This is a genomic window from Streptomyces sp. GQ60, from assembly GCF_059758875.1.
This window is the reverse complement of sequence record NZ_JCAXEG010000004.1, coordinates 281,900-618,041: the sequence shown is the minus strand read 5'-3', so window position 1 is coordinate 618,041 and position 336,142 is coordinate 281,900. Positions and strand designations below refer to the sequence as shown.

The 336,142-nt window shown below is 72.3% G+C and carries 283 protein-coding genes, 9 tRNA genes and 9 pseudogenes (1 of these 301 only partly in view); 127 read left to right on the top strand and 174 right to left on the bottom strand.

Annotation, left to right across the window (positions count from 1 at the left end; genetic code table 11):
• Positions 1-133 precede the first annotated feature (133 nt).
• The gene (locus tag AC6CKD_RS14270) at positions 134-1,303 is read right to left on the bottom strand and encodes a steroid 3-ketoacyl-CoA thiolase (protein WP_112452864.1); all 1,170 of its coding nucleotides are present in this window, start codon (positions 1,301-1,303) and stop codon (positions 134-136) included.
• A gap of 282 nt (positions 1,304-1,585) precedes the next feature.
• On the opposite strand from AC6CKD_RS14270, the gene AC6CKD_RS14265 reads away from it, so the two are divergent.
• On the top strand, positions 1,586-2,830 hold the full coding sequence (locus AC6CKD_RS14265) for a cytochrome P450 (RefSeq protein WP_498327556.1): 1,245 nt from the start codon (positions 1,586-1,588) through the stop codon (positions 2,828-2,830).
• A gap of 176 nt (positions 2,831-3,006) precedes the next feature.
• Complete coding sequence (locus AC6CKD_RS14260; protein WP_498327555.1) at positions 3,007-3,357, top strand: DUF6193 family natural product biosynthesis protein; 351 nt, start codon at positions 3,007-3,009, stop codon at positions 3,355-3,357.
• A 189-nt stretch (positions 3,358-3,546) separates the two neighbouring features.
• Here the strand turns inward: AC6CKD_RS14260 and AC6CKD_RS14255 are convergent, their stop codons facing one another.
• Positions 3,547-5,487 (bottom strand): bifunctional glycosyltransferase 87/phosphatase PAP2 family protein, encoded by a 1,941-nt coding sequence (locus tag AC6CKD_RS14255; RefSeq protein ID WP_498327554.1) that lies wholly within the window; start codon positions 5,485-5,487, stop codon positions 3,547-3,549.
• Positions 5,488-5,711: 224 nt separating this feature from the next.
• On the opposite strand from AC6CKD_RS14255, the gene AC6CKD_RS14250 reads away from it, so the two are divergent.
• Positions 5,712-6,041: an antibiotic biosynthesis monooxygenase family protein gene (locus AC6CKD_RS14250; RefSeq protein WP_478691075.1), complete on the top strand. Its 330-nt coding sequence runs from the start codon at positions 5,712-5,714 to the stop codon at positions 6,039-6,041.
• Between the two features lie 232 nt (positions 6,042-6,273).
• On the opposite strand, the gene AC6CKD_RS14245 is transcribed toward AC6CKD_RS14250, so the two are convergent.
• Complete coding sequence (locus tag AC6CKD_RS14245) at positions 6,274-6,669, bottom strand: nuclear transport factor 2 family protein (protein WP_498327553.1); 396 nt, start codon at positions 6,667-6,669, stop codon at positions 6,274-6,276.
• Between the two features lie 297 nt (positions 6,670-6,966).
• Between AC6CKD_RS14245 and AC6CKD_RS14240 the strand changes: the two genes are divergently transcribed.
• Complete coding sequence (locus AC6CKD_RS14240) at positions 6,967-7,398, top strand: GNAT family N-acetyltransferase (protein ID WP_498327596.1); 432 nt, start codon at positions 6,967-6,969, stop codon at positions 7,396-7,398.
• A gap of 97 nt (positions 7,399-7,495) precedes the next feature.
• On the opposite strand, the gene AC6CKD_RS14235 is transcribed toward AC6CKD_RS14240, so the two are convergent.
• Positions 7,496-9,556, bottom strand: coding sequence for an MDR family MFS transporter (locus tag AC6CKD_RS14235; protein WP_498327552.1), 2,061 nt, complete (start codon positions 9,554-9,556; stop codon positions 7,496-7,498).
• A 1,007-nt stretch (positions 9,557-10,563) separates the two neighbouring features.
• Between AC6CKD_RS14235 and AC6CKD_RS14230 the strand changes: the two genes are divergently transcribed.
• Both AC6CKD_RS14230 and AC6CKD_RS14225 read left to right on the top strand, forming a co-directional pair.
• Positions 10,564-11,481 carry a peptidoglycan-binding domain-containing protein gene (locus AC6CKD_RS14230; protein ID WP_498327551.1) on the top strand — a complete coding sequence of 306 codons (918 nt, stop codon included), beginning with the start codon at positions 10,564-10,566 and terminating at the stop codon, positions 11,479-11,481.
• 132 nt (positions 11,482-11,613) lie between these two features.
• Positions 11,614-12,294 carry an HAD-IA family hydrolase gene (locus AC6CKD_RS14225; protein WP_498327550.1) on the top strand — a complete coding sequence of 227 codons (681 nt, stop codon included), beginning with the start codon at positions 11,614-11,616 and terminating at the stop codon, positions 12,292-12,294.
• Between the two features lie 999 nt (positions 12,295-13,293).
• Here AC6CKD_RS14225 and AC6CKD_RS14220 read toward each other — a convergent pair.
• Positions 13,294-13,746 carry a VOC family protein gene (locus AC6CKD_RS14220; protein ID WP_498327549.1) on the bottom strand — a complete coding sequence of 151 codons (453 nt, stop codon included), beginning with the start codon at positions 13,744-13,746 and terminating at the stop codon, positions 13,294-13,296.
• 105 nt (positions 13,747-13,851) lie between these two features.
• Here AC6CKD_RS14220 and AC6CKD_RS14215 point away from each other — a divergent pair, with 105 nt between their 5' ends.
• The 7 genes from AC6CKD_RS14215 to AC6CKD_RS14185 all read left to right on the top strand — a co-directional run bounded on the left by AC6CKD_RS14215 (position 13,852) and on the right by AC6CKD_RS14185 (position 19,686).
• On the top strand, positions 13,852-14,058 hold the full coding sequence (locus AC6CKD_RS14215; RefSeq protein WP_498327547.1) for a hypothetical protein: 207 nt from the start codon (positions 13,852-13,854) through the stop codon (positions 14,056-14,058).
• 680 nt (positions 14,059-14,738) lie between these two features.
• A complete protein-coding gene (locus AC6CKD_RS14210) occupies positions 14,739-15,407 on the top strand; it encodes an HNH endonuclease family protein (RefSeq protein WP_498327546.1) in 669 nt (222 codons plus the stop codon).
• A 156-nt stretch (positions 15,408-15,563) separates the two neighbouring features.
• On the top strand, positions 15,564-17,219 hold the full coding sequence (locus AC6CKD_RS14205; RefSeq protein WP_498327544.1) for an alkaline phosphatase D family protein: 1,656 nt from the start codon (positions 15,564-15,566) through the stop codon (positions 17,217-17,219).
• Positions 17,220-17,377: 158 nt separating this feature from the next.
• Positions 17,378-18,004, top strand: coding sequence for a DedA family protein (locus AC6CKD_RS14200; protein WP_498327543.1), 627 nt, complete (start codon positions 17,378-17,380; stop codon positions 18,002-18,004).
• Between the two features lie 340 nt (positions 18,005-18,344).
• Entirely contained in the window at positions 18,345-18,860 is a 516-nt protein-coding gene (locus tag AC6CKD_RS14195; protein ID WP_498327542.1) for a hypothetical protein, read from the top strand.
• Between the two features lie 176 nt (positions 18,861-19,036).
• On the top strand, positions 19,037-19,414 hold the full coding sequence (locus tag AC6CKD_RS14190) for a universal stress protein (protein WP_498327540.1): 378 nt from the start codon (positions 19,037-19,039) through the stop codon (positions 19,412-19,414).
• Positions 19,351-19,686: a universal stress protein gene (locus AC6CKD_RS14185; RefSeq protein ID WP_498327539.1), complete on the top strand. Its 336-nt coding sequence runs from the start codon at positions 19,351-19,353 to the stop codon at positions 19,684-19,686. The genes AC6CKD_RS14190 and AC6CKD_RS14185 overlap by 64 nt, the downstream gene beginning before the upstream one ends.
• Before the next feature lie 265 nt (positions 19,687-19,951).
• Here AC6CKD_RS14185 and AC6CKD_RS14180 read toward each other — a convergent pair whose 3' ends face one another.
• Positions 19,952-20,185 carry a DUF2277 family protein gene (locus tag AC6CKD_RS14180; protein WP_498327595.1) on the bottom strand — a complete coding sequence of 78 codons (234 nt, stop codon included), beginning with the start codon at positions 20,183-20,185 and terminating at the stop codon, positions 19,952-19,954.
• A gap of 120 nt (positions 20,186-20,305) precedes the next feature.
• Positions 20,306-20,482 (bottom strand): annotated as a pseudogene (locus tag AC6CKD_RS14175) (hypothetical protein); the annotation flags it as partial.
• 9 nt (positions 20,483-20,491) lie between these two features.
• On the opposite strand from AC6CKD_RS14175, the gene AC6CKD_RS14170 reads away from it, so the two are divergent.
• Positions 20,492-21,157, top strand: coding sequence for a response regulator (locus AC6CKD_RS14170; RefSeq protein WP_498327538.1), 666 nt, complete (start codon positions 20,492-20,494; stop codon positions 21,155-21,157).
• A 35-nt stretch (positions 21,158-21,192) separates the two neighbouring features.
• Here AC6CKD_RS14170 and AC6CKD_RS14165 read toward each other — a convergent pair whose 3' ends face one another.
• The 4 genes and pseudogenes from AC6CKD_RS14165 to AC6CKD_RS14150 form a co-directional block, all read right to left on the bottom strand.
• Positions 21,193-21,540 (bottom strand): hypothetical protein, encoded by a 348-nt coding sequence (locus AC6CKD_RS14165; RefSeq protein WP_498327536.1) that lies wholly within the window; start codon positions 21,538-21,540, stop codon positions 21,193-21,195.
• Positions 21,541-21,894: 354 nt separating this feature from the next.
• Positions 21,895-22,080: pseudogene (locus AC6CKD_RS14160) on the bottom strand (DUF6251 family protein); the annotation flags it as partial.
• Complete coding sequence (locus AC6CKD_RS14155; RefSeq protein WP_498327597.1) at positions 22,077-22,379, bottom strand: hypothetical protein; 303 nt, start codon at positions 22,377-22,379, stop codon at positions 22,077-22,079. The gene AC6CKD_RS14155 and the pseudogene AC6CKD_RS14160, both read right to left, overlap by 4 nt.
• Positions 22,353-22,610 (bottom strand): annotated as a pseudogene (locus tag AC6CKD_RS14150) (RRQRL motif-containing zinc-binding protein); the annotation flags it as partial. The gene AC6CKD_RS14155 and the pseudogene AC6CKD_RS14150, both read right to left, overlap by 27 nt.
• Before the next feature lie 14 nt (positions 22,611-22,624).
• Here AC6CKD_RS14150 and AC6CKD_RS14145 point away from each other — a divergent pair.
• Positions 22,625-22,756: pseudogene (locus AC6CKD_RS14145) on the top strand (site-specific integrase); the annotation flags it as partial.
• A 59-nt stretch (positions 22,757-22,815) separates the two neighbouring features.
• On the opposite strand, the gene AC6CKD_RS14140 reads toward AC6CKD_RS14145, so the two are convergent.
• Positions 22,816-22,890 (bottom strand) — tRNA-Val (locus tag AC6CKD_RS14140).
• Positions 22,891-23,006: 116 nt separating this feature from the next.
• On the opposite strand from AC6CKD_RS14140, the gene AC6CKD_RS14135 reads away from it, so the two are divergent.
• The 3 genes from AC6CKD_RS14135 to AC6CKD_RS14125 all read left to right on the top strand — a co-directional run bounded on the left by AC6CKD_RS14135 (position 23,007) and on the right by AC6CKD_RS14125 (position 25,585).
• The gene (locus AC6CKD_RS14135; protein ID WP_498327534.1) at positions 23,007-24,254 is read left to right on the top strand and encodes a hypothetical protein; all 1,248 of its coding nucleotides are present in this window, start codon (positions 23,007-23,009) and stop codon (positions 24,252-24,254) included.
• A gap of 341 nt (positions 24,255-24,595) precedes the next feature.
• Entirely contained in the window at positions 24,596-25,132 is a 537-nt protein-coding gene (locus AC6CKD_RS14130; protein WP_498327594.1) for a DUF4383 domain-containing protein, read from the top strand.
• 234 nt (positions 25,133-25,366) lie between these two features.
• Positions 25,367-25,585, top strand: coding sequence for an FmdB family zinc ribbon protein (locus AC6CKD_RS14125; RefSeq protein WP_498327533.1), 219 nt, complete (start codon positions 25,367-25,369; stop codon positions 25,583-25,585).
• A 21-nt stretch (positions 25,586-25,606) separates the two neighbouring features.
• Here AC6CKD_RS14125 and AC6CKD_RS14120 read toward each other — a convergent pair whose 3' ends face one another.
• The 4 genes from AC6CKD_RS14120 to AC6CKD_RS14105 are packed head-to-tail and all read right to left on the bottom strand — an operon-like array spanning position 25,607 to position 30,894.
• On the bottom strand, positions 25,607-26,266 hold the full coding sequence (locus AC6CKD_RS14120) for an O-methyltransferase (RefSeq protein ID WP_498327531.1): 660 nt from the start codon (positions 26,264-26,266) through the stop codon (positions 25,607-25,609).
• Positions 26,267-26,285: 19 nt separating this feature from the next.
• The gene (locus AC6CKD_RS14115) at positions 26,286-27,116 is read right to left on the bottom strand and encodes an HAD family hydrolase (RefSeq protein WP_498327530.1); all 831 of its coding nucleotides are present in this window, start codon (positions 27,114-27,116) and stop codon (positions 26,286-26,288) included.
• Complete coding sequence (locus tag AC6CKD_RS14110; protein WP_498327593.1) at positions 27,113-29,695, bottom strand: phosphoribosyltransferase; 2,583 nt, start codon at positions 29,693-29,695, stop codon at positions 27,113-27,115. The genes AC6CKD_RS14115 and AC6CKD_RS14110 overlap by 4 nt, the downstream gene beginning before the upstream one ends.
• 32 nt (positions 29,696-29,727) lie before the next feature.
• Entirely contained in the window at positions 29,728-30,894 is a 1,167-nt protein-coding gene (locus tag AC6CKD_RS14105; RefSeq protein ID WP_498327529.1) for an HpcH/HpaI aldolase/citrate lyase family protein, read from the bottom strand.
• Between the two features lie 193 nt (positions 30,895-31,087).
• Here AC6CKD_RS14105 and AC6CKD_RS14100 point away from each other — a divergent pair, with 193 nt between their 5' ends.
• Positions 31,088-31,852 carry a TerD family protein gene (locus tag AC6CKD_RS14100; RefSeq protein WP_498327591.1) on the top strand — a complete coding sequence of 255 codons (765 nt, stop codon included), beginning with the start codon at positions 31,088-31,090 and terminating at the stop codon, positions 31,850-31,852.
• A 33-nt stretch (positions 31,853-31,885) separates the two neighbouring features.
• Here the strand turns inward: AC6CKD_RS14100 and AC6CKD_RS14095 are convergent, their stop codons facing one another.
• The 6 genes from AC6CKD_RS14095 to AC6CKD_RS14070 all read right to left on the bottom strand — a co-directional run bounded on the left by AC6CKD_RS14095 (position 31,886) and on the right by AC6CKD_RS14070 (position 36,458).
• A complete protein-coding gene (locus AC6CKD_RS14095) occupies positions 31,886-32,626 on the bottom strand; it encodes a TerD family protein (RefSeq protein ID WP_498327528.1) in 741 nt (246 codons plus the stop codon).
• 157 nt (positions 32,627-32,783) lie between these two features.
• Entirely contained in the window at positions 32,784-33,899 is a 1,116-nt protein-coding gene (locus tag AC6CKD_RS14090; protein WP_498327590.1) for a DUF475 domain-containing protein, read from the bottom strand.
• A gap of 25 nt (positions 33,900-33,924) precedes the next feature.
• Positions 33,925-34,500 (bottom strand): TerD family protein, encoded by a 576-nt coding sequence (locus AC6CKD_RS14085; RefSeq protein WP_478688506.1) that lies wholly within the window; start codon positions 34,498-34,500, stop codon positions 33,925-33,927.
• Between the two features lie 154 nt (positions 34,501-34,654).
• Positions 34,655-35,230: a TerD family protein gene (locus tag AC6CKD_RS14080; RefSeq protein ID WP_327252569.1), complete on the bottom strand. Its 576-nt coding sequence runs from the start codon at positions 35,228-35,230 to the stop codon at positions 34,655-34,657.
• A 160-nt stretch (positions 35,231-35,390) separates the two neighbouring features.
• A complete protein-coding gene (locus AC6CKD_RS14075; RefSeq protein ID WP_498327526.1) occupies positions 35,391-35,849 on the bottom strand; it encodes a peroxiredoxin in 459 nt (152 codons plus the stop codon).
• A gap of 183 nt (positions 35,850-36,032) precedes the next feature.
• A complete protein-coding gene (locus AC6CKD_RS14070) occupies positions 36,033-36,458 on the bottom strand; it encodes a DUF3052 domain-containing protein (RefSeq protein WP_243329420.1) in 426 nt (141 codons plus the stop codon).
• Between the two features lie 437 nt (positions 36,459-36,895).
• On the opposite strand from AC6CKD_RS14070, the gene aceE reads away from it, so the two are divergent.
• Positions 36,896-39,628 (top strand): pyruvate dehydrogenase (acetyl-transferring), homodimeric type, encoded by a 2,733-nt coding sequence (gene aceE / locus AC6CKD_RS14065; RefSeq protein WP_498327524.1) that lies wholly within the window; start codon positions 36,896-36,898, stop codon positions 39,626-39,628.
• Between the two features lie 72 nt (positions 39,629-39,700).
• Positions 39,701-40,591: a potassium channel family protein gene (locus AC6CKD_RS14060; RefSeq protein ID WP_498327522.1), complete on the top strand. Its 891-nt coding sequence runs from the start codon at positions 39,701-39,703 to the stop codon at positions 40,589-40,591.
• On the opposite strand, the gene AC6CKD_RS14055 is transcribed toward AC6CKD_RS14060, so the two are convergent.
• Both AC6CKD_RS14055 and AC6CKD_RS14050 read right to left on the bottom strand, forming a co-directional pair.
• The gene (locus AC6CKD_RS14055) at positions 40,572-41,114 is read right to left on the bottom strand and encodes a peptidase inhibitor family I36 protein (protein ID WP_498327521.1); all 543 of its coding nucleotides are present in this window, start codon (positions 41,112-41,114) and stop codon (positions 40,572-40,574) included. The two genes, AC6CKD_RS14060 and AC6CKD_RS14055, sit on opposite strands and share 20 nt — an antisense overlap.
• A gap of 274 nt (positions 41,115-41,388) precedes the next feature.
• On the bottom strand, positions 41,389-43,005 hold the full coding sequence (locus AC6CKD_RS14050) for an MFS transporter (protein ID WP_498327520.1): 1,617 nt from the start codon (positions 43,003-43,005) through the stop codon (positions 41,389-41,391).
• A 91-nt stretch (positions 43,006-43,096) separates the two neighbouring features.
• Between AC6CKD_RS14050 and AC6CKD_RS14045 the strand changes: the two genes are divergently transcribed.
• The 3 genes from AC6CKD_RS14045 to AC6CKD_RS14035 all read left to right on the top strand — a co-directional run bounded on the left by AC6CKD_RS14045 (position 43,097) and on the right by AC6CKD_RS14035 (position 46,085).
• Entirely contained in the window at positions 43,097-43,756 is a 660-nt protein-coding gene (locus AC6CKD_RS14045) for a TetR/AcrR family transcriptional regulator (RefSeq protein WP_498327588.1), read from the top strand.
• Positions 43,757-44,031: 275 nt separating this feature from the next.
• Complete coding sequence (locus tag AC6CKD_RS14040) at positions 44,032-45,171, top strand: alpha/beta hydrolase (protein ID WP_498327587.1); 1,140 nt, start codon at positions 44,032-44,034, stop codon at positions 45,169-45,171.
• A 74-nt stretch (positions 45,172-45,245) separates the two neighbouring features.
• Entirely contained in the window at positions 45,246-46,085 is an 840-nt protein-coding gene (locus AC6CKD_RS14035) for a DUF4429 domain-containing protein (RefSeq protein ID WP_498327519.1), read from the top strand.
• 37 nt (positions 46,086-46,122) lie between these two features.
• Here the strand turns inward: AC6CKD_RS14035 and AC6CKD_RS14030 are convergent, their stop codons facing one another.
• Together AC6CKD_RS14030 and AC6CKD_RS14025 are read right to left on the bottom strand one after the other, a co-directional pair.
• Positions 46,123-47,145: an aldo/keto reductase gene (locus tag AC6CKD_RS14030; RefSeq protein WP_498327518.1), complete on the bottom strand. Its 1,023-nt coding sequence runs from the start codon at positions 47,143-47,145 to the stop codon at positions 46,123-46,125.
• Positions 47,142-47,558, bottom strand: a complete 417-nt coding sequence (locus tag AC6CKD_RS14025) for a MerR family transcriptional regulator (RefSeq protein WP_498327516.1) — start codon at positions 47,556-47,558, stop codon at positions 47,142-47,144. The genes AC6CKD_RS14030 and AC6CKD_RS14025 overlap by 4 nt, the downstream gene beginning before the upstream one ends.
• A gap of 60 nt (positions 47,559-47,618) precedes the next feature.
• Between AC6CKD_RS14025 and AC6CKD_RS14020 the strand changes: the two genes are divergently transcribed.
• Complete coding sequence (locus tag AC6CKD_RS14020) at positions 47,619-48,437, top strand: serine hydrolase domain-containing protein (protein WP_498327586.1); 819 nt, start codon at positions 47,619-47,621, stop codon at positions 48,435-48,437.
• Between the two features lie 30 nt (positions 48,438-48,467).
• Here AC6CKD_RS14020 and AC6CKD_RS14015 read toward each other — a convergent pair whose 3' ends face one another.
• Positions 48,468-49,139, bottom strand: a complete 672-nt coding sequence (locus AC6CKD_RS14015) for a pirin family protein (protein ID WP_498327515.1) — start codon at positions 49,137-49,139, stop codon at positions 48,468-48,470.
• Between the two features lie 78 nt (positions 49,140-49,217).
• Between AC6CKD_RS14015 and AC6CKD_RS14010 the strand changes: the two genes are divergently transcribed.
• The 5 genes from AC6CKD_RS14010 to fabF all read left to right on the top strand — a co-directional run bounded on the left by AC6CKD_RS14010 (position 49,218) and on the right by fabF (position 54,134).
• Positions 49,218-50,435: a PucR family transcriptional regulator gene (locus AC6CKD_RS14010; protein WP_399384078.1), complete on the top strand. Its 1,218-nt coding sequence runs from the start codon at positions 49,218-49,220 to the stop codon at positions 50,433-50,435.
• An 89-nt stretch (positions 50,436-50,524) separates the two neighbouring features.
• A complete protein-coding gene (locus AC6CKD_RS14005; protein WP_498327514.1) occupies positions 50,525-51,457 on the top strand; it encodes an ACP S-malonyltransferase in 933 nt (310 codons plus the stop codon).
• A 19-nt stretch (positions 51,458-51,476) separates the two neighbouring features.
• Positions 51,477-52,481: a ketoacyl-ACP synthase III gene (locus AC6CKD_RS14000; protein WP_498327512.1), complete on the top strand. Its 1,005-nt coding sequence runs from the start codon at positions 51,477-51,479 to the stop codon at positions 52,479-52,481.
• Between the two features lie 62 nt (positions 52,482-52,543).
• Positions 52,544-52,792 carry an acyl carrier protein gene (locus tag AC6CKD_RS13995; RefSeq protein ID WP_243329395.1) on the top strand — a complete coding sequence of 83 codons (249 nt, stop codon included), beginning with the start codon at positions 52,544-52,546 and terminating at the stop codon, positions 52,790-52,792.
• 76 nt (positions 52,793-52,868) lie between these two features.
• The gene (fabF, locus tag AC6CKD_RS13990) at positions 52,869-54,134 is read left to right on the top strand and encodes a beta-ketoacyl-ACP synthase II (RefSeq protein ID WP_498327511.1); all 1,266 of its coding nucleotides are present in this window, start codon (positions 52,869-52,871) and stop codon (positions 54,132-54,134) included.
• Positions 54,135-54,192: 58 nt separating this feature from the next.
• On the opposite strand, the gene AC6CKD_RS13985 is transcribed toward fabF, so the two are convergent.
• Complete coding sequence (locus AC6CKD_RS13985) at positions 54,193-54,687, bottom strand: DUF3145 domain-containing protein (protein ID WP_243329390.1); 495 nt, start codon at positions 54,685-54,687, stop codon at positions 54,193-54,195.
• A gap of 251 nt (positions 54,688-54,938) precedes the next feature.
• On the opposite strand from AC6CKD_RS13985, the gene AC6CKD_RS13980 reads away from it, so the two are divergent.
• Positions 54,939-55,850 (top strand): SGNH/GDSL hydrolase family protein, encoded by a 912-nt coding sequence (locus AC6CKD_RS13980; RefSeq protein WP_498327510.1) that lies wholly within the window; start codon positions 54,939-54,941, stop codon positions 55,848-55,850.
• A gap of 102 nt (positions 55,851-55,952) precedes the next feature.
• Here the strand turns inward: AC6CKD_RS13980 and AC6CKD_RS13975 are convergent, their stop codons facing one another.
• Positions 55,953-58,427, bottom strand: coding sequence for a beta-glucosidase family protein (locus AC6CKD_RS13975; protein WP_498327509.1), 2,475 nt, complete (start codon positions 58,425-58,427; stop codon positions 55,953-55,955).
• A gap of 166 nt (positions 58,428-58,593) precedes the next feature.
• Between AC6CKD_RS13975 and AC6CKD_RS13970 the strand changes: the two genes are divergently transcribed.
• Positions 58,594-59,169 carry a TetR/AcrR family transcriptional regulator gene (locus AC6CKD_RS13970; RefSeq protein WP_498327508.1) on the top strand — a complete coding sequence of 192 codons (576 nt, stop codon included), beginning with the start codon at positions 58,594-58,596 and terminating at the stop codon, positions 59,167-59,169.
• A gap of 37 nt (positions 59,170-59,206) precedes the next feature.
• Positions 59,207-59,932: a carbon-nitrogen hydrolase family protein gene (locus tag AC6CKD_RS13965; protein ID WP_498327507.1), complete on the top strand. Its 726-nt coding sequence runs from the start codon at positions 59,207-59,209 to the stop codon at positions 59,930-59,932.
• Between the two features lie 49 nt (positions 59,933-59,981).
• Here AC6CKD_RS13965 and AC6CKD_RS13960 read toward each other — a convergent pair whose 3' ends face one another.
• The 3 genes from AC6CKD_RS13960 to AC6CKD_RS13950 form a co-directional block, all read right to left on the bottom strand.
• Positions 59,982-61,634, bottom strand: coding sequence for a DUF2142 domain-containing protein (locus AC6CKD_RS13960; RefSeq protein WP_498327506.1), 1,653 nt, complete (start codon positions 61,632-61,634; stop codon positions 59,982-59,984).
• Between the two features lie 13 nt (positions 61,635-61,647).
• On the bottom strand, positions 61,648-63,225 hold the full coding sequence (locus AC6CKD_RS13955; RefSeq protein ID WP_498327504.1) for a hypothetical protein: 1,578 nt from the start codon (positions 63,223-63,225) through the stop codon (positions 61,648-61,650).
• Between the two features lie 374 nt (positions 63,226-63,599).
• Positions 63,600-63,965, bottom strand: coding sequence for a winged helix-turn-helix transcriptional regulator (locus AC6CKD_RS13950; protein ID WP_498327502.1), 366 nt, complete (start codon positions 63,963-63,965; stop codon positions 63,600-63,602).
• A 97-nt stretch (positions 63,966-64,062) separates the two neighbouring features.
• Here AC6CKD_RS13950 and AC6CKD_RS13945 point away from each other — a divergent pair, with 97 nt between their 5' ends.
• Entirely contained in the window at positions 64,063-64,950 is an 888-nt protein-coding gene (locus AC6CKD_RS13945) for an NAD(P)-dependent oxidoreductase (RefSeq protein WP_498327501.1), read from the top strand.
• Here AC6CKD_RS13945 and AC6CKD_RS13940 read toward each other — a convergent pair.
• From AC6CKD_RS13940 to AC6CKD_RS13930, 3 genes are all read right to left on the bottom strand, one after another.
• On the bottom strand, positions 64,940-65,863 hold the full coding sequence (locus tag AC6CKD_RS13940; RefSeq protein WP_498327500.1) for an EI24 domain-containing protein: 924 nt from the start codon (positions 65,861-65,863) through the stop codon (positions 64,940-64,942). The two genes, AC6CKD_RS13945 and AC6CKD_RS13940, sit on opposite strands and share 11 nt — an antisense overlap.
• Before the next feature lie 112 nt (positions 65,864-65,975).
• Positions 65,976-66,398, bottom strand: a complete 423-nt coding sequence (locus tag AC6CKD_RS13935) for an organic hydroperoxide resistance protein (protein WP_498327498.1) — start codon at positions 66,396-66,398, stop codon at positions 65,976-65,978.
• Positions 66,399-66,464: 66 nt separating this feature from the next.
• Positions 66,465-67,487 (bottom strand): NADP-dependent oxidoreductase, encoded by a 1,023-nt coding sequence (locus tag AC6CKD_RS13930; RefSeq protein ID WP_498327496.1) that lies wholly within the window; start codon positions 67,485-67,487, stop codon positions 66,465-66,467.
• 103 nt (positions 67,488-67,590) lie between these two features.
• Here AC6CKD_RS13930 and AC6CKD_RS13925 point away from each other — a divergent pair, with 103 nt between their 5' ends.
• Positions 67,591-68,013 (top strand): MarR family winged helix-turn-helix transcriptional regulator, encoded by a 423-nt coding sequence (locus AC6CKD_RS13925; protein ID WP_498327494.1) that lies wholly within the window; start codon positions 67,591-67,593, stop codon positions 68,011-68,013.
• A 9-nt stretch (positions 68,014-68,022) separates the two neighbouring features.
• Here the strand turns inward: AC6CKD_RS13925 and AC6CKD_RS13920 are convergent, their stop codons facing one another.
• On the bottom strand, positions 68,023-68,793 hold the full coding sequence (locus AC6CKD_RS13920; RefSeq protein WP_498327493.1) for an SCO2400 family protein: 771 nt from the start codon (positions 68,791-68,793) through the stop codon (positions 68,023-68,025).
• Positions 68,794-68,873: 80 nt separating this feature from the next.
• Between AC6CKD_RS13920 and AC6CKD_RS13915 the strand changes: the two genes are divergently transcribed.
• A complete protein-coding gene (locus tag AC6CKD_RS13915; protein ID WP_498327492.1) occupies positions 68,874-69,464 on the top strand; it encodes an RNA-binding protein in 591 nt (196 codons plus the stop codon).
• Between the two features lie 8 nt (positions 69,465-69,472).
• Here AC6CKD_RS13915 and AC6CKD_RS13910 read toward each other — a convergent pair whose 3' ends face one another.
• Entirely contained in the window at positions 69,473-70,225 is a 753-nt protein-coding gene (locus tag AC6CKD_RS13910) for an esterase/lipase family protein (protein ID WP_498327490.1), read from the bottom strand.
• A 242-nt stretch (positions 70,226-70,467) separates the two neighbouring features.
• On the opposite strand from AC6CKD_RS13910, the gene AC6CKD_RS13905 reads away from it, so the two are divergent.
• From AC6CKD_RS13905 to AC6CKD_RS13895, 3 genes are all read left to right on the top strand, one after another.
• Positions 70,468-71,505, top strand: a complete 1,038-nt coding sequence (locus AC6CKD_RS13905; RefSeq protein ID WP_498327489.1) for a rod shape-determining protein — start codon at positions 70,468-70,470, stop codon at positions 71,503-71,505.
• The gene (locus AC6CKD_RS13900; RefSeq protein ID WP_498327487.1) at positions 71,502-73,097 is read left to right on the top strand and encodes a GAF domain-containing protein; all 1,596 of its coding nucleotides are present in this window, start codon (positions 71,502-71,504) and stop codon (positions 73,095-73,097) included. The genes AC6CKD_RS13905 and AC6CKD_RS13900 overlap by 4 nt, the downstream gene beginning before the upstream one ends.
• Before the next feature lie 222 nt (positions 73,098-73,319).
• A complete protein-coding gene (locus AC6CKD_RS13895) occupies positions 73,320-74,672 on the top strand; it encodes a carboxyl transferase domain-containing protein (RefSeq protein WP_498327486.1) in 1,353 nt (450 codons plus the stop codon).
• A 23-nt stretch (positions 74,673-74,695) separates the two neighbouring features.
• Here AC6CKD_RS13895 and AC6CKD_RS13890 read toward each other — a convergent pair.
• A pseudogene (locus AC6CKD_RS13890) lies at positions 74,696-75,001 on the bottom strand (esterase-like activity of phytase family protein); the annotation flags it as partial.
• A 90-nt stretch (positions 75,002-75,091) separates the two neighbouring features.
• Here AC6CKD_RS13890 and AC6CKD_RS13885 point away from each other — a divergent pair.
• Positions 75,092-75,490 (top strand): cupin domain-containing protein, encoded by a 399-nt coding sequence (locus AC6CKD_RS13885; protein ID WP_498327484.1) that lies wholly within the window; start codon positions 75,092-75,094, stop codon positions 75,488-75,490.
• A gap of 32 nt (positions 75,491-75,522) precedes the next feature.
• Here AC6CKD_RS13885 and AC6CKD_RS13880 read toward each other — a convergent pair whose 3' ends face one another.
• Complete coding sequence (locus AC6CKD_RS13880; RefSeq protein WP_498327482.1) at positions 75,523-76,794, bottom strand: MFS transporter; 1,272 nt, start codon at positions 76,792-76,794, stop codon at positions 75,523-75,525.
• Positions 76,795-77,029: 235 nt separating this feature from the next.
• Between AC6CKD_RS13880 and AC6CKD_RS13875 the strand changes: the two genes are divergently transcribed.
• From AC6CKD_RS13875 to AC6CKD_RS13865, 3 genes and pseudogenes are all read left to right on the top strand, one after another.
• Positions 77,030-78,214: a carboxylate-amine ligase gene (locus AC6CKD_RS13875; protein ID WP_498327481.1), complete on the top strand. Its 1,185-nt coding sequence runs from the start codon at positions 77,030-77,032 to the stop codon at positions 78,212-78,214.
• A gap of 258 nt (positions 78,215-78,472) precedes the next feature.
• Positions 78,473-78,754, top strand: coding sequence for a CU044_2847 family protein (locus AC6CKD_RS13870; protein ID WP_498327479.1), 282 nt, complete (start codon positions 78,473-78,475; stop codon positions 78,752-78,754).
• Between the two features lie 169 nt (positions 78,755-78,923).
• Positions 78,924-79,298: pseudogene (locus tag AC6CKD_RS13865) on the top strand (trypsin-like peptidase domain-containing protein); the annotation flags it as partial.
• Positions 79,299-79,417: 119 nt separating this feature from the next.
• On the opposite strand, the gene AC6CKD_RS13860 reads toward AC6CKD_RS13865, so the two are convergent.
• From AC6CKD_RS13860 to AC6CKD_RS13850, 3 genes are all read right to left on the bottom strand, one after another.
• Positions 79,418-79,494: transfer RNA gene (locus AC6CKD_RS13860), tRNA-Ile, on the bottom strand.
• A 189-nt stretch (positions 79,495-79,683) separates the two neighbouring features.
• Positions 79,684-79,756, bottom strand: a tRNA-Asn gene (locus tag AC6CKD_RS13855).
• A gap of 5 nt (positions 79,757-79,761) precedes the next feature.
• Positions 79,762-79,834, bottom strand: a tRNA-Asn gene (locus tag AC6CKD_RS13850).
• Positions 79,835-79,980: 146 nt separating this feature from the next.
• Here AC6CKD_RS13850 and AC6CKD_RS13845 point away from each other — a divergent pair.
• Positions 79,981-80,289 carry a YtxH domain-containing protein gene (locus AC6CKD_RS13845; RefSeq protein ID WP_478688469.1) on the top strand — a complete coding sequence of 103 codons (309 nt, stop codon included), beginning with the start codon at positions 79,981-79,983 and terminating at the stop codon, positions 80,287-80,289.
• A 148-nt stretch (positions 80,290-80,437) separates the two neighbouring features.
• On the top strand, positions 80,438-81,877 hold the full coding sequence (locus tag AC6CKD_RS13840; RefSeq protein WP_498327478.1) for an FGGY family carbohydrate kinase: 1,440 nt from the start codon (positions 80,438-80,440) through the stop codon (positions 81,875-81,877).
• 31 nt (positions 81,878-81,908) lie between these two features.
• Here the strand turns inward: AC6CKD_RS13840 and AC6CKD_RS13835 are convergent, their stop codons facing one another.
• Positions 81,909-82,274 carry a cupin domain-containing protein gene (locus tag AC6CKD_RS13835; protein WP_498327476.1) on the bottom strand — a complete coding sequence of 122 codons (366 nt, stop codon included), beginning with the start codon at positions 82,272-82,274 and terminating at the stop codon, positions 81,909-81,911.
• 217 nt (positions 82,275-82,491) lie between these two features.
• On the opposite strand from AC6CKD_RS13835, the gene AC6CKD_RS13830 reads away from it, so the two are divergent.
• Together AC6CKD_RS13830 and AC6CKD_RS13825 are read left to right on the top strand one after the other, a co-directional pair.
• Positions 82,492-84,225, top strand: coding sequence for an ABC transporter ATP-binding protein (locus tag AC6CKD_RS13830; RefSeq protein ID WP_498327474.1), 1,734 nt, complete (start codon positions 82,492-82,494; stop codon positions 84,223-84,225).
• Positions 84,222-86,147 (top strand): ABC transporter ATP-binding protein, encoded by a 1,926-nt coding sequence (locus AC6CKD_RS13825; RefSeq protein ID WP_498327473.1) that lies wholly within the window; start codon positions 84,222-84,224, stop codon positions 86,145-86,147. Before AC6CKD_RS13830 ends, AC6CKD_RS13825 begins: the two co-directional genes overlap by 4 nt.
• 107 nt (positions 86,148-86,254) lie before the next feature.
• Here AC6CKD_RS13825 and AC6CKD_RS13820 read toward each other — a convergent pair whose 3' ends face one another.
• A complete protein-coding gene (locus AC6CKD_RS13820) occupies positions 86,255-87,403 on the bottom strand; it encodes an RNA polymerase sigma factor (RefSeq protein WP_498327472.1) in 1,149 nt (382 codons plus the stop codon).
• A 213-nt stretch (positions 87,404-87,616) separates the two neighbouring features.
• Here AC6CKD_RS13820 and AC6CKD_RS13815 point away from each other — a divergent pair, with 213 nt between their 5' ends.
• Complete coding sequence (locus AC6CKD_RS13815) at positions 87,617-88,252, top strand: hypothetical protein (RefSeq protein WP_498327470.1); 636 nt, start codon at positions 87,617-87,619, stop codon at positions 88,250-88,252.
• A gap of 13 nt (positions 88,253-88,265) precedes the next feature.
• Here the strand turns inward: AC6CKD_RS13815 and AC6CKD_RS13810 are convergent, their stop codons facing one another.
• The 3 genes from AC6CKD_RS13810 to AC6CKD_RS13800 form a co-directional block, all read right to left on the bottom strand.
• Entirely contained in the window at positions 88,266-90,389 is a 2,124-nt protein-coding gene (locus AC6CKD_RS13810; RefSeq protein ID WP_498327469.1) for a molybdopterin oxidoreductase family protein, read from the bottom strand.
• Between the two features lie 206 nt (positions 90,390-90,595).
• Complete coding sequence (locus AC6CKD_RS13805) at positions 90,596-91,387, bottom strand: glucose 1-dehydrogenase (protein ID WP_498327468.1); 792 nt, start codon at positions 91,385-91,387, stop codon at positions 90,596-90,598.
• Between the two features lie 45 nt (positions 91,388-91,432).
• The gene (locus tag AC6CKD_RS13800; RefSeq protein ID WP_498327584.1) at positions 91,433-92,047 is read right to left on the bottom strand and encodes a SanA/YdcF family protein; all 615 of its coding nucleotides are present in this window, start codon (positions 92,045-92,047) and stop codon (positions 91,433-91,435) included.
• A 436-nt stretch (positions 92,048-92,483) separates the two neighbouring features.
• On the opposite strand from AC6CKD_RS13800, the pseudogene AC6CKD_RS13795 reads away from it, so the two are divergent.
• From AC6CKD_RS13795 to dnaG, 4 genes and pseudogenes are all read left to right on the top strand, one after another.
• Positions 92,484-93,409, top strand: a pseudogene (locus AC6CKD_RS13795) (sirohydrochlorin chelatase).
• A 76-nt stretch (positions 93,410-93,485) separates the two neighbouring features.
• A complete protein-coding gene (locus AC6CKD_RS13790) occupies positions 93,486-94,835 on the top strand; it encodes a deoxyguanosinetriphosphate triphosphohydrolase (RefSeq protein ID WP_498327466.1) in 1,350 nt (449 codons plus the stop codon).
• A 93-nt stretch (positions 94,836-94,928) separates the two neighbouring features.
• On the top strand, positions 94,929-96,203 hold the full coding sequence (locus AC6CKD_RS13785) for an NAD(P)/FAD-dependent oxidoreductase (RefSeq protein ID WP_498327465.1): 1,275 nt from the start codon (positions 94,929-94,931) through the stop codon (positions 96,201-96,203).
• 34 nt (positions 96,204-96,237) lie between these two features.
• Positions 96,238-98,151, top strand: coding sequence for a DNA primase (gene dnaG / locus AC6CKD_RS13780; protein ID WP_498327463.1), 1,914 nt, complete (start codon positions 96,238-96,240; stop codon positions 98,149-98,151).
• Between the two features lie 13 nt (positions 98,152-98,164).
• Here the strand turns inward: dnaG and AC6CKD_RS13775 are convergent, their stop codons facing one another.
• Positions 98,165-98,641, bottom strand: a complete 477-nt coding sequence (locus AC6CKD_RS13775) for a gamma-glutamylcyclotransferase family protein (RefSeq protein ID WP_498327462.1) — start codon at positions 98,639-98,641, stop codon at positions 98,165-98,167.
• A 202-nt stretch (positions 98,642-98,843) separates the two neighbouring features.
• On the opposite strand from AC6CKD_RS13775, the gene AC6CKD_RS13770 reads away from it, so the two are divergent.
• From AC6CKD_RS13770 to AC6CKD_RS13755, 4 genes are all read left to right on the top strand, one after another.
• A complete protein-coding gene (locus AC6CKD_RS13770) occupies positions 98,844-99,557 on the top strand; it encodes a hypothetical protein (RefSeq protein WP_498327461.1) in 714 nt (237 codons plus the stop codon).
• The gene (locus AC6CKD_RS13765; RefSeq protein WP_498327460.1) at positions 99,554-101,101 is read left to right on the top strand and encodes an ATP-binding protein; all 1,548 of its coding nucleotides are present in this window, start codon (positions 99,554-99,556) and stop codon (positions 101,099-101,101) included. The genes AC6CKD_RS13770 and AC6CKD_RS13765 overlap by 4 nt, the downstream gene beginning before the upstream one ends.
• Positions 101,059-101,622, top strand: coding sequence for a GVDTG sorting domain-containing protein (locus AC6CKD_RS13760; protein ID WP_498327459.1), 564 nt, complete (start codon positions 101,059-101,061; stop codon positions 101,620-101,622). Before AC6CKD_RS13765 ends, AC6CKD_RS13760 begins: the two co-directional genes overlap by 43 nt.
• A 136-nt stretch (positions 101,623-101,758) precedes the next feature.
• A complete protein-coding gene (locus AC6CKD_RS13755) occupies positions 101,759-102,379 on the top strand; it encodes a class F sortase (RefSeq protein ID WP_498327458.1) in 621 nt (206 codons plus the stop codon).
• A gap of 41 nt (positions 102,380-102,420) precedes the next feature.
• Here the strand turns inward: AC6CKD_RS13755 and AC6CKD_RS13750 are convergent, their stop codons facing one another.
• Positions 102,421-103,035, bottom strand: a complete 615-nt coding sequence (locus AC6CKD_RS13750; RefSeq protein WP_498327456.1) for a helix-turn-helix domain-containing protein — start codon at positions 103,033-103,035, stop codon at positions 102,421-102,423.
• Positions 103,036-103,150: 115 nt separating this feature from the next.
• Between AC6CKD_RS13750 and AC6CKD_RS13745 the strand changes: the two genes are divergently transcribed.
• Positions 103,151-104,551 (top strand): MFS transporter, encoded by a 1,401-nt coding sequence (locus AC6CKD_RS13745; protein ID WP_498327455.1) that lies wholly within the window; start codon positions 103,151-103,153, stop codon positions 104,549-104,551.
• Here the strand turns inward: AC6CKD_RS13745 and AC6CKD_RS13740 are convergent.
• The 4 genes from AC6CKD_RS13740 to AC6CKD_RS13725 all read right to left on the bottom strand — a co-directional run bounded on the left by AC6CKD_RS13740 (position 104,548) and on the right by AC6CKD_RS13725 (position 108,770).
• Complete coding sequence (locus tag AC6CKD_RS13740) at positions 104,548-105,060, bottom strand: hypothetical protein (RefSeq protein ID WP_498327454.1); 513 nt, start codon at positions 105,058-105,060, stop codon at positions 104,548-104,550. The two genes, AC6CKD_RS13745 and AC6CKD_RS13740, sit on opposite strands and share 4 nt — an antisense overlap.
• Positions 105,057-106,049 (bottom strand): class I SAM-dependent methyltransferase, encoded by a 993-nt coding sequence (locus AC6CKD_RS13735; protein WP_498327453.1) that lies wholly within the window; start codon positions 106,047-106,049, stop codon positions 105,057-105,059. The genes AC6CKD_RS13740 and AC6CKD_RS13735 overlap by 4 nt, the downstream gene beginning before the upstream one ends.
• A gap of 39 nt (positions 106,050-106,088) precedes the next feature.
• Complete coding sequence (locus tag AC6CKD_RS13730; RefSeq protein ID WP_498327452.1) at positions 106,089-106,865, bottom strand: sulfite exporter TauE/SafE family protein; 777 nt, start codon at positions 106,863-106,865, stop codon at positions 106,089-106,091.
• Between the two features lie 603 nt (positions 106,866-107,468).
• Positions 107,469-108,770 (bottom strand): ferredoxin reductase family protein, encoded by a 1,302-nt coding sequence (locus AC6CKD_RS13725; protein WP_498327451.1) that lies wholly within the window; start codon positions 108,768-108,770, stop codon positions 107,469-107,471.
• A 167-nt stretch (positions 108,771-108,937) separates the two neighbouring features.
• On the opposite strand from AC6CKD_RS13725, the gene AC6CKD_RS13720 reads away from it, so the two are divergent.
• The 3 genes from AC6CKD_RS13720 to nirD are packed head-to-tail and all read left to right on the top strand — an operon-like array spanning position 108,938 to position 113,249.
• The gene (locus AC6CKD_RS13720; protein WP_498327450.1) at positions 108,938-110,314 is read left to right on the top strand and encodes an NAD(P)/FAD-dependent oxidoreductase; all 1,377 of its coding nucleotides are present in this window, start codon (positions 108,938-108,940) and stop codon (positions 110,312-110,314) included.
• Positions 110,315-110,316: 2 nt separating this feature from the next.
• Entirely contained in the window at positions 110,317-112,917 is a 2,601-nt protein-coding gene (nirB, locus tag AC6CKD_RS13715) for a nitrite reductase large subunit NirB (protein WP_498327449.1), read from the top strand.
• Positions 112,914-113,249, top strand: a complete 336-nt coding sequence (nirD, locus tag AC6CKD_RS13710) for a nitrite reductase small subunit NirD (RefSeq protein WP_498327447.1) — start codon at positions 112,914-112,916, stop codon at positions 113,247-113,249. Before nirB ends, nirD begins: the two co-directional genes overlap by 4 nt.
• Positions 113,250-113,274: 25 nt before the next feature.
• Here nirD and AC6CKD_RS13705 read toward each other — a convergent pair whose 3' ends face one another.
• A complete protein-coding gene (locus tag AC6CKD_RS13705) occupies positions 113,275-113,682 on the bottom strand; it encodes a VOC family protein (protein WP_498327445.1) in 408 nt (135 codons plus the stop codon).
• Positions 113,683-113,795: 113 nt separating this feature from the next.
• Positions 113,796-114,260 (bottom strand): group III truncated hemoglobin, encoded by a 465-nt coding sequence (locus AC6CKD_RS13700; protein ID WP_498327444.1) that lies wholly within the window; start codon positions 114,258-114,260, stop codon positions 113,796-113,798.
• 233 nt (positions 114,261-114,493) lie between these two features.
• Here AC6CKD_RS13700 and AC6CKD_RS13695 point away from each other — a divergent pair, with 233 nt between their 5' ends.
• Positions 114,494-115,654 carry an alkaline phosphatase PhoX gene (locus AC6CKD_RS13695; RefSeq protein ID WP_498327443.1) on the top strand — a complete coding sequence of 387 codons (1,161 nt, stop codon included), beginning with the start codon at positions 114,494-114,496 and terminating at the stop codon, positions 115,652-115,654.
• Between the two features lie 262 nt (positions 115,655-115,916).
• Here the strand turns inward: AC6CKD_RS13695 and AC6CKD_RS13690 are convergent, their stop codons facing one another.
• The 3 genes from AC6CKD_RS13690 to dusB form a co-directional block, all read right to left on the bottom strand.
• On the bottom strand, positions 115,917-117,002 hold the full coding sequence (locus tag AC6CKD_RS13690; RefSeq protein WP_498327441.1) for an ArsR/SmtB family transcription factor: 1,086 nt from the start codon (positions 117,000-117,002) through the stop codon (positions 115,917-115,919).
• A gap of 485 nt (positions 117,003-117,487) precedes the next feature.
• Positions 117,488-120,196, bottom strand: a complete 2,709-nt coding sequence (gene ppdK, locus AC6CKD_RS13685) for a pyruvate, phosphate dikinase (protein ID WP_498327440.1) — start codon at positions 120,194-120,196, stop codon at positions 117,488-117,490.
• Between the two features lie 375 nt (positions 120,197-120,571).
• Positions 120,572-121,714 (bottom strand): tRNA dihydrouridine synthase DusB, encoded by a 1,143-nt coding sequence (gene dusB, locus AC6CKD_RS13680; RefSeq protein WP_498327439.1) that lies wholly within the window; start codon positions 121,712-121,714, stop codon positions 120,572-120,574.
• 63 nt (positions 121,715-121,777) lie between these two features.
• Between dusB and AC6CKD_RS13675 the strand changes: the two genes are divergently transcribed.
• Positions 121,778-123,253: an MFS transporter gene (locus AC6CKD_RS13675; RefSeq protein ID WP_498327437.1), complete on the top strand. Its 1,476-nt coding sequence runs from the start codon at positions 121,778-121,780 to the stop codon at positions 123,251-123,253.
• A gap of 48 nt (positions 123,254-123,301) precedes the next feature.
• Here the strand turns inward: AC6CKD_RS13675 and AC6CKD_RS13670 are convergent, their stop codons facing one another.
• Positions 123,302-123,757, bottom strand: a complete 456-nt coding sequence (locus AC6CKD_RS13670; protein ID WP_498327435.1) for a MarR family winged helix-turn-helix transcriptional regulator — start codon at positions 123,755-123,757, stop codon at positions 123,302-123,304.
• A 90-nt stretch (positions 123,758-123,847) separates the two neighbouring features.
• Here AC6CKD_RS13670 and AC6CKD_RS13665 point away from each other — a divergent pair, with 90 nt between their 5' ends.
• Positions 123,848-124,192: a DoxX family protein gene (locus AC6CKD_RS13665; RefSeq protein WP_498327434.1), complete on the top strand. Its 345-nt coding sequence runs from the start codon at positions 123,848-123,850 to the stop codon at positions 124,190-124,192.
• 96 nt (positions 124,193-124,288) lie between these two features.
• Here AC6CKD_RS13665 and AC6CKD_RS13660 read toward each other — a convergent pair whose 3' ends face one another.
• Positions 124,289-125,671: a glycine--tRNA ligase gene (locus AC6CKD_RS13660; RefSeq protein WP_498327432.1), complete on the bottom strand. Its 1,383-nt coding sequence runs from the start codon at positions 125,669-125,671 to the stop codon at positions 124,289-124,291.
• Between the two features lie 156 nt (positions 125,672-125,827).
• Here AC6CKD_RS13660 and AC6CKD_RS13655 point away from each other — a divergent pair, with 156 nt between their 5' ends.
• The 4 genes from AC6CKD_RS13655 to AC6CKD_RS13640 are packed head-to-tail and all read left to right on the top strand — an operon-like array spanning position 125,828 to position 128,998.
• Entirely contained in the window at positions 125,828-126,814 is a 987-nt protein-coding gene (locus AC6CKD_RS13655) for a metal ABC transporter substrate-binding protein (protein ID WP_498327431.1), read from the top strand.
• Between the two features lie 35 nt (positions 126,815-126,849).
• On the top strand, positions 126,850-127,641 hold the full coding sequence (locus tag AC6CKD_RS13650; RefSeq protein ID WP_498327429.1) for a metal ABC transporter ATP-binding protein: 792 nt from the start codon (positions 126,850-126,852) through the stop codon (positions 127,639-127,641).
• Positions 127,641-128,507: a metal ABC transporter permease gene (locus tag AC6CKD_RS13645; protein WP_498327427.1), complete on the top strand. Its 867-nt coding sequence runs from the start codon at positions 127,641-127,643 to the stop codon at positions 128,505-128,507. The genes AC6CKD_RS13650 and AC6CKD_RS13645 overlap by 1 nt, the downstream gene beginning before the upstream one ends.
• 59 nt (positions 128,508-128,566) lie before the next feature.
• A complete protein-coding gene (locus AC6CKD_RS13640; protein ID WP_498327426.1) occupies positions 128,567-128,998 on the top strand; it encodes a Fur family transcriptional regulator in 432 nt (143 codons plus the stop codon).
• On the opposite strand, the gene AC6CKD_RS13635 is transcribed toward AC6CKD_RS13640, so the two are convergent.
• From AC6CKD_RS13635 to AC6CKD_RS13615, 5 genes are all read right to left on the bottom strand, one after another.
• Complete coding sequence (locus tag AC6CKD_RS13635) at positions 128,995-129,531, bottom strand: YcxB family protein (RefSeq protein ID WP_498327425.1); 537 nt, start codon at positions 129,529-129,531, stop codon at positions 128,995-128,997. The two genes, AC6CKD_RS13640 and AC6CKD_RS13635, sit on opposite strands and share 4 nt — an antisense overlap.
• Positions 129,532-129,553: 22 nt before the next feature.
• Complete coding sequence (locus tag AC6CKD_RS13630) at positions 129,554-130,378, bottom strand: isoprenyl transferase (RefSeq protein WP_478689872.1); 825 nt, start codon at positions 130,376-130,378, stop codon at positions 129,554-129,556.
• Positions 130,379-130,389: 11 nt separating this feature from the next.
• The gene (gene recO, locus AC6CKD_RS13625) at positions 130,390-131,136 is read right to left on the bottom strand and encodes a DNA repair protein RecO (protein WP_250754311.1); all 747 of its coding nucleotides are present in this window, start codon (positions 131,134-131,136) and stop codon (positions 130,390-130,392) included.
• A 103-nt stretch (positions 131,137-131,239) separates the two neighbouring features.
• A complete protein-coding gene (locus AC6CKD_RS13620; protein ID WP_498327424.1) occupies positions 131,240-132,811 on the bottom strand; it encodes a nucleobase:cation symporter-2 family protein in 1,572 nt (523 codons plus the stop codon).
• A 502-nt stretch (positions 132,812-133,313) separates the two neighbouring features.
• A complete protein-coding gene (locus tag AC6CKD_RS13615; RefSeq protein WP_498327422.1) occupies positions 133,314-133,946 on the bottom strand; it encodes a TetR/AcrR family transcriptional regulator in 633 nt (210 codons plus the stop codon).
• 57 nt (positions 133,947-134,003) lie between these two features.
• On the opposite strand from AC6CKD_RS13615, the gene AC6CKD_RS13610 reads away from it, so the two are divergent.
• On the top strand, positions 134,004-134,903 hold the full coding sequence (locus AC6CKD_RS13610) for an alpha/beta fold hydrolase (protein ID WP_498327420.1): 900 nt from the start codon (positions 134,004-134,006) through the stop codon (positions 134,901-134,903).
• A gap of 27 nt (positions 134,904-134,930) precedes the next feature.
• Here AC6CKD_RS13610 and AC6CKD_RS13605 read toward each other — a convergent pair whose 3' ends face one another.
• Both AC6CKD_RS13605 and leuA read right to left on the bottom strand, forming a co-directional pair.
• Positions 134,931-135,626, bottom strand: a complete 696-nt coding sequence (locus AC6CKD_RS13605) for a TerB family tellurite resistance protein (protein WP_498327418.1) — start codon at positions 135,624-135,626, stop codon at positions 134,931-134,933.
• Positions 135,627-135,973: 347 nt separating this feature from the next.
• Positions 135,974-137,737: a 2-isopropylmalate synthase gene (leuA, locus tag AC6CKD_RS13600; RefSeq protein ID WP_498327417.1), complete on the bottom strand. Its 1,764-nt coding sequence runs from the start codon at positions 137,735-137,737 to the stop codon at positions 135,974-135,976.
• 376 nt (positions 137,738-138,113) lie between these two features.
• Here leuA and AC6CKD_RS13595 point away from each other — a divergent pair, with 376 nt between their 5' ends.
• From AC6CKD_RS13595 to AC6CKD_RS13580, 4 genes are all read left to right on the top strand, one after another.
• Positions 138,114-139,169: a M4 family metallopeptidase gene (locus tag AC6CKD_RS13595; protein WP_498327416.1), complete on the top strand. Its 1,056-nt coding sequence runs from the start codon at positions 138,114-138,116 to the stop codon at positions 139,167-139,169.
• Positions 139,170-139,193: 24 nt separating this feature from the next.
• Positions 139,194-139,463 carry a protealysin inhibitor emfourin gene (locus tag AC6CKD_RS13590; RefSeq protein ID WP_498327415.1) on the top strand — a complete coding sequence of 90 codons (270 nt, stop codon included), beginning with the start codon at positions 139,194-139,196 and terminating at the stop codon, positions 139,461-139,463.
• A 27-nt stretch (positions 139,464-139,490) separates the two neighbouring features.
• Complete coding sequence (locus AC6CKD_RS13585) at positions 139,491-140,312, top strand: GNAT family N-acetyltransferase (RefSeq protein ID WP_498327413.1); 822 nt, start codon at positions 139,491-139,493, stop codon at positions 140,310-140,312.
• Between the two features lie 144 nt (positions 140,313-140,456).
• A complete protein-coding gene (locus AC6CKD_RS13580) occupies positions 140,457-141,119 on the top strand; it encodes a class I SAM-dependent methyltransferase (protein WP_498327412.1) in 663 nt (220 codons plus the stop codon).
• A 103-nt stretch (positions 141,120-141,222) separates the two neighbouring features.
• On the opposite strand, the gene era is transcribed toward AC6CKD_RS13580, so the two are convergent.
• The 3 genes from era to AC6CKD_RS13565 form a co-directional block, all read right to left on the bottom strand.
• Positions 141,223-142,173, bottom strand: coding sequence for a GTPase Era (gene era / locus AC6CKD_RS13575; RefSeq protein ID WP_374213701.1), 951 nt, complete (start codon positions 142,171-142,173; stop codon positions 141,223-141,225).
• Between the two features lie 1,181 nt (positions 142,174-143,354).
• On the bottom strand, positions 143,355-144,860 hold the full coding sequence (locus AC6CKD_RS13570; RefSeq protein WP_498327411.1) for a WxL domain-containing protein: 1,506 nt from the start codon (positions 144,858-144,860) through the stop codon (positions 143,355-143,357).
• A 63-nt stretch (positions 144,861-144,923) separates the two neighbouring features.
• A complete protein-coding gene (locus AC6CKD_RS13565) occupies positions 144,924-145,955 on the bottom strand; it encodes a GlxA family transcriptional regulator (protein WP_498327409.1) in 1,032 nt (343 codons plus the stop codon).
• A 113-nt stretch (positions 145,956-146,068) separates the two neighbouring features.
• Between AC6CKD_RS13565 and AC6CKD_RS13560 the strand changes: the two genes are divergently transcribed.
• On the top strand, positions 146,069-147,406 hold the full coding sequence (locus AC6CKD_RS13560; protein WP_498327582.1) for an MFS transporter: 1,338 nt from the start codon (positions 146,069-146,071) through the stop codon (positions 147,404-147,406).
• A 532-nt stretch (positions 147,407-147,938) separates the two neighbouring features.
• Here the strand turns inward: AC6CKD_RS13560 and AC6CKD_RS13555 are convergent.
• From AC6CKD_RS13555 to AC6CKD_RS13530, 6 genes are all read right to left on the bottom strand, one after another.
• On the bottom strand, positions 147,939-148,295 hold the full coding sequence (locus AC6CKD_RS13555) for a cytidine deaminase-like protein (RefSeq protein ID WP_498327407.1): 357 nt from the start codon (positions 148,293-148,295) through the stop codon (positions 147,939-147,941).
• A gap of 215 nt (positions 148,296-148,510) precedes the next feature.
• Positions 148,511-148,873 carry an MmcQ/YjbR family DNA-binding protein gene (locus tag AC6CKD_RS13550; protein WP_498327406.1) on the bottom strand — a complete coding sequence of 121 codons (363 nt, stop codon included), beginning with the start codon at positions 148,871-148,873 and terminating at the stop codon, positions 148,511-148,513.
• Positions 148,870-150,177 carry a hemolysin family protein gene (locus AC6CKD_RS13545; RefSeq protein WP_498327405.1) on the bottom strand — a complete coding sequence of 436 codons (1,308 nt, stop codon included), beginning with the start codon at positions 150,175-150,177 and terminating at the stop codon, positions 148,870-148,872. Before AC6CKD_RS13545 ends, AC6CKD_RS13550 begins: the two co-directional genes overlap by 4 nt.
• Positions 150,174-150,671, bottom strand: a complete 498-nt coding sequence (gene ybeY / locus AC6CKD_RS13540; protein ID WP_250739423.1) for an rRNA maturation RNase YbeY — start codon at positions 150,669-150,671, stop codon at positions 150,174-150,176. The genes AC6CKD_RS13545 and ybeY overlap by 4 nt, the downstream gene beginning before the upstream one ends.
• A gap of 13 nt (positions 150,672-150,684) precedes the next feature.
• Positions 150,685-152,802 carry a PhoH family protein gene (locus AC6CKD_RS13535; protein WP_498327403.1) on the bottom strand — a complete coding sequence of 706 codons (2,118 nt, stop codon included), beginning with the start codon at positions 152,800-152,802 and terminating at the stop codon, positions 150,685-150,687.
• Between the two features lie 200 nt (positions 152,803-153,002).
• Entirely contained in the window at positions 153,003-154,100 is a 1,098-nt protein-coding gene (locus tag AC6CKD_RS13530; RefSeq protein ID WP_498327402.1) for a carbohydrate kinase family protein, read from the bottom strand.
• A gap of 229 nt (positions 154,101-154,329) precedes the next feature.
• Between AC6CKD_RS13530 and AC6CKD_RS13525 the strand changes: the two genes are divergently transcribed.
• Complete coding sequence (locus AC6CKD_RS13525; RefSeq protein ID WP_498327581.1) at positions 154,330-155,721, top strand: MFS transporter; 1,392 nt, start codon at positions 154,330-154,332, stop codon at positions 155,719-155,721.
• A gap of 26 nt (positions 155,722-155,747) precedes the next feature.
• Here the strand turns inward: AC6CKD_RS13525 and AC6CKD_RS13520 are convergent, their stop codons facing one another.
• The 6 genes from AC6CKD_RS13520 to hrcA form a co-directional block, all read right to left on the bottom strand.
• The gene (locus AC6CKD_RS13520; RefSeq protein ID WP_498327401.1) at positions 155,748-156,656 is read right to left on the bottom strand and encodes a ribonuclease Z; all 909 of its coding nucleotides are present in this window, start codon (positions 156,654-156,656) and stop codon (positions 155,748-155,750) included.
• A 3-nt stretch (positions 156,657-156,659) separates the two neighbouring features.
• Positions 156,660-157,019: a histidine triad nucleotide-binding protein gene (locus tag AC6CKD_RS13515; RefSeq protein ID WP_498327400.1), complete on the bottom strand. Its 360-nt coding sequence runs from the start codon at positions 157,017-157,019 to the stop codon at positions 156,660-156,662.
• A gap of 82 nt (positions 157,020-157,101) precedes the next feature.
• Positions 157,102-157,845, bottom strand: coding sequence for a 16S rRNA (uracil(1498)-N(3))-methyltransferase (locus AC6CKD_RS13510; protein ID WP_498327399.1), 744 nt, complete (start codon positions 157,843-157,845; stop codon positions 157,102-157,104).
• Positions 157,842-158,933 (bottom strand): nitronate monooxygenase, encoded by a 1,092-nt coding sequence (locus AC6CKD_RS13505; RefSeq protein WP_498327397.1) that lies wholly within the window; start codon positions 158,931-158,933, stop codon positions 157,842-157,844. The genes AC6CKD_RS13510 and AC6CKD_RS13505 overlap by 4 nt, the downstream gene beginning before the upstream one ends.
• A 191-nt stretch (positions 158,934-159,124) precedes the next feature.
• Entirely contained in the window at positions 159,125-160,261 is a 1,137-nt protein-coding gene (gene dnaJ, locus AC6CKD_RS13500; protein WP_498327395.1) for a molecular chaperone DnaJ, read from the bottom strand.
• A complete protein-coding gene (gene hrcA / locus AC6CKD_RS13495; protein WP_498327394.1) occupies positions 160,262-161,278 on the bottom strand; it encodes a heat-inducible transcriptional repressor HrcA in 1,017 nt (338 codons plus the stop codon).
• Positions 161,279-161,429: 151 nt separating this feature from the next.
• Here hrcA and AC6CKD_RS13490 point away from each other — a divergent pair, with 151 nt between their 5' ends.
• Positions 161,430-162,155, top strand: a complete 726-nt coding sequence (locus AC6CKD_RS13490) for an MBL fold metallo-hydrolase (protein WP_498327393.1) — start codon at positions 161,430-161,432, stop codon at positions 162,153-162,155.
• A gap of 28 nt (positions 162,156-162,183) precedes the next feature.
• Positions 162,184-162,981, top strand: a complete 798-nt coding sequence (locus AC6CKD_RS13485; RefSeq protein ID WP_498327391.1) for a DUF3097 domain-containing protein — start codon at positions 162,184-162,186, stop codon at positions 162,979-162,981.
• A 166-nt stretch (positions 162,982-163,147) separates the two neighbouring features.
• On the opposite strand, the gene hemW is transcribed toward AC6CKD_RS13485, so the two are convergent.
• From hemW to lepA, 3 genes are all read right to left on the bottom strand, one after another.
• Entirely contained in the window at positions 163,148-164,380 is a 1,233-nt protein-coding gene (gene hemW / locus AC6CKD_RS13480; protein ID WP_498327390.1) for a radical SAM family heme chaperone HemW, read from the bottom strand.
• An 82-nt stretch (positions 164,381-164,462) separates the two neighbouring features.
• Positions 164,463-166,355, bottom strand: a complete 1,893-nt coding sequence (locus tag AC6CKD_RS13475) for an AMP-dependent synthetase/ligase (protein ID WP_498327388.1) — start codon at positions 166,353-166,355, stop codon at positions 164,463-164,465.
• Between the two features lie 257 nt (positions 166,356-166,612).
• Entirely contained in the window at positions 166,613-168,478 is a 1,866-nt protein-coding gene (gene lepA, locus AC6CKD_RS13470) for a translation elongation factor 4 (protein WP_498327387.1), read from the bottom strand.
• A gap of 244 nt (positions 168,479-168,722) precedes the next feature.
• Between lepA and rpsT the strand changes: the two genes are divergently transcribed.
• A complete protein-coding gene (gene rpsT / locus AC6CKD_RS13465; RefSeq protein ID WP_243334768.1) occupies positions 168,723-168,989 on the top strand; it encodes a 30S ribosomal protein S20 in 267 nt (88 codons plus the stop codon).
• A gap of 354 nt (positions 168,990-169,343) precedes the next feature.
• Here rpsT and holA read toward each other — a convergent pair whose 3' ends face one another.
• Positions 169,344-170,336, bottom strand: a complete 993-nt coding sequence (gene holA, locus AC6CKD_RS13460; protein WP_498327385.1) for a DNA polymerase III subunit delta — start codon at positions 170,334-170,336, stop codon at positions 169,344-169,346.
• A 105-nt stretch (positions 170,337-170,441) separates the two neighbouring features.
• Here holA and AC6CKD_RS13455 point away from each other — a divergent pair, with 105 nt between their 5' ends.
• The gene (locus AC6CKD_RS13455; protein ID WP_243334774.1) at positions 170,442-170,684 is read left to right on the top strand and encodes a hypothetical protein; all 243 of its coding nucleotides are present in this window, start codon (positions 170,442-170,444) and stop codon (positions 170,682-170,684) included.
• Between the two features lie 18 nt (positions 170,685-170,702).
• Here AC6CKD_RS13455 and AC6CKD_RS13450 read toward each other — a convergent pair whose 3' ends face one another.
• The 14 genes and pseudogenes from AC6CKD_RS13450 to AC6CKD_RS13385 all read right to left on the bottom strand — a co-directional run bounded on the left by AC6CKD_RS13450 (position 170,703) and on the right by AC6CKD_RS13385 (position 185,305).
• Positions 170,703-171,584 (bottom strand): YceI family protein, encoded by an 882-nt coding sequence (locus AC6CKD_RS13450; RefSeq protein WP_498327384.1) that lies wholly within the window; start codon positions 171,582-171,584, stop codon positions 170,703-170,705.
• 136 nt (positions 171,585-171,720) lie between these two features.
• A pseudogene (locus AC6CKD_RS13445) lies at positions 171,721-173,934 on the bottom strand (ComEC/Rec2 family competence protein); the annotation flags it as partial.
• A gap of 293 nt (positions 173,935-174,227) precedes the next feature.
• Positions 174,228-175,295, bottom strand: a complete 1,068-nt coding sequence (locus AC6CKD_RS13440; RefSeq protein WP_498327382.1) for a ComEA family DNA-binding protein — start codon at positions 175,293-175,295, stop codon at positions 174,228-174,230.
• A gap of 98 nt (positions 175,296-175,393) precedes the next feature.
• The gene (locus AC6CKD_RS13435) at positions 175,394-176,239 is read right to left on the bottom strand and encodes a DegV family protein (RefSeq protein ID WP_498327381.1); all 846 of its coding nucleotides are present in this window, start codon (positions 176,237-176,239) and stop codon (positions 175,394-175,396) included.
• 422 nt (positions 176,240-176,661) lie between these two features.
• Positions 176,662-177,336 (bottom strand): hypothetical protein, encoded by a 675-nt coding sequence (locus AC6CKD_RS13430; RefSeq protein WP_498327380.1) that lies wholly within the window; start codon positions 177,334-177,336, stop codon positions 176,662-176,664.
• A gap of 123 nt (positions 177,337-177,459) precedes the next feature.
• Entirely contained in the window at positions 177,460-180,333 is a 2,874-nt protein-coding gene (leuS, locus tag AC6CKD_RS13425; RefSeq protein WP_498327379.1) for a leucine--tRNA ligase, read from the bottom strand.
• A gap of 258 nt (positions 180,334-180,591) precedes the next feature.
• Positions 180,592-180,664, bottom strand: a tRNA-Ala gene (locus AC6CKD_RS13420).
• Positions 180,665-180,810: 146 nt separating this feature from the next.
• On the bottom strand, positions 180,811-181,044 hold the full coding sequence (locus AC6CKD_RS13415) for a hypothetical protein (RefSeq protein ID WP_007264019.1): 234 nt from the start codon (positions 181,042-181,044) through the stop codon (positions 180,811-180,813).
• A 136-nt stretch (positions 181,045-181,180) separates the two neighbouring features.
• Positions 181,181-181,253 (bottom strand) — tRNA-Ala (locus tag AC6CKD_RS13410).
• A 112-nt stretch (positions 181,254-181,365) separates the two neighbouring features.
• Positions 181,366-181,986 (bottom strand): histidine phosphatase family protein, encoded by a 621-nt coding sequence (locus AC6CKD_RS13405; protein WP_498327580.1) that lies wholly within the window; start codon positions 181,984-181,986, stop codon positions 181,366-181,368.
• 95 nt (positions 181,987-182,081) lie between these two features.
• Entirely contained in the window at positions 182,082-182,528 is a 447-nt protein-coding gene (gene rsfS / locus AC6CKD_RS13400) for a ribosome silencing factor (protein ID WP_250739445.1), read from the bottom strand.
• Positions 182,529-182,669: 141 nt separating this feature from the next.
• Positions 182,670-184,406 carry an LCP family protein gene (locus AC6CKD_RS13395; RefSeq protein ID WP_498327377.1) on the bottom strand — a complete coding sequence of 579 codons (1,737 nt, stop codon included), beginning with the start codon at positions 184,404-184,406 and terminating at the stop codon, positions 182,670-182,672.
• Between the two features lie 24 nt (positions 184,407-184,430).
• Positions 184,431-185,048: a nicotinate-nucleotide adenylyltransferase gene (gene nadD, locus AC6CKD_RS13390; protein WP_478687410.1), complete on the bottom strand. Its 618-nt coding sequence runs from the start codon at positions 185,046-185,048 to the stop codon at positions 184,431-184,433.
• Between the two features lie 89 nt (positions 185,049-185,137).
• Positions 185,138-185,305 carry a hypothetical protein gene (locus AC6CKD_RS13385; protein ID WP_498327376.1) on the bottom strand — a complete coding sequence of 56 codons (168 nt, stop codon included), beginning with the start codon at positions 185,303-185,305 and terminating at the stop codon, positions 185,138-185,140.
• 141 nt (positions 185,306-185,446) lie between these two features.
• Between AC6CKD_RS13385 and AC6CKD_RS13380 the strand changes: the two genes are divergently transcribed.
• Complete coding sequence (locus AC6CKD_RS13380) at positions 185,447-186,577, top strand: M48 family metallopeptidase (protein WP_498327374.1); 1,131 nt, start codon at positions 185,447-185,449, stop codon at positions 186,575-186,577.
• Here AC6CKD_RS13380 and AC6CKD_RS13375 read toward each other — a convergent pair.
• From AC6CKD_RS13375 to AC6CKD_RS13345, 7 genes are all read right to left on the bottom strand, one after another.
• Positions 186,567-187,766: an SCO2583 family membrane protein gene (locus AC6CKD_RS13375; RefSeq protein ID WP_498327373.1), complete on the bottom strand. Its 1,200-nt coding sequence runs from the start codon at positions 187,764-187,766 to the stop codon at positions 186,567-186,569. The genes AC6CKD_RS13380 and AC6CKD_RS13375 overlap by 11 nt on opposite strands.
• 67 nt (positions 187,767-187,833) lie before the next feature.
• Positions 187,834-188,394 (bottom strand): SCO2584 family spore wall biosynthesis protein, encoded by a 561-nt coding sequence (locus AC6CKD_RS13370; protein ID WP_498327372.1) that lies wholly within the window; start codon positions 188,392-188,394, stop codon positions 187,834-187,836.
• A gap of 77 nt (positions 188,395-188,471) precedes the next feature.
• A complete protein-coding gene (locus tag AC6CKD_RS13365) occupies positions 188,472-189,749 on the bottom strand; it encodes a glutamate-5-semialdehyde dehydrogenase (RefSeq protein WP_498327370.1) in 1,278 nt (425 codons plus the stop codon).
• Between the two features lie 319 nt (positions 189,750-190,068).
• Positions 190,069-190,467 carry a DUF8830 family protein gene (locus AC6CKD_RS13360; RefSeq protein ID WP_498327579.1) on the bottom strand — a complete coding sequence of 133 codons (399 nt, stop codon included), beginning with the start codon at positions 190,465-190,467 and terminating at the stop codon, positions 190,069-190,071.
• A 97-nt stretch (positions 190,468-190,564) separates the two neighbouring features.
• Complete coding sequence (gene proB / locus AC6CKD_RS13355) at positions 190,565-191,692, bottom strand: glutamate 5-kinase (protein WP_498327368.1); 1,128 nt, start codon at positions 191,690-191,692, stop codon at positions 190,565-190,567.
• A gap of 93 nt (positions 191,693-191,785) precedes the next feature.
• A complete protein-coding gene (locus tag AC6CKD_RS13350) occupies positions 191,786-192,244 on the bottom strand; it encodes a GtrA family protein (protein WP_498327367.1) in 459 nt (152 codons plus the stop codon).
• Entirely contained in the window at positions 192,244-193,254 is a 1,011-nt protein-coding gene (locus AC6CKD_RS13345; RefSeq protein WP_498327366.1) for a glycosyltransferase family 2 protein, read from the bottom strand. The genes AC6CKD_RS13350 and AC6CKD_RS13345 overlap by 1 nt, the downstream gene beginning before the upstream one ends.
• A gap of 156 nt (positions 193,255-193,410) precedes the next feature.
• Between AC6CKD_RS13345 and AC6CKD_RS13340 the strand changes: the two genes are divergently transcribed.
• Together AC6CKD_RS13340 and AC6CKD_RS13335 are read left to right on the top strand one after the other, a co-directional pair.
• Positions 193,411-196,290, top strand: a complete 2,880-nt coding sequence (locus AC6CKD_RS13340; protein WP_498327365.1) for a bifunctional glycosyltransferase/CDP-glycerol:glycerophosphate glycerophosphotransferase — start codon at positions 193,411-193,413, stop codon at positions 196,288-196,290.
• Positions 196,291-196,403: 113 nt separating this feature from the next.
• Positions 196,404-197,519 (top strand): glycosyltransferase, encoded by a 1,116-nt coding sequence (locus tag AC6CKD_RS13335; RefSeq protein WP_498327577.1) that lies wholly within the window; start codon positions 196,404-196,406, stop codon positions 197,517-197,519.
• A gap of 66 nt (positions 197,520-197,585) precedes the next feature.
• Here AC6CKD_RS13335 and galE read toward each other — a convergent pair whose 3' ends face one another.
• From galE to folC, 20 genes are all read right to left on the bottom strand, one after another.
• Positions 197,586-198,584, bottom strand: coding sequence for a UDP-glucose 4-epimerase GalE (gene galE / locus AC6CKD_RS13330; protein WP_498327364.1), 999 nt, complete (start codon positions 198,582-198,584; stop codon positions 197,586-197,588).
• Between the two features lie 80 nt (positions 198,585-198,664).
• Entirely contained in the window at positions 198,665-200,287 is a 1,623-nt protein-coding gene (locus AC6CKD_RS13325) for a glycosyltransferase family 2 protein (RefSeq protein ID WP_498327362.1), read from the bottom strand.
• Between the two features lie 130 nt (positions 200,288-200,417).
• Complete coding sequence (gene obgE / locus AC6CKD_RS13320) at positions 200,418-201,860, bottom strand: GTPase ObgE (protein WP_498327361.1); 1,443 nt, start codon at positions 201,858-201,860, stop codon at positions 200,418-200,420.
• 180 nt (positions 201,861-202,040) lie between these two features.
• Entirely contained in the window at positions 202,041-202,295 is a 255-nt protein-coding gene (gene rpmA / locus AC6CKD_RS13315; RefSeq protein WP_030013081.1) for a 50S ribosomal protein L27, read from the bottom strand.
• Positions 202,296-202,308: 13 nt separating this feature from the next.
• On the bottom strand, positions 202,309-202,629 hold the full coding sequence (gene rplU / locus AC6CKD_RS13310) for a 50S ribosomal protein L21 (protein ID WP_214950890.1): 321 nt from the start codon (positions 202,627-202,629) through the stop codon (positions 202,309-202,311).
• 487 nt (positions 202,630-203,116) lie between these two features.
• Positions 203,117-207,208 carry an Rne/Rng family ribonuclease gene (locus tag AC6CKD_RS13305; protein WP_498327359.1) on the bottom strand — a complete coding sequence of 1,364 codons (4,092 nt, stop codon included), beginning with the start codon at positions 207,206-207,208 and terminating at the stop codon, positions 203,117-203,119.
• 234 nt (positions 207,209-207,442) lie between these two features.
• The gene (locus tag AC6CKD_RS13300) at positions 207,443-208,234 is read right to left on the bottom strand and encodes a TIGR03936 family radical SAM-associated protein (RefSeq protein ID WP_498327358.1); all 792 of its coding nucleotides are present in this window, start codon (positions 208,232-208,234) and stop codon (positions 207,443-207,445) included.
• A gap of 136 nt (positions 208,235-208,370) precedes the next feature.
• On the bottom strand, positions 208,371-209,459 hold the full coding sequence (locus AC6CKD_RS13295) for a hypothetical protein (RefSeq protein ID WP_498327357.1): 1,089 nt from the start codon (positions 209,457-209,459) through the stop codon (positions 208,371-208,373).
• Between the two features lie 50 nt (positions 209,460-209,509).
• A complete protein-coding gene (locus AC6CKD_RS13290; RefSeq protein WP_498327356.1) occupies positions 209,510-209,941 on the bottom strand; it encodes a PIN domain nuclease in 432 nt (143 codons plus the stop codon).
• Positions 209,929-210,159: a type II toxin-antitoxin system VapB family antitoxin gene (locus AC6CKD_RS13285; protein WP_498327355.1), complete on the bottom strand. Its 231-nt coding sequence runs from the start codon at positions 210,157-210,159 to the stop codon at positions 209,929-209,931. The genes AC6CKD_RS13290 and AC6CKD_RS13285 overlap by 13 nt, the downstream gene beginning before the upstream one ends.
• Before the next feature lie 167 nt (positions 210,160-210,326).
• Positions 210,327-212,252, bottom strand: coding sequence for a TIGR03960 family B12-binding radical SAM protein (locus AC6CKD_RS13280; RefSeq protein WP_498327354.1), 1,926 nt, complete (start codon positions 212,250-212,252; stop codon positions 210,327-210,329).
• A gap of 73 nt (positions 212,253-212,325) precedes the next feature.
• Complete coding sequence (locus AC6CKD_RS13275; protein ID WP_498327353.1) at positions 212,326-213,846, bottom strand: CYTH and CHAD domain-containing protein; 1,521 nt, start codon at positions 213,844-213,846, stop codon at positions 212,326-212,328.
• 81 nt (positions 213,847-213,927) lie between these two features.
• Positions 213,928-215,130, bottom strand: a complete 1,203-nt coding sequence (gene rodA / locus AC6CKD_RS13270; RefSeq protein ID WP_498327352.1) for a rod shape-determining protein RodA — start codon at positions 215,128-215,130, stop codon at positions 213,928-213,930.
• 15 nt (positions 215,131-215,145) lie between these two features.
• A complete protein-coding gene (gene mrdA / locus AC6CKD_RS13265; protein ID WP_498327350.1) occupies positions 215,146-217,326 on the bottom strand; it encodes a penicillin-binding protein 2 in 2,181 nt (726 codons plus the stop codon).
• A gap of 13 nt (positions 217,327-217,339) precedes the next feature.
• A complete protein-coding gene (gene mreD / locus AC6CKD_RS13260; protein ID WP_498327349.1) occupies positions 217,340-218,044 on the bottom strand; it encodes a rod shape-determining protein MreD in 705 nt (234 codons plus the stop codon).
• 12 nt (positions 218,045-218,056) lie between these two features.
• Complete coding sequence (gene mreC, locus AC6CKD_RS13255; protein WP_498327348.1) at positions 218,057-219,004, bottom strand: rod shape-determining protein MreC; 948 nt, start codon at positions 219,002-219,004, stop codon at positions 218,057-218,059.
• 250 nt (positions 219,005-219,254) lie between these two features.
• Complete coding sequence (locus AC6CKD_RS13250; RefSeq protein WP_069923827.1) at positions 219,255-220,274, bottom strand: rod shape-determining protein; 1,020 nt, start codon at positions 220,272-220,274, stop codon at positions 219,255-219,257.
• A gap of 296 nt (positions 220,275-220,570) precedes the next feature.
• Entirely contained in the window at positions 220,571-220,981 is a 411-nt protein-coding gene (gene ndk, locus AC6CKD_RS13245) for a nucleoside-diphosphate kinase (protein WP_214950910.1), read from the bottom strand.
• A gap of 120 nt (positions 220,982-221,101) precedes the next feature.
• Positions 221,102-221,455 (bottom strand): DUF4233 domain-containing protein, encoded by a 354-nt coding sequence (locus tag AC6CKD_RS13240; RefSeq protein ID WP_498327347.1) that lies wholly within the window; start codon positions 221,453-221,455, stop codon positions 221,102-221,104.
• Positions 221,456-221,458: 3 nt separating this feature from the next.
• Positions 221,459-222,973: a bifunctional tetrahydrofolate synthase/dihydrofolate synthase gene (gene folC, locus AC6CKD_RS13235; protein ID WP_498327345.1), complete on the bottom strand. Its 1,515-nt coding sequence runs from the start codon at positions 222,971-222,973 to the stop codon at positions 221,459-221,461.
• Positions 222,974-223,091: 118 nt separating this feature from the next.
• Between folC and AC6CKD_RS13230 the strand changes: the two genes are divergently transcribed.
• Positions 223,092-224,156 (top strand): rod shape-determining protein, encoded by a 1,065-nt coding sequence (locus AC6CKD_RS13230; RefSeq protein ID WP_498327343.1) that lies wholly within the window; start codon positions 223,092-223,094, stop codon positions 224,154-224,156.
• A gap of 252 nt (positions 224,157-224,408) precedes the next feature.
• Here AC6CKD_RS13230 and AC6CKD_RS13225 read toward each other — a convergent pair whose 3' ends face one another.
• Complete coding sequence (locus AC6CKD_RS13225; protein WP_498327342.1) at positions 224,409-225,560, bottom strand: sensor histidine kinase; 1,152 nt, start codon at positions 225,558-225,560, stop codon at positions 224,409-224,411.
• Between the two features lie 152 nt (positions 225,561-225,712).
• Between AC6CKD_RS13225 and AC6CKD_RS13220 the strand changes: the two genes are divergently transcribed.
• On the top strand, positions 225,713-226,276 hold the full coding sequence (locus AC6CKD_RS13220) for a vitamin K epoxide reductase family protein (protein ID WP_498327341.1): 564 nt from the start codon (positions 225,713-225,715) through the stop codon (positions 226,274-226,276).
• 89 nt (positions 226,277-226,365) lie between these two features.
• Here the strand turns inward: AC6CKD_RS13220 and AC6CKD_RS13215 are convergent, their stop codons facing one another.
• A complete protein-coding gene (locus tag AC6CKD_RS13215; protein WP_498327340.1) occupies positions 226,366-229,014 on the bottom strand; it encodes a valine--tRNA ligase in 2,649 nt (882 codons plus the stop codon).
• A gap of 127 nt (positions 229,015-229,141) precedes the next feature.
• On the opposite strand from AC6CKD_RS13215, the gene AC6CKD_RS13210 reads away from it, so the two are divergent.
• Entirely contained in the window at positions 229,142-230,116 is a 975-nt protein-coding gene (locus tag AC6CKD_RS13210) for a hypothetical protein (RefSeq protein ID WP_498327339.1), read from the top strand.
• Between the two features lie 295 nt (positions 230,117-230,411).
• Here AC6CKD_RS13210 and clpX read toward each other — a convergent pair whose 3' ends face one another.
• The 5 genes from clpX to AC6CKD_RS13185 all read right to left on the bottom strand — a co-directional run bounded on the left by clpX (position 230,412) and on the right by AC6CKD_RS13185 (position 235,194).
• Positions 230,412-231,698, bottom strand: a complete 1,287-nt coding sequence (clpX, locus tag AC6CKD_RS13205; protein ID WP_327252747.1) for an ATP-dependent Clp protease ATP-binding subunit ClpX — start codon at positions 231,696-231,698, stop codon at positions 230,412-230,414.
• A 153-nt stretch (positions 231,699-231,851) separates the two neighbouring features.
• Entirely contained in the window at positions 231,852-232,502 is a 651-nt protein-coding gene (locus AC6CKD_RS13200; protein WP_498327338.1) for an ATP-dependent Clp protease proteolytic subunit, read from the bottom strand.
• Positions 232,503-232,609: 107 nt separating this feature from the next.
• Complete coding sequence (locus AC6CKD_RS13195; RefSeq protein WP_250739480.1) at positions 232,610-233,227, bottom strand: ATP-dependent Clp protease proteolytic subunit; 618 nt, start codon at positions 233,225-233,227, stop codon at positions 232,610-232,612.
• Positions 233,228-233,535: 308 nt separating this feature from the next.
• Positions 233,536-234,930, bottom strand: a complete 1,395-nt coding sequence (gene tig, locus AC6CKD_RS13190; protein ID WP_498327336.1) for a trigger factor — start codon at positions 234,928-234,930, stop codon at positions 233,536-233,538.
• A 187-nt stretch (positions 234,931-235,117) separates the two neighbouring features.
• A tRNA-Pro gene (locus AC6CKD_RS13185) sits at positions 235,118-235,194 on the bottom strand.
• A gap of 190 nt (positions 235,195-235,384) precedes the next feature.
• Between AC6CKD_RS13185 and AC6CKD_RS13180 the strand changes: the two genes are divergently transcribed.
• Positions 235,385-235,455 (top strand) — tRNA-Gly (locus AC6CKD_RS13180).
• A gap of 174 nt (positions 235,456-235,629) precedes the next feature.
• Here the strand turns inward: AC6CKD_RS13180 and AC6CKD_RS13175 are convergent.
• From AC6CKD_RS13175 to AC6CKD_RS13150, 6 genes are all read right to left on the bottom strand, one after another.
• Complete coding sequence (locus tag AC6CKD_RS13175) at positions 235,630-235,824, bottom strand: hypothetical protein (RefSeq protein WP_250739483.1); 195 nt, start codon at positions 235,822-235,824, stop codon at positions 235,630-235,632.
• A gap of 130 nt (positions 235,825-235,954) precedes the next feature.
• Positions 235,955-236,410 carry an HD domain-containing protein gene (locus tag AC6CKD_RS13170; protein WP_498327335.1) on the bottom strand — a complete coding sequence of 152 codons (456 nt, stop codon included), beginning with the start codon at positions 236,408-236,410 and terminating at the stop codon, positions 235,955-235,957.
• Entirely contained in the window at positions 236,407-237,819 is a 1,413-nt protein-coding gene (locus AC6CKD_RS13165; protein ID WP_498327333.1) for a pyridoxal phosphate-dependent decarboxylase family protein, read from the bottom strand. The genes AC6CKD_RS13170 and AC6CKD_RS13165 overlap by 4 nt, the downstream gene beginning before the upstream one ends.
• A gap of 481 nt (positions 237,820-238,300) precedes the next feature.
• Positions 238,301-240,736 (bottom strand): ABC transporter permease, encoded by a 2,436-nt coding sequence (locus AC6CKD_RS13160; protein WP_498327576.1) that lies wholly within the window; start codon positions 240,734-240,736, stop codon positions 238,301-238,303.
• The gene (locus AC6CKD_RS13155; RefSeq protein WP_498327332.1) at positions 240,736-241,635 is read right to left on the bottom strand and encodes an ABC transporter ATP-binding protein; all 900 of its coding nucleotides are present in this window, start codon (positions 241,633-241,635) and stop codon (positions 240,736-240,738) included. The genes AC6CKD_RS13160 and AC6CKD_RS13155 overlap by 1 nt, the downstream gene beginning before the upstream one ends.
• Before the next feature lie 991 nt (positions 241,636-242,626).
• Complete coding sequence (locus tag AC6CKD_RS13150) at positions 242,627-243,772, bottom strand: SpoIIE family protein phosphatase (RefSeq protein WP_498327331.1); 1,146 nt, start codon at positions 243,770-243,772, stop codon at positions 242,627-242,629.
• 116 nt (positions 243,773-243,888) lie between these two features.
• On the opposite strand from AC6CKD_RS13150, the gene AC6CKD_RS13145 reads away from it, so the two are divergent.
• Positions 243,889-245,124, top strand: a complete 1,236-nt coding sequence (locus AC6CKD_RS13145) for a GNAT family N-acetyltransferase (RefSeq protein WP_498327330.1) — start codon at positions 243,889-243,891, stop codon at positions 245,122-245,124.
• 48 nt (positions 245,125-245,172) lie between these two features.
• On the opposite strand, the gene AC6CKD_RS13140 is transcribed toward AC6CKD_RS13145, so the two are convergent.
• Together AC6CKD_RS13140 and AC6CKD_RS13135 are read right to left on the bottom strand one after the other, a co-directional pair.
• On the bottom strand, positions 245,173-245,979 hold the full coding sequence (locus AC6CKD_RS13140; protein WP_498327328.1) for an Fpg/Nei family DNA glycosylase: 807 nt from the start codon (positions 245,977-245,979) through the stop codon (positions 245,173-245,175).
• Between the two features lie 79 nt (positions 245,980-246,058).
• A complete protein-coding gene (locus AC6CKD_RS13135; RefSeq protein ID WP_470750401.1) occupies positions 246,059-246,544 on the bottom strand; it encodes a ribose-5-phosphate isomerase in 486 nt (161 codons plus the stop codon).
• Positions 246,545-246,764: 220 nt separating this feature from the next.
• Here AC6CKD_RS13135 and AC6CKD_RS13130 point away from each other — a divergent pair, with 220 nt between their 5' ends.
• A complete protein-coding gene (locus AC6CKD_RS13130) occupies positions 246,765-248,204 on the top strand; it encodes an amino acid permease (protein ID WP_498327327.1) in 1,440 nt (479 codons plus the stop codon).
• An 88-nt stretch (positions 248,205-248,292) separates the two neighbouring features.
• Here AC6CKD_RS13130 and AC6CKD_RS13125 read toward each other — a convergent pair whose 3' ends face one another.
• On the bottom strand, positions 248,293-248,874 hold the full coding sequence (locus AC6CKD_RS13125) for a biotin transporter BioY (RefSeq protein WP_498327326.1): 582 nt from the start codon (positions 248,872-248,874) through the stop codon (positions 248,293-248,295).
• 284 nt (positions 248,875-249,158) lie between these two features.
• Here AC6CKD_RS13125 and AC6CKD_RS13120 point away from each other — a divergent pair, with 284 nt between their 5' ends.
• From AC6CKD_RS13120 to AC6CKD_RS13110, 3 genes are all read left to right on the top strand, one after another.
• A complete protein-coding gene (locus tag AC6CKD_RS13120; protein ID WP_498327325.1) occupies positions 249,159-250,556 on the top strand; it encodes an amino acid permease in 1,398 nt (465 codons plus the stop codon).
• Between the two features lie 144 nt (positions 250,557-250,700).
• Positions 250,701-252,116, top strand: a complete 1,416-nt coding sequence (locus AC6CKD_RS13115; protein WP_498327324.1) for an amino acid permease — start codon at positions 250,701-250,703, stop codon at positions 252,114-252,116.
• Between the two features lie 181 nt (positions 252,117-252,297).
• Positions 252,298-252,954: a superoxide dismutase gene (locus AC6CKD_RS13110; RefSeq protein WP_498327322.1), complete on the top strand. Its 657-nt coding sequence runs from the start codon at positions 252,298-252,300 to the stop codon at positions 252,952-252,954.
• Between the two features lie 38 nt (positions 252,955-252,992).
• On the opposite strand, the gene AC6CKD_RS13105 is transcribed toward AC6CKD_RS13110, so the two are convergent.
• Positions 252,993-253,709: a hypothetical protein gene (locus AC6CKD_RS13105; RefSeq protein WP_498327321.1), complete on the bottom strand. Its 717-nt coding sequence runs from the start codon at positions 253,707-253,709 to the stop codon at positions 252,993-252,995.
• A 51-nt stretch (positions 253,710-253,760) separates the two neighbouring features.
• The gene (locus tag AC6CKD_RS13100) at positions 253,761-254,408 is read right to left on the bottom strand and encodes a mycothiol-dependent nitroreductase Rv2466c family protein (protein ID WP_498327320.1); all 648 of its coding nucleotides are present in this window, start codon (positions 254,406-254,408) and stop codon (positions 253,761-253,763) included.
• A 110-nt stretch (positions 254,409-254,518) separates the two neighbouring features.
• Here AC6CKD_RS13100 and pepN (AC6CKD_RS13095) point away from each other — a divergent pair, with 110 nt between their 5' ends.
• Both pepN (AC6CKD_RS13095) and AC6CKD_RS13090 read left to right on the top strand, forming a co-directional pair.
• A complete protein-coding gene (gene pepN, locus AC6CKD_RS13095) occupies positions 254,519-257,074 on the top strand; it encodes an aminopeptidase N (protein ID WP_498327318.1) in 2,556 nt (851 codons plus the stop codon).
• Between the two features lie 307 nt (positions 257,075-257,381).
• Positions 257,382-258,341: a putative endonuclease domain-containing protein gene (locus AC6CKD_RS13090; RefSeq protein WP_498327317.1), complete on the top strand. Its 960-nt coding sequence runs from the start codon at positions 257,382-257,384 to the stop codon at positions 258,339-258,341.
• A 20-nt stretch (positions 258,342-258,361) separates the two neighbouring features.
• On the opposite strand, the gene AC6CKD_RS13085 is transcribed toward AC6CKD_RS13090, so the two are convergent.
• Both AC6CKD_RS13085 and AC6CKD_RS13080 read right to left on the bottom strand, forming a co-directional pair.
• Positions 258,362-259,267, bottom strand: a complete 906-nt coding sequence (locus AC6CKD_RS13085) for a pyridoxamine 5'-phosphate oxidase family protein (RefSeq protein ID WP_498327316.1) — start codon at positions 259,265-259,267, stop codon at positions 258,362-258,364.
• The gene (locus AC6CKD_RS13080; protein WP_498327315.1) at positions 259,267-259,725 is read right to left on the bottom strand and encodes a VOC family protein; all 459 of its coding nucleotides are present in this window, start codon (positions 259,723-259,725) and stop codon (positions 259,267-259,269) included. Before AC6CKD_RS13080 ends, AC6CKD_RS13085 begins: the two co-directional genes overlap by 1 nt.
• Before the next feature lie 120 nt (positions 259,726-259,845).
• On the opposite strand from AC6CKD_RS13080, the gene AC6CKD_RS13075 reads away from it, so the two are divergent.
• Both AC6CKD_RS13075 and AC6CKD_RS13070 read left to right on the top strand, forming a co-directional pair.
• Positions 259,846-260,406 (top strand): CGNR zinc finger domain-containing protein, encoded by a 561-nt coding sequence (locus AC6CKD_RS13075; protein ID WP_498327313.1) that lies wholly within the window; start codon positions 259,846-259,848, stop codon positions 260,404-260,406.
• A gap of 273 nt (positions 260,407-260,679) precedes the next feature.
• Positions 260,680-263,997, top strand: coding sequence for a S8 family serine peptidase (locus AC6CKD_RS13070; RefSeq protein ID WP_498327312.1), 3,318 nt, complete (start codon positions 260,680-260,682; stop codon positions 263,995-263,997).
• A gap of 76 nt (positions 263,998-264,073) precedes the next feature.
• Here the strand turns inward: AC6CKD_RS13070 and AC6CKD_RS13065 are convergent.
• Positions 264,074-265,357 (bottom strand): annotated as a pseudogene (locus AC6CKD_RS13065) (M28 family metallopeptidase).
• A 252-nt stretch (positions 265,358-265,609) separates the two neighbouring features.
• Between AC6CKD_RS13065 and AC6CKD_RS13060 the strand changes: the two are divergent.
• Positions 265,610-266,641 (top strand): aspartate-semialdehyde dehydrogenase, encoded by a 1,032-nt coding sequence (locus AC6CKD_RS13060; RefSeq protein ID WP_498327311.1) that lies wholly within the window; start codon positions 265,610-265,612, stop codon positions 266,639-266,641.
• 58 nt (positions 266,642-266,699) lie between these two features.
• Here the strand turns inward: AC6CKD_RS13060 and AC6CKD_RS13055 are convergent, their stop codons facing one another.
• Together AC6CKD_RS13055 and AC6CKD_RS13050 are read right to left on the bottom strand one after the other, a co-directional pair.
• Entirely contained in the window at positions 266,700-267,026 is a 327-nt protein-coding gene (locus AC6CKD_RS13055; protein ID WP_498327309.1) for a type II toxin-antitoxin system PemK/MazF family toxin, read from the bottom strand.
• A 7-nt stretch (positions 267,027-267,033) separates the two neighbouring features.
• A complete protein-coding gene (locus tag AC6CKD_RS13050) occupies positions 267,034-267,264 on the bottom strand; it encodes a ribbon-helix-helix domain-containing protein (RefSeq protein ID WP_498327307.1) in 231 nt (76 codons plus the stop codon).
• Between the two features lie 150 nt (positions 267,265-267,414).
• Between AC6CKD_RS13050 and pepN (AC6CKD_RS13045) the strand changes: the two genes are divergently transcribed.
• Entirely contained in the window at positions 267,415-269,985 is a 2,571-nt protein-coding gene (gene pepN, locus AC6CKD_RS13045) for an aminopeptidase N (RefSeq protein WP_498327306.1), read from the top strand.
• Positions 269,986-270,194: 209 nt separating this feature from the next.
• Here pepN (AC6CKD_RS13045) and AC6CKD_RS13040 read toward each other — a convergent pair whose 3' ends face one another.
• Genes AC6CKD_RS13040 through AC6CKD_RS13030 form a run of 3 tightly spaced genes read right to left on the bottom strand, consistent with a single transcriptional unit; the run spans position 270,195 to position 273,048 of the window.
• Positions 270,195-271,097, bottom strand: a complete 903-nt coding sequence (locus tag AC6CKD_RS13040; RefSeq protein WP_498327305.1) for a LysR family transcriptional regulator — start codon at positions 271,095-271,097, stop codon at positions 270,195-270,197.
• Between the two features lie 10 nt (positions 271,098-271,107).
• Positions 271,108-272,064 (bottom strand): DMT family transporter, encoded by a 957-nt coding sequence (locus AC6CKD_RS13035; RefSeq protein WP_498327303.1) that lies wholly within the window; start codon positions 272,062-272,064, stop codon positions 271,108-271,110.
• A gap of 42 nt (positions 272,065-272,106) precedes the next feature.
• Positions 272,107-273,048, bottom strand: coding sequence for an EamA family transporter (locus AC6CKD_RS13030; RefSeq protein ID WP_498327302.1), 942 nt, complete (start codon positions 273,046-273,048; stop codon positions 272,107-272,109).
• 116 nt (positions 273,049-273,164) lie between these two features.
• On the opposite strand from AC6CKD_RS13030, the gene AC6CKD_RS13025 reads away from it, so the two are divergent.
• The gene (locus tag AC6CKD_RS13025) at positions 273,165-273,656 is read left to right on the top strand and encodes a MarR family winged helix-turn-helix transcriptional regulator (RefSeq protein WP_498327301.1); all 492 of its coding nucleotides are present in this window, start codon (positions 273,165-273,167) and stop codon (positions 273,654-273,656) included.
• Positions 273,657-273,740: 84 nt separating this feature from the next.
• On the opposite strand, the gene AC6CKD_RS13020 is transcribed toward AC6CKD_RS13025, so the two are convergent.
• From AC6CKD_RS13020 to AC6CKD_RS13010, 3 genes are read right to left on the bottom strand one after another with little or no spacing between them, the layout of a single operon-like run.
• Positions 273,741-273,980, bottom strand: a complete 240-nt coding sequence (locus tag AC6CKD_RS13020) for a hypothetical protein (protein ID WP_498327299.1) — start codon at positions 273,978-273,980, stop codon at positions 273,741-273,743.
• A gap of 20 nt (positions 273,981-274,000) precedes the next feature.
• Entirely contained in the window at positions 274,001-276,055 is a 2,055-nt protein-coding gene (locus tag AC6CKD_RS13015) for a 4-alpha-glucanotransferase (protein ID WP_498327298.1), read from the bottom strand.
• Between the two features lie 15 nt (positions 276,056-276,070).
• The gene (locus tag AC6CKD_RS13010; RefSeq protein WP_498327575.1) at positions 276,071-276,301 is read right to left on the bottom strand and encodes a hypothetical protein; all 231 of its coding nucleotides are present in this window, start codon (positions 276,299-276,301) and stop codon (positions 276,071-276,073) included.
• 413 nt (positions 276,302-276,714) lie between these two features.
• Between AC6CKD_RS13010 and AC6CKD_RS13005 the strand changes: the two genes are divergently transcribed.
• The gene (locus AC6CKD_RS13005; RefSeq protein WP_498327296.1) at positions 276,715-279,753 is read left to right on the top strand and encodes a glycoside hydrolase family 84 protein; all 3,039 of its coding nucleotides are present in this window, start codon (positions 276,715-276,717) and stop codon (positions 279,751-279,753) included.
• Positions 279,754-279,827: 74 nt separating this feature from the next.
• Here the strand turns inward: AC6CKD_RS13005 and AC6CKD_RS13000 are convergent, their stop codons facing one another.
• Complete coding sequence (locus tag AC6CKD_RS13000; protein WP_498327295.1) at positions 279,828-280,379, bottom strand: HNH endonuclease; 552 nt, start codon at positions 280,377-280,379, stop codon at positions 279,828-279,830.
• A 261-nt stretch (positions 280,380-280,640) separates the two neighbouring features.
• On the opposite strand from AC6CKD_RS13000, the gene AC6CKD_RS12995 reads away from it, so the two are divergent.
• From AC6CKD_RS12995 to AC6CKD_RS12930, 14 genes are all read left to right on the top strand, one after another.
• A complete protein-coding gene (locus tag AC6CKD_RS12995; RefSeq protein WP_498327294.1) occupies positions 280,641-281,738 on the top strand; it encodes a mechanosensitive ion channel family protein in 1,098 nt (365 codons plus the stop codon).
• 152 nt (positions 281,739-281,890) lie between these two features.
• Entirely contained in the window at positions 281,891-283,138 is a 1,248-nt protein-coding gene (locus AC6CKD_RS12990) for an ROK family transcriptional regulator (RefSeq protein WP_498327293.1), read from the top strand.
• Positions 283,139-283,334: 196 nt separating this feature from the next.
• Positions 283,335-284,669: an ABC transporter substrate-binding protein gene (locus tag AC6CKD_RS12985; protein WP_498327292.1), complete on the top strand. Its 1,335-nt coding sequence runs from the start codon at positions 283,335-283,337 to the stop codon at positions 284,667-284,669.
• Positions 284,670-284,673: 4 nt separating this feature from the next.
• The gene (locus AC6CKD_RS12980; RefSeq protein ID WP_498327290.1) at positions 284,674-285,624 is read left to right on the top strand and encodes a carbohydrate ABC transporter permease; all 951 of its coding nucleotides are present in this window, start codon (positions 284,674-284,676) and stop codon (positions 285,622-285,624) included.
• Between the two features lie 5 nt (positions 285,625-285,629).
• Entirely contained in the window at positions 285,630-286,550 is a 921-nt protein-coding gene (locus AC6CKD_RS12975) for a carbohydrate ABC transporter permease (protein ID WP_498327289.1), read from the top strand.
• A 5-nt stretch (positions 286,551-286,555) separates the two neighbouring features.
• The gene (locus AC6CKD_RS12970; protein WP_498327287.1) at positions 286,556-287,830 is read left to right on the top strand and encodes a 6-phospho-beta-glucosidase; all 1,275 of its coding nucleotides are present in this window, start codon (positions 286,556-286,558) and stop codon (positions 287,828-287,830) included.
• The gene (locus AC6CKD_RS12965) at positions 287,821-288,846 is read left to right on the top strand and encodes an N-acetylglucosamine kinase (protein WP_498327285.1); all 1,026 of its coding nucleotides are present in this window, start codon (positions 287,821-287,823) and stop codon (positions 288,844-288,846) included. The genes AC6CKD_RS12970 and AC6CKD_RS12965 overlap by 10 nt, the downstream gene beginning before the upstream one ends.
• Positions 288,847-289,020: 174 nt before the next feature.
• On the top strand, positions 289,021-290,424 hold the full coding sequence (locus AC6CKD_RS12960; RefSeq protein ID WP_498327284.1) for a GlnX family signal transduction membrane protein: 1,404 nt from the start codon (positions 289,021-289,023) through the stop codon (positions 290,422-290,424).
• A gap of 185 nt (positions 290,425-290,609) precedes the next feature.
• Entirely contained in the window at positions 290,610-291,545 is a 936-nt protein-coding gene (locus tag AC6CKD_RS12955) for a glutamate ABC transporter substrate-binding protein (RefSeq protein WP_498327574.1), read from the top strand.
• Positions 291,546-291,676: 131 nt separating this feature from the next.
• The gene (locus AC6CKD_RS12950; RefSeq protein WP_498327283.1) at positions 291,677-292,978 is read left to right on the top strand and encodes a hypothetical protein; all 1,302 of its coding nucleotides are present in this window, start codon (positions 291,677-291,679) and stop codon (positions 292,976-292,978) included.
• 5 nt (positions 292,979-292,983) lie between these two features.
• Positions 292,984-295,743 (top strand): serine/threonine-protein kinase, encoded by a 2,760-nt coding sequence (locus tag AC6CKD_RS12945; protein ID WP_498327573.1) that lies wholly within the window; start codon positions 292,984-292,986, stop codon positions 295,741-295,743.
• Positions 295,744-295,746: 3 nt separating this feature from the next.
• Positions 295,747-297,678: a PP2C family protein-serine/threonine phosphatase gene (locus AC6CKD_RS12940; RefSeq protein WP_498327282.1), complete on the top strand. Its 1,932-nt coding sequence runs from the start codon at positions 295,747-295,749 to the stop codon at positions 297,676-297,678.
• Between the two features lie 26 nt (positions 297,679-297,704).
• The gene (locus AC6CKD_RS12935; RefSeq protein WP_498327281.1) at positions 297,705-299,030 is read left to right on the top strand and encodes a vWA domain-containing protein; all 1,326 of its coding nucleotides are present in this window, start codon (positions 297,705-297,707) and stop codon (positions 299,028-299,030) included.
• Between the two features lie 90 nt (positions 299,031-299,120).
• Entirely contained in the window at positions 299,121-300,158 is a 1,038-nt protein-coding gene (locus tag AC6CKD_RS12930) for an FHA domain-containing protein (RefSeq protein WP_498327280.1), read from the top strand.
• Positions 300,159-300,269: 111 nt separating this feature from the next.
• Here the strand turns inward: AC6CKD_RS12930 and AC6CKD_RS12925 are convergent, their stop codons facing one another.
• Positions 300,270-301,268 carry a methyltransferase domain-containing protein gene (locus tag AC6CKD_RS12925; protein WP_498327278.1) on the bottom strand — a complete coding sequence of 333 codons (999 nt, stop codon included), beginning with the start codon at positions 301,266-301,268 and terminating at the stop codon, positions 300,270-300,272.
• Positions 301,269-301,407: 139 nt separating this feature from the next.
• On the opposite strand from AC6CKD_RS12925, the gene AC6CKD_RS12920 reads away from it, so the two are divergent.
• Positions 301,408-301,812: a globin gene (locus AC6CKD_RS12920; protein ID WP_243334938.1), complete on the top strand. Its 405-nt coding sequence runs from the start codon at positions 301,408-301,410 to the stop codon at positions 301,810-301,812.
• Between the two features lie 43 nt (positions 301,813-301,855).
• Here the strand turns inward: AC6CKD_RS12920 and AC6CKD_RS12915 are convergent, their stop codons facing one another.
• The 3 genes from AC6CKD_RS12915 to ettA are packed head-to-tail and all read right to left on the bottom strand — an operon-like array spanning position 301,856 to position 304,722.
• Positions 301,856-302,569, bottom strand: coding sequence for a DUF8010 domain-containing protein (locus tag AC6CKD_RS12915; RefSeq protein ID WP_498327277.1), 714 nt, complete (start codon positions 302,567-302,569; stop codon positions 301,856-301,858).
• A complete protein-coding gene (locus tag AC6CKD_RS12910; protein ID WP_250739530.1) occupies positions 302,566-303,039 on the bottom strand; it encodes an acyl-CoA thioesterase in 474 nt (157 codons plus the stop codon). Before AC6CKD_RS12910 ends, AC6CKD_RS12915 begins: the two co-directional genes overlap by 4 nt.
• Before the next feature lie 18 nt (positions 303,040-303,057).
• Positions 303,058-304,722, bottom strand: a complete 1,665-nt coding sequence (gene ettA, locus AC6CKD_RS12905; protein ID WP_403712911.1) for an energy-dependent translational throttle protein EttA — start codon at positions 304,720-304,722, stop codon at positions 303,058-303,060.
• 353 nt (positions 304,723-305,075) lie between these two features.
• Between ettA and AC6CKD_RS12900 the strand changes: the two genes are divergently transcribed.
• Positions 305,076-305,669 carry a hypothetical protein gene (locus tag AC6CKD_RS12900; protein ID WP_498327276.1) on the top strand — a complete coding sequence of 198 codons (594 nt, stop codon included), beginning with the start codon at positions 305,076-305,078 and terminating at the stop codon, positions 305,667-305,669.
• Positions 305,670-305,778: 109 nt separating this feature from the next.
• On the opposite strand, the gene AC6CKD_RS12895 is transcribed toward AC6CKD_RS12900, so the two are convergent.
• The 5 genes from AC6CKD_RS12895 to AC6CKD_RS12875 form a co-directional block, all read right to left on the bottom strand.
• Positions 305,779-307,278: a bifunctional phosphatase PAP2/diacylglycerol kinase family protein gene (locus AC6CKD_RS12895; protein ID WP_498327275.1), complete on the bottom strand. Its 1,500-nt coding sequence runs from the start codon at positions 307,276-307,278 to the stop codon at positions 305,779-305,781.
• A gap of 252 nt (positions 307,279-307,530) precedes the next feature.
• Positions 307,531-308,718: a TQXA domain-containing protein gene (locus tag AC6CKD_RS12890; protein ID WP_498327274.1), complete on the bottom strand. Its 1,188-nt coding sequence runs from the start codon at positions 308,716-308,718 to the stop codon at positions 307,531-307,533.
• A 236-nt stretch (positions 308,719-308,954) separates the two neighbouring features.
• Positions 308,955-309,362, bottom strand: coding sequence for a single-stranded DNA-binding protein (locus AC6CKD_RS12885; RefSeq protein ID WP_498327272.1), 408 nt, complete (start codon positions 309,360-309,362; stop codon positions 308,955-308,957).
• 137 nt (positions 309,363-309,499) lie between these two features.
• Complete coding sequence (locus AC6CKD_RS12880) at positions 309,500-311,326, bottom strand: YfjP family GTPase (RefSeq protein WP_498327271.1); 1,827 nt, start codon at positions 311,324-311,326, stop codon at positions 309,500-309,502.
• A 4-nt stretch (positions 311,327-311,330) separates the two neighbouring features.
• Positions 311,331-312,959, bottom strand: a complete 1,629-nt coding sequence (locus AC6CKD_RS12875; RefSeq protein WP_498327269.1) for a dynamin family protein — start codon at positions 312,957-312,959, stop codon at positions 311,331-311,333.
• 332 nt (positions 312,960-313,291) lie between these two features.
• On the opposite strand from AC6CKD_RS12875, the gene AC6CKD_RS12870 reads away from it, so the two are divergent.
• Positions 313,292-313,364: transfer RNA gene (locus AC6CKD_RS12870), tRNA-Arg, on the top strand.
• A gap of 764 nt (positions 313,365-314,128) precedes the next feature.
• Here the strand turns inward: AC6CKD_RS12870 and AC6CKD_RS12865 are convergent.
• Positions 314,129-314,554, bottom strand: a complete 426-nt coding sequence (locus AC6CKD_RS12865; RefSeq protein WP_498327572.1) for a phospholipase — start codon at positions 314,552-314,554, stop codon at positions 314,129-314,131.
• A 366-nt stretch (positions 314,555-314,920) separates the two neighbouring features.
• On the opposite strand from AC6CKD_RS12865, the gene AC6CKD_RS12860 reads away from it, so the two are divergent.
• Positions 314,921-315,460, top strand: a complete 540-nt coding sequence (locus tag AC6CKD_RS12860) for a hypothetical protein (protein WP_498327268.1) — start codon at positions 314,921-314,923, stop codon at positions 315,458-315,460.
• A 19-nt stretch (positions 315,461-315,479) separates the two neighbouring features.
• Here AC6CKD_RS12860 and AC6CKD_RS12855 read toward each other — a convergent pair whose 3' ends face one another.
• Positions 315,480-316,082, bottom strand: a complete 603-nt coding sequence (locus AC6CKD_RS12855) for a nucleoside deaminase (protein ID WP_498327266.1) — start codon at positions 316,080-316,082, stop codon at positions 315,480-315,482.
• A 944-nt stretch (positions 316,083-317,026) separates the two neighbouring features.
• Here AC6CKD_RS12855 and AC6CKD_RS12850 point away from each other — a divergent pair.
• The 4 genes from AC6CKD_RS12850 (at position 317,027) to AC6CKD_RS12835 (ending at position 321,973) form a co-directional block, all read left to right on the top strand.
• Positions 317,027-317,440, top strand: a complete 414-nt coding sequence (locus tag AC6CKD_RS12850) for a GNAT family N-acetyltransferase (RefSeq protein WP_498327265.1) — start codon at positions 317,027-317,029, stop codon at positions 317,438-317,440.
• A 177-nt stretch (positions 317,441-317,617) separates the two neighbouring features.
• Positions 317,618-319,177, top strand: a complete 1,560-nt coding sequence (locus AC6CKD_RS12845; RefSeq protein WP_498327264.1) for a S8 family peptidase — start codon at positions 317,618-317,620, stop codon at positions 319,175-319,177.
• 342 nt (positions 319,178-319,519) lie between these two features.
• The gene (locus tag AC6CKD_RS12840; RefSeq protein ID WP_498327263.1) at positions 319,520-320,812 is read left to right on the top strand and encodes a hypothetical protein; all 1,293 of its coding nucleotides are present in this window, start codon (positions 319,520-319,522) and stop codon (positions 320,810-320,812) included.
• A gap of 138 nt (positions 320,813-320,950) precedes the next feature.
• The gene (locus tag AC6CKD_RS12835) at positions 320,951-321,973 is read left to right on the top strand and encodes a WxL protein peptidoglycan domain-containing protein (RefSeq protein ID WP_498327262.1); all 1,023 of its coding nucleotides are present in this window, start codon (positions 320,951-320,953) and stop codon (positions 321,971-321,973) included.
• Positions 321,974-322,646: 673 nt separating this feature from the next.
• On the opposite strand, the gene AC6CKD_RS12830 is transcribed toward AC6CKD_RS12835, so the two are convergent.
• From AC6CKD_RS12830 to iolC, 4 genes are read right to left on the bottom strand one after another with little or no spacing between them, the layout of a single operon-like run.
• Positions 322,647-324,146: a CoA-acylating methylmalonate-semialdehyde dehydrogenase gene (locus AC6CKD_RS12830; RefSeq protein WP_498327261.1), complete on the bottom strand. Its 1,500-nt coding sequence runs from the start codon at positions 324,144-324,146 to the stop codon at positions 322,647-322,649.
• A gap of 11 nt (positions 324,147-324,157) precedes the next feature.
• Positions 324,158-326,056 carry a 3D-(3,5/4)-trihydroxycyclohexane-1,2-dione acylhydrolase (decyclizing) gene (gene iolD, locus AC6CKD_RS12825; RefSeq protein ID WP_498327260.1) on the bottom strand — a complete coding sequence of 633 codons (1,899 nt, stop codon included), beginning with the start codon at positions 326,054-326,056 and terminating at the stop codon, positions 324,158-324,160.
• Positions 326,053-327,105, bottom strand: coding sequence for a 5-deoxy-glucuronate isomerase (gene iolB / locus AC6CKD_RS12820; protein ID WP_498327571.1), 1,053 nt, complete (start codon positions 327,103-327,105; stop codon positions 326,053-326,055). The genes iolD and iolB overlap by 4 nt, the downstream gene beginning before the upstream one ends.
• Before the next feature lie 7 nt (positions 327,106-327,112).
• Positions 327,113-328,162, bottom strand: coding sequence for a 5-dehydro-2-deoxygluconokinase (iolC, locus tag AC6CKD_RS12815; RefSeq protein WP_498327259.1), 1,050 nt, complete (start codon positions 328,160-328,162; stop codon positions 327,113-327,115).
• 66 nt (positions 328,163-328,228) lie between these two features.
• Here iolC and AC6CKD_RS12810 point away from each other — a divergent pair, with 66 nt between their 5' ends.
• The 4 genes from AC6CKD_RS12810 (at position 328,229) to AC6CKD_RS12795 (ending at position 330,878) form a co-directional block, all read left to right on the top strand.
• Complete coding sequence (locus tag AC6CKD_RS12810; RefSeq protein ID WP_498327258.1) at positions 328,229-329,143, top strand: sugar phosphate isomerase/epimerase family protein; 915 nt, start codon at positions 328,229-328,231, stop codon at positions 329,141-329,143.
• Between the two features lie 45 nt (positions 329,144-329,188).
• Complete coding sequence (locus tag AC6CKD_RS12805) at positions 329,189-330,202, top strand: Gfo/Idh/MocA family protein (protein ID WP_498327256.1); 1,014 nt, start codon at positions 329,189-329,191, stop codon at positions 330,200-330,202.
• Positions 330,203-330,242: 40 nt separating this feature from the next.
• Positions 330,243-330,602, top strand: a complete 360-nt coding sequence (locus tag AC6CKD_RS12800) for a GNAT family N-acetyltransferase (RefSeq protein ID WP_498327255.1) — start codon at positions 330,243-330,245, stop codon at positions 330,600-330,602.
• A 75-nt stretch (positions 330,603-330,677) separates the two neighbouring features.
• Positions 330,678-330,878, top strand: coding sequence for a helix-turn-helix transcriptional regulator (locus AC6CKD_RS12795; protein WP_365920209.1), 201 nt, complete (start codon positions 330,678-330,680; stop codon positions 330,876-330,878).
• A 44-nt stretch (positions 330,879-330,922) separates the two neighbouring features.
• On the opposite strand, the gene AC6CKD_RS12790 is transcribed toward AC6CKD_RS12795, so the two are convergent.
• The gene (locus AC6CKD_RS12790) at positions 330,923-333,187 is read right to left on the bottom strand and encodes an MMPL family transporter (RefSeq protein ID WP_498327254.1); all 2,265 of its coding nucleotides are present in this window, start codon (positions 333,185-333,187) and stop codon (positions 330,923-330,925) included.
• Positions 333,188-333,327: 140 nt separating this feature from the next.
• Here AC6CKD_RS12790 and AC6CKD_RS12785 point away from each other — a divergent pair, with 140 nt between their 5' ends.
• A complete protein-coding gene (locus tag AC6CKD_RS12785) occupies positions 333,328-334,053 on the top strand; it encodes a TetR/AcrR family transcriptional regulator (protein ID WP_498327253.1) in 726 nt (241 codons plus the stop codon).
• Here the strand turns inward: AC6CKD_RS12785 and AC6CKD_RS12780 are convergent.
• Positions 334,031-335,311 carry a cation:proton antiporter gene (locus AC6CKD_RS12780; RefSeq protein WP_498327570.1) on the bottom strand — a complete coding sequence of 427 codons (1,281 nt, stop codon included), beginning with the start codon at positions 335,309-335,311 and terminating at the stop codon, positions 334,031-334,033. The two genes, AC6CKD_RS12785 and AC6CKD_RS12780, sit on opposite strands and share 23 nt — an antisense overlap.
• Before the next feature lie 175 nt (positions 335,312-335,486).
• Here AC6CKD_RS12780 and AC6CKD_RS12775 point away from each other — a divergent pair, with 175 nt between their 5' ends.
• Together AC6CKD_RS12775 and AC6CKD_RS12770 are read left to right on the top strand one after the other, a co-directional pair.
• Positions 335,487-335,720: a heavy-metal-associated domain-containing protein gene (locus tag AC6CKD_RS12775; protein ID WP_498327252.1), complete on the top strand. Its 234-nt coding sequence runs from the start codon at positions 335,487-335,489 to the stop codon at positions 335,718-335,720.
• A 116-nt stretch (positions 335,721-335,836) separates the two neighbouring features.
• On the top strand, positions 335,837-336,142 hold the start of the coding sequence (locus AC6CKD_RS12770; protein ID WP_498327250.1) for a heavy metal translocating P-type ATPase. The gene runs 1,980 nt beyond the window's last position; 306 of the gene's 2,286 nt are visible here — the first part of the coding sequence; the start codon lies at positions 335,837-335,839; its stop codon lies off the right edge, out of view.

Below are 336,142 nucleotides of genomic sequence, written 5' to 3'. Positions count from 1 at the left end.
CGAGCAGACGAAGCAGCGCCGAAGCAGTACCCAAGCAGCACCGGAGCAGCGCATGCGAAGGCCCCGGCGGCCGACCTCCCCAGGTCCGGCCACCGGGGCCTTCGCGATCCCATCCCACAGGGTCGGTGAGCGGCTACAGCCGCTGGATGATGGTGCCCGTCGCCAGCGCGCCACCCGCACACATGGTGATCAGCGCGAACTCCTTGTCCCGGCGCTCCAGCTCGTGGAGCGCGGTGGTGATCAGGCGGGCCCCCGTCGCGCCGACGGGGTGGCCGAGCGCGATGCCGCCGCCGTTGACGTTGACCTTCTCCAGGTCCTGGTCGAAGACCTGGGCCCAGCTGAGGACGACGGAGGCGAAGGCCTCGTTGATCTCGACGAGGTCGATGTCCTTGAGGGACATGCCGGCCTTGCCCAGCACCGCCCGTGTGGCGTCGATCGGCCCGTCCAGGTGGAAGTGCGGGTCGGAGCCGACCAGCGTCTGGGCGACGATCCGGGCGCGCGGCCGCAGTTTGAGCGCGCGGGCCATCTTGCGCGAGGCCCACATCACGGCGGCGGCGCCGTCGGAGATCTGCGAGGAGTTGCCGGCGGTGTGCACGGCGGTCGGCATGACCGGCTTGAGCCGGGCGAGCGCCTCCATGGAGGTGTCGCGCAGGCCCTCGTCCCGGTCGACGAGCCGCCACATGCCCTGGCCGGCGGCCTGCTCGGCCTCCGTCGTGGGCACCTGCACGGCGAAGGTCTCGCGCTTGAACCGCTCCTCCGCCCACGCGGCGGCGGCCCGCTGCTGGGACAGGACGCCGAGCGTGTCCACGTCCTCGCGGGTCAGGCCCCGGTGGCGGGCGATGCGCTCGGCGGCCTCGAACTGGTTGGGGAGGTCGACGTTCCACTCGTCCGGGAAGGGTTTGCCGGGTCCGTGCTTGGATCCGGAACCGAGCGGTACCCGGCTCATGGCCTCGACCCCGCAGGCGATGCCGATGTCCATGACACCGCCGGAGATCATGTTGGCGACCATGTGGTTGGCCTGCTGGGAGCTGCCGCACTGACAGTCCACGGTGGTCGCGGCGGTCTCGTACGGGAGGCCCATGGCCAGCCAGGCGTTGCGGGCCGGGTTCATCGACTGCTCGCCGGCGTGCGTGACGGTGCCGCCGACGATCTGCTCCACGCAGTCGGGCTGGATGCCGGTGCGGGCGAGGAGCTCGCGGTAGGTCTCGCCGAGGAGGTAGGCGGGGTGAAGATTGGCGAGCGCGCCCCCGCGCTTGCCGATGGGGGTGCGTACGGCTTCGACGATGACGGGTTCCGCGGCCATGAGCTCGTCCTCTCCTGCTCCTGCGTAGCGCACAGCGCGCAGCGCGCATCGGCTAGCGCGCCTCAGCTGACGGGCGGGCCGTCCCGGCGCCCCACCCGAACTAGTACGCGTTCTAGTTCTCCCCGCAGTCTTATGACCAGAACACCCGCTACGCAAGGGTCTTGCACGCGGCTTACACGGATTCCACACGCAACAGTTGGCGCGGGGCCCCTTGTCACTTCTAGAACTCGTTACTACCTTCAAGCCAACTTCTGATGGGCCGTCAGACTTTGGAGCCGCCCGATGACCTGCCCCGCACTGCCCGAAGGCTTCGACGCCACCGACCCGGACGTTCTCCAAGACCGGGTTCCCTACCCCGAGTTCGCGCAGTTGCGGCAGACCGCACCCGTGTGGTGGTGCCCGCAGCCGCGGGGCGTCACCGGCTTCGACGACGAGGGTTACTGGGCCGTCACCCGGCACGCGGACGTCAAGTACATCTCCACGCACCCGGAGCTGTTCTCCTCCACCACGAACACGGCGATCATCCGCTTCAACGAGCACATCCAGCGCGATGCGATAGATGCCCAGCGACTGATCATGTTGAACATGGATCCGCCGGAACACACCCGCGTACGCCAGATCGTGCAGCGCGGCTTCACCCCGCGGGCCATCCGCGGGCTGGAGGACGCCCTGCGCGACCGGGCCCGCAAGATCGTCGCGGAGGCCCTCGAAGCCTCGGCCGACGGCAGCTTCGACTTCGTCACCCAAGTGGCGTGCGAGCTCCCCCTGCAGGCCATCGCCGAGCTGATCGGCGTACCGCAGGAGGACCGGTCCCGGATCTTCGACTGGTCGAACAAGATGATCGCGTACGACGACCCGGAGTACGCGATCACCGCCGAGGTCGGCGGCAACGCCGCGGCGGAGATCATCGGCTACTCGATGAACCTCGCGGCGGAGCGCAAGGAGTGTCCGGCCAAGGACATCGTCACGCAGCTCGTGGCGGCCGAGGGACAGGGCAACCTGGGCTCCGACGAGTTCGGCTTCTTCGTCCTCCTCCTGGCGGTGGCGGGCAACGAGACCACGCGCAACGCCATCAGCCACGGGATGCACGCCTTCCTGACCCACCCCGAGCAGTGGGAGCTGTACAAGGCGACCCGGCCCTCGACGGCGGCCGAGGAGATCGTCCGCTGGGCCACCCCCGTGGTGTCCTTCCAGCGCACCGCCACCCAGGACACCGAGCTGGGCGGCCAGAAGATCAAGGCGGGCGACCGCGTCGGCATGTTCTACTCCTCGGCCAACCACGACCCCGAGGTCTTCGAGAACCCCGACGTCTTCGACATCACCCGCGACCCGAACCCGCACCTGGGCTTCGGCGGCGGCGGCCCGCACTTCTGCCTCGGCAAGTCGCTGGCGATCATGGAGATCGACCTGATGTTCAACGCCCTGGCCGACGCCCTGCCCGACCTGCGCCTCGTCGGTGAGGGCCCGCGCCGGCTGCGCGCGGCCTGGCTGAACGGCATCAAGGAACTGCGGGTCAGCCACGGCTGACAGCTACGACCGACAGCCACGGCTGTCAGCTACGACTGACCCGTGATCCAGGACGGCAGGGGCCCCACCTCCCACGCCCGGCCCCTGCCGTCCCTCGGTTGTTACCCGCAGGTCGTTATCGTCTCGCCGCCTTCGGGATCATTGCCTTGGCGGCGGGCCGGACCCAGACTGCCCGGATGAACCTTGAGGACCCCAGCGCGAGACGGTGGCAGCGACTGCCCACGACGTGGCAGCGGATGGTCGATCTCGGCGACGGTTCCGAGGCCATGAGCCAGGGGGTGCTGGCCCTCATCGAGGCCGCCCGCGAGGAGCCGGAACTGCGCCGGCTGTACCCGTACACCAGCCACTTCACCCTGTGGTTCAGCGCCTCCGCCGGACACCCCTTCGCCGTGACCGCACCGGCCGTGGAACCCCTGCCGGACGGCCGCTTCCGCGTCCGCGGCCCCCGCCAGACGACCGTCCTCGGCGAAGCGGACACGGCCCGAGCGGCGATCGCCCTCGTACTGGCCCACCTGCCGACCGAATAGCCTCCCCGAAACCCCGCCGCCGGGTCCGGCCCCTTGGGGCTGCGCTGCCCCCCTTCCCCCCGCCCCGAGTGGCGGAAGCCGCCCCGCGGGCGGATCCTGGCAGAACGCGGCGATCCATCGCGAAGGGGTGCCGGGGCGGGCTGTTACACCGCCCCGGCACCCCTTCGTCGTCGCACGGCCCTCAGGCCCTCAGGCCCTCGTCCGCTCCGCGGACCCCGCTCCGACCCGCTCGGGCCGCCGGGGCCGCGGTACGGCGAGCCCGGCCGGCCGCGCATCGCCCCGGGGGCCGGAGAGCACGTAGACGAGCCCGAAACCGGCACCGACGACGAGCGCTCCGCCGACCGCGTCGAGCACCCAGTGGTTGGCGGTCGCGACGATCGCGCACACCGTGATCGTCGGGTGCAGCGCACCCAGCAGCTTCTGCCAGCCCTTCGGCGCGATCATGACGACCACGATCCCGCACCACAGCGACCAGCCGAAGTGCAGCGAGGGCATCGCCGCGTACTGGTTGGAGATCGCCGTCATCGCCCCGTAGCTCGGGTTGGCCAGGTCCTGCACCCCGTGCACGGTGTCGACGTAGCCCATCCCCGGCATGAGCCTCGGCGGCGCCAGCGGGTAGAGCCAGAACCCTATGAGCGCCAGCACGGTCGCCAGGCCCAGGGAGGCGCGCGCCCAGCGGTAGTCCTTGGGACGGCGCCAGTACAGGACCGCCAGGATCGCCAACGGGACCACGAAGTGGAAGGAGGTGTAGTAGAAGTTGAAGAACGCCTCCAGCCAGGGCGCGTTCACGACGGCGTGGTTCACGGCGAGCTCGATGTCGATGCCGAGCGCCTTCTCGATCCCGTGGATCTGGCTGCCGTTGCCCTCCGCGAGGGTGCGGCTGGTGGGCGCGGCGGCCCGGATGTGCGAGTAGAGCGAGTACCCGACCCGTATCAGGAGCAGTTCCAGCAGCAGGTTCGGACGCGACAGCACGCGCCGCCAGAACGGCAGCAGCGGCACCCGCGCCCAGCGCGCGGGCGCCGGCCGCCCGTAGGCGGTCGGCACCGGCTCGCGCCAGTACGGGGAGGAGCGCGGGAGGAACGGCACGGCGCAGGCCGCCGCGAGGGCCGCGAGGAGCAGCACGTTGTCCCGTACGGGGGCCAGCGCGACCAGGTTGGGCAGCAGCACGTCGCTCGGCAGGGTCATGGCGAGGACCACGGCCACCGGCCACACCGGCCGGTCCGCGGCCCGCTTGCCGACCTTGCCGGCGACCGCGAGCAGCACCCACAGCAGCTGGTGGCGCCAGCCGGTCGGGGACACGGCGACGGCCACACAGCCGGTGATCGCGACGGCGAGCAGCAGCTGGCCGTCACGGGCGTAGCGGACGGCGCGGCGCAGGCCGATCCAGACGATCGGGGCCGCGAGGGCGACGTAGAGCAGGACCTCGCCGGGGCCGGAGAGGCCCAGGCGCAGCAGGGCGCCGTGCACGGACTGGTTGGCGATGCTGCCGGGTGCGCCGCCGAGCCCGGTGCCGGCCAGGTGCTGGACCCAGTACGTCCACGAGTCGCTGGGCAGGGCCGCCCAGGACAGGGTGGAGGCGCCGGCGAAGGTCGCGGCGGCGGAGCGCGCGGTGACCCTGCGTCCCGTCAGCCACAACAGCGGCGCGAAGAGCAGCAGCGCGGGCTGGAGGGCCGCGGCCAGGCCGATCAGGAACCCGGAGGAGCGCTCGCTCGGAACCCGGAACACGGCGAGGAGCACCAACAGCACGGGCAGTACGGCGGTCTGCCCGGGCAGGGCGGCCTCGCGGACGGGCAGCGAGACCATCATCAGCCCGACCAGCACGGGCGCGGCGAGCAGCGCGGTGCGCCGTGGCACGGGGTCGGGCAGGGCGCGCGCGGCGACCAGCCCGATACCGGCGACGAGCAGCAGGGTCACGCAGGTCCAGGCCACCTCCAGGGAGGGCGCGGCGAGGCCGAGGAGCGGCTTGAGTACCAGCCCCGCGAAGGGGGTCCCGGTGAACTGGCCGCTCGTGTAGAGGGAGCCCGGCAGGCTGCCCGGCAGGTGGAATCCGCTGAGCCACTCGCCCGGTGGCACGCGCAGCACGACCGCGGCCTGCCTGACGGCGAGCAGCAAGGCCAGCGCCCACAGCATGAGGCGCGCCGCCTCGAGCCTGCCGCCACCGCTACCGCCTATGACCCCGGCATGTCCGTTCGCACCACTGTGCTCCGCCGCGTTAGCCACGCCTCGCCGGCCTCCCGCCCTGTTGACCGCAACCCTGACTTCGCCTGGCTGCCGCGTTTCGTACCGCGTTTCATACCGCGTGCTTCATTTACCCGGACGACGATATCCCCCGCGCGATACCTAGGATGGCGGGCATGAGCATCGTGAAGATCAACGCCCTCACCGTCCCCGACGAACAGCGGGAGGTTCTGGAGCAGCGGTTCGCCTCCCGTGCGGGCTCCGTGGAGAGCTCGGACGGCTTCGAATGGTTCGAGCTGCTGCGGCCCGTCGAGGGCACGGACCAGTATCTCGTGTACACGCGGTGGCGTTCCGAGGAGGACTTCCAGGCGTGGATGGACGGCCCCATGAAGGCGGCCCACCAGGGCGGCGGTCCGGCGGGTGCGGAGCGGCCGAAGCCCGCCGCCACGGGCTCGTCGGTGTGGTCGTTCGAGGTCGTGCAGCAGGCGGCGCCGAAGCAGGGCTGAGCGTCGGAAGGGCCCGGAGCCACGGCTCCGGGCCCTTCTCGGTTTCCTCTGGCTCCCCGTCAGGCGGGTCGGGGCGCAGGCCCGTCGGAGCTCGGGCCCGTCAGAGCGCAGGCCCGTCAGGTTCGTCAGATCCGTGAGATCCGTCAGGACCGCGAGATCGTCAGATTCGTCAGATTCGTCAGACCTGTCAGGCGCGTCATACGCGTCAGGCGGGTCAGGCGGGTCAGGCGGGTCAGGCCCAGAAGGCGTCGCTCTCCTCGATGTCCTCGGTGCAGACGTCGAGGTCGCTGATCTTTCCGGCGACGATCGTGAAGAAGATCCCTTCGTGGATCTCGATCCCGCGGTCACCGCGGTCGGCGCGGGTTGTGTGGAAACTCATGACGTGGCCGCGGCCGTCGGCGAGCAATTTATCCAGATGCACGGTGAATGTTCCGTTCGTCTCCTCGCCGAGCCGGCGGTAGAGGTCGAAGACGGCTTCCCGCCCCTTGTGGTGTCCCGAGAGGGGGCCACTGCCGGGCATGTGCTGGATGACGTCGGCCGTCATCATCGTGCTCAGCTTCTCCATGTCGCCCCGGCCGAAAGCCTCGTAGCCGCGGCGGATCAGGGCACAGTCTGGATGCTCCGACATGACGGTCACGCCCTTCGTGCGTACGGTTTGCCCTTTTTCCTATCATCGGCCCGGTCCTGTGGATATTCCAACGCGGACTGCGGGGCGCCGCTCCACAATGACGTCATGACCAGCAGAGAGACGCTCACCACGACCACGCCTGCGACCCCGCAGACGACCACGACTACGGCATCGCCCACCCACGCGACCGCCGTTCCTGCCCCTGCCCCTGCCGGAGCCGGATCCCGACCGGGACCCGGACCCGGACCCGGAGCCTGGCAGGTTGCCGCCGAGCCGTTCACCACCCCGGACGCCACACTGCTGCGCCGCGCCTACTACGCGGAGGTCGCAGGCCGGTACTGGCGGCGGTCCGTCACCGAGGCCGAGATCGACCAGGGCCTGCTGGACTTCCCGGACGACGAGCTCACGGAGCCGACGGGCCGGTTCGTGGTCGGCAGGCTCGACGGCCGGCCCCTCGCGTGCGGGGGGATACGCCTCCTGGACCCCGTCACGGCCGAGCTCACTCGGGTGTACGTGGACCCGCGCGCCCGCGGCACGGGCGGCGGGGCGGCCCTGCTCCGGGTCCTGGAGGACGCGGGCCGGGCACTGGGCGCCGAGCGGGTCCGGCTGGACACCCGGTCCGACCTGGTGGAGGCCCGCGCGTTGTACGCGCGCCACGGGTACGCGGAGATACCCGCGTACAGCTCCGGCCCCTACGCCGAGCACTGGTTCGAGAAGCGCCTGGTCTGACCGGCCGGGCGGCCGTCGGGGACTCCGGGCGGGGCGGGCACGGGGCGCGGTACCCCGGACCCGCCACCCGGCGGAGTGGTTCACCGGGCGCAGTGGTTCACCGGGCGGAGTGGTCCCGGCGGGGCAGGGTCTCGTAGGGCTCCTCGGAATCGGAACCACAGAGCTCCGAGTTGATCTCCGCGACCAGCTCGGACAGGTCGGTCGGCCGGTCAGGGCCCCACCAGTCGCCGAGCAGTTCGGCGAGTGATTCCTCGCGTGCGGCCGACAGCTTCAGCGCGCTCGCGCGCCCCTTCTCCGTCAGGACCAGCGGCAGACCGTCGCGGACGGCCAGCCCGCGTTCCTCGATCTGGCGGCTGGCGTCCGTGATGGCCCTCAGCGGCACGCTGGTCTTCTCGGCCAGCACCGCCGGATCGACGGTGCCGTACTTGTTGATGCGCAGCAGCATCCAGCTGGCGGCGGGCAGCAGGTCGTAACCGGCCTTCGCGGTGATCTTCTCGTAGATGTGCTTGCGCCCCTGAAGGGTCCCGAGCACCGACAGGGCGCGGGCCACCTCCTCGCGGGATGAGCGCTGGACGGGATTGGAGGCGAGGGTCTCGGTGACATCGGGCGCCGTCACCGAACCGCGCAGCTTGTCCTCCTTGAGGAACCAGGCCACGACGAAGGCCACCAGCACCACGGGCACCGCGTAGAGGAAGACGTCGGTGATGGAGGTGGCGTAGGCGTCGAGCACGCGGGGGCGCAGCTCGGCGGGGAGGGCGCCGATGGCGCGCGGATCGGCCTCCACCTTGCTCACGTCCACACCCGGCGGCAGAGGGATCCCCCTGAGCGCCCCGGCCAGCTTGTCGTCGAGCCGGTTGGTGAAGATCGTGCCGAAGATGGCGACGCCGAAGGAGGCGCCGATGGAGCGGAAGAAGGTGGCACCGGAGGTGGCTACGCCGAGGTCTGCGTAGCCGACCGAGTTCTGCACCACGAGGACGAGCACCTGCATGACCAGTCCGAGGCCGGCGCCGAAGACGAAGAAGTAGACGCTCATCTCCCAGGTGGAGCTGGTCCGCTCCAGCTGGTGCAGGAGCAGCAGCCCGAGGGCGGTCAGGGCCGTGCCCGCGATCGGGAAGACCTTCCAGCGCCCGGTGCGGCTGACGATCTGGCCGGACACGGTGGAGGTGATCAGCAGTCCGAGCACCATCGGCAGCATGTGGACGCCCGACATGGTCGGGGAGACGCCTTGGACCACCTGCAGGAAGGTCGGCAGGTAGACCATGGCGCCGAACATCGCGAAGCCGACGATGAAGCTGATCAGCGAGCAGAGGGTGAAGGTCCGGATCCGGAACAGCTTGAGCGGCAGCACCGGTTCCACGGCCCGCCGCTCGACGATGACGAAGGCGACCAGCAGGACCAGGCCGAGTACCGCGAGCCCGATGATCTCCGGGGAGCTCCAGCCCCAGGTGCCCCCGAGGGAGGCGACGAGCACCAAGCAGGTCGCGACGGAGGCGATGAGGAAGGTGCCGAGGTAGTCGATGGTGTGCTTTTCGGTGTGCACCGGGATGCGCAGGGCTGCGGCGATGACGACGAGGGCGACGAGACCGATGGGGAGGTTGATGTAGAAGACCCAGCGCCACGACAGGTGGTCCACGAACAGTCCGCCCAGCAGCGGACCCAGCACGCTGGTGGCTCCGAAGACCGCGCCGAAGAGCCCCTGGTACTTGCCGCGTTCGCGCGGCGGGACGATGTCTCCGACGATCGCCATCGACAGCACCATCAGCCCGCCGCCGCCCAGTCCCTGCAGCGCGCGGAAGCCGATGAGCTGCGGCATGTTCTGCGCCAGGCCGCACAGGGCGGACCCGATCAGGAAGATCACGATGGCGGCCTGGAACAGCTTCTTGCGCCCGTATTGGTCCCCGAGCTTGCCCCACAGCGGTGTGGCGGCCGTCGAGGCGAGCATGTAGGCCGTGACCACCCACGACAGGTGGGACATCCCGCCGAGATCGCTGACGATGGTCGGCAGGGCCGTCGACACGATGGTCTGGTCGAGCGAAGAGATGAGAAGCCCCAGCAGCAGCGCGCCGATGGAGACGAGCACCTCACGAGAGGCGTGTTCGGCGCTGGGGCCGGACTTCCGCTTCCGCGGGTCGGGCTCCGTGGTCACGTCCTGCACCATCGGCTCCTCCTCAGGCCTGATCGACTCCTCCATCCTGAGCGGTGTGTCCGGTTATGGCCTGTCGGACGGGTTGGGCGGGTTACCGGGGGTCTGCATAATCGCAGGCAGCGGCCAGGGGAGGGATTCGAGTGAGCACTGAGCACTGTCCAGAATGCGGCACGACGGGAGGAGCCTGCGACTGCGCACCAGGCTTCCAACCCTTGCGCGTCCGCCCTTACGTATCCCGCCCCAACCCGACCCCACCCCCGGCACACCCGGGCCGCACAACCCAGCCCCCGGGCGGGCCGGACCCCACTCCGCCCCACCCGGACCCGACACCACCACACGCAGGCAGACCCCACACACCAGACCTCAACTGGGCGGCCACTCCGGCACACCCCAACCAGGCGTCCCCCTTCCCGCCCCACGCCAGCCCGGGGGACGACTTCCCGCCCCACACTGGCCCGGCATCCTTCACACCCCACACCGACCCGGGGGGCGACCTCCGGCCCCACACGGGCCCGGGGAGCAACCTCCCGCCGCACGCCGGCCCGGGGGGCGACCTCCGGCCCCACACGGGCCCGGGGGGCGACCTCCGGCCCCACACGGGCCCGGGGAGCGACCTCCCGCCGCACGCCGGCCCGGGGGGCGACCTCCGGCCCCACACCACCGGCCCGGGGGACTACTTCCCGCCCCACGCCGCCCCGGGGGGCGACCTCCGGCCCCACGCCGGGCCGGGGGGCCTCGTCGCGCCCCACACTGGCCCGGCGTCCTTCACACCCCACACCGACCCGGGGGGCAACTTCCCGCCCCACACCGTCCCCGGGGTCCCCGCCCCGCCCCACACCGGCCCAGCGTCCTTCACACCCCATCCCGGCCTAGCGAACCCGCCCCACACCCCCCCACCGCAGCCCGGCCCGGCGGGTGCCGCTGCACACCCAGGCCCGGCGAACACGCCCCGCCCCACCCCACAGCAGCCCGGCCCCGCGGGTGCCGCCGCGCACCCCGTCTCGGCGGACACCGCCACGGTGCACGCCGACCGGGCGGGCACCACGTCGTCGCACCCCATCCCGGCGGGCGGCTATCCACCGCGCCCCGGCCCGGCGGATGCCACCTCGGCAGCCCTCTCCGGCCACCCCGGCACCGCGCCGTCGGCCCCCGAGGCCGAGACTCCCGCGTACGGGACACCCGTAGCGTCCATGGCCGAAGAAACGATGCAGCTCCCCGCCGTCCCGGCGTACGAGCCGTACGCGACGCCCGGAGCACACGACCCGTACGAATCACACGAGGCCCACACGGCGCACCAGGCCGGCCTGGCATACGGGGCACACGGGGCACACGGCATGGCCGGCCCGTACGAGTCCGACGGGACGCACTCACCCGAACCCCCGCGGCGCCGCATACGCACGCTCCCCGTCACCGCGGCCGCCGTCGCGGTGATAGGCGCGGCCGTCCTCGTCCTGAGCGCCTTCTCCGGCTCCGACACGCCGGAGACCACCCTCCTCGACGCGAAGCCCTCCCCCTTGACCAGCCTCACCCAGGTCGAGGTCACGCCGTCACAGACCGCGCGAAGCAGCAGCCCGCCCCCCTCGCCCTCCCCCAGCCCTTCCCGGTCCGCGTCCCCCTCCCCGTCCCCCTCGCCGTCCCCCACCCCGAGCCGTTCGTCGCCCCCCTCGGCCGCCCCGTCCGCCACCTCGAGCCGTTCCGCCGCGCCGACCTCGCGGCCCCCCGCGACAGCGGTGACCCTCCGGTACGGGGACTCGGGCCCCGAGGTGGAGAAGCTCCAGCGCCTGCTGGCAGCGCAGGGCATCTACCGCGGTAAGTACGACGGCCGATACGGCGCCCGTACGGAAGCGGCGGTCTCGACGTTCCAGGCGTACAACGACATCGACGAGGACCCGTGGGGCGTCTATGGTCCGGCGACCCGTCGCGCCTTGGAGGGATAGAACACACCGCATCGAGTGGCGGGCACCCCTCCTCGTTTTGTATTGTTCAGGAACAAAGTGGTTCCGTCCTCACTCCCTGACCGGTGGACGGAACCACTTGTTCTCTTTCCCGTCCCGTCTGGAGCCCCTCCGATGCCGGCCAGCACCACCACCGCCCCCGCCGTCCTGACCGCCAAGGCCCTGCTCCTGGACATGGACGGCACCCTCGTCAACTCGGACGCGGTGGTCGAGCGCTGCTGGCACGACTGGGCCGTCGCCCACGGCCTGGATCCGGAGGAGTCCCTCAAGGTGGTCCACGGCCGCCAGGGCTACGCCACGATGGCGATCCTCCTCCCGGACCGCCCGATGGAGGAGAACCTCGCCGAGAACGCGGTGATGCTCGCCCGCGAGACCGCCGACACCGAGGGCGTGGTCCCGATCGGCGGCGCCCCCGCCTTCATGGCAGCCCTCGGCGCCCTCCCGCACGCGCTGGTCACCTCCGCCGACGCGGCCCTGGCCACGGCCAGGATGGCGGCCGCCGCCCTGCCGATGCCCGAGGTCCGGATCACGGCCGAGTCCGTACAGGCCAGCAAGCCCGACCCCGAGGGCTTCCTGATGGGCGCCGCCGCCCTCGGCGTGGACCCGGCCGACTGCATCGTCTTCGAGGACTCCGCCGCCGGCATCGCCGCGGGCCTGGCCGCAGGCATGCGCGTCATCGGCATCGGCCCCCGCGCCGCCGCCCACGGCCCCACCGTCCACGTCCCCGACCTGACCGCCGTCGCCATCACCACCTCGCCCGACGGCGCCATCACCCTCACCCTCCAGACGGCCTGACCCGCCCGTCGGATCCAGGCGGCCACCGGATCCGAGCGTGCCGGCGAGGCGTCGCGGTCGCCGCCGAGGCGCCGGGACGCCATGCAGCCGAACTGCACACCGAAGTACGGGTCGAGTTGACCTGTCCGCCCGTGTAGGGATCCGTGCCGGAGTCCCAGCGTCGTTGCTCCTCGCGCCAGCGGAGGAAGCGCGGGAAGGACCCGCCCCTTGGCGGGGCTTCGCTGAGTGGGCACCGGAACTCAGCCGTTCCGAAGTCGTAGACCTTCCAATGGGGTCGGCCGTGCCGCTCCCAGACGATGACCGGCCACCCGTCGGGATCGTCGCCGACGGTTAGCCAACCCAGGACGTCGGCTCCGCAGCTCACGCCCCGTGCAACGACGCGTCAGGTCCGGCCTCAGCGCCGTCCGGGCCCCCTTCGCCCGCCCACGTTCGCCGCAGGGTGGCAGTCTCGCCCGGCACGCACCCGAGTTCCCGTCCACTGGTCGGCGGCTCCATGGCCGCTTCGGGAGTGAGGACGCCGAATGCGTTATCGGCGCCTCCAGCTCCGTAGATGCCCATGAAGGCGACGCGGTCGGAGGGGAAGGCGACCCCCAAGCCCGCCGCGTCGCATCGCATCCCGGTCCACGTCCACCTGCTCATCGGCGCAGTCACCTGGCGGCATCACCGCGATGAGTGCCGCGAGAGGGTCGCGCACCCCGGCCGCTGCTCCTCCACCTGTCCCGGGCGTGCAACGTATCCGGCGCTACGGAAGTGGCGTTTCAGGGCGTGGCTCCTCAGTCGACGACCCCTGTATCGAGAGATCGTGCTGTGGCTCCCTCATCGACGAGGGACGTCCCGCGGCGAAGCCGGCCGCGAGTGCTTGCGGGCAGAGCTTGTCCAACAGGCAGCCCGGACACGGCCGGCAGGCCATACCCACCCGCCCTGCGGGGCCCACCCGGCCGAAACCCACAGGCCAAGCCCCCAGCGGCGCACCGACCCGGCCACCCCACCTCACCTCGCTCAGGCGACGCAAAACTCGTTCCCCTCCGGGTCCTGCATCACCACCCCGTAGTGCGTCTCCAAGTCGTCCAGCACGCGCAGCACGACCGCCCCCGCCACAGTGAGCCGCTCCACCGTGTCGTCGACCCGCTGGGTCCGGAGTTCCATCGGAACACCGCGCCCACCGCTGACCTTGAGATCCAGGTGCACCCGGTTCTTGCCGGCCTTGGGCTCGGGAACCTGCTGGAACCACACCCGAGGCCCCCGACCGGTCGGATCGACGATCGACTCCGCCACCTCCCCCACCCCATCGGACAGCTCCCCCTCGGGCACCCCCATACCCACCCAGTACGCGCGCCAGGTCGCATGCCCGTCCGGCGCCGGCTCCGGCACATACCCCAGCGCTTCGGTCCAGAAGGTCACCATCACCCGCGGATCGGCACAGTCGATGGTCAGTTGCAACGTCGTCTCCATGCCCCCACCCTCGCAGCCAGGTCTGACACCGGGAGGTACGGTCGACCGTGGCGCACCGGATCACCGGAATGCGCAGGTCAACAACGCGACCCCGGGGGAAAAGCCATGACCGAACTGATCGTTCTCTTTACCCTGATGGGCACTGCGGGGCTGTACGCCGTCGTCAAAGTGATGCGCCGGGAAAGGCACCACCGCCCGGAGCAGGCGGACGGACTCCTGATCGAGCTGGAGCGCACCGAGCAGTTGCGCAAGGACCGGACCGCCTACAGCTCCAACGCGGTCCACAACAACCCCTTCACCACCGGACTCTGATCCGAGATCACGGCGCCGCTCCCGGAAAGCCCGGGCGCGGCGCCGTTGCCATGCCCGCCGCCGCAGTCCCCATCACCGCCACAGCCACCAGACCGGGCCCGGGACTCGAACCCGGCCCGACAGGAGAAACGGGACCGACCACCGAAATAGGACCGGCACGAGGACCGCGACCGACACCAAAACTCCGACTCGGCCTCGCACTCGGACCCCGGCCTCGGCCCTCAGGCCTCAGGCCTCAGCCCCAACTCAAGCCCCGTTCCCCTGGCCCTAGCTCCGACCTGACCTCGACTCCGACCCCGGCCTCCGGGGGCCGGAGGCCGGAGGCCGGAGGCCGGAGGCCGGAGGCCGGAGGCCGGAGGCCGGAGGCCGGAGGCCGAGGGCCGAGGGCCGGGGGCCGGGGCCCGGGGCGCCGGGGGATGGGGGATGGGGCGCCGGGGCGCTGGGGCGCCGGGGCGCTGGGGCGCCGGGCAGGACATTCGCCCCACTCCCGCCCAACCCGGCCCCTAATCCCAACTCCCCCCACCCCAAGGCCCGTCACCAACCTCGACGTGACATGGTCATGCCTTCAGACTGTCATCTCGCGCCCATCCCCAAGAAACCCGGCGCGGCCAGCATGGCCACGCCCCACAGCGCACCCGCCCCAACCACTCCCACCCCCTGCCCCCACCCAGGAGCCCCTCATGTCCTCCACGCCCAAGCCCTCCACGCGCTCCGTCTACGCGCGTCGACTCGGCATGCTCGCCTCCATACTCGCGGCGGCCTCCCTGACCACCCTCCTCACCGCCCCCACCGCCGCCGCCGCGCCTCCCACCCCGATCAGCGCCGCGGCCGCCCGCTCCTACCTCGCGACCGTCACCCCGAAGACCGAAGGATCCACCAGCGGTTACAGCCGCGACCTCTTCCCCCACTGGAGCACCGTCTCCGGCACCTGCAACACCCGCGAGACCGTCCTCAAGCGCGATGGTTCGGGCGTGGTCCAGGACGCCGCCTGCGCGGCCGTGAGCGGCAGTTGGTACTCCGAGTACGACGGCGCCACCTGGACGGCCGCCTCCGACCTCGACATCGACCACGTCGTCGCCCTGGCCGAGGCCTGGCGTTCCGGCGCCAACTCCTGGACCACCACCAAGCGCCAGCAGTTCGCCAACGACCTCACCCGCCCCCAGCTCATCGCCGTCACCGACAACGTCAACCAGGCGAAGAGCGACCTCGACCCCGGCAAGTGGCTGCCGCCGCGCACCGCCTACCGCTGCACCTACGCGCGCATGTGGGTCGGGGTCAAGCAGTACTGGGCACTGAGCATGGACTCGACGGAGAAGACGGCCCTGGTCAACATCCTCAACGCCTGCTGACACCCACACGCACCCCAGAAGCACCTCACCCCCCACACACCCCCCACCCACCCCACCCCTGGCCAAGGATCTTTCCCCCGCCAGGGGGAGGTGGACGACCCCCTCCCCGTCGTACGGTGATCGAACCGCACCGCCGGACGAAGGAGGGGGAGTTGCATGGGGGCATTGCGCCTGGGACCGCTGCTGCGCCACGTCGACTGGGACGCGGGCGACTCCGCCACGGTATGGATCGAGGCGGACCGCCCGTGCACAGCCGAGGTGCGCTGCGCCGACGGCTCCGGCGGCAGCGTCCACACCTTCCAGATAGCCGGCCACCACTACGCCCTGATCACCGTCACCGGCCTCACCCCGGCCTCCACCACGGCCTACGAGGTCCTCCTCGACGGCCTCCTGGTCTGGCCTCTGCCCGAGAGCCCGTTCCCCGCGAGCACCATCACGACCCCGCCCGCGGCAAGGCGGGGCTCCGCGACCGCGCCCTCCGGCCTCCGCCTCACCTTCGGCTCCTGCCGCCAGGCCGCCCCGCCGGCCGGCCGGCGCGGACCGCACGGCCCCGACGCGCTCGACACCCTCGCCGCCGATCTGGCCGCCGACCCGGAGGCGGTGCGGCCCGACGTCCTGCTCCTCCTCGGCGACCAGGTGTACGCGGACCAGCTCTCCCGCTCCACCCGCCAGTGGCTGGCGGCCCGGCGGGACCTCCGCGAGGCCCCCGGCGCCCAGGTCGCGGACTTCGAGGAGTACACCCGGCTGTACTACGAGTCCTGGCTCGATCCGGAGATCCGCTGGCTCCTCTCCACCGTCCCGAGCCTGCACATGTTCGACGACCACGACGTCATCGACGACTGGAACACCAGCGCCGCGTGGCTGGCGGAGATGCGCGCCACCCCCTGGTGGCAGGAGCGGGTGGTCAGCGGCCTGATGTCGTACTGGGTGTACCAGCACCTCGGCAACCTCTCCCCCGCCGAGCTGGCGGCCGACCCCGTGTTCGAGGCGGTCCGGGCGGCCCCCGACGGCACCGACGTCCTACGGTCCTTCGCCACCTCGGCGGACGCCGACCCCGCTACGGTGCGCTGGAGCTACCGCCGCGACTTCGGCCGGACCCGTCTGCTGATGGTGGACACCCGGGCCGCCCGCGTGCTCGCCGAGGACGGGCGGGCCATGCTCGACCCCGCGGAGCGGCAGTGGCTCCGCGAGAACGCCCTGGCCGGACACGGGGGTTACGACCACCTCCTCATAGGCTCGTCACTGCCGTGGCTGATGCCGCCGCTCGTGCACGACGCGGAGGTGTGGAACGCCGCGCTGTGCCGCGGGGAACGGGGCCCGAGATGGGCCCGGATCGGGGAGAACCTGCGCCGGCGGAGCGATCTGGAGCACTGGGCGGCGTTCCCCGCCTCGTTCGCGATGCTCAGCGACCTGATCGAGGAGGTGGGCACGGGCCCCCGGGCACCGGCGACGGTGTGCGTGCTCTCAGGAGACGTGCACCACGCCTACGTGGCCGAACCCCGAATACCCAGCACGGCACAGCTGTTCCAGCTCACCTGCTCCCCCGTCCACAACTCCATCCACACGGCTGTGAAATGGGGCTTCCGGCTGGGCTGGTCTCGGCTGGGCCGATGGCTGGGCCGGGGCTTCTCCCGGCACGGCCGGACGGGCCGTCCCCCGCTGAGCTGGCGGCGTACGGGCGGCCCGTGGTTCGGCAATCAGCTCATGACGCTCGCACTGTCGGGCCGCTCCGCACGGCTGCGCCTGGACCAGGCCCGCAAGGGCCCCCGGCTGGTGACGGTCCTGGACCGCGACCTCACGCCTCCCGGCTGACGCGCGGCGGCGGCGAACCAGTCACCGGAGCAGCGCCCCGGGCGTCCGGTCCGTGGACGTCCGGCGTACGCTGTTCCGCTGTCAGCCGCCCCTGCCGCTCCCCGCGACGTCGCGGCGCCTCACGCCGAGGCACGTCAACCGGACTGGGGAGTCCCGCTGTGCTTGAGACTCTGGGCTCGATGACTTCGAGCCCATGGATCTACGCCCTCGTGGCGCTGTCCATCCTGCTCGACGTGTTCCTGCCGGTGCTGCCGAGCGGGGTCCTGGTGATCACGGCTGCTGCTGCCGCCGCAGCGGCAGCCGGGGCCGCCGGGCCCGTGCCCGTGCAGTCCCAGGTGCCCGACATCCTGGCGCTGCTGGTGACGGCCGTCAGCGCCTCCGTACTGGGCGACATGGCCGCGTACCGGCTCGCCCGGCGGGGCGGGGCCCGTCTCGACCGGGCCATCGCCCGTTCACGCCGGCTCACCCGGGCCCACGAGCGCCTCGGCACCGCCCTCGCACGCGGCGGCGGCGCCCTGGTGGTGGTCGCCCGCTTCGCCCCGGCCGGCCGCTCGGTGGTCTCCCTCGGCGCGGGCAAGACCCACCGCAAGGTCAGGGAGTTCCTGCCCTGGTCGGTCCTGGCCGCCATCGCCTGGGCCGGCTACAGCATCGCCCTCGGCTACTTCGGCACCCAGTGGCTGGGCACCACCTGGCTCGGCACCGCGGTCTCCCTGATCGCCCTCTTCGCCGCAGGCTCCCTGGCCGCCTACGTGGTCCGCCGCCCCCTCCCCACCCGCGTCGTCTGATCCCCACCGCCTCGATCGGCTCGCTGAGCACTGCGAACGAGGCGGGAAGAACCAGGCCCGAGGCCAGGCCGAGCACCGGGGCGGCCGGGGTCGGGCCGTGTCCGAGCACGGGGCCAAACCCACCCGGCCCAGGCCCGGACCGGCCCCCACTCCCCCACAGATCCCACCCACCCACCTATCCACCCACCGACCCACCCATCCCGCCTCCCCCGGGCGGAGCAGTGGCTCACCCGTTCACCCGGCAGCGATCGCCGCAGCCGCGCCGGGCTCCTAGCGTCCAGAGAACGGTGCGCACTCGAATCCGCGCCGCGTCGTTCCCGGAGCCCGAGGAGTCCTCTCCATGTCCGCCACCCCCCACAGCCCCCGCCGGTACCGCCCCCTCCCCCGCCTACTGGCCGTCGCCGCCGCGACCGTCGCCTTCGCCGCGGCCGCTCCACCGACCCTCGCCCAGGCCCAGCCCTCCGGCAGCGTCTCCCCCACCAACGTCGCCCCCGGGGGCCGGGTCAGCCTCAACGTCACCGGCTGCGGCACGCGCACCGGCAAGGCCACCTCCCGCGCCTTCGGCGACGTCTGGCTGACCCCCGGCAACGCCGAGGCCACCAACCTCTTCGGCTCCGCCGTCACCTCCCGGAACATCAGCGCCGGCTCACACCCCGTCACCTTCGAGTGCGGCGGCCCAGGCGGCGAGCGCGTCACCGTGGCGCTGAACATCACCCCCGGCGCCGCCCGCGGTGGACTCGGCGGCAGCATCGATTCCATGAGCCCGGGCCAGATCGCGATCGGAGGCTCCCTCGTGGCCTGTGCACTGGGCGCGGGCGCCTGGATCCTGCGCCGCCGCACAGGCCACGCCTCCTGAGCCGACCCGGCTCACCGCACCTCGACCCGCCCCCACCCCACCCGACCCCGTGCTCCCCTCCCCCGTCGCGGGAGTGGCCGATGGTCCCGCCCCGTTCGGGACTTTCCCCACTCCCGCCCGGAGCCCAGTCCCGCAAGGCTGCGTCCACGCACCGCCGCCTCCCCAAGAAGCCCGCCATGGACCAGAGCCCGCGCCCCGTGATCGCTGCCGCAGACGGTTCCGCGAACGGCAACCGGGCCCTGGAATGGGCCGCCTCCCAGGCCCTGATGGTCGGAGCCCCGCTGCGCGTGGTGCACGCCCGCCTCTCCATGGACACCATCGGTGCGGCCCTGTCCGGGGCCTTCGGCGCACCGGGCCTCGACGACGACCCCGTACCGATCCGGGTGCGCGAGGCCCTTGACGGCCGCGCCGGGCTCCTCCGATCGAGTACTCCTCGTACCCCGGCGCCCCCGACCACGTACTGCCCGGCCTCGGCGAGGACGCCCGGCTCATGGTCCTCGGCTCGCGCGGCCGCGGCGGCTTCGCCAGCCTCCTCCTCGGCTCGAACGGCATAGCCTGCGCCGCCCGGGCCGCCTGCCCCGTGGCGGTCGTGCCGCGCGCCGAGCCGCCCCTGCGCGACCCGTACGGGCAGGTCGTACTCGGCCTCAACAGCGCGACCCCCGACGCGAGCACCACCTACTTCGCTTCCGCGAGGCGGCCCTGCGCGGGGCCCGGCTCCAGGTCGTCGCCGCCCGCGCCTGACCCGGCCGGACCTTCACCACCGCCGGCGCCATCGCCACGGCCCCGCACGGTGAGACCGCCAACCCCCACGAGGTCGCGGCCCTGACCGCCGCGCACCTGCGTCCGTACGACGAGCGGTTCCCGGAGGTGGAGATCGAGCAGGTGTCGGCGCCCGGCGACGCGGCAGGCCACCTGGTCGCCGCCTCCCAGGCCGCGGACCTGATCGTTATGGCCGCCAGCGCAAACGCCCGCTCTCCCCGCGCCTGGGCTCCGTCACCAACGCGGTACTCCTCCACACCGTCTGCCCGGTCGCGGTGGCCCCCCTGGAGGAGAGCGCCGTCCCGGCGGCAGCATGACCGCCCGCCCAGCCCTTACCCGGCCTCGGCCGCCGCCCCGGCCCCTCTGACGTGAATCCCCGCCAGAAGCTCCCTCGTAGCCTCCGCGACCGCGTCGACGGCGGCGGCGAACACCTCCTGGTTGTGCGCGGCGGGCGCCCTGAAACCGGACACCTTCCGCACGTACTGCAGGGCGGCGGCCCGTATCTCCTCCTCGGTCGCCTTCTCGGGAATCGCGGGCGGACGCAACGTCTTAATCGATCGACACATACCCCCACTATCGCGCCCCACGAACCCCCCGTCACCACCCAACGCCCCCCCGCCAGCCCCCAACCAAGATCGGTTGGGGGCGTCAGTCAGGCCACTCCCGAGCCTCGGGTCAAAGTGAAGGTGGTACTCATCCCTGAGGTCAGGGTTGGCGAGACTCAAGAGCCGCTCCGCGAGCAGCCGCAGTCCTGCGGCTGCGACCGCAATCGAGGCCTCACCTGCCTTGCCACTTTGGGTGGGTTCCTGTTCAGGCGCGCGGAAGGAATGCGGGTTGCTGGCCTTGGGCGACCCGTGCCGCACAATGTCTGGGTGTCGCAAGCATTCTGGGCCGAACTGGTAAGTGTAGTTCCCGGAATTCTATGGGTGGCATTCGCCACCTTCGTATTCTTGGCGCTTCGAGAGCCGATCATCCAACGGTTTCCACAGGTGAAGACTTTTAGAGGCTTCGGCATCGAGGTTGAGCTTGCCGAGGCGCTACTTGACCGAGCGGCCGCGCAAGACAATGCGGCCCCCAGCCGTGAAGCGAGAAAGGGGGTTGTCCGCAGGCTCGATCACGCATCCGAGTTCCTCCTTGGTGGCAGGATCCTCTGGGTTGACGACCACCCCGAGGGGAACACCGCCCTGATCAATCTGTTCCGTACCGTTGACATGACCGTCGATACGGCCCGCTCAACCGAGGAAGCCCTTGTACAACTGAGGCGAGGGAACTACGACATCATCCTCAGTGACATTGATCGCCAAGGCGATCCGCAAGCAGGAATTAAGATGCTGCGTGAACTGGAGCGGCACCAAATTAAAACCCCCGTGCTGATTCACGCGATGAAGTTTGACCCGGAATTGGGTGTAGATCGACGGATCTTTGCCGGTACGAGCAAGGCTAATGACGTCGTCCATTACGTGATCGACTTGATGGAGAGGGCCAGGATGACCCTTCCCTCAATTTGGGCGGCGACAAGGGAAGGCAGGTGCCGGTGAGGTCGGTCGAGCGACTTTGGTCGCCCTCCCGCAGCTCATTCCGCCCTGTCGGGTACGCAGAAGGCTACGGCCGCATCGTCGCCGGCCTCGTACCTAGGCCACCGCCGCCCGTGGGGGTCGGTGGTCTCCGCCTTCCGGGCGGTTTCGATCAGTGATGCTGGGCCATGCGTATGGAGTTCATGGAAGACAGCACCCCACGTAGCCATCTCGTATTCGGTGACGAGCCAGGCGACGCCATCCGAGAGGACAACAGCCGCGCGGACCTCGTTCGCCGGCAGGCTCCCCGTCAGGGCGGGGAAGGCCGCGTCTGGGCGGGCGGAAGCAACCCAGTAACCCTCCAACGTGGTCCGGATCGCACGCTGTGCAGCCACCAGCCTGGCCACGCTCGCACTGTGCTCCGGGGTCCCCGTCCGTGATCACTGCAACTTCATCCGTGGCAGAAGGCATACCGGGGTTCTTCAGGTCGCACGTCGGGTGGAGGGCCGCGACCTGTTCCAGCGCCTGAGCCAATCCCTCTGAGAGCGACTTGTCCGCCGGCGTGAGCGCCGCGACGAGGTGCCCCCCAAGTTGGGCCACGTACCACCGGGCACCGTGCCGACAGCCAGTGTCCAAGCCAGCGGTGCTGAGCCCATCCAGCACCACAGCCAGAGAAGATGTGGCGCCAACCAATCCTCGTTCGGAGCGGGACTTCCAGCCTGGGTTGCAACGCTCACGCACATGTCACGCCTCGTGTCGGCAGCGACCGCGCCGACGCCGGAGCCGAGCGCGATGCGCTGAACCGTCTTGTCCGGCGGGGCTCGGTGGATGTGCTGGTGCACGACCTGCGGCCCGGCGTACGCGGCGGGCAGAAAGGCGGGTTCGGTGTAGACGTGAGTGCCGTTCGGGAGCTGGACGACGGTGGCGTGCTCGGGGAGGTGGTTCACCGTGTGCTCCCGGCGGCCGGGGTGGGGCGGGGGATGGCGCGGCAGGTCTCGGCGTGCTTATGGGCGTCGCGCTTGGCGCCCTCGGTCATGTAGTTGAGGCAGACGGAGACGTCCCGCTCACAGCCCCGGCAGGTCGCCGTGGTCCGGTCGCGGTCCTGGCTGACGTCAACGGTGGCCTCGTGGTCGCCGGTGATCTCGGTTGCCGCCTTGGTCAGGTAGCGAGCGATGACGCCGGCGGGCCATGTGGTCTGGGGCTGGTCAGGACCGGCTCCTTCGGGGTAAGCGCAGGGGATGCACATGCCGAGAGAGGCCGGTATGACGTACCCGGCGTCGCGGTGGCATGCGGGCAGGTGCGGCGGTGGCCTTCGCCAGCGCGGCAGTCTTGGCCGGGGTCATCGGCCGGACCGCTTGGCCCGGTCAACGCGGTACAGAAACGCGGGCAGCGGGCCACGCCGGAAACGTGGGCGCAGGACCTGTCCGGCGACGTCCTGCCCGCCAGGCCGCAGCCCGAGGGCCTGTAACTGAAACCGCCGGTGGCGCGGGTGTCGTGGAGATCCTGGGGCATTCGCAGATCGCCGTCACGATGAACATCTACACGCACGTTTCGGAGGACGCGCGGCGGGAGGCGATCGGGCACATGGACCGGATGCTGCGGCGGCGAGCACCGCAGGGGTGACTGCCGTCAATAACTACCGTCAAAGGCCCCCAACCATGATCGGTTGGGGGCCTTTGTACTGGTGGGCGCGGACGGTTTCGAACCGCCGACATCTGCTTTGTAAGAGCAGCGCTCTACCCCTGAGCTACGCACCCGTGGATGAGTGGACAGCCTACATGCAGCGCACACCCCCCACGCAAACCCGTTCCCGTGGGGGAGAATGGACCGGGGCAGGGGCATTGCGGACGGACCGGGTACGGGAGAGGCGACTGTGACGACGGCACCCCGGCGGTGGTTCGGCGGCGGGCGGGACGAGAGTCGGCGGGCGGACGCGCAAGCGGCGAAGGATGCTGCCGCGGCGGCGTTCTACGAGCTGGACACCGCGCAGCGGGATCTGCGGATCTCGATCGAGACGATCGCGGCCGCGGACGGCTCGCCGGAGGCGCGCCGGGTGGGTGAGGGGTTCGTCGCGCTCGGGCAGCGGATCGACCAGGTCAGCCACGTGTACATCAATGCCGTCGACGCGCACGATCTCGATCGGGTGGAGTTGGAGGCGTCCGCCGCGACGCGGGCCCGGGAGGAGCTGACGCGGGCCAAGGAGGAGCTGGTACGGGTCAAGGGCGAGCTCGACCGGTTCGCGCTCGGGCTGCAGCCGCTGCTGGACCGGGCCGAGACGCAGTTGGCGCGTGTGGCGCCGGCCCGGGAGCGGGCCAGGGCCGCGCTGCTCGCGGCGAGCACGGCGCTGGACGACGTGCGGGGCAAGGGGATCCGGGCCGACGACCTGGCCGCCCGGCTGGCCGCGCTGGCGCCGGAGCTGACCAAGCTGAACCAGGGCGCCGCGCAGCACGGGGTGCAGGAGACCGTGCAGCGTGCCGACCGGATCCTGCGCGACGCCGAGGCGATACGGGCCGAGGCCGCGCGGCTCCCGGAGCGGGCCGCGGAGATCGACCGGCGGCTGGTGAGCCTGCGGACCCGGGCGCAGGCGCTGCGCAACCGGGCTGACCGGGTGGACCCGGTGCTCAGCGAGCTGCGCCGGCGTTTCAGCGCGGCCTGCTGGCAGGACCTCCAGCAGGTGCCGGAGCAGGCGGTACGGGACGTCGCGCAGGCCGAGGAGCGGCTCGCGGAGGCCGGCCGGGCGCGCGACCAGCAGCAGTGGGCCGTCGTAGCGGCCCTGGTCGACGCGGTACGGGCTGCGCTGGACGCCACCGACGAGGCGGTGTCGGCGGCGCAGGACCGGCTGACCCGGCTGGAGGCGGTGGCGCGGGATCCGCAGGCGGAGGTGCAGCGCACCCGGTTCGCGATCCGGGACGCCCAGCGCCTGGCGATGGAGGGCCGTACGGTCCCGGAGGACCGGCACGCCCGCCCGTTGGACGACGCGGTGGCCCGGGTGACCCGGGCGCTGGCCGCGCTGGAGGACCGCCACCCCGACTACTGGGCCTTCCTCCAGGAGATGGAGGCCGTACGGTCCTCCGTGCAGCGGGTCGTGACGGACATCCGGACCGAGCGCGGCCACGCCTGAGGGCTGCGCCGGCCGGAGTTGTCCGGATGGGGGCATCGGCGGATGCTGGAGGGGCCAGGAACGGAGCAGAGGAGGGCGCCATGGCCACGGCCCATGCTTCCCACGGACGCCACGGACGCCACGGGCTTCACAGACCCCGCTGGTCTCGGGCCTTCTCCGGCACGCCACAGGCGTCGTCACCCGTAGCCCATGAGCCGCGTGAGTCGCATGAGCTGCATGAGTCGTACGCGGCGCACGCGCTCTACGGGTGCCACGAGCCGCATGAGCACTACGCCCCCTACGTGGCCCACGAGCCGTACGCGACGGCATCACCGCGGAACTCGCCCGGGCTCCTGCTGCGCATGATGCGTCCCGTCAACGCGCGCCTCGACGAGCACCTGCCCAGCGATCACCGGCTCAGCAAGGTCTACCGGGTCGGCGCCGGGCTGACCGGACTGCTGCTGGTCGTCTTCGGGATCCTGGGGCTCATCGACCGGATCGGATTCTTCGACACCGGCGGGGACACGGTGCTCGCGCTGAACACCAACGGCGCGCTGAGCGTCCTGTCGATCTGCATCGGGCTGCTGCTGTTCATCGGGATGGTCATCGGCGGCAACTTCGCCTCGACGCTCAACATCGTGCTGGGTGTGCTGTTCATCGCGAGCGGGTTCGTGAACCTCGCGCTGCTCGACACGAAGTTGAACTTCCTGGCCTTCCACATCCCCAACGTGCTGTTCAGCTTCGTGGTGGGCGTGATGCTCATGTGGTTCGGCATGTACGGGCGGGTGGGCAGCGCCCTGCCGCACGACAATCCGTACTGGCGTGCCCGCCACCCCGAGCAGGCGGCTCGGGAGCAGCGGGCAGGTGGGAGTCGCAGGCCCGTCGGCGGGCCCGCGTAGGGGCCCCGGCGGGCACGGTGGTCCGCTGACCCCTGCGGGGTCGGGCCGACACCGCGGTGCGACGGCTGCGGGGTGCCGCCGCGCGGGGCGGAGTCCGCTACCCGCCCTCCGCCCGTTCCCCGGGCTGCGCCCCAGACCCCGCGCCTCGAACGCTCGGCGGGGCGGATGTACCTCACAGCTCCGCGGCGTCCCCGGGGATTCCGGTGCGGGGTCGGAACTGCGTAGCCTGTCCGCATGCCCCGTTACGAATACCGCTGCCGGACCTGCGAAGACACCTTCGAGGTCAGTCGGCCCATGGCCGAGTCCTCCGCGCCCGCCGACTGCCCCGCCGGGCACGCCGATACCGTCAAGCTGCTCTCCGCCGTCGCCGTCGGCGGGACCAGCGCAGCCCCCGCCGCGGCCGCGCCCATGGGGGGCGGCGGAGGCTGCTGTGGTGGGGGCGGGTGCGGCTAGGCCAGATCCGAAAGAGACGGCCTAGCGCTTGCGGGACAGGGTGATGCCGTCGGAGATCGCCAGCATCACCGACTCCATGCGGGGGTCCGCCGCGACGTGGTCGTTGTAGGCCTGGACCCCCGCCGCCCCACCGGTGGCCGCCGGGTCCAGCACCGTGCCGTGGTACAGCGTGTTGTCCGTGACGAGGAGACCGCCCGGGCGCAGCCGCGGCACGAGCTCCTCCCAGTAGGCGATCTGGCTCTGCTTGTCCGCGTCCACGTACGCGAGGTCGATGTGCGGCTCCGCCGGCATCGCGCGCAGCGTCTCGACCGCGGGCGCGATCCGCAGGTCGATGCGGTCCGCGACTCCGGCCTTCGCCCAGGCCTCGCGCGCGTACGCCGTCCACTCCTCCGAGACGTCGCACGCGATGAGGCGTCCGTCCGCCGGCATGGCCTGCGCCATCGACAGGGAGGAGAAGCCGGTGAAGGTGCCGATCTCCACGATGTGCCGCGCACCGGTCAGCCGGACCAGGAAGGCCAGCAACGGCCCCTGCTCCTCCGCCGACTGCATTCCGGCCGCGTCCGGGAACACCTCGTACGTCGTCGCCACCAGCCCCCGCTGGACCTCGTCCAGCGGGGGGTTGTGCGCGAGCATGTACTGGTAGAGCTCGTCTGTGATCTTGGTGCTGTTTCCCTTGGTCATGGGGCCAGTGTGCCCAAGGTCAGGCGGCAGGCGTGCGCAGTCGCGCCACTTCGCGGGTGAACGCGCGCACGATCTCCTCGCCGGCCAGCACCCCCGCCTGGGCCAGCGCCGTCGCGTGCGGCGCCGTCCAGCCGGCGTCGGCCAGCTCCCCGTGGCCCGGCCGCCAGGCCGTGTCCGCCGCGAGCAGCAGGTCCGCGTCGAGCAGCGAGTCCCCGGCGGCCAGCGTGCTCGTGGCCTCCGTACGCCGGGCCACCTCGTGCATGGCCGCGCTCTTGGTCAGCGGGCGCGGGACGGCGTAGATCTTCCGGCCCTGCAGGGAGACCGTCCAGCCGCGCGCCTCGGACCATTCCGTCAGCGTCTTGATCCACTCCGCGGGGACCAGCGCCCGCTCCACGACCAGGTACGCGAACAGGTCCTCGGCCACCCGCGCCTTGCGCAGCCACGCCGGGTCGCTCACGGACATCAGGTGCGCGTGCATCTCCTCCAGCGGGACGGACTCCGCGGCGAGCCGCGCCGCGACCTGGCGGCGCCAGTCCCGGTCCGGGACCCCGTCCACCAGGAGCTGGCCGCCGTTGGCGCAGATCGCGTACTTCGCCGGCCGGCCGGGGAAGCGGATGCGCTGGTACTGCTTGCGGGTGCGGGTGGTGGTCGGCACGAACACCGCGCCCGGGTCGGCGGACAGCTCGGCCAGCAGCCCCGCCGCCGTCTCCGTCATGTACGACAGCGGCTTGCTCTCGTGCACCTCCACGCACAGCAGCCGCGGGGCCACCGGGTCGGGCATGGTCAGGCCGAGCGCGGCCGTCGAGTAGATGAGCGTACGGTCGAGGTCACTGGCTACGAGGACGGTCACTTGGCGGCCACAGCCTTTCCGTCGGCGCCCGTGGCGCCGCGCGTGAATCGGGGATGGATGAGTCCTACGCAGGAGTAGGGCAGGCCGTCGACCTCTTCCACCGGCACGCCCCGCTGCTCCGCGAGGAGGCGTACGTGGTCCAGGTCGGCCCCGGCGCCGCGCTGCGCGAGGATCTTCCACGGCACCCGGCGCAGCAGCACCCGCGTGGTCTCGCCGACGCCGGGCTTCACCAGGTTCACGTCGTGGATGCCGTACTCCTCGCTGATCCGCTCCACCGCCCGCCAGCCCACCCAGGTCGGCGTGCGGTCGGCGGCGAGGAGCTCCTTGACCTCGGCGTCCACGGCCTCGGCCACCTCCTCGAAGTGCGCGGAGACGGTGTCGACGAACGCGACGGAGACATCGGCCCCGGCGAGCTCGCGGTAGAACTTCGCGCCGTGGAAATCGGCGGGTCCGACCAGGTCGGACCTGAGCACCGTACGCGAGACCAGTCCGGAAACAGTGGAATTGAGACAGGCGGAGGGGATCAGGAAGTCCTCGCGCGTGCCGTACGTCTCCACGCACGAGCCGGGGTCGGCGAGGACCACGATCTCCGGGTTGAAGCCCTCGAACTCGCCCAGGGCCTCGCGCAGTTCGCGGGTAATCGCCCCCTTGCCGGTCCAGCCGTCGACGAACACGATGTCGGCCGGGTCGTGGTGGGCGGCCAGCCAGCGCAGCGCGTTGGCGTCGATGCCCCGGCCGCGCACGATGGAGACGGCGTAGTGCGGCAGGTCCAGGCCGTGCCGGGCCTGCGCCCAGCGCCGCATCAGCACGCCCACGGGGGTGCCGGCACGGGCCAGGGAGACGAGGACCGGCGACGGGGAACGCTCGGCGAGGACCGTCTCGGTGACGGTGCCGACGGCGCGGGCCATCCGGGCCGCGGAGGCGGTCAGCGCGCTCTGGTAGAGCTGCTGGTACTCCGGGGACGGCTGGAACTCCACCGGCAGCGATTCCGCGTAGTGCGCGCCGCCCGCCTGGATGGCCTCCTCGCGCTCCTCGGTGGGGGCTTCCAGCTCTACGTCGGAGAGGTCCTGGAGCAGCCAGCCGACGTCCTCGGCGGCGTAGGAGGAGAAGGCGGGCCCGCGCAGCGGTTCGCCCAGGGGTTCGCCCACCGGTTCGTGCTGCGGTTCGCCCTGTGGCGCGGGCTCGGTCATGATCGGCTCCTGCCGGTCGGGTACGTACGAAGGTATGACCGCGAGCAGGACCCGGCCGGTGTGCGGCGCGAGGGCCGCGAGGAGACCGGTGCGGAGCTCGGCGGTGTCCCCGGCCGAGTCCACGACGGCGACCACGGCGTCGAAGCCGGCGCAGGCCGTACTGGCGACGACGTTGTACGCGTACCGGTCTCCGGGCCCGTCGGCCGGGTCGTCGTGGGCGGGGAAGACGAGCCGCGTGCGGATCGCGTAGCCGGGGTCGTCCACGGCGAGCACCGGCGAGCGGGTGGTGGTGGAGAAGCGCACCTCGACCGGCGCTGCCGCGGCGCCGGACGCCTCCAGGGCCTGCGCGAGGCGCAGCGGGGCGTACATCAGCTCCTCGTTGCCGAGTACGAGGACCCGGGCGGGGTCCGCGCCGAGCGCGGCCTCGAGCCGGTCCGCCATGGCGGGCAGGGCGGCGTCCAGTGCCGCGCGGTGCGCGGGGGTGAAGCCGTGGCGACCGCCGTCGGGTATGCCGGCCGGCCAGTCCAGTTCCACGCGGGTGACCGCGTGCAGGCCGTCTGCCGGGGCGCTGCCCATGACCCCGCTGCTCAAACGCCGCAGGGGCTGATTTTGCCCGGCCCCGGGCTGCGATGCGCCGGCAGCGGCATCCGCACCGAGGGCGGCGGCGGCCTCGGCCTCGTACTGCTCCACGAGCGCCCGGCCCTTCTCCAGCACCCCCTCCGGCAGGGAGACCGTGCCCGAGGCCAGGGCTATGAGGTCCACGCGGGCGCCCAGCTCGGCGGCGAAGGCCGTCAGGCGGTCGCGGTCGGCCGGGGAGCGCATGTCGACCAGGGCGACGACCACGTAGTGGCCGCGCGGGTGGCGGGCGTGGAGGTCGGCGATGGTGTTCAGGACGGTGTTGCCGGTGGAGAACTCGTCGTCGACGAGGACCAGCGGGCCCGAGCCCGCCAGCAGCTTCGGGTCCTCGGGCAGCAGCAGGTGCGAGGTGGCGTGCGAGTGGGCCTCCTCGAAGCCGCCCGCGGCCTCCACGCCGGGCACGGGGCGGCGGGTGGAGTGCAGGTACGGGGCGCTGCCCAGGCCGTCGGCCACGCAGTGGCCCAGCCCGGTCGCGGTCTCCGCGTACCCCAGGACCACGGCCGAGGCCGCTTCCGCCTCGCCCAGCAGCTCCCGGACCCGCTCGCCGAGCCCGTACCCGGCGGCGTACACGGCCGCCGGGGACTGCGGGACGTGCTTGCCGAGGATCCGCGAGACGAGCAGGTGCGCCCGCTTGGGGTTGCGCCGCAGCGCCAGCCCGAGCAGTTCGTCCAGCCGCGGACCATCGCCCGCGCCCTCCTGCAGGCTCACGCCCAGCCGGTCCGCGACCCATGTTCCCGACCACACCGCTTCGATCTTCTTGCCCTTCCTCGCAGTCAACGGCCCGCTCACACCTGGAGCCCGGCCGTGAGGAGGTCGACGAAGCCGACCTCCTCCTTCGCCACACCGAAGACCTCGGCGCGCAGCATGGTGCGCTCGGCCCAGGCCCGGTGGGGCTTCACCTCGTTCATCTTGTTCGTGTAGGCGGAACGCATCACTCCGCCACCTCCGCTCTCGGGGCGCAGGATGTCTTGAGCATCGCTGAACTCCTCGTGCGACACCACCGAGAGCGCGTGGACCGGGGTGACGTGGGCGGGGTGGATGCAGGTCTTGCCCAGCAGCCCGTTGGCCCGGTCGAGCTCGATCTCGCGCAGCAGCCCGTCCAGGTCGTGCTCGATCAGCGCGGTGCGCAGCTCTTCGACGCCCTCCTCCAGGAAGGGGCTGCGGCGCAGCTGCGGCTTGAAGAGGCGCTGCTGGCTGCGGAAGTACTCCCAGACGGGCCCGGTGACGGTGAAGCCGGTGCCGTCGGCGCGGCTGAGCACGTTGACCACGTCGGCGATCACGCCGGCGACGATCTGGACGTCGTACGCGGTCATGTCGGGGGTGCGCCGCAGCCCGTACGCGGAGCAGAAGTCGGTCACGCCGAGGCGCAGTGCCAGCACCCGCTCGCGGTACTTGTTGACCGTGCGGGAGATCCCGGCGAGGGCCTCGACCCGGGTCTCCAGGTGGAGCAGCTCGGGGGTCTCCAGGACGGGCATCGCGTACAGCCGGGGCTGCCCGCTCGCGGCTTCCGCCTGGGCCACGGCGTCGAGGAAGGCGACGCCCCGGCTCTCGCTGAACTTGGGGAGTACGAATCCGGCCAGCCTCGCCGCCGAGCCGCCGAGCCGGTGCACGAGGTCGGGGATCTGCTCGGGCTCCCGGACGCGGATGAAGAGCAGCGGGAGCTCCGCCGGGTCCTCGTGGAGGGCGGCGAACTGCCGGACGAGGTTCTCCTCGCCCCCCACGACGTCCGCGTCGCTGATGGAATCCTCCAGGCAGAGGACCATGGAGACGACTCCGAGGCCGGCCTGCTTGCGGATGTCGCGGGCGAGCTGGGGGCGGGTGGCCGGGCTGTAGAGCGTGGCCCCCAGGGCGGCCGCGAGCGTGGCGGAGGGGGAGGCGGCGGTGAACTCGGCCGGCTCCTGGTGGAAGAGGTCCTTGCGGACAGTGGGCGATACGTGCCCGAAGTGACGCATGTGCTTCCCCCGTACAGGCTCGGCGGCCGATCTGGCATGGCCGGTAATAGTACGTACGAACGCGAGTCAAGAGTTCCTCAAGCACATGAAATCCAGGTAACCCTCTTGCACCATGCCCAGGTCTCGCGATCCGGACAAGGTCTACGGGGGGCCGCATTGTCCCGGTCCCGCCCGGGAGGGCAGGATGACCGCCATGACGCACGCGATGCAGAAGGGCTCCAACATCCCCGTGGCCGCCTTGGCGGTACGGGCGGTGCTGCGCTGGACCGGGGGCACCGACGTACCCGACGTGGACGCCTCCGCGCTGCTCGTGGGAGCGGACGGGCGCGTGCGCTCGGACGAGGACTTCGTCTTCTACAACCAGCCCCGGCACCCTTCCGGGGCCGTCTGGCGGCTCGGGAAGAAGCAGATCGGCGACGGCATCACCGACGCCGTCCAGGCGGACCTGCGGGCCGTCACCCCGGCCGTGGACCGGATCCTCGTCGTCGCCTCCGCCGAGGACGTCCCCTTCGAGCGGGTCCGCGACCTGCGGATCCTGCTCTACGACGCCACCGCGACCGGCGGCTCCGAACCGCTGGCCTACTTCGACGTGCGGCCGGAGACGGGCGCCGAGACGGCGCTGATCTGCGGCGAGCTGTACCGCCGGGGGGACACGTGGAAGTTCCGCGCGCTCGGCGAGGGCTACTCCAACGGGCTCGTGGGCCTGGCCACCGACCACGGGATCTCCGTGGACGAGAACGCCCCCGAGGCCCAGGGGCAGGCGCAGGGAGGGCCCCAGGCTCAGGGACAGGCTCCGCCGGCCGTCCCGGCGACCCACGCGCCCCCCACCCAGGCCCCGCCGGTCTCCCAGCCCGCCTACGGCTACCCGCAGCCGGTGTCGCAGGTCCCGGTGCCGTCCCCGGCCGGGGACCCGGCCTTCCGGCTGCCGGCGCAGGGCCCGCAGTTCATCCGCCGGTGAGCGGCGGCCCGGCCGCGAGCCCGGCCTGCCCCGTCAGGTCTTCGTCTTGTAGCCCCGGCCCCACTGGAGGCCCCACCCGTACAGCCGGTCCAGCTCGGCCTGGAACCCGTACACGAAGGTGACCTCGCGCCGCACGATCAGCTCCCCCTTGATGTTCTCCAGGGAGACGACGGCGCAGGAGCGGGCGTGCGGGTGGCGCTCCTCCAGCGGGATCTCGATCCGCGGCCCGGTGATCGGGTAGAGGGTGACCAGGGCGTGCGTCCGGTCGAAGGCCGGGGTCTGGTCGTAGATGTACACGAAGACCAGCAGCCGCTTGATCTCCTCGGCGTGGTCGAGATTGACGAAGATCGTCTCGCCGGAGGGCGCCCCGAACCGGTCGTCCCCGCTGAGCTTCACGTACGGCGGGCTGTTGATGTCGCCGTGCAGGTTCCCCAGCGGCTGGACGACGCCCCGGGTGCCGTCGGTCAGCTCGTAGAGACAGCCGATGTCGAGGTCGACGTTGACCATGCCCTGGGTGTGCGCCTGCACCATGTCGGGCTTGAACAGCTTGAACGGATGCCGGAAGAGCTGCCCGCTCTGGCCGGCGCTGCGGCCGCCTATGTCCGAGGTCCGCATCCGCCAGGAGAGGTTCACGCGCAGATTGCCGTGCACCGCCCCCTGTTTGGTCAGCGATACCGTCGGACGGCGTTTGGTCAGCTCGATCGCGTTCGACGAGGCGCTGCCCGACTGGAACTGCGTGCCGCGGCTGCCCCTGATGCCGTCGAAGAATCCCATCTCCACAACCCCCCTGATCCCTGTGGCGCGCTTGGCCCCCTGGCGACATGCCGTCATCCGGGCACGCCGACGTGCCCACGTGCGGACGGGGCGGTCCGGAAGGTCCGTGGACCTTCCGGACCGCCCCGCACTTGAGCGTTCCGCATTACCGCCGCGATCATGCCTCGGCGGTGGAACCCTCCAGTTCCAGGCGCTTGTTGCGGCGCACCGAGGACCAGAAGGACCACCCGATCAGGACGACGCCGACGAGGCCGGTGATGACCTCGTTGATCTCGTACTGGATGGTGACGAGCAGGATGACGGCGAGCGCGCCGATGGCGTAGTGCGCGCCGTGCTCCAGGTAGACGTAGTCGTCGAGGGTGCCCTGGCGGACCAGGTAGACCGTCAGCGACCGGACGTACATGGCACCGACACCGAGGCCGATCGCCATGATCACGATGTCACTGGTGATGGCGAAGGCGCCGATGACGCCGTCGAAGGAGAAGGAGGCGTCGAGGACTTCGAGGTAGAGGAACATGAAGAACGCGGCCTTGCCGGCCATGGCGACGGCCGAGACGGGCTTGCCGCTCTTCTTCGCCGCTTCCTCGATCTCGTGTTCGTGCTCCTCCTCTTCCTCCAGCTTGTTCTCGAAGTAGCCGGAGAGGCCGCCGACGACCATGTAGGTGATCAGGCCGAGAACGCCGGAGATCAGGACCGTCTGCGCCTTGTCCACATGAGTGCCGCCGTGCTGGTGGGCGTTGACGGCGAAGGTCATCGAGGTGACGAGCAGGACGATCAGCGCGATGCACGCCGACAGCATGTCGATCTTGCCGAGCTTGGCGAGCGGGCGTTCCAGCCAGGCGAGCCACTTGATGTCGCGGTCCTCGAAAATGAAGTCGAGGAAGATCATCAGCAGGAACATGCCACCGAAGGCGGCGATGGACGGGTGGGCGTCCGTCACGAGCTGCTTGTACATGTCCTGGTCGCGCACCGCGAGTTCGACGGCCTCGATCGGCCCGATCTTGGCGCTGATCGCGACGATCACGATCGGGAAGACCAGACGCATGCCGAACACGGCGATGAGGACACCGATCGTGAGGAAGATCTTCTGCCAGAAGGCATTCATCTTCTTCAGGATTCCGGCGTTGACCACCGCATTGTCGAAGGACAGCGAGATCTCAAGGATGGACAGGATCGCAACGATCCCGAAAGCCTCCCACCCCCCGTAGAGCACCGCTGCGACCAGTCCGAGCGCAGTGACTGCGAACGACCAGCCGAAGGTTTTCAGAACCACTGGCATCCCATCGTGTTGTACGGCTTTACGAAACGTTGACCCCGAAGTCTAGAGCGATGCCGCGGAGCCCCGACGCGTACCCCTGCCCCACCGCGCGGAACTTCCATTCGCCCCCGTACCGGTAGACCTCGCCGAAGATCATCGCGGTCTCGCTGGAAGCGTCCTCGGAGAGGTCGTAGCGGGCCAGCTCCTGGCCGTCCGCCTCGTTCACCACGCGGATGAAGGCATTGCTGACCTGGCCGAAGCTCTGCCGGCGGGCCTCGGCCTCGTGGATCGAGACGGGGAAGACGATCTTGTCCACGCCGGCCGGAACCTTGGTGAGGTCGACGATGAGCGACTCGTCGTCGCCGTCACCCTCACCCGTGAGGTTGTCCCCCGTGTGTTCGACGGAGCCCTCGGGGCTCTTCAGGTTGTTGTAGAAGACGAAGTACTCGTCCCCGAGCACCCGGCCGTTGCTGCACAGCAGCGCGCTGGCGTCGAGGTCGAAGTCGGCGCCCGTGGTCGAGCGCGCGTCCCATCCGAGGCCGATCAGAACCCGCGTGAGGTTCGGTGCGGCTTTGGAGAGGGAGACATTGCCCCCCTTGGCGAGTGTGACGCCCATGTTGTGGTCCTCCCCGGACGACGGTGGCGGTGTGACGGTGCCGTGCTGTGACGGTACGGCCGTGCGGCGCGGTGCGGCCGTAAAGCCGGTCCGGCGCCGTACACACGAGTGCACGGCGCCGGACGGATGGGACGACTGCCCTGGTGGAGCAGGCTCAGACGTTGACGCCGAAGTCCTGCGCGATGCCGCGCAGGCCCGAGGCGTAGCCCTGGCCGATGGCACGGAACTTCCACTCCGCACCGTTGCGGTAGAGCTCGCCGAAGACCATGGCGGTCTCCGTCGAGGCGTCCTCCGACAGGTCGTAGCGGGCGAGCTCGGTGTTGTCGGCCTGGTTCACGACGCGGATGTACGCGTTGCGGACCTGGCCGAAGCTCTGCTGGCGGCTCTCGGCCTCGTAGATCGAGACCGGGAAGACGATCTTGGCCACGTCGGCGGGCACGCCGGCGAGGTTGACCTTGATCGCCTCGTCGTCGCCCTCGCCCTCACCGGTGGTGTTGTCACCGGTGTGCTCGACCGAGCCGTCGGGGCTCTTCAGGTTGTTGAAGAAGACGAAGTTCGCGTCGCCGGTGACCTTGCCCTGGTCATTGGCCAGGATCGCGCTGGCGTCGAGGTCGAAGTCGACGCCGGTGGTGGTGCGAGCGTCCCAGCCCAGACCGACGATGACCGCGGTCAGGTTCGGCGCGGCCTTGGACAGCGAGACGTTGCCGCCCTTGCTGAGGCTGACTCCCACGGGTCCTCCATAAGGTTTTGTGTGGGGCGGGGCCCCGTCGTGCGATTGCTACCGGATCAACGTTTCGATCCTAGTGACGGGTTCCCGCCTGTACGGGCTTATTCGAGGCGAACGGGCCCGCGTGCCTGGCGGCACGTGCCCATGAGCCTGCGACACGGACTCAGAGGCTGTCGAGGGCCTTGATGTACTCGTTCAGGTCACGGGCGTCGGGCAGCCCGTTGACGACGCTCCAGCGCACGATGCCGTCGCGGTCGATGACGAAGGTGCCGCGCACGGCGCAGCCCTTCTCCTCGTCGAAGACCCCGTAGGAGCGGGAGGCCTCGCCGTGCGGCCAGAAGTCCGACAGCAGCGGGTACTCCAGCCCCTCCTGCTCCCCGAAGACGCGCAGGGTGGGCACGGAGTCGTTGGAGACCGCGAGGAGCTGCACGTCGTCGTTCTGGAAGCGCGGCAGCTGGTCGCGCAGCTCGCAGAGCTCGCCGGTGCAGACGCCGGTGAAGGCGAAGGGGTAGAAGAGCAGCACGACGGCCTTCTCCCCCCGGAAGTCGGAGAGCCGCACGACCCTGCCGTGGTTGTCCTTGAGCTCGAAGTCCGGGGCCTTGCTGCCGACCTCGATCGCCATCTGTCGCATCCCTTCGTCCCGCATCCCTGCGTTGGGCTGTTCGGGTGATCTCACCTTATGGGTCCCGGGCCTGTGGGGCCCCCGCGCGTCCCGCCCGTTCCGCCCGCGAAACGCACGCACCCCGCCCACCGGGAAGCTTCCGGCGAACGGGGTGCGTGTGTCCGCATGGCTGCGGGGCGCGGCTCAGCGCTTGGACTTGGCCGTCTTCGGAGTCGCCAGCTTGGTGGCGGTCCACTCCTTGCCGACGGGGAGACCCTTCGCCAGCGAGAGGCCGGCCGTCTCGGCGGCCTCGCTGATGTCGCTGGCCTCGACGAAACCGTCCTTGCCGGTCTTGGGAGTCACCAGCAGGATCAGTGCGCCGTCCTCGACCAGCTCGGTCGCATCGACCAGGGCGTCCGTCAGGTCGCCGTCGTCCTCCCGGAACCACAGCAGAACCGCGTCTGCGACATCGTCGTAGTCCTCATCGACGAGTTCGGTGACGTGATCCTCTACGGCATCACGGAATTCCTGATCGACGTCGTCGTCGTAGCCGATCTCCTGGACCACCTGTTCGGACTGGAAACCCAGCCTGGCGGCCAGGTTCTCCGCGTGGTCCGCGGTCGCGCTCACGGGGTGCCTCCTGCTCATGTTCGGTGAATGTTCTTCGGCGGCGCGCGTACGCGCAGCATTGGGCGTAGTCCACACGGGCGCGGCGGATCGCGCAAGTACCCGGCCGCCGAGACCGTCGAAACGGTGACGATTGCGGCCGTCTCGCCGCAACTTTCAGCCCTTCCGGATGTACCCCTGGTGATTCATCCCACACCATTCCACCTCATTCGGCACGGCCTCGGGACTTTCGCACCTGTTTGAGGGACGAACGGCCTTGCGAAGGGGGTGATCGACATGGGCGTAAGGTTGCGGTTTGGGCGCCTGTCGTCGCCGCTGCCGGCGCAATCCCTCCGCACTCCAGGGATTACCCAGCGGTAAAGATGACGATTTCTGCCGAGAGTAAGACCATGGGAGGCGGCGAACCCAAGGCACGACTCCCCCGACAGCGAAGGAACAGCGTGGCTTCCGCATCCGATCGCAATCCGATCATCATTGGTGGCCTGCCGAGTCAGGTACCGGACTTCGATCCGGAAGAGACGCAGGAGTGGCTCGACTCCCTGGACGCCGCCGTCGACGAGCGGGGCCGTGAGCGCGCCCGCTACCTCATGCTGCGGCTGATGGAGCGGGCCCGCGAGAAGCGCGTGGCCGTGCCCGAGATGCGCTCCACGGACTACGTCAACACGATCGCCACCAAGGACGAGCCCTTCTTCCCCGGCAACGAGGAGATCGAGCGCAAGGTCCTCAACGCCACCCGGTGGAACGCGGCCGTCATGGTGTCGCGCGCCCAGCGCCCGGGGATCGGAGTCGGCGGCCACATCGCCACCTTCGCCTCCTCCGCCTCCCTCTACGACGTGGGCTTCAACCACTTCTTCCGGGGCAAGGACGAGGGCGACGGCGGCGACCAGATCTTCTTCCAGGGCCACGCCTCGCCCGGCATCTACGCCCGCGCCTACCTCCTGGACCGGCTCTCCGAGCAGCAGCTCGACGCGTTCCGCCAGGAGAAGTCGAAGGCCCCGTACGGCCTCTCCAGCTACCCGCACCCGCGGCTCATGCCGGACTTCTGGGAGTTCCCGACCGTCTCGATGGGCCTCGGCCCGCTCGGTGCGATCTACCAGGCCCGGATGAACCGGTACATGGAGGCCCGCGGAATCGCGGACACCTCCAAGTCACACGTATGGGCGTACCTCGGCGACGGCGAGATGGACGAGCCGGAGTCGCTCGGCCAGCTCTCCATCGCGGCCCGCGAGCACCTCGACAACCTGACCTTCGTCGTCAACTGCAACCTGCAGCGCCTCGACGGCCCGGTCCGCGGCAACGGCAAGATCATGCAGGAGCTGGAGTCGCAGTTCCGCGGCGCCGGCTGGAACGTCATCAAGCTGATCTGGGACCGCTCCTGGGACCCGCTGCTGGCCCAGGACCGCGACGGCATCCTGGTCAACAAGCTGAACACCACCCCGGACGGCCAGTTCCAGACGTACGCCACCGAGACGGGCGCGTACATCCGCGACCACTTCTTCGGCGACGACCACCGGCTGCGCGCGATGGTCGAGAACATGACCGACCAGCAGATCCAGCACCTGGGACGCGGCGGCCACGACCACAAGAAGGTCTACGCGGCGTACGCGGCGGCCAAGGCCCACAAGGGCCAGCCGACGGTGATCCTCGCCCAGACGGTCAAGGGCTGGACCCTCGGCCCCAACTTCGAGGGCCGCAACGCGACCCACCAGATGAAGAAGCTGACGGCCGACGACCTCAAGCGGTTCCGCGACCGCCTGCACATCCCGATCACGGACGCCCAGCTGGAGGACGGCGCGCCGCCGTACTACCACCCGGGCCGCAACTCCCCCGAGATCCAGTACATGCACGACCGCCGCAGCGCCCTCGGCGGCTACGTGCCGACCCGCGTGGTGCGCGCGAAGCCGCTGCAGCTCCCGGGCGACGCCACGTACGCGGCCGCCAAGAAGGGCTCGGGCCAGCAGTCGATCGCCACCACCATGGCCTTCGTCCGCATCCTGAAGGACCTCATGCGGGACAAGGAGATCGGCAAGCGCTTCGTGCTGATCGCCCCCGACGAGTACCGCACCTTCGGCATGGACGCGTTCTTCCCGAGCGCCAAGATCTACAACCCGCTGGGCCAGCAGTACGAGGCGGTCGACCGCGACCTGCTGCTCGCGTACAAGGAGTCGCCGACCGGCCAGATGCTGCACGACGGCATCTCGGAGGCGGGCTGCACCGCCTCGCTGATCGCCGCGGGTTCGGCGTACGCGACGCACGGCGAACCGCTGATTCCTGTCTACGTCTTCTACTCGATGTTCGGATTCCAGCGCACGGGTGACCAGTTCTGGCAGATGGCGGACCAGCTGGCACGCGGCTTCGTCCTCGGCGCGACCGCCGGCCGGACCACCCTCACGGGTGAGGGCCTGCAGCACGCCGACGGTCATTCGCAGCTGCTGGCCTCGACGAACCCGGGCTGTGTGGCGTACGACCCGGCGTACGGGTACGAGATCGCGCACATCGTCAAGGACGGTCTGCGGCGGATGTACGGCCCCGACGCCGAGGACGTCTTCTACTACCTGACGGTCTACAACGAGCCCATCCAGCACCCGGCCGAGCCGGCCGGCGTGGACGTGGACGGCATCCTGCGCGGCATCCACCGGATCTCGGAGGGCACCTCCGGATCCGTCGGCGCCCAGATCATGGCTTCGGGCGTGGCGGTGCCGTGGGCGCTGGAGGCGCAGCGGATCCTGGCCGCCGAGTGGAACGTCAGGGCGGACGTCTGGTCGGCGACCTCCTGGAACGAGCTGCGCCGCGAGGCCGTCGCCGTGGAGGAGCACAACCTGCTCCACCCGGAGGAGGAGCAGCGCGTCCCGTACGTGACGAGCAAGCTGTCCGGCGCGGAGGGTCCGTTCGTGGCGGTCTCCGACTGGATGCGGGCGGTCCCGGACCAGATCTCGCGCTGGGTGCCCGGCCCGTACACCTCGCTGGGCGCGGACGGCTTCGGCTTCGCGGACACGCGGGGCGCGGCCCGGCGCTTCTTCCACATCGACGCGCAGTCGGTGGTCCTCTCGGTGCTGACCGAGCTGGCCAAGGAAGGCAAGATCGACCGCTCGGCGCTGAAGCAGGCGATCGACCGGTACCAGCTGCTGGACGTCCGGGCGGCCGACCCGGGCGCGGCGGGCGGCGACGCGTAGCAGTCGCCTTCGAGCGAGCGGGCGCCGGGACACCTGTCCCGGCGCCCTTACGCGTTCCTTACGATGCTCCCCATGAAGCAACCCTCTCCCCAGGCGCGGTGGGAGCGCCGGACGCAGACCCCGCTGCTCGTGCTCGCCCTGGGTTTCGCCGTGGCCTACGCGGTGCCCATCGTCCTGCCCGAAGCGAGCCCGGCGGTGCACCGCGCGTGCAGGCACGCCGAGTGGGTGGTGTGGGCCGCCTTCGCCGCCGACTACCTGGTCAGGCTGGGCCTGGCGCGGTCGAAGAGGGGCTTCGTACGGACCCACTGGCTGGACCTGGTGGCGGTGGTGCTGCCGATGATCCAGCCGCTGCGGCTGCTGCGCGTGGTCTCCACCCTGATGCTGGTGGGCCGGCGGGCTCGGATGGCCCCGCAGATCCGGCTCACCACGTACGTGGCGGGCTCGGTGGTCGGGCTGCTGATGTTCGGCTCGCTCGCGGTGCTGAGCGTGGAGCGGGACGCACCCGACGGCAACATCAAGAACCTCGGGGACGCCCTGTGGTGGTCGGTGACCACGATGACGACGGTCGGGTACGGGGACCACTCCCCCACCACCGGGCTCGGCCGGCTGCTGGCGGTGGGGCTGATGCTGTCCGGGATCGCGCTGCTGGGTGTGGTGACCGCCAACATCGCGGCCTGGTTCATCTCCCGCTTCGAACGCGACGACCGGGTGGAGCGCGCCCAGACGGCGGCGATCTCCGAACTGGCGGCAGAGGTACGGGCGCTGCGCGCCGAGGTCGCCCGGCTCGGCGGGGCGGCTCCCGCCGGGGCGGCCGGGTCCGCGCCGGTGACCGGCCTCGCCGGGGCCGGCGGGCTCCCGCAGGCCCCGGTGCCCGCCCGGGAGCCCGGCCCGGGCGCGGGCATCGGCGCCCAGGGCGGGCCGGTCCAGGCGGGCGGCGGGGCCGTCAGCGCTCCCACACCTTGAACGCCCTGACCTGGTAGGGCGACTGGGGCAGCCACACGCCGTCGCCCGGGTAGGTCTGGAACTCTCCGGTCTCGGCGCACTCGGCCGACTGGTAGGTGGTGACCGGGCGGCCGGTCCGGTTGGTGAGGGACTGCGAGGTGGTCCCGGCGGCCAGGGCGGTACAGCTGTTGATGTCGAGGGTGCTGAGCTCGTGGGTGGTGCGGGCGCCCTTGAACTCGGGCTTCGCCCACAGGCACAGCTGCCCGGTGGCGCACGCCCCGAGCGCCGGCGGCCCGGCGGCCCGCCCCTTCGTCCGTCCCTTCGTCCCCCCGGAGGCCCGTACCGGAACCGGGGCATCGGCGCGGGCCTGGGCCTGCGCCTGGACCTGCGCCTGGGCCGGACCCTGCGCCCGCGCCGGATTGAGGCCCGGGGCGCGGCCCGCCGCGTGGGCGGATTCCGCGGTGCCCGGGATCAACAGAGTGGCGGCGAGCACCGTGGCCGTGGCGGCGGTGCGCCCGGAGAAAGTGGTGTTCCACGTACGCATGACGGGTCAGCTCCTGGTGGACGTACGGGCCCCGGACCGTTTCCGAGGGCTCCGTCGACACCACGCTGACCTGCGCGGACGTCCCGGCGGAAGGGGCCGCGAGCGGGTCCACCCTGATAGGCGACAGCCCCGCCGGAACCGTCCGGCGGGGCTGCCGCGGCCCCGGAGTTGACGCCTCCGGGGCCTCCTCGACCGCCACGGCAGCGCGGCCGGCGGCACAGAGCCAGCGGGACACTGTGCACGGCCGGGCCGCCGGGGCGGGGCTGGGGGGTATCTAGATGTGGGCCGCGCCCGCCCCCGCCGCCGCGTTCTCGCCGCGCTTCGTGAAGCCGGCCACGACCGCGGCGAGTACCGCGACCACGCCCGCGACGGTGAAGGCCGTGCTCATCCCTGACACGAACGTGTCGTGCGCGACCCCCGTGATGGTCGCCGCGAGCTGCTCGGGAGCGTCCGGCGGGATCGGCGAGATGCCGACCTGGATGCCCTTCTCCGCGAGGTCCGCCTGCTCCGGGGTGAGCGGCGGCAGCCCGGCCCCGGCCCAGTTGTCCTCGAAGACGCTGCCGACCTTGCTCGCCATGACCGCGCCGAGCACGGCGGTGCCCAGGCTGCCGCCGACCTGCATGGCGGCCTGCTGGAGCCCGCCGGCCACGCCCGAGAGCTCCAGCGGGGCGTTGCCGACGATGACCTCGGTGGCGCCGACCATGACGGGCGCGAGCCCGAGGCCCAGCAGGGCGAACCAGAGCGACATGGTGAGGGTGGAGGTGCCCGGGGTCAGCTGGGCCATCCCGAAGCAGGCGACGGCGGTGGCGGCCATGCCCGCGACGAGCGGCAGCCGCGGGCCGGCCTTGGTGATGGCGAGGCCCGCCAGCGGCGATCCGACGATCATCATCCCGGTCAGCGGCAGCAGGTGCAGGCCGCTGTCGACGGGGCTCATGCCGTGGACGTTCTGGAGGTAGAAGGTGACGAAGAACAGCCCGCCCATGAAGGCGAAGGCCATCAGGACCATCAGCACCGTGCCCGCGGACAGCGGCAGCGAGCGGAACATCCCGAGCGGGATCAGCGGTTCGGCGACGGAGTTCTCCCAGAGCGCGAAGGCCACGAAGCACAGCACGGACCCGCCGAGGAAGGCCAGCGTCTTGGTGTCGCCCCAGCCCCATTCGGAGGCCTTGATCAGCGCCCAGATCAGCGAGAACATCCCCGCCGACAGCAGCAGGATGCCCAGCACGTCGAAGGAGCGCGGGGCGTTCTCCGCCCGGTGGTCGACAAGGATGAACAGCCCGAAGGCGAGCGCGACGATGCCGACGGGCACGTTGATGAAGAAGACGGACTGCCAGCTCACGTTCTCGACGAGCAGGCCGCCGACGATCGGCCCGGCGGCGGTCGAGGCGCCGATGACCATGCCCCAGATGCCGATGGCCATGTTGAGCTTCTCGGCCGGGAAGGTCGCACGCAGCAGGCCCAGTGCGGCGGGCATCAGCAGCGCGCCGAAGACGCCCTGCGCGACGCGGAAGCCGATGACGAGCTCGACCCCGTCGGAGAGGCCGATGGCCGCCGAGGAGACGGCGAAGCCCGCGATGCCGATGAGGAAGGTCTGGCGGTGGCCGAAGCGGTCGCCCAGCTTGCCCGCGGTGATGAGGGAGACCGCGAGGGCGAGCAGGTAGCCGTTGGTGATCCACTGGACGTCGGCGAGCGAAGCACCGAGGTCCTTCTGGATGGCCGGGTTGGCGACGGCGACGATCGTGCCGTCGAGGGCGACCATCATGACGCCGATCGCGACGGCGAACAGGGTGAGCCACGGGTGGCCGCGGAGGCCCGTGCGGACCGGCGAGGGGCCCGGTTCCTTGGTCGGCGAGGGTGCGTCCCCGCCGTCGACGGTGGTCTGACTAGTCATGCGAACAGGTTAGTGACAGCGACTGACACTTCACAGGCCGGTTCGTCAGACAGTCGCTGTCAGGTCGGTCACAGGTAACCTGGCCGCCGTGATGACCGATCAGCGGCCCGCGCCCGCACCGGCCGCCGGACTGCGCGAGCGCAAGAAACAGCGCACGCGCGACGCACTGCTGCACGCGGCCCTCCTCCTCTTCATCGCCCAGGGGTACGAGGAGACGACAGTCGACGAGATCACCGACGCCGTCGACGTCTCCCAGCGCACCTTCTTCCGGTACTTCGCCAACAAGGAAGAGGTCGCCTTCGCCGTCCAGGACCTGGTCGAATCCCACTTCGTCGCGGCGCTGCGCTCCCGCCCGCCCGCCGAGGGCCCCTTCGAGGCGATGCGCTCGGCCGTGCTCGCCGCCTGGGACACCGTCGACGAGGCCATTTCGGACCTGGTCCCGCTCGACCTGTACATGCGCAGCTACCGGTTGATCGAGTCCACCCCGGCCCTGCTCGCCGTGCACCTGCGCCGCTCCACCGAGCTGGAGGAGCAGATCGCCCGGCTGATAGCCGAGCGCGAGGGCCTGGACGTGGACACCGACCCGCGCCCGCGGGTCGCCGTCGCCGCGTTCACGGGCGTGATGCGCGTCACCGGCCGGCTCTGGGGGCAGGGCGAGGACACCAGCGTGGCCACCATCCGGCGGATGACCGAGGTCTACCTCGACCAGATCGGCCCGGCACTGGCCGCCGACTGGCGCCGGCCCGCCTGACCGGCGGTCGCCTCCCGGCCGGACAGGGCCCCGTACGGGCACGCGGGTCCCGTACGGGCGCGCGCCCGCGCACGCGGGTCCCGTACGGGCGTACCCCGTCGGCGGGGCGTCCCACGGTCGGCGGTGACTCCCGTCACCCGGCGCGCAGGCAGCCGCCGAGGTCTCCTAGGCTGGGCGCAGTGAACCTGCCCGGCCCCGCCCACTCCCACTCCGCCGCAGCCCCCGCGCGCCCGGCCGCCCTGCGCGCCCTGCTCGCGCTGGCGGTGGTCTTCCTGATGCTGACGACCACGGGCTGGACGGCCGTCTACCGGCCCGCGAGCGGCGCGTCCCCGCGCGAGGCCGCGCTCGCCTCCTGGTCCGGGGCCCGCTTCGAAGGCAAGTCCCTGCCCGCCGCCGATGCCCCGGCGCCGGTGGTGGCACGTTTCTTCGCGAGCCTCGACGGCGCCCAGCGCGCCCGGCTCACCGAGGGGCACCCGCTGGTGGTCGGCAATCTCGACGGCGCGCCGCCGACCGTCCGCTACCGGGCCAACCGGATGGCCCTGCAGCAGGCCGCGCGGATCGAGGAGACCCGCGCGCACGACATCACGCTGGCCCCGGTGGACCGCGCCACCGCCGCCCGCCGCGCCCACCGCTTCGCGTCCCTCGCCGAGCCGGGCCGGCAGATCCTCGTCTTCGACCCCACCGGCGGCGCCCTCGCCGCCGAGGTGTTCGGCGACCTCGGCGAGGCCCGCCGGATCTCGGTGATCGTCCCGGGTGTCGACACCGACGCGCTCACCTTCGAGCGCACCGAGCGCCGGCTGACCGCCCCCGTCGGAATGGCGGAGTCCCTGTACGAGGCCGAGCGGGCGGCCGCCCCGGGCGGCCGGACCGCGGTCATCGCCTGGGCCGGCTACACGGCCCCGACCGGCGTCGGCATGGACGCGGTGACCGGCCGGCTGGCCGTGGACGGCGCGGCCCGGCTGCGCTCGCTGACCTCCGCGCTGCCCGGGCGGGCGAGCGTGGCGCTGTTCTGCCACAGCTACGGCTCGGTGGTGTGCGGGGTGGCCGCGCACGAACTGCCGCGCCGGGTCACGGACATCGTGGTGGCGGGCAGCCCCGGGATGCGCGCGGAGAGCGCAGCGGAGCTGGGCACCTCGGCCCGGGTGTGGGCGATGCGGGACGCCGGTGACTGGATCGCCGACGTGCCCCACCTGGAGTTCGGGGGCCTGGGCCACGGCGCGGATCCGGTCTCCGAGGAGTTCGGGGCACGGGTCCTGTCGGCGGCCGGAGCCAAGAGCCACACCGGCTACTTCGAGCCAGGAACCGAATCCCTGGACAACTTCGCCCGTATCGGAACCGGTGCGTTCGGTTCCACGGTGTGCGCCGCCGGGGACGACACCTGCCGGCGCGGAACATCCGGGCCGGACGGTTCCTGACCCGCCCGGCCGACCCGAAATCGGACCTCACAGCAGGGGGACGCACGGGGGTGCGTCCCTTTACGATGTCCCGCATGGGTGACGCACTGGCCGGAAACCATGCCGTCTGGGAGTTCGACCGCACCACGGACTCGCTCATCATCCGCTTCGCACGGGGGTTGCGAACGCCCAGGCTCTGGCACGTCCTGGGGGAACGCCGGATTCCCCTGGAAGCGTTGGCTGGGGTGGGCCTGACCGTGGGACGGCGGGACACCCTGGTGGTGCACGCCCGCGTACGGGCCGGAGCGGATCCGCTGATGGAGGCCGCGGCCGGGCAGTTGCGGGAAGCCTGCGACCCCTACCGGCTGGTGCTGCCGGGCGCCGGGGCCGGGCGGGCGGCGGCCTTCGCCGAGGCCCTGCGCGGGCGGCTGGGTCCGGCCGGGCCGGCCGAGCGGTTCCTGGTCTCCGCCCCGCAGCCGCCGGCCACGCTGAAGGCGTACGACGCCCGGCTCGCCTTCGACGGCGGTGCCGTCACCTTCCGCTGGTCGCGGACCGGGGCCACCAGCGCCAAGTGGAAGGCGGGCGACCAGCGGTATCCGCTGGCCTCCCTGGCCGGGCTGGTCTGGCACTCCCCGGAGCGGCCCGGCGGGCACCTGCGGCTGCTGCCCCGCGAGGGCCCCGGTGATCCCCGGCCGGACCACGATCTCGCCTCCGCGGTCTTCGGCGTGGGGTACGGAGCCGTGCACGAGTCGCTGCCGTTCGCGGCGGCGGTGCTCGTGGCGCTGCGGGCGCGGTCGGTCGTCGCCTCCGGTGCGGGGGTGCCCGGGCCGCGGTCCTGGGAGCGGATCCAGCACCTCGCCGAGCTGCACAGTGCGGGGCTCCTCACGGACGCCGAGTACCGGGCCCTGCGCGACCGCTTCACAGCGGGGGCCTGACCGGCGCTGTCCTCGAACGCCGGACGGCTGAAAGGAACTACGCCTCGCGCGCCGCCGACGTGGCGCTCATGTCGGCGTAGCGGTCGCCCGCCACCCGGGCTGCGATCGGGTCCAGGAGGGACAGTTCGGCGGACGTCAGCGTGATGCGGGTCGCGGCCGTGTTCTCCGTGAGCCGGGAGGGCTTGCGGGTGCCCGGGATCGGGACGACCGTCAGGCCGTGCACCGCCGCCCGCTGCTGCACCCAGGCCAGCGCGATCTGCGCCGGCGTGGCCCCGCGGGCCGCCGCGATCTCCCGTACCGGCGCCAGCAGCGCCCCGTTGGCCTTCGCGTTGTCCCCCGTGAACCGGGGCTGGCACTGCCGGAAGTCGCCGGCCGTCAGCTCCGCCGACGCGTCCGCGAACGCCCCGGTCAGGAAGCCGCGCCCGAGCGGGGAGTACGGCACGACGGCCACGCCCAGCTCCGCGGCCGCGCCCACCGCGCTGCGCTCCACGTCCCGGCTGAACAGCGACCACTCCGACTGGAGCGCCGCGATCGGGTGCACCGCGTGCGCCTCGCGCAGCTCGACGCCGGTCACCTCGCTGAGCCCGAGGTGGCGCACCTTGCCCTCCCGCACCAACTCCGCCATCGCGCCCACCGATTCGGCGAGCGGCACGGCCGGATCGCGCCGGTGCATGTAGTAGAGGTCGATCACGTCGGTGCCCAGCCTGCGCAGGCTGCCCTCCACCGCGCCGCGGACGTACGCGCGGTCGTTGCGGACCCCCCGGTACACCGGGTCGTCCGTGCGCTCGATGGCGAACTTCGTGGCGAGGGTGATCCGGTCGCGGTGCGCGGCCGCGAACGGCGCGAGGAACTCCTCGTTGGCACCCCGCCCGTAGACGTCGGCGGTGTCGAAGAGGGTGACCCCGGCGGCCAGCGCCGCGTCCAGGGTGCGCCGGGCGGCCGCCTCGTCCGTGTCGCCGTAGAACTCGCTCATGCCCATGCAGCCGAGGCCCTGGACGCCCACCAGCGGGCCGCCCCGGCCCAGTTCGACCTGCTCGATCCCCACCGTGTTCCCGGTCATGTCCGGTCTTCCTCTCCCGCGACGGTCGCGCACATCGCATACGTATCGATCTTGTAGTCCAGCACCGCGAGCGCGTCCGTCAGCTCCGTGATCCGCGTCCGCACCTCGTCGCGCGTCCGCTCCAGCAGTGCGCGCCGGTCGGCGGCGGTGTGCGGGCCCTCACGGACGAGTTCGGCGTACCGGACCATGTCCGCCACCGACATTCCCGTGGTGCGCAACTTGCCGACGAAGGCCAGCCAGTCGAGGTCCTTGTCGGTGAAGCGCCGCTGGCCCGAGTGGGAGCGGTCCACGTGCGGCATGAGGCCGATCCGCTCGTACCAGCGCAAGGTGTGCTGGGTCAGACCGGTCCGGGCCTCGACCTCGCTGATCGTGTACCGCGTCCGCGTCTGCAGTGGGCTCTGGGGCGGGCTCATGGCCCCACGCTAAATCCTTGGAGTGCACTCCAAGCAAGTACCCTCGGCCGCATGGAGAGCTTGCAGAGTCTGCGCATCATCGAGAGCTGGCCGGTCCCGACCGCCGCCGCGGCCGTCGTCGACGCCGACGGGACGGTGCTCGCCGCCCACGGACCGGTGGACCACCGCTTCCCGCTGGCCTCCGTCACCAAGCCGCTCGCCGCGTACGCCGCCCTCGTGGCCTACGAGGAGGGCGCGATCGAGCTGGACGAGCCGGCCGGGCCCGAGGGCTCCACCGTGCGCCACCTCCTCGCCCACACCAGCGGCCTGGCCTTCGACGAGCACCGGGTGACGGCCCCTCCCGGGCAGCGCCGGCTGTACTCGAACGCCGGTTTCGAGGAACTCGGCGACCACATCGCGAAGGCCACCGGCATCCCCTTCGCCGCGTACCTGGCGGAGGCCGTCTTCGAGCCGCTGGGCATGGCGTCGAGCAGCCTGGAGGGCTCGCCCGCCAAGGACGGCGTCTCCACCGTCTCCGACCTCCTGCGCTTCGCCGCCGAACTCCAGCAGCCCCGGCTGCTGGACGTCCGTACCGTCGCCGAGGCCACCTCCGTGGTCCACCCCGGCCTCAAGGGCGTCCTGCCCGGCTACGGCCACCAGTCCCCCAACGACTGGGGGCTCGGCATGGAGATCCGCGACGGGAAGGCCCCGCACTGGACGGGCGCCGGTTCCTCGCCGCGCACCTTCGGGCACTTCGGGCAGTCCGGGACCTTCCTGTGGGTGGACCCGGACGCCCGCGCGGCCTGCGTGGCGCTGACGGACCGCGCCTTCGGGCCGTGGGCCCTGGAGGCCTGGCCCCCGTTCACCGACGCGGTGCTCGCGGAGCTCAGGACCCGCTGAGCCCTGCGGCCACCCCCTGCGGTGCCCCGCCTACGAAAACTCCCAGACCAGTACCTCGGCCGGGGATCCGGCGACCAGCTCCAGGTCCGGCTCGCCGGCGATCCGCGCCGAGTCGCCGGGGCTGAGCTCGTCGCCTCCCCGGGCGGCCCCTCCGTCCAGCCGCAGGTCTCCCCGTACGACGTGCAGGTACACCCGCCCGGCGGCCGGTACGGCGACCCGCTCGCCCGCGCCCGGACGCCGTACGTGCAGGACGGCCCCGGTCGCGGGCACGGCGTAGGGCGTGCTGTCGGCGATCCCCCTGACCAGCGTGTACGAGGGCTCCCCGGCCGGATCGGCCGGGGCCAGCCAGATCTGGACGAAGCGCAGCGGCCCGGGGCCGTCGTTGCGTTCCACGTGCCGGGTGCCGGACGCCGCGCCGAGGTGCTGTACGTCACCGGGCCGCACGACGGTGTCGGCGCCCGTGGCGTCCCGGTGGGTGAGCTGGCCCTCGACCACCCAGGTCACGATCTCGGCGTGGCTGTGGGGGTGTTCGTCGAAGCCCGCGCCGGGGGCGAGGCTCTCCTCGTTGCACGCCAGGACCGGGCCGAACCGCAGGTTCTCGGGGTCGTAGTGCGGGCCGAAGGAGAAGGCGTGCCGGGTGGTGATCCCGGAGCGGGGTTCCCCGCCCTCGTACCGGTCGGAGCCTCGGCGTACATCAATCATGAGGGCCACCGTAGTCCGGGCGCGGCCCGGGACGAGACCGGACTCCGCGCAGCCGTCCCGATAAGGCAGTCTTGTCACGTGCCCCAACCCGAACGTGAGCATTCACCCGCGGTCCACCCCGCGCATCCGGCTCCGCCCCATCCGCACTCGGCGACGCTGCGACGGCTGGAGAAGTCCTCCGGCCGGCTCGCTGCCAACGCCATCGCGCGCATGGACGAGACGCTGTCGTGGTACCGGGCGATGCCGCCGGAGAACCGGTCCTGGATCGGCCTGGTCGCCCAGGCCGGTATCGCCGCGTTCACCGAGTGGTTCCGGCATCCGGAGACCCCGCAGGCGATCTCCACCGACGTCTTCGGGACGGCTCCGCGCGAGCTGACCCGGGCGATCACCCTGCGTCAGACCGTCGAGATGGTGCGCACCACGATCGAGGTCATGGAGACCGCGATCGACGAGGTCGCGGCGCCCGGCGACGAGTCGATCCTGCGCGAGGCCCTGCTCGTGTACGCCCGGGAGATCGCCTTCGCGACCGCCCAGGTGTACGCCCAGGCCGCCGAGGCGCGCGGTGCCTGGGACGCCCGGCTGGAGTCCCTGGTGGTCAACGCGGTGCTGTCCGGGGAGGCCGACGAGGGTGCGCTGTCCCGGGCCGCGGCCCTCGGCTGGAACTCCCCCGAGCACGTGTGCGTGGTGCTGGGCACGGCTCCGGAGGGCGACAGCGAGCTGACGGTCGAGGCGATCCGGCGGGCCGCCCGCCACCACAAGCTGCAGGTGCTCACGGGTGTGCTGGGCGACCGGCTCGTGGTCATCGCGGGTGGCAGCGACAATCCGATGCAGGTGGCGAAGTCGCTGATCGGGCCGTTCGCGGCGGGTGCGGTGGTCGCCGGACCGGTGGTCCCGGACCTGCTGAACGCCACGAAATCGGCTCAGGCCGCCGCGGCCGGACTCAAGGCCTGTACGGCCTGGCAGGACGCTCCGAGGCCGGTCCTCGCGGATGATCTCCTGCCCGAACGCGCGATCGCCTCCGACCCTGCGGCCCGCGAGCAGTTGGTGGAGGAGATCTACAGACCGCTCGAAGAGGCCGGATCGGCCCTCCTGGAAACGCTGAGTGTCTACTTGGAGCAGGCGAGCAGCCTCGAAGGGGCGGCCCGGATGCTGTTCGTGCACCCCAACACCGTGCGCTACCGGCTCCGACGTGTGACAGACGTCACCGGCTGGTCGCCCTCCGATGTCCGTTCTGCGTTCACGCTGCGGATCGCCCTGATCCTCGGGCGTCTGGCCGACGGCGATCCTCAGTCCTAAGCTTTTGTCGGACATCAACAATTACCCCGATGGTTCTTCGTCCCTGTCCCCACGGGCGGCGCGGACCGAACACAAGAGAGAGTGTGAGGGTGCTCGTACTCGTCGCTCCCGGCCAAGGCGCACAGACGCCCGGCTTCCTGACTCCCTGGCTCGAACTGCCCGGCGCCGCTGACCGCGTCGCCGGCTGGTCGGATGCCATCGGGCTCGACCTTGCCCACTACGGCACGAAGGCCGACGCGGACGAGATCCGCGACACGGCCGTCGCACAGCCCCTGCTGGTGGCCGCCGGCCTGCTCGCCGCGGCCGAGCTGACCGCCCTCCCCGCGGTCGGCCCCACCGCCTTCGGCGCCGTGGCGGGCCACAGCGTCGGCGAGATCACCGCCGCCGCGTACGCCGGAGTCCTGTCCGACACGGACGCGCTGTCCTTCGTACGCACCCGCGGGCTCGCCATGGCGGAGGCCGCGGGCATCACCCCGACGGGCATGGCCGCCGTCCTCGGCGGGGACCCGGACGTGGTCGTCGCCCACCTGGAGAAGCTGGGCCTGACCCCGGCGAACGTGAACGGCGCGGGCCAGATCGTGGCCGCGGGGACCATGGAGCAGATCGCGGCCCTGGAGGCCGAGAAGCCCGAGGGCTCCATGAAGGTCGTCGCCCTCAAGGTCGCGGGCGCCTTCCACACGCACCACATGGCTCCGGCGGTCGCCGGTCTGGAGAAGGCCGCGGCGGCCCTCTCCCCGGCCGACCCGTCGCTGACGTACGTATCGAACAAGGATGGTCAGGTCGTGACCACGGGCGCCGATGTCGTCGCCCGGCTGGTGGGCCAGGTGGCCAACCCGGTCCGCTGGGACCTGTGCATGGAGACGTTCGCCGCGCTGGGCGTCACCGGGATCGTAGAGCTGTCCCCCGGTGGCACCCTGACGGGTCTGGCCAAGCGCGCGCTGAAGGGCGTACCGAGCGTGGCCCTGAAGACCCCGGACGATCTCGACAAGGCCGTGGCGCTCGTCTCCGAGCACGCGGTCTGAGAGAAGGAGCCCACTCAGCATGTCGAAGATCAAGCCTGCCAAGGGCTCCCCGTACGCCCGCATCCTCGGTGTCGGCGGCTACCGTCCGATCCGTGTGGTGCCGAACGAGGTCATCCTCGAAACCATCGACTCCTCCGACGAGTGGATCCGCTCCCGTTCCGGTATCGCGACGCGGCACTGGGCCTCCCCGCAGGAGACCGTCGCCGCGATGTCGGTGGAGGCCTCGGGCAAGGCCCTGGCCGCCGCCGGGATCGCTCCGGAGAAGATCGGCGCCGTGATCGTCTCGACGGTGTCGCACTTCAAGCAGACCCCGGCCGTGGCGACCGAGATCGCGCACCGCATCGGCGCGGGCAAGCCCGCCGCCTTCGACATCTCCGCGGGCTGCGCCGGCTTCGGCTACGGCCTGACCCTGGCCAAGGGGCTGGTCGTCGAGGGCTCGGCCGAGTACGTGCTGGTCATCGGCGTGGAGCGGCTCTCGGACCTGACCGACCTGGAGGACCGCGCGACGGCCTTCCTCTTCGGTGACGGCGCGGGCGCCGTGATCGTCGGCCCCTCGGACGAGCCGGCCATCGGCCCCACCGTGTGGGGTTCGGAGGGCGACAAGTCGGAGACCATCAAGCAGACCGTGCCGTGGGACGAGTACCTCGGCAGGGACGGCGGCGAAAAGTTTCCCGCCATCACGCAGGAGGGCCAGGCGGTCTTCCGCTGGGCCGTCTTCGAGATGGCGAAGGTGGCCCAGCAGGCGCTCGACGCAGCCGGGATCACCGCTGATGACCTGGACGTCTTCATTCCGCACCAGGCGAACATGCGGATCATCGACTCGATGGTGAAGACTCTGAAGCTGCCGGAACACGTCACGGTCGCCCGTGACATCGAAACCACCGGCAACACCTCGGCCGCCTCGATCCCGCTCGCAATGGAGCGGCTCCTGGCGACCGGTGCGGCGAAGAGCGGCGACACCGCGCTCGTCATCGGCTTCGGGGCGGGGCTCGTCTACGCCGCAACGGTCGTTACCCTCCCCTAGGGCCCGGGATCCACATCCCGGACTCCGTTTGACCCCCAGCTAGCTATAGAAGGAGCGCCAACATGGCCTTCACCCAGGAAGAAATCGTCGAAGGTCTCGCCGAGATCGTCAACGAGATCGCCGGCATCCCGACCGAGGACGTCCAGCTCGAGAAGTCCTTCACCGACGACCTGGACGTCGACTCGCTGTCCATGGTCGAGGTCGTCGTCGCCGCCGAAGAGCGCTTCGAGGTGAAGATCCCGGACGAGGACGTCAAGGGTCTCAAGACCGTCGGCGACGCCGCGAGCTACATCCTCAAGCACCAGGCCTGAGCCTGACGAGCGTTTGTCGCCACCCCGCGGTGGCGCCGTGACAATTCACCCCCTGAAACGTGGAGAAAGAATTCCTGTGAGCCCGACCAATCGCACCGTGGTCGTCACCGGTATCGGCGCAACCACTCCGCTGGGTGGCGACAGCGCTTCGACCTGGGAAGGTCTGCTTGCCGGCCGTTCCGGCGTAAAACCTCTCGAAGGTGAGCGCTTCGCCGAACTCCCGGTCCGGATCGCCGCCACCGCCGCCGTGGACCCGAGCGAGGTCCTTCCCCGGCCGCTGGCCCGCAAGCTGGACCGCTCGGCCCAGTTCGCGATCATCGCGGCCCGCGAGGCGTGGGCCGACGCCGGTTACACCGCCCCGGCCGGCGAGGACGCGGCGATCGCGCCCGAGCGCCTGGGCACCGTCATCGCCTCCGGCATCGGCGGCGTGACCACCCTGCTCGACCAGTACGACGTACTGAAGGAAAAGGGCGTGCGCCGGGTCTCCCCGCACACCGTCCCCATGCTCATGCCCAACGGCCCGTCGGCCAACGTCGGCCTGGAGGTCAACGCCCGCGCGGGCGTGCACACTCCGGTCAGCGCCTGCGCCTCCGGCGCCGAGGCCATCGGCTACGCCGTCGAGATGATCCGCACCGGCCGTGCCGACGTGGTCGTGGCGGGCGGCACCGAGGCGGCGATCCACCCGCTGCCGATCGCGGCGTTCGCCAACATGATGGCGATGTCCAAGAACAACGAGAACCCCACCACGGCCTCCCGTCCGTACGACAAGGCCCGCGACGGCTTCGTCCTCGGCGAGGGCGCGGGCGTCGTGGTCCTGGAGTCCGCCGAGCACGCCGCCGCGCGCGGCGCCCGGGTCTACTGCGAGGTGCTGGGCCAGGGCCTGTCCGCGGACAGCCACCACATCGCGCAGCCGGAGCCGACCGGCCGCGGTGTCGCGGCGGCCGTGCAGAACCTGCTCGACAACACGGGTCTCGACCCGGCCGAGCTGGTCCACCTGAACGCGCACGCCACGTCCACCCCGCAGGGTGACACGGCCGAGCTGAAGGCCCTGCGCAAGGTGCTGGGCGACGACCTCGACCACATCGCGATCTCGGCGACGAAGTCGATGACCGGTCACCTCCTCGGCGGCGCCGGCGGCATCGAGACCGTGGCCACGGTGCTGGCGCTGTACCACCGCCTCGCCCCGCCGACGATCAACCTCGACGACATCGACGACGACATCGACGCGGACATCGTGCGCGGCGAGCCCCGCAAGCTCCCGGCGGAGGGGCCGATCTCGGCGATCAACAACTCCTTCGGATTCGGCGGCCACAACGTGACCCTCGCCTTCCGAAGCGTCTGAGTTCCCACGCACGAAGGGCCCCGCCCGGCATCTGCCGGACGGGGCCTTCTGCGTGTGCTCAGACCACTTGGTGGAGCCAGCGGACCGGGGCGCCCTCGCCCGCGTAGCGGAAGGGTTCGAGCTCGTCGTCCCAGGGTTTGCCGAGCAGTTTGGCGATCTCCGCCTCCAGGTCCGTCTCGCCGTGCGCGGACCGGGCGAGGGCGGCGCGCAGCCGGTCCTCGGGGATCAGGATGTCGCCGTGCATGCCGGTGACGGCGTGGAAGATGCCCAGGTGCGGGGTGGAGCTGTAGCGCTCGCCCTCGGCGGTCGGACAGGGTTCCGCGGTCACTTCGAAGCGGAGCAGGTGCCAGCCGCGCAGCGCGGAGGCGAGTTTCGAGGCGGTGCCCGCCTCGGCCTGCCAGGAGAACTCGGCTCTCCAGGTGCCCGGGGAGGCGGGCTGACGGATCCAGTCGAGGTTCACCCGCACCCCGAGCACCCCCGCAACAGCCCATTCCACGTGCGGGCAGAGCGCGCGCGGTGCGGAGTGCACGTACAGGACTCCACGTGTCGTCACCGGGACCTCCAGTGTGGGACGAGGTCGGGAATAAACTCCAGAAAACGGACAGTATGTGACGTGATGTAATGTAACGGAAATTATTTGACATTGCGTTGCGGGACTTGCGGCCGAAACGCCACGGGAAAAAGCTACCGTGCGCCGGGGGTCATGGTGTGACGTACGGTCGCTCCGAGGCCCGTAAAACACAGAGCATTCACTCAGCAGGACGCCCCCGAATGACGCGGGGACGACGAGGAGGGACCTTCCGCATGCGCACCACCGCCCCACGCCGCCGCGCGCGTCGGACTTCCGCGGGCGCGGGTGCGGGCGCGGCGGCGGCCCTGCTCCTCGTGGCGGCGGGTGCGCTGACCGGGTGTTCGGCGGACGCGGCGAAGACCGGGGGCGAGCTCGGGGCGCAGGCGGCCCCGCGGTGGAACACCGCGCCGGCCTCGGTCGCCGCCGTGGGCGACTCCATCACGGCCGGTTTCGACGCCTGTTCGGTGCTGGCCGACTGTCCGGAGGCCTCCTGGGCCACGGGTGACGACCCGGAGGTGCGTTCGCTGGCCGCCCGGCTGCTCGGCGAGGCCGAGGCGCCCGCGCGCAGCTGGAACTACGCGGTGACCGGCTCCCGGATGGCGGACCTGCCGGCGCAGCTCGCGTCGGCGGCCGCGCACAAGCCGGGCCTGGTCACGGTCATGGTGGGCTCGAACGACGCCTGCCGGCCCTCGGCTTCGTCGATGACCCCGGTGGCCGCCTTCCGCTCCGACTTCGAGAAGGCGCTGGCCGGCCTGCGGGCGGCCTCGCCGGCCTCGCAGGTGTACGTCTCCAGCGTCCCGGACCTCCAGCGGCTGTGGCAGCAGGGCAAGGACGACCCGATGGTGCGCCAGGTGTGGAAGCTGGGCATCTGTCAGTCGATGCTCGCCGATCCGATGTCGGCGGCCGCCGGTGCGACGGCCCGGCGGGAGCAGGTGCGGGCGCGCGTGGTCGAGTACAACGAGGCGCTGCGCGAGGTCTGCGCGAAGGACCAGCTGTGCCGCTACGACGGCGGAGCGGTGTTCCAGTACCCCTTCTCGGCGGAGCAGTTGAGCCGCTGGGACTGGTTCCATCCGGGCAAGGACGGGCAGGCGCGGCTCGCGGAACTGGCGCACCGACAGGTGACCTCCGCCGAGCCTCCGCGTTGACGCGGGAGATGGATCGGACCGGGGGCGGGTGTCAGGGCCCGCCCCCGGTCCAGCTTGTTCGAACCACCACGACGTGCGATCAGTACGGGTGATTTCCGGCCATTACAGGTCGAGTGCCGCCGTCAGTCGCGTGTCGCCGTGCGAGCGGCTCGCGCGGACCTCGTAGGCGCCGCCGATCCGCTGCCAGGAGCGGGAGGGCTGGTCCCAGATCTCGAAGGCGCGCTCCGGCAGGGGGATCTCCACGTCGACGCTCTCGCCGGGGCCGGCGGTCACGCTCGCGAAGCCCGCCAGCCAGCTCGCCGGGCGCTCGACGCTGTCCGCGACGGGCGCCAGGTAGACCTGTACGGTCTCGCGGCCCGGCCGGGTGCCGGTGTTGGTGACGCGGACCTTGGCCTGCGCGGGGGTGACCTCCAGCGACTCGTAGGCCCAGTCCGTGTAGCCGAGGCCGTGCCCGAAGGGGAAGGCCGGGGCGATCCCGTGCTTCTCGTAGGCCCGGTAGCCGATGAAGAGCCCTTCGGTGTACTCCAGGCGCCCCTCGGTGGGGGTGACTTCGGTGACGGGCGCGTCGGCGAACTCGGCGGGCCAGGTGGTGGGCAGCCGCCCGCCCGGCTCGGCCTCGCCGAGGAGCACGTCGGCCAGTGCGGCCCCGCCCTCCTGCCCGGGGAACCAGGTCAGCAGGACGGCGGCGACCTCGTCGCGCCACGGGAGTTCCACCGGGGAGCCCGCGTTGACGACGACCACGGTGTTCGGGTTGACGGCGGCGACGGCGCGCACCAGGTCGTTCTGGCGGCCCGGGAGGGTGAGGTCCTTGCGGTCGAAGCCCTCGGACTCCACCCGCTCGGTGGTGGCGACGACCACGACGGCGGTGTCGGCGGAGCGCGCGGCCTCCACGGCTTCGGCGATGAGCTCGTCGGCGGAGCGCTGCGGGCCGAGGTGGAGGAAGGAGAACATGATCGCCTTGAGCGGCAGGGTCGTCATGTCGGGCACCTGGTAGGTCAGCGAGACCTCGACGGCTTCGCCCTCGGTGAGCGTGAGGCGGGTCCGCACCTGGGGAGCGCCGAAGAACGCCTCGAAGGGGTCGGCCTCGTCACCCATCGGCTGGACCCCGTCCCAGCGGGCCTCACCGCCGACGGCGAGGGTGAAGGCGCCGAGTCCGCGGGTGCCGAAGGCGTGCTCGCCGCTTTCGCGCGGCACGAACGTACCGGTGACCTCGATGCTCGCCATCGTCTCGTACGTGACGCCTTCGGGCAGGTCGTCGCCGATCCACTGGACCTGGCCGGTGGGCAGCGAGCCGGTGCCGAGGACCGCGCCGGAGGCGTCCCGGCAGACCGCGCGGAGCTCGAAGCCCTTGTCCGCGGGGGTCAGTTCGTCACTGGGGTCGGCGCCGACGGTGAAGGTCAGCGCCCCGTCGGGCAGTGCCTCGGTGAGTCCGTCCAGCGGGGAGACGATCCGCTCCGGGAAGACGGTGGCGCTGCCGCCGCCGAGGACGCGGGCGTCACGGGCGGCGGCGCCGCTGAGGGCGACGGTGCGGCCGGGGGCGGTGTCGAGCGGGAGCACGCGCTCCTCGCCGTTCGCAGCCCCGCCGGCGACGGCCTCGTTGCGTACGAGGACGAAGCCGCGGGCAGCCAGCTCGCGGGCCAGCGCCTGGCCGTCGACGGGGGCCGGGACCTCGCGGACCGCGGCGGGGGCGCCCTCCAGGATGCCGACGCGGGCGGCGAGGCGCAGGACGTTGCGGACGGCGTCGTCGACGGCGGACTCGGGGACGTCGCCGGCGCGGACGGCCTCGGCGAGCGGAGCTCCGTAGACGGTGACGGGACCGGGCATGGCCACGTCCATGCCGCCGAGGATGTCGCCGGTGGTGGAGCGGGCGGCCATCCAGTCGGAGACGTTGTAGCCGTCGAAGCCCCATTCGCCGCGCAGGACCTCGTTGACGAGGTACCGGTGCTCGGTCATGGTCGTGCCGTTGACCCGGTTGTAGGCGGTCATGATGCCCCACGGGTGGGCGTTGGCGACGATGGCCTCGAAGGGGGCCAGGTACAGCTCGCGCAGCGGGCGCGGGGCGATGACGCTGTCGACGGTGAACCGCTCGGTCTCGGCGTCGTTGCCGACGAAGTGCTTGACGGTGGTGCCGACGCCGCCGTCCTGGACGCCGTTCACGTAGCCGCTGCCGATGGCGCCGGTCAGGAACGGGTCCTCGGAGTAGCCCTCGAAGTGCCGGCCGCCGAGCGGGGAGCGGTGCAGGTTGACGGTGGGCGCGAGGAGCACGTGGACGCCCTTGCGGCGGGCCTCCTGGGCGAGGAGGCGGCCGGCCCGGCGGGCGAGTGCGGGGTCCCACGCGGCGGCGAGCGCGGTCGGGGAGGGCAGGGCGATCGACGGGTCGTCGGCGGTCCAGCGCACGCCGCGCACGCCGATGGGGCCGTCGGACATGACCAGGGACTTCAGCCCGATCTCGGGGACGGCGGGCAGGGACCACATGTCCTGGCCGGCCAGGAGCCGGGCCTTGGTGTCGAGGTCCAGCTTGCCCAGGGCCGTTTCCACGGCGTCGTTGCGGACCTGATCGGCATCGGTCACGGCCATGCCTCCTCGTTGAGTGCGGGTGCGCGGTGCGGTGCGGTGCGGTGCGGTGCGGTGACGCCATGGTGGACCCAATACCTGTAGATCGGTAGGGTTCGTAATCTGTTCGTAATCTATGGATGCCGTACGGTCCTGCTGGCAGGTGTGGAACGGAAGGGGTGGCGGGGCGATGGTCAGGGCCAGAAGTGAGGAACGGCGCGGGGAGATCGTCCGCGCGGCCGTCGAGGTGATCGCCGAGCGCGGCTACCGGGGCGCGGCCCTGGCCACGGTCGCCGAGCGCGTGGGCCTGACGCAGCAGGGACTGCTGCACTACTTCCCGACCAAGGAGGCGCTCCTGGTCGCGGTCCTGGAGGAGCGCGACCGCTGGGACACCGGCGGCGGCACCCGCGCGCTGGCCGACGCCTGGCGCCCGGACCTGCTGGCCTCGCTGGTGGAGTACAACGCCATGCGACCCGGCATCGTGCAGACCTTCTCGGCACTTCTCGGCGAGAGCGTCACCGACGGCCATCCGGCGCGGGAGTTCTTCGCCGAGCGGTACGCGCAGGTGCGCTCCGCGATGGCGGCGGTCCTGCGCGCGGAGTTCGGGGAGCGGCTCCCCTCGGGCCTCACCCCCGAGCAGGCGGCCCCGCTGCTGGCCGCCGTGATGGACGGGCTCCAGTACCAGTGGCTGCTGGCCCCGGAAGCCGTGGACATGCCCGGCATCTTCCGCGCCTTCCTGGACCTGGTCCAGGGGCCCCGCGGCTGACCGCGGGGCTGACGGCCGGGCTGGCATGCTGGGCCGGGTGAAGATCGCTGCCGCGCAGTTGAGCTGCGCCCCCGCCGACGTGTCCGCCAACGCCGTACGGGCGGCCGGACTCGCCGTGCGGGCCCGGGAGGAGGGCGCCGGGCTGGTGGTGTTCCCCGAGTTCACCCTGACCGGCTACGAGCTGGCCGCGCTCGCCGCCGACCCCGGTCTGTGGCTGGCCGACGCCGAGGACCCGCGGCTGGACCCCGTCCGCTCCACCGGGATCGCCACCGCCGTCAACGTCGCACTGCGCGTGGACGGCCCCCGGCCCGTCATCGCGACCCTGGTCCACGACGCGGACGGCGCGCACGTGACCACGTACGCCAAGCGGCACCTCTTCCAGCAGGAGCGGGAGGTCTTCGCCGCGGGGACGGCCCCGGGCCGCTTCGAGCTCGGCGGGATCCGCTTCTCCCTGGGGATCTGCTTCGACAACCACTTCGCGGACGTGCCCGGCGCGGGCGCCGCGGCCGGCTGCCGGGTCCACCTGGCGAGCTCGCTCTACGGCACGGGCGACGGCATCGCCGAGCGGGCGGCGGTCCATCCGGGCATCGCCCGGGACTTCGGGATGTACGTGGCCCTCGCCAACCACGTCGGACCCGCCGGGCCGTGGACGGGCTGCGGGGGCGCGGCCGTATGGGCGCCGGGCGGGACCCTGCTGGCCGAGGCGGACGCACACACGCCGTCGGTCGCCGTGGCGGAGGTACCGGCGCGGGCCCCGGCCTGACGGAGCGTCGGAGGACGCGCCCGCCGGGACCGGGGCCGGGGCCGGGAAATCAGCCGGCCTGGGTCACCCGTGAGTGGCGCCGGGCTTCGACGCCGGGCTCCGGACGGGCGCCGGACAGCGCCTCCGTGCCCTGCGGCCCGTCGGTTCCGGGCAGCGGGTCGGCCGGCGTGCGCACGGGGGTCGTGTCGGCCACGCGGTCCCGCATCAGTCCCGGCACCACGAGGGCGAACGCCGCCACCGTGTAGAAGCCGGTCCAGAACACCCAGCCGCCCGGCGGGGCCCAGTGCGCGGCGTACGGGATCACGGGGCCGCTGATTCCGACGGCGAAGCGCCGCAGGGTCCAGTAGAACGCCGCCGCGTTGGCCAGCGCGAGCAGGGGCAGGGAGTAGCCGACCAGCCTGCGCAGCGGGAAGCCCTTCTCCGGCATCCGGCGCGCGATGATCAGCACCGCCATCAGCGGCAGGCCGACGGCGAACGGCAGCAGGTAGCGGCCCTGCCAGACCAGGCCGATCTTCGACGCCTGCGAGGTCTGCCCGACCACCGGCACGATCACGATGGCGATCACCATGGCGATCAGTGCCAGTGCTTCGCGCTTGCGGCCGTACATCAGCCCCAGCACGGTGATCACCGCGATCACGCCGAGCCAGACGTACCAGGTGACGACCGGCGCCGGGGTGTCCAGCCAGCCGAAGTAGCCGAGCATCTGCTGGATGTACATCTCGGTGGCCCCGAGGGTGCGGCGGGCCGCCTCCGTCGTGGTGAGGTACTTGGGGATCTTTATGACGGAGTTGTCGGGGTGCGTGGCCGCCCACGCGAGCGCGCCGACCGTGGCGAGGCCGAGCAGCCCCGTCCAGAGCCACATCGCCTTGCGGCGGAGCACCGAGCGCAGCACGCCGCTCTCGGCCAGCAGCAGGCCGAAGCAGACCGCGCCCGCGAACCAGATCAGACCGAGCGGCCGGATGTTGATCAGTACCAGGCCGCCGACGCCGACCCTGGCGAGCCTGCGGTTCAGCAGCCGCGGATCGGGCGACATGAGGATCGACAGCAGGCCCGTCCACACCAGGATCCCGGCGGCGATCTCACCGCCGCTGGGGTTGACCATGCCGGCCATGAACAGCGCCATGGGCGTCGCCGCCGTGAAGACGCCGAGCAGGGCGAGCGAGCGCCCGCGCCGCCACTCGGACGCCGTCACCACGGCGCTGGCCAGCAGCAGGGAGCAGAACAGCGCCGACATCAGGCGCATGAGGTAGAGCCCCTTGGCGCCCTCCACGAGCAGGCTGGGCCAGCCGGTCAGCATGTAGTACGCCGGGTGGTAGCGGCCGGCGGCGGTGGGGACCTCGACGATGGTGCCGGAGTCGCTGAGCACGGGCGCGCAGGACGCGGGGGTGCCCGCGCGCCAGGCGTAGCACTCGTGGTGCTTCGGGAGTTCCGAGTACCACTCCGGGAGCTGCACGCCGGTCTCGGCGAAGTCGCCCTTGATGCCCGCGACCATGTGCGGAACCATCACCTCGGAGCCGTTGATCTGCCCGCGGGCGACGGCCGCCGCCCGGATGAAGTGGGCGTGCTCGTCGGGAGACGCGCCGAGCGGTGTGGCCGCGGACCAGCCGGCCGCGATGGTGAAGAAGAGGACGAAGCTGACGGCCCAGAGCCTCTTGGGGGTCCGGGCCGACCAGTCGGCCAGCCGCGTCAATGCGGAGATCATGTCGTCCTCGTGATCATCGGATGTATGTCAGCCAAGTCTGATCGCCGTCCTTGGAGCACTTGTGCTCGGGGGCGAATTGGGGGCACTTCCCGTTCAACTGCCGAATCGTGTGCGATACGTACGGCAGGATCCGGTAGGTCCCGTCCTGGGCCGGCATGTACCGGTCGGCCATCGAGGACGACACCGTTCCGAGCAGGAGCAGCAGGGCGCACAGGGTTCCGATGACGGCCCCCTCCCGGCCCGGCAAGCCCCGGCCCCGTACGGCCGCGCCCTCGCCATTGTCCAATGTGCGTCGTTCTGCCAGCCGCTGCGACACCAGGTGGGCGACGAGCGCGGCCAAGATCAACCCGCAGTAGAGGAGCTGGTTGTTGGTGCGGGTGTAGAGCTGGACGGTCTGCGTCTCGTACATGTGCGAGGCGATGTACATCCGCATCAGCCAGGCGGAGAGGAACATCGCGGTGATCGTGACCACCATCGGCTTGCGCAGTCCCAGCCAGATCGCGATGCCGAGACAGACGAAGGTCACGAGGGCGAAGAGGCCGACCCCGCCGAACTCGCCCGGCGGCGGCCAGTCGCCGACCTTGCCCGGCATGTCCGTGCGCCACATCAGGTAGTAGGCCGGGTCGGTGAAGGTGTCGAAGCGGAAGTTGAAGTCCTTGGTCTCCTGGCCCTCGGTCAGCATGACGACCAGGTACTGCCCGGCCACCGCCATGAAGGCCGCCAGGGTGGCGCCCAGGAACGCGGCGCCCTTGGCCCGGCCGGTCTTCCACGGGAAGTACAGGGCGGCCGCGAAGAACACGCCGGCCGCGCTCCACAGGAACCAGCCGGAGTACGTGAGGAAGAGCACACCGATCAGCGCGCCGAAACCGGCGGCCTTGAGCAGCAGCGGCCGCCAGTTCTCGGTGCCGCTGCGGCGCAGCGCCACCACCAGGGCCACCAGGACCGGTACCAGCACCACCAGGACCGTCTGGGCGTACGGCTTGTACGCGTCGATCAGCGCGAAGGCCGGTACGACGCCGAAGGCCAGCGCCCGGAGCGGGCTCAGCAGCAGCCGCCAGGCGAAGTAGACGAACGGCCCGAAGAAGGCGGCTCCGAGGATCTGGAGGTCCTTGAAGGCGTAGGCGGTGTTGCCGCCGTGGAACCACTCGGCGTAGTACCCGAGGGTGTAGAGCGGTGCGGGCGGGTAGACCGGGGAGCCCGACGGCTGCCCGTTGGCGACCGCGTGGGCCCACTCGACGATCCGGCCGCTGTCCCCGTTGAGGCCGAACATCGGCCACGGCGTGCCGTGGAGCGCGACCACCGCTCCCGCCGCGACGAACCCGCTGGCCAGACCCGCGAGGGCGGCCGCGGAGATCCGGGTGGCCAGGTTGAAGTGGCGGCCACCGCGCAGCCGCATCGCGAGCACGACCGCGGCGATGAACACCAGACCGAACAGGGCGAACCGGAACTGGATCGCGGCCAGGCCGCTGACCTGCGCGATGCGGTCCAGGGGGTCGAGCTGGAAGCCCACGGCCATCAGCGGGAGCGCGAGCGCGCCGGCGAAGGCGACGACCGCTTCCAGGAGCAACAGGGCGCCCCGGGAGCGCAGCACTCCACGCGCGGGACCCGAAACGGGCCGGGCGCGCGTGGCAGGTCCACTCGCGGGACCCGAGCGCACAGGCTCCAGCCCCTCGGTACTGACTGTCACGTGAAAGATGTCCCTACTGCTGGTCGGTGCACGGCGACTGCCTGGTCGGTGCACAGCGCTGTGGCCGGTCGTCTCTCAGCAAGGCACTGCCCGGCTCGGACCCCGACGACCGGTGCTCCGGACAAGGACGCGGGCTCTGGGACGGTGGGGGACAGCTTTGAATCTTGCCGCCGGTCATCCTATCGGGTTGGCTCAGGAGCACCGCGGACTCCGGGTCGTGCTCCACGCCCCCGGGCGGGGTCGCGTACGGGAGTGCGCGGCTGCCGGAATCCGGGCCCTCACCGGAGGGCGGGCCCGCTCGCCAGGGTCTGGACGGCGTCGGGGAGCAGGTGCTTCGAGCCCCACGCGCCGAGGGCCTCCAGGGCCTCGTTCAGCTCGTGGCCGAGCGGGGTCAGCGAGTACTCCACGCGCGGCGGGACCTCCTCGTAGACCTCGCGGTGGACGATGCCGTCCGTCTCCAGCTCGCGCAGCTGGGCCGCGAGCACCTTCTCCGAGACCCCCGGGACCAGGCGGCGCAGTTCACCGAAGCGGCGCGGGCACTGTTCCAGCTCCCACAGGACCGACACCTTCCATTTGCCGTCGATCACGGACATCGCCGCGGCGATCCCGCAGTGATCCGCGCCCGGCCTCTGTGCAGATGCCATCACGCACCCCTCCCCACCTGTTCGCTCACCTCGGGGTAACCACCCACTCCGAAGTGCGTACTTGAGCACCTGACGGCCCTCCACCAGGCTAAACGGCATGACCGACACCAGCACCAAGACTCCGCTCACCCTCCTCGGACTCGGCTCGATGGGCACCGCCCTCGCCCGCACCTGGCTCGCCGCCGGGCACCCCCTCACCGTCTGGAACCGCACCCCCGCCAAGGCCGAGGCCCTCGCGGCCGAAGGCGCCGTCGTCGCCGCGAGCCCCGCCGCGGCGGTGGCGGCGAACGGCTTGGTCGTGCTCTGCCTGCTGGACCACGAGAGCGTCGGTTCGGCCCTGGAGGGCCTGGACCTCACCGGTAAGGACCTGGTCGACCTGACCACCGGCACGCCCGCCGACGCCCGCGCCCGGGCAGCGTGGGCCCAGGAGCGCGGGGCCCGGTTCCTCGACGGCGGGATCATGGCCACCCCGTCGATGATCGGCGTCCCCGCCGCCGGCGGGTACGTCTTCTACAGCGGCTCCCCCGACCTGTTCGAGGAGCACCGGAGCGCGCTGGAGGTCCCGGCCGGCGCCCGCTTCGTCGGCCCCGACCCCGGCCACGCGGCCCTGCACGACGTGGCCCTGCTGAGCGCGATGACCGGGCTCTTCGCCGGGATCTCGCACGCCTACGCGCTGATCGAGGGCGAGGACATCTCGCCCAAGGACCTGGCTCCGCTGCTGACCGAGTGGCTGGGGGCGATGGGCTTCTTCGCGGGCGCCGCCGCCGAGCGGCTGGTCTCGGGGGACTTCACCACGGGCGTCGAATCGAACCTGGCCATGCAGGTCACGGCGAGCGCCACCTATCTGCGGACCGCCGCGGAGCAGGGGGTCAGCCCCGAGCTGATCAGTCCGTACCTGGACCTGATGCGGGAACGCCTGGCGGCGGATCCGGCGGCCCACGCCGGCGAGGACACCGCCGGGGCGATCACCCTGCTCAGGCGCTGAACTGCTTGCCCTGGCCGTGGCCCTGGCTGCGGTCCTGTCCCGGTGCCTGAGCCTGACCCGGGCCGTGGCCCTGACCCGGCCCATGCCCCTGGCCCTGGCCCTGGCCCTGACCCGGGCCCGGGCCCTGACCCTGGCTGCGGTCCTGTCCCGGCGCCTGCGCCTGCCCCTGCTCCGCGTCCTCGCCCATCAGGTCGCGGACCATGAGCGTCGCCCCGGCCACCGCGCCCGGCATCAGGAACACGGCGACGAGCGGCACCAGGAAGGCCAGCACGAGCGGCACTCCGAAGCCGAGCGCCAGCATCCGCCGCCCGCGCAGCAGCGCGAGCTGCTCGGTGAGCTGCACCCGGCGGCGCATCAGGGCGACGGAGGTCAGCTCCCGGGCGAGGAAGAAGCCGGAGACGCAGAAGCCGAGGACCGGGACGACGGTCTGCCCGATCACCGGCACGAAGCCCAGCGCGAAGAGCAGGATCCCGAAGAGCAGCACCCGGCCCAGGATCCGCAGGCTGTCCCGGGCGGAGATCCACAGCTCCTGCGGGAGCGTGAGCCCCGACTCCGGGACCTCGCCGCCCTCGGTGCGGTCGACCTGCTCCGAGAGGGACTCGTAGAACGGCTCGCCCACGAGCAGGGTCACGGCCGTGAAGGTGATCACCGCGAGGAAGAGGCCGAGGGAGAAGACCAGGGCCGTCAGGAAACCGCGGAAGAGGCCGAGCCACGGGGAGGACCAGCCGTCGGCGAAGGGGGTCGCCCAGGCGGTCAGGTCGTCGGCGCCGTAGCCGAGTCCGACGAGGGCGCCGGCGTACAGCACCAGGGCGACGAGCCCGGGCAGCAGCCCGAAGCCCAGCCACCGTCCGTGGCGCAGTACCCATCGCTGTCCGGCCAGCAGATAGCCGAATCCCCCCGCAAGATCACGCATGGATCCAGTCTAGGGCGGGCGCTCGGGCGGGGGGACGCCGGGCATGACGAAGGCCGCACCCCGGTGCCTGGGTGCGGCCTTCGACGGACGAACCGGTTGAGCGGGTCGCGGATCAGACCGCGAGCTCGACCGTGATGTTGCCGCGGGTCGCCTTGGAGTACGGGCAGACCTGGTGGGCCTTCTCGATGAGGTCCTTGGCGGTGGCGGCGTCCACGTTCGGGATGGAGGCCGAGATCTTGACGATGATGCCGAAGCCGTCGTCGTTCTTGCCGATGCCGACCTCGGCGGTCACGGTGGAGCCGGTGATGTCGGCGCTCTCGTTGCGGGCGACGACGCCGAGCGCACCCTGGAAGCAGGCGCTGTAGCCGGCGGCGAACAGCTGCTCGGGGTTGGTGCCCTCGCCGCTGCCACCGAGCTCCTTCGGCGGGTTCACGACGACCTCGAGGCGACCGTCGTTGGTGACGACGCGACCGTCACGGCCGTTCTCGGCGGTGGCAACAGCGGTGTACGCGACGTCGGACTGCTGGATCGACATGTAAGGAAATCCTCCTGGTAAATCGCCGGGACTCGCGCCCACGCGTCACGGCGGTGTGCAGTGAGCCTAACCGGTGAAAGAAACGATCATCTTTCCGGTGTTGTCACCGCGCAGCATTCCGAGGAAGGCGTCGGTGGCGTTCTCCACTCCGCGCACGACCGTCTCGTCGGCGACGAGCTGCCCGGAACGCAGCCAGCCGGCGACGTCCTGGACGAACTGCGGCTGCAGTCCCGCGTGGTCTCCGACCAGCACGCCCTGCAGGCGCAGGCGCTTGCCGATGACGAGGGCGAGGTTGCGCGGGCCGGGCGCGGGCTCGGTGGCGTTGTACTGGGCGATCGCCCCGCACAGGGTGGCCCGGCCGTGGACCTTCAGGGAGGAGATGGCGGCCTCCAGGTGGTCCCCGCCGACGTTGTCGAAGTAGACGTCGATGCCCTCGGGCGCGGCCTCCTTCAGCTGCTCGGCGACGGGGCCGCTCTTGTAGTTGAAGGCGGCGTCGAAACCGTACTTCTCCGTGAGGAGCGTCACCTTCTCGTCGGAGCCCGCGGAGCCGATCACCCGGGAAGCGCCCTTGATCTTCGCGAACTGGCCGACGAGGCTGCCGACCGCGCCGGCGGCGCCGGAGACGAAGACGGAGTCGCCCTCCTTGAAGGAGGCGACCTCGAAGAGCCCGGCGTAGGCGGTCAGGCCCGGCATGCCGAGGACGCCGAGGTAGGCGGAGAGGGGGGCGAGCGAGGCGTCCACCGGGGTGGCGTGCTTGGCGTCCACGTCCGCGTACTCGCGCCAGCCCAGGCCGTGCAGCACGTGGTCGCCGACCGCGAAGCGCTCGTCGGCCGAGGCCACGACCTCACCGACGGCGCCGCCGTCCATGGGCTTGTCGAGCTGGAAGGGCGGGACGTACGACTTCACGTCGTTCATCCGGCCGCGCATGTACGGGTCCACGGACATGTGGAGGTTGCGCACCAGAATCCGGCCGGCGGCGGGCTCGGCGTCGACCGGCACCTCGCGCAGGGCGAAGTCCTCGGCTACGGGCCAGCCCTGGGGGCGACGGACGAGGTGCCACTCACGGCTGACGGCGGGGATCTCGGACATGCGTCACTCCTGGATGGGGGAAGAAGTGCAAAATGCTTCAGGACGTGAAACAACCATGCGCCTGGATATTTCATGTTGTCAAGTAAATGGGTACGCTGGATCCATGCCCAGCCGTCGCGCAGACCCCCTGACCCTCGAAGTCGTCGAGCTCATCGGCGACGTCGTGACCCGCTACCACCAGGAGTACGAGCACGCGGCCTCCAGCCACCAGCTCACCGGCGCCCAGGCCCGCGTCCTGAACCTGCTCTCCCTGGAGCCGATGCCGATGCGCAAGATCGCGCAGAAGCTGCGGTGCGAGCCGTCGAACATCACCGGCATCGTGGACCGCCTGGAGACCCGCGGCCTGGTCGAGCGCCGCCCCGACCCGGCCGACCGCCGGGTGAAGCTGGCCGCGCCCACCGAGGACGGCCTCCAGACGGCCGACCGGCTGCGCGAGTCGCTGGACTTCGCCCGCGAGCCCCTGGCCGGTCTCTCCACGGCCGAGCGCGCGGTCCTGCGGGACCTGCTCAGGCGGATGCTGGGCTGAGCTCCCCGCTCACCAGCACAGCGGGTTCCACCAGTCGTCACAGTCCGGGGTGGGCTCCGGGGTGGGCTCCGGGGTGGGGGTCGGGGTGGGCGTCGGGGTCGGCTTCTTGCCGGGCTTCCCCTTGGGCCCCTTCGAGCTCGTGCTCTCGCTGGGGGTCGCGGAGCCGCCGCCGGAACTCGATGCGGTCGGAGCCTTGGACGTGGGATTCCGGGAAGCGCTCCGCGACGGGCCCGCCCCGGAGGCGGAGCCCGACGACCCGGCCGTGGAGCCCTCGGTACTCCGGCCGGCGCCGCCCTGCTTCGCACCCCCGGCCGTGCCCTTCACGGAGCCGGCGGCCGTCCCCGAGGGCACCGCCGGATCGCCCGTCAGGCCCGGGAGCGGCGCCGGCTCGGCCGGACCCGCGTCGTCGGTCAGCACCACCGTCGCCGCCCGGTCGGTGCGCCCCCCGTCGGCCGTCAGCCGGGCCAGGCCCAGGGCGCCTCCGGCGGCGAGCATCAGCCCGAGCCCCACGGTGAGCGCGGTCCGGCGGCGCCGGCGGTGCCCGGCGCGGCGGCCGGCGGCTCGGCGCTGACCGCGGCCCTGCCCCTGTTCCCCGGACAGCACGACGAGGGAGTCGGCGTACACGTCGGCGAGCGCGGCCGGGTCGCTTCCGAACCCCGCGGTGGAGCGGGGGGCGGGCGCGGCGGGCACGGCGGATGTCAGGTGTTCTGCCGGGGTCCCGCATCCGGCGCACGCCAGCGCGCCGTTGAGGTACCTGCGGCAGGCGATGCAATAGTCCATGGCGACCCGCAGGCTACGCGTTCGATCACAACGGCCGTATACCGGGATCGTGAGGATCTTGTGTGGAAGGGTGTGTGCCCATGACGAGGACACCGGGGACACCACCCCTCGCCCCGGGCCCCCTCGGCCCCGCCGGCTTCCAACTGGTACTGCTGCGCCGGATGGCGGACTTCCAGCCGGGACTCGCGGAGGAGGCCCGCCGACGGCTCGGCGCCTCCCTCGCCGAACAGCGGGAGGCCAACAAGCGCTGGCAGTCCATGGTGCGCTCGCCGCGGTCCCGGGGCGCCCTGGCCCGCTACCGCTCGGTGCTCGGCCCGCCCGAGGCCGTTTCCTCCCGCACGATCGGCGACCTGACGTGCGAGGCCCTGCTGTGGCCGGTGCCGCTCTGGCCCGGCCTGCGCTTCGAGGTGCTCGCCGCGCCGGACGGGGCCGTCTGGAACGAGTGGCTGGTCCGGGCCCCGGGCGCGCCCGGTCCCGTACTGGAGTCGCCCGAGGATCTGCTGCCCTGGTCGGCGACGGTCGACGAGGTGGCGCGGGCCTTCGCCCCCGTGCGCCCGATGGAGGGCACCGCGCCGACGCGGTGGCGGCTGGCGTTCACCGCGTCGGGGCGGGCCTGCGTCGCGGAGTTCACGTACGGACTGCTCCAGGAAGTGTCCGTAGAGACGGCCTGAGAGACGGTCTAGGAGCGCAGGAAGGCCCGTACGCCCGCCGAGGTGGGGTCGTCCCAGAGCAGGTCGTTGTGCCCCAGGCAGCCGACCGGGGTGTTCGTCGCACCGGTGAGCGGGACGCTGTCGTCGGGGTTGACGACCTCGTCGCAGTGGGACCCGAAGGTGGCGTACCGCACCGCGCCGGGCGTCTCGTCACCGGAGTTCAGGTTCTTCACCACGTAGGAGCCGGGTGTCATGTCCCGGCAGGCCTGGTCCCACAGGGCGCAGGCCCAGGCGGTGGAGGTGCCGCGGTTGGGGCCGGCGAGGGAGACCCAGTGGCCGACGTACGGCCCGCCGCCGCCGAACTTCACGTACCAGCGGGTGACCAGCGAGCCGAAGGAGTGGGCGACCAGGTCCACCCGGGCGGCGCCGGTCTGCCGGCGCACCTCGTCGACGTAGGCGGCGAGGCGTCCGGAGAGGACCTCGTTGACCGACTGGTGGGTGTCGTAGCCGAAGGAGAAGAGCTCGGAGTCGGCGTACCCGTCCGCGCGCAGGTCTTCGCGCAGGGAGCCCCAGACTCCGGGGTCGGCGTTGTAGCCGTGCACGAAGACCACGGGATCGCGCGCGATCGCCGGGCCGGAGGTCCCGGTCCGGGCGGGACCGGCCGCCGCGCCGGGAGCGGCGCCCGAAGGCGGGCCGGAGGCCTGGGCCGGGAGCGCGGGCGCCGCGAGCAGCGCCAGGCAGAGCGTCAGCAGCGCGAGCAGTCTCTGGCGGACCGTCAGCATCGAGTCCCCTTTACCTTGTTACGCACGAGTAGCACGATCGGTGCGGGCATGGTCGCGCCTGGCGTCGCAGAATTCCACCCCCGTGCAGCACTCACTGGCACCCCTCGCGCCCCTCCCGTATCCCACGACACCCCCCACCCGGAGCATCAAATCGGGCAATACGAGTAATTCACCCGAGAAGATACGAAGTGTGACCGGCACTCGCCGGTCTTCTTGCGTCAGCGCTCTCGGGAGGATCTGCCGTGACCGTCAGTCTTGAGCAGTTGCGCCGCTGCCACGTGGCCGTCGACCTCGGAGCGGCCAGGACCCGCGTCTACGTCAAGGGCCTCGGCCTGGTCGTGGACGAGCCCAGTGTCGCCGCCGTGAACACGCGGACCGGCGCACTCATCGCCGTCGGCACCTTCGCCGAGCGGATGACCGGCCGCACGCCCGACTACATCCGGGTCGTCCGCCCGGTTTCCGGCGGCACCGTCGTGGACATCGAGATGGCCCAGCGCATGCTGCGCCACCTCCTCGGCGAGAAGCTGCGGCGCGCCCTGCGCCGCAAGCCCCGGCTGCGGGCCGCCGCCTGCACCCCGCACGACGCCGACCCGCTCGCCCAGCGCGCGGCGGTGGAGACGATGGTCGGGCTCGGAGCCCGGCGCGTCGAACTCGTCGACACCCTGATCGCGGCGGCCGTCGGCTGCGGACTGCCCGTGGAACAGCCGACCGCGACCATGATCATGGTGTGCGGGGCCGCCGCCACCCAGGTCGCCGTCCTCTCCCTCGGCTCGATCGTCACCGCCGAGCGGATCCCGGTCGGCGGTGAGGCCATCGACCACGCCGTGGTCCAGCACCTGCGCCACGCGCACGAGCTGATGCTGCCCAGCCAGGCCGTCCGCCCGCTCCAACTGGCCCTGCACGGCAACGGCATCACGGCCGAGGGCCCGGCCTCCACTCTCATCCACGGCCGCGACGTATCCACCGGACTGGCCCGCTCCGTGAACGTGGACACCGCGGCCGTCCGCGACGCCATCTACACCCCGCTGACCGCCGTGCTCGACGGCATCGGCAAGGTGCTGCGCGACTGCCCGCCGGACCTGGTGGCGGACCTGACGGACCGAGGGATCATGATGGTGGGCGGCAGCGCCCTGCTGCCGGGCCTGGACCAGATGCTCCGCGACGCGACCGGGATGCCCGTGGCCATCGCCGAACGCCCCGACGTCTGCGCGGTACTGGGCCTGGGCATGATGATCGAAGGGAAGATCTCCCCCATGGTTCTGAACCCCCTGGCCGAATGACGCACGGCGAGTCGTCCCCGGCGGCCCCCGGGGACGGGAGGGACCTGGCCGCCCGCCAGGTCGCCAGCCTGCCCGTCCTCTTGGAGGCGGTCCTCAACGTCGGATCCGAACTCGAACTGCGGACCACCCTCCAGCACATCGTGGACTCGGCCACCGAGCTGTGTGCGGCACGGTACGGAGCGCTCGGGATCGTCGACCCCGAGCGCGTCCGGCTGACCGGGCTGTTCACCTCCGGCATGACCGAGTCGGAGAAGACCGCGATCGGCCGGCTGCCGGACGGCCGTTCCGGACTGCTCGGCGCCCTGATCACCGATCCGCGCCCGCTGATGCTGGCGGACCTGAACCAGGACCCGCGCGCGGCGGGGTTCCCGCCGGGCCACCCGCCGATGAAGGGCTTCCTCGGCGTCCCGATCCGGGTCCACACCGAGGTCTTCGGCAACCTCTACCTCACCGACAAGCAGGGCGGCGGTCCGTTCACGGACGAGGACCTCGCGCTGCTGCGCGTCCTGGCCTCACAGGCGGGGATAGCGATCGGCAACGCCCGGCTGTACGAAACCGTGCGCCGCCGGGAGCGCTGGATCGAGGGCGCCGCCGCCGTGACCACCACCCTGCTGGCGGGCCGGCCGGCGGCGGACGCGCTGATGTGCGTGGCCGAACGGGCCCGGCTGCTGGCCGACGCCGCCGCCGGCGTCGTCCTCCAGCCGACCCCCGAGGGCGGCATGGAGATCGTGGCCGCCTCGACGCACGGGGACCCCGGGGACCTGGTGGGCACGGCCATCGCGCCGGGCTCCGCCGTCCTGGAGCAGCTCCTGGGCGGCGAGCCGGTGTTCATCGAGGACTCGGCGACGGACCCCCGGATGACCACCCACGTACGGGAGCGCTTCGGCCCCAGCATGATGCTGCCCCTCCAGAGCGGCGGCCAGCTCATCGGGACGCTCGCCCTGCCACGGGTCCGCGGCGGCCCCGCGTACGACGCCGTCGACCGGCTGCTGGCCTCGCAGTTCGCCTCCCAGGCCGCCCTGGCCCTGGTCCTGGCGGACGCACAGCACGACCGCGAGCAGCTGGCCGTCTACGAGGACCGGGACCGCATCGCCCGCGACCTCCACGACCTCGTGGTCCAGCGGCTGTTCGCGACGGAGATGATGCTGGAGAGCACCCGGCGGCGCTCCGACAAGGCACCCGCCGGCGACACCGTCGGCGAGGAGCTGGGCCGGGCCGTGGACGAGCTCGACTCCACCATCCAGGAGGTCCGCACGGCCATCTTCGCCCTCCAGCAGCCGCCGACGGACGCCCCTACCACGTTCCGCGGCCGGGTCCTGCGGGAGACCGGCGGAGCCGCGGTCCTGCTGGGCTTCCAGCCGTCGGTGCACTTCGCCGGCACGGTGGACGCGCTCCTGCCGGATCCGGTCGCGGGGGACCTCCTCGCCGCCCTGCGCGGCGCACTGGCCGCGGCACACCGCCGCGCGGAGGTCACCTCCATCGACGTCGAAGTCGACGCGGTCCCCGCCCGGGTCCGCCTCACCGTCTCCGACGACGGCCTCACGGACTCCGGCACCCGGGGCACGACCCTGACCTGGGAAGCCCCGCTCTGACCCCGACGGCCCCCGGGTTCCGCCCGGACCCGGTCCTCGAACGCCGGACGGGCTGGGTTTCCGGCTCCGCCGGGAAAATTCAGCCTCGTCGGCGTGTGAGGCGCGGGGTCTGGACGGAGCCCCAGGGAGCGGGCGAAGGGCGGGTAGGGGAATTCGCCCCGCAGGGCCGAACCCCCCGCACCGCGCGAGCGGCGCACCAGGCCGCGGCCGTACGCTGACCGCGTGACGACCCGCCCCTCGGCCCGCGCCGCCATCGCCTCCGCCACCGACCCCGGCAGCTTCACCGAACTCCCCGCCCCGCCGGGGGACTCCGCCCCCGACGGCCCCCTCGGCTGGGCCGGCTACGACGAGTCCCGCGCCCGCGCCGCCCGGCGGACCGGCGAGGACGAGTCCGTCGTCACCGGCACCGCCCGCATCGGCGGCCGTGAAGCCACCGTGATCTCCTTCGAGTTCGGCTTCCTCGGCGGGTCCCTGGGCCACCGCACCGGCGACCGCCTGGAGGCGGCCTACACCCACGCCCGCACCCGCCGCCTCCCCCTGGTCTCCCTCATCGCCACGGGCGGCTCACGCATGCAGGAGGGCATGCCGGCACTGACCCAACTGCAGCGCGTGGCCCGCCAGTCCGCCCTCACCCGCGCCGCCGGTCTCCCCCAGCTCGCCGTGCTGCGCGACCCCACCACCGGCGGCGGCTGGGCCACCCTGGGAGCGGGGGCCGACGTGATCCTCGCGCTGCCCGGGGCGCAGGTCGGCTTCGCCGGGTCCCGGGTGCGGCCGCCGGACGCGGATCCGGCCGCCTACACCGCCGAGGGGCAGTACGCCGCCGGGCACGTGGACGCCGTCGTCCCCGCCGCGGAGCTCGCCGCGACCCTGGCGGCCTGGCTCCGGGTGCTCGCCGCTCCCCGCTCCGCCGAGCCCGTGGCACCCCCCGCCGCGCTGGCCGGCGTGGCGCTGCCGACCACCGGATGGGACGCCGTCCAGCAGGCCCGCGACCCCGGCCGGCCGCGCGCGGGGCGGTACCTGGACGCGTACTTCGAGCTCCGCCTCCCCCTCTCTGGCGACCGGGCGGGCGGCACCGACCCCGGGATGCTGTGCGGGTTCGGGCTCCACGAGGGCCGGGCCGTCGCCTACGCCGCCCAGTGCGGCACCGCCACCCGCCCGGCCGGGTACCGTACGGCGGCCCGCGTCGTCCGGCTCGCGGACCGGCTCGGGATCCCGGTGCTCACCCTCGTGGACACCCCCGGCGCGGCCAACGACGCCGCCGCCGAGCACGCGGGCGCGGGCGCGGCCATCGCCGACGCCTTCGCGGCGCTCGCCTCGGCCGGGGTGCCCGTCACCACCCTCCTCATCGGCGAGGGCGGCTCGGGCGGCGCGCTCGCCCTGGCCGCGCCGGGCAACACCTGGGTCACCCCGGACAGCTACTTCTCGGTGATCGCCCCCGAACTGGCGGCGGCCATCCTCAAACGCCCCCCGGAGTCCGCCCCGGCGACGGCGGACCAACTGCGCGTCCGCCCCCAGGACCTGGTGGCCCTGGGGGTCGCCCGCGGCATCGTCTCCCCCGCGAAGGAGACGGACTAGGCCGTCTCCTTCGGATCTTGCCGTCAGGCCCGGGCCGGCAGCTGCACGTCCATCCGGTAGAGCCGGGTGATCTCCTGCGGGAACTCGTTGTCGTCGCTGACCAGCAGCAGCCGCACCCGTCCGAGCCCGGCACGCCCGTCGTCGTCCGTGACCACCACGCCCTCGACGTTGTCGACCAGCGGGTGGTTCTGCGGCAGCTTCGACGGCGCGCCCAGCGTCGGGCAGCCGTCGAGGTCCCCGATCGGCGTCTTGCGCGCGGTCCGCAGCCCCTCGCCCTCCGACGGCGCGGTCAGGGCCGCCACCTTCGAGGTGTCCGTGGCGCCCAGCGGATCGGCGACGTACTACTGCGCGGGCGTATCGCGGCTGACATGTCAGGAACGTACAAGACCGGCCGGTGCGCACCCTGGCAGCCTGCCCGTATGACGACACCCGAGAGCACGCACGAGGACGGCCGCCCCGCGGCGGCCGTGGTCAACATCGCGGAGAAGCTGGCCGGTTTCACCGAGCAGTGGGCCCCGCACCGGATCGCCCGGGTCAACGACTACGAGGTCAAGATCGCCAAGGTCCAGGGCGAGTTCATCTGGCACACCCACGAGGACACCGACGAGCTCTTCCTCGTCGTCAGCGGCACCCTGACGATCCGGCTGCGCGCCGGGGACGTCGTACTGGACCCCGGGGAGATCTACGTGGTTCCGCGCGGGGTCGAGCACTGCCCGCAGGCCGACGGGGAGGCGGCGATCCTGATGTTCGAGCCCGTCGGCACCGCCAACACCGGCGGGGAGGTCAGCGACCGCACCCGCGAGCCGGTGGACGCGTAGGCCCGGCGCGCGGCCCCGCCCCGGGCTTCCCCTCAGGCCTGGGGCGACCGCGCGTCGTACCGGGCGAACCCCCGCCACCGCGCGGCCAGCAGCGCCAGTACGAGGACGCAGCCGAGCCCGCCGCCCGTGATCGCGACGGCCGGGGAGGTCAGTTCGGCGGTGGCCCCGGCGAGGAAGTCCCCGAGCCGGGGCCCGCCGGCGACGACCACGATGAAGACGCCCTGGAGGCGGCCCCGCATCTCGTCCGGTGTCGCGGCCTGGAGCATCGTGGTGCGGAACACCATCGAGATGCTGTCGGCGCACCCGGCCAGGGCGAGGAAGAGCAGCCCGAGCCAGAGGTTCCGGGTCAGCCCGAACACGGCGATGGCCAGCCCCCACCCGGCGACGGAGAGCAGGATCGCCACCCCGTGCCGGCGGATCCTCCCCTGCCAGCCGGAGAGCAGTCCCCCGAGCAGCGCCCCGACGGCGGGGGCGGCGACGAGCAGCCCGACCGTCTTGGCGTCGCCGCCGTACCAGAGCACGGCGATGGCCGGGAACAGCGCCTTCGGCTGGGCCAGGACCATGGCGGCCAGATCGGAGAAGAAGGTCATCCGGATGTTCGGCCGGGTCCCCAGGAAGCGCAGGCCGTCGAGCACGGAGGCCCGCCCGGTGGCGCCCGCCTTCCGCTCGGGCCTCATAGACGGCAGCCGCCACACCGCGTAGAGGGCGGCGCCGAAGGTGAGGGCGTCGATCAGGTACGCGGCCTGGTAGCCCCACCAGCCGACGATGAGCCCGCCCAGCGCCGGGCCGGCCGTCATCCCGAAGGTCATGACCACGGAGTTCAGCGCGTTGGCGGCGGGGAGTTGCTCGGCGGGCAGCAGCCGCGGGATCATCGCGGACCGGGCGGGCCCGTTGAGCGCCCCGCAGACGGACTGGAGCGCGACGACGGAGTACAGCAGCCACACCCGGTGGTAGTCCATGAGCGCGGCGCCGGCCAGGGCCAAGGACAGGGCGGTCAGGCCGAGCGCGCTGGCCAGTCCGAGCTTGCGGCGGTCGACGGTGTCGGCGACGGCACCGCCGTAGAGCCCGAAGACGACGAGCGGGACGAGGGAGCAGAGCCCGACCAGTCCGACGGAGAAGCTGGAGCCGGTGATCTCGTAGACCTGGAGCGAGATGGCCAGGGCCGTCATCGCCTGTCCCAGCCAGGACACGATCCCGCCGGTCCACAGGCGCCGGAAGTCCGGGGAGGTCCGCAGCGGGGTGAGGTCGGCCCATATGCGGGGCCGGGGGCGGGTGGACGGGGTCGGTGCGGTCGTACGGGTCACAACGGATGATAAGCCGCCCCTGCTCGGAGACCGGTCGACGCCCGGTCGGTGGCCGGTCGCGCGGGCTCCGCCTTTCCGCACGCGCACCATTCACCCCACCCTGAACCCGGGCCCCGCGGCGGAGCCTTCTTGCTGCTAACCCGCCACTATCACCGGACATTTGACCGAATAGACGTGCGCTCCCCGCCTGAAGTTCAGCTCATGATGAAAAGACTCGTATGTCCAGGGAGGCGCAGTGATCGAACCTGGCACCAGCACCACGAGCACCGGAACCACGAGCACGGGAACCACGAAGACAGAGGCACCGCGCGCGAGCGATCCGGTCTTCCCCCTCACCCTGGGCGTCGAGGAGGAATTCCTCCTCGTCGACGCCCGCACCCTGCGGGTGGTCCCGGCCGCCCCGCTCGTCCTGTCCACCGCCGCGGGGCTCCCCCACGAACTGCACCCCGAGGGCACCCGCTACCAGGTGGAGATCTCCACCCCCGTCGCCGACTCGGCCGCGATCCTGCGCAGCGAACTCGGCGGCCTGCGGCGCACCCTCGCGCGGGCCGCCCGCGCACACGGCTGCCGGCTGCTGGCCGCGCCCTCGCCGGTGCTCGCCGTGGAGGGCCCGCTCCACCTGACCGACGACGAGCCGCGCCAGCGCGAGCAGGCCCGGCGCTTCGGCGCGCTCACCGACACCCTCGTCAGCTGCGGCCGGCACATCCACATCGGCACCCTCGACGTGGACACGGCGGTGGCCGTCTCCAACCGGGTCCGGCCCTGGCTGCCCACGCTGATCGCACTGGCGGCCAACTCACCCTTCTGGGGCGGCCGCGACACCGGCCACGCCAGTTGGCGGGCGATGGCCTGGGCGGGCTGGCCGTCGGCGGGCCTGCCCCCGCACTTCACCTCGACGGCCCACTTCCGGCGCTCCGTGCAGACCCTGCTCGGCTCAGGGGCGGCCCTCGACACCAAGATGGTCTACTGGGACCTCCGGCCCTCGGGAAACTGGCCGACGCTCGAACTCCGGGCCCCCGACATGTCCCCGGACATCGACTCGGCCATCCTCCAGGCCGAACTGGCCCGCGCCCTCGTCGCGACGGCCCTGCGCGAGATCGCCGAGCAGCGGCCCGACCCGCCGGTACGGGACGACGTACTGCGCCTCGCGCGCTGGCGGGCGGCCCACGACGGCCTGGAGGGCTTCGGGCTGGACCCGTACACGGGCGTCGAACTCCCGGCGGCGGACCTGGCGGAGGCCCTGCTCGACCTGGTGGCCCCCGAACTGGCCGCGTCCGGCGACCTCGACCACGCGGCGAGAACCATGGCCGGCCTCCTGCGCGACGGGTCGGGCGCCCACCGCCAGCGCACGGCCTTCGCCCGCCGCGGTGACCTGAGGGACGTCCTGCGCCACCTGGCGGACGAGACGGAGGCCTCCTGACCGACGGAGGCCTCCTGACCCCGGCCGGCATCCGCCGAACCTCACTGAGACCCTGCCCCAGGAAACGTCGAAGCCGCAGGCGAAATCGTTTCTTCACCTGCGGCTCGCAGTGGGGCGGGGAGGACTCGAGCCTCTTCAGGCCCGCACACAAGGTCTCCAGATGAGGTCTGCCCTGTGCCCGGGAAAGCGACCTGCGCCGTATGCGCCGGGGGGCGCGGCCAGGGCGGCGGCTAGCCTGCCGAGGTAGGTGTTTCCCGAGTGCTGGAGGACGTCACGAGTGACCGTCTGGTGCGTACGGTTGAGGTGCCCGTGGGCGAAGGCGGCGACGAGTTCGTCCGGGTGCAGATCCACGAAGTGGACGACAGTCTCACCAGGGTGGGACGAGGCGACCGTCCCGTCGTGAGGGCCCGGCAGTCACTCGACGCGATGCTTGACACCGTACGTCCCGTGGCGGACAGCTTCGTGGGCAGGTTCCGGGAGCTGGCTCACGCGCCGGACGAGATAACACGGCGACGGTGGCCAATTTCTCCGTCACTTTGACCTGGAACCGCAGTGACGCACCTGGGGCAGCTGAGGACAATCCGCACAACCATCAGGCTCAGCAAGGTCGACGCGGCGGGGGCGAGCAGCATGGCGGGGGAAGTCCGAACAGGGTCCCGGAGTCCCGACGCGGCACTGGCGGAGGTGACCGCCCGCGTCAGGGGAAACGATGGGAACGTGGGGGGGCGCGGGCTTCCTCCTGGCTCCGGATCTGGTACTGACCTGTGCTCACGTGGTGTCGGACGCTGCTGGGCGGCCCCGGGAGGAGGACCTCACCGGGGCCTCGGTCACGGTTGACCTTCCGCTTGACGAGCGCCGTGCCGGCCGCGAAGGGCCACAGCAGTGGCCGGCGGTGGTCGAGAGCTGGGTGCCCATACGCACGGGCCGCGCGGGTGACATCGCCCTGCTGCGGCCTGCCGAGCCGGTCAGCGGGGTGGAGCTGCTGCCCATGGCCGATCCCGGAGGCATCCTGGAACACGGGGCGCTCGCGGTGGGTTTCACGGGCGGCGAGCCCGGTGAGACCTGGTTCCGGGGCCGGTTCACCGGAGGTACGAGCGAGGGCTGGCTCCAGCTGTCCCGGGTCGCGGTCCGGGACGGGGCCGCCCCGCGTGGGCGGACGAGGACCGGGTGCCCGCAGGTCAGAAGGTTTCTTCTGACCTGCCGTGGTGGGGCGGGTGGGACTCGAACCCACGGCCGACGGATTATGAGTCCGCTGCTCTAACCGGCTGAGCTACCGCCCCTTCACGGCGTGGCGCGTACATGTGTGCGCGCCGTCTGCCGCAGCATAGCCGCTCATACGATCTCCTGCCTCGGATGCCTCGCATGATCGGTTTCGGCTGCCCAGAGAGACCGCGCCGGGCCCTGCCCGGTTGCGCGCGGAGGGTAGAAAAAAAGAAAAAGGACCCACACGGGGTCCTCGTTCCTTCTTGCTCCCCCGACTGGACTCGAACCAGTAACCTGCCGATTAACAGTCGGCTGCTCTGCCAATTGAGCTACAGGGGACCGCGCTCCCCCGACTGGACTCGAACCAGTAACCTGCCGATTAACAGTCGGCTGCTCTGCCAATTGAGCTACAGGGGATTGCTGCGTTGCACCGAACAGCCCACCTCCGGCCTTGGCCAGGGGGCGAGCGCCCGTTGTGAGTCATAGATTAGCGCAAGCAGGGGGGTGCTCCGCCAATCGGTATCGCCAGCGGGCCGGGCACCACACGACGAAGGGTGACAGGCATGCGGTACAAGGTCACGTTCGCGGTCGGGCTGGCCCTCGGGTACGTGCTCGGGACCCGGGCCGGACGCGAGCGGTATGAACAGTTGAAGAAGTCCGCGCGCGAGTTCGCGCAGAACCCCGCGGTCCGCAACGCCGCCGAGAGCGCTGGTCAGAGCGGCCGGGAGTTCGCGGGCAAGGCTTTCGCCGCGGTGAGCGACAAGGTGGGCGACGCGGTGCCGGACGCCCTCGCCGGGCGGGTACGGGGCCTGCGGGCACGGGTCGGCGGCGGTGGTGCCGGCGAGGACGACTGGGGCACCAGCAACACCTGACCGGACCGGACCCGGACCGGACCGGAGCGAGGGCCCCCGCGCGGGGCCCTCGCCCGGTACCGTGCGCGGGCTCCCGCTGGAGGCACCGGCCCGGTCCCGCGCACGCCGGGCGGTCGAGCCCGTCCCCGCGTGCGGCAGAATCCTCCGTATGGGGATAGTCGCCGGGCTGGACAGCTCTTCCACGTTCACACGCATCGTCGTCTGTGACACCGAGACGGGCGCCGTGCTGCGCCAGGGGTACGCCCCTCATCCGCAGCCCACCGGCGAGGCGGTGCCGCACGAGACCGATCCGCAGGCCTGGCTGCTCTCGCTCGGCGAGGCCGCCGGCGGCGGGCTCCTCGAAGGGGTGCAGGCCATCGGCGTGTCCGCGCAGCAGCACGGGCTGCTGCCGCTGGACGCACAGGGCAACCTCGTCCGTCCCGCCCTGATCGGCAACGACAAGCGCGGCCAGGTCGCCGCCGCCGAGCTGATCGAGTCCTTCGGCGGCCGCCAGGCCTGGGCCGAGGCCGTCGGCTCCGTCCCCCATGCGGCGCAGCCCGTCGCGAAGCTCGCCTGGCTGGCCCGGACCGAGCCCGAGGCTGCCCGGCGGGTGGCCGTGCTGATGTCCCCGCACGACTGGCTGGTGTGGCAGCTGCTGGGCCGCCCGGCCCGGCGGACCACCGACCGCGGCGGCGCCTCCGGCACCGGCTACTGGTCGGCGGCCACCGGCGCCTACCGCCCCGACCTCGTCGAGCTCGCGCTGGGGCACCGGGCGCTGCTGCCCGAGGTGCTCGGCCCGGCCGAAGCCGCCGGGACCACGCCCGAGGGGCTGCTGATCTCCGCCGGCACCGGCGAGACCATGGCGGCCGCGCTCGGGCTGGGCATGGGACCCGGCGACGCCGTGGTCTCGCTGGGCGCGTCCGGATCGGTGATGGCGGTGCACCACGAGGCGCTGTCGGAGCCGGGCGGGCTGATCACCTCCCTCGCCGACGCCGCCGGGCTGCACCTGCCGGTGGTGAACACGCTGAACGCCGTACGGGCCCTGCGCGGCACCGCCGAACTGCTGGGCACCGATCTGGAGGGGCTGAGCGAGCTCGCGCTGAAGTCGACACCGGGCGCGCACGGACTCGTACTCCTGCCGTACCTGGAGGGTGAGCGGACGCCGAACCTGCCGCACGCCGCCGGGACCCTGTCGGGGCTGCGCCGGGACTCCATGAAGCCGGAGCACCTCGCGCGGGCCGCCTTCGAGGGCATGCTGTGCGGGCTGGTGGACGCGCTCGACGTGCTGCGCAGCCGCGGCGTGGAGATCCGCCGGGTGTTCCTGCTCGGCGCCGCCGCCGAGCTGCCGGCCGTACAGGCCTTCGCGCCGGGGCTGTTCGGTACGCAGGTCCTCGTACCGGCGCCGGCGGACTACGCGGCCCTGGGCGCGGCCCGGCAGGCCGCGTGGGCGCTCGGCCTGGCGCAGGGCGGCGCGGCCTCGAACACCCCGCCGGTGTGGCCGGCGCCCGCGGCGCAGCTGTTCGAGCCGGATGAGGAGTACCCCGCCTGGCAGGGCGTGCGCCAGCAGTACATCGCGACCCGGGACCAGATCCACCCGGGGGCCTTCTAGATCCCCGGCGTTCCCGGGCCCGGCGCCGGAGTCAGCCCAGCTGCGCCTTCACGTGCTCGATCACCCGCTGGAACTCCTCGGTCGGCGAGAAGTCGAGGTACTCGGTGTCCTCCAGGGCCACCGGAGCGTGTCCCGGCGACCAGTAGCAGGCCTCCCCGGCGGAGTAGACCTCGTCGCCGTCCTTCGTGTGCATCTGGAGCTTGCCCTTGAGCACGTAGGCGAAGTGCGGGCACGTGCACAGGTCGTCCGGCAGCCCCTTGAACGCCGGGGTCATGTCCACACCCTTGGCGAAGCGTCCGAACGCGACGGTGAAGCCCCCGCCGATCTCCTGCAGGCGCAGCTCGGCACCGTTGCCCTCGAGGGCGATGGGCGTCTGCTCCCGTGTGGTTCCCGTCATGGTTCCTCCACGGCCGTTCCGTCCCGAGAGTTCCCCCGTCTTCCATGCTCCTCCCGGAGCCCCCGGTCGGCGCGGCCGGCGGGGGCCGGGGACCAGGGCTCGCGGGGGAGGGCGCGTACTCCTTTTGACCGGGCTTTGCGAAAACCGGTGGGGTTCGGGCCGCCGGTTGGCCGAAGATGGAGCGAACCCCCTCGATCATGCCGACCGGAGCCTGCGCGTGCTCATACGACTTCTGCGGACCCACCTGGGTACGTACCGGAAACCGATCGCCGTGCTGGTCCTGCTGCAACTGCTGCAGACCAGCGCGAGCCTCTACCTGCCCACGCTGAACGCCGACATCATTGACAACGGTGTCGTGAACGGCGACACCGGCTACATCCTGCGCTTCGGCGCGCTGATGCTCGGCGTCTCGCTGGTCCAGCTCGTCTGCAACGTCGGCGCCGTCTACTACGGGGCCCGCACCGCCGCGGCCTTCGGCCGGGACGTCCGGGCCGACGTCTTCGACCGCGTGCAGAGCTTCTCCGCGCGGGAGCTCGGCCAGTTCGGCGCCCCGTCGCTGATCACCCGTACGACGAACGACGTGCAGCAGATCCAGATGCTCGTGCTGATGACCTTCACCCTTATGGTCTCCGCGCCGATCATGTGCGTCGGCGGCATCTTCATGGCGCTCTCGCTGGACGTGAAGCTGTCGGGCGTCCTGCTCGCCGTGGTCCCGATCCTCGGCCTGTCCGTCGGCGCGATCGTGCTGAAGACCCGCCCGCTGTTCCGTGCGATGCAGGCCCGGCTGGACACGGTCAACCGGGTCCTGCGCGAGCAGATCACCGGCAACCGGGTGATCCGCGCCTTCATCCGCGACGACTACGAGAAGGAACGCTTCCGTGAGGCCAACGCCGACCTCACCGGCGTCTCGCTGGCGGCCGGCAAGCTGCTGGCGCTGATGTTCCCGACCGTGATCGTGGTCGTGAACATCTCCAGCGTCGCCGTCGTCTGGTTCGGCGCGATGCGCATCGACGCCGGCGGGATGGAGATCGGCCAGCTGACGGCCTTCCTCGCCTACCTGATGCAGATCGTCATGTCCGTGATGATGGCCACCTTCATGTTCATGATGGTGCCGCGCGCCGAGGTCTGCGCCGAGCGCGTCCAGGAGGTCCTGGACACCGCCTCCAGCGTGGTCCCGCCCGCCGACCCGGTCCGCGAGCTGCACCAGCGCGGCCGCCTGGAACTGCGCGGCGCCGACTTCCGCTACCCGGGTGCCGAAGCCCCGGTGCTGCGCGGGGTCGACCTGGTGGCCCGACCCGGCGAGACCACCGCGGTGATCGGCTCCACCGGCAGCGGCAAGTCGACGCTGCTGGGGCTGATCCCCCGGCTGTTCGACGCGACCGGCGGCGACGTGCTCGTCGACGGCGAGGACGTACGGCGCCTCGACCCGGACCTGCTCGCCAGGACCGTCGGCATGGTGCCGCAGAAGCCGTACCTCTTCTCCGGGACGGTCGCCAGCAACCTGCGCTACGGGCGCCCCGACGCCACCGACGAGGAGCTCTGGCACGCCCTGGAGGTCGCGCAGGCCAAGGGCTTCGTGTCCGAGCTGGAGGGCGGGCTCGACGCGCCCGTCACCCAGGGCGGCACCAACGTCTCCGGCGGCCAGCGCCAGCGGCTCGCGATCGCGCGCACGCTCGTGCAACGCCCGGAGATCTACCTGTTCGACGACTCCTTCTCGGCCCTGGACTACGCCACGGACGCGGCGCTGCGCTCCGCGCTCGCCCGCGAGACGGAGGAGGCGACCGTGGTCATCGTCGCGCAGCGGGTCTCCACGATCCGCGACGCGGACCGGATCATCGTGCTCGACGAGGGGCAGGTGGTGGGCGAGGGGCGCCACCACGAGCTGATGGCCGGCAATGAGACCTACCGGGAGATCGTGCTCTCCCAGCTGACGGAAGCGGAGGCGGCGTGAGCGGGCCCGGAGGACGGATGATGACGGGACCGCCGACCACGCGGTCCATGGACTTCAAGGGCTCGGGCAAGCGGCTGCTGGCCGCGCTGGCGCGCGACCGGGCCAAGCTGTGGGGCATGGTCCTCGCGGTCGTCGGCAGCGTCGCCGCGTCGGTGACCGGACCGAAGATCCTCGGTGAGGCCACCGACCTGGTCTTCGCGGGGATCGTCGGCCGGGACATGGATCCGGGCCTCACCAAGCAGCAGGCGCTGGACCAGATGCGCGCCAAGGGGCAGGGCGGGATGGCGGACATGCTGTCCGGCACCGACTTCACCCCGGGCAAGAGCATCGACTTCGGCGCGGTCGGGACGGTGGCGCTGTGGGCGCTGGCCGTCTTCACGGTCGCCGGTCTGCTGATGCTGGTCGCCACCCGGCTGTCGAACCACATCATGAACGGCACCGTGTACCGGATGCGCGAGGAGCTCCAGGCGAAGCTGTCGCGGCTGCCGCTGTCGTACTTCGACCAGCAGAAGCGCGGCGAGGTGCTCAGCCGGGCCACGAACGACATCGACAACATCGGGCAGACGATCCAGCAGACGATGGGGCAGCTGCTCAACTCGATCCTGACGATCATCGGCGTGCTGGCGATGATGTTCTGGATCTCGCCGCTGCTGGCGCTGGTCGCCCTGGTGACCATCCCGGTGTCCGCGTACGTGGCCGCGAAGATCGGCAAGAAGTCGCAGCCGCAGTTCGTGGCGCAGTGGAAGTCCACCGGCGCCCTGAACGCGCACGTCGAGGAGATGTACTCGGGCCACACGCTGGTCAAGGTCTTCGGCCGGCAGAAGGAGTCCGCGGACCTGTTCGCCGAGCAGAACGAGGCGCTGTACCGGGCCTCCTTCAAGGCGCAGCTGGTCAGCGGGATCATGCAGCCGGTGATGCTGTTCATCTCGAACATCAACTACGTGCTCGTCGCGGTGGTCGGCGGTCTGCGGGTGGCCTCGGGCACCCTGTCGATCGGTGACGTCCAGGCCTTCATCCAGTACACGCGCCAGTTCTCGATGCCGCTCACGCAGGTCGCCTCCATGGCGAACCTGGTGCAGTCCGGCGTCGCCTCCGCGGAGCGGGTCTACGAGCTGCTGGACGCGCCGGAGCAGGAGCGTGACGCGGACGTTCCGGAGCGCCCGGAGACCCTGCGCGGCCAGGTCACCTTCGACAAGGTCGCCTTCCGCTACGAACCGGACAAGCCGCTGATCGAGAACCTCTCGCTGAGCGTGGACCCCGGGCAGACGGTCGCGATCGTCGGCCCGACCGGCGCCGGCAAGACCACGCTGGTCAACCTGCTGATGCGGTTCTACGAGGTCACGGGCGGGGAGATCGCCCTCGACGGGACGGACATCGCGAAGATGACCCGCGAGGAACTGCGCGGCGGCATCGGCATGGTGCTCCAGGACACCTGGCTGTTCGGCGGCACCATCGCGGAGAACATCGCCTACGGCGCCACCCGCGAGGTCACGCGCGCCGAGGTCGAGGAGGCCGCGCGGGCCGCCCACGCCGACCGGTTCATCCGTACCCTGCCCGAGGGCTACGACACGGTGCTGGACGACGAGGGCGCCGGCGTCAGCGCGGGCGAGAAGCAACTCATCACCATCGCGCGGGCGTTCCTGTCCGACCCGGTGATCCTGGTGCTCGACGAGGCGACGAGCTCGGTGGACACCCGTACCGAGGTGCTGATCCAGAAGGCGATGGCGCGCCTCGCGCACGGCCGTACGTCCTTCGTGATCGCGCACCGGCTGTCCACGATCCGCGACGCGGACCTGATCCTGGTGATGGAGAGCGGCTCGATCGTGGAACAGGGCACGCACGAGGAGCTGCTGCTCTCGGGCGGCGCGTACGCGCGGCTGTACGCGGCGCAGTTCGCGCAGGCGGTGGCCGAGGTCGACTAGTCGACCAGGGCCGTACCGGTGCGGCCGTGCGGCCGCGCCGTACCCGTGCGGCCGTACGGGAGGGGCGCCCTTCGGGGCGCCCCCTTTTCCGTCGGTCCGCACGCGCGTCAGTCCAGGTAGCCGCGCAGCTGGTCCGCGAAGGCGTGGTCGCGCAGTTTGTTGAGGGTCTTGGACTCGATCTGCCGGATCCGCTCACGGGTCACCCCGAAGATCCGCCCGATCTCCTCCAGGGTGCGCGGCCGCCCGTCGGCGAGGCCGTAGCGGAGCTGGACGACTTTGCGCTCCCGCTCCCCGAGGGTGGAGAGCACCGCTTCCAGGTGCTCGCGGAGCAGGAAGAACGCGGCCGATTCGACCGGTGAGGCGGCGTCGCCGTCCTCGATGAGGTCGCCGAGCGCGACGTCGTCCTCCTCGCCCACCGGCGCGTGCAGCGAGATCGGTTCCTGCGCGAGGCGCAGCACCTCCAGGACCCGCTCGGGGGTCAACTCCAGGTGGACGGCGACCTCTTCGGCGGTGGGTTCGTAGCCCCGCTCCTGGAGCATGCGGCGCTGGACGCGTACGACGCGGTTGATCAGTTCGACCACGTGGACGGGGACCCGGATGGTGCGGGCCTGGTCGGCCAGGGCCCGGGACATGGCCTGGCGGATCCACCAGGTGGCGTAGGTGGAGAACTTGTAGCCGCGGGCGTAGTCGAACTTCTCGACGGCGCGGATCAGTCCGAGGTTCCCCTCCTGCACCAGGTCGAGCATGGTGAGTCCGCGGCCGACGTAGCGCTTGGCCACGGAGACGACGAGCCGCAGGTTCGACTCGATGAGGCGGCGTTTGGCCATGCGGCCCATGACGACGAGCTTGTCGAGGTCGAGCGTGAGCTGCAGATCGAGCGCGGCTCCGCTGCCGAGCTTCTCCTCCGCGAACAGGCCCGCTTCCACGCGCCGCGCGAGTTCGACCTCCTCGACGGCGGTGAGCAGCGGGATCCTGCCTATCTCGCGCAGGTACTGCCGGAAGAGGTCGGCGGACGGTCCCGCTCCGCCGGAGCCTTCCGCCGGGCGCTTGCGCGGCGTGGGCACCTTCTCCAGCAGCTCCGGACCCTCCGGCTCCTCGGCCTCTTCGGCCTCCTCCTCGTGCATGGCGTCGGCTTCCGCCTCCGGCTCGGGCTCTTCGGCCGCGGGCGCTCCGGCGGGCGGGCTGACGGTGACGGTCAAGCTCTGGGTCTGCACGGGGGCGACCTCCACAGGGCTCCGAGGACGGGTGCACCGCACCTCAGTGTGGGGTACGACACATCGCTGCCACGAGGGGCGTGCGACCACTTTCTGGGTCCGGTGCGTGACCCATGGTTACCCCCGGACCGGAACCCCGATGCGGATCGGACGCATGTACGGGGAGAGCGGGCTCCCCGGCTCCGACGGGTGGCGGAGCCGGACGGGTGCGATGCTGAACAGCACGATCACCGGTCCAGCCCCCTGGAGGTGTCCGTGCCGCACTCGAACCCGCCTCCTGGGTGGCATCCGCGGGACAGCCACCCGCCGGCCGGGCCCCTGAGGCCCCCGCCCGCTCCCCCGAAGCGACGCAGGACCGCGCTGATCCTGGTCGTCGGACTGCTCGCCGCACTGATCGTGACGGCCCTGACCAGTCTGCTGCTCACCACCGTCAATCCGGGCGGCACCGGTACGAAGGACCGGGACGGGGAGACTTCCCCGGCCGCGACACCGGTCACCGTGGCGTCCCGGTCGCAGGCGTCCCGGTCGCAGGCGCCTCCGTCCCGGGTCCCCACCTCCCGGGGGCCCGAGACCTCTCGGGTGCCCGAGCCGCGGACCGAACCCGACCGCGGGCCCGTCCACGACGTGGAGATCGACTCGTGCGTGGTGGACCCCACCACGCGCTGGCCTTCCGCGCGGCTGACCATCACCAACAGCGGCGAGCGGACCAGCACGTACATCGCCAGCGTCGAGTTCCTCGGCCCCACCGGGACCCGGCTGGCGGAAGGCGCGGGCATCAGCAACGGCCTGGCTCCCGGGCAGCGGGCGGAAGTGGAGGCCGTAGCTCTCGCCCAGCTGACGGTGGACGAGGTCACGTGCAAGGTGATCAAGGTGGACCGGATCGCGCCCTGAGGCGGGCCGATGCCTAGGCGGGCTCCACCCGGACCGCGCAGACCTTGAACTCCGGCATCCGGGAGACCGGGTCCAGCGCGGGGTTGGTCAGGGTGTTGGCACGGCCCTCGCCCGGCCAGTGGAAGGGCATGAAGACGGTGTCCGCGCGGATGGTGTCCGTGATGCGGGCCGGGGCCACCGCGCGGCCGCGGCGTGAGGTGACCGCGAGGGGGGCTCCGTCGACCGCGCCGATGCGGGCGGCGAGGCGGGGGTGGAGTTCCACGAAGGGGCCGGGGGCGGCTTCGTTGAGCTCGTCCACCCGGCGGGTCTGCGCGCCCGACTGGTACTGGGCGACCACCCGGCCGGTGGTGAGGAGCAGCGGGTACTCGGCGTCCGGTACCTCGGCGGCGTCGCGGTGGGTGACGGCCACGAAGCGGGCGCGGCCGTCCTCGGTGGCGAAGCGGTCCAGGAAGAGGCGCGGGGTGCCGGGGTGGGGCTCGGCGGCGGAGCCGGGCTCCGCCGACCGCGTCGAAGAGGGGCAGGGCCAGAAGACGCCCTGTTCCGCCGCGATGCGGGCGTAGGTGATGCCCGAGTAGTCCGCCGGGCCGCCCGCCGAGGCGCGGCGCAGCTCCTCGAAGACCTCCTCGGCGTCGGTCGGGAAGGCCTTCGGCATGCCCAGCCGGGCGGCCAGGCCGTGCAGGACCTCCAGGTCCGAGCGGACACCCGGCGGCGGGGTCAGGGCCCGGCGCCGGAGCAGGACGCGGCCCTCCAGGTTGGTGGTGGTGCCGGTCTCCTCCGCCCACTGGGTGACCGGGAGGACCACGTCGGCCAGGGCCGCCGTCTCGGACAGGACCACGTCGGCGACGGCCAGGAAGTCCAGGGAGCGGATGCGCTCCTCCACGTGGGCGGCGCGGGGGGCCGAGACCACCGGGTTGGAGCCCATCAGGAGGAGGGCCTTGACGTCGGAGCCGAGTGCGTCGAGGAGTTCGTACGCGCTGCGGCCCGGGCCGGGGAGGGTGTCGGGGTCGACGCCCCAGACGCCGGCGACGTGGGCGCGCGCCGCGGGGTCGGTCAGCTTGCGGTAGCCGGGGAGCTGGTCGGCCTTCTGGCCGTGCTCGCGGCCGCCCTGGCCGTTGCCCTGGCCGGTGAGGCAGCCGTAGCCGGAGAGCGGGCGGCCGGCCCGGCCGGTGGCGAGGCAGAGGTTGATCCAGGCTCCGACGGTGTCGGTGCCCTTGGACTGCTGTTCGGGGCCGCGTGCGGTGAGCACCATCGCGGAGGCGGGGGCGCAGAACATCGCCACCGCCTCGCGGAGCTTCGGCACGGGCACGCCCGTGATGCGCTCCACCAGCTCCGGCCAGTGCACCATCGCACCGGCCCGGGCCTCCTCCCAGCCCGTGGTGCGCTCGGCGATGAACTCCTCGTCGGTGTGCCCGCCCGCCACCACGAGGTGCAGCAGGCCGAGCGCCAGCGCCAGGTCCGTGCCGGGGCGGGGGGCCAGGTGCAGGTCGGCCTGTTCGGCGGTGCGCGTGCGGCGCGGGTCCACCACGATCAGCGTGCCGCCGTTCTCGCGGAGTTCCCGGAAGAAGCGCAGGGCGGGCGGCATGGTGTCGGCGGGGTTGGAACCGACGAGGATGACGCAGCCGGTCCGGGGGATGTCCTCCAGCGGGAAGGGCAGCCCCCGGTCGAGCCCGAAGGCCCGCTGGTGCGCGGCGGCGGCCGAAGACATGCAGAACCGGCCGTTGTAGTCGATCTGCGAGGTCCCCAGCGCGATGCGGGCGAACTTCCCGAGGGCGTACGCCTTCTCGTTGGTCAGCCCGCCTCCGCCGAACACCCCGACCGCGTCGGCCCCGTACGACCGCCGCGTGCGGGCGAGGCCCTCGGCGACGGCGTCGAGGGCCTCCTCCCAGGTGGCCGGCTCCAGCCGCCCGGCGTGGGTGCGGACGAGCGGCTCGGTGAGGCGCACCCGGGAGGAGAGCACGGCGGGGGCGGTGCGGCCCTTGCCGCACAGCGCGCCCCGGTTCACGGGAAAGTCCGCCCGCTCCTCCACGACCACGCCGCCCGCCCCGCCCGGTTCGGGGCGGAGGTTCATCCCGCACTGCAGCGCGCAGTACGGGCAGTGCGTGGCGGTGGCAGCGGTGGCGGCGTCCGGCGTGTGCATGGAGCCCAGCGTGCGTCGGCGGTGTTACGCGGGCCGCCGCCTCCCGTTACATCTCCGCGTGCTCCGCCTCAGCGCGCCCCGGGGGCTCCGGTGAGGCCCCGCGCACCGGGGGGCGGCGAGGATCTCGACGTACACGATCCGGCCGTCGAGGACGTCGAGGACGTCGACGGCGTCGAGGACGAGCACGCCCCGCCCGGGAGCCCGGCTCACTGCCCCGTCAGGTACTTCACCGTGAGGCCGGCCGTCCATCCGCCGTCGACCGCGAGCTCGGCGCCCGTCACGTAGCCCGCGGCGTCCGAGAGGAGGAAGGCGACGGCGGCGGCGATCTCCTCGGGAAGGCCGACGCGGCCGAGGGGGGCGCCGGGGTAGTTGCCCTCGCCCGCCTGGATGCCGATCGGGGCCGTCATCGGGGTGAGCGTCATGCCGGGGTGCACGGAGTTGACCCGGATCCGGGATTCCGCGAGCTCCACCGCGCCGATCTTCGACAGTCCGCGCACGCCCCACTTGGAGGCTCCGTACCCGGCGGTCAGGGCGAGTCCGGTGAGGCCGGCCGCGGAGGAGATGTTGACGATGGAGCCGCCGCCGTTCTCCCGCATCAGCGGGATCGCGGCCTTGATGCCGATGAAGACGCCGACCAGGTTGATCTCGACGACCTTGCGGAAGTGCTCGACGCTCTCGTGCTCCAGGAACTGGCCGGCGGAGATGCCGGCGTTGTTGACCAGCCCGTCGATGCGGCCGAACTCGGCGAGGGCGAAGGCGAGGGCCGCGTCCCAGTCGGCTTCGCTGGTGACGTCGTGGCGCAGGAAGCGCGCCGCGTCGCCGAGCTCGGCCGCCGTCTCGGCGCCCTCGGCCTCCAGGACGTCGGTGATCAGCACCTTGCCGCCGCCGTCGACGACGGCCTGCGCGGCCGCCGCGCCGAGGCCGCGGGCCCCACCGGTGATCACGACGACCTTGCCGCTCAGATCCACAACAGCCACGGTTCCACACCCCTGACGCATGAGACAGATCGGTATATGACTAATCGGCATACACCGATCGCGGCGTCAGTCTGCCAGAGAGGCCAGCGCCCGGGACACCCCCTCCTCCTTCGGACCCAGGAACCGCGGCTCCGGCTCGAACACCGCGTCCAGCGCCGCCTTGCCCGCCGCGAAGACCTCGCGGGCCCCGCCGTAGTACCAGGTCGCGTCGTGCACGTCGGACACCCCGACCCCGTACGAGTCCACGCCCGCGGCCCGGCACAGCGCGACGGCCCGGCGGATGTGGAAGCCCTGGCTGATCAGTACCGCCCGGTGCACGCCGAAGACCTCCCGGGCCCGGACGCAGGAGTCCCACGAGTCGAAGCCGGCGTAGTCGCTGACGACCCGGGAGTCGGGCACCCCGCGGCCCGTCAGGTACGCGCGCATCGCGTCGGGCTCGTCGTAGTCGGTCCGGCTGTTGTCACCGGTGACCAGGACGACCTTGACCTTGCCCGCGCGGTAGAGCTCGACGGCGGCGTCGAGGCGCCGCGCGAGGTACGGGGTGGGCCGGCCGTTCCACAGCCCGGCGCCGAAGACCACGGCCACCTCGGCGGCGGGCGCGTCGGCGGTGGTCCGCAGCCGGGGCCCGGCGGACGCGTGCGTCCACGCCGAGGGCAGCAGGGCCAGCACGCAGACCGCCATCACCACCCGCACCGCCCGCCGCCGGGCCCGTACGGTACGCGGCGGCCGGATGCGCACGGCCTTCAGCCGGTCTCGTACCGCCGCCGGCAGACCTCGTACCGCTGCGCGCCTCAATGCGATCCCCCCGTGCTCCTGTTGCCGGCTCCGCTGTCGGCAGTTCCGCTGCTCGCGGTCCTGTCGTCTACGGACGCGTGTACGGTCCCGGCGGTTTCCCGGCCGGCTCCCACGGTCGCCACCGTGCCCCACCGAGCCACCCGACCGACCGAGCCACCCGACCCCTACCGACCCGGCTCGCGGCGGCCGCGGTCGGCGGCCGATCGGCCGCACGGGAAGCACCCCCGCCCCACCACCGCCGGCCACCCCGCTGTGAGCAGGTGGAAAACACCCGTCACGCCCGCGCAACGCACCGGCAACCTGCCGCGCGCAGGATCGGTTCATGACGGAGCCGGCGCACCCTCCCGAGTCCCTTCCCCTCCCCCCGCCCCCGCTGCTCCCGCCCCTCCCGCCGTTTCCGCCGCTTCCGCCGCTTCCGCCCGCGACCACGGCGGAGCTGCTGACCCGGATCACCTCCCAGCTCGGTACGCAGCTCAGCGGTCTGCGCCCCCGACACCACGCAGGAGTCCCGCCATGCAGCAGCCCGCCCTCGTCGCCGTGGCCCACGGCAGCCGCGATCCGCGCGCCCTCCACACCGTCGAAGCCCTGCTCGAGCGGGTCCGTGAGCTCCGCCCCCGCCTCGACGTCCGGCTCGGTCACATCGAGCTGAACCACCCGCTGCTGGACCACACCCTCGAACGGGCCGCCGGAGCCGCCGTCCTGGTGCCGCTGCTGCTCGGCCGCGGCACCCACGTCAAGCGGGACCTGCCGGCCGCCGCCGCCCGCGCCGGGCACCTGCGGACCCGCGTCGCCGCCCCGCTCGGCCCGCATCCGCTGCTCGTCGAGGCTCTGTACGACCGGCTCGTGGAGGCCGGCTGGAGCGCCGGGTCGGCGGTGGTGCTGGCCGCCGCCGGGTCCCGCGACCCCGACTCCGCCACCGATGTGCGGGCCACCGCCGGCCTCCTCTCGGAACGGCTCGGCGGGGTGCCCGTGGTGGCGGCCTACGCCTCGGGCGCCGGGCCCGGAGTGCCCGGCGCCGTACGGGCCCTGGCCGCGCGGGGGCTCCACCGGGTCGCGGTCGCCTCCTACTTCACCGCCCCGGGCCGCTTCGCCGCCGCGAGCGCCGCCGCCGCGCCGGGTCCGGCCGCCGCCCCGCTGGGCGCCCATCCGGCGCTGGCCCGGCTGGTGCTCCAGCGCTACGACGAAGCCGCGGCCGCGCTCGCGGTGCCCGTAGGACCGGGCCGGCCGCTCGAACTGGCCACCGCGTAACGGGCTTGTTGTTCCCCCTTGCTCGGTTCGCTGCCCTTGACCCGCCTCGTCGGCTCGTGCGGTTACCGTTTGGGCCATGGAAGGCATGGAAGGCACCACCGCACCTGTCCGACCCGACCTCGGCCTGTCCGGCGAGCCGGCCGGATACGATCCCGCCGATACCGAGCGCTGGGACACCGAGCCCGACAAACGTCCCGGGCGGACCGCCTTCCAGCGCGACCGCGCCCGCGTGCTGCACTCCGGCGCCCTGCGCCGGCTCGCCGGGAAGACCCAGGTGGTGACCCCGGGGTCGCGTTCGTACGACTGGGACGCGAGTCCTCGTACACGGCTGACGCACTCCCTCGAATGCGCCCAGGTCGGCCGCGAGCTCGGCGCCGCGCTCGGGTGCGATCCCGATCTGGTCGAAGCCGCCTGCCTGTCCCACGACATGGGGCACCCGCCCTTCGGCCACAACGGCGAGGAGGCGCTCAACGAGTTCGCCAAGGACTGCGGCGGCTTCGAGGGCAACGCCCAGTCGCTGCGCCTGCTGACCCGGCTGGAGCCCAAGCGGTTCGTCCCCGATCCGCAGACCGGCACCCTGGTCAGCGTCGGGCTCAACCTCACCCGGGCCTGCCTGGACGCCGCCACCAAGTACCCCTGGGCGCGCGGGGACCACCCCACCGACCCGGGCTCGGTGAAGTTCGGCGCCTACGACGACGACCTGCCGGTCTTCGCATGGCTGCGCCGCGGCGCGCCCGCGGACCGCAAGTGCTTCGAGGCGCAGGTCATGGACTGGTCGGACGACGTGGCGTACTCCGTCCACGACTTCGAGGACGGCCTGCACGCCGGCCACCTCGACCCGAACCTGCTCTTCGCCGAGCCCGAGCGCACCGAGATCTGGCGGGTGGCGATCGGCCGGTACGTGCCCTCCGACACCGAGCCGGAGGAGCTCCGCGAGGCCCTGGACCGGCTGATGGAGCAGGAGTGGTGGCCGCACGGTTACGACGGCTCGGCCCTGGCCCAGGCCCGGCTGAAGGACGCGACCAGCCAGTTGATCGGCCGCTTCTGCCTGGCCGCCGAGGGCGCCACCCGGCAGGCGTACGGGACCGGCCGGCTGACCCGGTACGCGGCGGAGCTGGTGGTGCCGCGCGAGGCCCGCAACGAGTGCGCGGTGCTGAAGGCGGTGGCGGACCTGTACGTCATGCAGCGCGACGAGCAGGAGCGGATCCGCGCCGATCAGCGCATCGTCCTGGCGGAGCTCGCGGAGGCCGTCAGCGCCCGCGCGCCCGAGGGTCTGGACCCGCAGTTCCGTGCGATCTTCGACGAGGCCCCGGACGACCGGGCCAGGAAGCGGGCGGTCGTGGACCAGATCGCGGCCCTCACGGACGCCTCCGCGCGCTCCCTGCACGCCCGCCTCACCCAGCGCACGCGACGCGCCGAAGGGTGAGCCGATCGGGCCACTCCCCCTTCACGCGGCAGGCTCGGTGCGGGACGCTCGCATGTGGCCGCATGTGGCGCAGAGGTTATGAGGAGGCATCAGGTGGTCGACGCACACCGGACGTTCGTCATCGTCGGCGCAGGACTCGCCGGGGCTAAGGCGGCCGAGACGCTGAGGTCCGAGGGGTTCACCGGGCGGGTGATCCTGATCGGCGACGAGCGCGAGCATCCCTACGAGCGGCCCCCGCTCTCCAAGGGCTACCTGGCGGGCAAGGAGGAGCGCGAGAGCGTCTTCGTGCACGAGCCGTCCTGGTACGCGGCCTCCGACATCGAGCTGCACCTCGGCCAGCCCGCGGTCCAGCTCGACCGGGAAGCCAAGAAGGTGGTACTCGGCGACGGCACGGCGCTGCCCTACGACAAGCTGCTGCTCGCCACCGGCGCCGAACCGCGCCGGCTCGACATCCCGGGCACCGAGCTGGTCGGGGTGCACCACCTGCGCCGGCTCTCGCACGCGGAGCGGCTGCGCAAGGCCCTCGCCGGGCTGGGCCGGGACAACGGGCACCTGCTGATCGCGGGGGCCGGCTGGATCGGCCTGGAGGTCGCGGCGGCGGCCCGCGGGTACGGGGCCGAGGTCACCGTGATCGAGCCGGCGCCGACCCCGCTGCACGCGGTGCTCGGCCCGGAGGTCGGCCGGCTCTTCGCCGACCTGCACACCGAGCACGGGGTCCGCTTCCACTTCGGGTCCCACCTGACGGAGATCGTCGGGCACGACGGCATGGTGCTGGCGGCCCGTACGGACGACGGGGAGGAGCACCCGGCGCACGCGGTCCTCGCGGCGATCGGGGCCGCCCCGCGGACCGCCCTGGCGGAGACCTCGGGTCTGGCCCTGGTGGACCGCGAGCACGGGGGCGGGATCGCCGTGGACGCCTCGCTGCGCACCTCCGACCCGGACGTCTTCGCGGTCGGTGACGTGGCGGCCGCCCACCACCCGGTGCTGGGGACCCGGCTGCGGGTGGAGCACTGGGCGAACGCGCTGAACGGGGGTCCGGCCGCCGCTCGGGCGATGCTGGGGCAGGAGGTCTCGTACGACCGGGTTCCGTACTTCTTCTCCGACCAGTACGACGTGGGCCTGGAGTACTCGGGGTACGCCCCGGCGGGCGGCTACGACCAGGTGCTGATCCGCGGGGACGCCGCCAAGCGGGAGTTCGTCGCCTTCTGGCTCTCGGACGGCCGGGTCCTGGCCGGGATGAACGTGAACGTGTGGGACGTCACGGAGGACATCCAGGCCCTGATCAGGTCGAAGGCGCCCGTGGACCGCGAGAAGCTGGCGGATCCGTCCATTCCGATTTCGGCCCTGGTTCCGGCCGAGGGGGCCTGACGGGATTGTCTCCGCCCGGCCGTAGACTTCACGCGTGGCAGGACGGATCAACGACGACGACGTGAAGGCGGTACGGGACGCGGTCCCGATCGACGCCGTGGTCTCGGAGTACCTCCAGCTGCGCAACGCGGGCGGCGGCAACCTCAAGGGCCTCTGCCCCTTCCATGACGAGAAGTCCCCGTCCTTCCAGGTCAGCCCCAGCAAGGGCTTCTACCACTGCTTCGGCTGCCAGGCGGGCGGGGACACCCTCGATTTCGTCATGAAGATCGACCACCTCTCCTTCTCGGAGGCGGTCGAGCGGCTCGCCGGCCTGGCCGGCATCACCCTGCGCTACGAAGAGGGCGGCTACACCGCCGGCAGCAGCGGGCGCGGCGAGCGCATCCGGCTCGTCGAGGCGCACAAGGCCGCGGCCGAGTTCTACACGGACCAGCTCGGCAGCGCCGAAGGGGAGATCGGCCGCAAGTTCCTGGCCGAGCGCGGCTTCGACCAGGCCGCCGCCCAGCACTTCAGCGTCGGCTACAGCCCGGCCGGCTGGGACCACCTGACCCGTTTCCTGCGCGGCAAGGGCTTCAGCGACAAGGAACTGATCACCTCGGGCCTGGCCCAGGACAGCCGCAGCGGAAAGCCCATCGACCGCTTCCGCGGACGGCTGATGTGGCCCATCCGCGACATCAGCGGCGAGGTCGTCGGCTTCGGCGCGCGCAAGCTGCGCGACGACGACAACGGCCCCAAGTACCTGAACACGCCCGAGACGGCGATCTACAAGAAGTCCCAGGTGCTGTACGGCATCGACCTGGCCAAGAAGGAGATCGCCAAGACCTCCCGGGCCGTCGTGGTCGAGGGCTACACCGACGTCATGGCCTGCCACCTGGCCGGGGTCACCACCGCGATCGCCACCTGCGGCACCGCCTTCGGCGGCGACCACATCAAGATCCTGCGCCGGCTGCTCATGGACAATGCGACCGCCGAGGTGATCTTCACCTTCGACGGGGACGCGGCCGGGCAGAAGGCCGCGCTGCGGGCCTTCGAGGACGACCAGAAGTTCGCCGCGGAGACCTCCATCACCATCGCCCCGGGCGGCATGGACCCCTGCGACCTGCGCCTGGCCCAGGGCGACGCGGCCGTATCGGGTCTGGTCGAGGCCCGCACCCCGCTGTTCGAGTTCGCGCTGAAGCACATCGTGGCCCGGCACAACCTGGAGAACCCGGCGGGGCGGGCGGCCGCGCTGGAGGAAGCCGCCCCGATCATCAAGAAGATCAAGAACGTCGCCATCCAGCACGAGTCGGCGGTCCAGCTGGCGGGCATGCTGGGCATGCGGGACGAGCAGTTCGTGGTCAAGCGGATCGCCCAGCTCGACCGCTGGGCCCGGGAGCGCGGCAACCAGCCCCAGCAGCAGCGCCGGGGCCAGTCCGGGAACTCCGGCCACTCGTACGGGGACATCCCCGCGCCGGCCGCCACTCCGAGCGGCCCCGCGCTGAACCTGCGCAGCCCCGCCCACATCACCGAGCGCGAGCTGCTCAAGCTGGCGCTCCAGCGCCCCGCCCTGGTCTCCCCGGCCTTCGACGCGTACGGGATGGACGAGTTCACCGCCCCGCCCTACGCGGCCGTGCGCCAGGCCATCGTGGACGCCGGCGGCGCTTCGCTCGCAACCGAGGACTATGTGAACCGGGTCCGGGACGCCGCGCCGAACGACACCGTCCGCGCGCTGGTCACCGAGCTCGTCGTCGAGGCCATCCACGCGAAGAACGTGGACGAGGTCTACGCCGGGGTCCAGCTGGTCCAGGTCAGGCTCCGCGCGGTCGACCGCCGGATCCACGAGATCCAGGGCACCCTGGCCCGCCTCGGCCACCAGGACGCACCGGAGCAGCTCGCGGCGGTCCAGGAAGAGCTGTGGATCCTCCAGCAGTACGGCCAACGCCTGCGCAACCGCGGCGCGGAAGGCCTGTAACCCGCCGGACGGCCTAGCCGCGGCGCAGCCAGTCGCCGCCCGGGATGCGGGCGCCGGAGCGGGCCAGGTGGCGGGCCACGGGTGGGGCCGCCAGGTAGACCCAGGCGCGGACCGGGGTGCCGTCGGGGCGCAGGGCCTCGCGGGCGGTGCGGTCGTAGATGTTGGCGGGGTGACCGGGGCCCGCGTACTCCTCCAGCAGGTCGAGCGCCACGAGGAGTTCCCCGTACGCGCCGGGGGCCGGGGTGATCAGTTCTCCGGCTATGGCGGAGCCGGGGCGGTCCACGGCGTACGGGTAGCCGGGGCCCTCGTACAGCGCCGCGTCCGGGAGGCGGGCGGGCTCCTCGGCGGCCGTGCGGCCGCGCAGGAACAGGTCGTGGTTGACCTCTCCGGGGCGCAGGGTCCCGTAGACGAAGAACGGGAGCTCCTCCGCCAGCAGGACCTGCGGAACCGTTCCTTCGCCGTGGCCTTCCGGCCGATCGGCCGATGTCATGCGGGTCTCCCTCGATTCGGACCGAGCTGCTCGCCGGACTCCCCCCGGCCGCGGGACGGGCCGAAGGTCCCGACTTCGGCCGCGGGAGCCCGCCTACGCACCGCTGTTACACAACCGCCCGGTCTCCGTGACCGGCGCCGTCTACCGTCAGTCTGCCTCCCCACGCCCCGGCCTCCCCCACCACCCGACGGTTCCGCCTTCCATGAATCGACCGACTCTCCGCAGCCTCGCCGCAGCCGCCCTGCTCTGCCTCGGCCTCGGCGGCTGCGCCGCACCCGGGGGCCTCGGGCACGGCGAGGTCGCGCCGCCCGTGTCCTCCCAGCCCCGGCCGAGGCCGCTGTGGCCCTCGTGGACCGGGTCCCCGAGCTCCAGCGGTACGGCGGTGGCCGGCCGGGTACCGCCGCCGCAGCCGCTCACCGACGCCCCGGCCGTGGGGCCGGAGGGGATCGAGAAGGTCGACGTGATGGCCGTGCTCCGTGCGGACAAGGCGATGAAGCGCTTCGGCGACGGGAAGAGGATCGAGGGTCCGGGCAAGGCCGGGCTCCGTCCGGCCCGGTTCGCGGACCTGACGGGCGACGGGAACTTCGAGCTGATCGTCGCCGCCGACAGCCAGACCGGGCGTTCGGTGCTGAGCGTCTACACCGCGGCCGGCGAGAAGATCGTTCCGATCCTGTTCACCAGCGGCCGCCGGATGAGCGCCGACATCGTCGGCACCGACCTCCTGGTCCGCACCACCGACGACGACGGTTCCGCCCACGACATCCGCTACCACTGGGACGGCCGGCGGATGAGCGTCCTCAGCGACGAGCACAAGTTCGGCAACGCCATCTCCGGCCCGGGATCCGGCGAGTGCCCGGCGGCCCCGCGGCCGACCGGATCCGAAGCACCCGCCCCCACGAACCGGGCGGGCCGGTGAAGCGCACCCTGCTCCGCTGCCGCCGCCTCCTGCACTCGCTCGGCCTGCGGTGGAAGATCGCCGTCCTGCTCGCCGTCGGCTGCTCGCTCGTCGCGCTCACCATCGGCGTCCTGATCCACGAGGCCCGCGCGAACCAGGTGGCCGACGCGGCGCGCAAGAGCGCCCTCGCACAGCTCGTCCGGGTGCGGCAGGTGTACGAGCTCACGGGCCAGTTGGACTTCGACAAGGTCGGGGAGGCCGACGCGCGCCTCGACTGCCCGAGCCTGCCGGAACCGCTGCGGCAGGCCGCCCTCTCCGGTCAGCGCACCACCTACCTCGACTTGGACGGCCCCCGCCCGGCCGTGTGGGCCGCCCGGCCGGTCGGCGGTGACCAAGTGCTCTCCGTACGCCAGCCGCTGGCCGCCGAACAGGCGGAACTGGAGGAACTCGACCATCAGCTGGTGGCCTTCGGGGTCGTCGTCGTCACCCTCGCCGCGATCGGCGGAGCGGCACTGGCCAGTCGGCTGAGCAAGGACCTGCGGTCCGCCGCCGAGACGGCCCGGAGGATCAGTACGGGCGAACTGGACGCGCGGATAGGCCCGTCGGGCGTACCGGGGACGCGGAACGAGGTGGCCCAGCTGTCCGCGGCGGTCGACACGATGGCGGCGAGCCTGCAGCGGCGGCTGGTGGCGGAGCAGCGGTTCACGGCGGACGTGGCGCACGAGCTGCGGACCCCGTTGACGGGTCTGCACACCGCCGCCGAACTGCTTCCTCCGGGGCGGCCCACGGAGCTGGTGCGCGACCGGGTCGCGGCGCTGTGCAGCCTGACGGAGGACCTCCTGGAGGTGGCCCGGCTGGACGGGGACCGCGAGGTGGCCCAACTGGACGTCCACCCCCTGGGGCCGCTGGTGGAAGCGGTCACCCGGCGTTCGGGGGTGGAGGCGCAGGTCCTGGGCGCCGCCGAGGGCACGGCCCGGGTCCGCACGGACGTCCGGCGGCTGGAGCGGATCCTGGCGAACCTGCTGGTCAACGCCCGCAGGCACGGCGGGGACCCGATCACCGTGACGGTGTCCGGGAACACGGTCACCGTCCGCGACCACGGCCCGGGCTTCCCGCAGACCCTGCTACGGGACGGCCCGCAGCGGTTCCTGACGGGCGCGACCGAACGCGGCCAGGGCACGGGCCTGGGCCTGACCATCGCCCTGGGCCAGGCCCAGGTCATCGGCGCCCGGGTCACCCTCGCCAACCCCGTCCCCACCGGCGCCGCGGCCACCCTCACCCTCCCCCCCGGCCTGACGCCTTCCGGCGGGGAGAGGCTCCGCTCAGCGCCGACCCGCACCCGCGAGGCCCCCGTCACCCGGACGGGGTGGGGCCCCGCAAATGCCCCCGCACCCCGCCCCACCTGCGACAACACTCCCGTCACCCCACCACCCGGCACCAATCTGACACCACATCAGCAGGCGGCGGCCCCCACACCCGGGTTACCTCGGAAACACGACCCCGTGTCCACAGGAGACCTCCCATGCGACGACGCACCGCCCACGTGCTCACCGCCACCGCGCTGACCGCCGCCGCGTTCACCGGCCCGGTGGCCGGCGCGGTCGCCGCCGCGGACCTGGGCATGACGGGCTTCGGCATGACGGGCTTCGCGGCCGGCGACTTCGCGCCGCTGGAGGTCTGGCCCAAGTCCGCCGCCCCCGGCACCACCGTCACGGTGAACACCAAGGCCTGCGGCCCCGGCAGTCACGCCGAGGGCGACGCCACCACCGTCGGAGGCGGCCGCTTCAAACTGGTCCCGGGCACCCACAAGGAGGTGGTCGTGGGACAGTTCCAGGTCGCTCACGCAACCCGCCCCGGCACCCACGCGATCGGCGCCACCTGCGCGAACGGCAAGTTCGCCACCGGCGACCTGATCGTCACCGAGCACGACCGCGCCCCCCAGGGCCACGTGCGCACCGGGGTGGGCGGTGGCACGACCACCACCACCGACCCCGCCAAGATCGCGGCGGGAGCGGCAGTGCTGGCCGCAACCGCCGTCGGCGGTACCTGGTTCCTGCGTCGCCGGGCGAGCGGCACGCGGAACTGACGGACGCCCACCGCGGCTCGGTCCGCGGTCCGACCGGTACCGTCCCCCGTCGCCCGCCCCGCGAGGTCCCCCCCGTTCGCGGGGCCGGGCGACGGTCAGCCACCACGTCACCACGTCACCAAGCCGAGGGGGCCGCATGGAGGCACGCCGCGCCCGCGGTGGCGGGCTCGTCGCACTCGCCACCTGCATCGGCGTCTGGCTCGTCGGCAGCGGCTCCGGCGAGCCCGTCGGGCCTCCCCTGCCCTCCCCCGGCGAGGCGCTGAGCGCCCAGGCGCAGTTCCCCGGGGCCATCGCCGCACTCCCCGGTTCTCCGCCCGCCCGGATCCGTATCCCGTCCATCCGGGTGGACGCCCCGCTCACCGGACTGGGACTCCAGGCCGACGGCAGTCTCGAAGTGCCGCCGCCGGCCCGCCGGGACCTGGCGGGCTGGTACCGCGAGGGCACCACCCCGGGCGCCACCGGCACCGCCGTCGTCGCCGGGCACGTGGACGACGCCACCGGGCCCGCGGTCTTCTACCACCTCGGCGCGCTGCGCCGGGGCGCCCTGATCGAGATCGCCCGCGCCGACGGACGTACGGCCGTGTTCACCGTCCACGCCGTGGAGGTCTACGACGCCGAGGCCTTCCCCGACTCCCGCGTGTACGGGTCGTCACCGCGGTCCGAGCTCCGCGTCATCACCTGCGGCGGGGGCTTCTCCCCGCGCACCGGCTACCAGGGCAACGTGGTCGTCTTCGCCCACCTGACGGGCACGTACTGAACGGACACGTGTGAGTCGGGCACGTGTGAGTCGGGCACGGTCTAGTTGGTGCGGACGACCGCCTGGTCGCCGTGGGGACCGAACAGGTGCAGGATCTCCACCACCTCGCCCTCGGCGGGTCCGAACCAGTGGGGTTCACCGGTGTCGAACTCGGCCACCTCGCCGGGGCGCAGGCTGAGGCTCCGTTCGCCGATGACGAGGTGGAGCTCGCCCGCGAGCACGTAGAGCCACTCGTGGCCGGTGTGGGTCACCAGTTTCGGTTCCCGGTACGCCAGCACCTGCTTGAAGACCTGAACCCGGCCCGGGTACTGCGTCAGGGGGACCAGGACGCTCCCGTGGTCCCGGCGGCGGGGCCTCAGGTGGACGCGCGCGTCACCGGTGACCGGGGCCGCCACGAGCTGGTCCAGGGCGACGCGGTGGGTCCGCGCGAGCGGGATGAGCAGTTCGAGCGTCGGACGCCGCTTGCCGGACTCCAGGCGGGAGAGCGTGCTCACGGAGATCCCGGTGGCCCCGGAGAGGGCCTCCAGCGTGAGGCCGCGCTCGCGCCGCAGCGCACGCAGCCGCGGGCCGATGGCGTCGAGGGTCCGCCTGAGTTCCGCCTGTTCGGTGGCCTCGGCCTGTCCGGCGCGTTCGGCGCGTTCGCCGTCCCTGTCCATGGGGCCATTTTGCGGTACCGGCAAATTTCCTGGGCCGCGCCCGCCACCCGGTCCGAGCATGGGCCGACATCCGAAGCCGGCAGCCGACAGGCGGTCGCGGACCCAAGGCGGACCCATGACCACGACGATCCCGGCCGGAGCGGCCGCGGCGCCCGGACTCGGCCCGCGCCGCCGATGGACGGTACTGGCCGTCTGCGCGCTGAGCATGTTCCTCATCGGAGTCGATACCACCATCGTCAACGTGGGCCTGCCCGCGATCGGACGCGGCCTGGACGCGGGCATCCACGGCCTCGAATGGGTCGTGGACGCCTACACCATGGTCCTGGCCAGCCTCCTCATCGCCTCCGGCGCCCTCGCCGACCGCTTCGGACGCCGCCGGGTGTTCCGGTGCGGGCTGGTCGTCTTCGCTCTCGCGTCCCTCGCCTGCGCCCTCGCTCCGTCGCTCGGCTTCCTCGTCGCGGCGCGGGCCGTCCAGGGAGTCGGGGCCTCGATGCTGAGCCCGGTGGCCCTGGCCATCGTGGTCAACGCGATGCCCGACCCCCGGGAGCGGGCCCGGGCCATCGGCATCTGGGCCTCGGTCTTCGGGCTCAGCATGGCGGCGGGCCCGGTCATCGGCGGGGCCCTCATCGCGGCGTTCGGCTGGCGGTCGGTGTTCTGGATCAACGTTCCGGTGGTCGTCGGCGCACTCGTCCTGGTCGCGTTGTTCGTCCCGGAGTCCCGCGGACAGCGGGCCCGGCGGCTCGACCTGCCCGGCCAGCTCCTCCTCACCACAGCCGTGTGCGTCTCGGTCGGCGTCCTGATCGAAGGCCCCCGGATCGGCTGGAGCTCCCCCGCCGCCCTGGTCTGCTACGCCGTCGTCGCGGCGGCGACGGCCTTCGCCCGGGTCGAACTCCGCCGCCCCGAGCCCCTGATCGACGTCGGACTGTTCCGGCGGCCGCCCTTCGCCTCGGCGGTTCTGGGCGCGGTGGCGGTGTTCGCCGCGCTGAACGTGAGCCTGCTGCTCACCACTTTGTACCTGCAGGACGCCCGCGGCTGGACCCCGCTCGCGGCCGGGGCGGCGACCCTGCCGATGGCGCTCGGGGCCACCGTGTGCGGTCCGTGGTCCGGCGTTCTGACGGGGCGCCTCGGGCCGGGGCGTCCGCTGCTCCTCGCCGGTGGGTTCACCGCGGCGGGCGGGCTCTGCCTGGTGGACCTGGGCCCGGACACGAGCGTGCCGCGGCTCCTCGCGGCCTACCTGCTCATCGGCATCGGCTTCGGCTTCGCCAACGCGCCCCTCACCCATACCGCGGTCGGCGGACTTCCGCCGTCCCGCGCCGGGGTGGCCGGGGCCGTCGCCTCCACCGCCCGGCAAGTCGGAGCGGCGGTCGGCATCGCCGTCGCGGGGGCCCTGGCCGCGGGCGCCGGCCCGGACGGCCTCGCCCGGGCGTCCCGGCCGGGCTGGCTGCTCGTGACGGCCTGCGGACTGTTCCTCTTCCTGGTGGCCCGGGCCGCGCAGGATCCGAAAGAGACGGCCTAGGCGGGAAACGCGTACCAGCGGCGGTGGACGTACGGCTCGACGCACAGGACCGCCACGCCCGCCACGGCTCCCACCAGGAGCGAGGTCCAGCCGCCGCCGGCGACGAGCGATCCGGCGCAGGCGGCGGCCACGACCAGCGGCCGGGCCAGGGTCAGCGGGCCCAGCCCGACGACCACGGCGAGGGTGCCGGCCCGGAACGGCAGCGCGAAGTAGGCGGCGAGCGAGAGCCCGACGGCGAGGGCGTAGGCCCCGAGCGGGACGAGGAAGCCGGTCCCGCCGTCTACGAGGGCCCCGTACGCCCGGTCCGGGTCCTCGGCGAGCAGCAGGACGGCGCCGGCCGTGAGGGCGGGGGCGAGCAGCAGGACGGCGCCGACCGCCAGCCCGCGCAGGGACGCCCGGACGACGGCGCGGTGCTTGCGGATCCGGGCGTCCCGGCCGGCGTAGGCGCGGAAGCCGCTGAACGCCGCGTCGACGAGGCCGAGCGCGGCGAGGGGCAGGACCGGGTTCATCGCGCGGCCCCCGCCCCGGCTCCGGCGGCGGACCAGGACGCGCCGTCGTGCCCCGGCGGGCCGCCGCGGGTCAGGTGCTCCGCGCCCACGAGCCGACGGGAGGCGCGGCCGAGGGCCTGGCGCAGGGGGTCCTCCAGGTAGGGACGGATGCCGAGGACCGGGCGCAGCGTGGTGCAGAAGGGGTTGGAGAGCCCCCGGGGCTCGTAGAGCAGCGGCCGGATGCCCGGTACGGTCGCGGCGCGCAGCAGGGTTTCGTCCGAGTGGGCGCGCCGGGCGGAGACGACCCCGTCGTGGCGGCCGAGCGGATGGCGCATCCGGGCCCGGTGGAACATCCAGGCGCCCACGGGTGCCATCCGGGTGGCGGCGATGTCGAAGTGGCAGAAGGCGAGCGCCGGGGAGTCGGCCTGCGCCTCGAAGAAATCCGCGAGCGCGGGGCCGCGGAAGTGGTGCAGCAGCCCGGTGGAGACGTAGACGGTGGCGACCTCCGGCAGGTCGAAGGCGTTGCCGTGGACGAACCGGCAGTCGAGCCCCTCGGCGCGGGCCAGCCGGTCGGCCTCGGCGACGAGCGCGGCGTCGAGGTCGACGCCGATCAGCTCGACGTTCGGGCCCAGGGCCCCGGTGGACGCCAGCCGGCGGACGAGGTACCCGAGCCCCGATCCGATGTCGACCAGTCGGAACCGGCCGCGGCGGCCGGCGATCTCGCGGATCGCCTCGAACAGCGGGTCCAGTACGTGCACCAGCCGTTCCCCGATGCGCAGTTCCTCGCTGAGCCGCTGCAGCTCGGTGTGGACGCCGATCATCAGCCGGTCCACGGCGAGCGGGTCGAGCACGTCGTCCGGACCGGCCGGCAGCCCGGCGACGATCCGGGCCCCCCGCGGGTCCCCGGCCTCGTCGAGCCGGCGGACCACATCGCCCCGGCGCACGGGGAGTCGCGCCCCGCTGAGCGGATCGGTGACGGTGATCAGGTCGGATATCTCAAGGTGGGGCACGACCGGAACTTTATCCCCCGTCGGCCGGTCAGCCGCAGGTCAGCCCCACTGCTCGAGGCCCAGCTTGACCACCAGGGCCCCGACGACCGTCAGGAGCACTCCGCGGACGAATCCGCTGCCCTTCTTCAGCGCCATCCGGGCTCCGACCATGGCGCCGGCCAGGTTGAACACGGCCATCAGGGCGGCCAGTTGCCACAGCACCATGCCCTGGTAGGCGAACATGGCGAGCGCTCCGGCGTTGGTGCACACGTTGACGATCTTCGCCGTGGCCGAAGCCGTGACCAGGTCGAGGTGGAGCAGGGCCGTCAGCGCCAGGACCAGGAAGGTGCCGGTGCCGGGTCCGATGAGGCCGTCGTAGAAGCCGATGCCGAGGCCGGCCAGGGCGATGGTGAGCAGGACGCGCTGTCGGCTGACGGGCGCGGCTCCGGGAGTGGTGCCGAAGGCGGGGCGGAAGAGGACGAACGCCGCGACGACGACCAGCACCACCATGATCAACGGGCGCAGCGCGTCCTTGCTGATGCCGCCGGCCAGGGCGGCCCCGCCCATCGAGCCGGCGAGCGCGGCCAGACCGATGCGGACGGCGAGCTTCACGTCCACCGGGGTCTTGCGCAGGTACGACACGGCCGCGCCCGAGGTCCCGACGATGGCCACGGCCTTGTTGGTGCCGAGGACGGTGGCGGGGTGGGCGTTCGGCAGGCCGAGCAGCAGGGCGGGCAGGAGCAGTAGGCCGCCACCGCCCACGACGGCGTCGATCCAGCCGGCCGCCGCGGCGGCCACGCACAGCACGATGATCATGGTTGTCGATATGTCAGGCACGGCCCGACCCTATGGAGGCGTTGGGTGCACTGGCCATCAATCCCCGGAAACTTGCGCAAAGGTTGAGCTTTGCCTGGCCGGAGCCCGGTCCGGGGCCACGGGAGCCGACGGATCCACCGCCGCCGTCAGCACGCTCGCCGCCAGCACACTGGCCAGCCCGAGCCCGGCCGCCAGCCGCCGGGCGGGCGGTACGGATCCCAGCGCGGCCAGCACCGCGTGCGCCGGCGAGGAACGGGGCCTGCGGTGCCGGGCCGCCGCCACCTTCGGCCCGCCGGGCACGCGAGGCCCCGGTCCGGACCGACCCGGGCCCACCTCCAGCACGCCCAGCACTCGAGGACCGAGTCCGGACCGGCCGCCGTCCACCTCCAGCCCGCCCGGCACGTGCGGCACGTGCGGACCCGGTCCGGACCGGCCGGGGCCCACCTCCAGCCCGTCCGGCGCTTGAGGACCGGGTCCGGGCAGAGCCCGGGGAACGGGCGAAGGGCGGGTAGGGGATGAGCCCCGCGAAGCGGGAAGGGACACGGGCAGGGCGACGTGCAGCGGGTGACGCATGGTGCGGCGACCTCTCGGGAGGCGGAAGCGGAAGCGGGCTCAGCGGCGGGCTCAGAAGCCGAAGCACTCGGCGTGGATCCGCCCCGCCGGCACCCCGGCCCGCACCAGCGCGGACTGGGTGGCGTCCGCCATGCCGGGCGGCCCGCACAGGTACACGTCGTGCTCGGCCAGCTCCGGGACCAGCGCGGCCAGCGCCTGTGGAGCCAGCGGGTCGAAGGCGGCGCCCGACGGCCCGAGCAGGTAGTGCAGCCCGGCCTGCCGTTCGGCGGCGATGGCCTCCAGTTCGGAGCGCAGGACGAGGTGCTCCTCGGCGCCCGCCCGGTAGAGCAGGGTGATGTCCCCCGGCCCGCCGGGCAGGGTCTCGAACAGCGCCCGCATCGGGGTGATCCCGACCCCGCCGGCGATCAGCAGCACCTTGGTCCGGGTCCGGCGGGCCGCGGTGAGCGCCCCGAAGGGCCCGGTGGCGAGGACGCGGGTGCCGGGACGCAGCCGGCGGATCCGGCGGGAGTGGCCGCCGAGGGCCTTCACGGTGATGCGCAGGGTGTCCCCGCGGACCGGCGCCGACAGCGAGAACGGCAGCGCGGTGTGCCACAGCCTGCGCTGCAGGAACCGCCAGCGCAGGAACTGCCCCGGCTCCGCGCGCAGCTCCGCGAGGTGCTCCCCGTAGACGAGGACGGAGACCACCCCGGGCCCCTCCGTGCGCACCTCGGCGACGCGCAGCGCGTGCCGCAGGGCCTGGCGTACGGGGACCACGGCGCGGTACCAGAGCAGCAGGACGGCGACCACGGCGTGGGCGAGGGCCCAGAACCAGGCGACCAGGGCCAGGTCGGGCCCGGCGAGCTGGTGCCCGAAGGCGAGGGCGGCGGCGAGGTACACCAGGAGGTGGACCCCCCGCCAGGTTTCGTGGCTGACCCGGCGGCGTACGGAGCGGGCGGAGGTGATGCCGACGGCGACCAGGAGGACGGTCCCGATCGCCGCGGCGGCCAGCGCCGGGTAGCCGAGCAGCTCCCGGACGGCGGAGAGCACGTCGACCCCCTCGTGCACGGCGTAGCCGCAGAGCGCGAAGGCCGTGTGCCCGAAACAGAGCAGCAGGACGTGGCGGCCGCCCAGCGCGTGCCAGCGGGCGAGCCGGGCCGCGCCCACCCCGTGCTCGACGGCGGGAACCCGGGCCATGAGGAACAGCAGGACGAGCACCCCGTACCCGGCGAGCAGGCCGGTCAGGTGCGCGGCGGTGGCGAACAGCGCGTCGAGCCGGGCCGAGGGCCGCACCTGCGCGGCCCACAGCAGGGCGACGGTCCCCGCCCCGCCGAGCATTCCGCCCTTGACCCGAACCGCCATGTCTCGCTCTCGCATACGGCCACGCTAAGGGCGGTCCGGTGGCCTCCCCGGCCGTCCCGCTGATCCTTAAGGCGGCCTTGAGCAACGCCTCACGGGCGCTTAACCCGCACGCTGAGGTCGGCGTTCCGTCAGGGAAACAACGGCGATGCCGTGGGGAAACAGCGGCCCCGCACTCTCGTGTCATGACCTCGGAACAGCAACGCGTGGTGGTGATCGGCGGCGGCCTCGCGGGCCTGCGGCTCGCCGCCCGGCTGGGCGGGGACGTACGCGTCCTCGGTGAGGAGGCGCACGCCCCCTACAACCGGGTCCTCCTCGCGGAGGTCCTGGCCGGCCGGTACGCGCCGGAGGTGACGGCCCTCCCGGCCCCCGGTCCGGCGCTGCGCCGGGCCGTACGGGCGGTCCGGATCGACCGGGCGGAGCAGGTGGTGCACTGCGACGACGGCACGGTCGAGCCGTACGGCACCCTCGTCCTGGCCACCGGGTCGAACCCGGTCCTCCCTCCCCTCCGCGGCCTGTTCGAACCCGAGGGGCGCGAGCTCCCGGCCGGGGTCCACGCCTTCCGCACCATGGACGACTGCCTGGCCCTGTCGGAGGCCGTACGTCCCGGCGTGCGCGCGGTGGTGATCGGCGGCGGCCTCCTCGGCGTCTCGGCGGCCCGCGCCCTGGCCGAGCGGGGCGCGCAGGTGGTCCTCACCCAGCAGGGCGAACGCCTGATGGAACGCCAACTCGACGCGGAAGCCTCGGAACTCCTGCACACCCACCTGGCCGACCTGGGCGTGGAGATCCACACGGAATGCCGCGTCCGAGGCCTGGCGACGTCACCGCACCCTGCCGGCGGCACCAGCCGAATTCCAGCCCCTCCGGCGTTCGAGGAGCGGGCCCGGGCAGAGTCCGGAACGCCCCCCAGGGCCGCCACACCCGGAGCCACCCGCACCCCGGGCCTGCCCGCAAGGACCGATCCCGGCCAGGGGCCCCGCCGGGTGACCGGCGTCGATCTCGCCGACGGCTACCGCCTCGACGCCGACCTCGTCGTCCTCGCCTGCGGCGTCCGCCCCCGCACGGGCCTCGCCCTGGCCGCCGGCCTGGACGTCCGCACCGGCATCCTCGTCGACGACGAGCTCCGCACCAGCGACCCCCGCATCCACGCCATCGGCGACTGCGCCGAGCACGCGGGCCGGGTGTACGGCCTGGCCGGGCCCGCCCTCGAACAGGCCGACGCCCTCGCCGGCGTCCTCCTCGGTACCGGCGAGGGACTCACCGCGGACCCCGCCTACGCGGGCACCCGCGCCCTGACCCGCCTCACCCTCACCGCCGGCGGCGACCGGCCCCTCGACCTCGCCGCCTTCGGCGAGACCACCCCGCTCCCCGGCGACGACGTGGTCCGGCTCACGGACGCCACCCGCCGCACCTACCGCAAGGTCGTCGTCCGCGGCGACCGCCTCGTCGGCGGGGTCCTGCTCGGCGAACTGTCCAGCGTGGGCGCCCTCGCCCGCAGCTGGGAGGACGGCGAGGCCCTGACCGACCTGCACCACCTGCTCACCGACGACGGAGGCTCCTGATCATGGCCGCAGCCACGCCCACGCCCGCCCCGGGCACCGCCCAGGCCACCGCCCAGGCCACCGCCACGACCGCCGGGACCCGGAAGCCCGCCCTCGTGCTCATCGGCCACGGCATGGTCGGCCAGCGCTACCTGGAGGCGCTCGCCGAACTCGGCGCGACCGCCACGCACCGGATCACCGTGCTCTGCGAGGAGCCCCGCCCGGCTTACGACCGCGTGCACCTCACCTCGTACTTCTCCGGCAGCACCCCCGAGGACCTCTCCCTCACCCCCGCCTCCTTCATGGAGGAACACGGGATCGCCCTGCACCTCGACGACCCCGCCGAGACCATCGACCGCGACGCCCGCACCGTCACCTCCCGCACGGGCCAGGTGTTCCCGTACGACGTGCTCGTGCTCGCGACCGGCAGCTACCCCTTCGTGCCGCCCGTCCCGGGCAAGGACGCCCCGGGCTGTTTCGTGTACCGCACCATCGAGGACCTCCTCGCGATCGAGGAGTACGCGAAGACGCGCACCACCGGCGCCGTCGTCGGCGGCGGCCTGCTCGGCCTGGAGGCCGCCGGCGCGCTCAAGGGCCTCGGCCTCGCCACCCGGGTCGTGGAGTTCGCGCCCCGCCTGATGCCCGTCCAGGTCGACGAGGGCGGCGGCGCGGCCCTGCTCCGCACCATCGAGAACATGGGGCTCACCGTCCACACGGGCGTCGGCACCCAGGAGGTCCTCACCGGCGAGGACGGCGCGGTCAGCGGCATGAAGCTGTCCGACGGCTCCAGCGTCGCCACCGACCTGGTGGTCTTCTCCGCCGGCGTCCGCCCCCGCGACCAGCTCGCCCGCGAGAGCGGCCTCGACGTCGGCGAACGCGGCGGAATCTCCGTCGACGCCCGCTGCCGCACCTCCGACCCGCACGTCTACGCCATCGGCGAGTGCGCCCTCGCCTCCGACGGCCGCGTCTACGGCCTGGTCGCCCCCGGCTACGAGATGGCGGAGACGGCCGCGGCGGACCTGCTGGGCCGCGAGAAGGAGTTCACCGGCGCCGACCTCTCCACCAAGCTCAAGCTCCTCGGCGTGGACGTGGCCTCCTTCGGCGACGCCCACGGCGCCACCGCCGGCAGCCTCGACGTCGTCTACTCCGACTCCCGCTCCGGCGTCTACAAGAAGGTGGTCGTCTCCGCCGAAGGCGTCCTCCTCGGCGGCGTCCTGGTCGGCGACGCCGACTCCTACGGCCTGCTGCGCCCGCTCACCGGCTCCGTACCGCCCGTCACCCCCGAGCAGCTGGTGCTGCCCGCCGGCGTCGGCGCACCCGTGGCGCTCGGCCCGGCCTCGCTCCCGGACGGCGCGGTGATCTGCTCCTGCCACAACGTCACCAAGAAGGCGATCACCGCCCACAGCACCGTCCCCGAGGTCAAGAAGTGCACCAAGGCGGGCACCGGGTGCGGAAGCTGCCTCAAGGTGATCGGCCAGCTGATGCCGCCCGCCGCCGACAAGGGGCTCTGCGGCTGCTTCCCCTTCACCCGCGCCGAGCTCTACGAGATCGTCCGCACCCTGCGCGTGACCTCGTACGAGCGGCTCCTGGACAGCCACGGCCGCGAGGAGGCGCGCGGCGGCGAAGGCTGCGAGGTCTGCAAGCCCACCGTCGGTTCGATCATCGCCTCGCTCGCCCCCACCCTCGGCGCGAGCGGCTACGTCCTGGACGGGGAGCAGGCCGCCCTCCAGGACACCAACGACCACTTCCTCGCCAACATGCAGCGCAACGGCTCGTATTCGGTCGTCCCGCGCATCCCCGGCGGCGAGATCACCCCCGACAAGCTGATCGTGATCGGCGAGGTGGCCCGGGACTTCGGCCTCTACACGAAGATCACCGGCGGGCAGCGCATCGACCTCTTCGGCGCCGCCCTGGACGACCTCCCCCGCATCTGGGCCCGGCTCGTCGAGGCCGGATTCGAGTCCGGTCACGCGTACGGCAAGGCCCTGCGGACGGTGAAGTCCTGCGTGGGCCAGACCTGGTGCCGCTACGGGGTCCAGGACTCGGTACGGATGGCCATCGACCTGGAGCTGCGCTACCGGGGCCTGCGCGCCCCGCACAAGCTCAAGTCGGCGGTCTCCGGCTGCGCCCGCGAGTGCGCGGAGGCGCAGAGCAAGGACTTCGGGATCATCGCGACGGCCAGCGGCTGGAACCTCTACGTCGGCGGCAACGGCGGGGCCACCCCACGCCACGCCGACCTGCTGGCCCAGGACCTGTCCGACGCCGAACTGGTGCGGCTCATCGACCGGTTCCTGATGTTCTACATCCGCACCGCGGACCGGCTGGAGCGGACGTCCACCTGGCTGGACCGGCTGGAGGGCGGCCTGGAGCACCTGCGGGACGTGATCGTGCGCGATTCGCTCGGGCTGTGCGCGGAGCTGGAGTCGCTGATGGCCGACCACGTGGCGCACTACCGCGACGAATGGGCCGAGACCCTGGACGACCCGGAGCGGCTGCGCCGGTTCGTGTCCTTCGTCAACGCCCCCGGCGCACCCGACCCGAGCGTGAAGTTCGTCCCCGAGCGCGGCCAGGTCAAGCCCGACCTGACCGTGCTGACCCTGGAGCCCCTGGGAGGCACTCGATGACCGTGGAACTGCAGGTGGCGGAGGGCTGGCTCACCGTGTGCGAGCTGTCGGCGCTGATCCCCGGGCGCGGGGTGGCGGCGCTGCTGCCCGACGGGAGCCAGGCCGCCGTGTTCGTCGACCGTGCGGGACGCCCGTACGCCATCGGCAACCGGGACCCCTTCACCGGGGCACAGGTGCTCTCGCGCGGGCTGGTCGGCTCGGCCGCCGGACGGCTCTTCGTGGCCTCGCCGCTGCTCAAGCAGCGCTTCGACCTGGAGTCCGGGCTCTGCCTGGACGACGACGAGGTGGCGGTCCGGACGTACCCGGTACGGACCGCCGCGACCTCGGCCTGAGGGTCCTCGAACCGATCGGCCCCGGTCAGGACTGGATCACCGCCGGGTCCATCCACATGATCTCCCAGGTGTGGCCCTCGAGGTCGTCGAAGGCCCGGCCGTACATGACGCCGTGGTCCTGGGCGGGGCGGGGCTCGGTGGCGCCGGCCGCCAGGGCCCCGTCGACGAACTCGTCGACGGCGGTGCGGCTCTCCGCGCTCAGACACAGCAGCACCTCGGAGGTGGTGGTGGCGTCCGCGATGGCCTTGTGGGTGAAGTCCTTGTACCGCGCCTCGGTCAGGAACATGGCCACGATCGAGTCGGTGATGGGCATCGAGGCGCAGTTCTCGTCGGTGAACTGGGCGTTGAAGGTGTAACCGAGCTTGCCCCAGAAGGTCTTGGTGGCCTCGAGGTCCTTGACCGGCAGGTTGACGAAGATCATGGTGGAGGACATCGCGGTCCCTCTTCTCTCGGTGCGTCGGCGTCGCTTTCGAGAGGTAGACCACGGGTTCCCGGGAAACTCATCGCTCCGCGCGAAACCTCTTCAAGGTTTCCCGAAGCCGCAGGTCAGGCCACGGGCGAGCGCAGCTGCAGGGCCGCCAGCGGTACGAAGCCCAGCCCGTCGGCGCTCTCCAGCGAGGCGCCGGCGCCGGCCAGCCGCTTGTGCAGGGCCAGCGCGATCCGCTCGCCCTGCGCCTTGGCCCGCTCCGCGTTCGGCCCCCGGTGCAGTCCGTCGATCGTGGCCCGCCACAGCTGTACCCAGCGGCCGAAGTCCTCGGCGGTCATCTCACGGGCCGCCTGGAGGGCCGCGTGCGGGGCGAAGGCGTCGCGCCGGTAGTCGGCGCTGCGGAAGAGGGCCCGCTCCCAGAAGTCGGTGATCCGGGGCAGGTGCACGTCGAGGTCCGTGCCGGCGATCTCGGTGAAGAAGGGCCCGATCCGCGGGTCGGCGAAGGCCGCCGTGTAGAAGCGGCGCAGCACGACGTCGAGGTCGGCTCGGCCGGTGATGTCGAAGACGGCTGCGTGAGGGCTCATGGGTCCACCATCCTCCCGCACCGGGGCCCTCCCCAGGGTAGAAAGTCCCGCAATACGTCGTCCCGGGCGTCCCGATATCCCGAAAATCCCTCCAGACGGATTGACCCCGAGCCGGTCGCTCCCTCTTCATATGGAATTGACGTCACGTCAACTCAGCACTTCTAAGTTCCTCGACGCGTGTGCGACTCCGCGTCCGACCGGGCGCGGAGCCTCCTCCTCCCACAGGAGTGACCGTGGAACGTCGTACCTTCCTTCGCGGGGCCGTCATCGGCTCCTCGGCCGCCGCCTTCGGCGGCACCTTGATGCACGGCGCGGCCTACGCGGCTCCCGCCCAGCCCGGCGCCGGCCCCTACGGGGCGCTCGGCGCGGCCGACGCGAACGGCATCATGCTGCCGGCCGGCTTCACCAGCCGGGTGATCGCCCGATCCGGCCAGAACGTCGGCTCCACCACCTACAAGTGGCACAGCGCGCCCGACGGCGGCGCCTGTTTCGCCGACGGCACGGGCTGGATCTACGTGTCCAACTCGGAGATCTCCTCCACCGGCGGCGCCAGCGCCGTGAAGTTCGACTCCTCGGGTTCGATCACCTCCGCCTACCGGATCCTGTCGAACACCAACCGGAACTGCGCGGGCGGCGCGACCCCCTGGAACACCTGGCTGTCCGCCGAGGAAGTCAGCCTCGGCTACGTCTACGAGACCGACCCGTGGGGCGTGAACGCCGCCGTACGCCGCTCCGCGATGGGCCGCTTCAACCACGAGGCCGCCGCCGCCGACCCGGTCCGCAAGGTCATCTACCTCACCGAGGACGACTCCAGCGGCTGCTTCTACCGGTTCGTCCCCACCACCTGGGGCAACCTCTCCACCGGCACCCTCCAGGTCCTCAAGGCCGGCACGGCCACCTCGGGCTCCTTCACCTGGGCCAACGTGCCGGACCCGGACGGCTCCCCGACGGTGACCCGCAGCCAGGTCTCGGGCGCGAAGAAGTTCAACGGCGGCGAGGGCTGCCACTACGCCAACGACACCGTGTGGTTCACCACCAAGGGCGACAACCGCGTCTGGCAGCTCAACGTCGCCACGAACACCTACGAGCTGGCCTACGACGACTCCCTCGTTCCCAGCGGCACGGCCCCGCTGACGGGCGTGGACAACGTCACCGGCTCCTCCTACGGCGACCTGTACATCGCCGAGGACGGCGGCAACATGGAGATCTGCGTGATCACCCCGGACGACGTGGTGGCCCCCTTCCTCCGGATCACCGGCCAGTCCTCCTCGGAGGTCACCGGCCCGGCCTTCTCCCCCGCCGGCAACCGCTTCTACTTCAGCAGCCAGCGCGGCACGAGCGGCAGCTCCTCGGGCGGCATCACCTACGAGGTCACGGGCCCCTTCCGCGTCTGACCGGGCCCGACCGGCATGTGAGGCGCGCGCGTCGGGGGGCAGAGCCCCTGGCCGAATCCAGCCCCGCCGGCGTTTGAGGCGCGGGGGTCCGGGGGCAGAGCCCCTGGCAACGGCCCCGCACCGCACCACCGGCCGGGGGCCAAATCCAGCCCCGCCGGCGTTTGAGGCGCGGGGGTCCGGGGGCAGAGCCCCTGGCAACGACCCCGCACCGCACCACCGGCCGCACCCCGGCGGGGTCTCGAACCCGCCGGGGCGCGGCCCGTTACGACATCACGGCCCCGCCCTTGAGCAGCGCGGCCCCCAGCGGCGTCACCGTGTGCAGCACGGCGTTGCCCCGCCGCAGCGTGGTGACCAGCCCAGCCTCCCGCATCACCCCCGCGTGCTGGCTCGCGGAGGCCAGCGAGACCCCGGCCCGCCGCGCCAGCTCGCTCGTGGTGGCCCCGTCGCCGATCGCCTGGAGCACCACCGACCGGGTGTGCCCGACGAGCTTGCCCAGGGTGTGCTGGCGGTGCCGCCGCCGCTCCTCCGCCGGCCGGGCCGCCTCACCGCCGGCCTGCGCCGAGGACGACTCGGCCGCCGCCGGATACACCAGCACGGGCGGCAGCTCCGGATCGTGCAGGGTCACCGCCGTGCGCCGGCAGAAGAAGGAGGGCTGGAGCAGCAGCCCGCGCCCCCGCAGCCGTACGTCCCGGTCCACGGGGTAGTCGCACTCCAGCACCGGCGCCCGCCACCGCAGCATCGGCGGCAGCGAGGCCAGCAGCTCGTCCGCTCCGCCGTCGAGCAGCGCCCGCCCCCGCGCGGCCCGCTCGGCCTCGATCTGCGCCTGGATGTGGCTCCAGTACGGCTCCACGGCCGCCCGGTGGTACCCGCGCAGCTCCCCGAGCAGCCGGGGCAGGTGCGCGGTGTCCCCCTCCATGAAGTCCCGCAGCCGCCTGGGGACCAGGGCCTCGGGGCCGCGGGAGGCGGCGCCGCCCGCCGCAGCCGGCATCCCGAAGGCCGCGGCCATGCCCGAGCCCGCCTCCACGCCCCGGCCGAGCAGGGTGAGTTCGCGGCGCAGCCGCTCGGGGCGGATCCCGCGCAGTGCGTCGAGGCCCACGTCCCACCCGTACCGCCCCTCCACGGGGGTCAGGAAATCGGGGAAATATCCGCGGCTCGGTATCAGCGCACCGAGAAGTCGCGTTTCACCATTCAACCTGGTGCGCGTTTCCGCACGCCACTCGCCGAAGAGCCGGGTATCGCGCCGGTCCCGTAAGCGGTGAAAACTAAGAATCGTTTCCCACAACGCATCCGGACGCCCTGCCATCCTTACGCGCGCGAGGTCCACTCCAGTGAAATGGATACGCAGCACCCGAACCCCCACCTGTGCAACCGCAATCCCCCCGCCCCTCGAGTATGCACGCCGTCACACGTGGTCACCATGGCCTTTCAGCCACAGTTGAAACCCCTTTCGGCGGAGGTGTGACAACCGAAATCCTGTACTCCGCCGGGCACACTCCGGCGCGACCGAAACGCTCCGCGAAGGCCGTGGGGGGCTTTGCGGGGCCTGGCGGTCGGTCGCACCGGGAAGCGCCGACGTGTCCGGCGGATTGGCGGCAGGCGGTGGACGGGTGGGGATCCGTCCACCGCCTGTTGCTGTTAAGGCATCTGGAACAACTTTGAACCAATACTGGGCCCGGGGAACGCCGGGGAACGACCGCGAACGCCGAGGAACACCGGGGAACGCCGTGGAACACCGGCCAAGGCCGGGGAAATAGACGCGCCTGCCACCGGACGTCAGGGAACCCGGGGGCAGGCGCGGTCAATGGGGGCCCCTGCGTCGGGGCCGCGGAGCGGTCAGCGGCTGTCGCTGCCCTTCGCCTCGGCGGCGGCGCGGCCGGCCTCCAGGCGCGCGACCGGAATCCGGAACGGCGAGCAGGAGACGTAGTCCAGGCCGACCTCGTGGAAGAAGTGGACGGACTCGGGGTCGCCGCCGTGCTCTCCGCAGACGCCGAGCTTGAGGTCGGGGCGGGTGGCCCGGCCGGCCTCGACGGCGCTGCGGACCAGCGTGCCGACGCCGTCCCGGTCGATGGTCTCGAAGGGCGAGACCCCGAAGATGCCCTTCTCCAGGTAGGCGGTGAAGAAGCTGGCCTCGACGTCGTCGCGGGAGAAGCCCCACACGGTCTGGGTCAGGTCGTTCGTGCCGAAGGAGAAGAACTGCGCGGCCTCGGCGATCTGGCCGGCCGTGAGGGCGGCGCGGGGCAGCTCGATCATGGTGCCGATGGTCAGCTTGAGGTCGGTGCCGGTGGCGGCCTCGACCTCGGCGATGACCTGGTCGGCCTCCTCGCGGACGATCTCCAGCTCCTGGACGGTGCCCACGAGCGGGACCATGATCTCGGCGCGCGGGTCGCCCTTGGCGTTCTTGCGCTCGGCCGCGGCCTCGGCGATCGCCCGGACCTGCATCTTGAACAGGCCGGGGATGACCAGGCCGAGGCGGACGCCGCGCAGACCCAGCATCGGGTTCTGCTCGTGCAGCTTGTGCACGGCCTGGAGCAGGCGCAGGTCGTTCTCGTTGGCGTCCTTGCGGGACTCGGCGAGGGCGACGCGCACCGACAGCTCGGTGATGTCGGGCAGGAACTCGTGCAGCGGCGGGTCGAGCAGGCGGACGGTGACGGGCAGTCCGTCCATCGCCTCGAACAGCTCGACGAAGTCCTTCTTCTGCAGCGGCAGGAGGGCACCGAGTGCCTCCTCACGCTCCTGGTCCGTGTCCGCGAGGATCAGGCGCTCGACCAGTTCGCGGCGCTCGCCGAGGAACATGTGCTCGGTGCGGCACAGGCCGATGCCCTGGGCGCCGAAGCGGCGGGCGCGCAGCGCGTCCTCGGCGTTGTCGGCGTTGGCGCGCACGCGCAGCCGGCGCACGCGGTCGGCGTAGGCCATGATCCGGTGCACGGCGGCGACGAGCTCGTCGGCGTCGTCGGCGCCGGCGTGCATGCGGCCCTCGAAGTACTCGACGACCGGAGACGGTACGACGGGTACCTCGCCGAGGTAGACCTTGCCGGTGGAACCGTCGATGGAGACGACGTCGCCCTCTTCGACGACCGTCCCGCCGACCGTCATGCGGCGGCGCTTGGTGTCGACCTCGAGGTCCTCGGCGCCGCAGACGCAGGTCTTGCCCATGCCGCGGGCGACGACGGCGGCGTGCGAGGTCTTGCCGCCGCGCGAGGTCAGGATGCCCTCGGAGGCGATCATGCCGTCGAGGTCGTCGGGGTTGGTCTCGCGGCGGATCAGGATGACCTTCTCGCCGGAGCGGGACCACTTGACGGCCGTGTACGAGTCGAAGACGGCCTTGCCGACGGCCGCGCCCGGGGAGGCGGCGATGCCGCGGCCCAGCAGGGTGGTCTTGGCATCCTCGTCGAAGCGAGGGAACATCAGCTGCGCGAGCTGGGCGCCGTTGACGCGCTGGAGGGCCTCGGCCTCGTCGATCAGCCCCTGGTCCACGAGCTGGGTGGCGATGCGGAAGGCGGCGCCGGCGGTGCGCTTGCCGACGCGGGTCTGCAGCATCCACAGCTGGCCGCGCTCGATGGTGAACTCGATGTCGCAGAGATCCTTGTAGTGGGTCTCCAGCGTCGTCATGATCGTCATGAGCTGGTCGTACGAGACTTTGTCGATCGTCTCCAGGTCCGCGAGCGGCACGGTGTTGCGGATGCCCGCGACCACGTCCTCGCCCTGGGCGTTCTGGAGGTAGTCGCCGTAGACGCCCGCGTGGCCGGTGGCCGGGTCGCGGGTGAAGGCGACGCCGGTACCCGAGTCGGGGCCGAGGTTGCCGAAGACCATGGAGCAGATGTTGACCGCGGTGCCCAGGTCGCTCGGGATGCGCTCCTGGCGCCGGTAGAGCTTGGCGCGGTCGGTGTTCCAGGAGTTGAAGACCGCTTCGACGGCGAGGTCGAGCTGCTCGCGGGCGTCCTGCGGGAAGTCGCGGCCGGCCTGCTTGGCGACGATCTTCTTGAAGCGGGTGACCAGCTTCTTCAGGTCGGCGGCGTCGAGGTCGGTGTCGACGGTGACCTTCTTGGCGGCCTTGGCCTCGTCGAGGGCTTCCTCGAACAGCTCGCCGTCCACGTCGAGAACGGTCTTGCCGAACATCTGGATCAGGCGGCGGTACGAGTCCCAGGCGAAGCGCTCGTTGCCGGCCTGGGCGGCGAGACCGGTGACGGACTCGTCGGAGAGGCCGATGTTGAGGACCGTGTCCATCATGCCCGGCATCGAGAACTTGGCGCCGGAACGCACGGAGACCAGCAGCGGGTCGTCCGACTGGCCGAGCTTCTTGCCCATCTTCGCCTCGAGGGCGGCGAGGTGCGCGCTGACCTCCTCGCGCAGCTCGGCCGGGGCCTCGCCGCTGTCGAGGTAGACCTTGCAGGCCTCGGTGGTGATGGTGAAGCCCGGGGGGACCGGCAGACCCAGGTTGGTCATCTCGGCGAGGTTGGCACCCTTGCCACCGAGAAGGTCCTTGAGGTCGCGGTTGCCCTCCGTGAAGTCGTAGACGAGCTTCTGATCTTTGTTTTCCGACACGGGTCTCGACTCCTCGAGGCTCGGTGGCTGCCCTGACGGCCAGGAACATACCCAGATCGAAGGCTTATGGGTACGTCCACTTGGCGGTCATGCGGCCGTAACCACCTGGGTGCCAGCCAATCGAATGTAACTGGCGAGTAGCCGAAACCTACGAAGACTCTTCAGGTCCCGAAGCCCAAGGTGCCCACTGAGGCTTGTTTCTGCTCCGATGAGCGATCATCGATACATTTGCGTTCAAGACTTGAACGAACAAAGGGTGGCACCCAGTGCCACCCTTTGAAAGTCTTACCCGTGACCAATACGCTCATCTGAGCGAAACCTCACCCATGCGTGGCGTATGTCACGCCACCGGTGGCACGTTTTGCCACCACTTTCTCAGCCTCCGGACGTGTCCAGTTCGGCATCCTCACTCACGCCCGCACAGTCGTAAGGATCCTTCAACCAGCCCTCGGGCAGGACAACCCGGTTGTTTCCGGACGTACGACCCCTCGGGCCGTCCGCGCTGTCCGGCCAGGGCTGATCCAAATCCAGCTCGCTCAGATGAGCATCCAGCTCGGCCAGGGAGGAGGTGACGGCGAGCTTCTGCCGCATCTCCGAACCCACCGAGAAGCCCTTCGTGTACCAGGCCACGTGCTTACGGAAGTCGATCACCCCGCGCGCCTCGTCGCCGATCCACTCCCCCAGCAGCTGGGCGTGGCGGAGCATGGTCTGCCCGACCTCCCGCAGCGTGGGCTTGTGGAAGTCCTCGGGACGCCCCTCGAAGGCCGCCACCAGGTCGTTGAACAGCCACGGGCGCCCCAGGCAGCCGCGCCCGACGACGACGCCGTCGCAGCCGGTCTCACGGACCATGCGCAGCGCGTCCTCGGCGCACCAGATGTCGCCGTTGCCGAGCACGGGGATCTCCGGCACGTGCTCCTTGAGCCGTGCGATGGCGTCCCAGTCCGCGGTGCCGCCGTAGTGCTGGGCGGTGGTGCGGCCGTGCAGGGCTATGGCGGTGATGCCCTCCTCGACGGCGATCCGGCCGGCATCGAGGTAGGTGAGGTGGTCGTCGTTGATGCCCTTGCGCATCTTCATCGTCACCGGCAGGTCGCCGGCGCCCGCGACGGCCTCGCGCAGGATCGCGCGCAGCAGGTGCCGCTTGTACGGGAGGGCCGATCCGCCGCCCTTGCGGGTGACCTTGGGCACCGGGCAGCCGAAGTTGAGGTCGATGTGGTCGGCGCGGTCCTCTTCGACGATCATGCGGACCGCCTTGCCGACCGTCGCGGGGTCGACTCCGTACAGCTGGATCGAGCGGGGCTTCTCGGTCTCGTCGAAGTGGATCAGCTGCATGGTCTTCTCGTTGCGCTCGACCAGGGCCCGGGTCGTGATCATCTCGCTCACGAACAGCCCCTTGCCGCCCGAGAACTCGCGGCACAGGGTACGGAACGGGGCATTGGTGATGCCGGCCATCGGCGCGAGCACCACCGGGGGCTGCACGGTGTGCGGGCCGATCGCGAGAGGCGGGGGGAGCGTGGTCATCTCACCATTGTGGCCCAGTCGTGCCGTTGATCGCATGTCGTTAGTTAGGCGTACTATCGGCCCATGGACGAGCTGACCCAGCGGCGACGCCTGCTGATCCTGACGATCTGCTGCATGAGCCTGCTCATCGTCAGCCTGGACAACACGGTCCTGAACGTCGCCCTCCCCGCCATGCGCCGCGATCTGGACGCCTCCGTGGCCGGCATGCAGTGGACGATCGACGCGTACACGCTGGTCCTGGCCTCGCTGCTGATGCTGGCCGGCTCCACCGCGGACCGGATCGGCCGCCGCAAGGTGTTCATCGTCGGCATCGTGCTCTTCACCGCCGGCTCGGTGCTCTGCTCGCTCGCGCCGAGCCTGGGCTGGCTGATCGCCTTCCGGATGATCCAGGCCGTCGGCGGCTCGATGCTCAACCCGGTCGCCATGTCGATCATCACCAACACCTTCACCGAACCGCGCGAGCGCGCCCGCGCCATCGGCGTCTGGGGTGCGGTCGTCGGCATCTCCATGGCCGCGGGCCCGCTGATCGGCGGCGTGCTCGTGGACTCGGTCGGCTGGCGGTCCATCTTCTGGATCAACCTCCCCGTCGGCCTCCTCGCCCTCGTCCTGACCCTGCGCTACATCCCGGAGTCCCGGGCCGACCACCCGCGCCGCCCGGACCCGGTGGGGCAGCTGCTGATCATGGGGCTGCTCGGCTCGGTCACCTTCGGGATCATCGAGGCCCCCGCGGCCGGACTGCGCTCCCCGCTGATCCTCGGCTGCGTGCTCGTCGCCGTCGCCTCCCTGGCCGGGCTGGTGGCCTACGAGTCACGGCGGGCGGAGCCCCTGATCGACCCGCGGTTCTTCCGCAGCGCCCCCTTCAGCGGGGCCACGGTGATCGCGGTCAGCGCCTTCGCCGCGCTGTCCGGGTTCCTGTTCCTGAACACCCTCTACCTCCAGGACGTACGGGGTCTCGGCGCCCTGGACGCGGGCCTGTACATGCTGCCGATGGCGGCCTTCGCCTTCCTCTGCGCGCCCGTGTCGGGACGGCTCGTCGCCAGCCGGGGACCGCGGCTGCCGCTGCTGGTCGCGGGCGTGACGATGAGCGCGAGCGGGCTGCTGTTCGCCGCGTTCTCGGCCGAGAACTCGACGCCGATGCTGTTCTGCGGGTACGTGCTCTTCGGCATCGGGTTCGGCCTGGTGAACGCGCCGATCACCAACACCGCCGTCTCCGGGATGCCGCGCGCCCAGGCCGGCGTGGCCGCGGCGGTGGCCTCCACCAGCCGGCAGACCGGCGGGGCGCTGGGCGTGGCCGTCGTCGGCGCGGTGCTGGCCGCCGGGCTGGCGGGCGCGTCCGGGGCCGGATCCGCCGGATCCGCCGCCGCGTTCGTGGCCGCGGCCCGGCCCGCCTGGTGGATCATCACGGTGTGCGGACTGCTCGTCCTGTTCGTCGGCTTCGCGACCAGCGGCCCCTGGGCCCGGGAGACGGCCCGGCGCACGGCCCGCGCCCTGGAGCCGCAGGCCGGCCCGTCGAAGACGGGCGCCGCACCGCTGCACTGAGCCGACGGCTGCGCGGCCCCCGGACCGCCGGACCGCCCGCCCACCCGCCTACTCGTCGCAGGCGAAGTCCTCGCTGCGCGAGTCGATCCGGTCCAGCAGGCCGCGCAGCGCGTCCTGGTCCCGGTCCGAGAGGCCGGCGAACAGTGCGAGTTCCACCGCGTCGAGGGCCGCGTTCGTCTTCGCGAGGGCCGCGGTTCCGGCGTCGGTGATGGCCACGTTGTGGCGGCGGCGGTCGGCCGGGTCCCGGCGGCGCTCGACGAGTCCGCCGCCCTCCAGGTCGTTGAGGATCCCGACGAGCACGCTCGGGTCCACCTCCAGCCGCTCCGCCAGCGCGCCCTGCCCGATGGGCCCGCCGTCCAGGTGCATCAAGGTCATCGCGTGGCGGGGGGTGAGTCCGGCGGCGCTGAGCGCCTTCTTCATGCGGGTCTGGGTGACCGATCCGTGCCAGGCCAGCAGCATGCCCAGCCGCTGCGGGGAGTGCGTGGGGTCCTGAGGCGCCGTCATGTCCACATCGTAACAACCGGGAAATGATTGCGCTCTGCCGATCATTGATGGTATTCAATGATTCCATCCCATCGATCGTTGGAGCCCGCCATGTTCATCGCCTACGCCGTCGTCGCCGGACTGCTCGCCCTCACCCTCGCCGCGTCCGCGACCTTCACGCTCCAGCGCAACCCCGCGATCACGGAGAGCATGGCGAAGGTCGGAGTGCCGGACTCCTGGCTCCCCCGGCTGGCCGGCCTCAAGGCGGCCGGTGCGATCGGCCTGGTCGCGGGCCTGTGGCTGATCCCGCTGGGCATGGCCGCCGCCATCGGCGTGACCCTCTACTTCCTCGGCGCGATCGTCGCCCACCTGCGCGCGAAGGACTACGCCTTCGCCCCGGCGGCCGTCCTCGCCCTGGTCGCGGTAGCGGCCCTGGTCCTGCGCGTGACGTCCTGACGGCCGGACCGGAGGGGCCGCCCGCGACCGCCCGCGAGAACGCCAGTGGCCCGGTGCGCATCGCGCACCGGGCCACTGGCGTTCTCGCGGCGGGGCCTAGCAGCCGAGCAGGCGGCTGCCGAGGTAGCTCTGGATCTGGTCCAGGGAGACGCGCTCCTGCTTCATGGTGTCGCGCTCGCGCACGGTCACCGCGTTGTCGTCGAGGGTGTCGAAGTCGACGGTGACGCAGAACGGCGTACCGATCTCGTCCTGGCGGCGGTAGCGGCGGCCGATGGCGCCCGCGTCGTCGAACTCGATGTTCCAGTACTTGCGCAGGTCGGCGGCGAGGCCCTTGGCCTTCGGCGACAGCTGCGCGTTGCGGGACAGCGGCAGGACGGCGACCTTGACCGGCGCCAGGCGCGGGTCGAGGCGCATCACGGTGCGCTTCTCCATGACGCCCTTGGCGTTGGGGGCCTCGTCCTCGTTGTACGCGTCGAGCATGAAGGCGAGCATGGCGCGGTTGACGCCGGCCGCCGGCTCGATGACGTACGGGGTGTACTTCTCCTTGGTCTCCTGGTCGAAGTAGAGGAGGTCCGTGCCGGAGGCGGCGGAGTGCGCCTTGAGGTCGAAGTCGGTGCGGTTGGCGACGCCTTCGAGCTCGGAGAACTCATTGCCACCGAAGTTGAAGCGGTACTCGATGTCGGCGGTGCGCTTCGAGTAGTGGGACAGCTTCTCCTTCGGGTGGTCGTACCAGCGGATGTTCTCCTCGCGGATGCCGAGGTCGCGGTACCAGTTCCACCGCTCCTGCATCCAGTACTCCTGCCACTGCTCGTCCTCGCCCGGCTTGACGAAGAATTCCATCTCCATCTGCTCGAACTCTCGGGTGCGGAAGATGAAGTTGCCGGGGGTGATCTCGTTGCGGAAGGACTTGCCCATCTGCGCGATGCCGAAGGGGGGCTTCTTGCGCGAGGTGGTCATCACGTGGGCGAAGTTGGTGAAGATGCCCTGCGCGGTCTCGGGGCGCAGGTACGCCTTGGAGCCGGTGTCCTGGGTCGGGCCGAGGTGGGTCTCCAGCATGCCGGAGAACTGCTTGGGCTCGGTGAACTGGCCCTTCACGCCGCAGTTGGGGCAGTTGATGTCCGCGAGACCGTTGGCGGGCACACGGCCGTGCTTGGCCTCGTACGCCTCTTCCAGGTGGTCGGCGCGGTGGCGCTTGTGACAGGAGGTGCACTCGGTCAGCGGGTCCGAGAACGTGCCGACGTGGCCGGAGGCCACCCAGACCTCGGGGGCCAGGATCACGGACGAGTCGAGGCCGACGATGTCCTCACGCCCGGTGACCATCGCCTTCCACCACTGGCGCTTGATGTTCTCCTTGAGCTCGACACCGAGCGGACCGTAATCCCAGGCAGCCCGAGAGCCGCCGTAGATGTCACTGCACGGGAAAACGAAGCCACGGCGCTTGCTCAGGCTGACGATGGTTTCGATCTTGTCGGCGGCCACGGTGCTCTCTTCATTTACGAGGACGAACGGCGAAGCCTCAAGGTTACCGGCGCCCGCACCCCCCCTTTCAAATCGGGACCCCCGCCCAAGGGCCCTCCGCACCCCTCTCACCTGGCTTTTTGACAATCGTTTCCATCTTTGATGAAAATGGATGTCATGAACGTACGACGCCTCATACCCACCGCCGCCCTCGCCGCGACCGTCGCCCTCGCCGCCACGGCCCTCACCGCCTGCTCGGGCACGGCCGGAGCCGCCGGAGCCGGGGACGGCAAGCTCGACGTGATGGCGTCGTTCTATCCGATGCAGTTCCTCGCCGAGCAGATCGGCAAGGACCACGTGAAGGTCGACACCCTCACCCAGCCCGGGGTCGAGCCGCACGACCTGGAGATCACCCCGAAGCAGACCGCGCAGCTCGGCGAGGCCGATGTCGTCCTCTACCTCAAGACGCTGCAGCCCGCCGTCGACAAGGCCGTCGCCCAGTCCGGCGTGAAGAACATCGTCGATGCCGGCACCCTCACCGCACTGGAGGAGCACGGCACCTCCGGCCACGACGGCCACGAGGGCGAGGCGCACGCAGGCGAAGAGGCGCACGCGGGCGAGGAGGCCCACGCGGGCGAGGCCGGCGCGGACCCGCACGTCTGGCTCGACCCCGTGAAGTACGCCGAGGTCGCCAAGGGCGTCGGCGCGGCCCTGGAGAAGTCCGACCCCGACCACGCGGCGGACTACAAGAAGAACACCGACGAGCTCGTCGCCAAGCTGGGCGCGCTGGACACCGAGTTCAAGGACGGCCTGAAGAACACGGCCTCCAAGACCTTCATCACCACCCACTCCGCCTTCGGCTACCTCGCCGAGCGCTACGGCCTCGACCAGGAGGGCATCTCCGGCGTCGACCCCGAGTCCGAGCCGAGCCCGGCCCGGATGAAGGAGCTGCAGGCCCTCGCGAAGCAGGACAATGTGACGACGGTGTTCTTCGAGACCCTGGCCAGCGACAAGACGGCCAAGACCCTCGCCGAGGACACCGGCCTGAAGACCGACGTCCTGGACCCCCTGGAGGGAGTCACGGACAAGTCCCAGGGCGCTGACTACTTCGAGGTCATGCGGGCCAACCTGAAGAACCTCCAGAAGGCACTCGGCAGCAAGTAATGGCAGCAGCAATAGCGGCAACGGAGGCGCGAGCCATGGAGTCCAAGCCCACCCAGGCCCTGGACCAGCCCGTCATATCCCTGCGCGGGGCCACGGCCTCGCTCGGCTCGCGCCCCGTGCTGCGCGGCATCGACCTCACCGTCCGCAGCGGTGAGGTCGTCGCCCTGCTCGGCGCCAACGGCTCCGGCAAGTCCACGGCCGTCCGCGCCGTGGTCGGCCAGGTCCCGCTGAGCGACGGCGCCCTGTCCCTCTTCGGCACCGACTTCAAGCGCTTCCGCGACTGGTCGCGCATCGGGTACGTGCCCCAGCGCACCACCGCCGCGAGCGGGGTCCCCGCCACCGTCCGCGAGGTCGTCTCGGCCGGCCGGCTCGCCCGCACCCGTTTCGGGTTCCTGCGCAAGGCCGACAAGGCCGCCGTGGAGCGCGCGCTGGACCTGGTCGACATGGGCTCCCACGCCGACGCCTCCGTCAACGCCCTCTCCGGCGGCCAGCACCAGCGGGTGCTCATCGCCCGGGCGCTCGCCGGCGAACCCGAGCTGCTGATCATGGACGAGCCGATGGCCGGCGTGGACCTGGTCAACCAGGAGGTCCTCGCGAACGCCCTGCGCAGCCAGGTGGCCGCCGGGACCACCGTGCTGCTGGTCCTGCACGAGCTGGGCCCGCTGGAGCCTCTCATCGACCGCGCCGTCGTCCTGCGCGACGGCTGCGTCACGCACGACGGCCCGCCCCCGGAGGCCCTGGGCCAGCACGCACTGCCGGGCCACGACCACGTACACCCCCACTCCGCGCACGACGCCGAGCCCCTCCGGACGGGACTGCTGAGCTGATGGACCTCCTCGACTACGCCTTCATGCAGCGGGCCCTCATCGCCGCCGCCCTCGTCGGCATCACGGCCCCCGCGATCGGCACGTACCTCGTACAGCGCCGCCAGGCCGTCATGGGCGACGGCATCGGGCACGTGGCCATGACCGGCGTCGCGCTCGGCTTCCTGCTCAACACGAGCCCCGTGTGGATGGCCACCCTCGTCGCGATCATCGGCGCGGTCGGCATGGAACTGATCCGCTCCCGCGGCAAGACCAGCGGTGACATCGCGCTGGCCATGCTCTTCTACGGCGGCCTGGCCGGCGGCGTCATGATCATCAACCTGGCTCCGGGCGGTTCGACGGCCAACCTGAGCAGCTACCTCTTCGGCTCCATCACCACGGTCTCGGCCGAGGACATCACCGCGGTCGTGCTCCTCGCCCTCTTCGTCGTCGCCGCCACCCTGGGCCTGCGCCGGCAGCTCTTCGCGGTGTGCCAGGACGAGGAGTTCGCCCGGGTCACCGGCCTGCCGGTGCGCTTCCTGAACCTGCTGATGGCCGTCACCGCGGCCGTCACCGTCACCGTCGCGATGCGCATCGTCGGCCTGCTGCTGGTCAGCGCCATGATGGTGATCCCGGTCGCGGCCGCCCAGCGCGTCACCCGCGGGTTCACCGCCACCCTGACGGTGGCCATGGTGATCGGCGTGCTGGTCTCGCTGTCCGGCACGGCCGCCACCTACTACATCGACGTACCGTCCGGCGCCACGATCGTCCTGCTCGCCATCGCCGTCTTCATGGTGATGACGGCGGTGTCCAGCCCCCTGGCCCGGCGCCGGGCGAGGGCCGCCCCCGCCGCCGAAGAAGTCTGCACGCAGGACGACGTAAAGGTCTGAAGACCTCGGGCAGGCGGCCGCCTGGCACAATGGCCCGAGGCCGAGACGAGGAGGAACCGGTGGCGACTGCGCCTGGCGAGATGAATACCGCGCCAGTACGAGGACGATCCACCCGACAGCGGGCCGCCGTGGCGGCGGCGCTGGACGAGGTGGACGAGTTCCGCAGTGCCCAGGAACTCCACGACATGCTCAAGCACCGCGGTGATTCCGTGGGCCTGACCACCGTCTACCGCACCCTGCAGTCCCTCGCGGACGCCGGCGAGGTCGACGTGCTGCGGACCAGCGACGGCGAGTCCGTCTACCGGCGCTGCTCCACCGGGGACCACCACCACCACCTGGTCTGCCGCAAGTGCGGCAAGGCCGTCGAGGTGGAGGGCCCGGCGGTGGAGAAGTGGGCGGAGGCGATCGCGGCCGAACACGGCTTCGTGAACGTCGCCCACACGGTGGAGGTCTTCGGCACCTGCGCGGACTGCGCGGCGGCCGCGGCCTAGAGCCGCTTCAGGTTCCGGTCGAGGATCGCCCGCAGCCGGTCGATGTCGCCGGGGTGCTGGGCGCCCCGCTTCGGCAGCACCCCGATGGCGGCCGCGCGCGTGCCCCCGATGAGGACGAACAGCTCGGGCGTCTCGACGTACCGCGGGAAGAGCTTCCAGTCGGCCGAGAAGGACATGGTCTCGCCCGTGGTCACGGCGCCCCGGTCGTCGGCAGTCGTGCGGCACTCCCCGTACTGCCCCACGACGCTGTGGATCTGGCGGGCCATACTGCGCCGGACCAACCGGGCACCGATGAGGCCGACGCCCAGCGACACCACCGCGCCGCCCACGAGGACGACCGGCAGGACTCCGCGGACCAGGCCGAACACCGTCACGAGGACGGCCGTCATCAGCGGGATCGCGGCCGTCTCCGCCCGGCCCGCACCCGTCCGCCGGGCGCGGGCCAGGACGGCCCCCCGAACGTCCGCGAGCGTCGGCCTGTACGCCAGCACGACCTGTTCCGTCCGCTGCTCCTGATCTCCACCCATGTGCATGACACGGGAGCGTAGACGAGGCTCAGGCCGAGGTGCCCGGCTCCCCCTGGTTCGGGACGGCCCCGCCGAAGCGGCGGTCGCGCTGGGCGTACTCGTAGCAGGCCTGCCAGAGGTTGCGGCGGTCGAAGTCGGGCCACAGGACGTCCTGGAACACCATCTCGGCGTAGGCGCTCTGCCAGAGCAGGTAGTTGGAGGTGCGCTGCTCGCCGCTCGGGCGCAGGAAGAGGTCCACGTCCGGCATGTCCGGGTAGTACATGTACTTCGCGAAGGTCTTCTCGTTGACCTTCGAGGGGTCCAGCTTCCCCGCCGCGACATCGCGCGCGATGGCCTGCGCCGCGTCCGCGATCTCGGCGCGGCCGCCGTAGTTGACGCAGAAGTAGAGGGTCATGGCGTCGTTGTCGACGGTCTGCTCCTGCGCGACCTGGAGCTCCTGGACGACCGACTTCCACATCTTCGGCATGCGGCCGACCCAGCGGATGCGGATGCCCAGCTCGTTCATCTCGTCGCGGCGGCGCCGGATGACGTCGCGGTTGAAGTTCATGAGGAAGCGCACCTCGTCGGGCGAGCGCTTCCAGTTCTCCGTCGAGAAGGCGTACAGGGAGAGGTTCTTGACGCCCATCTCCAGGCAGCCCTTGAGCACGTCGAGCACGACGCCCTCGCCCACCTTGTGGCCCTCGGTGCGCGGCAGGCCGCGCTCCTTGGCCCAGCGGCCGTTGCCGTCCATGACGACCGCGACGTGGTTCGGGATGAGCTCGCCGGGGATCTTCGGCGGGCGCTCCCCGGAGGGGTGCGGCTCGGGAACCTTGTACTCCCGGCGAGAGCGTCCCAGAATCCCGCGTCGTGCCATGTGCCCAGCTCCTATTTCTCGACGTATCGAAGGGAGCGTAGCCCGCGCTCCAGATGCCAGTGCAAGTAGGCGGAAACCAGCCCGCTGCCCTCCCGCACGTGACGCGCCTCGCACGCGTCGGCGTGGCCCCAGTCGCCCGTCAGCAGCGCGCTGAGCAGGGCGATGGCCTCCGACGAGGGTACGACGCTGCCGGGGACGCGGCAGTCGCCGCATATGACCCCGCCCGCGGCGACGGAGAAGTGCCGGTTGGGTCCGTGAAGCCCGCACTTCGCGCAGTCGTCGAAGCTGGGCGCGTAGCCGTTGACGGCGAGGGAGCGCAGCAGGAAGGCGTCGAGGATGAGGTTCGGCGCGTGTTCGCCGCGCGAGAGGGTGCGCAGGGCGCCGACGAGCAGCAGGTACTGCTGAACGGCGGGTTCGCCCTCGTGGTCGGTGAACCGCTCGGCGGTCTCCAGCATCGCGGTGCCGGCGGTGTAGCGGGCGTAGTCGGTGACGATGCCGTTGCCGTACGGGGCGATGATCTGGGTCTGCGTGCAGAGCGGGAGGCTGCGGCCGATCAGCTCGCCGCTTCGCGAGAAGAACTGCACGTCGGCGTGGGAGAAAGGTTCCAGCCCGGCGCCGAACTTGGACTTGGTGCGCCGCACGCCGCGGGCGACGGCCCGGACCCGGCCGTGGCCCCGGGTCAGGAGCGTGATGATGCGGTCCGCCTCACCCAGCTTCTGGGTGCGCAGCACGATGCCGTCGTCGCGGAACAGACTCATGGATCCCATTGTCCTGTACCCCACCGACAGGACGGACGGACTCCCGGAACGGCAGCGTCCCCCGCCGGGCGCGAGCGCCGGCGGGGGACACCCCTTGGGAGGATCAGGCGGTCGGCGCAGGGGCGGGCTCGCCCTCGCCCGACTGGGCCGGAATGGCTGCCGTGGGCTCGTCGTCCGACGCCGCGGCGGCGTCCTTCGGAGCGTCGGCCTTCAGGGCGGCGTCCTTCGGAGCGTCGGCCTGCGGAGCGTCGACCTTCAGGGCGTCGACCTGCGGAGCGTCGGCCTGCGGAGCATCGGCCTGCGGGGCGCCGTGCGCGCCGTCCTTGCCCAGACCGTTGAAGATCAGGTTCAGGACGATGGCGGCCGTGGCACCGAGCGTCACCCCACTGTTGAGGAGCGAGGAGAGGTCCGCGTCCATGTGGTCCTTGAACAGGATCGGGACGGTGGCGGGGAGCAGCGCGAAGGCCAGGGAGACACCCACGACGAGCGCGTTCTTCTCCTCCTTGAGGTCGACCTTGGCCAGGGTCTGGATGCCCGCCAGGGCGACCATGGCGAACATCACGGTCGCGGCGCCGCCGAGCACTCCGTGCGGAACCGCGGCGACGATCGCGGCTGCCTTGGGGATCATGCCGAGCACGATCATGAAGACGCCCGCGGCGACCACGACGAAGCGGCTCTTGACCTTGGTCATGCGGACCAGGCCGACGTTCTCCGCGAAGGCCACGTACGGGAAGGAGTTGAGGACACCGCCGAGGGCGGTCGCGGCTCCGTCGGCGCGCAGGGCGCGAGCCACGGTCTCGCTGTCGATGTCCTTGCCGACGATGTCGCCGACGGCGTAGGTGTCGCCGGTGGTCTCGACCATGGTGATCAGCATGACGATGAGCATCAGGACGATCGGGAACCACTCGAACTTCGGGGCGCCGTAGTAGAACGGCGTGGTGATGCCGATCCAGTCCGAGTTGCTCACGTTGCCGAACTTGGCGTCGCCGAGCAGGAAGGCGACGGCGGTGCCGCCGACCAGGCCGAGCAGGATGGAGATGCTGTTGAGGAACGGCCGGCCGAGCTTCATCAGGATCAGGATGAAGAGCATCGTGCCGCCGGCGTAGGCGAAGTGCTTCGGGTCACCGAAGTCGGGGCTGCCGAGGCCGCCCGCGGCGTCGTTCAGGCCGACCGGGATCAGCACGATGCCGAGGACGGTGATGACCGTGCCGGTGACGACCGGCGGGAAGAGCCGCATGATCACGCGGAAGGCCTTGGGGGGCAGCCAGGCGAAGGCGAAGGTGGCGATGCCGGCCGTGATGACCGCGCCGTAGATGACGAGGAGGCCCGCCGTCCCGCCGCCCGCTCCGAGACCTATGGCGATCATCGGGGACACCGCGGTGAAGGTGACGCCCTGGATCAGGGGCAGCCGCGCCCCGATCCTGCCGATGCCCCACGCCTGGATGATCGAGGCGATACCGCAGGTGAAGAGGTCGGCATTGATGAGGTAGACCAGCTGCTCGGTGGACAGCCCGAGGGCGCCACCGACGATGATCGGAACGATCACCGCACCGGCGTAGAACGCGAGTACGTGCTGGAAGCCGTACAGCGCGAGCTTGGGGAGGGGGAGCACCTCGTCGACCGGGTGCGTGCTCTGCTTTCCGGTGGCGGAAAGCGGTGCGGCGACACGTGCCATCTCTGCCTTGCCCTTCAATGAGGTAGGTAACTGAGAGGAAGCTGAAGGAAGCTGGTTATCCCTGGCCGGAGTGGGTCGTTAGCCCGTTGATCCGTCAGGGTTGTCAGTGCGTCCACGTGAATCGAAGCTCCGCGGTGTTACCGGCGGCGTCTCCTCGTGTGACCGGAATTGAACGCCTGTGGGGCCGCTCACAGATATCGTCGACTTCTACAAAATGTTGACTCCGCGATCTACCTGCTCTGTAGGTTTCTCCAGTGGTGGGGGCCCTCGGAGTCAGCTATGGCCAACGCTTCGCAGAATCGCCGCTTCCTGCTGCGCGAACGCGAAGGCCCCACCCGATGACGTGCGGGTTAACGCTCCTGGGGACGTTCGGCCACGCAAAGAAGGAGACGCCCCGCCGTCCGTCCACCGTGTGGAAACACCCCGTACGAATGACACGCCTCCGTGGTTCACGACCCGCGGAAGGATCTTCAAATCGAGGCCGCGACGCCCGATCGTTATCTCAGAATGTGCCGTTTTCGCCCGCATCGTGAGACGCGGCCGCGTCCGAACCCGCCAGCGCGGCCGAAACGATCGCCTGCGCCGCCGTCGCCGCGGCGAGCACCGGGTCCGTCCGGCGGTGGGCGCGGCCCAGCATGAAGGCGCCTTCCAGCAGCGCGATCACCGAGCCCGCCGTGTCCTGCGCGGCTCCGATGCCGTGGCCGGCGTAGTACGCGGCCAGCGCATCGGTCCACGAAGCGAAGATCTCGGAGGTGGTCAGGCGCAGCCCCTCGTGGGTGCTCGCCACTTCCAGCGCGACCGTGGCGACGGGGCAGGGGTCTGCGAAGTCCAGCTCCTCCAGCGTCACGGCCGCACCCGTGAAGGCGTCCCGCGTCGCCAGGACCGGGTCGTCGTGATGGCCGGCGCCCGGCCCGAAGAGGTCTCCGATCAGCGCCAGGTAGGTCGCGCCTGAGGTCCGCAGGACCTCCTCCCCCAGCTGCGCCTTGCCTCCCGGAAAGAAGTGGTAGGCGGACCCGTAGGGCGCCTGCGCCGTCGCCACGATCTGCTTCATGCCCGTGGCCGCGTACCCCTGGCGGCGGAAGAGCTCGGTCGCCGCGCCAAGAATGCGCGCTCTCGTATCGCCTGTCGTCATCATCGGGGCTAGCCTCTCACTAGATCGGTCTATCTAGTGGATTCGACCAGGGGGAACCGCATGCACTCCATCGCGCTCAGCTCCGGCACCATCGAGTACACCGACACCGACGGCGACGCCGGAACCGACACCGGCCCCGGGGCGGCGGACGGCCCCGCCCGCGAGACCCTCGTCCTCGTCCCCGGCCTCGGCTTCGACTCCTCCGTCTGGCAGCCCGTCGTGGACGAACTGCGCCCCGACTTCCGCGTCCTCGTCCCGGTCCTCCCCCTCGGCGGCCACCGCCTCCCCATGGACCCCGGCGCCGACCTCTCCGCCCACGGCGTCGCGGGACTCCTCGCCGAGTTCCTCGACCGCCTCGACCTGCGCGAGGTCACCCTCGTCCAGAACGACGCCGGCATCGCCCAACTCCTCGTGGGCGTCGACGACGAGCGGATCGCACGCCTCGTCCTCGCCTCGTGCGAAGCCCTCGACAACTACCCGCCGGGCCTCCAGGGCAAGGCCCTGCACACCGCGAGCAAGATTCCCGGAGCACTCCACCTGCTCCTGCGGTCCTTCCGCTCGCCCTTCCTCGCCGGGATGCGGACCTCCCTCGGGGGCATGGCCAAGCGGCCGATCCCGCACGATCTGGTCCTGCGCTGGTACGGCCCGCTGCTCACCGACCCGGCCATCCGCCGCGACCTCGGCGCGTTCCTGCACGCCACCCGCAAGGACACCTACGTCCGGGCCGCCGAGCGGCTGCGCTCCTTCGACCGCCCCGCCCTGGTCCTCTGGGGCGCGGAGGACCGGATGATGCCGCCGCGGACCGGCCGCCGGCTCGCCGAACTGCTTCCGTACGGCGTCTACGAGGAAGTTCCCGACGCCCGCACGCTGATCCCGTTCGACAACCCGCGGGGGCTGTGCGAGGCCCTGCGCCGCTTCATCGCCGCGCACCCCGCCCCGGTGGCGCGGGGCACCGCCTGAGACCCGCAGGGGACCCGTACGACCGCCCTACGGCGCCCGGACCGCCGACAGCAGCCGCGCGACCTCGTCCGCGTCGATCCGCAGCGCCGCGCCCACCGTCGCCAGCACCTCGCGCTCCGCGGGGATGTACGGGCCGTCGGCCAGCGCGACGCGCGCGCCCTGCAGCAGGATCGATTCGCGGCCCGGGCCGGCCAGGTGCGGGGCCAGCGGCTCCAGGGCCTCGTGCAGTTCGATCGAGAGCGCGGCGCCGTAGCAGTCGGGGCCGTCGTAGAGCCCGAGCCGCCCCTCCTCGGCGGCCAGCCCCTCGATGAGGGACTCCAGCTGCTCCTCCGTGCAGTCCTGGAACCCGGCGGCCCGTACGGCGCCCACGGCGGCCTCCAGCGCACTGCGCGAGGCCGTCCCGCCGGCGGCCAGCACGGCCAGCGTCACGGTGTGCACGGCGTCGCGCAGCAGCGCGGAGAAGCGGGTGGTGGTGAGGTGGTCCAGGACGTCGGTGGCGAACCGCTCGCGGCAGCCCTGGCACTCGACGACGGGACCCTCCTGCCCGCGGGGCAGCAGCGGCACCCCCAGGACGGTGAAGCGGCGGCGCCCCGTGCGCCGTCGGTAGTTGCGGTCGCCACCGCAGTCGGGGCAGAAGAACTCCCCGTCCCCCACGGTGCACCAGGTGGTGCGGATGCCCCAGACCGTCAGCTTCCGGCCGTCCCCACCCCGAACTGGCAGCACGTCGCACCTCCGTAACCTTCCGGCAACATCGCCGGGTTGGCGTGATGTTAGCCACATCGGTGAGGATGCGTCAGTCGTGTGACAAGACAACATCGCCCGTCCGCCGTACTTGGCTGATCTGTGCCCCTGCCCCGGGCCCGCCGCCGCCCCGCTTCCCTGCGCTTCCGGGTCAACACGATGACGCCCGGGACCATCCGTACGGAGCGGGCGCCGGCCCTGGACGACGAGCCGGGCGGGCGGCCCGGGTACCCGGCTGCTGGACGGCGGCTACCGGCCCGCTGAGGCCCGGAAACGACGGAACCCCGTTCCCCCCGGAAGGGGGAGCGGGGTTCGCCCGTGGACCGGTCTCAGCGGCCCGCGCGGTTGACGGCGGAGATGACCGCCTTCAGGGAGGCGCGGGTGGTGTTCGCGTCGATGCCGATGCCCCACAGGACGCGGCCGTCGATCGCGCACTCGATGTACGAGGCGGCGACGGCGGAGGCGCCCTCGCTCATCGTGTGCTCGGTGTAGTCCAGCAGGCGGGCGTCGATGCCGATGGCGGCCAGCGCGTCGAAGAAGGCCGAGATCGGGCCGTTGCCGGTGCCGTCCAGCACGGTCTCCACGCCGTCCACGACCGCCTCGACGGTCAGCGTGTCGGTGCCGTCCTTGTCGGTGGTGGTCTGGCCGGAGCGCAGCTGGATGCGGCCCCACGGGTTTTCGGGGTTGGGCAGGTACTCGTCCTGGAAGACGTCCCAGATCGCCTTCGGGGTGACCTCGCCGCCCTCGGCGTCGGTCTTGGCCTGGATGATCCGCGAGAACTCGATCTGCATGCGGCGCGGCAGGTCCAGCTTGTGGTCGTTCTTCAGGACGTACGCGATGCCGCCCTTGCCGGACTGCGAGTTGACCCGGATGACCGCCTCGTAGGAGCGGCCGACGTCCTTCGGGTCGATCGGCAGGTACGGGACCGCCCACTCGATGTCGTCCACCGTCCTGCCCTGGGCGGCCGCGTCGGCCTCCATGGCGTCGAAGCCCTTCTTGATGGCGTCCTGGTGGGAGCCGGAGAAGGCGGTGTAGACCAGATCGCCCGCGTAGGGGTGGCGCGGGTGTACTTCCATCTGGTTGCAGTACTCGCTCGTGCGACGGATCTCGTCGATCTGCGAGAAGTCGATCTGCGGGTCGATGCCCTGGGAGAACAGGTTCATGCCCAGCGTGATCAGGTCGACGTTGCCGGTGCGCTCGCCCTGTCCGAACAGGCAGCCCTCGATGCGGTCCGCGCCGGCCATCAGGGCCAGCTCGGCGGCCGCCACGGCGGTGCCGCGGTCGTTGTGCGGGTGCACGGAGATGCAGATGTGCTCGCGGCGGGTCAGGTTGCGGGCCATCCACTCGAAGCGGTCCGCGTGGGTGGAGGGCGTGGAGCGCTCCACGGTGGCGGGCAGGTTCAGGATGATCTCGCGGCCCTCGCCCGGCTGCCAGACGTCACAGACGGCCTCGCAGACCTCCAGGGCGAAGTCCAGCTCGGTGTCGGTGAAGATCTCCGGGCTGTACTGGTAGCCGAAGACGGTGTCGGATCCCAGCAGCTTGTCGGCGTACTCCATGACCAGGCGGGTGCCGTCGACGGCGATCTGCTTGATCTGCTCCTTGGAGCCGCGGAAGACGACCCGGCGGAAGGTGGGCGCGGTCGCGTTGTACAGGTGCACGGTGGCGCGCTTGGCGCCGACCAGCGACTCCACGGTCCGTTCGATCAGGTCCTCGCGGGCCTGGGTCAGTACGGAGATGGTCACGTCGTCCGGGATCGCGCCCTCTTCGATGATGGAGCGCACGAAGTTGAAGTCGGTCTCGCCGGAGGACGGGAAGCCGACCTCGATCTCCTTGTAGCCCATGCGCACCAGCAGGTCGAACATCTCGCGCTTGCGGGCGGGGGTCATCGGGTCGATCAGCGACTGGTTGCCGTCGCGCAGGTCCGTGGACAGCCAGCGGGGCGCCCGGGTGACGCGGACCTCGGGCCAGGTGCGGTCGGGGAGGTCCACCTGCTCGTACGAGCCGTACTTGTGGATGGGCATCCCGGAGGGCTTCTGGGTGTGGGTCGCGTTCGTGATGGGCGTGGGGCGACCGACAAAAGTGTGCTGGCTCATGACGTAGGGCTCCTCGCGTGTCCGCGTGTAGTTCGCTGGGACGGCCGACGGACGGTCGCAAAACCGCAACACCAGACTCCGCGGGGAGGGGGTCGGCCTACGACTACAGGCCCTCGCCGCGGCAGCTAAGGAGGAGCAGCCCGAAACGCATGATGGGCCGAGCCTAACCGAGCCGCCCCGTATTGCGGGACCTGTTTCAGTATGCAAGACCCCCACGTCCGTTTTGCACCTTTTGTGAGCTAAGCCTCTTTATCTCCTCCCCGCCCCACCCCATGTCCGGTTGATCCGTCAATGCGCCACGACCGCTTTCAGGCGACCGAATGAATCATGGTCGCCCCTAGTGACACTGCCGTCACGGGCTGCCACATTGCCGGACATGGAAGCCTTCCTCACCCCCCGCCGCCCCGTCTTCTGCACCGTGGTGCCGCCGCACCTCCTGGACAAGATCGCCCGGTCGGAGGACCCCGCCCGGGCCGCCGCCGCGCGGCGGACCCTGGAGCTTGACGCCTCCCACCGGGTCCGGCGGCTGATGTCGGTGCTCCCGCCCGCCGCGGGAACCCCGTCCGAGACCCCCGAGCGGACCATCTACGACGCCCAGCACCAGACCCGGCTGCCCGGGAAGAAGGTCCGCGGCGAGGGCGAGGACGCCGGCAAGGACGCCAGCGTGAACCGGGCCTACGCCGGGCTCGGAGCCACCTTCGAGCTCTTCCTCAAGGCTTTCGGCCGGCACTCCATCGACGACGCCGGCCTGCCGCTGGACGCCACCGTCCACTACGACCGGTTGTACAACAACGCCTTCTGGGACGGCAGCCAGATGGTGTTCGGCGACGGCGACGGGGACCTCTTCCTCGACTTCACCGTGTCCGTGGACGTCATCGGGCACGAGCTGGCCCACGGCGTCACCCAGCACACCGCCGACCTGGAGTACTACGGCCAGTCCGGCGCGCTCAACGAGTCCCTGTCCGACGTCTTCGGCTCCCTCATCAAGCAGTACTCCCTGGACCAGACGGCCGAGGACGCCGACTGGCTGATCGGCGCCGGCCTGCTCGGTCCCTCGGTGGACAGCGGCTTCGCCCTGCGGTCGATGAAGGCGCCCGGGACCGCGTACGAGGACGACGAGCTCGGCAAGGACCCGCAGCCCGCGACGATGGACGACTACGTCCGCACCTCCCGCGACAACGGCGGGGTGCACATCAACTCCGGCATCCCCAACCACGCCTTCTACCTCGCCGCGACCGAGCTCGGCGGCAAGGCCTGGGAGCGGGCCGGACGGATCTGGTACGACACCCTGACCGGCGGGGAGCTGGGTCCGAAGGCGGACTTCGCCCGGTTCGCCGCCCTGACGACGGCCGCGGCCGTCACCCGCTTCGGCGAGGGCGGCCCGGAACACCAGGCGCTGCAGAAGGCGTGGTCGACGGTCGGCTTGGGGTAGCGGGCGCCGGGTAGAAGGGCGGTCATGCGGATTCAGGTGGTGCGGACGGGCGGTTTCGCGGGGATCGAGCGGCGGGGCGAGGTGGACACCTCGGGCCTGCCCGACGAGGCCGAGTGGCAGGACCTGGCGCGGCTGGCCATGCGGCCCGTGCCGCCGGGGGACGCGGCGGACCGGGTCCGGGACGGTTTCTCGTACCGGATCACGGTGGACGGCCGCACGGTGCTCTGCGGGGACCCGGACCTGTCGGACGCGCAGCGCTCGCTGATCTCTCGCGTCCTTAAAGAAGGTGCCTGACCGGGGCCCGCTTGCTTGGATGGCCGGATGATCACGACTTCCGACTGCCTGCCCGAGCTTGAGCGCTACTACGACGCGGCACCCCGGGCGGGTGGGGCGCGGGCCGAGGACTTCGGCCCGCTGACCCTCTTCGTCCAGGAGAGCGACGGCTGGCCCTACTACGCGCGGCCCACGCTCGGCGCCGCCTCGGCCGATGGCGTCTCGGTGGCCGACGTCGAGCGGGTGCTGGCCCGCCAGCGCGAGCTGCGGATCCCCGAGGCCTTCGAGTGGGTGGCCGAAACCACCCCCTCCCTGCGGGCCGCCGCGGAGGCCGCCGGGCTGAGCGTGCACGCGCATCCCCTGCTGGTGCTCGACCCGTCGGCGGTACAGCTCCCCGCGCATCCGGACGTACGCCTGCTCGGCGCGGCCGACCCGCTCCTGCGCCCGGCCGTGACGGTGCCGATGCTGGCCTTCGCCGCCCCCGGCACGGCGGTGGGCGAGGGGGGCCCGGCGGAGCTCGCGGTGGCGGAGCAGGACCCGGCCTCGGAAGGCCGCCGGGTCCGGGTCGCGGGGATGATCGAGTCGGGCCGGACCGCCCTGGCGGCGGCCGTGCGCGACGGCGCGGTCCTGTGCTCCGGCCAGTACGTCCCGGTCGGCGACGTCGCCGAGGTGGTCGGTGTCGGCACCCTCCCGTCGGCCCGCCGCCAGGGCCTGGCCCTCGCGGTGACGGCCGCCCTGGTCGCCGACGCCCTGGCCCGCGGAGCCCGCACGGTCTTCCTCTCGGCGGGCGACGAGGACGTGGCCCGCCTCTACGCCCGCCTCGGCTTCCGCCCCGTGGGCACGGCCCTGATCGCGGACCGGCCGCTCTGACGGGGCGGGTCCCCGCGGGGCGTCCGGCGCATTTCTGAGCCCGTTGTCTTGCGGAAACGGCAAGGTCGCTTGGCCGGGTCCGCGGTCCGGGCGGAGCATCGGAGACGCGGGCACCCGTACCCGTACCGACCGGAAGAGGCCGCCATGGCGCACGCGCACGACCACGCCCCCCACTCCCCCGGGACCGACTTCGTGGGCGAGGAGTTCTGGGACTCCCGCTACCGGGAGGGCGAAAGGATCTGGAGCGGCGACGCCAACGCCGTGCTGGCCCGGGAGGCCGCCCCGCTCACCCCCGGCCGGGCCCTGGACCTCGGCTGCGGGGAGGGCGGCGACGCCGTGTGGCTCGCGCGGCGGGGCTGGTACGTCACCGGGACGGACATCTCCGGGGTCGCCCTGGAGCGGGCGGCGGCCCACGCCGCCGACGCGGGGGTCGCGGACCGCACCGCGTGGGAGCGGCACGACCTCGCGGAGTCCTTCCCGGCCGGGGAGTACGACCTGGTCTCCGCGTGCTTCCTGCACACCTTCGGGGAGTTCCCGCGCGAGCGGATCCTGCGCCGGGCCGCCGCGGCCGTGGCCCCCGGCGGGATCCTGCTCGTCGTCGGCCACGCGGGCTGGGCGTCCTGGCAGGAGGACCGCCCGGAGGTGGCCTTCCCGACCCCGGACGACGTCCTCGCCCAGCTGGAACTGGAGGCCGGCGCCTGGGAGGTCCTGCTGGCGGAGGAACACGTACGGGTCCAGAACCAGCCTGACGGCCGGCCCGGGACCCGTACGGACAACGCGGTGAAGGTGCGGCGGCTCTCCTCTTGACGCGCCCCTCGCACCGGTCGGCCCTGGCGGGCCTCCCGGGCTTCGGGGCGCTGCGCCGGACTCCGGCCGGCGAAGGCACCCCACCCGATTCGGTGGGGACGGGCTAGAAGCCCAGCTTGCGGAGCTGCTTGGGGTCGCGCTGCCAGTCCTTGGCGACCTTCACGTGCAGGTCGAGGAAGACCGGGGTGCCGAGCAGCGCCTCGATGTGCTTGCGCGACTTCATCCCGACCTCCTTCAGGCGGGCGCCCTTCGGGCCGATGATGATGCCCTTCTGGCTCGGCCGCTCGATGTAGAGGTTGGCGTGGATGTCCAGCAGCGGACGGTCCGCCGGGCGGTTCTCCCGGGGGATCATCTCCTCGACGACCACGGCGATGGAGTGCGGGAGCTCGTCCCGTACGCCTTCGAGCGCGGCCTCGCGGATCAGCTCCGCGACCATCACCATCTCGGGCTCGTCGGTGAGGTCGCCCTCCGGGTACAGCGGCGGGCTCTTCGGCAGCATCGGCGCGATCAGGTCCGCCAGCAGCTGGACCTGGGTGTCGCCGACCGCCGAGACGGGGACGATCTCGGCCCACTCGAAGCCCAGCTCCTCGGCGAGCTGGTGCACCGCGATGAGCTGCTCGCCCACCACCTTGGACTCGACGAGGTCGGTCTTGGTGATGATGGCGATCTTGGGGGTCTTCTTGATCCCCGCGAGCTCCTTGACGATGAACTTGTCACCGGGGCCGAGCTTCTGGTCCGCGGGCAGGCAGAAGCCGATCACGTCGACCTCGGACCAGGTCGCGCGCACGACGTCGTTGAGGCGCTCGCCGAGCAGGGTGCGCGGCTTGTGGAGGCCGGGCGTGTCGACGAGGACGAGCTGGGCGTCGGGGCGGTGCACGATGCCGCGGACGGTGTGGCGCGTGGTCTGCGGCCGGTTGGAGGTGATCGCGACCTTGGTACCCACGAGCGCGTTGGTCAGGGTCGACTTCCCCGCGTTGGGACGGCCGACGAAGCATGCGAAGCCCGCACGGTGCGGGCTGGTGGTCTCGGGGGAACGATCGCTCATACGGGCCATTCTCCCCGATGCGGCTCCCAGCGCCGACCAGGCCGCCGCCACGAGGACCAGAGCGGCCCCGAGCCGGCCGTTCAGCGCGGGGTGCGCGGCGTGTCCGGTGGTGGCCCGGGCGGCCGTGCCGTCGGCCCGCGCCACCACCGCGACCTGGGCCCATTCCAGGGCGGGCGGGTCCGGCCAGCGCGCGGTGAGCCGCACCCGCTGGCCGGGCAGCAGCTCGGCGGGCAGCCCGGTGAGGGGGAGGGAGATGAGGCCCCGGCCGAGCGCCCCGGAGGCGGTCAGGGTGGCGCGGGGGCGCAGGGTGACGTTGCCGAGGTTGTGGAGCGTGTACGAGACCTCCGCGCCGGCGGCGCCGCGGCGGTCGGTGCGCAGGTCCTCGACGGCCAGGGCGGGGGCGGTGGGGCCGGTGACCCGGAGGTAGAGGCGGGCGGCGACGGCCTGCTGCACGCCCATGCCGCGCACCGCGGTGCCGGCGGGCCGGTCCTCCAGGGCGACGACGGCTCCGGGGTGGTCCCCCGGCTCGGCCCGGTCGGGGACGGTGAGGGTGAAGCCGACGTCGACCGCGGTCTTCGCCGGGACGGTGATCCGCTCCCGGGCCAGCACCGTCCAGGCGGCGGTGGCGGTGCGCGGCTCCTCGGGCGCGCGCAGGGCGAAGCCGCCGTCGCGGGCGGTGTTGTAGGCGTCCGCGGCGTAGAGGCGGAAGGTGCGGGGCCGGTCGGTGCGGTTGGCGATGGTGACGGAGTCGGTGACGGCCTGGCCGGGGGCGGCCGCGAGGTAGAAGTAGGGCCGCTGTCCGAGCGTGTTGGCGGCGGGCAGGACGGACCACTGCCCGTTGTCCGCGGCGGCGGCGGGTCCGGCTCCGCCGAGCAGCCCGATCCCGGCCGTCACGGCGGCGACCGCGGCCGTGGCCAGGCCCCGCCGCACCCGTGCGGCCAGCGCCGCTGCCGGGGACCCGCCCCCGGCCCCCCGCTCCTCAAACGCCGGAGGGGCTGGGTTTGCCCGCGGCGTCGTCCGAATCCAGCCTCGCCGGCGTTCGAGGCGCGGGGTCTGGGGCGGAGCCCCAGGGGGTCCGGGCGCGACCCGGCTGGGGGTCCCCCCGGACGGAGTCCGGGGGATGGGCGAAGGGCGGGTCGGGGACTTCGCCCCGCGCAGCGGCACGGTCGCGGCGGAATGGCCGGGCCGGGTCACGACAACGTCAGGGTGAGCACCGCCGTGTAGGCGCCCGGCGGGGTGTACGGGGGCACCTGGAGGGTGACGGCCGCGTCGACGGTGAAGGTGCCGCCGACCAGGGCGGCGTCACCGGTGGAGGCCAGCACCGCGCCGTCCGGCCCGACCGTGCCCGCACTGCCCGGCGTGCACGCGCTGTGGCTGCCGGGCGCGGCCGTGCACGCCGGGGTCCAGTTCAGGGAGGCGCCGGGGATGCGGACCCCGCCGGAGCCCGTGAAATCGGTGACCTTGCCGATCAGGGACCACCCGGCCGGCCCGCCTCGGGCGTCCTTGACGGTGACGGTGCCGATCCGGCCGGCCGCCGCGCCGCCGTCCCCGTACGGCACCGCGGCCAGGGTCACGGCGTCGCCCTCCTGGGTCATCCCGAGTTCGCCCGGCTCCACGACCGCCGTCACCGTCTGGCTGCCCGGCGGCAGCGGGGCGGCGGCGATCACCGTGTACGCGGACGGACCGGAGCCCCGCTCCGGAGTCCAGGCAGCGCCCTCGTAGGCCACGACGGCGCTGGTCGCCCGGTCCGTGACCAGCAGCTCCGTGAGGACCACGCCGAGCTCGTCGGCCTTGGCGGTGACCCGGTCGGCGGTCTCGGCCGTACCGGCGCGGCCGGCCACGGTGACCTCCGCGCCGGGGGCGAAGCCGGCTCCGGTGACCTTGACCCCGGCGCCCGGGGCTCCCGCGGCCGTACCGAGCGCGACGGCGCGCAGGTTGGCCGTCGGCAGCGGGCTCGCGGTGATCCGCTGGGCGACCGGCCCGGCCGGGGAGGGCGACGGGGACGGAGCCGGGGACGCGGAGGCGGACGGGGGCACCGGCGACGGATCCGCGGAGGCGGACGCGGAGGCGGACGCGGAGGGCTGCGCGGACGGGTCCGGTGCCGGTCCCGGCGGCACGCTCCCGGAGGCGGCGGCGCAGACGGTGTCGAGTTCGAGCAGGTGGCCCGTGTGCAGGGTGTAGCCGCCCGGGGCCAGGGTGATCTCGCCGGGAGCGGTGACGGTGAAGGTGCCGGTCATGGTGACGGCGGGCAGCGCCCCGCCCGCCTCGACGGGATCGTTGCGCTTGGCCCCGACGACCGTGACCTCGCCCTGCTGCACGCCCCCGAGCACGATCCGCCCGGTCGGGGTGAGGACGTCTGCGGGCAGGCCGACCGCGAGCGGGTTCACGGCGGGGGTCCGGGTCACCTGATAGGTGACGGTGACGGTGTCGCCCACGCGCGGCGCGGGGTCGTCGACGGTGATCCGGGCGGTGGTGGGCCCGTCGGCCGGCGGCAGTCCGGCTTCCTGCGGCGGCAGACAGTGCGTGGGGAACTCGACCTGCCCGGGAGGGGTCTCCCCCTCCGCGGCGGCGGGCGCGCTCAGCGCGCCCCCGGTCGCGGCCGCCAGGACCGCCATGCCGACGGCCGCCGACCACCCTCTGTGCCGTGCCGCCGCCCGCGCCGCCGTCCGCGCCGTCGTCCCCGCCGAAGTCCGCACTGACCGCCCCCTGGGATCCCGTACCCCGCCAGGGGGCCATTCACGAGCGGGCGGGGGGATAAGTCAATGCACGGACCCGGCAGCAACTGATGTCCCATCAGGAGATGGCAGGGTGGCACCCGGTGCGGCTTCCCGGAACGTCCGCCGGTAGGCCGTCGGGCTCACGCCGAGCGCCGTCTGTACGTGTTTGCGCAGGGACTGCGCGGTCCCGAAGCCCGCCTCCCTGGCCACGTGTTCCATCGGCAGGTCGGTCTGTTCCAGCAGCGCCCTGGCCCGCTCCACCCGCTGCCCGACGATCCATTCGCCCGGGCTGAGCCCCGACTCCTCGCGGAACCTGCGCGTGAAGGTCCGTACCGACATCGCCTCCTGCCGGGCCAGGTCGGTCAGCCGCAGCGGTTCGTGCAGCCGGTCGAGCACCCAGGCGCGGGCCGCGGTGGTGGCCGACCGCTGCGGCTGCGGCACCGGGCGCTCGATGAACTGGGCCTGCCCGCCCTCGCGGTGCGGCGGTACGACGGTGCGCCGGGCCACGTCGTTGGCGACGGCCGCGCCGTGGTCCCGGCGCACGATGTGCAGGCACAGGTCGATCCCGGCGGCGACTCCGGCGGAGGTGAGCACGTCCCCGTCGTCGGTGTAGAGCACGCCCGGGTCGACCAGTACGGCCGGGAAGGTCCGCTGGAAGTGCTCGGCGGCGGACCAGTGGGTGGTGGCCCGGCGGCCGTCCAGGTACCCGGCCGCGGCCAGGACGTATCCGCCCGTGCAGATGGAGACGAGCCGGGTGCCGGGCCTGATGTGGGCGAGGGCGGCGGCGAGTTCGGGGGTGAGCCGGCCCTCGTCGTGGACCGGGCCCAGCTCGTAGGAGGCGGGGACCACCACCGTGTGGGCCGTGGCCAGCAGTTCGGGACCGTGCTCGACGTGGACGTCGAAGTCGGCGTCCGTGGACACCCTGCCGGGAGCGAGCCCGCAGGTGAGGATCTCGTACAGCGGCCGCCCGGCGGAATCCTTCGCCCGCCCGAAGATCCGGTGCGGGATCCCGAGCTCGAAGGGCAGCAGCCCGGCGAGGGCGAGTACGACGACACGGTGCGCGCGAGTCTCCATGGCCCGATCATATCGAAGGGTGTCAGTCAGGCCACTGTCGTACGGGGCCCCGGCGGCCGGAAACTATCGGCGTGACGCAGACAGACCCGGGCCCCGGCCCCTCCCCCGCACCGATGCCCGCCTCCGGCCGGGCAGCCGGCCCCTTCGCCGGCCCCGACGCCGCCGACGGCGTACCGCCGCGGCGGCCGCACCGCGTCCACCGCGTCCACCGCGTCCACCGCGCCTGGTTCGTCGCGGCCGTCGCCTTCGTGACGATCATCGGCGCCGCCGGCTTCGCCTCGCTCCCCGGTCTGCTCATCGAGCCGCTGCACGCGGAGTTCGACTGGTCGCGCGGCACGATCGGCCTCGCCGTCTCCGTGAACCTCGCGCTGTACGGGCTCACCGCGCCGTTCGCCGCCGCGCTGATGGACCGCTTCGGCATCCGCAGGGTCGTCGCCCTCGCGCTGACCGTCATAGCCGGCGGCTCGATGGCCACGGTGTGGATGACCGCCTCCTGGCAACTGGTCCTGTACTGGGGCGTTCTGGTCGGGCTGGGCAGCGGCTCGATGGCGCTGGCCTTCGCCGCGACGGTGACCAACCGCTGGTTCACCGCCCGGCGCGGGCTGGTCACCGGCATCCTGACCGCCGCCGGGGCCTCAGGCCAGCTGGTCTTCCTGCCGCTGCTGGCCTGGCTCGTCGAGAACCACGGCTGGCGCCCGGCGGCGGTCACCGTCTCGTTGGCGGCCCTGGCCGTCGTGCCCTTCGTCTGGCTGCTGCTGCGCGACCACCCCGCGGACGTCGGGACGACCCCGTACGGAGGCGAGTACACCGCCAAGCCGGCACCCGTCCCCGGCGCCGCCCGCCGGGCCGTGGGCGTCCTGCTCAAGGCGGCCCGTACCGGCCCCTTCTGGCTGCTGGCGGGCACCTTCGCGATCTGCGGGGCCTCCACCAACGGGCTGGTGAAGACCCACTTCGTCCCGGCGGCCCACGACCACGGCATGCCGGTGACGGCGGCGGCCGGGCTCCTCGCCGTGATCGGCGTGTTCGACGTGATCGGCACGGTGTTCTCCGGCTGGCTGACGGACCGCTTCGAATCGCGCCGCCTCCTCGCCGTCTACTACGCCCTGCGCGGGATCTCGCTGCTCTTCCTCCCCATGCTGCTGGCCCCGGCCGTGCGCCCGCCGATGGTGTTCTTCATCGTCTTCTACGGCCTGGACTGGGTCGCGACGGTCCCGCCGACCATCGCCCTGTGCCGCGAGCACTACGGCGAGGACGGCGCCATCGTCTTCGGCTGGGTCCTGGCCTCGCACCAGATCGGCGCGGCGGCGGTGGCCTTCCTCGGCGGCCTGGCCCGCGACGCCTTCGGCTCCTACGACACCGTCTGGTACGCGTCGGGCGCCCTGTGCGCGATGGCCGCCCTGATGGCGATGGTCATCCGCCGCCGGACCCCTGCCGACGCCGTCGCGACCTGACGGCCCGCGCGGGACGCCGAAGTGTGCACGGGGCTGTACCTCGCCGTGCACGGGGGCCGGGACGGCACGGTGCGCATGCTGCTCGCGGCGGGCGCGGAGCCCGAGCAGCTCACGGGCCTCTACGAGGAGGACCTGCCGCTGGTCCAGGCGGCCTCCGAAGGCCACAGCTCCATCGTCCGGCAGCTGCTCGCAGCAGGCGCCGGAGCCGACCGTCCAACGGGCTGCGCGCCGCCCCGCCGGGCAGGGCCGCCTTCCAGGGGCACACGGACATCGCCCGGGTCCTGCTGGAGCACGGAGCGGATCCGCACCTCCGCCGGCGGGACAGGACCCGCTGCAATGGGCGGAACACCGGGGGCGCACCGAAACCGCCGAGTTCCTGCGCACCTGGGCCGCCGGGCCGGGCAGCCCGGCGGCTACGGCTTAGGTCGCCTCATTCGTCGCCCGGGCGCCGGCCGAGCGGCGGGCAGGCCGGGCGGGACGCGGGCTGCCGGGCCGCGACCGGACCCCTCCCGCCCGCATCCCCCGGCAAGGGCTACGCGCCCGCCGGAGTGGTCGACTTCAGGCTGCCGTCCGGGCCCGCCAGGAGGACCGGGGTGTCCGGGCCGCCGAGGTCACGGACCGCCGCGCGGTCGGCGTCGGAGGGGGCCTGCGCCGCGCTGACGACGGCCGCCGCCTCCAGGGACTGCGCCCCGCTGGCCACCGCCATCGCGACGGCCGTCTGGAGCGCGCTCAGCTTCAGGGAGTCCAGCGCCACGGTTCCGGCGACGTACGTACGGCCGGTCTCGTCCCGGACCGCCGCCCCCTCGGGCACGCCGTTGCGGGCCCGGGCGCTGCGCGCCAAGGTGATGATCTTGGTGTCTTCGGGGTCGATCCCGGTGCTGTCGGTCATGGTCCGAAGCATATGGAGCGCGTCGGCGGGGCCGCACGACGACCCCGCCGACGCGCTCTCCCCTCCGCCCCCGGGTCCCCCCGGGATCTTGGTGGCGCAGGGATAAAACTAAGCGCTGCGTAAGGGGATCCACGTCCCCGAAGGTCCCGTGATCCATGACCTTCGACCCGATGCCCGTTCCGGTTTCCGGTCCGGTCCCGGTCGGCCCGATGCCGCTACGGCCGGTCGAGCCGCAGCCGCTCCGCCCGCGGCAGACCCGCGACCACCAGGTCGTACGAGTCCTCGACCAGCTCCCGGACCAGCGCGTCGGGCAGCGCCCCCGGCCCGCCCGCGGTCACCGTGTTCCAGTGCCGCTTGTTCATGTGCCAGCCCGGCACGACCGCCTCGTGCTCCGCCCGCAGCGCCAGCGCCTGCTCCGGGTCGCACTTGAGGTTGGCCTTCAGCGGTTCGGCGTCCAGCGCGCTCAGCGCGAACACCTTCCCCCGCACCTTGAACACCGAGATCTCCGGGGTGAAGGGGAACTCCTCCACCGCCGCGTTGAACCCCAGACAGAAGTCGCGCAGCTCCGCCGGTGTCACTCCGTGTCCCCTTCCTGGCCCTCCACCGGAGCCACCGGCTCCACCAACACCGTCACGATCTTGTTCCGCCGTCCCGCCGGGGACTCCGCCGTCAGCCGCAGCGGCCGTCCGTCCGGCAGGTCCACCACCGCCGAGGCGCCGGCGATCGGCACCCGGCCCAGCGCCTTGGCGAGCAGTCCGCCGACCGTCTCCACGTCCTCGTCGTCGAAGGCGTCCACCTTGAACAGTTCACCGAGGTCGGTGATGTCCAGCCGCGCGGTGACCCGGTAGCGGTCCCCGCCCAGCTCCTCCACCGGCGGGATCTCCCGGTCGTACTCGTCGGTGATCTCGCCGACGATCTCCTCCAGGATGTCCTCGATGGTGACGATGCCGGCGGTGCCGCCGTACTCGTCGATGACGACCGCCACGTGGTTGCGCACCGACTGCATCTCGCGCAGCAGGTCGCCCGCGTTCTTGGTGTCCGGCACGAAGACCGCGGGCCTTATCGCCGTGGACACCAGGTCGCTCTCCGCGTCCCGGCTGATGTGCGTCTTGCGGACCAGGTCCTTCAGGTACACGATGCCGACGATGTCGTCCTCGTTCTCCCCGGTCACCGGAATGCGCGAGAAGCCGGACCGCAGCGCGAGCGTGGTCGCCTGACGGACCGTCTTGTACCGCTCGATGCAGACCAGGTCGGTGCGCGGCACCATGACCTCGCGCACGAGCGTGTCGCCCAGCTCGAAGACCTGGTGCACCATCCGGCGCTCGTCGTCCTCGATCAGCGATTCCTTCTCCGCCAGGTCGACCATCGCGCGCAGCTCCGCCTCGGAGGCGAAGGGGCCCTTGCGGAATCCCTTGCCGGGCGTGAGCGCGTTGCCGAGGAGGATCAGCAGTTGCGGGACCGGCCCCATGATCCGGGCGAGCGGTACGAGGACGTAGGACGCGGCCGTCGCCGTGTTCAGCGGGTGCTGCCGGCCGATGGTGCGCGGGGACACCCCGACCGCCACGTAGGACACGAGGACCATCACGGCGATGGCGACGAGCAGCGCGGTCCAGTTCTCCCCGAACTCGTCGAGGCAGACGTACGTGACGAACACGCCCGCCGCCATCTCGCAGGTGACCCGGACCAGCAGCGCGACATTGACGTAGCGGGTCGGGTCGCCCGCGACCTGGGCCAGCTTCGCGCTGCCGCGCCGGCCCTCCCGTACGGCCTGTTCGGCGCGGAAGGCGGAGATCCGGGCGATCCCGGACTCCGCGCACGCGGCGAACCAGGCCACCACGACCAGCAGGACGGCCCCGGTGATCAGCTGGACATCACCGGTCATGAGACGGTCGGAGCCGGGGACGGTCCGGTCACGCCGTTCTCGCCGCGCCAGCCGTCGACGATGGCCGCCTGGAGGCCGAACATCTCGGCCTTCTCGTCCGGCTCCTCGTGGTCGTACCCCAGCAGGTGCAGCACGCCGTGGACGGTCAGGAGCTGGAGCTCCTCGTCCATGGAGTGCTGCGTGGGCGCGTCCTCGCCCTGCTTCTTGGCGACCTCGGGGCAGAGCACGATGTCACCGAGGAGCCCCTGCGGGGGCTCCTCCTCGTCCTTCGACGGCGGACGCAGCTCGTCCATCGGGAAGGACATGACGTCGGTGGGTCCGGGCAGGTCCATCCACTGGATGTGGAGCTGCTCCATCGCGTCCTCGTCCACGACGATGACGGAGAGTTCCGAGAGGGGGTGGATCCGCATCCGGGCGAGCGCGTAGCGGGCGATGTCGAGGATCGCCCGCTCGTCGACCTCGGTTCCGGACTCGTTGTTGACGTCGATCGACATGGTGCGCTGATTTCTACTTCCGCTGGAAGCCGTTCCGCGACTGCTTCGCGTCCTGGCCGTCGTCGTACTTCTCGTACGCGTCGACGATACGGCCGACCAGCTTGTGCCGGACGACATCCTCGGACGTGAGCCGCGAGAACGCGATGTCCGGCACCCCTTCGAGGATGTCCTGCACCTGCCGCAGACCGCTCTTGGCGCCACCCGGCAGGTCGACCTGCGTCACGTCACCGGTGACGACGATCTTCGAGTCGAACCCGAGCCGGGTCAGGAACATCTTCATCTGCTCGGGTGTGGTGTTCTGCGCCTCGTCGAGCACCACGAAAGCCTCGTTGAGGGTGTTGTGCGTCAGCAGGTAGTCCTGCGTGACGTACAGCGAGTCCTCGGCGGCGACCTGGATGCACACCGCCTCTTCGCGGCCCGCGGGCTCGATGGAGTCGATGAAGCGCATCGGACGACCACCGCCGCCCGCCGCGTGGTACGCGTCCCGCTTACGGGTGAGGCGGAAGGGCTCGATGCCCTCGGGGAGGTGGATGTCGACGACGTGCGCGTCGTGCCGGTGGGCGGCAAGGGCTGTGCCCTGCTCGCGGCCTTCTGCCGCCCGGCGCCGGGTGTAGGCCACTCCGCCGAGGGACTGCACGAGGGCGATCACGTCGTCCCGCAGGAGAATCGACGTCGTGGAGTACTGGATCCGGCAGGTGCGGTCCTGCTGGGTGACGGGGCCGCCATCGGAGTCGAGCAGGCCCTGGAGCACCGCAAGGCGGACGTCCTCCGCGTTGAACAGGTAGTCGTCCGGCACGAACTTGGTGTGCGAACGGGTTCCCAGCAGGTCAAGTTCTCGCATGACCCTGGTGACGGGGTTCACCAGAGTGACCGCGTCGCCGGGTGACTCCACCCGGTTGAGGACATAGTCCGGACCGCCCCTGTGCCGTGCCGTGACACCGGGAAGCGCGGCCACCAGCGCATGGACGAGTTCCTCGTCCTCCGTGGCGAAGGAAGGCGTTGTCGAACCGGTGAGACACCCGTCGCCGAGCAGCAGACCCAGGGCGTACGGGTCCATGGGGACCGCACGCTCGGGGAAGGCGACGGGCGCGGTCAGCATCGGCAGCTCGTAACGGCGAGCGTGCGCAGCTCGCAGGTTGCCGATCATCTCCTGGGTCTCCAGGACCCTCCACGGCTTGTCGTGGCGCTTGTCGTCGCGCGTTCTGACAGTCCACAGGTGCTCGCCACAGCACAGGGTCCAGGCGCCGTCCTGGGCCGTGAGGCGGTAGATGTCCTTCTCGCCCTGCGGGTAGACGCCGAGGACCGGCGTCGGCTCGCCGTTCGATCCGACGACGAGGTCCCCGACCTGAAGGTCCCCGATGGGGCGCCAGCCGTCCGGCGTCAAAACGTTCGTGAAGACGGGCATCGCACGCCCACGCATATATGCCAGCGGCGCCACCTCGATCGTGCCCGCCGCCATCAGCCGCGGGATCGAGTCCGGGTCGATCATGTCGTGCAGGGCGTCGTAGAGCGGCCGGAGGTACGGGTCGATCTTGTCGAAGAGGGTGCCGGGGAGGAAGCCGAGGCGTTCGCCGGCCTCCACCGCCGGGCGGGTCAGGATGATCCGGCTGACCTGCTTGGACTGCAGGGCCTGGACCGCCTTGGCCATGGCGAGGTAGGTCTTGCCGGTACCGGCGGGGCCGATGCCGAAGACGATCGTGTGCTTGTCGATCGCGTCGACGTACCGCTTCTGGTTGAGCGTCTTGGGGCGGATGGTGCGGCCGCGGCTGGAGAGGATGTTCTGGGTGAGCACCTCGGCGGGCGTCTCGTCCGGGCCCCCGCCGTTGCTGCTCGACTTGAGCATGGCGATCGAGCGTTCCACTGCGTCCTCCGTCATCGGCTGCCCGGTGCGGAGCACCAGCATCATCTCGTCGAACAGGCGCTGGATCAGAGCGACTTCCGCCGCCGCGCCGACCGCGCTGACCTGATTGCCCCGAACATGGATGTCGGCCCTCGGGAAGGCCTTCTCGATCACGCGCAACAGGGCGTCGCCCGAGCCGAGGACGGACACCATCGGGTGGGTCGCCGGTACGGAGAAGTGGGCGCGGGCCTGTCCCGGCGCGAGGATCTTGGCTGTCGGTGTCTGAGTCATGGGCCGGCACTGTGGCCTGCGCATACCTCCCACTGAGGGGCCGCGCCGATCGACGGCCACCGGACTTCCAAGCCTACGTCGCCGTCCCGGCATCCCCGAGGGGTTTTACGGGGTCCCTTGTGGGGCCGCCCGGGGCGCGGGCGCCGGGCCGGGGGCGCGGCCCCGCACGCCCCCGTCGGCATTCCCCGGCCGGACAGGCCCTACGCCGACTGGCGGAAGCCGATCGTCGGGACCGCCCGGCGGCGGCTGGCCGGGGCCGCGGCCCGCGGGACCAGGTCGTCCAGGAAGCCGTACCGCCCGCGCAGGGCCTCCGGGGCGGAGCGCCACCAGTGGGCCACCTCGGGCCAGCCGGGGGCCGAGAGGGAGCCGCCGAACTCCTGCACCGACAGGGCGGCCGTCAGGGCCGCGAAGGCGAGCCGGTCCGCGAGGGGCCACTCGGCGAGGGTGCCGGTGAGGAAGCCCGCCACGTACACGTCGCCCGCGCCGGTCGGGTCCAGGGCGTCGACCGCGATCGCGGGGACCTCGGCCGTCTCCCCGGTCCGCCCGTCCACCGCGTACGAGCCCTCCGAGCCCATCGTCACCACCGCGATCGGCACCTTCTCGGCCAGCGCCCGGGCCGCCGCGCGCGGGCAGTCGGTGCGCGTGTAGGCCATCGCCTCTCCCGCGTTGGGCAGGAAGGCCTCGCAGTGCTCCAGGTCGGCCAGCGCCCCCAGGTCCCAGCGGCCGCTGTCGTCCCACCCGACGTCGGCGAAGACCCGGGCCCCGCGCCGGGCCGCCTCCGCGACCCAGGCCTCGCCGCCGCCCGCGCCGAGCGAGGCCACGGCCGCGCGGGCGCGGGGCGGGCACTGGGGGAACGGTCCGGGGCCCGCCGGGGGCGGGGCCTCGTGGCCGTGGGAGACCATCGTGCGCTCGCCCTCGTACGCCATCGAGACGGTGACGGGGCTGTGCCAGCCGGGTACGGTCCGTGACATCGACAGGTCGATGCCCTCGCCCTGTTCGAGCGCGTCCCAGCAGTACTCCCCGTAGTGGTCGTCCCCGAAGGCGGCGGCCAGGGAGGTGCGCAGGCCGAGCCGGGCGAGCGCGGTGGCCATGTTGGCGACCCCGCCGGGGCTGGAGCCCATGCCGCGCGCCCAGGACTCCGTGCCCCGCACGGGGGCCGAGTCGAGGCCGGTGAAGATGATGTCGAGGAAGACCGTGCCCGTCAGGAAGACGTCGCAGCCCGGTTCTTGGGGGTCGCGCAGCGGCCCGAGCGGGTCCACGGCGGAGTCGAGGCTGTCCCGGCTGCTGCGACTGGTCACGATGCACTCCCCGTTCGGTTCGGCGCGCTTGGTGAATCTTGGCGGGTCGTTTCTTCAATGGGCTCAACCCAGGTCCGCCGCCAGGCCCTCCCTCCCGGGCGGGCCCGGAATACAGTGTGACGCAGATCACCGCCCGAACGCCCTTCTCGGAAGATCGGGCCGCTTGATAGATATGAGCCCCGCGCTCTTGCGGAATCTCACGCTCCACCTGCACCACCTGGAACACCCCGTGCCCGACCGCACCCCCGCGCCGCCCGCCGCCTGGCCGCTCGTCGCACTCTTCACCTCCGGCTACGCCGCCCCGTACCTGCTGCCGACCGTCGTCGGCCGGCTCGACGCGCACCTCCCCCTGAGCCCCGCGCAGGCCGGGCTGATCGGCTCGGTCCTGCTGCTCGGCTCGGCCACCGCGGGATTCACCCTCGCCTCCCGCATCCCGCGCCGCGGGCCGCGTCCGCTGGCCCGGCTCGGGCTGCTGCTCGCCGTCCTCGGGTACGGCACCGCGGCCGCCACCGCGCAGCTCCCCCTCGTCATCGCGGGCGCCGTCCTCGGCGGCTTCGGCTCGGGCACGGCCACCGCCGTGGCCGCGTCCGGGATCGCGGCGCAGCACGACCCGCACCGGACCTCGGCGCTGGGGCTGCTGTCGGTGTCGGCGACGGCCGGGACCCTGTACCTGACCCTGCCCCGGCTGGGCGGCGGGCACGGGCTCCCGTTCGCGGCGATCGCCCTGGTCGCGCTGGTGTGCTGGCCGGCGACGGGCCGCCTCGACGGGGCCGACCGCACGGAGCCCGCGGACGGTGCCGGCCCAGCCGTACGGGTATCCGGACGGCTGCCGTACCCGCGCGCCGGGATGGTGCTCGCCGGGGCCCTGATGCTGTGGTCGCTGGCCCAGAACGCCCTGTGGGGCGTCAGCGGCCGCATCGGCGCGCAGCAGGCGGGCCTGTCCGAGGTCACCCTCGGGATGGTCTTCGCGGCCGCGCTCGGCGCCGGGCTGCTCGGGGTCACGGCCGCCTCCGCGCTCGGGGCACGGCTCGGGCGGGCGGTCCCGGTGGGGGTGGGCACGGCTCTGATCGCATGCTGCGTGGTGCTGGCCTCGCACGCCCGGGACCTGGGCTCCTTCGCGGCCGGGGAGATCCTGTGGAACGCGGTCTACCCCGTCGTGCTCTCCTACGCCATCGGCCTGGCCGCCGCCCTCGACCCGCGCGGGCGCTGGGCCGTCCTGGTCGGTTCCGCGTCCTCGCTCGGCGTGGCCTGCGGGCCCGTCACCGGGAGCCTGCTCGCCGAGGGGGTCGGGTTCCCCGGCATGGGCCTGGTCCTCGGGGGCCTGCTGCTGGCGGTGGCCGGCCCGATGGCCGCGGTCGCCCTGCACGTCGGCGGACGCCCGCTGACCCCCGGCTCGGTGCGCCGGCGCGGCGGTGCCCCGGCGGCCGTGCTCGCCGCCGGAGCCGGGACGCCGGCCGGCTCGGTGCCGAGGGTCGGCGCGCAGGAACTGGAGGTCGTGGAGCTCGCTCGGCTCCCGGCCCGCCCGCTGCGCCTGCCCCCGCTCCGGGTGCTGCTGCTCTCCCCGGCGGCGGCCCGCCGCGGCCGGGACCGCGCCCGCCGACGGATCCGCACCGGCGTCTAGACGGCCCAGGCCGTGGGCGGGTTCCGCTATCCGGCCCGCTTGGGCACGGGGACCCGTACCAGGTCGGCCGCGATCGTCAGCTCGCCTTCGAAGCCGGCCGCGCGGGCCTGGCGTTCGAACTCGTACGGGTCGGTGTAGCGCTGCGAGAAGTGCGTCAGCACGAGGTGCCGCACGCCGCCGTCGCGGGCCACCCGGGCGGCCTGCCCGGCGGTGAGGTGCCCGTGGTCGGTGGCCAGCTGCACGTCCTCGTCGAGGAAGGTCGACTCGATCACGAGCATGTCGCAGCCCGCCGCGAGCACCTCGACGCCCTCGCAGAGCCGGGTGTCCATGACGAAGGCGAACCGCTGTCCGGCGCGCGCCTCGCTGACCTCGTCGAGGGTGACCCCGCCGAGGCTGCCCTCGCGCTGGATCCGGCCCACGTCCGGCCCCTTGATCCCGTGGAGCGCGAGGAGTTCGGGCCGTATCCGGCGGCCGTCGGGCTCCGTGACCCGGTAGCCGAAGGACTCCACCGGGTGCGAGAGCCGTACGGCGTCCAGGGTGTAAGCGCCCGCGCGCGCCAGGATCCCGTCCTCGGCCACCGGCTCCTCGGCGAGCCGCACGGTCTCGCGGTAGGCCGTGGCGTACCGCAGCCGGTCGAAGAACTTCTGCCCGGAGGCCGGGTAGTGGGCGGTGACGGGGTGCGGGACCCGGTCGAGGTTGATCCGCTGGATGACCCCGGCCAATCCGAGGCTGTGGTCCCCGTGGAAGTGGGTGACGCAGATCCGGTTGATGTCGTGCGCGGCCACCCCGGCGCGGAGCATCTGGCGCTGAGTGCCCTCGCCGGGATCGAAGAGGATGCCCTCGCCGTCCCAGCGCAGCAGGTAGCCGTTGTGGTTGCGGTGGCGGGTGGGCACCTGGCTGGCGGTGCCGAGCACCACGAGTTCTCGTACGGACACGGTTTATCCCGGGGGCCATTCGAAGCCGCGGCCGCCGAGGACGTGCGCGTGGGCGTGGAAGACGACCTGGCCGGCGCCCGCGCCGGTGTTGAAGACGAGCCGGTAGCCGCGGTCGGCGAGCCCCTCGTCGGCCGCGACGCGGCCGGCCTCGCTCAGGACGTCGGCGGCGAGCCCGGGTTCCGCGGCCGCGAGGGAGGCGGCGTCGGGGTAGTGCGCCTTCGGGATGACGAGGACGTGGGTGGGCGCCTGCGGGTTGATGTCGCGGAAGGCGACGGTCGTGTCCGTCTCCCGGACGACCGTCGCGGGGACGGTGCCCGCAGCGATCTTGCAGAACAGGCAGTCGGCCTGCGGTTCCCCGGCCATGTGCTGAGCCCTTCGTGACGGGTGATCGGTTCCGGCATCGTATCCACCGCCGCCCGCCGGACCGGTCAGGGCCGTCGGCCCGTCAGGACCAGCGGCCCGTCCTCGCCAGCAGGACGGCCGCCGCGGCCGTGCCCGCCGTGGAGGTGCGCAGGACCGAGGGGCCCAGCCGGTACGGGTGGGCCCCGGCCGCGGCGAAGGCGGCGAGCTCGTCCGGGGAGACCCCGCCCTCGGGTCCGACGACCAGGACGATCGAGCCGCCGGCGGGCAGGTCCGCGGTGGCCAGTGCGGCCGAGGGGGCGTCCCGGTCCTCGTGCAGGACCACCGCGAGGTCGGCCCCGGCGAGCAGGGTCGCGACCTGCTTGGTCGACAGCGCCTCCTCGACCTCGGGGAAGCGGACGCGGCGGGACTGCTTGCCCGACTCCCGGGCGGTGGCCCGCCACTTCGCGAGGGATTTGGCTCCCCGGTCGCCGCGCCACTGGGTGATGCAGCGCGAGGCCTGCCAGGGCACGATCACGTCGACGCCGGTCTCCGTCATGGTCTCGACGGCGACCTCGCCCCGGTCGCCCTTGGGCAGGGCCTGGACGACGGTGATCCGGACGGCCGGCTCCGCCTCTTCGTGGACCGCGGACACGGAGACGACGAGGCGGTCCTTGCCCTCGGCGGCCGTCACGACGGCCTCGGCCCAGTCGCCCCGGCCGTCGGTCAGCACGAGGGCTTCGCCGGGGGCCAGCCGCTTCACGGAGACCGCGTGGCGGCCTTCGGGACCGTCCAGGACGAACTCCGGCCCCGCGGGAACCTTTTCGACCACGAACACCGGGGCGGTCATGACGCACTCCTCATCTGCATTGTCTTCAACACGTGCTGGGCCGCGCCGAGTTCCGACGCGAGCACCTCCACCAGCTCCCCGGCCGGCAGGGCCCGCGCCAGCCGGTGCCCCTGGCCCGCCCACAGGGCCATGCCCTGCGGATCGCCGGCCGCGGCGGCGGCCTTGCGCAGCGGCGCGGTCAGGTGGTGGACCTGCGGGTACGCGGCCGGGGCGTACGGGCCGTGCTCGCGCATGAACCGGTTGACCAGCCCGCGGGCCGGCCGCCCCGAGAAGGCCCGGGTGAGCTCGGTCCGGACGAACAGCGGGTCGGTCAGCGCCTCCTTGTGCAGGGGGTGCGCGCCGGACTCCGGGCAGGCCAGGAAGGCCGTGCCGAGCTGCGCGGCCTCCGCGCCCGCGGCGAGCAGCGCGGCGATCTGCGAGCCGCGCATCAGGCCGCCCGCCGCGATGATGGGGAGGACCACGGCCTCGCGCACCTGTGCGACGAGCGCGAGCAGGCCGACTCCGGCCGTGCCGTCGCCCTGCGGGTCGTCGCGGTGGGTGCCCTGGTGGCCGCCCGCCTCCATGCCCTGGACGCAGACGGCGTCGGCGCCGGCCGCCTGTGCGGCGCGGGCCTCCTCGACGGAGGTGACGGTGGCGATCGTGTACGTACCGGCCTTGCGCAGGCAGGCGAAGGCCGCGGGCGAGGGCAGTCCGAAGGTGAACGAGACCACGGGTACCGGGTCTTCGATGAGAATGGCCAGTTTGGCGTCGTAGCCGTCGTCGCAGGTGCCGATGATGTCCTCGTCGGCGAGGGAGATCTCGTACCAGGAGGCCTCACTGGCGAGGTGCCCGCGGTAGGCCTCCACGAGCGCCGGGTCCACCTGGGAGGTCTGCGGCAGGAAGAGGTTCACGCCGAAGGGGCGGCGGGTGAGCGCGCGCAGCCGCTTGATCTCCTGGTACATGCCGTCGGCGGTCTTGTAGCCGCCGGCGAGGAAGCCCAGTCCGCCCGCTTCGCACACGGCGGCCGCGAGCGGCGGGCAGGACGCGCCGCCCGCCATGGGCGCCTGCACGATCGGGTACGCGAAGAGACCGTTCGGTGCGGAGGACATGAGCTGCATCGTGCCATGTCCCGCTCACCGGACCGAATCACGGCATTCGCCTGGCATAGTCCCCTTCACCGGGGTGCCCGAATACCGCCGCCGCCCTGCCGTCCGCCATGCGGCGAGCCCGGTCCGGGGCATCCCCGGACCGGGCTCGCAGGTGTTCTCGTACGCTGCCCGTACGCTGTTCCGCGCGCGGCTCAGCGCCCGTTGAAGGCGTCCTTCAGGCGGCTGAACAGGCCTTGCTGGCCCGGCGCGAACTGGCCGAGCGGTCGCTCCTCGCCGCGCAGCTTGGCCAGCTGGCGCAGCAGGTCTTCCTGCGCCGGGTCCAGCTTGTTCGGCGTGGTGACCTCGACGTGGACGATCAGGTCGCCCCGGCCGCCGCCGCGCAGGTGCGTGACGCCCCGGCCGTGCAGGGGGATCGCCTGGCCGGACTGGGTGCCGGGCCGGATGTCGATCTCCTCCAGGCCGTCCAGGGTCTCCAGCGGGCACTTGGTGCCCAGGGCCGCCGCGGTCATCGGGATCGTGACCGTGCAGTGCAGGTCGTCTCCGCGCCGCTGGAAGGTCGGGTGCGGCAGCTCGTGGATCTCCACGTACAGGTCGCCGGCGGGGCCGCCGCCGGGGCCGACCTCGCCTTCGCCCGCGAGCTGGATCCGGGTGCCGTTCTCGACGCCCGCCGGGATCTTGACGGTGAGGCTGCGGCGGGAGCGGACCCGGCCGTCGCCCGCGCACTCGGGGCACGGGGTCGGGACCACGGTGCCGAAGCCCTGGCACTGCGGGCAGGGCCGCGAGGTCATGACCTGACCGAGGAAGGACCGGGTGACCTGCGAGACCTCACCGCGGCCGCGGCACATGTCGCAGGTCTGCGCCGAGGTGCCGGGGGCGGCGCCCTCGCCGGAGCAGGTGGTGCAGACGACGGCCGTGTCGACTTGGATGTCCTTGGTCGTGCCGAAGGCGGCCTCGTCCAGTTCCAGGTCGAGGCGGATCATGGCGTCCTGGCCGCGGCGGGTCCGCGAGCGCGGTCCGCGCTGCGAGGACTGGCCGAAGAAGGCGTCCATGATGTCGGAGAAGTTGCCGAAGCCGCCCGCTCCGAAGCCGCCGGCTCCGCCGCCGCCCGAGGAGGACAGCGGGTCGCCGCCGAGGTCGAAGACCTGCTTCTTCTGCGGGTCCGAGAGGACCTCGTAGGCGGCGTTGATCTCCTTGAAGCGCTCTTGCGTCTTGGGATCGGGGTTCACATCCGGGTGCAGCTCGCGCGCGAGCCGCCGGAATGCCTTCTTGATCTCGTCCTGCGATGCGTCGCGGCGCACGCCGAGAACGGCGTAATAGTCCGTGGCCACTTACGACTCCGCCAGGATCTGTCCGACGTAACGTGCCACTGCGCGTACCGCTCCCATCGTTCCGGGGTAGTCCATGCGGGTCGGTCCGACCACGCCGAGTTTGGCGACTGCTTCGCCGCCCGAACCGTAGCCGACCGAGACGACGGACGTGGAGTTCAGTCCCTCGTAGGCGTTCTCGTGCCCGATCTTTACGGCCATTCCCGACTCACTGGCCTCGCCCAGCAGCTTGAGGAGCACGACCTGCTCCTCCAGCGCTTCGAGCACCGGCCTGATCGTCAGGGGAAAATCGTGTCCGAAGCGGGTGAGGTTGGCGGTGCCGCCGATCATCAGCCGCTCCTCCGCCTCCTCCACCAGCGTTTCGAGGAGGGTGTCGAGGACGGCTCGCACCGTCACCCGGTCCTCGTTCTCGAAGGATTCCGGAAGGTCCTGCACCAGCGGCGGCACGTCGGTGAACCGGCGGCCGACGACCCGGCTGTTGAGGCGGGCCCGCAGGTCCGCGAGCGAGGTGTCCGCGAAGGGTGCCTGGCAGTCGACGAGCCGCTGCTCGACCCGGCCGGTGTCCGTGATGAGGACGAGCATCAGGCGGGCCGGGGCCAGCGAGAGCAGTTCCACGTGCCGGACGGTGGACCGGGTCAGCGACGGGTACTGGACGACCGCGACCTGCCGGGTGAGCTGCGCGAGCAGCCGCACCGTACGGCCGACGACGTCGTCGAGGTCCACGGCCCCGTCGAGGAAGTTCTGGATGGCCCGCCGCTCGGGCGTCGACAGCGGTTTGACCCCCGCCAGCTTGTCGACGAAGAGGCGGTAGCCCTTGTCCGTGGGGATCCGGCCGGCGCTGGTGTGGGGCTGGGCGATGTAGCCCTCGTCCTCCAGCACGGCCATGTCGTTGCGCACGGTGGCGGGCGAGACGCCGAGCCGGTGCCGCTCGGTGAGCGCCTTGGAGCCGACCGGCTCCTCCGTCCCGACGTAGTCCTGGACGATGGCGCGCAGCACTTCGAGTCTGCGTTCGCTGAGCATCGCGCACACCTCCATCGTTTCCGTCGTTCGCGGCTTCGGCAGACCCCGCCTGCTGGCACTCCGAGCGTTCGAGTGCCAGAGATCCCCCGGTCAGTGTACGGCGGGGTGGTACACCCGTAGCAAGGGCGGACCGCCAAGGTAGCGTCGCGGCATGGACGTGCGTTGGGAAGAGGCGGGCTGGGAACAGCTCACGGAACGGGCCGGCCGCAAGCGGCTGCCGGTGTGGGACTGCACCGTGGGACTGGTGGTGGGCGAGGATTCGGCCCTCCTGATCGACCCCGGGTCCTCCCTGCGGGAAGGCGCGCTGGTGCGGGCGGAGGCGGAGCGGCTGACGGGCCGGCGCGTGACCCATCTCGCATTCACACACGGACATTTCGACCACGTACTGGGCGGTGCGGCGTTCGCGGGGGCCGAGGTCTACGGCCCGGTCGGGCTGGACGCCGTGCTCTCGGCGGGCCGGGACGAGCTGCGCGAGGACGCGGTCCGCCAGGGCCTGCCGGAGGCCGAGGCGGCCGAGGCGGCGGACCTGCTGGTGGTCCCCCGGCACCTGGTGTCGGGAGAGTGGACGCTCGACCTGGGCGGGCTGCAGGTTCTGCTGGCGAACGTGGGGCCCGGGCACACCGGGCACGATCTGGCCGCCTTCGTGCCCGGAGCGCGCGAGGTGGTCTTCTGCGGCGACCTGGTCGAGGAATCGGGCGAGCCGCAGGCGGGTCCGGACGCGGTGCCCGGCCAGTGGCCGGCGGCCCTGGACCGGCTCCTCGCCCTGGGCGGGGACGACGCTCTGTACGTGCCGGGTCACGGAGCGGTGGTCGACGCGGCCTTCGTGCGTGCCCAACGCGACACACTGGCGGCCCGTTTCGGCGTGTCGGACACCTGAGGCGGCCCGCTCTCCTACCCTCGGCCGGATGCGTGAGTACTCCCCCGACCTGACCCCGCAGTGGAAGCGCGCCAAGCCCGTCCCGGAGGTGCCTGCCGATCCCGATCTGGTGGTCGAGGCGGCGGGTACGGACTTCTGCGGCGCGGTGGTGGCCTGCGAGGCGGGCACGGTCACCCTGGAGGACCGCTTCGGCAAGCGCCGCGTCTTCCCCCTAGAACCCCGCGGTTTCCTCCTGGACGGCGCGGTGGTGACCCTGACCCGCCCGGTCCGCGGGCCGGTCGCCCCGGCCCGTACGGCCTCGGGCTCCCTCGCCGTCCCCGGGGCCCGCGCGCGGGTGGCCCGGGCGGGCCGGATCTACGTGGAGGGCCGCCACGACGCCGAACTGGTCGAACGGGTCTGGGGCGACGACCTGCGGATCGAGGGCGTCGTGGTGGAGTACCTGGAGGGCATCGACGACCTCCCGTCGGTGGTCGCCGAGTTCGCCCCCGCCGCCGACGCCCGGCTGGGCATCCTGGTGGACCACCTGGTCCCGGGCTCCAAGGAGTCCCGCATCGCCGCCTCCGTGACCTCCCCGCACGTCCTGATCGTGGGACACCCGTACGTGGACGTCTGGCAGGCGGTGAAGCCCTCCGCCCTCGGCATCCGCTCCTGGCCGGTGATCCCGCCCGGCCAGGACTGGAAGACGGGCATCTGCCGGGCCCTGGGCTGGCCGGAGAACACCGGGGCCGCCTGGCAGCACATCCTCTCCCGCGTGACCTCGTACAAGGACCTGGAGCCCACCCTCCTGGGCGCGGTGGAGCACTTGATCGACCACGTGACGGCATAGCCCGAGACCTGCCCGAATCCAGCCCCTCAGGCGTGTGAGGAGCGGGGGTCCGGGGGCCGGCCCCCAACAACGGCGCCGCACCGGCAACGGGTCCGGGCAGAGCCCGGGGAACGGGCGAAGGGCGGGTGGGGGACGGCCCCGCAGGGCTCCCCCACCCCGGACGGGGTCAGTCGACCAGGTCGCGGACCACCGCGTCGGCCAGCAGCCGCCCCCGCAGCGTCAGGACGGCCCGCCCGGCCGCGTACGGGCCTGCCTCCAGGAGTCCGTCCGCCAGGGCCCGCCCGGCCGCGGCAAGCCCCGCCGGCGCGAGCAGGGACAGCGGCACCCCGTCCACCAGCCGGAGCTCCAGCAGGATCCGCTCCACCCGCCGGTCCTCCGAGGAGAGGAGCTCCCGCCCCGCCCCCGGCGACCGCCCCTCCGCCAGCGCCGCCGCGTAGGCGCCCGGGTGCTTCACGTTCCACCACCGCACCCCGCCCACGTGCGAGTGCGCTCCGGGCCCGGCCCCCCACCAGTCGGCCCCGCGCCAGTACAGCTCGTTGTGCAGGCAGCGCCCGGCCTCGGAGGTGGCCCAGTTCGAGACCTCGTACCAGGAGTACCCCGCCTCGGCCATCACCGAGTCGAGGATCAGGTACCGGTCCGCGTGGACGTCGTCGTCCGTCATGGGGACCTCGCCCCGCCGGATCCGCCGCGCGAGCTGGGTGCCCTCCTCCACGATCAGCGCGTAGGCGCTGATGTGATCGGGCCCGGCCCCCAGGGCCGCGGACAGCGAGGCCCGCCAGTCCTCGTCGGATTCCCCCGGCGTCCCGTAGATCAGGTCCAGGTTCACGTGCTCGAAGCCCGCCGCCCGCGCCTCGGCGACGCAGGCCTCCGGCCGCCCGGGGGTGTGCGTGCGGTCGAGCACCTTCAGGACGTGCTGCTTGGCGCTCTGCATGCCGAAGGAGATGCGGTTGAAGCCGCCCGCGCGCAGCTCCGCCAGGTACTCCGGGTTCACCGACTCCGGATTGGCCTCGGTGGTGACCTCGGCGTCCTCGGCCAGCCCGAATTCGTCCCGGATGGCCGCGAGCATCCGTACGAGGTCGCCGGCGGGCAGCAGCGTGGGCGTGCCGCCGCCCACGAACACGGTCCGTACGGCCCTGGGGTCGTCCCCGAGGACCTTGCGGGCCAGCCTGACCTCGTCGATCAGGGTGTCGGCGTAGTTCTCCCGGGAGGCGAGGACACCGCCGGTGCCCCGCAGCTCGGTGGCCGTGTAGGTGTTGAAGTCGCAGTACCCGCAGCGCGTGGCGCAGTACGGAACGTGCAGGTAGAACCCGAGCGGCCGCTCCCCGGCTCCCGCCAGGGCGTGGAGCGGCAGCGAGCCGTCTTCGGGCATGGGTTCACCGTCGGGCAGTGCGGAAGGCATGAGCCCATTGTCCCGCACTGCCCCAAGGTCGTTTACGGGCGCGCGGCGCGCCCCGGGGCGAGCCCCGCGCCCGCGTTCCGCGCTACGCCTCCCGGGAGCCCTCGTACATCTCCTCGATGAGGTGCTTGAACTCGCGCTCGACGACCGGCCGCTTCAGCTTGAGGCTCGGGGTGAGGTCCCCGTGCTCCACGTCGAGGTCGCGGGGCAGGAGCCGGAACTTCTTGACCGTCTGCCAGCGCTGGAGGCCCTCGTTGAGGGTCTGGACGTAGGTCTCGATGAGCCGGTTCGTCTCGGGGGCGGCCAGGACCTGGGAGTACGTCTTGCCCTCCAGGCCGTTCTCGGCGGCCCAGACCAGGATCGAGGGCTCGTCGAGGGCGATGAGGGCGGAGCAGAAGTTCCGGTCGGCGCCGTGGACGACGATGCTGGAGACGTACGGGCAGAGCGCCTTGAACTGGCCCTCGATCTCCGCCGGGGCGACGTACTTGCCGCCCGAGGTCTTGATCAGGTCCTTCTTGCGGTCGGTGATGCGCAGGTAGCCGTCGGCCGACAGCTCGCCGATGTCGCCGGTGTGCAGCCAGCCGTCGGCCTCCAGCACCTCGGCGGTCTTCTCCGGCTGATGGTGGTAGCCCTGCATGATGCCGGGGCCTCGCAGGAGGACCTCGCCGTCGTCGGCGATGCGGACCTCGGTGCCGGGGAGCGGCTTGCCGACGGTTCCGGTGCGGTAGGCCTCGCCGGGGTTGACGAAGGAGGCGGCGCTGGACTCGGTGAGCCCGTAGCCCTCCAGGATGTGGATGCCTGCGCCGGAGAAGAAGTAGCCGATCTCCGGGGCGAGGGCGGAGGCGCCGGAGACGGCGGCGCGCAGGTTGCCGCCGAATGCCTCGCGGAGCTTGGAGTAGACGAGCGCGTCGGCGATCTTGTGCTTGGTGGTGAGGCCGAAGGGGGCGCTCGCCCGGCCGGTGCGGCGGAAGTTGTCCTGGGTGACCTTGGCGTACTCGCGGGCGACGCCGACCGACCACCGGAAGATCTTGTACTTGGCGCCGCCGGCGGCCCTGGCCTTGGCCGCGACCCCGTTGTAGACCTTCTCGAAGATGCGCGGAACGGCCGCCATGTAGGTCGGCTGGACGATCGGCAGGTTCTCGATGATCTTGTCGATCCGGCCGTCGACGGCGGTGACGTGACCGACCTCGATCTGGCCGGAGGTCAGCACCTTGCCGAAGACGTGCGCGAGCGGCAGCCAGAGGTACTGGACGTCGTCCTTGGTGATCAGGCCGGTGGCCACGGTGGCCTTGGCCATGTACGACCAGTTGTCGTGCGGCAGCCGCACGCCCTTGGGCCGCCCCGTGGTGCCCGAGGTGTAGATGAGGGTGGCGAGCTGGTCGGCGGTGATGGCCGCGATCCGCTCCTTGACCACCTCGGGGTGCTTGGCCAGGTACTCGCGGCCGCGCGCCTCCAGGTCGGCCAGCGAGAGCACCCAGCCCTCGGGGTCGCCCTCGGCGGCCACGGCGTCGCCCGCCTCCACGACGACCACGTGGGCGAGCTCGGGCAGGTCGGCACGGCGCTCACGGGCCTTGGCCAGCTGCGCGGCGTCCTCGGCGATCAGGATCCGGCTCTCGGAGTCGGAGAGGATGAACGCCGACTCCTCGGCGTTCGTGCTCGGGTAGACGGTGGTCACGGCGCCGCCGGCGCACATCACGCCGAGGTCGGCGAGGATCCACTCCACGCGGGTGTTGGAGGACAGCGCCACGCGCTGCTCCGGCTGGATCCCGAGCTCGACGAGTCCGGCCGCGATGGCGAAAACTCGCTCTGCGGCCTGTCCCCAGCTGAGCGACTTCCAGTCGTCCGGGCCGCCCTGCCCGTCGGCGGCGGGGACCGGGTACCGGTAGGCCTCGCCGTTAGGCGTGGCGGCGACACGCTCCAGGAAGAGGGTCGCCACGGTGGGCGGGCGGTTCTCGATCAAGGTCTGTGTGTCGCTCACGGACATCCTCCGGACCACGCGGCAGGGCCTGTTCGCACAGGGGCTGACTGACCGGGTGGTGGGTCAGGGTGGGTGGCTGAGTCAGGGCTTGGCAGCATCCGAACGCCAGAAAAACTGGCGAGTAACCAACGATCAGTGATCAGACTAGGGGCCCTCCGCCTGGCGCGTAAGAGGCCCCGGGGAGCCGATTCATAACGAAACAGGCCCCCGCGCCGGAGCACGGGGGCCTGCTTCGCGTCCGAGGACGGTCGCGGCGGCTACTTCTTCTTGCCGCCGGACTCGTCGCTGGAGAGGACGGCGATGAAGGCCTCCTGCGGGACCTCCACGGAACCGACCATCTTCATGCGCTTCTTGCCTTCCTTCTGCTTCTCCAGCAGCTTCCGCTTACGGGAGATGTCACCGCCGTAGCACTTCGCGAGGACGTCCTTGCGGATGGCGCGGATGGTCTCGCGGGCGATGACGCGGGAGCCGACGGCCGCCTGGATCGGGATCTCGAAGGCCTGCCGCGGGATGAGCTCGCGCAGCTTGGCGACCAGCCGCACGCCGTAGGCGTAGGCCGCGTCCTTGTGGCAGACGGCGGAGAAGGCGTCGACCTTGTCGCCGTGCAGCAGGATGTCGACCTTGACCAGGCTGCCGGACTGCTCGCCGGTGGGCTCGTAGTCGAGGGAGGCGTAGCCGCGCGTCTTGGACTTCAGCTGGTCGAAGAAGTCGAAGACGATCTCCGCGAGCGGGAGGGTGTAGCGGATCTCGACCCGGTCCTCGGAGAGGTAGTCCATCCCGAGGAGGGTGCCGCGGCGCTGCTGGCAGAGCTCCATGATCGCGCCGATGAACTCGGAGGGCGCGAGCAGGGTGGCCCGGACGACCGGCTCGAACACGTCCGAGATCTTGCCCTCGGGGAACTCGCTCGGGTTGGTGACGGAGACTTCCTTGCCGTCCTCCATGACGACGCGGTAGACCACGTTCGGCGCGGTGGCGATCAGGTCGAGCCCGAACTCGCGCTCCAGGCGCTCGCGCACCACGTCCAGGTGGAGCAGGCCGAGGAAGCCGACGCGGAAGCCGAAGCCGAGCGCCGCCGAGGTCTCCGGCTCGTAGACGAGCGCGGCGTCGTTGAGCTGGAGCTTGTCCAGCGCCTCGCGCAGGTCCGGGTAGTCCGAGCCGTCGAGCGGGTACAGGCCGGAGAAGACCATCGGACGCGGGTCCTTGTAGCCGCCGAGGGCCTCGGTCGCGCCGTTGTGCAGGCTGGTGATGGTGTCACCGACCTTGGACTGACGTACGTCCTTCACGCCGGTGATGATGTAGCCCACCTCGCCGACGCCGATGCCGTCGGCCGGGGTCATCTCCGGGGAGGAGACGCCGATCTCCAGCAGCTCGTGCGTGGCGCCGGTGGACATCATCCGGATGCGCTCGCGCTTGTTGAGCTGCCCGTCGACCACACGGACGTACGTGACGACACCGCGGTAGGAGTCGTAGACGGAGTCGAAGATCATCGCGCGGGCGGGGGCGTCCTTGGGACCGACCGGGGCCGGGACCGTGGCGACGATCTTGTCGAGCAGCACGTCCACGCCGAGACCGGTCTTCGCCGATACGCGCAGGACGTCCTCGGGCTGGCAGCCGACCAGGTTCGCCAGTTCCTCGGCGAACTTCTCCGGCTGGGCGGCCGGCAGGTCGATCTTGTTCAGGACCGGGACGATCGCGAGGTCCTTCTCCATCGCCAGGTACAGGTTGGCGAGGGTCTGGGCCTCGATGCCCTGGGCCGCGTCCACCAGGAGGACCGTGCCCTCGCAGGCCGCCAGCGAGCGCGAGACCTCGTAGGTGAAGTCGACGTGTCCGGGGGTGTCGATCATGTTGAGGATGTGGGTCTTGCCCGTGTCCTCACCCGTGTTCGGCGCCCAGGGCAGCCGGACCGCCTGGGACTTGATCGTGATGCCGCGCTCACGCTCGATGTCCATGCGGTCGAGGTACTGGGCGCGCATCTGCCGCGAGTCCACCACACCGGTGAGCTGGAGCATCCGGTCGGCAAGGGTCGACTTGCCGTGGTCGATGTGCGCGATGATGCAGAAATTGCGGATCAGCGCCGGGTCGGTACGGCTCGGCTCGGGCACGTGGCTGGGGATCGCGGGCACGCAGTGTCCTGATTCTCGGGTCGCAGTCGGAACGAAGTGTGGGCGTCGGTCTGCGCGAAACCAGATCTGGTCGGGCCTAGTCGGATCTATACGCAGACTCCCATGGTCCCATGAACCGGGGAGTGCGCTCAGTTTGGGCCGGTCGGAAGGCAGCTGGTAACCTGAGCAGCTGTGTCTCGTGTGCCCTCTAGCTCTACGGGACGCAATCCGAAGATCAAATCTCTGAACCTGCAAAGGCTCTTTCGTGGCGAACATCAAGTCCCAGGTCAAGCGCAACAAGACGAACGAGAAGGCTCGCCTTCGCAACAAGGCCGTCAAGTCCTCGCTCAAGACCGCCATCCGCAAGGCCCGTGAGGCCGTCGTCGCCGGTGACGTCGAGAAGGCCACCGTGGCTTCCCGCGCCGCTTCCCGCGCGCTCGACAAGGCCGTCTCGAAGGGTGTCATCCACAAGAACGCCGCCGCCAACAAGAAGTCGGCGCTGGCGATCAAGGTTGCCTCCCTTCAGGGCTGAGCCCCTGATGTGATCGCCGGACAGGGATCCAGCGGGCCCTCTCTCCCGCTCCCGACCGGCACTCCGCGCCGCACACGAAGCGTTCGCCACGCGGGTGCGGTGCAACCCCAGAAGTAACCGAAGGCCCCGGCCGCCTCCCTTCCCCAGGGCAGCGGCCGGGGCCTTCGGCATGCGGGGCCCTCCGGGACGCACGGATCCGGGCCCCGCACCCACACACGGGCGAGCAGACCGAACCCTGCATCACTGCCAGGGCTCGGGGCCCCCCGGACCGGGACCCGGCTCCGGAAGCTGGTCCCCGCCGGAAGCTGGTCCCCGCCGGGCGCTGGCTCGACTCCGGGGGCCCGGGGCCAGGGGCTAGCCCCGGCGGGTTCGTGCCGCCCGGGCGACCGCGACGACCGCCTTCTCCAGCGCGTACTCCGGGTCGTCGCCCCCGCCCTTGACCCCCGCATCCGCATCGGCCACCGCACGCAACGCGTCCGCGACACCATCCGCCGACCACCCCCGCATCTGCTGCCGGACCCGGTCGATCTTCCACGGCGGCATGCCGAGGTCACGCGCGAGGTCCCCGGGACGGGCCCCCCTCGGGGCCGAGGCCAGCTTCCCGATCGCCCGTACCGCCTGGGCCAGCGCGCTGGTGATCAGGACCGGAGCCACCCCGGTGGACAGGGACCAGCGCAGGGCCTCCAGGGCTTCCGCGGCGCGCCCCTCGACCGCCCGGTCGGCGACGGTGAAGCTCGACGCCTCGGCCCGGCCGGTGTAGTAGCGGCCCACCACGGCCTCGTCGATCGTGCCCTCGACGTCCGCGCACAGCTGCGCCGCCGCGCTCGCCAGCTCCCGCAGGTCGCTGCCGATCGCGTCGACCAGCGTCTGGCAGGCCTCGGGCGTGGCCGAACGACCCAGCGTCCGGAACTCTCCCCGCACGAACGCCAGCCGGTCCGCCGGCTTCGTCATCTTCGGACAGGCGACCTCCCGGGCACCCGCCTTGCGCGCGGCGTCCAGCAGGCCCTTGCCCTTGACGCCGCCGGCGTGCACGAGGACGAGGGCGATCTCCTCGAACGGCGAGTCGAGGTACGCCTTGACCTCCTTGACCGTGTCCGCCGACAGGTCCTGCGCGTTGCGCACCACCAGCACCTTGCGCTCCGAGAAGAGCGACGGGCTGGTCAACTCGGCCAAGGTGCCGGGCTGGAGCTGTTCGGAGGCGAGGTCACGCACGTCCGTGTCGGCATCGGCGGCTCGCGCCGCCGTCACGACCTCCCGCACGGCGCGGTCGAGCAGCAGGTCCTCCTGCCCCACCGCGAGGGTGATCGGGGCGAGCGGATCGTCGGTGGAATTCTTCCTGGTGGCCATCGGCTCCAGCATCCCACGCCGCACTGACAGACCCTCGCGCCCCGGCCGCCGTGTACGCCCCGCCCCCCTTCCGCGGCCCCCTCCCCCATAGCCGAGAATGTCCGGGTGAACGTGCGACATGTACTGGTCCTGCCCGACCGCGACACCGCCGAGGAGGTGGCGCGGGAGGTGGTCGACCGCTTCGGCCTCCCGGAGGAACCGCAGCTGGTCCGCGACGCCCTCGCCGGGGAGGACGACGCCGAGGACGCCCAGTGGCTCGTGGTCGTCGAGGACCCGCGCGAACGGCTGGACGCCACGGCCCTGGACGAACTCGCCGCCGAGTACGACGGCTGGCTCGAAGCCCCGTAGCCGCCGGACCCCGCTCGGTCAGGCCTTGTGCACGACCTGCACGTCCAGGGCCACTTCCACGTTCGAACCGATCGCCGCGATCCCGTGCGCCAGGATCGACTGCCAGTTCAGCGTGAAGTCCTCGCGGTTCAGTTCGACCGTCGCCCGGCAGGCCGCCCTCGGCTCGCCCTCCAGCCCGGTACCCAGACCCAGGTACCGGGTGTCCAGGGTGACGGACCGGCTGACCCCGTGGAGGGTGAGCGCGCCCGTCACGGACCAGCGGCTGCCGCTGCGGTGGATGAACCGCTCGCTGTAGAACTCCACCGTCGGATGGCGGGCCGCGTCCAGGAAGTCCGCGGAGCGCAGGTGGTCGTCCCGCATCCGCAACCCGGTGTTGATGCTCGCCGCGTCGATGATCACGCGCATGGAGGAATCCTCCATGCGGTCGGCTATGCGCACCGCGCCGGCGAAGGTGTTGAACCGGCCGTTGATCCGGGCGAAGCCGATGTGCCGGACCGAGAACCCGATCGACGAATGCCCCGGGTCGAGCTCCCAGTGGCCCGGCTGCGGCAGCAGCGGCGGGTCCACAGGATCCAGGACGATCTCGCCGGTGCCGGGCTGCGCCGGATCCCCCACCAGCGTCGCCCCGTGGAAGGGCGCGTAGCCCTCTGCCGTGACGGACAGCCGGTACTCGCCCGCCGGCACCGCCGCCGTGAACCCGCCGTACGGGTCGGTCTCCCCGCTGACGATCCGTCGGCCGATCGGGTCGGTCACCTCGAACTTGGCCTGCCGGACCGGCTGGTGGACCGTGTCCAGAACCCGGCAGCTGAGCAGCCGCGCCGTATGAGGAAGCGTCAGTGTCGCGGATGTATGGGAACTGGCGCTTCCCGCCGTCTCCATCCCCCGTCTGCGACTGAACATGGTTTATGCACCCCCGTGCTGTCTGGGCTTGGACCGCTCTGGCGAAAACGCATTCGATCATGCTGTCGGGTTGGGGGCAAACGGAGCGGTCACTCCTGGTATGCCCGTGCCGGGCCCGTCGCCGAGTGGCCGGGAACGCCCGCAGCCCCGGGCCGCTGCCGGTGACGGCCACCGAGCCGTCCTCGTCCGTGCGCAGTACGGCCGCGCCCAGCCCCCGCAGCCGGGCGAGCGTACCCGCTGCGGGGTGCCCGTACCTGTTCCCGGCGCCCACGGGGACGATCGCGAGGCGTGGCCGGATCCGCTCGTACAGTTCGGGATCCTGATGGGCGCTGCCGTGGTGGGCGACCTTGAGGACGTCGACCGGCCCCAGTTCCGGATGGTTCCTCAGCAAGGCCTGCTGGGAGCCCGGTTCGAGGTCGCCCAGCAGGAGCAGGGTCAGGCCCGCGCCGCGCACCAGCAGGGCCACGCTCGCGTCATTGGGGCCCTCGGGCGCAGCGCCCCCGGCCGGTGGCCACAGCACCTGCCACTCCAGCGGCCCGGCCCGGCGCCGCTCCCCCTCCACCGCGTGGACGACGGGAACCCCGGCGGCCGCCGCCGTCCGCCGTACGAACGCGGCCTGCCCCGGCGGTTCCTCCAGTCCGGTGACTTGCACCACACCGACCGAGCGGCCCCTGAGCACCCCCGTCAACCCGCCCACGTGGTCGGCGTGGAAGTGCGTCAGCAGGATCAGCGGCACCCGGCTCACGCCCAGCTCCCTCAGGCAGGCATCCACCGGCCCCGGCTCCGGCCCCGCGTCCACCACCACGGCCGTACCCGGGCCGGCCGCGAGCACCGCTGCGTCCCCTTGGCCCACCGCGCACTGGACGTAGGTCCAGTCGGGCGGCGGCCAGCCCTTGACCGTACGAGTGACCAGTGGCGGCCTCAGTACGGCGAGGAGCAGCACCACGGCCAGGGCGGAGGCGAGCCATCGCCCACGCCGGATCCGCCTGCCGAGCAGCACCGCCGCCGAGGTGGCCGCGGCGAGCAGCAGCCCTCCGCCCACCCCGCCGGGCCAGCCCAGCTCCGCCCCGGGCAGCCGCGCCCCGCCCCGGGCCACGGCGGCGATCCACCCGGCGGGCACGCCCGCGCACCAGGCGAGCACCTCGGCCACCGGCCGGCACACCGGGGCCACCGCCAGCGCTGCGAACCCCAGGACCGTCGCGGGCCCCGCCGCGAGCTGGGCCAGGAGGTTGCAGGGCACCGCCACCAGACTCACCCGCGCCGACAGCACCGCGACGACCGGCGCGCACACCGCCTGGGCCGCCGCGGCGGCGGCCAGCGCCTCGGCCAGGCGGGGCCGCATTCCGCGCCGCACCAGGGCCTCGCTCCACCGGGGAGCCAGCGTCAGCAGGGCCCCGGTGGCCAGGACGGAGAGGAGGAAGCCGTAGCTCCGGGCCAGCCAGGGGTCGTAGAGCACCAGCAGCAGCACGGCGGCGGCCAGCGCCGGGATCAGGGACCTGCGCCGCCCCGTGGCGATGGCCAGCAGGGTGACGGACCCGCAGGCCGCCGCCCGCAGCACGCTGGGCTCCGGCCGGCACACCACGACGAAGGCCAGGGTCAGCGCCACCCCGCACAGGGCCGTCGCCCGCAACGAGAGCCCCAGGCACGGCGCCAGCCCGCCCCGCTCGGCCTGCTGCGCGCGGGCCGGGGCCCCGATGAGCAGGAAGAGCACCACGGTCAGGTTGGAGCCGGAGACGGCCAGCAGGTGCAGCAGATCGGTGGCGCGGAACGCCGCGTGCAGATCGGGCTCCACCCGGGAGGTGTCCCCGACCACCAGCCCGGGCAGCAGGGCCCGGGCGTCCGGGGCCAGCCCGTCGGTGACCTCGCGCAGCCCGGCCCGCAACCGCCCGGCGATCCGCTGCGCGGTGTCCGGGCCGCCGGTCACCCGTGGCGGGGCGTCCCCGGCCGGCCGGAGCAGGGCGACGGCCCGCTCCCCGCTCCGCGCCGGGGCCAGTCGGGCCGCCACCTCGACCCGGGTCGAGGGTTGTAACCGGGTCCACCCCGGATGCCCCGCCAGTACCCGCACCGGGGTCGACACCCGGGTCTCGGCCCCGTCGGGCCCGGTCACCCGGGTCACCACGGCGTCGAGCAGCACCACCGGCGGCCCGCTCCCGGTCCGGGCCGTCCGCGGATCGGAGCCCACGGTGAGTTCGGCCAGCACCCGGGCATGGTCCCGGGCCAGCTCCGGAACCGGCCCGGCCCGCGCCTCGGCCCGCTGGAGCCCCGCCACGCCGGCCCCGGCGGCCGCGCACAACAGGACCGCCGCCACGGCCGTCCGGACCGGCGCGGAGCGTCTGCGGCCGACCAGCATCAGCAGCCCGGCCGCACCCGCCCCGAGCCCGGCCGCCGTGGCGCTCCGGCCGACGGGCGCCCCGAGCGCCACGGCGGCCGCCCCCCACAACGCGAGAGCCGGCCCGACGAGCCGCAGATCCACAGGCCCCACGTCCCCGACCGCCCCCCACCCGACCGGATCCGCCACCCCCCGCGAGCCCTGCCCACTCGGATCCGCCTCACCCACATCCCGCCCGGCCGGCCCCGGCGCCCTCGGACCCCGCGCCCTCGAGCCCCGCCCGGCCGAACCCCGCTCCGCTCCGCCGTGCCCGCTCACGGCCGCACCAGCTCGCGCAGATCCGCGAACCGCCGTTCGCCGATGCCGTTGACCTGCCGGAGCTCCTCCACCGAGCGGAAGCCCCCGCGCGCCGTACGGAAGTCCACGATGTGCTGCGCGAGGACCGGTCCCACCCCCGGCAGGCCGTCCAGCTGCTCGGCCGTGGCCGTACCGAGGCTCAGCGGTCCGGAGGCGGCACCTCCCCTGCCCGCCATCGGCGGCGGGGCCGGAGCACCCACCAGCACCTGCTCGCCGTCCATCAGGACGCGGGCCCGGTTCAGCCCGGTGGTGTCCGTCCCGGGCCGCACTCCCCCGGCTGCGGCCAAGGCGTCCTCCACGCGCGAGCCGGGAGGCAGCTTGCGCACCCCCGGGTCACGGACCTTGCCGCTGACGTCCACCAGGATCGGAGCGGTGCCGGAGCCCGCCCGCGCCACGGTCGGAGCCGGGAGGGGGGTCGCCACCGCGGGTGCCACCACGGCGGGTGCGGTCACCGGCCGGGGCCGGGCCGCCCCGTACTGCTGTGCGGCGAACCCGACCGCGACCACCAGCACCACCGAGACGGCGGCCACCGTGCGTGGCTCCACCCCACAACGGGTTTGCAGCCACAAGGGCAGCCGCTCCCGTACGGCGAGCCACCGTACGCCCCCGCCCGGCACCTCCCCGCCCTCGGCCGGAACCCCCGCCCCGCCCCGGCCAGCCGGCTCGGCTCCGGCGGGTGTCTCGCCCCGGGCAGGTGCCTCGGCCCGGCCCTCCCGCTCGGCCCGGCCCTCCGCCTCGGGCCTGACCAGCGGATCCGGCCGGGCCGCCGCCGCGGGCTCAGCCGCCACCCCGACGGAGCGGTCACCCGGCAGTGCGGGCTCGGCCGGGGTGGCACCGCCCGGCGGCGGAGCGCCCGGTGGGCGGCCCGGCCCGAGCAGGGCCTCTGCCCGCCGCCTCACCGCGTCGGGATCGGGGCGGCCGGGGCGCTGTCCACGGCGATGCCGAAGACGGCTGTCGGAGAGGCGGGGACGGCCGGGGCCACTGGTGGCGCCGGCGGGACCTGACGTGCGCGTACGAAGAGTCATGGCACGACGGTAGGGCCGTGCCGTGACACGCGTTCGGAAGCCTCAATTCCGGTGGATGGCGGGGGCGTTGTGGATATCTCCCTCACACGAACCGGTGATCAGCGCGGAGAGACGACTGCCGCGAGCAACCCCGGTCCGGTGTGTGCGCCGATCACCGCGCCGACCTCGCTGACGTGCAGCTCGACGAGCCCGGGGATCCGCTCTCGGAGCCTCTGGGCCAGCTTCTCCGCGCGTTCCGGGGCCGCGAGGTGGTGCACGGCCACGTCGACGGGTCCGGACCCGGCCCGCTCGACGGCCAGCTCCTCCAGGCGGGCTATGGCCTTCGAGGCCGTACGCACCTTCTCCAGCATCTCGATCCGCCCGCCGTCCAGCGTCAGCAGCGGTTTGACCGCGAGCGCGGAGCCCAGGAGGGCCTGCGCGGCCCCGATGCGGCCGCCCCGGCGGAGGTAGTCGAGGGTGTCCACGTAGAAGTACGCGGACATGCCGGCGGCCCGCTTCTCGGCGGCGGCGACGGCTTCGTCGAGGGAACCCCCGGCCTCGGACACCTCCGCCGCGGCCAGGGCGCAGAAGCCCAGGGCCATGGCGACCATGCCGGTGTCGACGACGCGGACGGGGACCGGGGCGGTCTTCGCGGCGAGCACGGCCGCGTCGTAGGTGCCGGAGAACTCGGCGGACAGGTGCAGGCTGACGATTCCGGTCGCGCCGGCCTCGGCGGCCGCCCGGTAGGCCCGGACGAAGTCCTCGGGGCTGGGACGGGACGTGGTGACCGAGCGACGCTTCTGCAGGGCCAGGGCGAGGCTCCTGGCCGAGATCTCGGTGCCCTCTTCCAGGGCCTCGTCGCCGAGGACCACGGTCAGCGGGACGGAGGTGATTCCGTGCCGCGCCATGGCCGGTTGGGGCAGGTAGGCCGTGGAATCCGTGACGATCGCGACATGGCGGGACATGAGGCGGAGGTTACCGGCAGTGGGGGTGTTCCGGCAGCCCGGGTCCGCCGACGGGCCTCCGGCCGCGGCTCCCGGTGTGCCGTCGCCAGGCTCCGGCCGGGGCTCCGGCCCGGCCCCCGGCCCGGGCTACCACCGTGGTACCGCCTGGCTGCGCCAGTCCAGGGGTGGGCTGTCGCCCAGGGGCCGGCCGGGCTGCGGCGACGGGTGCTCGGCCCTGCGGGGCTGGGTCCCCCACCCGCCCTTCCACCGTTCCCCGGGCTCCGCCCGGACCCGGTCCTCAAACGCCGGACGGGCTGAAGGATCCTGGGCAGGCGTCGCACGCCGCCGCCCCACGCCCCCGCGCCTCAGACGCCCGCGGGGCTGCAAGGAGCCGCCGAGGCGCGAGGCAGGGTTCTGGCGGCGTCGGCTCGGGGTGGTGGGGCTCAGGTCGTCGTTTCCGGGCGGCGGGTCTTCTGCCAGGGGTACTGGGGGGCCGGGGTGGGTTCCGAGAGGGCGGCGGGCTGGGGGGCGGTCCATGGGGGGGTCGGGTGGGAGAGGTCGTCGGCCGGCGCGCTGGACCAGTCCCGCAGGGCGCCCGACTCGACGTCGATCTGGGCCGACAGGTGCGAGAGGTCTTCCTCCGCGAAGCGCAGGGCGCGGTCGCGCGCCGCCCAGCGCAGCGAGTCCGCCGCCTGCGTGATCTGCGCCGTGCGCTCCCGCAGGTCCGGCAGGACCGCCGCGATGCGCTGGCGGTCGGGCTCGGCCTCCAGGCGCCTCAGCTCGTCGTCGAGTTCGTGCCCGTGCACGCTCAGCCGCTCGAACAGGCCGATCGACTCCTTCAGCGAGGCGTCCGTCTGGACCCCCTCGTGCAGCGCCTGCTGCGTCGCCCGCATCGAGTTCCGCAGGTCCAGCCGCAGCGTGGCCAGCGCGCCCGCGACACCGACCTGGCCGAAGCTTCGGGCCTTCAGGGTGGTGTCCTCCACCGTGCGGCGGGCCTGGGTGATGGTCCGGTCCACGCCGCGCGCGGCAGCCTTGACCACCTTCGTCGTCACGTAGACACCGAGCCCCAGAAAGGCGAACAGCAGCACCAGGGCCACGATGATAAAAGCCGCCTCCATGAGGGTCCCTTCCCCAGCCGATTACGTCCCTTCCACCGTAAACGCCACGGGCAGGCCGCGGGTTCCAATCGAACCCCCAACCTGCCCGTACGGGATTACCCCTACTCGCGTCAGACCGGCGCGTCAGACGACGATGTTCACCAGCTTCGGCGCGCGCACGATCACCTTGCGGATCTCCGCCCCGCCCAGCGCCGCCACGACCGCCTCGTCGCCCAGCGCCAGCTGCTCCAGCTCGGCGTCGGAGATCGCCGGAGACACCTCCAGGCGGGCCTTGACCTTGCCCTTGATCTGGACGACGCACGTGACGCTCTCGTCCACGACGTACGCCGGGTCCGCGACCGGGAAGTCCTGGTGGACGACCGACTCGCCGTGGCCCAGCCGCTGCCACAGCTCCTCCGCGATGTGCGGCGCCAGCGGGGCCACCAGCAGCACCAGCCGCTCCGCGACCGAGCGCTCCAGCGGCCGGCCCGCCTTCGTCAGGGTGTTGTTCAGCTCGGTGATCTTCGCGATGGCGGTGTTGAAGCGCAGTCCGGCCATATCGCCGCCGACGCCGTCGATCGCCTTGTGCAGCGCGCGCAGGGTGGCCTCGTCCGGCTCCGCGTCGACGACCGTCACGGCGCCCGTCTCCTCGTCCACCACGTTGCGCCACAGGCGCTGCAGCAGCCGGTACTGGCCGACCACGGCCCGGGTGTCCCAGGGGCGCGAGACGTCCAGCGGGCCCATCGCCATCTCGTACAGGCGCAGGGTGTCCGCGCCGTACTCCTCGCAGATCTCGTCGGGCGTGACGGCGTTCTTCAGGGACTTGCCCATCTTGCCGTGCTCACGCTTGACCGGCTCGCCCTGGTAGAAGTAGCCGCCGTCCCGCTCCTCGACCTCGGCCGCCGGGACGTACACACCGCGCGAGTCGGTGTACGCGTAGGCCTGGATCATGCCCTGGTTGAACAGCTTGTGGAACGGCTCCACCGAGGAGACGTGCCCCAGGTCGAACAGCACCTTGGACCAGAAGCGCGCGTACAGCAGGTGCAGCACCGCGTGCTCGGCGCCGCCGACGTACATGTCGACACCGCCGTGCGGCTGGCCCTCGCGCGGCCCCATCCAGTACTGCTCGATCGCCGGGTCGACCAGCGCCTCGGAGTTGTTCGGGTCCAGGTAGCGCAGCTCGTACCAGCAGGAGCCGGCCCAGTTCGGCATGGTGTTGGTCTCGCGCCGGAACGGGCGCACCCCGCGCCCGTCGCCCAGGTCCAGCTCGACATTGACCCACGCCTCGTTGCGGGACAGCGGGGTCTCCGGCTTGGAGGTCGCGTCGTCCGGCTCGAAGGTCCGCGGCGAGTAGTCCTCGACCTCCGGCAGCTCCAGCGGCAGCATCGACTCGGGCAGCGGGTAGGCGACGCCGTCCTCGTCGTAGACGATCGGGAAGGGCTCGCCCCAGTAGCGCTGGCGGCTGAACAGCCAGTCGCGCAGCCGGAAGTTGACGGTCCCCTCGCCGATGCCGCGCTCGGCCAGCCAGTCGGTGATCGCGGCCTTGGCCTCGACCACGCCCAGACCGTCCAGCGAGACGCCCTCGCCCGTCGAGTTGACGATGGTGCCGTCGTACGAGGAGAAGGCGTCCTCCCACTCCAGCGGGTCGGCGTCGCGGTCGTCCGTGGGACGGACGACGCAGCGCATCGGCAGCTCGAAGGCGCGCGCGAACTCGAAGTCACGGCTGTCGTGCGCCGGGACGGCCATGATCGCGCCGGTGCCGTAGCCCATCAGCACGTAGTCGGCGATGAAGACCGGGACCTGCTCGCCGCTGACGGGGTTGACCGCGAACGCGCCGGTGAAGACACCGGTCTTGTCCTTGGCCTCGGCCTGCCGCTCGACGTCCGACTTCGTGGCGGCCTGCTTGCGGTACGAGTCCACGGCCTCGCCGGGGGTCGCGTTGCCGCCGGTCCACAGCTGGTGGGTGCCCTCGGGCCACTCGGCCGGGACGATCTTCCCGACCAGCTCGTGCTCGGGCGCCAGCACCATGTACGTGGCGCCGAACAGGGTGTCGGGGCGGGTGGTGAAGACCGTGATGGCGTCGCCGTCGCCGACCGCGAAGTCCAGGCGCGCGCCCTCGCTGCGGCCGATCCAGTTGCGCTGCTGCAGCTTGATGGCCTCGGGCCAGTCCAGCGCGTCCAGGTCGTCGATCAGGCGGTCGGCGTAGGCCGTGATCCGCATGTTCCACTGGCTCAGCTTGGACTTGAAGACGGGGAAGTTGCCGCGCTCGGACCGGTTGTCGGCGGTGACTTCCTCGTTGGCCAGTACGGTGCCCAGCCCGGGGCACCAGTTGACGGGCGCGTCCGACGCGTACGCCAGCCGGTGCTCGTTCAGTACGTCGGCCCGCTCGCCCGCGCTCAGCGCGGCCCAGGACGCTCCGCCCGGCAGCTCACGGGAGCCGTCCTCGAAGGCGGCGACCAGCTCGGCGATGGGGCGGGCCTTCGCGGCGTCCGCGTCGTACCAGGAGTTGTAGATCTGCAGGAAGATCCACTGGGTCCACTTGTAGTAGTCCGGGTCGATCGTCGCGAACGACCGGCGCTTGTCGTGGCCCAGACCCAGCCTGCGCAGCTGGACCTTCATGTTCTCGATGTTCGCCTCGGTCGACACGCGCGGGTGCGTGCCGGTCTGCACGGCGTACTGCTCGGCCGGCAGGCCGAAGGCGTCGAAGCCCAGGGTGTGCAGGACGTTGTGGCCGGTCATCCGCTGGTGGCGGGCGAAGACGTCGGTGGCGATGTACCCGAGCGGGTGGCCGACGTGCAGGCCCGCACCCGAGGGGTACGGGAACATGTCCATGATGAACTTCTTGGGCCGCGCCACGACCACGGGGTCTCCGGCCAGGTCACCGGTCGGGTTCGGGGCCTCGTACGTGCCCTGCGCGTCCCATACGTCCTGCCAGCGTGCCTCGATGTCGGCGGCCATGGCAGCCGTGTAACGGTGCGCCTCGGCCGCCTCGGGGGCCGGGGTGTTCGTCTCGCTCATGATTCCTGAAGCTCCATCGATCGTCTCTGCCGTCTCTGCTGCCCAAACGAAAAAACCCCTCGCACAGGAGGGGGCGCCGCGCCGGGGCCGACCGCTTCGTGGGGTCGGAACTGTTCAGCGCGGCTCGGTAAGCAGAAGGCGTACGGCACGCATGGCGTCAGGGTACCGCAGCGGCCCCCAGGGGCGCTCTGCCCTTCCGGCCGGCGGACGCACAACGAGAAGCGGGCCACCCGTTCCGGGTGGCCCGCTTCTTCACTGTGGAGCTATGGAGAATTGAACTCCAGACCTCCTGCATGCCATGCAGGCGCTCTACCAACTGAGCTATAGCCCCTTGTCTTGACTGCCGCTTCGCGGCCCGTTTCCGGCCCCCCTTGGCGACATCCCAAACATTACACGGTGATGGCCCTGGTCCAAAAATCGGTTTCCGCAGACCTCGGGCCATGTCCGTTTCGTGGCGATTCGTTACATGTCCCTGCGTCACGCCCGCGCGAACTGGTAGAAGCGCTTCAGCGTGCAGTGCTCGTCGAGCAGCCGCCCGTAGATCGGCTCGCCCTCCAGTTCGCGGTACGTCTCGATCGGGTCGCCTTTTATGATCAGCGCCCGCGCGCATTCCTCGCACCAGTACTGGTAGTCGGGGTTGACCGGCTCCATGTCCCGCACGATCGGCGTGCCGTTGTTGCACCAGTCGCACCGCCGCCGGTGTGCACCCATCCGTCAGCGACTCCCTCCCGCGTCGGGCCGTCGTCGTCCCCCTCCGGCGGTCCGATTCTGCCATGCCGGTGCTCGCTCGGGCAGCTGTGGACAAAAGCAAAGATCCCGCCCCCTGTTGGGGACGGGATCTTGATTGTGGAGCTATGGAGAATTGAACTCCAGACCTCCTGCATGCCATGCAGGCGCTCTACCAACTGAGCTATAGCCCCGCTCTCCGCGACGCTCCCCCCGTTTCCGGTGTTCTGCGCTGCGAACAAGAAGAACTCTAGCCTGTGACCAGCCGGAAAGTGAAATCCGGGTGGGAGCCGCTCCGAGGTGGGCTCAGTCGTCGTCGCCGAGCACCGGTTCGGGCAGCGTGCCGGCGTTGTGTTCCATCAGCCGCCAGCCGCGCGCGCCCTCGCCGAGGACGGACCAGCAGCAGTTGGAGAGCCCGCCCAGGCCCTCCCAGTAGTACGAGTCCAGGCCCAGCAGACGGCCGATCGTCGTACGGATGGTGCCGCCGTGGCTGACCACCACGAGCGTGCCGCCGGGGGGCAGCCGGTCGGCGTGTCCCAGCACCACCGGTGCGGCCCGGTCGGCGACCTCGGTCTCCAGCTCGCCGCCACCGCGGCGGACCGCCTCGCCGCGCTTCCACGCCGCGTACTGGTCGCCGTACTTGTCCAGGATCTCGTCGTGCGTGAGGCCCTGCCATTCGCCGGCGTACGTCTCGCGCAACGCCTCGTCGTGCGTCACCGCCAGACCCGTGACGGCCGCCAGCTCGGCGGCCGTGGCGGCGGCGCGCATCAGGTCCGAGGCGACGATGGCGTCGGGCTTCAGCGAGGCGAGCAGCCGGGCGGCACGGCGCGCCTGCGCCACACCGGCCTCGGTCAGCTCGATGTCCGTGGAGCCCTGGAAGCGGCGCTCCAGGTTCCACGAGGTCTGGCCGTGCCGCCACAGGACGATCTTGCGGCTGGTCCGGACGTCGCCGCCGGTCGTACCGTCACCGGCCGTTCCCGCGCGGGTCGCGCCCTCAGGGGTCGTGCCGTCGTGGGTCGCGCTCAGAACAGATCACCGTCCAGTTCGTCGTCGCCCTGCGCGGCGCGCAGGGCGGCGTGCTCCTCGGCCTTGCCCTTGGTGAGCTTGGCGTCCTCGGGGAGGTCGATCTCGGGGCAGTCCTTCCACAGGCGCTCCAGCGCGTAGAAGACGCGCTCCTCGCTGTGCTGCACGTGGACGACGATGTCGATGTAGTCGAGCAGGATCCAGCGCGCGTCGCGGTCGCCTTCGCGGCGCACCGGCTTGGCGCCCAGCTCCTTCAGGAGCTTCTCCTCGATCTCGTCGACGATCGACTTGACCTGGCGGTCGTTGGGGGCCGAAGCGAGCAGGAAGGCGTCGGTGATCGACAGCACGTCGCTGACGTCGTACGCGATGATGTCGTGCGCGAGCCGGTCGGCCGCGGCCTGGGCGGCGGCGGTGATGAGCTCGATGGAGCGGTCCGTGGCGGTCACTGGCCATGCTTTCGGGTTGGCGGGCAGATCCTTACAAGGGTCTCATGTACCGCCGACACCGCCCGCGCGCAGCGTGCCGCGCGGGCGGAGCCTCGCCCGAAGGGCGCCGCCGGAGTAGGCCGCAGTAGGCCTCGGAAGGGGTCAGGACGGTTTGTAATCCTTGCCCAGTGTCACCACGACGTCCGCGTTCACCGCGTTCTCGGCCTTCTTCACGGCCGTCTCGGGCAGCCCCAGCGTCTTGGCCACCTCGATCGCCCGGTCCCGCTGCGCGTCGTCCTGGTACGTGATCTGCGAGGCGGGCGCGGTCTTGTCGGCCTTGCCGCCGTCCACCAGGGAGTAGCCGCCGTTGAGCAGGGCCGCCTTCGCCGCCGTGTTCGTCTTGTCGTCGCCGGTCGCGTCCTTCAGACCGACCCTCGGCAGCGCCCCGGGCTGGGCCTCCGTGACGGAGCCGCCGAGGACCTCCTTGACCACCTTCTTGTTCGCCTCGTCCGTGAGGCCGCCGTCCGGCTTCACGCCGAGCACGTCGGTGCGGTACGCGCCCACCTTGGCGTGCTCGCCGAGCCTGGCCAGCAGCGCGCCCAGCGTCTGCGCGTTCAGCGCCGGGTCCAGGATCTGCCCGGTCGTCTCCACGGTCATCGCCGCCGACTTCGGATCGCCGGGGACCTTGCGCAGCAGGCCCAGCAGGACCTTGCCGAGCCGGTCGAGCTGCTTGGCCTCCGGCTCGCCCTGCGCCTGGTACGTGGCGTACGCGACGGCCATCGCGCCGCTGAGGCTCTGCTTCGGGCCCTGGCCGACGGCGGGCACCTTCGCCGCGTCGTCCGCCGGGACGGCCACGTCGGTGTCGACCTCGATGCCGCCGACGAGCTCCACGAAGTTTTCCAGGAAGGGGGTGTCCAGTCGCCACGTGCCGCCGATGCGGGTGCCGAAGACCGAGTCGAGGGATTCCCGTACGCCCAGACCGCCGTCCTCGACGGCCTTGCCCAGCGCGGCCGTGGTGCCGTCGTCCTTGGTGACGTTCAGCGTGTTCGGCACCATGACGGTGGCGCCCTGCTTGGTGGTCACGTTGTCGACGAGCAGCGCCGTGGAGGTGCCGCCCTTCTTGGTGTTGTGCACGTGCACAACGATCATGTCGCGCTTCTGCGGACCCGAGGCGGCCGCGCCGTTCGACGCCCTGCCGGGGCCCTCCAGGAACGGCAGCTTGCCCGCGTACCAGAGGTAGCCGAGGCCCCCGACGACGAAGAGGGCCAGGACGACGATCAGCGCCACCACCCGGTTGCGGCCGCGCCGGCGGGCCTCCTCGCGGCGCTCGGTCCGGCTCTCGGTGAAGGCGAGCCAGTCGATGACGTCCTCGGAGTCCTCGTCCGGCTGGTCGATGAAGGCGAACTGCTCGGTCCGGTACGAGGGCCCCTGCCCCTGCGCGCCGGGCCCGTCGGCCCGTCGGGGCTCCGGGACCTGCGCGGCTGCGGGACGGAACTCCGGCTCGGGCGCGGGAGGCCGCACGGGCGCCTGCGCCGGGGGCTCGGGGGCGGCCTGCTGCGGGATCCACTGCTGGGTGGCCTGGGTGTCGTACTGCGGCGTGGCCTGGGTGTCGTACCCGTACTGCGGGGCCTGGGAGGGCTGGGAGGCCTGCGGATACTGCTGCGGCGGGTAGTACTGCTGGGACTGCTGCTGCGACTGCTGCGGGGACTGCTGCTGGCCGTACCCCTGGTAGTCGTAGCCGTAGCCCTGCTCGTACTGCTGCTGCCCGTAGGGGGGCGCGGGCTCCTGGGCGGGCTGCGCGGGCACCTGGCCGTACACCGGCCGCCCGTACGCGTCGTAGCCGACGAGCTGCTGCTCCTGGCCGGCATACGGGTCGTACGGCTCGTGTCGGTCGTTCACCGCGGGGCCCCTCTCTCCGGAAGCTCAGGCTCCCCGGTACAGCTCACGCTTGTCGATGTAGCGGACCACGCCGTCGGGCACGAGGTACCAGACAGGATCCCCCTTGGCCACGCGGGCACGGCAGTCCGTGGACGAAATCGCCAGCGCCGGAACCTCTACGAGGGAGACGCCCCCCTCGGGCAGGCCGTCGTCGGTGAGCACGTGGCCCGGCCGGGTGACGCCGATGAAGTGCGCGAGGGCGAAGAGTTCCTCGGCGTTCCGCCAGGTCAGGATCTGTGCGAGGGCGTCGGCGCCGGTGATGAAGAAGAGGTCGGCGTCGCCGTTGAGGGCGCTCAGGTCCCTCAGGGTATCGATCGTGTACGTGGGGCCGCCGCGGTCGATGTCGATGCGGCTCACCGAGAACTGCGGGTTCGAGGCGGTCGCGATGACCGTCATCAGATACCGGTCCTCGGCGGACGACACGGCCCGCTGCGACTTCTGCCACGGCTCGCCGGTCGGTACGAACATCACCTCGTCGAGGTGGAACAGCGCGGCCACCTCACTGGCGGCCACCAGGTGTCCGTGGTGGATCGGGTCGAATGTCCCGCCCATCACGCCGAGCCTGCGCTTGACCGGGCCGGTAGGCATTTCCTGCTCTCCCATGAGCGCAGAGCCTACTGGCCCGGTGGCGCGGCAGGGACCCGCCTACGGGCGCGTGCGCGACGTACCCGACGGACCGGGCGTTCTGGGGTTCAGCGGTCCCGGTTCAGGCGCGTGGTGACCCACAGCATCAGCATGAGGATGAAGAAGGCGGCGCCGCCGGTCAGGTACGGGTTCAGGCTGTCGTGGTTGCCGCCGTGCTTCTCGGCTCCCTCAGAGGCGAGGACGACCAGGTCGTGGGCGGTGGAGGCGAGGCTCATCAGGCAGGTACCTATCGGGTCGGGGAGCGGGTGGAGATTTCGCTCACATCGTATGCCGGGGCCTGGGGCACGCTCACGCCGACTCAGGCGTTGGAGAGGATAGACGGGCGGCCAGCCGCACACATCAACGGGGAGGGCGCTATGACGGGGACGGGCTTCGAAAAGGCACCGGCGCGGGACCGCAAGAGGTTCCCAGGCATTTCCTCACGGGCGTACGAGCATCCGGCGGACCGGTCCGCGCTCGTGGCCCTGCGCAAGCTGACCGGCTTCGACACGGTCTTCAAGGCACTGAGCGGGCTGCTGCCCGAGCGCAGTCTGCGACTGCTCTTCCTGTCGGACTCCGTCCGGGTGGGCGAGACGCAGTTCCCGCACCTGCACACGATGCTCCTGGACGCCTGCTACATCCTGGACCTGGAGAAGGTCCCGCAGATGTACGTGCAGCAGGACCCGAAGCCCAATGCCATGTGCATCGGCCTGGACGAGCCGATCATCGTGGTCACCACGGGCCTCGTCGAGCTCCTCGACGAGGAGGAGATGCGGGCGGTGGTGGGCCACGAGGTGGGCCACGCCCTGTCGGGGCACGCCGTGTACCGCACGATCCTGCTGTTCCTGACGACCCTGGCGCTCAAGGTCGCGTGGATCCCGCTGGGCAACGTGGCGATCATGGGGCTCGTCACGGCGCTGCGCGAGTGGTTCCGCAAGTCGGAGCTGTCCGCGGACCGGGCGGGCCTGCTGGTGGGGCAGGACGTGCACGCCTCGATGCGCGGGCTGATGAAGCTCGCGGGCGGCAACCACCTCCACGAGATGAACGTCGACGCGTTCCTCGCCCAGGCCGAGGAGTACGAGAAGGGCGGCGATCTGCGCGACTCCGTCCTGAAGATCCTCAACGTGCTGCCCCGAACGCACCCCTTCACGACGGTCCGGGCGGCCGAGCTGAAGAAGTGGTCGCAGGACCGGGACCACCAGCGGATCATGGACGGCCACTACCCGCGGCGCGAGGACGACAAGGACACCTCGGTGGCCGACTCCTTCCGGCAGTCCGCCGCGCACTACGCCGACACGGTGCGCACGAGCAAGGACCCGCTGATGAAGCTGGTCGGCGACATCGCCGGCGGTACGGCGGACCTGGGCGGCAAGCTGCGGGACAGGTTTTCGGGCATGGGTGCCGCGGGCGCCGCCGGATCCTCGGGCTCGGGCGGCGCTGCGGGCACCGGCGGCGGCGAGGACCGGGGCACCGGCAAGGACACCGGCAGGGGCGGGACTACGGACTAGGGCTGACGCCCCGCTCCGGGGCGGCCGGGGACGCCGGGGACTGCGACCGCGGCGGCTCCGGCGCCTCCGGGACGGCCGTCGGCGCGAGCACCCCGCAGAGCCCGGCCGTACGGCGCGGACTGCCGCTGGCGTACGGATCGGTCGCCGCCGGGCCGGTGGTGGTCGGCCCGGCCCCGGCCGTCAGCGGGCGGAAGCCTCCGGCCGGGTCGGCGGAGCAGTCCTGCGGGCCCGCCACCACGTAGGCCGAGACGAGCTCCGCCCGCCGGGCCGTGAGGTCGTCGCGGTCGAAGCGCAGCCGCAGCTCCCGGCGGACGGTGAAGAGCGAGGCCCCGTCCACCGCGGACGGATGGCCGGTGGCCGGGCGCACGGCGTAGACGAAGGTGTGGTCGGAGGTCACCTCCAGCGCGTTCGGGGCGGCCTCCGCGGCGGCGAGGACCCCGCTGACCCGTACCCGGGTGTCGGCCACCACGGCGGTCGCCCGGTCGAAGCGGACCAGCCAGCCGGTGATGGCGTGCCGCCCGTTGCCGGCCGGGGCGAGCATGCTCTGGTCGAACTGCGTCAACTGGTCGGGGTCGAGCAGGACGCGCACCGGCCGGGAGGCCTCGCCGGACAGGACGTCGGGGTCCAGCGAGGACTGCACCAGGTAGTCCTTGGCGATGGTCAGCGCGGTGTGGACCTGCTCCTCGCTGAAGTGGCGGGTACGGCGCGCGGCGGGAAGGGTGATCCCGGCCGCCCCGACGCGGTACTGGGCCGCCGGACCGCCCGCGTACAGATCCGCGGGCCGGCCGCCCGGCACGGGCTCGGCGGGCGCGAGGGGGACGACGGTGCTGCTCATCGCCTCGGCCGGGTCCCCGGCGGGCGGCACGTAGGGGTTGCGCAGCCCCATGTAGACGGCGCCGGCGAGCGCCAGGGCGATGCACAGCACGATGATCCGGCCCTGCCGGGCCGCCCCGCCCCCGGAGCCGCCCCGGGGTCCCGGGTGGCCTCCGCCGCCCGACCAGATCGAGCGGCTCCGTACGGCGCGGGCGTGCTCGCCCATGCGCTCCTGCGCGGAGAACTCCTGGAGCCGGGCAGCCCGGACGAAGTCCTCGTCGAACACCACCGACCGGTACTCGTCGGACCGGAACTCGTCATCGGCCCCGCCGGCACCCTCGGGGGTGCCGTTGGGCGGATCTCCTGGCATGGCCATCGCTTCTCCCCGCTGTCCCCGCTCCAGAGAAGCCCCCGCTCCGGCGATGGGGAGCGGGGTCGTACCTTCAGGGTTGGCGGCCGACGCGGTCCATAAACGCTCCGGCACCGGCGACTTCGCCCATAGGGGTGCTGGCGGGGGCGGGAGCCTGTTCCGCGTCGCTCGCCGCGCTGCGGTAGACGGCGCTGAAGGCGAGCGCGATCATGCCGAGGCCCATCACGAAGGCGAGCACCCAGGCGACCGGGCGCAGCCACGGCGAGCGGCCGCGGTAGGGGCGCAGACTGCCGCCGTAGGCGCCGTACGGCCCTTCGGCGGAGCCGGCTCCGTGGCCGTGCTCCCAGCCGGAGTCGTCGGAGTGGTACCCGTCGGCGCCGCCGTAGGCGTACGCGTCGTAGTCCTCGTCGCCCGTCCAGCCGCCGGCGAAGGCGGCACGGGCGGCCTCGGCCGCCTCGGCGCGCGCCCGGTCGCCGGCCCGCTGGCGCTCCGCGGCGCTCGGTTCACGGATCTCGGCGTTCCGGACGAAGTCCTCGTCGAACACCACGGAGGCGAAGTCCTTGTCCGCGCCTCCGCGGTCGTCGTCGGGCTCCCCGTCGTCCGGGAACGGTTTGCCCCCCACGTCGTCCGGCACGAGACCAGCGTAGACCTGAGAGACACCTTTGGGCAGGGTGTAGGCCGAAATCCGGCCACACCGCGCTCAAGGCGCGACTACCGTACGTGACCGTCGCCGGTGACGATGTACTTGGTCGAGGTGAGTTCGGGAAGCCCCATCGGGCCCCGGGCGTGCAGTTTCTGCGTGGAGATGCCGATCTCCGCGCCGAAGCCGAACTGACCACCGTCCGTGAACCGGGTGGAGGCATTCACGGCAACCGTGGTCGAGTCCACCAGCTGGGTGAAGAGGCGGGCGGCGGCCTGCGAGGTGGTGACGATCGCCTCGGTGTGGCCGGAGGTCCAGCGCCGGATGTGGGCGACGGCCTCGTCGAGGGAGTCCACGACACCGGCGGCGATGTCGTACGAGAGGTACTCGGCGGCCCAGTCCTCGTCGGTGGCGGGCAGGGCGGTGACCTTGGAGTCCTCGGCGAACGCGAGCACGCGCTCGTCGCCGTGGACGGTCACCCCGGCGTCGGCGAGGGCGTCCAGCGCCAGCGGCAGGAAGGCGTCGGCGATGTCCCGGTGGACCAGCAGGGTCTCCGCGGAGTTGCAGACGGAGGGCCGCTGGGCCTTGGAGTTGACGAGGATGTCCACGGCCATGGCCAGGTCTGCCTGGGCGTCCACGTAGACGTGGCAGTTGCCGGTACCGGTCTCGATGACCGGGACGATGGATTCCTCGACGACGGTCTTGATGAGCGAGGCGCCGCCGCGCGGGATGAGGACGTCGACGAGGCCGCGGGCGCGCATCAGCTCGCGGACGGAGTCGCGGGACTCGCCCGGTACGAGCTGGATGGCGTCGGCGGGGAGGCCGGCCGATACGACGGCGTCGCGCAGGATGCCGACGAGGGCGGTGTTGGAGGCGTAGGCCGACGAGGAGCCGCGCAGGAGGACGGCGTTGCCCGACTTCAGGCAGAGGGCGGCGGCGTCGACGGTGACGTTGGGGCGGGCCTCGTAGATGATGCCGACGACGCCGAGCGGGACCCGGATCTGGCGGAGGTCGATGCCGTTGGGGAGGGTGGAGCCGCGGACGACCTCGCCGACGGGGTCGGGCAGGGCCGCGACGTCCCGGACGTCGGAGGCGATGGCCGCGATGCGGTCGGGGGTGAGGGTGAGTCGGTCGATGACGGTCTCGCTGGTGCCGGCGGCGGCGGCCTTCGCCGTGTCGACGGCGTTGGCCTCGACGATCTCGGCCGTACGGGCTTCCAGCGCGTCCGCGATGGCCAGCAGGGCCTTGTCCTTGGCGGACCGCGGGAGGGGGGCGATGGCGGCGGCGGCGGTCCGGGCCGCTTGCGCGGTGGCGATCACGGGCGAGGTCGTGGAATCGAACGAGGTCATGCCGCCAGGGTAATCCCCGCCAGGCCCGGCCCCGATGGGGTTCCACACCCCGAGACGCGCTGCCGTCCCGGCCGGTGGGCGGGTGCGGATGGGGGTGCCCTGCGGGGCGAGGTCCCCTCCCCGCCCTTCCACCGTTCCCCGGGCTGCGCCCGGGCCCCCTGGGGCTCCGCCCCAGACCCCGCTCCTCAAACGCCGGAGGGGCTGGATCTAGCCCCGACGGCAGTGGCGGCGGCCCCGCCCGGCCGCCGCCGGACGGAGTCCGGCGCAGCGTGGCGAAGCCGGTAAGGCCCGCCAGGGCCGCACCGCGCGAGCCGCGCGTCTAATAGGGGTGCACGCCTATGGGGTGGGCCGGGGGCGGGCCGTAGCCTTCGGCGACGCGTTGGTGGTAGGTCGCGCGGTCGATGACTTCCAGGCCGACGATCTCCCAGGGCGGGAGCTTCGCCGAGGACCTGTGTTCCCCCCAGAGCCGCAGGGCCACGGCCGCCGCGTCGTGGAGGTCGCGGGCCTCCTCCCAGTAGCGGATCTCCGCATGGTCGTCGGCGTAGCGACTGGTCAGCAGGAAGGGGTGGTCATGGGCGAGCTGCTCCAGCCCACGGCGTACGTCGCACAGCGGCGCGGGCTTCCCGGAGACGCTCAGGGTGATGTGCCACAGACGGGAGGCGTCCTGGTCCTCCCCGCTCCCGCCGACGTCACCGTCCCCGGTGCCGACGCTGGTCAGCGCTCGTCTCACCAGCCGCCTCCTTGTCTGCGCTACGCCTGTCCGCCCCTCACAGTTGACCAGTCCTCGGCTCACCGCGCGGCGGTTTTACCGAACCTCAGCCCTGCAGCAGGACCAGATCGTCGCGGTGGACGACCTCCCGCTCGTACTCGGGTCCGAGTTCCCGCGCGAGCTCGCGCGTGGAGCGGCCGAGGAGCTGCGGGAGCTCCTTGGCGTCGAAGTTGACGAGGCCGCGCGCCACCGCCCGGCCGTCGGCCGAGCGCAGTTCCACGGGGTCCCCGGCGACGAAGTCTCCCTCGACCGCGGCGATCCCGGCGGGCAGCAGAGAGCTGCCGCGTTCGGTCACCGCGCGGACGGCGCCGTCGTCCAGGACGAGGTGCCCCTGGGGGGTCGAAGCGTGCTGGAGCCAGAGCAGCCGGTCCGTGGAGCGGCGTCCGGTGGAGTGGAAGAGGGTGCCGGTCGCCCGGCCGGCCAGGGCGTCCGCGGCCTGGCTGGCCGAGGTCAGGACCACCGGGATGCCGGCCGCCGCGGCGATGCGCGCCGCCTCGACCTTGGTGGCCATGCCGCCGGTGCCGACGCCCGCCTTGCCGACGCTGCCGATGGTGACGTGGGCGATGTCCGCGGGGCCGCACACCTCGTCGATGCGGCTGGTGCCGGGCTTGGCCGGGTCCCCGTCGTAGAGGCCGTCCACGTCCGAGAGCAGGACGAGGAGGTCGGCGCGGACCAGGTGGGCCACGAGCGCGGCGAGGCGGTCGTTGTCGCCGAAGCGGATCTCGTCTGTGGCGACGGTGTCGTTCTCGTTGACGACGGGCAGCGCCCCCATGGCCAGGAGCTGGTCCAGGGTCCGGTAGGCGTTGCGGTAGTGCGCGCGCCGGCTGGTGTCGTCGGTGGTCAGGAGGACCTGGCCGACGCGTACGCCGTACCGGGCGAAGGAGGCCGTGTAGCGGGCGACGAGCAGGCCCTGGCCGACGCTCGCGGCGGCCTGCTGGCGGGCCAGGTCGGTGGGGCGGCGGCGCAGGCCGAGCGGGGAGAGTCCGGCGGCGATGGCTCCGCTGGAGACCAGGACGATCTCCTTCTCGCCGCCGCTGCGCGCCTTGGCCAGTACGTCGACCAGCGCGTCCACCCGGTCGGCGTCGAGTCCGCCGGCCGCCGTGGTCAGGGAGGAGGAGCCGACCTTGACCACGATCCTGCGCGCGTCGAGCACACCCTGCCTAGCCGCTGACACTTCTGTCCCCTGACCCTTGACCCTCGCCGAACACGAACCCGCGAACCTGCCCGCCCAATCTACGGGGTGCCCGGGCGGGGCCGCCCTCCGGTTTCAGACCGTGGACGCGCTGTGGGTCTGCTCCGGTTCCCCGGCCGCGCCGGCCGTCCCGGGAATGAGGATCTTGCGGGAGAGGACGAAGGTGAACGGGATGGCCACGACGGCCGCGACCAGCGGCGCGATCTTGGTGTTCATGCCCGCCCAGCTCACCAGGGCGTACAGGCCCGCGGACTGGATCACGTAGTTCGTGACGTTGGTCAGCGGGAAGAGCAGGAACTTCTTCCAGGTCGGCCGGGTCCGGTAGGTGAAGTAGGTGTTCATGAAGAACGAGCCGACCATCGCCAGCACGAAGGCGAGGGAGTAGGCCGCGAAGTACGGCATCCACGGGTGCAGGAGCAGGTAGAGGACGTAGAAGGTTCCGGTGTTGACCCCGCCCACCAGGCCGAACCGGATGATCTGGCCGAGCTGGGCCTTCCGGTCGGTGGCGGGCCGCTCGCTCTTCGTGCGTGACATCAGTTGCTGCGCTCCGCGATCACGGCCCGGGCCTCGGGCGTCAGGGCGTCCCGGACGTCCCGGACGTCCGTGGACGTGGCCGTCCGGTCGGCGCCGTGGGCCTCCTTCACCAGGAAGTGCGGCCGGCGCTTGGTCTCGTAGTAGATGCGGCCGATGTACTCGCCGATCAGGCCCAGCATGATCATCTGTACGCCGCCCAGGCCCGCGATGATCGCGACGAGGGTGACGTACCCCGGGGAGTCCACCCCGTTGGTCATCGCCATGACGGCGATCCACAGGGCGTAGAGCCCCGTCAGGGCCACCAGCGACACGCCCACCCAGATGCCGATGCGCAGCGGCCGGTTGTTGAACGAGATGAGCCCGTCCATGCCGTAGTTCAGCAGGGCGCCGAACTTCCACTTCGTCTCGCCGGCCTCGCGCTGCGCGTTGCGGTAGTCGAAGTGGACCGTGTCGAAGCCGATCCAGGAGAAGAGGCCCTTGGAGAAGCGGTTGTACTCGGGCAGCGACAGCAGCGCGTCCACGGCCGGGCGGGACAGCAGCCGGAAGTCGCCGACGCCGTCGGTGAGCTCCACGTCCACCCAGCGGTTGATGCCGCGGTAGTAGAGGCGGCTCAGGGCCGTGCGGAGCTTCTTGTCCCCTTCGCGGGTGCGGCGGGCGATGATCTGGTCGTGGCCCTGCCGGTAGTAGTCGAGCATGGTCGCGATGAGCTCGGGCGGGTGCTGGAGGTCCGCGTCCATGATGACCACGGCGTCGCCGGTCGCCTCGCGCAGGCCGGCGAGCATGCCGGCCTCCTTGCCGAAGTTCCGGCTGAAGGAGACGTAGCGGGTCCGGTCCGCGTACTGCGCGGCGATCTTGCGGAGCTTGTCGAGGGTTCCGTCGCGGCTGCCGTCGTCGACGTAGCAGACCTCGTACTCGACGGGAAGGGCGTCCAGGACCTTGCGGATCTCCGTGTCGAAGCTGTCGACGACAGCTTCCTCGTTGTAGCAAGGGACTACTACAGACAGCTTCATGAACACTTCCTGCGGTCCGAACGGGTGATTTACGGCGACCGGACCTGCCACTCACCTCTTCCTTAGAAGTATGCACGCCGGTGGTTGCCCTGCCGGGGGTGAGTGCGGCACACGGTAGCTTTGACGGGATAAGCGGAATGAAACAGAGGGATCGAGGTGCACGTGCCTGACGTCTCCGTGGTCGTCATCGTCTACAACGACGCAGAGCGTCTCCCGGCAGCCGTCCAGTCGGTTTTGGACCAGACCCTGCACGGGGTCGAAGTCGTGATCGTCGACGACTGCAGCAAGGACGGGTCCTACGCCGTCGCCCAGGAGCTCGAAACCGCGCATCCGGGGAGGGTGCGCGCCTTCCGGCTGCCGGAGAACAGCGGGGGCTGCGGCGCCCCGCGCAATCACGGCATCCAGCAGGCCACCGGAACCTACGTCATGTTCCTGGACAGCGATGACGTGCTGGAACGCAATGCCTGCCGCAACATGCTGGACGCCGCCGAGCGGACCGGGTCCGACCTGGTCTCGGGCATGTGCGTCCGGGTCCACCTCGACAGCCGCTGGGGCAAGACCACCGAGTGGTACCCGTGGATCTACGCGCGCACCCGCACGCTGGAGTCCATCACCCAGTTCCCGGACCTGCTGGTCTACGACACCCTCTCCACGAACAAGTGCTACCGGCGCGCGTTCCTGCTGGAGCAGGGCCTGGAGTTCCCGGTCGGCATCCACTACGAGGACCTGCTGTTCTCCGCGCAGGCCTACGTCGCCGCCCGCCGCATCACGCTCATCCCGAACCACGTCTACTACTGGAACGTGATCGAGAAGGCCTCCGCGAAGTCGATCAGCAACCGGCGCCACGAGATCGAGAACTTCGTCCACCGGATGGAGATCCACCGCCGCGTCGACGAACTGCTGGCGGCCGAGGGCCACGCGGAGATCAAGTCCGCGAAGGACGCCAAGTTCCTCAAGCACGACCTGGTGCTCCACCTGCGGGACCTGCCCCTGCTCGGTGACGCCTACCGCCAGGAGTTCGCCCGGCTCGCCAACGGCTACCTGGCCGGCATCGACCCGGCCGCGTACGACAACGTCACCAACCTCCAGGCCATCTGCGCCTATCTGCTCGGCAAGGAGGACTGGGACAACCTCCTGCCCGCCGCCGACGCCATGACCAACCAGGGCCGGCTCACCTCCCCCCTCGCCGAGCGCGACGGCCGCGTCTACTGGTGCGACCGGCACATCGACGGCCCCGACGCGGACGAGGCCCGCCGGATACTGGACGTCACCGACCAGGGCTACGCCGGCGCGCCGCTCACCTCCCTCACGCTGGGCAACCGCCTCACCGCGTACGAGGACGACGGCCGCGGCACGGTCACCCTTTCGGGCGCCGTCGTGAACCCGCTGGGCCGGATCCGCCCCGAAGCGGAGCTGAAGGCCTCGCTGGAGTTCCGGGCCCGACGGCAGATCGGCGTCCGCTCCTTCAGCTTCCCGGTGGCAACCGTGCGCCACGCCGGTGACACGATCGAGTGGAAGGCCACGGCCGACATCGGCAGCACCGTCCGCCCGCTCGGCATCATCGACGCGGTCTGGGACGTACGCCTGAAGTTGACGGCGGGCGGCGACCGGCTCACCACCCGCGTCTCCGTCGGCGGCGTCGACCTGGAGAAGGCGGCCCGGCTGCGCGTGCGCCCGAGGCTGACCCGGCTGGTCTCCGACCGCTTCGAGCCGGAGATGACCAAGAAGGGCAACCTCTCCTACGTCCTGACCGCCGAGGGCGCCGCCGCCGTGCGCACCCAGACGCTGATCAACAGCGCGATGCACGGCAAGGCCGCCGGCGTGGTCAAGCGGGGCCTGCGCAGGGCCCTGCGGGCCCGCCGCAACCTCGGCTCGGGCGAGCAGAAGGTGAAGGTCTACCACGAGGTCTTCTCGAAGCTGCCCGTCAAGAAGGGCACGGTCGTCTTCGAGAGCCACATGGGCAAGCAGTACAGCGACAGCCCGAAGGCGATCTACGAGGAGCTGGTGCGCTCCGGCGTGCAGTTCGAGGCGATCTGGTCGTACGCGGGCGGCAAGCCCACCGGCTTCCCCAAGGAGGCCACCCTGGTGCGGCGCTGGAGCTGGGCCTACCTGCGGGCGCTGGCGCAGGCCGAGTACTGGATCGACAACCAGGGCTTCCCGCTGGCGCTGGCCAAGCGCCCCGGGACCACGTACATCCAGACCTGGCACGGCTCGGCGCTCAAGCGGATGGGCTTCCACGAGCCCCGCACCAAGGCGCAGGACCGTGCGGGCCAGGCCCGCTTCCAGGCGGCCGTCGACCGCTTCGACCACTTCCTGATCCGCTCCGAGCACGACGCCCGTACCCTCGCCAAGGGCTTCCGGCTGCGCGACGAGGTCCTGCTGCGCACCGGCTACCCGCGCAACGACGCCCTGGTCGCGGCCCACCGCTCCGAGGCGAACAGCGGCGAGCGGGTCCGCGGGCCGCTGGCCGGGGAGTTCGGGATCGACCCGGAGAAGAAGGTGCTGCTGTACGCGCCGACCTTCCGGGCGAACGCGGACGGCGCGGTCGAGGGCTTCGAGTTCCCCTTCGACGTGGAGGAGTTCGCCGACCGGCTCGGCGACCGCTTCACGCTGCTGGTGCGCACCCACTACCTCAACAGCGTCACGCTGCCGTCGTCGGTGGCGGGCCGGGTCATCGACGTGTCCAGGCACCACGACATCACGCCGCTGCTGGCGCTCGCAGACGGGCTGATCACCGACTACTCGTCCGTGATGTTCGACTACGCGGTCCTGGACCGGCCGATGCTGTTCTTCGCGTACGACTACGAGAAGTACGCGAACGACATCCGCGGCACGTACTTCGACCTCAAGGAGAAGGCCCCCGGCCCGGTCGTCGCCACCGCGGACGAACTGCTCCAGGCCCTCGCCGCCTTCGACGAGGCGGATGCCAAGTACGCCGAGGCGCGTCAGCGTTTCCTCGCCGAGTTCGGCGAGTACGACCGCGGGGACGCGGCCCGGCAGATCGTCGAGAAGTTCTTCACCAGGAGCGGCAAGTGAGCCAGCAGCCTTCCACCGCCCCGGAAGCACCGGAAGCACCGGAAGCACCGGAAACCCCGGAGACCCGGGATGAACCCGTCGGCGGCCGTGACGTCTTCCTCGTCTCCAACAGCGTGGACGAGCTCGGTGGTGTGACCACCTGGTCGCACCAGATGGCCCGGCTGTTCACCGACCGCGGGCACCGGGTCCACGTCGTCGGCATCGCCCCCGTCGCCGAGGAGATCCGCCAGCGGCTCCCGGAGGACCTCCCCTACGCCGTGACCACGCTGTACGAAACCCACCCACCGGCGGCCCGCAAACTGCACGGCATCAAGGGCCGGCTCAACGCGCCCGAACGCCGCCGCCAGGCGGCCCGCCGGGCGAAGATGCGGGCCAAGGCGGACCAACTCGGCGAGCTGCTGCGCGCGGCCCGTCCCGGCGCCGTGGTGATCGTCACCCAGGTCTGGGCGATGGAGTGGGTGGCCCTCGCCGACACCAAGGGCTGCACGGTCATCGGCATGAGCCACGAGTCCTTCGAGGCCTGCAACAAGTCCACCCGGGGCCAGCGGGTCCGCCGGTACTACCGGGACGTCGACCGCATGCTCGTGCTGACCCCCGAGGACGCGGACCTCTGGATCCGTTCGGGCATGGAGAACGTCTCCAGCATGCCGAACCCGCTGCCGTTCATGCCCGCCTCCCCCTCCCCGCGCACCGAGAAGGTCGTGGCGAGCGTCGGCCGCCTCGCCTTCGAGAAGGGCATGGACCTGCTGCTCGACGCGTGGGCGGACGCCTCCCCGCACCACCCCGACTGGGTCCTGAGGATCTACGGGGCCGGCCTGGAGGAGGCGACCCTGCGGGCGCACGCCGCCGGGCTCGGCCTGGGGGACTCCGTGCAGTGGATGGGGAGCACCAGCGATGTGCTGGGCGCGCTGAACGGAGCCTCCGTCTTCGCCCAGGCCTCGCGCGCCGAAGGGTTCCCGATCACCCTGCTGGAGGCGATGGCGGCGGGTGTGCCGGTGGCCGCCTTCGACTGCGCGCCGGGCGTCCGGGAGATCGTGACGCACGGAGAGGACGGCCTGCTGGCCCGGCTCGGCAACACCATGGAGCTGGCCGCGCAGTTGGACCGGCTGATGGCCGGCCGCGAACTGCGCGACCGGCTCGGTGACGCCGCCTTCCGCAATGTGCAGCGGTACTCGAGCGCCGAGATCACCGACCGGTGGGAGGAGCTGTTCTCCTTCCTGGAGCGCTGACCCCGCCGCGCACGACGAAGCCGCCCGTCCCGGTCGATTCCGGGGCGGGCGGCTTCTTCGTACGCTCTACGCGTTTGCGGCCTTGCGGTGGGCCTCCCAGCCCTCCCAGGCCGAGACGATCATCTCGCGCACGTCGTGGCGGGCCTTCCAGCCCAGCTCCGCCGAGATCCGGTCGGCGGAGGCGACGACCTTCGCCGGGTCACCGGCGCGGCGCGGGGAGACCGCGGGCGCGTAGGCGGGATCGGTGTGCCCGGTGGCCTCGTTCACCAGCTCGACCATCTCGCGGACGGATACGCCCTCGCCGCGGCCGATGTTGACGGTGAGGTCCTTGTACTCGCCCTGCGCGCCCCGTTCGACGAGCTTGCGGGCGGCCACCACGTGGGCCTCCGCGAGGTCGGCGACGTGGATGTAGTCACGGATGCAGGTGCCGTCGGGGGTCGCGTAGTCGTCGCCGAAGATCCGGGCGCCCTCACCCTTGTCGAACCGCTCGAAGATCATCGGGACCAGGTTGAAGACCCCGGTGTCGGCGAGCTCGGGGGTCGCGGCGCCCGCCACGTTGAAGTAGCGCAGGCACGCGGTGGAGATGCCGTGGGCCTTGCCCGCGGCGCGCACCAGCCACTCGCCCGCCAGCTTCGTCTCGCCGTACGGGCTCAGCGGCAGGCAGGGGGTCTCCTCGGTGACGAGGTCCACGTCCGGCATCCCGTACACGGAGGCGGAGGAGGAGAAGAGGAAGTTGCGCACGCCCGCCGCGGCCACGGCCTGGAGCAGGACGGTGAGGCCGCCCACGTTCTCCTCGTAGTAGTGCAGCGGCTTCTCGACGGACTCGCCGACCTGCTTCTTGCCCGCCAGGTGGACCACACCGGTGATGCGGTGCCGGGCGAAGGTCTCGTCCAGGAACTGCCGGTCCAGCACGGAACCGACCACCAGCGGAACACCCTCCGGGACACGGGCGGTGTTGCCGGTCGAGAGGTCGTCCAGCACCACCACCTCCTCACCCGCGAGCAGCATCGCGCGGACGACGTGCGCCCCGATGTAACCGGCTCCACCAGTGATCAGAAACGTCATGCGTGTCTCCCCAAATCTCTTTCGTACGTCTCGTCCGGCGCCGCACCGTCCGGCCGGGTTCCGCTCCGGCCGGGCTCCGCCTAGCCGCGCAGTATGCGGGACCGGTGGAACCGGTGGCGGGCCAGGCTCATGACACCCGCGGCACCCGGCGCGAGCCTCAGCGCCAGGGATCCCCCGGTCGTGCGGTACGGCTGCGCCAACAGCACACCGTACCGGCTGCTGGGCAGCACCCGCCGGTGCAGCAGGCGGCTGAGGGGGCGCGGGGAGGTGAGTACGGAGCTCCCGTCGGCACACTCCACGCTCAGCTTCACGTCCCACGCCTGCAGGCCCCGCCGACCCTCGCCCCGCCCGAGGCTCGCCAGCGTGGTCAGCCGGAAGGGCACCTCCGCGGTCCACCCGTGGCCGTCCCCGGTGGGGACGAGCTCCACGGCTTCGGCGACCAGCGGGTGCCCCAGGTCGCCCCGGGGCTGGAAGCGCAACTGGACGGTGCGCGGGCCGGCCGCGGCGAGGCGCCCGTACAGGTCGTGCACCTGGACCCGGAGCCTGGCGCAGCCGCTCGGTTCGGCGTCGATGGTGACGGGCAGTTCCGCCGTCTCCAGCTCGGCCAGCCCGTCCAGCTCCACCGGCAGCGTGTCGCTCCAGACCGGCACTCCGGTCGGGCCGGTCGCGTACGGGGGCAGCAGTCGGGGCGGGTCGGCGGCGAAGCGCGTCAGCCGCAGCAGATCGGCGGGGGCGGGCGGCACCTCGGTGGCGAGCAGCACCCGGACGATCCAGCGGGCGTGCGCCCCGGCGGCCTCGATGTCGGCGTCGGCGAACCCGGCGACGTAGTCACGGGTCAGCGTCCACCAGGCGGCCTGGTAGCCGGGGTCCTGGCCGAGCTCGCGCAGGTACATGCGCAGGTCGTACTCCAGGAACTTGACCTGGCAGGCCCGGCCCAGCTCGGGCGAGGACGCGGTCATGAGCCGGGAGGCCACGCGGTGGGCCTCCACGCGCGCGCTCCAGTTGCCGACGTCCTTGCGGTCCAGGGAGATGGAGACCTGGGCGGCGTTGCGGCGCACGTGCCACACGTAGACGAGGTCGCCGACCACCGCGATGCGGGGGCGGGCCGCCAGTACGCGGGCGGTGAACACGAAGTCCTCGTAGATGAACCGGCCGTCCGGGAAGCGGATCCCGTACATGTCCAGGAACGCCCGCTCGTACAGCTTGTTCACGCAGAGGGTGTCGCGGACCAGTTCCGGCCGGTCCGCCGGGCGATCGATGACCTCGCCCGGCGTGTACAGGCCGGGCACCCAGGGCACGTCGCGGCTCTCGGGCAGTTCACGGCGGACGCAGGAGCCGACCGTGACCGGCGAGCGGTGCTCCCCGGCCGCGCGCACCAGGGCGTCCACCGCCCCGAGGGGCAGGACGTCGTCGCTGTCCAGGAACATGACGTACGGGGCGGTCGCGGCCGCGATCCCGTCGTTGCGCGGGGTGCCGCAACCACCGCTGTTCTCCGTGCGGTGCACGACCTTCACGCGGGGGTGTCGGGCCGCCAGCTCGTCCAGCACCTCGCCCGTGCCGTCGGAGGACGCGTCGTTGACCGCGATGACCTCCGCGACAACCGGACCTTGGGCGAGAGCCGAGGAAACGGCCTGACTCACGAGTTCGGCATCGTTGTACGCGATCACGACGACGGCAACTGTGGGGGTATGGGTGCTCGTCACCCGTGGATCCTAGGCCACAGTGGTAAAGGTGGCCTTAAGGCGGGTCACTCGAACGTGTGATAAACGGAATCTTGTGACGAGCCCGTGACGACGGCCGGGTAACCGGCCGTCGCCCTCAGCCACGGTCCGTTCAGAAGGGACGGAACTCGTCGTACTCCTTCTGGGCGGAATCCCGCTCGGCTTCCTTCTCCTTGCGGCGCGTGGTCGCCGGACGCGGCGCCTCCAGACGGTGGTCCTCACCGCGGCGGCCCAGCATCTCGGCGCCGGCCATCATGGTCGGCTCCCAGTCGAAGACGACCGCGTCCTCGTCGGAACCGATGGCGACGCCGTCACCGGCACGGGCGCCGGCCTTCTTCAGTGCCGCCTCGACACCGAGGCGGTTGAGCCGGTCGGCGAGGTAGCCGACGGCCTCGTCGATGTTGAAGTCGGTCTGGCGGACCCAGCGCTCCGGCTTCTCGCCGCGCACGCGGTACACGTCCTCGGCCTCGTCGTAGGTGATGGTGAAGCCCGAGTCGTCCACGGCCTTCGGGCGGATGACGATGCGGGTCGCCTCCTGCTTCGGCGTACGGGCGCGGAACTTCGCGATGACCTCGGCGAGGAAGTAGGACAGCTCCTTCAGGCCCGTACGGGAGACCGCGGAGACCTCGAAGACCTTGTAGCCGCGCGCCTCCAGGTCCGGGCGGACGATGTCGGCGAGGTCCTGGCCGTCGGGGATGTCGACCTTGTTGAGGACGACGAGGCGCGGACGCTTCTCCAGGCCGCCGCCGTAGAGCTTCAGCTCCTCCTCGATGGCGTCGAGGTCGGCGAGCGGGTCGCGGTCGGACTCCAGGGTGGCGGTGTCCAGGACGTGCACGAGGATCGAGCAGCGCTCGACGTGGCGCAGGAACTCCAGGCCGAGGCCCTTGCCCTGGCTGGCGCCCGGGATGAGGCCCGGGACGTCGGCGATCGTGTAGACCGTCGAGCCGGCGGTGACGACGCCCAGGTTCGGGACCAGGGTGGTGAAGGGGTAGTCGGCGATCTTCGGCTTGGCCGCGGAGAGCACCGAGATCAGCGAGGACTTGCCGGCGCTCGGGAAGCCGACCAGCGCCACGTCGGCGACGGTCTTGAGCTCCAGGACGACGTCGCCGCCGGTGCCGGGTACGCCGAGGAGCGCGAAGCCGGGCGCCTTGCGGCGGGCGGAGGAGAGCGCCGCGTTGCCGAGGCCGCCGCGGCCGCCCTCGGCGGCCACGTAGGTGGTGCCCTGGCCGACGAGGTCGGCGAGGACGTTGCCCTCCTTGTCGAGGACGACGGTGCCGTCCGGCACCGGCAGGATCATGTCCTCGCCGTCCTTGCCGGAACGGTTGTCGCCCGCGCCGGGCTTGCCGTTGGTGGCCTTGCGGTGGGGGCTGTGGTGGTACTCGAGCAGGGTGGTGATCGACTGCTCCACCACCAGGATGACGTCGCCGCCACGGCCGCCGTTGCCGCCGTCGGGGCCGCCGAGCGGCTTGAACTTCTCCCGGTGAACGGAGGCGCAGCCGTGGCCCCCGTTACCCGCGGCGACGTGCAGCTCGACGCGGTCCACGAAGGTGGTCATGGTTGTTCCTCCAGATACAGCGGGAATGTCCCGGAAAGCCCGGGGGGTAGGCCTTGCTACCCATTAAAACGTGTCTATGTGACAACGCGCCGAGGGCGGACCTCTCTTCCCGGCTGACGCCGGGAAGAGTTGAGATCCGCCCTCGGGATGCTTCGACTACCGATTCAGCAGGAGCTGAAATCAGGCGGCCGGAACGATGTTGACGACCTTGCGGCCACGGTGCGTGCCGAACTCGACCGAACCGGCCTGCAGCGCGAACAGCGTGTCGTCGCCACCACGACCGACACCCGAACCCGGGTGGAAGTGGGTGCCGCGCTGGCGGACGAGGATCTCACCAGCGGAAACGACCTGACCGCCGAAGCGCTTCACGCCGAGCCGCTGAGCGTTGGAATCGCGCCCGTTCCGGGTGGACGATGCGCCCTTCTTGTGTGCCATGTCTCAGTCCCTCTTACTTCGCAGCCGCGGGGATACCGGTGACCTTGATCGCCGTGTACTGCTGGCGGTGACCCTGGCGACGGCGGTAGCCGGTCTTGTTCTTGTACCGAAGGATGTCGATCTTGGCACCCTTGTGGTGGTCCACGATCTCGGCCTGGACCTTGATGCCGGCCAGGACCCACGGGTCGCTGGTCACGGCTTCGCCGTCGACAACGAGCAGGGTCGAGAGCTCGACCGTGTCGCCAACCTTGGCAGTGGGAATCTTGTCAACTTCAACGATGTCGCCGACAGCAACCTTGTGCTGGCGACCACCGCTGCGCACGATGGCGTACACGCGGATCTCTCTCTCACTCGAGTTCGGGAACCCCTGAAGCCAGCCGGCCCCGCGGAACCGCAGGCCGGCCTCCCCCGAGCCGCGAGGCGGTACGGGAGGTGAGGTGCTCAGTGGATTGGCGTGCGCATAGACACGCCAGCGACCTAGGTTACGGGGCCCGGTCGGAGGGGTCAAACCGAGGTCCGGAGCGGGAGCCCGGCAGGGCCGCCCCGCCTTCCCGCGGCGCCGCCCGCGGGCTCTGGCGGGGGCCGGCCACACGGTGCCCGCCTGGTCGGTGACCCGTTGGAGGCCGCCCGCGGGCCGTGTACGGGTACGCCGTCGTGCCGTGGCCCGGCGGGCCGCCCCGTTCCGTACCGGGGACGTGGTGCGCCCTTGTGGCGGCGTGCGGCGGCCCTGGGCGTACATCCTGCGGCAAAGCCCCGCCCCGGCACCGAATGCGGTGCCGGGGCGGGGCCGGGTGGAGCGGAATCCGCGGATCAGGCCTGGATCAGGCCTCGGTCGGAGCCGAGACGGAGGGCAGCGTCTGCTGCTCGGCCGCCGCGGTCTTCTTCGTCGCCCGCTTCGCGACCGTCTTCTTCGCGGCCGTCTTGGCCGTCGTCGTCTTCTTGGCCGCGGTCTTCTTCACGGCCGCCGCCTTCTTGGCCGGGGCCTTCTTCGCCGCGGCCGTGGTCGCCTTCTTGGCGGCCGTCTTGCGGACCGCCTTCTTGGCGGGAGCCGCCGGGGCGGCCTCCTCGACGACGGTCTCGGCCGGGGTCTCCACCGGAGTCTCGACCGGCGTCTCGACGACCAGCACGGCCGCCTCCGCGCCCGCCGGGGAACCGGCCGGAGAGGTGGCCTTGCGGGTGGCACGGCGACGCGGACGGGCCGGCGCGGCGTCGGCGGGCTCGGCCGGGGTCTCCACGACGACCGGCTCGGCTTCGACGACGACCTCGGGCTCCGGCTCGGCCACGGGGGCCGCGGGGGCCTCGGCAACCGGCTCCGGGGCCTGGACGGCCTCGGCCGGGGCGCCCGCCGGAGCGGTCGCCTTACGGGTGGCGCGACGGCGGGTGCGGCCCTTGGGGGCCTCCTCCGCTACCGGCTCCGCGACGACCGCCTCAGCGGTCTCGACGGCCTCGGGCTCCACGGCCTCGACGAACTCGGGCTCGGCCTCGACGACCGGCTCGGGCTCGACCACGGGGGCCGCGGCCGCCGCTGCACGGTCCGTTGCCGCACCGCGCGGGGCGCCCGCCGGGGCGGTCGCCTTGCGAGTGGCGCGGCGGCGGTTGCGGCGTCCGCTCACTCCGGCAGCGGCCTCGGCCTCGGCCGGGCTGCTGTAGAGCTCCTCGTCGGCGACGAAGGCGGGCTCGGGCAGCGCCACGGGGGCGGCGACCTCGGCAGCCAGCTCCGCCTCGGACTCGATCTCGTAGACATCGCCCTCGGCGGTGTCCAGCAGCTCGGTCTCGTGGTCGTGTTCGTGCCCGCCCTGGCCACCGCGGCGCTTGGAGCGCTTGCCGTTGCCACCGCCGCCGACCACGGTCGGGGTCTCCATGTGCACGATGACGCCGCGGCCGTTGCAGTGGACGCAGGTCTCGGAGAAGGACTCCAGCAGACCCTGGCCCACCCGCTTGCGGGTCATCTGGACCAGGCCCAGCGAGGTCACCTCGGCGACCTGGTGCTTGGTGCGGTCACGGCCCAGGCACTCCAGCATGCGCCGCAGGACCAGGTCGCGGTTGGACTCCAGGACCATGTCGATGAAGTCGATGACCACGATGCCGCCGAGGTCGCGCAGCCGCAGCTGACGCACGATCTCCTCGGCCGCCTCCAGGTTGTTCCTGGTGACGGTCTCTTCGAGGTTGCCGCCCTGACCGGTGAACTTGCCGGTGTTGACGTCGATGACGATCATCGCTTCGGTCTTGTCGATCACGAGCGAACCGCCCGAGGGCAGCCAGACCTTGCGGTCGAGCGCCTTCGCGAGCTGCTCGTCGATCCGGTACGTCGCGAAGACGTCCACCTCGGAGGTCCAGCGCTTCAGCCGGTCGGCCAGGTCCGGGGCCACGTGGTTCACGTAGCCGTGGATGGTCTCCCAGGCGCTGTCACCGCTGACGATGACCTTGGTGAAGTCCTCGTTGAAGATGTCGCGCACGACGCGGACGGTCATGTCCGGCTCGCCGTACAGGAGGCTCGGCGAAGAGGTCGAGATCTGCTTCGACTTCTTCTGGATGTCCTCCCACTGGGCCTGCAGGCGCTCGACGTCGCGGCGCAGCTCGTCCTCGCTCGCACCCTCGGCGGCGGTGCGCACGATGACGCCCGCGTCCTCGGGGACGATCTTCTTGAGAATGGTCTTCAGGCGCGCGCGCTCGGTGTCGGGCAGCTTGCGGCTGATGCCGGTCATCGAGCCCTCGGGCACGTAGACCAGGTAGCGGCCGGGCAGCGAGACCTGGCTGGTCAGGCGGGCGCCCTTGTGGCCGATCGGGTCCTTGGTGACCTGCACCAGGACCGACTGGCCGGACTTGAGGGCGGCCTCGATGCGGCGCGGCCCGTTGGCCATGCCGAGCGCTTCGAAGTTGACCTCGCCGGCGTACAGGACCGCGTTGCGGCCCTTGCCGATGTCGATGAAGGCGGCCTCCATGGACGGCAGCACGTTCTGGACCTTGCCCAGGTAGACGTTGCCGACGTACGAGGTGGCTTCTTCCTTGTTGACGTAGTGCTCGACGAGCACGTTGTCCTCGAGGACGCCGATCTGGGTGCGCTCGCCCGACTGGCGGACGACCATCACGCGCTCGACGGCCTCGCGGCGGGCCAGGAACTCGGCCTCGGTGATGATCGGGACGCGGCGGCGGCCCTGCTCGCGGCCCTCGCGGCGACGCTGCTTCTTGGCCTCCAGGCGGGTCGAGCCCTTGATGGACTGGACCTCGTCGGAGGAGGTGGAGCCGCCGGCGACGAACTCGGAGCGCTCGCGCGCCGGGCGCGGCTCGCGGACCTTGACGACCGTGCGCACACCGTCGTCCTCGGCCGCGTCGGCGTCCGTACCGCCGTCACCACTGCGACGGCGGCGACGACGGCGACGACGGCTGGAGCTGGAGCCGAGGGCGCCGTTCTCCTCGTCGTCTTCCTCGTCGGCCTCTTCGGCGTCCTCGGCGGACTCGGGCTCGGCCTCTTCCTCGGCGGACTCGTCGAGGTCCGCGGCCTCACCGCGACGGCGACGACGGCCACCGCGACGGCGACGGCGCGACGGGCGGTCGCCCGACTCGTCGGTCTCGTCCTCGTAGATCTCGGCGGACTCGGTTTCGGCCTCTTCCTCGACCAGCTCCACGTCGGCCAGCGTGACCGGGCCGGACGGCGCGGCGGCGGCCGGAGCCGGGGCCACGGTCGCGGCGGTCTCGGCGGCGGCGCCGCGACCACGGCGGCGGCGACGGCCGGCGGGCTGCGGGGCCGGGGCGGCCTCGACCTCGGCCTCGACGAGGTCGAGGTCCTCTTCCTCCTCGGCCTCCTCGACCGGGGCGGCGGCGGCAGCTGCCGCGGCCATCATGGCCGCGGTCTCCGGGGTCTGGAACATCGGCTCGGCGAACACCGGCGCCTGGAACACGGCGACGGCGGGACGCCCGGCGCGGCGGCCGCGGGCGGGAGCCTCGGCGGCGGGGGCCTCGGCGGCCGGAGCCACGGGCTGCGCGGCGGTGGCCGGAGCGGTGGTGGCCGGAGCGGTGGTGGCCGGAGCGGTGGTGGCCGGAGCGGTGGTGGAACGGGTGGCGCGGCGACGGCCGCCGCGCTTCGGGGAGTCCACGGCGTCGGCCACGGTGACGGTGGCCTTGGCGGCGGCGACCGGGGCCTCGGCCTCGACGGCTTCGGCGGCGGGCGCCTCGGGGGCGGTCACGGCGCGGGTCGCACGGCGACGGGCACGCGGCGCCGGAGCAGCGGACTCCTCGACGACCTCGACGACGGGAGCCGCCACGGGCTCCTCGACGACCGGGACCTCGGCGGCGGGCGCCTCGGGGGCGGTCACGGCGCGGGTCGCACGACGACGGGCACGCGGCGCCGGAGCGGCCGACTCCTCGACGACCTCCGCGACCGGAGCGGCCACAGGCGCCTCGGCGGCGGGCGCTTCGACGGCGGGCGCCTCGGGGGCGGTCACGGCGCGGGTCGCACGACGACGGGCACGCGGCGCCGGAGCGGCCGACTCCTCGACCGGAGCGGCCACGGGCGCCTCGGCTGCGGGCGCCTCGGGCGCGGCGACGGCGCGGGTCGCACGGCGACGGGCACGCGGCGCGGGAGCAGCGGACTCCTCGACGGCCTCGACGACCGGAGCGGCGGCCACGGGCGCCTCGACGACCGGGACCTCGGCGGCGGGCGCCTCGGGGGCGGTCACGGCGCGGGTCGCACGGCGACGGCTACGGGCCGGGGCGGCGGCCGGAGCGGCCTCCTCGGCGGGAACCGCGGCCACCACGGGTGCGGGGGCGGCCTCGGCGGCGGCTACGGCACCGCCGGGCGGGCCGGCCGGCCGGGACGCGGCACGCCGGCGTCGGCGCGGCGGCAGGTTGTCGCTCGGGCTGCCGTTGTCGGCGGCCGCGTTGTTGGCGGTGGTGTCGTTTTCGTTGTTGAGCATGCGGGGTTTCTCCCGTCACGCTCCCGGGCGCCGCGGCTGACTTCCGGTCCGGCACGACTCCGCGTAATGAGCGCGGAACCGGCCTCCGGGGCGCGTTCGCCACACGGGAGCTCAGTTCAATGGCCGCCGGTTCCGTACGTGGTAGTCCGTACGGCCTGGCGGAAGTCTTCAGGTCTGTGCGCGGCCCGACCCAGGTGGCTCCCGAGTCCCAGGGCTGCGCGACGACGACGATCCCTACGCGGCGGGACCTTCCGGCGCCTTCGCGTCGGCGGTTGCGGCCGCCGTGGATGGGGCGGTCGTGACAGCCTCGCGGTCGGGCGCGAGCGGGTCGGTCACCGTGCCGGACTCCTCGTCGAAGAGCCCCTGCGCCAGCCTGGTCACCGCAGCGGGGACCGGCGGCGTTAGGTCGGCCACGGCTCGGAGACCGGACAGGACGTCGTCGGGTCGAACGGCAGGTGTCAGATGCCGAACAACCAGCCGCAGTATCGCACAAGCATTGTCCAGCGGCCTATCAGCCTCTGCGACAGCCGTCACGGGAACCACTTCGAGGCTGACCACGGCGCCGCGCGTGTCGAAGGTCCGCATGCCGTTCTTGGTGCGCCGCTGGACCTCCACGCTCTCCGCCGCGAGGAAGGCCTCGACGGCCCGCTCGACGGCCGCCGGGTCCACGCCGTCCAGGCGCAGCTCCCACACGGAGGCCGTCAGCCGGTCGGCGAGGCCGGAGGTGTGTGCCTCCACGGCGTCGATGATGTCGAGGCCGACGGGCATCGACTCGTCGAGCAGCTCGCGCAGGACCGCGGGGTCGCGGGGCTCGGCGAGGGCGATCTCCAGGTACTCGGCCTCGCTGCCGGTCCCGGTCGGGGCGGCGTTCGCGTACGAGACGCGGGGGTGCGGGGTGAAGCCCGCCGAGTACGCCATGGGCACCTCGGAGCGGCGCAGGGCCCGCTCGAAGGCACGCTGGAAGTCCCGGTGGCTGGTGAACCGGAGGCGGCCGCGCTTGGTGTAGCGCAGGCGGATGCGCTGCACTACCGGTGCGGGCGGCGGGCCTTCGGGCTGTCGCTTGCCCAGTGGTTCTTCTCCTTGTGCGGGGCTCCGCGGCTCGCGCGTCGCCCTGAGGTCTGTGGGGCCGGCCGGCCTCGCCTGCCCTCCGGCTCACCCCTGCTCACTTGTGCAGGGGGATCGTCGGGATCTGCTTGGCGGGCGTGTCGCCTGTGGCTCCGTTACTACCCAGAGTACGCGCCCGTGACCTCGCCGGTTCCCGGGGCGGCCCCCCGAACAGCGCCCGCCGTACGTCGGCCCGCGCCTCGCGCACCGCGAGGCGGGAGGTCCGCCACACCTGGCCGACCGCACGGCCGACGGGAGCGATCGCCTGCCGGTGCACCCATCGGGCGGCCCGGCGGCCGACGTCCCACCCGGCGCGCAGCGCGTTCCCGACCGGGGTGACCACGTGCCGGCGCAGCCATCCGGCCGGCCGCACGACGGCCCACCGCCACAGCCACACCAGCCCGCGCCCCAGCGCCCGGCTCAGCCGCCCCGCCAGGTGCCAGGCCCCGACGAGCAGCCGCCAGAGCGGCACGAGCAAGTAAGCCCAGACCCCCCGCCCGACCGGCGCCAGCAGGTACCGCCACGCCCCGACCACCACGGGCCGTACGAGGTACCGCCACAGCGCGACCCACGGCCAGACGAACAGGGCCTTGGCCAGCCAGACCACGCCGGCCGCGAACCCCCGGGCCAGCCACCGCAGTCCGTGCCCGACGGGGGCGAGCACGTACCGGTACAGCGCGCCCGCCGGCAGCACGAGCAGGTACCGGACCGCGCCCGCCAGCAGCCGGGCGATGCCCCGCCCGGCGGGCAGCAGGCCGTACTCCCAGACCGGGACCAGCAGGTACCGCCAGAGCCCCGTGGCCGCCGGCCGCAGCAGATACGCGTAGACGGCCTGCCCCACCGGGAAGACGACGTACCGCCAGAGACCCACCCAGGGCCAGTAGAAGACCAGCTTGAACAGGGCCACAATCAGCCACCCGGCCCCCCGCAGCACCGGCAGCACGGCCCGCTCCCAGAACCACCGCGATCCTTGCCCCAGCGGCCCGAGGACGGTCCGGTTCAGCATCCGCGCGAAGGCGACGAGCAGATCCCAGACCACCCGCAGGGGCAGCACGACCAGCACCGCCACGATCCTGACGGGAAGCCGCACGGCCCCCACCAGACAGCCGTCCCCCTGCGGCGCTAGCGGCGCCTTCTCCAGTTCCATACCGCTAAGGACACACCACGGCCGCGCACCGTTGCGCCGGGGCCTCCCTTTCAGTCGATGGAGCCCGGCTCCGCGAGCCAACGGGTGCGCAGCTCGATGTGCTTGGCGAGCGTCTCGAAGTCCCGGTCGTAGTGCAGCACCGTCAGGCGGTGGCGCGCGGCGGTGACTGCCACGACCAGGTCGACGACTCCTGCGGAGCGCACGCACCCGGCTTCAGCCAGGGCGCTCTGCGCGGCGCCGACCCTCGCCCAGACGTCGTCCGGAATCTCGTGCCACGCGTACAGGTCCGTGAACGCTTGCCGCATCTGCGTGTACTGGGCCGACGAGCGGGCGGAGTACAGGGCCTCGACCTCGGTTACCGCGCACATGCCGATGCGTCCGGCGGCCAGCGCCGGACGCCAGGTGGAGAACGGCCCCGGGAGGGTGATCCGGTGCGCTGCAGAGGTGTCGATCAGGAAGTCGCCCTCGGTCAGCTCCCCCACGGCCCACGCACCTCCGCCTTGAATCCGGGCTCCCGCCCCTTGTCGAAGGCGCCCTCTTCGTCGAGCTTGACGAGGGCTTCCAGAGCTCGCTGCCTGCGGAGTCGTGCTCCTATTTCCTCCAGCGCCCCGTTGACCGTGTCCTTCTTCGTGGTGGTCCCGAGGGCTTCCATCGCGAGCGCGAGGGCTTCCTCGTTGATGTCGATCACGGTCTTGGCCATACCGGCCACCTCCTGGCAGCAGGCCCGGGGTATTCCTCCGAGCACCATTCAAGGATATCCACAGCCGTCAACCGCAGGAACGATAATCCGGTGGTCGAATGAATATGCCCCCCACCGTTCCCGGTGGAGGGCATAGACGGGGGTGGCCGGCCGGCCTCAGCCGCAGGTCACTTCACGACCGACAGCGGCAGCAGCTTCTTGCCCGTCGGGCCGATCTGGATGCTGGTGTCCAGCTGCGGGCAGACGCCGCAGTCGAAGCACGGGGTCCAGCGGCAGTCCTCGACCTCGGTCTCGTCGAGGGCGTCCTGCCAGTCCTCCCAGAGCCAGTCCTTGTCCAGGCCGGAGTCGAGGTGGTCCCACGGCAGGACCTCCTCGTAGGTGCGCTCGCGGGTCGTGTACCAGGCCACGTCGACGCCGTAGGCGGGGAGGGTCTTCTCCGCCGCCTGCATCCAGCGGTCGTACGAGAAGTGCTCGCGCCAGCCGTCGAAGCGGCCGCCCGACTCGTACACGGCGCGGATGACGTCGCCGATGCGGCGGTCGCCGCGGGACAGGAGGCCCTCGACGATGCCGGGCTTGCCGTCGTGGTAGCGGAAGCCGATGGAGCGGCCGTACTTCTTGTCGCCGCGGAGCTTGTCGCGGAGCTTGCCGAGGCGGGCGTCCGTCTCCTCGGCCGAGAGCTGCGGGGCCCACTGGAAGGGGGTGTGCGGCTTGGGGACGAAGCCGCCGATCGAGACGGTGCAGCGGATGTCGTTCTGGCCGGAGACCTCGCGGCCCTTGGCGATGACGTTGACCGCCATGTCGCCGATCTGGAGCACGTCCTCGTCGGTCTCGGTCGGCAGGCCGACCATGAAGTACAGCTTCACCTGGCGCCAGCCGTTGCCGTACGCCGTGGCGACCGTACGGATCAGGTCCTCTTCCGAGACCATCTTGTTGATGACCTTGCGCATGCGCTCGGAGCCGCCCTCGGGGGCGAAGGTCAGACCGGAGCGGCGGCCGTTGCGGGTCAGCTCGTTGGCCAGGTCCACGTTGAACGCGTCCACGCGGGTCGACGGGAGGGACAGGCCCACCTTGTCGTCCGCGTAGCGGTCGGCCAGGCCCTTGGCGATGTCCGCGATCTCGGTGTGGTCCGCCGAGGAGAGGGACAGCAGGCCGACCTCCTCGAAGCCCGTGGCCTTGAGGCCGCGCTCCACCATCTCGCCGATGCCGGTGATGCTTCGCTCCCGCACGGGGCGCGTGATCATGCCGGCCTGGCAGAAGCGGCAGCCGCGGGTGCAGCCGCGGAAGATCTCCACGGACATCCGCTCGTGGACGGTCTCGGCGAGCGGGACCAGGGGCTGCTTGGGGTAGGGCCACTCGTCGAGGTCCATGACCGTGTGCTTGGACACGCGCCACGGCACGCCGGAGCGGTTCGGGACCACGCGGCCGATGCGGCCGTCCGGCAGGTACTCGACGTCGTAGAAGCCCGGCACGTAGACGCCGCCGGTCTTCGCGAGGCGCAGGAGGACTTCCTCGCGGCCGCCCGGGCGGCCCTCGGCCTTCCACGCGCGGATGATCTCGGTCATGTCGAGGACGGCCTGCTCGCCGTCACCGATGATCGCGCAGTCGATGAACTCCGCGATCGGCTCGGGGTTGAAGGCCGCGTGGCCGCCCGCGAGCACGATGGGGTGGTCGACCGTACGGTTCTTCGCCTCCAGCGGGATGCCCGCGAGGTCCAGTGCCGTCAGCATGTTGGTGTAGCCGAGCTCGGTGGAGAAGGAGAGCCCGAAGACGTCGAAGGCCCCGACCGGACGGTGGGAGTCGACGGTGAACTGCGGCACCTTGTGCTCGCGCATCAGCGCTTCGAGGTCCGGCCACACGCTGTACGTGCGCTCCGCGAGCACGCCCTCGCGCTCGTTCAGCACTTCGTACAGGATCATGACGCCCTGGTTGGGGAGCCCGACCTCGTACGCGTCCGGGTACATCAGCGCCCAGCGGACGTCGGCGCTCTCCCACGGCTTGACCGTGGAGTTGAGCTCACCGCCGACGTACTGGATCGGCTTCTGGACGTGCGGAAGCAGGGCCTCAAGCTGAGGGAAGACCGACTCGGTCATCACGCGACTTTCGTGAAGCGGGCAGGGGGCGACTCTCAAGCGTACCCCGGGGCCCGGAGCACCCCCGCCCGCAAGATCAGCCGCGCACCGCCGCCACCGGGCCCGCGGCCGCCGCCCACACCTGCGGCAGCTCCCGCTCGCGGCGGTCGGCCAGCGCCTCCTCGCGGCCGTAGAGCAGGCCCCAGGTGAAGGAGGACTCCCCCGCGCCGGCCGCCTGGACGGCGAGGCCGCGCAGGGCGTCACGGGCGACGACCGCGTCCTGGTGGTCTCCGAGCAGGCTCTGGACAGCCTTCATCGACTTGGCCAGCTTGCGCGCGGGTTTGCCGAGGGCCGGGGCCGCCGCATCGGCCGCGTACCGGGCGCGCTTCGCGGCCTTGCGGGCCTCGTGCAGGGCCAGGTCGCGGTCTTCGCCCGGGTCCATGGACAGGGCGCCCTCGATCCGGCCGGCGAGGCGTTCGTAGTCCCGCAGGACAGCTGCGGGCAGGACCGTCTCGGCGGGCCGGTCGGCGGCCTTGCCGAGGGGCGGGTCGGCGAGCAGGTCGTCGAGGGCGTTCAGCAGGGCCACGTAGCGCCTGCTGTCGAGCGCGGCCAGCGCCGTGCGGCGCGAACCGGTGCGACGGGTGGTGTTCCAGATCTTGAGGCGGCCGCGGACCGGGCCGAGCACCAGGGTGCGCGGGAGTTCGTCGAGCCGGGTCTGGATCCGCTCCAGCAGCACCTCCTGGTCGCGGTCGACCCCGAGCTCGGCGGCGAGCCAGCGCAGCTCCTCGCCGACCGGGCCGGTCTCGGCGGGGTCCAGGAACCGGCGGCAGGTCTTGAAGGCGCTGCGCAGCCGCCGGGTCGCGACCCGCATCTGGTGGACGGAGTCTGGAAGGCCCCGGCGGACGGCGGGGTCCTGGGCGACGAGGGCGTCGCGCTGTTCGCGCAGGTACGCGAGCACGTGCGCGCCCGCCGTGTCCTCGGCGGGACCGGCGCCGGCCGTCCGGGCCGGGGGTTCCCCGCCGGTCTCGGCCAGCGCCCGGGCGAGCTTCGAGGGGGCGTCGCTGACCCGGAGGCCGGCCTTGCGGAAGGTCTTCTCCACGGCGTCGAGCAGCGCCGGGTCGACCCCGTCGGCGAGCTCCACCTCCACCTCGGTCCAGGCGGCGGTGGCGTCCGCGCGCTCGGCCCGTACCGCGTCCGTGGACAGCTCCGCGAGGAGGGCTCCGTCGGCGTCGAGCAGGTGGCTGACCTTGCGCGAGGACAGGAGCCTGACCTGCGGTTCCAGCGGGGTGTCCCGGACGCGGGAGCGCAGCAGCACGGTCAGCGCGTCCGGGACGGTGTCGCCGAGGGGGGCGGTGATCTCGTCCCGGACGCCGGGGGCGACGGGCAGTTTGAGGTGCCAGCCGGCGTCCTTGCCGCCGGTCCGGCGGCGCAGGGTGAGCCCGTCGGAGGCGAGCCGCTGGTCGGGGGTGTCGTAGTAGACCGCGTCGAGCTCGGCCGTGCCCTGGTCGGTGACGGCCGCGATGGCGGCCGTGCCCGTCAGGTCCGGGACCCCGCGCCGTCCGGCCTTGGTGTTCCTGAACTCGAATTTGCGCTCGATCTCGCGCTTCGTGTCCGCCATGGATCGAACGTAGCCCTGAACGGAAGACGGCGGGAAGGGAAACGGCGGGTGCGGCGGAAAACCGGCCCGGGAACCGGTCGATCAAGCCGACATCGGCCGCTGCACCCTGATCGACTGCAGCAGTCCGACGGCCACCCACACGGCGAACATCGAGGATCCTCCGTAGGACACGAACGGCAGTGGAAGGCCGGCCACGGGCATGATCCCGAGGGTCATGCCGATGTTCTCGAAGGACTGGAAGGCGAACCAGGCGATGATCCCGGCGCAGACGATCGTCCCGTAGAGCTCGGTCGTCTCGCGGGCGATCATGCAGGCGCGCCACAGGATGACGCCGAGCAGCACCAGGATCAGCCCGGCTCCGACGAAGCCCAGCTCCTCCCCCGCCACCGTGAAGACGAAGTCGGTCTGCTGCTCGGGGACGAACTGGCCGGTGGTCTGCGAGCCCTTGAAGAGCCCGGAGCCGGTCAGGCCGCCGGAGCCGATGGCGATGCGCGCCTGGTTGGTGTTGTAGCCGACGCCCGCGGGGTCGAGCTCGGGGTTGGCGAAGGCGGCGAAGCGGTTGATCTGGTACTCGTCGAGGATGCCGAGCTGCCAGATCAGGACGGCCCCGCCGACGCCCGAGCCGAGCAGGCCCAGCACCCAGCGGTTGGAGGCGCCCGAGGCGAGCAGGACGCCGAGCACGATGACGACCATGACCATGACGGAGCCGAGGTCGGGCATCAGCATGATGATGCCCATCGGGGCGGCGGCCAGGCAGAGCGCCTTGACGACCGTGCGGTGGTCGGGGTGGGCCAGGTCGCCCGCGTCCACCCGGGTGGCCAGCAGCATCGCCATCACCAGGATGATCGTGATCTTCACGAACTCGGAGGGCTGGAGCGAGAAGCCGCCGCCGACGACGATCCAGGCGTGGGCTCCGTTGATGGTGGCGCCGAGCGGGGTGAGCACGGCGAGGATCAGCACGAGGGAGAGCCCGTACAGGATCGGTACGGCGCCGCGCAGGGTGCGGTGGCCGAGCCAGATGGTGCCGATCATCAGCACGAGGCCGATGCCGGTGTTCATGGCGTGCCGGAAGAGGAAGTAGTACGGGTCCCCGTTGTTCAGCGAGGTCCGGTTGCGGGTCGCCGACCACACCAGCAGGGCGCCGATGAGGGAGAGGGCGAGAGCCGAGAGGAGTATCGGCCAGTCGAGCCGGCGCACCACGGAGTCTCGGGCGGTGAGCTTGGCCATCGCTCCCCGCTGTTCCGGCGCGTACCGGGCCACGGAGAATTTGTTGGCGGTCTGCATGTCGGTCCTCGGTACTCAGTCGTGCTGCGCGGGGCGCTGGGCTTGCGGGCCGGCCAGCGCGGGCGGCGCCAGTTCTTCCGGGGACGGGGGTACGTACGGCCGGATCTCGGGGGAATCGATGCCGCCGTCGGGGCGGATCCGGGGCAGTTTGGTCTCGGGTCCCAGCAGGAGCGCCTTCTTGACGTCCTGGTTGCCCGCCATGTCGAGGCCGTAGATGGCGTTGTAGATGTTGCGGACGGCGGGGCCGGAGGCTCCGGAGCCGGTGCCGCCCTGGGAGATGGTCATGACGATGGTGAAGTCGTCGGTGTAGGTCGCCAGCCACGAGGTGGTCTGCTTGCCGTAGACCTGGGCGGTGCCGGTCTTGGCCCGCATCGGGATCTTGTCGAGCGGCCAGCCGCCGAAGCGCCAGGCAGCGGTGCCGCCGGGCTCGACGACCATGCGCAGGCCCTTGTCTAGGTCCTTTACGGTCTTGGCGTCGATCGGCAGCCTGCCGTGCGACTTGGGCTTGATCATCTGAACGTGCTTGCCGTCGGCGCTGATCACGGCCTTGCCGACGGTGGGGTCGAAGAGGGTGCCGCCGTTGCTGATGGCGGAGTAGGCGGTGGCCATCTGGATGGGGGTGACGAGGACGTCGCCCTGGCCGATGGCGAAGTTGATGCTGTCGAACGCCTTGAGCTGGTTGCCTTCGAGGCAGCTTTCGTAGGCGATCTGCTCGACGTAGGTGCCGCCCTTCTTGCCCTGCTTGCACCAGGAGTCCTTGTTGGCCGCCCAGAACCCCTTCTTCCAGCCGCGGTCGGGGATGCGGCCGGTCACCTCGTTCGGCAGGTCGATCCCGGTCTCGGAGCCGAGGCCGAACTCGCGGGCGGTCCGGTAGAACCAGTCGTGGGCGTCCTTCTTGGGCTTGAGGCCGCCGTCTCGCTGCCACTCCTTGTGCCCGAGGGCGTAGAAGACGGTGTTGCAGGAGAACTTGAGGGCTTCGCCGAGGGTGATGGGGCCGTGCCCCTTGGACTCGAAGTTCGCGAAGCTCCGGTTGCCCATGCTGTAGGAGGCGCTGCAGTTGTACTTCTCGTCGAAGGCGTATCCGGCCCGGACGGCCGCGCTCGCCGACACCACCTTGAAGATGGAGCCGGCGGGGGCCTGGCCCTGGATGGCCCGGTTGAGCAGCGGGTAGTTGGAGCCCTCGCTGGTGAGCTTGGCGTAGTCCTTGGCGGCGATGCCGCCGACCCAGGCGTTGGGGTCGTAGTCGGGCTGGGAGGCCATCGCGACGACCCGGCCGGTCTTGGTCTCCATGACGACGACGGCGCCCGAGTCGGCCTCGTACTTGCGGCCGGTGATCTTGTCGGTCTCCTGGCGGACCGTCTTCATCGCCTGCTGGAGCTCGTACTCGGCGACGGACTGGACCCGGGCGTCGATGCTGGTGACGAGGGTGGATCCGGGCACGCCCGGGTCGGACTCGGTCTGGTGCATGACCCGGCCGAGGTTGTCCACCTCGTAGGAGGTGACCATCGCCTTGCCGCGCAGGTACTTGTCGTAGGTGCGCTCGATCCCGGAGCGGCCGACCTGGTCGGAGCGCAGGTGCGGCGAGTCGGTGTCCTTGGCCTTCTGGATCTCGTCGTCGGTGACCGGCGAGAGGTAGCCGAGCACCTGGGAGGTACGGGCCCCGCCGGGGGCCGGGTAGCGGCGGACGGCGGTGGGCTCGGCGGTGATGCCCGGGAACTCCTCGGGGCGTTCGCGCAGCTGCAGGGCCTGCTGCGTGGTGGCGTCGAGGGTGATCGGAATCGGCTGGTACGGGGAGCCGTTCCAGCAGGGCGCGGGGGTCTGGGAGTCGCAGAGGCGGACCTTCTCCATGACCTCCTTGGGGGTCATGTCCAGGACTCCCGCGAGGCGGGTCATGACCGCCTTGCCGCGGTCCTTCATCTTCATCAGCGCGGTGCGGCTGGTGGAGACGACCAGGCGGGTCTCGTTGTCGGCGAGGGCGACGCCCCGGGCGTCGAGGATCGTCCCGCGCACGGCGGGCTGGACGACCCGCTGGACGTGGTTGCTCTTCGCCTCGTGGTAGTACTCCGCGCCGTTGCGGATCTGGAGGTACCAGAGGCGGCCGCCGAGGGTGAGGAACATCGAGCAGACGAGGACCTGGATGATGACGAGCCGGATCTGCACCCGGGAGGTACGGCCGGTCTCCGGAATGTTGGTCACGTGGACTCCTCCCTCACAGCTTCTTGACGCTCTTCACACCCTTGATTCCCTTGACGCCCTTTATCCGGCCGGCCCGGTTGGCCCGGCTGCGGGCGGTCTTCATCCGCAGGCCGCCGCGCTGGCTGCCGATCCGCAGCCCGGTGCCGCCGGCCAGCCAGCCGGAGGCGATGTCCTTGCCCGCGGGCGGGCCGCCGTTGGCCTCGACGGCCATCGGGTCGTTCTCCGCGCGGCGGGCCAGGGCCATGATGAACGGCACGGTGAAGGGGGCGAGCAGCAAGTCGTAGAGGACCGCGGTGAACAGCAGTCCGGTCATGCCGACGTGGCGGGCGGCGGTGTCGCCGACCAGGGCGCCGACGCCCGCGTAGAGCAGGGTGGAGGCGAAGGCGGCGCCGACGACGGTGAGCATCGGGCCCCAGGCGGAGCGGAACCGCCCGGTGTCCGGGCGGACCAGGCCGGCGACGTAGCCGATGACGCACAGCACGAGCGCGTAGCGGCCGGCGGCGTGGTCGGCGGGCGGGGCCAGGTCGGTGAGGAGTCCGGCGGCGAAGCCGATGAGGGCGCCGCTGACGCACCCGTACACGAGTGCGAGGGCGACGACGGTGAGCAGGACCAGGTCGGGGACGGCTCCGGGGAGTTGGAGACGGCCCAGGATGGAGACCTGGACGACGAGGGCGACCACGATGAGCGTGCCCGAGAGCAGGATCCGGTTGAAACGCATGATGTTCGGCTCCTAGTCCTCGGCCGGCTTGCCGGACGCGGACGCGCCGGGCGACGGGGTGACCGTGACGGTGACCGTCGGGGTGGGCTTGGGCGCTTCGGGCTTGGGCGGCAGGACCGCGTCGCGCGGGTCCTCGCGCGGGGGCATCACCACGACGCCGACGATGTCCAGGCGGGAGAAGCCGACGAAGGGCCGGACCCAGATGGTCCGGGTCAGGTCGCCGCGCGAGGGGTCGACCTTGATCACCTCGCCGATCGGGACGCCGGGCACGAAGGGCTTGTTGCCGCGCGAGCCGAAGGTGACGAGACGGTCGCCGGTGTTGATCTTGGCCTTGCCGTTGAGCATCTGCACGGAGAGCTCCCGGTCGCCCTGACCGGTGGCGAAGCCGAGTTCGCCGGTCTTCTCCAGGCGGGTGCCGACGGTGAAGTCGGGGTCGTTGGCGAGGACCACGGTGGCGGTGTCGGGGCCGACGGTGGCGACGCGGCCGACGAGTCCGTCCCCGTTGAGGACGGTCATGTCGCGCTCGATGCCGTCCTTGCTGCCCGCGTCGATGGTCACGGTCCAGGAGAAGCCCTGGGCCGCTCCTATGGCGATGACCTCGGCGCCCTTGATCCCGTACTGGCCGGCGCCGGCCCGCTTGAGCATCTCGTCGAGCTCGCGGATCCGGCTGCGGGTCTGGTCGTCGCTGCCCAGCTTGGCCTTGAGCGCCGTGTTCTCGCGCTCCAGCGTCGCGATGCGGTTGTGCCGCTCGCCGGAGTCCCGTACCGCCCCTATGGCGTTGGCGACCGGGTCGACGCCTTTCGCCACGCCCTTTTCGACGGGTCCGAAGACCGCTGCGGCGGCCTGTCGGGCACCGTCGACCGGAGACTCCTCACCCGTCCTGATGTCCACCGTGATCAAAGCGAACGCGATGGCGATCAGAAGCACCAGGAGCAGCCGGCTTTCTCGTGTGTCCCTCACGTGCGGCGGCCGTGCCTTCCTCGTAGTTACGTGCGGCGAAGCCGCTCCGGTGGAGCCGGTGCTCGCACCGGGACGTGCGGCGAAGCCGCTCCGGTGGAGCCGGTGCTCGCACCGGGACGTGCGGCGAAGCCGCTCCGGTGGAGCCGGGGCTCGCACCGGACCTTGCCTGTATATCAACGATCCGCCGCACGGGCCCGGTAGCACCCGTACGGCGGATCATTTGTGTTCCACCGTCACGCGGCGGGCCGGATCAGCGCCGCGGCTGGGCGTCCAGGACCTGCTGGAGCGCCTCGAACTCCTCTACGCACTTGCCGGATCCGAGCGCGACGGAGTCGAGCGGGTCCTCGGCGATGTGGATCGGCATGCCCGTCTCGCGGCGCAGCCGCTCGTCGAGGCCGCGCAGCAGGGCGCCGCCTCCGGTGAGGACGATGCCGCGGTCCATGATGTCGCCGGAGAGCTCCGGCGGGCACTTGTCGAGGGTGGTCTTGACGGCGTCGACGATCGCGTTGACCGGCTCCTCGATCGCCTTGCGGACCTCCGCGGCCGAGATCACGACGGTCTTGGGCAGGCCCGAGACCAGGTCGCGGCCGCGGATCTCGGTGTGCTCGTCCTTGTCGAGGTCGTAGGCCGACCCGATGGTGATCTTGATCTGCTCGGCGGTCCGCTCACCGAGGAGGAGGGAGTACTCCTTCTTGATGTGCTGGATGATCGCGTTGTCGAGCTCGTCGCCGGCCACCCGGATGGACTGTGCCGTGACGATTCCGCCGAGGGAGATGACGGCCACCTCGGTGGTGCCGCCGCCGATGTCCACGACCATGTTGCCGGTGGCCTCGTGGACGGGCAGGCCCGCACCGATGGCGGCGGCCATCGGCTCCTCGATGATGTGCACCTGACGGGCACCGGCCTGCGTGGACGCCTCGATGACGGCGCGGCGCTCCACTCCCGTGATGCCGGAGGGCACGCAGACCACGACGCGCGGCCGGGCCAGGTAACGGCGCTTGTGGATCTTGAGGATGAAGTACCGGAGCATCCGCTCGGTGATCTCGAAGTCGGCGATCACGCCGTCCTTGAGGGGCCGCACGGCGACGATGTTGCCGGGCGTGCGCCCGATCATCTTCTTGGCTTCGGAGCCGACCGCCAGGATGCCACCGGTGTTCGTGTTGATGGCGACCACGGACGGCTCGTTCAGGACGATTCCCCGGCCCCTCACGTACACCAGCGTGTTGGCGGTCCCGAGGTCGATCGCCATGTCACGGCCGATGAACGACATGTTGTTCCCCTTGTTCCCCATGAGGAGCGTCTGGCCTTCCAGTTGATAGCGGCTGCTGTCAGGTCGGCGAGGTGGGTGTGTGGGTGGAGGCCCCATCGTAGTGCCGCGAGTACGGAGACCGCGCGACGGGACTCCGGCAAGCCCGCCGGAACGGATACCCGCCCCCATAGTGGTGACGTCGCGTCCTGTCCATGCGTTCCCGAATATGCCCGGTAATACCGCAGGGCGACCGAAATTACTTCGGTCGCCCCAGGTCATGAGCGCTATTCGGCTGATGTTGCGTCAGAAAAGAGTGATCACAGCGCCGGGAAGAACAGCTTCAGCTCCCGCTCCGCGGACTCCTCGGAGTCCGAGGCGTGGATCAGGTTCTCCCGGGTGACGGTACCGAAGTCGCCCCGGATGGAGCCGGGCGCGGCGGCAATCGGGTCAGTGGGTCCGGCCAACTGGCGGACACCCTCGATCACGCGCTCCCCTTCGACGACCAGGGCCACGACCGGGCCGCTCGCCATGAAGCCCATGAGGGGCTCGTAGAAAACCTTGCCCTTGTGCTCGCCGTAGTGCGCTTCCAGGGTCTCCTGGTCCAGCGTGCGCAGCTCCAGCGCGGGAATGGTCCAGCCGGCCTTCCGCTCGATGCGGCCGACGATCTCGCCGATCAGGCCGCGACGGACGGCGTCGGGCTTGAGGAGGACGAGGGTGCGCTGGGTCATGTGGGTAACTCCTTGCGGCATACGGGTGCGGTCCGACGAGGCTACAGGGGCCCGGGCCCCCGCCGTACGGGGCCTTCCCCGCCGTACGGGGCCTTCCCGGCCCGCGGCCCCTCGACGGGGCTACGCCTCGGTGGGGGCGGCTGCCTCCGCCTGCGCGGCCCAGCCGGCCTTGATCTCGTCGATGCGGCGGCCGTATCGGATCGAGCACCACCACAGGGCCGCGAACACCACGCCCAGGATGAACATCATCGGGACGACGAAGCCGCTGAGCACGAGCCCGATCTGCAGGGCCCAGCCGATCTGGACGGCCCCGGGACGCGAGAGCATCCCGCACAGCAGGACCGACACCAGCATCGCGATCCCGCAGACCGTCCAGACCGTGACCTGGCTCAGGTCACCCTTCATCGCGACCAGCCCGGCGAAGCCGATCACGAAGAACTCGGCGATCAGCGTCGAAGCACACAGCGTGCGCATCCCTCAGCCCCTCTTCAGCAGCAGGCGGGCCTCGCCCACCGTGATCACGGACCCGGTCACCAGGACCCCGGCCCCTCCGTACTCCGCCTCTTCCTCCGCCAGCGTGATCGCCGCCTCCAGGGCGTCGTCCAGCCGCGGCTCCACCTGCACCCGGTCGGCGCCGAAGACCTCGACCGCGATGGCCGCCAGGTCGTCGGCGGCCATCGCCCGATGACTGGTGTTCTCCGTGATCACGACCTCCGCGAAGATCGGCTCGAAGGCCTCGAAGACCCCGCGCGCGTCCTTGCCCTCGCTCGCGCCCACGACCCCGACCAGCCGGCTGAAGCCGAAGGCCTCGGTCACCGCCTCCGCCGTGACCCGCGCCCCGGCCGGGTTGTGCGCCGCGTCCAGGACCACCGTCGGGCTGCGCCGCACGACCTCCATGCGGCCGGGCGAGGTCACCGAGGCGAAGGCCTTCCGGACGGTCTCCACGTCCAGGGCCCGCGCGTGGTCGGCGCCGATCCCGAAGAAGGCCTCGACCGCCGCCAGTGCCACCGCAGCGTTCTGCGCCATGTGGGCGCCGTACAGCGGCAGGAAGATCCCGTCGTACTCGCCGCCCAGCCCGCGCAGCGTCAGCTGCTGCCCGCCCACCGCGACCTCGCGGGTGACGACGCCGAACTCCATGCCCGCGCGGGCCACGGTCGCGTCGACCTCCACGGCCTTCTTGAGCAGGACCTGCGCCGCGTCCACCGGCTGCTGCGCCAGGATCACGGTGGCGCCCTGCTTGATGATGCCGCCCTTCTCCTGGGCGATCTCGCCGGTGGTGGAGCCGAGCCGGTCCGTGTGGTCCAGGCTGATCGGGGTGACCACGGCGACCGCGCCGTCGATCACGTTGGTGGCGTCCCAGGTGCCGCCCATGCCCACCTCGATCACGGCCGCGTCCACGGGAGCGTCCGCGAAGGCCGCGTAGGCCATGCCGGTGAGCACCTCGAAGAAGGACAGCCGGAACTCCTCGGCGGTGTCCACCATGTCCACGTACGGCTTGATGTCGTGGTAGGTCTCGACGAACCGCTCGGCGCTGATCGGCGCCCCGTCCAGGCTGATCCGTTCGGTCACCGAGGTCACGTGCGGGCTGGTGTAGCGGCCGGTGCGCAGCTCGAAGGCGTTCAGCAGCGCCTCGATCATGCGGGAGGTGCTCGTCTTGCCGTTGGTGCCCGTGACGTGGATGGAGGGGTACGCGCGCTGCGGCTCGCCCAGGACGTCCATCAGCGCGGCGATCCGCGTGACGGACGGCTCCAGCTTGGTCTCGCCCCAGCGGCCGGCCAGCTCCTGCTCCACCTCCCGCAGCGCCTTGGCCACCTCGGGGTCGGCGGGCTCGTCGGGCACCGGGTCGCCCTGGGGCGGACCGGCCTGCGCGCGCAGGGTGCGGCTGCCCGCCTCGATCACCGCCAGGTCGGGGTCGCGGTCGGACTCTTCCGCCACGATCTGGTCGAAGGCGTCGAAGCTGTCATCGTGGCTCTCGGGCTGCTGCTCACTCACGGGACCCAGTCTACGGACGAAGGCCGGGAGGACTTTCGGCCCGGTCGCATCAGGACCTTCGGCGGCCGGTGCGACCGGATCGTTATGCAAGCCTTGCGGACAGGAGATTGGGGAACAAATGCCGCAGGCGCGCACCGAAAAGGCCGGGCCCGACAAGACGGCTTCCAGCCGCGACATAGGAATGGACCTGGGGACCGCCAACACCCTCGTCTACGCACGGGGGCACGGCATCGTCCTCAATGAGCCGTCCGTGGTGGCCGTCAGGGCGGGCACCACCACCGCGCTGGCCGTCGGTACCGAGGCCAAGGAGACCATCGGCCGCACTCCCGGCTCCATCACCGCGATCCGCCCCCTCAAGGACGGCGTGATCTGCGACTACGAGGCCGCCGAGGAGATGATCCGGCACTTCGTCCGCAAGGCCGTCCCCGGCCGCCGGGTGCGCACCCGCATGGTGATCTGCGTACCGTCCGGGGTCACCCAGGTGGAGCGGCGGGCCATCATCCACGCCTCCACCCGGGCCGGCGCCAAGACCGTGCACCTGATCGAGGAACCGATGGCCGCGGCGATCGGGGCCGGGCTTCCGGTGTCCGAACCGCGCGGCTCGATGGTCGTCGACATCGGCGGCGGTACGTCCGAGGTCGCCGTCATCTCGCTGGGCGGCATCGTCACCTCGCAGTCGCTGCGGGTCGCCGGGGACCGCATGGACGCGGCGATCACCGACCACGTCCGCAAGGAGCACTCCCTGCTCATCGGCGACCGCACCGCCGAGGACGTCAAGATCGCCATCGGCTCGGCATGGCCGGTGCCGGACCGGCCGGAGCTGGAGACCGCCACCTTCACGGTGCGGGGCCGCGAGAAGGTCGGCGGCATGCCGCAGACGCTCCGGCTCGCCGCCCGCGACGTTCGGGCCGCCCTCGACGAGCCCGTCGGGGCGATCATCGCGGCGGTCCGCACCACCCTGGAGGAGTGCCCGCCCGAGTTGTCCGGCGACGTCATGGAGCACGGCATCGTCCTGACCGGCGGCGGCGCGCTGCTGCCCGGTTTGGACCTGCGGATGGCCTCCTCGACGGGGATCCCGGTCTTCGTCGCGGACGACCCGCTGGACTGCGTGGCCCTGGGCTCGGGCCGCTGCGTGGAGGACATGGACGCGCTCAGCAGCCTGCTGGCACCGGCGAGGGCCTAGGCCGGCTCTTTCGGATCTTGCCTGGCCCGCGCCGCCCGGCACCGCACCTCGCCGCACTGCCGGGGCACCCGAGTACGTCCAGTACGCGCGAGCCCCGGCAGCGCGGCGAGGCACGGCACCGAACGACGCGGGCCTGACGGCAAGATCCGAAAGAGACGGCCTAGCCGGCGGGGCGCCGACGGGGCGGGAGGGCCGGCGGGAGCGCCCCCGGTGAGCGGCCCGGCGGGAGGCCCGGCGGCAGGCCCGGTGGGCTCAGCCCTTCGGGAGGGTCGCGAGGACCTCGTACGCGTCCTCCGTGCGCATCGCCGTCAGGGTGCCGCCCAGGCTGCGCACGCGCTCGGACATGCTCGCCGTGCCCGAGCCGGCCGAGACGGGGGCCCTGGTCGGCTTGCGCTGCGCCAGCCCGTTGCGGACGGCTATCCGCAGCTGCGGCCCGTCGGCCGCGATGGACACCTCGATGGTCTCGCCGCGCGCGTGCTTGGCGGCGTTGGTCAGGCATTCCTGCACCACTCGGTAGACCGCCGCCTGGCGCAGCGGCGAGAGCCCGTGCACGGCGGGATCCAGGGCGAGGCGTACGGGCGAACCCGCGCGCCCGCTCTCCTCCGCGAGCGCCGCCAGCCCGTCCACGCCCGGGGTCGCCGCCCGCTCCCCGCGCTGCACGATGATCTCGTTGAGCACCAGGTGGGCCCGGCGGGCGGTGTCGGCGAGCTCCTCGAAGTCCTTCGCGTACGCCGTCTCGCGCGAGCGCATCGACAGCACCTCGGAGCGGACCGTGAGCAGGGTCAGCTCGCGTCCGACGAAGTCGTGGACGTCGCGGGCGACCGAGGTCCGCTCCTGCTGGACGGCCTGCAGGACGGCGGACTCGGCGCGCCGGGTGTCGAGCTCGCGCACGAGGTCGTGGCGGTAGGCGGCGATGCCCACGGCCGAGGCGAGCACCCCGATGGGCACGAGCAGGCTGAGGAAGGAGCTGAGGGTCTCGGCCCGGGACAGCGGCCAGCCCGGCCAGCAGCAGAACAGGCACACCGCGAAGACGAGGTAGCCGAGGGTGGCGAGGACGCCGGCCCGGCGCCCCCGGAAGCGGCCCACGGAGTACAGCGCGAACTGGATCAGGGTCAGCTCGTGCAGCCAGCCGAGGAAGAGCAGCGCGGCGAGGTACGAGACCCAGGGCAGCCGGCGCCGCACCAGCAGGGTGGAGCAGCCGAGCGCCAGGACGACCGCCGCGGCGGGGCCGCTCAAGGAGTTGTCGGCGGCCGCCAGGCCCGGCAGGTCGAGCGCCATCAGGCCCAGGCAGCTGAGGGCCGCGAGCACGTCCATCGCCCGCGGCGAACCGGCCCAGCCCTGCGCGAGCCGGCGGCCGAAGGCCAGGAGCCGGTGGGGCGCCGAGAGGGCGGACTTGACGTGCATGCCCTCCATCATCCGTGCTCGGCACCCTCGGAGCCGGGCCGCCCGGACGCGAGAACACGTGATTTAGGGCACTTCGGACAGGCCGGAGGTCCTTGCGCCCTGGGGCCTTCCGCTCTACCCGAGGCCGCTCGGACGTTCGTAGCGTCGGGAGAATGACCACCCAACGGGGAACGACCGCCCAACGGGGCACCGCCCTGCTCCTGCTGATCGGCGGCCTCATCGGCACCCTGGCGTCCGGCGTCCTCACCTACGACCGCATCCACACCCTGGAGGACCCGCTCTTCACGCCGGGCTGCAACGTCAACGCGGTACTGAGCTGCGGCGACGTGATGACCACCTGGCAGGGCAACCTGCTCGGCTTCCCCAACATGCTGCTCGGCCTCGCCGGCTTCGCGGCCCTCGCCGGGCTGGGCACGGCCCTGGTCGCCGGGGCACTGCTCCCCCGGTGGCTGTGGCGCGGACTGTGGGCCGGGATCGCGGCCGGGTTCGCCTTCACCGTGTGGCTGATCAGCCAGTGCCTGTACGTGATCGGGGCGCTGTGCCCGTGGTGCATGGTCGTCTGGGCGGTGATGATCCCGCTGTTCTGGTACGTCACCCGCCACCTGGCGCCGGCCGGCTCCCGGCTGCGGGCGATCCCGCACTGGCTGGTGCCGCTGGCCGCGTACGGCGTGGTCGCGGTGCTCATCCTGACGAGGTTCGGTACCCGGTTGCTGTGACGCCGGCCCCCTGGCGGGGAACAGATACCGCGAAGGCCCCCGCGTCGACCGACGGCGTGGGGGCCTTCGCTTGCGTCCTACGGGCGCCGTCAGGCCTCGGGGAGCGCCTGGAGCTGGGCCTGGAGGCGGGTGATGTCCGCCTCGGCCTTGGACAGCCGGCCCTTGATCTTGTCCACGACGTTGTCGGGGGCCTTGGCGATGAACGCCTCGTTCCCGAGCTTCGCCTCGGCCTGCTGCTTCTCCTTCTCGGCGGCGGCCAGGTCCTTGCTCAGCCGCTTGCGCTCCGCCGGGATGTCGATGGTGCCCGACAGGTCGAGCGCGACGGTGGCGCCGGCGACCGGCAGGGTCGCGGTGGCGCTGAAGGCGTCGCCCTCGGGCTGGAGGCGCAGCACCTGGCGGATGGCGGCCTCGTGGGCTGCCAGCGTGGTGGCGGACAGGTCCAGGCGGGCCGGGACCTTCTGCTTGTCGTCGAGGCCCTGCTCCTTGCGGAACCGGCGGACCTCGCGGACCAGGGCCTGGACGCCCTCGATCTCGGCCTCGGCGGCCGCGTCGCGGAAGCCGCCCGGGGCGTCGGCCCCGGGAACGGACACAGCCTTCGGCCAGTCCGCGATCACGAGGGACTCGCCGCCGGTCAGCGTGGTCCACAGGGTCTCGGTGACGAAGGGGACCACCGGGTGCAGCAGGCGCAGCATGACGTCGAGGACCTCGCCGAGGACCCGCGCGGAGGCCTTGGCCGGCTCGCCGCCCGCGAAGAAGGTCGTCTTCGACAGCTCGACGTACCAGTCGAAGACCTCGTCCCACGCGAAGTGGTAGAGCGCCTCGCTGAGCTTCGAGAACTGGTAGTCCTCGTAGAAGGCGTCGGCCTGCGCGACCGTCTCGTTCAGCCGGGACAGGATCCAGCGGTCGGTCGCCGACATCTCCTCGACCGACGGCAGTTCGCCCTCGATCGTGGCCCCGTTCATCATCGCGAAGCGGGTGGCGTTCCAGATCTTGTTGGCGAACTTGCTGGAGGCCTGGACCCAGTCCTCGCCGATCGGGACGTCGACACCCGGGTTGGCGCCGCGCGCCAGGGTGAAGCGGACCGCGTCGGAGCCGTACTTGTCCATCCAGTCCAGCGGGTTGACCGCGTTGCCGAAGGACTTCGACATCTTCTTGCCGCGCTCGTCGCGGACCATGCCGTGCAGGGCGATGGTGTGGAACGGCGGGGTGCCGTCCATCGCGTACAGGCCGAACATCATCATCCGGGCGACCCAGAAGAAGAGGATGTCGTAGCCCGTGACCAGGACGGCGTTCGGGTAGAACTTCGCCAGGCTGTCGGTCTGCTGCGGCCAGCCGAGCGTGGAGAACGGCCACAGGCCGGAGGAGAACCAGGTGTCCAGGACGTCCGTGTCCTGGGTCCAGCCCTCGCCGGTCGGCGGCTGCTCGTCGGGGCCGACGCAGACGATCTCGCCGTTCGGTCCGTACCAGACGGGGATGCGGTGGCCCCACCAGAGCTGGCGCGAGATGCACCAGTCGTGGAGGTTGTCGACCCAGTCGAAGTAGCGCTTCTCCATCTCCTGCGGGTGGATCTTGACCTGGCCGTCGCGGACCGCGTCACCGGCGGCCTTGGCGAGCGGTCCGACCTTGACCCACCACTGGAGCGACAGGCGGGGCTCGATCGTGGTCTTGCAGCGCGAGCAGTGACCGACGGAGTGCGTGTACGGGCGCTTCTCGGCGACGATCCGGCCCTCGGCGCGCAGCGCGGCGACGATGGCGGAACGGGCCTCCAGCCGGTCCAGGCCCAGGAAGGGGCCGTGGACGGTGATGACCGCGTGCTCGTCCATGACGGCGAGGTTGGGCAGGCCGTGGCGCTGACCGATCTCGAAGTCGTTCGGGTCGTGCGCCGGGGTCACCTTGACGGCGCCGGTGCCGAATTCGGGGTCGACGTGCTCGTCGGCGACGACCGGGATGCGGCGGCCGGTGAGCGGCAGCTCGATCTCGGTGCCGACGAGGTGCTTGTAGCGCTCGTCTTCGGGGTGGACGGCGACGGCCGTGTCGCCCAGCATCGTCTCGGCGCGGGTCGTCGCGACGACGATGGAGGCGTCGCCCTCGCCGTAGCGGATGGAGACGAGCTCGCCCTCGTCGTCCTGGTACTCGACCTCGATGTCGGAGATCGCGGTGAGGCAGCGGGGGCACCAGTTGATGATGCGCTCGGCCCGGTAGATCAGCTCGTCGTCGTAGAGCTTCTTGAAGATGGTCTGGACGGCCTCGGACAGGCCCTCGTCCATGGTGAACCGCTCGCGCGTCCAGTCGACGCCGTCACCGAGCCGGCGCATCTGGCCGGAGATCTGGCCGCCGGACTCGCCCTTCCACTGCCAGACGCGCTCGACGAAGGCCTCACGGCCCAGGTCGTGGCGGGACTTGCCCTCCTTGGCGAGCTCGCGCTCGACGACGTTCTGGGTGGCGATGCCCGCGTGGTCCATGCCGGGCTGCCACAGGGTCTCGTAGCCCTGCATGCGCTTGCGGCGGGTGATGGCGTCGATCAGCGTGTGCTCGAAGGCGTGCCCCAGGTGGAGGCTTCCGGTGACGTTCGGCGGCGGGATGACGATGGCGAAGGGAGGCTTGTCGCTCTTCTCGTCCGCCTCGAAGTACCCACGCTCTACCCAGCGCTCGTAGAGCTTCCCCTCTACATCGGCCGGCGCGTACGAAGTCGGCAGTTCGGAGTAGGGGCTGCTGGGTGTCTGCGTGTTCTCGGTCACGGGGCACAGTTTAGAGCGGTAACAGTCCAGTCATGAAACCGGCTTTCCCAGGACCCGGCGCCCTGAGCGCCTCCGGCTTCCGCCAGGATGTGTGGGACGCATAAACAACCTCATGGGGGGACGCGGGATGAGCTACAACCAGCCGGGGCCGTACGGGGGCCAGCAGCCGCAACAGCCGGGGCCTTACGGGCAGCAGCCGCAGCAGCCCGGACCCTACGGACAGCAGCCGCAGCAGCCCGGACCTTACGGACAGCAGCCCGGCGCGCAGCCCGGCTACGGGTACCCGCAGCAGGCCCCCCAGGGAGTTCCGCAGCAGGGTTACCCGCCGCAGCAGCAGCCCGGCTTCCCCCAGCAGGCCCCGTACGGCGGCTACCAGCAGCAGCCTCCGTACGGCGGCGGGATGCCCCCGCAGCAGAAGAAGTCGAAGGCCGGCGTGATCATCGCGGTGGTCTTGGCGGTGGCCGTGATCGGCGGCGGCGGCTGGTACTTCACGCAGGGGGGCGGCGCCTCGGGCTCGATCTCAGCCGACACCAAGGGTTACAAGCTGGTCGCCCCGGAGACGGTGGATGACTTCAAGAAGGACCCCAAATACAAGGACACACCCCTCTCCGACAAGGACAAGTCGGAAGCCGAGGCCGTCGGCGTCAAGAACCCCACCAAGGTGGCTCAGCAGTACCAGGCCGGCGACCCGAGCAACCCCCTGACGGCGAAGGCTCTGAACTTCTCTGGTCTCTACGGCGAGATCGCCGACCCGGAGAAGGCCGTAGATGCCTACTTCGCCACGGCCAAGCTCAACGCCAGCAAGGACAAGTCCACTTCGGTGGAGCTGATCGGCCACCCCGAGGCGATGACCCCGTCGGGCTTCAAGGGGGCGGTAATGAAGTGCCAGGAGATGAAGTTCACCTCATCGGGCACGAGCACCACGGCCAAGGGACCGAAGGAGTTCACGCTGCCGGTCTGCATCTGGGGTGACTACAGCACCTTGAGCGTAGTCAGCGCGACGGACCTGGCCTCGGTGCTGGCCGGCAAGCCGGGCTACACCCTGGAACAGACCGCCGCACTCACGGCAAAGGTCTACAACACTGCCCGCGTCAAGGCGTGATCAGGCCGGCGGTCGGCGGGCAGTGATGCCGTGCCGACCGCGGCCGTATCACCACTGTGCCCGCACACACGCGTTGGCGGCATAGGGGTCTTTAACTCCTATGTCGAGCAGGCCGAAGTAACAGTTGCTGTAACCCACGGGGCCCCACGCGATGCTGAGACAGGTCTACTCCAGGGAATGACCACCGCACCAGAAGTCGTCGAACACGCGTCCTAATGTCGGCCAGAGTTGCCTTGAATGCGTTGGGGGGCGCCCCGAGCTTCCGGGCGCCCCCCAAACGTGCATCGACTGCCTGTTACGCCGACTTCTCGTGCGGGCCCTGGTCCTTCGGGACGATCCGCGGGACCAGCGTCGGGTTGACGTTGGAGCGGACGACGTCCGAGGTGATGACCACGCGGGCCACGTCCTTGCGGGACGGGACCTCGTACATCACCGACATCAGGACCTCTTCCATGATGGCGCGCAGGCCGCGCGCGCCGGTCTGGCGGAGGATCGCCTGGTCCGCGATGGCTTCGAGGGCCTCGCGCTCGAAGTCCAGCTCGACGCCGTCGAGTTCGAACAGCCGCTGGTACTGCTTCACCAGGGCGTTGCGCGGCTCGATGAGGATCTGGAGCAGGGCCTCGCGGTCCAGGTTGTGCACGGAGGTGATGACGGGCAGACGGCCGATGAACTCGGGGATCATCCCGAACTTCACCAGGTCCTCCGGCATGACCTCCTGGAACTGGTTGCTCGCCTCGATTTCGCGCTTCGAGCGGATGGTCGCCCCGAAGCCGATGCCCTTGGCGCCGGCGCGGGATTCGATGATCCGCTCCAGGCCGGAGAAGGCGCCGCCCACGATGAACAGCACGTTCGTCGTGTCGATCTGGATGAATTCCTGGTGCGGGTGCTTGCGGCCGCCCTGCGGCGGCACGGAAGCGGTGGTGCCTTCCAGGATCTTCAGGAGGGCCTGCTGCACGCCCTCACCGCTCACGTCGCGCGTGATCGACGGGTTCTCGCTCTTGCGGGCGACCTTGTCGATCTCGTCGATGTAGATGATCCCGGTTTCGGCCTTCTTGACGTCGTAGTCGGCCGCCTGGATCAGCTTGAGCAGGATGTTCTCGACGTCCTCGCCGACGTACCCGGCCTCCGTGAGCGCCGTCGCGTCCGCGATGGCGAACGGAACGTTGAGCATGCGGGCGAGCGTCTGGGCCAGCAGCGTCTTGCCCGAGCCCGTGGGGCCGAGCAGGAGGATGTTGGACTTCGCGAGTTCGATCGCGTCGTCCTTGCCCTGCGCGCCGCCGTTCTCACCGGCCTGGACGCGCTTGTAGTGGTTGTATACCGCGACGGAGAGCGCCTTCTTCGCCGGCTCCTGGCCGACGACGTAGCTCTCCAGGAACTCGTAGATCTCACGGGGCTTGGGAAGTTCTTCCCAGCGGACCTCGGAGGTCTCCGCGAGTTCCTCTTCGATGATCTCGTTGCAGAGGTCGATGCACTCGTCGCAGATGTACACACCGGGTCCCGCGATGAGCTTCTTCACCTGCTTCTGGCTCTTTCCGCAGAACGAGCACTTGAGCAGGTCGCCGCCGTCACCGATGCGTGCCACGAGGTGCTTCCCCTTCGCCTGGGAGACGCCTGGTTCAGCGCTCCTGGTGCCTCATATCCGACGGTACCTTGCCGGGGGCCCCGTGCGGGGCCCCCTTGACGTGGTTCACATCGCCCAATCCGGCGAGGTGCCCGCGTCAACTGGCGGCAAGGATCAGTTCGAAGTCTTGCGGGTCGCGACGACCTGGTCGATCAGGCCGTACGCCAGCGCGTCCTGAGCCGTCAGGATCTTGTCGCGCTCGATGTCGTCGCGGATCTTCTCGATCGGCGTCGAGGAGTGCGTGGCCAGCATGGTCTCCAGCTGGTCGCGCATGCGCAGGATCTCGTTGGCCGCGATCTCCAGATCGGAGAGCTGCTCGCGGCCGGTACCGCCCGAGGGCTGGTGGATCAGCACGCGGGCGTTCGGCAGCGCCATGCGCTTGCCGGGCGCGCCGGCGGCGAGCAGGACCGCGGCGGCGGAGGCCGCCTGGCCCATGCAGACCGTCGAGATGTCCGGCTTCACGAACTGCATGGTGTCGTAGATCGCCGTCAGCGCGGTGAAGGAGCCGCCGGGGCTGTTGATGTACAGGTAGATGTCGCGGTCCGGGTCCATCGACTCCAGGCACAGGAGCTGCGCCATGACGTCGTTGGCGGAGGCGTCGTCGATCTGCACGCCGAGGAAGATGATGCGCTCCTCGAAGAGCTTCGCGTACGGGTCGTACTCGCGGACGCCCTGCGAGGTGCGCTCCACGAAGCGCGGGATGACGTAGCGGTTGTCCACCGGCGCGCCGGTGTAGAGGCCGCTCGCGGGAGAGAGGTTGTTCATGTGCATCTGGGTGTTCACCGTCCTGGTGGCGTTCTGCGGGCTGAGGCTTGCCTGGTGCGGGCGGGCGTACGAGCTCCCCTGCGGGATCCCGTACGCCGGGGCCGGGATCAGGCCCCGGTGCCGCCGCCGCCCGGGACCAGCGACGCGGCGGAGATGATCTCGTCGATGAGGCCGTATGCCTTGGCCTCTTCCGCCGTGTACCAGCGGTCGCGGTCGCCGTCGCGGATGATCGTCTCCACCGTCTGGCCGGAGTGGTGCGCGGTGATCTCAGCCATGCGCTGCTTCGTGCGCAGCAGGTACTGGGCCTGGATCTTGATGTCCGAGGCGGTGCCGCCGATGCCGGCGGAGCCCTGGTGCATCAGGATGTCGGTGTTCGGGAGCGCGAAGCGCTTGCCCGGGGTGCCGCCGGTGAGCAGGAACTGGCCCATGGAGGCCGCCATGCCCATGCCGATGGTGACGACGTCGTTCGGGATGTACTGCATGGTGTCGTAGACCGCCATGCCGGCCGTCACCGAGCCACCGGGGCTGTTGATGTACAGGTAGATGTCCTTCTCCGGCTCGGCGGCCAGGAGCAGGAGCTGCGCGGTGATCTTGTTGGCGATGTCGTCGTCGACCTGCTGGCCGAGGAAGATGATGCGCTCGCCGAGCAGCCGGTTGTAGACATGGTCGCCGAGGCCGCCACCGATGGACGGCTCACCCGCGGCGTAAGGCTTCAGATTCGTCACGTATCCACCTGCTCGTCTCCGACGGCCATGTGCCGTCTCAGCGTCTCGTTCTGGGGCGCGGACCTGCCGTGCGGACGATGTCCGCCGACGTCGGGTACTCCCGTGCCCTCGTATTCATGGACCCTAACGCGCAGCTAGGACAACGCCATCCCGCTTCCCGAACTGTTCGCTCGGAGCGCAAGGTCAGAGCCCCCTCACAGAGGGTCTCCGGGAGGCCTTCCGCGGGAAGGCCGAAGGGCCCGGACGCGATGGCGTACGGGCCCTCCGGGCCGTGCTCTGGTGCTGCTCAGCGGGGGTGGCCCCGGCTGTTACTTGGCTTCGTCGGCCGCGATCTCGCCGTCGGCCTCGACCGCGTTCTCGACGGTCTCGGCAGCCGTCTCGAGCTCGTCCTCGTCGTCGGAGAGGTCGACGACCTCACCGTTGGTGTCGGTGACCTTGGCGGCCTCGACGACGGCCGCGAGGGCCTTGCCGCGGGCGACCTCGCCGACGAGCATCGGAACCTGGCCACCCTCGACGACGGCCTGGGCGAACTGGTCGGGGGACATGCCGGAGGAGGCGGCGCGACGCATGAGGTGCTCGGTGAGCTCCTCCTGGTTCACGTTCAGCTTCTCCTTGTTGACCAGCTCGTCGAGGACGAACTGGGTCTTGATGCCCTTGATCGCCTGCTCGGCGGTCTCGGCGTCGAACTCCTCGACCGTCTTGCCCTGGATCTCCAGGTACTTCTCGATGGTGAGGCCCATCTGGCCGAGCTGGTGGTGCTCGAGGTTGTGCTTGCGGGTCTGGACCTCGTCCGCGAGGAGCTTCTCGGGGATCGGGACCTCCACGAGCTCCAGCAGCTTCTCCAGGACGCGCTCCTGGGCCTGCGTGGCCTGGTCGTACTGCTTCATGTTCTCGAGGCGCTTGCGGCTGTCGGCCTTCAGCTCGTCGAGGGTGTCGAACTCGCTCGCCATGCCGGCGAACTCGTCGTCCAGCTCCGGCAGCTCACGGGCGGAGACCTTGGTGACCTTGACGGTGACCTCGGCGTCCTTGCCCTCGGCGGAGCCGCCCTTCAGCTGGGAGGTGAAGGTGGCCTCGCCACCGGCCTCCAGGCCCTTGACGGCCTCGTCGATGCCTTCGAGAAGCTCGCCCGAGCCGATGGTGTAGGAGACGTCCTGGGCGACACCGTCCTCCAGCACCTCGCCGTCGACCTTGGCCTCGAGGTCGATGGTGACGACGTCGCCGTCCTCCGCCGCGCGCTCGACGTCCTTGGTGGACGCGAAACGGCCGCGCAGCTGCTCGACCGACTTCTCGACGTCCTCGTCCGAGACCTCGACGGCGTCCACGGTGACCTCGATGCCGGAGTAGTCCGGGATCTCGATCGCGGGACGGATGTCGACCTCGGCGGTGAAGGCCAGCAGTTCGCCGTCCTTCAGCTCCGTGATGTCGACGTCGGGCTGGCCCAGCGGGTTCAGGTCGGCCTCGTTGACGGCCTCGGTGTAGAACTTCGGGAGGGCGTCGTTGACGGCCTCCTCCAGCACCGCACCGCGGCCGAAGCGCTGGTCGATGACGCGGGCCGGGATCTTGCCCTTGCGGAAGCCCTTCACCGTGACCTGCTGGTTGATCTTCTTGTAGGCCGCGTCGAGGCTGTCCTTGAGCTCCTCGAAGGGCACCTCAACAGTGAACCGAACCCGAGTCGGGTTCAGGGTCTCCACGGCGCTCTTCACGGTTCGGTCTCCTTGTGGCTGACTGCTGGGGGTCTCTGCTCATCGCCGCGGTCTAGCGGTTCTCAGCGGATCGGGCCCGGTACATCAGACACACGGGCACGCAGCTTGCATAGTAGCCGCAAGCGGCAATCAGCCCACAACGCGATCATCGACGCGGTCTCCGAGGAGGATCGCGCGATCCTCCTGCTGGTCGGGGTGGCCGGATTCGAACCGACGACCTTCCGCTCCCAAAGCGGACGCGCTACCAAGCTGCGCCACACCCCGTCGGTGCGACACGTAGGGTACATGCCCGAAGACCCTCCGCCGTGCGGAGTTACGGCGAAAGGCACGCCCGGGTGCGGCCGCGCCGGGGGCGCCACGGTCCGCGGGCGCGAAATAGACGTGTGCGATCCCCCGCCGGAACCCGCTAGGATGCTGTTCGTGCCGCGGTCCCCGGACCTGCGTCGCACGTGCTGCGGGTGTAGCTCAATGGTAGAGCACTAGTCTTCCAAACTAGCTACGCGGGTTCGATTCCCGTCACCCGCTCAGAGACGCAAAGGGCCAGGTCAAAGGATGTTTCCTCGACCTGGCCCTTCGTCGTTCCCGGGGTCCGTGATCAGCCCTCGGCATCCCCGGCGTGCCCTTCGCCGCCGCTGCGTACGCCGGGTTTCCCCGGACCTGGCCCTGATGAGGTCGGGGGACCGTCCGGGGGGCCGGGGGTCAGAGTTTGATGCCCGCGATCGTGTCCGCGAGGGAGTTCAGGAAGCGGTTGACGTCCGGGGCGATGGAGCTGGACGCGAGGAAGAAGCCGAAGAGGACCGCGACGATCGCGGGGCCGGCCTTGAGGTGGCCTCCGCGGACGAGCACCACCAGGATGATCGCCAACAGGACTACCACTGACAGCGAAATGGCCACTTCTGATCACACCTTCGGTCGTCCCCTGGTCGGCCCGGGGCGCGGCCGTGCGCACCCCCACATGGTCCATCCTCCCACCAACACGCCCCGGCTATCCGCCTCGTGACGAAGAGACGGTGGCGCTTTTGCGTCAGGGGGCGGTGAGGCCGAGGAGCGAGCGGACGTATGCGTACTTTCCGGACAGCCGGTCCCGGGTGGGGGCGTCGAGGACCGCGAGGCGGGCGGGGTCCGCGTTGTGGGCCAGGTCGGCTTCCTTGACCAGGAGGGCGCCGGGGGTGGCGAGGATGCGGGCCGCGTACGCCTCGACCGGTTCGCCGGAGCGTTTGGTGACGGCCAGGACCATGTCCTTGACGGACTGCGGGAGTCCGGCCGATTCCAGCCAGTCCGGGGTGAGGGCTTCGTCCTCGATCGCGTCGTGGAGCCAGGCCGCCGCCTGCTGTTCGGCGGTGCCGCCGCGGGCGCGGACGCCCTCGGCGACTGCGGCGAGGTGTTCGGCGTACGGCCGGCCGGCCTTGTCGGTCTGGCCCTGGTGCGCGGCGCGGGCGAGGGCCTCGACCTCGATGAGGGTGAGTGGGCCGATGGTCATCCGAGCTCCTTCGCCGCCGTGTGGAGGGCCTGCGCGATCCGGCGCACGTCTGCTTGTGTGGTGCGCCAGTTGGAGAACGCCGCGCGCAGGGCGGGGGTTCCCGCGTACGTCGTGGGGGTGACGAACACCTCGGGTCCGGCCGCTTCGCGCAGGGCCGTGAGGCGGGCCGGGGTGGGGGCCTGAGTGAGGGTGAAGCAGACGACGTTCAGGCGGACCGGGGCGAGGACCGTGAAGTACGGGTCCTGCGTGAGGGTTTCGCCGAGCGAGCGGGCGCAGGCGATGTCCCGTTCCACGATCTCGCGGTGGCCGTCGCGGCCGTAGGCGCGCAGCGTGAACCAGGCGGCGAGGGCGCGCAGCCGGTGGGAGTTCTCCGGGGTGAGGTGCACCAGGTCGGGGTCCTCGCCGAGCGGGCCGAGGTAGGCGGCGGCGTTCTGGAACACGCGGGCCTGGAGGTCGCGGCGGCGGGTGAACTGGACGGCGCTGTCGTAGGGGACGTTGAGCCACTTGTGCAGGTCGACGCAGACGGAGTCGGAGGCGTCGAGGCCGTCGGTGAGATGGGCGTGCTCCGGGGAGAGCGCGGCGAAGGCGCCGAAGGCGGCGTCCGTGTGCAGCCAGAAGTCGTGGCGTTCGCGGAGGGCGGCGATGGCGCGGAGGTCGTCGAAGTCCACGGTGTTGACGGTGCCGGCGTTGGCGACGACCACGGCGGGGCGGCCGGGCGCGTCGGCGAGGGCCCGGTCCAGGGCGGCCGGGTCGACGGCCTCGCGGCCGGGCAGGGTCGGTACGGGGACCAGGGCGGCGCGGCCTAGTCCGAGGACGGAGAGTGCCTTGGCGATGGAGGAGTGCGGGGCGCCGGAGAGGACGCGGACCGGGCCGAGCGCGGCCGCGCCGTCCTCGGCCGGGGAGACGCCGAGGCGTTCGCCGAGCCATTCGCGGGCGATGGCCAGGCCGGTGGTGTTGGACATCGTGGCGCCGCTGACGAAGGTGCCGGTGTGGGCGGCGGAGAGCTGGAAGAGCTCGCGGAGCCAGCTGACGGTTTCGCGTTCGAGGTCCTGGCCTCCGCCGTCCAGGGCGGAGTTGGAGTTCTGGTCGTGGACCGAGGTGAGCCAGTCGCCCGCGAGGGCGGCGGGGGTGGCGCCGCCGGTGACGAAGCCGAGGTAGCGGGGGCCTGCGGAGGCCGACAGGCGCGGTGCCCAGCGCTCCGCGAAGTCCGTGAGGGTGGCGTCGGTGCCGGTGCCGTGTTCGGGGAGCGGTGGGGTCGGCTCCGGCTGGGCGGGCGGTGCCGGTGCCGGTACGGGTGCCGGTACGACGGGACGCGCGTCCAGCGCTGCGAGCGTCGCGGCGGCGGCGTCGCGGGTGGCGTCGAGGAGCTCGGGGAGGCGGGCCAGATCGGCGGCGAGGGTGCGGTCCATGGGGGCACGGTATGCGCCGCCGGGTCTGGGCGGACGGGCCAATCGGGAGCGAGTGGCCGATGTCGCCGGCGGGCCGGCTGGCCGCCGGTCGGCTGCACGGTGTCGGGGCGTGCCGCTGCCTGCACGGTGTCGGGGTGTGCCACTGCCTGCACGGTGCCGCTGCCCGGGCCGGCCGGGAGCACGGTGACGGCTCGGCGGCCGGGGCGGGTGTACGGCGTCGCCGCGCGTGGGGGCGCCCTGCGGGGCGAAGTCCCCTACCCGCCCTTCCACCCGTTCCCCGGGCTCCGCCCGGACCCCGCGCCTCAAACGCCGGCGAGGCTGGGGTGACGGTCGGCGCACGTGTGGGGGGCGCCGGGCGGAGCGGTGAGGCTGTGGGGTGGTCACGGGACGGCCGGAGCGGTGAGGCTGCGGGGTGCTCGCCGCACGTGTGGGGGGCGCCGGGCCAAGCGGTTCGGAGTGTGCGGGTTCGGGATGGGCGGCGTCAGGGGTGGGTGAGGCGTAGGGCTCGGCGGGCCGGGAGGGCGGTGGCTGCCAGGGTCAGGGTGAGGGCGGCCGTCGCGAAGGAGGCGTAGAGCAGGGGCGGGACGTAGGGGGCGGTGCCCGTCATCGCCTTCGTCAGGGGGGTCAGGGTGGCCAGGGCTATCGCCGAGCCGAGGGCGATGCCCGTGCCGCCGACCAGGAGGGCCTCCCAGTAGAGCATCCGCAGGATCTGGCGGCGGGTGGAGCCGATCAGGCGGAGCAGGTGGAGTTCGCGGCGGCGGTCCAGGACGGTCATGACCAGGGTGTTGGCGGCGGCGACGGCCGCGAAGCCGCCGAGGACGGCCGCCATGGTGGTGTTGGCCCAGGCGTTGAGCCGGCGGTCCACGCTCTGCTCGGAGGTCCAGGCGGCGGCGGACAGGACGGGGCCGAGGCCTTCGGGGGCCGGGCCGCGGACCAGGAGTTCCGTGGGGCGGCCGGCGGTGGTGTGGCCGGCCAGGTCGGTGGCGGGGAGGGTGACCTCGCCGAGGCCGAGGCCGCGGGTGTAGACGGCCACGATCTCGGGGGTGACGGGGGTCCCGTCGGGCAGCCGCAGCTCGATCCGGTCGCCCGTCTCGGTGTGGGTGGCCTCGGCCAGGGTGCGGTCGACGGCGACCGTGCCGGCGGCGAGGCGGGCGAGGTCCCCCGAACGGACGCCCAGGTCCTGGACCTTGGTCAGGTCCCCGGTGACGCCCTGCGCGGAGGCGGTGTGGAAGGTCCGGTCGCCGCCGGAGCCGACGATGGTGAGGACGGCGGTACGGGTGAGGGCGACGGCCCCGTCCGCGACCGCCCGGTCAACGGCGGCGGGGTCGACGGTCGCCCGGTCGGCGGCCGCCCGGTCCGTGCCGCCGTGCGGGTCGGACCCGCCGAGGGACACGACGTGGTCGGCCAGGAGTCCGGCCTCCTGCTGCTGCCGTACGGCCCGGTCCTCGCTGGTGTGGAGGAAGACCAGGGTGGAGGAGAAGGCCATGGCGAGCACGATCGGGGTGATGGCGGAGGCGAGACGGCGGGCATGGGTACGGGAGTTGGCGGCGGCCAGCTCGCCGGACGCGCCGCCCGCCCGCAGCGGGAGCCCGAAGAGGCCGGCGCAGGCGCGGGCGATCAGCGGGCCGAGCAGGGCGACGGCGAGCATGAAGAGCATGACGACGCCGAGGGCGGCGTTGGCGGCGTCCGGGCCGCTGCTCGTGGCGGCCAGGGTCGCGCAGGCGGCGCCGCCGGCCAGGGCGGCGAGGCCGAGCGGGGTACGGATCCACCCGGGCCGCAGGCGTTCCACGGCGGCCGCGGCGAGGGCCCGGCCGGGACGGATGCGCGCGGGGCGGCGGGACGCGGCCCAGCCGGCGATCAGGGCGGCGGCCAGTCCGAGACCGACGGCGCTGACCAGCGGGATCCAGGAGACGACGAGGTCGATCCCGGCCGGGACGGCGCCCTTCGCCTTGAGCTGCCCGAACCACCAGGCGGCGAGCGCGATGCCGGGTACGCAGCCCAGTGCGCCCGCGACCGGCGCGACGAGCAGGGCTTCGGTGGCGACCGTACGGCGGATCTGGCGCGGGGTGGCTCCGACGGCGCGCAGCAGGGCGAACTCGCGGGAGCGCTGCCCGACGGAGAGGGCGACGGTGCCCGCGGCGGTGAAGACGGCGACGAGCGTGGCGATCCCGCCGAAGGAGCCGCCGAGGCCGGTCAGCACCTCCTGGGCACCCGCGAGCCCCCGGTCGAGCGCGCGGGCGTCTCCGGTCAGCACCTGGGCGCGGCCGTCGACGGCCGCCCGGGCCCGCGCCGCGTCGACCCCGAACAGCACGATGGCGTCGAGCGCCTCGGGGTGCCCGGACAGGGTGCGCGCCTCGGTGTCGGCGAACCACGCTCCCGCCCGGTCGGCGCGCCCGACCACCCGGAACTCCCGCGGCCCGGCGGGGGTGTCGAGCGTGACCCGGTCAGGGCCGTCGGCCCCGCCCAGGACGACTTCGCCCAGGCCGGCCGGGGCGCGGCCCGCGCGCAGCTCCGTAGGGCTGAAGGCGGTGGAGCCCCAGCCGGAGGCGTCGAGCGGGCGGCCCGCTCCGTCCCGTACGGGGAACACCACGTCGGGCACCGCCCGCCCCAGCGGAGCCAGTCGCTCCAGCAGCGCGGCGTCCACCCGGGCGCGGTCCGGGAGCGGGGCGGAGATCTCGTAGGCGCCGTCGCCGCGGCCCATCCGCAGGTGGGCCTGCTGATCGGCGGCGACGACGACGGGGGCCTGGGCGTACCGCGTCGGCGGGGTGCTCGCGCGGGCCCCCGTCTCCAGCAGGATCCCGCAGGCGGAGACGATGCCGACGGCCAGGAACAGGGCGACGAAGGTGCCGGCGAAGGCGGCGGGCCGGAACCGGAGCACGGCGCGGGCCAGGCCGTTGGAACGGGGGCGGAGCGACATCATGCGGCTGCTCCCGCGTGCCGGGGAGCGGCGGATCCGGCAGGTGCGGCGGTCGCGGTCAGCGCCGTCAGCGCCGTCATGCGGGTGGCGATCGTGGCGGCGGAGCTGCGCGGGAGCCGGTCGGCGATGAGGCCGTCGGCGAGGAAGAGCACCTGGTCGGCGTGGGCGGCGGCGGCCGGGTCGTGGGTGACCATGACGACGGTGGCGCCGAGGTTGTCCACGGCGCTGCGGAGCAGGCCGAGGACCTCCGTGGCGGTGGTGGTGTCGAGGGCACCGGTGGGCTCGTCGGCGAAGACCACGTCGGGGCGGGTGACCAGGGCGCGGGCGATGGCCACGCGCTGCTGCTGGCCGCCGGAGAGTTCGGCGGGGCGGCGGCGGCCCTTGCCCTCCAGGCCGACCCGGGCGAGCAGGTCGGCGGCGCGGGCCTGGCCCTGGGAGGCGGTGCGGCCGCCGGCCAGCCGCATGGGGAGGAGGACGTTCTGCTCGACGGTGAGGGAGGGGAGGAGGTTGAAGGCCTGGAAGACGAAGCCGAGGCGGCTGCGGCGGAGTTCGGTGAGTTCGTTCTCGTTCATGCCGGTGATCTCGGTGCCGCCCAGGCGGACGGAGCCCTCGGTGGGGAGGTCCAGGCCGGCGGCGCACTGGAGGAACGTGGACTTGCCGGAGCCCGAGGGGCCCATCACCGCGGTGAAGCTGCCGCGGGGCAGGCTGAGGTCGATGCCGCGCAGGGCGTGTACGGCGGTGGCGCCTCTGCCGTACTGGCGGCGGACCGAGCGGAGTTCGACGGCGGCGGTGGCGTCGTGCGATGCCCCGGCCGGGGGGCTGGGGCGGCTCGGCGGCCCGGCCTGCTGCGTCCGCTGCGTCTGCTGCTCGGCCTGCCGCTTGCTGCGCCGGAGCCTCATGGTGTGCCGCCTTCCGTGCCGGTCGACCACCCGGTGGTGATCGTGTCTCCGACGCTACGGAGGGCGGGCGGATCGCGACCATGGCGGAGGCAGGCGGACCGGGGGTGGGGTAAACCCGACCCCGCCGGTCGGGGGCGGGCGGTGCCGGCCATGGCGAGCGGTGCCCTGCGGGGCGAAGTCCCCTACCCGCCCTTCCACCGTTCCCCGGGCGCTGCCCGGACCCGCGCCTCAAACGCCGGCGGGGCTGGGGTGCGTACCCCGGGCGCTGTCCGGACCCCGGACCTCAACGCGCGGCTGGGGTGCGTACCCCGGGCTCTGCCCGGACTCCGGTCCTCAAGCGCCGGACGGGCTGGGTAGGGGTACCGGGCTGCGCCCGGACCCCCTGGGGCTCCGCCCCAGACCCCGCGCCTCAAACGCCGGCGGGGCTGGGTTTGGCCGGCGCTGGATCGCACGTGTGCGCAGCACCCCGTGTGCTGGATCGCCCGCAGGCAACTCCCGCCATACCCAGCCCCGCCGGCGTTTGAGGCGCGGGGGTCCGGGGGCCGGCCCCCGGGAACGGCGCCGCACCCGGCAACGGGTCCGGGGCGCAGCCCCGGGGAACGCGCGAAGGGCGGGTAGGGGACCCAGCCCCGCAGGGCCCACCCAGCCGCACCCGCCCACCGGCCTCACGCCGGTACGGCAGTGGCGAGCACCCCGACCGGCCACCGCCGGACGGAGTCCGGCGCAGCGACGCGAAGCCCAGGAGGCCCGCCAGGGCCGAGTGGCGCGAGCGGCGCATCGAAAAGGTGCCCGGCGCCGCGCGGCGAAGCCGTAAGGCCCCCAAGGGGCCGCACCGCGCGAGCAGCGCGTCGAAAAGGTGCACCGCGCGAGCGGCGCGAAGCCGGGGAGGCCGGCCAGGGCCGCACCGCACGAGGGGTGCGTCGAAAAGGTGCCCGGCGCAGCGCGGCGAAGCCGGTAGGGCTCCCAAGGGGCCGCACCGCGCGAGGGTGCGTTAAAAGGGTGTTCGGCGGATGAGGAGGAGGGCTCGGTCGTCGTTGACGTCCTTGGCGACCTTTTCGATGAGGTGCCAGGTCGCCCCCTCCCAGCCGGCGGCGACGTAGCGGTCGGCCTCGCCGGTGAGGCGGTCGATGCCCTCGCTGATCTCGCGCTCGGCCGTTTCGACCAGGCCGTCGGTGAAGAGCATCAGGACGTCGCCGGGGCGGAGGTTGCCGCTGGCGGGGGTGAATTCGGCGCCGTCGTAGACGCCGAGGAGGGGGCCCTCGCCGGTCATCTCCTGCCAGCGGCCGGTGCCGGCGGAGAGCTGGAGGGCGGGCAGGTGGCCCGCGGAGAGGAGTTCGTAGTCGCCGGTCTCCAGGTCCAGGACGAGGTGGATGGAGGTGGCGAAGCCCTCGTCCCAGTCCTGGCGGAGCAGGTAGCCGTTGGCGGCGGGCAGGAAGCCGTGTGGGGGGAGCGCCCCCAGGAGGCCGCCGAAGGCACCCGAGAGGAGGAGGGCGCGGGAGCCAGCTTCCATGCCCTTGCCGGAGACGTCGGTGAGGACGATCTCCAGGGTGCGGCCGCCGTTCGTGCGGGCGGCGACGACGAAGTCGCCGGAGAAGGACTGTCCGCCGGCCGGGCGCAGGGCCATCTCCCGGTGCCAGCCGCGCGGCAGGGCGGGCAGTTTGCTCTGGACCCGGATGCGTTCGCGCAGGTCGAAGAGCATGGTGCCGCCGCGTCGCCAGGGCACGCCGACGCGGCTGCGGAACTGGGCGATGACGAGGCCGAAGAAGCCGCAGGCGGCGACGACCAGGACCGTGCCGGGGGTGACCCTGGCCGGGCCCTGGGTGTACGGGCCGAGGACGAGGGCCTCGACGATGAGCGCGGCCGCGGAGGCCGCGTACAGGGCGAGCAGGCTGGCGGGGCGCAGCAGCAGGCCGCCGGCGACGATCGGCAGGACGAGCGCGGCGGGCGAGAACCACACGGGCAGCATCAGCGTGCCGAAGGCGATGGCCGGGATGGTCAGGAGCAGGCCGCCGAAGGCGAGCCAGTCGGAGCCGTCGCCGCGGAAGTAGTCGACGGCGGATTTGCGCAGAGCGGTGCGTGCCCGGTGCCACATCATGCGGGTCCGGGCCAGGAGGGACTCCACGCGTGCTCCGGCCATTGCTTCGGGACCCTATCCATCCTGGCTGTGCGCGCGCAGGGGTACCCCCGGAGACGGGCACATCGGCGACCGAAAAGAGATCGACCGGGACGGATTGCCCTGATAGGGATGGCCGCATGGCTCTTGAGACGCGCGTATTGCAGGCTGATGAGTGGGATGTCTGGTACGACCAACTGGAACTGGCGTTCGGCGGGGTGCCCGAATCCCCCGAGGAGCGGGAGCTCTACAGGTCGCTGACGGAGCCGGAGCGCTCCCTCGGCGTCTGGGACGGCGGGACCTGCGTCGGCTCGGCCGGGGCCTTCTCCTTCCGGGTCTCCGTGCCGGGCGGGGCGCTCGTCCCCGCCGCCGGGGTCACGATGGTGGGCGTCTCCCCCACGCACCGCAGGCGGGGTGTGCTGACCTCCCTGATGCGCCGCCAATTGAACGACGTCCGCGAGGGTGGTGAACCGGTCGCCGTGCTGACGGCCTCGGATCCGGCGATCTACGGGCGCTTCGGCTACGGCACGGCCGCGTACTCGATGTCGGTGGAGATCGACACGACCCGCGTACGGCTCTCCGTGCCGCCGGCAGCCGACGACGTACGGCTGCGGCTGGTCGATCCGCTCAAGGCCCTGGCCGACTGCGAGCGGGTCTACGCGGCGCTGGTCGCGGGCCGGCCCGGGATGCCGGCCCGGCAGCCGGGCTGGGAGCTGCAGGCGCTGCTGGACCCGGAGTCCTCGCGGGGCGGCGGGTCGCCGCTGAAGTGCGTGGTCGCGGAGCGGGCGGACGGCGAGGTGGTCGGGTACGCCCGCTACCGGGTCAAGCCCGAGTGGGACCTGACCGGTTCGGACGGCCGGGTGGACGTGGCGGACCTCGACGCGCTCGACCCGGCGGTGTACGCGGCGCTGTGGCGGTACGTGTGCTCCATCGACCTGACCTGGACCGTACGGGCCGTCAAGCGGCCGGCCGACGATGCGGTGCTGCACCTGGTCACCGATGTCCGGCGGACGCGGGTGCGGCTGCGCGACTCGATGCACGTACGGCTCGTGGACCTGCCGGAGGCGCTGGCCGCGCGGGGCTACGGGGCTCCGCTGGACGTGGTGCTGGAGGTCGAGGACGCGTTCTGTCCCTGGAACGCGGGGCGCTGGCGGCTGACCGCCGGCGCGGACGGGGCCGCGAGCTGTACCCGGACGGAGGACCCGGCCGACCTGGAGCTGTCGGTGCGGGAGCTGGGCGCGGCGTACCTGGGCGGGGTCACCCTGAACTCACTGGCCGCGGCGGGGCTGGTGCGCGAGGTGCGGCCTGGCTCGCTGGCCCGTACCTCCCGCGCCTTCGCGGGAGACGTCGCCCCTTGGCTGCCGCACGGGTTCTAGGCAGCCCCGCGGCACCCGGCGGCCCGGCCGGATGCCGCGTTCACGCGCCTAGCGGGCCTGGCACCCCGGGCACCAGAAGAGGTTGCGGGCGGCGAGACCGGCGGTGCGGATCTCGGCCCCGCAGATGTGGCAGGGCATGTGGGCCCTGCGGTAGACGTACACCTCGCCGCCGTGGTCGTCCACCCTCGGCGGGCGGCCCATGGCCTCGGGCAGGTGCTCGTCCCGGACGGTGTCGATGCGGTTGTTGCGCACGCCCTCGCGCATGAGCAGCACCAGGTCGGCCCAGATCGCGTCCCATTCGCCCCGGGTGAGGTCCTTGCCCGGGCGGTAGGGGTCGATGCCGTGCCGGAAGAGGACCTCGGCGCGGTAGACGTTCCCGACGCCGGAGACGATCTTCTGGTCCATCAGCAGGGCGGCCACGGTGGTGCGGGAGCGGGAGATCCGGGCCCAGGCGCGGTCGGGGTCGTCGGCCGGGCGCAGCGGGTCCGGGCCGAGCCGGTCGTGTATCGCCTTCTTCTCGCCCTCGCCGATGAGCGCGCACGCGGTGGGGCCGCGCAGGTCGGCGTAGTGGTCCTCGTTCAGCAGCCGGAGCCGGACCGTTTCCGTGGCAGGAGGGGCCGGGGCGGGGCCGAAGCCGAGTTTCCCGAAGAGGCCGAGGTGGATGTGGATCCAGGCGTCGCCGAGTTCGAGGAACAGGTGCTTGCCGTGCGCCTCGGCGGATTCCAGCTCGCGGCCGTCGAGCAGGGCGGCGCTCTCGGCGAACCGGCCCTGCGGACTGCTCACCCGGACCGGCCGGGCGGCGAAGCGCTCGGTGTGGTCCTCGGCGAGGCGGTGGATCGTATGCCCCTCGGGCACGGCGGCACTCCTCGGAAAGCGGACGGGAAAAGAAAAACCGGCCGCGCCGCCTCTGGAGGCGGCACGGCCGGACGCGGGATCAGCCCTGCGGGTGGTGGGCCGGGATCGGGGGGAGCTCGCCGGTGGTCTCGTAGGCGGAGAGCATGTCGATCCGGCGGGTGTGGCGCTCCTCGTCGGAGTACGGGGTCTTCAGGAACGCGTCGATGAAGCTGACGACCTCGTCCTGGGTGTGCATGCGGCCGCCGACCGAGATGACGTTGGCGTTGTTGTGCTCACGGCCGAGCTCGGCGGTCTGGACGCTCCACGCGAGGATGGCGCGGATGCCCTTGACCTTGTTCGCGGCGATCTGCTCGCCGTTGCCGGAGCCGCCGATCACGATGCCGAGGCTGTCGGCGTCCGCGGCGGTCTTCTCCGCCGCGCGCAGGCAGAACGGCGGGTAGTCGTCCACCGCGTCGTAGATGTGGGGCCCGCAGTCGACGGGCTCGTGGCCGTTGTTCTTGAGCCAGTCCACCAGGTGGTTCTTGAGCTCAAAGCCGGCATGGTCGGATCCGAGGTACACGCGCATGGTCCGAGTGTGGCACGAGCCGGGCCGGGGACCCGCCGCGGGGTGTCGCGTAAGTCACTTCTAAAGCTCAAGTAAACCCAAAGAACGCAGATGGGACACCGCGGGACCGAGGTCCTGGACGTTCGTCCCGCCGCGACGATCCGGATTGGGGTCTTCCGCCCTGCGTTCATCTCGGGTTTGAATGCCGGGGCTCGCCACCCGAGAACCTAAGGATCCGTCCATGAGCTCCACGACGACCCTTCAGAAGGAAGGCGCCCCCACCGGCAATCCCGGTGACGGCCAGCCCTCCGACGGTCTGAAAGCCGGTCTCAAGAACCGCCACCTGTCCATGATCGCCATCGGCGGCGTCATCGGCGCCGGGCTCTTCGTGGGCTCCGGCGGCGGTATCGCCAAGACCGGTCCCGCCATCCTGCTGTCCTACGCGCTGGTCGGCGCGATGGTCGTGTTCGTGATGCGGATGCTGGGCGAGATGGCTGCCGCCAGCCCGAACTCCGGCTCCTTCTCCGCGTACGCCGACCGGGCGCTCGGCCGCTGGGCCGGCTTCTCCATCGGCTGGCTGTACTGGTTCTTCTGGGTCGTCGTCCTGGCCGTGGAGGCCACCGCCGGCGCCGTCATCCTCGAAAGCTGGGTCCCGGCCGTCCCGCAGTGGGCCTGGGCGCTGATCGTGATGGCCGTGCTGACGGTCACCAACCTCGGCTCGGTCGCCTCGTACGGCGAGTTCGAGTTCTGGTTCGCCGGCATCAAGGTGGTCGCGATCAGCGGCTTCGTGATCATCGGCATGCTGGCCGTCTTCGGCGTGCTGCCGGGCTCGGACAACCCGGGTGCGGGCTTCGCCCACCTCACCGACACGGGCGGCTTCATGCCGAACGGCTGGGGCTCGGTCCTCACCGGTGTGCTGATGGTCGTCTTCTCCTTCATGGGCAGCGAGATCGTGACGCTGGCCGCCGGCGAGTCCGAGGACCCGCGCCGCGCGGTCACCAAGGCCACCAACTCGGTGATCTGGCGCATCGGCGTCTTCTACTTGGGCTCGATCTTCATCGTGCTGACGCTGCTCCCGTGGAACGACGCGTCGATCGTCGAGAAGGGCTCGTACGTCGCCGCCCTGGACTCGATCGGCATCGCGCACGCCGGCCAGATCATGAACGTGATCGTCCTGACGGCCGTGCTGTCCTGCCTGAACTCGGGCCTGTACACCGCCTCCCGCATGGCCTTCTCGCTGGGCGAGCGCGGTGACGCCCCGAAGGCCTTCGCCAAGGTGAACAAGAGGGGAGTGCCGACGGCGGCGATCCTCGGCTCGGTCGTCTTCGGCTTCCTCGCCGTCTACTTCAACTACGCCTTCAAGGACACGGTCTTCAGCTTCCTGCTGAACGCCTCGGGCGCGATCGCGCTGTTCGTGTGGCTGGTCATCTGCCTGACCCAGCTGCGGATGCGCGGGATCCTCATGCGCGAGGCCCCGGAGAAGGTGACGGTGAAGATGTGGTTCTTCCCGTACCTGACCTGGGCCACCGCCGCGATGATCACCTTCGTCCTCGGCTACATGATCTACGACAAGGACAACCGCGAGATCGTCCTGCTGTCGCTGCTGGTCGCGGCCGTGGTGATCGCGATCGGCGTGGCACGCCAGCTCCGCCGCAAGGCCGCCCTGAAGGCCTCCGCGTAGCACGTCGGAAAGACGCGCCACCGTTCGAGACGACGGAAGCCCCGGACCGCACTGCGCGGTCCGGGGCTTCCGTGCGGGGTACGAGCGCTCACGCGCGGCCGAGGAGCTTCCAGGCGGCCGGCAGCAGGCCCATCGCCAGCGCCGCCTTGAGCGCGTCGCCGATCAGGAAGGGCGTCAGCCCCGCCGCGACGGCCGCGCCGAAGGACATCCCGGTGGACAGCGCGAGGTAGGGGACGCCGACGGCGTAGACGACCGCGGAGCCCAGCACCATCGTGCCCGCCGTACGCAGCACCGAGCGGTCGGCGCCGCGCCGCGCGAGGGCGCCCACGACGGTGGCGGCGAGCAGCATGCCGAGCACGTAGCCGAAGGAGGCCCCGCCCGCGCCGGAGGTGCCGCCCGCGAACCACGGCACACCGGCCGTCCCGACGAGGGCGTAGAGGGCCAGCGCGAGGAAGCCGCGGCGGGCCCCGAAGGCGGTACCGACCAAGAGGGCCGCGAAGGTCTGGCCGGTGACGGGGACCGGGGAGCCGGGGACGGGCACGGCGATCTGCGCGGCCAGACCGGTGAGCGCGGCTCCGCCGGCCACGAGCGCGATGTCGCGGACGCGGCTCGCGGGCAGCAGGTCGGCGAGGACGGCGCCGGGCCGGAAGGAGACGGAAGCAGTGCTCATCGGGGACTCCGCAGGAGGTGGGGTCGACAGGGACGATCACCGACGTTAGTCCCGGGTCCGGGGCCGCATCAGGGTGTCCCGGGACAAAGCCGCACTCCCCGGTTTGGTGGGGAGTACACAAAGACCCTGCCCGGCACCCGTGGCGCAGTGATCCGCATCACGGGCGACGACCGATGACACGTCCGTTTTGCGCGGATGGGCGCTCTCCGGAGAGACTGTAGGGTCCCTCCAACTGTCGCGGAGCCCCCACCGCCGCCAGGCCTTAGAGAGTACGAGCACTCCTCATGCGCGACCTCCCGTCCGCCCCTCCCGGCACCACGGACGAACTCCCACCGGAGCCCCTGAGCCACAGCCTCAAGCAGCGCCACCTGACCATGCTCGGCCTCGGCGGCGTGATCGGCGCCGGGCTGTTCGTCGGCTCCGGCGCCGGCATCACCATCGCCGGGCCCGCGATCATCTGCTCGTACCTGCTCGCGGGCGTCCTCGCGATGCTGGTGATGCGGGCGCTCGGCGAGATGTCGGCGGCGATGCCCGCCTCCGGCTCCTTCTCCGTTTACGCGGAGAAGGCCCTCGGCCGCTGGGCCGGCTTCTCGGCCGGCTGGCTGTACTGGTTCCTTCTGGTCGTGGTGCTGGCCGTGGAGGCGACCGCGGCGGCGAAGATCGCGAGCGGCTGGCTGCCCGCGGTGGACCAGTGGCTCTGGGTGCTCCTCTTCATGGTGGTCTTCACCGTGAGCAACCTGGCCGCCGTGCGGAACTTCGGCGAGTTCGAGTTCTGGTTCGCGGCCCTCAAGGTCGGCGCGATCGTGCTGTTCCTGATCCTCGGCACGCTCGCCGTCTTCGGCTTCCTGCCGGACACCGACCCGGTCGGCATGGCCAACCTGACCGGCCAGGGCGGCTTCTTCCCGAACGGCGCGAGCGGCGTGGTCGCCGGCATGCTGGCCGTGATCTTCGCCTTTGGCGGCCTGGAGGTCGTCACCATCGCGGCCGCCGAGTCGGACGACCCGGCCCGGTCCGTGTCCCGCGCGGTGCGCAGCGCCGTGTGGCGCATCCTCTTCTTCTACGTCGGCTCGATGCTGGTCATCGTGACCCTGCTGCCGTGGGACTCGCTGACGCCGGGCCAGAGCCCGTACGTGGCCGTCCTCGACTCGATCGGCATCGCGCACGCCGGCCAGATCATGGACGTCGTGATCTTCGTGGCCCTGCTGTCGGCGCTCAACGCGAACCTCTACGGGTCCTCGCGCATGGTGTTCTCGCTGGCGGAGCGGGGCGAGGCGCCGAAGTCCCTGCTGAAGGTGTCGGGCGGCGGGGTGCCGCGACGGGCGGTCTTCGCCTCGGTGGCCTTCGGGTTCGTCTCGGTGGTGCTGAACCTGCTGTGGCCGGACACCATCTTCCTCTACATGCTCAACGCGGTCGGCGCGGTGCTGCTCTTCGTGTGGGCCCTGATCGCGGTCTCGCAGCTGAAGCTGCGGGCGAAGATCGAGCGGGACATGCCCGAGCGGCTGACGCTGCCGATGTGGCTGTTCCCGTACGCGACGTGGGCGGCGCTGATCGGGATGGCCGCGGTGCTGGTCCTGATGCTGTTCGACGATTCGGCGCGGCCGCAGTTGCTGTGGTCCGCGGGGGCCGCGGCCGCGGTGCTGGTGGTGGCGTGGATCCGGGAGGTCCGGGCCAAGAGGCCCTGACCACACCAGGCGGCGGAAGGGGCCCGGGACTTCGGTCCCGGGCCCCCTTCTGTTCCGCGGGCGGACGATCACGTCGGGTGAAACGGGTGTCCGCATGCCGGACACGAGAAGTCCGATTATCGGACGGTAGGCACACTGGCCCGCATGAGCCAGAGCACCATCACACCTCCCGAGCAGCAGAGCCCCGCACAACCCGACGCGGGATCACCCCTCGGCAACGGACTCAAGCAGCGCCACCTCTCGATGATCGCCCTCGGCGGCGTCATCGGCGCGGGCCTCTTCGTCGGCTCCGGCGCCGGCATCGCGGCCGCCGGTCCCTCGATCGTGCTGGCGTACGCCGCTTCCGGGCTGCTCGTGATGTTCGTGATGCGGATGCTCGGCGAGATGTCCGCGGCGAACCCCTCCTCCGGCTCCTTCTCGGTGCACGCGGAGCGGGCCATCGGCCCGTGGGCGGGCTTCACCGCCGGCTGGATGTTCTGGACCCTGCTGTGCGTGGGCGTGGCCATCGAGGCCATCGGCGCGGCGCACATCATGACGGGCTGGTTCCCGGGCACCCCCTCGTGGATGTGGGTGCTGGTCTTCATGGCGATGTTCTGCGGCTCCAACCTGGCCGCCGTCTCCCACTTCGGCGAGTTCGAGTTCTGGTTCGCCGCCCTGAAGATCGGCGCGATCGGCCTCTTCCTGGGCCTGGGCGTGCTGGCCGTCCTGGGTCTGCTGCCCGGCAGCGGCTCCCCCGGCACCGCCAACCTGCTCCACGACGGCGGCTTCCTGCCCAACGGCGTGGACGGACTGCTGGTCGGCCTGCTCGCCTCCGTGGTCGCGTACGGCGGGCTGGAGACGGTGACCATCGCGGCCGCCGAGTCCGACAACCCGGTCCGGGGCGTCGCCAAGGCCGTGAAGACCACCATGTGGCGGATCGCGATCGTCTACATCGGCTCGATGCTGGTCATCGTTACCCTGCTGCCGTGGAACGACCCGGCGGTCACCGACGCGGGCCCGTACGCGGCCACCCTGGACCACTTGGGCATCCCGCACGCGGGCCAGGTCATGAACGTGGTCATCCTGATCGCCCTGCTGTCCGCGATGAACGCGAACATCTACGGTTCCTCCCGCATGGCCTACTCCCTGGTCTCCCGCGGCCAGGGCCCCAAGGCGCTGGGCAAGCTCTCCGGCCGGGTGCCGCGCCGGGCGGTGCTCGCCTCCTCCGGCTTCGGCTTCGTCACCGTGCTGCTGTCGTACTGGTACCCGGACACCCTCTTCGCCTGGCTGCTGAACATGGTCGGCGGCGTCATCCTCGTCGTCTGGGGCTTCATCGCCGTCTCGCAGTTCGTGCTGCGGCGCCGCACGGAGCGCGAGGCCCCCGAGAAGCTGGTCGTGAAGATGTGGGGCTTCCCCTACCTGACCTGGGTCGCACTGGCCGGACTCGCCGGGGTCCTGGTCCTGATGGCCATGGGCGACGACACCCGGATCCAGCTCGTCTTCACCGGCGGCCTGACCGCGGCCCTGGCCGCCACCGGCTACGTCCTCCAGCGCCGGGCGGCGGCGCGCGAGGCCGGCTAGGGCCTTGCGAACGGCGGCCCCGGGGCCGGGCTCATGCGATCGCATGGGCCCGGCCTTCCGCGTTCCTGGGGACCGGCAAGTGAGGTGACCCTTATGGGAGCCGATGAACAGATACTGCTAGCGTGCAGTTGCACATTGGTTGCAATAAGCGGTTGGCACGCCGAGGGGACCGGATACACGCATGGCCATTTACACGCTTCCTGAGCTTCCTTACGACTACGCGGCTCTCGAGCCGGTGATCAACCCGCAGATCATCGAGCTGCACCACGACAAGCACCACGCGGCCTACGTCGCGGGCGCCAACAACACACTGGAGCAGCTGGCGGAGGCGCGCGACAAGGAGAACTGGGGCGCGCTGAACGGCCTGGAGAAGAACCTGGCCTTCCATCTCTCCGGCCACATCCTGCACAGCATCTACTGGCACAACATGGCCAGCCCGAAGACCGGCGAGGGCGGCGGCGAGCCCACCGCGGCCGACGGCCTGGGCGAGCTGGCCGACGCGATCACCGAATCCTTCGGCTCCTTCGCCACGTTCAGGAAGCAGCTCACCTTCGCCTCCTCCGCGACGCAGGGCTCCGGCTGGGGCGTGCTCGCGTACGAGCCCGTCAGCGGCCGCCTGATCGTCGAGCAGATCTACGACCACCAGGGCAACGTCGGCGTGGCCAGCACCCCGGTGCTCGTGTTCGACGCCTGGGAGCACGCCTTCTACCTCCAGTACAAGAACCAGAAGGTGGACTTCATCGAGGCCATGTGGAACGTCGTCAACTGGCGCGACGTGGCCCGGCGCTACGCCGACGCCAAGGCGAACACCCCGCTGCTGATCCCCGCCAAGGGCTGATCAGCGCCACCGAGCCCGCCCGCCTCGTGATCGTCTTCTCAACCTTCACTCGCGGGCGTGTCCACCAGAAGACCCCCGCCAGGACGTGACTGGCGGGGGTCTTCTGCGCTTCCCGCGGCAGCCGCGGAGTCCACCAGCCCGTCCACCTCGCCGACCACCGCGAACTCCCGGGCCAGCCCGGTCTCGTGGAGCCGGGCGAAGGGGGTGAAGGGGATCCCGAACTCCGACTCCCCGCGGTCGAAGTTCCAGCTCTTGTACACCTGCAAGCGGTAGTCGCTCACCACGGAGCCGTCCTCGTGGACCCGTACCGTGCCGCTGATCCGGTACTGGGCCCCGCGCAGCGCCAGCCACCAGTCCGCGCTGCCCCCGTCGCGGGCGCGCCGGGTGATCAGCACCCCGCGCCAGCCGCTGTCCGCCGCGTACGCGCCGGGCTCGCCGAGCGCCCGCGCGGCCTCCCGCCACTCGGCCAGGCGCCGGTCCACGTCCTCCCGTACGGCGGGCACGGCGAGCAGCGCCCGCGCGTCGACCCGGTACGGGCGGCCCGTGCCCCGCAGGTAGTGGCGCAGGGTGCCGGCGGCCTGGCGGACCCCGAGGGCCGTCCACAGCGGGGGCACCGCTACGCAAGCTGCCCGCAGCACCCGGTCTCGGGGGCGTGCGGGCAGGCCGGCGTGCGCGGCGTTGCCGTTCGGTATCGCGGGCTCCGCCCGGCCGCCGCTGCGGCCGAGTGGTTCCTCCCGTGTCGGACCATTCCCCATAGGGGGACGTTAAGGGAGGAACCGGACCCCTGCTAGTCGAAGCCGGTCGGGCTAGTCGAAGATCGGGTCCTGGGTGCGGGTGCGCTTGATCTCGTAGAAGCCGGGGGTGGAGGCGACGAGCAGGGTGCCGTCCCAGAGGCGGGCCGCGGCCTCGCCGCGCGGGGCGGGGGTGACGACCGGGCCGAAGAACGCGACCTCGTCGCCGTCGGCGCCGGGCACGGAGATGACCGGGGTGCCGACCTCCTGGCCGACGCGGTTGATGCCGTCGTTGTGGGAGTCGCGCAGGACCTCGTCGTACTCGTCGGAGTCGGCGTAGTGGATCAGCTCGGCGGGCAGGCCCACCTCGTCCAGGGCCTCGGCGATCGCCTCGCGGGTCGGGCCGGTCCCGCCGTTGTGGAAGCGGGTGCCGAGCGCGGTGTACAGCTTGCCGGTGACCTCGTCGCCGAACTTCTGCTGGGCCGCGACGACCACGCGTACGGGGGCCCAGCCCTTGGGGCCGAGCAGTTCGCGGTAGACCTCGGGCAGTTCGTCGAGCTTGTTCTCGTTGAGGACCGCGAGGCTCATCACGTGCCAGCGGACCTCCACGTCACGGACCTTCTCGACCTCCAGCATCCAGCGGGACGTCATCCAGGCCCAGGGGCAGAGCGGGTCGAACCAGAAGTCGACAGGGGTCTTCTCGCGCACCTGGGTGTCAGCCATGTCTCTCCTCTTATCGGAACGTTCCTGCCTGCCCAACCGCTCCGTCCGCACATGCATTCCCCCGTGGGAGGATTCGGTCAGGTATCGCGATCACGCACGAAGGAGTGCACGTGCCCGGAGAGAATCTGTCCCGTGACGAGGCCCGCGAGCGGGCCGAGCTGCTGTCCGTCGACGGGTACGAGGTGGTCCTCGACTTGAGGTCCGCGGTGGACGAGGCCGAACCGGCCGACGGCCCCAGGACCTTCCGCTCGGTGACCACCGTCCGCTTCCGCGCCGCCGCTCCGGGAGCCGCGAGCTTCGCGGACCTCATCGCGCCCTCGGTGAACAGCGTGACCCTCAACGGCCGCGAGCTGGACCCGGCCGTCGTCTTCGACGGCGCGCGGATCGCCCTGGACGGACTCGCCGCCGAGAACGTGCTCGTGGTCGACGCCGACTGCGCGTACAGCCGGACCGGCGAGGGCATGCACCGCTTCGTGGACCCGGAGGACGGCGAGGTCTACCTCTACACCCAGTACGAGCCGGCCGACGCCCGGCGGGTGTACGCGAACTTCGAGCAGCCCGACCTCAAGGCCCCGTACCGCTTCGAGGTGACCGCGCCCGAGGGCTGGCAGGTCTGGAGCAACGGCGTCGAGGAGTCCCGCGAGGGGCAGACCCGGCGCTTCGCCGAGACCGCGCCGATCTCCACGTACATCACCTGCGTGGTGGCGGGGCCGTACCACTACGTCACGGACACCTACACGCGCGGGGACCTGACGATCCCGCTCGGCGCGATCTGCCGCAAGGGGCTGGCGAAGCACTTCGACGCGGACGACGTCTTCCTCGTCACGAAGCAGGGCTTCGACCTCTTCCACGAGATCTTCGACTACCCGTACCCCTTCGGGAAGTACGACCAGGCCTTCGTGCCGGAGTACAACCTGGGCGCCATGGAGAACCCGGGGATGGTGACCTTCCGGGAGGAGTACATCTTCCGCGGGAAGGTCACGCAGGCCTCGTACGAGCGGCGTTCGAACACCATCCTGCACGAGATGGCGCACATGTGGTTCGGCGACCTGGTCACCATGAAGTGGTGGGACGACCTGTGGCTGAAGGAGTCCTTCGCGGACTTCATGGGCTCGTTCGCGCTGGTCGAGGCCACCCGGTTCGACCAGGCGTGGGTCACCTTCGCCAACAGCCGCAAGGCGTGGGCCTACCGGGCCGACCAGCTCCCGTCCACCCACCCGGTCACGGCCGACATCCGCGACCTGGAGGACGCGAAGCTGAACTTCGACGGCATCACGTACGCCAAGGGCGCGGCGGTGCTCAAGCAGCTCGTGGCGTACGCGGGCCGGGACGCCTTCCTAGAGGGTGCGCGGCGCTACTTCAAGGCGAACGCCTACGGGAACACCACCCTGGACGACCTGCTGTCGGTGCTCGCGGAGGTGTCCGGGCGGGACATGGCCGAGTGGTCGCGGGCCTGGCTGCAGACGGCCGGCGTGAACGCGCTGACCCCGGTGGTGACCTGCGACGCGGGCGGCCGGGTGACCGAGCTGGCGGTGGTCCAGGACGGCGACGAGCTCAGGCCGCACCGGGTCGCGGTGGGCCTGTACCGGCTGGACCCGGACGGTGCGCTGGTCCGCTACGCGCGGGCCGAGGCGGACGTCGCGGGGCCCCGGACGGCCATCGCCGAACTGGCCGGGCAGGAGAAGCCGGCGCTGGTGCTCGTCAACGACGAGGACCTCACCTACTGCAAGATCCGCTTCGACGAGGCCTCGCTGGCCGCGCTGCGCTCGCACCTGGGCTCGGTGGCGGACCCGCTGAGCCGGGCGCTGTGCTGGTCGGCGCTGTGGAACCTGACGCGTGACGGGCTGATGCCGGCGCGGGACTTCGTCTCGCTCGTACTGGCCCACGCGGGCCGGGAGACGGACGTCGGCGTGCTCCAGATGCTGCACGCGCAGGCGCTGACCGCGGTCACCCACTACGCGGCGCCCGACTGGCGGGAGCAGGGCGGCAAGGTGCTGGCGGCGTGCGCGCTGCAGGAACTGCGGTTCGCGGAGCCGGGGTCGGAGCACCAGCTCACCTGGGCCCGCTTCTTCGCGGCGGGCGCGGCGACCGAGGGCGACTTCCAGCTGCTGCTGGGGCTGCTGGAGGGATCGGCGCGGATCGACGGGCTGGACGTGGACCAGGAGCTGCGCTGGGACTTCCTGCTGCCGCTGGCCGCGCACGGGGCGATCGGCGAGGAGGTCCTCGCGGCGGAACTGGCGCGGGACGACACGGCGTCGGGCAAGCGGCACCAGGTGCGGTGCCTGGCGGCGCGGCCGTCGGCGGCGGTCAAGGACCAGGCGTGGGCCGCGGTGGTGGAGTCGGACGCGCTGTCGAACGCGCTGGTCGAGGCGACGATCGCGGGGATGCAGCAGTCTTCGCAGCGGGGGCTGTTGGCGCCGTACGCGGAGCCCTACTTCGCCGTGATCGAGCGGATCTGGGCCGAGCGGTCGATCCAGATCGGCATGGACGTGGTCCGGGGCCTGTACCCGTCGCTCCAGGACTCCCGGGCGACCCTGGACGCCACCGACGCGTGGCTGGCGGCGCACGAATCGGCTGCGCCCGCGCTGCGGCGGCTGGTCCTGGAGTCCCGTGACGACCTGGCCCGTGCGCTGCGGGCGCAGGCCTGCGACGTGGCGGCGGGCTGACCCTGCGGGGCTGTCCCCTACCCACCCTTCCGCCGTTCCCCGGGCTCCGCCCGGACCTGCGCCTCAAACGCCGGCGGGGCTGGATCTGGCCGACGTCGGCCTGCACGTGAACGTCGGCGGGGCTGGAAAATCCAGCCCCGCCGGCGTTTGGGGCGCGGGGTCTGGGGCGGAGCCCCGGGAAACGGGGCCGGACCGGCGCACTCCATCGGCACTCGAACGTCCGTACTTTAGCCCCGTCTTGTCCCGATTTGCCGACGGATGTGTAACAGGGGTTAGCGAGGCCATGGCCTGAGGGAATCTCAGCGTCATGAACCACAACGCACCCCTCCCCCTCGCCCACCTCACCGACAACCGCCCCCGCGTGCTGTCGCTGGCCCAGCTCCGGGAGCACGGGGTCACCGCCTCCGACGCCGCCGAGCGGGCCTGGCAGCAGATCCTGCCCGGGGTCTTCCTGCTCCACTCCGGGGCCGCGACCAGCGAGGAGCGGCTGCACGCGGCGCTCCTCTACGCGGGGCGCCGCGGGGACGAGGTCATGATCACCGGGCTGGCGGCCCTCGCGCTGTACCGGTTCTCCTCCGCCCCCGCCCTGCTCGGCCTCCCCCAGATCGACGTGCTCGTCCCGAACACCCGCCGGCTGCGCTCCGCCGGACAGGTCCGCATCGTCCGCACGCACACCCCGCCCCGGCCGGAGGAGGTCACCGGGCTGCCCGTCGCCCCCGTGGCCCGGGCCGTCGCCGACGCCGTCGCCCACCTCTCCGACGCCGGCACGGTCCGCCGCCTGCTCAGCGAAGCCGTCCGCGGCGGACACTGTGAACCGGGTGCCGTGGTGCGGGAGCTGACGGTGGCCCGGCTGCTGAACCGCCCGCACGTGGTGGACGCGGTCGAGTCGCTGCTCGCCGAGGGCCGGGCCATCGCCGAGGACCGGCTGTACCAGCTCGTACGGGGCTTCGAGCTCCCCGAGCCCGTCTGGAACGTGGACCTGCGGCTGCCCGGCGGCCCGCACCTGGGCGGGGTCGACGCGTACTGGCCGGAGCAGGCCGTCGCCGTGGAGATCGACACCCGGGCCCCGCGCCAGGGCGAGGACGAGCAGTGGTCGGAGTCGGTCCGCAAGCGGGAGACCCTGGAGCGGTGCGGGATCACCGTCCTGCACATCACCCCGCGCAAGCTCCGCGACTGGCCCGAGCAGCAGGCGGCCGTCGTACGGACCGCCCTGACGGCGTCCGCCGACCGCGAGCCCGCCGCCTACCTCGTCGTCCTGCCCCGGTGAGGGATCTGCCACCGGGGCGCCTACCCCGCAGGCCGCCAAGGCGGCGCGGGCAGCCCCGGGTTGGCCGGCGAGTACTCCGGGGCGCTCCACCGCAGCCGTCCCGGGTGCACGCTCTCCACGACCGACTCGATCCGGAACCGGACCCGCCGCTCCCCGCCCGCCCCGAACTCGGGCTCCGCCCGGCCGCTGAGCTGGAGCAGCCCCCCGCCCTCCCAGTCCGGGAACAGCAGCCCGGCCCGCGGGTCCGCCAGCAGGTTCCCCAGCGTCAGGAACATCGCGTTGCCCGCGTAGTCCGGCCAGGCCAGTTCGGTCGGGGACAGCACCTCGACGAAGCCCGGCATGCCGCCCCGGTGGCTCGCGTCGGCCCCGTCCGCCCCCGCGGAGGTGGCGACGAAGAAGGTGTCGGCGGCGCGGACGGCCCGTTCCTGGTCGGGGGTGAGCGCGTCCCCGCGCCGCACGACGCCGGCTCCTTCGGCGACGAGCTGGACAGGCTGCCGCTTCTGGAGGTACTTGGGGCAGTTGGCGAAGACCCGTTCGGCCGTCAGCGCGAACCCGCCGGGTGTCACCTCCAGGGTCCCGCCCAACCGCATCCGGCGCCGGGTGCGCGGATCGAGGGAGATGGTCCCGACCCGGGTGCCGGCGGTGGCCAGCGCCCCGGCGAGCGGATCTCCGTCGGGGATCCCTCCCTTGACCGCGATCCGGTCCGGCCCGGTCGCCCGTACGAAGCCGGGGGCGCCGGTCAGCAGTGAGGCCCAGAAGAGGCCTCCGGAATCGGCCGCGCCGACGACCAGGTGCGGCTGCAGCCCCAGGAAGGCCGCGGCCACGTTCTTGATGTGCGGGGTGATGGACTGGCCCACGTGCACGGCGTGCTCGCGGACGCCGACCCGCTCCTGGATGGCCAGTGAGCCCCAGTGGTACCCGGACATTAGAAGAACCCGCAGGTAGGTGCCCCTGCGACGGGAGCCTCGGCGCCCTCGGCGCCGCTCGGCACGGAGATCTCCAGCCGGGTCCCGTCGGGGTCGTGGAAGAAGATCCCGCCCGAAGCCGCCCCCTCGCCGTGGGCGACGACCCCCTCGTAGGCGAAGTCGACGCCCAGGCCGCGCAGCCGCTCCTCGTACTCCCTGACCTCCTCGATGGCGTCCGCGGCGAGCGCGAGGTGGTGCAGTCCGGCCGCGCCGGGTGCGTAGGCCCCCTCGGCCTGCTGCCACAGGGCGAGCACGAGCTCGCCGTCCCGGCCGAGCAGGGCGAAGCGCCGATCCTCTTCCTTGCCCTCGGCGAGCAGCTCGAAGCCGAGGGCGTCCCGGTAGAAGTCGAGCGATCGGGCGAGATCCGTGACGTTCAGGCCCACGTGGCCGGTGCGCAGCTTGCTGATGACGGTCGTCACAACGGTTCCTTCCCCAGAACTGTTCAATTTCTAACCTTCTAAATTGAGATTAGGGGTTAGAGGGCGAGGAGTCAACCGCTCACGTACTCTTGAGGGGTTAGTGGCCACGAGGAGGCGGACATGACGACGGCGGACCCACGACCCCTGACCGGGGAACCGGTGGCCCTGGACCTGCTGAACACCCGCTGGGTTCAGGAGGGAGAATCCCTCGACCTCTTCGCGGGGGCCTTCGGGCTCACCCGCGTCGAAGGGCTCGCGCTCTGGCTGGAGAGCGCCGGGCTGGCCGGCCGCTTCCGCGCCGACGCCTCGACCCTGGTCCACCTGCTCACCGCCCGCGAGGCACTGGCCCGCGCGGTCGCGGACCCCACCGACGAGAGCGCCCGCACCCTGGTCGACGCCGTCCTGGAGCACGGGCGCATCCGGGCTACCCTGACCGCCGAGGGGCCCGGCGAGCGGACCGAGTTCGACGACCCGACCTGGGGTCCGGCCTGGACGGCCGCCCGCGACTACCTGGAGCTGCTGGGCTCCGACCCCGGCCGCATCCGCAAGTGCGCTTCCGAGACCTGCGTGCTGCGCTTCCACGACACCTCGCGCAACGGCACCCGGCGCTGGTGCTCGATGTCGGCCTGCGGAAACCGGGCGAAAGCCTCCCGCCATTACGCGCGCACGCGCGAGCGCTGAACGCCAGAAAGTTGTCACACCCGATCTGAGACCGGGGCCCGCCCCGCCCCTGACACGCGGTCGGGAAGTCTACAAATCCACGTTCAACCCCGAAGGTTCGCACCGGTTCGTTCCGGTACGGGCCTTCTGGCGTATGTCCCGAGCTGGCGGGAGTCCGCCACGGAAGGTATCGGTCCGTGACAACTCTCCCCAAAGAGCTGTCACTTACGCGAGGCTGACCGGTCATCCGGCACCGAAATCCGGACCGTACCTTTCACTTAGCCAGGGATGCTGATGACCCTCGACTCCCCCAGCTCAATACCCGCGACCCGACGCGCCGTGCGCGTCGCGGCCGCGGCCGGCCTGGTGGCCGCCCTCGTGGCCACCGGCGCCATGCCCGTCTTCGCGGCCACCGGCACCGATACCCCCACCGCAAACCCCGCGGTCAAGTCTGCCGACCAGAAGCTCGGTTCGGCCGACGCCGAACTGCTCCAGGAAGCCAAGACCAAGGGCGAGAAGACCGTCACGGTCATGGTCGCGACGGCCCCCGGCGAGACCCAGCAGGTGGCCAAGCAGCTCGACGACGTCCAGGGCGCCTCGGTGGGCCGGACGTACGACAAGCTCGGTTACGTGCGCGCCACCCTGCCGACCGACAAGGCCGACGCCGCGCTGAAGGCGGCCGCCAAGCTGTCCTCCGTGCACGGCATCGACCTGCGGCACGAGATCCAGCTCCCGGACCCCCGTCCGGACGCGGACCGCGAGACGGGGACGGTGAAGCGGACCGCCGCCGAGGCCTATCCCGCGCCGGACAAGAACACCCCGGCGAAGAACCCGTACAACCCGGTCTTCGAGACCGGAACGCTGGACTTCCTCAAGGCGAACCCGAAGGCCGACGGCCGCGGGGTGACCATCGGCATCATGGACTCGGGCGTCGACCTCGGCCACCCGGCGCTCCAGAAGACCACCACCGGCGAGCGCAAGATCGTCGACTGGGTCACCGCGACCGACCCGATCACCGACAGCGACGCCACCTGGCGCGCGCAGATCACCCCGGTCGCCGGCGGCACCTTCACCGCGGGCGGCGGGAGCTGGAAGGCTCCGGAGGGCTCGTTCCAGTGGAGCCGCTTCACCGAGTCGATCACCGCCAACGGTGACATGAAGGGCGACGTCAACCGGGACGGGGACACCACCGACCGGTTCGGCCTGCTCTACGACCCGGTCGCCGGGACCGTCCGCGTCGACACCGACCAGGACAACGACTTCACGAACAACGAGCCGATGAAGCCGTACAAGGACGGCTACCAGATCGGCTACTTCGGCACGGACAACCCGGCGACCGAGGTCGCCGAGCGCATCCCGTTCGTGATCGAGATCCGCAAGGACGTCCCGATGGACCCGCTGGGCGGTGACTGGGTCGGCAAGAAGGCCGACTTCGTCAACGTCGGCATCATCGAGGGCACGCACGGCACGCACGTCGCCGGCATCACCGCCGCCAACGGCCTCTTCGGCGGCGCGATGAACGGCCAGGCGCCCGGCGCCAAGCTCGTCTCCTCGCGCGCCTGCTCCTGGTCCGGCGGCTGCACCAACATCGCGCTGACCGAGGGCATGATCGACCTCGTCGTCAACCGCGGCGTGGACATCGTCAACATGTCGATCGGCGGCCTGCCGGCCCTGAACGACGGCAACAACGCGCGCTCCGAGCTCTACAAGAACCTCATCGACACCTACGGTGTCCAGCTCGTCATCTCGGCGGGCAACGAGGGCCCCGGCATCAACACCATCGGCGACCCGAGTCTCGCGGACAAGGTCGTCTCCGTGGGTGCGGCGGTCTCCAAGGAGACCTGGGCGGCCAACTACGGCTCCGGCGTGGCCAAGAAGTACAACATGTTCCCCTTCTCCTCCCGCGGTCCGCGTGAGGACGGCGGCTTCACGCCGACCATCACGGCCCCCGGTGCCGCCATCAACACCGCGCAGACCTGGATCCCGGGCGCACCGGTGAAGGAGGCCGGCTACACCCTGCCGGCCGGCTACGCGATGCTCCAGGGAACCTCGATGTCCTCGCCGCAGGCGGCGGGCGCCAGCGCCCTGCTGATCTCGGCCGCCAAGCAGCAGAAGGTCGCCCTCACCCCGGCGGCCCTGCGCATCGCGCTCACCAGCAGCGCGAAGAAGATCGAGGACGTTCCGGCGCACGCCCAGGGCGCGGGCCTGATCAACGTCCCCGGCGCGTGGGAGTCCATCCAGCGCGGCGCGAAGGCCAACGAGTTCACCGTCAAGGCCCCGGTCGACACCGCGATCGACCAGTTCCTGAAGGTCCCGGGCTTCGGCACCGGCGTCTACGACCGCGAGGGCGGCCTGAAGGTCGGCCAGAAGAAGGTCTACGACGTCGTCGTCACCCGCACCACGGGCGTCAAGTACGGCACCCCGCACGAGCTGAGCTGGCGCAACAACGACGGCACGTTCAAGGTCATCGGCGGCTACGACTACGTCACCCTGCCGCTGAACAAGCCGGTCACCATCAAGGTCCAGGCCATCGCCAAGACGGCCGGCGTCCACAGCGGCATCCTGCAGCTCGACGACCCCTCCACCGAGGGCATCGACAAGCAGATCCTCTCCACGGTCGTCGTCTCGGCCCCGCTGGCGAAGCCCTCGTACAGCATCTCGGACACGTCCTCCGTGCAGCGCAACAGCCACAAGTCGTACTTCGTGACCGTCCCGGCGGGCGCGAAGACCCTCGAGGTCTCCCTCGGCGGAATCGCGGCCGGCAGCCAGACGCGCTTCATCTCGATCCACCCGTACGGCGTGGGCGTCGAGGACAGCGCGACGACCCAGTGCTACCCGAACTACGACAACCCGGCCAACCAGTGCCGCCCCGACCTGCGTTCGTACCCGAACCCGCAGCCGGGCGTCTGGGAGATCGAGGTCGAGTCGCGCCGTACGTCGGCGCTGCTCGACAACCCGTTCAAGCTGGACGTCTCCGTGCTCGGCGCGGCCTTCGACCCCGCGGTCAAGGTCCTGCCCGAGGTCAAGCAGGGCACCCCGGCGCCGGTCCAGTGGACCGTGAAGAACGAGGGGGCCGCCATCACCGGCGGCAAGCTCCAGGGTGGTCCGCTCGGCTCGGCGAAGGTCGCCAAGCCGACCATCGCCAACGGTGAGACCCACACCACCGAGGTCACGATCGGCGAGGGCGTCTCCCGCCTCGACATCGCGATCGGCAAGGTCTCCGACACCGGAGCCGACCTCGACCTGGACGTGTACAAGGACGGCATCAAGGTCGGCTCCTCCGCCGACGGCGACTCCGAGGAGGCCGTGAGCCTCGTCAACCCGGCCGCGGGCACCTACACCATCGAGGTGTTCGGCTACGCGGTCCCGTCCGGCTCCACCACGTACGACTACCGCGACGTCTACTTCTCGGCCGCCCTGGGCACCGTCCAGGTCGACGAGGCCGCCGCGGTCAACCTCGCCAACGGCGCCTCGGCGACCGTCTCCGCGAACGTGCTGGTCAACAGCGCGGCTCCGGAAGGCCGCCAGTTCTTCGGCGAGGCCAAGCTGCTCAACGCCCGCGGCACCGCCGCCGGCACCGGCAGCGTGCAGATCGAGAAGGTCCTGCCGTAACCCGGTAGGAGCCTGAAAACAGCGGGGGCGGTGCTCGTCAGAGCACCGCCCCTCCTGTTTCCCCCTCCGGTGCGGGCTACTTCCCCAGCGAGCCCAGGTCCTGCGCGTACGTGCCCACCGCGTGGGCGATCACGCCCAGGTTGGTGTCGAAGGCCTTCAGGTCGATGTTCTTCAGGGTGTCCCCCGCCCCGTGGTAGTTCGGGTCGTACGGGGCCCCGGCCGTGCCGCCGTACCGCGCCGCCTGCTCGGGCGTCTTGATGCCCTCGGCTCCGGTGAAGGTGCCGCCGGCCGGGATGCCGTTCGCGATGAACGGCCCGTAGTCGGAGCGGCCGTCGAAGTCGCTTCCCTCGTGCGGCGTGCCCTTCCGGTCGAGGAAGCCGTTGATCAGCGCCTCGATCTGCACCGAGCCGGCCGGGCCGGCGCCCTCGTCCACCTTGTCCGAGTCGTCTCCGTCGTAGACGAACTGCACCGGGTTCGGCGAGGCGATCATGTCGAAGTTCAGGTAGAGCGCGATGTCCTTCGTCTGCCGCTCCGACAACCGCGCCACGTAGTGCCCGGACCCCAGCAGGCCGAGCTCCTCCGCCGACCACCAGGCGAAGCGGACCTTGTGGGCGGTCCGCTTGCCCTTGCCCTTCTTGTTGGCGCCCTCCTCCGCGAGCTTGAGGGCCACCTCCAGCAGGCCGGCCGAGCCGGACCCGTTGTCGTTGATGCCCGGGCCCTCGGGGACCGAGTCCAGGTGGGCGCCGACCGTGACCACGCGGTCGGCGCGGCCGCCCCGGGTCTCGGCGACCACGTTGCGCGTCGTCTTCCTGACGTGCTCCTGGTCGAGCTCCAGCCGGACGTTCACCTCGCCCTTCGCCGCGGCGGCGGTGAGCGCCTCCCCGTCGGCGAGGGTGAGCCCGGCGCTCGGGATGATCCCCTCGGCGGGCGAGGAGAACGTGCCGCGCACCGGGGCGGTTCCGCTGTGGTTGTAGACGAGCACCGCGAGCGCGCCCGGTGAAGGCGCCTGCCGCGTAGTCGGCCGCGTCACAGCCGGGACTCTCGTCGACCCGGGCGAGGGCGATCGGGGCGGTTACCCGGCCTTCTTCAGCGTGTCGTGGACGTAGGCGGCGGAGGCCGCGTGGCCGGGCGTGCCGGCGGCGCGGTTGCCGCCGTTGGCGTCGGCGATCTGCTGGAACTTCGCCAGGTGGCGGTAGGCGCCGCGGGCGGTGACCTCCTCCACCAGCTCCCGGGCCAGGCGGCCGTCGCGCGGGTGGGCGGCGGCCGGCGCGGCGGCCGGCAGGACGGGTGCGGCGACGGCGGCGGCCGCGAGGGCGGCGAGCGCCGGTATGGACCGGCGGCGGTGGCGGATGGCGCGCACGGTGGATCTCCCCGAGTTCGAAGTGCGGAACGCCCGTCCGAATTGCGGACGGGACAGATTGGACCGTAACCGGCTTCGACCAGGCGAAACGCGGGGCGGGAGGCGGTGCAACACGGCTGCCACGGAGTTGTCACGGGGGTTCACACGGAGAACACCGTCCGCTCCTCGGACAATGGATTGGACAAGGCTCGTGGGGTCGAACGCATGATGGCTTCACGCGCGCCCGCGTCGTACGTACCAAGAGGAGTCACCGTGAGGGTCGGAATCGTCGGAGCCACCGGACAGGTCGGCGGAGTCATGCGCGGCATCCTGGCCGAGCGCAAGTTCCCGGTGGACGAGCTGCGGCTGTTCGCCTCGGCCCGTTCGGCCGGCTCCACCCTCGAATGGGAGGGCCGCGAGATCACCATCGAGGACGCCTCCACGGCCGACTACTCCGGCCTGGACATCGTGCTCTTCTCCGCGGGCGGCGCCACCTCCAAGGCCCTCGCCGAGAAGGTCGCCTCGCAGGGCGCCGTCGTGATCGACAACTCCTCCGCCTGGCGCCGCGACCCGGAGGTCCCCCTCGTCGTCTCCGAGGTCAACCCGCACGCCATCAAGAACCGCCCCAAGGGCATCATCGCGAACCCGAACTGCACCACGATGGCCGCGATGCCGGTGCTGCGTCCGCTGCACGACGAGGCCGGCCTGACCGCGCTGATCGCCACCACCTACCAGGCCGTGTCCGGCTCGGGCCTGGCGGGCGTCGCCGAGCTCAAGGGCCAGGCCTGCGCGGTCTCCGAGGCCGCCGACCAGCTGACCTTCGACGGCGACGCGGTGGAGTTCCCGGCGCCTGCCGTCTACAAGCGGCCCATCGCCTACAACGTGATCCCGCTCGCGGGCTCGATCGTCGACGACGGCTCCTTCGAGACCGACGAGGAGCAGAAGCTCCGCAACGAGTCCCGCAAGATCCTGGAGATCCCGGAGCTCAAGGTCTCGGGCACCTGCGTGCGCGTCCCGGTCTTCGCCGGCCACTCCCTCCAGGTCAACGTCCGCTTCGACCGTCCGCTGAGCGTCGAGCGCGCCTACGAGCTGCTGAAGGACGCCCCGGGCGTCGAGCTCTCGGAGATCCCGACCCCGCTGCAGGCCGCCGGCAAGGACGCCTCGTACGTGGGCCGCATCCGGGTCGACGAGACCACCGAGAACGGCCTCGCGCTGTTCCTCTCGAACGACAACCTCCGCAAGGGCGCCGCGCTGAACGCGGTCCAGATCGCGGAGCTGGTCGCGGAGGAGCTGCGCCAGGGCTGACGCCGGTCGCGCGCACGTGTGGGGGCGGCACCGTGACGGTGCCGCCCCTCCGGCGCGTCTAGAGCGCCAGGTGGCGCCGTAGCGCCGCGTCGATCTCCACCATCCGCTGGCGGGGAACCGAACCGACACGCTGGAGGACGCGTTCCGGCGAGACCGCGCGAACCTGCTCGCACTGGACCTTGGAGTCCTTGGGAAGGCTCGTTTCCTCCCCACGAAGGAACACCTGGAAGGTGAGCACCCGCGCCGTGTTCGATGTGAGCGGCACGACCGTCACAACGCCGCGGCCGTTGCGGGCCACTGACTCGTTGGCCGGATTGCTGGAGACGATCACAGCAGGCCTGACCTTGTTCGCCTCACTACCGCGCGCCGGCTCCAAGTCGACCATGAAGATGTCACCACGCCTCATCGGTGATCCCATCCCCTGATGTCCGGTCCCAGAGCTTCGCATCCTCACTCGCGTCCCATTCCGCGAACGCCTCCGTGTACTCGGCCTCCAGGTCGGCAGCCCTCAGTAGGTCGATGGCAGCGTGTATCACCGCCGACCGGGACTCGGCCTCGGTTCTCGACGCATACTCATCGACGAAGCTGACATCCTCCTGCGGCAGGCTCACACTAATCTTCATACCCTGATGCTACCGAGGTATGACCCTTCGCGCCACCGAGAGACCCAGGCCCGTCGGCACCCTCGCGTTCGCCCGTGGATTACTCCGCCGCAGTGGCCCGCCCCGCGTGGAAGGATGGGCCGGAACGTCACCATCGAAGGAGATGACCGCGTGCCAGGCACGAATCTGACCCGTGAAGAGGCTCAGCAGCGCGCAAAGCTGCTCAGTGTCGACTCGTACGAGATCGAGCTCGATCTCAGCGGCGCGCAGGAGGGGGGCACGTACCCCTCCGTGACCACCGTGCGCTTCCAGTCCGCCGAGGCCGGCGCCGAGACCTTCATCGACCTGGTCGCCCCGGCCGTGCACGAGGTCGTCCTCAACGGCAAGTCCCTCGACGTGGCCGCCGTGTTCCGGGACTCCCGGATCGCGCTCGCGCACCTGGCCGCCGGGGCCAACGAGCTCCGCGTCGTCGCCGACTGCGCGTACACCAACACCGGTGAGGGTCTGCACCGCTTCGTCGACCCGGTCGACGAGCAGGCGTACCTGTACACCCAGTTCGAGGTCCCGGACGCGCGCCGCGTGTTCGCGAGCTTCGAGCAGCCCGACCTGAAGGCGACGTTCCGGTTCACCGTGACGGCCCCCGCGGGCTGGACGGTCATCTCGAACTCCCCGACGCCTGCCGCTCCCGCCGACAACGTCTGGCGCTTCGAGCCCACCCCGCGCATCTCCACGTACATCACGGCCCTGATCGTCGGCCCGTACCACGCGGTGCACAGCTCCTACGAGGGCCCGGACGGGCAGTCCGTGCCGCTCGGCATCTACTGCCGTCCCTCGCTCGCCGAGTTCCTCGACGCCGACGAGATCTTCGCCGTGACCCGGCAGGGCTTCACCTGGTTCCAGGAGAAGTTCGCGTACGACTACCCCTTCGCGAAGTACGACCAGCTCTTCGTGCCGGAGTTCAACGCGGGCGCGATGGAGAACGCGGGCGCGGTCACCATCCGCGACCAGTACGTCTTCCGCTCGAAGGTGACGGACGCGGCGTACGAGACGCGCGCCGAGACGATCCTGCACGAGCTCGCGCACATGTGGTTCGGCGACCTGGTCACCATGGAGTGGTGGAACGACCTGTGGCTGAACGAGTCGTTCGCCACCTACACCTCCATCGCCTGCCAGGCGTACGCGGAGGGCTCGAAGTGGCCGCACGCCTGGACCTCCTTCGCCAACTCCATGAAGACCTGGGCGTACCGGCAGGACCAGCTGCCCTCCACGCACCCGATCATGGCCGACATCCGTGACCTGGACGACGTCCTGGTCAACTTCGACGGCATCACGTACGCCAAGGGCGCCTCGGTCCTCAAGCAGCTCGTGGCCTACGTCGGCCAGGACGCCTTCTTCAAGGGTGTGCAGGCGTACTTCAAGGCGCACGCCTTCGGCAACACGCGCCTGTCGGACCTGCTGGGCGCCCTGGAGGAGACCTCCGGCCGCGACCTGACCGCCTGGTCGAAGGCGTGGCTGGAGACGGCCGGCATCAACATCCTGCGCCCGGAGATCGAGACGGACGAGAACGGCGCCATCACCGCCTTCGCCGTCCGCCAGGAGGCCCCGGCGCTGCCGGCCGGTGCCAAGGGCGAGCCGGTCCTGCGCCCGCACCGCATCGCGGTCGGCCTGTACGACCTCGCCGACGGAAAGCTGGTGCGCGGCGAGCGGATCGAGCTGGACATCGACGGCGGCCTGACGGCCGTACCGGAGCTGATCGGCCGGACCCGTCCGGCCGTGGTCCTGCTGAACGACGACGACCTGTCCTACGCGAAGGTCCGCCTGGACGAGGTCTCCCTCGCCAACGTCACCGCGCACCTGGGCGACTTCACCGAGTCGCTGCCGCGCGCGCTGTGCTGGGCCTCGGCCTGGGACATGACCCGCGACGGCGAGCTGGCCACCCGCGACTACCTCGCCCTCGTCCTGTCGGGCATCGGCAAGGAGTCGGACATCGGCGTCGTCCAGTCGCTGCACCGCCAGGTGAAGCTGGCCGTGGACCTGTACGCCGACCCGGCCTGGCGCGACCAGGGCCTGGCCACCTGGACGGAGGCCGCGCTGGAGCACCTGCGCGCGGCCGAGCCGGGCAGCGACCACCAGCTGGCGTGGGCCCGCGCCTTCGCGGCGACGGCCCGCACCGAGGAGCAGCTGACCTACCTCTCGGCACTGCTGGACGGCTCGGCGGAGGTCAAGGGCCTGGCCGTGGACACCGAGCTGCGATGGGCGTTCCTGGAGCGCCTGGTCGCCACCGGGGTCGCCGACGAGGCGGCCATCGCGGCCGAGCTGGAGCGGGACAAGACCGCGGCGGGCGAGCGGCACGCGGCGACCGCCCGGGCGGCGCGGCCGACGGCGGAGGCCAAGGCCGAGGCGTGGGCCTCGGTCGTCGAGGGCGACTCGCTCCCGAACGCGGTGCAGGAGGCGGTGATCGGCGGCTTCGTCCAGACCGACCAGCGCGAGCTCCTCGCCCCGTACACGGCGAAGTACTTCGCCGCGGTCAAGGAGGTCTGGGAGACCCGGAGCCACGAGATCGCCCAGCAGATCGCGGTGGGGCTGTACCCGTCCCTCCAGGTCTCCGCGGAGACCCTCGCGGCGACGGACGCCTGGCTGGCCTCGGCCGAGCCGAACGCGGCGCTGCGCCGCCTGGTCTCGGAGTCCCGCGCGGGCGTCGAGCGCGCGCTGACCGCCCAGGCGGCCGACGCCCGGGCGTAAGCGGCTCGCGCCACTGCCGGGGCTCCGCCCCGAACCCCGCGCCTCACACGCCGGCGGGGCTGAGACGTGCCGCTGCGCGGCAGCTTTTCAGCCCGCCCGGCGTGTGAGGGCACGTGCGCGCAGCGCACGTACGGGGTCCGGGGCGGAGCCCAGGTTTCGGGAAGGGGCGGGGTGGGGGAAGCTCCGCGCAGCGGCCACCCCCGCAGCCGCTAGCCCCTCGCGGCGGCTACGGCGCGCAAGGCCGCCAGGGCGTGGGCTACAGCCGGGGCCGACTCCGAGCCCCTGCGGAGGGCCGCGATGACGTGTCGGGTCGGCCGGTCGTGGGGCAGGTCCCGGACGGCGACGCCAGAGGCGCGGCTCGCCACCATGCGGGGTACCAGCGCCACCCCCATGCCCGCCTCGACCATGGCGAGGATCGCGGTCCAGCCGGACGCCGAGTGCGCCTGCTCGGGGACGAAGCCCGCCGCCTCGCAGGCGTTGCGGGTGATCTCAGACCAGGGCCCGGAGCCGCCGTAGATCCACGCGGCACCCGACAGGTCCGACAGGCGCAGCTCCGCGGCGCCGGCCAGCGGGTGGTCCGGGGGCAGGGCCACGTCGAGGGGGTCCTCCAGCAGGGTCCTGCGGGTGAAGCGGGGATCGCGGGCCGTCGGGGCGTGGGCCGCGAGGGAGAGCGCGAGGTCGACGACCCCGGCGGACAGCAGCTCGTAGGACTCGGCCGCCTCGGTCTCCCGTACGCGGACCTCCACGCCGGGGTGCGAACGCCTCAGGGCGGCGACCGCCGGGACCACGAGGACCGGTACGGCGGTGGAGAAGGCGCCGATCCGCACCTCCCCCGCCTCCCCCGCGAGGTACCCGGTGAGCTCCGCGTCGGCCCGCTCAAGCTGCGCGAACACGGCCTCCGCGTGCCGCAGTACGAGGTGGGCGGCGTCGGTGAGCCGGACCCGGCGGCCCTGGGCCTCCAGCAGCGGGACCCCCAGCGCCCTGGCCAGGTTGGTGAGCTGCTGCGAAACGGCCGAGGGCGTCATGTGCAGCGCCTCGGCCGTCGCGGTCACGGTCCCCCGGTCGGCGAGGGTCCGCAGGATCCGCAGCTTCTTGATGTCCCACTCGATCATGGGACCGAACCTACCGCCGGGCACCCAGACCCACGCCGCCCAGGATCAGTGCCATGCAGAGGAGCTGCGTCGGACCGGTCGTCTCGCCGAGGAGCAGCAGGCCGAGGCCCGCGACGCAGACCGGCTGGAGGTAGTAGACGACTCCGGCACGGGCGGCGCCGATCATCGCGACGGCCTTGTTCCAGGCGAAGAAGGCGACCGCGGAGGAGAAGACCCCGACGTACAGGAGCATTCCGGCGGTGGAAGGGGTGACCTGGAAGCCGCCCTGGACGCGGACGGACACGGCGTAGGCGGGGGCGAGCATCAGCGCGCCGAGGACGAAGGTGGTGAGCAGGAAGGCGAGGCCGCCCAGTTCGGCGGGCTTGCGCTTGAGGAGCGCGCTGTACGTGGCGAAGGACAGGGCGGCGCCGAACATCCACAGGTCGCCGGCGGCGAAGTCGAAGCGGATCGAGCCCTTGCCGACCAGGAGCAGGACGCCGAGGGCCGCGAGGGCCAGGCCGAAGGTGCGCCGGGCGCCGAGCCGTTCGCCGCCGAGCCGGGCGTACAGGGCCATGATGACCGGCGAGGCGGCCATGATCATGCCCATGTTGGAGGCGGAGGTGGTCAGTCCGGCCTGGTGCACGAGCGTGTTGTAGAGGGTGACGCCGAAGAGGGTGGCCAGGGCGATGTAGCCGAAGTGCTTGCGGATCAGGGCCCGCTGCTGCCAGGCCTGCCGGGCCGCGAAGGGGGCGACGGCCACGGTGGCGATCACCCAGCGCCAGTAGACGGCCTGGACGGGCGGGATGCTGTCCGCCATGCCCCGGGTGGCCACGAAGCTGCCGGACCAGACGACCGTCGCGAGCAGGGCGAGGAGGATGCCGAGACCGGCGACCCCCTTCTTCGTCTTGCCGGGCAGTGCTTCCTGCGGGAGTGCTTCCTGCGGCGGTGCTTCCTGCGGGACGGTGCGGACGCGGTCCGTGACGGCCACTGTGTGTCTCTCCCTCGGGATCCGGAGTGTCGGTTCGTTGGCCTACCGTCGCACCGGGTGACCCGTCAGGTCCATCGAATCATTTCGATCGGTCTCTTCACCAGAACTGAACGGTCCGGCCTTCGGTCGCGGCGCGCCCGCCGCGAGCTGCCCCGCGACCGTGGCGCCGAAGGCGACCACCATGCCCAGCACCTGCACCGACGACAGCGCCTGCCCCAGGGCGGCCCAGCCGATGACCGCAGCGGTGAGCGGCGACAGCGGGCCGAGGAGGGTGACCGACGTCGCGGTGAGCTGCCCGATGCCGCGGAACCAGAGCCAGTACGCGATGCCGGTGTTGATCAGCATCATGTAGCCGTAGCCGAGGAGGGCCCCGCCGTCGAGCGCCGGCGGCGCCCCTTCCACCAGCACGGCGACCGGGATGATGATCAGGCCGCCCGCGGTGAGCTGCCAGCCGGTCATGGCCAGCGGACCGACACCCTCGGGGCGCCCCCACCGCTTGGTCATGACGGTGCCCGCACCCATGGAGGCCGAGGAGACGATTCCGGCCATCACCCCCACCAGGTCGAGTTCCGCCTCCGCGGTCAGCACCACCATGCTGACGCCGAAGGCCGCGACGACGGCGGCGAGCACGGTCCGCAGCCGGGCCCGCTCGCCCAGCAGGAGGGCGGCGAGCCCCACGACGAACAGCGGTCCCGCGGAGCCCAGTACGGCCGCCACCCCGCCGGGCAGGCGGTAGGCGGAGAGGAACAGGAGCGGGAAGAAGGCGCCGATGTTGAGCCCGCCCAGGACGGCGGCCTTGCCCCACCACCGGCCCGTGGGCAGCTTCCGCGCGAGGACGGTGAGCAGCAGCCCGGCGGGCAGGGCCCGCATCACCCCGGTGAACAGCGGCCGGTCGGGCGGCAGCAGCTCGGAGGCCACGGCGTAGGTGGAGCCCCAGGAGATGGGGGCGAGGGCGGTCAGGGCGATGGTCGCGGCACGCTTCACGGCTGATGCTCCTCCGGCAGGGACGAGTAGCTCACTCGAAAGTAGCTTAGCACTAAGCTACTTTCGAGTGAGCAACTTTCTTGCGAAGGGACGAGCGGAAGCCGGATACTGCGCCCATGACCGACAAGGACCCCGTCGACGCGATCACCGGCCAGTGGTTCGCCGTGCGACCCGATCTGGACACCACGCCCATGGGGGTCTTCGGCCGGATCTTCCGGATCTCCAAGGCCATGGGTGACGCGATGGACAAGGCCTACACGCGCTACGGAATCGCGCGCGGGGAGTTCGACGTCGTGGCCACGCTGCGCCGAACCGGGCCCCCGTACACCCTCTCGCCCCGCCAGCTCTCGGCCACGCTGATGCTCACCACGGGCGGGATGACGGGACGGCTGGACAAGCTGGAGAAGGCCGGGCTGCTCTGCCGCAACCCAGATCCGGACGACCGGCGCGGGCTCCGGGTGACCATCACCGACCGGGGCCTCGCGCTCATCGACGAGGCGGTCGAGGCGGGCCTGGAAGCACAGCGCGAAGCGCTCACCGGGCTCGACGAGGCGGAGATCGCGGCGCTCACCGGTCTGCTGCGCAAGGTGATGGCAGGGGTTCCGTAACAGGGTACGACGAGGCGCCGGGGGTCCTCATGGACCCCCGGCGCCCCGGAAGAATCGGATCGAGCGAGGAGACCCCGGGAGGGGTCAGCTCTCGTTCTGCGTCTTGCGCGACTTGTCGCCGACCATCACCAGACCGGCGATGACCAGGAACAGCACGATCGGCGCGGCCACGTAGAGGCCGAGCGTCTCGGCGGCACTCAGGCCCGGACCCGGGTCGTCGCCGTCGTCACGGGTGAGCGCGAGGGCGGGAGACGTCATCAGCAGCATCATCAGCGTCGTTCCGGCCGTGACGGCGCCGGCGCGCAGAGCGTTCTTCTTGTCCACGGTGCAAACGTAGCGAACACCTAAACACCGCGCGCGCCCGGGGGTGCCGTACGGGTTCCCGCCGCCCCCCGCACCGCCCCCAGCAGGGCGTTCGCCCGCGGCGACGCGGCCAGCGCCTCCAGGGTCAGCGGCCGGCCGTCCGCGTCGGCGACCGGGAGCCGCCAGTTGGGGTACTGGTCCCAGGTGCCGGGCAGGTTCTGCGGCCGCCGGTCCCCCACCGCGTCGGGCAGCCAGACCCCGAGCAGCCGGGCCGGGGTGCGCAGCAGGAAGCCGTACAGGGCCCGTACGGCGGCCTCCTCGCCCTTGGTGTCGAGCCCGAGGTCCTCCAGCACGTCCAGCCAGCGCGCGGTGTCGGCCGCGTCCTCGGCGCGCTCCCGCTCGGCCGGGCGGGTCAGCAGGCCCAGCCGGTCGCGCAGTTCCACGTGGGAGCCGGCCAGCTTGGCGGCCGTGGGCGGCAGATCGTGGGTGGTCACGGTGGCCAGGCAGTCGGACCGCCAGCGCTCCGGCTCCAGCGGCTCCCCGTCCCCGCCCCAGTCCCGCTCGAACCACAGCACCGAGGTGCCCAGCACCCCGCGCCGGGCCAGCGCCTGACGGACCCCCGGCTGCACGGTGCCGAGGTCCTCGCCGATGACCAGGGCCCCCGCCCGGTGGGCCTCCAGGACCAGCAGGGCGAGCATCGCCTCCCCGTCGTACGAGACGTACGCGCCTTCGGCGGGCGGCGCCCCTTCAGGGATCCACCAGAGCCGGAAGAGTCCCATGACGTGGTCGATGCGCAGGGCGCCGGCGTACCGGAACACCCCCCGCAGCAGGGTCCGCAGCGGCGCGTACCCGGTGGCGGCCAGCCGGTCGGGCCGCCACGGGGGCAGCCCCCAGTCCTGGCCGCGCGCGTTGAAGGCGTCCGGCGGGGCGCCCACGGAGACGGCCCGGGCGTAGTGCGGGGCCCCGAAGGGGGCTCCGGTGGCGTCCGAGCCCTCCGGGTGCACCCCGACGGCCAGGTCGTGCACGATGCCCACCGCCATCCCGGCCTCCTTGGCGGCCCGCTGGGCGGCGGCGAGCTGGGCGTCCGTCAGCCAGACCAGCCAGCGGTGGAAGTCGGCCCGGGCCTCCGGGTCCTCCCCGGCGTGCCCGGCGCACCAGGCGGCGTGCCGGTCCAGCTCCGCGCCCTGGTCGGCGCGGAACTCCCGGTAGGCCGCCTCCTGTTCGGGGGTCCGCGGGACGGCGTACAGCAGCTCCAGGGCGGCCCGCTTGAGGGACCAGACGGCGTCCCGGTCGATCAAAGCCCCCTTCTCCAGCACCTCGCGCCGCAACTCCGCGCCCCGGTCGGCCAGTTCCGCGAGGGCGGCCCGGTCCGGGCAGTCCGCGTACTCGGGGACGTCCTCGATCCGCAGGTGCACCGGGTCGGGGAAGCGGCGCGAGGACGGCCGGTACGGGGAGGGGTCGGTCGGAGTGCCGGGCACGGCCGCGTGCAGCGGGTTGACCTGGACGAAGCCGGCTCCGTGGACGCGGCCCGCCCAGCGCGCCAGCTCCGCCAGGTCGCCCAGGTCCCCCATGCCCCAGGACCGCTCGGAGAGCACCGAGTAGAGCTGGACGAGCAGCCCGTGCGCGCGCTCCGGCGCCGCCGGGGCCCGGTCGGGGGCCACGATCAGGGTGGCGGTGGCGGTGCGGCCGTCCGGGGCCTGCGCGTGGATCCGGTGCACGCCGAGCGGCGGCTCCCCCGCGTCGGCCGCGTCCCAGGCCACCGGCGGCTGCTGGGGGGCCGCGCGGCCCGCCGCCCGCGGCGGCCCGTCCTCCTCCGCCTCCAGCAGGGTCCGGGTCCCCGGCGGCAGCGCGGCCAGCTCCGCGGGCGGCCTGGCCCCGGCCCACCACACCAGCACGCGCGGCAACAGCCTCTGCGCCGCGTCGCGTTCGGCCGCCGCGAGGTCCGCCCGTACGGACTCCGGGGTGTCCGTGTTCACCCCCAGCTCGCGCAGCACGGCGGCCACGGTGGCCTCCGGGACCCGGAGGGTGACGTCCTCGGCGGGCTGGTAGGTGGTGGCGACTCCGTACAGGGCCGCGAGCCGGGCGAGGTCGTCCATCAGGTTCCTTGTCGTCTAGTCACCCGCGGCGGCCGCCGCGGCATGGGTGGTCGGCTCGCTGGTCAGCGGAGCCTCGCAGGCGAGCGGGGGCTCACTGGTCAACGGCGCGTGCGCGGCGTCGGCGAGCGACGGCTCGCTGGTGAGGGGCCGTTCGTCGGGTCCGGACTGCGCCGGCAGGTGGGCGAGCGGCGGACGCCGTTTCGGGGTGGACGTCGATATGGAGGTGGTGGCGTTCTCGGTTTTCACGGCCTCGGTGTTCACCGGCAGGCACTCCTTCGTGCGTGAGGATCGATCAGGACCCGCGGACGGCTCCCACTGTGTCGGTCCGCGCGCCGTCCGCGCACCACCGACAGCGGAAATTCTCCTGTGCGGTCGGTGAATCCGTACAGACGTGCCTGCGTTCGGGCCGCGCGCGGGAGGTGTTGCGGAGGTCCGCGCCGATCACCGCACAGCCGGGCCTTCCGTTCTGGCGTGCGGGAACGCCGGGAGCACCCTCCGGCGCGCGACCCGGAGAACATCCCAGCCATACCCAGTCGGACGCACCGCATTCCTGGCCGATCCAGGTCAGATCACCCGCAGGCGTTGACACCCCTGCCGTACGGATGGTGGGCTCTGGCTCGTTCGTACGAGCGGGGGACGACTCGGGACGGGGTGGCTCCGTGCACACCAGGGGCAGGAAGCGGGCCACGGCCACGGCCGCGGCGGTCGCCGTCATCGGCTCACTGCTCAGCGGCTCGGCGGTCGTGGGCCCCCCCGCCGCCTTCGCCGCGCCGACCTCACCCACCGCGCCGGACGCACCCGCCGGGCCGGGCACCGCCGCGGTTCCCGCGGCGCTGCGCGACCCCGCGCCCGTTCCCGTACCCGCCCCCGTGCTCGACCCCGGCTCCGATCCGGCGCGCACCGCCGCCGAGGGGCCCGCGGTGTGGCCCCGGCCGCAGTCGATGGCCGCCGACCCGGCGCGCACGGTGCCGCTGGGCGCCGAGGCCGTGCTGGTGCTGCCCGCGGACGTGGACCCGTACGCCGCCGAGGTGGTGCGCGACGCCCTGCGCGGAGCGGGCGTACGGACCCTGCACGAGCGGGCCGACGGGGAACCGCTGCCCCCGACGGGCCCCGTCGTACGGCTCCAGGGGCCGTCCGACGGGACCGCCGAGCGGGCGCTGCGGGCCCTGGGCGCGGACGCGGCCGGCGACCTGCCGGCCGGCGGCTACCGGCTGGCGGTGGGCCGCGCCGAGGGACGGGACACCGTCGCGCTGGCCGGCACGGGCGGCGACGGGCTCTTCCACGCGGCGCAGACGCTGCGTCAACTGCTGTCCCAGGACGCCGGGAAGGTGCCCGGGGTCCTCGTACGGGACTGGCCGTCCGCACCGGTGCGCGGGATCGCGGAGGGGTTCTACGGGACTCCGTGGACGGCCGCCCAGCGGCTCGCGCAGGTGGAGTTCATGGGCCGCACCAAGCTGAACCGGCTGCTGCTCGCGCCCGGCGACGACCCGTACCGCACCACGGACTGGCGCCGCGACTATCCGGCGCCGCAGGCGGCGGAACTGCGGGAGCTGGCGGACCGGGCGCGCGCCAACCAGGTGGTGCTCGCCTGGGCGGTGGCGCCCGGGCAGTCGATGTGCCTGGCCTCCTCGGCCGACCGGGCGGCGCTCGCCCGCAAACTGGACGCCATGTGGGACCTCGGATTCCGGGCGTTCCAGGTGCAGTTCCAGGACGTCAGCTACACCGAGTGGGGCTGCCGGGCCGACCGGGAGCGGTACGGCAAGGGCCCGGAGGCGGCCGCGAAGGCGCACGCGGAGGTCGCCGGCGCACTGGCCGCGCACCTGGCCCGGCGCTATCCGGGGGCGCCCGCGCTGTCGCTGCTGCCGACGGAGTACTACCAGGAGGGCGCGACGCCCTACCGGACCGCGCTGACCGGCGCCCTGGACGACCGGGTGGAGGTGGCCTGGACGGGCGTCGGCGTGGTGCCGCGCACGATCACCGGGCAGGAGATGACCGGGGCGCGCTCCGCGCTCGGGCAGCACCCGCTGGTCACCATGGACAACTACCCCGTCAACGACTGGGATCCGGGCCGGATCTTCCTCGGCCCGTACGCGGGACGCGACCCGGTGGTCGCGGGCGGTTCGGCGGCCGTGCTGGCCAACGCGATGCCCCAGGGCACCCTGTCGCGCATCCCGCTGTTCACGGCGGCGGACTTCACGTGGAACCCGCGCGGCTACCGGGCCGCCGACTCCTGGGCGGCGGCCGTGGCCTCGCTCGCCGGACCCGACCCCAAGGCCCGCGAGGCACTGGCCGCGCTGGCCGGGAACAACGCCTCCTCCGGCCTCGCCCAGCCCGAGTCCGCCTATCTGGTCCCGCTGACCGAGGAGTTCTGGCGGGCCCGGAGCTCCGGCGACCCCGCGGCGGGAGACCGGCTGCGGGCCGCCTTCCGCGTCCTGCGCGAGGGCCCGGACCGGCTGCCCGCGCTCGCCGGGGAGGCGGGGCCCTGGCTGTCGCGGCTCGCGCGCTACGGAGCCGCCGGGGAACTGGCCCTCGACGTCCTCCAGGCGCAGGCCCGCGGGGACGGGGCGGCGGCCTGGCAGGCCTCGCAGGCCTTCACCGCCGCCCGCGCGGCACTGTCCGGGGCGGAAGCCGCCCGGGTCGACAAGGCCGTGCTGGACCCCTTCCTGGCGCGGGCCGCGGCCGAGGCCGACGCGTGGACCGGCGCGGCCCTCCGGCCGGGCACGGTGACCCGGCAGCCCGACGCCTGGACGGTCGCGCTGTCCACCGCCCGGCCGGTGTCGGTGGTGACCGTGATGACCGACCCGCTGCCGCCCGGCAGCCGGGGCGCGGTGATCGAGGCCCACGTACCGGGAGAGGGCTGGCGCAAGGTCGCGGAAGCGGCGGCTTCGGGCTGGACCCAGGCGGACGTGGGCGGCCTGCGGGCCGACGCGGTCCGGCTCGTCTGGTCGGGCCCGGCTCCGGCCGTGCACAGCGTGGTCCCGTGGACGGCGGACGGCCCGGAGGCCCGCTTCGAGCTGCCGGAAACCGTGGACGCGGAGATCGGCGGGGCCCCGCGGCGGATCCCGGCGGAACTGTCCGCGCTGCGTCCGGGCGAGGTCCGCGGCCCCCTGTCGGCGACGCCGCCGCCGGGGGTCTCCGTACGCCTGCCGGAGACGGCCGCGGCCGCGCGCGGTACGACGGCGACCGTCCCGGTGGAGGTCACCGTGGCCGCGGGCACGGCGCCGGGCACCTACGAGGTTCCGGTCACCTTCGGCTCCCAGACGCACACGCTGAAGGTGCGCGCCCATCCGCGCACGGCCGGCCCGAACCTGCTGCGCTCCGCCGTGGCCTCGTCCTCGGCCGACGAGACGCCCGCGTTCCCCGCCTCGGGGGCGCTGGACGATTCCCCGACGACCCGCTGGTCCTCGCCCGCCGCCGACGGGGCCTGGTGGCAGGCCGAGCTGCCGGCTCCGGCGCGGATCGGGCTGCTCCGCCTGCGGTGGCAGGAGGCGTACCCGTCCCGGTTCCGGGTGGAGACCTCTGCGGACGGGGTCACCTGGCACCCGTCGGCGACGGTCGCCTCCCGCGGCGGGGTGGACTCCGTCCACCTGGACCCGGCAGCCGCCCCGGCCCGCTACGTCCGGGTCACCTGCGAGACCCGCGCCACCCGCTACGGCTGCAGCCTGCTGGGGGCGGAAGCCTTCGCGGTGGCGCCGTAGCCCTGCGGGGCGGTCCCGTACCCGCCCTACGCTCGTTCCCCGGAGTCCGGGGAACGAGCGGCCCCGCTCAGGGCCTACGACGCGACGGCCGCGGCGGCCGGCAGTCCGATGCGATCGAGCGCATCCTCCGCCCCGTACGGCTGGAGGTACGGCATCCAGCACGGATCCCGGTGCCCCGTCCCGATGATCCGCCAGGCCAGCCCGGACGGCGGAGCCGGCTGGTGCCGCAGCCGCCAGCCGAGGTCGACGAGGTGCCGGTCGGCCTTGACGTGGTTGCAGCGGCGGCACGCGGCGACGACGTTGTCCCAGGCGTGCTGCCCGCCCCGGCTGCGCGGGATCACGTGGTCGACACTGGTGGCGACGGCCCCGCAGTACATGCAACGGCCGCCGTCCCGGGCGAACAGCGCGCGCCGGGTGAGTGGAACGGGCCCCCGGTAGGGGACCCGCACGAAGCGCTTGAGCCGAACCACGCTGGGCGCGGGGACGGCCCTTGTCGCGCTGTGCAGAAAGGCGCCGGATTCTTCCAGGGAGACGGCTTTGTTCTCCAGGACGAGGACGAGCGCGCGACGGAGCGGTACGACGCCGAGGGGCTCGTACGACGCGTTGAGGACCAGGACGTGCGGCACGGACTGCCTCCTTGTACGTCGGCGGCGCGTGGCTCGCGCCGGGACGATCTGCTTTCCAGTCTCCCCTTACGGCTGGTCGAAGCGCCACCACGCGCCCGTAACGGGTCCGAGGTGTTTTCGACCACACCCGGTTCATCCCCGCGTGAGTCTGGTCTCTCCCTCGAACATGGCAACAAGTCCGGGCAAGTGCCCCGTTAGGGTGGATGGTCTGCCCGCCCCACCCCTTCCGCGGGCAGGACGCTACATCTGGAGGTTCCCCCCGTGCCCAGGCCTGCCGCACTGCTCCCGCTCGCAGCCGACAACCCGGACGCGACCCAAACGATCAGAGAAACGCACGAGAGCGTCACGAACGCCGCCAGTTTCATAGAGGAGAACTGGGCCGGATGGCTGTACCTGGGCCTGCGGATCCTCCTCATCCTGGTCATCGCCTTCGCGCTGCGCTCGGTGGTCCGCAAATCGCTGACCAAGCTGATCACCCGGATGAACCGCGGCGCCGACGCCGTCGAGGGCACGGCCCTCAGCGGGCTGCTGGTCAACGCCGAGCGGCGCCGTCAGCGGTCCGAGGCCATCGGTTCCGTGCTGCGTTCGGTGGCCTCGTTCCTGATCCTCGGCACGGCGGGCCTGATGGTGCTCGGCGCGCTCGACATCAACCTGGGACCGCTGCTGGCGAGCGCCGGTGTGGCCGGTGTGGCGATCGGTTTCGGCGCCCGGAACCTGGTCACGGACTTCCTCTCCGGCGTGTTCATGATCCTTGAGGACCAGTACGGCGTCGGCGACAAGATCGATGCCGGTGTGGCCTCGGGCGAGGTCGTCGAGGTGGGTCTGCGCGTCACCAAGCTGCGCGGCGACAACGGCGAGATCTGGTACGTCCGCAACGGCGAGATCAAGCGGATCGGCAACCTCAGCCAGGGCTGGGCCACGGCGAACGTGGCGGTCCAGGTCAAGCCGACCGAGAGCCTCTCCCGCATCCGCGAGGTGGTCAAGGGGATCGCCGACACCCTGGCCAAGGAGTCCCCGTGGGACGAGCGGCTGTGGGGTCCGGTGGAGGTGCTGGGCCTGGACGAGGTGCTGCTGGCCTCCATGACGGTGTCGGTGTCGGCGAAGACGATGCCGGGCCAGCAGTTCGCCGTGGAGCGCGAGCTGCGCTGGCGGATCAAGGACGCCTTCGACGCCGCGGGCATCGGCATCGTCGGGGGCCTGCCGGCGCCCGAGGACGACGCGGCCCCGGCCGACCCCTCGGCCTCCGTCGCCCCGCCGTCGGCGCTGGCGAACCCGACCTCCCCGCAGTCCCTGGCCACCGCGGAGATCCCGCCGCCGGCCGTGGGCGGCGCGGTCTCCGGTCCGCGCATCACGAAGTAGGCGCCTCCCCCGCACGCTCCGCACACCTCTGTGCGACTGCCCCCGCAGATCCGATCTGCGGGGGCAGTCGTGTACGCACTGCCATTGACACGAGCGACCCACCAATAGGAAACTTACCTAACAGTTCATCTCGGTGAGGGAGAAGCCACTCCATGCCCGCCACCCCCGGTACGCCCAGCCTGTTGCGCGCCCTGAACGACCGGGCCGCGCTCGAGCTCCTGCTGACGCACGGCCCGCTGTCCCGGACCCGGATCGGGCATCTCACCGGCCTCTCGAAGCCCACGGCCTCCCAGCTGCTGGCCCGGCTGGAGGCCGCCGGGCTCGTCGTCGCCACCGGCACCGCCACGGGCCGTCCCGGCCCCAACGCGCAGCTCTACGCCGTCAACGCGCGGGCCGCCCACGTCGCCGGACTCGACGTCACCCCGGGCCGGATCCTCGCCTCCGTGGCCGACCTCGCCGGCGAGGTGATCGGCAGCCACGAGCTCCCGTACGCGGAGGGCACCGGGCCGGTCGAGCAGGTCACGCGCGCCCTCGGCGAGGCCGTCAAGGACGCCGGGCTGCACCTCGCCGACATCCACCGGGTGGTCATCGCCACCCCCGGCTCCTTCGACCCCCGCACCGGGGTGCTGCGCTACGCCGACCACCTGGCGGGCTGGCAGTCCCCCACGCTCCTCGACGAGCTCGCCGCGGCCCTGCCGATGCCGGTCGAGTACGAGAACGACGTGAACCTCGCCGCCGTCGCCGAACAGCGGCTCGGGGCCGCCCGCGGCAACGAGGACTTCGTCCTGCTGTGGAACGAGGAGGGCCTCGGGGCCGCCCTCGTCCTCGGCGGCCGGCTGCACCGCGGCTGGACCGGCGGCGCCGGGGAGATCGGCTTCCTGCCGGTCGCCGGGCACCCGCTGGTCCGCCAGGTCACCCGGGTCAACTCCGGCGGCTACCAGGAGCTGGCCGGCGCACAGGTGCTGCCCGCGATGGCGGCCCGGCTCGGCGTCGAAGCACCGCCGGCTGCCGCGGCCGGGGCCGGTTCGGTGCACGGCGCCGTGCACGGCGCCGAGTCCGGGGCCATGGTCGAAGCGGCGGCCGCGCTGCTGGCCCAGGCCGCCGCCGCACCCGAGGGGCCCCACCTGGAACTCCTGCGGGAGTACGCCACAGCCCTCGCCACCGGACTCGCCTCGCTGGTCGCCGTGCTGGACCCGGAGATCGTGATCCTCTCCGGCGCGCTGACCATCGCGGGCGGGGAGCCGCTGCGCGAGCTCCTCGAAGCCGAGCTCGCCGACCTCGCCCCGTCCCGGCCCCGGCTGGTGACCGGCGAGGTGCGGGAACGGCCCGTACTGCGCGGGGCGCTGGAGAGCGCCCTCGCAGCCACCCGCGACGAGGTATTCGACACCTCCCGCCGCTGAACCGCACCACCCGCAGTTCACCGCACCGCACCGCACCCCGCACCTTGCACCGCGTCCCCCGCACGCAGCCCCGGCGCACGCGGCCCCGTACAGCACACCCGCCCCGCACCGCACCTCCCCCGCGTGAGCCCGCACCGCACCGCACCGCTCCTCCCACCCCTCCAGGAAGTCCCCCCGCGCAGAGAGTGACTCCGCCATGCCCGGAATCCGCCGCCTGACCGCCGCCGCCACCGCAGTCGCCGCGATATCCGTACTCGCCACCGCGTGTACGGGCTCCGCCTCCCACACGGCCGCCGACGACCCGAACAAGGACGTCACCCTCAACTTCTGGCACGGCTGGTCCGCCCCCAGCGAGATCAAGGCCATCGAGGACAACATCGCCCGGTTCCGGAAGGCCCACCCGAACATCGAGGTGAACGTCACGGGCAACATGACCGACGACAAGATCAACCAGGCGCTGCGCGCCGGCGGGGAGAAGGCCCCCGACGTGGTGTCCTCCTTCACCACCGACAGCGTCGGCAAGTTCTGCAACACCGGCGCCTTCGCCGACCTGAACCCCTTCCTGGAGAAGTCCGGGATCGAGAAGGAGAAGGTCTTCCCCAAGACCCTGATGCAGTACACCCAGTTCAACGGCAACCAGTGCACGCTGCCCCTGCTGAACGACGCGTACGGCCTCGTCTACAACAAGACCGCCTTCGAGGCCGCCGGGATCACCGAACCGCCCAAGACCTGGAGCCAGTTCGTGGCCGCCGCGCAGAAGCTGACGGTCCCCAAGGGGGATTCGTACCAGCAGCTCGGCATCATGCCCACCTACCACGGCTACGAAACCGCACCCCAGCGCCTGGCCGCCCTGTGGAGCCCGGCGTACTTCGACGCCGACGGCAAGTCCAACCTGGCCAAGGACCCCGGCTTCGCGCAGATGCTGACGGCCCAGAAGGACCTGGTCGGCAAGCTCGGCGGGTACGAGAAGCTGGAGAAGTTCCGCACCACCTTCGGTGACGAGTGGAGCGCCGAGCACCCCTTCCACCTGGGCCTGGTGGCCATGCAGATCGACGGCGAGTGGCGGGCGCCCATGGCGAAGGAGGCAGGGGTGAAGTTCGAGATCGGGACCGCGCCGATGCCCGTCCCGGACGACCGGATCGCCGAGTACGGCAAGGGCTACCTCTCCGGCACGATCATGGGCATCGCCTCGGGCAGCAAGAAGCAGAACGCCGCCTGGGAGCTCACGAAGTACATGACGACCGACACCGAGGCGGTGGTGGAGTTCGCCAACGCCATCCACAACGTGCCCTCCACGCTGGCCGCCCTGGAGTCCCCCAAGCTCCAGGTGAGCCCGGAGTTCAAGACGTTCATCGACATCGCCAAGCACCCGAAGTCGACCACGACCCCCGCGCAGGTGGACGGCGGCACCTACCAGCTGACCTTCACCGACTTCGCGTACGCGGTCGAGAAGGGCGAGGTCGCGGACATCCCGGCCGGTCTCGCCAAGACCGACCAGCAGATCGACACGGACATCGCGAAGGCCGAGTAGCCCGATGGACGGCACCCTCTCCCCCGCACTGCGCACCAAGCGCCGCAGGTCGGCGCTGCGCACGGCGGCGTTCATGTCGCCCTGGATGATCGGGTTCGGCGTCTTCTTCGCCTATCCGCTCGTCTCCACCGTCTACTTCTCCTTCACCCAGTACGACGGCTTCCGGCCGCCCGTCTTCAACGGGCTGGACAACTGGACCTACGTCTTCTCCGACCTCCCGATGTTCTGGCCCGCCATGCGCAACACCCTGTGGCTGGTCGTGGTCATGGTCGCCTGCCGGGTCGCCTTCGGCCTCGGCATCGGCCTGCTCATCACCAAGGTCAAGCTGGGTACGGGCGTCTTCCGCACGCTGTTCTACCTGCCCTACCTGGCCCCTCCGGTGGCGGCGACCCTGGCCTTCGTCTTCCTGCTGAACCCGGGCACCGGCCCGGTCAACACCCTGCTGGACGCGGTCGGGCTGCCCACGCCCGGCTGGTTCACGGACGCCGCCTGGTCCAAGCCCGCGCTGACCGCGCTCGCGGTGTGGGGGGTCGGCGACCTGATGGTCATCTTCATGGCCGCGCTGCTCGACGTACCGCGCGAGCAGTACGAGGCCGCCGAGCTCGACGGGGCCGGGGCGTTGGCGCGCTTCCGCCACATCACCCTGCCGAACATCTCGCCGATCATCCTGTTCGCGGTGGTCACCGGGATCATCCAGGCGATGCAGTTCTACACACAGCCCCTGGTGGCGGGGAAGGTGGCCTCCGGCGTGATGGGCGGCTCGGGCCAGCAGTTCGAGCCGGGGTACCCCGACAAGTCCACGCTGACCCTGCCCCAGGTCATCTACAACGTCGGCTTCCAGCGCTTCGACTACGGCACCGCGTGCGTGGTCGCCCTGGTGCTGTTCGCCCTTTCCATGGCCTTCACCGCACTGCTGATGCGCCGGCGCGGCGGCCTGATCCAGGCAGGTGACTGACAGCCATGAGCCAGAGCCACAGCCAGACCCTCACCCGCGGCCCGCGCCGGACCCCGCGTCCGGCCGCGCCGGATTCCGCGCGGGCCGTGCGCAGCGCGCGCCGCCGGGCCGCCCTGCACTGGGTGGCCGTGCACTCCCTCGGCGTAGCGGCGGCGCTCTTCTTCGTCCTGCCCTTCGTGTTCCTCTTCCTGACCTCGGTGATGAGCGACCAGCAGGCGCTGACCCGCGACCTGTGGCCGCGCGGCTGGGAGTGGGGCAACTACGCGAAGGTGTGGGACACCCCCGGCTTCCTGACCTGGTGGCGCAACACCCTGCTGTACGCGGGGCTCGGCACCCTGCTGTCCGTGGTCTCCTCGGTGCCCGTCGCCTACGCGCTCGCCAAGTTCCGCTTCCGGGGGCGACGGCTGTCGCTGCTGCTGGTCATCGCCATGATGATGCTGCCGCCCCAGGTGGTCGTCATCCCGATGTACCTCTTCTGGGCCAAGCAGCTGGACCTGTCCGGCACCCTGTGGCCGCTGATCATCCCGATGGCCTTCGGCGACGCCTTCTCCATCTTCCTGCTGCGCCAGTTCCTGCTGACGATCCCCGACGAGTACCTGGACGCGGCGAAGGTCGACGGCTGCGGCGAGCTGCGCACCCTGCTGCGGGTGGTCCTGCCGATGGCCAAGCCCGGGATCGCGGCCGTGGCGCTGTTCCAGTTCTTCTACGCCTGGAACGACTACTTCGGCCCGCAGATCTACGCCTCCGACAACCCGGCCGCCTGGACCCTCAGTTACGGACTGGAGTCCTTCAAGGGCGCCCACCACACCAACTGGAACCTCACCATGGCGGCAACAGTGCTGGTCATGGCCCCGGTGATCGTCCTCTTCTTCTTCGCCCAGAAGGCGTTCGTCGAAGGCGTCACCCTAACCGGCGTGAAAGGCTAGTGATCATGAAACTCGCAGTGGTGGGCGGCGGTTCCACCTACACCCCCGAGCTGATCGACGGGTTCGCCCGGCTGCGCGACACCCTGCCCATCAGCGAGCTGGTGCTGATCGACCCGGCCGCCGACCGGCTGGAGCTGATCGGCGGCCTGGCCCGGCGGATCTTCGCCAAGCAGGGACACCCCGGCCTGATCACCACCACCTCCGACCTCGACGCGGGCGTCGCCGACGCGGACGCGGTCCTGCTGCAGCTGCGCATCGGGGGGCAGGCGGCCCGGCTCCAGGACGAGACCTGGCCGCTGGAGTGCGGATGCGTGGGCCAGGAGACCACCGGCGCGGGCGGCCTCGCCAAGGCGCTGCGCACGGTCCCGGTGGTCCTCGACATCGCCGAGCGGGTCCGGCGCTCCAACCCGGACGCGTGGATCATCGACTTCACCAACCCGGTCGGCATCGTCACCCGCGCCCTGCTCCGGGCCGGGCACAAGGCGGTCGGGCTGTGCAACGTGGCCATCGGCTTCCAGCGCAAGTTCGCCGCGCTGCTGGACCTGACCCCGGCCGACATCCACCTCGACCACGTGGGCCTCAACCACCTCACCTGGGAGCTGGGGGTGCGCAAGGGCGGCCCCGAGGGCGAGAACCTGCTGCCGCAGCTCATCGCCCGGCACGGCGACGCCATCGCCGCGGACCTGCACCTGCCGCGCGCGGTGCTGGACCGGCTCGGGGTGGTCCCCTCGTACTACCTGCGCTACTTCTACGCGCACGACGAGGTGGTCCGGGAGCTCGGGACCAAGCCCTCGCGGGCCGCCGAGGTCGCCGCGATGGAGAAGGAACTCCTCGGCCTGTACGGGGATCCCGCGCTGGACGAGAAGCCGGAACTGCTCGCCAAGCGGGGCGGCGCCTTCTACTCGGAGGCCGCCGTGGACCTGGCCGCGGCCCTGCTGGGCGACGGCGGGAGCGCCGGAAGCCCCGTCCAGGTGGTGAACACGCTGAACAACGGCACCCTGCCGTTCCTCCCCGACGACGCGGTCGTCGAGGTGCAGGCACGGGTGGACCGCGCCGGGGCCTCGCCGCTGGCCGTGCCCCGGCTGGACCCGCTGTACGCGGGGCTCATCGCCCACGTCACGGCGTACGAGGACCTCGCGCTGGACGCGGCGCTGCGGGGCGGCCGCGAGCGGGTCTTCAAGGCGCTGCTGGCGCACCCCCTGGTGGGCCAGTTCGACCTCGCCGAAGGGCTGACGGACCGGCTCCTGGCGCACAACAAGGAGCATCTGGCATGGGCGTGAGCCGGCCCCCGAAGGCGGCCGTCCTCGCCGTCGACGCGGGCAACAGCAAGACGGACGTGGCGCTGATCGCCGCCGACGGCCGCGTCCTCGGCACGGGGCGCGCGGGCGGCTTCCAGCCCCCGCGCGTCGGGGTGGAGGCGGCGCTGGACGTCCTCGGGCGGGCCGTCGCCGAGGCGGCCGAGGCCGCCGGACTGCCGGGGCCCGCGGCCGGAGTCCCGTACGCGGGGCCGTACGCCGAGCGGGTCTCGGCCTGCCTGGCCAACGCGGACCTCCCCGTGGAGGAGAGCCGGCTCGCGGAGGCCGTCGGAGCGCGCGGCTGGGGCACGGACACCGAGGTGCGCAACGACACCTTCGCGATCCTGCGGGCCGGGCTCGGCGAGGACGCCGGGGGCCCGCGCGGGGTCGCGGTGGTGTGCGGGGCGGGCATCAACTGCGTGGGCATGCTGCCCGACGGGCGCACGGCCCGGTTCCCGGCGCTCGGGCAGCTCTCCGGCGACTGGGGCGGCGGCGGCGGGCTGGCCGCCGAGGCCATGTGGTGGGCGGCCCGCGCCGAGGACGGCCGCGGCGGTCCCACCGCGCTCGCGGCGGCCCTGCCGGGGCACTTCGGGCTGGAGTCCGTGTACGCGCTGATCGAGGCGGTACACCTGGGCTCCGTCGAGCCCCTACGCATGCACGAGCTGGTGCCCGTGCTGTTCGCGGTGGCCGCGGCCGGCGATCCGGTCGCCGCCGCCCTCGTCGAGCGGCAGGCCGAGGAGGTCGTGGCACTGGCCTCGGTGGCGCTGGAACGGCTCGGGCTGCTCGCCGAGGAGGCGCCCGTCCTGCTCGGCGGCAGCGTCCTGGCCGCCCGGCACCCGCAGCTGAACGGCAGGGTGGAGGCCCTGCTGGCCGAACGGGCCCCGCACGCCCGGGTCTCGGTGGTCACGGCCCCCCCGGTACTGGGCGCCGGCCTGCTGGGCCTGGACGCGCTGGGGGCCGGGCCCGAGGCCTACGGGAAGCTGCGTGCCCATTTCGGTTGAACCTGGGCCCTGCCGGAACCATCGCGTCCCGTGAGGCGTATTGACGGTGAAGGGCAGGAGCGGCACCGGGGTCGGATCGGGGCGGATCGTGTCTGATCCCGGACCGGGTGCTGTGGACGACCGCCACTAAGGCCATACTGCTGCGAAGCACGAAGGACCGAGGGGGAGGTCAGGGTGGCCATCACATCACGCGCGCCCGCGCCCGGCGGCGTCTCGGCGCCCTCCGGGCCGCCGGCGCCGCCGCCCGACGCGCTGCCCCGGCGGGGCACCGCCTGGGCCGAGGGCGTGGAGCGGCTGCGCGCGGCGGCCACCACCGAGCCCGGCCGGCTGCGGATCATCGGCGCGGCCCTGGCCGCGCTGGTCCTGCTGTTCGGCGCGGTGGCCGTCTGGGAGATCTCCGGCCGGGTGTCCGCGGCCGACGACGTCGTGGGCCGCAGCCAGCCGCTGAGCGCCGACGCGGCGAGCATCTACCGCTCCCTCGCGGACGCCGACACCGCCTCCTCCAGCGGTTTCCTCGCGGGCGGCGACGAGCCCCGCGAGGTCCGCAGCCGGTACGAGAAGGACATCGCCAACGCGTCCCGGCTGCTGGTCAACGCGGCCGCCAGCACCACGGCCGGCGAGGACTCCCGCAAGCAGATCACCCTGCTGAGCGAGCTGCTCCCCCGCTACACCGGCCTGATCGAGCAGGCCCGCGCCACCAACAAGCAGGGCCTGCCGCTCGGCGGCGCCTACCTCCGGTACGCGAACGAGCAGATGAGCACCCAGCTCCTGCCCGCCGCGCAGCGGCTCTACGAGGCGGAGACCGGCCGCCTCTACACGGACTACGACGACGCCCGCGCGCTGCCCCTGGCCTCGTTCGGGGCGGGTCTACTCGCACTCGCGGCCCTGGTCTGGTCCCAGCGGCGCAACTACCGGCGTACGCACCGCGTCTTCAACCACGGGCTCGCCGCCGCGACCGCCGCCTCGCTGGTGCTGCTGCTGTGGCTGGCCGCGGGGCACACGGTCGCCAGGTCGGGGCTGAGCGAGGCCCGCACGGACGGGCAGGAGTCCCTCAAGGTGCTCAACGACGCGCGGATCGCCTCGCTCCAGGCGCGGGCCAGCGAGAACCTGACGCTGATCTCGCGCGGCGCCGTACTGGCCGAGGACAAGAAGTCGGACAAGTACGACGTGGACTTCTCGAACGACATGAAGGACCTGGACGCGGGCCTGGCGACGGCGGCGAAGCTGGCCGACGACGCGGCGGGCCGCGGGCCCGTGGCCGGCGCCGCGGACGGCGTGAAGCGGTGGAAGGAACTGCACGCGGCGGCCCGCCGGACGGACTTGACGGGCGACTACCAGGGCGCCGTCGGGCAGGTCATCGGTGACAAGGACCACAAGGAGCCGACGGGGTCCGCCTTCGACACGGTGGACGCCTCGCTGGAACGGGCGGTGGCCCACGAACAGCGTGAGTTCACCCGGGCGGCGCGGGACGGGCTCGGGGCGCTCGACGGTTTGGTGACAGGCACGGCGGCCCTGGCGGTCGTCGGCGCGGTGGCCGCCCTGCTCGGCATCGGGCGCAGGCTTTCGGAGTACAGGTGAGAGCGATGCCGGGACGGGTGAAGCGCACGGACACGGGATCCGGCGGGGCCGGGGGCACCGCGGCCCACGCGACGGCCGCCGAGGGCGCCGCGGAGGGGACCGCGGAGGGGACCGCGGAGCTCCAGGAGCCACGCGGCCTGCGGCGGCTGACGGGCCGGCTGCGCGGCTGGGGCGGGGTCGGGGCGATGGCCGCGGCCTGCGCGCTGACGGCGGCGGCCGTGCTGTTGCCGCTGGCCCAGGCCGCCCCGGGCGGCTCGGGACCCTCCTCGCTGGTGCGCGAGCCGGCCAGGATGGCCGTCGCTCCGCAGGCGCCCGGGGACACCTGTGAGAACCCGGAGGCGAGCCTGCGCCCCAACGGGCTGGACGGCTCCGCCATCCAGCGGATCCGCGCCGCGGGCCACCTCGTCGCGGGCGTGGACCAGAACAGTTTCAAATGGGGCTACCGCAACCCGGCCGGGGAGCTCGACGGTTTCGACATCGCCCTGGTCAAGGCCATAGCGAAGGACATATTCGGCGAGGACGGCAAGGTCATCTACCGGGCCATCCCCACCAGCCAGCGCATCCCCGCGCTCAAGGACGGCACCGTCGACATCGTCGTGCGCACGATGACGGTCAACTGCAAGCGGCTGGAGGACGTCGCCTTCTCGACGGCGTACTTCGAGGCCGGACAGCAGGTCCTGGCCCCCAAGGGCTCGGCGATCACCGGTTACGACGCCTCGCTGAAGGGCCGCCGCATCTGCACGGCGGCCGGCTCCACGGCCGAGGCGGAACTGACCGCCCAGTCCTACGGCGCCGTTCCGGTCAGCGTGCCCAACCAGCTCGACTGCCTGGTCCGCCTGCAGCTGGGCGAGGTGGACGGCATCATCACCGACAACGCCCTCGCCGCCGGCCAGGCGGCGCAGGACCCTTCGATCAGCCTCGTCGGTTCCCCGTTCACCAAGGAGTTCTACGGGGTGGCCATGAACAAGGACGCCGGCGACCTGGTGCGCCGCGTCAACAAGGTGCTGGAGGACTACCGCGCGGGCGGAGACAACAGCCCCTGGATGACGGCCTACAAGGCCCATCTGGAGCCCGTGCTGCCCGGCGTGGGCGGCCCGCCCGCTCCCAAGTACCGGGACTGAGGCCGGTGTCGGATTCTGAGCCCGATGTCACGAGACCGGAGGCGGGATCGGTGGAGGCACATCCTTTGGGGGCCCGGCCTTGGGAAGCGCAGTCTTGGGGAGCCCCGTCTTCGGGGGCGCAGCCGGCCGTGATGGACCGGGACGGTGTGGACCGGGCGCTGGCCCGGCTGGGCGCGGAGCACGAGGCGATCGAGACCTCGCTGCTCGCCCTCCAGGACCACGCCGGCCGGCGGCTCCTGGAGGGCGCCGGGCTGACCGGGGTCACCAAGGAGCGGTGGGCCGAGGCCGACGCGGCCATCACCCGGCTGTGGCGGTACTTCGACGCCTACAGCGGGGCGCTGGGCGCCGCCCGGGCCATCCGCGAGCGGCGCCGCTGGCCCAGCCGCGAGGACCTCGTCGAGCTGACCGACCGGCTGCTCGGGCCGGGGGTGCTCATCTCCGGCGCCGCGGTGGAGGGGGCCCCGCTCGCGGAGCGGTTCTCGCTCGCCGAGCTGGTGGGCCGCATGAACGAGCTGTACGCGAGCTCCCTGGACGTGGTGGTCGCCGCGGATTCCGTCTGGTCGGCGCTGCCCGCCCGGATCGACCTCCTCTCCGCCGAACTGCACCGCACCCGCGCCCTCGCCCACTCGGTGGGCGTCCGGCCGGGGGAACACCCCTCGGGGGACGACCTGGAGGCCATCACGGCCGAGCTGGCGGACCTGCGGGCCCGGGTGATCGAGGACCCGCTGGCGTTCTGGTTCGCGGTGGCCGGGAGCTCCGCGCCGGGCGGCGGCCGTCCGGACACCGGGCGGTACGACCGGGCCGCGCTCGCGCTGGAGGACGTACGCCGGGAGGTCGAGGCGGTGCTGGACGTCCGGCAGGACGCCGAGCAGCGGCTGATGGCGCTGCGGGACGTGCTCTCGCGCGCCGACCGGACCCTGGCGGAGGCCCGGGTGGCCCGGGGCGAGGTGCTGGCGAAGATCGCGGCGTCGGAGGTGCCCGCGGTGAGCGGCCCGCCGACGGCGCTGCAGGAGCAGCTCTCGGCGGCGGCGGAGTACCGGCGCCGGGCCCAGTGGCACCGGCTGTCCCCGCTGCTCGAGTCGCTGGAGGAGCGGGCCGAGGAGGAACTGCGACGGGCCCGCGAATCGTTGACCGCGGTGACGGCGCCGCTGGCGGTACGGGCGGAGCTGCGCGGGCGGCTCGACGCCTACCGGGCGAAGGTGGCCCGGCTGGGCATGGCGGAGGATCCGCTGCTGATGGAGCGGTACGACACCGCCCGGCGGATGCTGTGGAGCGCGCCCTGCGATCTGCGGGCCGCCGATCAGGCGGTGCTGCGCTACCAGTGGGCGGCCGCCGAGGCGCAGCCGGCGCAGCCGCAGGACCGGCAGCAGGACCAGCAGGGGCACCAACCGGTGCGTGAGCGGCCCGACGGGCCGAGGGAGGGGGACGCGTGAGTCTGATCGGAACGGCGTGCATGCGCCCCGGCTGCCCGGGGACGTACGAGGACATGGGCGGCGGCGAGGTCTACTGCGACACCTGCGGGTTGGCGCCGGCCGGCGCCGTCGCGGCGGGCGCCGAGGAGCTGGTGTCGGTGCCGACGGCGATGACGAGCGCGGCCCGCCACGGCGACTCCCAGGGCTCGCACGGGTCCGGGCGGTCCTCGTCCTCCTCGTCCTCGCGGGCTTCCCGCTCCTCGCGGTCGTCGAGGTCCTCTTCCTCCCGGCGCTCCGTGTCGGGCCGGCTCTCGCGCGCCCTCACGGGGGCCGCGTCCACCCGGTCGGTGTCGGTGCGCAGTTCGGGTTCGGCCGCATCGGGATCGGGCCGCAGCCGGCTGGGAGCCGGGCTGGTCAACGTACCGGAGGTGCCTCGTCCGGATCCCTCGGCGGCGGTGCTGGAGAATCCGGAGGTCCCGGAGCGCAAGCGGTTCTGCTCGCGCTCCGACTGCGGGGCGCCCGTGGGGCGGGCCCGCGGGGAGCGGCCGGGACGGACGGAAGGTTTCTGTACCAAGTGCGGGCACCCGTACTCCTTCGTGCCCAAGCTGCGTGCGGGTGACCTCGTCCACGGCCAGTACGAGGTCGCGGGCTGCCTCGCGCACGGCGGGCTGGGCTGGGTCTACCTGGCGGTGGACCGGGCCGTGTCGGACCGGTGGGTGGTGCTCAAGGGCCTGCTGGACACCGGGGACCAGGACGCGATGGCCGCCGCGATCTCCGAGCGGCGCTTCCTCGCGGAGATCGAGCACTCCAACATCGTGCGGATCTACAACTTCGTCGAGCACCTGGACCAGCGGACCGGTTCGCTGGACGGGTACATCGTCATGGAGTACGTGGGCGGCAAGTCGCTCAAGGAGATCGCCAACGAGCGGCGCCGGCCGGACGGCCGCCGCGACCCGCTGCCCGTGGAGCAGGCGTGCGCGTACGGGATCGAGGCGCTGGAGGCGCTCGGCCACCTGCACACCAGGAACCTGCTGTACTGCGACTTCAAGGTCGACAACGCCATCCAGCAGGCCGACCAGCTGAAGCTGATCGACATGGGCGCGGTCCGGCGGATGGACGACGAGGAGTCGGCCATCTACGGCACCGTGGGCTACCAGGCGCCGGAGGTCGCGGAGGTCGGCCCGTCGGTCGCCTCCGACCTGTACACGGTGGCGCGCACGCTGGCCGTGCTGACCTTCGACTTCCAGGGCTACACGAACGTGTTCGTGGACTCGCTGCCCGACCCGCAGCACATCGAGGTGTTCGGACGGTACGAGTCCTTCTACCGGCTGCTGGTACGGGCCACCGACCCGGATCCGGGACGGCGGTTCGCGTCCGCGCAGGAGATGGCGGACCAGCTGACGGGGGTGCTGCGGGAGGTCGTCGCGCTCCAGACGGGCCTTCCGAGGCCCCAGGTCTCCACCCTCTTCGGGCCCGAGCTGCGCGTTCCGGACGACCGGCTGTTCACCGACGACAGGTCGGGCGCGCACGTGTCCCGGCTGGGCGAGCGGCCCGTGCGGCGCTGGCGGCCGGATCCGGAGCCGGCTCCGGCCCGGGTGCCGGCCGCCGCCCCGGTCCAGGCGCCGGTCCCGGATCCGGCCCCGGCCCCGGCCCCGGCTCCGGATCCGGCCGCCGCCGTGGCGGCGGGGGCTCCCGCCGCTCCTCCGGCGGCTTCGCCGATCACCGGGTACGGCACGACCGGGCTGGTCACCACGGCGACGCACCGGGCCGCCGGTCCCGGCGTGCCGGCCCCGCGCCGGGCCCCGGCGGCCGCGCCGCTGCCGCCGGTCGGGATCACCGCCGCGCGGCGGCCGGAGCTGTCCACGCTGGACACCCGCGAGGCCGCGCTGGCCCTGCCCGTGCCGCTGGTCGACGCCGGGGACCCCAACGCCGGTTTCCTGGCGGGCCTGCTGGCCTCCGCGCCGGCCGACCTGCTGGCCGCGCTGGGCTCGGCGCCGGCCGAATCCGCGGAGCTGCGGCTGCGGGAGCTGCGGGCCCGGCTCGAACTGGGCGGGGCCGACGCGCCGCTCGTCGCCGACGCACTGTCCCGGCTGGAGGCGCGGCACCCCGACGACTGGCGCGTGGTGTGGGCCCGGGGCATCGCCTCGCTGGCCATCGGGGAGGACGAGACGGCGGCCCTGTCCTTCGACGCCGTCTACGACGCCTTCCCGGGCGAGCCGGCGCCGAAGCTGGCGCTGGGGCTGTGCGCGGAGGTGCTGGGCCAGTTGGACAACGCCGCCGAGTACTACCGGCTGGTGTGGGCCACGGATCCGGGGTTCGTCGGGGCGGCGTTCGGGCTGGCCCGGGTGCAGTTGGCCGCCGGGGACCGGGCCGGAGCCGTGCGCACGCTGGAATCCGTACCGGAGGCCTCCATCCACCACACCGCCGCACGGGTGGCGGCTGTACGGGCACGCCTGCGCGACCGGTCTGCCCAGGAGGCGCTGCTGCCCGATCTGACGGCGGCCGCGGAGCAGGTGGAGGCACTGGGGAGGTTCGGCCTGGACTCGGTGCGCCACGAGCGGCTCAGGGCGGAAGTTCTGGGCTCGGCCCTGGACTGGGTACTGTCGGGCAGCCGGGGTTCCGACCCCGGCCGTACCTCGCTGCTCGGCTGCCAACTGGACGAGCGGGGGCTTCGCTTCGGCCTGGAGCGCTCGTTCCGCGTGCTGGCACGGCTGGCGCAGCGGGGCGAGGAGAGGATCGAACTGGTGGAGCGGGCAAACCGTTTCCGTCCCCGGACGTGGGTGTGATTGATGTCGATGCATCGGCTGTCGGGCTGCCCCAGCTGCGCGGAACCGCTGGAGGAGGGTGATCGTTTCTGCGGCCTCTGCGGCTACGCCCTCACCGCCTCCGCCGCCACGGAACCCCGAGCCCCGGAAGGACCGGCGGCCCCCGCGGCCCCGGCCGCCGCCCCGGCGGCGGCGGATCCGGCCGCGCCGGGCGCTCCCGCGACGGCTGCCGCGGCGGCTCACGCGGGTACCGCCGGCCGGACATCTCCGGCGGGCGGGATCCCCGCCACGCGCGGGCGCCCGTCGCCCGGCGAAGCCGCCGCGCCCCGGCACGCCGGCGGCCACGCCGAACCGGCGGCCCCCGGGTACGCCGGCGAGGCCGCGCCCGGCTGGGGCAGCGTCTCCACCGCCGCCCCCACCCTGGTGACGGGCCCGAGCGGCTGGTCCGGCCCGCACGGCACGCCTCCGGCCCCCCAGAGCCCGTACACCGCACCCCCTCAGGGCGGCCGGCACCCGGCGGACACCACGCCCTACGGCGCGAGCGCGCAGGGCCCGGGTCCCGCGGGCGGAGCCGGCTACGGCACGCCGGACCCCGAAGAACACGCCGCCCGATACGACCACCCCACCCCGCAGGCGCAACACCCCGCCGGCGAGCCCCCGTACGGCGCCGCCCCCGGCGGACAGGACCCCGCCCAGCACGGCACCGGCCAGAACGGCACCGGCCCCCAGACACCCGACCCGGGGCACGAAGCCCCGTACGGCGGCGACCCCGCCCCGCAGGGACGTCACTCCGGCGGCGAAGCCCCGTACGGCGATCCCGCCCCGCAAGGACAACCCGCCGGCGAGCCTCCGCACGGCGCCGCCCCCGGCGGACAGGACCCCGCCCAGCACGGCGCCGCCCAGCACGACCCCGGCCCCCAGGCACCCGACCCGGGGCACGAAGCCCCGTACGGCGGCCCTGCCCCGCAGGGTGACGCCGGGGGGAAGACCTGTGTGGCCTGCCGGGCCGGGCGGGTGGACACCGACGGGTACTGCGAGCACTGCGGCCACGCGCAGCCGCGGGAGCGGGACCACCTCGAAGAGGAGCTCGGGAGCGTTGCCGCCGTCAGCGACCGCGGGCTGCGCCACCACCGCAACGAGGACTCCTTCGCCGTGGCGGCCACCGCGCTGCCCGACGGCTCCGCCGCCACCGTGGCCATCGTCTGCGACGGCGTCTCCTCCGCCAGCCGCCCCGACGAGGCCTCCGCCGCGGCCGCCGGAGCCGCCAACGAGGCGCTGCTCGACGCCCTCCCCCGCGGCGCCCACCCCCAGGAGGCCATGCACGAGGCGATCCTGGCCGCCGCCGCCGCGGTGAACGCCCTCGCCCCCGAGGTGCCCGGCGCCCAGAACGCGCCCGCCTGCACCCTGGTCGGCGCCGTGGTCAGCAGCGGCCTGCTGACCATCGGCTGGGTCGGCGACAGCCGTGCGTACTGGGTCCCCGACGACCGCGCGGCCCTGCCCCGCCGTCTCACCGAGGACGACTCCTGGGCCGCCCAGATGGTCGCGGCGGGCCTGATGGCCGAGGCCGAGGCCTACGCCGACGCCCGCGCGCACGCCATCACCGGCTGGCTCGGGGCCGACGCGTACGACCTGGAACCGCACACCGCCACCTTCAAGCCCGACCACGACGGCGTGGTCGTGGTCTGCACCGACGGGCTGTGGAACTACGCCGAGTCCGCGCGCGACCTGGCGCAGGTACTCCCGTCCGACGCCGCCGTCCGGCCCCTGCACAGTGCGCAGGTCCTGGTGGGGCACGCCCTCGACGGCGGCGGGCACGACAACGTCACCGTGGCCGTCGTCCCCTTCGCCGCCACCCCGCCGACCGCCCAGACTCCGCCGACCGCCCAGACCCCGCCGCCCCCGCCCGCGGGCCCGGAAGGGCCGACAGGATCCGCAGGCTCGCAGGCCCAGGCCTGATCCCCGTTCCCGAGGAGTACCGACCGATGGCGAACTTCGCCAAGCCGAGCGCCCCGCGCTTCAGCGTCGAGGTGTACCAGAACGAGTTCCTCGCCGAGGGCGCCCGCGACGTCCACGCCATCGTCACGGTCACGTCCAGCGGTGGAGCCACGGCCACCCGGACGGCCGTCGCCACGGGCGGCGCCGCGGTGGTGATCATGGTCGACTGCTCCGGCTCGATGGAGTACCCGCCCGACAAGATGCGCGGCGCCCGCGAGGCGACGGCCGCCGCCGTCGACACCCTCCGCGACGGCACCGCCTTCGCCGTGATCGCCGGTACCCACGTGGCCAAGGAGGTGTACCCCGGCCAGGGCCGCCTCGCCGTCGCCGACCCGGCCACCCGCGCCCAGGCCAAGGAGGCCCTGCGCGGCCTGTCCTCCGGCGGCGGCACCGCCATCGGCACCTGGCTGCGCCTCGCCGACGGCCTGCTGCGCGGGTCCACCGCGGCGATCCGGCACGGCATCCTGCTCACCGACGGCCGCAACGAGCACGAGGACCCAGCCGTGCTCCGCGCCACGCTCGACGCCTGCGCGGGCCGTTTCACCTGCGACGCCCGCGGCGTGGGAACCGACTGGGAGGTCAAGGAGGTCACCGGCATCGCGAGCGCGCTGCTCGGCACGGCCGACATCGTGGCCGATCCGGCCCGGCTGACCGAGGACTTCACGCACGTGATGGAGAAGGTCATGGGCAAGGAGGTGGCGGATGTCTCACTGCGCCTGTGGACCCCGGTGGGCGCGGAGGTCCTGTACGTCAAGCAGGTCGCTCCCGCCGTGCAGGACCTGACCGGCCGCCGCACCGAGGCGTCCCCGCGCGCCGGGGACTATCCGACGGGTTCCTGGGGCGACGAGTCCCGCGAGTACCACGTGTGCGTACGGGTCCCCGGCGCCTCCGTCGGCCAGGAGATGCTCGCCGCCCGCGCCGCCCTCGTCATGCCCGGGGCGCCCGGTGAGGCCCCGGCCGTACTCGCCCAGGGCCTGGTCCGCGCCGTCTGGACGGACGATCTCGCCGCGTCCACCGCCATCAACCCGCAGGTGGCCCACTACACCGGGCAGGCGGAGCTCGCGCAGGCCATCCAGCAGGGTCTGGAGGCGCGCAAACTGGGGGACGTGGGCGGCGCCACGGCCAAGCTGGGCAGGGCCGTGCAGCTGGCGAGCTCCTCGGGCAACGCCGACACCGCCAAGCTGCTCGCGAAGGTGGTGGACGTCGTCGACGCGGCGGCGGGTACTGTGCGGTTGAAGGCAAGGGTCGCCGACGCGGACGAGATGACACTAGAAACGCGTTCCACTCAAACCGTTCGAGTGCGAAAATCTTGACGTAAAGCTTGACGCTCTGATCAGCGCGGATCGGACGCGAAGGAAGAAGACCCTGCCTCGTTGACGCAGGAAGAAGGAGGAAGCGCCGCGATGCCGACCTGCCCGAACGGGCACCAGTCCGCCTCCGACGACTGGTGCGAGGTCTGCGGCCACCGCATGGCCGCACCCACGGGCACCCCCGGGGCGCCCTCCTACGGCTACGGCTACCCTCCCACCGGCGAGCCGACGGCACAGGCCGAGCTCTGCCCGCAGTGCCGGACCCCGCGCGAGGCCATGGCCCCGTACTGCGAGGAGTGCCGGTACAACTTCCTGACGCGCACGGCGACCTCGTACACGCCGCTCTCCCCGGACCTGCCGCAGCCGCCCCCGCCGCCGGGCATGCCCGCGGCTCCGCCGGCGTACTCCCAGGACCACTTCGACTACCAGGGCTCGCGGCCCTCCCGGGTCAACCGCCCGGCCGAGCCGCTGCAGCGCGAGGACGACTGGATGCTGCCGCCTCCGGCGCGCCAGGAGTACCAGCAGCCCCCGTACCAGCAGCAGCCTCCGCCGCCCCCGCAGCAGCACCAGCAGCCTCAGGCACCGCAGGCACCGACGCCGCCGCCGCCGTACCAGCAGCAGCAGCCCTCCCGGACCGGGCAGTACCAGCCGCCGCAGGCACCCCCGCAGCACCAGCAGCAGGCGCCCCAGTCGTACCAGCAGCCGCCCTACCAGCCCCAGGGCGGCGGGTCCTGGACCGCGACCATCGGTCCGGACCGCACGTACTTCATGGCGATGATGCAGCGCAGCGGCCCCGAGGCCGCCGGGCTCGACCTGCCCGCGTACTCCCCGGAGCAGCACCTCCCGCTCGCCGGTGGCCAGATCACCATCGGCCGCCGCCGTGCCTCGACGGGCGAGTCCCCGGACATCGACCTGTCGGTGCCCCCGGAGGACCCGGGCGTCTCGCACCAGCACGCGGTGCTCGTCCAGCAGCCCGACGGAAGCTGGGCCGTGGTGGACCAGAACTCCACCAACGGCACCACGATCAACGGCGGCGAGGACTCGATCCAGCCCTACGTGCCGGTTCCGCTCGCCGACGGGGACCGCGTCCACGTCGGCGCCTGGACCACGATCACCGTCCGGCGCGGCTGACCCGCCCGGCCGAACACGACGAAGCCCTCCGGTGACACCCGGAGGCTTCGTCGTGTCGGGGATGCTCGGCCGCCGGCGGGCGGCGGGGTACGGCCCGTGTCGATGGCCGGCCTAGGGTGCCCCGATCTCCCCGCCCGCCTCCCCCAGGGGCCACACGTAGGGCCCTTGGGGATCGTCGAGCCAGGACCACTGCCCCGCTTCGCCGACCGTCACCCCGAAGCGCTCGCGCGCCGGCCGGCCCTCGCGCCGCCACAGGTCCAGCGCCTCCCTCGGGTGCAGCGCCCCGGAGGTGAGCACCAGCATGAACTGGAAGCGCTCGTTCTCCACCAGCTCGTACGGGAGCCCCTGCGGCATCCCGTACGTGCCGGGCGGCGCGGCCGTGGCCCCGCGCAGCGGCACGAAGTAGGCCGAGGTGTGCAGGAAGCGTCCCTCGGCGAACCCGGCGTCCCGCACCGTGAGCGCGATCAGACCGGTCGACAGCGGGGCCAGGATCCGGGCCCCCGGCCGGCACTGGCCCAGCCAGGCGGGCGGGATCAGCGGGATCGTGCAGGTCACCAGGATCCGGTCGAAGGGGGCTCGGGCGGGGCAGCCGCGGGCCCCGTCGCCCGTGACGACCGCCGGGTGGTAGCCGAGCCGGTCCAGGTGCGCGCGCGCCGACTCGGTGATCTCCTCGTCCAGGTCCACGGTGGTGACCAGCCCGTCTCCGAGCCGATGGCACAGCATGGCCGCGTTGTACCCGGTGCCCGCGCCGATCTCCAGCACGTTGTCCCCGTCGCGCACGTCCAGGGCCTCCAGCATCTTCGCCATCAGCGAGGGCTGGCTGCTGGAGGAGACCAGCTCTCCGTCGCGCAGCCGGGTGGCGAGCGGGGTGTCGGTGTAGACCCCGCGCAGCCAGCGTGCCCGCAGTTCGGGGTCGGGGTCCTCCGCCCAGAGCCGCTCGTGCCCGGCGCCGCGGCCGGTGTAGAAGTACGGGACGAACACGTGCCGGGGCACGGCGGCGAAGGCCGCCCGCCAGCGCGGATCCTCCAGCACCCCGGCGGCGGTCAGCTCCCGTACCTGGGCGGCGTGCGCGGTCTCCCGCACGTCGCGTACCTCGGCGTGTGCGCCCATGTCTCCACTGTCCTGCGGACGCGTCCCGGGTGCGACCGCGCTGCTCCCGCGCCGGGGCCGCCCGCGTGAACGCTCCGCGGCCGCGAGGGACGGTCCTAGGACCGGGGTCCTCCGTCCGGGCGTCTGAGACGATGGTCGGGTGAATGAGATTCCGCGGGGCACGGTCCAGGAGCAGACCTTCTACGAACTGGTGGGCGGCGAGGACACCTTCCGCCGACTGGTCCACCGCTTCTACCAGGGGGTCGCCGAGGACCCGCTGCTGCGCCCGATGTACCCGGAGGGGGACCTCGGTCCCGCCGAGGAGCGGTTCGCGCTCTTCCTGATGCAGTACTGGGGCGGCCCGAACACCTACAGCGAGAACCGCGGCCACCCGCGCCTGCGCATGCGGCACGCGCCCTTCCAGGTGGACGCCGCCGCGCACGACGCGTGGCTGGCCCACATGCGGGTGGCGGTGGACGAGCTCGCCCTCGCGCCGGAGCACGAGGCGCAGCTGTGGCGGTACCTGACGTACGCCGCCGCGTCGATGATCAACACCGCGGGCTAGGACGTACGGGCTCCGGCGCGGGGATCCCGTACGGCGCGGCCGGCTAGACCGGCCGGACGAGCAGGGTGCCCAGACCGCCCGGGCGGCGCGTGGCCACGGACCCGTACGGGGTGCGCAGCCGCAGCCAGCCCCCGGAGGCGAACAGCGCCACCGGCTCGGGGGTGCCGGGCGCGGCGGGGGCGGCGGGCACGGTGGACCGTACGGGCCGCAGGAAGCCCAGGGACTGCGCGGCGTGCACGGCGCGCAGCGGAAGTTCGGTGTCCCCCAGCGTGCGGGACCAGATCTCGCGGCCGATGCGGTCGCGCTCGGAGCGGGTCCGGTGCTGCGGGGGCAGGGCCTCGTCCCGGGCCCGGAACTCGGCGACGGACGCGGCCAGGGCCTCGGCCATCTCCTCGGGGCCGGGCAGCCCGGCGACCGGGGTCCAGCCGCCGCGGGGCGGCAGCACACCGGCCCAGGGCGGTCCGGTGACGGCCGCGGGGACGGCGGCGCCGGCCCGCTCGCCCTCGTCGACGGACTCCAGCAGCTCCCCGGCCGAGACGGTCAGGTCGAGCGGAGCGGAGACGGGTGCGGCGAGCCGCACCGTACGGACGGCCAGGACGTCGAAGGACGGCGGCCGCCCGAAGACGGCGAGCGCGCCGCCGCCGGCCTGCGCCTGCAGGCGGACGGCGGCGGCGCGGTCGTAGTGCACCAGCCGGCCCAGGAAGGCGGCCAGGTCGGCCGCCTCCCCGGAGTCGGCGAAGCGCAGCTGCTGGTTCATGCCGCGATGCCTCCGGCAGGGGCACCGGTCTTCGGCTGTGCCTTCGGCTCGTCCAGGTACTCCTGGAGGAAGAGCTTCTCCTCGGCCGTGATGCGGCGGGGCCGCCCCTCGGCGAGGTTGTAGGGCACGACCACGGTCTCGGCGCGCACGTAGACCGTCTCGGGCGCGTCCTCGGTCGCCTCGTCCTTGACCTCGTAGCGGATGGTCAGGGACGCGGCGCCTATCCGGGTCACCCAGGACTCGATGAGCACCGGCTCGTGACGGTGCACGAGGGGCAGCTTGTAGTCGATCTCGTGGCGGGCCACGACGGAGCCGCCCGTGAAGGACTCACTGCCCTCCCCCGGCGCGAGGCGGAACATGAAGTCGATCCGCGCCTCCTCCAGATAGCGGAGGAAGACGACGTTGTTGACGTGCCCGAAGGCATCCATGTCCGCCCAGCGGAGGGGGCATCGGTAGTGGTGTCTGGCCATGGCCCGTGTCCTCGGCCCTCAGCCTCGGGTGAGCTTCTTGTAGGTGGCGCGGTGCGGACGGGTCGCGTCCGCGCCGAGCCGCTCGACCTTGTTCTTCTCGTACGACTCGAAGTTGCCCTCGAACCAGTACCACTTGGACTCGCCCTCGTACGCCAGGATGTGCGTGGCGACTCGGTCCAGGAACCAGCGGTCGTGGGAGATGACCACGGCCGCGCCCGGGAACTCCAGGAGCGCGTTCTCGAGCGAGGACAGGGTCTCGACGTCGAGGTCGTTGGTGGGCTCGTCGAGGAGCAGCAGGTTGCCGCCCTCCTTGAGCGTCAGCGCCAGGTTCAGGCGGTTGCGCTCACCACCGGAGAGGATGCCGGCGGCCTTCTGCTGGTCCGGACCCTTGAAGCCGAACGCGCTGACGTACGCGCGGGACGGCATCTCGACCTGGCCGACGTTGATGTAGTCCAGCTCGTCCGACACGACGGCCCAGAGGGACTTCTTGGGGTCGATGTTGGCGCGGCTCTGGTCGACGTACGAGATCTTGACGGTCTCGCCGATCTTGACGGAACCGGAGTCCGGCTCCTCCAGACCCAGGAGCATCTTGAAGAGCGTGGTCTTGCCGGCGCCGTTCGGGCCGATGATGCCGACGATGCCGTTGCGCGGCAGCGTGAAGGACAGGTCGTCGACGAGGACCTTGTCACCGAACGCCTTGTTGAGGTTGTTGACCTCGACCACGATCGAGCCCAGACGCGGGCCCGGCGGGATCTGGATCTCCTCGAAGTCCAGCTTCCGCATCTTGTCCGCCTCGGCGGCCATCTCCTCGTAGCGGGCGAGGCGGGCCTTGGACTTGGTCTGACGCCCCTTGGCGTTGGACCGCACCCACTCGAGCTCTTCCTTGAGACGCTTCTGGCGCTTCTCGTCCTTGCGGCCCTCGACCTTGAGACGGGTGGCCTTCTTCTCCAGGTAGGTGGAGTAGTTGCCCTCGTACGGGTGGGCGCGGCCGCGGTCGAGTTCGAGGATCCACTCGGCGACGTTGTTCAGGAAGTACCGGTCGTGGGTGACGGCCACGACGGCGCCCTTGTACTGCGAAAGGTGCTGCTCCAGCCAGTTCACCGACTCGGCGTCGAGGTGGTTGGTGGGCTCGTCGAGGAGGAGCAGGTCCGGGGCCTCGATCAGCAGCTTGCAGAGCGCGACGCGGCGCTTCTCGCCACCGGAGAGGTTCGTGACGGGCCAGTCGCCGGGCGGGCAGCCCAGGGCGTCCATGGCCTGCTCCAGCTGGGCGTCGAGGTCCCAGGCGTTCGCGTGGTCCAGGACCTCCTGGAGCTTGCCCATCTCGTCCAGGAGCGCGTCGGTGTAGTCGGTCGCCATTTCCTCGGCGACCTCGTTGAAGCGCTTCAGCTTGGACATGATGTCGGCCGCGCCGTCCTGGACGTTCTCCAGTACGGTCTTCGACTCGTCGAGCTTGGGCTCCTGCATGAGGATGCCGACGGTGAAGCCGGGAGACAGGTACGCCTCGCCGTTGGACGGCTGCTCCAGCCCCGCCATGATCTTGAGGACGGTGGACTTACCGGCGCCGTTCGGGCCGACCACACCGATCTTCGCGCCGGGCAGGAAGTTCAGGGTGACGTCATCAAGAATCACCTTGTCGCCGTGCGCCTTGCGCGTCTTGCGCATGGTGTAGATGAACTCAGCCAAGAGAAACCGTCCGGCAGATCGATGGGTGGGCAGATACACCCCATCTTGCCTGACGTCCATCCCTCGGGGGAAACCCGTATGGTCCCGGCCCCCTGACCTGGGCCCGACCGCACCGCGCGGAGCACGGGTCGCAAAACGTGTGGCCGCAGCCACTCGTGCGGATGTTCCCCGACGGGGTCGACCCCCGCTCGGCGATGCGCAGCCGGCGCGGGTGCACGCGGAGAACGCGGCCGGGTCCTGGCGATCCCCGGGTCGGCGCCTCCGAAAGCACCCCGAGGCCTTGTGCCGCACGGCAGGATGCCACTGACGAGGGCGTGGCCGGGGGCTGCGCCCGAGGTGGGGTGGGGGGACGCATGGACAGCGGACTGATCGCGCTCGGCGCCGCCGTGGTCGGCGTGGCAGGGACCTTGCTCGCGACGGTGCTTTCGCAGCGGATGCTGGCACGGGTGCAGGCGGCGCAGTTCGAGCGGGAGCAGCGGGTCGCGCAGATGGCGTGGCTGCGGGAACAGGAGCTGGCGGAGCTGGCCCGCCGGCGGGAGTGCTACGCGGCCGCGAACGCCGCCTACCGGCGCTATCGGATCGCCCTCATGTCCTTCCTCTGGCTCGCCCACGGATCGCAGGTCACCCCGGAGGAGCGGGCCGTGCTGGAAGAGGCCCGCAACGGCCATCACGCCGCCTTCGCCGAGGCACAGATGATCGCCTCCGCCACGGTGCTCGCCGAGCTGGACAGCATGACGCGGGGCATGGCGCGGGCCTACGCCCGCACGATGCGGCTGGCGGAGGGCGCCCCCGAACCGGACGGGTCGTTCGAGGAGATCCACGCCCGGCTCGGCGACCTCACGGCGCGCGCCGACGTCATGCGGGGCGTGATGCGGGCCGACCTGGGCGTGGACGCCGCTCCGGTGGCGCGGCCGCCGTCCGCGCCGGGCCTGGCCCCGGGTTCGTGACGGCCGCCCGAGCGGGGCGGGGCGGCCGCGCGACCGGGGCGGAACGGCCGCCCGACCGGGGCGGGAGACGGGACGGCCGTCCGGCCGGGACGGGGCGGGGGCGTCCGGCTCAGCGCGGGCGGTACACGGTGAGGGCGTCCGGGAGCTCCTCCAGGACCAGGGCCTCGGGGGCCTGAGCGTACTCGCCGTCGTACGCGAGCGGGGTGCCGGCGGGGATGTCGCCCACGCGCAGGCTGCGCAGCCGGGTGGCGACGTGGACCGGGGAACGGGTCAGGGGGCCCGCCAAGGCGGCGGCGAGCAGTCGGGGGCCGGGGCGGCCGCCGCCGTGGACGAGGCGGATGTCGAGCAGGCCCTCGCCCAGGCTCTTGCGGTAGCGGGGCGCCGGGCCCGTGCCCTGGTAGGTGCCGTTGCCCGCGAAGAGCAGCCAGACGCTGCGCGGCTTCCCGGCGAGCCTGAGCCGTACCGGGCGCTCGGCGCGCAGCACCCGCCAGGCGGCCAGCAGGGCGGCGAGGCCGCCGCCGATCCGGGGAGCCCAGCGGAGCCGGTGGCCGAGCAGCTCGGGGTAGGCCCCGATGCTGAAGTTGTTCAGGAAGTACCCGGCCCGGGTGTCCTCGGGGTCCGTGCCCGTGCCGGGGCCGGGGGTGAAGCGGCCGACGCCGATGTGGACCGCGTGGCCGGCCGCCACGGCCCGGCAGGTGTCCTCGGTTCCCGCGAGGCCGAGGTCGAGCGCGAAGTGGTTGAGCGTGCCGCCGGGGAACACCGCCAGGGGGATCCCGGCGCGCAGCGCGGCGGTGGCGGCGGCGTTTATGGTGCCGTCGCCGCCGCACACGCCGAGCACGGTGGCCCGCTCGGCGGCCGCGGCCAGTTCCGCGGCGAGTTCCGGCCCGTCGCACTCGACGAGCTCGGCCTTCGGAAGCCGCTCCCGCAGCAGTACGTCGAGCCCCGTCGTGGCGGCCGTGCCGGATCCGGTGTTGACCACCACCGTGAGACCGGCCCCGTCGGGCAGCGCGGGCGCCCCCACGGCGGACCGCTCGTCGCCGGGCACGATCCGTGCCTCCTCGACGTCCCGGGTGAGGCGGCGGACGACGAATCCGGCCGCCACCCCCAGGGCCGCGCCCGCGAGCACGTCCGAGGGGTAGTGCACGCCGGTGTACACGCGGGAGAAGGCGACGGACGCGGCGACCGGGGCCAGCGCGGCGCCCCAGAGCGGGGACTCCAGCGCCACTCCGGCGGTGAAGGCGAACGCGGACGCGGAGTGCCCCGACGGGAAGGAGGTGGTACGCGGCTGCGTGGCGAGCTGCCGCACGGGAGGCACCCCGTCCAGCACCGGGCGGGGCCTGCGCACGGACCACTTGCCGACGGTGTTGATCGTCGCGGAGGCCAGTGCCAGCGACGCGGCCCCGCGCACGGCGGCCTTGCGGGCCCCGGCGGAGCCGAGGACGGCGATCCCGACGGCCGCGCCGCCCCACAGCAGCCCGTGGTTCGCGGCCCGCCCGAGCCGCGGCAGCACCCGGTCGGCCCCGGGCCAGTGCCGCCGGGCCACCACGTCGAACATCCAACGGTCCCCTCGTGCGACCGCGCCCCGCCAGGTCAGCTCTTGATCAGCCATCCTCTGCCTCTACCCGAACGCCCGCATCCGAACCAGCCCGCACCGGGTCCTCCGGGGGTCCCCGCCCGTCCGGTCGCGGCGGACGGGCAGGCCAGGCCGGGCCAGGCCGGGCCAGGACCGCGCGGACCCGGCCGGACCCGCGAGGCACAGCGAGGCCCCGGTCGGAGCAAGGCCGGGGGCCGGGCCGGGGCCGGGCCGGGGGCCCTGCCGGGGCACCGGTTCCCTCTGTGCGTCCTACTCCGGCCGTGCGTCCTACTCCCGCTCTGTCGACCGCTCCGGGCCGGGGCCGTCCTCCAGGGGGCGCTTGCGCAGGAGGAGGACGACCATGCCGCCCAGGACGACCAGGCCCACCGCCAGGGAGGCGATCACCGGGGTGGCCGCCGAGCTGCCGCTGGCGGCCAGCCGTTCCCCGGAGGTGTCCGGGTCCACGGCCGGGGCAGCCTCCGACAGCGCGCCCACTGCGCCCAGTGCGGTCATCGCCCCGCCCGACGCCGCGGCGTCGGCCGGCTGGTCGGCGGGGACCCGCGGCCACTTCGCCGTCGCCGTGGCCACGGCGGCGGACTCGCTGGAGCCGGCCACGATCTGGACCTGCGCCGGGACCCCGCTGGTGAAGACCCGGCCGACCGGCACGCGGGTGGACCCGCGGAGAGTGACTTCGGCGCTGCCGTCCGGCGTCCCCTCCGGCACCTCGAAGAACAGCTTCGCGCCGTTGGCGGCGGAGGTGACCGGCAGGCCCTGGGCGTCCACCACCCGCACCCCCATGGCCACCGCCTCCGCGTCCGGGGTCACGCTCACGCTCTGCGCGCCCGTCCGCACGGTGACCGGCCCGATCCGGGTGCCCAGGGGCCCCGACACCTCTCCGGGATCCACCGCGAGCGATGCCGGCGGTTCGGGCAGCCGCCGCGCCTCCCGCTGGAGGTAGTCGGCCAGCTTCTCCGCCTCCGGGTCGACGGCCTCCACCCATGCGCGCTCGGCCAGCCGCCAGATGGCCACCTGGGTCCCGGCCGCCGCGCTCTCCGCGGTGAGCGCCGCGGCTCCGGCCGCCTTGGCGAGCCCGGCCAGATCGTTCAGCTGGGGGTACGAGTGCTCCAGGACCCAGCGGATCCGGCCCGCCTCGGCGTTCCCGGCGAGCGGTGTGCCGCTCCACCCGATCTCCGTGAACCGGGCCTGGGGCTGCGCGTTCCCCGTGACGCCGACGCCGTAGGTCTGGAGCATGCCGCCGCCGTCGACCCGCATCTCGTACAGCCCGGCCGGGATCTGCCGCACGGTTCCGTCCGTGCCGTGCAGGACGGCCTGTCCGTAGGTCTTCAGCCCGTCGAGGACGGCGCTCGCGCCCTCCGGCGTCCGGGGCGCGGCCGGGCCGGCGTCGGCGGCCGCCACCGCCCCCGGGGCTCCGGCCAGCGCGACGGCGAGCAGGGCCACCGCGATCGGCCGCCGCACGGAGTCCCGTATGGCCGCGGCGACCGTGGTGCGCGTCGCCGGTGCGTCGCAAGCGTGCGCCGCAGCGGGAACCGGAACACCGCCGCCCGGAGCGCCGGCAGGAGCGCCGACAGGAGCAACGCCAATGGCGGTGGCAGGAGCGGAGGGTGCGGGAACGGAAATCGACACAGTCTTCCCCTTCGGGCCGAAGGCCCAGGTGCCCGTGAGTACCGGGGAATCCTAGCCTCCTCGAACACTCAGACCACCGCCGCCGTCTGAGTGCCCATCAGCGGCACGTCCGTCCTGACGACCCGCCGGAAGGCCGCCGTGCCGCGGTTCAGGTCGTGCCCGATGGCGGTCGCGTCGATGTTCGCCGAGAACCACCGGTTCCCCTCCCCGTCGGGCGGGTCCTCGCGCACCCGCAGCCTTCCGTGGACCACCAGCGGTTCGCCGACGGACACGGATCCGGCGAGGTTCACGGCGAGGCCGCGCCGGGCCCACACCGTGTAGAAGCTGGTGGGCGCGTCCGCCCAGCTCTCCTTCTTACGGTCGTAGTACCGCGGGGTGACCGCGAAGCGGAACCGGGCCGCCGGGCCGCTCGCCGTGTCCTTGTAATCGATCTGCGTGGCCACGTAACCCACCAGCGTCACTTGGGTGTCGTTCATCCCGGCCGTCCTTCCGGGGCCCGGCGGCGCTGCTCGACCACGCGCCGCCCGACCCGCATTTCCGTACCCGCCCGGACCATCCGCACGAGGTACGACCATGCTGGCCCGGGCCGCCGGAACCCGCTGGGGGCTGTGGACTACTGACGGCTTGTGGACAACTTCGCCACCGTCGCGTACTGCTCGCGCACTTCCCGGTAGCGCAGCAGCTCCGCCGCCACGGGCTCCAGCACCCGGGCCCGCCCGCAGCCGGCCGCGGCCTCCCGAAGCCGCCGCTCCGCGTCCTGCCCGTAGCGCCGCGCCGGACCCCGGGCACCGATCGAACAGGCCCACTCCACCAGCGGTCCGCCGACGATGCCGGCCACCATCAGCAGCACGGGCGGCATCAGGCTCGGCTCCAGGACCCCGACGATCTGCCCGGCCAGCCACAGGCCGCCGTAGATCTGGAGCAGGGTCATGGCAGCCTGCGCCAGTACCGCCGCCGGCCACCACGAGGGCCGCGGCGGTCTGGTGCTGGGCATCGCGACCGCCGGGCCGAGGGTCACCGCGATCTCGTCCAGCGCCTGCGGGAGCCCTTCGGCGCCGCGGACCGCCGTCTCCCGTACGGCCTGCGCCCAGGGGTCGGGCAGGCCGAGGACCGCCTCGTCGGCGACGGTGCGCACGGCCTGTTCCACCCGCTGGCGGGCCGTCACCTCTTCCTCGACCGGCTGCTCGCCGGCCGCAGGGGAACGCCCGATCGCCGCCAGGGCGGCGAGGCCGGCCAGCGAGCGCGGGGAGCGCCGGCTCTCGTACCACCGCCACAGGCGCAGCCACGGGGTGCCGCAGGCCTTCCCGGCGTTGCGCCGCCAGGCCCGCTCGGCGGCCAGCCCGGCCGCGTACGCGCCGACCGCCTCGGCGAGCCGGTCCTCGAACTCGGCGCGCGCGGTCTCCCCGATCTCCGGGCCGGCGTGGCCGTCGGCCACGTAGAGCGGCCGCAGGCGGGCCGCGGCCTTGTCGACATCGGCGGAGATGCGGCGGGTCGCGGCGCCCTTCTCCTGGGTGAACTGTCCGAGCATCTCGCGCAGTTCCCCGACGCCTTCACCCGTAAGGGCGGAAAGCCCGATCACCGTGGCCCCGGGCTCGCCGTGTTCACCGAGTGCGATCCCGTCGTCGTCGAGGAGCCGGCGCAGGTCGTCCAGGACGAGATCGGCGGATTCCCCGGGCAGCCGGTCCACCTGGTTCAGGACGACGAAGGTCACCTCGGCGTGCCCGGCCAGCGGGCGCAGGTACCGCTCGTGCAGGACGGCGTCCGCGTACTTCTCCGGGTCCACCACCCATACGACCGCGTCGACCAGCGCCAGGACCCGGTCCACGTGGTCGCGGTGGGCGCCGACCGCCGAATCCAGGTCGGGCAGGTCGACCAGGACCATGCCGCGCAGCGCTTCGGCCTCCGAGGTCTCGCGGGGGCGGCGGCGCAGCCGTCCGGGGATCTCCAGCCGGTCCAGCAGGCCCGCGGCTCCGTCGGACCAACTGCACGCGATGGGTGCGGCGGTCGTCGGCCTGCGCAGTCCGGTCTCGGAGATCTGCACTCCGGCGAGTGCGTTGAAGAGCGTGGACTTGCCGCTTCCGGTGGCTCCGGCGATGGCGACGACGGTGTGCTGGGCCGACAGGCCGCGGCGCGCGGCCGCCTCGTCCAGTACGCGGCCGGCTTCGGCGAGGGTCTTTCCGTCGAGGATCCTGGTCCGGGACAGTCCGATGAGCTGGCGCAGCGCGTCGAGGCGGACGCGCAGGGCCTGCGCCTCGGGGCTGAGCGGGGGCGCGGGGGCCTTGCCGCCGTCGCTTCCGGCGCCGGAAACCGCCCGTACGAGTGCTTCGTCGCCCTCCTCGTCGCCGCTCGCGGGCCAGTCGTCCTCGCTGGTCCGGGGGCGCGAGCGGGCGATCAGTCCGTCGTCCCAGCGGTCGTCGGTGCGGTCGGTCAGGGCGGTCACCGCGTCACCTCTCCTTCTGCAGTACGGACAGCGCGGCGATCAGCTCGGCCTGGGGTTCGGGACTCACTTCGAGCGCTTCGATCGGGGCGAGGCGGCGGTCGCGTTCGGCGCGCAACACCTGGTCGAGGTGCTCGGCGACGAGCTCCCCGCCCCGGTCGCGCAGCCGTACGGCGGCCTGTACTCCGATCCGCTCGGCGAGCTTCTCCCCGGCCGGCCGGGCCCGCTTGCCGCCGAGGAGGGCCGCGACCAGCAGGGCGGCGACCCCGTCGGGGTCGGGCGCGGGCTGCTTGTCGAGCCGCGCGACCTCTTCCTCGGCGAGTTCCTCCAGCACGCGCCGCCAGCGGCGTACCGCCATGCCGATGCGTTCCGCCGCCTCGCGGTCGGGGGCGGGCAGGGAGACCGCGCCGGCGGCGGGCTCGCGCCGCCAGGCCTCGGCGATGCGTTCGTCGGCGGCGGCCACGGCGCACTGGAGCAGTGCCGCGAGGGATTCCGCGAGGGAGTCGAGGAGTTCGTCGGCGCTGGTGTCGAGCGGGTAGCCGCGCCAGCGGGTCAGCGCGTCGCCGGCGAGTACGGCGCCCCGGTCCAGGCGGCCCCGGACCCGCTTGCCCTCCCGCTTGTAGGCGTCCTCGACGGCGAAGGTCAGCCGTACGGCGGCGGCGTGCTGGGCCGCGACGGCCGACGCGAGCTCCGGCATCCGGCGCCCGAGGGAGTCGAGCGCGCCGAGCGCGGTGCGCCCGACGGCGTACTGGCGGGCGGCCGGGTCCTGCGCGTGGTGCGCGAGCCAGGCGAACAGCGGGGCCACGGCGCTGGCGGGCAGCAGCCCGCCCCCGCCGGTCGATTCGGGCAGTTCGGGGACCGTGAAGCGGGGCACCTCGCCCAGCCCGGCCCGGGTGAGCAGGGCCCCGTACTGCCGGGAGACCTCGGCGAGCACCTGGTGCGGGACCCGGTCCAGGACGGTGACGAGGGTCGCCTTGTACTGCTTGGCGGTGCGCAGGAGGTGCCAGGGCACGGCGTCGGCGTAGCGCGAGGCGGTCGTGACCATCACCCAGACGTCCGCGGCGCAGATGAGCTGGGCGGCGAGCGTCCGGTTGTCGACCACGAGGGAGTCGATGTCGGGGGCGTCGAGGATGGCGAGGCCGCGGGGCAGGGTGGAGACGGTCTCGATCCGCACCTCGCGGGTGGCGGACGGGTACCCGCGCCCGTGTCTGTCACCCGGCCGGCGGGAGGCCGTCCGGGCGGACGCGGGGGTGTCTTCGTCGTCCTGGGGGGCCCAGACCCGCATCAGATCGGGCAGCACCCGCACCCCGGCGAACCAGTGGTGGTCATCCGGATGGCAGACGAGGACGGGGGTGCGCGTCGTGGGCCGGAGTACGCCGGCTTCACTCACTTGGCGCCCCACGAGGGAGTTGACGAGGGTGGACTTACCGGCCCCGGTGGACCCGCCGACGACGGCGAGCAGCGGCGCCTCCGGCGCCTTCAGCCGGGGTACGAGATAGTCGTCGAGCTGCGCGAGCAGCTCGGCTCTGGTCTGGCGGGCGCGGGGGGCGCCGGGCAAGGGCAGCGGCAGACGCACGGACGCGACCCGGTCGCGCAGGGCGGACAGGGCATCGAGCAGCTGAGGCCGAACATCCAAGGTCACCACATGCGAAGAATGCCCAATTTAGGAGCATTTTTGAAGCTTATACGTCCTCTGCGCGCCGAGCGCGACTCCAGCAGCACATCCCGGACACAGCGGACGAGTGGGGCGCAGGCATAACGAGTGCACAACACCCAGGGCGCCACGGCGCAAAAGCGGTGCGCGAATCGCACCTGCCTGCGATTATCGGGACCGCTTCACCGAACCTCCACATCGTGGCACGCGGGTGAAGCAACCGGGACAAGGCAACCGGAGCCCTATCCTTGACCCGGCACGGACCACAGCCCCACCCCCATCAAGGGGCTCCAGGCCACCACGGCCACCTTCCGGCCCCCGTAGCTCAGTGGATAGAGCAGGTGCCTTCTAAGCACTTGGCCGCAGGTTCGAGTCCTGCCGGGGGCACACTTACCGTCCCACCCCGAAGCCCTCCCCCGTGGAGGGCTTTCGTGCAGGTCAGGGCACCTTAGCGTGGCCGGCGTAGCGCCGCCATAAGCCCCAGATGCTTCCCATCCAGAGTCCGGGGCTGTCCGGCTGTCACCGGTCTCTGCGGGTGGCCACGGAGAATACGCGGTGAAGTTCTCCGTGCCGTTCCGCCGACCTCGGGCACCTCGGGCACCTCGGGCACCTCGGGAAGCTCCCCTCCGTGCTCGATCCGCCGCTTGAGATCAGCAAGCTGACCCGTGACGCACCGGGCTTAGACGGCGAGGAGGACCGGAACGCTGTTCCCAGCCCAGTCAGCCACTTGGGCTGCGGCACCCCGTCATTCAGCCAGTTCGTCGGACAGGTATGCCGCAGGTGGTTGGCGCGACCTCCGTAGCGTTCACGTAAGCCCCTCCGCCATCCTTTGGCCCCTCCGCCACCCCTTGCGGTGGGGTCCGCAGTCCCGCCGAACGGCGAGGCGGCGGCGACCAGTCCGGCGGCGGCGATGACGAACGCAGTGGCAACGCACGCGCACGGCGGGAGCCCGCTCCCCCGGGCCGTCGGGCAGGTGCCCGCCGCCAGGGGGCGGAGGACACGGCGCACTCCACCTCCGACCCCCATCGTCCGAGCATTGGCCCGGACCGCCGCTGACGTCGGGCCCGTCTCGCTGTGACCACGCCGGACGAGGCCGGTGGCAGGGGCACGGGTTGGGCCAGGGCCATGGGCAGGGGCGTAGGTCCGGAGGACTACTCGAAGGCCTTCACGGCCTGGTGGTAGGTCCACGCGGTGCCGTCGCAGGAGGCCTTGCGGGCGCCCGAGTAGCGTGCGCAGACCTGCTTCAGGTCGGCGTGGAACATGTCGTCCAGCCGGGTCTTGGCCGCCTGGAACTCCCCCGCCGCCTTGTAGTTGCGGTAGCCGAAGTCGTGCCGGGCGCAGGCCGTCCGGAAGGGGAAGCCGAAGGGGTTGTCCGGGGACGTGGTGCAGTAGTCCGTGGACCAGTCGAAGCCGTACGGGTCCCACTCGGCCCGGTTCCCGCGCGCCGCGACCCAGGCGCTCTGGCTGGCCGCGCCCGGCTGCGTCCAACCGCTGAGCACCTGAGGCTTGTCCTCCGGAACCAGCGGAGCCCGCCGAGCCGCGGACGCCGCCGGCGCGAGGGCCAGTACGGCCGCCAGGGCGCCGGCGACGAGAGCGGACGCCCGGGCCCCGGCCCGGGCGGGGGGCCGAGCGGGTGATGCAGGGGCGGGGGTGAGGGTGTGACGGTGGGGCACGCTCCCTCTAACGACAGGTGCAACCACGGGTGTCGGGGCGGCCGCGAGCGCGGGCGCCCGGCACCGCCGCTCTTGCCGCTCTTGCCGCTCTTGCCGCTCTTGCCGTTAACGGGAGTTGACGGGAGTTGACGGCCTCCGGGATGGATCCTGACCTGCACCGGAGGGCCGGACCGGTACTCAGGTATGAGCCGATGTCACCCTTCCGGCAGAGATTCGGTTGGTCCTCGGGAGGGACGCGGACTACGGCCGCCGCCGCGAATACTCGTAGACATGAACCGCCGTCCTCTCGTCATCGTCGCCGCCACCGTGGGAGTCCTCGCCACCGCTGCCATCGCCCTGCCCAACCTCCCGCCCAACCCCCTGACCGACACGATCAACGACCGGGTGTTCAAGGAGAAAGGCATGCGCTTCGCGACGGCCGCCGACGCTCCGACGCGCGGGGAGCCGGCGCGCGGAGAGGCTAAGTGGGTGCTGCCGCGCTGGGTGCCGAAGGACGCGACCGACGTGCGAATAATGGCGCGCACCGACGGTGAGGCGCGGCTGCTCCGCTTCACGCTGGGCGCGACCCCGCTGGACGGCCCGCAGTGCTCGGCGGGCACGCCGAGCAAGCACGCGGGGACGGCTCTGGAGGCCAAGTGGTGGCCGGCCGGCACCAGGTCCGAGGAGCGGCCCGAGTGCCGGGGCGCCCACCAGTACCAGGTCACGGTGCGCGGCAAGCAGGTCTACGCCTGGACCGACGGCACCCCGTCCCCCGGGGCGGTGGTGCAGGACGGCACCACGGTCCGGCAGGTGTCGGCCACGACCCCCTGATCCGGGCCCGCCCCGGGTGTCAACGAGGTGTGCGCAGCTCGCGGGCAGCCGAGAGTTCCGTGAGACGGGCCCAGTGGGGGCGCAGCCAGTCCTCCGGTGAGGCGGCCGTCGGCAAGCCCGCCGGCAGGATGTCGTGGAAGGCCGTGGTCTCCGGTTCGACGGCCCGGTGGTGCGTCAGGATCCGCGGTTCCCGGGGGCCCTCCGAAGCCGTGACCACGCTCCGCAGGAACATGGCGTTGGCCACCAGCAGCCATTGCGGCAAGCCCGGTTCGGCGCTGGAGCCGGCGCCGTTGCCGCTCGACAGCGCCCACGGGTCCGGGGCCAGGTAGCGCACCCGCCCGACGCCGGTGAACTCGGCAGCCGCCGCGCACATCGAGCACGGCTCCTGGGTGCTCCACAGCGTCGCCGCGCCCAGGTCCCAGCCCGTCCGGGCGGCCCCCAGCGCGTTCATCTCCGCGTGGGCGAGCGGTGTCCCGCGCAGCGGCCCGGCGCCCGGGCCGTCCTCGTACGCCTCGTTGCGCCCCTCGGCGACCGGCTGCCCGTCGGCGTCCGTCAGCACCGCCCCCACCGCAAGGCCTCCGGCCGCGAGTGCCTCGTAGGCGAGGGCGAGCGCCCTCCGCAAAGGCTCGGGCGCAGCCCACCACTCAGTGTCAAAACCACGCCCCCCGTTACCCATCCGCCCATTATCGCCACCGCCTTCGCCGTCTCTACGGCACCGCCTTCGCCGCCCCGTCGCCGTCTCTACGCCGGCCCTCCGCCGGCCCTTCCCCGCCTCTCCGCCGGCCCTCCGCCGGCCCTTCCCCGCCTCTCCGCCAGCCCTTCCCCGCCCCTTCCCCGCCTCTCCGCCGGCCCTTCCCCGCCTCTCCGCCAGCCCTTCGCCGCCCCTTCCCCGCGACTGCGCCGGCCCTTCGCCAGCAGCCTTCGGCACTTCTCCCGACGCTCCTCCGGCACCCCTCCGACGCTTCCTTCGGGATCCCTCCCGACACTCATTCCGGCCCTTCCCTCAACGCCGCCCAGGACACCGCCGTGGGCAACCCTTCCAGCACCTGCCCAACGCCCTCTCGGCACCGCCATCGGCTTCTTCCCGGCACGCTCCCGGCACCCCTTCCGGCGCCCGCCCCTCCCCTCTCGGCACCGCCGTCGCCCTCCTCTCAACCACCCCTCTCGGCACCGCCGTCGCCCTCCTCTCAACCACCCCTCTCGGCACCGCCGTCGCCTCCCTCCCAGCCAACTCTCCCTGTACCGCCGTCGGCATCCATTCCGGCCCTTTCCCTCGGCGCGGCCATCGCTCCCCTCCCGGCACGCTCCCGGCACCCGTCTCGACACCGCTGCGGGCACGCCTTCCGGCACCCCTCCCAGCCAGCCCCTCTCGGCACCGCCATCGCTCCCCTCCAGGCCCCTTCCCAGACAACTCCTCTCGGGACCGCCACCGCCCTCGTCCAGGCCCCTCCTCGCACCGCCGTCACCCACTCCCAGCACCCTCCTCGGGCCGCCATCGGCACACCTTCCGGCACCTCTCTCGTCGCCTCGCTCGGCGCCGTCATCGGCACGGCTATCGTCATCGCCATGGACATCCGCCCCGCCCTCACCGTTGCCGAACTCCACGCTGCGGAGGCCCTCTTCGACGGTCCCGCCCGCGAGGACTGGTCACAGCGGTTCCTCGCCGCCCCGGGGCACCTGATGCTGATCGCCTACGTGGACGGCGTACCCGTCGGCATGGTCTCCGGCATCGAGATGATCCACCCCGACAAGGGCACCGAGATGTGCCTCTACGAGCTCTCCGTGCATGAGGACCACCGCCGACGCGGCCTCGGCCGGGCCCTGACCGAGGCACTCGCCACCGAGGCCGAGTCGCGCGGCTGCTACGGCATGTGGGTGGGCGTCGACACCGACAACGAGGCCGCGCTGGCCACGTACGGGGCGGCCGGCGCCCGCGACGAAGGCGTCTTCAGGATGCTCGGCTGGCCCTTCGCCCGCTAGGCCCTGTCCTTCGACTCCGGCCGGATCCGACCGCGTCGTCCGGTGCCGGGCGGCGCCGGCCCGGTCTGATCCGAAGTACACGTCCTAGCCGTCCACCGCCCCCTGGGGCGGCGTGTCGTGGGGCCAGTCGGCGCACCCTCCGCGCGGTCGGCCCGTGCCTCGCCGAGCATCGGCGGCATGACCGCATTCACCACGCTGCTCCCGGCCGCCGCCCTGCTGGCGGCGGCCACCGCCCTGCCGCCGTACGCCCCCACCGCCACCGCCGCAGCCGCCGACGTCCCCACCGCCCCCTACGTCGTCGTCCTCAAGGACGGCACCACCCGCGCCTCCGCGGTCGCGGCCACGCGCGCCCTCGCCGCCGAGGCCGAGGCCGCCGGTGACCGGGTCGGGGCCGTCTACGACACCGTCCTGAGCGGCTTCGCCGTCCGTACCACCGCCGCCCGGGCCGCCGAACTCGCGGCCGATCCCCGGGTGGCCTCCGTGGAACCCGACGCCCTCTTCCGGATCAGCGACACCCCGACCAGCGCCACGCCGGCCGACAGCACGCCCGTCACCAGCACCCCGGCCGACAGCGCCCCGGCGGACGGCACCCCCGGCGGTGCCACCACGGCCGACGGCACCCCGCTCGACGCCACTGCCGCCAACGGCAGCACCCCCCTCACCAGCACTCCGGCCGACGACACCCCCGCCAATCGCACCCCCGTCACCAGCACTCCGGCCGACGGCAGCCCGATCAAAGCCACCCCCGCCGACGGCACCCCGGCCGACGGCACGCCCGCCGGCAGCACCCCGCGCGACGACACCGAGGTCGACGACACCCCCCTCGGCGACACCCCCGTCCCGCCCCCCGCCCAGCCCCTCGTCCCGCCCCTCGTCCAGACGCCCGCGCCCTGGGCGCTGGACCGGCTCGACCAGGGGGCGTTGCCCCTCGACGGCTCGTACGCGTATCCGGGCAAGGCCGAGGGGATCACCGCGTACATCGTGGACACCGGGATCAACACCCTGCACCAGGAGTTCGGCGGCCGGGCCCGCTGGGGCGCCAACGCGGTGTTCATGGAACGCGCCACGGACTGCAACGGCCACGGCACGCACGTCGCGGGGACCGTCGGCGGAGCCACCTACGGGGTGGCCAAAGGGGTTTCGCTCGTCGCCGTGAAGGTGGCGGACTGCCGCGGGGACGCGACGCTGTCGGCCATCACGCGCGGCATCGACTGGATGGTGAAGGACGCCCTCAAGTCGCCCGCCACCCCGGCCGTGGCCAACATGAGCCTGGGCGGCGGCCACAGCTTCGCCCTCAACCGGGCGGTGACGCGGGCGATCGCGTCCGGCATCACCTTCGCCGTGGCGGCGGGCAACTCCGGCGAGAACGCCTGCACCGGCTCCCCCGCCGGCGTCCCGCAGGCGCTGACCGTGGGCGCGACGGACGCGCAGGACCGCCGGCCCGCCTTCTCCAACTACGGCTCCTGCGTGGATCTCTCCGCCCCCGGCGTGGCCGTCACGTCCGCCTGGAAGGGCTCCGCCACCGCCACCGCCCGCGCCTCCGGCACCTCGATGGCGGCCCCGCACGTGGCGGGCGCCGCCGCGCTGGTGCTGGCGCGCGGGCTGGCGGCCGGGGGCCCGCGCCAGACGCCCGCGCAGGTGGCCGAAACCCTCGTACGGGACTCCGTGCGGGACCGGGTCACCGGCCTGCCGGCCGGGGCACCGAACCTGCTGCTGCACGTACCGACCGACAAGTAGCCCGTACGGGGCCCCGCACCGGCGGCACCCGCCCCGCTCCGGCGGGCTCCGTCCGGCCCATCGGGCGGCCTGCGCAGAAGGCCCAGGCCACGAGCCCCGTCCGGCCCCGGGCGGGGCCGCCCCGGAACCCCACCCGCCCCGCCCGCACGGCCCACCGGCCGCAGGTATCCGCCCCTCCGCTCCACCCGGCCTGATGGCACATCAATTTCTGTGTGCTTCGGGCGAAAGCAAGTCATTGACTTCTCATCACCGCGACGCGTCAATGTCGGCCACCGCACCGGCTCGACCTCCCCCACACAGCGGGTGGGGGGAGGGTTCGTATGACGAAGGAGTCGCGACCCAGTGAGTACAACGTTTCGACGAAGAGTTCTAGCCGGGGCCGGCGCTCTGTCCCTGGCCCTGACGGGCGCCGTGGTGGGTCTGTCGGGCACCGCGCAGGCCGCGACCCAGACGACGCCCGTCCCGATGGACTGCGTCGCGCCCGCGCCCCAGCCGGGTGGTTCGGGCACCCAGCCCTACACGATCACGCTGCCCGACGGCGCCAAGGCCGGCGACGTGGTCCCGATCACCATCGACCCGGGTGCGAGCCCCGTCATCCCCAGCTTCTCGGTGACGACCACGAACGTCTCCAAGATCACCCTCAAGGTCGGGTCGACCCTCCAGACGGTCGTCAGCCCGCCCGAGACGGTCGACGTGATCGCCGGACAGGCGCTCAACCCCGCCGCCTTCTCCGGCACCGTCAAGATCCCGGACGGTTCCGAAGGCACCACGGTGACCGTGGCCCTGGACCTGGCGGTGACCGACGCGAGCCTCATGGGCTCGGTCTTCACCACCACCTGTACGCCGAACCCCCGCCCGAGCGCCTCGCTCGGCTCGGTCGTCGTGGAGGCCCTGCCCAAGGACCCGATCACCACCAAGCTGTCGCCCAACAGCGGCGAGGCGGGCCAGGAAGTCGTCGTCACGGGCGCCAACTTCCCGGCGGGCGCGGTCACCTGTTCCGCGCTCAAGAACGGTACGGCCACGGGTGACACGGGTAGCGGCACGGCCACCGCGGCCGGTGTCGCGACCTGCAACATCATCGTCAACCAGCCCGCCGACAAGATCCGGATCGACGGCTCGATCCTCCCGTACAAGGACTACATCTTCATCGTTCCGCAGCCGGGCGTGCAGAACCCGGTCGACGTAGAGGTCCTGCCCGGCCCGCTGGCCATCGGCCCGCAGGCGGGCAACCCCGCCGTCAGCTTCGGTTCGGTCACCATCAACGGCAAGTCCCAGTCGGTCGTGGGCCAGTTCACCGCGATGGCCGTCCAGGACTTCCGCGGCGGGACCCTCGGCTGGGACGTGTCGGCGACCCGGACGCCGTTCCTGAACTCGGTCACCGGCCACTCCATGGCCACGGCGCAGATCGGCATCCAGCCGACCTGCAAGGTGACCAACGCGGACAGCCCGAGCACCTGCGCCGCCGGTACGCCCGGTGCGATCTCCGACGTCCCGCTGAAGGTCGCCTCGGCGGCCGCGGGCGGCGACAACCTGACCGGTGGCGAGTTCGAGATCGGCGGCGCCGGAATGATCCAGCTCCCGCCGTTCATGTTCGCGGACAGCTACCAGTCGGTCGTCACCTTCTCGATCGCCTGACCCGTACGACCCCGCTCCACCCCGGGTGGTGCGGCGCTCCGGCGCCGCACCACCCTTCCGCGCACCACCCCTCCCGCGCGATCCGCCGCAATCCCCCAGCGAACCCCCACCCCGTCCGGCCCGACTGGAGAACCGCCCATGCGCACCCGCACCCTCCTCCTCGGCCTGCTCCTCGGCCTCGCCGCCCTGCTGCTCCCCGCCCTCCCCGCGACGGCCGCGGACAACGGCACCTGGGGCGTCTTCCCGACGCCCCCGGCCGGTGCGGCGATGACCGACCGCGCGTACTTCTTCCACCAGGGCGAGGCCGGCACCACCATCAGCGACAGCGCGACGATCGTGAACTCCTCCGACAAGGAGCTGACGTTCCAGATATTCGCCACGGACGCCGTCAACACCCCGGTGGGCGGCGGTTTCGCGCTGCTGCCGGTGGAGACGAAGCCCAAGGACGTGGGCACGTGGGTCGTGCTGCCGCCCGAGACCAAGAACACCGTCACCGTGCCGCCCAAGGGCCGCAAGGACTTCCCGTTCTCCGTGAAGGTCCCCGCGGACGCGACGCCCGGTGACCACGTGGGCGGGATCGTCGCCCTCAACACCGCCGTGGAGGGCATCCAGCAGGAGGGCAAGGTACAGGTCGGGGTGAAGCGCCAGGTCGGCGCCCGCCTGTACTTCCGGGTCCCCGGACCGGTGACCCCGGGGCTGAGCGTCGAGGACGTGAAGATCAGCCGGGCGGCGCCGCTGCTGCCCTGGGTCAAGGACGCCCGTGCCAAGATCACGTACTCCCTGGTCAACCGGGGCAACGTGGTCGTCGAGCCGAAGGTGACGGTCTCCGCCGACGGGCTGTTCGGCCGCCGGGTGCTCGACCGGCCGGCCCGCGAGCTGAAGCTCGTGCTGCTGCCGGGCCAGCGGATCGAGCTGACCGAGGAGTGGGCGGACGCGCCCCAGTCGGACTGGGTCACCGTCGAGATCACCGCCGGCGCCTCGGCCTACCCCGACCTCGTCTCCTCCTCCGCCACTGATCTCCTCGCCGTGCCGTGGACCGCGCTCGGCGCCCTCCTGGTGCTGGTCGGCGCCGCCATCGCCGCCCGGGTACTGCGCCGGCGCCGCCGGGCCGCCGCCGCCGAACGGCCGGAGCCGGCACCGGACTTGGCGGAGGCGCGCTGACCGGAAAAGGTGTCCTCCGGGGGACGGCTGGATCCGGCTCACGCTCCCGCTCGACGGCGGCGGTCCGGCACCGGTTTCACGGTGGACGTGGACGTGGTCGCGGACGCCCGGCGGGTCCCGTGCGGGATCGCCTACCTCCTGCCGGGCGGCGGCCTGAAACCTGAACCTCGCCCACCGGCTGCGCCGCGACGGCCTGCTGGTCGTCGGAGTCACCCCGCCCGAGGACGCCGGGACCGCCGAGGGCACCGGCCCCGACCGGGAGCTCGCGGCGCACCGCCGGGATCTGGCCCGCGGTCACGGATGCGCTGGACGGGGCGTTCGGGCCGGGCCGCGGCGACCACACGCACGGCCCCCGGCTGGTCCGGGCGGCAACCAGCGGGTCCGCTACACCGTCGTCCCGGGCTACGGCCACGGCGACCCCGTCTGGTCGAGGACGGCGACCGCGGACGTCTGGTCGCTGGTCTGAGGCGGGCCGGAAGCCCCGCCGGAAACGGGCTCGCCCCCCGCGGTGAGGGTTGCGGGGGGCGAGCGGTCTTACGAGGCGTGCGCTCTTACGAGGCGTGCGGCCGGACGGGGCTCCGGCCGGGGACCCCGGACGGAGATGAGCCCGGCAACTCCGGCCGAGGGAGCCGCGCGAGGACCCTCGGACGGAGAGCTGCCGCCGGGGTTCCCGTCAGTGGTTGCGCGGGAACCCGAGGTCCACGCCGGCCGGGGCGTCGGACGGGTCGGGCCAGCGGGTCGTGACGACCTTGCCCCGGGTGTAGAAGTGGATGCCGTCGTTGCCGTAGATGTGGTGGTCGCCGAAGAGCGAGTCCTTCCAGCCACCGAAGGAGTGGTAGCCCACCGGCACCGGGATCGGCACGTTGACGCCGACCATGCCCGCCTCGATCTCCAGCTGGAAGCGGCGGGCGGCGCCGCCGTCGCGGGTGAAGATGGCGGTGCCGTTGCCGAACGGCGAGGCGTTCATGAGCGCCACGCCCTCCTCGTAGGTCTCGACGCGCAGCACGCACAGCACCGGGCCGAAGATCTCGTCGCGGTAGGCGTCGGAGTCGGTCTTGACGTTGTCCAGCAGCGAGAGGCCGATCCAGTGGCCGTTCTCGTTGCCCTCCACCGTGTAGCCGGTGCCGTCCAGGACCACGTCGGCGCCCTGCGCGGCCGCGCCCGTCACGTACGAGGCGACCTTGTCGCGGTGGGCGGCGGTGATCAGCGGCCCCATCTCCGAGAGCGGGTCGTTGCCGGGGCCGATCTTGATCTTCTCGGCGCGCTCGCGGATCTTCTCCACGAGGGTGTCGCCGATGGAGCCGACGGCCACGACGGCGGAGATGGCCATGCAGCGCTCGCCGGCCGAGCCGTAGGCGGCCGAGACGGCCGCGTCGGCGGCGGCGTCCAGGTCGGCGTCCGGCAGCACCAGCATGTGGTTCTTGGCGCCGCCCAGGGCCTGTACGCGCTTGCCGTTGGCGGAGGCGGTGGTGTGGATGTGGCGGGCGATCGGGGTCGAACCCACGAAGGAGACGGCCGCGATGTCGGGGTGCGCGAGGAGCGCGTCCACGGCGACCTTGTCACCGTGGACCACGTTCAGCACGCCCGCCGGCAGACCGGCCTGGCTCGCGAGCTGGGCCAGCAGCGTGGAGGCCGAGGGGTCCTTCTCGCTCGGCTTGAGGATGAAGGTGTTGCCGCAGGCCACGGCCAGCGGGAACATCCACATCGGCACCATCGCCGGGAAGTTGAACGGGGTGATGCCCGCGACCACGCCGATGGGCTGGCGGATCGAGGCGACGTCCACGCGGCTGGACACCGAGGTGGACAGCTCGCCCTTGAGCTGCACGGTGATCCCGCAGGCCAGCTCGACGATCTCCAGGCCGCGGGCGACCTCGCCCAGCGCGTCCGAGTGCACCTTGCCGTGCTCGGCGACGATCAGGTCGGCGATCGCGTCGCGGTTGGCGTCCAGCAGGGCGCGGTAGGCGAACAGCACCTTGGTGCGGGCGGCCAGCGAGGACTGCCCCCAGGACAGGAACGCCTCCTTGGCGACCTTCACGGCCGCGTCGACCTCGTCGGCGGACGCGAGGGCGACCTGCGTGGTGACCTCGCCGGTGGCCGGGTCGGTGACCGGGCCGTAGTTGCCCGACGCGCCCTCGACGGTCTTGCCACCGATCCAGTGGTTGACGGTCTTCATGACTGACTCCTTCACAGATGGCGACGTCGCTGCGCGGCTTGCCGGTCGTACTCTTCTCGGGCCCGGGCCGCCGACGCACGGGTCGCGGTCTCGGCCACAGGGACATCCCACCACGCCTGTGCGGGGGGCGGGCCCGACACTGTGTCGGGTGTTCGGGTCTGCGCGTAGACACATGTGGGACGGTCGGCCGACCGCGCCTCCGCGAGGGCTTTGCGCAGGTCACCGATGGTGCGGGGGCGAATTACGGCCATCCCGAGAGAGGCCGCGTTGGCCGCCAGGTCCAGCGGCAGGGGCGCACCGCTGTACGAACCGTCCACCGCCCGGAAGCGGTAGGCGGTTCCGAACCCCTCGGCGCCCACCGCGTCCGAAAGGCCGCCGATCGAGGCGTAGCCGTGGTTGTCGAGGATCACCAGCCTGACCGGGATCCCCTCCTGCACCGCGGTGACGATCTCGGTCGGATTCATCAGGTACGTCCCGTCGCCGACCAGCGCCCACACCGGCCGGCCGGGCGCGGCCAGCGCGGTGCCGATGGCGGCGGGGATCTCGTAGCCCATGCAGGAGTACCCGTACTCGACGTGGTACTGGTCCGCGGAGCGGGCCCGCCACAGCTTGTGCAGGTCCCCGGGGAGCGAGCCGGCGGCATTGATCAGGATGTCGTCACCGTCGACGAGCCCGTCCAGCAGACCCAGCACCTGTGCCTGCGTCGGGACGGCGTCCTCGTCGGGAGCCGCGTAGGCCCGGTCGACCAGCCGCTCCCACGCCCTCTTCCCTTCTTTGTACGCCGCCTCGTACGGGGGGTCCACCCTGTACCCGGCGACCTCGGCCGAGAGTTCCTCCAGGCCCGCCCGCGCATCGCAGACCAGGGGGCTGGCGGCGAGTTTGTGGGCGTCGTACGGGTCGAGGTTGAGCCCGAGGAACCGCACGCCGGGGTGCTGGAACAGCGTCGCGGAGGCGGTGGTGAAATCGGTGAGCCGGGTCCCGGCGGCGATCACCAGATCGGCTTCGCGGGCCAGTGCGTCGGCGGTGGCCGTGCCGGTGTGACCGATCCCGCCCACGTCGGCGGGGTGGTCCCACGGCAGGGCCCCCTTGCCCGCCTGGGTGGAGGCGACCGGGATCCCGGTGGCCTCGGCGAACTCCGCCAGCGCCGCCCCCGCCGCGCTGTGCCGGATCCCGCCGCCGGCGATGATCAGCGGCCGCGCGGAGCCCCGTACGGCCCGGGCGGCCGCCGCCAGCTCGGCCCGGTCGGGCCGGGGCCGGCGTACGCCCCACACCCGCTCGGCGAAGAACTCCTCGGGCCAGTCGTACGCCTCGGCCTGTACGTCCTGCGGCAGCGCGAGGGTGACGGCGCCGGTGCTCACCGGGTCGGTGAGCACCCGTACGGCCTGGAGCACGGCGGGGATCAGGGCTTCGGGACGGGTGACGCGGTCGAAGTGGCGGGAGACCGGGCGCAGGGTGTCGTTGACGGAGACATCACCCGCATGGGGGACCTCCAGCTGCTGGAGCACGGGGTCGGCGGGACGGGTCGCGAAGGCGTCCCCGGGCAGCAGGAGCACCGGGATCCGGTTGATGGTGGCGAGGGCGGCGCCGGTGACGAGGTTGGTGGCGCCCGGGCCGATGGAGGTGGTGACGGCGTGCGCGGACAGCCGCCCGCTCTGCCGGGCGTACCCGACGGCGGCGTGCACCATGGCCTGCTCGTTGCGGCCCTGCAGGAAGGGCATCTCCTCGCGGCCGGTCTCCAGCAGGGCCTGGCCGATGCCGGCGACGTTCCCGTGGCCGAAGATCCCCCAGGTGGCGGCGATCAGGCGCCGGCGGTGCCCGTCGCGCTCGGTGTACTGGCGGGAGAGGAACCGGACGAGGGCCTGCGCGACGGTGAGCCGGACGGTCCGGGTCATGCGGACGGGCTGGGTCATGCGGGGTCCTCCGCTCGGTGGAAGGGCAGCCGGGGGTCGACGTCCCGGCCGGTCCAGGTGGAGCGGATCCACCCGTGGTCGGGGTGGTCCCGGATGAGCCATTCCCGGGTGGCGCCGGGCCCCGCCATGACGTTGAGGTAGTACATGTCGTGGCCGGGCGCGGCGATGGAGGGGCCGTGCCAGCCGTCCGGGATGAGGACCGCGTCGCCGGTCCTCACCTCGGTGAGGATGTCGGTCTTCCCCGCCGGGGAGGGGCTGACACGCTGGTAGCCGAGGCCGGGCGTGTCCCCGTGCGGGGCGATCTCGTAGTAGTAGATCTCCTCCAGCCGGGATTCCACGCCGGGGTGGTGCTCGTCGTGCTTGTGGGGCGGGTACGAGGACCAGTTGCCGCCGGGGGTCAGCACCTCCACGGCGATGAGCCGGTCGCAGTCGAAGACTCCGGCGGCGGCGAAGTTGTTGACCTGGCGGGAGCACTGTCCGGCTCCGCGGAGCTCTACCGGGACCCCCCGGGCGGGCCCGTAGCGGGCCGGCAGGCGGCGCTCGCAGCGGGCGCCGACGAGCGCGAAGCGGCCGCCGGCGGCCGACCGGATCTCGGCGTGGCCGTCCCGGGGGACGTAGGCGAAGTCGGTGGGGCCGTCGAACACCCCGCGTCGCCCCCGGAGTCGGAAGACCTGCGGTCCGCTCCCGGGGCTCCGCCCCGGACCCCGCTCCTCAAACGCCGGAGGGGCTGTATTTTCCCCGGCGTCAGCCGGCACGTGCGCGGGGCGCACCGTACGCCCCGAGGCGCGGGATGCGCCTCCAGCCTCGCCGGCGTTTGAGGCGCGGGGGGCCGGGGGCGGAGCCCCCGCCGGGTCCGGGGCGGAGCCCCGGGACGGGGGGCTGGGGGCAGAGCCACCGGTTTCGGGAAGGGGCGGGGTGGGGGAGGGCTCCGCGCAGCGGACCTCGCAGCCACCCGCCAGGGGGAGCACGATCCACTCCGACTCCCCGCACGGGTGCGCGTACACCTCCCCCGGCCCGAGGTCGAGCACGCGCAGCCTCGTCCACTCCATCGCCCACTCAGACACCACCGGCACGGCCGAGCACCTCCTCCACTTCCCCGGCGAACGGCATCGCCGTCGAGCACGCCAGCCGCGAGGCCACGATCGCGCCGGCCGCGTTCGCGTAGCCGATCACCCGCTCCAACTCCCACCCCGCGAGCAGCCCGTGGCACAGCGCCCCGCCGAAGGCGTCCCCCGCACCGAGGCCGTTGACGACGGTCACCGGCACCGGCGCGGCCTCCACCGCCGTCCCGTCCCGATGGACGGCCAAGACCCCCGCCGGGCCCCGCTTGACCACCGCCAGCTCCACTCCGGCGCCGAGCAGGGCCCGAGCGGCCGCGTACGGCTCGGTCTCACCGGTGGCGATCGCGCACTCCTCGGCGTTGCCCACGGCCACCGTGGCGAGGGACAGCGCCCGGTGGTACCACTCTCCCGGCCCGGCGTCCCGACCACCGCCCCCAGGCCCGGGTCCGGCTCCGGATCCGGCCGTCCCGCCCTCGGGCGCCGGCCCTGACCCGGCCCCCTCCCCCGAGGGCCACAACATCGGGCGCCAGTCCAGGTCGAACACCGTGAGCGGGCTCCTGCCGCGCGCCTCCAGAGCGGCCAGGGTGGCCGTCCGGCTCGGCTCCGCGCTGAGTCCCGTACCGGTCATCCAGAACACCCGCGCCGCCCGCACCGCGTCGAGGTCGAGCTCGTCCGCGGCGATCTCCAGGTCGGGCGCCTTCGGGTGGCGGTAGAAGTACAGCGGGAAGTCGTCCGGCGGGAAGATCTCGCAGAAGGTCACCGGCGTCGGATAGGCCGCCACCTCACCGGCCCACCGGTCGTCCACCCCGAACCCGCGCAGCTCCGCGCGGAGATACGCGCCGAACGGGTCCGCGCCGGTCCGGGTGATCACCGCCGTCCGCCGTCCGAGCCGGGCGGCCGCGACGGCGACGTTGGCCGGGGAACCCCCCAGGAACTTCCCGAAGGTGTCCGCCTCGCCGAGCGGTACGCCCGTCTTCAGGGGGTAGAGATCCACCCCGATGCGCCCCATCGTGATCAGGTCGAACGCCAACGGATCCGCAGCCATCACCACACCATTCCTCCCGACCGAGTGCTCCCCGTACCCCAGAGCCTCGCACCCTAAGGTGGCCGTATGACGTCCTCACCACCCGCGTTGACCCGTATCCGCGTCGGTTCGGCTCCGGACTCCTGGGGGGTCTGGTTCCCCGACGATCCCCGTCAGACACCGTGGGAGCGGTTCCTCGACGAGGTCGCCGAAGCCGGGTACGAGTGGATCGAGCTCGGCCCCTACGGCTATCTCCCCACCGATCCCGGCCGGCTCGCCGAGGAGATCGGGGCGCGCGGCCTGCGGGTCTCCGCGGGAACCGTCTTCACCGGACTCCATCACGGGCCCGCCGTGTGGGAGGACACCTGGGAGCACGTGTCGCGGATCGCGGAGCTCACCCGGGCCATGGGCGCGGCCCACCTCGTCGTGATCCCGTCCTTCTGGCGGGACGACAAGACCGGCGAGGTGCTGGAGGACCGCACCCTCGGTCCCGGGGCCTGGCGCGAACTGACCACGCAGACCGAGCGGCTGGGGAAGCGGGTCCAGGACGAGTACGGGCTGCGGATCGTCGTACACCCGCACGCGGACACGCACATCGACACCCCCGAGAACGTGGCGCGCTTCCTCGACGCCACCGATCCCGCGCTGGTCTCCCTCTGCCTGGACACCGGGCACTACGCGTACTGCGGCGGGGACAGCGTCCGGGCCATCGAGACCTTCGGCGAGCGGATCGGCTACCTGCACCTCAAGCAGGTCGATCCGCGGATCCTCGCCGAAGTCGTCCGGGACCAGGTCCCCTTCGGTCCGGCCGTGGCCCGCGGGGTGATGTGCGAGCCGCCTGCGGGGGTGCCACCGCTGGAACCGGTGCTGGCGGCCGCCGAGCGGCTCGGTGTGGACCTGTTCGCCATCGTGGAACAGGACATGTACCCGTGCCCGCCCGACCGGCCGCTGCCGATCGCCCGCCGCACCCGCGCGCACCTGCGCTCCTGCGGCGCCCGCTGAACCGGAATTCGCCGGCCGTACGAACCCTCGTGGAGGAAACAGAACATGACCAGCACGCTCGGCATCGCCGTCATCGGTACCGGGAAGATGGGCTCCGACCACGTCCGCCGCTTCGGCCGGACGGTCGGCGGGGCCCGGGTGGCGGCCGTGGCCGACCCGGACGGGGACCGGGTCAAGGAGGTCGCGGCCGGTCTGGAGGGGGCGAGCGCGCACACCGACCCGGCGGCCGCGATAGCGGCGCCCGGGGTGGACGCCGTACTGATCGCCTCGCCCGGGCCCGCCCATGAGGAAGCGATCCTGTACGCGCTGGAGCGGCGGCTGCCGGTGCTCTGCGAGAAGCCGCTGACCCCCGATCCGGCGGGCGCACTGCGGATCATGGAGGCGGAGGCGCGGCTGGGCCGCCGGCTCGTCCAGGTCGGCTTCATGCGGCGCTACGACGCCGAGTACGCGCGGCTCAAGGAGCTGCTCGACGCGGGCGGCATCGGGCGGCCGCTGTTCCTGCACTGCCGGCACCGCAACGCCTCCTCGCCGTCCTTCTTCACCAGCGACATGCTGATCAGCGATTCGGTGGTGCACGAGGTGGACGCGGCCCGCTGGCTGCTGGGCCAGGAGATCACCGCCGTGACCGTGTTCTCCCCGACGCCCGCCTCGGCCGCCCGGGAGGGGCTGCGCGACCCCCGGTTCGTCCTCATGGAGACCTCGGGAGGCGCCGTGGTCGACGTGGAGATCTTCGTCAACTGCGGCTTCGGCTACCAGGTGCAGTGCGAGGCGGTCGGCGAGTCCGGCACCGCCCGGATCGGCGACGGCCACGCGATGGTCGTCCAGTCGGAGGGCCGGTGGGGCGGGGAGATCGACCAGGACTTCACGGTGCGGTTCGCCGACGCCTACGACCGCCAGCTCCGCCGCTGGGTCGCGGCGGCCGCGCGGGGCGGGGTGGACGGCCCCGACGCATGGGACGGGTACGCGGCCGCTGCCGTCTCCGAGGCGGGCCTGGCCGCGGCACGCAGCGGCGTACGGACCGGGGTGGCGCTGGCCCAACGCCCGTCCCTCTACCGCTGATCCGCCCGCCCCGGCCGCGGGACGCACCCCCTCGGCCGGCTTGGTCTGGCCGCCCAAGGAGCACCACTTCGGCGTCGGTTACGGCGACCGCCTGCTGGCACACGCGGGCCTGCTCCGGCTGACCGTTGCCATCGGCGGCGCCGAGACGGAGGTGGTGGGCGTCGGAGGAGTGGCCGTCGCACCCGACGTACGGGGGCGCGGACTGGCCCTCGGGGCCGGTACGGCTGTTCTCCCTGCCGATGTGACGCGTCACCGCGGTGCGCTCCACATGTGCCACCGGTGTCACGACGGTCGCCCTCGTGTCACGCATGTCCGCATTACGCGGGTCTTCCGTCACAGGCGGACGACAGCCCCTCCCCTGACGTCGCCCTGCGTCGTTCCCCCGGCACAACCTGAGTGATCGTCAGTGTCCACGCGCCGGCTCCCCCGACGGCCTCCCGGCCGGCCCCGCGGCGTGGACAAGGAGGTGTCGAGGATGAGCGACCGACAGCTGTGGTCGTACAAAGAGATCGCCGCTCACATCCGGGTCCAGCCGGACACGGTGCGCTCCTACCGCAAGCACGGGCTGCTGCCCGCACCCGACCACGTGGAGAGCGGAAAGCCCTACTGGTACGCCGATACCATCCGCGCCTGGGTGGCGCGCCGGCCCGGCAACCGCGGACGCCGCGAGGACTGACACGGCGTCCGGTCCAGGGACGGGACCCTTCCGGGCCCCGTCCGCTAGCGGCTTCCGGCGGTTACCGGCTCGGGATCGGACTCCGGCTCGGGCCGCTCGGCGGCCGGCGCCGGCTCCCCCTCGCTCAGCCCGAAGCGTTCGTGCAGTCTGCGCAGCGGCGCCGGCGCCCACCAGGTGGCCTTCCCGGTCAGCTTCATCACCGCCGGCACCAGCAGGCTCCGCACGACCATCGCGTCCATCAGCACCGCCAGCGCGATCCCCAGGCCGAGCATCTTGGTGTTCGTCACCCGCGAGCTGCCGATGGCGACCATCACCACCGCCAGGATCACGGCGGCCGCGGTGATCAGTCCGCCCGTGCGGGTCAGCCCGGCGCGCACCGCGCCCTCGTGGTCCCCGGTCCGGTCGTACTCCTCCTTGATCCGGGATATGAGGAACACCCCGTAGTCCATGGAGAGCCCGAAGGCGATGCAGAACATCAGCACGGGCAGGGTCGTCTCGATGTCTCCGGTCGGGGTGAAGGAGAGCAGTCCGGAGAGGTGCCCTTCCTGGAACACCCACACCACCGCCCCGAACATGGCCGTCAGGCTCAGCGCGTTGAGCAGCACGGCCTGGACGGGTATCAGCAGGCTGCCGGTGAGCAGGAAGACCAGGAGCAGCGTGGCCAGCACCACGACGGCCAGGGCCAGGGGCAGTTTCTCGGCTATGGCCTCGCGGGCGTCGACGAGCACCGCCGCCTGTCCGGTCACGGAGGTGTCGAAGGGCGCGTCCACCGCCCTGACCAGGCCCACGAGGTCCTGGGCCTCCTCTCCCACCTCCTCGCCTTCGGTGAGCACCGAGAAGTAGGCGTATCCGGTGCCGGCCGCCGAACTCACCGGCCCTTCCACCCCCACCACGCCGGGCAGGGCTTCCACCCGCCGCTTGTAGGCGTCGAGATCGGCGGTGCCGGAGGCCCCCTCGGTCAGTACGGTCAGCGCTCCGCCGGGGCTGCCCGGGAAGCCGGAGCGGATCTGCTCCTGCACCACGTGCGATGCGGCGGTCGCCGGCAGTTGCCGGTCGTCCACGGTGCCGAACTTCACGCCGAGGAAGGGCAGTCCGAGGAGCAGCAGGCCGGCCGTGGTGGCCACGGCGAACACCGGAGCACGCCGCATCACCAGGCCGGTCAGCCGGGCCCAGCCCCGCCCGCCCCCGGCCCGGCCCGGGTCGCTCCCGGCCGGCCCGGCCCGGCGCCACAGCCGGCGCAGATCGAAGGAGTTGACCCGCTCCCCCAGCAGCACCAGCGCCGCGGGCAGCAGGATGAGCGCGGCCGCCGCGGCGAGCAGGACCACCGCGACTCCGGAGTAGGCGAAGGAGCGCAGGAAGTACATCGGGAAGAAGAGCATGGCCGAGAGGGCCACGGCCACGGTCAGCGCCGAGAACAGGACCGTCCGCCCGGCGGTGCGCAGGGTGATCCCGACGGCCGCCACCGGGTCGTGCCCGGCGGCCAGCTCCTCGCGGAACCTCCGGACGATGAACAGGGCGTAGTCGACGGCGAGTCCGAGCCCGAGGGCGGTGGTGAGGTTCTGCGCGAAGACGGAGACCTCGGTGAACTCGGTGAGCCCGCGCAGCACGGCATTGGTTCCGAGGACGGCGACGATGCCGACCCCGAGGGGCAGCAGGGCGGCGACGGCGCTGCCGAAGACGAGGACGAGCAGGACGAGCGTCACGGGCAGGGCGATCAGCTCGGCGCGCAGCAGGTCCTCCTGGACGGTGGAGGTCACCTCGCGCTGGACGGCGGCCGGCCCGCCCAGGGAGACCTTCACCGGTCCGTGCACGCCGCGGTAGCTCGGGGCGATCCGGTCCAGGACGGCGTTGGCCGCCTTCTCGTCGCCGAGCACCCGGGCAACGATCAGGGCCTGCCGGCCGTCCTCGGAGCGCAGGGTCGGCAGAGCGGTCCGCCAGTACGAGCCCACGCCGGTCACCCCCTGCTCGGCGGCGAGCCGCGCCGTCAGCCGCTCCGCTTCCGCGGCGACGGCGGGGTCGTCCACCCCGGCCACCCCAGCGGCCCCGGCGGCCCCGGCGTCGACGAGCAGCAGCAAATTGGGCTGGGAGCCGGGGAACTCGCGCTCCAGCGCCTTGGTGGCGTAGGTGGAGCGGGCGCCGGGATCCTCCCAGCCCCCGCTTCCCAGACGGTCGGCGACGCCGCCGCCGGCGAAGACGGCCAGAGCCGTGACCACGAGGGCGAGCAGCAGCGAGAGCCTCGGCCGTGTGGTGACGAACCCCGTCCACCGGCCGCCCTCCCCAGGCGACGGCGGTTTCTTGACTTCGGACATGTCTCGGTGTCCCCTTCACCGTGTTGCCAGGGCACTTAGACTGGCAAACACGAGCAGTCGCTCGCGTTTCTCCAGAATGCGAGCGACCTCTCGTGTTTGTCAATCACCCACGGGAAGCAACGGGAAGCAAGGGATGGGACATGCGGGAGACCTCTCGGGCCGAGAGCGCGGCCGAAGCGGGTGAAACGACCGCGGAGACGGCCCTTGGCGCAACTCCGGGAACAGCCCCGGAGAGCACCCCGGAAGCCGCCCCCCGCCGCCGCCAGGCCCGCGGCGAGCGCCGGATCGCCCAGCTCCTGGCAGCCGCCGCCGGGGTGTTCTGCCGTACGGGTTACGCGGCGGCCAGCACCAACGCCATCGCCCGCGAGGCCGGCGTCTCCCCGGGCACGCTCTACCAGTTCTTCCCGAACAAGGAGGCCATCGCCGTCGAGCTCGGCGGCCACCTCCTCCAGCGCGCCCACGAGGCGCACGGCCGGGCGTTCCTCCCCGAGAACCTGGACCGGCCGCTGCCCGAACTGCTCGACGCCGTCCTGGACCCGGTCATCGCGTTCAACTGCGAGAACCCGGCCTTCTGGGCGCTCATGCACGGCTCCGGCGTCCCCGGCATCGCCCAGGAGCACGACGAGCTGCACGTCGGCATGCTGACCCGCGTCGAAGAGGTGCTGCGCGCCTGCGTCACCCCGGCGCCGGACACCACCCCCGCCGAGCTCACCCACGTCGCCCACATGGTGCTCGGGATCGTCAAGACCTCCCTCGAACTGATCCTGGCCAGCGAAGGAGCCGAACGGGCCGCGTACGTCGCGGAGCTGAAGACGGTCCTGTTCCGCTACCTGGACCCGATGATCACCACGCCTCCTCCTCGCTGACCATCTTCCCGACGTCCCCGGACCCACCGGACCCGGACCCGCCCGTGCCGGACCCACCGGACCCTGACCCACCGGTGCCGGACGCGTCACCGGATCCCGCCCGCAGCCGCAGCCCCACCAGCGGGAAGACGAGTACGGAGACCATCCCGGCCCCGACCAGCGCCGCCGCCTCCCCGGACTCCAGCTTCCCGTCCTGCACGCCCAGGGTGGTGATCGCCACCACCAGCGGCAGCGCCGTGGAGCCGAACAGCACCAGCGCCGACCGGTCCCGGCGCCCGAGGTCCCGGGGAGCCAGCAGCCACATCGGCAGCCCCCGCACCAGGAGGAAGAGCAGCAGGAACACCGGGAGCAACACCAGCGCCCACCCGCCGCCGAGCAGGGCGGCGAGGTCGAACTCGATCCCGGTGACCACGAAGAACAGCGGCACCAGGAAGCCGAAACCGATGGCCTCCACCTTCGACAGCACGGCCTCGCTGCTCTCCGGGGCGGCCCCCTGCAGCACGAGCCTGGTGATCAGGCCGGCGGCGAAGGCGCCGAGCAGGACGTCGAGGCCGAGCACCTCGGAGAGCGCCAGGAACGCGACGAGGATCAGCACGACCAGGCGCACCGCGAACTGACCGCTGCTGTGCAGGGTCTTGGAGATGACCCGGGCGAACCACGGCGGCTTGGGCCGCATCGCCCAGAACACGGCGCCGGCCGTGAGCACCGCGAAGCCGATCAGCAGCGCCGCCGACTGCCCCGGCGCCCGGCCGCTGAGCAGCAGCGCCATCGCGATGATCGGCCCGAACTCGCCGACCGCGCCCATCGCCATCATCACCGAGCCGAACCGGCTCTGGAGGTCCCCGGAGTCCCGCAGGACCGGCAGGATCGTGCCGAGGGCGGTACTGGTGAGCGCGGTGCCGATGTAGACGCCCTTCTCCCATCCGCCGCCAGACAGCAGCAGGCCGATCCCGAGCCCCAGCGCGAGGGCGGCCGCCCAGGCCCACACCGACCGTTTCAGGGTGTCGCCCTTGACCTGGGCGAACTGGATCTCGTACCCGGCCAGGAAGATCAGCATCGCGAGGCCGAGCTCGCTGAGTACGTCGATGACCTCGGTCGACCGTGCCCAGCCGAGGACGTCGGGCCCGACCAGGACACCGAGCACGATCTCGAAGATCACCAGCGGAACCGGGAGCCAGCGCGAGACCCCGTACGCGAGCAGGGGCGCGAGCACTGCGATCGACATGATCAGAATGAGAGTGGTCCCCGAGTGCGCCATGTGTGCCATTTACATACGGTTCACGGCGATTGTCCACCGCAAAAGATCTCTCCGAATCCTCGCGTTGATACCCCCTAGGGGTATAGTCTCGGAGTGTCGGGATGAACGGTGGACTCTCCACGAGCGATCCGCCGTCTTCCGGCCGCCCGGAAACGCCCTTGAAGAGGAGAACGACATGAGCGCCGACACGGACACCCAGACCACCACCGTCTACCGGGTGACCGGCATGACCTGCGGGCACTGCGAGGGTGCGGTGACCACCGAGCTCTCCGCCCTGCCGGGCGTCAGCTCGGTCAAGGCCGTCGCGGCGACCGGCGAGGTCACCGTGGTCTCGGCCGCCCCGCTCGACGAGGCCGCCGTACGCGCCGCCGTGGACGAGGCCGGCTACGAGTTCGCCGGCCAGGCCTGAGCACCCCCTCCTCCGCACGCATCTCTCAAGGCACAGCCCCGCCGGGCCGTACCGGCCAGCTCATACTGGTTCCGTACGGCCCGGCCCAACCCCTACCTCGGCGGGGAGCCCGGATCATGAGCAGCAGCACAGTGCACGACGGACCCATAACGGCGGCCGGCGCCGCAGCGCCCACGGCCGAGGTCGAGCTGACCATCGGCGGGATGACCTGCGCCTCCTGCGCGGCCCGCATCGAGAAGAAGCTGAACCGGATGGACGGGGTCACCGCCTCGGTGAACTACGCCACCGAGAAGGCCAAGGTCTCGTACGGCGCCGACGTGCGGGTCGCCGACCTCATCGCGACGGTCGTCAAGACCGGCTACACCGCCGAGGAGCCCCCGCCGCCGGAGCCCGAGAGCGTGGCGGAGACCGCCGCGCCCGAA

Excerpts from the sequence above, each read along its gene's own strand:
- AC6CKD_RS14270 (WP_112452864.1), bottom strand. The coding sequence starts at position 1,303 with ATGGCCGCGGAACCCGTCATCGTCGAAGCCGTACGCACCCCCATCGGC.
- AC6CKD_RS14265 (WP_498327556.1), top strand. The coding sequence starts at position 1,586 with ATGACCTGCCCCGCACTGCCCGAAGGCTTCGACGCCACCGACCCGGAC.
- AC6CKD_RS14260 (WP_498327555.1), top strand. The coding sequence starts at position 3,007 with ATGAACCTTGAGGACCCCAGCGCGAGACGGTGGCAGCGACTGCCCACG.
- AC6CKD_RS14255 (WP_498327554.1), bottom strand. The coding sequence starts at position 5,487 with ATGCTGTGGGCGCTGGCCTTGCTGCTCGCCGTCAGGCAGGCCGCGGTC.
- AC6CKD_RS14250 (WP_478691075.1), top strand. The coding sequence starts at position 5,712 with ATGAGCATCGTGAAGATCAACGCCCTCACCGTCCCCGACGAACAGCGG.
- AC6CKD_RS14245 (WP_498327553.1), bottom strand. The coding sequence starts at position 6,669 with ATGTCGGAGCATCCAGACTGTGCCCTGATCCGCCGCGGCTACGAGGCT.
- AC6CKD_RS14235 (WP_498327552.1), bottom strand. The coding sequence starts at position 9,556 with ATGGTGCAGGACGTGACCACGGAGCCCGACCCGCGGAAGCGGAAGTCC.
- AC6CKD_RS14225 (WP_498327550.1), top strand. The coding sequence starts at position 11,614 with ATGCCGGCCAGCACCACCACCGCCCCCGCCGTCCTGACCGCCAAGGCC.
- AC6CKD_RS14220 (WP_498327549.1), bottom strand. The coding sequence starts at position 13,746 with ATGGAGACGACGTTGCAACTGACCATCGACTGTGCCGATCCGCGGGTG.
- AC6CKD_RS14215 (WP_498327547.1), top strand. The coding sequence starts at position 13,852 with ATGACCGAACTGATCGTTCTCTTTACCCTGATGGGCACTGCGGGGCTG.
- AC6CKD_RS14210 (WP_498327546.1), top strand. The coding sequence starts at position 14,739 with ATGTCCTCCACGCCCAAGCCCTCCACGCGCTCCGTCTACGCGCGTCGA.
- AC6CKD_RS14205 (WP_498327544.1), top strand. The coding sequence starts at position 15,564 with ATGGGGGCATTGCGCCTGGGACCGCTGCTGCGCCACGTCGACTGGGAC.
- AC6CKD_RS14195 (WP_498327542.1), top strand. The coding sequence starts at position 18,345 with ATGTCCGCCACCCCCCACAGCCCCCGCCGGTACCGCCCCCTCCCCCGC.
- AC6CKD_RS14190 (WP_498327540.1), top strand. The coding sequence starts at position 19,037 with ATGGACCAGAGCCCGCGCCCCGTGATCGCTGCCGCAGACGGTTCCGCG.
- AC6CKD_RS14185 (WP_498327539.1), top strand. The coding sequence starts at position 19,351 with ATGGTCCTCGGCTCGCGCGGCCGCGGCGGCTTCGCCAGCCTCCTCCTC.
- AC6CKD_RS14180 (WP_498327595.1), bottom strand. The coding sequence starts at position 20,185 with ATGTGTCGATCGATTAAGACGTTGCGTCCGCCCGCGATTCCCGAGAAG.
- AC6CKD_RS14155 (WP_498327597.1), bottom strand. The coding sequence starts at position 22,379 with ATGTGCATCCCCTGCGCTTACCCCGAAGGAGCCGGTCCTGACCAGCCC.
- AC6CKD_RS14130 (WP_498327594.1), top strand. The coding sequence starts at position 24,596 with ATGATGCGTCCCGTCAACGCGCGCCTCGACGAGCACCTGCCCAGCGAT.
- AC6CKD_RS14125 (WP_498327533.1), top strand. The coding sequence starts at position 25,367 with ATGCCCCGTTACGAATACCGCTGCCGGACCTGCGAAGACACCTTCGAG.
- AC6CKD_RS14120 (WP_498327531.1), bottom strand. The coding sequence starts at position 26,266 with ATGACCAAGGGAAACAGCACCAAGATCACAGACGAGCTCTACCAGTAC.
- AC6CKD_RS14105 (WP_498327529.1), bottom strand. The coding sequence starts at position 30,894 with ATGCGTCACTTCGGGCACGTATCGCCCACTGTCCGCAAGGACCTCTTC.
- AC6CKD_RS14100 (WP_498327591.1), top strand. The coding sequence starts at position 31,088 with ATGACGCACGCGATGCAGAAGGGCTCCAACATCCCCGTGGCCGCCTTG.
- AC6CKD_RS14095 (WP_498327528.1), bottom strand. The coding sequence starts at position 32,626 with ATGGGATTCTTCGACGGCATCAGGGGCAGCCGCGGCACGCAGTTCCAG.
- AC6CKD_RS14085 (WP_478688506.1), bottom strand. The coding sequence starts at position 34,500 with ATGGGCGTCACACTCGCCAAGGGGGGCAATGTCTCCCTCTCCAAAGCC.
- AC6CKD_RS14075 (WP_498327526.1), bottom strand. The coding sequence starts at position 35,849 with ATGGCGATCGAGGTCGGCAGCAAGGCCCCGGACTTCGAGCTCAAGGAC.
- AC6CKD_RS14060 (WP_498327522.1), top strand. The coding sequence starts at position 39,701 with ATGAAGCAACCCTCTCCCCAGGCGCGGTGGGAGCGCCGGACGCAGACC.
- AC6CKD_RS14055 (WP_498327521.1), bottom strand. The coding sequence starts at position 41,114 with ATGCGTACGTGGAACACCACTTTCTCCGGGCGCACCGCCGCCACGGCC.
- AC6CKD_RS14050 (WP_498327520.1), bottom strand. The coding sequence starts at position 43,005 with ATGACTAGTCAGACCACCGTCGACGGCGGGGACGCACCCTCGCCGACC.
- AC6CKD_RS14045 (WP_498327588.1), top strand. The coding sequence starts at position 43,097 with ATGACCGATCAGCGGCCCGCGCCCGCACCGGCCGCCGGACTGCGCGAG.
- AC6CKD_RS14040 (WP_498327587.1), top strand. The coding sequence starts at position 44,032 with ATGCTGACGACCACGGGCTGGACGGCCGTCTACCGGCCCGCGAGCGGC.
- AC6CKD_RS14035 (WP_498327519.1), top strand. The coding sequence starts at position 45,246 with ATGGGTGACGCACTGGCCGGAAACCATGCCGTCTGGGAGTTCGACCGC.
- AC6CKD_RS14030 (WP_498327518.1), bottom strand. The coding sequence starts at position 47,145 with ATGACCGGGAACACGGTGGGGATCGAGCAGGTCGAACTGGGCCGGGGC.
- AC6CKD_RS14025 (WP_498327516.1), bottom strand. The coding sequence starts at position 47,558 with ATGAGCCCGCCCCAGAGCCCACTGCAGACGCGGACGCGGTACACGATC.
- AC6CKD_RS14015 (WP_498327515.1), bottom strand. The coding sequence starts at position 49,139 with ATGATTGATGTACGCCGAGGCTCCGACCGGTACGAGGGCGGGGAACCC.
- AC6CKD_RS14000 (WP_498327512.1), top strand. The coding sequence starts at position 51,477 with ATGTCGAAGATCAAGCCTGCCAAGGGCTCCCCGTACGCCCGCATCCTC.
- AC6CKD_RS13995 (WP_243329395.1), top strand. The coding sequence starts at position 52,544 with ATGGCCTTCACCCAGGAAGAAATCGTCGAAGGTCTCGCCGAGATCGTC.
- AC6CKD_RS13980 (WP_498327510.1), top strand. The coding sequence starts at position 54,939 with ATGCGCACCACCGCCCCACGCCGCCGCGCGCGTCGGACTTCCGCGGGC.
- AC6CKD_RS13975 (WP_498327509.1), bottom strand. The coding sequence starts at position 58,427 with ATGGCCGTGACCGATGCCGATCAGGTCCGCAACGACGCCGTGGAAACG.
- AC6CKD_RS13970 (WP_498327508.1), top strand. The coding sequence starts at position 58,594 with ATGGTCAGGGCCAGAAGTGAGGAACGGCGCGGGGAGATCGTCCGCGCG.
- AC6CKD_RS13960 (WP_498327506.1), bottom strand. The coding sequence starts at position 61,634 with ATGATCTCCGCATTGACGCGGCTGGCCGACTGGTCGGCCCGGACCCCC.
- AC6CKD_RS13950 (WP_498327502.1), bottom strand. The coding sequence starts at position 63,965 with ATGGCATCTGCACAGAGGCCGGGCGCGGATCACTGCGGGATCGCCGCG.
- AC6CKD_RS13945 (WP_498327501.1), top strand. The coding sequence starts at position 64,063 with ATGACCGACACCAGCACCAAGACTCCGCTCACCCTCCTCGGACTCGGC.
- AC6CKD_RS13940 (WP_498327500.1), bottom strand. The coding sequence starts at position 65,863 with ATGCGTGATCTTGCGGGGGGATTCGGCTATCTGCTGGCCGGACAGCGA.
- AC6CKD_RS13935 (WP_498327498.1), bottom strand. The coding sequence starts at position 66,398 with ATGTCGATCCAGCAGTCCGACGTCGCGTACACCGCTGTTGCCACCGCC.
- AC6CKD_RS13930 (WP_498327496.1), bottom strand. The coding sequence starts at position 67,487 with ATGTCCGAGATCCCCGCCGTCAGCCGTGAGTGGCACCTCGTCCGTCGC.
- AC6CKD_RS13925 (WP_498327494.1), top strand. The coding sequence starts at position 67,591 with ATGCCCAGCCGTCGCGCAGACCCCCTGACCCTCGAAGTCGTCGAGCTC.
- AC6CKD_RS13920 (WP_498327493.1), bottom strand. The coding sequence starts at position 68,793 with ATGGACTATTGCATCGCCTGCCGCAGGTACCTCAACGGCGCGCTGGCG.
- AC6CKD_RS13915 (WP_498327492.1), top strand. The coding sequence starts at position 68,874 with ATGACGAGGACACCGGGGACACCACCCCTCGCCCCGGGCCCCCTCGGC.
- AC6CKD_RS13910 (WP_498327490.1), bottom strand. The coding sequence starts at position 70,225 with ATGCTGACGGTCCGCCAGAGACTGCTCGCGCTGCTGACGCTCTGCCTG.
- AC6CKD_RS13900 (WP_498327487.1), top strand. The coding sequence starts at position 71,502 with ATGACGCACGGCGAGTCGTCCCCGGCGGCCCCCGGGGACGGGAGGGAC.
- AC6CKD_RS13885 (WP_498327484.1), top strand. The coding sequence starts at position 75,092 with ATGACGACACCCGAGAGCACGCACGAGGACGGCCGCCCCGCGGCGGCC.
- AC6CKD_RS13845 (WP_478688469.1), top strand. The coding sequence starts at position 79,981 with ATGCGGTACAAGGTCACGTTCGCGGTCGGGCTGGCCCTCGGGTACGTG.
- AC6CKD_RS13840 (WP_498327478.1), top strand. The coding sequence starts at position 80,438 with ATGGGGATAGTCGCCGGGCTGGACAGCTCTTCCACGTTCACACGCATC.
- AC6CKD_RS13835 (WP_498327476.1), bottom strand. The coding sequence starts at position 82,274 with ATGACGGGAACCACACGGGAGCAGACGCCCATCGCCCTCGAGGGCAAC.
- AC6CKD_RS13810 (WP_498327469.1), bottom strand. The coding sequence starts at position 90,389 with ATGCACACGCCGGACGCCGCCACCGCTGCCACCGCCACGCACTGCCCG.
- AC6CKD_RS13805 (WP_498327468.1), bottom strand. The coding sequence starts at position 91,387 with ATGCGTCAGGGGTGTGGAACCGTGGCTGTTGTGGATCTGAGCGGCAAG.
- AC6CKD_RS13800 (WP_498327584.1), bottom strand. The coding sequence starts at position 92,047 with ATGGCGGTCTGCGTGCTGGCCCTGCTGCCCTCGGCGTGGACGCACGCG.
- AC6CKD_RS13790 (WP_498327466.1), top strand. The coding sequence starts at position 93,486 with ATGGAAGGCATGGAAGGCACCACCGCACCTGTCCGACCCGACCTCGGC.
- AC6CKD_RS13775 (WP_498327462.1), bottom strand. The coding sequence starts at position 98,641 with ATGACATCGGCCGATCGGCCGGAAGGCCACGGCGAAGGAACGGTTCCG.
- AC6CKD_RS13770 (WP_498327461.1), top strand. The coding sequence starts at position 98,844 with ATGAATCGACCGACTCTCCGCAGCCTCGCCGCAGCCGCCCTGCTCTGC.
- AC6CKD_RS13760 (WP_498327459.1), top strand. The coding sequence starts at position 101,059 with ATGCGACGACGCACCGCCCACGTGCTCACCGCCACCGCGCTGACCGCC.
- AC6CKD_RS13755 (WP_498327458.1), top strand. The coding sequence starts at position 101,759 with ATGGAGGCACGCCGCGCCCGCGGTGGCGGGCTCGTCGCACTCGCCACC.
- AC6CKD_RS13750 (WP_498327456.1), bottom strand. The coding sequence starts at position 103,035 with ATGGACAGGGACGGCGAACGCGCCGAACGCGCCGGACAGGCCGAGGCC.
- AC6CKD_RS13745 (WP_498327455.1), top strand. The coding sequence starts at position 103,151 with ATGACCACGACGATCCCGGCCGGAGCGGCCGCGGCGCCCGGACTCGGC.
- AC6CKD_RS13740 (WP_498327454.1), bottom strand. The coding sequence starts at position 105,060 with ATGAACCCGGTCCTGCCCCTCGCCGCGCTCGGCCTCGTCGACGCGGCG.
- AC6CKD_RS13725 (WP_498327451.1), bottom strand. The coding sequence starts at position 108,770 with ATGCGAGAGCGAGACATGGCGGTTCGGGTCAAGGGCGGAATGCTCGGC.
- AC6CKD_RS13720 (WP_498327450.1), top strand. The coding sequence starts at position 108,938 with ATGACCTCGGAACAGCAACGCGTGGTGGTGATCGGCGGCGGCCTCGCG.
- nirB (WP_498327449.1), top strand. The coding sequence starts at position 110,317 with ATGGCCGCAGCCACGCCCACGCCCGCCCCGGGCACCGCCCAGGCCACC.
- nirD (WP_498327447.1), top strand. The coding sequence starts at position 112,914 with ATGACCGTGGAACTGCAGGTGGCGGAGGGCTGGCTCACCGTGTGCGAG.
- AC6CKD_RS13705 (WP_498327445.1), bottom strand. The coding sequence starts at position 113,682 with ATGTCCTCCACCATGATCTTCGTCAACCTGCCGGTCAAGGACCTCGAG.
- AC6CKD_RS13700 (WP_498327444.1), bottom strand. The coding sequence starts at position 114,260 with ATGAGCCCTCACGCAGCCGTCTTCGACATCACCGGCCGAGCCGACCTC.
- dusB (WP_498327439.1), bottom strand. The coding sequence starts at position 121,714 with ATGACCACGCTCCCCCCGCCTCTCGCGATCGGCCCGCACACCGTGCAG.
- AC6CKD_RS13675 (WP_498327437.1), top strand. The coding sequence starts at position 121,778 with ATGGACGAGCTGACCCAGCGGCGACGCCTGCTGATCCTGACGATCTGC.
- AC6CKD_RS13670 (WP_498327435.1), bottom strand. The coding sequence starts at position 123,757 with ATGACGGCGCCTCAGGACCCCACGCACTCCCCGCAGCGGCTGGGCATG.
- AC6CKD_RS13665 (WP_498327434.1), top strand. The coding sequence starts at position 123,848 with ATGTTCATCGCCTACGCCGTCGTCGCCGGACTGCTCGCCCTCACCCTC.
- AC6CKD_RS13655 (WP_498327431.1), top strand. The coding sequence starts at position 125,828 with ATGAACGTACGACGCCTCATACCCACCGCCGCCCTCGCCGCGACCGTC.
- AC6CKD_RS13650 (WP_498327429.1), top strand. The coding sequence starts at position 126,850 with ATGGAGTCCAAGCCCACCCAGGCCCTGGACCAGCCCGTCATATCCCTG.
- AC6CKD_RS13645 (WP_498327427.1), top strand. The coding sequence starts at position 127,641 with ATGGACCTCCTCGACTACGCCTTCATGCAGCGGGCCCTCATCGCCGCC.
- AC6CKD_RS13635 (WP_498327425.1), bottom strand. The coding sequence starts at position 129,531 with ATGCACATGGGTGGAGATCAGGAGCAGCGGACGGAACAGGTCGTGCTG.
- AC6CKD_RS13630 (WP_478689872.1), bottom strand. The coding sequence starts at position 130,378 with ATGGCACGACGCGGGATTCTGGGACGCTCTCGCCGGGAGTACAAGGTT.
- recO (WP_250754311.1), bottom strand. The coding sequence starts at position 131,136 with ATGAGTCTGTTCCGCGACGACGGCATCGTGCTGCGCACCCAGAAGCTG.
- AC6CKD_RS13620 (WP_498327424.1), bottom strand. The coding sequence starts at position 132,811 with ATGGCACGTGTCGCCGCACCGCTTTCCGCCACCGGAAAGCAGAGCACG.
- AC6CKD_RS13615 (WP_498327422.1), bottom strand. The coding sequence starts at position 133,946 with ATGATGACGACAGGCGATACGAGAGCGCGCATTCTTGGCGCGGCGACC.
- AC6CKD_RS13610 (WP_498327420.1), top strand. The coding sequence starts at position 134,004 with ATGCACTCCATCGCGCTCAGCTCCGGCACCATCGAGTACACCGACACC.
- leuA (WP_498327417.1), bottom strand. The coding sequence starts at position 137,737 with ATGAGCCAGCACACTTTTGTCGGTCGCCCCACGCCCATCACGAACGCG.
- AC6CKD_RS13595 (WP_498327416.1), top strand. The coding sequence starts at position 138,114 with ATGGAAGCCTTCCTCACCCCCCGCCGCCCCGTCTTCTGCACCGTGGTG.
- AC6CKD_RS13590 (WP_498327415.1), top strand. The coding sequence starts at position 139,194 with ATGCGGATTCAGGTGGTGCGGACGGGCGGTTTCGCGGGGATCGAGCGG.
- AC6CKD_RS13585 (WP_498327413.1), top strand. The coding sequence starts at position 139,491 with ATGATCACGACTTCCGACTGCCTGCCCGAGCTTGAGCGCTACTACGAC.
- AC6CKD_RS13580 (WP_498327412.1), top strand. The coding sequence starts at position 140,457 with ATGGCGCACGCGCACGACCACGCCCCCCACTCCCCCGGGACCGACTTC.
- era (WP_374213701.1), bottom strand. The coding sequence starts at position 142,173 with ATGGCCCGTATGAGCGATCGTTCCCCCGAGACCACCAGCCCGCACCGT.
- AC6CKD_RS13565 (WP_498327409.1), bottom strand. The coding sequence starts at position 145,955 with ATGGAGACTCGCGCGCACCGTGTCGTCGTACTCGCCCTCGCCGGGCTG.
- AC6CKD_RS13560 (WP_498327582.1), top strand. The coding sequence starts at position 146,069 with ATGCCCGCCTCCGGCCGGGCAGCCGGCCCCTTCGCCGGCCCCGACGCC.
- AC6CKD_RS13555 (WP_498327407.1), bottom strand. The coding sequence starts at position 148,295 with ATGACCGACAGCACCGGGATCGACCCCGAAGACACCAAGATCATCACC.
- AC6CKD_RS13545 (WP_498327405.1), bottom strand. The coding sequence starts at position 150,177 with ATGACCGGTGATGTCCAGCTGATCACCGGGGCCGTCCTGCTGGTCGTG.
- ybeY (WP_250739423.1), bottom strand. The coding sequence starts at position 150,671 with ATGTCGATCGACGTCAACAACGAGTCCGGAACCGAGGTCGACGAGCGG.
- AC6CKD_RS13535 (WP_498327403.1), bottom strand. The coding sequence starts at position 152,802 with ATGACTCAGACACCGACAGCCAAGATCCTCGCGCCGGGACAGGCCCGC.
- AC6CKD_RS13515 (WP_498327400.1), bottom strand. The coding sequence starts at position 157,019 with ATGGCCGGGGAACCGCAGGCCGACTGCCTGTTCTGCAAGATCGCTGCG.
- AC6CKD_RS13510 (WP_498327399.1), bottom strand. The coding sequence starts at position 157,845 with ATGACCGCCCCGGTGTTCGTGGTCGAAAAGGTTCCCGCGGGGCCGGAG.
- AC6CKD_RS13505 (WP_498327397.1), bottom strand. The coding sequence starts at position 158,933 with ATGTCCTCCGCACCGAACGGTCTCTTCGCGTACCCGATCGTGCAGGCG.
- hrcA (WP_498327394.1), bottom strand. The coding sequence starts at position 161,278 with ATGCTCAGCGAACGCAGACTCGAAGTGCTGCGCGCCATCGTCCAGGAC.
- AC6CKD_RS13490 (WP_498327393.1), top strand. The coding sequence starts at position 161,430 with ATGGACGTGCGTTGGGAAGAGGCGGGCTGGGAACAGCTCACGGAACGG.
- AC6CKD_RS13485 (WP_498327391.1), top strand. The coding sequence starts at position 162,184 with ATGCGTGAGTACTCCCCCGACCTGACCCCGCAGTGGAAGCGCGCCAAG.
- hemW (WP_498327390.1), bottom strand. The coding sequence starts at position 164,380 with ATGCCTTCCGCACTGCCCGACGGTGAACCCATGCCCGAAGACGGCTCG.
- holA (WP_498327385.1), bottom strand. The coding sequence starts at position 170,336 with ATGGCCACCAGGAAGAATTCCACCGACGATCCGCTCGCCCCGATCACC.
- AC6CKD_RS13450 (WP_498327384.1), bottom strand. The coding sequence starts at position 171,584 with ATGTTCAGTCGCAGACGGGGGATGGAGACGGCGGGAAGCGCCAGTTCC.
- AC6CKD_RS13440 (WP_498327382.1), bottom strand. The coding sequence starts at position 175,295 with ATGACTCTTCGTACGCGCACGTCAGGTCCCGCCGGCGCCACCAGTGGC.
- AC6CKD_RS13435 (WP_498327381.1), bottom strand. The coding sequence starts at position 176,239 with ATGTCCCGCCATGTCGCGATCGTCACGGATTCCACGGCCTACCTGCCC.
- AC6CKD_RS13430 (WP_498327380.1), bottom strand. The coding sequence starts at position 177,336 with ATGGAGGCGGCTTTTATCATCGTGGCCCTGGTGCTGCTGTTCGCCTTT.
- leuS (WP_498327379.1), bottom strand. The coding sequence starts at position 180,333 with ATGAGCGAGACGAACACCCCGGCCCCCGAGGCGGCCGAGGCGCACCGT.
- AC6CKD_RS13415 (WP_007264019.1), bottom strand. The coding sequence starts at position 181,044 with ATGGGTGCACACCGGCGGCGGTGCGACTGGTGCAACAACGGCACGCCG.
- nadD (WP_478687410.1), bottom strand. The coding sequence starts at position 185,048 with ATGGGAGAGCAGGAAATGCCTACCGGCCCGGTCAAGCGCAGGCTCGGC.
- AC6CKD_RS13385 (WP_498327376.1), bottom strand. The coding sequence starts at position 185,305 with ATGAGCCTCGCCTCCACCGCCCACGACCTGGTCGTCCTCGCCTCTGAG.
- AC6CKD_RS13380 (WP_498327374.1), top strand. The coding sequence starts at position 185,447 with ATGACGGGGACGGGCTTCGAAAAGGCACCGGCGCGGGACCGCAAGAGG.
- AC6CKD_RS13375 (WP_498327373.1), bottom strand. The coding sequence starts at position 187,766 with ATGGCCATGCCAGGAGATCCGCCCAACGGCACCCCCGAGGGTGCCGGC.
- AC6CKD_RS13365 (WP_498327370.1), bottom strand. The coding sequence starts at position 189,749 with ATGACCTCGTTCGATTCCACGACCTCGCCCGTGATCGCCACCGCGCAA.
- AC6CKD_RS13350 (WP_498327367.1), bottom strand. The coding sequence starts at position 192,244 with ATGTCACGCACGAAGAGCGAGCGGCCCGCCACCGACCGGAAGGCCCAG.
- AC6CKD_RS13345 (WP_498327366.1), bottom strand. The coding sequence starts at position 193,254 with ATGAAGCTGTCTGTAGTAGTCCCTTGCTACAACGAGGAAGCTGTCGTC.
- galE (WP_498327364.1), bottom strand. The coding sequence starts at position 198,584 with ATGACGTTTCTGATCACTGGTGGAGCCGGTTACATCGGGGCGCACGTC.
- obgE (WP_498327361.1), bottom strand. The coding sequence starts at position 201,860 with ATGACCACCTTCGTGGACCGCGTCGAGCTGCACGTCGCCGCGGGTAAC.
- rpmA (WP_030013081.1), bottom strand. The coding sequence starts at position 202,295 with ATGGCACACAAGAAGGGCGCATCGTCCACCCGGAACGGGCGCGATTCC.
- AC6CKD_RS13305 (WP_498327359.1), bottom strand. The coding sequence starts at position 207,208 with ATGCTCAACAACGAAAACGACACCACCGCCAACAACGCGGCCGCCGAC.
- AC6CKD_RS13295 (WP_498327357.1), bottom strand. The coding sequence starts at position 209,459 with ATGGAACTGGAGAAGGCGCCGCTAGCGCCGCAGGGGGACGGCTGTCTG.
- AC6CKD_RS13285 (WP_498327355.1), bottom strand. The coding sequence starts at position 210,159 with ATGGCCAAGACCGTGATCGACATCAACGAGGAAGCCCTCGCGCTCGCG.
- AC6CKD_RS13275 (WP_498327353.1), bottom strand. The coding sequence starts at position 213,846 with ATGGCGGACACGAAGCGCGAGATCGAGCGCAAATTCGAGTTCAGGAAC.
- rodA (WP_498327352.1), bottom strand. The coding sequence starts at position 215,130 with ATGCAGACCGCCAACAAATTCTCCGTGGCCCGGTACGCGCCGGAACAG.
- mreD (WP_498327349.1), bottom strand. The coding sequence starts at position 218,044 with ATGCGTTTCAACCGGATCCTGCTCTCGGGCACGCTCATCGTGGTCGCC.
- AC6CKD_RS13250 (WP_069923827.1), bottom strand. The coding sequence starts at position 220,274 with ATGTCGTTCATCGGCCGTGACATGGCGATCGACCTCGGGACCGCCAAC.
- ndk (WP_214950910.1), bottom strand. The coding sequence starts at position 220,981 with ATGACCCAGCGCACCCTCGTCCTCCTCAAGCCCGACGCCGTCCGTCGC.
- AC6CKD_RS13240 (WP_498327347.1), bottom strand. The coding sequence starts at position 221,455 with ATGCGCACGCTGTGTGCTTCGACGCTGATCGCCGAGTTCTTCGTGATC.
- AC6CKD_RS13230 (WP_498327343.1), top strand. The coding sequence starts at position 223,092 with ATGCCGCAGGCGCGCACCGAAAAGGCCGGGCCCGACAAGACGGCTTCC.
- AC6CKD_RS13225 (WP_498327342.1), bottom strand. The coding sequence starts at position 225,560 with ATGCACGTCAAGTCCGCCCTCTCGGCGCCCCACCGGCTCCTGGCCTTC.
- AC6CKD_RS13220 (WP_498327341.1), top strand. The coding sequence starts at position 225,713 with ATGACCACCCAACGGGGAACGACCGCCCAACGGGGCACCGCCCTGCTC.
- AC6CKD_RS13210 (WP_498327339.1), top strand. The coding sequence starts at position 229,142 with ATGAGCTACAACCAGCCGGGGCCGTACGGGGGCCAGCAGCCGCAACAG.
- AC6CKD_RS13200 (WP_498327338.1), bottom strand. The coding sequence starts at position 232,502 with ATGAACAACCTCTCTCCCGCGAGCGGCCTCTACACCGGCGCGCCGGTG.
- AC6CKD_RS13170 (WP_498327335.1), bottom strand. The coding sequence starts at position 236,410 with ATGACCATCGGCCCACTCACCCTCATCGAGGTCGAGGCCCTCGCCCGC.
- AC6CKD_RS13165 (WP_498327333.1), bottom strand. The coding sequence starts at position 237,819 with ATGGACCGCACCCTCGCCGCCGATCTGGCCCGCCTCCCCGAGCTCCTC.
- AC6CKD_RS13160 (WP_498327576.1), bottom strand. The coding sequence starts at position 240,736 with ATGTCGCTCCGCCCCCGTTCCAACGGCCTGGCCCGCGCCGTGCTCCGG.
- AC6CKD_RS13155 (WP_498327332.1), bottom strand. The coding sequence starts at position 241,635 with ATGAGGCTCCGGCGCAGCAAGCGGCAGGCCGAGCAGCAGACGCAGCGG.
- AC6CKD_RS13150 (WP_498327331.1), bottom strand. The coding sequence starts at position 243,772 with ATGGCCGGAGCACGCGTGGAGTCCCTCCTGGCCCGGACCCGCATGATG.
- AC6CKD_RS13145 (WP_498327330.1), top strand. The coding sequence starts at position 243,889 with ATGGCTCTTGAGACGCGCGTATTGCAGGCTGATGAGTGGGATGTCTGG.
- AC6CKD_RS13135 (WP_470750401.1), bottom strand. The coding sequence starts at position 246,544 with ATGCGCGTGTACCTCGGATCCGACCATGCCGGCTTTGAGCTCAAGAAC.
- AC6CKD_RS13130 (WP_498327327.1), top strand. The coding sequence starts at position 246,765 with ATGAGCTCCACGACGACCCTTCAGAAGGAAGGCGCCCCCACCGGCAAT.
- AC6CKD_RS13125 (WP_498327326.1), bottom strand. The coding sequence starts at position 248,874 with ATGAGCACTGCTTCCGTCTCCTTCCGGCCCGGCGCCGTCCTCGCCGAC.
- AC6CKD_RS13120 (WP_498327325.1), top strand. The coding sequence starts at position 249,159 with ATGCGCGACCTCCCGTCCGCCCCTCCCGGCACCACGGACGAACTCCCA.
- AC6CKD_RS13115 (WP_498327324.1), top strand. The coding sequence starts at position 250,701 with ATGAGCCAGAGCACCATCACACCTCCCGAGCAGCAGAGCCCCGCACAA.
- AC6CKD_RS13110 (WP_498327322.1), top strand. The coding sequence starts at position 252,298 with ATGGCCATTTACACGCTTCCTGAGCTTCCTTACGACTACGCGGCTCTC.
- AC6CKD_RS13105 (WP_498327321.1), bottom strand. The coding sequence starts at position 253,709 with ATGGGGAATGGTCCGACACGGGAGGAACCACTCGGCCGCAGCGGCGGC.
- AC6CKD_RS13100 (WP_498327320.1), bottom strand. The coding sequence starts at position 254,408 with ATGGCTGACACCCAGGTGCGCGAGAAGACCCCTGTCGACTTCTGGTTC.
- AC6CKD_RS13090 (WP_498327317.1), top strand. The coding sequence starts at position 257,382 with ATGAACCACAACGCACCCCTCCCCCTCGCCCACCTCACCGACAACCGC.
- AC6CKD_RS13085 (WP_498327316.1), bottom strand. The coding sequence starts at position 259,267 with ATGTCCGGGTACCACTGGGGCTCACTGGCCATCCAGGAGCGGGTCGGC.
- AC6CKD_RS13075 (WP_498327313.1), top strand. The coding sequence starts at position 259,846 with ATGACGACGGCGGACCCACGACCCCTGACCGGGGAACCGGTGGCCCTG.
- AC6CKD_RS13070 (WP_498327312.1), top strand. The coding sequence starts at position 260,680 with ATGACCCTCGACTCCCCCAGCTCAATACCCGCGACCCGACGCGCCGTG.
- AC6CKD_RS13055 (WP_498327309.1), bottom strand. The coding sequence starts at position 267,026 with ATGGTCGACTTGGAGCCGGCGCGCGGTAGTGAGGCGAACAAGGTCAGG.
- AC6CKD_RS13050 (WP_498327307.1), bottom strand. The coding sequence starts at position 267,264 with ATGAAGATTAGTGTGAGCCTGCCGCAGGAGGATGTCAGCTTCGTCGAT.
- AC6CKD_RS13040 (WP_498327305.1), bottom strand. The coding sequence starts at position 271,097 with ATGATCGAGTGGGACATCAAGAAGCTGCGGATCCTGCGGACCCTCGCC.
- AC6CKD_RS13025 (WP_498327301.1), top strand. The coding sequence starts at position 273,165 with ATGACCGACAAGGACCCCGTCGACGCGATCACCGGCCAGTGGTTCGCC.
- AC6CKD_RS13015 (WP_498327298.1), bottom strand. The coding sequence starts at position 276,055 with ATGGACGACCTCGCCCGGCTCGCGGCCCTGTACGGAGTCGCCACCACC.
- AC6CKD_RS12990 (WP_498327293.1), top strand. The coding sequence starts at position 281,891 with ATGCCCGCCACCCCCGGTACGCCCAGCCTGTTGCGCGCCCTGAACGAC.
- AC6CKD_RS12985 (WP_498327292.1), top strand. The coding sequence starts at position 283,335 with ATGCCCGGAATCCGCCGCCTGACCGCCGCCGCCACCGCAGTCGCCGCG.
- AC6CKD_RS12980 (WP_498327290.1), top strand. The coding sequence starts at position 284,674 with ATGGACGGCACCCTCTCCCCCGCACTGCGCACCAAGCGCCGCAGGTCG.
- AC6CKD_RS12975 (WP_498327289.1), top strand. The coding sequence starts at position 285,630 with ATGAGCCAGAGCCACAGCCAGACCCTCACCCGCGGCCCGCGCCGGACC.
- AC6CKD_RS12970 (WP_498327287.1), top strand. The coding sequence starts at position 286,556 with ATGAAACTCGCAGTGGTGGGCGGCGGTTCCACCTACACCCCCGAGCTG.
- AC6CKD_RS12965 (WP_498327285.1), top strand. The coding sequence starts at position 287,821 with ATGGGCGTGAGCCGGCCCCCGAAGGCGGCCGTCCTCGCCGTCGACGCG.
- AC6CKD_RS12955 (WP_498327574.1), top strand. The coding sequence starts at position 290,610 with ATGGCCGCGGCCTGCGCGCTGACGGCGGCGGCCGTGCTGTTGCCGCTG.
- AC6CKD_RS12950 (WP_498327283.1), top strand. The coding sequence starts at position 291,677 with ATGGACCGGGACGGTGTGGACCGGGCGCTGGCCCGGCTGGGCGCGGAG.
- AC6CKD_RS12940 (WP_498327282.1), top strand. The coding sequence starts at position 295,747 with ATGTCGATGCATCGGCTGTCGGGCTGCCCCAGCTGCGCGGAACCGCTG.
- AC6CKD_RS12935 (WP_498327281.1), top strand. The coding sequence starts at position 297,705 with ATGGCGAACTTCGCCAAGCCGAGCGCCCCGCGCTTCAGCGTCGAGGTG.
- AC6CKD_RS12930 (WP_498327280.1), top strand. The coding sequence starts at position 299,121 with ATGCCGACCTGCCCGAACGGGCACCAGTCCGCCTCCGACGACTGGTGC.
- AC6CKD_RS12925 (WP_498327278.1), bottom strand. The coding sequence starts at position 301,268 with ATGGGCGCACACGCCGAGGTACGCGACGTGCGGGAGACCGCGCACGCC.
- AC6CKD_RS12915 (WP_498327277.1), bottom strand. The coding sequence starts at position 302,569 with ATGAACCAGCAGCTGCGCTTCGCCGACTCCGGGGAGGCGGCCGACCTG.
- AC6CKD_RS12910 (WP_250739530.1), bottom strand. The coding sequence starts at position 303,039 with ATGGCCAGACACCACTACCGATGCCCCCTCCGCTGGGCGGACATGGAT.
- AC6CKD_RS12900 (WP_498327276.1), top strand. The coding sequence starts at position 305,076 with ATGGACAGCGGACTGATCGCGCTCGGCGCCGCCGTGGTCGGCGTGGCA.
- AC6CKD_RS12895 (WP_498327275.1), bottom strand. The coding sequence starts at position 307,278 with ATGGCTGATCAAGAGCTGACCTGGCGGGGCGCGGTCGCACGAGGGGAC.
- AC6CKD_RS12885 (WP_498327272.1), bottom strand. The coding sequence starts at position 309,362 with ATGAACGACACCCAAGTGACGCTGGTGGGTTACGTGGCCACGCAGATC.
- AC6CKD_RS12860 (WP_498327268.1), top strand. The coding sequence starts at position 314,921 with ATGAACCGCCGTCCTCTCGTCATCGTCGCCGCCACCGTGGGAGTCCTC.
- AC6CKD_RS12850 (WP_498327265.1), top strand. The coding sequence starts at position 317,027 with ATGGACATCCGCCCCGCCCTCACCGTTGCCGAACTCCACGCTGCGGAG.
- AC6CKD_RS12845 (WP_498327264.1), top strand. The coding sequence starts at position 317,618 with ATGACCGCATTCACCACGCTGCTCCCGGCCGCCGCCCTGCTGGCGGCG.
- AC6CKD_RS12835 (WP_498327262.1), top strand. The coding sequence starts at position 320,951 with ATGCGCACCCGCACCCTCCTCCTCGGCCTGCTCCTCGGCCTCGCCGCC.
- AC6CKD_RS12830 (WP_498327261.1), bottom strand. The coding sequence starts at position 324,146 with ATGAAGACCGTCAACCACTGGATCGGTGGCAAGACCGTCGAGGGCGCG.
- iolD (WP_498327260.1), bottom strand. The coding sequence starts at position 326,056 with ATGACCCAGCCCGTCCGCATGACCCGGACCGTCCGGCTCACCGTCGCG.
- iolB (WP_498327571.1), bottom strand. The coding sequence starts at position 327,105 with ATGGAGTGGACGAGGCTGCGCGTGCTCGACCTCGGGCCGGGGGAGGTG.
- iolC (WP_498327259.1), bottom strand. The coding sequence starts at position 328,162 with ATGGCTGCGGATCCGTTGGCGTTCGACCTGATCACGATGGGGCGCATC.
- AC6CKD_RS12810 (WP_498327258.1), top strand. The coding sequence starts at position 328,229 with ATGACGTCCTCACCACCCGCGTTGACCCGTATCCGCGTCGGTTCGGCT.
- AC6CKD_RS12805 (WP_498327256.1), top strand. The coding sequence starts at position 329,189 with ATGACCAGCACGCTCGGCATCGCCGTCATCGGTACCGGGAAGATGGGC.
- AC6CKD_RS12795 (WP_365920209.1), top strand. The coding sequence starts at position 330,678 with ATGAGCGACCGACAGCTGTGGTCGTACAAAGAGATCGCCGCTCACATC.
- AC6CKD_RS12790 (WP_498327254.1), bottom strand. The coding sequence starts at position 333,187 with ATGTCCGAAGTCAAGAAACCGCCGTCGCCTGGGGAGGGCGGCCGGTGG.
- AC6CKD_RS12785 (WP_498327253.1), top strand. The coding sequence starts at position 333,328 with ATGCGGGAGACCTCTCGGGCCGAGAGCGCGGCCGAAGCGGGTGAAACG.
- AC6CKD_RS12780 (WP_498327570.1), bottom strand. The coding sequence starts at position 335,311 with ATGGCGCACTCGGGGACCACTCTCATTCTGATCATGTCGATCGCAGTG.
- AC6CKD_RS12775 (WP_498327252.1), top strand. The coding sequence starts at position 335,487 with ATGAGCGCCGACACGGACACCCAGACCACCACCGTCTACCGGGTGACC.